Annotated in this window: 451 protein-coding genes, 9 tRNA genes and 3 pseudogenes (1 of these 463 only partly in view); 224 read left to right on the top strand and 239 right to left on the bottom strand. The window is 67.3% G+C overall.

The window, feature by feature from the left end:
- Both NO931_RS09930 and NO931_RS09925 read left to right on the top strand, forming a co-directional pair.
- Positions 1-460: the end of a cytochrome P450 gene (locus NO931_RS09930; protein WP_256392180.1), read on the top strand. 857 nt of this gene lie to the left of the window's left edge; the window shows 460 of its 1,317 coding nt (coding positions 858-1,317); its start codon lies off the left edge, out of view; it ends in the stop codon at positions 458-460.
- 312 nt (positions 461-772) lie between these two features.
- Positions 773-2,569 carry an L-aspartate oxidase gene (locus NO931_RS09925; protein ID WP_256392179.1) on the top strand — a complete coding sequence of 599 codons (1,797 nt, stop codon included), beginning with the start codon at positions 773-775 and terminating at the stop codon, positions 2,567-2,569.
- A 105-nt stretch (positions 2,570-2,674) separates the two neighbouring features.
- On the opposite strand, the gene NO931_RS09920 is transcribed toward NO931_RS09925, so the two are convergent.
- Entirely contained in the window at positions 2,675-3,766 is a 1,092-nt protein-coding gene (locus tag NO931_RS09920) for an LEA/WHy family protein (protein WP_256392178.1), read from the bottom strand.
- A gap of 169 nt (positions 3,767-3,935) precedes the next feature.
- On the opposite strand from NO931_RS09920, the gene NO931_RS09915 reads away from it, so the two are divergent.
- The 7 genes from NO931_RS09915 to NO931_RS09885 all read left to right on the top strand — a co-directional run bounded on the left by NO931_RS09915 (position 3,936) and on the right by NO931_RS09885 (position 11,371).
- Positions 3,936-4,427, top strand: coding sequence for a YciE/YciF ferroxidase family protein (locus NO931_RS09915; protein ID WP_256392177.1), 492 nt, complete (start codon positions 3,936-3,938; stop codon positions 4,425-4,427).
- A gap of 115 nt (positions 4,428-4,542) precedes the next feature.
- Positions 4,543-6,222: a pentapeptide repeat-containing protein gene (locus NO931_RS09910; protein ID WP_256392176.1), complete on the top strand. Its 1,680-nt coding sequence runs from the start codon at positions 4,543-4,545 to the stop codon at positions 6,220-6,222.
- Positions 6,223-6,398: 176 nt separating this feature from the next.
- Positions 6,399-7,790 carry an FAD-dependent oxidoreductase gene (locus NO931_RS09905; protein ID WP_256392175.1) on the top strand — a complete coding sequence of 464 codons (1,392 nt, stop codon included), beginning with the start codon at positions 6,399-6,401 and terminating at the stop codon, positions 7,788-7,790.
- Positions 7,791-8,102: 312 nt separating this feature from the next.
- Complete coding sequence (locus NO931_RS09900; RefSeq protein WP_256392174.1) at positions 8,103-8,882, top strand: basic amino acid ABC transporter substrate-binding protein; 780 nt, start codon at positions 8,103-8,105, stop codon at positions 8,880-8,882.
- A 4-nt stretch (positions 8,883-8,886) separates the two neighbouring features.
- The gene (locus tag NO931_RS09895) at positions 8,887-9,603 is read left to right on the top strand and encodes an amino acid ABC transporter permease (RefSeq protein WP_256392173.1); all 717 of its coding nucleotides are present in this window, start codon (positions 8,887-8,889) and stop codon (positions 9,601-9,603) included.
- Positions 9,600-10,331, top strand: a complete 732-nt coding sequence (locus NO931_RS09890) for an amino acid ABC transporter ATP-binding protein (protein ID WP_256392172.1) — start codon at positions 9,600-9,602, stop codon at positions 10,329-10,331. The genes NO931_RS09895 and NO931_RS09890 overlap by 4 nt, the downstream gene beginning before the upstream one ends.
- Positions 10,328-11,371, top strand: a complete 1,044-nt coding sequence (locus tag NO931_RS09885) for an amino acid ABC transporter permease (protein WP_256392171.1) — start codon at positions 10,328-10,330, stop codon at positions 11,369-11,371. The genes NO931_RS09890 and NO931_RS09885 overlap by 4 nt, the downstream gene beginning before the upstream one ends.
- Before the next feature lie 73 nt (positions 11,372-11,444).
- Here NO931_RS09885 and NO931_RS09880 read toward each other — a convergent pair whose 3' ends face one another.
- Positions 11,445-12,056, bottom strand: coding sequence for a class I SAM-dependent methyltransferase (locus tag NO931_RS09880; RefSeq protein ID WP_256392170.1), 612 nt, complete (start codon positions 12,054-12,056; stop codon positions 11,445-11,447).
- Between the two features lie 151 nt (positions 12,057-12,207).
- Between NO931_RS09880 and hpt the strand changes: the two genes are divergently transcribed.
- A complete protein-coding gene (gene hpt / locus NO931_RS09875; protein WP_256392169.1) occupies positions 12,208-12,756 on the top strand; it encodes a hypoxanthine/guanine phosphoribosyltransferase in 549 nt (182 codons plus the stop codon).
- Positions 12,757-12,946: 190 nt separating this feature from the next.
- Positions 12,947-14,329 (top strand): uracil-xanthine permease family protein, encoded by a 1,383-nt coding sequence (locus NO931_RS09870; protein ID WP_256392168.1) that lies wholly within the window; start codon positions 12,947-12,949, stop codon positions 14,327-14,329.
- Between the two features lie 74 nt (positions 14,330-14,403).
- On the opposite strand, the gene NO931_RS09865 is transcribed toward NO931_RS09870, so the two are convergent.
- The 6 genes from NO931_RS09865 to NO931_RS09840 form a co-directional block, all read right to left on the bottom strand.
- Positions 14,404-15,141, bottom strand: a complete 738-nt coding sequence (locus NO931_RS09865) for a profilin-fold protein (RefSeq protein ID WP_256392167.1) — start codon at positions 15,139-15,141, stop codon at positions 14,404-14,406.
- Positions 15,142-15,210: 69 nt separating this feature from the next.
- Positions 15,211-16,170, bottom strand: coding sequence for a type IV pilin domain-containing protein (locus tag NO931_RS09860; protein WP_256392166.1), 960 nt, complete (start codon positions 16,168-16,170; stop codon positions 15,211-15,213).
- Between the two features lie 195 nt (positions 16,171-16,365).
- Positions 16,366-16,650 carry a translation initiation factor eIF-1A gene (locus NO931_RS09855; protein ID WP_097007991.1) on the bottom strand — a complete coding sequence of 95 codons (285 nt, stop codon included), beginning with the start codon at positions 16,648-16,650 and terminating at the stop codon, positions 16,366-16,368.
- A 150-nt stretch (positions 16,651-16,800) separates the two neighbouring features.
- Positions 16,801-17,409 (bottom strand): TMEM175 family protein, encoded by a 609-nt coding sequence (locus NO931_RS09850; protein ID WP_256392165.1) that lies wholly within the window; start codon positions 17,407-17,409, stop codon positions 16,801-16,803.
- A gap of 51 nt (positions 17,410-17,460) precedes the next feature.
- Entirely contained in the window at positions 17,461-18,654 is a 1,194-nt protein-coding gene (locus tag NO931_RS09845; RefSeq protein ID WP_256392164.1) for a redox-regulated ATPase YchF, read from the bottom strand.
- A 106-nt stretch (positions 18,655-18,760) separates the two neighbouring features.
- Positions 18,761-19,825, bottom strand: coding sequence for a pyridoxal-phosphate-dependent aminotransferase family protein (locus NO931_RS09840; RefSeq protein WP_256392163.1), 1,065 nt, complete (start codon positions 19,823-19,825; stop codon positions 18,761-18,763).
- Between the two features lie 181 nt (positions 19,826-20,006).
- Between NO931_RS09840 and NO931_RS09835 the strand changes: the two genes are divergently transcribed.
- Both NO931_RS09835 and NO931_RS09830 read left to right on the top strand, forming a co-directional pair.
- Positions 20,007-22,070, top strand: a complete 2,064-nt coding sequence (locus NO931_RS09835; protein WP_256392162.1) for a COG1361 family protein — start codon at positions 20,007-20,009, stop codon at positions 22,068-22,070.
- A 147-nt stretch (positions 22,071-22,217) separates the two neighbouring features.
- On the top strand, positions 22,218-22,781 hold the full coding sequence (locus NO931_RS09830; RefSeq protein ID WP_256392161.1) for an NUDIX domain-containing protein: 564 nt from the start codon (positions 22,218-22,220) through the stop codon (positions 22,779-22,781).
- A gap of 65 nt (positions 22,782-22,846) precedes the next feature.
- On the opposite strand, the gene NO931_RS09825 is transcribed toward NO931_RS09830, so the two are convergent.
- The gene (locus NO931_RS09825) at positions 22,847-23,671 is read right to left on the bottom strand and encodes a hypothetical protein (protein ID WP_256392160.1); all 825 of its coding nucleotides are present in this window, start codon (positions 23,669-23,671) and stop codon (positions 22,847-22,849) included.
- Between the two features lie 284 nt (positions 23,672-23,955).
- Between NO931_RS09825 and NO931_RS09820 the strand changes: the two genes are divergently transcribed.
- The 3 genes from NO931_RS09820 to NO931_RS09810 all read left to right on the top strand — a co-directional run bounded on the left by NO931_RS09820 (position 23,956) and on the right by NO931_RS09810 (position 25,972).
- A complete protein-coding gene (locus NO931_RS09820) occupies positions 23,956-24,339 on the top strand; it encodes a DUF7522 family protein (protein ID WP_256392159.1) in 384 nt (127 codons plus the stop codon).
- A 126-nt stretch (positions 24,340-24,465) separates the two neighbouring features.
- Positions 24,466-24,771: a DUF7344 domain-containing protein gene (locus NO931_RS09815; RefSeq protein ID WP_256392158.1), complete on the top strand. Its 306-nt coding sequence runs from the start codon at positions 24,466-24,468 to the stop codon at positions 24,769-24,771.
- Between the two features lie 430 nt (positions 24,772-25,201).
- Positions 25,202-25,972, top strand: coding sequence for a TrmB family transcriptional regulator (locus NO931_RS09810; RefSeq protein WP_256392157.1), 771 nt, complete (start codon positions 25,202-25,204; stop codon positions 25,970-25,972).
- Between the two features lie 200 nt (positions 25,973-26,172).
- Here the strand turns inward: NO931_RS09810 and NO931_RS09805 are convergent, their stop codons facing one another.
- On the bottom strand, positions 26,173-26,373 hold the full coding sequence (locus tag NO931_RS09805; RefSeq protein WP_256392156.1) for a hypothetical protein: 201 nt from the start codon (positions 26,371-26,373) through the stop codon (positions 26,173-26,175).
- A 437-nt stretch (positions 26,374-26,810) separates the two neighbouring features.
- On the opposite strand from NO931_RS09805, the gene NO931_RS09800 reads away from it, so the two are divergent.
- The gene (locus NO931_RS09800) at positions 26,811-27,302 is read left to right on the top strand and encodes a type IV pilin domain-containing protein (protein ID WP_256392155.1); all 492 of its coding nucleotides are present in this window, start codon (positions 26,811-26,813) and stop codon (positions 27,300-27,302) included.
- Between the two features lie 316 nt (positions 27,303-27,618).
- Here NO931_RS09800 and NO931_RS09795 read toward each other — a convergent pair whose 3' ends face one another.
- The 6 genes from NO931_RS09795 to NO931_RS20970 all read right to left on the bottom strand — a co-directional run bounded on the left by NO931_RS09795 (position 27,619) and on the right by NO931_RS20970 (position 29,965).
- Positions 27,619-27,777, bottom strand: a complete 159-nt coding sequence (locus NO931_RS09795) for a PD-(D/E)XK family putative nuclease (RefSeq protein ID WP_256392154.1) — start codon at positions 27,775-27,777, stop codon at positions 27,619-27,621.
- Positions 27,778-27,979: 202 nt separating this feature from the next.
- Positions 27,980-28,222, bottom strand: a complete 243-nt coding sequence (locus NO931_RS20920) for a DUF7563 family protein (protein ID WP_445668782.1) — start codon at positions 28,220-28,222, stop codon at positions 27,980-27,982.
- A gap of 68 nt (positions 28,223-28,290) precedes the next feature.
- Positions 28,291-28,463 (bottom strand) — tRNA-Trp (locus tag NO931_RS09790).
- 46 nt (positions 28,464-28,509) lie between these two features.
- Complete coding sequence (locus NO931_RS09785) at positions 28,510-28,737, bottom strand: DUF5795 family protein (RefSeq protein ID WP_256392153.1); 228 nt, start codon at positions 28,735-28,737, stop codon at positions 28,510-28,512.
- 70 nt (positions 28,738-28,807) lie between these two features.
- Complete coding sequence (locus NO931_RS09780; RefSeq protein ID WP_256392152.1) at positions 28,808-29,755, bottom strand: DUF5794 domain-containing protein; 948 nt, start codon at positions 29,753-29,755, stop codon at positions 28,808-28,810.
- A 3-nt stretch (positions 29,756-29,758) separates the two neighbouring features.
- Positions 29,759-29,965 carry a DUF8099 family protein gene (locus NO931_RS20970; RefSeq protein ID WP_510629981.1) on the bottom strand — a complete coding sequence of 69 codons (207 nt, stop codon included), beginning with the start codon at positions 29,963-29,965 and terminating at the stop codon, positions 29,759-29,761.
- A gap of 234 nt (positions 29,966-30,199) precedes the next feature.
- Here NO931_RS20970 and guaB point away from each other — a divergent pair, with 234 nt between their 5' ends.
- Positions 30,200-31,699, top strand: coding sequence for an IMP dehydrogenase (guaB, locus tag NO931_RS09775; protein ID WP_256392151.1), 1,500 nt, complete (start codon positions 30,200-30,202; stop codon positions 31,697-31,699).
- Positions 31,700-31,897: 198 nt separating this feature from the next.
- Here guaB and NO931_RS09770 read toward each other — a convergent pair whose 3' ends face one another.
- From NO931_RS09770 to NO931_RS09755, 4 genes are all read right to left on the bottom strand, one after another.
- On the bottom strand, positions 31,898-32,278 hold the full coding sequence (locus NO931_RS09770) for a DUF7344 domain-containing protein (protein ID WP_256392150.1): 381 nt from the start codon (positions 32,276-32,278) through the stop codon (positions 31,898-31,900).
- Between the two features lie 218 nt (positions 32,279-32,496).
- A tRNA-Lys gene (locus NO931_RS09765) sits at positions 32,497-32,570 on the bottom strand.
- A 100-nt stretch (positions 32,571-32,670) separates the two neighbouring features.
- Entirely contained in the window at positions 32,671-32,880 is a 210-nt protein-coding gene (locus NO931_RS09760) for a hypothetical protein (RefSeq protein WP_256392149.1), read from the bottom strand.
- 242 nt (positions 32,881-33,122) lie between these two features.
- A tRNA-Glu gene (locus NO931_RS09755) sits at positions 33,123-33,197 on the bottom strand.
- Between the two features lie 204 nt (positions 33,198-33,401).
- Between NO931_RS09755 and NO931_RS09750 the strand changes: the two genes are divergently transcribed.
- Positions 33,402-34,133, top strand: a complete 732-nt coding sequence (locus tag NO931_RS09750; RefSeq protein WP_256392148.1) for a fumarylacetoacetate hydrolase family protein — start codon at positions 33,402-33,404, stop codon at positions 34,131-34,133.
- Positions 34,134-34,141: 8 nt separating this feature from the next.
- Here the strand turns inward: NO931_RS09750 and NO931_RS09745 are convergent, their stop codons facing one another.
- Positions 34,142-34,891, bottom strand: coding sequence for a ribonuclease H-like domain-containing protein (locus NO931_RS09745; RefSeq protein ID WP_256392147.1), 750 nt, complete (start codon positions 34,889-34,891; stop codon positions 34,142-34,144).
- 255 nt (positions 34,892-35,146) lie between these two features.
- Here NO931_RS09745 and NO931_RS09740 point away from each other — a divergent pair, with 255 nt between their 5' ends.
- Complete coding sequence (locus NO931_RS09740) at positions 35,147-35,887, top strand: CehA/McbA family metallohydrolase (protein ID WP_256392146.1); 741 nt, start codon at positions 35,147-35,149, stop codon at positions 35,885-35,887.
- A gap of 222 nt (positions 35,888-36,109) precedes the next feature.
- Here NO931_RS09740 and NO931_RS09735 read toward each other — a convergent pair whose 3' ends face one another.
- Positions 36,110-36,841 (bottom strand): hypothetical protein, encoded by a 732-nt coding sequence (locus NO931_RS09735; protein WP_256392145.1) that lies wholly within the window; start codon positions 36,839-36,841, stop codon positions 36,110-36,112.
- Positions 36,842-37,056: 215 nt separating this feature from the next.
- Between NO931_RS09735 and NO931_RS09730 the strand changes: the two genes are divergently transcribed.
- On the top strand, positions 37,057-37,416 hold the full coding sequence (locus tag NO931_RS09730; protein WP_256392144.1) for a hypothetical protein: 360 nt from the start codon (positions 37,057-37,059) through the stop codon (positions 37,414-37,416).
- A gap of 15 nt (positions 37,417-37,431) precedes the next feature.
- Here the strand turns inward: NO931_RS09730 and NO931_RS09725 are convergent, their stop codons facing one another.
- Positions 37,432-37,815, bottom strand: a complete 384-nt coding sequence (locus NO931_RS09725) for a thioredoxin family protein (RefSeq protein ID WP_256392143.1) — start codon at positions 37,813-37,815, stop codon at positions 37,432-37,434.
- A 131-nt stretch (positions 37,816-37,946) separates the two neighbouring features.
- On the opposite strand from NO931_RS09725, the gene NO931_RS09720 reads away from it, so the two are divergent.
- Together NO931_RS09720 and NO931_RS09715 are read left to right on the top strand one after the other, a co-directional pair.
- Positions 37,947-38,978, top strand: a complete 1,032-nt coding sequence (locus NO931_RS09720) for a PLP-dependent cysteine synthase family protein (RefSeq protein WP_256392142.1) — start codon at positions 37,947-37,949, stop codon at positions 38,976-38,978.
- A 131-nt stretch (positions 38,979-39,109) separates the two neighbouring features.
- On the top strand, positions 39,110-41,281 hold the full coding sequence (locus NO931_RS09715) for an alpha-amylase family glycosyl hydrolase (RefSeq protein ID WP_256392141.1): 2,172 nt from the start codon (positions 39,110-39,112) through the stop codon (positions 41,279-41,281).
- 20 nt (positions 41,282-41,301) lie between these two features.
- On the opposite strand, the gene NO931_RS09710 is transcribed toward NO931_RS09715, so the two are convergent.
- From NO931_RS09710 to cyaB, 4 genes are all read right to left on the bottom strand, one after another.
- Positions 41,302-42,240, bottom strand: coding sequence for an alpha/beta fold hydrolase (locus tag NO931_RS09710; RefSeq protein ID WP_256392140.1), 939 nt, complete (start codon positions 42,238-42,240; stop codon positions 41,302-41,304).
- Positions 42,237-42,851: a DUF5804 family protein gene (locus NO931_RS09705; protein ID WP_256392139.1), complete on the bottom strand. Its 615-nt coding sequence runs from the start codon at positions 42,849-42,851 to the stop codon at positions 42,237-42,239. Before NO931_RS09705 ends, NO931_RS09710 begins: the two co-directional genes overlap by 4 nt.
- A 77-nt stretch (positions 42,852-42,928) precedes the next feature.
- The gene (locus NO931_RS09700; RefSeq protein ID WP_256392138.1) at positions 42,929-44,134 is read right to left on the bottom strand and encodes a methionine adenosyltransferase; all 1,206 of its coding nucleotides are present in this window, start codon (positions 44,132-44,134) and stop codon (positions 42,929-42,931) included.
- Positions 44,135-44,230: 96 nt separating this feature from the next.
- On the bottom strand, positions 44,231-44,788 hold the full coding sequence (cyaB, locus tag NO931_RS09695; RefSeq protein ID WP_256392137.1) for a class IV adenylate cyclase: 558 nt from the start codon (positions 44,786-44,788) through the stop codon (positions 44,231-44,233).
- A gap of 136 nt (positions 44,789-44,924) precedes the next feature.
- Between cyaB and NO931_RS09690 the strand changes: the two genes are divergently transcribed.
- From NO931_RS09690 to NO931_RS09680, 3 genes are all read left to right on the top strand, one after another.
- The gene (locus tag NO931_RS09690) at positions 44,925-45,872 is read left to right on the top strand and encodes an FKBP-type peptidyl-prolyl cis-trans isomerase (RefSeq protein WP_256392136.1); all 948 of its coding nucleotides are present in this window, start codon (positions 44,925-44,927) and stop codon (positions 45,870-45,872) included.
- Between the two features lie 127 nt (positions 45,873-45,999).
- A complete protein-coding gene (locus NO931_RS09685; protein ID WP_256392135.1) occupies positions 46,000-46,383 on the top strand; it encodes a hypothetical protein in 384 nt (127 codons plus the stop codon).
- Between the two features lie 90 nt (positions 46,384-46,473).
- Complete coding sequence (locus NO931_RS09680) at positions 46,474-46,962, top strand: hypothetical protein (protein WP_256392134.1); 489 nt, start codon at positions 46,474-46,476, stop codon at positions 46,960-46,962.
- A gap of 109 nt (positions 46,963-47,071) precedes the next feature.
- Here the strand turns inward: NO931_RS09680 and NO931_RS09675 are convergent, their stop codons facing one another.
- The 4 genes from NO931_RS09675 to NO931_RS09660 all read right to left on the bottom strand — a co-directional run bounded on the left by NO931_RS09675 (position 47,072) and on the right by NO931_RS09660 (position 51,988).
- Positions 47,072-47,698: an RAD55 family ATPase gene (locus tag NO931_RS09675; protein ID WP_256392133.1), complete on the bottom strand. Its 627-nt coding sequence runs from the start codon at positions 47,696-47,698 to the stop codon at positions 47,072-47,074.
- A gap of 216 nt (positions 47,699-47,914) precedes the next feature.
- On the bottom strand, positions 47,915-48,568 hold the full coding sequence (locus tag NO931_RS09670; RefSeq protein WP_256392132.1) for a MinD/ParA family ATP-binding protein: 654 nt from the start codon (positions 48,566-48,568) through the stop codon (positions 47,915-47,917).
- 82 nt (positions 48,569-48,650) lie between these two features.
- Positions 48,651-51,533 carry an ATP-dependent helicase gene (locus NO931_RS09665; RefSeq protein ID WP_256392131.1) on the bottom strand — a complete coding sequence of 961 codons (2,883 nt, stop codon included), beginning with the start codon at positions 51,531-51,533 and terminating at the stop codon, positions 48,651-48,653.
- 86 nt (positions 51,534-51,619) lie between these two features.
- Positions 51,620-51,988: a winged helix-turn-helix transcriptional regulator gene (locus tag NO931_RS09660; protein WP_256392130.1), complete on the bottom strand. Its 369-nt coding sequence runs from the start codon at positions 51,986-51,988 to the stop codon at positions 51,620-51,622.
- 266 nt (positions 51,989-52,254) lie between these two features.
- Between NO931_RS09660 and NO931_RS09655 the strand changes: the two genes are divergently transcribed.
- Both NO931_RS09655 and NO931_RS09650 read left to right on the top strand, forming a co-directional pair.
- Complete coding sequence (locus NO931_RS09655) at positions 52,255-53,691, top strand: ATP-binding protein (protein WP_256392129.1); 1,437 nt, start codon at positions 52,255-52,257, stop codon at positions 53,689-53,691.
- 156 nt (positions 53,692-53,847) lie between these two features.
- The gene (locus NO931_RS09650; protein WP_256392128.1) at positions 53,848-55,914 is read left to right on the top strand and encodes a hypothetical protein; all 2,067 of its coding nucleotides are present in this window, start codon (positions 53,848-53,850) and stop codon (positions 55,912-55,914) included.
- Here NO931_RS09650 and NO931_RS09645 read toward each other — a convergent pair.
- The gene (locus NO931_RS09645; protein ID WP_256392127.1) at positions 55,911-56,048 is read right to left on the bottom strand and encodes a DUF7503 family protein; all 138 of its coding nucleotides are present in this window, start codon (positions 56,046-56,048) and stop codon (positions 55,911-55,913) included. The two genes, NO931_RS09650 and NO931_RS09645, sit on opposite strands and share 4 nt — an antisense overlap.
- A gap of 203 nt (positions 56,049-56,251) precedes the next feature.
- Complete coding sequence (locus NO931_RS09640) at positions 56,252-56,857, bottom strand: DUF7504 family protein (RefSeq protein WP_256392126.1); 606 nt, start codon at positions 56,855-56,857, stop codon at positions 56,252-56,254.
- Between the two features lie 93 nt (positions 56,858-56,950).
- Here NO931_RS09640 and NO931_RS09635 point away from each other — a divergent pair, with 93 nt between their 5' ends.
- Positions 56,951-57,970, top strand: a complete 1,020-nt coding sequence (locus NO931_RS09635) for a succinylglutamate desuccinylase/aspartoacylase family protein (protein WP_256392125.1) — start codon at positions 56,951-56,953, stop codon at positions 57,968-57,970.
- A 28-nt stretch (positions 57,971-57,998) separates the two neighbouring features.
- Here the strand turns inward: NO931_RS09635 and NO931_RS09630 are convergent, their stop codons facing one another.
- A complete protein-coding gene (locus NO931_RS09630) occupies positions 57,999-59,189 on the bottom strand; it encodes a KaiC domain-containing protein (protein ID WP_445668784.1) in 1,191 nt (396 codons plus the stop codon).
- Between the two features lie 507 nt (positions 59,190-59,696).
- Between NO931_RS09630 and NO931_RS09625 the strand changes: the two genes are divergently transcribed.
- From NO931_RS09625 to NO931_RS09615, 3 genes are all read left to right on the top strand, one after another.
- Entirely contained in the window at positions 59,697-60,521 is an 825-nt protein-coding gene (locus NO931_RS09625; RefSeq protein ID WP_256392123.1) for an NAD(+)/NADH kinase, read from the top strand.
- Between the two features lie 102 nt (positions 60,522-60,623).
- Entirely contained in the window at positions 60,624-61,550 is a 927-nt protein-coding gene (gene mptA / locus NO931_RS09620) for a GTP cyclohydrolase MptA (RefSeq protein WP_256392122.1), read from the top strand.
- Positions 61,551-61,890: 340 nt separating this feature from the next.
- Positions 61,891-62,076 (top strand): hypothetical protein, encoded by a 186-nt coding sequence (locus NO931_RS09615; protein WP_256392121.1) that lies wholly within the window; start codon positions 61,891-61,893, stop codon positions 62,074-62,076.
- Positions 62,077-62,095: 19 nt separating this feature from the next.
- Here NO931_RS09615 and NO931_RS09610 read toward each other — a convergent pair whose 3' ends face one another.
- On the bottom strand, positions 62,096-62,899 hold the full coding sequence (locus tag NO931_RS09610; RefSeq protein ID WP_256392120.1) for a TrmB family transcriptional regulator: 804 nt from the start codon (positions 62,897-62,899) through the stop codon (positions 62,096-62,098).
- 106 nt (positions 62,900-63,005) lie between these two features.
- Positions 63,006-64,745, bottom strand: coding sequence for a DUF255 domain-containing protein (locus NO931_RS09605; RefSeq protein WP_256392119.1), 1,740 nt, complete (start codon positions 64,743-64,745; stop codon positions 63,006-63,008).
- Positions 64,746-65,609: 864 nt separating this feature from the next.
- Between NO931_RS09605 and NO931_RS09600 the strand changes: the two genes are divergently transcribed.
- The 14 genes from NO931_RS09600 to NO931_RS09535 all read left to right on the top strand — a co-directional run bounded on the left by NO931_RS09600 (position 65,610) and on the right by NO931_RS09535 (position 72,346).
- Positions 65,610-65,692: transfer RNA gene (locus tag NO931_RS09600), tRNA-Ser, on the top strand.
- Between the two features lie 95 nt (positions 65,693-65,787).
- Positions 65,788-66,324 (top strand): 30S ribosomal protein S13, encoded by a 537-nt coding sequence (locus tag NO931_RS09595; protein WP_256392118.1) that lies wholly within the window; start codon positions 65,788-65,790, stop codon positions 66,322-66,324.
- Positions 66,324-66,848: a 30S ribosomal protein S4 gene (locus NO931_RS09590; RefSeq protein WP_256392117.1), complete on the top strand. Its 525-nt coding sequence runs from the start codon at positions 66,324-66,326 to the stop codon at positions 66,846-66,848. Before NO931_RS09595 ends, NO931_RS09590 begins: the two co-directional genes overlap by 1 nt.
- A 1-nt stretch (position 66,849) precedes the next feature.
- On the top strand, positions 66,850-67,242 hold the full coding sequence (locus NO931_RS09585; RefSeq protein WP_256392116.1) for a 30S ribosomal protein S11: 393 nt from the start codon (positions 66,850-66,852) through the stop codon (positions 67,240-67,242).
- A 2-nt stretch (positions 67,243-67,244) separates the two neighbouring features.
- Positions 67,245-67,997, top strand: coding sequence for a DNA-directed RNA polymerase subunit D (locus tag NO931_RS09580; RefSeq protein WP_256392115.1), 753 nt, complete (start codon positions 67,245-67,247; stop codon positions 67,995-67,997).
- 185 nt (positions 67,998-68,182) lie between these two features.
- Positions 68,183-68,267: transfer RNA gene (locus tag NO931_RS09575), tRNA-Leu, on the top strand.
- A gap of 36 nt (positions 68,268-68,303) precedes the next feature.
- Positions 68,304-68,654, top strand: coding sequence for a 50S ribosomal protein L18e (locus tag NO931_RS09570; protein ID WP_256392114.1), 351 nt, complete (start codon positions 68,304-68,306; stop codon positions 68,652-68,654).
- A complete protein-coding gene (locus NO931_RS09565) occupies positions 68,651-69,088 on the top strand; it encodes a 50S ribosomal protein L13 (RefSeq protein ID WP_256392113.1) in 438 nt (145 codons plus the stop codon). Before NO931_RS09570 ends, NO931_RS09565 begins: the two co-directional genes overlap by 4 nt.
- The gene (locus tag NO931_RS09560; RefSeq protein ID WP_097007833.1) at positions 69,082-69,477 is read left to right on the top strand and encodes a 30S ribosomal protein S9; all 396 of its coding nucleotides are present in this window, start codon (positions 69,082-69,084) and stop codon (positions 69,475-69,477) included. Before NO931_RS09565 ends, NO931_RS09560 begins: the two co-directional genes overlap by 7 nt.
- 12 nt (positions 69,478-69,489) lie before the next feature.
- The gene (locus NO931_RS09555; RefSeq protein ID WP_256392112.1) at positions 69,490-69,684 is read left to right on the top strand and encodes a DNA-directed RNA polymerase subunit N; all 195 of its coding nucleotides are present in this window, start codon (positions 69,490-69,492) and stop codon (positions 69,682-69,684) included.
- 2 nt (positions 69,685-69,686) lie between these two features.
- Positions 69,687-69,863 carry a DNA-directed RNA polymerase subunit K gene (locus tag NO931_RS09550; RefSeq protein ID WP_256392111.1) on the top strand — a complete coding sequence of 59 codons (177 nt, stop codon included), beginning with the start codon at positions 69,687-69,689 and terminating at the stop codon, positions 69,861-69,863.
- Entirely contained in the window at positions 69,860-71,065 is a 1,206-nt protein-coding gene (gene eno, locus NO931_RS09545) for a phosphopyruvate hydratase (RefSeq protein WP_256392110.1), read from the top strand. Before NO931_RS09550 ends, eno begins: the two co-directional genes overlap by 4 nt.
- Positions 71,062-71,838, top strand: coding sequence for a 30S ribosomal protein S2 (gene rpsB / locus NO931_RS09540; RefSeq protein WP_256392109.1), 777 nt, complete (start codon positions 71,062-71,064; stop codon positions 71,836-71,838). The genes eno and rpsB overlap by 4 nt, the downstream gene beginning before the upstream one ends.
- Positions 71,839-71,977: 139 nt before the next feature.
- Positions 71,978-72,346 (top strand): DUF7344 domain-containing protein, encoded by a 369-nt coding sequence (locus NO931_RS09535; protein ID WP_256392108.1) that lies wholly within the window; start codon positions 71,978-71,980, stop codon positions 72,344-72,346.
- Here the strand turns inward: NO931_RS09535 and NO931_RS09530 are convergent.
- The 5 genes from NO931_RS09530 to NO931_RS09510 form a co-directional block, all read right to left on the bottom strand.
- The gene (locus tag NO931_RS09530) at positions 72,343-73,086 is read right to left on the bottom strand and encodes a beta-ketoacyl-ACP reductase (protein WP_256392313.1); all 744 of its coding nucleotides are present in this window, start codon (positions 73,084-73,086) and stop codon (positions 72,343-72,345) included. The two genes, NO931_RS09535 and NO931_RS09530, sit on opposite strands and share 4 nt — an antisense overlap.
- 141 nt (positions 73,087-73,227) lie before the next feature.
- Entirely contained in the window at positions 73,228-74,793 is a 1,566-nt protein-coding gene (phaC, locus tag NO931_RS09525; RefSeq protein ID WP_256392107.1) for a class III poly(R)-hydroxyalkanoic acid synthase subunit PhaC, read from the bottom strand.
- A gap of 22 nt (positions 74,794-74,815) precedes the next feature.
- Positions 74,816-75,367, bottom strand: coding sequence for a poly(R)-hydroxyalkanoic acid synthase subunit PhaE (locus NO931_RS09520; RefSeq protein ID WP_256392106.1), 552 nt, complete (start codon positions 75,365-75,367; stop codon positions 74,816-74,818).
- Positions 75,368-75,410: 43 nt separating this feature from the next.
- Positions 75,411-75,884, bottom strand: coding sequence for a hypothetical protein (locus tag NO931_RS09515; protein ID WP_256392105.1), 474 nt, complete (start codon positions 75,882-75,884; stop codon positions 75,411-75,413).
- A complete protein-coding gene (locus NO931_RS09510; RefSeq protein WP_256392104.1) occupies positions 75,877-76,182 on the bottom strand; it encodes an AbrB/MazE/SpoVT family DNA-binding domain-containing protein in 306 nt (101 codons plus the stop codon). Before NO931_RS09510 ends, NO931_RS09515 begins: the two co-directional genes overlap by 8 nt.
- 230 nt (positions 76,183-76,412) lie before the next feature.
- Between NO931_RS09510 and NO931_RS09505 the strand changes: the two genes are divergently transcribed.
- The 5 genes from NO931_RS09505 to NO931_RS09485 all read left to right on the top strand — a co-directional run bounded on the left by NO931_RS09505 (position 76,413) and on the right by NO931_RS09485 (position 82,603).
- Positions 76,413-77,081, top strand: a complete 669-nt coding sequence (locus tag NO931_RS09505; protein WP_256392103.1) for a MaoC family dehydratase — start codon at positions 76,413-76,415, stop codon at positions 77,079-77,081.
- Between the two features lie 182 nt (positions 77,082-77,263).
- Positions 77,264-78,415, top strand: coding sequence for an ABC transporter ATP-binding protein (locus tag NO931_RS09500; protein ID WP_256392102.1), 1,152 nt, complete (start codon positions 77,264-77,266; stop codon positions 78,413-78,415).
- A 70-nt stretch (positions 78,416-78,485) separates the two neighbouring features.
- On the top strand, positions 78,486-79,142 hold the full coding sequence (locus NO931_RS09495; RefSeq protein ID WP_256392101.1) for a DUF998 domain-containing protein: 657 nt from the start codon (positions 78,486-78,488) through the stop codon (positions 79,140-79,142).
- 150 nt (positions 79,143-79,292) lie between these two features.
- Entirely contained in the window at positions 79,293-79,571 is a 279-nt protein-coding gene (locus NO931_RS09490) for a UPF0058 family protein (RefSeq protein ID WP_256392100.1), read from the top strand.
- A gap of 113 nt (positions 79,572-79,684) precedes the next feature.
- Complete coding sequence (locus NO931_RS09485) at positions 79,685-82,603, top strand: DUF7527 domain-containing protein (RefSeq protein ID WP_256392099.1); 2,919 nt, start codon at positions 79,685-79,687, stop codon at positions 82,601-82,603.
- Positions 82,604-82,627: 24 nt separating this feature from the next.
- Here NO931_RS09485 and NO931_RS09480 read toward each other — a convergent pair whose 3' ends face one another.
- Positions 82,628-82,933, bottom strand: a complete 306-nt coding sequence (locus NO931_RS09480; protein ID WP_097007820.1) for a hypothetical protein — start codon at positions 82,931-82,933, stop codon at positions 82,628-82,630.
- 231 nt (positions 82,934-83,164) lie between these two features.
- Between NO931_RS09480 and NO931_RS09475 the strand changes: the two genes are divergently transcribed.
- The 3 genes from NO931_RS09475 (at position 83,165) to NO931_RS09465 (ending at position 85,481) form a co-directional block, all read left to right on the top strand.
- Positions 83,165-84,556 (top strand): adenylosuccinate synthase, encoded by a 1,392-nt coding sequence (locus NO931_RS09475; protein ID WP_256392098.1) that lies wholly within the window; start codon positions 83,165-83,167, stop codon positions 84,554-84,556.
- A gap of 96 nt (positions 84,557-84,652) precedes the next feature.
- Positions 84,653-84,847 carry a methytransferase partner Trm112 gene (locus NO931_RS09470; RefSeq protein ID WP_256392097.1) on the top strand — a complete coding sequence of 65 codons (195 nt, stop codon included), beginning with the start codon at positions 84,653-84,655 and terminating at the stop codon, positions 84,845-84,847.
- 46 nt (positions 84,848-84,893) lie between these two features.
- Positions 84,894-85,481: a DUF7524 family protein gene (locus NO931_RS09465; RefSeq protein ID WP_256392096.1), complete on the top strand. Its 588-nt coding sequence runs from the start codon at positions 84,894-84,896 to the stop codon at positions 85,479-85,481.
- Positions 85,482-85,490: 9 nt separating this feature from the next.
- On the opposite strand, the gene NO931_RS09460 is transcribed toward NO931_RS09465, so the two are convergent.
- Both NO931_RS09460 and NO931_RS09455 read right to left on the bottom strand, forming a co-directional pair.
- Positions 85,491-86,597 (bottom strand): DR2241 family protein, encoded by a 1,107-nt coding sequence (locus NO931_RS09460; RefSeq protein WP_375142046.1) that lies wholly within the window; start codon positions 86,595-86,597, stop codon positions 85,491-85,493.
- Complete coding sequence (locus tag NO931_RS09455) at positions 86,594-87,490, bottom strand: CbiX/SirB N-terminal domain-containing protein (RefSeq protein WP_256392094.1); 897 nt, start codon at positions 87,488-87,490, stop codon at positions 86,594-86,596. Before NO931_RS09455 ends, NO931_RS09460 begins: the two co-directional genes overlap by 4 nt.
- 195 nt (positions 87,491-87,685) lie before the next feature.
- Between NO931_RS09455 and NO931_RS09450 the strand changes: the two genes are divergently transcribed.
- The 3 genes from NO931_RS09450 (at position 87,686) to NO931_RS09440 (ending at position 89,792) form a co-directional block, all read left to right on the top strand.
- Entirely contained in the window at positions 87,686-88,186 is a 501-nt protein-coding gene (locus tag NO931_RS09450) for a DUF7523 family protein (protein WP_256392093.1), read from the top strand.
- A 192-nt stretch (positions 88,187-88,378) separates the two neighbouring features.
- Positions 88,379-89,176 carry an enoyl-CoA hydratase-related protein gene (locus tag NO931_RS09445; protein WP_256392092.1) on the top strand — a complete coding sequence of 266 codons (798 nt, stop codon included), beginning with the start codon at positions 88,379-88,381 and terminating at the stop codon, positions 89,174-89,176.
- A 178-nt stretch (positions 89,177-89,354) separates the two neighbouring features.
- Entirely contained in the window at positions 89,355-89,792 is a 438-nt protein-coding gene (locus NO931_RS09440; protein ID WP_256392090.1) for a DUF555 domain-containing protein, read from the top strand.
- 198 nt (positions 89,793-89,990) lie between these two features.
- Here NO931_RS09440 and NO931_RS09435 read toward each other — a convergent pair whose 3' ends face one another.
- Positions 89,991-90,227, bottom strand: a complete 237-nt coding sequence (locus NO931_RS09435) for a UPF0058 family protein (protein ID WP_256392089.1) — start codon at positions 90,225-90,227, stop codon at positions 89,991-89,993.
- A gap of 248 nt (positions 90,228-90,475) precedes the next feature.
- On the opposite strand from NO931_RS09435, the gene NO931_RS09430 reads away from it, so the two are divergent.
- Positions 90,476-90,880, top strand: coding sequence for a translation initiation factor IF-2 subunit beta (locus NO931_RS09430; protein WP_256392088.1), 405 nt, complete (start codon positions 90,476-90,478; stop codon positions 90,878-90,880).
- A 22-nt stretch (positions 90,881-90,902) separates the two neighbouring features.
- On the opposite strand, the gene NO931_RS09425 is transcribed toward NO931_RS09430, so the two are convergent.
- The 5 genes from NO931_RS09425 to NO931_RS09405 form a co-directional block, all read right to left on the bottom strand.
- On the bottom strand, positions 90,903-91,082 hold the full coding sequence (locus NO931_RS09425) for a DUF7836 family putative zinc-binding protein (protein WP_256392087.1): 180 nt from the start codon (positions 91,080-91,082) through the stop codon (positions 90,903-90,905).
- Positions 91,083-91,128: 46 nt separating this feature from the next.
- On the bottom strand, positions 91,129-92,079 hold the full coding sequence (locus NO931_RS09420) for a transcription initiation factor IIB (protein WP_256392086.1): 951 nt from the start codon (positions 92,077-92,079) through the stop codon (positions 91,129-91,131).
- 248 nt (positions 92,080-92,327) lie between these two features.
- A complete protein-coding gene (locus NO931_RS09415) occupies positions 92,328-92,594 on the bottom strand; it encodes an elongation factor 1-beta (RefSeq protein ID WP_256392085.1) in 267 nt (88 codons plus the stop codon).
- 2 nt (positions 92,595-92,596) lie between these two features.
- On the bottom strand, positions 92,597-92,776 hold the full coding sequence (locus NO931_RS09410) for an HVO_2753 family zinc finger protein (protein ID WP_256392084.1): 180 nt from the start codon (positions 92,774-92,776) through the stop codon (positions 92,597-92,599).
- A gap of 108 nt (positions 92,777-92,884) precedes the next feature.
- Positions 92,885-94,129, bottom strand: a complete 1,245-nt coding sequence (locus tag NO931_RS09405) for a tripartite tricarboxylate transporter permease (RefSeq protein ID WP_256392083.1) — start codon at positions 94,127-94,129, stop codon at positions 92,885-92,887.
- Between the two features lie 168 nt (positions 94,130-94,297).
- Between NO931_RS09405 and NO931_RS09400 the strand changes: the two genes are divergently transcribed.
- The 5 genes from NO931_RS09400 (at position 94,298) to NO931_RS09380 (ending at position 98,086) form a co-directional block, all read left to right on the top strand.
- On the top strand, positions 94,298-95,344 hold the full coding sequence (locus NO931_RS09400; RefSeq protein ID WP_256392082.1) for a hypothetical protein: 1,047 nt from the start codon (positions 94,298-94,300) through the stop codon (positions 95,342-95,344).
- Between the two features lie 52 nt (positions 95,345-95,396).
- A complete protein-coding gene (locus tag NO931_RS09395) occupies positions 95,397-95,816 on the top strand; it encodes a CBS domain-containing protein (RefSeq protein WP_256392081.1) in 420 nt (139 codons plus the stop codon).
- A gap of 52 nt (positions 95,817-95,868) precedes the next feature.
- Positions 95,869-96,051 (top strand): YHS domain-containing protein, encoded by a 183-nt coding sequence (locus NO931_RS09390; protein ID WP_256392080.1) that lies wholly within the window; start codon positions 95,869-95,871, stop codon positions 96,049-96,051.
- A gap of 72 nt (positions 96,052-96,123) precedes the next feature.
- Positions 96,124-96,648 (top strand): redoxin domain-containing protein, encoded by a 525-nt coding sequence (locus NO931_RS09385; protein ID WP_256392079.1) that lies wholly within the window; start codon positions 96,124-96,126, stop codon positions 96,646-96,648.
- 127 nt (positions 96,649-96,775) lie between these two features.
- Positions 96,776-98,086 (top strand): MFS transporter, encoded by a 1,311-nt coding sequence (locus NO931_RS09380; RefSeq protein ID WP_256392078.1) that lies wholly within the window; start codon positions 96,776-96,778, stop codon positions 98,084-98,086.
- A gap of 5 nt (positions 98,087-98,091) precedes the next feature.
- On the opposite strand, the gene NO931_RS09375 is transcribed toward NO931_RS09380, so the two are convergent.
- From NO931_RS09375 to NO931_RS09360, 4 genes are all read right to left on the bottom strand, one after another.
- Positions 98,092-98,541 carry a MaoC family dehydratase gene (locus NO931_RS09375; RefSeq protein WP_256392077.1) on the bottom strand — a complete coding sequence of 150 codons (450 nt, stop codon included), beginning with the start codon at positions 98,539-98,541 and terminating at the stop codon, positions 98,092-98,094.
- Positions 98,542-98,613: 72 nt separating this feature from the next.
- A complete protein-coding gene (locus NO931_RS09370) occupies positions 98,614-98,784 on the bottom strand; it encodes a hypothetical protein (protein ID WP_256392076.1) in 171 nt (56 codons plus the stop codon).
- Positions 98,785-98,824: 40 nt separating this feature from the next.
- The gene (locus tag NO931_RS09365; protein WP_256392075.1) at positions 98,825-99,016 is read right to left on the bottom strand and encodes a hypothetical protein; all 192 of its coding nucleotides are present in this window, start codon (positions 99,014-99,016) and stop codon (positions 98,825-98,827) included.
- Positions 99,017-99,077: 61 nt separating this feature from the next.
- Entirely contained in the window at positions 99,078-99,806 is a 729-nt protein-coding gene (locus NO931_RS09360; protein ID WP_256392074.1) for a class I SAM-dependent methyltransferase, read from the bottom strand.
- A 201-nt stretch (positions 99,807-100,007) separates the two neighbouring features.
- On the opposite strand from NO931_RS09360, the gene NO931_RS09355 reads away from it, so the two are divergent.
- Positions 100,008-102,752 (top strand): DNA-directed DNA polymerase, encoded by a 2,745-nt coding sequence (locus NO931_RS09355; protein ID WP_256392073.1) that lies wholly within the window; start codon positions 100,008-100,010, stop codon positions 102,750-102,752.
- A gap of 22 nt (positions 102,753-102,774) precedes the next feature.
- Here NO931_RS09355 and NO931_RS09350 read toward each other — a convergent pair whose 3' ends face one another.
- On the bottom strand, positions 102,775-103,782 hold the full coding sequence (locus tag NO931_RS09350) for an AIR synthase family protein (RefSeq protein WP_256392072.1): 1,008 nt from the start codon (positions 103,780-103,782) through the stop codon (positions 102,775-102,777).
- A 212-nt stretch (positions 103,783-103,994) separates the two neighbouring features.
- Here NO931_RS09350 and NO931_RS09345 point away from each other — a divergent pair, with 212 nt between their 5' ends.
- The 3 genes from NO931_RS09345 to sufD are packed head-to-tail and all read left to right on the top strand — an operon-like array spanning position 103,995 to position 107,590.
- Positions 103,995-104,909 carry an ABC transporter ATP-binding protein gene (locus NO931_RS09345; protein ID WP_256392071.1) on the top strand — a complete coding sequence of 305 codons (915 nt, stop codon included), beginning with the start codon at positions 103,995-103,997 and terminating at the stop codon, positions 104,907-104,909.
- A 34-nt stretch (positions 104,910-104,943) separates the two neighbouring features.
- Positions 104,944-106,374: a Fe-S cluster assembly protein SufB gene (gene sufB / locus NO931_RS09340; RefSeq protein WP_256392070.1), complete on the top strand. Its 1,431-nt coding sequence runs from the start codon at positions 104,944-104,946 to the stop codon at positions 106,372-106,374.
- Position 106,375: 1 nt separating this feature from the next.
- A complete protein-coding gene (gene sufD, locus NO931_RS09335; protein ID WP_256392069.1) occupies positions 106,376-107,590 on the top strand; it encodes a Fe-S cluster assembly protein SufD in 1,215 nt (404 codons plus the stop codon).
- A gap of 64 nt (positions 107,591-107,654) precedes the next feature.
- On the opposite strand, the gene NO931_RS09330 is transcribed toward sufD, so the two are convergent.
- Complete coding sequence (locus NO931_RS09330) at positions 107,655-109,019, bottom strand: TIGR00341 family protein (RefSeq protein WP_256392068.1); 1,365 nt, start codon at positions 109,017-109,019, stop codon at positions 107,655-107,657.
- 158 nt (positions 109,020-109,177) lie between these two features.
- On the opposite strand from NO931_RS09330, the gene NO931_RS09325 reads away from it, so the two are divergent.
- Both NO931_RS09325 and NO931_RS09320 read left to right on the top strand, forming a co-directional pair.
- Positions 109,178-109,678 carry a ferritin-like domain-containing protein gene (locus NO931_RS09325; RefSeq protein ID WP_256392067.1) on the top strand — a complete coding sequence of 167 codons (501 nt, stop codon included), beginning with the start codon at positions 109,178-109,180 and terminating at the stop codon, positions 109,676-109,678.
- A gap of 55 nt (positions 109,679-109,733) precedes the next feature.
- Complete coding sequence (locus NO931_RS09320; protein ID WP_256392066.1) at positions 109,734-110,162, top strand: metal-dependent transcriptional regulator; 429 nt, start codon at positions 109,734-109,736, stop codon at positions 110,160-110,162.
- A gap of 15 nt (positions 110,163-110,177) precedes the next feature.
- Here NO931_RS09320 and NO931_RS09315 read toward each other — a convergent pair whose 3' ends face one another.
- From NO931_RS09315 to NO931_RS09305, 3 genes are all read right to left on the bottom strand, one after another.
- The gene (locus NO931_RS09315) at positions 110,178-110,408 is read right to left on the bottom strand and encodes an H/ACA ribonucleoprotein complex subunit GAR1 (RefSeq protein ID WP_256392065.1); all 231 of its coding nucleotides are present in this window, start codon (positions 110,406-110,408) and stop codon (positions 110,178-110,180) included.
- On the bottom strand, positions 110,408-110,686 hold the full coding sequence (srp19, locus tag NO931_RS09310) for a signal recognition particle subunit SRP19 (RefSeq protein ID WP_256392064.1): 279 nt from the start codon (positions 110,684-110,686) through the stop codon (positions 110,408-110,410). Before srp19 ends, NO931_RS09315 begins: the two co-directional genes overlap by 1 nt.
- Positions 110,687-110,759: 73 nt before the next feature.
- Positions 110,760-111,890 carry a PGF-CTERM-anchored ABC transporter substrate-binding protein gene (locus tag NO931_RS09305; RefSeq protein WP_256392063.1) on the bottom strand — a complete coding sequence of 377 codons (1,131 nt, stop codon included), beginning with the start codon at positions 111,888-111,890 and terminating at the stop codon, positions 110,760-110,762.
- Positions 111,891-111,987: 97 nt separating this feature from the next.
- On the opposite strand from NO931_RS09305, the gene btuC reads away from it, so the two are divergent.
- The 4 genes from btuC (at position 111,988) to NO931_RS09285 (ending at position 116,301) form a co-directional block, all read left to right on the top strand.
- Entirely contained in the window at positions 111,988-113,127 is a 1,140-nt protein-coding gene (btuC, locus tag NO931_RS09300; protein WP_445668783.1) for a vitamin B12 ABC transporter permease BtuC, read from the top strand.
- Positions 113,124-114,440, top strand: coding sequence for an ATP-binding cassette domain-containing protein (locus NO931_RS09295; protein ID WP_256392062.1), 1,317 nt, complete (start codon positions 113,124-113,126; stop codon positions 114,438-114,440). The genes btuC and NO931_RS09295 overlap by 4 nt, the downstream gene beginning before the upstream one ends.
- 72 nt (positions 114,441-114,512) lie before the next feature.
- Positions 114,513-115,136, top strand: a complete 624-nt coding sequence (locus NO931_RS09290) for a phosphoribosyltransferase (protein WP_256392061.1) — start codon at positions 114,513-114,515, stop codon at positions 115,134-115,136.
- A gap of 184 nt (positions 115,137-115,320) precedes the next feature.
- A complete protein-coding gene (locus tag NO931_RS09285) occupies positions 115,321-116,301 on the top strand; it encodes a transcription initiation factor IIB (RefSeq protein ID WP_256392060.1) in 981 nt (326 codons plus the stop codon).
- Positions 116,302-116,435: 134 nt separating this feature from the next.
- On the opposite strand, the gene NO931_RS09280 is transcribed toward NO931_RS09285, so the two are convergent.
- The gene (locus NO931_RS09280; RefSeq protein WP_256392059.1) at positions 116,436-116,933 is read right to left on the bottom strand and encodes a TIGR04206 family protein; all 498 of its coding nucleotides are present in this window, start codon (positions 116,931-116,933) and stop codon (positions 116,436-116,438) included.
- Positions 116,934-116,943: 10 nt separating this feature from the next.
- The gene (locus NO931_RS09275) at positions 116,944-118,056 is read right to left on the bottom strand and encodes an OBG GTPase family GTP-binding protein (RefSeq protein ID WP_256392058.1); all 1,113 of its coding nucleotides are present in this window, start codon (positions 118,054-118,056) and stop codon (positions 116,944-116,946) included.
- 178 nt (positions 118,057-118,234) lie between these two features.
- Here NO931_RS09275 and NO931_RS09270 point away from each other — a divergent pair, with 178 nt between their 5' ends.
- The gene (locus NO931_RS09270) at positions 118,235-118,435 is read left to right on the top strand and encodes a VNG_1110C family protein (RefSeq protein WP_256392057.1); all 201 of its coding nucleotides are present in this window, start codon (positions 118,235-118,237) and stop codon (positions 118,433-118,435) included.
- Between the two features lie 105 nt (positions 118,436-118,540).
- A complete protein-coding gene (locus tag NO931_RS09265; protein WP_256392056.1) occupies positions 118,541-119,140 on the top strand; it encodes a metal-dependent hydrolase in 600 nt (199 codons plus the stop codon).
- A 162-nt stretch (positions 119,141-119,302) separates the two neighbouring features.
- On the opposite strand, the gene NO931_RS09260 is transcribed toward NO931_RS09265, so the two are convergent.
- Positions 119,303-119,974 carry a phosphoglycolate phosphatase gene (locus NO931_RS09260; protein ID WP_256391373.1) on the bottom strand — a complete coding sequence of 224 codons (672 nt, stop codon included), beginning with the start codon at positions 119,972-119,974 and terminating at the stop codon, positions 119,303-119,305.
- A 142-nt stretch (positions 119,975-120,116) separates the two neighbouring features.
- Here NO931_RS09260 and NO931_RS09255 point away from each other — a divergent pair, with 142 nt between their 5' ends.
- Positions 120,117-120,623, top strand: coding sequence for an SHOCT domain-containing protein (locus NO931_RS09255; RefSeq protein ID WP_256391372.1), 507 nt, complete (start codon positions 120,117-120,119; stop codon positions 120,621-120,623).
- A gap of 82 nt (positions 120,624-120,705) precedes the next feature.
- On the opposite strand, the gene NO931_RS09250 is transcribed toward NO931_RS09255, so the two are convergent.
- The 6 genes from NO931_RS09250 to NO931_RS09225 form a co-directional block, all read right to left on the bottom strand.
- Positions 120,706-120,978 carry a hypothetical protein gene (locus NO931_RS09250; protein WP_256391371.1) on the bottom strand — a complete coding sequence of 91 codons (273 nt, stop codon included), beginning with the start codon at positions 120,976-120,978 and terminating at the stop codon, positions 120,706-120,708.
- A gap of 185 nt (positions 120,979-121,163) precedes the next feature.
- Positions 121,164-121,367, bottom strand: a complete 204-nt coding sequence (locus NO931_RS09245; RefSeq protein WP_256391370.1) for a DUF8005 family protein — start codon at positions 121,365-121,367, stop codon at positions 121,164-121,166.
- The gene (locus NO931_RS09240) at positions 121,367-122,569 is read right to left on the bottom strand and encodes an ABC transporter ATP-binding protein (RefSeq protein ID WP_256391369.1); all 1,203 of its coding nucleotides are present in this window, start codon (positions 122,567-122,569) and stop codon (positions 121,367-121,369) included. The genes NO931_RS09245 and NO931_RS09240 overlap by 1 nt, the downstream gene beginning before the upstream one ends.
- Positions 122,570-122,573: 4 nt before the next feature.
- Positions 122,574-123,527 carry a carbohydrate ABC transporter permease gene (locus tag NO931_RS09235; protein ID WP_256391368.1) on the bottom strand — a complete coding sequence of 318 codons (954 nt, stop codon included), beginning with the start codon at positions 123,525-123,527 and terminating at the stop codon, positions 122,574-122,576.
- A gap of 1 nt (position 123,528) precedes the next feature.
- The gene (locus tag NO931_RS09230; protein ID WP_256391367.1) at positions 123,529-124,482 is read right to left on the bottom strand and encodes a carbohydrate ABC transporter permease; all 954 of its coding nucleotides are present in this window, start codon (positions 124,480-124,482) and stop codon (positions 123,529-123,531) included.
- A 208-nt stretch (positions 124,483-124,690) separates the two neighbouring features.
- A complete protein-coding gene (locus NO931_RS09225) occupies positions 124,691-126,145 on the bottom strand; it encodes a twin-arginine translocation signal domain-containing protein (RefSeq protein WP_256391366.1) in 1,455 nt (484 codons plus the stop codon).
- A 574-nt stretch (positions 126,146-126,719) separates the two neighbouring features.
- Here NO931_RS09225 and NO931_RS09220 point away from each other — a divergent pair.
- Entirely contained in the window at positions 126,720-127,490 is a 771-nt protein-coding gene (locus NO931_RS09220) for a creatininase family protein (protein ID WP_256391365.1), read from the top strand.
- A 21-nt stretch (positions 127,491-127,511) separates the two neighbouring features.
- Here NO931_RS09220 and NO931_RS09215 read toward each other — a convergent pair whose 3' ends face one another.
- The 6 genes from NO931_RS09215 to NO931_RS09190 form a co-directional block, all read right to left on the bottom strand.
- Entirely contained in the window at positions 127,512-128,180 is a 669-nt protein-coding gene (locus NO931_RS09215) for an RAD55 family ATPase (protein WP_256391364.1), read from the bottom strand.
- A 164-nt stretch (positions 128,181-128,344) separates the two neighbouring features.
- Positions 128,345-129,136, bottom strand: a complete 792-nt coding sequence (locus tag NO931_RS09210) for an ABC transporter permease (protein WP_256391363.1) — start codon at positions 129,134-129,136, stop codon at positions 128,345-128,347.
- The gene (locus NO931_RS09205; RefSeq protein WP_256391362.1) at positions 129,136-130,158 is read right to left on the bottom strand and encodes an ABC transporter ATP-binding protein; all 1,023 of its coding nucleotides are present in this window, start codon (positions 130,156-130,158) and stop codon (positions 129,136-129,138) included. Before NO931_RS09205 ends, NO931_RS09210 begins: the two co-directional genes overlap by 1 nt.
- Before the next feature lie 151 nt (positions 130,159-130,309).
- On the bottom strand, positions 130,310-130,981 hold the full coding sequence (locus NO931_RS09200; protein ID WP_256391361.1) for an O-methyltransferase: 672 nt from the start codon (positions 130,979-130,981) through the stop codon (positions 130,310-130,312).
- Between the two features lie 71 nt (positions 130,982-131,052).
- The gene (locus NO931_RS09195; RefSeq protein ID WP_256391360.1) at positions 131,053-131,457 is read right to left on the bottom strand and encodes a carboxymuconolactone decarboxylase family protein; all 405 of its coding nucleotides are present in this window, start codon (positions 131,455-131,457) and stop codon (positions 131,053-131,055) included.
- A gap of 257 nt (positions 131,458-131,714) precedes the next feature.
- Positions 131,715-132,752, bottom strand: coding sequence for an NAD(P)-dependent alcohol dehydrogenase (locus NO931_RS09190; protein WP_256391359.1), 1,038 nt, complete (start codon positions 132,750-132,752; stop codon positions 131,715-131,717).
- 216 nt (positions 132,753-132,968) lie between these two features.
- On the opposite strand from NO931_RS09190, the gene NO931_RS09185 reads away from it, so the two are divergent.
- A complete protein-coding gene (locus NO931_RS09185) occupies positions 132,969-134,477 on the top strand; it encodes a uracil-xanthine permease family protein (protein ID WP_256391394.1) in 1,509 nt (502 codons plus the stop codon).
- Positions 134,478-134,498: 21 nt separating this feature from the next.
- On the opposite strand, the gene NO931_RS09180 is transcribed toward NO931_RS09185, so the two are convergent.
- Positions 134,499-134,726, bottom strand: a complete 228-nt coding sequence (locus NO931_RS09180; RefSeq protein ID WP_097007777.1) for a DUF7385 family protein — start codon at positions 134,724-134,726, stop codon at positions 134,499-134,501.
- Between the two features lie 260 nt (positions 134,727-134,986).
- On the opposite strand from NO931_RS09180, the gene NO931_RS09175 reads away from it, so the two are divergent.
- From NO931_RS09175 to NO931_RS09155, 5 genes are all read left to right on the top strand, one after another.
- Positions 134,987-136,090, top strand: a complete 1,104-nt coding sequence (locus NO931_RS09175) for a Gfo/Idh/MocA family protein (protein WP_256391358.1) — start codon at positions 134,987-134,989, stop codon at positions 136,088-136,090.
- Positions 136,091-136,154: 64 nt separating this feature from the next.
- Positions 136,155-137,123, top strand: coding sequence for a sugar phosphate isomerase/epimerase family protein (locus NO931_RS09170; RefSeq protein ID WP_256391357.1), 969 nt, complete (start codon positions 136,155-136,157; stop codon positions 137,121-137,123).
- Positions 137,124-137,169: 46 nt separating this feature from the next.
- Positions 137,170-137,880 carry a TIGR00266 family protein gene (locus NO931_RS09165; protein WP_256391356.1) on the top strand — a complete coding sequence of 237 codons (711 nt, stop codon included), beginning with the start codon at positions 137,170-137,172 and terminating at the stop codon, positions 137,878-137,880.
- A 62-nt stretch (positions 137,881-137,942) separates the two neighbouring features.
- The gene (locus tag NO931_RS09160) at positions 137,943-139,055 is read left to right on the top strand and encodes a Gfo/Idh/MocA family protein (protein ID WP_256391355.1); all 1,113 of its coding nucleotides are present in this window, start codon (positions 137,943-137,945) and stop codon (positions 139,053-139,055) included.
- A gap of 232 nt (positions 139,056-139,287) precedes the next feature.
- Positions 139,288-139,605, top strand: a complete 318-nt coding sequence (locus NO931_RS09155; RefSeq protein ID WP_256391354.1) for an RPA12/RPB9/RPC11 RNA polymerase family protein — start codon at positions 139,288-139,290, stop codon at positions 139,603-139,605.
- Between the two features lie 53 nt (positions 139,606-139,658).
- Here the strand turns inward: NO931_RS09155 and NO931_RS09150 are convergent, their stop codons facing one another.
- Positions 139,659-140,510: an eIF2B alpha/beta/delta subunit family protein gene (locus NO931_RS09150; protein WP_256391353.1), complete on the bottom strand. Its 852-nt coding sequence runs from the start codon at positions 140,508-140,510 to the stop codon at positions 139,659-139,661.
- A gap of 149 nt (positions 140,511-140,659) precedes the next feature.
- Between NO931_RS09150 and NO931_RS09145 the strand changes: the two genes are divergently transcribed.
- Positions 140,660-140,962: a DUF7969 family protein gene (locus NO931_RS09145; protein WP_256391352.1), complete on the top strand. Its 303-nt coding sequence runs from the start codon at positions 140,660-140,662 to the stop codon at positions 140,960-140,962.
- Between the two features lie 33 nt (positions 140,963-140,995).
- Here NO931_RS09145 and NO931_RS09140 read toward each other — a convergent pair whose 3' ends face one another.
- Together NO931_RS09140 and glyA are read right to left on the bottom strand one after the other, a co-directional pair.
- Positions 140,996-141,235, bottom strand: a complete 240-nt coding sequence (locus tag NO931_RS09140; RefSeq protein WP_256391351.1) for a hypothetical protein — start codon at positions 141,233-141,235, stop codon at positions 140,996-140,998.
- 81 nt (positions 141,236-141,316) lie between these two features.
- Positions 141,317-142,573, bottom strand: a complete 1,257-nt coding sequence (gene glyA / locus NO931_RS09135) for a serine hydroxymethyltransferase (RefSeq protein WP_256391350.1) — start codon at positions 142,571-142,573, stop codon at positions 141,317-141,319.
- 266 nt (positions 142,574-142,839) lie between these two features.
- Here glyA and NO931_RS09130 point away from each other — a divergent pair, with 266 nt between their 5' ends.
- The 5 genes from NO931_RS09130 to NO931_RS09110 all read left to right on the top strand — a co-directional run bounded on the left by NO931_RS09130 (position 142,840) and on the right by NO931_RS09110 (position 149,560).
- Positions 142,840-144,909: a hypothetical protein gene (locus tag NO931_RS09130; protein ID WP_256391349.1), complete on the top strand. Its 2,070-nt coding sequence runs from the start codon at positions 142,840-142,842 to the stop codon at positions 144,907-144,909.
- A gap of 156 nt (positions 144,910-145,065) precedes the next feature.
- A complete protein-coding gene (locus tag NO931_RS09125) occupies positions 145,066-145,458 on the top strand; it encodes a YlbF/YmcA family competence regulator (RefSeq protein WP_256391348.1) in 393 nt (130 codons plus the stop codon).
- 79 nt (positions 145,459-145,537) lie between these two features.
- The gene (locus NO931_RS09120) at positions 145,538-146,374 is read left to right on the top strand and encodes an MBL fold metallo-hydrolase (RefSeq protein WP_256391347.1); all 837 of its coding nucleotides are present in this window, start codon (positions 145,538-145,540) and stop codon (positions 146,372-146,374) included.
- 159 nt (positions 146,375-146,533) lie between these two features.
- A complete protein-coding gene (locus NO931_RS09115; RefSeq protein WP_256391346.1) occupies positions 146,534-148,546 on the top strand; it encodes a midas domain-containing protein in 2,013 nt (670 codons plus the stop codon).
- A gap of 39 nt (positions 148,547-148,585) precedes the next feature.
- Positions 148,586-149,560, top strand: a complete 975-nt coding sequence (locus tag NO931_RS09110; protein WP_256391345.1) for a phosphoribosyltransferase HisG-related protein — start codon at positions 148,586-148,588, stop codon at positions 149,558-149,560.
- A gap of 50 nt (positions 149,561-149,610) precedes the next feature.
- Here NO931_RS09110 and NO931_RS09105 read toward each other — a convergent pair whose 3' ends face one another.
- The 3 genes from NO931_RS09105 to NO931_RS09095 all read right to left on the bottom strand — a co-directional run bounded on the left by NO931_RS09105 (position 149,611) and on the right by NO931_RS09095 (position 150,693).
- Positions 149,611-149,934 carry a PadR family transcriptional regulator gene (locus tag NO931_RS09105; protein ID WP_256391344.1) on the bottom strand — a complete coding sequence of 108 codons (324 nt, stop codon included), beginning with the start codon at positions 149,932-149,934 and terminating at the stop codon, positions 149,611-149,613.
- Positions 149,935-150,044: 110 nt separating this feature from the next.
- Positions 150,045-150,299 carry a glutaredoxin family protein gene (locus NO931_RS09100; RefSeq protein WP_256391343.1) on the bottom strand — a complete coding sequence of 85 codons (255 nt, stop codon included), beginning with the start codon at positions 150,297-150,299 and terminating at the stop codon, positions 150,045-150,047.
- 247 nt (positions 150,300-150,546) lie between these two features.
- Positions 150,547-150,693 carry a DUF8555 family protein gene (locus tag NO931_RS09095; RefSeq protein WP_256391342.1) on the bottom strand — a complete coding sequence of 49 codons (147 nt, stop codon included), beginning with the start codon at positions 150,691-150,693 and terminating at the stop codon, positions 150,547-150,549.
- Positions 150,694-150,836: 143 nt separating this feature from the next.
- Here NO931_RS09095 and NO931_RS09090 point away from each other — a divergent pair, with 143 nt between their 5' ends.
- Together NO931_RS09090 and NO931_RS09085 are read left to right on the top strand one after the other, a co-directional pair.
- Positions 150,837-153,068, top strand: a complete 2,232-nt coding sequence (locus NO931_RS09090) for an N-6 DNA methylase (protein WP_256391341.1) — start codon at positions 150,837-150,839, stop codon at positions 153,066-153,068.
- Between the two features lie 64 nt (positions 153,069-153,132).
- Positions 153,133-153,855: a DUF7117 family protein gene (locus NO931_RS09085; protein WP_256391340.1), complete on the top strand. Its 723-nt coding sequence runs from the start codon at positions 153,133-153,135 to the stop codon at positions 153,853-153,855.
- A gap of 66 nt (positions 153,856-153,921) precedes the next feature.
- Here NO931_RS09085 and NO931_RS09080 read toward each other — a convergent pair whose 3' ends face one another.
- Complete coding sequence (locus NO931_RS09080) at positions 153,922-154,815, bottom strand: bifunctional methylenetetrahydrofolate dehydrogenase/methenyltetrahydrofolate cyclohydrolase (RefSeq protein ID WP_256391339.1); 894 nt, start codon at positions 154,813-154,815, stop codon at positions 153,922-153,924.
- 200 nt (positions 154,816-155,015) lie between these two features.
- Here NO931_RS09080 and NO931_RS09075 point away from each other — a divergent pair, with 200 nt between their 5' ends.
- Both NO931_RS09075 and NO931_RS09070 read left to right on the top strand, forming a co-directional pair.
- A complete protein-coding gene (locus NO931_RS09075; protein ID WP_256391338.1) occupies positions 155,016-156,581 on the top strand; it encodes a Na+/H+ antiporter NhaC family protein in 1,566 nt (521 codons plus the stop codon).
- Positions 156,578-156,856 carry a DUF7513 family protein gene (locus NO931_RS09070; protein ID WP_256391337.1) on the top strand — a complete coding sequence of 93 codons (279 nt, stop codon included), beginning with the start codon at positions 156,578-156,580 and terminating at the stop codon, positions 156,854-156,856. The genes NO931_RS09075 and NO931_RS09070 overlap by 4 nt, the downstream gene beginning before the upstream one ends.
- Before the next feature lie 105 nt (positions 156,857-156,961).
- Here the strand turns inward: NO931_RS09070 and rpl12p are convergent, their stop codons facing one another.
- From rpl12p to NO931_RS09055, 3 genes are read right to left on the bottom strand one after another with little or no spacing between them, the layout of a single operon-like run.
- Positions 156,962-157,318 carry a 50S ribosomal protein P1 gene (gene rpl12p, locus NO931_RS09065; RefSeq protein WP_256391336.1) on the bottom strand — a complete coding sequence of 119 codons (357 nt, stop codon included), beginning with the start codon at positions 157,316-157,318 and terminating at the stop codon, positions 156,962-156,964.
- A gap of 7 nt (positions 157,319-157,325) precedes the next feature.
- Positions 157,326-158,384, bottom strand: a complete 1,059-nt coding sequence (locus tag NO931_RS09060) for a 50S ribosomal protein L10 (protein ID WP_256391335.1) — start codon at positions 158,382-158,384, stop codon at positions 157,326-157,328.
- A 1-nt stretch (position 158,385) separates the two neighbouring features.
- Positions 158,386-159,024 (bottom strand): 50S ribosomal protein L1, encoded by a 639-nt coding sequence (locus NO931_RS09055; protein ID WP_256391334.1) that lies wholly within the window; start codon positions 159,022-159,024, stop codon positions 158,386-158,388.
- Between the two features lie 204 nt (positions 159,025-159,228).
- On the opposite strand from NO931_RS09055, the gene NO931_RS09050 reads away from it, so the two are divergent.
- Positions 159,229-159,966, top strand: coding sequence for a hypothetical protein (locus NO931_RS09050; RefSeq protein WP_256391333.1), 738 nt, complete (start codon positions 159,229-159,231; stop codon positions 159,964-159,966).
- A gap of 55 nt (positions 159,967-160,021) precedes the next feature.
- Here NO931_RS09050 and NO931_RS09045 read toward each other — a convergent pair whose 3' ends face one another.
- Complete coding sequence (locus NO931_RS09045; RefSeq protein WP_256391332.1) at positions 160,022-160,501, bottom strand: 50S ribosomal protein L11; 480 nt, start codon at positions 160,499-160,501, stop codon at positions 160,022-160,024.
- A 177-nt stretch (positions 160,502-160,678) separates the two neighbouring features.
- Entirely contained in the window at positions 160,679-160,870 is a 192-nt protein-coding gene (locus NO931_RS09040; RefSeq protein WP_256391331.1) for an HEWD family protein, read from the bottom strand.
- A 263-nt stretch (positions 160,871-161,133) separates the two neighbouring features.
- Between NO931_RS09040 and NO931_RS09035 the strand changes: the two genes are divergently transcribed.
- The gene (locus NO931_RS09035) at positions 161,134-164,259 is read left to right on the top strand and encodes an FAD-binding and (Fe-S)-binding domain-containing protein (protein WP_256391330.1); all 3,126 of its coding nucleotides are present in this window, start codon (positions 161,134-161,136) and stop codon (positions 164,257-164,259) included.
- 27 nt (positions 164,260-164,286) lie between these two features.
- On the opposite strand, the gene NO931_RS09030 is transcribed toward NO931_RS09035, so the two are convergent.
- From NO931_RS09030 to NO931_RS08990, 9 genes are all read right to left on the bottom strand, one after another.
- A complete protein-coding gene (locus NO931_RS09030; RefSeq protein ID WP_256391329.1) occupies positions 164,287-164,826 on the bottom strand; it encodes a DUF7974 family protein in 540 nt (179 codons plus the stop codon).
- A gap of 49 nt (positions 164,827-164,875) precedes the next feature.
- Positions 164,876-166,222 (bottom strand): ABC transporter ATP-binding protein, encoded by a 1,347-nt coding sequence (locus tag NO931_RS09025; protein WP_259371395.1) that lies wholly within the window; start codon positions 166,220-166,222, stop codon positions 164,876-164,878.
- Positions 166,215-167,663 carry an ABC transporter ATP-binding protein gene (locus tag NO931_RS09020; RefSeq protein WP_256391328.1) on the bottom strand — a complete coding sequence of 483 codons (1,449 nt, stop codon included), beginning with the start codon at positions 167,661-167,663 and terminating at the stop codon, positions 166,215-166,217. Before NO931_RS09020 ends, NO931_RS09025 begins: the two co-directional genes overlap by 8 nt.
- Positions 167,664-168,674: an ABC transporter permease gene (locus tag NO931_RS09015; RefSeq protein WP_256391327.1), complete on the bottom strand. Its 1,011-nt coding sequence runs from the start codon at positions 168,672-168,674 to the stop codon at positions 167,664-167,666.
- 2 nt (positions 168,675-168,676) lie between these two features.
- Positions 168,677-169,627 (bottom strand): ABC transporter permease, encoded by a 951-nt coding sequence (locus NO931_RS09010; protein ID WP_256391326.1) that lies wholly within the window; start codon positions 169,625-169,627, stop codon positions 168,677-168,679.
- A gap of 15 nt (positions 169,628-169,642) precedes the next feature.
- Complete coding sequence (locus NO931_RS09005) at positions 169,643-171,301, bottom strand: ABC transporter substrate-binding protein (protein WP_256391325.1); 1,659 nt, start codon at positions 171,299-171,301, stop codon at positions 169,643-169,645.
- 392 nt (positions 171,302-171,693) lie between these two features.
- A complete protein-coding gene (locus tag NO931_RS09000; RefSeq protein WP_256391392.1) occupies positions 171,694-173,520 on the bottom strand; it encodes an acetyl-CoA carboxylase biotin carboxylase subunit in 1,827 nt (608 codons plus the stop codon).
- 132 nt (positions 173,521-173,652) lie between these two features.
- Positions 173,653-173,979 carry a DUF8022 family protein gene (locus NO931_RS08995; RefSeq protein ID WP_310737311.1) on the bottom strand — a complete coding sequence of 109 codons (327 nt, stop codon included), beginning with the start codon at positions 173,977-173,979 and terminating at the stop codon, positions 173,653-173,655.
- Positions 173,979-175,523 (bottom strand): acyl-CoA carboxylase subunit beta, encoded by a 1,545-nt coding sequence (locus NO931_RS08990; RefSeq protein ID WP_375142031.1) that lies wholly within the window; start codon positions 175,521-175,523, stop codon positions 173,979-173,981. Before NO931_RS08990 ends, NO931_RS08995 begins: the two co-directional genes overlap by 1 nt.
- A 268-nt stretch (positions 175,524-175,791) precedes the next feature.
- Between NO931_RS08990 and NO931_RS08985 the strand changes: the two genes are divergently transcribed.
- Entirely contained in the window at positions 175,792-177,150 is a 1,359-nt protein-coding gene (locus tag NO931_RS08985; RefSeq protein ID WP_256391323.1) for a sodium-dependent transporter, read from the top strand.
- Between the two features lie 21 nt (positions 177,151-177,171).
- Here the strand turns inward: NO931_RS08985 and NO931_RS08980 are convergent, their stop codons facing one another.
- The 3 genes from NO931_RS08980 to NO931_RS08970 are packed head-to-tail and all read right to left on the bottom strand — an operon-like array spanning position 177,172 to position 178,917.
- Positions 177,172-177,882, bottom strand: coding sequence for an SDR family oxidoreductase (locus NO931_RS08980; protein ID WP_256391322.1), 711 nt, complete (start codon positions 177,880-177,882; stop codon positions 177,172-177,174).
- A 40-nt stretch (positions 177,883-177,922) separates the two neighbouring features.
- Positions 177,923-178,411, bottom strand: a complete 489-nt coding sequence (locus tag NO931_RS08975) for a hypothetical protein (protein ID WP_256391321.1) — start codon at positions 178,409-178,411, stop codon at positions 177,923-177,925.
- Entirely contained in the window at positions 178,408-178,917 is a 510-nt protein-coding gene (locus NO931_RS08970; RefSeq protein ID WP_375142030.1) for a DUF7344 domain-containing protein, read from the bottom strand. The genes NO931_RS08975 and NO931_RS08970 overlap by 4 nt, the downstream gene beginning before the upstream one ends.
- Positions 178,918-179,358: 441 nt before the next feature.
- Here NO931_RS08970 and NO931_RS08965 point away from each other — a divergent pair, with 441 nt between their 5' ends.
- From NO931_RS08965 to NO931_RS08940, 6 genes are all read left to right on the top strand, one after another.
- Entirely contained in the window at positions 179,359-179,913 is a 555-nt protein-coding gene (locus NO931_RS08965) for a hypothetical protein (protein WP_256391319.1), read from the top strand.
- 42 nt (positions 179,914-179,955) lie between these two features.
- Positions 179,956-180,519, top strand: a complete 564-nt coding sequence (locus NO931_RS08960) for a hypothetical protein (RefSeq protein WP_256391318.1) — start codon at positions 179,956-179,958, stop codon at positions 180,517-180,519.
- A 148-nt stretch (positions 180,520-180,667) separates the two neighbouring features.
- On the top strand, positions 180,668-181,804 hold the full coding sequence (locus NO931_RS08955; RefSeq protein WP_256391317.1) for a S24/S26 family peptidase: 1,137 nt from the start codon (positions 180,668-180,670) through the stop codon (positions 181,802-181,804).
- Entirely contained in the window at positions 181,801-183,063 is a 1,263-nt protein-coding gene (locus NO931_RS08950; RefSeq protein WP_256391316.1) for a DUF5305 domain-containing protein, read from the top strand. The genes NO931_RS08955 and NO931_RS08950 overlap by 4 nt, the downstream gene beginning before the upstream one ends.
- 47 nt (positions 183,064-183,110) lie before the next feature.
- Positions 183,111-183,833: a glycerophosphodiester phosphodiesterase gene (locus tag NO931_RS08945; RefSeq protein ID WP_256391315.1), complete on the top strand. Its 723-nt coding sequence runs from the start codon at positions 183,111-183,113 to the stop codon at positions 183,831-183,833.
- A 277-nt stretch (positions 183,834-184,110) separates the two neighbouring features.
- On the top strand, positions 184,111-184,485 hold the full coding sequence (locus tag NO931_RS08940; RefSeq protein ID WP_256391314.1) for a DUF5658 family protein: 375 nt from the start codon (positions 184,111-184,113) through the stop codon (positions 184,483-184,485).
- 279 nt (positions 184,486-184,764) lie between these two features.
- On the opposite strand, the gene NO931_RS08935 is transcribed toward NO931_RS08940, so the two are convergent.
- From NO931_RS08935 to NO931_RS08895, 9 genes are all read right to left on the bottom strand, one after another.
- Positions 184,765-185,166 carry a secondary thiamine-phosphate synthase enzyme YjbQ gene (locus tag NO931_RS08935; protein WP_256391313.1) on the bottom strand — a complete coding sequence of 134 codons (402 nt, stop codon included), beginning with the start codon at positions 185,164-185,166 and terminating at the stop codon, positions 184,765-184,767.
- 71 nt (positions 185,167-185,237) lie between these two features.
- Positions 185,238-187,256, bottom strand: coding sequence for a SpoVR family protein (locus tag NO931_RS08930; RefSeq protein WP_256391312.1), 2,019 nt, complete (start codon positions 187,254-187,256; stop codon positions 185,238-185,240).
- A gap of 16 nt (positions 187,257-187,272) precedes the next feature.
- The gene (locus NO931_RS08925; protein ID WP_256391311.1) at positions 187,273-188,586 is read right to left on the bottom strand and encodes a YeaH/YhbH family protein; all 1,314 of its coding nucleotides are present in this window, start codon (positions 188,584-188,586) and stop codon (positions 187,273-187,275) included.
- A gap of 1 nt (position 188,587) precedes the next feature.
- The gene (locus NO931_RS08920) at positions 188,588-190,867 is read right to left on the bottom strand and encodes a PrkA family serine protein kinase (protein ID WP_256391310.1); all 2,280 of its coding nucleotides are present in this window, start codon (positions 190,865-190,867) and stop codon (positions 188,588-188,590) included.
- The gene (locus tag NO931_RS08915) at positions 190,867-192,939 is read right to left on the bottom strand and encodes a PrkA family serine protein kinase (RefSeq protein ID WP_256391309.1); all 2,073 of its coding nucleotides are present in this window, start codon (positions 192,937-192,939) and stop codon (positions 190,867-190,869) included. Before NO931_RS08915 ends, NO931_RS08920 begins: the two co-directional genes overlap by 1 nt.
- 593 nt (positions 192,940-193,532) lie before the next feature.
- Entirely contained in the window at positions 193,533-194,054 is a 522-nt protein-coding gene (locus NO931_RS08910) for a DUF7519 family protein (protein ID WP_256391308.1), read from the bottom strand.
- A complete protein-coding gene (locus NO931_RS08905; RefSeq protein WP_256391307.1) occupies positions 194,051-195,574 on the bottom strand; it encodes a DUF58 domain-containing protein in 1,524 nt (507 codons plus the stop codon). The genes NO931_RS08910 and NO931_RS08905 overlap by 4 nt, the downstream gene beginning before the upstream one ends.
- Entirely contained in the window at positions 195,571-196,134 is a 564-nt protein-coding gene (locus NO931_RS08900; RefSeq protein WP_256391306.1) for a DUF7269 family protein, read from the bottom strand. The genes NO931_RS08905 and NO931_RS08900 overlap by 4 nt, the downstream gene beginning before the upstream one ends.
- The gene (locus NO931_RS08895; RefSeq protein WP_256391305.1) at positions 196,131-197,021 is read right to left on the bottom strand and encodes a DUF4129 domain-containing protein; all 891 of its coding nucleotides are present in this window, start codon (positions 197,019-197,021) and stop codon (positions 196,131-196,133) included. Before NO931_RS08895 ends, NO931_RS08900 begins: the two co-directional genes overlap by 4 nt.
- Before the next feature lie 270 nt (positions 197,022-197,291).
- Here NO931_RS08895 and NO931_RS08890 point away from each other — a divergent pair, with 270 nt between their 5' ends.
- Together NO931_RS08890 and menD are read left to right on the top strand one after the other, a co-directional pair.
- Complete coding sequence (locus NO931_RS08890; protein WP_256391304.1) at positions 197,292-198,632, top strand: isochorismate synthase; 1,341 nt, start codon at positions 197,292-197,294, stop codon at positions 198,630-198,632.
- Complete coding sequence (gene menD, locus NO931_RS08885; protein WP_256391303.1) at positions 198,629-200,494, top strand: 2-succinyl-5-enolpyruvyl-6-hydroxy-3-cyclohexene-1-carboxylic-acid synthase; 1,866 nt, start codon at positions 198,629-198,631, stop codon at positions 200,492-200,494. The genes NO931_RS08890 and menD overlap by 4 nt, the downstream gene beginning before the upstream one ends.
- 39 nt (positions 200,495-200,533) lie before the next feature.
- Here the strand turns inward: menD and NO931_RS08880 are convergent, their stop codons facing one another.
- Complete coding sequence (locus NO931_RS08880) at positions 200,534-201,451, bottom strand: DnaJ domain-containing protein (RefSeq protein WP_256391302.1); 918 nt, start codon at positions 201,449-201,451, stop codon at positions 200,534-200,536.
- A gap of 100 nt (positions 201,452-201,551) precedes the next feature.
- Positions 201,552-202,508: a dihydrodipicolinate synthase family protein gene (locus NO931_RS08875; protein ID WP_256391301.1), complete on the bottom strand. Its 957-nt coding sequence runs from the start codon at positions 202,506-202,508 to the stop codon at positions 201,552-201,554.
- Between the two features lie 171 nt (positions 202,509-202,679).
- Here NO931_RS08875 and NO931_RS08870 point away from each other — a divergent pair, with 171 nt between their 5' ends.
- From NO931_RS08870 to NO931_RS08835, 8 genes are all read left to right on the top strand, one after another.
- Positions 202,680-203,567: a 1,4-dihydroxy-2-naphthoyl-CoA synthase gene (locus NO931_RS08870; protein ID WP_256391300.1), complete on the top strand. Its 888-nt coding sequence runs from the start codon at positions 202,680-202,682 to the stop codon at positions 203,565-203,567.
- A 333-nt stretch (positions 203,568-203,900) separates the two neighbouring features.
- A complete protein-coding gene (locus tag NO931_RS08865; RefSeq protein WP_256391299.1) occupies positions 203,901-204,704 on the top strand; it encodes an ABC transporter ATP-binding protein in 804 nt (267 codons plus the stop codon).
- Complete coding sequence (locus tag NO931_RS08860) at positions 204,697-206,442, top strand: hypothetical protein (protein WP_256391298.1); 1,746 nt, start codon at positions 204,697-204,699, stop codon at positions 206,440-206,442. Before NO931_RS08865 ends, NO931_RS08860 begins: the two co-directional genes overlap by 8 nt.
- 118 nt (positions 206,443-206,560) lie before the next feature.
- The gene (locus NO931_RS08855) at positions 206,561-206,971 is read left to right on the top strand and encodes a DUF2178 domain-containing protein (protein WP_256391297.1); all 411 of its coding nucleotides are present in this window, start codon (positions 206,561-206,563) and stop codon (positions 206,969-206,971) included.
- 9 nt (positions 206,972-206,980) lie between these two features.
- Positions 206,981-207,184: a helix-turn-helix transcriptional regulator gene (locus NO931_RS08850; RefSeq protein ID WP_256391296.1), complete on the top strand. Its 204-nt coding sequence runs from the start codon at positions 206,981-206,983 to the stop codon at positions 207,182-207,184.
- A 153-nt stretch (positions 207,185-207,337) separates the two neighbouring features.
- A complete protein-coding gene (locus NO931_RS08845) occupies positions 207,338-208,273 on the top strand; it encodes a 1,4-dihydroxy-2-naphthoate polyprenyltransferase (protein WP_256391295.1) in 936 nt (311 codons plus the stop codon).
- Positions 208,273-209,328, top strand: coding sequence for an o-succinylbenzoate synthase (menC, locus tag NO931_RS08840; RefSeq protein ID WP_256391294.1), 1,056 nt, complete (start codon positions 208,273-208,275; stop codon positions 209,326-209,328). Before NO931_RS08845 ends, menC begins: the two co-directional genes overlap by 1 nt.
- Positions 209,325-210,950, top strand: coding sequence for a class I adenylate-forming enzyme family protein (locus NO931_RS08835; RefSeq protein ID WP_256391293.1), 1,626 nt, complete (start codon positions 209,325-209,327; stop codon positions 210,948-210,950). The genes menC and NO931_RS08835 overlap by 4 nt, the downstream gene beginning before the upstream one ends.
- A 2-nt stretch (positions 210,951-210,952) precedes the next feature.
- Here NO931_RS08835 and NO931_RS08830 read toward each other — a convergent pair whose 3' ends face one another.
- Together NO931_RS08830 and NO931_RS08825 are read right to left on the bottom strand one after the other, a co-directional pair.
- Positions 210,953-211,225, bottom strand: a complete 273-nt coding sequence (locus tag NO931_RS08830; RefSeq protein ID WP_256391292.1) for a HalOD1 output domain-containing protein — start codon at positions 211,223-211,225, stop codon at positions 210,953-210,955.
- Positions 211,218-211,694, bottom strand: a complete 477-nt coding sequence (locus NO931_RS08825) for an Lrp/AsnC family transcriptional regulator (protein ID WP_256391291.1) — start codon at positions 211,692-211,694, stop codon at positions 211,218-211,220. The genes NO931_RS08830 and NO931_RS08825 overlap by 8 nt, the downstream gene beginning before the upstream one ends.
- Positions 211,695-211,956: 262 nt before the next feature.
- Between NO931_RS08825 and NO931_RS08820 the strand changes: the two genes are divergently transcribed.
- The 4 genes from NO931_RS08820 to NO931_RS08805 all read left to right on the top strand — a co-directional run bounded on the left by NO931_RS08820 (position 211,957) and on the right by NO931_RS08805 (position 215,640).
- Complete coding sequence (locus tag NO931_RS08820) at positions 211,957-212,703, top strand: NRDE family protein (protein ID WP_256391290.1); 747 nt, start codon at positions 211,957-211,959, stop codon at positions 212,701-212,703.
- Between the two features lie 240 nt (positions 212,704-212,943).
- The gene (gene dnaJ / locus NO931_RS08815) at positions 212,944-214,152 is read left to right on the top strand and encodes a molecular chaperone DnaJ (protein WP_256391289.1); all 1,209 of its coding nucleotides are present in this window, start codon (positions 212,944-212,946) and stop codon (positions 214,150-214,152) included.
- A 166-nt stretch (positions 214,153-214,318) separates the two neighbouring features.
- Complete coding sequence (locus NO931_RS08810) at positions 214,319-214,816, top strand: DUF7504 family protein (protein ID WP_256391288.1); 498 nt, start codon at positions 214,319-214,321, stop codon at positions 214,814-214,816.
- 98 nt (positions 214,817-214,914) lie between these two features.
- Positions 214,915-215,640, top strand: a complete 726-nt coding sequence (locus NO931_RS08805; protein ID WP_256391287.1) for a hypothetical protein — start codon at positions 214,915-214,917, stop codon at positions 215,638-215,640.
- Between the two features lie 38 nt (positions 215,641-215,678).
- Here NO931_RS08805 and NO931_RS08800 read toward each other — a convergent pair whose 3' ends face one another.
- The gene (locus NO931_RS08800; protein WP_256391286.1) at positions 215,679-217,685 is read right to left on the bottom strand and encodes an AMP-binding protein; all 2,007 of its coding nucleotides are present in this window, start codon (positions 217,683-217,685) and stop codon (positions 215,679-215,681) included.
- A gap of 137 nt (positions 217,686-217,822) precedes the next feature.
- Here NO931_RS08800 and NO931_RS08795 point away from each other — a divergent pair, with 137 nt between their 5' ends.
- The gene (locus tag NO931_RS08795; RefSeq protein WP_256391285.1) at positions 217,823-218,404 is read left to right on the top strand and encodes a GNAT family N-acetyltransferase; all 582 of its coding nucleotides are present in this window, start codon (positions 217,823-217,825) and stop codon (positions 218,402-218,404) included.
- 438 nt (positions 218,405-218,842) lie between these two features.
- On the opposite strand, the gene NO931_RS08790 is transcribed toward NO931_RS08795, so the two are convergent.
- A complete protein-coding gene (locus NO931_RS08790) occupies positions 218,843-219,082 on the bottom strand; it encodes a DUF8142 family protein (RefSeq protein WP_256391284.1) in 240 nt (79 codons plus the stop codon).
- A gap of 138 nt (positions 219,083-219,220) precedes the next feature.
- Between NO931_RS08790 and NO931_RS08785 the strand changes: the two genes are divergently transcribed.
- Complete coding sequence (locus tag NO931_RS08785) at positions 219,221-220,906, top strand: acyl-CoA mutase large subunit family protein (RefSeq protein ID WP_256391283.1); 1,686 nt, start codon at positions 219,221-219,223, stop codon at positions 220,904-220,906.
- A 33-nt stretch (positions 220,907-220,939) separates the two neighbouring features.
- Here NO931_RS08785 and NO931_RS08780 read toward each other — a convergent pair whose 3' ends face one another.
- Both NO931_RS08780 and NO931_RS08775 read right to left on the bottom strand, forming a co-directional pair.
- Positions 220,940-222,166: a CPBP family intramembrane glutamic endopeptidase gene (locus tag NO931_RS08780; protein WP_256391282.1), complete on the bottom strand. Its 1,227-nt coding sequence runs from the start codon at positions 222,164-222,166 to the stop codon at positions 220,940-220,942.
- 6 nt (positions 222,167-222,172) lie between these two features.
- Positions 222,173-222,487, bottom strand: a complete 315-nt coding sequence (locus NO931_RS08775; RefSeq protein ID WP_256391281.1) for a YbjQ family protein — start codon at positions 222,485-222,487, stop codon at positions 222,173-222,175.
- Between the two features lie 114 nt (positions 222,488-222,601).
- Between NO931_RS08775 and mce the strand changes: the two genes are divergently transcribed.
- Positions 222,602-222,985, top strand: a complete 384-nt coding sequence (gene mce, locus NO931_RS08770) for a methylmalonyl-CoA epimerase (RefSeq protein WP_256391280.1) — start codon at positions 222,602-222,604, stop codon at positions 222,983-222,985.
- Between the two features lie 77 nt (positions 222,986-223,062).
- Here mce and NO931_RS08765 read toward each other — a convergent pair whose 3' ends face one another.
- From NO931_RS08765 to NO931_RS08750, 4 genes are all read right to left on the bottom strand, one after another.
- Positions 223,063-223,389, bottom strand: coding sequence for a hypothetical protein (locus NO931_RS08765; protein WP_256391279.1), 327 nt, complete (start codon positions 223,387-223,389; stop codon positions 223,063-223,065).
- 401 nt (positions 223,390-223,790) lie between these two features.
- Positions 223,791-225,251 carry an RtcB family protein gene (locus tag NO931_RS08760; protein WP_256391278.1) on the bottom strand — a complete coding sequence of 487 codons (1,461 nt, stop codon included), beginning with the start codon at positions 225,249-225,251 and terminating at the stop codon, positions 223,791-223,793.
- Positions 225,252-225,340: 89 nt separating this feature from the next.
- A complete protein-coding gene (locus tag NO931_RS08755; protein WP_256391277.1) occupies positions 225,341-226,426 on the bottom strand; it encodes a DoxX family protein in 1,086 nt (361 codons plus the stop codon).
- Between the two features lie 73 nt (positions 226,427-226,499).
- Positions 226,500-226,910 (bottom strand): archease, encoded by a 411-nt coding sequence (locus NO931_RS08750; protein ID WP_256391276.1) that lies wholly within the window; start codon positions 226,908-226,910, stop codon positions 226,500-226,502.
- A 184-nt stretch (positions 226,911-227,094) separates the two neighbouring features.
- On the opposite strand from NO931_RS08750, the gene NO931_RS08745 reads away from it, so the two are divergent.
- Positions 227,095-227,574, top strand: a complete 480-nt coding sequence (locus tag NO931_RS08745) for a GNAT family N-acetyltransferase (protein WP_256391275.1) — start codon at positions 227,095-227,097, stop codon at positions 227,572-227,574.
- A 9-nt stretch (positions 227,575-227,583) separates the two neighbouring features.
- Here the strand turns inward: NO931_RS08745 and NO931_RS08740 are convergent, their stop codons facing one another.
- On the bottom strand, positions 227,584-228,027 hold the full coding sequence (locus tag NO931_RS08740; protein ID WP_256391274.1) for a PH domain-containing protein: 444 nt from the start codon (positions 228,025-228,027) through the stop codon (positions 227,584-227,586).
- Between the two features lie 126 nt (positions 228,028-228,153).
- Here NO931_RS08740 and NO931_RS08735 point away from each other — a divergent pair, with 126 nt between their 5' ends.
- Both NO931_RS08735 and NO931_RS08730 read left to right on the top strand, forming a co-directional pair.
- Positions 228,154-230,538, top strand: a complete 2,385-nt coding sequence (locus NO931_RS08735) for a DEAD/DEAH box helicase (protein WP_256391273.1) — start codon at positions 228,154-228,156, stop codon at positions 230,536-230,538.
- Positions 230,539-230,839: 301 nt separating this feature from the next.
- On the top strand, positions 230,840-232,690 hold the full coding sequence (locus NO931_RS08730; protein WP_256391272.1) for a rhomboid family intramembrane serine protease: 1,851 nt from the start codon (positions 230,840-230,842) through the stop codon (positions 232,688-232,690).
- Here NO931_RS08730 and NO931_RS08725 read toward each other — a convergent pair whose 3' ends face one another.
- Both NO931_RS08725 and NO931_RS08720 read right to left on the bottom strand, forming a co-directional pair.
- Positions 232,691-233,311 carry an METTL5 family protein gene (locus NO931_RS08725; RefSeq protein WP_256391271.1) on the bottom strand — a complete coding sequence of 207 codons (621 nt, stop codon included), beginning with the start codon at positions 233,309-233,311 and terminating at the stop codon, positions 232,691-232,693.
- On the bottom strand, positions 233,308-233,448 hold the full coding sequence (locus NO931_RS08720) for a hypothetical protein (RefSeq protein WP_256391270.1): 141 nt from the start codon (positions 233,446-233,448) through the stop codon (positions 233,308-233,310). The genes NO931_RS08725 and NO931_RS08720 overlap by 4 nt, the downstream gene beginning before the upstream one ends.
- Positions 233,449-233,625: 177 nt before the next feature.
- Between NO931_RS08720 and NO931_RS08715 the strand changes: the two genes are divergently transcribed.
- A complete protein-coding gene (locus NO931_RS08715; RefSeq protein WP_256391269.1) occupies positions 233,626-233,796 on the top strand; it encodes a zf-TFIIB domain-containing protein in 171 nt (56 codons plus the stop codon).
- 23 nt (positions 233,797-233,819) lie between these two features.
- Here the strand turns inward: NO931_RS08715 and NO931_RS08710 are convergent, their stop codons facing one another.
- The 3 genes from NO931_RS08710 to dph2 all read right to left on the bottom strand — a co-directional run bounded on the left by NO931_RS08710 (position 233,820) and on the right by dph2 (position 237,087).
- The gene (locus NO931_RS08710; RefSeq protein WP_256391268.1) at positions 233,820-234,848 is read right to left on the bottom strand and encodes a disk-shape morphogenesis protein volactin; all 1,029 of its coding nucleotides are present in this window, start codon (positions 234,846-234,848) and stop codon (positions 233,820-233,822) included.
- Positions 234,849-234,970: 122 nt separating this feature from the next.
- Positions 234,971-235,897 (bottom strand): cell division protein CdpA domain-containing protein, encoded by a 927-nt coding sequence (locus NO931_RS08705; protein WP_256391267.1) that lies wholly within the window; start codon positions 235,895-235,897, stop codon positions 234,971-234,973.
- A 143-nt stretch (positions 235,898-236,040) separates the two neighbouring features.
- On the bottom strand, positions 236,041-237,087 hold the full coding sequence (gene dph2, locus NO931_RS08700) for a diphthamide biosynthesis enzyme Dph2 (protein ID WP_256391266.1): 1,047 nt from the start codon (positions 237,085-237,087) through the stop codon (positions 236,041-236,043).
- A gap of 147 nt (positions 237,088-237,234) precedes the next feature.
- On the opposite strand from dph2, the gene NO931_RS08695 reads away from it, so the two are divergent.
- Positions 237,235-237,897 (top strand): alpha/beta hydrolase, encoded by a 663-nt coding sequence (locus NO931_RS08695; protein ID WP_256391265.1) that lies wholly within the window; start codon positions 237,235-237,237, stop codon positions 237,895-237,897.
- Between the two features lie 27 nt (positions 237,898-237,924).
- Here NO931_RS08695 and NO931_RS08690 read toward each other — a convergent pair whose 3' ends face one another.
- The 10 genes from NO931_RS08690 to NO931_RS08645 all read right to left on the bottom strand — a co-directional run bounded on the left by NO931_RS08690 (position 237,925) and on the right by NO931_RS08645 (position 249,154).
- The gene (locus NO931_RS08690; protein ID WP_256391264.1) at positions 237,925-238,914 is read right to left on the bottom strand and encodes a diacylglycerol/lipid kinase family protein; all 990 of its coding nucleotides are present in this window, start codon (positions 238,912-238,914) and stop codon (positions 237,925-237,927) included.
- 85 nt (positions 238,915-238,999) lie between these two features.
- Complete coding sequence (locus NO931_RS08685; RefSeq protein ID WP_256391263.1) at positions 239,000-241,612, bottom strand: heavy metal translocating P-type ATPase; 2,613 nt, start codon at positions 241,610-241,612, stop codon at positions 239,000-239,002.
- Between the two features lie 188 nt (positions 241,613-241,800).
- Positions 241,801-242,394: an AsnC family transcriptional regulator gene (locus NO931_RS08680; protein WP_256391262.1), complete on the bottom strand. Its 594-nt coding sequence runs from the start codon at positions 242,392-242,394 to the stop codon at positions 241,801-241,803.
- A gap of 76 nt (positions 242,395-242,470) precedes the next feature.
- Complete coding sequence (locus tag NO931_RS08675; RefSeq protein ID WP_256391261.1) at positions 242,471-243,697, bottom strand: ABC transporter permease; 1,227 nt, start codon at positions 243,695-243,697, stop codon at positions 242,471-242,473.
- Positions 243,694-244,998 (bottom strand): ABC transporter permease, encoded by a 1,305-nt coding sequence (locus NO931_RS08670; RefSeq protein WP_256391260.1) that lies wholly within the window; start codon positions 244,996-244,998, stop codon positions 243,694-243,696. Before NO931_RS08670 ends, NO931_RS08675 begins: the two co-directional genes overlap by 4 nt.
- Complete coding sequence (locus NO931_RS08665; protein ID WP_256391259.1) at positions 244,988-245,758, bottom strand: ABC transporter ATP-binding protein; 771 nt, start codon at positions 245,756-245,758, stop codon at positions 244,988-244,990. Before NO931_RS08665 ends, NO931_RS08670 begins: the two co-directional genes overlap by 11 nt.
- Positions 245,759-246,078: 320 nt before the next feature.
- On the bottom strand, positions 246,079-246,324 hold the full coding sequence (locus tag NO931_RS08660) for a hypothetical protein (protein WP_256391258.1): 246 nt from the start codon (positions 246,322-246,324) through the stop codon (positions 246,079-246,081).
- Positions 246,325-246,441: 117 nt separating this feature from the next.
- Positions 246,442-246,876: an ester cyclase gene (locus NO931_RS08655; RefSeq protein WP_256391257.1), complete on the bottom strand. Its 435-nt coding sequence runs from the start codon at positions 246,874-246,876 to the stop codon at positions 246,442-246,444.
- A gap of 152 nt (positions 246,877-247,028) precedes the next feature.
- Entirely contained in the window at positions 247,029-248,177 is a 1,149-nt protein-coding gene (locus NO931_RS08650; protein ID WP_256391256.1) for an acyl-CoA dehydrogenase family protein, read from the bottom strand.
- 266 nt (positions 248,178-248,443) lie between these two features.
- The gene (locus NO931_RS08645; RefSeq protein ID WP_256391255.1) at positions 248,444-249,154 is read right to left on the bottom strand and encodes a halocyanin domain-containing protein; all 711 of its coding nucleotides are present in this window, start codon (positions 249,152-249,154) and stop codon (positions 248,444-248,446) included.
- 118 nt (positions 249,155-249,272) lie between these two features.
- On the opposite strand from NO931_RS08645, the gene NO931_RS08640 reads away from it, so the two are divergent.
- From NO931_RS08640 to NO931_RS08615, 6 genes are all read left to right on the top strand, one after another.
- Positions 249,273-249,833, top strand: a complete 561-nt coding sequence (locus NO931_RS08640) for a thioredoxin family protein (RefSeq protein ID WP_256391254.1) — start codon at positions 249,273-249,275, stop codon at positions 249,831-249,833.
- A 144-nt stretch (positions 249,834-249,977) separates the two neighbouring features.
- The gene (locus NO931_RS08635) at positions 249,978-251,252 is read left to right on the top strand and encodes a Single-stranded DNA binding protein (protein WP_256391253.1); all 1,275 of its coding nucleotides are present in this window, start codon (positions 249,978-249,980) and stop codon (positions 251,250-251,252) included.
- Positions 251,249-253,114 carry a hypothetical protein gene (locus NO931_RS08630; protein WP_256391252.1) on the top strand — a complete coding sequence of 622 codons (1,866 nt, stop codon included), beginning with the start codon at positions 251,249-251,251 and terminating at the stop codon, positions 253,112-253,114. The genes NO931_RS08635 and NO931_RS08630 overlap by 4 nt, the downstream gene beginning before the upstream one ends.
- Complete coding sequence (locus NO931_RS08625; protein ID WP_256391251.1) at positions 253,114-253,863, top strand: metallophosphoesterase; 750 nt, start codon at positions 253,114-253,116, stop codon at positions 253,861-253,863. Before NO931_RS08630 ends, NO931_RS08625 begins: the two co-directional genes overlap by 1 nt.
- Positions 253,864-253,966: 103 nt before the next feature.
- The gene (locus NO931_RS08620; RefSeq protein WP_256391250.1) at positions 253,967-254,107 is read left to right on the top strand and encodes a rubrerythrin-like domain-containing protein; all 141 of its coding nucleotides are present in this window, start codon (positions 253,967-253,969) and stop codon (positions 254,105-254,107) included.
- A gap of 161 nt (positions 254,108-254,268) precedes the next feature.
- Complete coding sequence (locus NO931_RS08615; protein WP_256391249.1) at positions 254,269-254,406, top strand: rubrerythrin-like domain-containing protein; 138 nt, start codon at positions 254,269-254,271, stop codon at positions 254,404-254,406.
- Positions 254,407-254,433: 27 nt separating this feature from the next.
- Here NO931_RS08615 and NO931_RS08610 read toward each other — a convergent pair whose 3' ends face one another.
- Positions 254,434-255,162 carry a CAP domain-containing protein gene (locus tag NO931_RS08610; RefSeq protein WP_256391248.1) on the bottom strand — a complete coding sequence of 243 codons (729 nt, stop codon included), beginning with the start codon at positions 255,160-255,162 and terminating at the stop codon, positions 254,434-254,436.
- Positions 255,163-255,443: 281 nt separating this feature from the next.
- Here NO931_RS08610 and NO931_RS08605 point away from each other — a divergent pair, with 281 nt between their 5' ends.
- Positions 255,444-258,371: a DEAD/DEAH box helicase gene (locus tag NO931_RS08605; protein WP_256391247.1), complete on the top strand. Its 2,928-nt coding sequence runs from the start codon at positions 255,444-255,446 to the stop codon at positions 258,369-258,371.
- Between the two features lie 166 nt (positions 258,372-258,537).
- Positions 258,538-258,762, top strand: a complete 225-nt coding sequence (locus tag NO931_RS08600) for a hypothetical protein (protein ID WP_256391246.1) — start codon at positions 258,538-258,540, stop codon at positions 258,760-258,762.
- Between the two features lie 85 nt (positions 258,763-258,847).
- On the opposite strand, the gene NO931_RS08595 is transcribed toward NO931_RS08600, so the two are convergent.
- The 3 genes from NO931_RS08595 to NO931_RS08585 form a co-directional block, all read right to left on the bottom strand.
- Positions 258,848-260,305, bottom strand: a complete 1,458-nt coding sequence (locus tag NO931_RS08595) for a sulfatase family protein (RefSeq protein ID WP_256391245.1) — start codon at positions 260,303-260,305, stop codon at positions 258,848-258,850.
- Positions 260,306-260,467: 162 nt separating this feature from the next.
- Positions 260,468-262,036, bottom strand: a complete 1,569-nt coding sequence (locus NO931_RS08590) for a sulfatase family protein (RefSeq protein WP_256391244.1) — start codon at positions 262,034-262,036, stop codon at positions 260,468-260,470.
- The gene (locus NO931_RS08585; protein ID WP_256391243.1) at positions 262,033-262,275 is read right to left on the bottom strand and encodes a YuzB family protein; all 243 of its coding nucleotides are present in this window, start codon (positions 262,273-262,275) and stop codon (positions 262,033-262,035) included. The genes NO931_RS08590 and NO931_RS08585 overlap by 4 nt, the downstream gene beginning before the upstream one ends.
- 138 nt (positions 262,276-262,413) lie before the next feature.
- On the opposite strand from NO931_RS08585, the gene NO931_RS08580 reads away from it, so the two are divergent.
- Positions 262,414-263,109, top strand: coding sequence for a DUF8593 domain-containing protein (locus NO931_RS08580; RefSeq protein ID WP_256391242.1), 696 nt, complete (start codon positions 262,414-262,416; stop codon positions 263,107-263,109).
- Positions 263,110-263,178: 69 nt separating this feature from the next.
- Positions 263,179-263,775 (top strand): annotated as a pseudogene (locus NO931_RS08575) (protein sorting system archaetidylserine decarboxylase); the annotation flags it as partial.
- 288 nt (positions 263,776-264,063) lie between these two features.
- Here NO931_RS08575 and NO931_RS08570 read toward each other — a convergent pair.
- The 3 genes from NO931_RS08570 to NO931_RS08560 form a co-directional block, all read right to left on the bottom strand.
- Complete coding sequence (locus tag NO931_RS08570; RefSeq protein ID WP_256391241.1) at positions 264,064-266,310, bottom strand: AAA family ATPase; 2,247 nt, start codon at positions 266,308-266,310, stop codon at positions 264,064-264,066.
- 105 nt (positions 266,311-266,415) lie between these two features.
- The gene (locus tag NO931_RS08565) at positions 266,416-266,898 is read right to left on the bottom strand and encodes a cupin domain-containing protein (protein WP_256391240.1); all 483 of its coding nucleotides are present in this window, start codon (positions 266,896-266,898) and stop codon (positions 266,416-266,418) included.
- Between the two features lie 90 nt (positions 266,899-266,988).
- Positions 266,989-268,668, bottom strand: a complete 1,680-nt coding sequence (locus NO931_RS08560; RefSeq protein WP_256391239.1) for an NADH-quinone oxidoreductase subunit D — start codon at positions 268,666-268,668, stop codon at positions 266,989-266,991.
- 104 nt (positions 268,669-268,772) lie between these two features.
- Between NO931_RS08560 and NO931_RS08555 the strand changes: the two genes are divergently transcribed.
- Positions 268,773-269,447 (top strand): helix-turn-helix domain-containing protein, encoded by a 675-nt coding sequence (locus NO931_RS08555; RefSeq protein WP_256391238.1) that lies wholly within the window; start codon positions 268,773-268,775, stop codon positions 269,445-269,447.
- A gap of 90 nt (positions 269,448-269,537) precedes the next feature.
- Positions 269,538-269,672, top strand: coding sequence for a DUF7128 family protein (locus NO931_RS08550; RefSeq protein WP_256391237.1), 135 nt, complete (start codon positions 269,538-269,540; stop codon positions 269,670-269,672).
- 27 nt (positions 269,673-269,699) lie between these two features.
- Here NO931_RS08550 and NO931_RS08545 read toward each other — a convergent pair whose 3' ends face one another.
- Both NO931_RS08545 and NO931_RS08540 read right to left on the bottom strand, forming a co-directional pair.
- On the bottom strand, positions 269,700-269,948 hold the full coding sequence (locus tag NO931_RS08545; protein WP_256391236.1) for a DUF7508 domain-containing protein: 249 nt from the start codon (positions 269,946-269,948) through the stop codon (positions 269,700-269,702).
- Positions 269,949-270,160: 212 nt separating this feature from the next.
- A pseudogene (locus NO931_RS08540) lies at positions 270,161-270,583 on the bottom strand (DUF5796 family protein); the annotation flags it as partial.
- 123 nt (positions 270,584-270,706) lie between these two features.
- On the opposite strand from NO931_RS08540, the gene NO931_RS08535 reads away from it, so the two are divergent.
- The 3 genes from NO931_RS08535 (at position 270,707) to NO931_RS08525 (ending at position 272,396) form a co-directional block, all read left to right on the top strand.
- A complete protein-coding gene (locus NO931_RS08535; protein ID WP_256391235.1) occupies positions 270,707-271,558 on the top strand; it encodes a shikimate kinase in 852 nt (283 codons plus the stop codon).
- Positions 271,516-271,821, top strand: a complete 306-nt coding sequence (locus NO931_RS08530) for a chorismate mutase (RefSeq protein ID WP_256391234.1) — start codon at positions 271,516-271,518, stop codon at positions 271,819-271,821. The genes NO931_RS08535 and NO931_RS08530 overlap by 43 nt, the downstream gene beginning before the upstream one ends.
- A 110-nt stretch (positions 271,822-271,931) precedes the next feature.
- Positions 271,932-272,396 (top strand): nucleoside deaminase, encoded by a 465-nt coding sequence (locus NO931_RS08525; RefSeq protein ID WP_256391233.1) that lies wholly within the window; start codon positions 271,932-271,934, stop codon positions 272,394-272,396.
- 22 nt (positions 272,397-272,418) lie between these two features.
- Here NO931_RS08525 and NO931_RS08520 read toward each other — a convergent pair whose 3' ends face one another.
- Complete coding sequence (locus NO931_RS08520; RefSeq protein WP_256391232.1) at positions 272,419-272,934, bottom strand: DUF6789 family protein; 516 nt, start codon at positions 272,932-272,934, stop codon at positions 272,419-272,421.
- Between the two features lie 108 nt (positions 272,935-273,042).
- A complete protein-coding gene (locus tag NO931_RS08515; protein ID WP_256391231.1) occupies positions 273,043-273,417 on the bottom strand; it encodes a hypothetical protein in 375 nt (124 codons plus the stop codon).
- 148 nt (positions 273,418-273,565) lie between these two features.
- Here NO931_RS08515 and NO931_RS08510 point away from each other — a divergent pair, with 148 nt between their 5' ends.
- Positions 273,566-273,727: a hypothetical protein gene (locus NO931_RS08510; protein WP_256391230.1), complete on the top strand. Its 162-nt coding sequence runs from the start codon at positions 273,566-273,568 to the stop codon at positions 273,725-273,727.
- Between the two features lie 25 nt (positions 273,728-273,752).
- Here the strand turns inward: NO931_RS08510 and NO931_RS08505 are convergent, their stop codons facing one another.
- Complete coding sequence (locus NO931_RS08505; protein ID WP_256391229.1) at positions 273,753-275,306, bottom strand: PH domain-containing protein; 1,554 nt, start codon at positions 275,304-275,306, stop codon at positions 273,753-273,755.
- A complete protein-coding gene (locus NO931_RS20830) occupies positions 275,303-275,689 on the bottom strand; it encodes a PH domain-containing protein (protein WP_375142029.1) in 387 nt (128 codons plus the stop codon). The genes NO931_RS08505 and NO931_RS20830 overlap by 4 nt, the downstream gene beginning before the upstream one ends.
- Before the next feature lie 449 nt (positions 275,690-276,138).
- On the opposite strand from NO931_RS20830, the gene NO931_RS08495 reads away from it, so the two are divergent.
- The gene (locus NO931_RS08495; RefSeq protein WP_256391389.1) at positions 276,139-276,750 is read left to right on the top strand and encodes a GNAT family N-acetyltransferase; all 612 of its coding nucleotides are present in this window, start codon (positions 276,139-276,141) and stop codon (positions 276,748-276,750) included.
- A 29-nt stretch (positions 276,751-276,779) separates the two neighbouring features.
- Here NO931_RS08495 and NO931_RS08490 read toward each other — a convergent pair whose 3' ends face one another.
- From NO931_RS08490 to NO931_RS08475, 4 genes are all read right to left on the bottom strand, one after another.
- The gene (locus tag NO931_RS08490) at positions 276,780-277,541 is read right to left on the bottom strand and encodes an SDR family NAD(P)-dependent oxidoreductase (protein WP_256391228.1); all 762 of its coding nucleotides are present in this window, start codon (positions 277,539-277,541) and stop codon (positions 276,780-276,782) included.
- A gap of 421 nt (positions 277,542-277,962) precedes the next feature.
- Positions 277,963-278,937, bottom strand: coding sequence for a hypothetical protein (locus tag NO931_RS08485; protein WP_256391227.1), 975 nt, complete (start codon positions 278,935-278,937; stop codon positions 277,963-277,965).
- 127 nt (positions 278,938-279,064) lie between these two features.
- Positions 279,065-280,843, bottom strand: a complete 1,779-nt coding sequence (locus NO931_RS08480) for an acyl-CoA carboxylase subunit beta (protein ID WP_256391226.1) — start codon at positions 280,841-280,843, stop codon at positions 279,065-279,067.
- A 46-nt stretch (positions 280,844-280,889) separates the two neighbouring features.
- Entirely contained in the window at positions 280,890-281,150 is a 261-nt protein-coding gene (locus tag NO931_RS08475; RefSeq protein WP_256391225.1) for an amphi-Trp domain-containing protein, read from the bottom strand.
- A 396-nt stretch (positions 281,151-281,546) separates the two neighbouring features.
- Between NO931_RS08475 and NO931_RS08470 the strand changes: the two genes are divergently transcribed.
- Positions 281,547-282,497 carry an ABC transporter ATP-binding protein gene (locus tag NO931_RS08470; protein ID WP_256391224.1) on the top strand — a complete coding sequence of 317 codons (951 nt, stop codon included), beginning with the start codon at positions 281,547-281,549 and terminating at the stop codon, positions 282,495-282,497.
- The gene (locus NO931_RS08465; protein ID WP_256391223.1) at positions 282,494-283,339 is read left to right on the top strand and encodes an ABC transporter permease subunit; all 846 of its coding nucleotides are present in this window, start codon (positions 282,494-282,496) and stop codon (positions 283,337-283,339) included. The genes NO931_RS08470 and NO931_RS08465 overlap by 4 nt, the downstream gene beginning before the upstream one ends.
- Here NO931_RS08465 and NO931_RS08460 read toward each other — a convergent pair.
- The 3 genes from NO931_RS08460 to NO931_RS08450 all read right to left on the bottom strand — a co-directional run bounded on the left by NO931_RS08460 (position 283,332) and on the right by NO931_RS08450 (position 285,968).
- A complete protein-coding gene (locus NO931_RS08460) occupies positions 283,332-284,210 on the bottom strand; it encodes a class 1 fructose-bisphosphatase (RefSeq protein ID WP_256391222.1) in 879 nt (292 codons plus the stop codon). The two genes, NO931_RS08465 and NO931_RS08460, sit on opposite strands and share 8 nt — an antisense overlap.
- A complete protein-coding gene (locus NO931_RS08455; RefSeq protein WP_256391221.1) occupies positions 284,207-285,004 on the bottom strand; it encodes a class I fructose-bisphosphate aldolase in 798 nt (265 codons plus the stop codon). The genes NO931_RS08460 and NO931_RS08455 overlap by 4 nt, the downstream gene beginning before the upstream one ends.
- 157 nt (positions 285,005-285,161) lie before the next feature.
- On the bottom strand, positions 285,162-285,968 hold the full coding sequence (locus NO931_RS08450; protein ID WP_256391220.1) for a DUF7409 domain-containing protein: 807 nt from the start codon (positions 285,966-285,968) through the stop codon (positions 285,162-285,164).
- A 149-nt stretch (positions 285,969-286,117) separates the two neighbouring features.
- Between NO931_RS08450 and NO931_RS08445 the strand changes: the two genes are divergently transcribed.
- The 5 genes from NO931_RS08445 to NO931_RS08425 all read left to right on the top strand — a co-directional run bounded on the left by NO931_RS08445 (position 286,118) and on the right by NO931_RS08425 (position 291,286).
- Positions 286,118-286,984 (top strand): 3-hydroxyacyl-CoA dehydrogenase family protein, encoded by an 867-nt coding sequence (locus tag NO931_RS08445; protein ID WP_256391219.1) that lies wholly within the window; start codon positions 286,118-286,120, stop codon positions 286,982-286,984.
- A gap of 126 nt (positions 286,985-287,110) precedes the next feature.
- Positions 287,111-288,568, top strand: a complete 1,458-nt coding sequence (locus NO931_RS08440; protein WP_256391218.1) for a cytochrome ubiquinol oxidase subunit I — start codon at positions 287,111-287,113, stop codon at positions 288,566-288,568.
- Positions 288,561-289,568 (top strand): cytochrome d ubiquinol oxidase subunit II, encoded by a 1,008-nt coding sequence (locus NO931_RS08435; RefSeq protein WP_256391217.1) that lies wholly within the window; start codon positions 288,561-288,563, stop codon positions 289,566-289,568. Before NO931_RS08440 ends, NO931_RS08435 begins: the two co-directional genes overlap by 8 nt.
- A 145-nt stretch (positions 289,569-289,713) precedes the next feature.
- A complete protein-coding gene (locus NO931_RS08430) occupies positions 289,714-290,970 on the top strand; it encodes a WD40/YVTN/BNR-like repeat-containing protein (protein WP_256391216.1) in 1,257 nt (418 codons plus the stop codon).
- Positions 290,971-291,031: 61 nt separating this feature from the next.
- On the top strand, positions 291,032-291,286 hold the full coding sequence (locus NO931_RS08425) for a hypothetical protein (RefSeq protein ID WP_256391215.1): 255 nt from the start codon (positions 291,032-291,034) through the stop codon (positions 291,284-291,286).
- A 24-nt stretch (positions 291,287-291,310) separates the two neighbouring features.
- Here NO931_RS08425 and NO931_RS08420 read toward each other — a convergent pair whose 3' ends face one another.
- A complete protein-coding gene (locus NO931_RS08420) occupies positions 291,311-291,760 on the bottom strand; it encodes an acyl-CoA thioesterase (protein ID WP_256391214.1) in 450 nt (149 codons plus the stop codon).
- 189 nt (positions 291,761-291,949) lie between these two features.
- Here NO931_RS08420 and NO931_RS08415 point away from each other — a divergent pair, with 189 nt between their 5' ends.
- Both NO931_RS08415 and NO931_RS08410 read left to right on the top strand, forming a co-directional pair.
- On the top strand, positions 291,950-293,722 hold the full coding sequence (locus NO931_RS08415; protein WP_256391213.1) for a TraB/GumN family protein: 1,773 nt from the start codon (positions 291,950-291,952) through the stop codon (positions 293,720-293,722).
- 1 nt (position 293,723) lies between these two features.
- On the top strand, positions 293,724-294,365 hold the full coding sequence (locus NO931_RS08410) for a zinc metalloprotease (protein WP_256391212.1): 642 nt from the start codon (positions 293,724-293,726) through the stop codon (positions 294,363-294,365).
- 41 nt (positions 294,366-294,406) lie between these two features.
- On the opposite strand, the gene NO931_RS08405 is transcribed toward NO931_RS08410, so the two are convergent.
- Together NO931_RS08405 and NO931_RS08400 are read right to left on the bottom strand one after the other, a co-directional pair.
- Entirely contained in the window at positions 294,407-295,054 is a 648-nt protein-coding gene (locus NO931_RS08405) for a hypothetical protein (RefSeq protein WP_256391211.1), read from the bottom strand.
- 97 nt (positions 295,055-295,151) lie between these two features.
- Complete coding sequence (locus tag NO931_RS08400; RefSeq protein ID WP_256391210.1) at positions 295,152-295,403, bottom strand: MTH865 family protein; 252 nt, start codon at positions 295,401-295,403, stop codon at positions 295,152-295,154.
- A 111-nt stretch (positions 295,404-295,514) separates the two neighbouring features.
- On the opposite strand from NO931_RS08400, the gene NO931_RS08395 reads away from it, so the two are divergent.
- Positions 295,515-296,648, top strand: coding sequence for an AI-2E family transporter (locus NO931_RS08395; protein ID WP_256391209.1), 1,134 nt, complete (start codon positions 295,515-295,517; stop codon positions 296,646-296,648).
- 32 nt (positions 296,649-296,680) lie between these two features.
- Here the strand turns inward: NO931_RS08395 and NO931_RS08390 are convergent, their stop codons facing one another.
- From NO931_RS08390 to thyA, 3 genes are all read right to left on the bottom strand, one after another.
- Positions 296,681-298,816 carry a thioredoxin domain-containing protein gene (locus NO931_RS08390; RefSeq protein ID WP_256391208.1) on the bottom strand — a complete coding sequence of 712 codons (2,136 nt, stop codon included), beginning with the start codon at positions 298,814-298,816 and terminating at the stop codon, positions 296,681-296,683.
- A gap of 147 nt (positions 298,817-298,963) precedes the next feature.
- Positions 298,964-299,518 carry a dihydrofolate reductase gene (locus NO931_RS08385; RefSeq protein ID WP_256391207.1) on the bottom strand — a complete coding sequence of 185 codons (555 nt, stop codon included), beginning with the start codon at positions 299,516-299,518 and terminating at the stop codon, positions 298,964-298,966.
- Positions 299,519-300,508 carry a thymidylate synthase gene (gene thyA, locus NO931_RS08380; protein ID WP_256391206.1) on the bottom strand — a complete coding sequence of 330 codons (990 nt, stop codon included), beginning with the start codon at positions 300,506-300,508 and terminating at the stop codon, positions 299,519-299,521. It abuts the gene before it with no gap.
- A 157-nt stretch (positions 300,509-300,665) separates the two neighbouring features.
- Between thyA and NO931_RS08375 the strand changes: the two genes are divergently transcribed.
- Positions 300,666-301,085 (top strand): DUF7522 family protein, encoded by a 420-nt coding sequence (locus NO931_RS08375; protein WP_256391205.1) that lies wholly within the window; start codon positions 300,666-300,668, stop codon positions 301,083-301,085.
- Between the two features lie 29 nt (positions 301,086-301,114).
- Here the strand turns inward: NO931_RS08375 and treF are convergent, their stop codons facing one another.
- Positions 301,115-302,629: an alpha,alpha-trehalase TreF gene (treF, locus tag NO931_RS08370; RefSeq protein ID WP_256391204.1), complete on the bottom strand. Its 1,515-nt coding sequence runs from the start codon at positions 302,627-302,629 to the stop codon at positions 301,115-301,117.
- A gap of 174 nt (positions 302,630-302,803) precedes the next feature.
- On the opposite strand from treF, the gene purD reads away from it, so the two are divergent.
- The 4 genes from purD to NO931_RS08350 all read left to right on the top strand — a co-directional run bounded on the left by purD (position 302,804) and on the right by NO931_RS08350 (position 307,710).
- A complete protein-coding gene (gene purD, locus NO931_RS08365; protein ID WP_256391203.1) occupies positions 302,804-304,093 on the top strand; it encodes a phosphoribosylamine--glycine ligase in 1,290 nt (429 codons plus the stop codon).
- A gap of 96 nt (positions 304,094-304,189) precedes the next feature.
- The gene (locus NO931_RS08360; protein ID WP_256391202.1) at positions 304,190-305,440 is read left to right on the top strand and encodes a GNAT family N-acetyltransferase; all 1,251 of its coding nucleotides are present in this window, start codon (positions 304,190-304,192) and stop codon (positions 305,438-305,440) included.
- A gap of 70 nt (positions 305,441-305,510) precedes the next feature.
- Positions 305,511-306,059 carry an acyltransferase gene (locus tag NO931_RS08355; protein WP_375142021.1) on the top strand — a complete coding sequence of 183 codons (549 nt, stop codon included), beginning with the start codon at positions 305,511-305,513 and terminating at the stop codon, positions 306,057-306,059.
- Positions 306,060-306,480: 421 nt separating this feature from the next.
- Complete coding sequence (locus NO931_RS08350; protein ID WP_256391200.1) at positions 306,481-307,710, top strand: orc1/cdc6 family replication initiation protein; 1,230 nt, start codon at positions 306,481-306,483, stop codon at positions 307,708-307,710.
- 111 nt (positions 307,711-307,821) lie between these two features.
- Here the strand turns inward: NO931_RS08350 and sucD are convergent, their stop codons facing one another.
- Positions 307,822-308,691, bottom strand: coding sequence for a succinate--CoA ligase subunit alpha (gene sucD / locus NO931_RS08345; protein ID WP_256391199.1), 870 nt, complete (start codon positions 308,689-308,691; stop codon positions 307,822-307,824).
- A complete protein-coding gene (gene sucC / locus NO931_RS08340; RefSeq protein WP_256391198.1) occupies positions 308,688-309,836 on the bottom strand; it encodes an ADP-forming succinate--CoA ligase subunit beta in 1,149 nt (382 codons plus the stop codon). The genes sucD and sucC overlap by 4 nt, the downstream gene beginning before the upstream one ends.
- A 198-nt stretch (positions 309,837-310,034) precedes the next feature.
- Here sucC and NO931_RS08335 point away from each other — a divergent pair, with 198 nt between their 5' ends.
- Positions 310,035-310,268, top strand: coding sequence for a DUF8119 family protein (locus tag NO931_RS08335; RefSeq protein ID WP_256391197.1), 234 nt, complete (start codon positions 310,035-310,037; stop codon positions 310,266-310,268).
- A gap of 31 nt (positions 310,269-310,299) precedes the next feature.
- Here NO931_RS08335 and NO931_RS08330 read toward each other — a convergent pair whose 3' ends face one another.
- Complete coding sequence (locus NO931_RS08330) at positions 310,300-310,677, bottom strand: DUF7522 family protein (protein WP_256391196.1); 378 nt, start codon at positions 310,675-310,677, stop codon at positions 310,300-310,302.
- A 218-nt stretch (positions 310,678-310,895) separates the two neighbouring features.
- Between NO931_RS08330 and NO931_RS08325 the strand changes: the two genes are divergently transcribed.
- Positions 310,896-310,980: transfer RNA gene (locus tag NO931_RS08325), tRNA-Leu, on the top strand.
- 124 nt (positions 310,981-311,104) lie between these two features.
- On the opposite strand, the gene NO931_RS08320 is transcribed toward NO931_RS08325, so the two are convergent.
- Positions 311,105-311,347: a hypothetical protein gene (locus NO931_RS08320; protein WP_256391195.1), complete on the bottom strand. Its 243-nt coding sequence runs from the start codon at positions 311,345-311,347 to the stop codon at positions 311,105-311,107.
- Between the two features lie 94 nt (positions 311,348-311,441).
- On the opposite strand from NO931_RS08320, the gene NO931_RS08315 reads away from it, so the two are divergent.
- Entirely contained in the window at positions 311,442-311,993 is a 552-nt protein-coding gene (locus NO931_RS08315) for a metal-dependent hydrolase (protein WP_256391194.1), read from the top strand.
- Positions 311,994-312,023: 30 nt separating this feature from the next.
- Here the strand turns inward: NO931_RS08315 and NO931_RS08310 are convergent, their stop codons facing one another.
- On the bottom strand, positions 312,024-312,716 hold the full coding sequence (locus NO931_RS08310; RefSeq protein WP_256391193.1) for a hypothetical protein: 693 nt from the start codon (positions 312,714-312,716) through the stop codon (positions 312,024-312,026).
- A 124-nt stretch (positions 312,717-312,840) separates the two neighbouring features.
- On the opposite strand from NO931_RS08310, the gene NO931_RS08305 reads away from it, so the two are divergent.
- The gene (locus tag NO931_RS08305; protein ID WP_375142020.1) at positions 312,841-314,781 is read left to right on the top strand and encodes a DEAD/DEAH box helicase; all 1,941 of its coding nucleotides are present in this window, start codon (positions 312,841-312,843) and stop codon (positions 314,779-314,781) included.
- A gap of 53 nt (positions 314,782-314,834) precedes the next feature.
- Here NO931_RS08305 and NO931_RS08300 read toward each other — a convergent pair whose 3' ends face one another.
- From NO931_RS08300 to NO931_RS08280, 5 genes are all read right to left on the bottom strand, one after another.
- Entirely contained in the window at positions 314,835-315,227 is a 393-nt protein-coding gene (locus NO931_RS08300; RefSeq protein ID WP_256391192.1) for a DUF7344 domain-containing protein, read from the bottom strand.
- A 111-nt stretch (positions 315,228-315,338) separates the two neighbouring features.
- Positions 315,339-315,899 carry a DUF420 domain-containing protein gene (locus tag NO931_RS08295; RefSeq protein WP_256391191.1) on the bottom strand — a complete coding sequence of 187 codons (561 nt, stop codon included), beginning with the start codon at positions 315,897-315,899 and terminating at the stop codon, positions 315,339-315,341.
- 120 nt (positions 315,900-316,019) lie between these two features.
- Positions 316,020-316,814, bottom strand: a complete 795-nt coding sequence (locus NO931_RS08290) for a GNAT family N-acetyltransferase (RefSeq protein ID WP_256391190.1) — start codon at positions 316,812-316,814, stop codon at positions 316,020-316,022.
- Between the two features lie 136 nt (positions 316,815-316,950).
- On the bottom strand, positions 316,951-318,384 hold the full coding sequence (locus NO931_RS08285) for a hypothetical protein (RefSeq protein ID WP_256391189.1): 1,434 nt from the start codon (positions 318,382-318,384) through the stop codon (positions 316,951-316,953).
- Complete coding sequence (locus NO931_RS08280; RefSeq protein ID WP_256391188.1) at positions 318,381-319,160, bottom strand: ABC transporter ATP-binding protein; 780 nt, start codon at positions 319,158-319,160, stop codon at positions 318,381-318,383. Before NO931_RS08280 ends, NO931_RS08285 begins: the two co-directional genes overlap by 4 nt.
- Before the next feature lie 171 nt (positions 319,161-319,331).
- Here NO931_RS08280 and dinB point away from each other — a divergent pair, with 171 nt between their 5' ends.
- On the top strand, positions 319,332-320,711 hold the full coding sequence (dinB, locus tag NO931_RS08275) for a DNA polymerase IV (protein WP_256391187.1): 1,380 nt from the start codon (positions 319,332-319,334) through the stop codon (positions 320,709-320,711).
- Positions 320,602-320,901: pseudogene (locus NO931_RS20825) on the top strand (J domain-containing protein); the annotation flags it as partial. The gene dinB and the pseudogene NO931_RS20825, both read left to right, overlap by 110 nt.
- A 53-nt stretch (positions 320,902-320,954) precedes the next feature.
- Here the strand turns inward: NO931_RS20825 and NO931_RS08270 are convergent.
- Positions 320,955-321,701, bottom strand: a complete 747-nt coding sequence (locus tag NO931_RS08270; RefSeq protein WP_256391186.1) for a hypothetical protein — start codon at positions 321,699-321,701, stop codon at positions 320,955-320,957.
- Here NO931_RS08270 and NO931_RS08265 point away from each other — a divergent pair.
- The gene (locus tag NO931_RS08265) at positions 321,685-322,230 is read left to right on the top strand and encodes a hypothetical protein (RefSeq protein ID WP_256391185.1); all 546 of its coding nucleotides are present in this window, start codon (positions 321,685-321,687) and stop codon (positions 322,228-322,230) included. The two genes, NO931_RS08270 and NO931_RS08265, sit on opposite strands and share 17 nt — an antisense overlap.
- A gap of 36 nt (positions 322,231-322,266) precedes the next feature.
- Here NO931_RS08265 and NO931_RS08260 read toward each other — a convergent pair whose 3' ends face one another.
- Positions 322,267-322,731 (bottom strand): Lrp/AsnC family transcriptional regulator, encoded by a 465-nt coding sequence (locus NO931_RS08260; RefSeq protein ID WP_256391184.1) that lies wholly within the window; start codon positions 322,729-322,731, stop codon positions 322,267-322,269.
- A 146-nt stretch (positions 322,732-322,877) separates the two neighbouring features.
- On the opposite strand from NO931_RS08260, the gene NO931_RS08255 reads away from it, so the two are divergent.
- The 4 genes from NO931_RS08255 (at position 322,878) to NO931_RS08240 (ending at position 325,259) form a co-directional block, all read left to right on the top strand.
- Positions 322,878-323,453 carry an NADPH-dependent FMN reductase gene (locus tag NO931_RS08255; RefSeq protein ID WP_256391183.1) on the top strand — a complete coding sequence of 192 codons (576 nt, stop codon included), beginning with the start codon at positions 322,878-322,880 and terminating at the stop codon, positions 323,451-323,453.
- A 74-nt stretch (positions 323,454-323,527) separates the two neighbouring features.
- A complete protein-coding gene (locus tag NO931_RS08250; protein ID WP_256391182.1) occupies positions 323,528-324,220 on the top strand; it encodes a YIP1 family protein in 693 nt (230 codons plus the stop codon).
- Positions 324,221-324,388: 168 nt separating this feature from the next.
- Positions 324,389-324,667 (top strand): DdfA family disk-determining factor, encoded by a 279-nt coding sequence (gene ddfA, locus NO931_RS08245; RefSeq protein WP_256391181.1) that lies wholly within the window; start codon positions 324,389-324,391, stop codon positions 324,665-324,667.
- Between the two features lie 58 nt (positions 324,668-324,725).
- Positions 324,726-325,259: an HAD family hydrolase gene (locus NO931_RS08240; RefSeq protein WP_256391180.1), complete on the top strand. Its 534-nt coding sequence runs from the start codon at positions 324,726-324,728 to the stop codon at positions 325,257-325,259.
- A gap of 15 nt (positions 325,260-325,274) precedes the next feature.
- On the opposite strand, the gene NO931_RS08235 is transcribed toward NO931_RS08240, so the two are convergent.
- The 6 genes from NO931_RS08235 to NO931_RS08210 all read right to left on the bottom strand — a co-directional run bounded on the left by NO931_RS08235 (position 325,275) and on the right by NO931_RS08210 (position 328,690).
- On the bottom strand, positions 325,275-325,934 hold the full coding sequence (locus tag NO931_RS08235; RefSeq protein WP_256391179.1) for a uracil-DNA glycosylase family protein: 660 nt from the start codon (positions 325,932-325,934) through the stop codon (positions 325,275-325,277).
- A gap of 224 nt (positions 325,935-326,158) precedes the next feature.
- Positions 326,159-326,232, bottom strand: a tRNA-Thr gene (locus NO931_RS08230).
- Positions 326,233-326,243: 11 nt separating this feature from the next.
- The gene (locus NO931_RS08225) at positions 326,244-326,726 is read right to left on the bottom strand and encodes a GNAT family N-acetyltransferase (protein ID WP_256391178.1); all 483 of its coding nucleotides are present in this window, start codon (positions 326,724-326,726) and stop codon (positions 326,244-326,246) included.
- 67 nt (positions 326,727-326,793) lie between these two features.
- Positions 326,794-327,390 carry a CBS domain-containing protein gene (locus tag NO931_RS08220; protein WP_256391177.1) on the bottom strand — a complete coding sequence of 199 codons (597 nt, stop codon included), beginning with the start codon at positions 327,388-327,390 and terminating at the stop codon, positions 326,794-326,796.
- A gap of 139 nt (positions 327,391-327,529) precedes the next feature.
- Positions 327,530-328,291, bottom strand: a complete 762-nt coding sequence (locus NO931_RS08215) for a GTP cyclohydrolase III (RefSeq protein WP_256391176.1) — start codon at positions 328,289-328,291, stop codon at positions 327,530-327,532.
- Between the two features lie 78 nt (positions 328,292-328,369).
- Positions 328,370-328,690, bottom strand: a complete 321-nt coding sequence (locus tag NO931_RS08210; protein ID WP_256391175.1) for a DUF5785 family protein — start codon at positions 328,688-328,690, stop codon at positions 328,370-328,372.
- Positions 328,691-329,103: 413 nt separating this feature from the next.
- Here NO931_RS08210 and tbsP point away from each other — a divergent pair, with 413 nt between their 5' ends.
- Positions 329,104-329,919 carry a transcriptional regulator TbsP gene (gene tbsP / locus NO931_RS08205; RefSeq protein WP_256391174.1) on the top strand — a complete coding sequence of 272 codons (816 nt, stop codon included), beginning with the start codon at positions 329,104-329,106 and terminating at the stop codon, positions 329,917-329,919.
- Here tbsP and NO931_RS08200 read toward each other — a convergent pair.
- Together NO931_RS08200 and mct are read right to left on the bottom strand one after the other, a co-directional pair.
- A complete protein-coding gene (locus NO931_RS08200) occupies positions 329,916-331,763 on the bottom strand; it encodes a helicase HerA domain-containing protein (protein WP_256391173.1) in 1,848 nt (615 codons plus the stop codon). The genes tbsP and NO931_RS08200 overlap by 4 nt on opposite strands.
- Positions 331,764-331,891: 128 nt before the next feature.
- On the bottom strand, positions 331,892-333,061 hold the full coding sequence (gene mct, locus NO931_RS08195; RefSeq protein WP_256391172.1) for a succinyl-CoA:mesaconate CoA-transferase: 1,170 nt from the start codon (positions 333,059-333,061) through the stop codon (positions 331,892-331,894).
- Between the two features lie 174 nt (positions 333,062-333,235).
- Here mct and glmS point away from each other — a divergent pair, with 174 nt between their 5' ends.
- From glmS to citE, 5 genes are read left to right on the top strand one after another with little or no spacing between them, the layout of a single operon-like run.
- The gene (gene glmS, locus NO931_RS08190; RefSeq protein ID WP_256391171.1) at positions 333,236-333,676 is read left to right on the top strand and encodes a methylaspartate mutase subunit S; all 441 of its coding nucleotides are present in this window, start codon (positions 333,236-333,238) and stop codon (positions 333,674-333,676) included.
- Positions 333,677-333,680: 4 nt separating this feature from the next.
- A complete protein-coding gene (locus NO931_RS08185) occupies positions 333,681-335,114 on the top strand; it encodes a methylaspartate mutase subunit E (RefSeq protein WP_256391170.1) in 1,434 nt (477 codons plus the stop codon).
- A gap of 1 nt (position 335,115) precedes the next feature.
- Positions 335,116-336,423 (top strand): methylaspartate ammonia-lyase, encoded by a 1,308-nt coding sequence (locus NO931_RS08180; protein ID WP_256391169.1) that lies wholly within the window; start codon positions 335,116-335,118, stop codon positions 336,421-336,423.
- Between the two features lie 17 nt (positions 336,424-336,440).
- A complete protein-coding gene (gene mch / locus NO931_RS08175; RefSeq protein ID WP_256391168.1) occupies positions 336,441-337,574 on the top strand; it encodes a 2-methylfumaryl-CoA hydratase in 1,134 nt (377 codons plus the stop codon).
- A 40-nt stretch (positions 337,575-337,614) separates the two neighbouring features.
- A complete protein-coding gene (citE, locus tag NO931_RS08170; protein WP_256391167.1) occupies positions 337,615-338,652 on the top strand; it encodes an L-malyl-CoA/beta-methylmalyl-CoA lyase in 1,038 nt (345 codons plus the stop codon).
- 31 nt (positions 338,653-338,683) lie between these two features.
- On the opposite strand, the gene NO931_RS08165 is transcribed toward citE, so the two are convergent.
- Both NO931_RS08165 and NO931_RS08160 read right to left on the bottom strand, forming a co-directional pair.
- A complete protein-coding gene (locus tag NO931_RS08165) occupies positions 338,684-339,256 on the bottom strand; it encodes a response regulator (protein WP_256391166.1) in 573 nt (190 codons plus the stop codon).
- Positions 339,257-339,370: 114 nt separating this feature from the next.
- Positions 339,371-341,341, bottom strand: coding sequence for a PAS domain-containing protein (locus NO931_RS08160; protein ID WP_256391165.1), 1,971 nt, complete (start codon positions 341,339-341,341; stop codon positions 339,371-339,373).
- A gap of 173 nt (positions 341,342-341,514) precedes the next feature.
- Here NO931_RS08160 and NO931_RS08155 point away from each other — a divergent pair, with 173 nt between their 5' ends.
- The 3 genes from NO931_RS08155 (at position 341,515) to NO931_RS08145 (ending at position 342,740) form a co-directional block, all read left to right on the top strand.
- Positions 341,515-341,904, top strand: a complete 390-nt coding sequence (locus NO931_RS08155) for a hypothetical protein (RefSeq protein WP_256391164.1) — start codon at positions 341,515-341,517, stop codon at positions 341,902-341,904.
- 123 nt (positions 341,905-342,027) lie between these two features.
- Complete coding sequence (locus tag NO931_RS08150) at positions 342,028-342,375, top strand: winged helix-turn-helix domain-containing protein (RefSeq protein WP_256391163.1); 348 nt, start codon at positions 342,028-342,030, stop codon at positions 342,373-342,375.
- 8 nt (positions 342,376-342,383) lie between these two features.
- The gene (locus tag NO931_RS08145; protein WP_256391162.1) at positions 342,384-342,740 is read left to right on the top strand and encodes a hypothetical protein; all 357 of its coding nucleotides are present in this window, start codon (positions 342,384-342,386) and stop codon (positions 342,738-342,740) included.
- A gap of 394 nt (positions 342,741-343,134) precedes the next feature.
- Here the strand turns inward: NO931_RS08145 and NO931_RS08140 are convergent.
- Positions 343,135-343,216: transfer RNA gene (locus tag NO931_RS08140), tRNA-Ser, on the bottom strand.
- Between the two features lie 55 nt (positions 343,217-343,271).
- The gene (locus tag NO931_RS08135; RefSeq protein WP_256391161.1) at positions 343,272-344,027 is read right to left on the bottom strand and encodes a hypothetical protein; all 756 of its coding nucleotides are present in this window, start codon (positions 344,025-344,027) and stop codon (positions 343,272-343,274) included.
- A gap of 69 nt (positions 344,028-344,096) precedes the next feature.
- On the opposite strand from NO931_RS08135, the gene NO931_RS08130 reads away from it, so the two are divergent.
- Positions 344,097-344,291, top strand: a complete 195-nt coding sequence (locus tag NO931_RS08130) for a hypothetical protein (protein ID WP_256391160.1) — start codon at positions 344,097-344,099, stop codon at positions 344,289-344,291.
- Positions 344,292-344,312: 21 nt separating this feature from the next.
- Here the strand turns inward: NO931_RS08130 and NO931_RS08125 are convergent, their stop codons facing one another.
- Entirely contained in the window at positions 344,313-344,945 is a 633-nt protein-coding gene (locus NO931_RS08125; protein ID WP_256391159.1) for a uracil-DNA glycosylase, read from the bottom strand.
- 259 nt (positions 344,946-345,204) lie between these two features.
- Between NO931_RS08125 and NO931_RS08120 the strand changes: the two genes are divergently transcribed.
- Positions 345,205-346,167 carry a DUF7344 domain-containing protein gene (locus tag NO931_RS08120; protein ID WP_256391158.1) on the top strand — a complete coding sequence of 321 codons (963 nt, stop codon included), beginning with the start codon at positions 345,205-345,207 and terminating at the stop codon, positions 346,165-346,167.
- Between the two features lie 2 nt (positions 346,168-346,169).
- Here NO931_RS08120 and NO931_RS08115 read toward each other — a convergent pair whose 3' ends face one another.
- Positions 346,170-347,201 (bottom strand): Mrp/NBP35 family ATP-binding protein, encoded by a 1,032-nt coding sequence (locus NO931_RS08115; RefSeq protein WP_256391157.1) that lies wholly within the window; start codon positions 347,199-347,201, stop codon positions 346,170-346,172.
- Between the two features lie 109 nt (positions 347,202-347,310).
- Here NO931_RS08115 and NO931_RS08110 point away from each other — a divergent pair, with 109 nt between their 5' ends.
- The 7 genes from NO931_RS08110 to NO931_RS08080 all read left to right on the top strand — a co-directional run bounded on the left by NO931_RS08110 (position 347,311) and on the right by NO931_RS08080 (position 352,207).
- A complete protein-coding gene (locus NO931_RS08110) occupies positions 347,311-348,072 on the top strand; it encodes a hypothetical protein (protein ID WP_256391156.1) in 762 nt (253 codons plus the stop codon).
- Positions 348,073-348,134: 62 nt separating this feature from the next.
- Complete coding sequence (locus NO931_RS08105) at positions 348,135-348,425, top strand: 50S ribosomal protein L21e (RefSeq protein WP_256391155.1); 291 nt, start codon at positions 348,135-348,137, stop codon at positions 348,423-348,425.
- Position 348,426: 1 nt separating this feature from the next.
- The gene (locus tag NO931_RS08100) at positions 348,427-348,783 is read left to right on the top strand and encodes an RNA polymerase Rpb4 family protein (protein WP_256391154.1); all 357 of its coding nucleotides are present in this window, start codon (positions 348,427-348,429) and stop codon (positions 348,781-348,783) included.
- A gap of 128 nt (positions 348,784-348,911) precedes the next feature.
- Positions 348,912-349,493 (top strand): DUF655 domain-containing protein, encoded by a 582-nt coding sequence (locus tag NO931_RS08095; protein WP_256391153.1) that lies wholly within the window; start codon positions 348,912-348,914, stop codon positions 349,491-349,493.
- Between the two features lie 153 nt (positions 349,494-349,646).
- Entirely contained in the window at positions 349,647-350,486 is an 840-nt protein-coding gene (locus NO931_RS08090; protein WP_256391152.1) for a 16S ribosomal RNA methyltransferase A, read from the top strand.
- Positions 350,486-351,634, top strand: coding sequence for a mechanosensitive ion channel family protein (locus NO931_RS08085; RefSeq protein ID WP_256391151.1), 1,149 nt, complete (start codon positions 350,486-350,488; stop codon positions 351,632-351,634). The genes NO931_RS08090 and NO931_RS08085 overlap by 1 nt, the downstream gene beginning before the upstream one ends.
- Positions 351,635-352,207, top strand: a complete 573-nt coding sequence (locus tag NO931_RS08080) for a HemK2/MTQ2 family protein methyltransferase (protein ID WP_256391150.1) — start codon at positions 351,635-351,637, stop codon at positions 352,205-352,207.
- A 90-nt stretch (positions 352,208-352,297) separates the two neighbouring features.
- Here the strand turns inward: NO931_RS08080 and NO931_RS08075 are convergent, their stop codons facing one another.
- On the bottom strand, positions 352,298-352,519 hold the full coding sequence (locus tag NO931_RS08075) for a DUF8144 family membrane protein (protein WP_256391149.1): 222 nt from the start codon (positions 352,517-352,519) through the stop codon (positions 352,298-352,300).
- Between the two features lie 155 nt (positions 352,520-352,674).
- Here NO931_RS08075 and NO931_RS08070 point away from each other — a divergent pair, with 155 nt between their 5' ends.
- Together NO931_RS08070 and NO931_RS08065 are read left to right on the top strand one after the other, a co-directional pair.
- The gene (locus NO931_RS08070) at positions 352,675-353,673 is read left to right on the top strand and encodes a 5-methyltetrahydropteroyltriglutamate--homocysteine methyltransferase (RefSeq protein ID WP_256391148.1); all 999 of its coding nucleotides are present in this window, start codon (positions 352,675-352,677) and stop codon (positions 353,671-353,673) included.
- Positions 353,670-354,740 carry a methionine synthase gene (locus tag NO931_RS08065; RefSeq protein WP_256391147.1) on the top strand — a complete coding sequence of 357 codons (1,071 nt, stop codon included), beginning with the start codon at positions 353,670-353,672 and terminating at the stop codon, positions 354,738-354,740. The genes NO931_RS08070 and NO931_RS08065 overlap by 4 nt, the downstream gene beginning before the upstream one ends.
- Positions 354,741-354,915: 175 nt before the next feature.
- Here NO931_RS08065 and NO931_RS08060 read toward each other — a convergent pair whose 3' ends face one another.
- The 5 genes from NO931_RS08060 to NO931_RS08040 form a co-directional block, all read right to left on the bottom strand.
- Positions 354,916-355,431: a hypothetical protein gene (locus NO931_RS08060; protein ID WP_256391146.1), complete on the bottom strand. Its 516-nt coding sequence runs from the start codon at positions 355,429-355,431 to the stop codon at positions 354,916-354,918.
- A gap of 66 nt (positions 355,432-355,497) precedes the next feature.
- A complete protein-coding gene (locus NO931_RS08055) occupies positions 355,498-355,746 on the bottom strand; it encodes a hypothetical protein (RefSeq protein WP_256391145.1) in 249 nt (82 codons plus the stop codon).
- 66 nt (positions 355,747-355,812) lie between these two features.
- A complete protein-coding gene (locus tag NO931_RS08050) occupies positions 355,813-357,618 on the bottom strand; it encodes a sensor histidine kinase (protein ID WP_256391144.1) in 1,806 nt (601 codons plus the stop codon).
- A 179-nt stretch (positions 357,619-357,797) separates the two neighbouring features.
- Positions 357,798-359,252: a DHH family phosphoesterase gene (locus NO931_RS08045; protein ID WP_256391143.1), complete on the bottom strand. Its 1,455-nt coding sequence runs from the start codon at positions 359,250-359,252 to the stop codon at positions 357,798-357,800.
- A gap of 68 nt (positions 359,253-359,320) precedes the next feature.
- Positions 359,321-359,605 carry a DUF357 domain-containing protein gene (locus tag NO931_RS08040; protein WP_256391142.1) on the bottom strand — a complete coding sequence of 95 codons (285 nt, stop codon included), beginning with the start codon at positions 359,603-359,605 and terminating at the stop codon, positions 359,321-359,323.
- 213 nt (positions 359,606-359,818) lie between these two features.
- On the opposite strand from NO931_RS08040, the gene NO931_RS08035 reads away from it, so the two are divergent.
- Entirely contained in the window at positions 359,819-361,165 is a 1,347-nt protein-coding gene (locus tag NO931_RS08035; RefSeq protein WP_256391141.1) for an FAD-dependent oxidoreductase, read from the top strand.
- A gap of 62 nt (positions 361,166-361,227) precedes the next feature.
- Positions 361,228-361,518, top strand: a complete 291-nt coding sequence (locus NO931_RS08030; protein WP_256391140.1) for a DUF7545 family protein — start codon at positions 361,228-361,230, stop codon at positions 361,516-361,518.
- A gap of 36 nt (positions 361,519-361,554) precedes the next feature.
- Here NO931_RS08030 and NO931_RS08025 read toward each other — a convergent pair whose 3' ends face one another.
- The 5 genes from NO931_RS08025 to NO931_RS08005 all read right to left on the bottom strand — a co-directional run bounded on the left by NO931_RS08025 (position 361,555) and on the right by NO931_RS08005 (position 364,202).
- Positions 361,555-362,214, bottom strand: coding sequence for a 2,5-diamino-6-(ribosylamino)-4(3H)-pyrimidinone 5'-phosphate reductase (locus tag NO931_RS08025; protein ID WP_256391139.1), 660 nt, complete (start codon positions 362,212-362,214; stop codon positions 361,555-361,557).
- A 76-nt stretch (positions 362,215-362,290) separates the two neighbouring features.
- Positions 362,291-362,797: a YciE/YciF ferroxidase family protein gene (locus NO931_RS08020; protein WP_256391138.1), complete on the bottom strand. Its 507-nt coding sequence runs from the start codon at positions 362,795-362,797 to the stop codon at positions 362,291-362,293.
- Positions 362,798-362,869: 72 nt separating this feature from the next.
- Positions 362,870-363,340 (bottom strand): plastocyanin/azurin family copper-binding protein, encoded by a 471-nt coding sequence (locus NO931_RS08015; protein WP_256391137.1) that lies wholly within the window; start codon positions 363,338-363,340, stop codon positions 362,870-362,872.
- A 194-nt stretch (positions 363,341-363,534) separates the two neighbouring features.
- A complete protein-coding gene (locus NO931_RS08010; protein WP_256391136.1) occupies positions 363,535-363,828 on the bottom strand; it encodes a DUF7521 family protein in 294 nt (97 codons plus the stop codon).
- On the bottom strand, positions 363,825-364,202 hold the full coding sequence (locus NO931_RS08005; protein ID WP_256391135.1) for an ArsR/SmtB family transcription factor: 378 nt from the start codon (positions 364,200-364,202) through the stop codon (positions 363,825-363,827). The genes NO931_RS08010 and NO931_RS08005 overlap by 4 nt, the downstream gene beginning before the upstream one ends.
- Before the next feature lie 250 nt (positions 364,203-364,452).
- Between NO931_RS08005 and NO931_RS08000 the strand changes: the two genes are divergently transcribed.
- Entirely contained in the window at positions 364,453-365,103 is a 651-nt protein-coding gene (locus NO931_RS08000) for a helix-turn-helix domain-containing protein (protein WP_256391134.1), read from the top strand.
- A gap of 497 nt (positions 365,104-365,600) precedes the next feature.
- Here NO931_RS08000 and NO931_RS07995 read toward each other — a convergent pair whose 3' ends face one another.
- Positions 365,601-366,113, bottom strand: a complete 513-nt coding sequence (locus NO931_RS07995) for a DUF309 domain-containing protein (RefSeq protein ID WP_256391133.1) — start codon at positions 366,111-366,113, stop codon at positions 365,601-365,603.
- A gap of 122 nt (positions 366,114-366,235) precedes the next feature.
- On the opposite strand from NO931_RS07995, the gene NO931_RS07990 reads away from it, so the two are divergent.
- Positions 366,236-367,429: a mechanosensitive ion channel domain-containing protein gene (locus tag NO931_RS07990; RefSeq protein ID WP_310737317.1), complete on the top strand. Its 1,194-nt coding sequence runs from the start codon at positions 366,236-366,238 to the stop codon at positions 367,427-367,429.
- A 40-nt stretch (positions 367,430-367,469) separates the two neighbouring features.
- Here NO931_RS07990 and NO931_RS07985 read toward each other — a convergent pair whose 3' ends face one another.
- Positions 367,470-367,874, bottom strand: a complete 405-nt coding sequence (locus tag NO931_RS07985) for a universal stress protein (RefSeq protein ID WP_256391131.1) — start codon at positions 367,872-367,874, stop codon at positions 367,470-367,472.
- A gap of 46 nt (positions 367,875-367,920) precedes the next feature.
- On the bottom strand, positions 367,921-369,390 hold the full coding sequence (locus tag NO931_RS07980) for a bifunctional metallophosphatase/5'-nucleotidase (RefSeq protein ID WP_256391130.1): 1,470 nt from the start codon (positions 369,388-369,390) through the stop codon (positions 367,921-367,923).
- A 151-nt stretch (positions 369,391-369,541) separates the two neighbouring features.
- Between NO931_RS07980 and NO931_RS07975 the strand changes: the two genes are divergently transcribed.
- From NO931_RS07975 to NO931_RS07960, 4 genes are all read left to right on the top strand, one after another.
- Positions 369,542-369,781 (top strand): DUF5816 domain-containing protein, encoded by a 240-nt coding sequence (locus NO931_RS07975; protein ID WP_256391129.1) that lies wholly within the window; start codon positions 369,542-369,544, stop codon positions 369,779-369,781.
- Between the two features lie 72 nt (positions 369,782-369,853).
- Positions 369,854-370,171 (top strand): DUF7116 family protein, encoded by a 318-nt coding sequence (locus tag NO931_RS07970; RefSeq protein ID WP_256391128.1) that lies wholly within the window; start codon positions 369,854-369,856, stop codon positions 370,169-370,171.
- Positions 370,172-370,272: 101 nt separating this feature from the next.
- On the top strand, positions 370,273-372,030 hold the full coding sequence (locus tag NO931_RS07965) for an ABC transporter substrate-binding protein (protein WP_256391127.1): 1,758 nt from the start codon (positions 370,273-370,275) through the stop codon (positions 372,028-372,030).
- A 112-nt stretch (positions 372,031-372,142) separates the two neighbouring features.
- Entirely contained in the window at positions 372,143-372,343 is a 201-nt protein-coding gene (locus NO931_RS07960; protein WP_256391126.1) for a dodecin, read from the top strand.
- On the opposite strand, the gene NO931_RS07955 is transcribed toward NO931_RS07960, so the two are convergent.
- Complete coding sequence (locus NO931_RS07955) at positions 372,344-372,712, bottom strand: HesB/IscA family protein (RefSeq protein WP_256391125.1); 369 nt, start codon at positions 372,710-372,712, stop codon at positions 372,344-372,346.
- A 93-nt stretch (positions 372,713-372,805) separates the two neighbouring features.
- Between NO931_RS07955 and NO931_RS07950 the strand changes: the two genes are divergently transcribed.
- Positions 372,806-372,937: a hypothetical protein gene (locus NO931_RS07950; RefSeq protein WP_256391124.1), complete on the top strand. Its 132-nt coding sequence runs from the start codon at positions 372,806-372,808 to the stop codon at positions 372,935-372,937.
- A gap of 15 nt (positions 372,938-372,952) precedes the next feature.
- On the opposite strand, the gene hisD is transcribed toward NO931_RS07950, so the two are convergent.
- Complete coding sequence (gene hisD, locus NO931_RS07945; RefSeq protein WP_256391123.1) at positions 372,953-374,227, bottom strand: histidinol dehydrogenase; 1,275 nt, start codon at positions 374,225-374,227, stop codon at positions 372,953-372,955.
- 179 nt (positions 374,228-374,406) lie between these two features.
- Between hisD and katG the strand changes: the two genes are divergently transcribed.
- Positions 374,407-376,533 (top strand): catalase/peroxidase HPI, encoded by a 2,127-nt coding sequence (gene katG, locus NO931_RS07940; protein ID WP_256391122.1) that lies wholly within the window; start codon positions 374,407-374,409, stop codon positions 376,531-376,533.
- Positions 376,534-376,950: 417 nt separating this feature from the next.
- Here katG and NO931_RS07935 read toward each other — a convergent pair whose 3' ends face one another.
- The 3 genes from NO931_RS07935 to NO931_RS07925 all read right to left on the bottom strand — a co-directional run bounded on the left by NO931_RS07935 (position 376,951) and on the right by NO931_RS07925 (position 379,474).
- A complete protein-coding gene (locus NO931_RS07935; protein WP_256391121.1) occupies positions 376,951-377,790 on the bottom strand; it encodes a DUF726 domain-containing protein in 840 nt (279 codons plus the stop codon).
- Between the two features lie 88 nt (positions 377,791-377,878).
- The gene (locus tag NO931_RS07930) at positions 377,879-378,091 is read right to left on the bottom strand and encodes a hypothetical protein (RefSeq protein ID WP_256391120.1); all 213 of its coding nucleotides are present in this window, start codon (positions 378,089-378,091) and stop codon (positions 377,879-377,881) included.
- A 12-nt stretch (positions 378,092-378,103) separates the two neighbouring features.
- Complete coding sequence (locus NO931_RS07925; protein ID WP_256391119.1) at positions 378,104-379,474, bottom strand: NAD(P)/FAD-dependent oxidoreductase; 1,371 nt, start codon at positions 379,472-379,474, stop codon at positions 378,104-378,106.
- Between the two features lie 145 nt (positions 379,475-379,619).
- Between NO931_RS07925 and NO931_RS07920 the strand changes: the two genes are divergently transcribed.
- A complete protein-coding gene (locus NO931_RS07920) occupies positions 379,620-380,429 on the top strand; it encodes an enoyl-CoA hydratase/isomerase family protein (RefSeq protein WP_256391118.1) in 810 nt (269 codons plus the stop codon).
- Position 380,430: 1 nt separating this feature from the next.
- Here the strand turns inward: NO931_RS07920 and NO931_RS07915 are convergent, their stop codons facing one another.
- Positions 380,431-382,320, bottom strand: coding sequence for a cbb3-type cytochrome c oxidase subunit I (locus NO931_RS07915; RefSeq protein WP_375142028.1), 1,890 nt, complete (start codon positions 382,318-382,320; stop codon positions 380,431-380,433).
- A 206-nt stretch (positions 382,321-382,526) separates the two neighbouring features.
- On the opposite strand from NO931_RS07915, the gene NO931_RS07910 reads away from it, so the two are divergent.
- Complete coding sequence (locus NO931_RS07910) at positions 382,527-383,492, top strand: D-2-hydroxyacid dehydrogenase (RefSeq protein ID WP_256391116.1); 966 nt, start codon at positions 382,527-382,529, stop codon at positions 383,490-383,492.
- Positions 383,493-383,519: 27 nt separating this feature from the next.
- Here NO931_RS07910 and NO931_RS07905 read toward each other — a convergent pair whose 3' ends face one another.
- The 9 genes from NO931_RS07905 to NO931_RS07865 all read right to left on the bottom strand — a co-directional run bounded on the left by NO931_RS07905 (position 383,520) and on the right by NO931_RS07865 (position 391,554).
- Positions 383,520-384,356, bottom strand: coding sequence for a hypothetical protein (locus NO931_RS07905; protein ID WP_256391115.1), 837 nt, complete (start codon positions 384,354-384,356; stop codon positions 383,520-383,522).
- A 65-nt stretch (positions 384,357-384,421) separates the two neighbouring features.
- Positions 384,422-384,889, bottom strand: coding sequence for a histidine kinase (locus tag NO931_RS07900; protein WP_256391114.1), 468 nt, complete (start codon positions 384,887-384,889; stop codon positions 384,422-384,424).
- A 137-nt stretch (positions 384,890-385,026) separates the two neighbouring features.
- Entirely contained in the window at positions 385,027-386,061 is a 1,035-nt protein-coding gene (asd, locus tag NO931_RS07895; protein WP_256391113.1) for an aspartate-semialdehyde dehydrogenase, read from the bottom strand.
- A 147-nt stretch (positions 386,062-386,208) separates the two neighbouring features.
- Positions 386,209-386,403 carry a 30S ribosomal protein S17e gene (locus tag NO931_RS07890; protein ID WP_256391112.1) on the bottom strand — a complete coding sequence of 65 codons (195 nt, stop codon included), beginning with the start codon at positions 386,401-386,403 and terminating at the stop codon, positions 386,209-386,211.
- Positions 386,404-386,486: 83 nt separating this feature from the next.
- Entirely contained in the window at positions 386,487-387,125 is a 639-nt protein-coding gene (locus NO931_RS07885) for a DUF447 domain-containing protein (RefSeq protein ID WP_375142019.1), read from the bottom strand.
- Between the two features lie 2 nt (positions 387,126-387,127).
- Complete coding sequence (locus tag NO931_RS07880) at positions 387,128-387,976, bottom strand: triphosphoribosyl-dephospho-CoA synthase (RefSeq protein ID WP_256391111.1); 849 nt, start codon at positions 387,974-387,976, stop codon at positions 387,128-387,130.
- A 30-nt stretch (positions 387,977-388,006) separates the two neighbouring features.
- Entirely contained in the window at positions 388,007-388,807 is an 801-nt protein-coding gene (locus NO931_RS07875) for a tRNA-dihydrouridine synthase (RefSeq protein ID WP_256391110.1), read from the bottom strand.
- 3 nt (positions 388,808-388,810) lie between these two features.
- Positions 388,811-389,803, bottom strand: coding sequence for a 2-phospho-L-lactate transferase (gene cofD / locus NO931_RS07870; RefSeq protein ID WP_256391386.1), 993 nt, complete (start codon positions 389,801-389,803; stop codon positions 388,811-388,813).
- A gap of 176 nt (positions 389,804-389,979) precedes the next feature.
- The gene (locus NO931_RS07865; protein WP_256391109.1) at positions 389,980-391,554 is read right to left on the bottom strand and encodes a glutamate-cysteine ligase family protein; all 1,575 of its coding nucleotides are present in this window, start codon (positions 391,552-391,554) and stop codon (positions 389,980-389,982) included.
- A gap of 135 nt (positions 391,555-391,689) precedes the next feature.
- On the opposite strand from NO931_RS07865, the gene ligA reads away from it, so the two are divergent.
- Together ligA and NO931_RS07855 are read left to right on the top strand one after the other, a co-directional pair.
- Entirely contained in the window at positions 391,690-393,444 is a 1,755-nt protein-coding gene (ligA, locus tag NO931_RS07860; protein WP_256391108.1) for an ATP-dependent DNA ligase LigA, read from the top strand.
- A 65-nt stretch (positions 393,445-393,509) separates the two neighbouring features.
- On the top strand, positions 393,510-394,256 hold the full coding sequence (locus tag NO931_RS07855; protein WP_256391107.1) for an MBL fold metallo-hydrolase: 747 nt from the start codon (positions 393,510-393,512) through the stop codon (positions 394,254-394,256).
- A gap of 52 nt (positions 394,257-394,308) precedes the next feature.
- Here the strand turns inward: NO931_RS07855 and NO931_RS07850 are convergent, their stop codons facing one another.
- A complete protein-coding gene (locus tag NO931_RS07850) occupies positions 394,309-395,169 on the bottom strand; it encodes an ion transporter (protein ID WP_256391106.1) in 861 nt (286 codons plus the stop codon).
- Positions 395,151-395,870 (bottom strand): DUF2270 domain-containing protein, encoded by a 720-nt coding sequence (locus tag NO931_RS07845; RefSeq protein WP_256391105.1) that lies wholly within the window; start codon positions 395,868-395,870, stop codon positions 395,151-395,153. Before NO931_RS07845 ends, NO931_RS07850 begins: the two co-directional genes overlap by 19 nt.
- A gap of 192 nt (positions 395,871-396,062) precedes the next feature.
- Between NO931_RS07845 and NO931_RS20710 the strand changes: the two genes are divergently transcribed.
- Positions 396,063-397,409 (top strand): bifunctional metallophosphatase/5'-nucleotidase, encoded by a 1,347-nt coding sequence (locus tag NO931_RS20710; protein ID WP_256391104.1) that lies wholly within the window; start codon positions 396,063-396,065, stop codon positions 397,407-397,409.
- Between the two features lie 30 nt (positions 397,410-397,439).
- On the opposite strand, the gene NO931_RS07835 is transcribed toward NO931_RS20710, so the two are convergent.
- Positions 397,440-398,531: a DNA topoisomerase IV subunit A gene (locus tag NO931_RS07835; RefSeq protein ID WP_256391103.1), complete on the bottom strand. Its 1,092-nt coding sequence runs from the start codon at positions 398,529-398,531 to the stop codon at positions 397,440-397,442.
- Positions 398,528-401,017 carry a DNA topoisomerase VI subunit B gene (locus tag NO931_RS07830; RefSeq protein ID WP_256391102.1) on the bottom strand — a complete coding sequence of 830 codons (2,490 nt, stop codon included), beginning with the start codon at positions 401,015-401,017 and terminating at the stop codon, positions 398,528-398,530. Before NO931_RS07830 ends, NO931_RS07835 begins: the two co-directional genes overlap by 4 nt.
- Before the next feature lie 329 nt (positions 401,018-401,346).
- Between NO931_RS07830 and gyrB the strand changes: the two genes are divergently transcribed.
- Both gyrB and gyrA read left to right on the top strand, forming a co-directional pair.
- Positions 401,347-403,260 (top strand): DNA topoisomerase (ATP-hydrolyzing) subunit B, encoded by a 1,914-nt coding sequence (gyrB, locus tag NO931_RS07825; protein WP_256391101.1) that lies wholly within the window; start codon positions 401,347-401,349, stop codon positions 403,258-403,260.
- Between the two features lie 13 nt (positions 403,261-403,273).
- Complete coding sequence (gyrA, locus tag NO931_RS07820) at positions 403,274-405,778, top strand: DNA gyrase subunit A (protein ID WP_256391100.1); 2,505 nt, start codon at positions 403,274-403,276, stop codon at positions 405,776-405,778.
- Between the two features lie 12 nt (positions 405,779-405,790).
- Here gyrA and NO931_RS07815 read toward each other — a convergent pair whose 3' ends face one another.
- Positions 405,791-406,267, bottom strand: coding sequence for a hypothetical protein (locus NO931_RS07815; protein ID WP_256391099.1), 477 nt, complete (start codon positions 406,265-406,267; stop codon positions 405,791-405,793).
- A 235-nt stretch (positions 406,268-406,502) separates the two neighbouring features.
- Here NO931_RS07815 and NO931_RS07810 point away from each other — a divergent pair, with 235 nt between their 5' ends.
- Complete coding sequence (locus NO931_RS07810; protein ID WP_256391098.1) at positions 406,503-406,832, top strand: HalOD1 output domain-containing protein; 330 nt, start codon at positions 406,503-406,505, stop codon at positions 406,830-406,832.
- A gap of 7 nt (positions 406,833-406,839) precedes the next feature.
- Here the strand turns inward: NO931_RS07810 and rocF are convergent, their stop codons facing one another.
- A complete protein-coding gene (rocF, locus tag NO931_RS07805) occupies positions 406,840-407,763 on the bottom strand; it encodes an arginase (RefSeq protein WP_256391097.1) in 924 nt (307 codons plus the stop codon).
- A gap of 211 nt (positions 407,764-407,974) precedes the next feature.
- Here rocF and NO931_RS07800 point away from each other — a divergent pair, with 211 nt between their 5' ends.
- The 3 genes from NO931_RS07800 (at position 407,975) to NO931_RS07790 (ending at position 410,669) form a co-directional block, all read left to right on the top strand.
- Positions 407,975-408,643, top strand: a complete 669-nt coding sequence (locus tag NO931_RS07800) for a metal-dependent transcriptional regulator (protein ID WP_375142018.1) — start codon at positions 407,975-407,977, stop codon at positions 408,641-408,643.
- A gap of 111 nt (positions 408,644-408,754) precedes the next feature.
- Entirely contained in the window at positions 408,755-409,288 is a 534-nt protein-coding gene (locus NO931_RS07795; protein ID WP_256391096.1) for an Rrf2 family transcriptional regulator, read from the top strand.
- A gap of 202 nt (positions 409,289-409,490) precedes the next feature.
- On the top strand, positions 409,491-410,669 hold the full coding sequence (locus NO931_RS07790) for an NAD(P)/FAD-dependent oxidoreductase (protein ID WP_256391095.1): 1,179 nt from the start codon (positions 409,491-409,493) through the stop codon (positions 410,667-410,669).
- Positions 410,670-410,687: 18 nt separating this feature from the next.
- On the opposite strand, the gene NO931_RS07785 is transcribed toward NO931_RS07790, so the two are convergent.
- Complete coding sequence (locus NO931_RS07785) at positions 410,688-412,061, bottom strand: cytochrome P450 (RefSeq protein ID WP_256391094.1); 1,374 nt, start codon at positions 412,059-412,061, stop codon at positions 410,688-410,690.
- An 83-nt stretch (positions 412,062-412,144) separates the two neighbouring features.
- Here NO931_RS07785 and NO931_RS20705 point away from each other — a divergent pair, with 83 nt between their 5' ends.
- Positions 412,145-412,795, top strand: coding sequence for a helix-turn-helix domain-containing protein (locus tag NO931_RS20705; RefSeq protein ID WP_256391093.1), 651 nt, complete (start codon positions 412,145-412,147; stop codon positions 412,793-412,795).
- A 31-nt stretch (positions 412,796-412,826) separates the two neighbouring features.
- Here the strand turns inward: NO931_RS20705 and NO931_RS07775 are convergent, their stop codons facing one another.
- Positions 412,827-413,657, bottom strand: coding sequence for a succinate dehydrogenase/fumarate reductase iron-sulfur subunit (locus NO931_RS07775; RefSeq protein WP_259371424.1), 831 nt, complete (start codon positions 413,655-413,657; stop codon positions 412,827-412,829).
- A 232-nt stretch (positions 413,658-413,889) separates the two neighbouring features.
- On the opposite strand from NO931_RS07775, the gene NO931_RS07770 reads away from it, so the two are divergent.
- Positions 413,890-414,321: a DUF5518 domain-containing protein gene (locus NO931_RS07770; RefSeq protein WP_256391091.1), complete on the top strand. Its 432-nt coding sequence runs from the start codon at positions 413,890-413,892 to the stop codon at positions 414,319-414,321.
- Positions 414,322-414,417: 96 nt separating this feature from the next.
- Here NO931_RS07770 and NO931_RS07765 read toward each other — a convergent pair whose 3' ends face one another.
- Entirely contained in the window at positions 414,418-415,239 is an 822-nt protein-coding gene (locus NO931_RS07765) for a nucleoside phosphorylase (protein ID WP_256391384.1), read from the bottom strand.
- A 132-nt stretch (positions 415,240-415,371) separates the two neighbouring features.
- Positions 415,372-416,688: a PQQ-dependent sugar dehydrogenase gene (locus NO931_RS07760; RefSeq protein WP_256391090.1), complete on the bottom strand. Its 1,317-nt coding sequence runs from the start codon at positions 416,686-416,688 to the stop codon at positions 415,372-415,374.
- A 90-nt stretch (positions 416,689-416,778) separates the two neighbouring features.
- Between NO931_RS07760 and NO931_RS07755 the strand changes: the two genes are divergently transcribed.
- Positions 416,779-417,003: a PLDc N-terminal domain-containing protein gene (locus tag NO931_RS07755; protein WP_256391089.1), complete on the top strand. Its 225-nt coding sequence runs from the start codon at positions 416,779-416,781 to the stop codon at positions 417,001-417,003.
- A gap of 15 nt (positions 417,004-417,018) precedes the next feature.
- Here the strand turns inward: NO931_RS07755 and cdd are convergent, their stop codons facing one another.
- Entirely contained in the window at positions 417,019-417,405 is a 387-nt protein-coding gene (gene cdd, locus NO931_RS07750) for a cytidine deaminase (RefSeq protein WP_256391088.1), read from the bottom strand.
- 94 nt (positions 417,406-417,499) lie between these two features.
- Between cdd and NO931_RS07745 the strand changes: the two genes are divergently transcribed.
- A complete protein-coding gene (locus tag NO931_RS07745; RefSeq protein WP_256391087.1) occupies positions 417,500-418,504 on the top strand; it encodes a sodium:calcium antiporter in 1,005 nt (334 codons plus the stop codon).
- Positions 418,505-418,529: 25 nt separating this feature from the next.
- Here the strand turns inward: NO931_RS07745 and NO931_RS07740 are convergent, their stop codons facing one another.
- The 3 genes from NO931_RS07740 to NO931_RS07730 form a co-directional block, all read right to left on the bottom strand.
- Positions 418,530-419,957 (bottom strand): phosphohexomutase domain-containing protein, encoded by a 1,428-nt coding sequence (locus NO931_RS07740; protein WP_256391086.1) that lies wholly within the window; start codon positions 419,955-419,957, stop codon positions 418,530-418,532.
- Between the two features lie 85 nt (positions 419,958-420,042).
- The gene (locus NO931_RS07735) at positions 420,043-420,291 is read right to left on the bottom strand and encodes a hypothetical protein (protein ID WP_256391085.1); all 249 of its coding nucleotides are present in this window, start codon (positions 420,289-420,291) and stop codon (positions 420,043-420,045) included.
- A 60-nt stretch (positions 420,292-420,351) separates the two neighbouring features.
- Positions 420,352-420,822, bottom strand: a complete 471-nt coding sequence (locus NO931_RS07730; RefSeq protein WP_256391084.1) for a DUF5793 family protein — start codon at positions 420,820-420,822, stop codon at positions 420,352-420,354.
- 131 nt (positions 420,823-420,953) lie between these two features.
- Here NO931_RS07730 and NO931_RS07725 point away from each other — a divergent pair, with 131 nt between their 5' ends.
- From NO931_RS07725 to NO931_RS07700, 6 genes are all read left to right on the top strand, one after another.
- Positions 420,954-421,466 carry a DUF7549 family protein gene (locus tag NO931_RS07725; protein ID WP_256391083.1) on the top strand — a complete coding sequence of 171 codons (513 nt, stop codon included), beginning with the start codon at positions 420,954-420,956 and terminating at the stop codon, positions 421,464-421,466.
- Positions 421,467-421,567: 101 nt separating this feature from the next.
- The gene (locus NO931_RS07720) at positions 421,568-423,250 is read left to right on the top strand and encodes a type II/IV secretion system ATPase subunit (RefSeq protein WP_256391082.1); all 1,683 of its coding nucleotides are present in this window, start codon (positions 421,568-421,570) and stop codon (positions 423,248-423,250) included.
- Entirely contained in the window at positions 423,251-425,404 is a 2,154-nt protein-coding gene (locus tag NO931_RS07715) for a type II secretion system F family protein (RefSeq protein WP_256391081.1), read from the top strand.
- Positions 425,405-425,532: 128 nt separating this feature from the next.
- Positions 425,533-426,177 carry a class I SAM-dependent methyltransferase gene (locus NO931_RS07710; RefSeq protein WP_256391080.1) on the top strand — a complete coding sequence of 215 codons (645 nt, stop codon included), beginning with the start codon at positions 425,533-425,535 and terminating at the stop codon, positions 426,175-426,177.
- A 239-nt stretch (positions 426,178-426,416) separates the two neighbouring features.
- Positions 426,417-426,487 (top strand) — tRNA-Gly (locus NO931_RS07705).
- Positions 426,488-426,658: 171 nt separating this feature from the next.
- Positions 426,659-428,359, top strand: coding sequence for a DUF262 domain-containing protein (locus tag NO931_RS07700; RefSeq protein ID WP_256391079.1), 1,701 nt, complete (start codon positions 426,659-426,661; stop codon positions 428,357-428,359).
- Between the two features lie 6 nt (positions 428,360-428,365).
- Here NO931_RS07700 and NO931_RS07695 read toward each other — a convergent pair whose 3' ends face one another.
- The gene (locus NO931_RS07695) at positions 428,366-429,862 is read right to left on the bottom strand and encodes a TrkH family potassium uptake protein (protein ID WP_256391078.1); all 1,497 of its coding nucleotides are present in this window, start codon (positions 429,860-429,862) and stop codon (positions 428,366-428,368) included.
- A 226-nt stretch (positions 429,863-430,088) separates the two neighbouring features.
- Between NO931_RS07695 and NO931_RS07690 the strand changes: the two genes are divergently transcribed.
- Positions 430,089-431,624 carry a TrkH family potassium uptake protein gene (locus NO931_RS07690; protein WP_256391077.1) on the top strand — a complete coding sequence of 512 codons (1,536 nt, stop codon included), beginning with the start codon at positions 430,089-430,091 and terminating at the stop codon, positions 431,622-431,624.
- An 86-nt stretch (positions 431,625-431,710) separates the two neighbouring features.
- Here the strand turns inward: NO931_RS07690 and NO931_RS07685 are convergent, their stop codons facing one another.
- Positions 431,711-432,898 (bottom strand): hypothetical protein, encoded by a 1,188-nt coding sequence (locus NO931_RS07685; RefSeq protein WP_256391076.1) that lies wholly within the window; start codon positions 432,896-432,898, stop codon positions 431,711-431,713.
- A 231-nt stretch (positions 432,899-433,129) separates the two neighbouring features.
- Between NO931_RS07685 and NO931_RS07680 the strand changes: the two genes are divergently transcribed.
- The gene (locus NO931_RS07680; RefSeq protein ID WP_256391075.1) at positions 433,130-433,267 is read left to right on the top strand and encodes a DUF7563 family protein; all 138 of its coding nucleotides are present in this window, start codon (positions 433,130-433,132) and stop codon (positions 433,265-433,267) included.
- Between the two features lie 14 nt (positions 433,268-433,281).
- Here NO931_RS07680 and NO931_RS07675 read toward each other — a convergent pair whose 3' ends face one another.
- The 3 genes from NO931_RS07675 to NO931_RS07665 form a co-directional block, all read right to left on the bottom strand.
- Complete coding sequence (locus NO931_RS07675) at positions 433,282-433,581, bottom strand: PadR family transcriptional regulator (RefSeq protein ID WP_256391074.1); 300 nt, start codon at positions 433,579-433,581, stop codon at positions 433,282-433,284.
- Between the two features lie 233 nt (positions 433,582-433,814).
- Positions 433,815-435,308 (bottom strand): 4-alpha-glucanotransferase, encoded by a 1,494-nt coding sequence (gene malQ, locus NO931_RS07670; RefSeq protein WP_256391073.1) that lies wholly within the window; start codon positions 435,306-435,308, stop codon positions 433,815-433,817.
- Between the two features lie 130 nt (positions 435,309-435,438).
- Positions 435,439-439,998, bottom strand: coding sequence for a DUF7997 domain-containing protein (locus NO931_RS07665; RefSeq protein WP_256391072.1), 4,560 nt, complete (start codon positions 439,996-439,998; stop codon positions 435,439-435,441).
- Between the two features lie 325 nt (positions 439,999-440,323).
- Here NO931_RS07665 and malA point away from each other — a divergent pair, with 325 nt between their 5' ends.
- Positions 440,324-442,261: an alpha-amylase MalA gene (gene malA / locus NO931_RS07660; RefSeq protein ID WP_256391071.1), complete on the top strand. Its 1,938-nt coding sequence runs from the start codon at positions 440,324-440,326 to the stop codon at positions 442,259-442,261.
- A gap of 78 nt (positions 442,262-442,339) precedes the next feature.
- On the opposite strand, the gene NO931_RS07655 is transcribed toward malA, so the two are convergent.
- Together NO931_RS07655 and NO931_RS07650 are read right to left on the bottom strand one after the other, a co-directional pair.
- Positions 442,340-442,573, bottom strand: coding sequence for a DUF5822 domain-containing protein (locus tag NO931_RS07655; protein WP_256391070.1), 234 nt, complete (start codon positions 442,571-442,573; stop codon positions 442,340-442,342).
- 62 nt (positions 442,574-442,635) lie between these two features.
- On the bottom strand, positions 442,636-442,875 hold the full coding sequence (locus NO931_RS07650; protein ID WP_256391069.1) for a DUF6199 family natural product biosynthesis protein: 240 nt from the start codon (positions 442,873-442,875) through the stop codon (positions 442,636-442,638).
- 77 nt (positions 442,876-442,952) lie between these two features.
- On the opposite strand from NO931_RS07650, the gene panB reads away from it, so the two are divergent.
- The 3 genes from panB to NO931_RS07635 all read left to right on the top strand — a co-directional run.
- A complete protein-coding gene (panB, locus tag NO931_RS07645) occupies positions 442,953-443,768 on the top strand; it encodes a 3-methyl-2-oxobutanoate hydroxymethyltransferase (protein ID WP_256391068.1) in 816 nt (271 codons plus the stop codon).
- A gap of 571 nt (positions 443,769-444,339) precedes the next feature.
- A complete protein-coding gene (gghA, locus tag NO931_RS07640) occupies positions 444,340-446,751 on the top strand; it encodes a glucosylglycerol hydrolase (RefSeq protein ID WP_256391067.1) in 2,412 nt (803 codons plus the stop codon).
- The coding region (locus NO931_RS07635) for an alpha-glucosidase (RefSeq protein ID WP_256392055.1) at positions 446,748-447,885 on the top strand (1,138 nt) is incomplete at its 3' end. The genes gghA and NO931_RS07635, both read left to right, overlap by 4 nt.

The raw sequence follows: 447,885 nt of genomic DNA, 5'->3' as shown, positions 1-447,885 counted from the left end.
CGGCCGGATTCCGACGATGGCCGACCTCGACGACCTGCCCTACACCGAACAGGTCATTCAGGAAGGCATGCGTCTCTATCCGCCCGTCTGGGAACTGGTCCGAGAAGCCGCCGAACCCGACGAGCTCGGTGGCTACGAGATCCCGAGCGGAACGACCGTCTCGATGCACCCGTGGGTGGTCCACCACGACGACCGCATCTACGACGACCCCATGACATTCCGCCCCGAACGCTGGACCGACGAGTTCGAGAGTTCGCTCCCGAAATTCGGCTACTTCCCCTTCGGCGGCGGTCCACGTCGCTGTATCGGCGACCGCTTCGCCATGCTCGAAGCTCGCCTCGTCCTGGCGACCATCGCGCAGGAGTGGACCGTCGATCCCCACGACGACCTCTCCTTTGCCCCCTCGATCACCCTCCGCCCCGACGGCCCCGTCGAGATGACCGTCAGCCGTCGTGACTGATTCACTGGCTCTCTCCAGCAGCGTGGGCGCGAACTCACAATCCCCCGATACGGGAAAGCCGGGTCCGAGTCATCGCACTCGGCCGCAACCAGTTCGGGAGTCTCGAGTCGGCTCTGGCGAGAACCGTTCATTCAGATGATCGATATCCGCGAACGCAGTAATGTCCTGTGTCGCGGTCAGCAATCGGGTATCGGGAGAGTCGTGCGTTCCGTGGCAAATTCCGACCCCCGATTCTGGAGAATTCGAGCAGTACGATGCCCTAATTCCCCGTATCGCCGACGAGCTTAATCGTTCCCGGTCCCTACGTCTAGCGTGAACCCGACAACCAACCGAGACGGCAGTCTGTCCGCCGCAACGCCGGAACACGAGACCGTAGAGCGGCGCGTACTCGTCGTCGGCGCCGGCGCGGCGGGAGCCCGAACCGCGATCGAACTCGTCGAGCGAGGCGTCGACCCCGAGGACGTCCTGGTCGTCGGGAAGCGAGCGCACGGCGACGCGCACACGACGTGGGCCCGCGGCGGCATCAACGGCGCGCTCGGGACCCACGACCCCGAGGACGATCCGACGATCCACGCGGCGGACACGCTCGACGAGGGCCACCACGTCAACGACCCGGCGAAGGTCGAGACGGTCACGGAGCGGATGCCGGCGCTCCTGCGCGAACTCGACGAGTGGGGGATGGAGTTCAGCCGGACAGAGGACGGCCGGATCGACCAGCGATACTTCGGCGCCCAGTCGTTCCGACGGACGGCGTTCGCCGGCGACTACACGGGCGAGGCGATGCTGGACACGCTCGTCGATCGCGCGCGGGCCCTGGATATCCCCTACCGCGAGAACGTGTTCGTCTCCTCGCTGCTCGTCGAGGACGGCCGGGCGCGCGGCGCCGTCGGGACCGACCTCGACACTGGGGAGTTCGTCGTATTCGACGCCGACGTGGTCGTCCTCGCGGCCGGGGGCTACACGGCCCTCTACCGACGCCACTCCTCCCGCGACGACGAGAACACCGGCGACGGGCCGGCGCTGGCGTACCTCGCCGGCGTCCCCCTGATGGACGTCGAGTTCGTCCAATTCCACCCGACCGGCATGGTCGGGCGCCGATACGGCGAGTCCTGGGACGGCCGCCTCGTCACGGAGGCCGTCCGCGGCGAGGGCGGGCGGTTGTACAACGCCGACGGCGAGCGGTTCATGGAGCGGTACTCGCCGGACCAGATGGAACTGGACGCCCGCGACGTCGTCGCGCGGGCGATCGCCAACGAGATCGCGGCGGGCCGCGGGACCGACCACGGCGGCGTCTACCTCGATATCTCCCATCGGGACCGGTCGTTCATCGAGGAGCGCCTGCCGCGGATGTACGAGCGCTTCGCGGATCTCGGCGTCGACCTGGCCGAAGAGCCCGTCGAAGTGGCGCCGACGGCCCACTACGGGATGGGCGGCGTCAGGGTCGACGACGACGGCGAGACGGACGTCGACGGGCTGTACGCCATCGGCGAGACGATGGCCGGCGTCCACGGTGCGAACCGCCTCGGCGGCAACTCCCTGGCCGAGACGGTCGCCTACGGCGCCGTCACGGGCGAAGCCGTCGCCGAGCGTCTCGACGACCCGTCGGCGCCGGAGGGGGACGACGCCGCGGCACTCGCGGCGGGGCACCTCCGCGACCTCGGGGCAATCGCGGACCGCGACGGCACCCACGACCCGGAGGCGCTCCTGGAGGACCTCCGAGAACTCCTCTGGGACCGCGCCGGAATCCTGCGGGACGGCGACGACGTCGCCGCGGGGCTTTCGGCCCTCGAAACGCTCCGCGAGAAGGCGGACGACCTCGCGGTCGGAGCGGCCACGAGTCGCTCGTTCGAGTTCGCGTTGAACCTCGGATTCGGACTGGTGGTCGCCGATGCGATTCTCCGCGCAGCGGAGCGACGCACGGAGTCCCGGGGAGCGCACGTCCGGACTGACTATCCCGAGACCGACCCGGACCTGCGGCGGAACATCGTCGTCGAGCAGGACGGCGTCGGCGGAATGCGCCTGTCGACCGACTCCATCGGGACGCCCAGCGACGCGGTGCAGGACGCCCTCGACGCGGGGTACGAACTCGACTACCACCAACTGGAGTGACTGGTCGTTCGCGTCGCACCTCGGGACGCCATCCGTTCGAGTCGCGAGCCCGGCGATCGTTCGATTGCGAACGAGCAGAGTACGGCGACGTCGTATCGTTCGCCGTCACCCGTGGCCATTGCGACGCCACTGCGTTCCCCACCTACTCGTAGCCTCTTTCGCGGGGGACCGCGTCGACGCTGCCGGATCGGCGTTCGATTCGGGTGCCGGGGGCGAATCGTGTGGTGCCGGAGAAGCATCGACTGCTGTGGCTCGCGCGCTGGCGTCGGTGCCCGACGCTCCGAACACGTCCGTCTCGAAGGTCCGGTTGTAGGAGACGAAATCGAGCGGCAGTTCGCGCTCGACGCCAGCGTACTCGATCGTGGCTTCGAAGTCGACCGAGAGCTCCGTCGTCTCGTCGTTTCGCAGGTGCGTGACCCACCACTCGTCCAGTCGGGTGTTGTTGATCGAGGCGTTCGCTCGGAGCGTCCGGGTGCTCTCGGCGGGGATCAGCGTCTGTTGACCGGCCTCGCCCTGACCGACGACGATCCCGTTCATCCGGACGGTGTAACTGACGTTCGTGATCGGGATCGGGACGGAAAGCGGGTTCGTGACCGTCGCGGAGGCGTTGATCGGGGTCCGCTCGACCGTCGCGTGGCCCCACTGCGCGTCCGTCTCCTCGACGGCGAGTACGGTCCGGTTGAACGCCGTGAACTCGCGCTCCTGGTCGGTCTGTAGCGGTGCGAGCAGATCGGTGCGGAACGTCCGCTCGCGCGTCCACCGGTCCGCCGGGACGTCGACGCCGCCGTACTCCAGAGCGACCGAGGGATCGACTCTCACGGTCGTCGTCTCGTTCCGATTGACGTGTGTCGCCCACCAGTCGGGCACCTCGTCGTTGTCGACCCACGTTCGGACCGTGACGACGTCGTCCCGGCCCTGTAACCGGACGCGTTCTTTCCGCTCGTCGGCGATCCTGACGTCGTTCATCGAGATCGTGTACCCGACGTTCGCAGCGCCGTCGGCGACACGGAGCAACAACGGGTTGTCGACGGCGATCTCGGTTTCGACTTCGGTCCGGTTTTCCTCGACTGTTCCCCAGCTGTTGTCGACCGACTCGACGCTCGGCCTGTCGACCACGAGCAGTCCGTAGGCCGCGATTCCGACCAGCGACACGAGCACGACGAGAACTGCGACGCCCGCTTTCCACCTGAGGGCCATCAGTAGTTGGCCACTCGACAGGTGTTTCCTTTGACGCCCACGTGGCACGTGCAAGCCCCTTAGGTCGGGGGACGTTTCGGCGATATCGCGGACTGTCGCCCGCACTTAGTTCGCCTGCACACCCAACGGCCGCGCTCATTGAGCGGCCCGTGGCAGCAGCTAGTGGATCATGACCACTGAATCAACAGAGGACCTCCTGATCGAAGGACTCGAAGAACTGTACTACACCGAACAGAAGCTGCTCGACGCGCTGGACACTCTATCAGAACAGACCGACGACGAGGACGTGAGTCAGGGGTTCGCCGAGCACCGCGAGGAGACCGAGCAGCACGTCGAGCGCCTCGAAAACGTGTTCGACGAGATCGGCGCCGAACCCCAGCGGCGCGAGGAGCGGGTCGTCGACGCGATGATCGAGGAACACGAGCAGTTCGCCGCGGAGAACGACGGCGAGGTGCTCGACCGGTACAACATCTCGGCGGGCCAGAAGACCGAACACTACGAGATCGCCGCGTACGGCAACGTCACGTCGCTGGCCGGTAAGCTCGGTCACGACGAGGCCGCGGACATGCTAGAGGAGACGCTGCGAGAGGAAGAGGAGGCGCTCGACGAGCTCTCGCAGGCGGGCGAGCAGTTCGACCAGCGTCAGATCGCCGGGGACTGATCTGGCGGATCGGGTCGGTCCAGCGATCGGTCGTTCCGAGATCGCCGTTCTTCTCGCGGATCAGCGCGCGAACGTCTCGGATAGCTTAAAGTAGTGTGGGGGTGACCCCCCGCCAATGACAGACGGCGGCGGGACCTGCGGACACTCGATACGGGTAGTCGACGACGACGCGTACCGCGAGCGCGACGTGCCGGAAGGGAGTCTCACCGACGACGGCGTCTGGAACTGCCCGCACGACGCCGTTCCCGACGGCGACCGCTGTATCTTTCACGTACCGATCGACGAGCAGGACGCCGCAGCCGTCCGCGACGCGTTCGCGAGCGCGATCGGCGGCGACGCCGAGACGGTTTTCGACGCCGCTTCCGACACCGATCCTGACGATCGCCTCGCACGCCGCCGTCGAACCGAGTTCGTCGACGCCGAGTTCGGGAGCCTACAGTTCCCCGAGGGGTCGGTCGTCGGCGACACCGACGTCGAGACGCCGATCTATCTCTCGCACGCAACCTTCGCCGGCGACGTCCGGTTCGAGGACGCAACGTTCGCCCGCGGCGCCTTCTTTACGGGTGCGACGTTCGAGGGCGGCGCGAACTTCTCGGAAACGACGTTCACGGGCGACACCCGATTCAACGGCGTCACGTTCCGCGAGGACGCCGCGTTCGACCGCACCGTCTTCGAGAAGGAGGTCCGGTCGGGCGGGGTCACGTTCGAGGGCGAGGCCGACTTCTATCGCGCCGCGTTCGCGGAGGATCTGAACCTCAAGTACGCGACGTTCGCGGGCAAAGCGACCTTCTGGAAGGCGACGATCTCGGCGACGGTCAGATTCAACGGCGCCGCCTTCCGCCCGCTCGACGACGAGTTCCACGAGCTGCAGGAGCTCGATCTCACCAACGCCAACTTCACCGACGCCACGCTTCGGGACGTCAATCTGGAGGCGAGCGAGCTGATCCAGGCCAAGCTGTTCGGGGCCGACCTCCGCGGTGTTCGCCTCTACGGCGCCGTCCTGACCGACTCGCGCGTCGACGACCGGACGCGGTTTCTCGGCCCGCCGGGCGCGCCCCCGTTCTCGCTTGGCGGGCTGGTGCGGTTCTGGCACAAGCCGCGGTGCGTCTACGATCCCCGCTACGACGGCGACCCGGTCGGCGACGGGACGCGCGCCCAGCGCAATCGGGCCAAGAGCACCTACCGCTCGATCGCGGAGGTCGCGAGTTCGGCGTCGCGCCCGGCGCTACAGTCGCTGTGCTTCGTCAACCGGCAGGACATCCACCGGCGGACGCACCGGGACGAGCTGGTGCGGGGCCTCCCGAGAGACCAACTGGAGGCCGACGGCGGGGCGCCGGCGTCGACGGCGGACCGCGCTGCGACGCCGATGCCGGGCCGGTCGTCGGCGTCGATCCGCCGCGGCGTCCGCACGACTGCGCGAAACGCCCTGTACCGCGGCGTGAAACTGTTCCAGTGGCTTCGGGCCGAGCTCTCCCGGTGGACGCTACTGTACGGCGAGAGCCCGTGGCGCATCATCGCGACGGGGCTGGCGATCGTCGCGACGTTCGCGCTGCTGTACCCGCTGGGCGGGCTCGTCCCGACGACGGGGCCGGACGTGACCTACACGAACATCGCGGAGAACCCGCGCCTGTTCTTCGACAGCGCGTACTTCAGCACGCTCACGTTCACGACGCTCGGGATGGGCGACTACCAGCCGATCGGGATCGCGCGCGTCCTGATGTCGATCCAGACGTCGCTGGGCGCGATCGTCGTCGCGATGCTGGTGTTCGTGTTCGGCCGGCGAGCGGCGCGGTGAGGCCGACCGTGTCGTGACGCCGACAGGAACTCGGATTCAGCCGGCGTTCTCGGCGCAAATCGACGATAATCACCAGCGGGCGACGAGATCGAACGCCGAACGAACATCGGGATACAGAAGTAGCTCAAATCCTTTCGTCCAGTCAGAGCCGGTTTCAGCGACACAGGTGTACGTTAATGACAGAGAAATACGACCTCATCATCGTCGGCGGCGGCATCAGCGGGGCGGCGCTGCTCTACTCCGTGGCGAAGTTCACGGACATCGAGCGCGTGGCGCTCCTCGAAAAGGAAGACGAGATCGCGGCGATCAACTCCCACCACACCAACAACTCCCAGACGCTTCACTTCGGGGACATCGAGACGAACTACACCCTCGAGAAGGCCGAGGAGGTAAAGGAGGGCGCGGAGATGCTGGCGGGGTACCTCGAAAACGTCGACCCCGACCGCGAGATGCACAGCAAGCGCAGCAAGATGGTGCTCGCGGTCGGCGACGAGGAAGTCGAGAGCCTCGAAGAGCGCTACTACGAGGAGGGCTTCGGCGACCTGTACCCCAAGCTTCGCGACATCGATCGCGACGAGATCGCCGAGCTCGAACCGAAAGTCGTCGAGGGCCGCGACCCCGGCACCGAAATGAAGGCTCTGCAGACGCCCGACGGCTACGTCGTCGACTACGGCCAGACTGCCAAGTCGTTCGTCGAGGACGCCCGCGAGGAGGAGGGCGTCGACGTGTTCGTCGGCACCGAAGTGACCGACATCGAGGAGACCGACGACGGTTACGTCGTCGACACCGGCGGCGCCAAGTTCGAGTCCGACGTCGCGGTCGTCGCGGCGGGCTCCCACAGCCTCCAGATCGCCAAGGAGATGGGCTACGGCGAGAACAAGTCGCTGCTGCCGGTCGCGGGGAGCTTCTTCCTGGGCGGCGACATGCTCAACGGGAAGGTGTACACCCTCCAGATGAAGAAGCTGCCGTTCGCGGCGGTCCACGGCGACGCCGACGTCCACGACGACGGCACCACCCGTTTCGGGCCGACCGCGAAGCTCGTCCCGGCGCTCGAACGGGGCCGCATCCGAACCGTGAGCGACTTCGCCGACGTGTTCGGGATGAACCTCGACTCGTTCCTGAGCTACGCCAACATCCTCGCCGACCGCATCCTGTTCCCCTACGTCGTCCGGAACCTCGTGTACGACCTCCCCGTGGTCGGGAAGCGGGCGTTCCTCCCGAACGTCCAGAAGGTCGTCCCGACGGCCGACGTCGACGATATCGACCGCGCCAAGGGGTACGGCGGCGTGCGCCCCCAGATCGTCGACACCGAGGCCAAGTCTCTGGACATGGGCGAGGCCAAGATCACCGGCGACGGGATCATCTTCAACATCACGCCCTCGCCGGGCGCGTCGACCTGCGTCAAGAACGCCATGCGCGACACCGACCAGCTGCTGGACTTTTTCGACGAGGACTACGAGTTCGACGAGACAGCCTTCCGCGCCGAGACGATCGGCAACTTCCCGCGCGCGGACGCAGACGACGCCGACGAGACGGACCAGCCCGACCCCGTCCCCGCCGAGGACTGATCGGCGCGGCGTCCGGTCGCTCCCGGCGACGCGACGGCGAGTGTTCGTTCTCGACCGTTCGATGATCGTTTTTTCGAATCTTACGACAAGAGCCTCCGACGAGGGGCGCAAAGCCATTTGTTCGTTCTCGGCTTCGTCTCCGCTTCGGCCTCCTTCTGAGGAAACTATATCCGAGAACAACACAATAATATTTGCACACTCTGAATCTATTACTGATTAGAATTTTGAGAAATTAGATATATTGTCAATTATATTCACTAACCTCAATCTCACGTCGAAACGTTGAAACCCGGATCACCCAACGTCTCTGGTATGGCCAGAGAGTTCAGCATGGATCGACGCGCGTACCTGAAGACGGTCGGCGTCGGTGGAGCGTCCGCCGCTATCGCGGGCTGTCTCGGCGGTAACGGCGGCAGCGACGACGTGATCGTTCCGGGGACGAACGCCGGGTTCGCACCGTTCGAGTTCACCCAGGATGGCGAACTCGTCGGGTTCGACATCGACCTCGCCGAAGAGGCGATCAGCCGCGCCGGCTACGAGGTCGGCGACTGGACCGACATCGGCTTCAATTCGCTGATCCCCTCGCTCACCGACGGCGACATCGATCTCATCGCGGCCGGCATGACGATCAACGAGAAGCGCCAGCAGCAGATCGCCTTTAGCGACCCCTACTACGAGTCGAACCAGTCGGTACTGGTCAGTTCCGATCGCGATTTCAGCCCCGAGTCTGAGTCCGATCTTTCGGGCGCGGTCGTCGGCGCCCAGGGCTCGACGACCGGCCAAGACGAGGTTGATCGCCTCGTCGAGGAGGGCGTTCTCGAGGCCGGAAACGTCCGGCAGTACGACAACTACACGCTGGCGGCGCAGGACCTCGAAAACGGTAACGTCGACGCCATCGTCGTCGACGTGCCCGTGGCGCGGAACTTCGCCGACAGCCGGGCCGTCGAGGTCGCGTTCATCATCGAGACGGGCGAGGCCTTCGGCCTGGGCATGCGTCAGGACGACGATCGTCTCCAGGATATCAACGACGCGCTCGCGGAGATCGAGGAGGACGGCACGTACGAGGACCTCGTCGCGGAGTGGTTCGAATAGAGCGATGGACCCCCTCGCGTTGCAGGCCGGGGACTGGCAGTTCGTCCTCGCGAACTGGCAGTACCTGGTGCTGGGTACCGCCGTCACGATCCTCCTGACCGCGTCCAGCCTCGCGCTCGGGTTTCTGGCCGGGTTCCCGGCCGGCGCGATCGAGGTGTACGGAAGCGGCAGACTCCGGTCGGCCGTCAGCACCGCGGGCGTCGTGTTGCGCGGGACGCCGATCGTCGTGCTGATGGTGCTCGTCCACTTCGGACTGCCGATTCCACGGCTCGGAACGCTACCGGCGCTCGACGTCCAGTTGGAGGTGTTTCTCGCGGCGACGCTCGCACTCGGATTGCGCAGCGCCGCCTATCAGGCGCAGGTGTTCCGCGGGGCGATCCAGTCGCTCAGTGAGGGCCAGATGGAGGCCGCCCGATCGGTCGGCCTGACGCGACGGCAGGCGATTCGCCACGTCGTGTTCCCGCAGGCGGTCCGGCGCTCGATCCCCGGCTTCCAGAACGAGTTCACGATCGTACTCAAAGACACCAGCGTCGCGTTCGCAATCGGTCTGGCCGAGCTGTTGACCCGCGCCGAGAACCTGTATCTCCAGCCCGGGCAGGGCACCGCCGTGATGGAGGTCATCATCGCGATCAGCGCGATCTACTTCGTGCTCACGTTCGCGACGAATCGCACGCTCGACTACTTAGAGGAACTGTACGCGATCCCCGGAGGAACGGAATGAGTCTACTACGCGTCGACCACGTCGACAAGTCCTACGGCGACGAGCGAGTACTACGCGACGTCAGCTTCGAGATGGAGCGACAGGACGTCGAAGTGATCGTCGGCCCCAGCGGCTCGGGCAAGTCGACGATGCTACGCTGCGTGAACCGACTAACCGAGATCGACGACGGGGAGATCCACCTCGACGGCGAGGAGATCCACGACATCGACCAGAACGAGCTTCGGCGTCGCGTCGGCATGGTGTTCCAGGACTTCAACCTGTTCGCCCACCGCACCGCCCGCGGCAACATCACGCTCGGGCTCGAAGAGGTGCTGGGCAAGCCACACGAGGAGGCCGCCGGGATCGCCGAGGACTACCTCGATCGGGTCGGATTGGCCGATCAGGCCGAGTCGTACCCGGCCGAGCTCTCGGGCGGCCAGCAACAGCGCGTCGGCATCGCACGGGCGCTCGCGATGCAACCGGAGCTGCTCCTGTTCGACGAACCGACCAGCGCGCTCGACCCCGAGCTGATCGGCGAGGTGCTGGAAGTAATGCGCGATCTCGCCGACGAGGGGATGACGATGCTGTGTGTCACCCACGAGATGGACTTCGCCCGGTCGGTCGCCTCGACGCTGACCGTTCTCGACGACGGCCGGATCGTCGAACGCGGACCGCCCGAACAGCTGTTCGAGAACCCCGACCACGAACGCACGCGGGCGTTCCTCGGCGACCTCACCGACGTACGATGACGGCCACAGAGGAGTCGTCCACGGCGCCGGAGGAAGCCCGCGGATCGACGATCGGAGAGCTTCCGGGCCGGCGCCGACTGATCGTCGGCGGCGTCGGCGCCGCCTTCTGGGCGTGGCTGTTGGCTCGCTGGGCGTACCACAACGCGTGGCTGGACCGGCTGTTTACCGCCGTCGGACTCCCGGACGTGATTCGCTCGGAGGTCCCCGTTCGCCTGCGCCAGCCGTGGCTGCCCGCCGAGCCGTTCGAGGCGGCCGGAACGGCCGTCGGCGAGGTCGCGGCGTCGCTCGGCCCCGCGAGCTTCCTGATCGAGTGGCTCGCGTGGCTGTGCAATCTCACCGGCTTCGCAACGACGATGGCGCCGAAACTGGCCGCCGGTGCGTTCGTCACGGCGTACCTGACGGTCCTGTCGATGCTGCTGGGGCTGGTGATCGCCGTCCCGCTGTCGGTCGCTCGGACCTACGGCGGCCCGGTACTGAGCCGCATCTCGCTGGCGTACACGGAGCTGATTCGCGGGACGCCGCTGCTCGCCCAGCTGTTTTTCCTCTACTTCGGCCTGCCGCTGGCGAACACGATCGGCGAGATCGGATTCGTCGGTAACGGCGCCATCCCCCGATCCGCGATCTTCGTCGCCGTGATCGGGTTCACGATCAACTCCTCGGCCTACCAGTCCGAATACATCCGGTCTGCGCTGCAGTCGGTCGACGAGGGCCAGATGACCGCGGCCCGGTCGGTCGGGCTCTCGAAGGTCCAGAGCATCCGCCACGTCATCCTCCCCCAGGGGCTTCGCTTTGCGATCCCCGGCTGGACCAACGAGTTCGTCTACCTGATCAAGTACTCCTCGCTGGCCGCGTTCATCACGGTGCCAGAACTGTTCCGGCGCGCGCAGGACATCGGGTCCGATACGTTCCGGTTCACCGACGCCTACGTGGTCGTCGGGGTGTTCTACCTCGCGCTCGTGCTGACGACCGCGATGGCCATGGGGAAGCTGGAATCGGTCGTCGCGATCCCGGGCGTCGGGAAGGCGCCGGACCGCGACTGAGCGGCCGACGGCGCGCCGCGACGAATCGCGTTTCTGCGGCTGGACGCTGAACGCCGGCAGTCGCGGGCGGCGATCAGTTTTCGCTGGCTCGGAACGCCCGCAGCGTGTCGCGCTTGGTCGGGTGGGCGTCGACCTGCTCGAAGCCGACGGCCTCGAAGATCTCGCGCCAGTCGCGGTAGTACAGCGGCAGGTCCTCGCGGACGTAGTTCACGTCCGGATCGCCGTCCCCGTGGCTCCCTTCGTTCTCGACGGTGACGACCCGGTCGCCGGCGATCCGCGCGATCTCGTCGAACGCTTCCGTCGCCTCGGGGTGGACGTGCTGGAGCGTCTCCACGGAGTAGACGGCGGCGAAGTGATCGTCGTCGAACCGCTCGACGAGGTCCTCGATCGCCTCGACGTAGAAGGTTCCCTCGGCGGCGAGGTCGGGGTAGGACTCCTCCATCACGTCGAACGCGTCGGCGTTGATGTCGACGCCGTGGAGGTTCTCGAACCCGCTTTCGCGCAGGTGCGCGAGGTGACGGCCGGAGCTACAGCCCAGTTCGAGCACGGGCGCGTTCGGGGCCAGCCCGTCGAGCGCCTCGCGGATCGCTTCGCTCGTCTCGTCGGACCCGCGGTGGGCGTAGTAGTCCGGCGAGTACTCGCCGCTCCGCTCCGCCCACTGGTCTCGAACGTCGGGAGAATCCATTACTCGGTGGACGGCGCCGACGCGTAAAGCACTCCCGGAGTGGGACGTGGAAACGCCTTCTCGCGGAAGACGCCGAGACGGACTCGAGCCGGTCCGGCGTCGATCATCGCAAGAACGAATCGCTTTTCCGGGATTCGAAGAAACGAGCGGTATGGAACGGTTGCAGGCGTCGCTTCACGAAGCCCCGATCGTCGACAAGGACGGCTACGAGTACCTGGTACACCCGATCAGCAACGGCGTCCCGATGCTCGATCCCGAACTGCTCCGCGAGGTCGTCGTCGGCGTCATGCAGGCCGCCGATCTCGACGGCGTCGACAAGATCGTCGCGCCCGAGGCGATGGGGATCCACATCGGAACCGCGCTGTCGCTCCAGACCGATATCCCGCTGGTCGTCATCCGCAAGCGCCAGTACGGCCTCGACGGCGAGGTCGCGCTCCACCAGACGACCGGTTACTCCGAGTCGGAGATGTACATCAACGACGTCGCGGAGGGCGATCGCGTGTTGCTTCTCGACGACCTGCTCTCGACGGGCGGGACGCTGGCGGCCGTCACCGGCGCGCTCGACGAGATCGGCGCCGAGATCGCCGATATCGTCGTGGTGATCCGCAAGGTCGGCGGCTCGGCGCTCGACGACACCGAGTACGAGGCGACCAGCCTCGTCGACATCACCGTCGAGGACGGCGAAGTGCAGATCCACTGACCGACTCGTTCACGGACGACTGGCTCGGCTGGATGCCGACGCGAACTCGTTGGCCACGACGTGAGTTCGCGGTACGGCAGCACGACGCACGGAGCTATACACGTTTGTGTACATTCTCTCGGAAGGCGGCGCCGAGATACGCTCGAACACGAAACTATTATTGAACCCGGGTAGCTGGTTGGGTGCATAGATGGCGACAGACACAGACGGGGAGATCGATCTCGAGTACGAACTCGACGAACGGCCGCCACTACCGAAGTCGATCCTGCTGGGACTGCAACACGTCGCAGTGATGATCGTCCCGGCTACTTTGGTGGCGTACATTGTCGGGGGACACGTCGGACTGGGCGGTGTCGACATGGCGTATCTCGTCCAGATGGTGTTGCTGTTCTCCGGGCTGGCGACGGTCGTTCAAGCGTACACCGTCGGTCCGGTCGGCGCCCGGCTCCCGATCGTGATGGGAACCAGCTTCACGTTTGTCAGCGCGGCGCAGGACATCGGCGCCAGCTACGGGCTGGCGGCCGTCTTCGGCGCGATCCTAGTTTCCGGCTTCGTCGTCGAGGGACTGATCGGCTGGCAGTTCGAGCGCATCGAGCCGTTCTTCCCGCCGCTCGTGACGGGGCTGGTCGTCGTGATCATCGGCCTGTACCTGATTCCGGTCGCGATGGATTATGCCGCGGGCGGCGTCAACGCTTCCGATTACGGTGCGATGCACAATCTCGGGCTCGCGACGCTCGTCCTCGCGATCGCGCTCGGGCTCAACCTGTTCGCAGACGGCGTTGCGAGAGTGCTGAGCATCTTGGCCGGCATTGCCGTCGGCTACGTGGTGGCCATCGCCGCGGGCATAGTCAACTTTCAGACGGTGTCCGAGGCCGCCTGGATCGCGCTCCCGCGTCCGGGCGAGTTCGGCGTCGCGTTCGAGCCGGTACCGATCGTCACGTTCGCGTTCCTATTTTTGGTGTCGGCGATGGAGACCGTCGGCGACATGTCCAGTATCACGGCCGCCGAGGGCCGGAACCCCACCGACAAGGAGTTCCGCGGGGGACTGTTCACCGACGGCCTGTTGAGCTCGATCGGATCGGCGTTCGGCGCTTTTCCCGTGACGTCGTTCTCCCAGAACGCCGGCATGGTCAACTTCACCGGCGTGATGAGTCGCCACGTCGTCGGCATCGCTGGCGGCTTCCTAATCCTGCTCGGGTTCGTCCCCAAGGTCGGCGCCGCGATCACGACGATCCCCGAAGCAGTCTTCGGCGGAGCGGTGCTGCTGATGGCCGGGATGGTCGCCGCCAGCGGCCTCCGACTGATCGTGCTCCACACTGACCTCAACCGCCGTAACATGGTCATCGTCGCCACGTCACTGGGGCTGGGATTGGGTGTCACGACAACTCCCGGCGCCCTCGCAGGGCTCCCGTCGGCCGCCGAGATGTTCTTCCGCCAGCCGGTGATCGTCACGGGCCTGATGGCACTGATCCTCAACACGTTCGTTCCCGGTGATCAGAGCCCACTGTTCGATGCCCCTGCCGCGGCCCAGTCCGCCGAGACACCGACGGTCGAGACGCCGACCGACGACTGACGCCGCGTCTCGGGATCGGAACCCCAGACGACGACCGCTTTTCTCTCCGTCACCCGACCGCGAGAACCGTCTGCTCAGTCCGCGGCGCCGTCGACCGACACTTTCCGGAGATCGGACTCTAGCTCCTCGACGTGCTCGTTGTACGCGTCGACGAACGCCGAGAACGCCGGGGCGTACTCCCGGATATCCGCCGCCGACGGCGGCTCGTACTGCGAGAGCACGTAGACGCCGCCCGAACCGCCCGCTCGGAGGTAGGAAGTGCCGTCCTGATCCCACTTCAGCTCCCAGCGCGTGCCGTCGACGCGGGTCGCGAAGGTTCCGTAGTCGCCGCCCTCGTAGCGCTGGAGTTCGCCGGCGATCACGTCGCACAGCTCCCGGATGCGCCCGAGCACGCGGTCGCGCTGGGCGACGACGGCGTCGGTCGTCTCGACGCTCGGGAACTCGGTCGACACGTCGTCGAGGACGCCGTCGAGCGAGTCGACGTGGTCGTTGAAGGCCGCGACGAACGCGTCGTAATCCGCCAGCGCAGTCGCGAGCGGTTCGGGCTCGGCGGGCTGTTTCGTCGAGACGACGTACGTCTCCGAGCCCGATTTGGGGTCGAACCGCAGGTACTCCAGGTCGCCGGCCTCGTACTTCACCGTCCACTCGCCGCGCCCGGTCGCGAACGTCTCCTGCCCGTAGTCCCCGCCCTGGAGGCGCGCGAGTTGGTAGGCGACCCGGCCGGCGTGGTCTCGCACCGCGGCGACGACCTCGTCCCGGCGCTCGGCGACGGCCTCGGCGTCAGCGACATCTACGTCTGGCCAGTCTGTCACGCCAGAACGAACGCGTTCGGGGGGTTTAAACGCCGCGCCGCCGGCCGAGGGGTGCGGATCCGTCGTCGCTCAGTAATCGTCGTGGTCCCGCGGTGAGTAGGCCGCGCAGTCGTCGCCGTCGACGGTCGATCCGCTGCAGTCGAAGTTGCCGCCGGCGTACGCGTGGCCGCGTACGGTACTCCCGTCGAGGTCGACGTCGCCGGCTCCGACCAGGCCCCCACCGACGGTCGCTTTCGAGGCGGTGACGCCGCCGTCGGCGTCGATCGTTCCTTCCACGGTGGCCTTCGAGATATCGACGTTCGTTCCCGTGGCGTCACCGCCGACCATCGACCCCGCGTCGATATCCACGTCGCCGTCGGCGTCGATCGACGCGGTGACGTTCGTGTTCGAGACGTCGACACCCTTGCTGGCGTTGACCGTCCCGTAGATGTTGCTGCCGCTGTCGAAGTCGACGTCGCCGCCGTCGACATCTCCGATCACCGTCCCGCCCCCTTTGACCGTGATACTACCGCTGGTCTCCACGTCGCACGCGACAGTGATCCCGTCGATGGTGAGGTCGTCCGATCCGCCGTTCGTCTCGGATTCGACCCACTCGCAGTTCTCGTCGGGAGTTGTCGGAACGGGGTCGGCCTCGAACGTATCGAGGACGTGGCTCTCGTCGGACGCCTCGGCGTACCAGACGAGATCGATCTCTTCCTCGACGGGATACACCGTCACGGAGCTGTCCGCACTGAGATTCGTGTCATCGAGTACGTCGGGGTCGGCGACGCCCTGGACGACGATACGGCCCTCCTGTCCACCGAGGTTGTCCCCGCCCTGATGGACGAGCTCGTGGCTCGGGCCGTCGTCGCCCGTCTGCAGGTCGATCGCGGTCTGGGGCGCAGGGTCGGTCTGTTCGGTGAGTCCACCGACCATGAACAGCGTGACCGCCGCCAGCGTGACCACGATCGCTACGAGCAGGCCGACGCCGATCACCGGTGCCACCGCTCGATCGGCGTCGGCCGCCGCGGCACGGGTGGTGCACCGCATGGCCGGCGCGTATGTACTCGAACGTGTTGTAACTTTCCCGAGCAGTAGCGGCGCGCTCGTCGCGTTCGACTCCGGTACCCGTCGATCTCGCCCATCCGCGTCCTGCGGCGCCACCGCTTAGTGGCGGGCGGTACGGACGTCACGGCGTCGTCACTGTGCAGTCAGCGTTCGCAAAGACGTCTCGTAGAAGTCGAGTTAGTCGATGTGGCCTTCGCGGCGGAGCTGGTCGGCGTCCTGGCTGGTGTAGCGCCATTCGATGTTGGCCTTCTCGTCCTGCCAGTCCCAGGGCTCGACGACGACGATGTCGTCTTGCTCGATCCAGGTGCGGTACTTCATGCGGCCGGGGATCCGGCCCATGCGCTCTTTGCCGTCCTCACAGCGGACTCGGACGTGGTTGCCGCCGTTGTGTTCTGTTACCACCGCGAACAGCTCGTCATCGTTGGGCATTCGGAGATTCCGACGCCCGCTTTCTTCACTCACAGCCGTAATAGGATCTGCGGACGTTTAAGTGGTTGGTAAGACGTGGTATCACGAGGCACGGGTGATGCGGTGGGCGGGCTATTTGCTCCTGTCTCCGAACCGCGACGTCCGGATCCCGCTCGGACGTGACGCGAGGTGCCGGACGACTCGTCAGTCATCGACACCTGCCAGCCGGGAGTGAAGTACCCCATTGAGGGGTAGCAGGGCGAACCAGCACGCGATCGCTACCCGATAATCGAACAGTGCGACGGGGATCGAGAGCGCAAAGACGAGCGGAGAGACGGCGAACCGGGCGATTCGAACTCGGACGGCACGCGATGAGATTCCCTCTGCCAGCAGCTCACCACGGGACGCGTACACCCAGACCGCAACGAGCGTCGCACCGACGACCGTCTGGGACGCCGCGTAGAAGACGACGCCGAACTCGTTCGGAAAGGCGGTCAGCACCGAGGTAGGATAGGGTAGAAACGAAATCGCGAGCAAAAACAGTAAGTTGAGCCACAGCAGCCGCGTATCGTGGCGTCGGATGTGGACGAACGTGTGCCGGTGTAACACCCAGTAGAGGCCGATGACCAGAAAGCTCAGCACGTACGCGAACACCTCGAGCCCTTGCTCGCGGACGAACGAGCCGAGAAACTCCGCCGATGCCCCGCCGCCGGTTTCGGGAAGCGGGATGTCGAGCACCAGGAGCGTGATCGCAATGGCGAAGACGCCGTCGCTCAGTGCCACGAGTCGATCGGTTTCCGCGATGGCGGCCATCAGTTGACCGTCCACGCCGAGACAAAAATAGGGCCGACCCGTGCTCCTTGCTCAGTTCGTCGTGACGACTTCGAGCACGTCCCGGTCGTCGAGTTCGTAGTCGGCGCCGCGCTGGCGGTTCGACCGGCAGTCGATCGCGTGGAGGAACCCTTCGCCGATGTCGGAGTGGAGGCTGTACGCGAAGTCCTCCGCGGTGGAATCGGGCGGCAGCAGGTAGCAGTCCGGCAGCACCTCGCCGCGCTCGTTGCCCAGCCCGTTGGCGCCGCCGGGGAACACCGGCGTCACGCCGAGCACGTCGAACAGCGCGGCCTCCAGGGCGTCCTGAACGCCCGTCGAGCCGAAGTCGTCGAGGAACTCGCGGATCTGTTCGAGGCCCGCTTCCTGCTCGTCGGAGACGTCGGCGACGATCTCGAACTCGCCGTCGCCGGGGCGGTAGTCGACGGCGCCGCCTTCGTCCGCGGACTTGAGGGCTTTTTCGGCGTGCGCGCTCGCGGGGACGAACGTGAGATGGTCGTACTCGGGATCCTCGGTGATCTCGTCCCAGTTGGCCTGGGCTTCGGGCATGTCCATCTTGTTGGCGGCGATCACCAGCGGCTTGGTCTCCTTGCGGATTTCGCGGGCGAGTTCGAGTTTGTCGTCGTCGTCCCACTCATCTGGGTCGAAGCCGACGCCGACGCGGCGGATCAGCAGCTTGATCTCGTCCTCGTTGGTTCGGAACGCGCTCATCTGCTCGGCGAGTTCCTCCTCGACGTCGTCGTCCTCGGTGACGTGGCCGCTCCGGTAGCGCTCGATGCCCTTCTCTAACACGTCGAGATACCACTGGTCGAGTTCGGTTTCGAGGAAGTCGATGTCCTCGCGCGGGTCGTGGTCCTCGGTGGGCTCGCCCTCGATGTCGGTCTTGCCCGAGAAGTCGACGACGTGGACCAGCACGTCGGTCTCGTTGAGGTCGGTCAGAAACTGGTTGCCCAGCCCGTTGCCCTCGTGGGCGCCGGGGATCAGCCCGGCGACGTCGACGATCTTCGTCGGGACGAACCGGACGCCGTCGTCGCAGTAGCCGGTGTTCGGCGTGCAGGTCTCGTCGAACTCGGGGGCCGCACACTGGACGCGCACGTACGCTTCGCCGACGCTCGGGTCGATCGTCGTGAAGGGGTAGGCGCCTTCCGGCACGTCGTTCATCGTCGCCGCGTTGAAAAACGTCGACTTGCCCACGGAGGGCTTGCCGACGAGTCCGATCCGGTAACTCATTGCCCACAATCGTAGAGCGGGGCCTATACGGATTTCTCTCCGTCGTCGCTTCGGTATGCGTTGACGGGGCAGAGACGGGCGAACGGGCACCCGCCGCGTGTTCGGACTACAGAACCCGATCGATGGCGTCCATCGTGCGCTCGACGCGATCCTCGCGAGCGTTGTGGCCCATGTGCCCCACGCGTAGCACATCGTCCTCCAGGTCACCGAGCCCGGTCGCGAGCACGACGCCCTCTTCCTCCCGAAGCCGCTGCTGGAGTTCCTGCGCGCGCCCTTCGACGTGGAACGCGGTCACCGTCGGCGATGCCACGTCGGCGTCCGGATACAGCTCCAGTCCGAGCTCTCGGCCCCGACCGCGGCACAGATCGGCGGCGGCGTCGTGGCGCTCGAAGACGGCGTCGAGCCCCTCCTCGATCAGCAGGTCGACGGCGGCGTCGAGCGCCTGCAGGTTGTTGACCGGCATCGTGTAGGGGAACCACTCCTCGTCGGCGGCGGTCTTCCAGGGCGTCAGGTCGGCGTAGTACGAGCGGATCTCGGTCGCCTCGATCGTCTCCCAGGCGGCATCGGAGATCGACAGCACGGCGAGCCCCGGCGGCGCGCTGAAGCACTTCTGACTGGCGCCGATGCAGACGTCGATCTCGTCCGTGGGAACGGGCGTCCCGCCGAGCGAGGAGACGGCGTCGACGACGCTGAGCACGTCGTGGTCGTCGAGCAGGTCGAGCACCGGGTCGAGGTCGTTCAGCGTCCCGGTCGGCGTCTCGCAGTGGACCATCGTTGCGACGTCGAACTCGCCCTCGTCGAGGCGCTCGGCGACGGCGTCGACGTCGATCCCGCCCGTCGAGGGCGCGCGGCAGGTCACCGCCTCGCCGCCCGCGTCCTCGACGAAGTCGGCGAACCCGTCGCCGTACAGTCCGTTCGAGATACAGAGCGCGCGGTCGCCGTCCCCCACGAGCGAGGCGACCGCGGCCTCCAGTCCGAGAATGCCCTCGCCGCCCAGGATCGCGAGGTCGTCGTCGCCGTAGACGGCGCCCAGCTTGTCGGTCAGGTCGCGGTAGAACGCCACGAACTCCGGTTCGACGTCCGGGTTCGGCGCGGGCTCGGCCATCCGATCGCGCACCGCCGCGGGGACGGCCGTCGGCCCGGGCGTCATCAGCAGTCGGTCCTCGTCCATACCGGGAGGGCGGGCCGCCGCGTGCATAAATGCAGCCGAACTCGTCCGCGACGGCGGGTCGTCGCGACGTGCCCGCCCCTTTCGGTCGCGGGACGATGCCGCCCCTGATATCGGTGAAACAATCCGAACGCAACCGTAACTATCGGGAACGCTCAAGGCAACCGAGGCCAAGTGCCGGAGTGTGCTACGCAGACGGGTCGTCCTCGCAACGCTTCTCCTCGTCGCGCTGGTCAGCGGCGTCGCGGCGCCGGTGGCGTCGGCGAGCGCGGACATCGCGACGGCGTCGGCGTCGACGAGCGCAGACCGTGTGACGACCGGGGGGAACGCCACGACGACCGCCGCGAGCGACGCCGACACGCTCGGCGCCGACGTCCGGTTGCACCGGCTTCCCGAGCGCCCCGGGACGATACGGGTCGAACTCCGGTACACGACCCCGGAGCGCCTCGAAACCCTGGAGGTGCAGCTGCTCGACGATCCGTCGGTCGAGTCCACCGAAGGGTTCTCGACCGGTTCCGACGGGACGCTGACGTGGGACGAGCGCACGGACGATCCGACGGCGACGTACACGCTCGCGGTGAATCGGACGCTCGACGAGAGCGGGCCGATCGCCGGATCGGGCTCGTACACGTTCGTCGACATCGGCGAGTGGGCGCTCGTCCGGCAGCCCCGGCTCTCCCACAGCTGGAGCTGGTCGGGCGGCGGACAGGTGGCGCTCGCCCGCGAGACGACGGTCGACGGGCCGGGCGCCGTCGGCGGCCGGATCGCGTTTCTGGGCGCACACGAGACGATCACTCGCGAGGCAAGCGGGCAGCGCTTCGAGCTGGTCGTCCCCGACGCCGCCACGATGGCCGAGGAGCCGGAGAACGTGTTCGACTCGCTGAGCAGCGCGTCCGACGCGCTCCGGGTCGGCGATCGCGACGAAGAAGTGTTCCTGATCGCGGCGCCGACCGGCGACGTCGGCTGGGGCGTTAGAGGGCTGCAGACCGGGGACGCCGACGGCTGGGTCCGTGCCTCCGAGCGCCTCGACGAGGCCGGCAACGTCTGGCTCCACGAGTACGTCCACACGCGCCAGGACTTCGAGACCACCGAGGCGACGAAGTGGGTCACGGAGGCCTCCGCGACGTACTACGCCGCGTCGCTGACGCTCCAGCAGGACCGGATCGAGTTCGAGCAGTTCCGGAATCGGTTGTCGGCGGGTCGCAACAGCCGCTACGCCGAGGCCGTGCTGTCGGAGCCGTCGACGTGGGCGACCGGGACCAACTACGACAAGGGCGCGCTCGCGGCCGGCGAGATCGACCGCCGGCTTCGGCTGGCGACCGATAGCGGCGCGACGCTGCAGGCTCCCTTCCGGCGGATGAACGAACGCGGCGAGCCGATCAGTCAGGCGGCGTTCCTCTCGATGGTCGGCGACGCCGGCGGTGAGGACCCCAGATCTGCCGCACGGCGGTACACCGAGACGAGCGACGCGCCCTCGCTCTGGTCGGTCGAGGAGCACGAGAACGCGTTCGGGCAGCTGCCGGCGCGGATCGGCTACGAACTGCCCGGCGTCGACAGCCCGAACGCGATCCGCGTCGACGGCGAGTACCGCCAGCGGGCGATCGGCGGCGAGCGGCCGGTCACGCTCGTGACGGGCGAGCGACTCTCGGTCGACGCGATTGTCCGGAACGACGGCGGCACCGAGGGGAGCTACGACGCCACGTTCCGCGTCGACGGCGCGGTCGTCGAGCGCCGAACCGGGCAGTTGGCGGCCGACGCCGAGCGGACGCTGACGTTCGAGCACGGATTCGACGAGCCGGGGCAGTACGAACTCGCGATCGGCGGTGCCGAGCTTTCCGTAACGGTGCGAGAGCCGGCCGCCGCGCGCGTGACCGAAGTCGTGCTCGACCGCGATCGGATTCGTTCCGGCGAGAACGTCACAGTGACCGCGACGGTGACGAACGACGCCGACTACCCCGGCCGCGCGACCGTGACGGTCAGCGCCGACGGCGAGCAGCGAGCGGTGCGCGATATCGTCCTTACGGGAGGCGACCAGCGAACGGTCGAGATCACGCTCGCGTTCGAGAGCGCGGGTACCTACCGACTCTCGGTCGCCGACGGGCGGGCCAGCCGCGAGTCGACCGTGCGCGTCGTCGCCGCGGAATCGACCGAGGGATGGGCGAGCGGCGGCGCGCTCGCGAACGCGCTCGCCGTGGTCGTCGCGATCGTGCTGCTGGGCGGCGCCACGTACGCGTTTCGCCGTCCCTGATCCCCGTTCGCGGCGCCCCTCGCCGCAGTCTGACGGTTTCGAAGGGTATTCCTGCCGGCCGGCTGTACTCTCGGGCATGGTCAGCCGCTCGCTCTCCCTCCGTCCCGTCACGCCGCCCGATCGAGGCACCCGCCGTCCGCGACGCCGATGACGTCGTTCGACGAACTGTGGTACCTCGCTGACGAGGCCCAGCAGTCCGCCGAGCAGGCGCGCCATCGCCTCGACCGGCGATACGACGACTACATGCAGGTCGAGCGTACCCGCCGGGTGAGCCGGCGGCGCTTCCGGACGCTCGCCGAGCGCATCCGGGACAACGGGACGCCCTACGGCGCCCATACGATCGTCTATCGGTCCTCTGGCGAACTGCTGCTGGTGCGCCACGAGGACGTCGACATGTGGGTGCCGCCGGGCGGTGGCGTCTGCGAGGAGGAGACGTTCCGCGAGGCCGCCGAGCGCGAGGTCGCCGAGGAGGCCGGCGTCGAGGTCGACTACGACGGGCTGGCGATCCTCACTGAGGTGCGGGTCGTCGCCGACGACAACGTGACGTGGGGTGTGCTGCCGGTGTTCGCCGGCGAGGCCGAGACCACCGAGCCGTCCGTGTCGGACCCCGACGGCGAGATCTCGGCGGCGCGGTGGTTCGCCGACCCGCCCGAGGACACCCGCGACCGCCGGGACATTCTCTCCTGGCGGGAGCAGGCGCTGTCGGTCTGATTCTCCGGACTTCGTCGCTCGATGCCGCTACGGCGTCACCAGTCGGTCGGCTCCGGAGCGGCGTCTCACTCGCCGTGGCTGACGCCGTCGTTGGACTCGGCGGTGAGCCTGCGCAGCGCCGCCCGCGCGTTGCTGGCGTCGTAGCCGAACAGCACCGACTCGCCGTACGCGTCGGCGACCTCGGCGGCCCGCAGCAGGTCGTCGATGTCGACGTCGACGGCGTACAGCTCGACGCTAAAGGGCGTGTCGAGCAGCGACTCGAACCCCTTGGCGATCGTCTCGATCCAGTAGGTCGTCCCGTAGGCCGTGTCGTACAGCGGAACGACGAACTCGTCGACGTGGGACTCGATCGCCGCGAGGTCGATCCCGGAGCGCTCGTAGAGGTGACCGGGGTAGGGATCGGGGTGCAGCGTCAGGTAGGTGTCGCCCGGAACTCGATCGGCCGCTTCGGCGACGAACTCGGTGATCACGCTCGCCCGCCACGTCGTCCGGTCGTCGTACTCGCTCGCGGCGAACCGCTCCTCGCAGATTTCGCAGTGACAGTACTCTCCCCGCGGGAAGCCGACATCGTCCAGCCGAACGTCGCCGCTCGCGGCGGCGGCGTCCTCGACCATCTCCAGGATTCCTGCCCGGTACTCGTCGCGATTGGGACAGATGTAGGTCCAGTCGAAGTAGGGCTGCTCGCGGGTCGCGCGCTCGCCGTCCGCGCTCACCGGCACGAGTTCGGGACGCGCATCGGCGGCCGCTGTGTCGCCGAAACACGAGATCATGTTGACCGCGCCGGCGACGGGCTCGCTCGCCCGGCCGGTGACGTCTTTGACCTCGTAGAACGACCGGTCGAACTCGCCCCACGACAGCTCCTCCTCGTTGCGCGTCACCACGCCGTACATACCCGAGGCTGGGCGGGGCAGAGGGGTAAGTGATTCGCTCCGAAAAGCGGCGTCGCTACGCGTCGTCGTACTCGACGTCGACTTCGGCGTCGGTCGAGACGACCTTGTAGAGGGCGGCGATCACGAACAGTACGAGCAGGACCTTGACCAGTCGCTTCATGTTTCTACTTAGTTCCTGATACAGTATAACGTTTTCCGATTGTTTTCGTGACACTTGTCGCGAGATCGGTATCGACGGCCAACGTGGCCTGACGTTGAAGGTGGAGTCCGTCGCTACTACACGTATGTCGGGAGAATCCAGCGGCGACGGTCTGGCCGACGAACTCGTCAGCGCCTGTCGGACGTCGATCGGCGACACGCTGCGGAGCATCACGCTGTTCACCGTCGAGGACTACGACCAGCTCTACATTCGTGAGGACCTGGAGCAGGACGCCGAGCTCGATCGGTTTGTCGCCAACGAGCGCCTCGGGTTCACGTCCCAGCAGACCTACGGCGACTCCGAGCTCGGCGAGTACGAATTCACGATCCGAGCGTTCGAGTACGGGTACGTGACGCGCGTGATCGTCGGCGATAGAGGCGTGTACGTGACGACCGACGAGATCCATATGGACGAGTTCGAGGAGCTCGCGACGGCGGCGCGGGGTGTGCTCCGCGAGGAACGAACCTGAGCGTAGCGACTGGCTCCCGCGTTACGGAGGTGTACGCGCTGTCACTCACTTCGTCAAACAACGCGATTCTGTGAAATTAGCGGGTGTATTTACTCAATGAGAGTCAAGGTGTAGCACGGTGAGTAGATGATCGATGATCACTTCGAAGCACTGGCCGACGAGCAGCGTCGTGAGGTGTTGCTGACGATTCTGGAGCGGAACCCGCAGGACGACAGGACGGTCACGGCGGCCGTTCGAGCGGAAGGGGAGCGAACAGCTACGACCGAGCTCCACCACGCACACCTGCCGAAACTGGAGGATTACGGGCTGATCGAATGGGATCGGGGGCGCAACGAGATTACGAAAGGTCCGCTGTTCCACCAGATCCGGCCGCTGCTGGTCCTGCTCGAGGAGAATCGTGACAAACTTGTCGAACCGCCGCCGGCCGAGTGACGAGTCGTCGTCCGGTAGCCGGTCGTCCGTACCAGCTTCTATCGCGGCAGTGCTTCCGCGAGTAGCGTCGAGTCGTCAGAACGTGTGATTCTCGGAGTGACGGATCTGATCAGCCAGCGGCGTCGTCACTGAACCGGGCGTTCTATCGGCGACGCTGATCCGAAGACTTCGTCTTATACCAGCGAGAAAACTGCCGAAAATCGGCAGTTCGGCACAGGGATAGGTGGTTGGGACCAGTCCCGTCCCTGCACCGAGTTTAACTCCTCTCTCCACACGTATAACGCTACTGTGATTAATCGGGTGACAGCAGTTTCGTCCCGACAAATCTCACGTCGCGGTCCACAGCTGTCGCCCGCTCAGGGAGAACTGACTTCCGAGTGGGACCACTAGTCCCGAATAGCACCGGTTCGCCGGTCGTGTGGTTGGGACCATGAAGGATATTTCGAGTCACGAGCAGTCTGTGGAGTTGCTCCAGCAGTTGGGACTGAAAGAGTACGAGGCAAAGAGCTTCGTCGCGCTATCTCGGTTGCCGAAAGCCACCGCGAAAGACATCAGTGACGTCTCCGACGTCCCGCGAACGCGCGTCTACGACGCGATCCGGGTGCTGGAGGCCAAAGGGCTGGTCGAAATCCAGCACTCGAACCCCCAGCAGTACCGGGCCGTCAAGATCGACGAGGCGGCCGCGACGTTACGAGAGGAGTTCGAGTCCCGCACGGAGAAACTCGCCGACTCGCTGTCGGCGATCGACGCCGTGTCGCTGGAGGACGAGGACGAAGAGGTGTCTCACGAAGTCTGGTCGCTCTCCGGATCGGCGGCGATCCGGAACCGCACCAAGTCGCTGTTCGAGGACGCCGACGAGGAGATCGTACTGGTCCTCGGCGACGAGCGAAAGCTCACCGACGACCTCTTCGATCAACTTCGCGCGGCGCGCGATCGCGGAACGACCGTTCTCGTCGGCACGGTGTCGGAGACGTTGCGCGACAGGGTCAACGAAGCGATGCCGGAGGTCGAAGTGTTCGTCTCGGAGCTCGAGTGGCTCTCCGAACTCGAAGAGGACCCGACCGACACGGTCTCGATCAGCCAGCTCCTGCTCGTCGACCGCAGCGCGATCCTGGTCAGCACGACCCAGCAGGCCAACGTCCGCGGCGAACAAAGGAGAAAGCCGTGTTCGGCAAGGGCTTCGAGAACGGCATCGTCGTGATCGCCCGCCGACTGATGGCGACTGGTCTGGGACGCACCGACGATCCCGAGCGGAACTGATTCAGGATGTGACATCCCGCTACGCTCGACTTGCGCGGTGGAACTATGCGCGGGGTGTTCGCCGTGGTGTTCGCGAAAACGTCAGCGGGAGCGGAGGGATTTGAACCTGGTGCAAGACTCGTTTCGCTCGTCTCGCGTGGTTCAAATGTTCAAATCCTCCTCGTCGACGTACCTGCCGCTCGCGAACTTGTTCGCGGCAGAAAGGTAGATGTTCGTCGCCGAGACGGACACGGGCTCGCCTGCCACGTCCTCGAACAGCGCAGCCAGCTCGTCCAGGTACTCCGGCGAGCGCTGTTCGGCAACCTGCAGCATCCGCTTATCCTCGATCTCGACGCCGCGCATCGGGTCGGGTTTCGCGTCGCCGTCGACCCACGGCCGAATCCGGCCGCGCGGCAGCTCCAGCGCGGTGGCGATCGCCTGCGAACCGCGGTTGGATGCTCGGCGTAGTCGATCACCCGGCGATAGTCCTCGATTCGGTCGTACGGATCTTCGTACGCCCGCTGTCGTACGTTCTGGAAAGATCGGCGTCCGTAACAAAAGGAATTTTGTCCATGATTTGTTAGCGGTTTAATCTCTGATTAATTTGTTCTCTTGCCAGACAGTCAAAGTTAGGGATGGATTTATTACGCATAGATGGTATTGGACTGGTAACGCCGGGGCCACGACACGAGGACGCCGAGGCGGGGAGATGGCAACACCATTTCCATCGTCTCACCACAGGCAATGGATGCTCGTGGGAAGTCCTTAGCTGTCGCCTGCCGGCGGGACAAACGAAAACAATGAAACTCAAACAGCTATTCACGGACGATGACGCCGTGTCGCCGGTTATCGGCGTTATTCTCATGGTGGCAATTACCGTGATTCTCGCCGCCGTGATTGGGGCGTTTGTCCTTGACATCGGTGGCAGTCAGGAATCAGCACCGCAAGTGCAGTGGGAATGGGATAACACTCTAGAGACCCACAGTGGTACCGATGTTGCTGTCGTTGGTCTCTCCCATGGTGGTGGCGACACCGTTGAAAGCCCCAGTCAAATTTCCGTTACACAGTCTGGGACTTCTTGGACCCTTGGAGGTAGTTCGTATACCTCCGGAGATGTTGTCCTTGCACTGAATAATGATTCGAGTACCTGGACTGCGTCTAGCAGCGACTACACGTCCGGACAGATGAAAACGAGTAATGATATCTCGAGCAGTGGCACCCTAGAACTCATCTGGGAATCTTCTGACGGAAGTTCGTCGAACGTGATTAGCGATCACGACTACGAGATCTAACCGTCATTTCTTTCTTTTATATAGTGCAGTCTAAACTAGACTAATTAAGTAATCTGTTAGCAGCGAACTTTCTCCTCCTGCTTGGAATCGGCATCAAGTACGCTACTGAGGCCTCTGTGGGTGTGCTCGCGTTGGAACTATTGATTGGATACGGGTACTTCAGGACCGACCGCACATCTGAGAGTGAATAACTCTTTGTCCCCTCAGACATGCAGATCACCGTCAGGACCGGTGCCGATCTCGCCGCGATCGAAGATCCGGCCCCAGCGCAGCTGAGTGTACTCGGGGCGATCGGGACCGGCGCGACGCCAGGAACTCACGATCTCGCCGCGACGATCTTCAGCGCGAGGATCGCCCGGTCGGGCGTCGGCTCGCAGACGGCAAACAGGTACACGCCAGCGTCGGCGCGGACCTGTTCGTGTTGCTCGCGTCGGAGGTAGAACCACCCCGTCCCACCGCTGTCGAGGCGAACCATCGCGCTCTTGATCTCGACGAGCGTTCCCTGTTCGACGACTGGCAGCGCGACGGTCGGGGCGATATCGTCGTCTCGACTTCGGCATCGGCGTGTTCGACCTCGGTGTCCGGAAGGTAGGGCAGCTCGGGCACCGCGTCGATCACGTTGCCCTCGGCGCGCTCGCCTGCGCGCTTCGAGCTGACCGGGCGACTCGTCGGAGTACTCACGCCGACCACCCCTCGGCAGCATCGCTTCCGTGACGCCCGGGCGACGTTTCCGGGTCCGGCGTCCGCACGTCGAGTCCGGCGGCGCTCCCCTCGAAGATCCGCACCCACGTATCGCAGCGTGGGCAGCGGTGGGCCTGATCGTCTTCGTCGCCGTAGACACGCCGGAAATCGCCCGAGACGTGGCCTTCGCAGTGAAGACAGTCGGTACTGGAGGGTGACGACCAGGGGGCGATCGTCACGCAGACCACCCTCTATGGAAGTAGTGTCGAGAACGTGGTAAAACCGTCCACGCCCTTTTTATTTCAAGTGGGGTCGGAGGGATTTGAACCCCCGATCGACTGATATCTCCGAATCGCCTCGGTACTCCAGAGCGTCGTCGTCGCGAGCGATGATCAGTCGCCCGCTCGGCATATCAGTGGAGTTCGTCACCGGGCGGATATCTCTGGAGTCAGTCGCCATCCCGGACTTGGCCACGACCCCTCGGAATTTCGTTGGCCCGACCGCCCTAAAGTGGTTTCGATTCGGATTACTCCCGATCGGTCTCTGACCAGTCGCAGTCCTGGCACTTCCGGCCCGTGACGAGTTCGGTGACGCCGGGCATGTAGACGACTTCGAGCACGTCGCCGTCGCAGTCGGGACACTGGCGGTCGGCTTCCTCGATCGCTTCGGCGTCCATGACGTCGCCGTCCTCGATCAGTTCGGCGAGGCTCCGTGGCGTGACCATCCGGCCCTGAACGACGCGGTTCTCGCTCATGGCTCCACGAAAGGGGAGCGCGCGTGTAAAGTCTTGGAACCGCGTCGCGGCGCCGCGACGCCGCGCGGCGTCAGAGCCAGGGCTCGCGGCTCTCGCCCGGCCCGTCTTCGGCGTCGTCGGCGCCGACGGTGTCCCAGACGCGGTCGCGCTCGCCGCCGTCGGGGACCTGCGGGCTCGCGGAGGCGAGCGGGTGGTCGTCGGTTCCGCCGACCTCGTCGGGCGTCCGTCGCGGTCGTTCCGTCCCGTCCTCGCTCGGCGACGACGACTCGACCGCCGCGTCGCTCGGGGGCTCGGCGTTCGGGTCGAGCGCGAACAGCGTCGTCAGTCCGAGCACCGCCAGCGGCGCGTAGTCGCCGAACGGGTAGCCCAGCAGCGACAGCGGGAGCAGACCCAGCGCGACGGCGCTGCCGAAGCGGAACCGATCGAGGTGGACCAGTTCGCGCAGCGTCGGCGCCAGCAGCGCGACCAGCAGCGCGAAGCCGACGCCGACGCCGGCTGCGGCGACGCCGCGGGCGACCAGTTCGGGGTCGGTCACCAGCGCGACCTCCAGGCCGCCGACGTCGAGGCTGGCGAACAGGCCGAGGCCGACGATGACCGCCGGTCGCGGCAGGACCTCGCCGATGCGGGCGCTGGCCGTCTGGGCCGCGACGGCGAGGATCACCAGCGCGGCGAAGCGCTCGAAGATCACCATTTCGAGAACGCTCTCGATCGTCGGCGCCATCGCGGCCTCGACGGCCGCGAGCACGAGCAGCGGGATCCCGACCAGCAGCACGTTCGTCGCCTGCTCGCGGGGGCCGCCGTCCATCTCCGCGAGGATGACCGCCACGGTTGCGCTGCCGCCGAACACCAGCAGGCCGACCTGCAGGATGCCGGCCGTCGAGTCCAGCGCGCCCGCGAGCACGAGCGCGGGGAAGATGCCGTCCAGCAGCGGCAGGAACATGACAGTCGCGAGGAGCCTGGTCGAGCCGCCGACTAATCGCTCGATCTCCAGGGCGACCGGGTGTTGAGAGCTACTCATCGCTCACGACGGATGGCCGTGCCCTCCGGCCCGTGGATGGTCTGCGCCGCGGTGCGGTCCCGCCCGGACGCTCGCTGCGTCGGCGACCCCGTTCGCGCCGTTCCACCAGTTTGTCGCCAGTTTATTCTCCATCGCACCTGTAAAACAGCGGCCTGCGTCCGCGCGCGGCTGACCAGCGGTGCTGGCTGCGATGGAACTGGCGACGTCCATACTACATAATCTATCAGGTGGAGCAATAAACGTTCCGTGAGACGCGGCCACACGCCCCGAAACGCCCGCTGCGGCCGGATACTCTCGTCGATGTTCAACTTCGTACACCGATGCGTGGACGTTCGTCTATCGGGGCGGTGAGCGACCGCCTGCCAGTGCAGCCTCGGGATGGCAGCAATCCCCAGCGGAACGCCGTCTCGCAACGTTTTTGAATCGCCGCGGCGGACCACTGACATGGCGAACGACGTTCCAGACGACGGTCCATTCTCGGAGAAACTCCGCGTACCGGAAGCACTGACGTTCGACGACGTGCTGCTCCGCCCCAAGGAGAGCACCGTCGAACCCGACGAAGCCGATCTCGGCACGCGAGTCTCGCGTAACGTCGAGTTGAACGTCCCCGTGCTCTCGGCGGCGATGGACACCGTCACCGAGAGCGACATGGCGATCGCGATGGCCCGCCAGGGCGGGCTGGGCGTCGTCCACCGTAACCTCGATCTCGACCGGATGGTCGAGGAGATCGAGCAGGTCAAGCGCGCCGACGAGCTGATCATCCGCGACGTCGTCACGGCCGAGCCCGGCCAGACCGTCCGCGAGGTCGACGCGATGATGGAAGGAGAGGGCGTCAGCGGCGCCCCCGTCGTCGACGACGACGGCGAGGTGCTCGGGATCATCTCGGGAACGGACATCCGCCCGTACCTCGAAGTCGGCGAGCACGACGAGGTCCGCGAGGCGATGACCGACGAGGTCATCACGGCGCCCCAGGACGTCACCGCGCGCGAGGCGCTCGAACTGATGTACGAGCACAAGATCGAGCGCGTCCCCGTCGTCGACGACGAGAACCGCCTGTCGGGCCTCGTCACGATGCAGGGGATCCTCCAGCGCCGCGAGTACGGCGACGCGGCCCGCGACGAGAACGGCCGCCTGCGCTGCGGCGTCGCGGTCGGCCCGTTCAACCTCGAGCGCGCCGTCGCCGCCGACGAGGCCGGCGCCGACGTGCTCTTCATCGACACCGCCCACGCCCACAATCGGAACGTCGTCGAGGGGTCCCGCGAGATCAAAGAGCAGGTCGACGCCGACGTCGTCGTCGGCAACATCGGCACGCGCGAGGCCGCGGCCGAACTCGTCGACTTCGCGGACGGGCTGAAGGTCGGCATCGGGCCGGGCTCGATCTGTACCACCCGCGTCGTCAGCGGCGCCGGGATGCCCCAGATCACCGCGGTCACGCAGGTCGCCGACGTCGCCGCACAGCACGACGTGCCCGTCATCGCGGACGGCGGCATCCGCTACTCCGGCGACGCGATCAAGGCAATCGCGGCCGGCGCCGACGCCGTGATGCTGGGCTCGTACTTCGCGGGCACCGACGAGGCGCCGGGCCGCGTCGTCACGATGAACGGCAAGAAGTACAAGCAGTACCGCGGGATGGGGTCGGTCGGCGCGATGTCCGCCGGCGACGACGACGACAACCGCTACCTGAAAGAGGAACCCGACGAGGAAGACGAGTACGTCCCCGAAGGTGTCGAGGCGGCGACGCCGTACAAGGGCAGCCTCGCCAGCGAGCTCCACCAGCTCACCGGCGGGATGCAGAGCGGAATGGGCTACGTCGGCGCGGAGACGATCCCCGAGTTCAAGCAGCGCGCCGAGTTCGTCCGCGTCTCGGGCGCCGGCCAGCGCGAGAGCCACGCCCACGACGTCGTCATCACGGACGAGGCGCCGAACTACAGCCCCGACGAGTAACTACTCGCAGGTCGGGTAGCAGTCCTCCTTTTGCGCGGCGTTGGCGTCCTGCTGCGTTTTGAGCTCGCTACCACAGCACCCGTCCGTCTCGAAGTCGGACACGCCGGTCAGGACTACTGTTCGTCGATCTACAATGTACGACGGCGTCGAGACGCGATCGAGTTCGATGTCGAGCGTCGCTGAACCACGGCGGCAGCGTTACTTCACCGCGGCCAGAACCTGCCGCTCGAACTTCTGTGACGGCGCGTACGTAGCCAGCCCGGTGTCCGGATCGTAGTCCACGACGCCGTACTCGTCGAGCATCGGGAGGTGCTTGTGGTGGAGCGCGAGTTCGATGCGACGAACGAGCCTCTCGTCCGGTGCGGCGGCGTCCGTTTCGGCCGCCGCGATCCGGCGAGCGAGTTCGCGCCGGGCGAGGCTGCTCGCTTCGTCGCCTTCCAGTATCCGGATCGCCTGCCGCCTGCGCTCGTGACCCAGCAGTTCGAGTTCCCACCGCAGTTCCCCCACGTTCGGCGAGCGGCTCTCGGTCTCGTCTGAGCGCTCGTCGGCCCCGAGGACCGGATTATGGTCGTTAGCCATTGTTGTTAGAAGCCTACTCCGAGCACACACATAAGGTTTGGTCACCGGGCTCGAAACCGCGGCCCTATTTTATTACAAAAGGATCGGAATAATAAATTTGCGGCGCGTCACGTCTTCTGTACGCCTTGATCCGCCGCACCGTCACCGCGAGCGACTACCGACTCGGTCAGTGATGAAACTACCAGCTCGGCAATTGGTTAGTAGTGATCGTCAGAAAGCGGGCCGGACGCGATTTGAACGCGCGACCGTCTGATTAAGAGTCAGACGCTCTGCCGGACTGAGCTACCGGCCCTCCTGCACTTTCGGGTAACCGGGGTACAGTGAAATACGTTGTGTTTCAAACTCGTGATTGAGGGACGGTGACGTGCGGCTAAACCGGACGCCGCCGGCGATCAGGCGCCGATGGCGAACAGCGCGACGCCGACGGCCAGCACGGCGATGCCGAGTTGCAGTCGGCCGTTGGCCGCGAGCGCCAATCCGCCGATACAGAGGACCGTGCCGACGAACAGCAGCGCCCAGCCGAGCCGCGATCGATCGTCGTCCCTGTCGAGCACCGCATCGAACAGCAGTTCGGCCGCGAACTCTAGGGCGTCACCGAGCATACGTCGGTGGTCACCGGGTACCGGGATAGTAATTGTCAATTTGACTGACGATATCCTCTCGAAAACGTCGCTCTCGACACAGCGGTCGCTCGCAGGCTTGCGTCGAGAGAAGTGTTCCGTCTGGGAGTGAGCGAACGCAATCGCGTTCGCGAACGCCGATCGACGAAGTCGATCGGAATTTGAACCCGATGCAAATCCCAGAACGTCCGTTCCATTCTTCGTTACTTCGTTCCGCAGAAGGATGCTCCGTCTGGGATTTGAACCCAGGTCATCGGCTCGAAAGGCCGAAATGATTGGCCGGACTACACCAACGGAGCGCTCTCGCCCGCTTCGCGACCGGCGAAGCGTACCCTTCAGTTCCCGGCTAATTCGCATAAAGGTGTCGTTCCGAAGGCGCCGTGGGAAGGCGTTTCGGGGTCGAGGGCGTCGGGCCGCAGCTCGGGAGAATCACTGGACTGTGAGCATCCGACGGCTTCGCCGCATGTCGAACGTTTAACGCGCTTGCGGATCGACGACGGGATATGAAGTACGTACGGTTTCGGGACCCGGCGGGGTCCGTGCGACGCGGCGAGTACCGTGACGGGACGATCCACTTCGGCGGCAGCGAGTACGATCCGGCCGACGTGGACGTGCTTCCGCCGACCAGTCCTTCGAAGATCGTCTGCATCGGACGGAACTACGCCGAGCACGCCGACGAGCGCGGTGAGGACGTGCCCGATCGGCCGCTGCTCTTTCTGAAGCCGCCGAACGCGCTGGCCGGCCACGGCGACGAGATCGAACTCCCCGCGGGGAAAGAGCAGGTCGAGCACGAGGCCGAACTCGGCGTCGTGATCGGCGAGCAGTGCCGAAACGTCGACGCCGACGACGCGGCCGCGGTCATCGAGGGGTACACCTGCGTGAACGATATCTCGAACCGCGACGACCAGCGCGTCGAACAGAACTGGGTGCGGGGGAAGGCGTTCGACGGCGCGGCGCCGATGGGGCCGGTGGTGGCGACGCCCGACGAAGTGCCCGACGACGCCCGCGTCGAGTTGCGGGTGAACGGCGAGCCGCGCCAGGACTCCTCGACGGAACTGCTGATCTTCTCGATCCCGGAACTGATCGCGGAGATCACGGAGTACATGACGCTCGAAGCGGGCGACGTGATCGCGACCGGGACGCCCGCCGGCGTCGGCCCGCTGGCGGACGGCGACACCGTCGAGGTCGAGATCGAGGGCGTCGGGACGCTCGAACACGACGTCCGCGCGCCCTGAGACGGCCGCTACTTCTCGCGGGCGGCCTCGAACACGTCGCGGTGGAGCTCGTCGGTGACGGTCTCCATCAGCTGCTTGAGGTTGACGGCGTCGTCGCGGTTGTAGGAGACGAGCGTGTCCAGCGCGTCGTCGTCGCCGTTCTCGTACTCGTGCCAGAGGCGGACGGCGTCGCGGCCCGAGAGGTCGGGCCGGTCGCGCTCGATGCCGACGTCCTTCTCGACGGTCTTGAGCCCGCCCGAGTAGTCCAGTTGCTTGCAGGTGTACATCAGGTCGACGTGGGGCAGATCGAGGTCGAGGTCGAACGACGTCTCCAGGAACGGGACGTCGAAGCGCTTGCCGTTGAACGTCACCAGCAGGTCGGCGCCCTCGAACTGGCGGGCGAGCGCGTCGGCCGTGAGGGTATCTCCCTTCACGAGCGTCGTCGTGTCGCCGTCGCGGTGGAAACTCACGGTGGTGACCGAATCGCGGTGGTGGTCCAGCCCGGTCGTCTCGATGTCGAAGAAGCAGGCGTCCGATCGGAAGTTCTCGTAGAGCCGCCAGCGCTCGCCGGAGGGCAGCGCCCGGTCGAAGTAGTGGGCGTCGCCGCGGTCGAGGCGCTCGTAGGCCTCGGCGATGAACGACTCGATGTTCTCGGCCGTGGTCGGGCCCACGACGGAGCCGTCGAAGTCGTCCCAGTGGGTCACCCCGGCGCGCCAGAGCTTGCGCTCGGTCGCCTCGCCGACGCCGCTGACGGGGATGAAGCTGTTCTCGATTCGCACGTGTCGTCTGGGGCACCGCTCGCTCGTAAACGTTCGCTTTCCGCGGGCGGGCGAGGTGCTGGATGCCGCTATCAGGCTGGATGCCTCGCACCGGTCAGCTTCGAAGTCGTGTGACTGAGAATCACACGCGAACAGGTCGCGAAAGCCGGCCTTACCGCGGCAAGCGGCACGGGTCGCCGATCGCGACGCAACGGAGCGATCTCGGCACCTCGACGACCGAGCAGTTAATGAGGCCCGAGGTCGTTCAAATGGTCGATGGAACAGGGGGTATCGATCGCGATCGATCCGCACGTCCACTCCGAACAGTCCTACGACGGCCGGGAACCGGTGGAGATGATCCTCGCGCACGCTCGAGCGATCGGACTCGACGGCGTGGTGATCACCGACCACGACGAGATCGAGGCCTCGCGCCGGGCCGTCGAACTGGCCGACGAGTTCGGCCTCGTCGGCATCCCCGGCGTCGAGGTCTCGACCGCCCACGGCCACCTGCTGGCGATCGGCGTCGACAGCCGTCCGGCGAAGGGGATGGCTCTCGACAAGACTATCGAGGATGTTCGCGACGACGGCGGCGTCGCGATCGTCCCCCACCCGTTCCAGCGCTCGCGCCACGGCGTCCGCAAGCGCAACCTCGAAGACTGCGACGCGATCGAGGTGTTCAACTCGATGGTGTTCACGGGCTATCGCAACCGCCGCGCGCGCACCTACGCCCGCCGCAACGACTACCCGCCGATCGGCGCCAGCGACGCCCACTACCTCCCGTTCGTCGGGCGCGCGTACACGGAGATCACGCTCGCCGACACCGAGCTCGCCCGCCCCGACGTCGACGGCGAGGTCGTCGTCGACGCGATCCGCTCGGGCGCGACGAGTATCAGTGGCAAGCGCACGCCGATCTCCCGTAGCGTCCGCCAGTACGCCAACGGCGCGCTCAAGAAGACGGTCTACGGCGTCGCCGCCCGCATGCCGGGCCTCTCGGTGTCGCCCTACAGCAGCGGGTAGCTCACCGCTCTGTCTCGACCCCTGGCTCTTCGACGGGACTGAGCCGCCGGTCCGCGTTCTGATTCTGCCGGACTTCGCCCGCCGGACTTCACCTGCCGAACTGCGCTGGGACGCCGCCGTCGGCTGCTGTGAGCACTGTTCGTCCCCTGCGAGCACCGCGCATTTGAACCGACGGTGGGCGGTGACGCGCTGTCGGGCGCTGAGAGTGCTGGAAAGCTCGGGTTACTCGTCGGCCAGTCGCTCGACGACCGGATCGAGGTGGTCGCGGCCGACGACGGCGACGACGCTGTCCTCGTCGCTCCGATCGGCGATCGCCTCGGCCATCGCGGCCTCCCGGGCGCGGTCGCGCAGCGCCGCCGCGCCGCCGCCGTCGAGCGCGCCCAGCAGCGCGACGCTGCGCCGGATCTGTCGGCGCTCGTCGGCCGCCTGCGCGTCGGGCGCGTCGGCGTCCGTACAGCCGTGGTCGGTCGGCGCGTCGAGCTCGAACTCGACGTCGGTTCGGCGGGCGATCGGCGCGGCGAGTCGGGACGCGAGCGCCCGCCGGGTGACCGTCGCGAGGCCGCGGGCGACGCGTTCGAGTTCCTCTCGACCGATATCCGCGGCTCGGCTCTCGCGGACGAGCGCGCGCAGGAATCGCCCGCTGGGGGCGTCGATTCCGACCACCTCGCTCCCGTCGGCGGCGTCGATCGCGGCGCTCATCTCGCCGCCGCGAGCCGTCGATTGGTCGGGGTTCTCGACGTACGCGCTGTACAGCGGGACGGCGAGTTTCGGTAGTTCGAGCGCGACGACGTCGGGCGCGACGGCGTCGACGAGTGAGCGCACGCGGTGGACGCTGGCGGGGTGGTCGTGGACGACGCCGACGACGAGCACGTCCCGCGCGCCGGGAACGCTGCGGACGTGGTCGGCGTCGAGGCGGGGATCGTCGTCGGGGAGGCGATCGATCGGCGAGGGCATCCTGTCGTGACGGACGGGGGGCTCGCCGATCATAAATCTGGCGCTAACCGTTCGTAGAGGGGTTGTACTGTCGGATCTGCTTACTTGTTCGTCGGCGATAAGGTCCGTGACTCGGTCGGGAAGTCAGCCGCTGAACCTCGGCGTCGAGCCGCGGTGCGGCACGCTTACCCGGCCCGGGTCCCTCGCTTCGCACGAGTGATACAGGTGAGGACGACGTGACGGACGAGGTCAACGGCGGTCGGCCGGCAGACGCCTCGGTCGAGAACGACGCCGGATGGTGGTCGATCGAGGGTGAGACGACCGGCGAGCGGGTTCGCGACGGGCTGCCCCAGCTCGTGATCATTCTCGTCGGGGTCTGGCTGGGAACCACGGTCGCGTACAACGTGCTCTCGGCGGCGTTCGATCCGATCTCGGCGACGGCGTCGATCGCGATCGGGTCGCTGTACGTCGGGCTGCGCCTGCGTCGGTGGCTCACCGTCGACGACGAGGCTGACGACCGCGGGGACGAGCAAGACAGCGACGCCGCTGACGAACGAGCAAACGAGCGGGACGCCGACGCCGAATCGACGCAGTAGAGCAAGCGCGCGCGGTCAGGCCGAGAGCTCGGACTCGCGAAGCTCGTCGGCGAGATACACTGCGGCGGGGACGGGCTCTTCTTCCTCGAAACGTACGATCTCCTCGCCGTCGCGCTCGACGACGATCGTGGCGATCAGCTCCACGTCGTACTCGTCGGTCAGCGGGCCGTCCTTGTCCTCGTCGACGGGGATCTCCTCGACGCGGTCCTCGGGGAACTCGGCGGCGTCGAGCGCGGCGCCGAAGTCGGGGAGCTCGGCGCGACAGTCCTTGCACCAGTCGCCGCCCCACACTTTGATCGTGATCGAGTCGTCCTCGGCGAGTTCCGCGAACACGTCGACCGTTTCCTCGTGGGCGTCGGCGTCCCACGTCGGCGTCGGCTCCATCGTTTCGAGACTCATACACCGGCGTTGGGTTCGAGGGTGCTTAACCGCCTCGCTCCCGACAGCTCTCGCGGGCGGGAGCGGCGTGAGTGAGCGACGCGCGCACGGATCCATCAGTCGTTTACGTATCTGGGGCGTACCACGCGCCAATGAAGCGAAGCATCCTGGATACCATCGGGTCGCCGCTGGTACAGGTCGATTCGCCGGAGGGCGCCACCGTCGCCGCGAAGGTGGAGTCGTTCAACCCCGGCGGTTCGGCCAAGGACCGGCCGGCCCGCCAGATGGTGTTGGCCGCCGAGCGCGAGGGCGTCATCGAACCGGGCGACGAGCTCGTCGAGCCGACCAGCGGGAACACCGGCATCGGCCTCGCGCTGGTCGCCGCCGCGCGGGACTACGACCTGACGATCGTGATGCCGGCGGGCAAATCCGAGGAGCGACAGCAGATCATGCGGGCTTACGGCGCCGACCTCGAACTGATCGAGGGCGACATGACCGACGCCCGCGACCGGGCCGACGAGATCGCCGCCGAGGGCGCCGTCCAGCTCGGCCAGTTCACGAACGCCGCGAACCCCGAAGCCCACTACCGAACGACCGGCGAGGAAATCGTCGAGCAGGTTGGCGACCGCGAGGTCGACGCGTTCGTCGCGGGCGTGGGAACGGGCGGGACGATCAGCGGCACCGGCCGCCGCCTGAAGGAGGCGTTCCCCGAGATGGACGTGATCGCGGTCGAGCCCGAGAGCAACGCCGTGCTCTCGACCGGCGAGTCCGGCGACGACGACTTCCAGGGGATGGGGCCGGGCTTCGTCTCCGAGAACCTCGACGTCGACCTGATCGACGAGATCGAGACCGTCCGGCTGGAGGACGCCGAAGACGAATGTCGGCGTCTCGCCCGCGAGGAGGGGGTTCTCGTGGGGCAGTCCTCCGGCGCGACCAGCATCGTCGCCCGGCGCGTCGCCGAGCGGATCGCCGAGCCGGAAGCCGACTGCCCGCCGTCGCCCTCCGAGCTGACGCCGACGCCGGGCTCCGGCGACGACGAGCGTGCTGACGCCGACGACCAGCGCGCCGACGGCGGCGATCTCGATCCGACCGACGGCGCGTACGACGACTGCCCGCTGGTCGTCACCGTGTTCTGGGACAGCGGCGAGCGCTACATGTCGACCGGTATGTTCGACGCCGAGTGACGGTTCGCGACGCTGTCGACTCGCTCCGGACCGGCTCTTTTGGGACCCTACGCACGCTCGCAACCGGACGCAGAGAATGACGTAATCGTTCATCAAAATTTTTAACTACCGTGGTGGTAGTTGACAGCATCGTGCAACGACGTACGTTTCTGGCGAGTCTGTCAGCCGTCGCCGGCGCCGCGAGCGTCGGCGTCCCGGCGAGCGCGGAGCACGACGCCAACAAGTCCGAGCTGGATCTCGTGAGCGGCGACGGCAGCCACCACCCCGGGCCGCCGCGGTTCACCCGCGTCGGCGAGGGCTTCGTCAACCCCAACGGGAACGAGGGCGAGACGCGCAACGATCTCGCCCCGTGGAACCCCGACGGCGACGCCGAGTACTCGTGGTCGGTCGTCGACGCGCCCGCCGACGCCACGACGGAGCCGACCGACGCGCCGGTCGCGGAGTTCGAGCCCGACGCGCCCGGCGAGTACACGCTCGCGCTCGACGCCCCGGACGGCACCCACGAGCTGACCGTCCGCGTGTTCGACCGCGAGAACGCGAACGACGCCCGACCCCGGATCGATCTCGACGCCGACGTGGAGGGCGACCGGGTGATGCTGTCGGCGACGACCGAGATCGTCGAGGACGCGGACACGAGCCCCGACGATCTCGACGTGGAGTTCTACGTCGACGACCGGGACTCGCTCTCGCTCGATGAGGGGCCCGCGGTGCCCGCCGACCTGGACGAGCCGGTGCGGGTCCACGCCGTCGCGGTCGGCGAGCGCCACTCCGTCGCGGACGCGATCGACATCGTGCCCGGCGACGACGGGGTTTCGATCGAGTATCCCTACGAACCGCCCGAGTACGCCAAGAACGGCGTCATCTACGAGATTTTCACCCGGCGGTTCCCCGACGAGGACGATCGCTCGTTCGACAACATCGCCTCCCACCTCGACCACGTCGAGGAGTTGGGCGCCGACGTGCTCTGGATGACGCCGTTCGTCTCGACCGATCGGGGGTACGGCACCCCCGAGAGCCAGGGCGGCCCGCACGGCTACCATACGACCGACTACTTCGAGGTCGACCCCGATCTGGGGACCATGGAGGATCTGGAGGCGCTGGTCGACGCCGCCCACGAGCGCGACATCCGGGTCGTGTTCGACCTGGTGATCAACCACACCGCCGACACCCACCCGTTCTTCCAAACGGCGAACCGCACCGGCCGCGAGGGCCACGAGAAGTACAAGGACTGGTACCGTTGGGACGACTTCGAGACTCGGGACGCCGACACCTACTTCGGCTGGAGCGCCATTCCGAACCTGAACCACGAGAACCCCGAAGTCCGGCAGTTCCTGCTCGACGTCGTCGACTTCTGGGTCGAGAAGGTCGACGGGTTCCGCTGCGACGTCGCCTGGGGCGTCCCGATGAGCTTCTGGAAGGAAATCTACGACCGGATCAAGTCCCACGACTCCGAGTTCTACCTGCTCGACGAGAGCTGGCCGTACGACGTCGATCAGGGCGAGGGCCAGTTCGACGTCCACTACGACGACGCGCTGATGGAAGCGCTCGAAGCGGCGCCGAACGACGCCGAGGGGATCCTCGACGCCGTCGAGGAGCGCCGGTATCGCGGCGCTCACCCCGATTCGGTGTTCATGCAGTGGGCCGAGAACCACGACACCGACCGGTACAAGGCGCGAACCAGCAGGTCGGCGTCGATGGCGGCCGGCGCGGCGACCTGCACGCTCCCGGGCGTGCCGACGATCTACGCCGGCCAGGAGACCGGCCTCGACGGCTACCGCGACTGGATGAACTGGGGCGACTTCGACGAGGAACTGTTCGCTCACTACAAGAACCTCGTCGAGCTTCGCCAGAACCACGCCGCCCTGCAGACCGATGCCGAACTGGAACGCATCGAATACGGCGCCAACGCCGACGACATCGTGGCGTACGCCCGCCACGATCCGGAGTCGGGCGAGCGCGTCGTCGTCGCGCTGAACTTCGGGACGAGCGCGCGGAACGTCCGACTCGGCGACTACGTCGAGACCACCGACCTGATCACCGGCGAAGACGCCGATGTCGAGTCGGGCGACGGCCACACCGACGTGACGGTCGACCACGCGGTCGTGCTCTCGGCCGCGGAATCCGCGGACGAGTCGGCTGACCAGTCCCTCGCCGCGCCGCCCGAACCGTCCGGAGGCGACTCGATCCCCGGCTTCGGCGTCGCGGCCGGGGCGGCGGGCGCGGCCGGCGCTGGGGGTGCGGCGGCGCGGCTCGCCGATCGCGGATCGGAAAGCGGCGACGATAGCGACGACGACGCGGCCTGACCGCCAGCCGACGCCGTTTTTTACTCCTCCAGAAACTCGCCGAGGATCTCGTTGAACCGATCGGGACGCTCCCGCGGAACCCAGTGGCCACAGTCGTCGATCAGTTCGAGGTGAGCGCCCGGAATCGCGTCCGCCGCGACCGCGGACCACTCGGGAGGAACGAGCGAGTCCTGCGCGCCGTGGATCAGCAGCGTCGGCATCGACAGCTCACCCAACCTGTCGGAGTAGTCGGTTCGGACGCCGTTCGGCCGGAACTCGTCGCGCATGAACGAGAAGAACGCGTCGCCGGCGCCCGGCTCGCGGAGCCGTTCGTTGACCTCGGCGACGAACTCGTCGGACAGTCCACCGGGATCGTGGACGAACTCGCCGACGGCCAGCCGGGTCGCGTCGGTCGACGCCGCGGCGAACTGTCGGCCGAACGCGTTGGCGAACGGCGTGTTCGCCAGCAGGTACGAGCCGACGCCGCCGGGCACCGCGTCGCGCAGTCCGTAGCTGTCGACGAGGACGAGCCGTTCGACCAGTTCGGGCCGGCCGAGCGCGACGCCCAGCGCCGCGGCGCCGCCCATCGACACGCCGACCAGCGCGGCGCGGTCGATCCCGAGTGCGTCGAGAAACGCCGAGAGGACGCCGACGTAGTACTCGGTGGTCATCTCCCCGTCGGGGGCGTCGCTCTCGCCGTACCCCGGCCAGTCGAGCGCGTAGACCCGCCGACCCAGTTCCTCGGCGAGATGTTCGATGGCGTGCTTCCAGGAGAGCGCGGCGTCGTCGATGCCGCTGCCGTGCAGCAGGACGATCGGCGGCCGATCGTCAATTTCTGCCCGCCGGTCGGCGGCGTCGCGCTCGACGTCGTCCCCGCCGCTGCGGAGCATATCGACGCCGGCCTCCAGATAGCGTACTCGTAGCCCGTCGATTTCGACGTACCGCGAGTTCGCGGTCGGGACGCGCTCGCTGCGGATCACGTCTCGAACTCCGACTCGGTCACCCTGACGACGACCGTCTCCTCGACGTCGCGCAGGTCGTACTCGGGGACCGAGCCGTCGGTTCGGCGGACGTACAGCGGCTCGACGAGCTTGCCGGGGCCCGTCTGGACGGCGCCGGCGCTCGGCTCGGTCGCGGCGCCCGCGTCGGCGGCCCCCGCGTCGGCGGCGTCCGCGCTCGACGCCCCCTCCGCCGCTGCGGCCCCGGATCGGTCGCCGGACGCGCCGGGACCGGCCGGTTCGGGGGCACCGTCGTCCTCGCTGACGACGCCGTAGATCTTGAGATACGTGCCCGTTTCGGCGGGATCGACGCGGTCGTTCCGGACCGCCTCGGCGAGCTCCCGCGAGAGCCACTCGTCGGCGTCGATCGACGGCTCGCGGACGAAGGCGGTATCGACGAATCGGGTGAGGTACCAGTTGAGGTCGTTCAGAAGCGAGACGGCGGCGCCGACGCTGACCGTCTCGAGCGAGATCGCGTTCTCGAAGGGCTCCGAGAGGTCGTACGTGGAAAGCGCCTCCCGGGCGGTCTCGCGGGAGAGCAGCTCGTATCGCAGCACGACGTCGGGCGAGCCGACGAGACAGACGCGTGTCACGGTACCGATTGCGGTCCCCGTGGTATTGGGGATTTCGGCTCGGCGGAAACCAGCGGCGCCGCGCGATCGGCGACCGCTCAGAACGTCGTCAGCTCGCCCTCGATCACGCGCTGGGTGATGCCCGTGACGTCGGCGAGTTCGCGGTCGACGATCTCGGTGATCTCCGATTCGACGTCGCCCAGCTCGACGCCGTCGTCGGTGACGACGTGGACGTCGGCGACGTGGGGCTCGTCGATCGGGCGGCCGATCTGGCTGAGCAGGCGAATGCGAAGGTCGCGGATGCCGTCGACGTCGGCGACGACCTCCTCGGCGATCTGGGTCGAGAGCAGATTGTAGATCTTCCCGATGTGGTTGACGGGGTTCTTGCCGCTGGTGGCCTCCATCGACATCGAGCGGTTGGGCGTGATCAGCCCGTTGGCGCGGTTGCCGCGGCCGACCGAGCCGTCGTCGCCCTGCTCGGCGCTCGTGCCCGTCGTCGTCAGGTAGATCGAACCTTCCTCGTAGTCGTCGGCCGTGTTGACGTGGACCGACACCTCGCGGTCGGTGCGCTCGCTGGCCAGCGCCTCGACGTGGTCGTGGACCGCCGTGACGGCCTCGTCGTACTCGTCGAGATCCTCGACGTACTGGTCGACGATGGCGGCCGCGACGGTGATGTCGATCCGGTCGCCCTCGCGCTTGCCCATGATCTTCACGTCCGGACCGAGCTCGGGATTCTCCTCGGCGTAGGGGCCGTTGAGGCTGCGTTCGGCTTCGAGGACGATCTGCTCGGTTTCGGTGAGCGGGGCGTGACCGACGCCGAAGCTCGTGTCGTTGGCCATCGGCACAGTGGTACCCTCCTCGCCGAACACTTCCTGCAGGTCGCCGCTGCCCTCGCCGAGCTTGACGTCGATGACGACGTCCGTGCCGACGTCGAGCTGGGGGATGTTCTCCTGAAGGTACTCACGGGCGGCCTCCAGCGCGATCGTCTCGGCGGGGATCCGAGTGCCGTCGTAGCGCTTGGTCGCGCGGCCGACGATCAGCAGGTAGATCGGCTCCTGGACCTCGCCGCCGCCGAACGCGGGTGCGGCGTTGCCCGCGACCAGCTGGGTCTCGTCGGTGTTGAAGTGCAGCACCTTGCCGACGCGGTCGATGTACTCCCGGGCCAGCGCGCCACAGACCGCCTCGGCGATGCCGTCGCAGATGGAGTCGGGGTGGCCGATCCCCTTTCGCTCGACGATCTCGACTTCCTGGTCCTCGACTGCCCGCCGGTCGATCGGCTCGACCCTGATGTTCCGCTCTGTCATTACGTCCGAATTATCTTCGCCCCGTTCTATAACTTGCGGAAACCAGTACGGGAGAAGTAATGCCTGGGAGTTATCGGCACGGCGGCGCGACGCCGATCACGTCGCGTCGTCGGCCAGCAACAGCCCCAGGTACGACGTCCGGATCTGCTCGTCGGCGTCCAGTCCGAGATCGCCGAGCAGGTCGCGAACTCCGTCGCGCGCCGCGGCGATGTCGTCGGTCTCGCGCTCGGTCTCGACCTCGACGAACTCGCCCAGCCCGTCGACGGCGTCGAGCGTGACGTCGTACCCCGCCAGTTCGTAGCGCTCGCGGTCCTTCTCGACCGTGGCGGCGGCCTCGAACCCCAGCCGCTCGAAGATCTCGGTCGCCGTCGCGCCTCCGTCGACGCCGGTCTCGAACTCCTCGCGTGATTTCGATTCGGCGTCGAGCAGCGGTCCCTTGTAGGTGATTCGCGCGTCCTCCTCGCCCGCCTCGTCCTCCGGCGCGCGGACCCGTCGAACCCGGAGCGCTTCGTCGGTTTCGGCGAACTCCCGGTGGGGCGCATCGAAGTAGGTGTCGACCTGTCGAACGCGCTCCTGCCGGTCGGCGTCCAGCTCGACCAGTCGCTCGCGGACCGTCTCGTGGTCGGCCCGAACCTTGATCTCGACCTCGTACATGCGAGAGACGTCGGCGCGGGGGCTGAAAAGTGGCGCCGTCTCGGGCCGGTCTTCGACGCAGCGTCCGAACCGCCGGAAGGAGACAGTCCGGGTCCAAAACGTGATTGTTTTAAGCCGAACGGGCGACGTTCGAGGTATGAGCGACAATCAGGAGACAGAAGCGGCCGACGACGAGCAGGAAGCCGAGACAGAAGAACAGCAGGAGGGGCTGCAGGACGGGGACTTCGTCCGACTGGCCTACACCGCTCGCACCGTCGAGGACGACCAGCTCGTCGACACGACCGATCCCGAGGTCGCCGAGGAGGAGGGCGTCGACGACCAGCAACAGACGTTCGAGCCGCGCGTGATCGTCATCGGCGAGGGTCACATCTTCGGCGCCGTCGAGGACGACCTCACCGGCAAGGAAGCCGGCGACTCCGGCTCCGTCACCGTCCCCGGCGAGGAGGCCTTCGGCGAGCGCGACCCCGACGAGGTCCGCACGCTCAGCGCCGACAAGATCCCCGAGGACGACCGCTACCCCGGCGCGCACGTCGACGTCGACGGCGAGCACGGCCACGTCGAGGCGATCATCGGCGGCCGCGCGCGAGTCGACTTCAACCACCCGCTGGCCGGCCAGGACATCGACTACGACTACGAGATTCTCGACGAGGTCGACGACCGCGTCGAGAAGGCCGAGGGCCTGATCGGCATGTACGTCGACACGGATCTCGAGATGTGGATCGAGACCGACGAGGAAGAGGAGGAGGTCGCCGTCGAGTCCGACGAGGACGACGAGGACGCCGAACCCGAGACGGAAACCGAGACCGTCGAGAAGGAGACGCTGTACATCGAGGCGACGCCGCAGCTCTCGATGAACCAGCAGTGGATGTTCTCCAAGCAGCAGATCGCGCAGGACGTCACCGAGAAGCTCGGTCTCGACCGCATCATCGTCCAGGAGACGCTGGGCGAGGGCGCGGGCATGATGGGCGGCATGGGCGGTATGATGGGCGGCGGCATGGGCGGCGGCGACATCGAGGACGCCCTCGAGGACGCTGACGTCGACGCCGACGAGATCGTCGACGAGCTCGAAGACGCCGAAGAGTAGAGCGACACGGATGTCCGGGTGGTGGACGCGCCGAGCGTTTGCACTCTCTGCGACCGCTGCCCTCAGCGCCACCGCGGGCTGCAGTACGTCTTCTTCCGAGCCCGACGACCGTGACCGTCCCGGAGCGGTGTACCTCACCGCGATCGGCGTTTCGAACTCCGACTCCGTCGAACGAACGCTCGAGGTGCTCGTCGAGCGAGACGGCGAGCAAGTGTACCGGCAGACGCACCGTCTGGGTCCACACGGTGAGGACGCCGATTCGAGCGATACCGTCGAACTTGATCCGACCTGGGACCCATCGGTCGGAGGATCGTTCGTCGTCCGTTCCCGCCTTGATGACGCCGAGGACTGGCAGACGTTCGATCTCACCGAACAACTGCCCGCCGAGGAGGGCGATTCGCCTTTCTGCACGATGTTGCTCCTCGACGTGAATGGCGATGTCACGACCTGGTTCAACCCCGACGGTTCCTCGGAGTGTCCCGACGGCGTCGGACCGGGTACCGCGGACTGAGTCGTCCGTCAGGCCTCGTTCGTTGATCCCGGCGACGCCGTGCACCGCTAACCCCCGACGTACACGGAGCGGGAACCCCTAGCGACCTCCATGGGGGATTCGATTTCTCGACGCGCGATCCTCGCGGCGAGCGCCGCGGGCGCGAGTGCACTCGCGGGCTGTGGGGGACAGGGTGGTAACGGCGGCGACGGTGACGGCGGCGACGACGCGCCACTGCTGTCGACGCTCCGGTTGTCGAACTCGGCGGATCAGGCCGTGACGATCCACCTCGTCGTCGAGCGCGACGGCGAGTTCGTCCACTGGTCGACCCAACGTCTGGGGCCGCAGAACGGCGGCGCCGACGCGGCGCCGGCCGAAACGACGGTCGAACGCACCTGGTCCGACGAGACGGGCGCATTCACGATCAACGCCCGACTCGACCAGCGCTCGGAAGGACTGACGGTCAATCTCTCGGAGCTGTCGGGGAATCCGAGCTGCTGGGGGATCGAACTGGAGGTGACTCAGAACGGCGATTTCAACGTCTGGACGACGGAGGATCCCGAAGGCTGTCCGGTCGGTGGGGGTGGCAACGAGAGCTAGTCGGGGACGGCGTCTTATCACCGAGCAGCAGCGTCGAGCTGATCGGAAAGCGGCGTCCAGCTACCGAGCAGCGGCGTCGAACTGGCCGAGAAGCGGCGTCCGGCGACGGTCAGGCGATGTCACGGCTGGTGTCGATGTCGACCTGATCCTGCATCTCCAGCTTGATCGTCTCGGTGAGCGCCTGCCCGCCGCGGAACTTCGGCACCGAAAGCCGGTTCTCCACGTCGGTGCCGCGAACCGTCGTCGTCAGGTCGAAGACGATGTCGGCCATGTGCTGGGTGGTGTCCCTGTTGTCGGGCACCGAGTGGCCGTCCAGACAGTGCAGGATGGCGAGCGAGCCGGTGTTGACCATGTGGTTCTGCAGGTCGTTGAGGAAGTTGCGGTAGCGGCTCTGCTCGCGCTGTTCGAGCACGTCGACCGGATCGATGATCAGGTTCGCCCCCTCCGGGAGCGCGCGGATGAGCCGATTGGCCTGATCGAGCGGCTCGCTGCCGCTGATATCTCTGACTGTGGGGCTGCCCGTCGGCGCCGAGGTCGAGTCGATGGCGTCTCGTACCGCCTGATCGGAGCGCTGCGTGGTCAGGTACAGCGATCCGCGGGCCGCGGTCAACTGGTACAGCAGGAGCTCGGACTGGCTCGCGGGCGAGGCAGTGAATGCGATGATGCTTCCCGCGGGTATCCCCCCGTCCAGCTTCCGGTCGAGGACGTCGATCCCGGTGTCCAGTCGACCTTCCATGCGTTCGAGCCATCTATGTCGGATCGCTACATAATTGTTTGCCTCGATTGCGGCTTCGTATCAAAAATAGTGATTTTACTCACCCGCCGGAGCCCGGACCAGTTCTTGCTCGCGTCCGTACTCGGCGATGACGCGACGAAATCGGGGCGTGTCGTGGTCTGGGAAAGTACGCGGCGATCGCCGTTCGATGCCGTGAGACGGTCGCTAGTTCGCGGTTCAGCGACTGCGGGCCGACCTGGCGGGCGACGCCACCAGAGCAGCCAGTTCCCCGATCGCTCGCCGTACGGCCCCGTCTTCGAGCGGCGCGTCGGCGTCCGGAACGGGCACGAGGCGGTCGGTCCCGAGCAGCCGATGCGCGCCCGCCGGAACCGACGCGGTGCGGGTGACGGCTCCAGCGAGCACGGGCGTTCCCAGCGCCTCGGCCATCGCGGCGGTCTTGGCAGCGTTGCGCAGGCTGGCGGGCGCGGCCGTCGAGACCAGCACGACGCCGTCGGCGACCCGAAGCGGCCGAGCGGCGTCGCGTCCGGCGCCGGCCGGACAGTCGACCAGCACCGGCGCTCTCCCGTTCCCGTCGCGTACGATTTCGAGCGCTCGATCCTGTCGGGCCTCGGATTCGCCGGTCGGCGCCGGGAGGACGCCGATCCGCGGGTCGCCGACGAACTGTGCGAGCGCGCGCGGCGACGGGGCGTCCTGCAGCGCCGCGAGCGACGGCGTCGACGCCGCGCCGGCCAGCGCGTGGAGGTTCGGCATGTCCCAATCGGCGTCGGCCACGAGCGGCGTCGCGTCGCCTCGCTCGGCGAGCGCGCGAGCCAGCGCTACCGTCGTCGTGGTCTTGCCACAGCCGCCCTTGCCGCCGGCGATCGCGATCACGCCGGGTCTGGCGCGGTATCGTACAAAAACGTCCGGCCGAGATCGCTCGGCGGCGGCCTCGGTCACGGGTCGACGCGCACCGTCACTCGTCGGTGCCCGTCGGTTCGAGACTCCGATCGTCCGCGGCGTCGCGGTCGGTCGACGCCGATCCGTCCGCGGCGTCGCTGTCGGTCGACGCCGTGGCATCCGACTCGCGGTGGCCGTCGCCGATCTCGTCGACGACGCGCTCGTGGAAGTTCCGGAGGACGGCGCTCTCGTCTTCCGCGAGCACGACGTCGCTGGCCATCAGCGTCGCGAGGCCGAACGCGCGCGGCGACGGCGAGTCGACCGACCGGCGGACGACCTCGATCTCGCCCGAGCGGATCCCGCCGAGCACGGTCTCGATCCCCGCGAGGTTCAGCTTGTCCTCGAGGATCTCGCGGTAGGTCTCCTCGATGACCGCGAACTCCTCGAGATCTTGGGCGAACCCCAGCAGCATCTCGCTGGAGACTTGCTGCTGGCTGGCGGACTTCTCTGTTCCCTTGTAGCGCTTGAGGATCATCAGCGAGCGGGTGGCGTTGATGCGGAAGTACCGCTGGAGCAGGTCCGTCTCGTCGAGGCTCGCACGCAACAGCTCGCGGGCGTCGTCGGGATCGAGGTCCTCGATGATCCCAACGATGTCGATCTTCCTGTTCAGCGGCATCGAGAGCGTGAAGCCGTTGTCCGCGACCGCGACCGAGACGTTGGCGTTGGCCGCCTGCGCGCACCGATAGGCCAGCAGGCGCGAGAGCCCCTCGTTGAACCGGCGGCCGTAGTTCGAGTGGACGTAGTAGTTGCGCTCGTACTCGTCGTGATCCCGTTCGACCTCGATCGCCAGCCGGTCGGCCGTGCTGACGCTCTCGACGCCCGCGTACCTGATCTGCTGGTCGAACATCCGCGCGAGCGCGCGGACGCTGTCGTCGTCCAGCGGAAAGTCGCGAAGCCAGTGTCGGACCGACGCCGCGCCGCCCGCGTCGTAGCGATCGAGTAACTCGCCCTGGAACTCCAGTATCTCTCGACCGAGATCGTACGCCAGCGGGAGTCGCTCGGAGTACCACGAGGGCACCGTCGGCGCCGCGCTCGTCCGGTCGACGTACACCTTCGACCCCCGACGGTAGCGGTACTCGAAGTTGCTGCCCCCGAGGACGAACACGTCGCCGGCTTCGAGCGTGTCGAGGTACTCCTCGTCCAACTGGCCGACCCACTCGTCGCTCGCGCGGGTGAACACGTCGCAGCTGAACGAATCGGGAATCGTCCCGATGTTGGTCATGTAGATGACGCGCGCGAGCCGCCCGCGCTTGCCGATCAGCGGCTCGCCGACGGGAAACTCCTCGTAGTGGTGCTCGCCGTCGGGCGGATCGTTCGCGTCTCGCCAGATCTTCGCGTACACGTTCCGGTCTTCCATCCCTTCGTAGTCGGCGGTGAGATACCGGGCGAGCTGTTCCCAGTCGGCGTCGTCGTAGTTCCGGTAGGGGTACGCTCGCCGGAGGATGCCGACTACCTCGCTCTCCGGGCGGATCTCGGCGATCGCCATGCCGTACACCTGCTGGGCGGCCACGTCCTGGGCGTTCTCGGGGATCGAGACGCCGTCGACGAACCCCTCGTCGGCCTTCTTGAGCATCACCGCGCACTCGACCAGCTCGTCGCGGTCGAGCGCGATCACCCGCCCGGTCACCGTCTCGCCGACGCGGTGGCCCGCTCGCCCGACCCGCTGGAGCAGGGCGGCGACCGATTTTGGGCTGCCGACCTGCACGACCAGATCGACGTGGGGCATGTCGATGCCGAGCTCCAGGCTCGTCGAGGACGTCACCACGTCGAGCGAGCCGTCCTTGAGCCGCTCCTCGACGTCCTCGCGGACCTCCTTCGAGAGGCTGCCGTGGTGGCACGCGGAGTTGTCCTCGTCGTAGTCGTCGAAGCGCTCGCGCAGGTTGTGGAGCATTCGCTCGGCGCCCGAGCGGGTGTTGGCGAACACGAGCGTGTTCGTGTGCTCGCGGATCTGGTCGTGGAGTCGCTCGTAGAACCGCTCCTGGATCACGTCGCGAGGCGTGTGGATCAGATCGTCGGTCGGACACTGGAGTTCGACGTCGAACTCGCGGGCGAACCGCGCGTCGACGATCTCGTAGTCGCGGGACGGGCCGCTCGGCGTCTCGCGGCCGACCAGAAACTCGGCGACGTCGTCGAGGGGTTCGATCGTCGCCGAGCAGCCGATCCGGGTCGGCGAGCTCTCCGCGAGCGCTTCGAGGCGTTCGAGGCTGACCGAGAGGTGCGTCCCGCGCTTGCCCGCGGCCAGCGAGTGGATTTCGTCGACGACGACGTACTCCACGGTTCGGAGCTTCTCGCGGAACTTCGGCGAGTTCAGCAGGATCGCGAGCGTCTCCGGCGTCGTGTTGAGGATGTGCGGCGTCTCCTCCAACATCTTCCGGCGCTCGCTGTCGGACGTGTCGCCGTGTCGGATCGCGTGGCGGATGCGAGAGACGGCAGCCGCGTCGTCGACGACGCCGTCGCCGGCGTCGCTGTCGTCGCCAGCCCCGCCGTGGCGCCGCTGTGCTACCTCGCGGATCCCCTCCAGGGGCTCGGTCAAGTTCCGGTGAATGTCGTTGGCCAGCGACTTTAGCGGCGAGACGTACAGGCAGTAGACCGAGTTATCGAGCCCTTCCTCGCGCTCGCGGCGGAACAGCTCGTCGATGATCGAAGTGAAACTGGCCAGCGTCTTCCCGCTCCCCGTCGGTGCGCAGATCAGCGCGTTCTCGCCCTCGTGGATCAGCGGGACGGCGCGTTCCTGGGGCGGCGTGAAGAAGCCCCCGTTCTCCTCGACGTAGGCGCCGAACTGATCGATCCACCACTCCTGGACCGACGGTTCGAGCAGGTCGAGAACGTCCCCGTCTGCGACCGTCGCCGGATCGGCATCGATGCCGTCCGCCGATTCCAGCCGCTCTCTCCATCCCATCAGGGATCACTCGGGACCAGCCACCTAAGTGCGTTTGGTCCCCGATCCTCGGGGTGCGGCGTGCTACGACCCCGTCTTCGAGGGGTTCACTCGGAGTTCTCGTCTGCTGCGTCGGCGTCGTCGACATCGTCGCCGCCGCGGACCAGCGCCTCGCCCGCCTGGGCTCCGCTCTGGGTTTCGAGGCGTCGTTCGATCAACGCCTCGAAGTCCGGCGTCGTGTCGTACTCGTCCCGACAGCGGAGCGCGACCCGCCCGCTATCGGTCACCTCGTACAGTCCCGACCGCTCGGCCGGCCCGATCTTCCGGACCAGTCCGTAGTCGTCGAGTACCGGTAGCCGGTTGTTGACGTTCTTCCGACTCTTTCCGGTGATCTGGGCGAGGTTCGGCGCGACGTTACGCCCGTACGCGTGCAGCGCTTCGAGAATCAGGAAATCTGTTGGTTGACGGAGTTTCACGGTGTCGCTCCCTGCAACACTGTACGTTCCGCTTCTGATAAGTAAGCTCCCCTTTTCTCCCGCCAGAAATGCGCAAAGATAAAACCGATCACAATTGCCATCGGTAATTATAAGTGGAAATCACCACATGACATCTTCATGGCCGGCGACGCCGCAGTTCGCCGCGATCGAGGAACCCGTTCGGCAGCGGCCACGGTTCTACCCGGCCACGGAACGGTCGTGTCAGAGCACCGCACGTGCGGTTCGCGACGCGGGAGGAATCTACTGTGACTGAACAGGTTTCGGCAGAGCCACTATCGGCAGTGCGTGACGGCGGGACTCGGAGCGAGCCGGGGCGTATCGCTGTCGCCGCCGACATCGACGACGCCGACCGGATCGCCGCGATGGCTCCCGAGGAGTGTTCAGTTTTGCTGGGCTCGCCCGGCTGCGTCGACGGCGTCGACCTCTGGATCGTCGACGAATCCGCGCTCGACCGGCTCGACGGGTCGTTTTCGGACGTCGACGGCACCGATCCGTCGGTCCTGTTGGTCGTCGACGACGACCGGCTGTCGGACGAGCGCTGGTCGACGATCGACGACGTCGTCCGACGGCCGCTTCGGCCGCCTGTCGTTCGCCGACGGATCGAGAACGTACTCGGCAGTCCCCGGTCGGACGCCGCTACGACCGCGACGTCTGCGACCGAGCGCGTGGGGATCGACTGCGTCGCTCATCCGGTCGTCACGGCGACTATCGAGGACGGCGAGCGTATCGTGCGCGGCGTCAACCCGGCCTTCGAGGAGGTGTTCGGCTACGACGCCGACGCCGTCCTCGGAGAGCAACTCTCGGAGTGGGTCGTCTCGCCTGACGAACGGGCGGAGGCCGCCGATCTGGTCCAGCAGGTCGAAAACGGCACCGCGGTCGAGCAGATCGTCACGCGCCGGACGGCGACCGGCCGCCGCGACGTGGCGCTCAAGATGCTCCCGGTGGCCGGCGACGACGCCGACGCGTTCGTCTGTTACGACGACGTCACCGACGAGCAGTGCCGAAAACAGCAGGTGACGGTTCTCAATCGCGTTCTGCGACACAACATCCGGAACGGAATGAACGTGATCCTCGGCAACGCCGAGATGCTGGCCGAGCGGGTCGACGATTCGACGGCGGTCGCGGCGGCCCGCGCGATCGAAGACGCGGCCGACGATCTCGTCGAACTCGGCGAGACCGCCGGCTCCCTCCAGACGACGTGGGACGGAACGGATCGGAACGCTCTCGACGCGGTACGGCTGGTCGATCGCGTCCGAACCGATCTGCGCTACGACTCGTCGACGCCCGAGATCCGGATCGAGGCGCCCGAGAGCTGCCCGGTCCTCGCCGACGCGCATCTGGAGACGGCGGTCCGGGAGCTCTGCGAGAACGCGATCCGGTACGCCCGGGAAGGCGCCCCGGTCGTCGTGCGCGTCGCGCAGGACGGCGATCGGACCGAGATCACCGTCTGCGACCGCGGCCCGGGACTGCCGGAAGCCGAACGATCGGTGCTCCGGGGCGACGACGAGACGCCGCTGGAACACGGTAGCGGACTGGGGCTTTGGATCGTCAACTGGATCGTCACCAGTCTGGGCGGCGAGATTTCCGTCGCCGATCGCGAGCCGACCGGGACGGCCGTAACCCTGTCGCTGCCGGCCGGTCAGCGTCCGGCCGACCGTCCGCCCGTCGAGGCCACCCGCTGACGCCGCTCCGGCTGACGACCGAAATTCCCGTCGACGGCATCGGGGGGTTCCGGTGCAGTTGCGGCGCAACTGGTCGGTACCTTTATTCTCACGCTGCCCGTTAGCTACACCTCGAATGGACGGTATCGCCGTTTCTCGGAGTGGGGTGTCCGGGACGTGAACGTTGCTTTCGAGCCGTTATCCGAGCCCGGTCTGGAGCTGATCGATCCGATCGAGCGGGTCCGCTACTCGCTGTTGACGGACGCGCCCGTCGTGCCGTCGACGGCCGATCCCGACGCGTTCCGGTTCCCGGTCGACGACGCCGTCGCGATCGAGTGCTCGTCGATCACGCTCCCGACGGTGGCGCCCGTCATCGTCAGGGACGAGGCGGGCGACGTCGTCGCGAGCGCCGAGCACTTCTCCCACGAGGAGCTCCCGGAGGGAACCTACAGCATGGAGGTGTCCGTCCAGCTTCGGATCTACCTCCGGGTCGAGAGCGACGTGACGATCTCCTCGGAGACCGAGCGGACTTCGATCGAGTTCGGCGAGCCCACCCGGGTCGTCGTCGGTGGCCGGTCGAAGCACGAACAGCCCGCGGCGACGCTGACGACGACCGACGCTCCGGAAGACATCATGCGCACCGTGACGGCGCTGAGTTCGTCGCTCAAGACGACGACCCCCGAGCGCTCGCTGCCGACGCTGCGCGGGCATCCGCCCGCGATCGAACTCGGCGACGAACTCTCGATTCCCGAGACAATCGAGCCCGCCGACACCGGCGTCGCGATCGAACTGCCGCCGACGTACCGCTACATCTACCCCGCGGCGACGCTGGCGTACTACCTCGGCGCCGAGATGGTGCCGGGCGACGCGCCCCGCATCGTCACCGACGACGGGTTCGAGTACGATCTCGACGGGCCGGGCGGCTTCGAGTCCGAAGTCGTTCGCGTGCTCAAGCAGGTGTTCTTCCTCGACTGTGTCACCCGCACCGAGGGGCTGTACCCGATCGATCTCCACGAGCGCCAGCGCCTGGAACGCGAGGTCGACCTCTCGTTTGCCGAACTGTACGAGGCGCCGCTGCGCGAGCAACTCGAAGCCTATCTCGACGTCCCCTACGACGCCGTCGAGGAGCTGTTACCCCAGTGGAAGCTGACGACGCACGTCTCGCCCACGCCCGAGAGCATCGAGACGCTGCCGTATCTGGTCAACGACCTCGCGGTCATCCGGACCGCCGAGCCACAGCAGGTGTCGGCGTCGTCGGTCGAAGAGACGGGGATGGGAGCGTACACTCGCGGCGCGGCCGAGTCGTCCGGCGGCGCCAGCGGCGGCGAGAACACCTACGTGCAAGTGGAGTCCGACGACGCCATCGAGCAGGCGTGGGTCGGCGACGAGACGCCGATCGGCGTCAGCAAGGCGACGCCGGAAGCCTATCGCAACCGCTTCGATCGCGACCCTTCGACCGGCGACATCGCGATCACGGTCGTCTGCAACGACGACCGCATGGACAAGGAGCGCGACATCGTCGACGAGGTGTACGGCTCCCGCGCGGACCTCCCGTTCGAGGTGTCCGTCGAGCGCGACCTGCGGACCGACGAACTCGCCGACGTGCTCGCCGAACCGGCGGAGTTTCTCCACTACGTCGGTCACATCGACGACGCCGGATTCCGCTGCGCGGATGGCACGCTCGACGCCGACACGCTCGACGACGTCGGCGTCGACGCGTTTCTGCTCAACGCCTGCCAGTCGTACGACCAGGGCGCGAAGCTGATCGAGGCCGGCGCGATCGGCGGCATCGCGACGCTCAGCGACGTGATCAACAGCGGCGCCGTCCGCATCGGCTCGACGGTCGCACGCCTGCTGAACTGCGGGTTCCCGCTCCGGGCGGCCCTCGAAGTCGCGAAGGGCGAGAGCATCGTCGGCAGCCAGTACCTGGTGATCGGCGACGGCGGGCTCACGATCGCGCAGGCCGAGAGCGGGACGCCGATCTTGACACACGTCGAATCAAGCGGCGGTGAATATGAAATCACGTTTGAGGCGTTTGCTACCACGTCTGGTGGTATGGGCGGTATGTTTATGCCGATTATCGAGTCTAACAAGACGTTCTACCTGAACTCCGGGGCCATCGGAACCATGACTGTCTCGGAAGAAGAACTCTTTCAGACGCTACAGTTAGAGAACGTCCCTGTTAGGATTTCCGAAGAATTACACTGGAGCAGCGAACTTTCTGCTGAAACTCTGGACTTTTAATCGATCGTCATTCCGATCGCCGCCGCTGCACTTCCAACTTGCGTCAGCGCCACCAGCGCAGCGAACAGCACGCCGGCCAGCCGCGGGTGATTTTTGAGGAACGACGCCATCTGGGTGCTATTGCCATCGGACATGGTACATGGCTACAAAAATGGGGAGAGAATATAAAAATATTTAAAATATAGATACACTAAACAAAGTGGATTTTGTATTGTGCTCTAGAAAACATATTCTTGGCAGCGCTAGCGGTCGTATAACCGCCGGAGAACGCGTAGTTCCGAGTTAGCTACAGAAAGTTGCGACTACCGAAGACGGTGCTATCTGCAATGGCGGCTCGTCACTGACTCGATCGGACGACCCACTTGCCGTCGAATCGCTCGACGACGCCGTCGAACAGCGCCGCGAGCGTGTTGAGGTCTCGCGGTTCGTGGGCGGTGGGATCGACGTGGAAGTGCGCGACGGCGTCGGCCGCGCTGACACGACCCGCGAGCACGTGGAGAAAGCGGAACGCGCGTTCGAGATCCGTGTGGTTCAGGAGTTCGGTCAGCGAGTGAAAGCAGACGATCGTCTCGCCGCCCTCGGACGGTGCGTCGGACAGAAAGCCGCTGATCTCGATCCCGATCTCGGACAGGTCCGCGGGATCGGTGACCGAGGCGACGTCGACATCGCTCCGCGCCGAGCGTAGCTCGCCGTGATCGCCGACCGCGAGCAGGCGCTTTCGCCCCGTCGCGGGGTGGTTCGAGAGTCGGTCCAGACAGTCCGCGGGATCGGAAGCAAATTCCGCGACGAGTACGTCGCCGGTCGGATCCGCAGTCGTGGCGAGATCCGTACAGAGCCGCGGCGGCGAGTCCTCGCCCGCGGCGTAGACGAGGACGCTCGATCCGGGGTCGAGCGTACCCGGAACGACGTCCTTACGGGGCGTCTTCGGTTCACGTCCGGCCATAGCGGAGGCACGTGATCGACACTCATATAACTATCCGTACGGCGAAACAATTCGTGACGAAGGACTATTATCGTGCCTTCCAAGGACACACACATGGAGGAGACGACCGGGCACGACACCGATGAGCGAGGCTCATCGAGCCCTCGTTCGCGGGCTCGTCACGACGCCGAGCGCGTCACGCTCGCGCGCCTGCCTTCCGGGGTCGAGATCGCGACGACCGTCCACCGCTACGACGGCGCCGAGGACGGGCCGACGGTGTACGTGCAGGCGGCCCAGCACGGCCGGGAGATCAACGGCTCGGAGGTCCTCCGGCGAGTCCACGATCGACTCGACCGCGGTTCGCTCGCCGGGACGGTGATCGCGGTGCCCGTGGCGAATCCGCTGACGTTCGACCGCGTCTCCTACACCGCGCCGGCGGCGCTCGACAGCGTCAACCCGAACATGAACCGCGTCTGGCCGGGCAATGCGGAGGGGTCGCTTCACCAGCGAATGGCCGCCCGGCTCTGGGAGTACGCCGGCGAGGCCGACGTCATCGTCGACCTGCACACCGGCAGCCCGAACATGCTGCCCCACGTCGTCTACGCTCAGGGGGACGCCGACGCGCGCTCGCTCGCCGCCGCGTTCGGGACCGACCTGCTGCTCGCGGAACCGGCCGGTGACGACGCGCCCGACGAGTGGCGCGATCGCGGCTTCGACGGAAAGCTCCGCGTCGCGGCAGCTCGCGAGGAGATCACCGCGATCACGCCGGAGCTCGCCCACAACAAGCAGCTGGTCGAATCCGCCATCGAGACGGGCGTCACCGGTCTGTTGAACGTGCTTCGGCAGCTGGACGTGCTCCCGGGCGAGATCGTCGACAACGGAACGCCGCGGCGGGCACGGAACCACCTCGGGAGCGTCGACGCCGAGGCGTCGGGGCTGTTCCGGATCACCGGCGAGTTCGCGGTCGGCGACAGGATCGCCCAGGGAACGACGATCGGAACGGTGTACGACCCGGCGACCTACGAGTCGCTCCAGACGGTCCAGTCGGGGCAGGACGGCGTTCTCTACGCGCTCCGGCGCGAAGCGACCGTGACGGCGGGCGATCGGCTCGCGGGCGTGGCGGTAGTGGAATGACGGCGCGGCGACCTCGCCGTCAGTGCGCTCAGAAGATGTTGGCCTGCCGGTAGACGTTGATTCCGTCGTTGGTGATCTCGTAAGGCTTGGTCTCGCGGGAGTGGTTGGCGTCGCGGATCTTCTGGATCTCGATCGCCAGCCGCGTCTCCCGGAAATCGGAGGGGCGGACGTACTGGAGGACGAACACGGCGTCGGTCAGGTACTCGACGATGCCGTGTCGGGACGCGAACGCCGAGTCCTCGCTGGCCTCGCTGGTCAGCAGCGTCGTGACGCCGGCGTCCTTGAGGCTCCGCGTGAAGTCGTAGATCTCGTTGCGCCGCACCGCCCGATCGTCGTACATCATCTCCAGCAGCGACACCGAGTCCAGCACCAGCCGCGAGGCGCCGAAGTCGCTGATCAGCCGCGGCAGCTCGCTGCGAATGCTCTGGAGGCTGTTGGCCATCTCGACGGGGTCGATGTCGACGACCGCGAGCTGGCCCTCCTCGGCGTACTCGTCGAACGCGAACCCCTTCTCGGTCGCGCTGCGGATCACCCGACTCCGGGATTCCTCTAACGTGATGTACACCGCGCGCTCGCCCTGCTGGAGCCCTCGGTCGAGAAACTGGAGCCCGAGCGTCGTCTTCCCCGTACCGGCGCTACCGATCGCTACCATCAGCGAGCGCGCCGGGACGCCGCCCTGAATCATCGCGTCCAGCCCCTCGACGCCGAGTTCGATCCGAGGAATATCGGACTCGTAGCCCTCGTCCTGCTGCTCGAAATCCGCGCCGCTCCCGGGCGCCCCGACGTCGCCGAGGTCTCCCAGCGCGCCGAAGTCGTCGGTCGCCATGTCGAACTCGCCGCCGCCCTCGCCGAACTCGCCAGGGGCGGGCGAGCCGTCCCCGAATCCACCGCTCCCCGTACTGCCTCCCGGCGTGCTGCCGCCGGGCGAGCTGCTAGCGGGCTGGCTGTCGCCCGGAATGTCCGGTGCGTCGCCGAGCGCCGAGGCGAAGTCGGTGTCGAATAGCTCGCCGTCGTTGTCCTGTTCATCGGACGATTCGTCGTCGTCCTGTTCGTCGGACGATTCGTCGTCGCTCGTGGGGTCGCCCGTCTTCGGTACGTCGTCGAATCCGGCGTCGGGATCGTCTCCAACCTCGTCGGTCATGTCGGCGAACGCCGACGCCAGATCGTCGGCGCCCCGCTCGGCAGTCTCCGTTCGCTCCGTCGCGTCCGGATCGACCACCGCCTCGTCGTGGCCGTCCGGAGCCCACTCGCCCGAGAAGAGATCCTCGCCGGCGTCCTCGGCGTCGCGAAGCGCCCGTTCGAACCAGTCGTCGGCTGGCGCGTCGTCGCCGCTTGCCTCCGACTCGCCGTCCTTCGGCTCGCTTTGGGTCGGATCGTCCGCCCGGTCGTCACTCACCGCGGCCACCTCTCAGGCAACTATAACACGTGCCCGTCTGAGGAGTTCCCCACACCCTCGACTCCGGGCGGCAGCTACGGAGGATGCCGAGCGTCGAGCGATGGGAAAGGCTGGTCATGATCTAGTAGATGTGGGACCCGTCCGGCGTACTACTCCGTTCGGGCCGTGTGCTACTCCGAAACCATTCGCCCCAGCCAAATTAAGGTTGCTGCCGGGGCCGTACGAGCGGTCGTCGACTTCCCCGGACCCTTCGCGGCCCGCGCGGGCGCCGATCGACGCCGTCGCGACGCCAACGGGGAGTTTTTCAGCCCCCGGCGCAACGTCGAAGACATGAACGTCGGGATCGTCGGCCAGAAGGGCAACGAGCAAGCCGCCTCGCTCGCCCGAAAGATCGCCGTCACGCTTCGAGACGACGGCGTCGCGGTGCGGCTCGACGAGGCCACCGCCGCCGCGCTCGACCGCCCCGGAACGGACGTCTCGGCGATGGCCGACTGCGATCTCGTGGTGTCGATCGGCGGCGACGGGACGTTTCTATACGCCGCACGCGGCGCCGGAACGACGCCGATCATGGGCGTCAATCTCGGGGAGGTCGGCTTCCTCAACGCGGTCGCACCGGTCGACGCCGTCGACGCCGTCACCGCCGAGGTGGCGCACGTCCGCGAGACCGGCGACGTGCGGGCGCGGGAACTCCCCCGACTTCGCGCGAGTAACGGCGACTGGACGCTGGAGCCGGCGATCAACGAGGTCGTCGTTCAGGGACCCCAGCGCGGCCACGGCAACGGCGCCGAACTCACGGTGCGCGTCGACGGCGCGACGTACTCGACCGGCCACGCCGACGGCGTACTCGTCGCGACGCCGACGGGCTCGACCGCCTACAATCTCAGCGAGGGCGGACCGCTGGTCCATCCGGAGGTGCCGGCGATCGCCGTCACCGAGATGTGCGGCGCCGAGTCGATGCCGTCGCTCGCGGTCGACGTCGACGTGGACGTCGCCATCGAACTGACCGACGCACCGAGCGGATACGTCATCAGCGACGGTCGGACGCGGCGCGAGATCGACGCCGGCACCACGGTCACCGTCACGGCTGCCGAGGAACCGATACGGATCGCCGGGCCGCGAGCGGACTTCTTCGAGGCGCTCGGAAAGCTGCAGTGAGCCGGCAGCCGCAGGTTCGCGTTGCCGCCGCTGGTCGGGTCGTGAGCGACGATATTCGCGCTATCGAAAGGCCTAATCGCGTACCGTAGTAACGTCGACTCAATGAGTGAGCAACTGCCGGACGTACAGGCGACAAGCCCCGACGTGGCGGTGGGGCTGAACCGCGTGGGCGTCACGGGCGTCGAGAAGCTGGTGAAGATCGCGCGACCCGAGCAGCGTCCGATCGTGTTGATGGCCGAGTTCGAGGTGTTCGTCGACCTGCCCTCCTGGCGCAAGGGCGCCGACATGAGCCGCAACATGGAAGTCATCGACGAGACGCTCGAAGCCGCCACCCGCGAGGAGGTCCACCGCGTCGAGGACGTCTGTGGCGACGCCGCCGAACGGCTGCTCGACAAGCACGATTACACCAGCGAGGCGATCGTCTCGATGGAGGCCGAACTCGTCCAGCGCGAACAGACCCCCGCCTCCGACCGGGAGACCCAGAGCACCGTCGACATCCAGGCCAAAGCCACCGCCACAGAGGAGGGCACCCGCGAGGAGATCGGTGCCACCGTGACCGGCATGACCGTCTGTCCCTGTTCGCAGGGCATGTCCGAGGCCCGGGCACGCCAGAAGCTCGAACAGCTCGGTATCGAGGACGACACCATCGAGGAGTTCCTCGACGAAGTGCCCCAGCCCGGCCACTCCCAGCGGGGCCACGCCACGCTGGCCGTCGAGAGCGACGGCGCCCCCAACGTCGACCTGACGACCCTCATCGACGTCGCCCGGGACTCGATGAGCGCGCGCATCTACAACCTCGCCAAGCGCCCCGACGAGGATCACATGACCTACCAGTCCCACGCCGACGCCAAGTTCGTCGAGGACTGCGTCCGCGCGATGGCCGACGGCGTCGTCGACCAGTTCGATCAGCTACCGGACGATGCCGTCGTCACGATGAAACAGTCCAACGACGAGTCCATCCACCAGCACAACGCACACGCCGAGCGACGCGTCGAGATGGAACAGCTTCGAGACGAAGTACAGAACTGAACGCCGGCGTTCGTCCACCAGCCGATTTCGACGGAGAGCTTCCCGCCCCCGATCTCGACGGTTGTAATTTTCATATCGGTGCCAGGAATAACCGAAACAGGATTTGACAGTTCGGGAGACCGTCGTACGAGTATGCTCTCCGTCGACGACATCGAAGATCAGATCCGATAGCCCGTCGGATCCGACCTCCGCGCGATCATCGCGTACGACGGCCGCGAGTACGACTGTTCGCTCCGCGACGATCTGGCGGAGCGGTATTCCGAGTCGGAGATCAGGCGGGTCGTCAACCGATCGATCGGTCCTTCAGTTGGGCGTCAGGGATCGCCCTTCGAGCCTGAAGATGGGCGCCCTCGACGCCCTCGTCAGGACGTACGAAGACGCCTGGCTGGTCGGCTGTCCGGCCCCGAACCGGCGAAAGGCGGGCGTGCTGGTTTCCGTCGAGCGGGACGGCGGGGACGCCACGCTCGCGGCTGTCGACGAGTGCATTCGGGCGCTTGAAGACCCTGTTCGCAAAGAGGCCGTGTAGTTCCAGCAACCGCGGCGTCCTAAAACGACAGCGTCTCGGCTGCCTGCCACCGCGGGACGAACTCGTCGTGGACGTCCGCCGCGAACTCGGGGTCTTTCAGGTCGATCATCGCGAACGCCTCGTCGACCGCGAGCGGGTGGGGTACCTGGACGCAGACCTCGACGCCGTCGAGGACGTTGAACGTCCCCGTCACGTCCGGGCTGACGCGCACCTCGTAGTTCTCCGACGGCGAGAGCGTCTGGCGGTGGCGCCGGCCGACGCTTTCGGGGAGCGAGTCCACGAGGCTGGGCGTCATCAGGACCTTGACGTCGACGCCGCGGTCGATCGCCTGCTCGAACTGCTCGGCGACGAGGTCGCCGATTTCGTCGAGTTCGAACAGCGAGGTCTGGTCCGACGCGACGAACACGATCCGCTCGTCGGCCGCCGAGAGCCGCTCGACGAGCAGGTCCGCGGTCTCGACCGCGCCGACCGCCGCGGTCCAGAACTGCTCCTCGACGGGATCGGCGGCGTCGAGTTCGTCCGAGAGGTCGTCGACGATCTCCTCGTACTGGTCGGCTTTCTCCTCGAGCTCGCGCTTCTTGTCGTCCAGCAGGCGGTCGAGGGCGGTGGCGGGTTCGACCGCGACGTACTTTTTGGGTCGGCTCGCGGTCTGGCTGCGAACGAGGTTGTACTGCTCGATACTGTTGAGAACGTCGTAGATGCGTCCCATGGGCACGTCGCTGGCCCGGGACAACTCTTTGGCGGTTGTGGGACCGGTGTTCAGTAGCGCGCGGTAGGCGCGCGCTTCGTACTCGGACAGCCCGAGGTCCCGCAGACTTGCCATACCGTGCTGTCACTCTCGAAGGGTTATAAACGCACCGGAGGTTTCCAGGGTGCGTCCCCCAGTTCGAGGGCCTGTCGCCGGCGTCACACCGCGTTGGTGGGGCCGCTCAGTCCTGTCCGGACCGTTCGTCGATCAGGGCGCTAACGCGCGCTTCCAGTTGGTCGGGCGTCTCGGCGGGGTCGGACGACACTGCGGCGTTCTCGGGAGCCTGCGAGCGAGGGCTCGACGAACTCGGTTCGTCGGCGTCGGTCACGATCGACGCCGCGGCGGTTCCGGCGTCGATCCCCTCGGCGTCGGGGACGACGACTTTCTCGTGGTCACCCATCCGAAGCGCCGCGCGGTGGAGGTCGGTCCCGGCGTCGTCGGCGATCCGGATCACGAGCGTTCCGTTGAGCAGGCGCGAGGCGGCCGAGCCGTAGCCGGCGACCTGCGGCCCGAAGCGATCCCACGCGCCAGCGAACGCTTCGACCGTCTCGCGGGCGACGTCGCGGTAGCGGTCCTCGTCCGTGAGGACTGCGAGGTCCAGCAGCGCGTCGGCCATCTCGACGTTGCCGTCGAGCGGCCGGAGCGGCCGGTCGAGCAGTCCTTCGCCGCTCGCGGGGCCGTCGCGGAACGAGCCCTCGTCGTGGAGTTCGTCGATCGCGGCGTCCGCGACGCTCCGGGCGAGGTCGATCGGGCGCTCGTCCAGCGCGTCGGGACCCAGCACCTCGCGGGCGGTCGTCAGCGCGGCGACCGTCCGGGCGTGATCGGCCAGCAGGAGCGACTCGCCGACCTCGTCGGCGTTCTCGGGGTCGCGGAAGTGGACGACCTCGCCGTCCTCGATCAGAGTCTCCGCGAGGTAGTCGAGCGCGCGCTCGGCGTACCGGCGTGCGGTATCGTCGTCGGTGTAGGCGTGGTAGGTCAGGAGGGCGTCGGCCGCCAGCGCGTTCCGGTCGGCGAAGTGTGTCGGATCGACCGGCGGCTCGTCGGCGGCCTCGCGGTCGGTCGGCTCGCGGGCGTAGAACTCCGCACCGGGGCCGGCGGACTGACTCCCGGCGAACGCGTCGCCGGTCCACAGCGTCGTGGTGAGGTAGTCGATCGTGTCCGCGGCGGGTTGGCGGTACTCCTCGCGTCCGGTGTAGAGGTAGGCGTTGGCGAACGCGCGCACGATCGCGGCGTTCGTATCGAGCATCTTCTCGTAGTGGGGCTCGCTCCAGTCACCGCCGGCAGCGTACCTGTAAAAGCCGCCCGCGTAGTCGTCGAGCAGGTTCGCGCCCACGGCGTCGAGCGTCCGGACGGCCTGCTCGCGCTCGCGCTTGAGCGCGAACTCGATCGTCCGTGGCATCGGGAACTTGGCGTCGGTCCCCCAGCCGCCGGCCTGCTCGTCGTAGGTCTCGTGGAGCGCGCCCAGAAGCTGCTCCTCGATCCGCGGCGTCAACTCGCCTGCCGGCGTGGCCTCGCCCTGCAGGCTTCGCGGGATTCGGCCGGCCTCGGCGCCCTTGCCGTCCCACATCTTCCGGACGCTGGTGATCACCTGGCGCATCCCGTCGGGAGCGAGATAGCCCGCGCCCGTGAGCTGCTCGCCGCTCGGCGTCAGGAAGACGGTCGAGGGAAAACCGCCCATGTTGTACCGCTCGCGGACGCGCGGGTGCCGGTCGACGTCGACGCGTACGGGGACGAACCCGTCGTTGACGTTGGCGGCGATCCGGGGCTCGCTGTAGGTCTCCTCGTCCATCTCGTGACACCACGAGCACCACGTCGCCGACAGCGACAGCAACACTGGCTTTCCGGCTCGGTCTGCGATCTCGAACGGCTCCGGACCCCACTCGTGCCACTCGACGCGGGTCCGCTCGGCGCTCTCGTCCATGTCTCGGGGTACGCTCGCGCGCTGGTAAGCGCTTCGGGATCTAGCAACAGTCATCACGGTTGGAGGATGTGGTGGACGAGTAGTTGCGGGGAACGCGACTGCGAACGTTCTCTGTGTGCTTTCTCGAACCGTATCGGACGACGACTCTCTGAAAGCCCCCGCCGCGTTCGACCGGTTGCGACTCGCTGCGGTCCTCGCTCCGCTGTGGTCCTTACTTCGTCTCACCGGGTCGAGCGCGGCGGCCCCTTTCATTCCCGAAAGACGCCGAGAGGCGTCTTTCGACCCTCGCGAACCCTTCGGGTTCGCTCAGTCCCCCCGACCGCAACCTCGTCCTCCCCAGCCGATTCGCTCGCTTCGCTCGCTCATCCCTCGCGCGCTGCTGTCTCGCCATGGAGGCTCGACAGCACGCGCCACCGCAACCGCGCGGCCCGGCGCGCCTTGATGGCGCGCCGACGGGGGAGGGCCGGGCCGCGCGTGGTCGCCCCCGGGCGACCCGCGCAATGCGGTCCTGGCGGAATGAAAGGGCGAGGCTCGGTCGCGCCGTCGGGGAGTCGTTCCGGCGGCCCTACCCGAGCGTAGCGAGGGTATCCGCCGGAACGGCCGCGACCGAGCCGAGGGCTTTCGTAGTGTTTTCGTCAGTAGCTGTTGCGGTCACGGTCCCAGAGAGCGGGCCGAAGACGTTCGCGCAGTTCACATCTGTAGACCAATCCAAGCCAACCAATCCCAAACATGCTAGCGCCGGAAATCACGCGAAAGAGGGCGGTGCGATTCGTTGCGTTTAAGTAGGCCACCGGGGAAGGTACGGCTGCAATCAGATGTAGGGGCGTTCGGGTCCCGAGTCCGGAAGGGCGACAGTACAAGCGAGTCGTGGTAGCCAAGCGGCCCAAGGCGCATGGTTGCTAACCATGTGGCGTAAAGCCTCCGGGGTTCGAATCCCCGCCACGACGTGAAGACCGTCGGCCGAAACGTGTACGAGCACGAATCGTCACCGGCGGACCCCAACGCACGTGCCGCAAGGCGCGAGTGCAGATCCAACCCACACATGAGTGCAGAACAACCAGACGAACCCGAAGACGACGAGGACCTTCGGTACTTCGTCCGCATCGGGCAGACCGACCTCGATGGGACGAAATCCGTCGAGCGGTCGCTCATCGAGATGAACGGCATCGGCCGGCGAACGGCCAGAATTATCGCTGAGAAGGCGGGCATCGACCGAACCGCGACGTTCGGCCGACTCGACGACGACGAGATCGATGCGGTCGTCGAGAAAGTCGAGGAGTACGCGGACGAGGTTCCCGAATGGCTCACCAACCGCCAGAACGACTTCTTCTCCGGCGAGACGACGCACAAGGTCGGCAACGACCTGCAGATGAAGCGTCGTCACGACATCAACCGGATGAAGATGATCGACTCCTACAAGGGCACGCGCCACAAGCGCGGCCAGAAGGTGCGCGGTCAGCGGACCAAGTCCACCGGTCGTACGGAGGGCACCATCGGCGTCAACGTCGAGGAGATCCGCGAAGAGCAGGCCGAAGAGGCCGCCGCGGGCGGCGACGACGACGAGGGAGGTGAAGAATAATGCCGCTCGGTAGCAAGACGAAGGCCTACGAGACGCCGAACCATCCGTTCCAGGGCGAGCGCATTTCGTCCGAACACGACCTGGTCGGCCGCTACGGCCTCCGAAACAAGGAAGAGCTCTGGCGCGCCCAGTCCGAGCTTCGCAGCTTCCGTCGGGAGGCCCGCGAACTGCTCGGCCGCACCCAGGGCGACGCCGACGCCGCCGGTCGCGAGGGCGAGGAGTTCCTCGCGCGGCTCAAGCGCTACGGCATCCTGGACGACACTGACGGGCTCGACGATATCCTGTCGCTGGAGATCAACGACGTGCTCGAGCGTCGCCTCCAGACGATCGCCTACCGACGCGGACTGGCGAACACGCCACAGCAGGCGCGCCAGTTCATCGTCCACGGGCACGTCGTCGTCGGCGACCGACGCGTGTCGGTCCCCTCCTACAAGGTCGAGGTCGACGAGGAGGAGACCGTCGAGTTCGACGAGACCAGTCCGCTGGCGGACGAACTCCACCCCGAACGAGCGGAGGAGCAATAACATGGCAGAAAACGAGGGAGACAAGTGGGGCGTAGCCCACGTGCACGCATCGTTCAACAACACGCTCATCACGGTCACCGACCAGACCGGCGCCGAGACGATCGCCAAGTCGTCCGGCGGCGCAGTGGTCAAGCAGAACCGTGACGAGGCATCGCCGTACGCGGCGATGCAGATGGCCGAGACCGTCGCCGAGGAAGTGCTGGCGGCCGGCATCGAGGGCGTCCACGTCCGCGTTCGCGGACCGGGCGGGAACCTCCAGAAGAGCCCCGGCCCCGGCGCGCAGGCGACGATTCGCGCGCTGGCTCGCGCCGGCCTCGAGATCGGTCGCATCGAGGACGTGACGCCGATCCCCCACGACGGCTCTCGCGCGCCCAAAGGCAAGAGCGGATACTAACGATGGCAGTGGACTACGACGTCGAGTTCGTCGAACGCGAGGACCGAAACGCACGGTTCCTCGTCCGCGGGGTCACCCCCGCGTTCGCGAACGGCGTCCGCCGGGCGATGATCGCCGACGTGCCGACGCTGGCGATCGAGAACGTCCGCGTCGTCGAGAACTCGTCGGTGATGTTCGACGAGCAGCTCGGCCTTCGGATGGGGCTGGTCCCGCTGACCACCCCGCCCGGCGAGTTCGAGGTCGGCGACACCGTCACCCTCTCGATCGACGTCGAGGGGCCCGCGACGGCGTACTCGGGCGATCTGGTCAGCAGCGACGACCTGGTCCAGCCCGCCGACGAGAACGTCCCGATCATCGACCTGAAGGACGATCAGAGACTGGAGGCCGAAGCCGATGCCGTCGCCAAGTCCGGCAAGGACCACGCCAAACACCAGGGCGGGGTCGCGGTCGGCTACCGCAACCTCCAGCGCGTCGAGGTCGTCGGCGACCGCGGCGAGTTCGAGGACCCCGAGCCCCACATCGTCCGTGGCGTGATCGAGCACGAGGGAGAGCTGCTCCCCGCCGAGGACTTCGGCAACGATCTCACTAACCTCGACCAGTTCGAGGGCAAGGAGATCGAGGTCACCGACGTCGAGAACGCGTTCGTGTTCCACGTCGAGACCGACGGCTCGTTCACGGTCGACGAACTCGTCACACAGGCGGCCGACACCATCGAAGAGCGAGCGAGCGAACTCGAAACGGCAGTACAGCTTTGATATGATCGCCCCTACGAACCACACCCTGACGTCAGCCCGGTCCGGCAGCGAGAGCGCCGACCGGACGACGACGCCCGTGTCGGCAACTGCCGGCGCCGGCAGCCGATTCGACGCCGTTCGATGCGAGGTCGAACCGGTCCAGATCGAAAGTGGTTTTACGGGGCATCGAGTAACCGGAAGTGCGAGCAGGGATAGCCAAGTTTGGCCAACGGCGCAGCGTTCAGGGCGCTGTCTCGTAGGAGTCCGCAGGTTCAAATCCTGCTCCCTGCATCACACTTCTCACGCGGCCCTAACAGGAGGAAAGTTATGAGCAAGACGAATCCGAGACTGAACAGTCTCATCGCCGAGCTGAAGTCGGTGTCCCGATCCCGGGAAACCGATGTCTGGAGCGACGTCGCGGACCGGCTCGAGAAACCCCGCCGCACGCACGCGGAAGTAAACCTGGGGCGGATCGAGCGGTACGCGCAGGAAGATGAACTCGTCGTCGTCCCGGGCAAGGTGCTCGGGAGCGGCGCCCTACAGAAGTCGGTCACCGTTGCGGCGGTCGACTTTTCGGGCACCGCCGAGACGAAGATCGAACAGGTCGGCGAGACCAAGGCACTAGAACAGGCGATCGAACAGAACCCCGACGCGTCGAACGTGCGGGTGATCCGATGAGCTACGCAGAGTTCGAGGCCGACGTGGTCGTGGATGCGCGCGACTGCATCCTCGGTCGCGTCGCCAGCGAAGTGGCACAGCGCGCGATCGACGGCGAGCGGATCGCCGTCGTCAACGCCGAGGACGCCGTCATCACGGGCAGTGAGGACGACGTGCTCGACACCTTCGAGACGCGCGCCGAGATGGGCTCCGACCGAGGACCCTACTACCCCAAGCGCCCCGACCGGATCTTCAAGCGCTCGATCCGCGGGATGGTCCCCTACAAGACCACCGCGGGCCGGGAGGCTCTGGAGAACATCCGCGTCTACGTGGGCAACCCCTACGACGAGGACGGCGAAGTGCTCGAAGGCACGTCGCTGGACCGACTGTCGAACATCAAGTTCCTCCACCTCGGGGAGGTCAGCGAGAATCTGGGTGCTAACGTCACATGGTAACCAACACGAGCGGCAAGAAGAAGACCGCCATCGCCCGCGCAACGGTGCGGGACGGTGACGGTCGCGTGCGTATCGACTCCCGACCGGTCGAACTGGTCGAGCCCGAGCTCGCCCGACTGAAGATGCTCGAGCCGTTCCGCATCGCGGACGACGTACGCGACGGCGTCGACATCGAGGTCAGCGTGCAGGGCGGCGGCATCTCCGGGCAGGCCGACGCGGTCCGCACCGCGATCGCTCGCGGCCTCGTCCAGCACACGGGCGACGCCGAGCTTCGGGACGCCTACATGGAGTTCGATCGGTCGCTGCTGGTCAACGACGTCCGGCAGTCCGAACCCAAGAAGTGGGGCGGTCCCGGCGCTCGGGCTCGCTACCAGAAGTCCTACCGCTAAGGTGATCCAAGTATGATGGTACCAGTCCGGTGTTTCACGTGCGGCAACGTCGTAGGTGAACACTGGGAAGAGTTCAAGGCGCGAGCCCGCGAGGGCGACGAGGATCCCGAGGCGGTCCTGGACGAGCTCGGCGTCGATCGACACTGCTGTCGCCGCATGCTCGTCTCGCACAAGGACCTCGTCGACATCGTGGCCCCCTACCAGTAACCATGTCCCAGCCACAACAGTTCACGCGGTACGAGAAAGCGCGGATCCTGGGCGCTCGCGCGCTCCAGGTCTCCTACGGGGCACCGGTGCTGATCGACACGGACCAGACCGAGCCGATTCTGGTCGCCGCCGAGGAGTACGACGCGGGGGCGCTCCCATTCACGGTCAACAGACAATGACACTGATCACCGACATCCGACTCCGGCGCGTTCTCGACTCGCGGGGCAACCCCACGGTCGAGGCTGACGTACTGACCGAGAGCGGCGGCTTCGGCCGCGGTGCCGCGCCGAGCGGCGCCAGCACCGGCGAGTTCGAGGCGATCGAACTGCCGGCCAACGAGGCCATCGCCGCCGCCCGCGAGCACGCCGTTCCGCGCCTCGTCGACGAGGTGTACGCCGGCGACCAGCGCTCGGTCGACGGCGCGCTGCGGGCCGCCGACGGCACCGAGGACTTCTCGGAGATCGGCGCCAACAGCGCCGTCGCCATCAGCATGGCTGCCGCGAAGGCCGGCGCCGACGTGCTGGGCGCGCCGCTGTTCCAGCATCTGGGCGGCGCGTTCCGCGGCGACAACTTCCCGATCCCGCTGGGCAACGTGATCGGCGGCGGCGAGCACGCCGCCGACGCCACGGACATCCAGGAGTTCCTCTCGGCGCCGGTCGGCGCACCGAGCGTCGCCGACGCCGTGTTCGCGAACGCACAGGTCCACCAGGAGATCCACGACATCCTGCTTGACCGGGACCAGCCCTCGGGCAAGGGCGACGAGGGCGCCTGGGCGCCGTCGATCGACGACGCCGAGGCGTTCGAGATCGTCGAGGAGGCCACCGACGCCGTCGCCGACGAACTCGGCTTCGAGATCACGTTCGGCCTCGACGTCGCCGCTGCGGAGATGTACGACGAAGAGGAAGGCGGCTACGTCTACGGCGATCAGGTCCGCGACACCGACGAACAGATCGACTACATCGCCGAGCTCGTCGAGGAGTACAACCTCGCGTACGTCGAGGATCCCCTCGACGAGAACGACTTCGACGCCTTTACCGAGCTCACCGACCGGGTCGGCGACCAGACGCTGATCTGCGGCGACGACCTGTTCGTCACCAACGTCGAGCGCCTGGAACGGGGCATCGAGCAGGACGCCGCCAACAGCATCCTGATCAAGCCCAACCAGATCGGCACGCTCAGCGACGCGTTCGACGCGATCGAGCTCGCCGCCCGGAACGAGTACGGGACGATCGTCTCCCACCGCTCGGGCGAGACCGAGGACACGACCATCGCACACCTTGCCGTCGCGACCGACGCCGAGTTCATCAAGACCGGCGCCGTCGGCGGCGAGCGCACCGCAAAACTCAACGAACTCATCCGCATCGCGGACGACGCAGCATGACAGACAACGACGCAGAACAGGAGGGCCTCGACGCGGCGCAAGAGGAGGTCGACCAGGAGCCGGAACCCGGCGCCGGTCCGGCCGCCGAGCCCGACGAGGCCGAGCCCGTAGAGGGCGACGAGGAACCGACCGCCGACGCCGAGGAGGCCGAGGCCGAACCGCAGCTCGACGAGGACGTCATGTCCGACGAGGAGGCCGACCTCCTCATTCCCGTCGAGGACTATCTGGGCGCCGGTGTCCACATCGGTACCCAGCAGAAGACCGACGACATGGAGCGGTTCATCCACCGCGTCCGCACCGACGGTCTCTACGTCCTGGACGTCGGGACGACCGACCAGCGAATCCGCACGGCCGCGGACTTCCTGGCGAACTACGAGCCCGAGCAGATCCTCGTCACGTCCTCGCGCCAGTACGGCCGCTTCCCCGCCGAGAAGTTCGCGGAAGCTGTCGGCGCGCGAGCCCGGACCGGCCGGTTCATCCCGGGCACCCTGACGAACCCGAAGTACGACGGCTACATCGAGCCGGACGTGCTCGTCGTCACCGACCCGATCGGCGACTCCCAGGCCGTCAAGGAGGCGATCACGGTCGGCATCCCCGTGATCGCGATGTGCGACTCGAACAACTCGACCAGCAACGTCGACCTCGTGGTCCCCACGAACAACAAGGGCCGCAAGGCGCTGTCGGTCGTCTACTGGCTGCTGGCCAACGAGACGCTCGACCGCCGCGGCGCCGAACCCGCCTACGCTCTCGACGACTTCGAGAGCGGCATCTGACGGGCCGGCATCGCTTTCGATCGGCGCGGTAACTATTCTGCGATTACGTCGCAAACAGCGTTTTACGGCTCGCTCACTTGCGTAGCAACATGTTCTCTAGAGAGCGGCTCGCCGACGGAGAGCGCCGCGGAGGGGACCTATGAATCCGGTGACGGAGGATCATCCCGATCTCTCGCCGGACCGGATCTACGAGATCCTCGGGCACGCCTACCGGCGACAGACGCTGTGCGTCCTCCACTCCCGGCCCGGCGCCGTCGACCTCGAGGAGTTGGCGACGCTCGTCGCGGCGCGATGTCGGGACGAGCCGGTCGCCGAGATCGAAGACGGCGAACGGGACGCCGTACTGGTCGAGCTCCACCACAATCACGTCCCGCGGCTCCGCAGCGCCGGCCTCGTCGCCTACGATCCGGGGGCGAGCGGCGCGGTGGAACTGGTCGGCGACGTCGAGCCGTTGCTGCCGACGCTGCGATCGGGCGGCGAGGAACTACGGGAGTACCGCGTAGACTAGAGGTCCATCCCGCCGTTGACGTCGATAACCTCGCCGGTGATGTACGACGACTCCTCGCTCGCCAGAAAGCGCACGGCGGCGGCGATGTCGTCGATCTGCGCGAACCGTCCGAGCGGGATCTCCGAGCGGATCGTCTCCTGAATTTCGTCGTCGACCTCGTCGAGCATGTCGGTCTGGGTGAACCCGGGCGCGAGGCAGTTGGCCGTCGACCCCGAGCGCGCGAGTTCGAGCGAGATCGTCCGGGTGAATCCGAACAGCCCGCTCTTTGCGGTCGCGTAGTTGGCCTGCCCGAAGTTGCCCTGCTTGCCGACGATGCTGGAGATGTTGATCAGCCGCCCCTCGTCGGCCGATTTGATGTCCTCGAAGAACGTCTGGGTGACGTTGAACACCCCGCCGAGGTTGACGTCCATCACCTGGTCCCACTCCTCGCGTGTCATCTCCTCGAAGCGGGTGTCCTGCGTGATCCCGGCGTTGTTGACGAGCACGTCGATCTCGCCGAACTCGTCGTGGATCAGATCCCGCATCGCCTCGACCTCGCGGCGGCCGGTCACGTCGGCCTGCGCGGCGATCGCCGAGCCGCCGTTCGAGCGAATCTCCTCGACGGCGTCGGCCGCCTCCTGTTCGGAGGCCCGGAAGTTCACGACCACGTTCGCCCCCTCCGAGGCGAGGTGCTCGGCGATGCCGCGTCCGATCCCGCGCGATGCGCCAGTCACGAGACAGGTTCGCTGGTCCATGGGAATCACCTGAGATGGCCGGGGTCACGCCCCGCCCGTATTATCTAGCGCTTCGCTAGTCGTTGTGATAAAGGTGGGCGCCTCGCAGGATCGATGCCACGGATCGGGCGGCGAAAAACCGACGGGTCGGAATCGGGGCCGCGAAGATCAGTTCTCGTCGCGGTACGCCTGCGCCTGATCGATCCAGTCCTCCAGGCGACCGACGGGGACGTCCGTTTCCTCGGCCACTGCGACGACATCTGCGTCGGCCAGCTGCTCGACGGTGTCGATGCCGGCCTCGCTGATCTCGTCAGCGTAGGTCGGGCCGACGCCGTCGAGCTCCTGGAGGTCCGTACCGGCGAGTTCGCCGCCGTTGCTGCTGGGCTCGTCGTCCGTGCCGGTCTCGTCACCGGCGACGTCCTCAGCGAGCGCGGCGTCGGCGTCGTCCTCGTCGGCCGCAGCTTCGCCCTCGGTGACGTCCTCGCGAGCTTGCGAGCGAGGGCTCGAAGAGCTCTGCTCTTTGGCGTCCTCGACGATCTCCTCGTCGACGTTCATCTCGCCGGGCTCGGCGGGCTCGTCCCCGACCTCGGCCTCGCCGCGCTCCTCGATCTCCTCGTCGGAGCGATCCTCGCCGGGGAGATCATCCTCGACCTGCGAGCGCTCCTCGAACCACTCGCAGACGTCGGGCCACAGCTCGGCGTGCGAGCGCGAGGAGACGCTCATCCCGATGTGGCCGGTGCGGAACTCCTTGATCTCGGTGTCGTCGCTCGGGACGACCTCGTTGAACGGCTTGGAGGCCTCCGGCGGGATCAGGTGGTCGTACTCGGCGACGATGTTGAGAACCGGCATGTCGATCTCCTCGAGGTCGACGTGCTTGCCGTCGAGGTGGAGCTCGTTGTTGTACAGCTTGTTCTCCTGGTAGATGTCCTCGATGAACTCCTCGAACGTCTCGCCGGCGACGTCGATGCCGTCGCCGAGCCACTCCTCCATCCGGGCGAAGTTCTCGACGAAGTCCTCGTCCTCTACGTTGTCGTAGAACCGGACGTACTTAGTGAGGTAGTTCTCGACGGGGTCCATCAGCGCGAAGCCGACGTCGAGGAAGTCCGCGGGCACGTTGCCGAACGTGTCGGTGACGGCCTCGGGGTCGAAGTACTCTTCGTCGCCCCACATCTCCAGTAGCCCGCCGCTGCCGGCGAAACAGAGCCCGGCGGCCATCAGCCCGAGATTGCGGACCTTCTCGGGATGGAGCGCGGTGTACATTACGCTCATCGTCCCGCCCATGCAGTAGCCAAGCAGGTTGATGCTGTCCTGACCGGAGCGATCGCGGACGACGTCGACGCAGTTGTCGACGTAGCGGTCGACGTAGTCGTGGAGCTGGAGCGACCGGTCGAGCTGGGAGGGCTCGTCCCAGTCGATCAGGTAGACGTCGAAGCCGTTCTCCAGGAGCGTGCGCACGACCGAGCGGTCGGGCTGCAGGTCGAGGATGTACGGCCGATTGATCAGCGCGTAGACGATCAGGATCGGAACGTCGTGTTGCTCCTCGGTCTGGGACTCGTAGTGGTACAGCTGGAGCTTGTTCTCCTCGTAGACGACCTCGTGAGGCGTCTCGCCGACGTCGACCTCCGAGATGGTCTCGTTGGCGTCGGGCGCGGCGCCGGACTTCTTGACGACCTCCGCGGCCGACTCCCAGGTTTGACGCTGGAGGTCGAGCGTCGCGGTGAATGGGTTCATCATGTGTGGGTGTCTCCGTGGGATCTCACTCTTCGAGGTGCTCTAACACGCGGTCGAGCTTCCGTTCGACCTCGTGCTGGCGGCGTTCGAGCTCGACCAGTCGGTCGCCGATCTCCTCGACGTCGCTCTGGGTCGGGATCCGGAGCTGGCGGAGCGTCGCCTCGGCGCTGTCGTCGGCCATCTGCCGGACCTCCATGGCGTCCTGGACGGTCTCGCCCGTCGCGGCCGCGAACGCGCTCGTGGACATGACCTCCTTGAACGCCTGGTTGGCGCTGTTGAGCCAGACGTCGCGGAACTCCTCGACGTCGACCTGCTCGCCCTCGGCGGCGTCGGCGGTGCGCTCGACCATCTCCTGGGCGGCGTCCATCCAGACCTGATAGGCCTTGGCGTACCCCTGGACGCCCTCGCCGAGGCGCTCGTCGTCGGCCGACGATTCGAGGGTGTCCGACCAGGATTCGACGAACTCGGCCTGGGCCTCGACGTTCTGTTCGAGGGCGTCGACGAACTGCTCGTTCATCTCCTCCATGAAGGAAGTCCAATCGTGCTGTACGGCGTCTGTGGTGGATGAGTCGTTCATTGTCCAAAAATTGCGGCTGCTGTCGGAAAAGTGATTCGCCGATTCAGGCCGCGGAGACGTCGATCTCCTCGGCGGCGTCGACTGCGCTTTCCTCGACCTCTTCGTGGGCGTCGAGGAAGGTGTCGAAGGACTCGTCGACGGCGTCGACGTACTCGTCGGCAAACTGCTCGAAGCCGTCGGCGCTCTCGGCGAGCGCCTCGTGGACGGCCGACCAGGACTCGGCCTGGGCCTCGTCGTAGGCGTCGAACTGCTCGTCGACGAGTTCGCGGGCCTGATCGAAGTCCATCTCGGCGTCCTCGGGGGTCATCTGCTCGACGGCGTCGAAGTAGGCGTGGAGGGCCTCCTTGGTCAGCCGGGCGTTCTGCTCGCTCATCGACTCGGCGGTCTCGACGCCGTCGACCATCGCGTTCATCGCGGTCTTCTGGGCCTCGACGGCCTCGTGGGTCGCGGTGCGGGTCTGTTCGAGGGCGGTGCGCTGGAAGTCGAATGCGGTCTGGATGGGGTTTGCGTTACTCATTGGTATCACCTAGGGGGATGACGATGGTCTGGACGATGTCGCCCTCGTCGATGTCGAGGGCCTCGCGTTCCGCGTCGGGGATGCTGATCCGCCCGCCGCTCTGCACGCGGGTCTTGAACGTCGCGGTCCCCATCGTCATCGCGGGGAACTGCGAGAGGTTCCCTCCCGCGCCGGCGTTGGCGGAGAGGAACTGCTTCATCAGCTCCTGCTGACTCTCGACGGCCTGCTCGCCAGCCTCCTGCATCTGCTCTGCGAACAGCGCCGGCGGCCACTGCATCCCGCTGGAATCGTCCGTCATCACTACTCTCTACTCGGGCGGCGACAATAAGGCTTGCCCTCAAATGGTTCTCAATGGTGTCAGATGGTATCGGCTGGTTCAGGGCTCGTGGGTGCCGGTCTTCGGCCGTTCGGCGCGACGAGGATCTCGTCGCCGATGCCACGTCGGCGTCAGATCCAGCTCGGGACCACCGGCGGCCGCTCGCTGCCGCGGCCAGAGGACTGATAACCCCGTAGTTGCTTCGGGCGTCTATGTCCGACAACACGACGCCAGCCAATCCGCTGTCGGCGATGACCGACGCGTGGATGCAGATGACCCAGACGGCGATCGAGAGCGCGACGGCCGTGAACCGCGCCGCCCTCGGCGCCTACGAGAACGGCGCCGAAGCGAACGGAGCCGCGTCGAACGGCGCCGTACGCGATGCCGACGAGCCGGACGCCGACGTCGAGCCGAGCGAACTCCCCTCGCTCGCGTTCGAGGACGCCGAGTGGACGTTCGAGCGCTCCGTCGAGGACGCCGCGGAGATCGCGGTCGGCGACAGCGTCACCTTCACCAAGTCGATCACCGCCGAGGACGTCGAGCGCTTCGCGGTGGTCAGCGGCGACACCAACCGCCTGCATCTCGACGACGAGTTCGCCGACGACTCGCGCTTCGGCGGCCGCATCGCCCACGGGACGCTCGTCTCCGGGCTGATCAGCGCCGCGCTCGCGCGCCTGCCCGGTCTCACGATCTACCTCTCGCAAGACCTGGAGTTCCGCGGCCCCGTCGAGATCGGCGACCGAGTCAGTGCGATCGTCGAGGTCGTCGAGGATCTGGGCGACGGCCAGTTCCGACTCGCGACGACGATCGAGAACGTCGAGTCCGAAACCGCCGTGATCGACGGCGAGGCCGTCGTGCTGATCGACGACCTGCCCGAGTAAGCCGGCGATCCGTCTGTACTGGAAGACGCTGCGCACGATCCGGCTCGGCGGTCGACCGAAATGTTTTAGGAAAACCTAAACCCATACTTACGGGAGCAACGCCTCTGTGGCCGACCGATCGGCGCCGTTCGGGCGTCGACGGTGCGACAGAGAGGCTGGGGGCTCGTTCGTCGGAGGTAACGATGGCAACTCAGGGCACACACAGGTCGCGGACGACCGCGGAGAAACGGGACGCGGACGAACGAGAACGGAAGGCGCAAGGCGACATCGCTCTTTCGATCGAGAGCGTCTCGAAGTCGTTCGGCACGGAGCTGGCCGTCGACGAGCTGTCGCTGTCGGTCCGACAGGGCGAGTTGCTGACGCTGCTCGGTCCTTCGGGCTGCGGGAAGACGACGACGCTGCGGCTCGTCGCCGGACTGGAGCGACCCGACGCCGGCCGGATCGCGCTGGGCGGCCGCGAAGTCTCGGGCGAGGAGGCGTTCGTCGCGCCCGAGGACCGCGACGTCGGCGTCGTGTTCCAGGGGTTCGCGCTGTTCCCGCATCTCACCGCCGCGGAGAACGTCGAGTTCGGGCTGGACGACTACGACGCCGAGGCGAAGGACGCCCGCGTCGAGGAACTGCTCGAACTGGTGGGACTCGCCGATCAGGGCGACGCCTACCCGAACGAGCTCTCGGGCGGCCAGCAACAGCGCATCGCGCTGGCGCGCTCGCTGGCCCCGGAGCCGGAGATCCTGCTGCTCGACGAGCCGTTCTCGAACCTCGACGTCGACTTGCGCGTCGAGATGCGCGAGGAAGTTCGCCGAATTCTCAAGGAGACGGGCGTCACCGCCGTCTCCGTCACCCACGACCAGGAGGAGGCGCTGTCGATCAGCGACCGCGTCGCCGTGATGCACGACGGCCGGATCGAGCAGGTCGGCCGTCCGGAAGCGGTGTTCCAGCGCCCGACCTCGCGGTTCGTCGCCGGCTTTCTGGGTCACGCCAGCTTCCTCTCGGGATCGGTCGACGGCGACGACGTCGAGACGCCGATCGCGACGATCGACCGCGACCGGATCTACGGATTCGCGCCCGAGTACGACGACGCCGAGATCGACGTTCTCGTGCGCCCCGACGACCTGCTCGCGGTGTCCGCCGACGAGGACGACGCCGACGGCCGGATCACGTATCGCCGCTACCTCGGCCCCAGCGTCCTCTACCGCGTCGAACTCGATACCGGCGACACGATCGAGTGCATGCACAACCACAGCGAGACGCTCGATCTCGACGCCCGCGTGTCGGTTACGCTCACCGCCGACCACGAACTCGCGTGGTTCCCCGCCGACGCCGCGAGCCGGTGAGCGAGCCCGCCGAGCCCCCATTCTGCAGCGCGTCCGAACTTATTTGAACGGTCAACCGGTTCTACGTTGTATGAACCTGCGCGACGCGACGGCAGCGGCCGGATTGATCGCGCCGCTCGTCGCAGCCCTCGGCATTCTCGGCGCGACGCTCCTCGACCCGTCGTTCGCCTGGACGACGAGCGCGCTCTCCGACACTGGCGCGCTTCCCGACGGCCGGTCGGTGACGTGGTCGTTCGTCGGATCGAATCCGCAGTTCTTGGTGTTCAACGGCGGCCTGATACTCACCGGGCTCCTCGGGGTTCCGTTCACCGCGAGGCTGTGGTCGCGCGCGGAGAATTTGCCTCATCAGGTCGGCGTCGTCGCCTTCGTCGTGGCGATCGTCGCGCTCGGACTCGTCGGCGTGTTTCACCTCCCGCGACCGCCCCACGGCGTCGTGGCGATCACCCACTACCTCGCGGCGACCGTCGCGCTCTGGACCTACGGCACCGGATCGGTGCTGGCGGGCGCGGTGCGGCGCGGGCTCGCGACGATCTGGCTCGGAATCGGCCATCTGCTGTTCTGGCTCGTCTGGGCGGCGGCCCTCAGCTCGGGACCGATCCCCGGGCTGGCGATCCCCGAGACGGTCGGCGCGGCGATCTTCGGCGGCTGGGTCGTCGCGACCGCGCTCGAAGAACTCGGCTGGTGGCGGCCGACCCGTTCGGTCGGCGGGACCGCCGATCGACTGTGACGCCTCGGCGCGTTCGTCGCTCGTCCGGCTATCGTGGAGCTAAACGTCGATATCGATGCCGCTCCGTGCCGGTGCCGACGGCAACGAAACTGGGACGATGTTACCGCAAACGTAGTAATTCTTAACTCGGGGACGCCCTTACGTTCGCTCATGCACAAGGACGAGCTTCTGGAACTCCACGAGCAAATGGTCATCATCATGGAGAACTTCGCGGAGCGCGACCACGTCGACCCCGAGCTGTTCGAACCCTACTACAACCTCGACGTCGACCCCTCGCACGTTCACAAATCCAAGAGCGAGCACAAGCACGCCGTGTTCGTGCTCGGCAACGCGCTCGCGAACGCGATGAGCGACGACGAGTTCTCCAGCGCCGGCCGGATCGGCAAGCGGATGCAGGAGCTCGCCGACGACGCCGAGTCGAAGATATAAGCGCCCCGTTCGCTCGCTTTTCTCTCTCGACTCCGTTCGCGCCCCTCGCCGTCCCCGCCGAGTCGACGCCCACGCCGGAAAGTATTTGGTGCGCTTGTGGCTTGTAGCCGTATATGAATACGCGCACGCAGGAGCGCGTCGAGCGGTGGGAGTCCCGGTCCTTTTCGGGCGGTTACGGGGGCCTTCGGGACCTCGCGGACTCCGACTTCACCGGCGCGGTCGAGGCCGCGGGCGCGTGGCTGTTCATGCTGAACGGCCGCGTCGTCGGCGTCCACGAGGGTAGCATCGAGGACTTCGAGAGCGCCTCGGGAACGACGCACGTCGCCCCGGACCCGGCGCTGCCGCTGCTGTTCTCGATGTGGGAGACCGGCGGCGAGACCCAGGGCAAGTACTACACCGAGGACACCTCGGTCTCGGAGGTCGACGACACGCTGACCTCCGGCTCCTTTACCGGCTATCTCGAACTGAGCGAGAACGTGCTTTCCGGGGACTACTACGTCGTCTACTACGGGGGACGATCGATGAGCGCCGCCTTCGTCGGCAACAAGGAAGAACTGCTCGGCGGCGACGAGGCGTTCGAGCGCGCCGACGACGAGGTCGGCATCTACGAGGTGATCGACGTCGACGTCGACGTGATCGAGATTCCCGAACCGGACGACGGCGGCGCGGCGGACGAATCGGCGTCCGGCGGAGTCGGGGCGGGCGGATCGAGTGCTGTCGGCGGCGGCCAGGACGAGGTCCCGACCGAGGACGACACCGCCCTCTCGGCTGGCGGATCGACGGCGTCGACCCCGGAAGACGGCGTTGATGCGGACCCGACCGTCGGCTCCGACCCGGCCGATTGGGACGCTGAGACGGAGCCAACCGATGCGGACGCTGGGCCGGCCGACGCCGACACGCCCGCGGCTGACGCCGACGAGCGGATCGCTGGCTACGAGGACGTCGAGTTCGACGACGAGCGCGGCGTTCCGTCCGCCGATGTCGACGACGCCGCACCCGGGAGCGATCCCGACGACGGGCTACCGGACGAACTTGTCGACGACGTCGAACCGGCGCGGTCGGCCGACACCGTCGAGACGGAGCCGTCGAGCGGGGGCCGGCCCTCGGTCGACGAGGAGACGCAGAGCGACGAGCGACCGCCGGTCGACGAACGAACCGCGGCCGAACGATCCACCGTCGACGATCCACGCGCCGACGAGCGTGCAGCGTCTCCGACCGATCGCGACGCCGAACCGCGTCCGGACCCCGCCGATGCGGACGGGCGGGCAGATGCCGTAGAGACCGATGCGAGCGCCGGGTCCCCGTCCCGGCGGCGCGACGCTTCGGACGCTGCCGAGGACGCCGAACGGGACCGATCACGGTCGACGGGCAGTTCGTCCGACCGGTCGACTGGCGCGTCGTCCGACCGGTCGACTGGCGCGTCGTCCGACCGTGAGACTGGCGCGTCGTCCGACCGTGAGACTGGAACGTCGACTGACCGTGCCACGGGAGCGTCGGCCGACCGATCGTCGGCGCCGGCGACACGCGAGGACGCCGCGTCCGGTGCGGTCGATACGTCGGCTGCCCCCGGAGACGCGCAGCCCGGCTCCGACCGGAGGACACCGCGGTCCGCGGACGAGCCGACGGACCGCGGAAGCTCGGCGTCGGATCGCGGCGCCACTCGGTCGGACGAGACGCCGGACGACGCCGGCGCGGCCGCGGCGGAGATCGACTGGGAGAACGTCAAGACCATCCCCTCACTGGACCCCGACCACAGTTCGTCCCCGGAACCGGACGACGCCGGCGGCACCGCGGCGTCCGCAGCGTCGGGAACGGTGTCGCCGAACGCCGCGGCGTCCGGATCGGCGGCGTCGCGGTCCGACGATCGCAGCGGCCGTAGCGGTCAGAGGGATGCCGCGAGCGGCTCCGGTCGACAGTCCCCCGGCAGTTCGTCCGGGCGGGACGGCGCCCGGCGATCGCGGCAGGATGCCAAACAACCGTCCTCGCAGACATCGGACCGACAGACCGCCGGAACGGACCGTCAGCAGGCCGCTCCCACGCGGTCCGCCGACCCGAACGCCGGTCCGTCCCAGGCCGACCTGAAGGAGCGCGAGGAGCGGATCGAGGAACTCGAAGCCGTCGTCGAGCGCGTTCGCGAAGAGCGCGACGAGGTCGCGAGCGAGCGCGACCAACTCGACGAGGAGAACGACTCGCTGCGCGAGGAAATCGCACAGCTGGAGGGCGAGATCGAGCGCCTCGAATCGGAGGTGAAGCGTCTGGAGAGCGCGTTAGAGGACGCGGGCGTGACCGCCCACGACGCCGCGACGCAGCTTCACCCCTCCGAGGCGATCGCGGGCACCAACCTGTTCGTCCGGTACCGATCGAAGGGCGAAGCCACGCTGGAGTCGGCCCACGCGGGCGACGCGGACGCCGACGCGGTCAACGGCAACGTCCGGCTGGAGCGTCACACGCAGTTCGACGCCGACGACGCCGCGGTGAACGGCCAGCCCTACGGCGAATTCCTCGAATCGACGCTGGAGTACCAGTTCGTCCGCTGGTCCGTCGAGCGGCTGCTGTACGAGATCCGCGACACCGGGCACGCCGGCGGGCTCAAGGATCTCTACGACGCACTGCCCGACGTCGACCGCGCGGAGTTGGGCGGCGAGGTCGACATCGTCTACGAGGAGAACGGCGAGCAGGTCACCGAACAGGCCGCCTTCGACGTCGTGCTGCGCGACCGGATGGGGAACCCGCTGGTCGTCGCGGACCTGAACGACTCGCGGGACCCCGCCACCGAGTCGATGCTGGTCGAACTGGAGTCGGCGGCGAGCCGGATCAAGCAGGCCAACGAGGAGCTGTCCGCGGCGTTCCTCGTCACCTCGTCGTTCTTCGAGCCGGGGGCGCTGGAGGCCGTCGCCGAGGCCACCAGCGGCAGCCTGCTGAGCCGCGACTCCAGAGAGAGCTTCGTGAAGCTATCGCGAAAACAGGGATATCATCTCTGCCTCGTCGAGGCCCGCGCCGACGAATTCCACATCAACGTGCCCGAACTCTAAGTTGGCGTGCGGGGGATCCGAACGTTAGTTCTCGACTTCGACCGCGTCGTCGATCTTCATCTCGTCGAGCTTGCCGACGATGTCGTCGAGCTTCTCGTCGAGTTCGTCGACGAACTCTGCGGTGCGCTCGGTCGTGATGGCGCCCTGGCTCGACGGCTCGATGAGGTTCTCCTCCTCGAGCACGCGCAGGGAGTAGCGAACCTTGTGGTGGGGGTAGCCCGTCTCGTTGGACATCTTGACGATCCCGATCGGCTCGTTCTCGATGACCATCTTGAGAACCTGCAGATGGCGCTCCAGCATGTCCACTTCCTTCTCAAGTCTGTCTATCATGGCATTTGTTAACTTGTCTTTGCGGGGTTTAAATGTTACCCTCTCCCCGCTCGCGTCGAGTTGGACGTTTGACGTGGTGGAAGTTAACACGTTCGGTTTTCGAGGTCGGCGCGACGCGGCGACTGACGGATCCAGCGCGCGCCCTACACCGTCGCCCGCGTCATCGATCGCTGGACCCTCACCGGGCAAATCGTAATCGGTTTATCCGGGCGCTCGGAATCGGTCCCTGTTATGACCGTTACCATCGTCGGGTCGCAACTCGGCGACGAGGGGAAGGGCGGCGTCGTCGATCTTTTCGGCGAAGCCGCCGACGTGATCGCCCGGTACCAGGGCGGCGACAACGCGGGTCACACCGTGGTCGAGGGCGGCACCGAGTACAAGCTCTCGCTCGTGCCGAGCGGCGCCGTGCGCGGGAAGGTCGGCGTGCTCGGCAACGGCTGCGTCGTCAATCCGAAGACGCTGTTCGCCGAAATCGACGACCTGCGCGAGCAGGGGCTCGACCCTGACGTTCGGGTCGCGCGCCGCGCCCACGCGATCCTCCCGTTCCACCGCGTGCTCGACAACATCGAGGAGGACGTCAAGAGCGACACCGATCTGAAAGTCGGCACGACCGGCCGCGGGATCGGCCCCACCTACGAGGACAAGATGGGCCGCCGCGGCGTCCGGATCGGCGACCTGCTCGACCCCGAGGTCCTGCGCGACCGCCTGGAGTACGTGATCCCCCAGAAGCGGGCGCTCGTCGAGGACGTCTATCAGATCGATCTCGAAGAGGTCGACGACGTGATCGAGGGCGTGGACGTCGAGGACGCGTTCGACGTCGACGCCGTCTACGAGCAGTACAAGAACTTCGGCGAGCGGCTCACCGAAGAAGGAATGACCGTCAACGCCGGCGAGTTCCTCGCCGACACGATCGACGACGGCGGCGAGGTCATGTTCGAGGGCGCCCAGGGGACGCTCATCGACATCGACCACGGCAACTACCCCTACGTCACGTCCTCGAACCCGACCGCCGGCGGCGCTGCGGTCGGCACGGGCCTCGGCCCGACGACCGTCGGGCGGGGCGAGGTCGTCGGCGTCGTCAAGGCCTACCTCTCGCGGGTCGGCTCGGGACCGCTCCCGACCGAACTCGGTGACATCGACGAGCAGGAGGAGGGTGCCGGCGACACCGAGGCCGACGAGATCGCGACGTACATCCGCGACGAGGGCGGCGAGTACGGCACCGTCACCGGCCGTCCCCGTCGTGTCGGCTGGCTCGACCTGCCGATGCTGCGCCACTCGACGCGCGCCAGCGGCTTCACCGGTCTCGCAGTCAACCACGTCGACACGCTCGGCGGGCTCGACGAGCTGAAGGTCGCCACGTCCTACGATCTCGACGGCGAGGAGATCGACACCGTGCCGGCGACGACCGAGCGCTGGGAGCGCTGCGAGCCGAACTACCGCACGTTCGAGGGCTGGGCGGACGTCGACTGGTCGGCCGTCGCCGACGACGGCTACGAGGCGCTGCCCGCCGAGGCTCGCGAGTACCTGGAATTCCTCGAAGACGAACTCGACACGCCGGTGTACGCCATCGGCGTCGGGCCCGACCGCGAGGACACCGTCGTCCGCGAGAACCCCTTCGAGTAACCCGCGACCCCGTTCTGACTTCCGCTGACCGGGCGAAACCCCTACGCTTTTCTCGCTCGCCCGCCACCTACCGAGCATGAACGCGGGTGAATCCCAGTGAAGGAGTCGCTGCTCGACATCGTCTGCTGTCCGCTCGACAAGGAGGAACTGGACCTCGAGGTCGACGAGACTGAGGACGGCGAAGTGCTCGCCGGGACGCTGACCTGCACCGAGTGCGGCCAGAACTACCCGATCGAGGACGGCATCCCCAACCTCCTGCCGCCGGACATGCGCGAAGAGTCGCCCGCCTGATCGGCCGGTATCAAAGTTTTTGTCGCCTCGGCGCGACCGCACTGTCGTGCCAGAGGAGTTAACGGTTCACGTCAACCGGACGCGTCGGCACGCCATCGCGGTCGCCGACGACCCCTTCGAGACGTCCGGCTCGTTCGACGTCGTCCTCGTGAACCACGGCGACGGCGCCCACGTTCACCTCGGGCTCGACGGCGACCTGGCCGCCGCGGGCGAGGTCGAGACGCCCGCGCCGTTTCTCGACGCCGAGGCGACGCAGCGAGTGGCTGTCAGAGTACGAGCTCAGGGTCCCTTCGGCGGCGCGCTGACGATCTCGACGGGCTACGGCAAGTCGTCGATCGAGGTGCCCGTTCGGATCGACCCCGACGCCGGTCCCGACGTCGACGCGCGGCCCGATCCCCCGGCGTCGACGGCGTCGCTGCCGACGTTCGTTCGACCGGTAGCCGAGCGGCTGCGATCGGTCGACGGCGTCGACGCCGCCGATCCCGGGACGCTGGCCCTGGTCGCGCTGGCCGGGGGCGCGCTGCTGGTGGCCGTGCTCGTCGCGTCGATCGTCGACAGCGGCGTTGTCCTCGCGGGCGTGCTCGTGGTCGTCGCGGCGGTCGCCGGAGCGCTCGGATTGCTGCTCAAACCGTGATGCCGCCCGCTACTCGCCCTCGTCGCCGATCTCCGTAACGTCGAACTGTCCTTCTTCGTCGAACCGCTTCGCGCGCAGGTATCGCGCCCGGTAGCGGTTCGCGCCGTCGTACACGTCCGCCTCGCGGATCTCGTCGGTCCGGCCGTCGGCGACGGCGTCGACGATCTCCTCGATCTGACGGAGTTCGCTCAGCGTCAAGTCGAGCTGGTAGGTCCGTTCTGTCTCGTCTTCGAGCGTGGTCCACTTGCGGGCGGCCGCGACGACCAGCGAGCAGGGCTCGCGGCAGGGGAACGTTCCAGCCCCGCCGTCGGCGGCCAGCTCGTGGTCCTCGTCGAACTCCCACTCGCGCCGGCGGAGGCACTGGGAGTCGTCGCAGCAGGCCTCGGCGATCCAGTCGACGGCGTCGGCGTCGAGCTCGTCGAGCACGTCGTAGATTCCGGTCTGGCGCTCGGCGGTTTCGCGCCAGTCGGTCACGTCGAGCGCGCCCTCGCGCTCGCGATGCCAGTTCTGGACGGTCGCGGGATAGGTGAAGTCCACAGTCCTGACGAGGTCGTGACCATCGAGATCGGGGAACGCCCAACCGGTCGGCAGCGTCGGCGCCGTCCGGAGCGGGCGGTACCGGCCGTCGTCGTCGGTCTTGAACAGCTCGCGGGCGTCGAGCGGGTCGTGGTAGACCTCCAGCGTCGACGGATCCGCGTGAGCGTCGTCGACGTGCGTGACCGTGTAGCTCCGCAGGCCGTCCTCGTCGACGGTCGTGCGGATCGAGAGCTCGCCCCAGGTGCGCGCGACGCCGTCGGCGAGGGCGTCGTAGCGCTCCGCGACGGGGTGCTCGTCGGCGCGCTCGATCCAGTGGAGAAACGCCTCGCGGGCCTCGTCGCCGGCGTCGATCACGCGCTCCCAGTAGTACCAGTTGGTGACGTGGTCGCTTGCGGACGCCGCGGCGTCGTGAAACTCGCTCTCGGCGAGTCCTTCGCGATGCTCGTCGGGCGTTTCGATGTAGTAGCCGCCCTCCTCGGCGCCGTCGGCGATTCCCGCGCGGAAGCCGTCGTAGGTGACCTCGCCGTCACTCTCGATCGCCGACAGCAGGGCGTCGAACTGCGTCGCGTTCACGATCAGTCACCCGCCGCGCTGGTGTCGGCGCGGTCCGCGCGGGTTTGCTCGCGCACCCGTTCGACTGCGTCGCCAACGTCGGCGTCGGCATCGGCCGCCCGCTCCAGAACGACGTCGGCCATCAGCGCCTCGGTGCCGACGGCGCCCGAGTACCAGATGCGGTGGCCGTCGACCTCGGCGGGGATGTCGTAGCCCGTCCGGTAGTCGTCGGTCAGCCCCATGTCCTCGGGGATGTCCTCCTGGGTGTGGAACCCGTCCGCGATGAAGAGGGGGACGACGACGATGTCCTCGGTCTCGAAGAAGTCGGTGACGTCGTCGACCTCGGGATCCTCGTCCATGAACACGGCCTCGACCTCGTCGAACCGGCCGCGCTCGCGGATCCGGTCGGCGTGGTAGTAGATCGCCTTCGCGGAGTTCTCGTTGCGCTCGGTGCCGTGGCCGACGACCGCGAGGCCGAAGTCCTCCGAGAGATCGACGTCGCGCCCGGCGGTGACCGACTCGGCGCGCTCGGCGATCACGTCCGACATCGCGTCGTGGGTGCCGACCGGCCCGCAGTAGTGGATCGTCTTCTCGACGTCGCCCGCTTCGAGGCTGGCCTGGGTCGCGCTGACGCCGTCCTCGGAGTCCCACTCGGAGACGTCCCAGCCGTCCAGGCGCAGCTCGCGGGGGATCACCTGCTCGGTGAAGTAGCCCTCGCTGATAAACAGGGGGACGACGTACACTTCGTCGCTCTCCACGGTTCGAAGGACCTCCCGAAAGTGGGGCTCCTCCTTCCAGAACGCCTCTCGGACCTCGTCGAACGCGCCCGTCTCGCGGATCGTGTCCGCGTGGTCGAAGGTGGGCGTACTGGAGTCGGGGTTCAGGTGGGAGCCGTGGGCCACGATGACCAGCGCTTGCATACTCGTCGCTGAGGACTCAACTCCCATAGGGGCTTCGTCTGGGGCAGCATCTCCTGCGGCGGTCGGGACGCCGATTTCGACGTCGGCGTCCGGCCGAACACTCGCGTCGACGCCGCCGTGCGTCGCGGCGAGTCGACCGCACTCCGTCCCGCGATACCCGAGCCGTTTTTGCCATCACTGCCGTAGCACGCATCCATGTCACTTGCCGAACGGACGCGAGAGGCGACGCGGGAGCATCCGTTCCTCGTGGACGCGCTCCGCGCGGGCGTCGTGAACTACTCCGCGGCGGCGCGCTTCCTCAGCGTCGAGGGCGAGCAGGAGGCCGTCGCGACGGCGCTCCGCCGGTTCGCCGACGACCTGCCGGACTTCGAGGAGACCGAGCGGGACGCCCGCGTGACCATGGAGCGCCGCGTCGGCATCGTGGACGCGCCCGACCCGGACGCCATGCTGCGACTGGGCGACGTCGGCGTCGCACCGGACGGTCGGCTCACCGCGATCGCGGCCAACGGTGACGTCGGCGCCGACGATCTCGGCCCGGTCAGCCGACGGCTCGCAGCGGCGGGAATCGGCGTCGAGGCCGCCGCGGCGGTCGACGGCCGACTCACCGTGGTGGTCGGGGGAAGCGACGCCGCCGACGCGCTTCGGCTCGTCGAGTCGGCGGTCGCCGCCGTCCCGACGCCGCCGGTCGACGGCTGATTTTGGGGTCGGGCTCTCGGCCCGGGTCCGTGTCGTTCGCTACCACACACTTTTGCCGCGGGACGCCGACGTGGGGCACGTACGCATGACAACTCGAAACGCGTGTACCGTGGAAACGTCTGGCTGCGGCGGCTCCGTCTCGGCATCCCGTCCCGTCCCAGTCCCGTGGGAGAGCAATCGAAGGGTCCAACGATGAGCGACGAGGATGCCGTTCTGCTCGATGTCGACAAGGGGGTCGCGACGATCACGCTCAACCGACCCGACGAGCGAAACGCCCTGTCCCATCCAGTGGCCGACGGTCTCCGCGACGCGCTCGACGAGGTCGACGACTCGGACGCTCGCTGCGTCGTCCTCGAAGGGGCGGGCGGCGCGTTCTCCGCGGGCGGGGACATCGAGGCGATGGTCGAGGGAATCAAGGGCGACCTGTCGGTCGAGGAGCGCGTCCGCGTCGTCGAGCGGGCGTACAACCGAACGATCCAGCGCCTCGCGGAATTTCCGCTGCCCACCGTCGCGCTGATCGACGGCCCGGCGGTCGGCGCCGGGGCCTCGCTCGCGATCGCCTGTGACCTCCAACTCGCCAGCGAACGGGCGTCGATCGGCTTTTCGTTCCGGGCGGTCGGATTATCGGTCGACTCGGGGACCTCCTACCTGCTGCCTCGCCTCGTCGGCGAGAACGTCGCCAAGGAACTGGTGTTCACCGGCGAGATCCTCGACGCCGAGCGCGCGGCCGAACTCGGGCTGGTCAACCACGTCTATCCGGACGACGAGTTCGAGGAGCGCGCCGCCGAGCTCGTCGCCGAGGTCGCGTCCGGTCCGACCGTTGGGCTCCGACACGCCAAGCGGCTGCTCGGTCGGGGGCTCGAACAGTCGCTCTCGGCCGCGCTCGCCGACGAAGCCGCCGCGCAGGCCGCCGCGTTCGACACCGACGATCACGTCGAGGGCGTCGAAGCGTTCTTCGAGGGGCGCGACCCCGAGTTCGAGGGGCGATAGCGCGGCCCGGGGCGACGCCGAAGCGATATCGGAGGGGCGGCGACGGTCCTCCGCGATCGGTCCGACGCCGTTCCGGAAGTAGACGCCCGAGCGACGGTGCTGAGTGGGAATGCTTGGAACCGGCTCGTTTGATCGGGGCTAACCTTCATACTGTCGGGCTCCGAAAAACAAGATGACCATGAACTGCAGAGTTGTCGTCGAGGCCGCGGTGCCGGTGTACGACGTCGAGTCACCGGACGAGGCGGTCCGGATCGCCATCTCGAAGACCGGCGAGATGCTCAATCCCGACCTCAACTACGTCGAGATCAACATGGGCGAGCGGTCCTGTCCCCACTGCGGGGAGAGCATGGAGCCAGCGTTCATCGCAGCCGACGAGAGCCTCGTCGCGCTCGAACTGGAGATGACCGTGTTCAACGTCGAGCGCGAGGAACACGCTTCTCGGATCGCCCGGAAAGAGATCGGTCAGCGCCTCGAGAACATCCCGCTGGAGGTGCTCGACGTCGAGGTCATCGAAGACGAGGACGACGAGTCGACGAACGACGAGTCGAACGACTCGGAGGAATCGGCGTCCGACGACGATGAGGTCCTCCCCGAGTTCGAGGATCTGATCGAGTAATCGCCCCGCTGCGCCGAGCGACGCCGCGCCGGCGTATCGACGACAGTTCTCGGTTCACCGCTCGCCAGCGGCGCGCGGAGACGCCGCTGGCGGATCGCATCACACGGCGAACGCTGATGAGTCGTTTGGAGAGAGAAGACAGCAGCGGCCCCGTCGGGCCAGGAGCGTCAGAGAGGCGTCTGCGCGTAAGGTCGGAACTCAGTCGGCGGTCGCGGCGACGGTTTCGGTCTCCTCGTGGTCGACGTCGCTCGTGATACATTTCGCGAGCGCGAAAACGGCCGCCTTGTGGTCGGTCTTGGACTTGTGAATCGATGTCGGTCGTACGCCGAGATCGTCGTAGGACTCGAAGTCGAGCGCCGTGTCGTTGTACTCCTCGTAATTGTTCGATACCTCTGCGAGCAGACCGTGAAGGTGGATGAGCTCCTGCTTCTTCATAGGCAAGAGCATCTAACGACTGCAGGGTTATATTATTATCTTGAGTCCCGTTACCACACGGCTGTGTTAACCACTTTCGTGGAGTTCGTTACGGGCAATTTACCGGCCCGTACCGTCTCGTTACCAACTGTATCGACGCTGATAAGACAGTCGATTACGGCACGGCAGCGGTCTGATCCATCGGCGTTTGAACCTGTTCGTCGTCGGATAGCTGAAGATTTTTACGACCGTATCGGCTTCTGTCCCACATGGACTACGAGGACCAACTCGACCGCGCGCTCTCGGAGACGCCGGACATCGAGGGGAGCAGCGAGCGCTTCTCGGTCCCGGATCCCGACGTTCGCCAGGAGGGCAACGCCACGGTGTACGAGAACTTCCAGACGACGGTCGACCGGCTCGGCCGCGACGAGGATCGGGTCGTCAAGTTCCTCCAGAACGAGCTCGGCACGAGCGGTCAGATCGACGAGAGCGGGCGAGCCCGTCTGACGGGCGAGTTCCGCGAGTCCCGCATCGACGATGCGATCGACGCCTACGTCGAGGAGTACGTCCTCTGCCCGGAGTGCGGACTGCCGGACACGCAGTTGGAGCGAGAACAGGGTGCGTTGCTGCTTCGCTGCGAGGCCTGCGGTGCGCGCTCGCCCGCCGGCGAGTGAGTTCCGGCGCTACGTGCAGTGACTACTCGAACTGCTGGAGCGTCTCGAGGTCGCGGTCGGTCTGCATGAACTCCGCGAGCTGTCGAGTCGCGTGACAGTTCGGGCAGTGGAAGTTTTTCTGGGAGGCGGGGAGATCGTTGACCGTCGTCTGCCAGTTTTTGTCGCACTCGGGACACAACAGTTTCACAGTCGCCTCGTCCATGCGAGTGTGGTACGCAACGACACGGCAAAAAAGTTGCCGGCGATCCTCAGTCTTCGACGACGTCGAGCAACTCGGTGTATCGGTTCCGGATCGTCACTTCGCTCACCGACGCCGCCTCGCCGACCGCCTCCTGGGTCACCTTGTGATTAGTTAGCAGCGACGACGCGTACACCGCTGCGGCGGCCAGTCCGACGGGGCTTCGCCCGCTGTGAAGACCTTCTCGCCTGGCGGTCGACAGCAGCGAGCGCGCGCGGCGCTCGACGTCTTCGTCGAGTTCGAGCGCGGACGTGAGCCGCGGGAGGTACTGCTCGGGTTTCGTCGGTTCGACCTCCAGCCCGAGTTCGCGACAGACGTACCGGTACGTTCGGGTTAACTCGCGGCGCCCGACGCGACTCACCCGTTCGAGTTCGTCGAGGCTGCGAGGCGTTCCCGCCTGCCGGGCGGCGCCGTACAGCGCCGCCGTCGCGACGCCCTCGATCGAGCGCCCCGGCAGCAGGTTCTCGTCGAGCGCACGGCGATAAATCACGCTGGCGGTCTCGCGGATGTCTTTCGGCAGGCCGAGCGCGCTCGCCATCCGGTCGATCTCGCCGAGCGCCTGCCGGAGGTTGCGATCCTTCGAATCCTGCGTCCGATAGCGCTCGTTCCACTTCCGCAACCGCTGGGCGCGTCGGCGCTGATCCGCCGAGAGCGTCCGCCCGTAGCCATCGCGATCCTGCCAGCCGACGTTCGTCGAGAGACCTTCGTCGTGGATCAGTTTCGTCGCGGGCGCCCCGACGCGGGACTTCTCGGCGCGGTCTCGGGCGTCGTAGGCGCGCCACTCCGGCCCGAGATCGATCTCGTCTTCGTCGACGATCAGCCCGCAGTTCTCGCAGGCCGTTTCCCCATGTTCCTCGTCGTGGACGACGCTGCCGTCGCACTCGGGGCACTCGCCGGTCGATTCGGTCGTCGTCTCGCTTTCCGACTCTCGGACGCTCGTTCGCGTTTCTGTGTCGCTCATGGCTGGAGGGGGCCGATGATGTAATCTCGGTTACATCGGGTAAGATAGCGTTACCTATATAGTTATCGCCGTTTTTATATGTGCTGCGAGAGTAGCAACTTAGTTATTGGTGTACACTCGCATATTGACGCCACCGATAATCCAGATATAGATCGACGGGCAGAACTCTCCTCCGGCGTCGTGCCGTCTCGCGGCTCGTCCGGCGGCGCCGCTACGGAATCGTGATGAACGGGGAAAACGAGGACGCCTTAGATGCGGCCGACGTTCTCGACTTCGACGCTCTCGACGCCGTCGACGTTCGCGAACGCCTCCTCGACGGCCTCGGTACCGCCCGCGTCGTCGGGGACGATCACGGTCGGGAGCAGCGCGACCAGTCCGAAGGCGACGTCGTCACGCTCGACGCCGTTGATCTTCGCCCCCTCGGGGAGGGACTGCTCGAGACGGTCCTGGAGGTCGTCCAGGTCGACGTCCGGGCTCTGCGGCATGACCTTGACGGACGCGGCTACCTTCCCCATTGTTAGGGACCCATGAACCCGCAGTCGGGGCACTTGTAGAGGTTACTCTGCTTGCGACACTTCGCACACCGGACGATCTGCGTGCCACAGTCGGGACACTTGAACGAGGCGGCGCTCGTGCCGGCGATGTTGATCCCGCACGAGACGCACTTTTGCGCTCGCTTCTGCTGGGACTGACTCATACGACTCACTTCCGCCCGCCCGCTTTTAACGGTTGTCTTTCGACACACGGGACGTGACACCCGTTCACTCCTGACGTGCAGCGATCCGATATCCGCAGCCGCTCGCTCTCACGCCGACGAGACGAGCAGTGGCACCAGCAACACGCCCATCAGGTGGACGCGCCGGGCGCCCGCCCGCGCCGGCACCAGCCCGATCGCCGCGGCGACGACGAACGCGACGACGCCGATCCAGCCGGCGAACAGCCCCGAGAGGACGCCGAGCAACAGCAAAACGCCGGTCGAGAGGCGTCGCTGATTCAGTCGCCCGACCAGCTGCAAGTAGCGGTCGCCGACCCAGAGGGTGACGAGGAAGCCGACGACGCCGGCCAGCAGGACGCAGGGGACGAGCACGGCCAGCGTCAGCGGCGCCTCGGTCCGCTCGAAGGCGACGATCACGCCCGATCTGGGCCGGCCGAGCGCGACCAGCGCCACCAGCGCGAAGATCGCGTTGGCCGTGTCGACGCCGCTGGTCGCGACGACGTACGCGCGGTCGTCGTCGCCGCCCGGGACGCAAGCCAGCACCGCGACCGCGGCGATCGCCGCCGAAATTCCCGGGAGATAGCCGACGACCGCGCCCGCGATCGCTCCCGCCAACGCGGTCAGCGCGACGCGCAGGCGCGAGGATCGGACGGCGGTGCCCGTCTGTCGCGGGACGCCGCCGCCCTCCATCGCCTCCAGCAGGACCGGCGCGCCGAACAGTCCGGCGAACAGCGGTGCGAGCATGCCGCCGGCTTCCAGCGGCGCGGCGGGGTCGGCGTCGAGCGCGACGACGCCGAGCGCCCCGCTGGCCGCCTGGGCGAGCGCACCGCCGGCCCGCGCCCGAAATCCGGACTCGGCGGCGACCAGCCCGGCGAGCACGGCCCCCAGTACGATCGCGACGTTGGCCGACAGCGTCGGGTAGACGGCCGTCACCCCGCGGGTCAGCGGCATCGCCAGCGGCACCGCCGCCACCACCGCGAGGCCGCTGCCGAGCGCGGAGAGCCGGATCGCCTCCCCGCCTCGACCCGCGAGCACCATCCGGTGGCCCGGCAGCGTCGTCGCGGCGGTTTCGGCGTCCGGCACGCCCAGCGCCAGCGCGGGCACGACGTTGACGAAGGTGTGGACGACGCCGGCCGACAGGATGCCGACGCCGACGCCCAGCGGCAGTCCGGGCAGCGTCGGCGCGATCGACGCCAGCACCAGCGCGACGTTGTTGGCGTGGATGCCCGGGATTAATCCTGTGAGAGTGCCCAGCGCGGCGCCGCCGGCGACCCACGCCAGCACCAGCGCTGTCAGCTGCGGGTCGACGACTGCCTTGACGCCGAGTGCCTCCATCGGCCCGTGCTCGCCCCGGCTTCCGAGGTAAACCTGTGGTCGATGTCGGCGGACGCCTGCGACCGGTGCCGCCCGTGGGACCGTCCGGTAGCGGTCGGCAACCAACTTCAGTCATCCCGACGCCGGGTGGTACGTTCGCCTTTATTCCATCACGAGCCAGAACACTGTATGGCAGCGAACGGAGTTCGACGAGGAGTGATCGTACTGGTACTGCTACTCGCCGTCGTCGGGGCGAGCGTCGTGCTCGCCGGCGGCGCGCTGTTGCAGGACGAGGGAGACGCCGGCGGAACGCCGGACGACGCGACGGCGGCGCAGGAGAACCGGACGGTCGACACGGACCGCGTGAACGTATCAGTCCGGCTCGAACCGGGCGACGAGATCGAGGGCGAACTCCGGTACGAACTCGTCGTCGTCGGCGAGATAGCGGCTGCGAACGACGCAGCCAACGGCACCGTCGACTGCCGGGGCGAACTCTGCGTCGTGACCGGCAACGTCAGCGCCGACGCGAGCGGCGAGGACCTGCCCCGGTACGACCTCAGCGGCGTCGTGACGAGCGCGAGCCCCGAAGACGGCTACACCGCCAACGTCACCGGGACGCTGGAGGGCGACGCGATCGAGGGACTCGGACTCGGCGCGTACAACGTGACCGCCCCGAACGTTACGGATCCGACCAACGACTCCGTGCTGGCGGGTGCTGGAGCAGAGGACGCCGGAACGACCGCGAGCGGCGTCGAGGCGCTACAGACCGACGGCGGCGCGACCGACACCGACGAATCCGAAAGCGAGTCGACTGACACTGACGCCGACGAGGCCGAGGTCCAGTCGGCCGACACTGACGACGCGACCGGGACCGAGGACGACGCCGACGGCGAGAGCCCCTCGGTGACGTTCGACGGCTGCTCGTCGGCGACCGTCGAGGGCGACGCCTACGCCTATGAGGCTGGTCTGCGCTACTACGTCCAGAGCGGACTCGACACCAGCACGATCGACGAGAGCGAGATCTCGACGCCGACGACGATCGACGGGAACGAACTGATCGGCGACGCGCGGGCGACCGACGTGGTCGTCGAGACGGTGCTCGTGCTCGACGAGGACTTCGGCGTCGTCACGCAGGCGTCGAACCCCAACTACGAGGAGTGCGTCGACGAGATCGAACAGCAGTACGCCGACGCGGAGGACGAGCAAAGCGACGAGGACGCGAACGCGACCGCCTGACGGCTACCCGCCATTTACGGACGGCGGCGTGGTAGCCCCGTCCGGGGATGGGATGACTGTCGACCAGATCGCTCGCGAGGAGGTAGTAACGGCGACGCGCGAGGACGGCGCCGCGGCGATCGCCGAGCGGATGGCCGAGGCCGACGTGGGCGCCGTCGTGATCACCGAGGGCGACGAGCCGGCCGGGATCGTCACCGACCGGCAGATCGCGACGACCGTCGGAGCCGACGGGACGGTCGCGGATCTCGACGCCACCGACCTGATGACCGCCGACCCGGTCACGGTCGGCACCGACGCTGCCCCGTTCGAGCTCGTCCAGACGTTCAGCGACGCCGGCGTTCGGCGGCTGCCGGTCGTCGACGGCGACGGCGCGCTTGCGGGGATCGTCTCGCTCGACGACCTGCTGGTCCTGCTTGCCAACGAGTTCGCCGACGTGGGCGACGTGCTCGAAGCTCAGTCGCCGCGATTCTGACCATGAGACGCGACATCACCGATAGCCCGCCCGTCGAGGAGACGCGGTACTCGTGAGCACGACGACGCGCTGTCCGGTCTGTGGCACCGAGATCCGGACGGGCGATCCGGCCGAGTCCGACTATCGCGACGAGGAGTGGCGCACGCTCACCGTCGAGTACGAGGGCGAGATCTACCGCGTGTGCTCCGATGACTGCAAGGCGGCGTTCGAGGACTCGCCCGACGAGTACGTCTGAGCGGGTCCGGTCCGTGTCGGCAACTCGCGACGCTCCGGCAGCTTCTTTCGGCCTCGCGACCGAACGACACCCATGCTCTCAGTCGGACAGAAGGCGCCCGATTTCTCGCTACCCGGCGTCGTGGGGCGCGATACGGCGATGTACGATCTCCACCGGTTCGTCGACGGCGTCGAGGCCACGGTGCTCGCGTTCGTCCCGTCGGCCCACGCGCCGGTCTGCGAGGACGACCTGCGGGCGCTCGGCGCCGCCGGCTGGGCCGACCGCGATGACCTACTGGTCTGGGCGATCACCGGGGACAGCATCTTCGCGAACGCCGACGCCGCGGAGGATCTCGACCTCGACTTTCCGGTCGTCAGCGACTTCCACGCCGGCGTCGCCGACGCCTACGACGTTCGCCTGGATGACTGGCACGGCCACCGCGACATCCCGGGTCGCGGGTTCGTCGTCGTCGACGCCGACTGGACGGTGCGCCACGCGTGGCAGGCCGACCCGTTCGCGACGCCGAGCCCGCCGCCGCTCGATGCCGTCGCGGCCGCGCTGACCGACCTCGGCGTCGACGTCGACGCGCCGACCGTCGAGTACCGCGTCGACGACTGACCGAGTGCGCGGCGACCGATCGGCTGTCGGCGTCGCTCGCGGTGGCGTCGCCACGGCGTCGTGACGCCGCGGCGCAGCCTTGCCGGTTGCCCAAACCGTTACCCGATCGCTCGGCCAACCCTGACGAGTGGTCGACGACGCCGAAAACGGGGCCGACGAGCACGCGGGCGAGCCCGACGCCGGAGAATCCGAGGCCAACGACGAGGGCGGATCCGGCGCGCGCGACGAGGAGTCCGTCGCCCGCGTCGTCGCGAAGTACTACCTGTACGTCGCCTCGCGATCGGAGGGGTTCATCTACCCGATCGTCACGCTGTTCTTGCTCCACCGCGGGCTGAGCTACGGCGAGGTCGGGCTGGTCAACGGGCTCTTTTTCGCGGGCACGGTCGCCGGCGAGATCCCGACCGGCTACGTCGCCGATCGGCTGGGACGCCGGAACAGCCTGATCGTCTCCAGCGCCGCGGTCACGGGGGTGATGCTCTGGTTTACGATCGCCGATTCGGTCGCGGAGTTCAGCCTGCTGTACGTCGTCTGGGGCGTCGGCGTCACGTTCCGCTCGGGCGCGGGCGACGCCTGGCTCTACGATACGCTCGACCAGCGACACACCACCGAGGCGTACGCCCGGATCAAGGGTCGGGCGAGCGCCGGGTTCTTGCTCACCTCGGCGGTCACGTCGCTGGCGGGCGGCTACATCTACACGATCGACCGCGTCGTGCCGTTCTACGGCGCCGCAGCGATCACCGCCAGCGGCGTCCTGATCCTGCTGACCTTTCCGACGACGAGCGGCGGCGCCGCCGACGAGCGGTTCACCGCGAGTGACGCTATTTCCGTCGTCCGAAACCAGTTCCTCCGGCCGCCGCTTCGTTCATTTATCGTCGTGACGGCCGTGCTGCTGGCGGTTCCCGAGACGGTCGATCTGTTCGTCCAGCCGATCAGCGTCGACCTGGGCGTCCCCGAGGCGCGGCTCGGCTGGCTGTACGCCGGCTTCATGCTCGTCTCGGCCGCGGCGACGTACTACACCGGCGCGCTGCGCGAGCAGATCGGGATCGGCGGCTGGTTCACGATTGCGCCGGTCCTCGTCGCCGTCCCGCTGCTCGCGATGGTCGTCGCGCCCGCTGCCGCGATCCCGGCCTTTTTCGTCGCCCGCGCGGGCAAGAGCATCTCCTACGCCCTGCGCGGGCAGTATCTCAACGACCGGCTGCCCTCGCTCGGCCGGGCGACGGTACTGAGCACGGCGTCGCTCGTCTACGGCGTCTTCATCGTGATCGGCCGGTTCGTCGGCGGCGGCCTCGCCGACGCGATGTCGCCGAGCGGCGGCCTCGCGGTCATGGCGGCCGCGATGCTGGCGATCGTCGCGGCGACCTACGCCGTCGAAAATCCGTTTTCGGCGTCCGACGCCGGCTCGACCGATCCACCCGCCGCCGGGACGGCCGACGAGTGAGCGAGCTACTCGGGGCGCTTTTTGGCGAGCACGGTTCGCTCGAACTCGCAGACCAGTTCGTCGTCCTGGTTGAACGCCTCTACTTGCATCGTGACGACGCCGCGCTCGCCGTCGCTGGTCTCGCGCTTGTCGAGCACCGTCGTCGCCGCGCGGATCGTGTCGCCGTGGAACACCGGCGCCGGATGTTCGACCTCGTCGTAGGAGAGGTTCGCGACGATCGTCCCGTCGGTCGTCTCGGGGATCGTCAGCCCGACCGCGAGGCTCATCGTGAGTAGCCCGTTGACCACGCGCTCGCCGAACTGCGTCTCCGCGGCGAACTCGGCGTCGAGATGCAGCGGCTGCTGGTTCATCGTCTTGTCGCAGAAGCGCTGGTTGTCGCTCTCGGAGATCGTGCGGCGCTTCTCGTGGGCGATCCGCTCGCCGATCTCGAACTCCTCGTAGTAGCGCCCCGTCATGAGTTCGAGGTCACGCGCGGGCGTGAAAAGCGCTTGGTGGAGCGCTCGGTTTCGGTGGTCTCCCGATCGTCCTCAGGCTTTGGCGCCGGCGACGCCGCCGCCGATCGCGGCGCCGCAGTGGCCGCAGGCGGTCAGGTAAAACCGCTTCGAGGCGGCGAAGAAGCCGGTGGTGGCGTCCATTTCGACGAACTCGACGTCGGAGGGCTCTTCGAGGGTCGCGTCGCACTCGGGACAGTGGACCATGACCGCCGATTGTGATGGACGGATTATAATTCTTGTTCCCTCACACGGCGCCGCCACCGCCGCCCGCCTTCGCGCCGGCGACGCCGCTTCCCAGCGTCGTCCCGCACTCGACGCATTCGACGGCGTAGAACCGCTTCGACGCGGCGATGATTCCCGTCTCCGCGTCCGTTTCGACGAACTCCACGTCCGACGCCTCGGCGAGAGTCGCCTCGCACTCGGGGCAGTGGACCATGTCGGGTCCTTGTTCACACTGCGTGATAATTTCTGGGGCTCGCGATCGTGCGGTGGCGCCGTCAGCGCTTCCGGAGCGCAGCGCGGTAGTGTGGGTCGGCGCCGCCCCCGCTGTGGACAATCTCTGCGACCGTCCAGCCCGTCCCGACCGCGGCTTCCCGCAGCCGATCGGGACTGAACAGGCGGAACTGCAGCGTCGGCCCCACGTCGCCCTCGTACTCGCAGTGGTACGTCCGGTGCGCGAGGCCGGGCGTCGGGTCCGGTCGGTAGCCGAGCAAGTCCGACGCGTTCTCTCGCGTCGGGTCGTAGGCGTCGACGACCGCGGTCGCGTCCGGCGTCGTCACGTGCGCCAGATCGCCGAGGAACTCGCTCACTCCCCGCATCGACCCGGCGAGTCCGAGCTGGGTACCGTGCGCGAGCGCCGACCGGAACCGGTCGCGCTCGAACGTCTCGCGCAGCGAGAACATGTCGCCGCGGCGCGCGTCCGCGACACCGCGGTCGCGCATCGTCTCGACGAGGTGATCGCTCACTTCCAGCGCGACCGTCTCGACGCGCCGCTGAAAGTACAGGGCGTGCTGGCCCGCACCGGCGCCGAGGTCGACCAGCGGGCCGTCGAGCCGCTCGACCAGCCACTCGCCGTCGGGGGTGGTCTCAGGGTCGAACTCACCGAAGTAAAACCGCTCGATGGGGTGTTCGCGCACCTCGGCGCCGTCGACATCGCGGAGCGGCGCCTCGCGCTCGCCCTCGTGGTGGTCCCGGATCGCTCGGCCGTACGGATCGTGGTCCGTCATACTCTGTGCCACACTCTCAAATGTAATAAATCCGTAACGAGATGCGGTAGCGAGTCCCGAATTGGGCGACGGTGCCGAGTACCGAACAGCGGCGTCGTCCGCTCTTTTCTCACCTACTCAGCCGTCCACTCACGCGCCTGCTCACCCACTCGGGCCCAGCATCACGACAGTTTTTACCCGGTGGCGGCAAATCCGAACGACATGACCGATTCGGGGACCCCGGAGCAGATGACGTTCGGCGACATCGGTTCGGGGGCCGACGACGCCGAGGACGGCCGGGAGGCCCACGCCGCAGCGGAGGCACGCGCCGTCGCGGGCGATGGTACCGGCGACGGCATCGAGACGATCGACCCGACGCGTGAGGGCGTCGACGCGCAGTACGGCGAGCCGGCCGAGACCAAGACGCTCGCCGTGATGCAGGTCGACTACACGATCGAGGGCAACGGGCCGAGCGAGCGCCCGATCATGCACGTGTTCGGCCGCGACGCCGACGACGAGCCCGAGCACGTCAAGGTGATCGGCTTCCGGCCGTACTTCTACGCGCCGACCGACTCGCTGGAGCGCCCGCCCGAGGACGAGTACGACGTCCTGACGGGCTCGGCGGAAACTGACGAGAACGGCGAGTACTTCGAGAGCATCCGGGGCGAGAAGCTGACCAAGATCTTCGGCCGAACCCCGCGGGACGTCGGGAACGTCCGCGACGAGTTCGATCACTTCGAGGCCGACATCCTGTTCCCCAACCGTTTCCTGATCGACAAGGACGTCGAGAGCGGGATCGAAGTACCCCTGCGCCGCGACGAGGAGGGCGCGCTCGTCGTCGTCCACGACGAGGTCGAGGCCGTCGAGTCGACCGCTCGGCCCCGCGTGAACACGTTCGACATCGAGGTCGACGACCGCCACGGGTTCCCCGAGCCCGAGGACGCAGAGCAGCCGATCGTCTGCCTGACGAGCCACGACTCCTACGACGACGAGTACGTCGTCTGGCTCTACGACGCGCCGGTCGGCGGCGTCGACGCGCCCGAAGCCCTGGGTGAGTACGACCCCATGGCGGAAGACGCCGACTACGAGGTCCGGACGTTCGACTCCGAAGAGGCGATGCTCCGGGCGTTCTTGGAGTACGTCGAGGATACTGATCCGGACGTGCTGACGGGCTGGAACTTCGAGGACTTCGACGCGCCGTATCTGGTGAACCGGCTGGAGAATCTCGGACTGTCCTACGACCGGCTCTCGCGAGTGAACGAGGTCTGGGCCGGCGGCTGGGGCGGTCCGGACATCAAGGGCCGAGTCGTGTTCGACCTGCTCTATGCCTACAAGCGCACGCAGTTCACCGAACTCGAATCCTACCGGCTCGACGCCGTCGGCGAGCAGGAGCTCGGCGTCGGCAAGGAACGCTACACCGGCGACATCGGCGACCTCTGGGAGCAGGATCCCGAGCGCCTGCTGGAGTACAACCTCCGGGACGTCGAGCTCTGCGTCGAACTCGACCGCAAGCAGGACATCGTCGCGTTCTGGGACGAGGTGCGATCGTTCGTCGGCTGCAAGCTCGAAGACGCGCCGACGCCGGGCGACGCGGTCGACATGTACGTGCTCCACAAGGTCCACGGCGACTTCGCGCTCCCCTCGAAGGGCCGCCACGAGGGCGAGGACTACGAGGGCGGCGCCGTGTTCGACCCGATCACGGGCGTCCGCGAGAACGTCACCGTGCTGGACCTCAAGTCGCTGTACCCGATGTGCATGGTGACGACCAACGCCTCACCAGAGACCAAGGTCGACCCCGAGGCGTACGACGGCGAGACCTACCGCGCGCCCAATGGGACCCACTTCCGGAAGGAGCCGGACGGCATCATCCGGGAGATGGTCGACGAACTCCTCAGCGAGCGCGAGGAGAAGAAGTCCCTCCGGAACGAGAACGACCCCGACAGCCAGGACTACGAGCGGTTCGACCGGCAGCAAGCAGCTGTCAAGGTTATTATGAATTCTCTCTACGGGGTCCTGGGATGGGATCGGTTCCGCCTCTACGATAAGGAGATGGGGGCCGCCGTAACCGCAACAGGGCGAGACGTTATCGAGTTCACCGAAACAGCGGCGAACGACCTCGGATATCAGGTTATTTATGGTGACACTGATTCTGTCATGTTGGAGCTCGGCGACGACGTCCCGAAGGACGACGCCATCGAGCAGTCCTTCGAAATCGAGGAGCACATCAACGACGCCTACGACGAGTTCGCGCGCGAGGAACTGAACGCCGAGGAGCACCGCTTCCAGATCGAGTTCGAGAAGCTCTATCGACGATTCTTCCAGGCGGGCACGAAGAAGCGCTACGCCGGTCACATCGTCTGGAAGGAGGGCAAGGACGTCGACGACATCGACATCACCGGGTTCGAGTACCAGCGCTCGGACATCGCGCCGATCACCAAGGAGGTCCAGCTGGAGGTCATCACCCGGATCGTCCGCGGTGAGGACATCGAGGAGGTCAAAGACTACGTCCACGAGGTGATCCAGCGCGTCCAGAGCGGCGACGTCTCGCTCGACGAGATCGGCATCCCCGGCGGCATCGGGAAGAAACTCGACAACTACGACACTGACACCGCGCAGGTCCGGGGCGCCAAGTACGCCAATATGCTGCTCGGGACGAACTTCACCAGCGGATCGAAGCCGAAGCGACTCTACCTGAAGAAGGTCCATCCCGAGTTCTTCCGGCGCATGGAAAACGAGAACGGGTTCGATCCGCAGACCGACCCGCTGTACGGCGAGTTCAAGCGCGATCCGGACGTGATCTGCTTCGAGTACGAGGACCAGATCCCCGACGCGTTCGAGGTCGACTACGAGAAGATGCTCGACAAGACGCTGCAGGGCCCGATCGAGCGCGTCCTCGAAGCGCTCGACATCTCCTGGGAGGAGGTCAAGAGCGGCCAGGAGCAGACCGGGCTCGGCAGCTTCATGTAGTCCCGATCCGCGGTCCGCCAACTCACTCCGAGAGCAGTCGCTCGTAGACCGGCCAGGCGGCGTCGCCGCTCGGCGCCGCGACCCGCTCCCCGTCCACGACGACGCCCGATCCGTCCGTTACCTTGCCGGCGACGCCGACCGGCGTCCCGCGGGCTTCGAGCGCCGCGACGACGGCGTCGGTGTCGTCGGGGTGGACCGCGATCAGGAGCGTTCCCGCCGTGCTCGCGCGCCAGTGATCCATCGACAGCGCCTCGCTCACGGCTTCGACGCCGGACATCGTCGGCACGGCATCGGCGTCGACGTCGATGCGGACGCCGGCGCTGCCGGCCACCTCGTGCAGGGCGCCGATCAGCCCGCCCTCGGTCGCGTCGTGCATCGCCGTGACGCGACCCGCGTCGACCGCCGCCGCGCAGTCCCGCACCGTCTCGACGTCGTCGAGCCGTTCCTGAGCGACCGCCAGCGTCTCGGCGGGCAGGTCGATCTGCTCGGGGAACAGCGAGGATAATAGACCGACGGTCTCGACGCCGGGGCCCTTGGTCACCAGCAGGTCGTCGCCCGGACGCGCGCCGTCGGGCCGGACAACGTCCTCGGCGTCGCCGACCGCGAACGCCGTTCCGCTGCCGACCCACGGGTACCGGCTCTCGTCGTAGCGCGCCGTGTGGCCGGTGACGATACTGACGCCGAGATCGCGACACTCCTCGTCGACGGCGCCCCAGAACCGCGCGAACTCCTCGTCGGTCGTCTCGGGCGGCAGGGCGAAGGAGACGGCGACGTGTGACGGCGCCAGTCCGGAGACGGCGACGTCCGAGAGCACGATCCGGATGCCGAAGCGACCCGCCCGCTCGAAGCCCAGTTCCGGCAGGATCGAGATCGGGTCGGTCGCGACCGCGAGGACGCTGTCGTCGATCTCGACGAGGCCGAAGTCGACGCCGTAGGTCGGTCCGATCGCCACGTCGTCCCGCGCGGCGCCCAACCGCGGCGCGATCTCTCCCTCGAAGAACTCACGGTCGATCTTTCCCGCGTCGTCCATACCCATCGGTCCGACGCGATCGGTTTCCGTGTTCCTACTCGTCCGTCGAGACGATTCTGATCGGTCCGCGCGCCGTTCCGTCCCCGGCATCTGCAACGCCACGTGTTCCGGAACGGGAAAAGTATTTTCGCAGAACGCCAACTGATTGCGAGAAATGCGAAACCATTATGAGCGGGCGACCCCACCGTTCGAGTGACAGAGGACTTTCAGCAATGGCTACGCTACAACTCAACAATCTCCACGCGAAGGTCGCAGAGGACGGTGGCGAACAGATCCTCAACGGGGTCGATCTCGAGGTCGAGCCCGGCGAGATCCACGCCCTGATGGGACCGAACGGCAGCGGGAAGTCGACGACGGCGAAGATCATCGCCGGCCACCCCGCCTACGAAGTAACAGAGGGCGAGGTGCTGCTCCAGTTCGAGGGCGACGAGTTCGAGGGCATCGAGTTCGACGAGGACCAGAAGACCTGGAACCTGCTCGACCTCGAGCCCAACGAGCGCGCCGCGCTCGGCGTGTTCCTCGGCTTCCAGTATCCTGCCGAGATCGAGGGCGTCACGATGTCGAACTTCCTTCGCACGGCGCTCAACGCCAAGATCGAGGAGCGCGAGGAGCTCTTCGAGGACGAAGAGGACGCCGACGAGGACGAGGAAGAGGAGGAAGCGGGCTACGAGAACTCCCCGATGGAGGGCCCCGCCGACGAGGGCGAGGTCGACGTCGCGGAGTTCCAGCAGATCCTCTCCGAGAAGATGGAGCAGCTCGACATGGACGAGAAGTTCGCCCGTCGCTACCTCAACGCCGGCTTCTCCGGCGGCGAGAAGAAACAGAACGAGGTGCTCCAGGCCGCGATCCTCGAACCCGAGATCGCCGTGCTCGACGAGATCGACTCCGGGCTCGACATCGACCGCCTGCAGGACGTCTCCGACGGCATCAACGCGCTGCGCGACGAGCAGGGCACCGGCATTCTCCAGATCACTCACTACCAGCGGATCCTCGACTACGTCGAACCCGACCACGTCCACGTGATGCTCGACGGCGAGATCGCCAAGAGCGGCGGCGCGGAGCTTGCCGAGAAGCTCGAGGACGAGGGCTACGACTGGGTCCGCGAGCAGGTCTACGAGACAGCCTGATACGGCTCCAGCGATTACCATACAACACTAAACCATGAGTTCAGATCAAGACCACCTACAAGAGACCGACACCGAGGAACGGTTCGAGTTCAAGAAAGAGGAGAACTCGGCCGTCCGCTCCGACAAGGGCCTGACCGAGGAAGTCGTCCGGCTCATCAGCGACGACAAGGACGAGCCCGACTGGATGCTCGAACGGCGCCTCCGCGCGCTGCGGCAGTACCAGGAGATGCCGATGCCGCAGGGCTGGCCCGGCATGCCCGATCTCTCCGGGCTGGACGTCGAGCAGATCGTCCCCTACATCCGCCCCGACGTCGACAAGCGCGAGGGCGCGGACAACTGGGAGGACCTTCCGGACGAGATCCAGGACACCTTCGAGAAGCTGGGCATCCCCGAAGCCGAGCGCAAGGCGCTCTCGGGCGTCGGCGCCCAGTACGAGTCCGAGGTCGTCTACCAGAACATGCAGGAGCAGTGGGAAGAGAAGGGCGTCATCTTCTGCAACATGGACGAGGCCGTCCGCGAGCACCCCGAGCTCGTCAAGGAGCACTTCATGACGAACTGCGTCCCCCCGAGCGACAACAAGTTCGCGGCGCTCCACGGCGCGGTCTGGTCCGGCGGCTCGTTCGTGTACGTCCCCGAGGGCGTCACCGTCGAGATGCCCGTCCAGGCGTACTTCCGGATGAACTCCGAGGGGATGGGCCAGTTCGAGCACACGCTCATCATCGCCGAGGAAGGGTCGGAAGTCCACTACATCGAGGGCTGTTCGGCGCCGAAGTACGGCACCCACAACCTCCACGCCGGCGGCGTCGAAGTGTTCGTCGGCGAGGACGCCCACGTCCAGTACTCGACCGTGCAGAACTGGTCGAAGAACACGTACAACCTCAACACCAAGCGCGCCATCGCCGAGAAGGGCGGCACGATGGAGTGGGTTTCGGGCTCGATGGGCTCGAAGGCCACGATGCTGTACCCCTCGACGATCCTCAAGGGTCGCGGCGCGACGGACAACCACATCACCATCGCCTTCGCGGGCGAGGGCCAGGACATCGACACCGGCGCGAAGGTGTACCACAACGCGCCCGACACGAAGTCCACCGTCGAGTCCAAGTCGATCGCCAAGGACGGCGGCCGCACCAACTACCGCGGACTCGTCCAGATCGCCGACGGCGCCGAGAACTCCTCGACCGCCGTCGAGTGCGACGCGCTGATGTTCGACAACGAGTCGACCAGCGACACGATGCCGTACATGGAGATCGAGGAGTCGAAGGTCAACGTCGCCCACGAGGCCACCGTCGGCAAGATCGGCGACGAGGACATCTTCTACCTCCAGTCGCGCGGTCTCGACGACGACGACGCCAAGCAGATGATCGTCTCGGGCTTCATCGAGCCGATCACGGAGGAACTGCCGATCGAGTACGCGGTCGAGCTCAATCGCCTCATCGAGCTCGAGATGGAGGGGAGCCTCGGATAATATGAGTACGCAGGTACACGCCACGATCGACGAGAGCACCGTTCGCCAGATCTCCGAGGAGCTCGGGGAGCCCGAGTGGCTCCTGGAGACGCGTCTCGACGCGCTCGACGCGCTGGACGACCTCGACATGCCGTCGGTCATCCAGACGCCGGGCCGCAAGTGGACGAACCTCGAGGATCTGGACTACGAGTCTCTGGTCGATCCGCTCGATGCCGCCGAAGAGAAGGAGCTCGTCGACGCCGAGGGCGTCGAGGTGCTTCCCTGGAGCGAGGCCGTCGACGAGCTCGACGACCTCCTCGAAGAGCGCTTCGGCAGCGTCGTCGACCCGCAGTCGAACTACCTCACCGCGCTGTCGACGGCGCTGTTCTCGACCGGCACGGTCGTCCACGTCCCCGAGGGCGTCGAGGCCGAGGACGTGAAGGTCCGGACCGAGATGAACAGCCAGTCGCTGTTCAACTACACGCTCGTCGTCACCGAGAAGTCTTCCTCGGTCACGCTGCTGGAGCGCCAGAGCACGGGCGACGCCGACGTCGAGGGCGATCGCTACTACAGCGGCGTCGTCGAGATCGCCGCCGGCGAGAACTCGAACGTCCAGTACGGCTCGCTCCAGAACGTCGACGAGGAGACGTACAACTTCACCCACAAGCGCGGCGACGCCGACACGTACGCCACGGTCGACTGGATCGAGGGCAACGTCGGCTCGCGGCTCACGAAGTCCAGCGTCGAGACCGAGCTCAACGGCGACGGCTCGGAGACCCAGATCGTCGGCGCGTTCTTCGGCCACGAGGACCAGCACTTCGATCTCGACGCCCGCGTCTGGCACCGCGCCGAGCACACCACGGCCGATCTGGTGACCCGCGGCGTCATCGACGACGTGGCACGCTCGGTGTACGAGGGCGTTCAGGACGTCGGCTCGGGCGCGTGGGACACCAACTCCTACCAGCGCGAGAACACCCTGATGCTCTCAGACGAGAGCGAGGCCGACGCCTCCCCGAAGCTGATCATCAACAACCACGACACCGAGGCCAGCCACTCCGCGACCGTCGGTCAGGTCGACCAGGAGGAGCTGTTCTACATGACCAGCCGCGGCGTCGACGAGGAGGACGCGACGAACATGCTCGTCGAGGGCTTCTTCGTCCCCGTCCTCGACGAGGTCGCGGTCGACGAACTCCGCGAGGATCTCGAAGACCTCGTGGCCCAGCGTCTGCGGGAATAGCGCCGCTTTCGGTTCGTTTTTTCTTCGGCTACTGCTCCCGAGTAGCGGCGGCTCAGCCGCGTCACTATCCGGAAGATCGACGGTCGAGCTGCCCTCCAGCGTCCCCGCGAGGCGACGCCGAAGCAGCATTCGACGAACGTTGTTCGTCGGCGACGATGAACTGTACCTCGACGACCAGCGGCTCTTCAGTGTCCTCGCTGAGTTCGCTGTACAGACGATCGGTCAACTCCGGTCTGACGCCCGGATTGCGGCTGGAGACCGTGACGACGACGCGCTCGATCGACTGAACGGGGTAGCCCTCGTCGAGCACCACCTCGACGGTTTCGAGTTCGTACTCATCGTATTCGGACTCGTTGAGCACGGCGGCCACGTCCTCCTCGGCGGCCGACTGGACCTGCGTGGTGTGGATGTCGAGCATCGTGACCCCGGCCAGCGGCGCCGCCAGCACCAGCAACGCGGCGGTGAATACAGCCGCGTACGCGTACGTCACCGTACGCGTCGGGGCGACTTCGAACAGCCCCTGCGGGCGATAGCCGGCGACCCACAGCGTCGAGAGGGCCGCGAGGTTGATCGACAGCACGTTCACGGCAACGAGTCCGGCGGCGCCCAGCGCCGCACCGTACATCCCCCACGCGACGGTGATCCCGACGGCAGCGGCGGGCGGGATGAGCGCGGCGGCGATCATGACGCCGACGATCGCTTCCGAAAAGCCCCGCGTCAGACTCAGGATGCCGGCGACGCCGGCGCCCAGGGCGACCGCCAGCGAGAGCAGATTCGGCGAGACGCGCTCTTCCAGTTCGGTCGCGACGACGATGTCGACGCCCGCCGGTTCCAGTCCGGCGAAGCGGGCGAGGACGGCGAGGCCGATCGACGCCAGGACGACCACGGCGAGGCCGACGAACTGGTAGGCAAACCCGGTCGACCTGAGATCGGCGTCGCCGGTGACGATCCCGATGTTGGCCGCCAGCGCGGGGCCGATCAGCGGCGCGATCACCATCGACCCCACCACGACCGCGGGCGAGTCAGCCAGCAGCCCGGCCGTAGCGACGACGGCGCTGATCAGCAGCATCGTGACGTAAATGGGAAACACCGGCATCAGTTCCTCGGCCTTCGTGCGGAGGACCTGCCGCGACGTGCGGATACCCCGCTTGCCGCCGCGGCCGTACTGATCCCGGAGTCGGGAAAACTGTTCCGAGAGCACCGTCTCGGCGTCGATCACGACGACGCTGGCGTCGTCGTCGATACCAGCCTCGTGCAACCGGTCGAGCACCGGCTCGACGGCCCGGGTGGGTAGCGGAAAGCGGATCACAGCGGCGTAGCCTCGGCCGCTGGTCTCGTCGCTGACGACGTAATCGACGCCCTCCTCGTCGAGGATGTCGAGGATGGCACCGCGTTTGCCGCCCGGCACCCTGACTTCGAGGTAGCGCATGGGTGACGTGACCACAGATCGGCGGATAGCTCTGGGGGCGCTGTAGCCGTCGGCCTGTGTTGCCGCTCGTCGTCCCGCCGGACCCGGGCCGGGGCCGGAGACGCCGCAGGACGCAGAAAGTAGGGAGCGTTAAGTGACCGGCTCTCCGAGTGGTGGGTATGAGCCTGGGTCAACGCGTCTCGACTGACCGCCAGCTCGCCCGGCTCCTCCAGATCGGAGTCGTGCTGGAGGAGGTCGTCGAGGCGCGTGCCTATTCGCACTTGGAGTCGCTCTCGCCCGACGAGCGGGCCGAACTCGACGAGGATATCGCCGAGTTGCTCGACCACGCGGCCGAGGAGTCCGCCGAGCACCGCGCCCGCCTCGAATCGTTGGTCGACGAAATGGACGCCGAGACGGTCGGCTACGACGAGATCGAGCTGCTGGTCCGCGAGCACTACGCGAGCAACCAGCCCGAGGACTTCGACGGGCTGCTGTACGACCAGCTCTGCAACGAGGAGACCGCCTACAAGTTCTACGACGACCTCATCGAGGCGATCGAGGCCAGCGACGCCGACTACACCGTCGACGAGGCGCTGGTGCTCGACACCCTGCGGACGATCCGCGAGGAGGAAAAGGAGGGCGTCGAGGAAGTGACCGCGATCATGGAGGACCGGGAATGAACACCGATAGAGCGAGCTCTATCGAGCTCATTCTCGATCTCCGAGGTGATCTCGAATGAATACAGCAGACCAGTACCTCAAGGCGATCTACCTGGCGCAGATGATGGAGGACGGGCCGGCGTCGACCGGACGGCTCGCGGACATGCTCGACGTCAGCCCCGCCAGCGTCAACGAGATGATCGGGAAGCTGGAGGATCGGGGCCTCGCCGACCACGAGAAGTACAAGGGCGTCGAACTCACCGACGAGGGAATCGGCCGCGCGCGGGACGCGCTGCAGACGTACTGCATCATCGAACGGTTCCTCGCGAACGTGCTGGAGGTCGAGAGCTACCGCGAGGAGGCCCGCGCCTTAGAGAGCGTCATCGACGACACGGTCGCCGAGCGACTCGACACGATCATCGACCGCCGGTCGGAGTGTCCGGACTGCTTCGATCCCGAAGCCGATCGCTGTGAGTGTCTCACGGTCGAAGGCAAGGCGGACTGACCGCGGTTCGCGCTCTTACTGCACGTACAGCTTCTCGTCCAGCAGCGTCGCGATCCGCCGGTCGTTCGCCGGCGTGATCGCGACGTAGGGGCCCTCGACCGGCCCGAACACGTCGACGATCCGGCCCGCCGTCGAGAGCGACTCGTCGACGACCTCGCGGCCGATCGGCGGCGGGTCGTCGGCGTCGTCCAGCCGCACGATCGCCAGCCCCTGGGCCGTTCGGTCGACCTTGCCGAGTCGCTGCATCACTCGCGCATCGTCGAGACGTAGGCGGCCACGGCCTGAACGACGTCGTTCTTGGCGTCGTCGGCGTCTTTGACGAGCACGCGACCGCGCTGCTGGTAGTGCTCGCGGGGGTACGCCACGTCGCGCTCGACGACGGCGTCGTAGCCGACCTGCTGGACGGCCTGTGCGATCTCCTCCACTTCGGGGCTCGGCACCGCGAGCTCCTCCGGGACGCGGCGTCCCTTCGACCGCGTGAGGTCCGCGTCGAAGTACGCGGGCCAGATGACGTTTTCGACCATACTGGTCGGTCGGCGTCGACGACGTAAAAAGGTCGGTTTCCGCGACGAGTCGGCACCCGTCGGTAGCGGGCGATCAGTTCCGTCTGCGCGCCAGGACGCCGACGCTCAGCAGCGCGGCGACCGCGGGGACGACGCCGAATCCGGGGACGCTGTCGCCGCTGCCACTGTCGTTGCCGTCGCTCTCACCGTCAGCGGTCGAGTCGCCGCTGTCGCTCTCGTACTGCTGGAGTTGTTCGCTGATCTCCTGAATCGCGTAGACGACTCGCGGCGCGGGCTGTTGCATGTAGTTGTTGTTCGCCTCGATGATCCGGTCGTTCTGCACCGCGCTGGTGGATTGGACGGCCTCTCGATCCGGAACCTCCGATCCCTCCAGCACCAGCAGGAACTCGGGATCCTGCGCGATCAGCTGTTCGTCGTTGATCTGTTTCCAGCCGTCGAGGCCGGCCTGCGCAGCGGTGTTCTGCCCGCCGGCGGTCGTGATCACGTCGTGCTGGAACGTCCCGGCGCCGGGCGTCGTGCCGAAGAACTCGAAGTAGACGCTCGGGCGGTCGCTCTCGCTGACGTTCTCCCGGACGGCGTCGATCTCGGTCTGCATCCACTCGACGGTCTCGGTGGCGCCCTCGCAGGCGCCGGCGAGCTCGCCGATTCGCTCGGTCTTGTCGTACACGTCGTCGATCGAGGACGCCGACGCGAACTGGTAGACGGTCAGACCGTTGTTCCGGAGCTGGTCGACGGTCTCGTTGGCGACCGTGTTCGGCGCGAGCACGAGGTCAGGGTCGAGGTTGACGACCTTCTCGGCGGACGTGGTGCCGTCCTCGTTGCTGACGATCGTCCGGTTGTCCGTTCCGTCGAGATAGGTCGCGTACTGCGAGACGCCGACGACCTTGTCCCTGGCGCCGATCTCCCAGAGCGTCTGGGCGGCCGAGGGGTTCAGCGTCACGATCGTCTCGGGCTCCTGCTCGATCGTCATCTCCTCGCCACCGGCGTCGGTGACGGTTCGCGGGAACGAGCAGTTCAGCTGGTCGTCCTGTGCCGCGTCGGCGATCGACGGCGTCGCGGTCGTCGCGTCGACGACTTCGGCGTTCTGTCCGAAGTCGTCCGCCGGCGCCCCGCCGGCGGCAGCCGCGGCGGGCGCGGCGGCGCCCGCGATCAGGGCGGCGCACGCGACGAGCGCGACGAGGACCGCTGTCCGTGTTCGTGTCATCGTCGTGTCCTCGTCCCGTGTCCAATAAATATTTGTCTACTGCAACCGGGGTTGTAGACACGTCGTGACCACCGCACCGGAATCCGCGGAGAACCGGCTGTCTCGTCTGGGGAGCCTCGCGACCGCAGCCCGGACCCGACCGGCGGTGCGCGCGGTCGTCTGGTCGGTTCCGCTGGCGGCGCTGCTCGTCGCCGTGATCCTCGTGAGTGCCACGATCGGCCCGGTCGACATCACCCCGCTGGCGGCCGCGAAAGCCGCCTACGACGCGTTCGTCGTCCCCGCCGGCGTCAGTCTCGATTCCGGCGTCTGGCGACTCGCGCCCGGCGTGGGAATCCCCTACGTCTGGCCCGACCTGCAGTGGATCGCGCCGCTCTCGGCGTCGGTCCCGGCGACGACGCGGACGATCGTCGTCAACATCCGGCTGCCCCGCATCGTGCTCGCGGCGACCGTCGGCGTCGGACTGGCCGCCGCGGGCACCGTGATGCAGGGCTTCTTCCGGAATCCGCTGGCCGATCCCTCCATCGTCGGCGTCTCCTCGGGCGCGGCGGTCGGCGCCGTCGCCGCCATCGCGGTGCCCTCGCTCGTGCCGGTCGACCTGCGACTGGCGGCGTTCGTCGGCGCCATCGTCACCGCCTTCGCGGTCTACGCCATCGCGACCGAGGGCGGCCGGACGCCCGTCGCGACGCTGCTGCTCGCCGGCGTCGCCGTCCAGACGTTTCTGGGCGCAGTGATCTCGTACCTGCTGCTCCAGAGCGGTGAAAGCCTGGAACAGGCCGTCTACTGGCTGATGGGCCACCTCCAGCACAGCACCTGGGGGGAAGTGGCGTTCGTGCTCCCGGTGACGCTGCTCGGGCTGGCCGTCCTGGGCGCCTACACCGGGGAGTTGAACGTTCTGTTACTCGGCGAGGAGGAGGCTCACCACCTCGGCGTCGAGGTCGAGCGCGCGAAGCTGCTGTTGCTTGCGGTCGCCAGCGTCGTCACCGCCGCTGGCGTCGCTGTCACGGGCGTCATCGGCTTCGTCGGGCTGATCGTCCCCCACGCGATGCGGCTCGTCGTCGGGCCGGACCACCGCGTGCTGCTCCCGACGAGCGCGCTCGCGGGCGGCTCCTTTCTCGTCGTCGCCGACACGATCGCCCGCTCGGGGGCCGCCGAGATGCCGGTCGGCATCGTCACCGCGGCCGTCGGGGCGCCGTTCTTCCTGTTCCTGCTCAAATCGAGGGAGGTGCACGGGCTGTGACCGAGAACGCCGGGTCGGCGTCCCGCGATGGCGACCCGACGATCAGCGTCGCGGACGTCGAGATTTCGCTGGGCGACGTTCAGGTCCTCTCGGGCGTGTCGCTCGACGTCGCGCCCGGCGAACTCGTCGGCGTCGTCGGGCCGAACGGCGCCGGCAAGACGACGCTACTACGAGCGATCAGCGGCGTCCTCGCGCCGGACGCGGGCGAGGTCTTCGTGGACGGCGACGAGGTCCACGAACTCTCCTCGGGCGCCGCGAGCCGGCGGGTCGCCGTCGTCCCGCAGGACACCGCCGTCTCGTTTTCCTTCGACGTGCGCGAGATCGTCGCGATGGCGCGCCACCCCCACCGGTCGCGGTTCACCCCCGCCTCGGCCGAGGACCGGCGGGTGATCGAGTCGGCGCTGGAGCGCACCGGCGTCGACGCCCTCGCGGACCGGTCGATCGACGAGGTCAGCGGCGGCGAGCGCCAGCGCGCGCTGCTCGCTCGCGCGGTCGCTCAGGAGACGCCCGCGCTGTTGCTCGACGAACCCACCGCGAGCCTCGACGTGAACCACCAGGTCGAGACCCTGGAGATGGTGCGCTCGCTCGTCGACGACGGCACGGCCGCCGTCGCTGCGATCCACGACCTCGATCTCGCGGCGCGATACTGCGACCGGCTGGCGATCCTGACCGGCGGCGAGTTTCTCGCGGTCGGCCCGCCCGAGGACGTGCTCACCGAGTCGGCGGTCGCGGCGGCGTTCGACGTCCGGTCGGTCGTCGGACGCGATCCGGCGACCGGATCGGTCTCCGTCACGGCGCTGGCGGACCGGGCCCCGTCCAGAGGAGCCCGGGTCCACGTCGCCGGCGCGGGCGAGACGGCCGCCGAGACGCTCGTCGCCCTCGACGACGCTGGCTTCGACCTCTCGGTCGGTCCGCTGCCCGAGGGCGACGTCGCCGCGGCGACCGCCCGGAGCCTCGGCGCCGATCTCGTCTCGACGACGCCGCTGTCGCCGCCCGACGACGCCGAACTCGACGCGGCGCGCGAGCGGGCCCGTACCGCCGACGCCGCCGCGCTCGTGCGGAGCGGCGCCGACGCTGCGGTCGACGCGCTGGTTGCGACAGCCGCCGCTGCGCCCGCGCAGATCGCGGTCGCGCCGATGGACGCCGATGCCTCTCCGGCGGACGCCGATGCGGCCGACGCGTCGGCAGTTGCGCCGGAGCGGGCACCCGAAGCCGTCGCGGACGCGGTCGATGCCGTCGAGGGAGACCACTCTGTCGGTGACGGCAGCGCCGCCGTCGACCGCGACGGTGCGGCGCCGGCGCCGGACGACTGATGCCGACGTCTCACCCCGCCGACCGATGCAAAGCGTTAGTACGCGCCCGTCGTAGGACGACCGGGAGTCGGCATGTTCGAGAATAGGGGGGAAGCGGGGGAACGGCTGGCCGACCTGCTCGTCGAGCGCAGCGTTCGAGCTGACCTCGTACTCGGGATTCCGCGCGGGGCGCTCCCGGTAGCCCGCCCCGTCGCAGATCGACTCGACGCTGAACTGGACGTGGTCGTCGCCAAGAAGATGGGCGCGCCCCACAACGAGGAGCTCGCGATCGGCGCCGTGGCGAGTGACGGGAGCGTCTGGCGCAACGAGGAGCTGATCGACCGCGTCGGCGTCGACGACGCCTACGTCGAGAGCGAACGAGAGCGGACGGCCGCGAGCGCCCGCGAGAAACTGCGGACGTACCGCGGGGTTGCGAAGACGCCGGACGTCCGGGACCGGGCCGTCGTCGTGGTCGACGATGGCGTCGCGACGGGCGCGACCGCCCGGGCGTGTCTCCGGCAGGTGCGCGATCGGGGCGCGGAGCGAGTCGTCTTGGCGGTGCCGGTCGGCTCGCCGAACTCGCTGGCCGCCCTCCGGTCGTTTGCAGACGAAGTGCATGCCATCGAAGCGCCGGCGGGATTTCGGGCAGTTGGCCAGTACTATCGAGATTTCGGACAGGTTTCCGACGCCGAAGCGAGGGATTACCTCGATCGGTAGCGCCCGCCGGCCGGCCGCCCGGATCGTGATGCCATCCGACAAGTATTTATATATCACTAACCTTCACTACGAAACACTTATAAGGCTTTCCCTCTTATGGAGTAGTAGGAGCGCGGTACCCGGCCGTATTTTGGGATTTTCCCGACCGGTCAGCCCTTGCCCTCCCACCCACGGTGAGTTACCAATGACAGAAACGAGCATCCGAACGAACGACGACGTATCGACGCGGGAACGAACGACGGAGCGGACCGAGGAGAGCGAAGACCAGCAGCTGTGCCCCGAGTGCGGCGGCCGGCTCGAGTCGGACACCGAACACGGTGAGACGATTTGTACCGAGTGCGGACTGGTCGTCGAGGAAGACGAGATCGACCGCGGGCCCGAGTGGCGCGCGTTCGACGCCGCCGAGAAGGACTCGAAGAGCCGCGTCGGCGCCCCGACGACGAAGATGATGCACGACGACGGGCTCTCGACCAACATCGGCTGGCAGGACAAAGACGCCTACGGCAACACCCTCAGCTCCAGCCAGCGCGAGAAGATGCAGCGCCTGCGCACCTGGAACGAGCGCTTCCGCACGCGCGACTCCAAGGAACGCAACCTCAAGCAGGCCCTCGGCGAAATCGACCGCATGGCCTCCGCGCTCGGCCTCCCCGAGGACGTTCGCGAGACCGCCAGCGTGATCTATCGCCGCGCGCTCAACGAGGACCTCCTCCCCGGGCGCTCCATCGAGGGCGTCGCCAGCGCCGCGCTGTACGCCGCGGCGCGCCAGACTGGAACGCCCCGATCGATCGACGAGGTCGCGCAGGTCTCCCGCATCGACGAGATGGAGTTCAAGCGCACCTACCGCTACATCGTCCGCGAGCTGAACCTCGAAATCCAGCCGGCGAACCCCGAGCAGTACGTCGGGCGCTTCGCCTCGGAACTCGACCTCTCCGACGAGTCCGAACAGCGCGCCCGCGAACTGCTCCGCACGGCGACCGACAAGGGGATCCACAGCGGCAAGAGCCCCGTCGGGCTGGCGGCGGCGGCCGTCTACGCCGCCCCGCTGCTGTGCAACGAGGAGATCACCCAGTCCCAGGTCTCTGAGGTCACCGACATCTCCGAGGTCACCATCCGCAACCGCTACAAGGAACTGCTCGAGGCCGACGGCCAGGCGCAGTTCGCCTGAGACCGCAGCCGGGAGCCGCGGTTCGGCGTCCCGGCGGCGGTCCGAACGGTAACCACCGTCGGTCCGGGTCGGTTTTTGAACTTTGTTTTCACGTACTTCGAGCGGCCGCGCCGGATTTTCCCGACCGACTCGGCCTACAGTCCGAGTAGATCGCCGTCAAACCACCACAGCACGACCAGCACGGCGACGACGCCGACCGGCAGCGGCGTGACGCTCGGGCGCGCGAAGCCGGCGGCGAACTGGATCAGCGAGAGCATCGCGAAGACGGCCAGCCCCGCGGTGACGCGCCGGTCCTCGCGTCCGAACAGGACGCCCGCGAGCGCGCTGGCGAGCGCGCCGGCGTACAGGAGCGTCGCGATCGGCCACGCCTGGATCCGTCGGGGCAGCGCGCGCGGTCCGCGCGTGAACTCGAACAGGTACTCGTAGAGCGTGACGACGCGCAGCCCTTCGAGGTTGATCCACCCCCACGCGAAGAACACGTCCGTCTGTCCGGGAAACGCGAGCACGACCCACGGCGACAGCCCTGCCAGAAACAAGGCCAGAAATCTGCCGGCACGGCGTGCTTCGGCATCGCCGTCCCCGGTAGCGTCGCGCGTTTCGCCAGCGGCGTCGGGCGCTTCGGCGTCAGTCACGGCCTCGCGCTCACTTCCGGGTGATCATCCGCAGGACGTCCTCGTCGGCGAGCTCGTGGTCGAGGCCGACCTGCTGTTCGTCGTGCTTGACGCTGTCGCCCGACACCCGTGCGAACCGGAATCGCTCCTCGAACTCGCCGCCGAGCTTGTGCGCGGCGTCCTCGACGGTGCTGCCCTTCTCGATCATCAGGGGCTCCTCGTAGTCGATGCCGCGGCCGGGCTTGTCCATGTAGATGCGGATGAGATCCAGTTCCTCCCAGATGCGCTCTTTCAGCGCGTCGAGGCCCTTCTCCTTCTCGGCGCTGATGAACGTCACCTCCTCGGGATCGAGATCGTGCTCGCGGAGGTTCTCCTTGACCGTGTCGACGTAGCTCGGATCGATCAGGTCGGTCTTGTTGACCGCCGTGATCGACGGGATGTACACCCGGTTGTCCATGATGCCGTCGATCAGCCGGTCGATGTCGACGTGCTCGTTGATCGTCACGTCGGCGTTGACGTAGCCGTGCTCGCGGAGGATCTCGCCGATCGTGTGATCGTCCAGATCGAGGTCGACGCTGGAGGTCACACGGATGCCGTCTTTCCCCTTGCGTCGGATCGAAACCCGCGGTGGGTCCTGATCGACGCGGATCTTGTTCTCGTACAGCTCCTCGTTGAGTCGCTCGTACTGGTCGATCTCGAACGCCGAGAGCATGAAGATCACGAGGTCGGCCGCGCGGACGACCGACAGCACCTCCTGCCCGCCGCCGCGACCGCTGGCGGCGCCTTCGATCAGTCCGGGGACGTCGAGCATCTGGATGTGCGCGCCGTTGAGATCCAGCATCCCCGGGTTGACGTCGAGCGTCGTGAACTCGTAGGAGCCGACCTCGCTGTCGGCGTTGGTCAGCGCGTTGAGCAGCGTCGACTTGCCGACGCTGGGGAACCCGACGAGAGCGACCGTGGCGTCGCCGTGCTTCTCGACGTGGTAGCCACCGCCGCCGCCGGAGGACTGCTGGCGCTTGGCCAGTTCCTCCTTTTTCTCCGCGAGCTTGGACTTGAGACGTCCGATGTGCCCCTCGGTCGACTTGTTGTAGGGCGTGCTGGCAATCTCTTCGCGGAGTTCTTCTATTTCCTCTTCGAGCCCCATCACGCGGCGATAGGAGAACGACGCCCGAAAACCCTTCCTTTCGCACCCGTCGCCGACCGGCGGATCCCCGGGATCGATCGGCGGGTCGTCTCGCCGCCGACTCCGGCGTTCCCGTTTCAGGGGCCCGTTCGCGACGTTTCGACATTTTCTTGCCGAACCCCCCGTATCGCAAACGTGTATGCCGGACCCGTCCCGACTCCGCGACAGCACGCAGATCGTGCTGCCGACGGAGGATCTGGACGGATTGCGCGAGGAGATCGAGTCGCGGTTCGTCGTGACGATCGTTCCCGAGGGCGAGCGGCTCCGGATCATCGGCAGTCCCGTCGAGATCAAGGAGGCCGGCGAATTTCTCGCGAAGCACGGCGTCAGACTACCGTGAGTCGGCGGCGGTAGACGGCCCGAAAGCGACGGTAAGCACCGCGTACCGTTCGTCGTCAGTCACAGCGACCGCATAACTAATCCCGCGAGGGCTCTCCGATCGCCCATGCTGCCCTGGGAACACGCGGCGGTCGGGTATCTCGCGTACTCGCTGCTGAGCCATCTCCTCGCCCGGCGATCGCCGGGCGCGCTCGAAGCCGTCGCCGCGGTCGTCGGCTCGCAGGGGCCGGACCTGATCGACAAGCCGCTGTCGTGGCAGTACGGCGTGTTCGAGTCGGGCTACGCGCTGGGTCACTCGATCTTCCTCGCGGTGCCGCTGGCCGTCGCCGCCGGCCTGCTCGCCCGCTCCTACGGCCGCGCTCGGGTCGGCGCGGCGCTCGCGGTCGGCTACCTGCTGCACTTGCCGGGCGACATCGTCGAGGACGTCCTGCGGGGCGGCGACGTCCTGCTGTCGCCTGTCCTCTGGCCGGTCGAAAAAGCGCCGCCGAGCCCGGAGCAGCCGGTCGTCGGCGTGACGATCGATCTGTTCTTCGAGTACGTCGACGCGCTGACCGCTCCGGATCCGCCGACGCTCGTACTCGTGCAGACCGGCGTGATCGGCCTGACGGCGCTGCTGTGGCTCTACGACGGCGCGCCGGTGCTTCGCGAACTCCTCGTCGGCATCCGCCGGCGTCTGTCCGGCGGCGTCGGCAAGGCGACGAACTGAACTACTGTGGCCGGGCGACGGGGACTATCGCGGCCGGGCGACGGAGACTATCGCGGCCGGGCGACGGGGACTATCGCGGCCGGGCGACGGAGACTATCGCGGCCGGGCGACGGGGACTATCGCGGCCGGGCGACGGAGACTATCGCGGCCGGGCGACGGAGACTATCGCAGTCGGTCGAGCACTTCGAGCGTTCCCGCGGCGTGGACGCCGTCGGTGACGTGGTCGGCGGCCCCCAGCGCGGCGTCGTCGGCGTTCGCGACCGCGTAGCTCTCGCCGGCGACGCCGAACGTCGAGACGTCGTTCTCCGAGTCGCCGATCGCGACGAACTCCGTGGGATCGCGACCGAGTAGTTCCGCGACGGCTTCGAGCCCGTCTCCCTTGCCGATCTCGGGATCCTTGATGTGGTAGGCGTAGCCGGTGTCGACGACCTCCAGCCCGTGCTCGGCGGCGACCTCGCGCAGCGGCGCTTCGGGCACGTCGAGGTTGGCGGCGAGCTCGGTCTCGCGCCAGCGGTTGACGAGATCCGGCTCGCCCCAGCCCAGATCGTACCCCCGTTCGCGGAGCGACGCCACGGCGGCCTCGGCGGCGTCCCGGGCGCCGACGACGCTGACCTCTCCCTCGGCGTAGACGATGCCGCCGTTCTCGGCGATCACGCGCTCGGGCAGCCCGACGAACTGGCTCAGCGCGACCGGGAACGGGAACGCCTTCCCCGTCGCGATCACGACGGGAGCGGGCCACTCGCGGAGCGGCTCGAATACGCGCGGGTCGATCCCCGGCTCCCCGTCGGCTCTCGTCAGCGTCCCGTCGATGTCGAGTACGAGCGGCGCCGTCATTGTCGGTGGGTCGGCGCTCGCGCCCTAAGCTGTTGCGAACGGCCAGCGGCGTCGGGGCCCCGACGTCGTCGTCGCGATCCGGACAGGCGACGTAATCGCACGGTCCGCACGTTTAACGATGCTCCGGCCCGGAGGTTGGGACATGGTCTCGCGTCGCTGGCTGTACTTCGGCGGCTTCGTCGTCAGCACCGTCCTGCTGGTCGGCGTCGGTCTCCTGGGCTTGCTCGACGCGCTGTCGGCGTTGAGCGGCGGCGTCTACGCGAGCGAGGAGTTCGTCGTGCTGGCGATGCTCGGAGCAGCCGCCGAGTGGGTCGTTGCGGGGCTGGCTCTCGGCGCGATCGCGGCGCTGTTTCTCCTCGCGACCGTCGTCTCCGTCCTCCGGAGCGCGTCGCTGCCCCGGGACGACCGGCTGGCGTCGTTCGTTGAGCGCCTCGAACGGGAGTTCCCGGCCCTGCGCGAGTTCGACGTCTCCGGAAAGGTCGAGCCGACGACCGAGGATCGGAAGGAACAGCTCAGAGAGCGATACGTTGCCGGCGAGATCGGTGAGTCGGAGTTCGAGCGGGAGATGGAGCGACTGCTCGACGACGACGGGGACGGCAGCTCCCAGTCAGTGGCCCGGAGCGAGGTCGAGACCGAGGATCGACGCTGATCGACTGGCCGGCTTTGTCGAAACTCTCAGCGGATGATGTATCCTGACTCGGCGCGGTCGATACGGATCGTACGGCAGACGATCAGAAGGAAAACACGATATCGAGAACAGTAATGACGAGACTCAGGCAAGCGCCGCCGCTGATAATAAAGAGTGAACCAGTAGAGATCGTAAACTCGGCAGGGTCAGTTCGGAGCGACTCGTAACCCGCTCCGAGAAGCAGACCGGCCCCACTTACTGCAAAAAGGAGTGGAACGAGACTCCAGTCTCCGGCAGCGAATGAGCTACCCGCGTTGAGCAGAAACGACAGCCCCAGCACGGCAAGCGCTCCTTGGTACAAATACAGACGTTCCATAGTCTAAAAGTCATATCTAGTTACTAAAATCTGGTGACGTGTAGATCGAACCGCCGTTCGATACGCAGTTCTCACCGACCTGCTGTTTCATGCTATTTTGTGTATGAACGATATTCTTCCGACGGAGACAACTGCCCACTCAGCCCGACGTCGACGGCGCCCGGGGAGGACGCGAGCCTCCGGCGTCAGTACAACTGTTGCTCTCGCTCCTCCCGTTCCTCTTCGGCCCGCGCCGCTTCGGCGTCGCTCTCGCGTTGCTCCAGGTACGCCCGCAGCGCCGGCAGGTACCGCCGCCGCACGTCCCGTCCGAACGCGTAGATGCCGTAGACCCAGAAGAAAAACAGGACGGTGACGCCGACGACGTACACGACGCCGACGGTCGAAACCATCAGTCGTCGCCCTCCGACTCGGCGCCCCGTGCTCGCTGGTCGACGCCGCTGGCGGGCTGGACGAGGCCGTGGGTGATCGCGTCGCCCGATCGGGTGTCGAACAGGTGCAGGCGGCTCCTGTCGAACACGATCTGGACGCGCGCGTCCATCTCGACGTCGGCGTCCGGATCGACGCTCATCAGCACCTGCTCGTCGGGGTCGCGCTCGGTGACGGCGCCCTCCTGCCCGCCGCCCTCGAGGTCGTGGACGATCAGGTAGACGAAGATCTCGTCGCCCATCGGCTCGATGACGTCGTTCTGGGCGGGGAACGGGGTGGTCGGATGGGCGAGTTCGTCGGCGTTCTCTTCGAGGTGTACGTCCTCCGGGCGGACGCCCAGCGTGACGTCGTCGCCGGGGCCGTAGCCGTCGAGGGCGGCGACGTCGAACTCGACCGCGAAGTCGTCGGTCGTGATGCCGTCGGCCGTCAGCTCACCTTCGAGGAAGTTCATGCTGGGCGAGCCGATGAAGCCCGCGACGAACCGGTTGGCCGGCTCGTTGTAGCAGGTCAGCGGCGCCGCGATCTGCTGGAGTTGCCCCTCGTTGAGCACGGCGATGCGGTCGGACATCGTCATCGCCTCGGCCTGGTCGTGGGTGACGTAGATGATCGTCGTGTCCAGCTCCTTGTGGAGGCGCTGGAGCTCCGTGCGCATGTGGACCCGGAGCTTGGCGTCCAGATTGGCCAGCGGCTCGTCCATCAGGAACACTTCGGGCTCCCGGACGATCGCGCGCCCGATCGCGACGCGCTGGCGCTGGCCGCCGGACATCTCTTCGGGCATCCGGTCGAGCATCCCCTGAATCTGGAGGATCTCGGTCGCGCGCTCGACGCGCCGCTCGATCTCCTCTTTGTCGAAATCTCGCAGCCGCAGTCCGAACGAGATGTTGTCGTAGACGTCCATGTGGGGAAACAGCGCGATGTTCTGGAACACCATCGCGATCCCCCGGTCCTTGGGCGGCAAGTTCGTCACCTCGCGATCGGCGATCGTGATCGTCCCCTCGGTGGGGATCGTCAGGCCGGCGATCGTCTCCAGCGTGGTGGACTTGCCACACCCCGACGGGCCGACGAGCGTGACGAACTCGCCGTCGCTGATGTCTAAGTTCATGTCGTCGACTGCCGTTACGTCCGCGTACCGTTTCGTTACGTGTTCTAGTTTGACGTCTCCCATTGTTTTACTCCTTGAGTGCGCCCGCGGTCAGTCCGCTCACGATTCGTTCCTGTGCGATGACGACCAGGATCACCACCGGCAGCACGCCGACGATGCTCGCGGCCGCCATCAGGTTGTAGAACTGCGTGTACTGGCCCTGGTAGCCCAGGATCCCCCAGACGATCGGCGCCCAGTTCTGGGCCTGCCCGTCGTTCATCAGGAACGAGAAGAAGAACTCGTTGTAGACGGCGATGAACGTGAGGATGCCGGCCGTCGCGACGCCGGGCGCCGACAGGGGCATGATCACCCTGAACAGGGCGCCGATCCGCGTCGTCCCTTCGACCCTGGCGGCGTCTTCGAGCCCGTCGGGGATCTGGGCGTAGAACGTCGTCAGTATGAAGATCGACAGCGGCATGAACAGCGAACTGAACGGCAGGATCATCGCCCCCGGCGTGTTGAACAGCACCGGACTCTGAATCGCGACCGGGCCCAGCGGAATCACGACGTTGCCGGTGAACAGATCGAACAACGGCAGCAGGAACGCCGCCGGCGGGAAGTACGAGATCGCCAGAATCAACAGCATCAGCGGCTGTCGGCCCGGGAACTCCAGGCGCCCGAACACGTATCCCGCGAGGCTCGCCAGCAGCAGGACGATCGCCGTCGTCAGCAGCGCGAGGAAGATGCTGTTGAACACGAACCTGCCGAACGGCAGCAGCTCGAAGATCCGTACGAAGGCCTCGACGTTGAATCCTCGCGGCAGTAGCCCCATGTTGGCGATCTGCTCGTTGGGCGTGAGCGCCAGCACCAGCAACCAGTAGAACGGGAACATCATCGTCACGAGGAAAAACAGCGTGACGACGTAGAACAGCCCGTTGTACACCCGCTCGGGGTTCTGCATCGACTCCTGAACCCAGCGCTCGTAGAGACCGGCATCCTCCTCCTCCTGAGACTGACGTGAGGTCTCGGCTTCGCCGGCCATCTCAGATCACCTCCGCTTGACCGCGCGCGAACTGGACGATGTAGATCATCACCGCGCCGCCGATGATCGCGGCGGTGAGGAACGCGATCGCCGCGGACGTGCCGTAGCGCCCGGAACTGAACGTCTGGACGACCATGCACGACAGCGACGGCACGGTGCCACAGTCCGACACCGTTTCGATCAACCCGAACACGCGCATCGCGTTGATCGACCGGAACAGCATCGCGACCAGCACCGCCGGCAGCACCAGCGGGAGCGTGATCATCTTGAACTGCTGCCACTTCGACGCGCCCGAAACCCGGCCGACCTCGTAGAGGCTTCGGTCGATGCTCTGGAGCCCCGCGAGGATCAGCAGCGTCATGAACGCGGTGGTCTTCCAGACGTCGGCGATGACGATGATCACCAGCGAGTCGAAGCTGTTGGTCAGCGGCGTCGCCCCGAAGATGCCGAGGTTGTTGAGCGGATCGGTCGCGAAGCCGATCCCCGGTGCGAACATCAGGTAGAAGATCATCCCCTGGATGACGATCGGCACCGCCCAGGGCAGGATCAGCGCGACGCGGAACCAGCGCCGGCCGCGGAACTCCTGGTCTAACACCAGCGCCGCGGCGAACCCGAGGAGCGTCTCCAAGAGGACGCTGACGACCGCGAAGATCAGCGTCACGAGCAGTGCGCTCCGGAACGGCTGGCTGATGTCGAAAAACGGCCGGGGCAACACCGGCTCGCGCTGTCCCGAGAGCAACTCGACGTAGTTTTGGAGGCCGACGAACTCGCCGACCGTGGCAGCGCTCGTCAAGTTATCTGCGAACAGCGACATCCGGAACGTGCTCAACAGCGGCCAGATCGCGATGACGCCCAGCAACAGGAACACCGGCACCAGCATCAGGTACGCGAACTGCGTCTCGTTGAGCCGTTCGGTCCAGTTGGCCGGCTGGGAGACGACGCTCGCCAGGCTCATGGCGTGGTCCACCCCCTCAGTGAGAGCGGTCTCCTCCCCGGTGCAGGCGGTGTCGTCGCGACGGTTATTCCTGTCTCGTCGCCCCGATGAGACGCGGGCCTATCGAGTCGAGTCACCGTGACGCTTCGGCGACAGCGACTTCCGGAGCGTACGCGCCGGGGCGGGTCGGTTGTCGTGCAGTGAGTTGTCATGTGCATGATCTGTGGTATCACGTGCTCTCCTCGATCTCCTCGAACGTCCTCTCGAGGTCGGCCATCGCCTGCTGGGGCGCCACGTCACCCGCGTACGCGGAGTTGACCGCCTGTGCAGCCTGTCTGGACTGGTCCGGCCAGACGACCGTCACCGGGCGGGCGATGGCGTTCTGGCTGGCGACTTGCAGCGCGTCCATGTATCGGCCCATGACCGGGACGTCTCTCGCTCTCTGGGTGTCGAGCAGGTCGGGTTTGGGCGGGATCTGCCCGAGAATCTCGAACAGATCGAAGTTGAACGAGTCCTTGGTCGCCGCCTCGACCGCGGCGACGGCGGCGGCCATGTTCTGCGTGTTCGGGTTGATCGCGACGTGCCACCCGCCCAGCGCGGCGACGGGGCCGCCGGTACCGGCGTACTCGGCTTCGTCGGACCGCACAGCCCACGGAATCGGCATCACACCGAGATCCTCCCCGAAGGCTTCCGGGGCCCCGTTGACGCTGATCGCGTAGGGCCAGTTTCGGTGCATCACCGTCTCGCCGTTCGAGAACGGCCGCATCGAGGACTGTTCGGTCCAGTTCAGTACCGACACCGGGGCGATGTTACCCGCGTACTCGTTCATCGTGTTCGGCGCGCCGCTGCCGTGGATGAACGTTCGAACCATCCGGATCGAATCGACAACCTGCGGTTCGTTGATCGTGACCGGCCGGTCGTTGATCGGTCCGAACAGGTTTTCGACGCCGCCGAAGTACGCGCCGCCCCAGGAGCTCATGAACTCGTTGAAATCACAGCACGACAGCCCCGCGTAGACGTCAGCCTGGAACGTGTAGCCGTAATCCATTCCCTGCTGTTGCATCACGTCGGCCGTGATCTCCGAGAATCGCTTCCAGGACATCGACTCCGTCGCCCAGTTCTGGCCGTCGGGATCGTAGCCGGCCTCCTCGACGAGGTCCTTGCGGTACTGCATCGTCGGCAGCCCCATCCAGAGCGGGATGGCGTACAGGTCCTCGCTCTCGGGGTCCATCGCCGTCCGGACGCTCATCTCGTTGTAGTCGCTCTTCACTCGATTTGTCGTCTCCTCGGGAAGCACGCGCTCCAGGTTGAGGATCCGTTCGCGCACGATGAACGGTATCGTCCACCCGTTGTCCATTCGCAGGAGGTCCGGCTTCTCGCGATCTGCGGCAAGCCACTGCTCGTACTGGTTTTGCCGGTCCGAGGTCACGTTGCCGCCGGACAGGAAGTTGATGTCGATGTTTTCGGGCATCCCGGCGTCGTGGAGCGCGGAGACGATCTCCTCGGACGCGCCCGCCTCCTGCTCGCTGGCCGCCCACTGGAGCGTGATCGGTTCGTCGGGCACCTCCCCCACGTCGATCTCGCCCTCCTGGGACTCGCTGCCGTAGTCCTGGACGATACACCCGCCAAGCCCCGCCACGACTCCAGCCGCGCCCGCAGCCTCGACGAACCGTCGCCGAGACACGGAGGACGGACCGTCGTCTGTGCCGATCGTTCGAGTGTACTTTCGGCGCCGTCTGTCGCCGTCCCGTCGGCCTCCGTCGTTCCCCCTTTGAGGCATGGCGATTTAGAATTACGTCACTATCGTCCATATACTATTGTGTTTTTTGGGAAAATAATATAAGAACTTAAAATATTCAGTATAGTGCGGGAGTCACTATCGCTATTGCATGGAGTAACCTGCACTTTCGACGAACGGCCGGACACGAGGGCTATCGAGAAGAGAGTCTATCGCAGTTCCGCGTAGACGCCGCCGCGTCACGGGCTCGCTTCCGCGAATTTAGCCCCGCGACCGTTTCACCGACGCGACGCCGAATCGGCTCCGACGTTCGAAACCTCACACCGATAGCTACGTTTCCCGGGACGTAACGAGGGCTTTCGTCTAGCTCGAATAACACGATACCGTTCGTCACTGCAGAATGGCAGGTAGCGGCGTCCCCGTCGGACGAGGAAACTGCAGCCCGTGACCGCGATGACGCTCGGGGACGATCGGTGACGGCAACAATGCTTAACCCGCGACGAGACCGTGTTGGTACCAGATGCAACTCGCCGACCGAACGTGGCCGGAACTGGGGTCGTACTTCGAGTCGGAGTCGCTGGCGATCGTGCCACTCGGGTCGACCGAACAGCATGGGCCCCACCTCCCGGAGGGCACCGACCACATCATCGCGGAAGGGTTCGCCCGCGAGGCGGCCGAGCGCACGGGCTATCTCTGTACCCCGCCGGTGCGGATCGGCGTCTCCGAGCACCACCGGCAGTTCCACGGGACGATGTGGGTCGACCCGGAGACGTTCCGGAACTACGTCGAAAGCTTCTCGCGAAATCTGGCGTACCACGGGATCGACCGCATCGTCTACGTCAACGCCCACGGCGGCAACGTCCAGCACCTCCGCGAGGTCGGACGCCGGCTTCGCCGCGACGGCATTGCCTACGCCATCGAGTGGATGTGGAACGAGAGCATCCCCGACCTCGTCGACGACCTGTTCGAGCACAACGGGCCCCACGGCGGCCCCAAGGAGACGGCGATGATCCAGCATCTCGCGCCCGAACTGGTCCGCGAGGAGAAACTGGAAGCGGCCGCGGAGGGCGGGCTCCGGACGCTCTCGGACGACGATCTGCGGCGCCACGGCGCTCGAACCTTCTACGACGCGATCGACAACACCGACAACGGCGTGCTGGGCGATCAGCGCGACGCCACCGCCGAGAAGGGCGAACAGCTGTTCGAGGCGGCGACCGAGCAACTCGTCGCGCTACTGGAGTGGCTCGACGACCAGCGCTTCGAGGATCTGACCGCGAAGCCCCACGTCTGAGCGACGCTGATTCTGACCGATTCAGGCGATCTCGCGGCTGTGGTCGACCGCAACTTCGTCGGTCAGCTGGAGCCGGATCACGTCGGTCGGCGCGGCGCCGTTGCGGAACTTCGGGACGCGCAGCCGCGTCCGTACCGTCTCCTGTTGTACTTCCGTCGAGAGCTCGAACACCACGTCGGCCATGTACTCGGTGACGTCGCGCAGCGGCGGCGACTCGCGGCCGTCGAGGCAGTGGAGCACGGCGACGCCACCGGTCGACGCCATCTCCTCGCGCAGTTCGGCGAGAAAGCGGCGATAACGGCGTCGATCCGACCGCTCCAGCGCGTCGACCGGGTCGACGATCACGAGCGCGCCGTCCGCGATCGACCGGAGGAGTCGCGTCGCCCGATCGATCTGGTCGTCGCCGCGGGTCTCTCGGACGTGCCACTCGGCGGCGGCGCCGGCAGATCCGGCAGTGTCGCCGGCCCGTCCGTCGGCGTCGCTCACCTGTTCGTCGAGCACGGATCGAACGTCGTCAGCCGTCCGCTCGGCGGACAGGTACAGCGTCCGGCGCCGGCCGACCAACTCGTACAGCAGGAGCTCCGACTGGCTCGACGGCGGCGCCGTCAGCGCCACGACGCTGCCGGCGGGGATGCCCCCGCCGAGCTGGCGGTCCAGCAGGTCGATCCCGGTCCGGAACTGGCGGCTCATCGGCGTCCGCGCGGCGTCCGGTCGGTTCGGTCGTGCGTGCGATGCTGATCGGTATCGATCACGGTACGCCGAGCGTTCGCGTACCTCCCAGTTAGTTACGAGTTCGTTTACGGATCGTAGCCGGTTACTACGGCGCGATTCCCGGGACAGTCGGGCGTCACGAGTCAGTCGGTCAGCCCGTAGCCGCGCTTGAACAGCTGCACGTCGACGAACAGCACGGCGATCGTCAGCGCCGACAGCACGACCAGCGAGACGCACGGGTCGACGTCGGAGTAGCCCAGGAAGCCGTAGCGCACGCCGTCGACCATGTACACCATCGGGTTGAGCAGCGAGAGGTCGCGCCAGACGCCGGGCAGCGTCTCCAGCGAGTAGAACACCGCGCCGAAAAAGACCAGCGGGCGCAGGATGAACTGGTTCATCACCGTCAGGTGATCGAAGTCCTCCGCTAGCAAGCCGCCGATCACGCCGAAGCCGGAGAACAGCGTCGGGACGATCAGCCCGAACGCCGCGAGGTACAGCGGTTGGGCGATCGTGACGGTCGCTATCTGCCCGTTGACCAGCGTGAACGCGACGCCGATCGCGGCGATCAGCACGCCGACGAGGACGCCCCGCAGCGCGCTGGCGACGACGTACGCCGCGACCATCTGGCTGTAGGATAACGGGGATGTCAGCGTCTCGTGGATGTACTCGTTCCACCTGCCGTGGAAGATCGAGAACGAGGCGTTCTCGAAGGCGTTCGAGATCATCCCCAGCACGACCAGCCCCGGCAGGAGGAAGACGATGTAGTCGAAGCCCTGGATCTGGTCGATCCGCCCGCCGAGAATCACGCCGAACACCGAGAAGTACAGCACGTTCGTGATCAGCGGCGGCGCGAACGTGTTGGTGTACCGACGCAGGTACCGCTGGATCTCCCGCTTCAGTAACGCTCGCGCGCCAACTGGCAGTCCAAAGCTCATCAGCGATCACTCCGTTCTCTGTTGGTCATCTCCACGAAAATCTCCTCAAGGCTCGTGCGCGAAATCTCCAGGTCGGCGATCTCGTAGCCCTCGGCTTCGAGCGCGTTGAGCACCTCGGGCGCGGTGCTCCCGCCGTTCCTCGCTCGGACGGCGAGCCGCCCGTCTTCGACGGTCGCCGACTTGACGCCGTCGATCGCCGTCAGCCGGTCGCCGGCCGGTACGGACGCCGACGCGTCGTCGGCGACTGACTCGCTTCCGGCACCTGTCGCCGCGGCGGCGACACGCTCCGGCTCGGCCGTTTGCGCCTGCTCGTCCTCGCGCACGCGGACGTAGATCGTGTCGGTTCCCCGTCCCATCAGCTCCTCGGGCGTCGAGACGTCCAGTTTCGTTCCCTCGTTGAGGATCGCGACGCGGTCGCAGAGGCGCTCGGCCTCCTCGATGTAGTGGGTCGTGAGCAGGATCGTCGTCCCCTCCTGATTCAAAGTTTGGATCACGTCCCAAATGTCGTGGCGAAGCTGCACGTCGACGCCGGCGGTCGGTTCGTCGAGGATCAGCAGGTCGGGGTCGGTCACCAGCGCGCGGGCCAGCAGGAACCGTCGTTTCATCCCGCCGGAAAGCCAGTCGAACCGCTCGTCGCGTTTGTGATGAATTCCGACCCGCTTCAGCGACTCCTCGGCGCGTCTGGTGGCTTCTTCGGGCGGAATTCCGTGGTAGCCAGCCTTGTGCTCGAGAACCTCGATAATCGGGAAGAACCGGTCGACGTTAAATTCCTGGGGCGCCAGTCCGATGGCGTCCCGCGCTTCCTGGTAGTCGTCGACGACGTCGTGACCGAACACGCGGGCCTCGCCGCCGGACTTGCGCGCCAGGCCGACGAGGATGTTGATGAACGTCGTCTTGCCCGCGCCGTTCGGGCCGAGCAGGCCGAAGAACTCGCCCTCCTCGACGCGGAGCGACAGCTCGTCTAGCGCCCTGAGCTCGCCGTACTCCTTGACGAGCCCGTCCGTCTCGATAGCTGGCGGCATCTACCGGAAACTGGGTTCGCACTCGGTTAAGCCGCACGCAATCGGTCGGTTGCACGCGCGGAACTGCCGAATTTACCGCCGTTCGGCGCCGAACGTACTGGGGCTCGACGCCGAGATCACCACCGCATGGCGCCGCGGCGACCGCGGCGTCTCACCGCCGCTCCTTGTGGCTCACCGCGATGCCCTCGCCGATCGGCATCACGGCGGTCTCGAACTCCGGCGCGGCGCGCACGGCGTCGAGGTACGTCGCGATGCCGCGTGTGTGCTCGTTGACGTCGTCGGGGTCGCCGCCCTCCTGGAACTCCAGGAGCTTCTCGAACTGGATCGGTCCGGCCGTCATCGCGTTGTCGGCGACGATCACGCCGCCGGGCGCGACCTTCTCGCGGACGGCGTCGAACGCGTCGGGATACTGGTCCTTCCGGAGGTCGACGAGCACGACGTCGAACGGGCCCTCGTGGCGCTCGATCGCCGCCAGCGCGTCGCCTTCCTCGTAGGTCGCGAGGTCCGAGACCCCGCCGCGGTCCATGTACTCGCGGGCCATCTCGAGTTCGTCCGGGTCGTGCTCGGTCAGCACGACCTCGCCGTCGGCCGGGAGTTCGCGCGCGAACCAGTACGCCGAGTAGCCGTAGCCCGAGCCGAACTCGAACACGCGCCGGGCGTCGACCGTCCGGGCCAGCAGCGCGAGCCAGCCCCCGACCTCCGGACCGACGTGCGGGAAGCCGTTTTCCTCGGCGTACTCGTCCATCTCTTCGAGAATCTCGTCGGGCTGCGGTCCCACTGCGCGCACGAACCGGGCGCTCTCGTCGGGCAGGACGTCCGTCATAGGCGTATCGAGTTCGCGCCGGGTGAAATACTCTGGGCAACGAGTTCAAAAAGTGCGGACGGGCCGCCCGGTCAGTCGTCGCCCGCCGCCGCGGTTTGTTGCTCCTCGATGTGCTCCATGATGTCGTCCGTCTCCTCGACGAACCGCTCCTCGTCGAACCGTGCCCCGTGCAGCATCGTCGAGAAGTACTTCGTGGTGCCCGCGACGTTGACCGCCTCCGTCAGCTCGGAGTCGGTGACGTCCGCGAGCTTCGCCTCCTCCCGGTGGAAGTAGACGCAGTACGGGCACTCGATCGCCGCGGCCGCTCCGAGGCCGACGAGCGCTTTCTCCCGGTCGGACAGTTCGGTCTCCCCGAGCAGAAGATCCCGCATGATCCCCCAGCTGTGGTCGGCCGCTGGATCCGAGATCACTCCCATCCAACTCGGTACCTGGCCGAAATGCTCCTCGATCTCCGCGTGCGTGTCTGCTGATGCCATTGTCGTTCTCCCCGGGTTCCTCATCTGCTCACGGCGTCCCCCGGCGCCGAGAGCAGGCCCGAAACCCGGTTATGATTTCGGTTCGCACCAGTATGAATCTAATTTATTGACATCCGATACCGCTTGACAATCGGTTACGGCGTCGTGCCTGAATCGATGGTTCTCCGGACGCGAGTGACGTCGTTCGTCCCGGGAGTCGAACGCACAGCGGTCAACCCCCGATCACGCGGTCGTCTCCGACTGCTCACCCCGATCGGTCAGGGCTTGATAACGGCCCGCCCCTCGATCTCCCGGTGCTCCAGCCTCTCGGCGACTTCGTTGATCTCGCCGAGGTCGTACTCGGTCGTGTGCAGGTCCATGATCCCCTGCTCGACGAGCGCGACGAGCTCCTCCAGCTCGGAGTACTTGCCCACGAGCGTCCCGCGGTAGGACATCTCGGCGTCGACCAGATCCTGCGCGGGTTGGTGGACGTCCCCGCCGTAGCCGACGATGTGGTGGTCGCCCCCCGGCGCGACGATCTCGGGCCCCAGCGCGGTCGTGCTGTCGGCGCCCACGAAGTCGAGTATCTGCGTCGCCCCGTCGCCCTCGGTGATCGATTCGACGGCTTCGGCGACGTCCTCGTCGCCCGAATTGATCGTGTAGTCCGCGCCGCAGTCCTCGGCGAGATCGAGCGCCTCGTCCTTCAGGTCGACCGCGACGATTTCGGCGGCGCTCATCGCGTCGAGCGCCTGGACGCCGATGTGTCCCAGCCCGCCGATCCCGATGGCGACGGCGTAGCTGCCCGGATAGAGTTCGTCGACGGCCTTCTTGGCGGCGTGGTACGCCGTGATGCCGGCGTCGGCGTGTGGCGCGATCTCGACGGGGTCCACGGTGTCGAGGGGAATCACCGAGCGCTCGGAGGTCAACAGGTACTCGGCGAACCCGCCGTCGGTGTCCAGCCCCGGAAACGACAGGTTCTCGCAGTACATGTCCTCGCCGACCCGACAGGCGCGACACTTCCCGCAGGTCATCACCGGGTGACAGATCACCTGATCGCCCTCCGCGACGGTGGTGACCTCCTCGCCCGTCTCGACGACCGTCCCGGCGTTCTCGTGGCCCAGCGTCATCGGCAGCTCCTGATCGACGTACGGCGTCCACATCCCCTCGATGATGTGGTTGTCAGTCTGGCACCAGCCCGCGCCCTCGACCTCGACGACGACGTGGTCCGACCGCGTCGGCTCCGGCCGGTCGACCTCGTCGATCGCCAGCGCGCTCCCCATCTCCTCGGTGTACTCGTGAAGTCTCGCGGCTTCCATAGTCCGTGTTAGACTTTGTCAGCCGCGGGCAAAAATCTAGTAGCTGTGAACGGTTCGCCGATTATTTCGAATCCCAGTTGGCGAATCTCCGGATCGGATCAACAGCACTATCTTCTCCCCGGGGCCTTGGTCCGACGATACGAACATATGACGGGTACCGAGGAGGCGCCGTCCGCGGGCGCGACGCCCGACGGCGGCATCGAACGGGAGCAACCGATGTCCGACGGATCGGCATCCGACGATCTCGAGTACGGCATCGACGACAAACCCCCAGTGGGCGAATCGGCCGTGCTGGGCGTCCAGCACTACCTGACGATGGTCGGCGCGAACATCGCCGTCCCGCTGATCCTCGCGGACGCGATGGGGATGCCCCCCGGCGTGACCGCACGGTTCATCGGCACGTTCTTCGTCGTCTCGGGGATCGCCACGCTCGCCCAGACCACGTTCGGGAACCGGTACCCGATCGTACAGGGCGCGCCGTTCTCGATGCTGACGCCCGCGCTGGCGGTCGTGACGGTCGTCACGACGACCGGCGTCGGCGCCGGCGACTGGGAGGCGGCGCTGTTGCAGTTGCAGGGTGCGATCATCGTCGCCTCGCTCGTCGAGGTGGCGATCGGGTACTTCGGGTTGATCGGCAAACTGCGACGGTACCTTTCGCCGGTCGTGATCGCGCCGACGATCGCGCTGATCGGGCTGTCGCTGTTCGGGGCGCCCCAGATCACGGCGGCCCAGCAGAACTGGTGGCTGCTCGGGTTGACGCTCGGGTTGATCGTGCTGTTCTCGCAGTATCTCGACGTTCGTCACCGGGCGTTCCGTCTCTATCCCGTCGTCCTCGGTCTCGCGATCGCCTGGCTTCTCGCCGCCGGACTGTCGGTCGGGGGCATCATCGAGAGCGGACAGCCCGGCTACATCGCGTTGAGCGACATCACCGACACATCGCTCGTCCTGCCGATCTACCCGTTCCAGTGGGGAACGCCGCAGTTCACCGGCGCCTTTATCGCCGGGATGATCGCCGGCGTGCTGGCGTCGGTCGTCGAGAGCATCGGCGACTACTACGCCGTCGCGAACATCACCGGCTCGGGCGCGCCCAGCGAGAAGCGGATCAACCAGGGCATCGGCATGGAGGGGCTGATGAACCTATTCTCGGGCATCATGGGTACCGGCGGCTCGACGTCGTACTCCGAGAACATCGGCGCCATCGGGCTGACCGGCGTCGCTTCCCGCTACGTCGTCCAGATCGGCGCCGCGGTGATGATCGTCGTCGGCTTCGTGGGCTACTTCGGGCAGGCCATCGCGACGATCCCGGACCCGATCGTCGGCGGCCTGTTCGTCGCGATGTTCGCACAGATCGTCGCGGTCGGGGTCTCGAATCTCAAGCACGTCGATCTCGACTCCTCGCGCAACACGTTCATCGTCGGCTTCGCGCTGTTCGTCGGACTGGCGATTCCGGCGTACATGGGGAACTTCCAAAGTATCGCCGGGTTCCGGGCGGGCCTCTCTGGCGTCGCCGTCGTCGGCCCGCTGCTCGGCGAGCGGCTGATCGCAGACACGATCTACGTGATCGGCTCGACCGGGATGGCCGTCGGCGGCCTGTCGGCGCTCGTGCTGGACAACACGATCCCCGGCAGTCGCGAAGAGCGCGGCCTCGCGGCGTGGGAGCGACTCACCGAGGACGACGACGAGTTCGAGTCGTTCTGGGATCGCTGGGCCGGCGCGGACGACTGAGCGACTCCGCGAAAACGGATCTCAGGGTTTGTGCGTGAACAGAACCGGCGTCCCGTCGTGGACCGTCGTACAGAGGTCCAGCGGCATCGTCTGGTTCAGACTCGTGTACTCGTTCTTGCAGACGACCATGTCGTCGAACGGCTCCTCGCAGGCGGGGCAGGCGAGCGAGACGGTGTTTTGATACAGCTTGATCGAGTCGTTCTCCTCGCGCAGCGTCGTCGAGGAGACGAACTTGTCGAACTGTTCCATACCCGCCTATTCGTGCCGCGAATGTTAAAACTATATCCCGGTCAGGCGAGGGGACCGGTGTACTCACCACCCGACCGTCTCGGCGCGTCGAGTACGCCGAGCTTACTCGCCGCGTCGCCGCGCGCGACTGAGATTCGTTCAAAGGTTGTCGATGCTCAGTTCCACGAATCGTTCCTCTCAGAGCGAAAATGGTAGCAAGAAGCGAGTGTCCGTGTGACGGATCTGAAAGAGTTAAACCGCCCAATACCCAGAGTACGGGTATGACTAGAAACGACGTGCAACTGGGGGTCGTCGGACTCGGTAACATCGGGCACTACCACGCGGACCGGCTGACCGAGCTCGGCGCCAATCTCGTCGGGGGGATGGACATCGACTCCGACGCTCGGGCGGACTTCTCGGAGAAGTTCGACGTACCGACGTTCGAGGATCACGCGGAGCTGTTCGAGCAGGTCGACGCCGTCGTCGTCACGACGCCGAACAAGTTCCACGAGCAGTACGCCGTCGACGCGCTCGAAGCCGACATCGACGTGCTCCTCGAGAAGCCGCTGGCCGACACCGTCGAGAGCGCCGAGCGGATCGTCGCGGCGGCCCGCGAGGCCGACAGCTTCTGCATGGTCGGGTTCCACAGCCGCTATCACCACCAGGCCGAGATCATCAAGGACCAGCAGACGACCGGCCAGTTCGGCGACGTCACCCACGTCGAGGCGAACTACGTTCGGCGCCGCGGCATCCCCGGGCGGGGCTCGTGGTTCACCGCCGAGAACGTCGCTGGCGGCGGCTCGCTGATCGACATCGGCGTCCACGCGATCGACCTCGCGCTGCACTTCCTCGATTATCCCGAGGTCGTCGAGGTTTCGGGCACCGCACGCTCGGAGTTCGGCACGAACGAGGACTACGCCTACGTCGACATGTGGGGCGACGACCAGGGCGCCGACCACTTCGACGTCGACGACTCCGCGACGGCGCTGATCCGCTGTGCCGGCGGCCAGACGATCTCGCTGGAGGTCGCGTGGGCGACTAACCGCCCGCCGACTCAGGAGTTCTTCGTCCGGGGCACCGAGGCCGGCGCGCGCTTCGACAAGTCCAGCGGCGACCTCGAACTCTACGAGGCGGGTCAGGGCGGCGCACACCACCTCTCGACGACCGAGGTCGAGACGCGCTCGCACGATCCCCACCGACAGGAGCAGGTCGCATTCCTCGAGGCCGTGGCGTCGGGCCAGCCCCCCGAACGCAACACGGTCGACGAGGCGCTCACCGTCCAGCGCGTCATCGAGGCCATCTACCGGTCCGGCGAGACCGGCCGCGCCGTCAGACTCGACGAGGAGGTCGAGTCCGACGCCGACGCGCCCGTCGCGAACGACTAACTCCGAGTTCCTCTCTGTCGTTTCTCTCCGAAGTTTTATTCTCCAGTCGGTCGTTGCGAGCAGTATGGACATCGGCGTACACACACCGCCGCTTTACGATCGTTCGTTCGAGGACGCGCTCTCCGTGCTCTCGGAGATGGGCGTCGACGCCGTCGAGCCCGGCGTCGGCGGCTACCCCGGCGACGACCACCTCCCGCGGTCGGAGTATCTCGACGACGCGGACGCTCAGGCCGAACTGCAGGACGCCCTCGACGAGCACGACATGCGCATCTCGGCGCTGGCGACCCACAACAACCCGCTCCACCCCGACGACGAGCAGGCCGAGGCGGCCGACACCGAACTCCGCGAGGCGATCGAACTCGCCGGCCAGCTGGACGTGAACACGGTCACCTGCTTTTCTGGGCTGCCGGCGGGCGGGCCCGACGACGACGTGCCGAACTGGATCACGGCGCCGTGGCCCAGCGAGCACGCCGACGCTCACGAGTACCAGTGGGAAGAGGTCGCGATCCCCTACTGGAGCGAAATCGCCGAGTTCGCCGACGAGCACGGCGTCGACGTCGCCATCGAGATGCATCCCAACATGCTCGTTTACGAGCCACACGGCATGCTCGAACTCCGCGAGGCGACGGGCCAGCGCATCGGCGCGAACTTCGATCCCTCGCATCTGTACTGGCAGGGAATCGAGATTACCGACGCGATCCGCCTGCTCGGTGAGCACGACGCCATCCACCACTTCCACGCCAAGGACACCAAGGTCTACGAGGAACAGGCCCGCGAGAAGGGCGTCCTCGATACGACCGCCTACACCGAGGAGGCCGACCGCTCGTGGCTGTTCCGCTCGATCGGCTACGGCCACGGCGAGTCCCACTGGAAGGACATCGTCTCGACGCTCCGGATGGTCGGCTACGAGGGCGCGCTCTCGATCGAACACGAGGACTCGCTGACCTCCTCGCTCGAAGGGCTGGAGAAGGCCGTCGACATGCTCGATCGCGCCGTCTTCGACACCCAGCCCGGCGACGCCTACTGGGCGTAGCGCGCACGTACATTTTTAAGCCATCGGCGGACAACGTACCGCCACGATGGAGATCGAGATCACTCACCGTCCCGCGTACGCCCACCTGAACGTCGAGCTCGAACAGGGCGAGTCGATCCTCGCCGAGCCCGGCGCGATGGTCAGCCACTCGTCGACGATCGGGATCGAGACGACGTCGAGTCGCGACGGGCTGCTCAGCTCGGCGAAATCGATGCTCGGCGGCGAGTCGCTGGTCGCAAACGAATTCACCGCCGAGGGCGGGCGCGGCACGGTGACGCTCGCGCCGCCCAAGCCCGGCGACGTCCACCACCACGAACTGAACGGCGAAACGCTGTACGCCGTCGACGGCGCCTTTCTCGCTTCCGGCCCGGAAATCGACATCGACTCCGAGTTCGGCGGGCTGCAGTCGATGCTGGCCGGCGCGAGCATCACGCCCCTGGCACTCAAGGGGACCGGCAGCGTCTTCATCGAGGCGTTCGGCGGACTGGAGACCGTCGAACTGGGAAGCGGCGAGACGTACACCGTCGACAACGAGCACGTCGTCGCGTGGGAGGAGTCGGTCGACTTCGACGCCCGGCGCGTCGGCGGCCTCAAGTCGACGCTGCTCAGCGGCGAGGGGCTCGTGATGGACTTTTCGGGCCCCGGAACGGTGTGGTACCAGACGCGCGGGCTCGACGCCTTTACCTCGGCCATCGCCGGCTCGCTGCAGGGCGGCAACGGCGACGACGACGGCGGGGTCAACGTCGACGTGTTCTGAGCCGGACCCGGGGATGATCGCAGACGGGAACAACTAACTTGAGTTCCCACGAATCACCCTCCATGACCCTACAGGTCGGCGTACTCGGCTATCGGTTCATGGGACAGGCCCACGCGAACGCGCTGGCTCGGCTGCCGATGTTCTTTCCCGACGCGCCCGACGTCGAGCGGGACGTTCTGATCGGTCGCGACGAGGACGCGCTGGCGGACGCCGCCGACCAGCTCGGCTTCTCGCGGACGGCGACCGACTGGCGCGACGTGATCGACGAGGTCGACGTCTTCTACAACCTCGGCCCGAACCACGTCCACGCCGAGCCGTCGATCGCGGCGCTCGAAGCGGGGACGCCAGTCTTCTGCGAGAAGCCGCTGGCGCCGCGGCTCGACGAGGCCGAGGAGATGGCCGCCGCGGCGCGGGACGCCGACGTGCCGGCCGGCGCGGCGTTCAACTACCGCTTCGTCCCGGCGATCCGGTACGCGAAGAACCTGATCGACGACGGCGAACTCGGCGAGATCCACCACGTCCGCGGCCGGTACCTCCAGGACTGGCTGGTCGACCCGGAGGCGCCGTGGTCGTGGCGCAACGACGAGGAGATGGCCGGTTCCGGCGCGCTGGGCGACCTCGGCTCTCACACCGTGGACCTCGCGCGCTTCCTCGTCGGCGACCGACAGGGCGAGATCGATCGCCTCTCGGGGCATCTCAAGACGTTCGTCGACGAGCGCCCCGTCGAGGGCGACGACGAGACCCGTCCGGTGACGGTCGACGACGCCTACTCCGCGCAGGCGGAGTTCGAGGGCGGCGCGATGGCAACGTTCGAGGCCTCGCGGTTCGCCAACGGTCACAAGAACGACCACACGATCGATATCCAGGGCTCGAAGGGCAGCCTCAAGTTCTCGCTCGAACGCCTGAACGAGTTGAAGGTGCTCCGCGAGCACAACCGCGGCTACGAGACCGTGCTCGTCACCGACGAGTCGGACCCCTACGTCGAACACTGGTGGCCGCCGGGCCACGTCATCGGCTGGGAGCACACGTTCGTCCACGAGAACTACGAGTTCCTCACCGCGGTCGCCGAGGGCGGCGCGGCGTCGCCGAACTTCGAGGACGGACTGGCCGCACAGCGGGTGCTCGACGCCGTCGAGCGGAGCGACGACCGCGGCGAGTGGGTCGACGTCGAGTAGGGCGTCTCGGCGGCGGCGGATCGAGGTTGGATGCCGGATGGTGGTTCGAGACGGCCCGTAGGGGGACTTTCTACTGGATGAGATAGAGACAGCGCGCGAGTCTTGCACGACGAGCCGCTCGAATAGCGAGCAACGAGAAACGGTCGATACCGTCAGCACGAGCAGTTGCCTGAAATCCACGACGGATCGGAAGTTAACACATATATTCGATAACCGGGTGTTTCTACGTAATATGCGATTCTGTGACGAGTGTGGTTCGATGATGCACACGGAGGGCGACACGTGGCTGTGTCGCTCCTGTGAGAACGAGGAGTCGCGAGACTCGCAAGCGGAAGCCGCGATGGCGATCCAGGATGGACAGCGGGACGACGGGGCACCCGACGTGGCCGACGCAACCCAGGGCTCCACCGAGACGATGCAAGAGCCCTGTCCGGCGGACGACTGCGACAGCGACCGGGCCTACTACGAGATGCTGCCGAAGCCGGGCGGCTCCTACGAGGTGCGGCTGTTCACCTGCGTCGAGTGCGGCCACAAGTGGCGCGAGTCCTGACTCCTCGGTACCAAACCACTCAATTCGTAGATGTCCGTATCGACGCGCCGCCCTCAGAGTTCCCGATTCTTCTCGTCGGTGACGACCGAGTCGATCAGTTCGAGCGGCGTCGCGTCGTAGGCCGGGTTGCCGACCTCGAACCCCTCGGCCGGTTCGAGCATCACCTCGCTGGCGGGGCGATAGTCGTTCTCGAAGACGAACCCTTCCTCGACGATCTTGGTGCCCGATCCGACGACGGTCATCGGCGTCCCGACGGTGTCGGCGGTCGCGGCGATCGGGAACGTCCCGACCCGGTTGTACAGTACGTCGTCGACGATGCAGGTGATGCCGGTCATCGCGAGGTCGCACTTCTCGAGGTAGTGTCCGCAGGCGCCTTCGGTGATCAGCGTCACGTCGATCGGGTCGTAGCCCGCGAGCGTCCGCGCGGTTCGCCGGCCCAGGTAGCGCGGCCGGCCCTCGGTGACGTACACGTCGAGGTACATGCCCTCCGCGATCGCCAGCTCGATCGCTTCGAGCACCGTCGTCGAGTAGTCGTGGGTCATGATCGCCATCCCGTCCTCGAACAGGTCGACGGCGTTCGCAGCGGCCCTTCGCTTGCCTTTCTCGATCCCCTCGACGACGCCGTCGATCACCTCCTGAGCGTCCCGCTTGGCTTCCTCGATGTCGTCGTAGTCTCGGGTCGTTACCGCGTCTTTCACCTCCAGCATCGCGTTCTGCAGCGACGCGTGAGAGGGGTTCGCCCGGCGCAGCGCGCTGACGTTGCGATCGATGTCGCGCTCGAACTCCTCGACCGTCGCAAAGTCCCTGTCGAGCAGCGATTCCAGCGCCCGGGTCGCCTTGATCGCCACCGTCGAGGAGCTCGACGTCTGCATCTCCTCGATTTCCGCGACAGTCTCGTTGATCATGTCATCACACTCGCGGCAGGCGGGCAAAGTCCTTGCGGGGAGGGCAACGCTCCGTCCCGACGCAGAGGATCGACCGACGAGCGTCGGCATCGATCGGTCGGAGACCGGCGTCGGAACCGTGATGCGGTCGCGGGCCGTACGTTCCGGCGATGGTTTCGGTGAGCTACACCTGTCCCTACTGCGACGCCGTCGTCGAGATCGAGCGGGACGCCTACCTCGCGGACAAGTCCGTGACGCGCGAACCGCTGGCGGGGTACGACTACGCGTCGACGACCGACGACGATCGCGAGGCGGCCGACGGCATCCAGTTCGTCTGTATCGGCGATCCCGAGGACGAAGGCAGCGGTTGCGGCCGGACGTTCTACCTCAACTTCATCAAGTACGAGGGCGGGTTCGAGCGCGACGACGGCCCGTCGCTGGAGGACGCCCCGCGGTTCGATTTCCGGCCCTGACCGACAGCGACTCCCTACCGTTCCGGACGTGCGTTACCGCCCCTCGTCGTTGACGGCAGCGTCGCCTTCGCGGTCGGCTTCGAGCGTTTCCACGCGCTGCTCCAACTGCTGGATCCGACGCTCGGCGTTCTGCACGGAGTTCCAGAACGCCCCGAGTACGATGAGTAACACGCCACCGAGCAACAGTCCGGCGGGGCCGGACAGGAGAAACAGCAGGATGCCGATCGGGAGCACGAGAAGCGAGGCGAGAACGTAGATTCCGTCGACGCTCATCGGCCGATATTGTAGATTGGCCGACACTAAAAGTTGCGATCCGGGTTCCGCGTTCGGATCGCTACGCCGCGAGCGGCGTCGTTACTCGTACAGCGGGTGCTCGGCGGCGAGCCGGTCGATCTCGGCTTCGACGTCGTCCCGGACTTCCTCGAAGTTGTCCTCGGCGACGGCGTCGACGACCTGCGCGATGAGGTCGCCGACGGTGCGGGTCGCCTCCTCGTCGAAGCCGCGCGTCGTCAGCGGCGGCGTGCCGGCGCGGATGCCGCTCGGGTTGAACGAGCTGCGGGTCTCGCCGGGCACGGTGTTGGCGTTCAGGACGATGCCGACCTCTTCGAGCGCCTCCTCGGCGTCGTTACCGGTGACGTCCGGGTGGGACTCGCGGAGGTCGACGAGCACGAGGTGGTTGTCCGTGCCCTCCGAAACGAGGCTGAAGCCGTGGTCGGCGAGCGTCTCGCCGAGCGCTTTGGCGTTGTCGATCGTCTGCTGGGCGTACTCCTCGAACGAGGGATCGAGCGCCTCCTCGAAGCCGACCGCCTTGCCGGCGATGTTGTGCATGAGAGGGCCGCCCTGCGCGCCGGGGAACACGGCCGAGTCGACGTCGTCGGCGTACTCCTCGTCGCAGATGATGATGCCGCCGCGGCCCGCGCGGATCGTCTTGTGGGTCGAGCCGGTGACGAAGTCGGCGACGCCGACCGGCGAGGGGTGGACGCCCGCCGCGACCAGGCCCGTGATGTGGGCCATGTCTGCGAGGTGGTACGCGTCGGCGGCGTCGGCGGCCTCCTGGATCTTCTCCCACTCGACCGTGCGGGGGTACGCCGAGTAGCCCGAGACGACGATGTCGGGATCGAACTCTTCGGCCTGCGCTTTGACCTCCTCGTAGTCGATGTAGCCCGTCTCGGGGTCGACCTCGTACTGCTCGACCTCGAACAGCTGGCCCGTGAAGTTCGCCGGGTGGCCGTGTGAGAGGTGGCCGCCGTGAGTCAGGTCCAGCGAGAGAATCTTGTCGCCGGGGTCGAGTACCGCCAGGTAGACGCCCATGTTCGCCTGCGTGCCCGAGTGGGGCTGGACGTTGACGTGGTCGCCGCCCCAGAGTTCCTTCGCGCGCTCGATGGCCAGGTTCTCGACCTCGTCGGCGTACTCGCAGCCCGCGTAGTAGCGGGCGCCGGGGTAGCCCTCGGCGTACACGTTCGTCAGTGCCGAGCTCTGGGCTTCCAGGACCGCCTCGCTCGCGTGGTTCTCGCTGGCGATCATCTGGAGGGTGCTTCGCTGGCGCTCTACCTCGCCGCTCAGGGCGTCTGCGATCTCGGGATCGACCTCCCTGACGGTGTCGTACTTCATGTTCGTACGTCGGGGGGCGCCCGCGTATAATTGTACCCTTTCGCCGATTTTTCGGGTGTGATCCTGTAGCAGTATCGCGCCGCCGAGCGGTCACTCGCCGCGTGCTGATCTCTCCCGCCGCCCATCGTTCGACCCCGTTCGTGCAGAAACGTGCACGCCGGATCGCCGGCGTCGAACGCTCTGACGACCGGAATCCGTCCGGAACGACGCGCTAGATCCCCTCAGTCGATACAAATAACTGCCACTAGCGTTTTCGTTCGACTCGAATGATCGAGTGGGAGGTGACGGAGTCCGGGCTCCGGGTCCTCGACGCCGGCGGCGCCGAGATGGCCGTTCGGAGCCCGGGCCTCGACCTCGCGCGCAGCGAGGCCGATCTCCCGCGACCGGTCGATTCGACGCTCGTCTGTTCGGTCTCGGAACTGACCTTCCCCTCGGCGGTCGTGTACGCGACGCCGCTCTCGGGCGGGCGGACCCGGGAACTCGGTCCCGAGACCGACCCGGTCGCGCTCCCCGACGACGAGTACGTGATCGACGTCGACGCCGAGATCAAGACCTACCTCGGGGTCGACGGCGAGTGCTCGATCCGCCGGTCTGAGAGCTTCGACCGGACCGTCGTCTCCTTTCCCGAGCGCACCGACGTCGCCGTCGGATTCCGGAGTCGGAGCGAGGTCCCGACGCATTCGATGACCGTCCCGCCGACGCCGGAGGGCGTCGCGACGGCGCTCTCGCACCTCCACGCGTCGCACCGCACGACCGGCGTCGACCGCTCGTACCCGTCGCTCCGGGGGCACCCGCCGCGTCTCGACGCCGGCGAGGAGATCGACGTGCCCGACGCCGTCGTCGCCGCGACGCCGTCGACGGGGATCGAGATCGTCGCGCCCGACGACCTGGCCTCGCTGTACGTGCTCGCGCCGCTCGCGTACTATCTGCAGGCGTCGGTCGACGTCGCGGATCGTCCTCGCCCCGTCCTCCGACTGCCCTCGCTCGACGCCGAGTGGGAGCTGTCGGGGCTCCCCGACCTCGAACGCGAAGTGACCCGGCTCCTGCGGCAAGTGTTTTTCCTCGACTGTCTGGTGCGAAACGTCGGCCCCTACGGGACGGAGCTCGCGGAGGCGAGCTTGCTCGACACGCTCGGATTAGACGCGGGCGCGCTGTACGACGCCGCGCCGGACGAACGGCTCGGGACGTACATGACGGTCGCCCACGAGGCGATCCAGCACCGGCTCCCCGACTGGCACCTCTCGACGTACGTCGAGCCGACGCCCGAGCACCTCTCGACGCTCCCGCACCTGCTCGACCGGCTGAGCCTGATCTGTGCGCCTCGAACCTCCGAACTGGAGGGCTGCGAGCTCGTCGCCCGCTCGCTCGACGACTTCTACCGCGGCTCGACCGGCGGCCGCGGCGTCGGGCAGGTGGCGTCGGTCGACATCGTCAAGCCGGAACTCCGCGAGGGGCGCATCCACGGCTGGCTCGCCGAAGGGACGCCGATAGACGTGTTCAAATCGACGCCCGCGGCCTACGAGCACCGGATCGACTATCTCGAACGGGGTAGCGACGGCATCGACATCGCCGTCGTACTCAACGACGAGGAGATGTCCGACGAGGTCGACGTCGCCGAGATCTACCGGCGGCGCGGCGAGGACCTCTCGATCGACGTCAGCGTCGAGGAGCAGCTGTCGACGGCGGGGCTGGCCCGGCTGTTCGAGTCGCCACACGACTTCGTCCACTACATCGGCCACTGTGAGCAGTCGGGACTGCGCTGTCCGGACGGCTACCTGTCGGCGTCCAGCCTCGACGACTGCCGCGCCCAGACGTTCTTCCTGAACGCCTGCGGATCGTACTACGAGGGGCTGGAGCTGGTCGAGCGGGGCAGCGTCGCGGGCGCGATCACGTTCTCGCAGGTGCTCAACGAGCACGCCGTCAAGGTGGGCTCAACGTTCGCCCGCCTGCTGGTCCACGGGTTCGGCATCGAGCGGGCGCTTCAGCTCGCTCGCCGGCGCATCATGATGGGCAAGGACTACGCGGTCGTCGGCGACGGCACCCACTCGCTCGCCCAGAGCGAGAACCGCCTCCCCGCGACCGCGACGCTCGAACGCGTCGAGGGCGACCGATTCCTGCTGTCGTACGACCAGTTCTCCTCGCGCCACGTCGGCGGGTTCTACCAGCCGTTTCTGGCGGACAACGAGTATTCGTACCTCTGTGGCACCGAGTCCGAGCACGCGCTCTCCCGCGAGCGACTGCTCGCGTATCTCGACCGAGCCGAGATGCCAGTCATTTTCGACGGCGACGTGTACTGGTCGGACGACCTTCGGGCCGTCATCGAAGACGCGTCTTGAGCTCGCACCGCAGCGGCGACGACGGCGTCGATCAGCGATCGGGGCGGACGCCATCGCCGCCGATCAGCGGACGAGGCGGGCGCAGACGACGGCTCCGTATCCGATCCTCCGGCCGCTTCCGGCAGCTTCAAACGCCTCGGGCGGCAACGTCGGGGCATGAGCATCGAGACCGACGCCGGCACGATCGAGCAGGACGTCGAGGCGCTCGGCCGCCAACTCGGCGAGGCGATCGAGCAGCTCCCCGAGTACCGCGAGCTGCAGGAGGCCCAGGCCGCCGTCGAGGTGTCGGAGGACGCCCAGGAACGCATCGAGGAGTTCGAGCAGCTCCGCCAGGAGTTCATGCTCGCCCGGCAGACCGGCGACGCTTCCCAGGAGGACCTTCAGGAACTCCAGCAGGCACAGAGCGAACTTCACGAGATCCCCGTGATGGCCGAGTATCTGGAAGCCCAGAACCGGCTCGACGCCAAGCTCGAAGCGATCAACGACGCGATTTCCGAGCCGCTCGACATCGACTTCGGCGAGGAAGCAGGCGGCTGCTGCGAAGACTAGACGCTCTTTTCGCGTTCCGACCGACGTGCCCCGTCCGAGAGCACAACACTTAGGCTCCGACTGGTCCCAGGTTTCGGGTATGGAGATCGAAAGCGACTGGGGCGACTGGCTGCCCCGCGAGATCGAGGCGGCAGAACCCGACGGCATCGCCGTCTGGTATCTCGGCTGCAACGGCTTCGCAGTGAAGGCCGGCGACGGCACGACGCTGTTTATCGACCCCTACGTCGGACTGGGCGACCCGCCGCGGACGCTGCGGATGATCCCCGTCCCGTTCGACCCCGAGGACGTCGCCGACGCCGACGCCGTGCTGGCGACCCACGAGCACACCGACCACGTCCACGGCCCGAGCCAGGCGCCGATCCTCGAAGCGACTGGCGCCCCGCTGTACGCGCCTGACGACAGCCTCGACGTCGCGCTCGACGACGAGGACTGGCAGGCCGACTACGACATCGCCGACGACCAGTTCGTCGAGGTCGCCGAGGGCGACGAGTTCGAGGTCGGCGAGGTCTCGATCACCGTCGAGGTCGCGCAGGACGCCGACGCAACCCACCCCGTTTCCTACGTGATCGAGTACGAGGGCGCGACGTTCTTCCACGGCGGCGACACCAAACCCAGCGACGAGTTCGAGCGCGTCGGCGACGAATACGACATCGATCTGGGCGTACTCGCGTTCGGTACGGTCGGCAACGTTCCCGACAAGGAGACCGGCGAGCCGATCCGCACGAAGTGGTACAACGACGAGAATCAGGCGATCAAAGCCGCCAGCGACCTGCAGTTCGATCGGTTCCTGCCGAGCCACTGGGACATGTGGAAGGGGCTGACCGCCGACCCGAAGGTGCTCCACCACCACGCCAAGAGCTTCGAGTCTCCCGGCTCGCTGGAGATCGTGGAGATCGGCGACCGAGTGGAACTGTAGGGCTCGCCGCTGCGCGCGGTCTCTCCCACCCCGCGATTACGACGACTTTCTTATATTTCTCGGCGAGATAGTATAGTACGATGTCTGCGTGCTGCGAATAGAACTGTTGCGGGATACGTGCCCGATCCTTTTATGTTGGTAGTCCAGAAAGGCCCCCGTATGACTGAAGAGGCCGCCAGGGAAGCAGTCGAGGTGTCTTCCGACGGGATCACCGTCCGGAAGGCGTTCGAGACCGAGGACTTCGCGGTGCCGACGATCGAGTTCAGGATCGAGTCGACGCGCGACGACGAGGCGACGCTCCGGCTCTCGGAGCCGATTCCCGAGGAGTTCCCGATGGACGGCGTCGGGTTCCATCCCGAGTACGAGAGCGAGCACTGGACCGCCTACGAGGACCACACGGTCGAGTTCGAACACTCTGTCGAGCCCGGCGAGGAGCTCGTGACCGTCTACGGCATCCGGATCGACGACCCCGAGGACGCCGACGCGTTCCTCACCCCGCCCGAGATCGCCGAGGTGCGCCCGGCCAACGTGGACGCCGACGGCGCCGATCGGTCGGACGCCGAGGCGGTCGCGGACTCGACGATCGACGACATCGCGTCGAAGGAGAGCAGCCAGGCCGTCAAGGACATGATCTCCGGCGAATCCGACTCGATGCCCGGACTCGACCAGGAGGCCGACGAGACGGACGACGCGGAAGCCGACGACGACGGCCTCGATCTCAACCTCGGCGACGTCGACCTCGATGGCGAGTCAGACGATGCCGAGGCGGAAGACGACGAAGACGAGGGGGCCGACGAGGACTTCGACCTCGGTCTGGAAGAACAGATTCCCGACCCCGAGACCGACGATGCGGAGACGGACGACGACGAACCGGAGATCGAGATCGACGTCCCCGCCGGCGACGACGAGGCCGATGCCGGCGAGCCGGACGACGCGGACGTCGACGACACGGACGCCGACGACGCGGACGCCGCGGAAGCTGACGACATCGACGCCGTCGACGAGATGATCGAGGACGACGAGGCGGACCTCATCGACGCCGAGGAAACAGACGCCGAGGTCGAGGACGCGGACTCCGCCGGTGCTGAAGCCGACGACGCGGACGACGAGACGGAAATCGACGCAGACGTCGACGAGGCAGCGCTCGGGGCTGAGGAAGTCGGCGCCGAGGCTGAGGAAGTGGACGCGGAGGCTAACGAAATGGATGCCGAGACCGAGCTTGACGATGTGGATACCGAGGCCGAGGAGCCGGAAGCCGACATCGTCGAGGACGACGAAGCGTCGGTCGCCGATGCCGACGCCGAAGCGGCTGTTGCCGAGCCCGACGACGAAGCGGCTGCCGACGACGGCACGGCCTCCGACACCGAACCGACGGCCGATGCGACGATCGCCGAGGAAGGTGGCGTCGCGAGCGCGCTCGCCGAGGAACTCCGCGCCGGGCGCGTCGACGAGGAAGACAAGGCGGTGCTCCGCGAGGAACTCGATCTCGGCGTCGACGCCGAGGACGCGGACGCCGGCGGCGTCGATTCGAGCGTCGTCGCGCGGATCGACCACCTCCAGTCTCGCGTCGAGGAGGTCAGCGCCTACGCCGGCGCGATGGAGGAGTTCCTCGCCGAGAACGGGCAGGGCGACGAACTGATCGAGGATCTCCAGTCGACCGTCGAGGCTCTGGAGGCAGACGTCGCGGCGGTCGAGTCGTCGGTCGACGAGAACGACGAAGCGATCGATAGCCTTCAGGGACGCGTCGCCGACGTGGACCAGCACGCGACGGCGGTCGACGAGCGGGTCGACGACGTGGACGATCGTGTCGACTCGGTCGCCGAGGACGTGTCGTCGGTCGACGAGCGGGTCGACGCCGCGGACGAGCGGCTCGCAGACGTCGACGAAGCCGTCGAGTCCGTCTCCGACTCGGTCGATCGGGTCGACTCGGAGATCGGCGAGGTCGGCGAGAACGTCGACGCCGTTCGCGCGGAGCTCGACGACCTGAGCGAGCAGCTCGCAGACGTCGAGGGCGTCGCCGAAGACGCCGCTGCGGACGTCTCGGAGCTGTCGGAATCCCTCGACGAACTCGACGAGCAGCTGGATTCGGTCGCCGAGGACGTCGACTCGGTCGAGTCCGAAGTCCGAGAGATCCAGGACTGGCGCGACCAGCTCGGCGAGATGTTTAACTGAATCGCAACCTGTTTGACCGGCGGGACCGTCGTCCCGCTAATGACTGAGACGATTCCCGTGGCCGTCCCTCGCAAGGGGCGCCCGCTCGAGGCCGTGCTCGACCGCCTTGCGACGCGCGTCGAGGACAGCCATCTCTCCTCCGAGCGCCACGGCAGCGAACGATCCTCGACGGCTGATCTCTCCGCCGGCGTCGACGTCGCCTCGCTGGCCGATTCGATCAGCTCCATCCTGCGCTACGAGAAGGCGATCGCCAAGGGCGAGCAGACCGCCGCGGACGACGTCTACGAGCGCCTCGCGGAGTACAGTGATCTCTCGGCGCCGGGGCGCCCCGAGTACACGCTGCTGCGGGACGACCGAAAGGGACGCCCGCGCCGGATCGTGTTCGACAGCGTCACGATCCCGCTGGGCGACGTCGAGCTGCAGCTGATCGGCCGCGAGGAGCCGTTTCGAGCGCTGCGCACCCACGAGTTCGCGCTGGGGTTCGACAGCGCCGACCTCGTGCTAGAGGAGGTCGTCGGCCTGCGGGCCGAACCGCTGGAGTCGATCGCGGACCTCAACGCTCGCATCGATCCCCGCGACACCGACGTCCGGGTCGTCGCCGGACTCGGCGATACGGTCTATCACACGCTGATGGGCCAACCCGATCTTCGACGCGAAGGGACGGACGACGCGTTCGATCGCGAGTTCGTTCGCGAGTACGAGGGGCCGCTGTGTATCTCGCCGCGCTACGAACGGCTCGTCGAGGCGGTGCTCGGAACCGACGCCGTCGAGGGCGTCGACTTCTGTTATCCCCAGAACGGCCGCGAGGAAGAAGCCGCCATCGCAGACGCCGGGCTCGGCGTCTACCTGACGGTCACTGGGTCGACGGCGCGCGAGCACGGCCTCGAGCTGGGCGAGCGGCTCTTCCCCAGCGAGACGGTGCTGATGGAGAACCTCGCGGAGACGAACGACGGCGCCGGTCTGGTGGCCGACCTGTTCGCTAACGCGTCGTCGGACTCGGAACTGACGGTCTGATTCGCCCTGCGTCCCGCCGAAAGACGCTATCGTGGGGAGCTACCGTCCGTTCAGTTGCCCGCGTGAGCGGGAACGCTCGTGGCATCTTCTGTCGGCGTCTGGTCGCCGTAGTACTTCCTCTCCCAGTCGCGACGCTGCGAGAGCGTCTCGTACCCTTTCTCGGAGAGTTCGTAGGCGTTCGTCCGGCGATCGTGTGATCCTTTCTCGACCAGTCCTTCTTCGACGAGGTCGTCGAGATTCGGATAGAGCCGCCCGGGATGGACTTCGGACTCGTAATAGTCCTCGAGTTCGGACTTGATCGCCAGCCCGTGGGGCTCTTCCAGTCCCGCGATTACGTACAACAGGTCGCGCTTGAAGCCGGTGAGATCGTACATCGTGTTTGCCTCTGTAATCGAATACGACCAGCTACCACACAAAACGAACACCTAACAGTTTTGGAGAAACCGACCGGGATCGCGACCGGCGTCGCTCGCAGATTGCGCCGTTACTGCCGTGAAAGCACGCTACGGGCCTTTGCGGCGTCGACTCTGTACTTGAACTTCGGCGTCCCGTCGACCAGCACGTAGGGAACCCGGTCGCCGTACTCCTCGGCGAGCTCGGGATCCTCGTCGACGTCGACCTCGTCGATGTCGATCGCGACACCTTCCGAGTCGGCGATCCGGGTCAGCGTCTCGACGGCCTCGTCGCAGAGGTGACAGTTCTCTCTCGTGTACACGGTGATCGGAACCGGCTCAGCCATGCCTCCGCGTTGGCACTGCGGAAGAAGAACGGTTGCGATTCGGCACGGCGCCGCCGCTCGTCGATTCGTCGAAACAGGAAAGCGAATCGCGCGCGAAAAACGCGCGATCGCTTGCCGCCCTGAATTGGTCCCCGCTGACGCTTCGGCCCTCCAAGCGAAGCGTCACCTGAGCAAATTCACTCGTTGATCTTAAATGTTTCGACACCAGCCTACCGTTCGCTTCCCTGATCAAAAAATTAAGCTGCGTTTACATGTGTTCCTCCTCGAGAACCCACCCGAGCGCCCGCTTGTAGTGACTGAACAGTTTTCGGACGCCTTCGTGACGCATCTCCTCGTCGTCGAGCTGGTCCTGCAGGTACTCGTACTGCTCGCGGACTTCCTCTTCGGAGCGCATGCGGCCAGCTACCGGCGCGAGTGACATGAAAGTCGCGGGCGGCCGGCGACCGCGTCGAACCGCGAGACTCGAACACTTTTAATGCCGCCCCGGCAACGTCAGGGCCGACACCGCACCCGAACGGCGGGCCTGAACACGGAACGATGACTGACGCGGCTCTCGCCCCCGACGCGGGCGCACGACTGGCGGACCGACTCGGACGCGAGAGCGACGCCCACGCGCGGTACGCGGCGGCCGCCCGCGACCGCGCGGACGACGGCGTCGTCGCTGACGCCGTCGCGGACTGGCTCCAGTTCGTCCGCCGGAGCCACGGCGACGCCGTCGACTCGTTGCCGGGCGAGCGCTCGCGCGAAGCGCTCGTCCGCGATTGGCTGTACTACGATTTTCTGCTCGAACGACTGTTCGCCGCGGTCGAGCGGGCGCTCGACGTTCGCGTGCGCGATCGCGCACCCGGCGCGAACACCGGCGCGCTCGGCGTCGACCTCCGGGCGGTCCACGACGCGGTCGCGGACGACGAACTCCGATCGCTCGTTGACGCCGAGCTCGCCGCGGCGTCCGGATCGGCGGCCGCGCCGAACGCCGTCGATCCCGACGCGCTCCGGCAACTCTACGAGTCGGTGGTGACCCGCCCCGTTCGCCTCGCGCTCGGCGAGTACTACACGCCCCGCGGCGTCGCCGCGCTGGCCGTCGACGCGCTCGAAGACGACGTCGGCGCCGACACCTACCTCGATCCGGGCTGTGGCTCGGGCGCGTTCCTCTCGGTCCTGATCGATCGCAAGCTCGCGGCGACCGCGGACGCCGGGCTGGACGCGCGAGAGCGACTCGACCGGATCACCGACGGCGTGTTCGGGATCGACCTGAATCCCGTGGCGGTTCGGAGCGCGACGCTGTCGTACGTGCTTTCGCTGGCGCCTCTCCTCGGCTCGCCGGAGGTCGAGTCGGTCGCCGTTCCGGTGTTTCTCACGGACGCGCTCGGCGTCACGCGCGACGACGACCTCCGCTACCGGGGCGAGCCGTTCGATCCGAGGGTCGACCACCTCGTCGGCAACCCGCCGTGGATCACCTGGAGCGACCTGCCCGACGCCGTCCGGACGGCCTGGAGAGATGGCCCCGCCGAGCGACTCGATCTGGCGCCCGGCGACGGAAAGACCGCGCTGCTGGGCCACGCGAACGACGACGTCTCGGTGCCGTTCGTGCTGACCTGCGCGGACCGCTACCTCGCGGCCGACGGCGACGCCGCGTTCGTGCTCAAGCGCACCATCGCGAAGGGGCCCGCGGGGCGACGGCTGCGCGCCCAGCGCCTCGACGGCGACCCGCTTCGCGTTCGCCGGGTCCACGACTTCGCCGACCTCCGGCCGTTCGGTGACGGCGTCCGTGCTGGGGCGGCGATCTTCGCGCTCTCGGCCGGCGAGTCCGCGTCGACGCCGATCCCCGTCACCGCGTGGTCGAGGGGTGACGCCGCACCGGACTTCTCGACGCGCGCGGCGGTCGACGCCACACTCCGCCGCGAGGAGACCGAGTTCGTCCCCGTCGACGCCGAGGACCCCGCGTCGTCGTGGCTCCGCGCGGACGCCGACCGCCGGGCGCTCGGCGACTGCGACCACGAGATCCGCCACGGCGTCAAGGACGACGCGCGCGAGGTGTTCGAGATCGACCGCGACCAGCTCGCGGACATCGAGCCCGATCACGTCTTTCCGTACCTCAAGTCCCGCCACGTCGTCAAGTACGGCCTGTTCGGCCACGACCTCCGGCTCGTCCCCCAGCGCCAGGCCGGCGAGGACAACGAGGACCGACTCGAACGCGAGTGCCCGCGTACGTACGACTACCTCGACGCGCGACGCGAGCGCCTCGCCGAGCGCTCCTCGTCGTGGCTCGATCGCGGCCCCTTCTACAGCGTGTTCGGCCTCGGCGAGTACACCTGGGCCGACTACAAGATCGTCTGGTGCCGGCTGGGCTACAAGCCCCACTTCGCCGTCGTCTCGTCCGTCGAGGACGAAGACCTCGGGGAGAAACCGGTCGTGCCGGGCGATCACTGCATGTTCGTCGCGACCGACGACGAGCGCGAGGCCCACTTCCTCTGTGCGCTGCTGAACTCCTCGCTCTACCAGCGCTCGCTCGACGATATCGTCTCGGAGGGCAAGTCCAGCCTCTCGAAGGCCGTCGTCTCGCGGCTGTACCTTCCGACCGCGGCGGACGTGTCGGACGACCTCGTCGACCGACTGGCCGAGGGGTCGCGCCGCGCCCACGAGATCGTCCCCGAGCACACCGACGTGAGCAAGCGCGAGTACAACCGGACGACGATCGACGATCTGGAGCCGATCCGCGCCGACGTCGACGCCGCCGTCGAGGAGTTGCTCGCGCGCCGGGACGGCTGACTGCGCCGCCGCGGCACCGGTCCGGAGTGGAGGATATTTCACGCCGCGAGCGTTACGGCCACGCATGGAGATCCGCGGCGAGCGCGAGTGCAAGGACTGTGGCACGCGGTGGTCGTACTACGAGACCGGCAGCGTCGCCTGCCCCAACTGCGAGAGCGTCCGCAGCGTCGGCGTCGACGAGGAGCGCAAGCGCCACACCGCCGGCCAGGCGACGCTTGATCTCACCGAGGTCCGCAACATGATCGACGCCGAACCCGAGGACGAGCTCGCGAACGCCGCAATCGAGGAGTGCCGGGAGTTCGTCCGCCGGACGGGCTTCATCGACGCGGGCGAGCTTCGGCCGCTCGACGACGTGTATCTCGCGGCCCGCGAACTCCGACAGGTCGCCGACGTCGTGGGGCGGTCCTACGACCCGACCAACGACGAGGAGCTGTACTATCTCTCCTTGCTCCGGGGTGCAGACCGGGGCGAGCGACCCGCGCCCGACGAGGTGCCCCTCGGACTCCGCGAGGCTCGCGGGCTGGCCTACGCCGAGGCGGCGCAAGCCTACCGAAGCGAGATCAGCACCTGGATCGACGATCAGGACGACGAGTATCCGGCGGCCATGGGCGCGCTGGCGACGCTGGGCGATCACGTCAAGCGGATCAAGGCGTTGCAGGGCGACGTCGACCCCGAGACCGCCGAGACGCTCGTCAGAGCCGCGCGCAACCTGGCCGAGGCGGTCAGGTGGGACGACGAGGACGCGCTGGCGCGGTGCCGCGAGCGGCTCGAGCGGCTGTCAGAATAAGTTCCGCCGACTCAGGGAAGCTCGACGTCTTCGACGCCGTCCTGCGGCCCGGCGACGCAGCGCCGGTCAGGGAAGGACGACGTCGACGTCTTTCTGCAGGCCGGCCGCTTTCACCGTGTTGTACAGCAACATCGCCCGCGTCATCGGGCCGACGCCGCCGGGCACCGGCGTGATCGCGCCGGCTTTTTCCTTCGCGCTCTCGAAGTCGACGTCGCCGACCAGTTCGTAGCCCTTCTCCGTATCGGCGTCGACGCGGTTGACGCCGACGTCGATCACCGTGGTGCCCTCGGTGAGCATCTCGCCGTCGACGAGCTGGGGGACGCCGCAGGCCGCGACGACGACGTCGGCGTTCCGCGTCTTGGCGCCGAGATCGTTCGTCCGGGAGTGACAGACCGTCACAGTCGCGTTGCCCAGATCGGTTTTCTGGATCAGCAGGTTCGCCAGCGGCTTCCCCACGATGTTCGAGCGGCCCACGATCACGACGTCCTTGCCTTCGGGGTCGACGTCGGCGGCTTCGAGCAGCTTCTGGACGCCGTGGGGCGTGCACGGCTTGTACCGTGCGTGGCCGGCGACGAGCTTGCCGACGTTCTCGGGGTGGAACCCGTCGACGTCCTTCACCGGATCGATCCGGTTGAGCACCTCGCGCTCGTCGACGTGGTCGGGCACCGGCATCTGGACGAGGATGCCGTGGACCTCGGGATCCTCGTTGAGTTCGTCGATCGTGTCGTACAGCTCCTCGGCGGGCGCCTCGGGGTCGATCTCGACGTGGACGCTGTCGATTCCGACCTCCTCGCAATCGCGCTGTTTCATCGACACGTACGTCTCGCTCGCGGGGTCGTCGCTCATCAGCACCGTCGCGAGGCCCGGCGTGACGCCGGCGTCGCCCAGCGCGTCGATGCTCTCTGTCAGGTCCGAGCGGATCTCGTCGGCCACCGCGTTGCCGTCGATGACGTGCGTCATTACGTAAACCGCCGACCGCGACGCTCTTGAAACCTCGGGTTCGTGCCCAGATCCGCGTCGAAATAGCCAATCATATGCACGAGCGTGGATAGGAGCCGCGGTAGCTGGACCGTCATCACGACCACAGGGGAGAACGTGTCGGATAGTGTGGTATTACCACTCATTCTTATGTAGCAGTGCGCTGACGGTCGGAACGAACTATGGGGACGGACGAATCACCGGACAGAGACGTATCGAGCGAGTTCGTCACCGCGAGCGAGGACGAGGGGCCCCGGATCGAGTTCTACGGGGGCCGGGGAATGAGCGCGCTTCCCATCCTGTTTTTCATCGTCTGGGCGGTCGCCCAGACGGCGCTGTGGCGAATCTCAGACACCAGCGGCCTGGTCGCGGGGATGCTGATCGGACTGATCGTCGGGATGTTCTTCGTGAAGGGCTCCTGGACCGGGTACGCTAACACCCTGTTCGAGGGGATGACCCAGCCCGTGGCGGTGACCGCGATCGTGGCGTGGCTCTGGGCCGGCATGTTCGCCGACACGCTGCAGGCCGGCGGGTTCGTCGGCGGCCTCGTCTGGCTGGCCGACGCGTTCGGGATCGGCGCCACGCTGTTCCCCGCGCTCACGTTCCTCCTCGCGGCGGTACTGGCGACCGGCATCGGCACCGGCTACGGGACGACCGTCGCGTTCGTCGCCCTCTTTTTCCCGGCGGGCGTGCTGCTGGGCGCCAACCCCGTGTTGCTGTTCGGCGCGATACTTTCGGGGGCGGTGTTCGGCGATAACCTCGCGCCCGTCAGCGACACGACGATCGTCAGCGCGGTCACCCAAGACTCGGACATCGGCGGGGTCGTCGCCTCGCGATTCAAGTACGTGATCGTCGCGGCGGCGATCGCGTTCCCCGCGTACATCGTCGCCAGCGGCGCCATGTCGGGGCTGGACATCGCCGGCGGCGCTCAGGACCTCCTCGTCGCGGAGAGCGAACCGGCCGGGCTGGTTCACCTGCTCTCGATGGGCATGGTGATCGGGACGGCCGTCAGCGGGCGTCACATCGTCGAGGCGATCTCCTGGGGGCTCGTCACCGCGGTCGTTCTCAACATCCTGCTCGGGCTGGCGCCGGTCAGCGACATGCTGCTGTTCACCGCGCCGGCGAGCGCTCCCGCGTCCGAGCAACTGTCCTTCCTCCCGTTCCTGGAAGTGACGACGGACGCCAGCGCCGTCGGCGTCGGCGGCAGCATCTACTCCGGCGCGGCGGGCTTCTTCGCGCTGTCGATCCTCGTCCTGCTGATCATCGCGGCCGCCCAGATCATGATCCGCGGCGGGGCGTTCCAGGCGATCCTCGACTGGTCGCTGACGAATCTCGCGACGAACGTCCGCAACGCGGAACTGACGATGGTCGGCTCTGCGGCGATGATCAACGCCATCATCACGATCAATACGGCCGCCGAGATCGCGATCGGGCCGTTCATCTCGAAGGTCGGCGAGCGGTTCAATCTGAATGGCTACCGCCGCGCGAACATCCTCGACGCCCAGACCGCGGCGCTGGGCTACATCTTCCCGTGGTCCGGCGGCGTGCTCGTCGGCTTCACCGAGATGCAGACCCTGCCCGAGCAGTACGACTGGTTCGAGACGAGCATGGTCGTCAATCCCGTCGAAGTCGTACCCTTCGTGTTCCAGGGCTGGCTGCTGGTCGCCGTGTTCGTCGTCGCCGCGCTGACCGGCTTCGGGCGGGAGTACACCATCGACCGGCAGTCCGAGGAGGTGGCCCGCGTATGAGCTTCCTCAAGAAGTACACGAAGGGCTGGTCGTTCCGCACCACGAGCCCCTCGCTGGAGCCCGGCAGCACGGTCGACGTGTTCCTCGCCGAGTACGACGCCGCCGAGGACGCCGGCCTCGCGTTCGTCGGCGACACGAAGCTGTACGTCGAGGGCGCGACGCCCGAGCACGTCGAACAGCAGGTCCGCGTCGAGGTGGCGGAGTACGATTCGAACGGCGGCGTCGGCCGCGGCGAGTTCGTCGAGGTCGTCGGCGACAGCTCGTACGCCGGCTGAGCAGCCGCCGATCGACGCATCGCGTTTTCGAATATCGACAGCACGACACAGCCGCCGCTGTCGAACGCGGCGTCGAAAGAAAGTGTGGGATCTGGGGCGTCGAGTTTAACCGAAGAGTTCGCCGAGGCCCTCGCCGCTGGCCTCCTCGTCCTCGTCGTCGTCGCCGTCGTCCTCGTCGGTCGTGTCGGGGAGGTCTTCCTCGGCCTCCTCGGCTTCCTCGTCGTCGCCGTCGTCGGCTGCAGCGCCGCCGGCTGCGCCGCCCGCTGCGGCGCCGCCCGCGGGGACCGCTGCGGCCTCGTCGACGGCCTCGTCGATGTCGACGTCCTCCAGTGCGGCGACCAGCGCCTTGACGCGGGACTCCTCCACGTCGACGCCGGCTGCCTCGAGCACGCCGGTCAGGTTGTCTTCGTTGATCTCTTCGCCAGTCTCGTTGAGGATGAGTGCTGCGTAAACGTATTCCATGGATGAATCACCCGAACATGTTGCCGAGACCCTCTGCAGCGCCGTCGTCGCCGTCGTCGTCGTCTTCGTCGTCTTCCTCGGCGGCGTCGTCGGCGTCGGTCTCGTCCGCTTCGTCGTCTTGGTCGTCAGTCGATTCTTCGTCGGCAGTCTCCGCGGCGGCCGCAGGCGCTTCCACGTCCTGCAGTTCCTCGGGGAGCGCCTCCTCGTCGTCGATCTGTGCGGCCAGCGCGCGCACCTGCGCGTCGGCCTTGGTCACGAGATCGTCGGCGAGGTCGGGGCTCTCGATCGAGGCCTGGATGCCGAGGCTCTTGGCCTCGCCGGTCGCCTTCGCGATGAGCGTCGGCGCCGTGGCGGGCGTGGCGTACTCGGCGTTGATCGAGAGGTTCCGCGCGCGAGCGGCGGCGGTCTGGACGTCCGACCGGTAGGCCTCGACGTCGATGTCGAGATCCTCGGGGTCGAACAGCACGCCCTCGGAGACGACGGCGCGCAGGTCCAGCCCGACTTCCTTGGGCTCGATGCCCAACTCGCTGAGGACGTTCGAGAGGTCCTGAGAGACCTCTTCGCCGGCCGAAAGGACCGTGCTGTCCTCGGTTACCTGAATCGAACCGTCCTGGATGCGGGCCGATGCGCCGACGCTCTGCAGTTCGCCGACGAACGGGCCCGGGTCGACGCCCGTGTCGCCCTCGGGGACGACGATATCGTTGGGCGCGACCTCACCGGCGCCGATGGGCGCGGGCGTCTTGGACGCTTCGAGCTCCTGGTAGAGCGTGAAGGGGTTGTCGTTCGTACCGATCAGACCGACCTGCCCCTCGACGTGCTCGACCAGATCGCCGAGGCCGTCACCGACCTCGTCGAGCGCGCGCTCCAGCAGCGTGTTGCGGCTGACGCGCAGCTCGGCGGTGCCGTGCAGGTCGCGACGCATGTCCTGAAGCTGTCGCGACGGGATGCCGGCGATGTTGACGACGCCGACGCTCTCGTAGCCCTCGAGGATGCCGACGATCTCGTCGACCTCCTCGCGCTTCCACTCGGGAAGGTTCTGGGTCTTGCGCTCGGCTTCCGCGCTCATGTCAGGCCACCTCCACTGCCGGGCCCATGGTGGTCTTGACGTAGACCGAATCCAGGTTCAGCGGGCCCTTCTCCAGATCCGCGTGGAGACGGCGGAGGATCACGTCGATGTTGTCGGCGATCTCCTCTGCGCCCATGTCCTCGGCGCCGACGCGCGTGTGGAACGTGCGTCGGTCGCCGCTGCGGAGCTGGACGGTGTTTTTCATTCGGTTGACGACCTCGACGACGTCGTCGTCCGGCGAGAGCGGCTCGGGCATCTTGCCCCGCGGGCCGAGGATCGTACCGAGGTAGCGACCGACGTCCTGCATCATCGCCTCTTCGGCGATGAAGAAGTCGGTCGCCTCGGCGAGGTCCTTCGCCTCGTTGTCGTCGTCACCGAGATCTGCCAGGTCGTCGCCGCCGATAACCTCGTAAGCGACGTCCTCTGCGCGGATGGCGGTTTCGCCCTCCGCTATCACGACGATCCGCGTCTCCTGTCCTGTACCGGACGGGAGCACGACGGACTCGTCGACGCGATTCGACGGTTCGTTGAGATCCAGATCGCGCAGGTTAACCGCGAGGTCGACCGTCTCGCTGAAATTGCGATCGGGTGCGTCCTCGAGTGCGCGAGAGACTGCTTGCTCTATGTCCTGATCTGCCATCGTTCACCTCCGTAGTACGCAGGAACTGCTCCTACGGGTCAGTGAAACAGGCGGTGCCTGTCTCATCGGAGACGAGGTCCATGTAGAACTTAAAGCCGTCGTTACGGAGCGTGGAGGCGTCTCTCTGAGGCTGAACTACGACCGGGGATCCACCGAGTCGCCGGACGAGTGTTTTCCCGATGGCCGTCGAACTACCGAACGATCGTGCTCCGGACTGTCGCACCGGTCGGGGTGCTGACTGCGCTCGCAGCGCTCGCGCTGGCCGCGATCCATATCGCCGCCCGACGGCTCCGCGTCTCGACGAACTTCCCGCGCAGTGCGTGGCTGTCGACGGCCGGCGGCGCCGCAGTCGCGTACGTGTTCGTCCACGTCTTGCCCGAACTGAACGCCGGGCAAGCGACGCTCGAGGGCACCGTCGGCTTCCTCGAACATCACGCCTACCTCGTCGCTCTCGGCGGATTCGGAACGTTCTACGGCGTCGAACGGCTGGCCCTGATCGGCCGAGACCGAGCGGCTTCGGACGATCCGGACGACCTCGACGAATCGATTTTCTGGGTACACGTCGGCGCCTTCGCGGGCTACAACGGTCTGATCGGCTACCTCCTCGTCCACCGGGAGACGCCGGGCACCCTCTCGCTGGTCCTGTTCGCCGTGGCGATGGGGCTTCATTTCCTCGTCAACGACTACGGATTGCGCCGCCACCACGAGAGGACCTACGACCGGTACGGTCGGTGGATCCTGGCGCTGGCGGTGCTGTGTGGCTGGGCGATCGGACTCGCCGTCGACGTAACCGAGGCTGCAGTGGCGATGCTGTTCGCGTTTCTGGCCGGCGGCGTCATCCTCAACGTCGTCAAAGAGGAACTACCGGCCGAGCGAGATGGCCGGTTCTGGGCCTTCGCTCTCGGGGCGACAGCGTACTCGGCGGTGTTGCTGTTGGTCTGATCGACGCCGCAGCTATACCGATTCGAAGACTACGAGAAAGAAATCGAGCGCCGGATCAGGCGTCCGCGAACTGGTCGTCGTACTCGCCGGCGTCGATCTTCTCTTTGAAGTCGCGCGGGTTCTCGCCCTCGATGGTGACGCCCAGCGAGGTGCAGGTTCCCACGACTTCCTTCGCGGCGTTCTTCTGGTCGTAGGCGAGCAGGTCGGTGAGCTTCTGGTCGGCGATCTGCTTGACCTGATCGACCGAGAGATCGGCGACGAAGTCCTCCTGGGGCTCGCCGCTACCGGTCTCGAAGCCGGCCTCGTCCTTGATGAGTTCGGCCGTCGGCGGGACGCCGACCTCGATATCGAACGAGCCGTCGTCGTCGTACTCGATGGTGACGGGCACTTCGGTGCCGTCGAAGGCCTCGGTCTGGTCGTTGATCTCCTGGACGACTGCCTGCACGTCGACGGGCGTCGGGCCCAGCTCGGGGCCGAGCGGCGGGCCAGGGTTGGCCTGGCCGCCCGGGACGAGCACTTCGATAGTTCCAGCCATACTGAGTACAACCTCCGCGCGATTTTTAAGGATTATCTTTCTGTCCCGTGCGAGTGAGGGCGTGCCACGGTGGGCTCTGGACCGTCGGCGTCCGGCGGCGCGGTGACGGAGGCTGTCGGCATAGCGGGCGCTACGGGTCGGGAGGACAAAAGGAATCGCGGTCGTCCGGCCGCGCTCTCAGGCGTCAGTTCGCTCGATCGGCGTGAACGAGCCCGTGATGTCCCACTCGTGGATGCAGTGTGGGTTCCCCACTGCGCGCTCGCCGTCTTCCGCGACGATCTGCCAGGATCCCTGCTCGTCGTTCCAGGCCTCCTGACGCCCACACAGCTCGCACGTCCGCGAGCGCGGTTTCCGGATCGTTGTCGCCATACTAGGTCTTTCGTCGCCCTCCGTAATAATTGGTTTGCAGGCGTGCTCTCGCTCACCACGTGAGAAACACTCATGATCGTTCCCAACACAGAGCCAATCGTTGTCATACCGCACGATGAACTGGACGAACGCCGCCGCTGTGGGCGGGACAGTCGACCGGTTCGCTGTCGAACGATTGATTACTGTGAGGGCGTGACACTCGTACACCAACCGATCGCGGCGTCTCGGACCGCTCGCCGCCGTGACGCCGCGTTTCCCTTCCAATGAGCGACACCCATCACTCCCCGGAGACCGACCCGAGAGCAGCGTACGACTACCAGAGCGAGACGGTGCGCCGGGCCGGCCTGGTCGACGATCTCGAGGACCGGGTCGACGGCGACGTTCGCTTCGACGAGTACTCCCGCCAGCTGTACGCCACCGACGCCTCGGCCTACGAGGTGACGCCGATCGGCGTCGTCTTCCCGGCGTCGACCGAGGACGTCGCCGCCGTGATGGAGTACTGCTCACGGCGAGAGATCCCGGTGCTCCCTCGGGGCGGCGGGACGAGCCTCGCCGGACAGGCCGTCAACGAGGCCGTCGTGCTGGATTTCACCCGGCACATGGACGGACTGCTCGGCGTCGATCCCGACGACGCGACGGCGCGAGTCCAGGCGGGCGCGATCGTCGACGAGCTCAACGCCGCCCTCGATCCCCACGACCTGAAGTTCGCGCCGGACCCGGCCGCCGGGAATCGAAGCGCGGTCGGCGGCGCCATCGGCAACAACTCCACGGGCGCCCACTCGCTGAAGTACGGCAAGACCGACGCGTACGTCCGGGAAGTCGAGGTCGTGCTCGCAGACGGCACGGTGACGGCGCTCGGCGAGGTGTCGCTCGACGAACTCCGGAGGACGGCCGATCCCGACGGCGACCTCGAAGCCCGGATCTACGCCGCCGTCGCCGATGTCGTCGACGAGCGCAGCGACGCCGTCCGCGAGGTGTTCCCCCAGCTCAAGCGCAACGTCTCGGGGTATAATCTGGACAGGCTCCTCGACGAGGCCGAAGACGGCTCGGTCAACCTCGCCCGGCTGCTCGCGGGCAGCGAGGGGACGATCGCGGTGATCACGGAGGCGACGCTCGACCTCGAACCGATCCCCGAGACGAAGTCGATGGCGCTGCTGACCTACGAGGACCTGCTCGACGCGATGGAGGACGTGGCGCCGATCCTCGATCACGACCCTGCCGCGGTCGAAGTGCTCGACGGCGTGCTGCTCGATCTCGCCCGCGAGACGGAGGAGTTCGGCGACCTCGTCGAGATGCTCCCCGAGGGTACCCGCGCCGTCCTGCTCGTCGAGTTCTACGCCGACGACGACGCCGAGGGGATGGACGCCGTCGCCGATCTGCTCGCCGACCGGGTGCCCGATGCCACGAGCGAGGTGGCGCCGGCCGACGGCGCAGCGTCGATCACGGCGGCCCCGCAGCAGGCGTTCGCCGCGCGCGAGGCGCACGAACCGGCCGAGCGCGCGCAGTTCTGGAAGCTCCGAAAGTCCGGCCTGCCGATCCTGCTCTCCCGGACGAGCGACGCCAAGCACATTTCCTTCATCGAGGACACCGCGGTGCCGCCCGAGAACCTGCCCGAGTACGTCGCGGATGTCCAGCAGGTGCTCGAGGATCACGACACGTTCGCTTCCTTCTACGCCCACGCCGGGCCCGGCTGTCTGCACATCCGCCCGCTGATCGACACCAAATCGCCCGCCGGCGTCGACCGCATGGAATCGCTGGCCGACGCCATCACCGATCTCGTCGTCGAGTACGGCGGCAGCGTCTCCGGCGAGCACGGCGACGGCCGCGCGCGCACCCAGTGGAACCACAAGCTGTACGGCGAGGACGTCTGGCAGGTGTTTCGCGACCTCAAATCGGCGTTCGACCCAGACTGGTTGCTGAATCCGGGACAGGTCTGCGGCCTGTCTCCCGACCGCGTCGCGGCGGCCACCGGTGCCGGGTCGGCGTCCGGCGGTGCGGAAGCGGCGTCCAGCGACTCGGGCGCGGCGTCAAGCGGCGCGAGCGACGCCGACGCCACCCTGCCGGACATGACCGAGAACCTCCGGTTCGATCCCGACTACGAGTTCGACGCCGGCTTCGAGCCGACCATGGAGTGGTCGAACGACAACGGGTTCCAGGGGATGGCCGAGCTCTGTCACGGCTGTGGCGGTTGTCGCGGCGGGCAGGACACCACCGGCGGCGTGATGTGTCCGACCTACCGGGCGGCCGACGAGGAGATCACCAGCACGCGCGGGCGTGCGAACGCGCTTCGGCAGGCGATGAGCGGCGACCTGCCCGACGACGAGGTGTTTTCCGACGAGTTCGTCACCGAGGTGCTCGACCTGTGTATCGGCTGCAAGGGCTGCGCCCGTGACTGCCCCAGCGAGGTCGACATGGCGAAGATGAAAGCCGAGCTGACCCACGAGTACCACCAGCACGAGGGCGCGAGCCTGCGCGATCGCCTGTTCGCGAACGTCGAACTGGCCGCCAAGCTCGGCTCGGCGACGGCGCCGCTCTCGAACTGGCTGACCAAACTGCCGGGCGCCGGCGTCCTCGCCGAGAAGGCGCTGGGGATCGCCCGCGAGCGGGACCTCCCGACGTTCGAGCGCCGGTCGTTCGTCGGCCGGATGGCCGATCGCGATCCCGCGGTCGGCGTCGAGGACGCCGAGCGCAAGGCGCTGGTGTTCCCGGACACGTACACGAACTACAGCGACCCCGAGATCGGGATGGCCGCCGTGCGCGCGCTCGAAGCCGCGGGCGTCCACGTCGCCGTGCCCACCGAAGTCACCGGCAGCGGTCGCCCGGCGTTCTCGAAGGGCTTTCTCGATCTCGCTCGCGAGCGCGCCCGTCACAACGTCGAGGAACTCGCGCCGCTCGTCGACGACGGCTGGGACGTCGTCGTCGTCGAGCCGTCCGACGCCGTCATGCTCCAGTCGGACTACCGCGATCTACTGACCGGCGACGCGGTCGACCGCGTCGCGGGCAACACGTTCGGCGTGCTGGAGTACCTCGACCTGTTCGAGTTCGATCTGCCGGCCGACGCCGACGGCGAATCGGTCACCTACCACGGCCACTGTCACCAGACCGCGACCAAGCGCGAACTCCACGCCCCCGCGGTGCTCGAACGCGCCGGCTACGACATCGACGTGCTCGACAGCGGCTGCTGTGGCATGGCCGGAAGCTTCGGCTACGAGGAAGAACACTACTCGATGAGTCAGGCGATCGGCTCGATCCTGTTCGATCAGGTCGAAGCGAGCGGCGACGAGACGGTGACGGCGCCGGGTACCTCCTGTCGCAGCCAGCTCGCCGAACGCGACGCGGGTGCGGAGAAACCGGCCCATCCCGTCGAACTGCTCGACCGGGCGCTGTGAGCCTGCGTCGAAAGCCCAGACACGAGCTCAGGAGCGGATCTCGATCTCGGTGCTGGCGTACAGCCCTCGCTCGGCGGGATCGTCGACGTCGACGAACGCGGCGATCTCGTACCGTCCCTCGTCGGCGTCGGTCCACTCGCTGGCGCCCGTTTTGAACGTCTGGCGCCAGGTGCGCGAGAACGCCTTGGTCTCGCTGCGGGCGAACGTCAGGTACTCGCGGCGGTCCGGCGGGTCGACGTCGTCGGCGCGGGCGTCCTGCCGGACGCCGTCGATCGACCAGTCCCAGCGCACCGGCGTCGGCGTCCGGATCGCGATCGGGACCGGCGCACGATTTCGCATCACGATTCGGATCCCGACCGGGTCGCCCGGCGCGTACGTCTCGCGGTCCGTCTCGACGTCGACGGCGATCGATCGGTCCCGGAGCGGCGTCGGCACGACGAGCTTGCTGACGCCGCCCCAGTCGAGCATCGACGGGAGGCGATTGCCCGCGGCGTCGTCGTCACCGTCGCTCGGCCCGTGTGGCTCCTCTCCGCGTCGCAGTGCCTCCGATTCGTAGATCCGCCGCATTGGTCTCCGGTACTCGCCGCGTCGGCAAAAGAGTGTGGTCGCCGAACGATCAGTCGTCGGCGGTCGTCTCGGTACCGAGATCCGCGCCGTCGGCGTCGACCCATCCCGCCTCGTACTGCGGGTCGAACAGGTGACACGCGGCCTCGCCGGACTCGGTGTCGCGAAGTTCGGGATCGTCGGCGACACACGGCGTCGCGAACTCGGTCCGGAGCCGGTCGGCCGCCGCCTCGAACTCGTCCCGTGCGACTTCGGCCAGCGCCTCGGACAGCACGGCGTCGGCCGACGAATCGGCGAGTTCGGGCGGGATGTCGTGTCGCTCGCGAATCTCGCGGGCGATCGCTTCGGGCGCGAGGTCGTCCTCGCCGCCGGCGCCGCTCGCCTCGGCGGCGTCGGAGCGGGCCGCTTCGAGATCGACGGCGCCGTCCTCGATTTTCGTCCGCAGCGTCAGCACCGAGCGCCAGGTGGACTGCTCGAACTCGTAGTCCGCCGGCTGGATCACGCGCGGACAGCGCGTGTGGAACTTGCAGCCTTCCGGCGGATCGATCGGCGAGGGCACCGTCCCTTCGAGCACGATGCGGTCCTCGGCCCAGAGCGGGTCGGGCTCGGGGATCGCGGACAGCAGCGCCTCGGTGTAGGGATGGTGTGGCGGCTCGAAGATTTCCTCGGGCGTCCCGATCTCGACGATCTCACCCAGGTACATCACCGCGATCCGGTCGGCGATGTGCTCGACGACCGAGAGGTCGTGGGCGATGAAGAGATAGGACAGCCCGAACTCCTCCTGAAGATCCTCCAGCAGATTCAGGATCTGGGCCTGCACCGAGACGTCCAGCGCCGAGACGGGCTCGTCGCAGACGACGAACTCGGGGTCGACCGCGAGCGCCCGCGCGATGCCGATGCGCTGGCGCTGCCCGCCGGAGAACTCGTGGGGGTAGCGGTTGGCGTGGCTCGCGCTCAGGCCGACCGTCTCCAGCAACTCCTTGACGCGCTCGTCGCGGGTCTGCCCCTCGGCGAGCCCGTGGATGTCGAGCGCCTCGCCGACGATGTCGCTGATCGTCAGGCGCGGATTGAGGCTGGAAAAGGGGTTCTGGAAGATGAACTGCAGGTCCTTCCGTCGCTCCCGCAGTTCGCCGTCCGACAGTTCGGTCAGGTCCTCGCCGCGGTAGTAGATCTCGCCCTCGGTCGGGTCCTCTAGCTGTAGCAGCGTCCGCCCGAGAGTGCTTTTCCCGCAGCCGCTCTCGCCGACGAGGCCGAGCGTCTCGCCCTCTCGAATTTCGAGGTCGACGCCGTCGACGGCCTTGACCCACTCGCGACCGCCGAGCAGTCGATCGACGAAACCGGAGTCGTTGGAGTAGTACTTCGTGAGTCCGTCCGCGGTGATCAGCGGTTCGTTACTCATCGAGTTCACCTCCGTTTCGGTCGCGAGCGCCACGCTCCGACCGATCGCCGCCGTCCGTATCGATGCCGGCGGGGTCCGCTTCCTCGGGCCCGGTGCCGCGATCCGGGCGCTCGCGCGGGTCGGCGCCGCTGATTTCGACCTCGAAGTCCAGATCGCCCGTGAGGTCGCCGGTGTACTCGAGGCAGGCGGCCACGTGCTGGTCGTGCGCCGCCGGATCGGGCGACTCGCCCGTCTCGGCGTCGACCAGCGGCGGTTCGTTGTGGACGCACGCGTCCTCGGCGTACGGACAGCGCGGGTGGAAGTCACAGCCCGGCGGCAGCTCGATCAGGTCCGGCATCGTGCCGGGGATCGTCTGGAGCCGCTCGCGTTCGTCGCCGATCCGCGGGATCGATCCCATCAGCCCGGCGGTGTAGGGGTGTTTGGGATCGTAGTACAGATCCTCGACGGGCGCCGTCTCGACGGCGCTGCCGGCGTACATCACCATCACGCGGTCGCAGATGTCCGCGATCACGCCGAGGTCGTGGGTGATCATCTGGATCGCGGTGTCGAACTCGTCGGCCAGATCCTTGAGCAGTTCGAGGATCTGGGCCTCGATCGTCACGTCGAGCGCGGTCGTCGGCTCGTCGCAGATCAGCAGGTCCGGATCACACGACAGGGCGATGGCGATCACCGCGCGCTGTTGCATCCCGCCGCTGAACTGGTGTGGGTAGTCCGAGTAGCGCTCCTCGGCGTCGGGAATGCCGACGGTTTCGAGCATCTCGATCGCCCGCTCGCGGGCCGCCTCTTCGTCGTAGTCGAGATGGTGACGGATCGCCTCGGCGACCTGCTCGCCGACGCTGTAGACGGGGTTGAGCGCCGTCTCGGCGTCCTGAAACACCATCGCGATCCGGTTGCCTCGCAGCTTGCGCATCGCGTCGTCCGGCGCGCGCAGCAGTTCGAGATAGCGTCGGTCGCCGTCGTGGACGACGAAGTCGTCTTCGGCGACCAGCCCGGCGTCGGCGCCGAACCCGCCGTCGAGGATGTCGTCGAGGTCGATCACGCCCTCGGCCGCCAGTTCCGACGGCGGGACGTCCTCGTACCGATCGTCGCCGGTGAGCTGGACGCCGCTGACGTCCCGGTCGTCCAGCCGCGCGGCGGCAGTCTCGACGTCGTGATTCGCCCGGACAGCGTCGAGGTCGACGACGTTGTCGGGGTACTCGGACTCGAACCGGTCGAGCGCGTCGTCGTCGCGGAAGCGGATGCTGCCGCTCTCGATCCGGCCGGGATACTCCAGCAGCCGCATCAGCGAGAGGCTGGTGACGCTCTTGCCGGCGCCGCTCTCGCCGACGACGCCGAACGTTTCGCCGGCCTCGATCTGGTAGGAGAGGTCGTTAACAGCCTTGACGACGCCGTCTTCCGTGTAGAACCGTACGTTCAGGTCCTCCACTTCGATCAGCGCCATCTACCGGAACCCTCCTTCGGTGCCGCCGCTTTCGCTTTGCGGATCGAACGCCTCGCGGACGCCGTCGCCGACGAGGTTGATCGCCATCACGAACGCGAAGATGGCCAGCCCGGGGAACAGGGTGATCCACCACTGGCCCCGGTGGAGCGTCTGCTGACTGTTCGAGAGCATGCTCCCCCACTCGGCGCTCGACGGGGGAAGCCCCAGGCCGAGGAAGCCCAGCGAGGCCGCCGCCAGCACGACGCTGCCGATCGAGAGGGTCGCCTGAACGATCACGGGCGCCATCGCGTTCGGAACGATGTGCCGGAAGATCACCGCCCGGTCTCTGGCCCCCAGCGCCTTCGCCGCGGTGACGTACTCGTTTTCTTTGACGCTGAGGATCTCGCCGCGGATAATGCGGGCGTAGGGGAGCCAGCCCACCACGACCAGCGCCGCGATCATGTTCCAGTACCCCTTGCCGACGATCGCGACGATGGCGATCGCCAGCACGAGGAACGGGAAGGCGTACAGCGCGTCGACCAGGCGCATGATCGCCTCGTCGATCCAGCCGCCGTAGTAGCCCGCGACCGCACCGAGCGGGACGCCGACGAACACCGCGAGTCCGACGGCGATGAAGCCGATCGACAGACTCCAGCGGCCGCCGAACAGCACGCGCGAGAAGATGTCGCGACCGGCCCAGTCGGTACCGAAGAGGTACTTGGCCGAGGGAGCCTGCGTCGCGACGTCGTACCGGTGCGTGCTCGGCGAGTACGGCGCGATCGAGAACGGCTGGACGGTCGTCCCAGCGATCTCGATCGGCCTGGCGAAGATCGCCAGCAGCGTCATCAGGAGGATGACCGTGAGCCCGAACACCGCCGCACGGTTACCCTTGAACCGCTGCCAGGCGTAGTACATCCGCCCTTTGGCTTCTTCGGATTGCAGTTCGGGTTCCCAGTCGGAGAGATCTTCCCGCTCGTCGACCGTCTGGGTGTCGTAACCCGTGATTCGAATACGTCCTCGTTCCTGTGACATAGTCAGTATCTGATGCGCGGATCGAGCCACGCGTACGCGATGTCCGCGACCAGGTTCGCGAACACGATCGTTACGCCGATCATCAGCACCGTCGCCTGGATGATCGGGAAGTCACGCTGTGAGACGGCGTTCAGCAGCAATCGGCCGATGCCCGGATAGGAGAACACCTGTTCGATGACGACCGCACCGTTGACGATGAAGGCGATCTGGAGCGCCGCCACGGTCACGACCGCGATCATCGAGTTGCGGACGACGTGCTTGATCACAACGGTCCGCTCGGGGAGTCCCTTGGCGCGGGCCATCGTGACGTAGTCCTTGTTGAGTTCCTCGACCATCGAGGACCGCATCAACCGCATGAGCAGAGCTGAGGAGGCGGTGCCGATCGTGACCGCCGGCAGCAGCGTGAACATGATCATGTTGTAGCTCAACAGCGGATAGGACGTGGGCGGTAACACCGGGAACAGGCCGAGCCGGACGCTGAAGATCAGGATCAGGATCAGCCCGAGCCAGAAGTTGGGCAACGAGACGCCCAGCAGTGCGAACACTCGGCTAACTTCGTCGGCCAACTCGCCCTTCTTGTAGGCGGCGATGATCCCCGTCGGGATCGAGATTATCAGCGCGACCCCCAGCGACATGACACCGAGCAGGACGGTGTAGGGGAGCCGCGACAGGATCTCTTCGGTGACGTTCCGCTCGGAGATGATCGACTGGCCGAACTCGAGCTGGATCGCGTCACCGAGCCACAGCACGTATTGCTTCCAGATCGGTTCGTTGAGGTTGTACTGGGCTCGCAACTGCTGGACGGTCTCGTCGTCGATCTCGGAGAACTGCGTCATGTACGCCACGGGGTCGCCGGGCAGCAGGTGCGACATCATGAACGTGACGAGCGTCACTATCAGTAGAACCGGAATCGTCACGAGCAATCGCTTTGCGACGTATCGTCGAAGAGACATTATTTGGGAGGGTGGTTAGCCGTCGTACTCGATCTCCTGACCGAGTGCGGGGCTGTAGATGCCCGAGTAGTCGGCGCTGGCGCTCGGGTGGACCTGGAAGTCGCTGATCACATCGCGCGTCGCCATGAGCCGCTTGCCGTGCCAGAGGAACGTGACGGGCACGTCCTGGGCGAGGATCTCGGCGATGTCCTTGTAGATCGGCCCTCGCTGGTCGGCCCCGAACGTCGTCTGGCCCTCCTGCATCAGGGAGTCCAGTTCCTCGTTCGAGTAGTGATTGATGTTGTACCCGTTCGGCGTGAACTGGTCGGTTGCGAACAACTGGTAGACGAAGGAGTCGGGATCCGCGCTGGCGGTCCAGCCGAGTGCGACCATGTCGCTCGTTTCGGCAGCCGGCCCCGTGATGAACTCGACGTAGGAACTCCACTCCATCACGTTGACGCTGACCTCGAAGTACTCCGTCTCGGAGAGCGTGTTCGCGATGACTTCACACCAGCGCTGGCGCACGGGGTTCTCGTTCGTGCGGATCTCGGTCTGGTACGGCGCTTCGATTCCCTCCTCGCTGAACGCCTCGTCGAGCAGGGTCGTCGCGGCGTCGACGTCCTCGCCGACGTACTCGTCGAGGAGGCGCTGTTCGAAGTCCTCGTCCCAGTAGGGATCTCCGAGGATCGGCGGGTACGGACTCGAACCCTTGACGGCGGTGCCATTGAACACCGCGTCTCCGACGATGTCGTCCCGCGGGATCATTCGGGTGATGCCCCGTCGCATCTTCTCGTTCTGGAACGGGCCGCTGTTGACCGGGTAGATCAGGAAGTCGAAGGTGATCCCGTCGTTCCGGTTCAGCGTGAGATTACCGTCGTCCTCGACCGTCGGGACGTCCATCGGCGGGACCTGATTGATCGCGTTGACGTCGCCCCCCTGAATCGCGTTGAACTGGGCGGAGGGATCGACGACCACTCGCAGGTTGACCTCGTCGAGTGGCGCCTCGCCGGAGAAGTCGCCGGCATCGTTGACGTCGCCCCACCAGTAGTTATCGAACTTGGTCGCGACGAAGCGGTCGTCCTGAGACCAGGACTCGAACTGGAACGGGCCGGTCCCTTGCGACTCGTCGTCCAGCGGCGTTTCGCCGTCAGCAGGGCTCGTCGTTCCGGCGGGGACGATCAAGACGCCCGAGAGATCCGCCAGGAACGGCGCGTACGGCCGGGAGAGGTTGAGTTGGATCTCGTAGTCGCCGAGAATCTCGCTGGAGTCGTACCAGCTCGCCACCACGGCCGTGTTGACGGTTCCCTGATACCGTTCGATCGAGTGCTGGACGTCCTCGGCGGTCATCTCGTCGCCGTTGTGGAACTGGACGCCTTCCCGGAGCATGAACCGGAACGTCGTGTCGTCGACCCGCTCCCAGTCTCGGGCCAGCACCGGCTGGGGATTCAGATCGAAGTCGAACCCGACGAGCGGTTCGTACATCAGATCGATGCAACTGGACGACGAGGCGTCGGCCGACGCCGCGGGGTCGAACGTCGATGCGTTTGCCCCGAGGGTCCCGAAGTCGGCGGAACCGCCGCCACCGCCGCCGCCGCCGTCGACGCAGCCCGCGAGCCCAAACGCGCCGGCTGCGGCGCTAGTTTTGAGTACGTTACGTCGACTGATTCCTTTCGTAAGTCGACCCTGATTTGTCATGATTCATCACCGCACTAGGGCGATATTCAAGAGTCCACATCCATCCATTAAAAACCTGACGGAGCGGCTCATTTCACCGCTAAGACGATGTGGTCGTCGGGATAACTGCTTTGAACTGTTTGAAACTTAAGTCAGGTTCCGCCTATTACTGCCACAGATGGTCACTAGCGTGTAGTTGACAACTAGGCTAAACGAACGCACACAACAATTATCATATCTGTTCGTTAGCTTCCGATACTGACCGCAATCGGACGTACTCGTCTATAACCGTTGTCATCAACGTTCGCTCACGATGGTGTCGCTGACACCCTGACTCCCGCCGGTGCAGCGGCGCTATCGGCGACACGACGGCAGGAGAATCGGTTGATCGTCGGGGCGGACTTCGGCGGCGATCAGTCCAGCACGACCAGCACGTCACCCATGTCGACGCTCTCACCCTCCGAGACGGCGACTTGCGTGACGGTGCCGCCGGACTCGGCGACGACGTCGTTCTCCATCTTCATCGCCTCGAGCACGCAGATCACGTCGCCGGCGGCGACTTCGTCGCCCTCGTCGACGTTGACTTCGAGAATCGTCCCCTGCATCTCGGCGGTGACGGTCTCGCCCTCGCCGGTGATCTCCGTCCCACCGCTGCCCTCGTCCGGGCCGGCGCTGGCCGGGCGTGACGCCGATGCGCCGCCGGCTTCTGCGGTGATCGGGGCCGCACCGCGCTCTTCGAGGTCGACCTCGAAGCGCTTGCCGTTGACCTCGACGGTGAACTCTCGCTCGACGACGTCTTCGTCCTCGCCGTCGGCCTCGGTCTCGGTGCCCCACTGCTGTTGGGCCTCGGCGATCCGGCTCCGGTCGATCTCCTCGTCGAGGTACTTCGTGGTGTGTTTGCCCTGGACGAACGTCTCGTCGGAGAGCATCAGCCGGTGGAACGGGACGATCGTCACGACGCCGTCGATCTCGTACTCGCGGAGCGCCCGCAGGCTGCGCGCGATGCACTCGTCCCGGTCGCTCCCGTAGACGACGAGCTTCGCGATCATCGAGTCGTAGTCGGTGACGATCTCGTCGCCCTGGCGTAAGGCGTCGTCGAGGCGGACGCCGATCCCGCCCGGCGGGTCGTACGTGTTGAGCTTCCCGCCCGTCGCGGGGGCGAACTCGTCGGCGGCGTTCTCGGCGTTGATCCGGAACTCCATCGCGTGGCCGTCGATCTCGACGTCGTCCTGCTCGAAGCCGAGTTCCTGCCCGGCCGCGATCCGGATCTGCCACTTGACGATGTCGATCCCCGTGATCTCCTCGGTGACGGTGTGTTCGACCTGGATCCGGGTGTTCACCTCGAGGAAGTAGAAGTTCGTATCCGGGCCGAGCAGCTCGCCGTCGGCCCGATTCTCGTCTTCCTCGACGAGGAACTCGACAGTGCCGGCGTTCGTGTACTCGGCCTCTTTGACTCCTCTGCGTGCCGATTCGCCGATCTGCTCGCGTAGTTCGTCGGACAGCGCCGGACTCGGCCCCTCCTCGATAACCTTCTGGTGGCGCCGCTGGAGCGAGCAGTCGCGCTCGCCGAGGTGCCGGACGTTGCCCTCCTGATCGGCGACGATCTGCACCTCGATGTGACGCGGGTTCTCCAGGAATCGCTCCAGATACACGGAATCGTTGTCGAAGTACGCCTCGCCCTCGCGCTTGGCGCTCTGAAGCTGGTCTTCGGCTTCCTCGGGCGACTCGACGATCTTCATCCCGCGGCCGCCGCCCCCGCCTTCGGCCTTGATCGCGACGGGGTAGCCGTGCTCGTCGCCGAACTCTCGGACCTGCTCGGGGTCGGTGACGGGATCGGTCGTCCCCGGAACGATCGGAACGTCGGCCGACTGCATGATCTTCCGGGCCTTCGTCTTCTCGCCGAGCGACTCCATCGCGTCGCTGGCGGGGCCGATCCAGGTGATCTCGGTGTCCTCGACCTTGCTCGCGAACTCGGCGTTCTCCGCGAGGAAGCCGTAGCCGGGGTGGATCGCGTCCGCGTTGGCCTTGCGCGCGGCCTCGATGACCGCCTCGTGGTCCAGGTACGACTCGCTGGCCTTCGCGGGGCCGACGTTGTACGCCTCGTCGGCGTACCGAACGTGCCCGGAGTCCTTGTCGGCGTCGCTGTAGATGGCGACCGTCCCGACGTTGAGCTCCTCACACGCTCGCATCACGCGCACCGCGATCTCGCCGCGGTTCGCGACCAGAACCTTCCGGAACATTCTTGACTGAAGCATCAGCGACCACGTACGTTACTTTACCGGTTCAGGCACCCTCGCCCTGTGAGCGCGCCGCCGATTGCGACAGATCGCTAGACGGCGACAGGATCGAGTCTGGTAGCGGCCGGGACGGCGTCAGAACCGGTCCGTCCGGCCGGCGGCCGTCCACGCGTCGGTCGGCGCGTCCAGCGGCACCCGGTCGCTCCGGTCCTGCGTGGCTTCGGTCCGGCCGGCAAAGGACCAGCGCTTCCCGTCCCAGGTCTCCTCGCCCGCCGCCGCGCGCGCCGCGGCGAGTTCCCGATCCCGGAGGTGCGCGCCGATGGCCGCCGCGATGGCCGCCGCTTCGGCGTCCGTGGCGTCGTCCGGCAGGTCGATCGCGGCGTCGGCGGGCAGAATCTCGCCGACCGGCGCCGCGACGTCCTCGGGATCGGTCGCGGTCGGTGTGTCTGAGCTCCCTGCCATCACAGGGGGATGTTACCGTGTTTCTTGTCGGGCTGGTCCTCTCGCTTCGAGCGGAGCATCTCGAGGTCGTCGATGAGCCGCGGGCGCGTCTCGGTTGGCTCGATCACGTCGTCGAGGTAGCCACGGTCGGCCGCCGTGTATGGGTTGGCGAACTCGTCGCGGTACTCGTCGATCAGTTCCTGACGAAGCGCCTCGGTATCGTCGGCGGCCTCCAGTTCGTCGTCGTACAGCAGGTTGACCGCGCCCTGCGGTCCCATCACTGCGATCTCGGCGGTCGGCCAGGCGTAGTTGACGTCGGCGCCGAGGTGTTTCGAGGCCATCACGCAGTACGCCCCGCCGTAGGCCTTGCGCGTGATCACCGTCATCAGGGGCACCGTCGCCTCCGAGTAGGCGTACAGCAGCTTGGCGCCGTGGCGGATGATCCCGCGGTGCTCCTGATCGGTGCCGGGCATGTAGCCGGGCACGTCGACGAACGTGACGATCGGGATATTGAACGAATCGCAAAAGCGCACGAACCGCGAGGCCTTCATCGAGGAGTCGACGGTGAGCGTCCCGGCGTTCACGCGGGGCTGGTTGGCGACGATCCCGACGGCGTGACCGTCGAGCCGGGAGAAGCCGACGACGATGTTCTTGGCGAAGTTCTCGTTGACCTCGAAGAAGGAGCCCTCGTCCATCACCGAGTCGATCACGTCGACCATGTCGTAGGGCTTCTGCGGGCTCGGCGGGACGATCTCCTCCAGCCGCTCGTCCTTGCGGTCGGGATCGTCCCACGGTTCGACGCGGGGCGGGTCCTCGACGTTGTTCTGCGGGAGATACGACAGCAGCTGTCGGATCTGGTCGAGCGCGGTCTCGTCGTCGGGCACCGCGAACTGCGCGACGCCGGTCGTCGAACTGTGGGTCGACGCCCCGCCCAGCTCTTCGTGGGTCACCGACTCGCCGGTGACCGTCTCGGTGACGCCGGGGCCGGTGATGTACATGTGGCTGGTGTCCTCGACCATGAACACGAAGTCGGTGATCGACGGCGAGTACACCGCGCCGCCGGCACAGGGCCCCATGATCCCGGAGATCTGGGGCACGACGCCGCTGGCCTTCTGGTTGCGGTGGAAGATGTCGGCGAACCCGGCGAGGCTGTTGACCCCCTCCTGAATGCGCGCGCCCGCCGAGTCGTTGAGGCCGATGATCGGGCAGCCGACCTCGATCGCGGTGTCCATCACCTTGCAGATCTTCTCGGCGAACACCTCCCCCAGCGAGCCCCCGAACACGGTGAAGTCGTGGGCGAACACGAACACCTTGCGCCCGTCGACCTCGCCGTAGCCCGTCACGACGCCGTCGGTGAGGATCTGCTTTTCCTCCATCCCGAAGTTGTGGTTGCCGTGGGTCCGGAGCTGGTCGAACTCGTTGAACGTGCCGTCGTCGAGGAAGTACTCGATGCGCTCGCGGGCGGTCATCTTGCCCTTCTCGTGTTGACGCTCGATTCGGGCCTCCCCGCCGCCCGCCTCGGCGTCTTCTCGGAGGTCGCGCAACTCCTCGATACGGTCTTCCATCGTCATGCTGGTGACCTCCCGTTTGTCTCCATACCGCGATTGTCAACCAGCACAGGCAAAAAATTTCTGTCGTGTAGCTGCCTCGAACGATGGCCGGTCCGCAGATCGTGTTGTTGTCTCTGTCATTCATACTGAGAAACTGACAGAATTTCCAACACATCTGATTATCGGGTAGCGGCCCCTTAACACCATTCGTGCCGTTTTCTTGTCAGATATGTCCATTTTCATACACCATTTTTATAAACGTCGCCTGTGGAGTCTGGATTGTATGTCCGAACGAGAAACATGGGCGACGAGAGCGGGGTTCATCCTCGCCGCGGTTGGGAGTGCAGTGGGACTAGGTAACATCTGGCGATTTCCGTTCCAGGTGGGCGAGAACGGCGGTGCGGCGTTCGTCCTCGTCTATCTGCTGTTCGTGATCGCCATCGGTTTCCCGGCGATGCTCGCTGAATTCGTCGTCGGTCGGCGCACGAAGCTCAACCCTGCGGGGGCGTTACGTGATCTGGGCGGGCGGACGTGGGAGTACGTCGGCTACATGTTCCTGTTCACCGCGTTCGTCATTCTGTCGTACTACAGCGTCGTCGCCGGGTGGACGCTCCGGTACACCTACGAAGGGCTCGCCGGCGGCTATGCGGCCGATCTCGCAACGGCCGAGGCTCAGTTCGGGTCGATGGCCAGTGGCCTCGACGCTCTCGCACTGCACGCGGTGTTCATGCTATCGGTGCTGGCCATCGTCGGGCTCGGTATCCGGCAGGGGATCGAACTCGCTGTCAAGGTGATGGTCCCGGCGATCATCGTTCTGGTGATCGGTCTCGCCGCCTACGCGTTCACTCTCGATGGCGCGTCGGCGGCGTACTCGTACTACCTCTCGCCGGATCTGTCGGTGATCGCAAACAATTGGCAGTCGATCCTTCCCGCCGCGGCCGGGCAGGCGTTCTTTACCCTCTCGATCGGGATGGGCGTCATGATCACGTACGCGTCCTACCTCGGTGAGGATCGGAACCTCGTCGAGGACGGAATCATGATCATCAGCCTCGACACGTTGGTTGCGTTCGTGACGGGACTGATCGTGTTCCCGATCATCTTTTCTGCCCCTGGAGTCGCTCCCGGCGACCCGGGCGCTGGCGCGATCTTCGTCGTGCTCGCCGCGGCGTTCGCCGAGATTCCGCTCGGCGGCATCCTCGGTGCGGTCTTCTTCGCGACGGTCGCCATCGCGGCCCTGTCGAGTTCGATCAGCATCTTGGAGGTCGTCGTCTCCTATCTGGTCGACGACCACGGCTACGATCGGTTCCGCGCGACGGCGCTGCTGACCGGCGCGATCTTCCTGCTCGGCATCCCGAGCGCGCTCGACATCATCTTCGTCGACGTATTCGACAAGTTCGTCAACGGCATCCTGCTGGTGCTGGGTGCGCTGATCCTCTCGGCGTTCGTCGGCTGGGTGATTCCTGACGTCGGTGCCGACGAACTGAAAAACGGAATCGGTAACCCGCGAAGTCTGGATACAACCTGGCTCTGGCTGCTTCGGATCCCGGTGCTGGTCGTGCTGGCGGTGGTCGTCGTTCTCGGCGTCCTCGAGTACTACACCTTCCTGACCGAAGACTTCGCCAGTTGGCTGTCCGAACTGTAGCCCGCCGGGACTTACTCGCTTTTAAGCTTCTCCGTACACCGGCACGGCGGCGCCGCTGGTCGGACTGGCGCCGTCGCTACAGAGGAAGACAACGACGCCCGCGATGTCGATCGGATCGACCCACGCATCGTGATCGGCGTCTGGCATCATCTCGCGGTTCGCCGGCGTGTCGATCACGCTCGGCATGACGGCGTTGGCTCGAACGTCGCCCTTGTTCTCCTCGGCCAGCGTCTCGGTCAGCAGCCGCACGCCCGCCTTCGAGGCGCGGTAGGGACCGTCGCCCTCGCCGCCCGACAGCGACGAGCGGGAACTGATGCTGACGATGGCGCCCTCGGCGTCGCGCAGTTCGGAGAGCACGTGCTTGCTCGCCAGAAAGGCGCTCTTGAGGTTGACGTCGAACAGCATGTCGAACTCATCGACCGGCGTCTCCTCGATCGGCTGGCCGCCGCGCCAGGTGCCCGCGACGTTCGCGAGGTAGTCGATCCGGCCGTGGTCGTCGGCGATCTCGGCGATGCCATCCTCGACCGATGCCTCGTCGGTCAGGTCGATCCGGTAGAACTCGGTCCCGTCGTCGGGGTCGAGCAGCGCGTCCTCGTTATCGGGCTCGATCACGTCGACCGCGGCGACGGTCGCACCCGCGTCGCGGAACCGTTCGACGACTGCGCTACCCAGCGCCCCGCAGGCGCCGGTGACGACCGCAACTCTGTCCCCGAAGTCGAAACTGACGGACATACTGGTACTCGCGTCGGCCCGGAAGTTGAATCTGTGGCTCCTACGCGCCGTGACCGGGGCCTCGATTTCGTTTCCCTCCTTTCCCGGGTTTCTCGCACGGGGATGCCCCGGACGCGTCGACGTCCCGAACGAGTTCGACCGAGACGTCTTCGCCGTCGGCGTCGATCGTCACTTCCGCGGCCCCGGCGAACTTGTCGAGAGAGATGGTGACGGTTTCGGCTTCGCCCGGAGCGAGCCCGTCGATGGTGGCGCTCTCGTGGGGAAATCCATCATTCAGTCTGTGATGGCTTCCCTCGACGGTCACCGACTCGATCGTCGCGGGAAATCTATTCGTCACCGTCACGGCGGCGCCGCAACCGTACTTCGATGTCGCGCGCACGTCGACGCCAAGATCGGCGCTGTCGCCGTCGGCGACGTCGACGATCAACTCTCGATCCGCGCTGGCGGCGCCGAACCCGCCCGTTGCGCCGACGAGCGTCGCCGCAGCCAGAAGCGTGCAGATCGCGCCGATCCAGGTGAGCCGGGTCATCTGTCCGAAAGCGCGAACTCGTCGCTACCGAGTCGGTTGCGCGAGGACTGAAGCGCGTGGGCCGCCGACGTCACCCCGAACGTCGCGACGATCAGCACGCAGAGCGCGATCCAGGGCAAGCCACCGAACGGCCCGACATCCAATCCGACCAGCCCGACGAGCGCGCTGCAGACGCCCGTAACCCCGAGGTAACAGTGGCTCCACGGGATGTCCTCGCTGGGGACGTACTCCAGGTACAACTGCGCTTCGCGGGCGCGATCAGTCAGCAGGACTTCGCCGCGCATGTTGTCGTACTCGATCACGCCCGCCTCGTCCATCTTGGGTAGATGCGACTGCCTGAGTGCTGTGTAGACTCGCTTGCGTTCGTCCGCGTCGACCTCGTCGACCGAGACGTCGTTCTCCCACGCTGCGACGTGGTCGACGAGTTCTCGGAGTTCGATTCGCTGCCTGTCCTCCTGTCGCTTCAGGTAGTGCAACACCTGTCGTCGTCGCCCGTTGCTCAACACTTCGAATATCTCCCCTCGCGGAAGCGCCGGCTCCGGCGAGGACCACAGGCCCACTGCCGCCGGTACGTCAGGTCCTTTCATGCGTTGTGTCTCGTGCGTATTTTCCGCCCCTCCAGCGCGACGCGACTCAGCCTCGCACAAGACTATCGCTCGACTGCATATAAATTTACGCTATGTTTTACGGTTGTACTATATACCATCTCTGTATGAATAGAACGCAGGGTGGCTTTGTATACGTTCAACTCATTCCTGAACACAATACAGTGGTCGCCTGGAACCGTTCAGACCTTCCCACGTGAGTTCCCAGGCCCTATTTTCCCACAGCCTGGGAGTGTATACAAAAGAGGGTATGATCCGTTGGAGTGGATAGAGCGCACCGGCGAACCCGGTCGACGGACGATTCGCGGTTCGGACGGTCACGCGCTCGGAGGACTACCAACAATGGAACGACGCAAATTCCTGTTCGGAATCGGAACGGTCGCCGCTGGCGGGGCGGCTGCAATGGGCACCGGCGCGTTCACCAGCGTCGAGGCTGATCGCGGTGTGTCGGTCACGGTTGCCGATGACAGCGGGGCTTTCCTGGCCCTGTCGGAGAGCGACGGACCGAACGCGGCGTACGCCGAAGTCAACGGCGGCGAACTGTCGGTCAGTCTCGACGCCGTCAACGACAACGCGGAGACGATCGTGCGCGACGTGTTCGACATCACGAACAACGGCACCCAGGACGTCTACGTCTGGGCGGAGGAACCGTCCTCCGGCGAGCTCACTGAGGGGAGCCTCAGCATCTTTGCTGACGCGACCCCGAACGGCGATCAGGACGACTGGAGTCTCAACGCACCTGCGGGCAACGTGGACACGTCCGATCCCTCGGACAACCTCAAGCTCGGCCCCGGCGACACGATGGCAGAGGTCGGGTTCATCGTCCGCGACGACTTCGATCCGTCCAACTACGACGGGACGATCACGCTCGTGGCGAAGACCGAGGACGAACTGTAACCTCGCTCGTTCACCGATGACTGTACGGACGAGGGGCGGCCTATGAGGCGACGATCGTTCGTCGTCGGTCTCGGCGGCGTCGCGACTAGCCTCGGGCTCGCGGCGGGCAGCGGGGCGTTCACGAGCGTCGAGGCGGATCGGACGGTCAACGTCGACGTCGAAGAGGATTACGACGCCGTCTTGAAACTCGAGGAAGTCGGCGCCGGCGAGCGCTCCGAGATCGACGGTGGGACCGTCGAGTTCGAGCTTCCGGGCGACGACGACGGCGATTACGCGGGAACAACCCCGACGGGACTCGGCACAGACTCGACCTACCGGTTCGCCGGCGACGCAGCAGACTCCGAGGGCGGTGGACTGTTCACCGTCACGAACCACGGCACACAGCCGGTCGCAGTGTACGGCGCCCAGACGGTCCAGAACGACGTTCCGTCGGTCTCGGTGTTCGACGTCGAAAGCGGAGCGGTGCTGACGGAATCAGCTCCATCGGAGTCGATCGGCGTCGGGGAGTCACTCGCGTGCGGGCTCGAAGTCGACACGCACGGCGTGGATGTTCGGAACGACGAGTACCAGGTCGCGCTCACGATCGGCGCCGCGGCCACGGTGTGACGCGGGGTCGGTCGGTACGAGGCGCGATTTTTTAAGTACACTAATCCAAGAATTTTAAATAGATATAGTAATTAACAATACTATAGATGAGAAAATATCGGGCTGGGCCGTGGTCTCCTCAAATAGATGACTGCCACGGTCCGCACGTATGATCGGTAGCTCGCGCGTCAAAACGGTCGTCGGTGGGGCGGTGCTGATGCTGTCGGCGACGCTCGTCGTTGGCAGTCTGCTCGGCCAGCCCGTTCTGCTGTCCTACGTCGAGACCGACAGCATGGAGCCGACGTTAGCGCCCGGTGACGGGTACGTTTCGATTCCCGCCGAAGTCGCCGGTCCCGTCGAGGAGGGAGATATTATCGTTTTTCGGGCCCAGAAGCTCCACGGCGGCGGTCTCACAACCCATCGCGTCGTCGAGGTCACGGACCAAGGATACGTCACGAAGGGCGACGGGAACCCGTTCACTGATCAGGACGGGACCGAACCGTACGTCACAGACGGACAGGTCGTCGCAACGGCATGGCAGGTTGACGGCAATCCCGTCGTCATCCCGAATCTTGGAACGGGGGTCGAAGCGTTGAACGACGGCGTTGGCGCGGTACAGACGCGAGTGACCGGACTGACCGGGATACGCGCAGTACAGCACACTCACTGGTTAACGTTGCTGCTGTTCGGCGTCGGCGTCCTATCGCTCGTCGCCGGGTCGCTGAAGGATGAGGAACCCGGGCGCAGCCGCGATCGGGACCGTTCGCGTACCGGCGTTTACGACGGGCGTACCGTCGTGGTCGCCGTAGCGGCGGTCGTGTTCCTCGCCGCTGCCGGCAGCATGCTGGTCGCCGGCGGGACGCAGGAGTACGGCATCGTGAGCGCCGAGACGAACTCCGAGGCCGCGAACGTCATTCCGACCGGCGAAACTCGCGATCGATCAGTCACAGTCCGGAACAGAGGCGTCCTCCCCGTGTACGCCGTCACTGAACCCACAAGCCCAGGCGTGGATATCGCTCCGCGGCACCAGCGGGTCGGGTCTCGGGACGCTGCCGCAGCGACGCTGAGCATCACCGCACCGTCCGAGACCGGGTACTACGTCAGGTCGCTTTCCAGATACCAGTACGTCGCCGTCCTTCCGCGGTCCGTCGTGTTGGCGGCCCACTCGGTGCATCCGTGGCTAGCTGTCCTGACAGTTGCGTCCGCACTCGCGGGAGGGACGGCCGGCGCGCTACGAATAGCACTAGGGACTGGATCGATCCGAACACGGACTTCGAACGCTAGCCGAACGATCTCTCGACGATGACAGGCACGACTGACACGCCGGAGCAGCCGTCGAAAACGGTCGACGACACGCCGGGTGGGATCACACACAGAGCACGGGAGTTCGCTGCGACCCAGCTTCCACTCGTCGTTGCCGGGTTGCTGCTGCTTGCGGCGCTGGGGGCCGGCGTCACGTATGCGCCCCACGTCTCTCCCGGCGAACAGACCGAGAGCGAGGTCGTCGGAACGTGGTCCGACGCCGGTCGGTTCGACCACGCCGCGACGGTCCAGCGCGACACCGAGGTGTTCGCGAACGGAACCGAACTGGACGATCGGTCGACGTACTTCACGCGCGCCAGTCCGGAGCTGAACGTCGAGTACGCGTACCGTCATCGGGCGACGAAACCGGCTGCGGTGCGGACGAACCTGTCGCTCGTCGTCCGATCGACCGACGGAGACGACGTGCTCTGGGAGACGACCGAGCGTCTCGATCGAACGTCGTCCGGCGCGCTGGCGCCGGGCGAACGCCAAAACGTGACTGCGACCGTCAACGTCTCGCGAGTCCGCGACCGCATCCGACGGATCGAGACCGACCTCGGCGCTGCGGCAGGAGAACCATCGATCCGGGTCGTCGCGGTGACTGACGCGACCGTGACCGTCGCCGACGAGACCGTCGATCGCAACCGCGAAGACGTGCTGACGATCACGACGGACGGCGGTACCTACGACGTCACGTCCGAGGGCGGGAGTTGGTCGGACGACGTGACTCATCAGCGGACAGTTCCGGCCGAGTACGGCCCGCTCCGGTCGCTGGGCGGGCCCGCACTGGCTCTCGGTGCGATCGCGGGGCTGGTTGGTCTGGGGTGGGCGCACCACACCGGTCGTCTCGGCATCGACCCGCAGCGACGCCGTCGCCGCGCTGTCCGTCGGGAGCGCGAAGAGTTCGACGACTGGATCACCGTCGGGCGGTTGCCCGACGATCTGGGCGGGCGAACGACAGTCGAGACCGAATCGCTCGAAGGGCTGGTCGACGTCGCCATCGACAGCGACCGGCGCGTGGTCGAGGACCCATCGACTGGACTGTTCGCCGTCCTCGACGGCGACGTCGCGTACACGTTCGATCCGCCCGGTACCGACCTCGTTCCAGTCGAGGATTCTGAGCACGTCTCGGAGTCCGACGCCTTCGATGAGACCGAGCCTGCAGATGACGGCGCTGAACCCTCCGATCCGGAGGTTACGGACATCAACGACCTGCTGGGCGACGATTTCGACGTCGAACCACCGCCGTCGGCCGACGAATAGATCGCGACTCTCGGGAGACGACAGTCGTCCTCCCGGGAGACATTTAGGTGAGTGCCAGCCGAAGGGGTCGCCGGATGGAGATCGCCCACCGCGGCTACGCCGCCGAGGCGCCCGAGAACACGATCGCCGCGCTCCGGCGGGCCGGCCGGCGCGCCGACGCCGTCGAGATCGACATCCGACGGTGCGGGTCGGGAGAGCTCGTCGTGCTCCACGACGCCGAGGTGGATCGGCTCACCGACGGGACGGGCCAAGTCTCGGAGCTGTCGCTGTCTGAACTGCGCGCGCTCGACGTGCTCGGGTCGGGCGAGTCGATCCCGACGCTCGACGACGCGCTCGCGGCTGTTCCACAGGGTGTCGCGGTCAACGCCGAACTCAAGGCGTCGGGGATCGCGGCCGACGCGGTCGCCGCCCTCGACGCGGTCGCGAACCGGGCGATCGTCTCGTCGTTCTCCGAGCAGGCGCTGCGGGAGACTCGGGCCTACTCGGCGTCGATCCCGACGGCGTATCTCGCCGACCGGCTCCGCGATCGTCCGGTGACGACCGCCGTGGAACTCGACTGCCAGTTCGTCCATCCGCGATTCACGCTGTGTTTCTACTCGCCGCTGGTCGCCCGCGCTCGCGAGCTCGGCCTCGGCGTCAACGTCTGGACGGTCGACGACCCGCTGGTCGTCCGAGCGCTGTGTCGCCTCGGCGTCGACGGCGTCGTCACCGACCGGAGCGGCGTCGTGCCGGACCGTTACCGCACCGTCGCCGGCGTTCGCGAAGCGTAGGCGGGTCCTACCGGCCGAGACGGCGCTTGTCGGCCGCAAACGACGCTGATCGAGGGAGATCTCGTTTCCCTGATCCTCGAACGCGTCCTGATACCGTCCCGGTAACCGCTCGCTTCGCAACGGTATGGTAAATATATCAATCAGGCCATCTCCCGTCAGCCGAGCGTACCGGCCGCCGCTCTCGCGGAGGCCGTCGCTCAACAATGATCTGGGGGGATCGTCGACGGCGTCGAGCGTATCACGAGGTTCGAATACCGCGTTCGGAGGTGCGAGAGCCGTGACGCCGGGCAGCGACGTGTTGCTCGGCGGCGTCGACGCCTCGCCGTCGCGCTGGCTCGCCAGCGTCGGCTCGCTGTGGGGGCTGGCGATCGCCGTCTACGGCGTCGGCGATCTCGCCTCGACGCTGGTTGGACTGCAGCTCGGCGCCAGCGAGAGCAACCCCATCCCCGCGGCGCTGATCGAACTTGCACCCGGATTTCTCGGCGTTGCTCTCCTGCTGACGCTCTGGAAGGCGGTGACGATGGCGGCGTTCGCGCTCGTCGCCTGGCGCCTGCCCGCGCCGTACGCCGCCGCCATCCCCGCCGGCCTGTGTCTGATCGGCCTGACCGTCGTCAGCTGGAACGCGTCGGTCATCCTCACCGTGTCGACGTGACGCCGCACCGCGATCGCACCCGGCCCACCACGTTGCTGCGCGACGATCGTCTCATTCTCGTCGCGGGCCTTCTGGGGCTGACCGCGTGGCTCCGATTCGATGCCGGAGCCGCGCCGGTCTTGCTCACGACAGCCGGCAGCGACACCCTCCAGCGCCTCATCGCGCCGGGCTCGCTGGCGGCGTCGCGCGAGGACGCGTCGGCGTCACACGGAGGCGTGTTGGCGTCGAGTCGGGGTCACGAAGCGTCCCGTCGGCAGCGTCGGCGCCGGACGCCGATGCTCACTCGCCGACGACGGTCACCGTCACCTCCCGCGATCGCGGACCGTCGAACTCCAGCAGGAGTATCGACTGCCAGCGCCCGAGCGCTAGGTCGCCGTCCTCGACCGGGATCGACTCGCTCGCGCCGACCAGCGTCGCGCGCAGGTGCGAGTCGGCGTTCCCGTCGAGCTGGTCGTGGCGGTGGCCCTCGTCAGGGACGAGCTCCTCGAAGAAACCCTCCGTGTCGTCGCGAAGCCGCGACTCGTTCTCGTTGACGCTGATCCCCGCGGTGGTGTGCTGGACGAACACGGTGCAGATCCCGGTTTCGACGTCGTCGGGGATCGACGCCGCGACGTGATCGGTCACGTCGACGGTGTCGGTGCGCTCGTCGGTCGAGACATCGAATGAACTCGTCGTAGCCATGCGTGAATGGTCGAACCGCGATCAAAAAGACGCGTCGGGGCGATTCCGCCGGAGCGCCGGAAGGTGCCGGGTCAGGCCAGCCAGTCGTCGGGCTTGGTGTCGTAGTCGACGTCGCTGGCGGCGATATCCTCGACCTCTTCCCAGGGGAGTTCGCGCTCCTCGAAGGTCGACCCGTCGTAGCGGATCAGCAGGCCTTGCTCCTCGGGCTCTGGCTCGCGGTTCCGGCGCTTGGCGACCTCGATGTCGTGCTCGTCGACGGTCTTGACGATCGTCATCAGGTTCACCGGGCGCCCCCAGAGGTCGAAGACGCGTTCGAGCGTGCGCTGGGCCTGCTCGATGTCGAGCATGACGCCGTTGTACCGGTGCGCCAGCAGCAACTCGTTGCGGTTGTTGTAGTTGCCGTCCTGCACGACGATCGTCGGCTTCCCGAAGTTAGTGAACTGCAGCAGGAGCTTCTTCTTGACGTCCTCGTAGTCGGTGCTGGCGACGCGGTTCTGCCCGGCGGCCTGAGAGTACTCGTAGGTGAAGTACTCATTCTCGTCGACGAACTCCTGGGTGAGGAACTCGTCGAGGAAAGTCACGTCGTTGTGGCTCTCGCGGATCTCGCGCATCCGGTCCCAGCCCCGCGCGTGGTCGATGTCGTCGAGCGCCTCGTCGACGCTCTCGTACACCGCGTCGTCGAACAGGTACCGCCCGATCCGTTCGAGTTCCGACTGACCGACGCGCTTGAGGAAGCCGCGGTTCTGGCGCTTGGTCAGCGAGTAGTGCCGGTGTGCGAGCCCCTCGTAGGTCAGCACCTTCCAGGGGTACTTGTCCACGTCGATCTCGCCGTCGCGCGCTCGCTGGAGCGCCTCGCGGTCGACGTACTCGTCCGGCAACTCGGCGACGGCGTCCAGCGTGTCGCTCGTGATCGAATCGAGCGCGTCCGGGGGCTCCAGTTGCTCCAAGATGTCGTCGAAGTCGACCGTGTCGGCGACGTTGCGCCACGAGATTCCCTCGACGCGCAGTAGCTTGTCGAGCACCTCGCGGCGGTTCGTCGTGTTCTCGACGTACTCCCAGAGCTCCTTGCCGAGCTTGTAGGGGTTCAGCCCGGGCGAGCCGAGCACGCGCGCCTGGTGGTCGGCGTAGCTGAGGAACTCGTCGGCGCCCGCAAAGGCCTCCTCGCCCATCATCATCGACTCCCAGTAGGCGGCCCACCCCTCGTTCATCACCTTCGTCATCTTCTGGGCGGCGAAGTAGTACGACTCCGCGCGCAGCATCTCCATGATGTCGCGCTGCCAGGGCTCGAACTCGACGGCCTTGCCGGCCTCCTCGTCGTACCGCTTGCCGTGTTCCCGGAGGAACGCGATGACGTCCTTTTCGGGCGTCTCGGGGAAGGATGCGGCCGCGCCGTCGCCCTCCTGGTCCTCGACCCACTCCTCGTCGAACACTTCTTCGAGCACCTCGTCGCTCAGATCCAGTTCGGAGAGCTTCTCGGCGAGGTCGTCGTCGAGCTCCTCGTCGTCGGCGTCGGGCCCGCCCAGCAGGTGCGACGCCGAGAACGTCTGGTGCTGGTCGATCGTGTCCTCCAGTGTGAGCACGTTGTCGATCCAGCGCTCGACTTCGGCCTGCTCGACGTCCGGGTCGGCCATGTACTCGCGGATCGACCGGCCGTGGCGCTCTAACATCGCGGCGGCGTCTACCTCGTCGTCGCCCCGCGCGTCGGTGAACATGCCGAACCACTCGTTGTTCGCGAAGAAGTCGGCGTGGGCCTCGACGTGCGTGATGACGGCTTTCTGGTCGGCGAGCTCGTTGGACTCCTGCAGGAAGGCGTGCGAGGGGTTGTCGTTGTTGACGATCTCGAACGCTTTCCCGCCGCCGTACTGGCCTTGCTTCTGTTGTTTGTCGTACTGCATCCCCCAGCGCCAGTGGGGGTAGCGGTGCTGGAACCCGCCGTAGGCGATCAGCTCGTTCATCTCGTCGTAGTCGACGATCCAGTAGTTGACCGGGTACGGCGCCAGCCCGAGCTTCTCGGCGAGCAGCCGCGCCTCGTCGACGGGTTCCTGCAATTTCGATGCCTCGCGCTTGGCCTCGTAGCGGTCGAAACTCATGGGTTCACCTGGGTGCTCACTGTTCTGCCTCCTCCTCGGTCGAGAGGATCTCGTAGATGGCGTCGGTCACGTCGTCCTCGCTGGAGACGTACGCCACCGCAACGTCGTCGCCGTCGCCGAAGTGGCTCTCGACCTCCTCGGCGTGGGTCGCGTTGATCGCGTTGCCGCTGGGCTGGGTCTCCACGTACGCGTGGAGGTTCGCGGGGATCTGCTCCATCAGCGGAACGACGCGCTGCTCGGTGTCGTTCGAGGAGTTCTCGCTGTCGCCCGCCGCGAACACGTAGCGGTTCCACTCGTTCCAGGGGTACTCCTCCAGCAGTTCGGCGGCCAGCTCGTACGCCGAGGAGATTTTCGTCCCGCCGCCCGAGCGGATGCCGAAGAACTCGTCGCGTTCTACCTCCCAGGCCTCGGCGTCGTGGGCGATGTAGACGAACTCGGCGTTGTCGTACTTGCCCTGCAGGTACCAATCCAGCGGCGTGAACACGCGCTCGACGAGTTCGCGCTTGTTCTGGCGCATCGACCCCGAGACGTCGCGGATGTTGAACACGACGACGTTCTTCTCGCGCTCCTCGATGATCTCCGGATGCCGATACCGCTCGTCTTCGCGGCGGAACGGGACCTGCTTGATCCCCTCCCAGCGGATCTTCTGCTGGACGGGCTCGCGGTCGACGTTGTCCTCTAACTCGTCGATGCTCGACCACGTCGTCCGCTCGTCCCGGGGGACGTCGTCGTACGCGTCGTCGATCCACGCCTTCGAGACGGGGACGTTCTCGCCGCGCGCCCACTCGAAGGCCCGATCGGGGCCCCACCCGTCGATCTTGAGCACCTCGCGGAGGAACTCCTCGTCGAAGTCCATCGCGAGCTTGCGCTTGAGCCCTTCCTTGAACATGCGCTCGAAGTCGAGCGTCGAGTCGGGGCCGGTCCGCGTCAGATCGGTGAAGGGGCCTTCCTTCTCCTCGATCACCTTCTTGCCCTTCGGATCGAGTTCGAGCCCGAGTTCCTCGTCCAGCTCCTGGGCGAACTCCTCGGGGTCCATCTCGTAGTACTCGTGCTCGGCGCCCTCCTCGCCGGGATCGCCCTCCTCGTCGCCGTCGCCCGGCTGGGGCTGTGGCTGGCCGACCGGGTCGCCGACGTCGGCGTCGCCCTGTCCGACGCCGCCCTGGTCGCGCTGGTCGTACTCGAACTCGGGGAGGTCGACGATCTTGATCGGGATCCGAACGTCGTCCTTCCCGCTCGATCCGAGATCGCCGTACTGGATAAAGTCGGCCAGATCCTCGCGGCGCTTTTCCCCGACTTCCCTGAATCGTTCGAGGTCGTCTTGCAGTCCCATGCTAATCCCACTTGTAGGCGATCTGTCCGACCACGTGGCGACTCGTCAGTTCAGCCGACGCCTCGCTGTAGTCGAACAGATCCGTCATGTTCTCGATCGTCCGTTCCTTCACGGTCGCGGTCTCGGTGTCGGCCGGCGGGTCGTCCCACTGGCGCGGGTCGAAGTCCTCGTGGATGCGCGCGACGTCGTCCCAGTCGTAGCTCTCCAGCAGCGAGCGGATGATCGGAATCTCGGTCAGGTCGACGTCGCTCACCGAGAAGTCCTCGTCACGGCGCTCCCACGCGTGTCGGTTCAGCGCCGTGATGATCTTCTCGGTGCGGAACTCCCGGACCGCGGGACCGGGCTCGTCGCCCGCGTAGTTGTCCTCGGAGAACCGGCCCATGTGCTCGATCTCGAACACCTTCATCTTCAGCGGGTCCGGCTCGACGCGCTCGCCCCGATCGTTGGTGATGCGCTCGTCGGTCGCCCAGGCGTACACGTGCTGGATGTACTCCTCGACGGTCGAGGTCTCGACGCGCTTGTCCCGCATCATCGCCTCCAGAACGTCGTCTTCCTGCTGCTGGAACACGTAGTTCTTCACCGGCACGACGCGGTTCTCGAACTCGGTGCGCTCGCCCGCCGAGAACACCGGCGCGTCGTCGAGATCTTCGGCCATCGCGTTGAGCACGTCGCGGGGCATCACGACGTCCTGAACCGGCAGCTCTGTGTGGTGGCGATCCCGCTCGGTCTGGAGCAGGCTCGCCAGCTCGTCCCGCGTGTAGGTCACCGGGATGCCGTGCTCGCCGCTCGTTTCGTCCTCGAACTCGAACTCGTCTTTCTCGATGCGCTCGTCGCCGTCCTGCAGGTATCCCCGATCGAACAGGATCGCCTTGTCGACCAGGTCGACGCCCGCTGGCAGGTCACCGTCGTCGAGTCGCGTGACGACGGCGTACATCGCGGCGGCCTCGACGGCGTGTGGCGCCAGCTCGCGGTCGGTGATCTCGCCGTCGGCGTCGCGCACCCGCAGCGAGATCGACTCGCGGATCTTCTCCGCGAGCTCCTCGTACTCGCGGGCCTCCCAGACCTCGTTCTCGCCGGTCAGCTCGCGCCGGATCAGCTCGGCCTCCAGCGAGTGGTTGGTGAGGTAGGTGAACTCGTGCTTGTCGAGCCGCCGCTTCAGGGCCTTCAGCGGGTCCGTCCCGTTGCGGTCGGCGTGCTGGTTGAGCTGGGCGTCGAGATCGGGGTTCGAGATGATCAGCATCTGCGTGTCGATGTCCATCCCGATCCCCTTGTCGAGCTTCACGGTGCCCTCGTCGGGCACGTTCAGCAGTTTCTGGAGCAGATCGGCGTGCTGGGCGGCATCCTCGACGATGGTAAGCAATCCGTTGCCCTGCGAGAGCACGCCGTCGTAGCTGAACGCCTGCGGGTTCTTCCGCCCGCGCGAGTCCAGTTCTTGGAGCATTCCCTGCATCCACGAGCCGACGAGCCGCTGCTTGGGATGCCCCTCGTCCTCGGAGTGGAGCACGCCGATTCCCTGTCCGACGCCGACGACGTAGTTCTTCACCCGCAGGTGCTGGGGATCGGTGATCGTCGCGAACAGCTCCTCGGCGCCGTTGCGGCGGTACTGCTCTTCGAGGTACTCGTAGGCCTCCCGCGAGAACGGATCGAGACGCTGGTCGACGTGGAGGTCGATGTGGTCCTCGGTCGACTCGTTGAGCTCGGCGAGTAGTTCCTCGCGGACGTCGTCGGGGAACACCGACAGCGGGTGGACCTGCACCGGGCTCTCGTACCAGTCGTCCTCGTCCTCGACGGCCTGGTCGCCGTAGCTGAGCCCGCGGCTCTCGACGGCGCCCTCGACGTTCCACTCGACCGTGTAGCGGCGTCCTTCCGGCGTTTTCGAGTACTCCCGGAGGCCGTTGATCAGGCAGCGCTTGAGCTCGGATTTGCCGGTCGCGGTCGGGCCGTCGAACCAGATGATCTTCTCGTTTTTCCCGCGCTCGGCCGCGATCGTCCGGAGGTCGTCGACGAACGCGTTGAGCACCTCGGTGTTGCCGAGGATGGCATGCTCGCCGTCGTTGTGCGGATCGTCGAAAAAGCGGTAGCGCTCCGCCTCCTCGCCCTCCTCGACGACCGTCCGGGTGCCGGCGGCCTCGATCGCCTCCAGCAGGTACTTGCTGGCGTGGGAGGCGATCTTCGGGTTCTCGAACACCTGGTCGACGTACTCCCCGAGGCTCATCGGCTCCTCGTAGGCGCCCTCCAGCGCGCGGTCGGCCGCGGTGACGTACTCGTCGCCTCGACTCATTATTCCTCCAGCTCCGATTTGGCGACCTCAGCGCCGGCGAACTCTAGCACCTCCCGCGCGCCGTCCTCGCTGTACCCCTGCTCGATCAGCGCGTCGATCCACTGGTTGCGCTCGTCGTCGTCGAACTCGTTTGCGCTCACCAGGGCGCTGAAGTTGATGTTGTGCTTCTTGTCCTCCCAGAGCTTCCGCTCGAGGGCGCGACGCAGGCGCTCGTTGTCCTGCGGGTTGAACGCTTCGCCCTCTCGCGCTCTGCGCGACACCCAGTTCGAGACTTCCTGGCGGAAGTCGTCCTTGCGGTCCTCGGGGATCTCCAACTTCTCCTCGACCGAGCGCAGGAACGTCTCGTCTGGCTCCTGCTCGCGGCCGGTGAGCTCGTCCTCGACGGTGTCGTCGTCGATGTAGGCCATCACGTGGTCCATGTACTTCTCGCCCTGGCGCTGGATCTCGTCGACGTCGTAGGCCAGCGCGTGACGGACATCCTCGATGGCGCGCTCGCGGTACTCCTCGCGGACGGTTTCCAGGTAGCGGTAGTACCGATCGAAGTTCTCCTCGGGGATCGAGCCGTGGTGTTCGAGGTTCTCCTCGAAGAAGTTGAACACCGTCAGCGGCGAGAGGAACCCGCGCGAGCGGTGCTTCGAATCCATGATCGCCTCGGCGATCTCGTCGCCGATGAACCGGGGCGAGATGCCGTCCATCCCCTCGCCGATCTCGGCCTTGGATTCGGCCTCGTCGCGGAGCTTCTTGATGTCGATGTCGTCGGCCTCGTCGACCTCGCCGTTGTACGCCTTGGCTTTCTGGAGGAGATCCACGAGCTCGGTGTCGGGCTCCTCGATCCGCGTCAGGACGCCGAACAGTCCCGCCATCTCCAGGGTGTGGGGTTCGACGTGGATGTCGGGCACGTCGGCGTTGCCCAGCATCTTGTCGTAGATGTCGGCCTCGTTCTCGTAGCTGAGGACGTACGGGAAGTCGATCCGCTTGGTGCGGTCGTTGAACGCTTCCATCTTCTCGTCGCCCTTCTTGTCCTTGTACTCGGGCATGTTCGTCCGCCCGACGATCACCTGGTCGATGTCGATCCGCGGGTTGGACTTGGGCTTGATCGTCTGCTCCTGGGTGGCGTGCAGGAAGTCGTAGAGGAACTCCCGCTGGAGCTTCAGCAGCTCCTCGCCGGAGAACACGCCGCGATTGGCGTTACAGAACGCGCCCGAGTAGTCGAACGCGCGCGGGTCGGACTCGCCGTAGACGGCGATCTTGCTGTAGTTGACGTCGCCGGTCAGTTCGGTCTCGTCCTGGTTCTTCTTGTCCTTGGGCTCGAACGTCTCCAGGGCCTGGCGCTTGTTCTCGTCGGCGGTCAGGCGGACGATTTCGACGTGGTTCGCCAGCACCTCCTTGAGGTCGTCCTCGTAGTGCGCGAGCAGCCGGTCCATGTAGAACTCGCTTTCCGGATCGAGCGACTGCTCGTTACGGATCGTGTACGGCGCGTCGAGGCGCTCGTTGATCCCTTCGATCACCGACTCCCGTTGCTCCTGTGGGAGCAAGACGAGCGGATCCTGGTTCATCGGCGACCGGACCGTGTCGTCGGCGGGGTCCTGATCGTCGATCACGCTACAGAGGTTCGTCCACCGGAACGTGTACATCCGGCCCTCGTCCCGCAGCGTGTAGTCCTCGAAGTACTTGCGGACCTGCTTGTCGAAGTGGGACTTGCCCGACCCGACCGGTCCGAGCAGGAGCTTGATGCGGCGCTCGGGGCCGAGCCGCCTGGCGCCGCTTTTGACCTTGTTGACGAACTCGTGGATCGACTCGTGGACGACGCGACCGAAGAATCGGTTCTCGCCGTCGTGGAGCGGATCCTCCGAGGCCAGGCGGTACTCGACGACGCCGGTCTCCTCGTCGTACTCGGTACCGTAGTGGTCGAACATATCCGCCACCCGCTGGTGGGCGTTCCGGGCAATCTTCGGGTCCGCGTAGACCTCGTCTAAGTACCACTCGAAGGACTTGGTCTCCCGGAGGTCTTCGGGCATCGACTGCCTGTACTCCTGGCTCAGTTCGTCGAGGGTCTCTGTATCTCCTGACATTGTATCACTGGCGGCCGAGTTCCACCGTAGGGCCCCGCAGGGGCGGTCGTCCGCGAGAGATCGTCTCGCAGGGCGGCGTTCGAAGCGTGCCGACGCCACGCCGCGACGTGGCCGACGCTCGACGGACGCAACCGTCCGGCGCGACGAAGACGCGGTGCGCCGGCGGGACGAAGGCGCCGCTGGCGGAAGGCATCGTCCGCGCGGCGCCGCGAGGGCGAGGGTCGCGTTGGTCTGTCATGTGGTGTCGTTCCCCAAACCTCTCCGCGAGACGACGGCTTCGGCGGCGAACGACGACACGATACGACGCGAACGGGCTCGGGTGCGGGGTCCGGCGGGCGGCCACCGGGGCGTGTACTATGTACGGGAGTCACGACGTATAAGTGTGTCCCCAAACCCTATTTACCAGCATACTTTCTCTTATAAAGCTTGTCGATATCGTGTCGGTCGAGCCGGCGACGGTGGTACCTCGTCGGTTGGTACGTGACCGCAGTTTATAACCAGCGGGGGCGGCGCCGCTGCCGAGCGGCTCGGTATCCGGTCGATGGCGACCGCTCAACGGCGTCAGAAAGCGTTCGCAGCCGCCGGACGACGGCTCAACTGTCGGCGTCCGAGACCGGCATCAGGTGGAGCCCCGAAGCCAGCGCCACGGCGCCGAACGTCAGCAGGATGAGCGCGGTCATCGGGCGCCCGCCAGCGGTCGCCGCGTACGTTCCGTAGGCCAGCCCGCCGGCGACCGCGGCGACCGTGACGGTCCCCGAGAGATGTGCGAACTCGGCGTCCCGCGTCGCGGCGTTTCGCCCCACCTGTTCGCCGAGTTCGATCGCCCCGGTGCCGGCGTCCCACGCGAGCACCGCCAGCGCGGCGCCGACGAGCGTCGTCGGGACCGGCGCTCCGGCGACGCCCGCCAGCAGCGCCGCCAGGAACAGGCCGAAACCCCCGACCGAGACGACGGAACGATCGCCCCGCCGGACGCCGACCGCGAGGACGGCGACGCCCGGTGCGCCGAGCGCGAGCGCGGGGAGCGAGCCGGTCGCCAGCGCGACGGTCGCTGCGACGCCCGCGAGGACGGCGACTCGCCCGCTCGTTCGGGTGGGCGACCGATCGACGCCCGTCACGCCGACCACCTCTCGCCGGCCCGCGAAATCGCCGCAGCGAGCGACTCGTCCCACTGCCAGTCGGCGACGCGGGGGCCGGCCCGGCGCAGCTCCGAGAGCCGGAGCGCGCGCTCGACGTGGGCGACCGTCTGCCCGGAGGTCGCCGTCGCGGTGGGGTCGGGACTGATCGCGGTGACGAGGTGGCCGCCGGCGTCCAGCAGCTTCGCCTGCTCGATGACGTCGTCGTCACAGAGCGGCGAGAACAGGATCACCTGCGAGTGGCTGGGCAGCTGTCGGCGCAGCGCCGTCACGCTGATCGGCCGCTGGACGAGATCGTCGGCAGAGTCGGCGGTCAACAGGGGATGCTCGACGAACAGGTTGCGCGCCCTCGCGCGGTGGTCCTCGCCGCTGCCCGGCGGAAGCCACGGGTCGGTCGCGCCGACGACCGCGACGCCGACCCGATCGCCGCCGTCGATCAGCGAGGAAAACACCTGCATCGCACCCTCGACGGAGCGCTCGACGGCGCTGGACGAGGCGTCGTCGGGCCGCAGCCACGCCTCGGCGCGCACGTCGATCAGCAGGACGACCGACGCCGCCCGCTCCTCGCGGAACTCGACGGTCGAGAGCTCGCCGGTTCGGGCCTTCCGGTTCCAGTCCACTCTGGAGAGCGGGTCGCCCCGCTGGTACTCTCGGGTCGCGTAGAACTCGGCGCCGTCGCCGCCGATGTCTGTCTCGACGCGCCCGGCGTACGGCGTCGTCAGCGACTGCAGCGAGAGATCGGTCGACGGCGGCAGCCCGCCGGGCGTGCAGTACACCTCGTCGTCGGTCGTCGACCGGACGCGCGCGTCGCGCTCGACGGCGCCGCTGTATCCGCGTGCGATCGCTCGCACCAGCTCGAAGCCGTGGCGTCCGCGCTCGGCGCTGATGGAGTAGTTTAGCTCGACGGTTTCGCCGGCCCCCAGCTCCGTCGCGAGCCGCGGCGCCCCCTCGACGACGTGGAGTTGCGGCGGGACGCCGTCGACGATCCGCAGGTCCGGGATCGCCGCGCCCTCGTTCGTGATGCGGACGGTCACGTCGACCGCTTCGCCCGGATCGGGTCGGTCGTCGCCGAACGCGCGTTCGATCCGCAGCTCGACCTCCGGTGGCCTGGCCATGTGGGCGTACGCCGCGTAGGCGACGCCGACCGCGCCGACGAGGAACGCCGCGGGCGACTGGGCGAGCGCGCCGACGCCGATCGCCAGCAGCGCCGCGGCGTCGATGCCGTTCCATCGGCCGGTGAACCGATCCTCGATCGACGCGATCCGTCGGTCCGCCCCGGCGTCGTCATCGGCTTCTCCGCCGGCATCGACTCGTTCCACGTCGGCGTCGTCGACGCTCGTCCCGGCATCGGCGTCGTCCGTCGTCGTCGACGCCGCTGTCGGGTCGTCCGCTTCTTCGACGATCGCCGCGCCGCCGTCCGTGCGGTGGGAGTCGCCGTCCGTGCGGTGGGAGTCGCCGTCCGTACGTTCGGCGCCGGCGTCCGATCCGGGGTCGTCGGTCACGATTCGGCCCTCCAGATCCGTTCGAGTTCGGCCGCCGCCCGCTCCGCGCGGACGCCGTAGGACGACTTCCCGCCCCAGCGGATCCGCAGTCGCGTCAGGAACGGGATCCGGTCGCCGGCGGCGTCGCTGAAGAAGGCGGCGGCGACCGGGTCGTCCGTCCAGTCGCCGGCGTCGAGCCGGCGCTCGGCCTCGGCCGCCGACAGGTCGCGGCGCCGTTCCAGGACGGCTCGCGCGACCGGATCGAGGCGAGCTTCGACCTCCTTGCGGCCCTCCAGCGAGTGGACCTCGAACGTCGCCGCCAGCGCCTCGTCGAAGTCGTCGCCCGGCGTCGGGACGCCCGAGACGAGTTCCGGATCGCCGGTGTCGGCGCCGACGAGCGGCGACCGCCAGGCGTCGCGGGCGTACCGGCCGCCCTGGAGCACCGCGAGCGCGCCGACGGCGCCGACGTAGAACCGGCCGGCGGCGGCCGCCCCGCCGAGCGACGGGACGAGGAAGACGGTCAGCCCGGCGACCGCGAGGAGGACGCCGACGCCGGTGAGCACGCGGCTCGTCGCGGTCACTGCTCGTCACCCCCGTGGGCGCGCTCGATCCCGCGAAGCGCTTCGACCGCCCGCCGCTCGCGCTCGTCGGTGACCGGCCGGTCGCCGTAGCGCACCGCCTCGAACAGTTCGGTGAGTTCCTCGACCCGATCGCGATCGAGTCCGGCGTCGACGGCAGCGGCGGCGAACTCCGCGGGCGTGCTCGTCCGGGGATCGGCGACGTCGACGCTCTCGGCCATCTCGCGCCAGGCGCGGTACACCTCGTTCTCGGCGCCGTCCTCGGCTCCTTCGATCCGGTCGGCGGCGCGTCCCGCCGCGGCGCCGATCGACTCGTCGTCGCGCACCTCCGCCGCGACTTCGGCGCGCGTCGTGTCGTCGTCGTCATCTCGACCGGGGATGTACTCCGCGCCGAAGATGGCGATCGCTCCGACCAGCAGCGCGCCGAGCAGCGCGATGGTGACGAACATGTTTCCGCGTCCCACCGGCTCGCCGAGGCCGCCACCGCCGCCACCGACGCCACCGCCGGACGAACCGCCGCCACCGCCGGACTCGTTGCCGGTCGGCATCGGGAACCCGTCGGGCGGCTGGAGCGCGGTGAGCCACAGGTGATTCACGACGATGATCAGCAGCAGGATGCCCAGCAGCACCGGAATCCCCTTGAGCGCCCACCGCTGATCGCCGATCCCGCCGCCGTTGATCGCGTACACCGCACCCACGAGCAGCGCGAACAGGAGCGCGACGGCGACGGTCGCCGCGGTCGTCGACCACGGGACGTCGATCCCCCCGCCCGGCGTCGCCATCGGGTTCGATTCGACGACGACGGCGTTCGGCAGCGTCGCCGCTCCGAGCCCGAGGGCGCCGATACAGAGGCCGGCCGCGACCGCTGGTCCGAGGGTGTCAGATCGCATTGATAGCGTGACCGAGCGTCGGCGCCGACCGATCGACGGCGCCGCGTCGGCGGATTGCCGAACCCTTCGGAGGACCCGGAAAAAAGCGTACCGGTAGCGGTTCCCACGGAACGCCGTGCCGTGACCACCGGCGGTCGGTACCGACGCTCGCGTCGAACGGATGCGAGACTGGGGTCGACAACCGCACCGGACCGGGCGATGAGATCGGTTCCGACGGCCTCCCGAACCAGAGGGACAGGCTAAATAGTCCGGCCTCCCGAGTGACGTGCGATGGAATCGCTGCGCAGCGGTGACGACCGCCGAGATCCGGCGGACGGACCGCTCGTGACCCGGCGCCGCGAACTCGCGGACGTGTCGCGCCGCGCCGTGCTCGACGCCTTCGAACCGCCGAGAGGCCTCTGGACGCCGCCGGACGGCCCGACGATCGCGGGCTGGGGCGCGGCGTCGACGATCGCCGCCGACGGCCCCGACCGCTTCGACGCGGTGCGGGACGCCGCGGAACGCCTGTTCTCGGGCCTCGACGCCGACGGCGAGGCGGCCGTCGCCCGCCCGCGGCTGTTCGGCGGGTTCGCGTTTCACGACGATCACGAGCCTGCTGGACTCTGGGAGGGGTTCCCCGGCGCCCGCTTCGTCCTCCCGCAAGTGCAACTCGCCTGGAGCGACGACGGCGTCTGGCTGACGGTCGCGGCGGTCGATCCGCCCGATCCAGACGCCGTCGATCGGCGTCTCGACGCCGTCGCCGAGGAGATCGAGGCCGCCGACGCGACAGGCGACCCCTGCGATCCTCCCGGCGTCGTCGAGCGCGAGCGGACGACCTCTCGCCGAGAGTGGCGACAACAGGTCCGGGCCGCAGTCGAGCGGATCGAGGGCGGCGACCTCCGGAAGGTCGTGCTCGCGCAGGCGCTGTCGACCGAGCTCGCCGCGCCGCTATCGCTCCCCGACGCGATGGCCCGGCTCGATCGCTCCTACCCGGACTGTCACCGGTTTCTCGTCCAGCCCGAGGCGGGCGCGAGCTTCTTCGGCGCGACGCCCGAGCGGCTCGTCTCGCTGTCGGGGCGCACAGTCAGGACCGAGGCGCTGGCCGGCTCGACGGGCCGGGGCGACACGCCCGAGGAGGACGAGTGGCTCGCCAACGAGCTGCTGGGCAGCGAGAAGGACATCCACGAGCACGAGCTGGTCGCCGAGGCTGTCCGCGACCAGCTCGCTCCCTTCGCCGGGTCGGTCCGGACGGGCCAGCGGACGGTCCGAAAGCTCCCGACCGTCCAGCACCTCCAGACGCCGATCACCGCCGAGCTAGACGACGTCGAACACGTGCTCTCGCTGGTCGAGGCGCTGCACCCGACGCCCGCGGTCGGCGGGCTGCCGCCCGAGACCGCCTGGGAGACGATCAAGGAGACCGAGACGTTCGATCGGGGCTGGTACGCCGCGCCGGTCGGCTGGTTCGACGCCGCCGGCGACGGCGCCTTCGCGGTCGGCATCCGCTCGGCGCTGGCCCGCGGCGACCGGGCGACCCTGTTCGCCGGCGCCGGCATCGTCGCCGACAGCGACCCCGACCGCGAGTGGGACGAGGTACAGCTGAAGTACGGGCCGATGCTCGACGCGCTAGAATGAGCCACCCCAATCGAAACACGCTGTGGGCCGAGACGCTGATCGCGGAGTTGGTCGCCGGCGGAGTATCGGCGGTCTGCGTCGCGCCGGGCAGCCGCTCGACGCCGCTGACCGTCGCCGCCGCCGATCATCCCGATCTGACCGTCTTCTCGCACTTCGACGAGCGCTCGGCGGCGTACTTCGCGCTCGGCCGCGCCCGGCGGACCGGCGAGCCGACGCCGCTGATCTGCACCTCGGGCACCGCGGCGGCGAACTTCCACCCCGCCGTGATCGAGGCTAGTCAGGCAAGAGTCCCGATGGTCCTCCTGACGGCCGATCGTCCGCCGGAACTCAGAGACAGCGGCGCCAACCAGACGATCGATCAGGAGAAGCTCTACGGCGACGCCGTGCGCTGGTTCCGGGATCTTCCGGAGCCCGAACCGACGGGGCGGAAGCTCCGGCGCCTGCGGACCGATGCTGCCCGCGCCATCGCCGAGTCGACCGGCGTCCCCGCCGGGCCGGTGCATCTCAACGTCCCGTTCCGGAAGCCGCTGGAGCCGATCGAGGTGTCCGACGACGTGCCCGACGACCTCGCCGAGCGCGAGCCGCTCGGTGCGGCGGGGAGAGGTGGCCCCTTCGTCCGGTCGACCGGCGGGCGGCCGACGCTCGACGACGCCGCGCTGGACCGGCTCGCAGACGATCTCGCGGGCGCCGACCGCGGGCTGATCGTCGCCGGGCCGGCGGATCCGATGACTGCGGCCGCGGACTCCGACACTGCGGCCGCCGACGCCGGCACTTCCGCCGCGGACGCCGCGGCGTCGCCCGGCGTCGATCCCGACGCCGTCGCCCGGCTCGCCGACCTGACGGGGTTCCCGATTCTCGCGGACCCGCTCTCGGGGCTCCGCTTCGGCTCGCACGCCGACGCGGCGCCGGTGCTCGGCGGCTACGACGGCTATCTCGACGACCGGGTCGTCGGCGACTGGCCCGATCCCGAGGTCGTCGTGCGCTTCGGCGCCTCGCCGACCTCGAAGCCGCTGCGGAACTACCTCCGAGACGCTGACGCCCGCCAGTACCTGCTCGATCCCGCCGGCGAGTGGCGCGACGCGACGTTCACGACGACCGACCTTCTGAGTGCCGACCCCGAGCGAACGATCCGGACGCTCGCCGAACGGCTGTCGGCAGACGCCACAGCGGCGTCGGCCGACGCCGCAAACTGGCGCGACCGCTGGCTCGCCGCCGAGCGCGACTACTGGGCGGCGATCGACAAGTTCGACGACGATCTCGATGAGGGCGAACCGTACGAGGGGGCGGTCGTCGCGGCCGCGATCGAGCGCGCCCCCGACCCGGCGACCGTGTTCGTGTCCAACAGCATGCCGGTCCGCGACCTCGACCGCTTCGGTCGACCGCGGGGCGCCGATCTCACCGCGCTGGGGAACCGCGGCGCCAGCGGCATCGACGGCATCGCGAGCACGGCGCTGGGCGCGGGCAGCGCGACCGACGACCCGCTCGTGCTCGTGACGGGCGATCTGGCGTACTACCACGACATGAACGGGCTGCTGGCGGTCGCGCGCTGCGGCGTCGACGCCACGATCGTCCTCGTCAACAACGACGGCGGCGGCATCTTCCACCTGCTGCCGATCGAGGCGTTCGATCCGCCCTTCACCGACCAGTTCAAGACGCCCCACGGACTCGACTTCGCGCCGACCGGCGAACTCTACGGACTCGACTTCTCTCGCGTCGAGACGCTGTCGGCGTTCCGCGACGCCTACGACGCGTCGCTGGCCGCCGAGGGTACGCAAGTGATCGAGTTCCGGATCGACGGCGAGGAGAGCCACCGCACGCGCGAGGCGATCCACGACGCCGTCTGCGAGCGACTCGGACGGTGAGTTCCCCAGCGCCGGCTGCGACGCCGCGGCGCCCCGTCGTTACCACCGGAGGACGAACGCGACGGTGACGGAGTACCCGAGCGGGATCCAGCAGCCGAGCACCACGGTCAGCGCCATCACCGAGAGCATCTCGACGCCGAGCGACAGCAACGCCGCGGGCGCGAGCACGCTCCAGGCGCCGAAGACCATGCCGGCGATCAGCGGGCGCGTGATGAGATACCCGATCAGAAGCAGTACCAGCGCCGCGACGACGCCGTTGATCAGCAGCGGAAACGCGGGCGTCACCGCGCTGTAGAGCAACGCCGGATACAGCAACCCCAGAATCGCGATCTGGACGAACTCGTTGCGCGTCAGCGACGGTCGCTCGCCGATGAACGACCTGTCGGCCGGCTCCCAGTCGTGGACGGTGTACCCGCCGTCGCCCGCCGCGCTCGACGCCTCGGCGGACTCGCGCCGGGCGTCGGCGTCGTCGGGCGTCCACGACGGGTCCGACCGTCGCTCGGCGGTGCGGCGTCGGCGCCGCTGTTTGCGGTGCTGGCTCGTTCCGCCCCCGCTTTCTTCGGCGCCCGCCGCCGCTCGGGCGCGCTCACGCGTCGAGGACGACCCGCTAGCGGTCGATCCCGACCCGCTGGCGGTCGATCCGCTCTCCTCGTCCATCGATTCGTCGCCCCCGCTTCCGCCCGCGTTCGTCCACGGCGAGCGCTCGTTCCCGGCGGCGTTGGCGCCGTCGAGGTGGCGCACGTACGCGTCGTGGCCCAGCCGGTCGTACCGGGCCCGCTCGGCCTCGTCGCCGAGCACCTCCTCGGCCCGAGTAACCGCCTTGAAGCGCTCGGCGGCGTCGTCGCGGTCGCTGACGTCCGGGTGGTACTCCTTGACCTTCTCCCGGTAGGCCGACTGGATGTCGTCCTGGTCGGCGGTCTCGGGCACGCCGAGCACGTCGTAGAACGTTTCCGTCATCTGTGCGCGTAGCTATTGGCTTCCCGATATGTCTCGTCGCGTCAAAAACGGTTCGGTGCGCCGGCCCCGCTGCACGGCGTCGTCCGGGCGCGGGCCGAATTTACTCGACGAGCAGCTTGTCGTCGTCGTGCAGGTCGACCAGCGCGTCCTGCAGCGCGTCTTTCTGTTCGGTCGAGAACGACCGCAGCGGGCTCCGCATCGGGCCGACGTCGAACCCGCGCAGGTCGAGGGCAGCCTTGACGCCCGCGAGGAACGGTCCCCGCTCCATCGCGTCCAGCAGGTCCGAAAGGTCGCCCTGCAACTCGCGAGCGCGCTCGTCGTCGCCCGCTTGGACGGCCTCGTAGAGGTCGACGGCGAGCTCCGGGAAGGCGTTGGCGACCGAAAGCACCGCGCCGTCACAGCCCATCGAGAGACCGACGTGAGCCAGTCGGTTCGCTCCGATCAGGTAGGTAAAATCGGGATGTTCGCGGAGGCTCCGCTGCATCTGGACGACGTCCTCGCTGGTGTCTTTGAGCCCTTCGACACCGTCGATCGCGGCGATGCCGTCGAGCGCCGCGGGCGAGAGCTCGTTGCCCGTCATGTCGGGGAACGTGTACGCGTAGACGGGAGTGTCGACGGCGTCGGCGACGCGGCGGTAGTGCTCGACGAGGCCGTCGTCGTCGACCGGGAAGTAGTACGGCACCACGACGACCAGCCCGTCCGCGCCGGCCGCCTCGGCGGCGTTGGCGCGCTCGATCGTCTCGCGGGTGCTTTCGGCGCCGACGCCCGCCAGCACGGGTACCTCGCCGCCGACCTCGTCGACGACGGTCTCGACCACTCGGTCACGCTCCTCGGCGGTCAGTAGCGGAAACTCGCCGTTCGTCCCGAGCGCGAAGACGCCGTGGACGCCGCGATCGACGAGGAACCGCGCGTGGGTGGCGGTGGCGGCCTCGTCGACCGATTCGTCCTCGGCGAAGGCGGTGATCATCGGCGGCACGATGCCGTGGAGTCCCAGCGGATCGTCTGCGCCGGGATCGGTTCCAGCCGCAGCGTCGGCGTCAGGATCGCCCGCGTTCACGGTCGCTCACCCGTTTTCGGCGTCGAACTGCGGTCGCGGCGTCGCTGGTTCTCGGTCATCTGTCTCGCTCGGAGCTACGTCGGCATCACGTCTAATGGTTGGGCTGACGGCAGGGCCGTCCGACGCCCGGACGGCAACCTATTTGCCCGTACCGCCCCGAGTCACGCGAAAATGGTCTCGGAGATATTCGACCCCGAGCGCTGGGAGCCGATCGAGGCGTTCGACTTCGACGACGTCACCTACCACCGCTCCGCGTCGGGCCACACCGTCCGGATCGCGTTCGACCGGCCCGAAAAGCGGAACGCCTTCCGTCCCAAAACGGTCGACGAACTGTACGACGCGCTCGACCACGCCAAGCGCCAGACAGATGTCGGCTGCGTGCTGCTGACGGGCAACGGCCCCTCGCCCGACGACGGCGGCTGGGCCTTTTCGTCGGGCGGCGACCAGGGAATCCGCGGCGCGGACGGCTACGAGTACGAGGGCGACGAGGAGCGCGCCAGCGAGCACGGGCGCCTGCACATCCTCGAAGTCCAGCGCCTGATCCGGCACATCCCGAAAGTCGTCGTCGCCGTGGTGCCGGGCTGGGCGGTCGGCGGCGGCCACAGCCTGCACGTGGTCTGTGACCTGACGATCGCCAGCGAGGAGCACGCCAAGTTCCTCCAGACCGACCCCGACGTGGGCAGTTTCGACGCTGGGTTCGGGTCGGCCTACCTCGCGCGCCAGATCGGCCAGAAGAAGGCTCGCGAAGTGTTTTTCCTCGGAAAGACCTACAGCGCCGAGGAGGCCGCCGACATGGGGATGGTCAACGAGGCGGTTCCCCACGAGGAACTCGAAGAGCGAGCGCTGGAGTGGGGCGAGCGGATCAACTCGAAGAGTCCGAACGCGATGCGGATGCTCAAGTACGCGTTCAATCTGGATTCCGACGGACTGGTCGGTCAGCAGGTGTTCGCCGGCGAGGCGACGCGGCTCGGCTACATGACCGACGAGGCCCAGGAGGGCCGGGACGCGTTCAACGAGGGCCGAGAGCCCGACTTCGACGAGTTCCCCTGGAAGTACTGATTCGGCGTCGAGCGACGCCACGCGAGCACACTTTTCGACCGGTACGGACGCCGCCTCCCGGACTACCGACGTTCTCTGCAGCGTCGTCGCTGCGTTTCGTGCGAGTCTCCGATGAGCAGACGGCGCCGTCGTCGCCGCCGCGGCGACCGATTATCGGTGAGGGTGTGGTCCCACCGACAGCTTTAATGCCAGGGGTGTAAAGAACGTTTTACTGTAAAGGAGTGTTTACACCCCCATGCCCCTCGAGCACCCCGCCGCACCACCGGCGTCCACGACCGCCCGAGCTAGTGTCGCGAGTCGCAGAGTCGCTGCCCTCCCGGCGGTGACCCGCCCATGACCGAGGACGCGATCGTCGCCGACGGGCTGACGAAGCGCTTCGGCGAGAAGACGGCGGTGAACGACGTCTCGCTGTCGATCCCGAGAGGAACGGTCTACGGATTCCTCGGCCCGAACGGCGCCGGCAAGACGACCACGATGCGGATGCTGACCGCGCTCACCGAGCCCACGGCCGGGTCGGCGACGGTCGCCGGCGTCCCGGTGTCGAACCGCCGCGAGCTCACCCAACACATCGGCTACCTGCCCGCCGATCCGCCGGTCTTCGACGAGCTCACCGCGTGGGAGCAGCTCCGTCACGTCGCTCGACTTCACGGCATGTCCGACGGCGACGCCGACGAGCGCATCGAGACGCTGCTCGACCGCTTCGGCCTCCTCGCCGACGCCGACGAACGGATCGCGTCGTACTCGACCGGCATGGCCAAGAAGGTCGGGATCATCGCGGCGCTGTTTCACGAGCCAGACGTCGTCTTTCTCGACGAGCCCACCAGCGGCCTCGATCCGCGCGCGGCTCGCACCGTTCGGGACACGATCGCCGATCTCGTGACCCGTGAGATGACCGTCTTCCTCTCGACGCACATCCTCCCGATCGTCGACGAACTCGCCGACACGATCGGCGTCATCAACGAGGGCGCGCTCGTCGCGGAGGCGCCGCCCGCGGAACTCAAGGCTCTCGCCGACGAGTCGCCGGATCTCGAAACCGCCTTCCTGGAGATCACCGCCGAACGGGAGCCCGACGCCACGGACACTCGATCGGCGGAAGCCGGAGCCCCGGCCTCCGACGGGGGCCGAACCGATGTCTGAGAAGTCGCCCGATCTTTCGGACGCGGCCTCGTCCGCGACGACGCCGGCTCGGCGTCACGACGCGGCGTCGCGACGGCGGCTTCGGACTGTGGTGCCGTCGCCCCGACCGAGCCTGGAGGTCGCGAGAGTCGAGCTCCTCCGCGGCTACCGGTGGGTGAGACATCAGGACCTCTGGCTCGCCTTCACCGTCCTGATGGGATTCGTCGGCGCGTTCTTGCTCCTCGAAACGTTCGAGGCGGCCAGATCCGTCGGCTCGACCGTCTCCGCTGGCGCACCCCTCCCCTCGTGGCCGGTGATCGCCACGAGCGTTCTCTGGCTCTTCCTGACGATCCTCCTCGTGGCCGACAGTCTCGGCGGGAACGGCGACCTCGACAACGACAATCAGTACCTCACGATTCGACCGGCCGCCGACATCGTCGGCGGGTTGCTGCTCGCCGCGGCGGCCAAGTTCTCCGTCTACACGATCGGGCTGGGAGCGGCCGTCGGTGCCGGGCTGGTCGCGGGAACCGGCTCGTTGCGTCCCTTGCTCGGAATCACCGCCGTGGCGGTCGTCATCCCGGTCACGGCGGCCGCGGTCGGCTATCCGATCGGCTTCGCGCTCAAGGGGATCGCTCGCCGATCGCGGAACCTCCAGCGGCTCACGACCGTTCTCGGCGTCGGCGTCGGGACCGCGTACGTCGTCCTCTCGGTGACCGGCGAACTGTTGACCATCGTCCAGCGGCTGGAGCCGGTGCTGCAGTCCCCGCCGCTGGCGTGGTTCGGACAGCTCGCGTTCGCCACGACGCCGAACGCCGGCGTCGACGTCGCCGGCGCGATCGCCCTGCTCGTACTCGCGCCGGTCGTCACCGTCGGCGGGACGGCGCTCGCGGTGCCCGCCGCCCGGTACGCGTGGCTGGCAGACGGCCCCGCTCCGGACGCCGACGACGAGGAGTCGGAGCTGCCGACGGCACCGAGCTCCCACCTCGACGCCGTGCTCGCGGCCGTCTGCCGAACGCCCGCGACGCGCGGCATCGCGAGCACGACGCTCCACCGAGCGGTGCGCTCGCCGTTCCAGTTCGTGTTCGTCGCCCCGCCGCTCCTCGCTGCGATCGTCTTCGTCGAGACGGCGGTGACGACCGGGGCGGTCCCGTGGTACGTGCCGTGGTTCGTCGTCTGGTACGGCGCGTGGGCGTCCGGCGCCGTGGTGCCGTTGAACCCGCTCGGGAACCAGGGCGCGGTACTGCCGACGCTGCTGACGGCGCCGGCGCGCGGCCGACACGTCGTCCGCGGCAACGTCGTCGCGGCGTCGCTCGTCGGCGCCCCGCTGACCGCGGGCATCGCCGTCGTCGCGGGTCAGATGGCCGGCGCGCCTCTCCGGGAGCTGATCGGCCTCGGCGTCGCCGGAGGCGCTGCGGTCGTCGGGAGCGCGGTCGTCGCGACCGGTATCGGATCGGCGTTCCCGCGGTTCGATGCGGTCAGTCTGGACGCCGCCAGACGGGCGGTACCGCCGAGCAAGCGCGCGTACAGCATCTTCTCGACGTACCTGAGCGTTACCGTGTTCGCGGTGGCTGTCGTCGCCAACGAGACTGCACGCACTGTCGCCGCCCTCGTGCTCTCGGAGCGGCTGCCCTTCGGCCTCGACGTCGGCGTCGACGCGCTGCGAGCGCTCGGCTGGGTCGTGATCGTCGGGAGCGCTCTCGCGATTCCGGGCGCCTACCGGCTCGCCGTTCGCCGTATCGAAACGTATCGGGTCGCCTGAGACCGGGCGAGAGCCGGAGCCGAACGCGATTCTCGGAACGGCCGCCCTCCGACCGTCGATCGAACGCCAATTTTAATACCGGGTGTAAAAGACTCTTTACTAGCCAGGGCCGTTCGCCATGACAACCATCACAGTGATGTCGCGACTCGGACGCCGGACGTACAGACGGCTCGTGTACGGCATCGTCGCCGTCGCCGTTCTCGGACTGTTCGTCGGGATCGCACTCGGGCAGCACCTCGCCGGCGCGGTCGTCTACTTGCTCGGCACGTGGATCGGCGGCACGATCACCGTCGCCGCGCCGCGACTGAGCGATCGGACGCTCCAGGACGAGCGGGACTACGAGTTACACAACCACGCCAGCGGGCTGGCGCTCCGGGTCACGATGGTTCTAGGCCTGAGCGTGCTTCCGGTGCTGTACGTCCTCGACGCCGGCGGCCAGTTCGAGATCTCGGGGGCGGTTTCCGGGATGGTTCTCACCCTCTCGGCGCTGTTCCTGTTGTACGGCATCTGTTACGGAATCGTCAAATAGCGCACTTTCATGCAGAACAATCTCTCCGAGCGACGCGAAGCCGAGGGCATCAGTCAGGGCGATCTCGCCGAGGCCGTCGACGTCACCCGACAGACGATCAACGCGATCGAACGCAACCGATACGATCCGTCGCTGGAACTCGCGTTCGATCTCGCAACTCACTTCGACTGTGCGATCGAGGATATTTTCGACCCCGACGACGGCGAGGACTGAAACGAGTCCCGAACCGCCGTCCGGTGCGACGATCGAATGAGTGCTTCCGGGCGGTCGAGCGCGTTCGAGACGGTACGTCGACGCCCTACAGTCCCTCTCGCCGCTCGCGCTAGATGCCAAGCTTAACACGCGACCGGTCCCGATTTCGAGCCAATGAGTACCGACGTGAGCCGGGGCCGAGCGTGGCTGATGGCCACCCGTCCCCAGACGCTGCCCGCGGGCGCCGCGCCGGTCGTCGTCGGCGCCGCGATCGCGGTCCACGAGGGCGTGTTCGCGCCGTGGCCGGCGCTGGCGGCGCTGGTCGGCGCCCTGCTGATCCAGATCGGGACGAACTTCGCGAACGACTACTACGACGCCGTCAAGGGCGTCGACGACGAGAGCCGCGAGGGCTTCACCCGCGTCACCCAGTCGGGGCTGATCCCGGCCGAGCAGGTCAAATTCGCGATGGCCGCCACGTTCGGGCTGGCGATCCTCCTGGGAACGTACCTCGTCTACGTCGGCGGGCTCCCCATACTGGTGATCGGTCTCCTGAGCGTCGCGAGCGGCTACGCCTACGCGGGCGGGCCCTATCCGCTGGGATCCCACGGGCTGGGCGATCTGTTCGTGTTCGTCTTTTTCGGCGTCGTCGCCGTCGTCGGGACGGTGTACGTGCAGGCCGCGGCCGTCCTCGCGGAGCCGCTGGCGACGACGATTCCCGCGGGGACGATCCCCGCCGTCGCGATCCTCGCCAGTCTGCCGGTCGCCGCGATCTCGACGAACATCATCGTCGTGAACAACGTCCGCGACATGGAGACCGACCGCGAGGCCGGCAAGTACACCCTCGCCGTGCTGATCGGCTACCGCTGGAGCCGCGTCGAGTACGTCGGCCTGCTGGCGCTGGCCTACGCCGTCCCCCTCCTGCTGTGGGCGACTCGCGACGCGTTCGGCCCCGGCGTCCTGCTGCCGCTGCTCACGATTCCGCTGGCCGCGAGCGTCGCCCGAACCGTCTGTACGCGCACCGACGGCGAGGCGCTCAACCCCGCACTGGAACGCACCGGGAAGCTGCTCGCGGCGTTCTCGGCGCTGTTCGCGCTCGGAGTGGTGATCTGATGGACGCCGAACTCCGGGAGTTCGCGATCGATCTCGACGCCCCGCTCGAAACGGCCGCGGGAACGATGGAGCGCCGCGAGGGAGTTCTGCTTCGCGTATCGGAAGTGGCCGCCGCGGGCGTCGGCGAGGCGACGCCGCTGCCCGGCTGGACCGAATCCCTCGAAACCTGCCGCGACCGCCTCGACGCGGCTGCAGACCGGCTGAACGACGACGACCCCGCAGCCGCGCTCGAAGCCGTCGACGGGTCGCCCGCCGCCCGCCACGCCGTCCACCTCGCGCTCGCGGACCTCCGGGCGCGACAGGACGCCGTCCCGCTGTACCGCTATCTCGGCTCCGTCGGCCGCGTCGAGCGCGTGCCGGTCAACGCGACCATCGGCGTCGGCTCGCCCGACGAAGTCGCTGCGGCCGCCGAGGGTGCCGTCGAGCAGGGGTTCCGATGTCTCAAACTCAAGGTCGGGTCGGACACCGTCGCGGAGGATGCCGAGCGCGTCGCGGCCGTCCGCGATGCGCTCCCGCGCGGGGTGGCGCTCCGGGCCGACGCCAACGGCGCCTGGGATCGCGAACGAGCGAGCGAGGCGTTCCGAGCGTTCGCCGACAGCGGCGTCGAGTACGTCGAGCAACCCCTCGCGCCGGACGATCTCGACGGACACGCCGCGCTCCGGCGTGACGCCGTTGGCGTCGGCGTCGCGCTCGACGAGTCGCTGCGGACGGCGTCGGTCGACGAGATCGTCGAAACTGGCGCGGCCGACGTGATCGTGCTCAAGCCGATGGTGCTGGGCGGGCTCGACCGCGCTCGCCGAGCAGCGCTGCGCGCGCGCCGCGTCGGCGTCACGCCGATCGTGACGACCACCGTCGACGCCGTCGTCGCCCGCACGGCCGCGGTCCACCTCGCGGCGTCGATTCCCGGGATCGATCCCTGCGGGCTGGCGACGGCCGACCGGCTCGCGACGGATCTCACGCCCGATCCCGCGCCGGTCGAGAGCGGCGATATCGCGATTCCGCAGGACGACGGACTCGGCACCGCCGGGCCGTGGGACGGAGGTGCCGACGCGTGACGGACTGGCCCCAGTCCGACTGGCTCGCGGCCCGCGCCGCGGCGTCGCCCGACGCCGAAGCGGTGATCGACACCGGGGCGAGCGCCGATGGTGACGCCGACGCGGGCTCTGAGGCCGACACCGGGGCGAGCGCCGGACGCGCCGCCCGCTGGTCCTACGCCGATCTCGATGCCGCGACCGACGCCGTCGCCCGATCGCTCGCGGCCCGCGGCGTCGCCCCCGGCGACCACGTCGGGACGCTGCTCGACACCGGCCTCCCGTTCGTGCTGGTCGTCCACGCCCTCGACCGGCTCGGCGCCGTGCTCGTCCCGCTGAACGTCCGGCACACCCCGGGAGAGCTCTCGCGAGCCTGCGAGAACGCCGACGTGACGACGCTGCTGTGCGACGCCGACACCGAGGCGAGCGCCCGCGAGGCCGCCGAGCGGTGCGCGGAGCCGCCCGCCGTGGTGTCGGTCGACGCGATCGACCCGAGCGCGACCGATCCGAGCGCTTCCGACCGGGATATCGACGACAGCGTGTTTCCCCGCGTCGAGCGGACCCCCGTCGACGTGCGCGTGATCCTGTTCACTTCGGGGACCACCGGCGAGCCGAAAGCCGTCCCGCTGACCGCGGGCAACCTGCTCGCCAGCGCCGTCGGGTCGGCGTTCCGGCTCGGCGTCGTACCCGACGACCGGTGGCTCTGCTGTCTCCCGATGTACCACATGGGCGGGCTGGCGCCCGTGCTCCGGTCGACGCTGTACGGCACCACCGTCGTCCTCCAGTCGACGTTCGACGCCGAGCGGACGCCAGCGGTCGCCCGCGAGTACGGCGTCACGGGCGTCTCGCTGGTGCCGACGATGCTTCGGCGGATCATCGATGGGGGCGCGGAGCTGCCCGACTCGCTGCGGTTCGTCCTGCTCGGCGGCGCGCCGGCCGGCACCGACCTGATCGACGCCTGCGAGCGCCGCGACGTGCCCGTCAACCCCACGTTCGGGATGACCGAGACGGCCTCGCAGGTCGCCACGGCGACCCCCCGCGAGGCGTTCGCACACGAAGGAACGGTCGGGCGACCGCTGCTCGGAACCACGGTGACGATCGTCGACGAGGACGGCGATCCGCTGCCGGCCGGCGAGACGGGCGAACTCGTCGTCGACGGGCCGACCGTGACGCCGGGCTACTACGGCGACGCCGCGGCGACCGAGGCGTCGTTCGGCGAGCACGGGCTGCACACCGGTGACGTGGGCTACCGCGATCGGGGCGGGCGCCTGTGGGTGCTCAACCGTCGCGACGACCGGATCGTCACCGGCGGCGAGAACGTCGACCCCGGGGAGGTGGTGGAGGCGCTCCGCGACCATCCGAAAATCCGCGACGCGGCGGTGCTCGGGATCGACGACGCCGAATGGGGCGAGCGCGTCGCCGCGCTCGTCGCGCCCGAGGACGCTGCGAACGAGCGGGACGCGGTCGAGACGCTCGACGCCGACGCGGTGCGCGAACACTGTCGCGAGCGCCTCGCGGGGTACAAGCTCCCGCGGACGGTGGCGTTCGCGGACGCGCTCCCCCGAACGGCGTCGGGCACCGTCGACAGGGAGCGCGTGCGCGAGACGCTACGCGACGCGGACCGGGAGATGGCGGGCGAGAAGTAGCTTCAGTCGCCGTCGGTGGCTTCGGAGACGGTGATCGCGCCGTGGCTGGTGACTGTGATCTCGCAGTTGGCGTAGGTGAACTGGACGCGGACCGGCTCGCCCGCCGGGAGCGGATCGTCCGACTGGACTACGTCGTCCAGGCGATCCCCGTCGATGGTGCTGTACAGCGACGGAAGCTCGTCCTGCTCGCGGTTACGGACTTCGGCGACGGCCGCGATTACGGCCGCGCTCGGTTGTTGGCCCGGGTCGAACGTGAACCGGTGCTCGTCACTCATCGTCATCCTCGACGACGCTCCGGCCGAAGTGATCGAACGGCTGGACGCGGGTGCTCTTGAGGATCTTCGAGTTCACGACGTCGAGTCCGAGGTCGTGGAGCGCGTCGCTGATCCGAGCGATGTCGTCGGTGTCGGTGCCCACGGCCTCGACCTGCAGGTTGTCGCTACCGTTGAGCACCTCTTGTGTCTGCACGACGCCGTTGACCGAACAGGCTTCCGTGGCGAGGCGGTCGCGATCGGCGCTCTCGGCGCTACAGATGAACAGCACGTGCAACTGGAGTCCCGCCTTGTCGTAGTCGATGTCGGGATGATACCCCCGGATGATCCCCTCGTCTTCGAGTCGCTCGATGCGGTTTCGTACGGTGCTCGCCGACACGCCGACGCGCTCGCCCATCTCCTTTGTCGTCAGGTGTCGCGCGTCCTGTTGGAGGAGAAAGAGGATCCCCTTATCGACGTCGTCGAGTTCCATCTCATGGTCACTCTGTTGCACCCCTAAATCACGTTTTCGTATTTTATGCCCCAAGACATTCATATTTTATAAAATTAAGATTATACGTTGCGGATTCCGTATATGTCTGCTACTTCTCTCGTTGTTGCAGGTACAAACACTACGAAATCAACACTGCGGAGTGCGGTCACAGAACGGTGCCCTCCATCGATTTCGGCCGACAGTGATCGGCGTGCGCATCGTCGACAGTGGGTTTATCGGCGCCGTCCGCGTACGTGTTCGCGTGTGCACGCTGACCCTCGCCTGGCAGGTGTTTCCCGACACGCCCGTCGCGGTCGCGGCGAACCGCGACGAGGCCGACGGTCGGCCGTCCGAACCGCCGGCGGTGCTCGAACGCGATCCCCGCGTCGTCGCGCCGCGGGACGCCGAGGCCGGGGGGACCTGGATCGGGTACAACGAACGGGGCCTCCTCGTCGCGATCACCAACCGGTGGAACGACGCCGACCTCGCCGGCGAGCGCTCGCGGGGCCTGCTCGTCCGCGACGCGCTCCGCCGGCCGAGCGCCGAGGCTGCGGGTCGATTCGTCGAACGAGCGGTCCGCGACCGCGAGTACGAGGGGTTCAACCTGGTGATCGCCGACGCCGGAGCGGCGCTGTACTACGAGTGGGACGGGAGCCTCGACTTCCTGCAGTTCGATCCCGGCGTCCACGTCGTCGTCAACGTCGGCGCCGACGGCCGGTTTTCGATCCCGAAGCGACGCCCTGACGCGGGCGAACGACAGGCGGAGAACGCGACCCGACTCCGCGAGGCGCTCGCGGTCGAACCCGGCGAGACGGCGACCGGCTGGATCGATCGGGCCGGCGAGGCGCTGGGCGACCACGAGTTCGGCGTCTGCATCCACGGCGACGGCTACGGAACGCAGTCCTCCTCGCTTATCGCGATCGGCCGGTCGGGCGCGACCTACCGGTTCGCCGACGGGCCGCCCTGCGAGACCGACTACGAGGACGTGACGCTGGCGCTCGACGAGTGATCGGCGAGCGCGATTGACGCCCGGTGGGCCGGTCGGGACGCCGCTGACGCCGCGGCGTCCTACCGATGCGGCTACTCGGCGACCTCCTGCCGGCGCGGCTACTCCGCGGCGGTATCCAACTCGCCCGTAGCCATTTTCTGGGTGACCACACTCGCCCGCGGCTATTTCGCGGCGGCGTCGCGCCCGTCCCGGCCAAGCCGTTCTTTTCAAGTGTCCCAACCGTCTACGGGGCTACAACGAATGAGCGAGGACTTCTACGATATTCTCGGCGTGAGTCAGGACGCGTCCGAGGACGAGATTCAGCAGGCCTACCGGAAGAAAGCCAGCGAGCTCCATCCCGACGTCAGCGACGACCCGAACGCCGAGGAGAAGTTCAAGAAAGCCCAGAAAGCCAAGGAGGTACTGACCGACGAGGAGAAGCGCAACGCCTACGACCGCCTCGGCCACGAGCGCTTCCAGGAAGCCGAGAAGCACGGCGGCTTCGACGGCGGTCGCGGCGGCGGTGGCGCGGGCGGCCCGTTCGGCGGCGGTGCGGGGGGACCGTTCGGCGGCGGCGGTGGCGGTGCCGGCGGTCCCTTCGGCGGCGCGGGCGGCGGAGGCGGCGGCATGGGCGACATCTTCGACCAGATTTTCGGCGGCGGTGGCGGCGGTCGCGGCCGCGGCGACTCCGGCCGGGGCGCCGACCTCCGGACGACACTGGAACTCGACCTCGAGGAAGCCTACGAGGGCGTCCAGAAGGAAGTGACCGTGCGCCGCCCCGAGAACTGCGACACCTGCGACGGCGCCGGCCACCCGCCGGACGCCGACGCACGAACCTGCCCGGAGTGTGAGGGCCGCGGGCAGGTCACGCAGGTCCAGCAGACGCCGCTCGGGCGCGTCCAGCAGACCCAGACCTGTCGGCGCTGCTCGGGACAGGGCGAACTGTACGAGGAAACCTGCAGCGACTGCGGCGGCGACGGACAGGTGACCAAGACGTCGACGCTGACCGTCGACATCCCCGCCGGCATCCAGGACGGTCAGACGCTCCGGATGGAGAACGAGGGCGAACCCGGCGACACCCGCCGACAGAACGGCGACCTGCTGATCGAGGTGTCGGTCGCGGACCACCCCGACTTCGAGCGCGACGGCGACGACCTCCAGCACCGCGAGCCGATCTCGTTCCCGCAGGCGACCTTCGGCGACACGATCGAGGTGCCGACGCTCGACGGCCCCGTCGAGATGGACGTTCCCGAGGGCACCCAGAGCGGGGAGACGTTCCGCCTGGAGAACAAGGGGATGCCGCGGCTCCGCGGTCGAGGCCAGGGCGATCTCTACGTGCAGGTCCAGATCGTCACGCCCGACTCGCTCAACGAGGACCAGCGCGAGGCGCTGGAGCAGTTCGCCGAAGCCGGCGGCGAGGAGATCGAGGTCGAGACCGGGTTCTTCGAGAAGATCAAGAACTCCTTCTGAGCGGGTTTCGGCCGTCGCAGTTCCCGTTTTTCGGTCTCCGACGTTTGCGGTAGCGACGGGTCCGCGACCGCCGGGTCGAGCGCCCGTAAACGGTAATTAACCGGCAAGTAGCCGGCGAGTAACTATGGGGAAACCGGGTGTTCCGACGGACGAGGGAACACGCGACATGACCGATACCGACCCCGATGCCGCAGGCGCCCCGACCGGCAGCGTTCTCGTGACCGGCCCGGCGCCGGAGCGATTCGAGCGCGCGACCGAACTCGTGACCGACGAGGTCGTCGTCGTCCCGGGGGTCGACGACCGCCTCGACGAGTCGCTCGCGACGGCGGACGCCGACGTCGCTGTCGTGCCCGAGAGCGGCGGCGCAGAGCCGCTCTCCGAGCTCGGTATTTCGGTCTCGGACCGGGTCGCTCGTCGGAGCGAGCCGGACGTCCTGGTGAGCGGCGACGCGCTCGCCGACGCGGGATCGGTCTGCCCGTTCACGCTGTTCCGCTTCCTCCACTTGCTACGGTGGCGCGTGGCGGGCACCGGCGGTCGGCTCGTGTGTACCCTCGGGGATGCGGTCGATCCGATCACGATCGAGACGATCGACGAGGTGTTCGACGAGCGCGTCCGGCTGGAGTCGATCCGGGACCGCCGACGCGTCGGCGGACTCCTGCCGTGACGCCCGCTCGTCGCTGACCGGTGCGTGCCGCCGGGGACACGGGGGTGGCCCCGGCGGGAATCTGCGCTCTTTTGACGGCGGCGTCCGAACGACCGCGCATGGAGAGTCTCGACGACGTCGTCGCGCGGGAGCGGCACTCGCAGGACCTCGCCGTCCGGGCCGCGGGTGAACCGGAGCGAACGTACACGTACCACCGATTCTGTACGACCGCCTGGAAGACGGGCAACTTCCTGCGACACCTCGGCGTCGGCGACGGCGTCGCCGTCGGCGTCGCGGCCGATCCGGTCCCCCAGTCGCTGCTGGCGTTCTTCGGCACGGCGCTGCTGGGCGGACGGACGCGATTCGATCCGCCGACCGAGTTCGACGGTCGCGCCGTGGTCGCCCGGAGTGAGGCCGTCGAGGCGTACGAACTGCCGGCAGGCGGTCAGCGCGTCGGCTACGGCGACGATCCGGCGGATCCCGCGACGCGGTACTTCGAGGAGGAGGTGTGGAGCGAGAATCCCTCTTTTCCGCCGGTCGATCGCGACCCGTCGACGCCGGCACTCGAAGACGCCGACCGCCGGTATTCCCACGCCGAACTCGTCGACGCCGCGGTCGAGGTGGCGTCGGAGTTCGGGCTCGACGCCGACGACGCAGTGGCGGTCCGCGCCTCGCTCGCCGATCCCCGGACGGTCGTCGCGGGCGCGCTGGCGCCGCTGATCGCCGGCGGTTCCGTGCTGTTCCCCGACGAGGACGCGCAGGGCGACGTCGCCGTCGCGCCGGTGGGCGACGCGGCGGACGCCCCCGAGTCGCGGTCGATCTCGCTCGACGACGTTTCGCTCTGAGCGGCGGCGTCCGGACGCCGCGGTGACGCCGAAACCGCTCAGCGCTTCGACCGGATCGCTTCCAGCGCCTCCGGATTCTCGATGCTGGAGAGGTCGCCCGGATCCTCGCCGGCGTAGGCCGCCGCCATCGCCCGGCGGATGATTTTCCCGCTCTGGGTTTTGGGGAACTCGTCGACGAACAGCACGTCGCGCGGGCGGAACGGTTTGCCCAGCTCGGTACCGACGTGCTCGCGGAGTTCGAGCCGGAGATCCTCGGTTCCTTGCCTATCGGATTCGAGTACCACGTAGGACACGACCGCTTGCCCGGTCGTCTCGTCGGGGACGCCGACGGCGGCGGCCTGGTTGACGGCGCCGTGGTCGATCAGCGCGCCCTCCACCTCGGCGGGGCCGACCTTGCGCCCGGCGACGTTGATCGCGTCGTCGGCCCGTCCGTGGAGGAACCAGAACCCGTCGTCGTCGACCTGCGCCCAGTCGCCGTGATCCCAGAGGCCATCCCAACTCGACCAGTACTCCTCGAGATAGCGCTCGTCGCCGCTCCACAGCGACTTCGTCATGGAGGGACAGGAGTCCCGGGCGACCAGAAAGCCCTGCTCGCCGTCGGCGGCGACCGATTCGCCCGACGAGTCGACCACGTCGACGGCCATCCCGAGCCCCGGCCCGCCGAGGGTGCAGGGCTTGAGCGACTGGGTCGGCATCGGCATCAGGAAACAGCCCATGATCTCGGTGCCGCCGGAGATGTTGATGATCGGGCACTCTCCGTTCCCCACGTGCTCGTAGAACCAGCGCCAGGACTCGGGATCCCAGGGTTCGCCGGTCGAGCCGAGCAGGCGCAGGCTGGAGAGGTCGTGGTCGTCCACCCAGTCCTCGCCGTGCTTGCGCAGCGCCCGGATCGCCGTCGGCGAGACGCCGAACGCCGTCACGTCGTGGTGATCGATCATCTCCCAGAAGCGGTCGGGATCGGGGTAGTCCGGCGCGCCCTCGTAGAGCACGACGGTGCCGCCGAAGGCGTGGTTGCCCAGCAGCGTCCAGGGGCCCATCATCCAGCCGATGTCAGACACCCAGAAAAAGCGGTCGTCGGGCTCGTGATCGAAGCCGAAGTAGATCTCCTTGGCGGCCTGCAGCAGCGCCCCGGCGTGCGTGTGGACGATCCCCTTCGGCTCGCCGGTCGTCCCCGACGAGTACAGCAGCATCGATTCCTGATCGCTCGGGAGCGACTTGGTTTCGTACTCGTCGTCCTGCGGGTCGACGGCGTGTTTCCACCACTGGTCGCGCTCGTCGCGCCACGGGATGTCGGCGGCGACGTCCGGGTCGCCCGATCCCAGCCGGTCGTAGACGATCGTGTCCTCGACGTGGCCCGCCTGTCCGATCGCCTCGTCGGCGGTGTCCTTGAGGAAGACGGGGTCGCCCCGGCGGTAGAACCCGTCCGCAGTAAATAGCACCGAGCACTCGGCGTCGTCGATCCGGGTCGCGACGGCGTCGACGCCGAAGCCCGAGAAGATCGGGACGGCGACCGCGCCGACTTTCAGGCAGCCGTAGAGAATCGGGACGACCGCGGGCACCATCGGCATGTAGATGCCAACGGTGTCGCCGGTGTCGATCCCGCGAGCCTCCAGCGCGTTGGCGACCCGGTTCGTCTCGGCGGCGAGGTCGGCGAAGGTGATCTCTCGAACCTCGCCGCCCTCGCCCTCCCAGAGCACGGCGACGTCGTCGCGCGCCTCGGCGTCGGCGGCGTGGCGGTCGACGACGTTGTGGGCCGCGTTGATCCGGCCGCCGGGGTACCAGTCGGTGAACTGCGGCCCCTCGGCGTCGTCGCGTACTTGATCGTACTCTTCGTAGAACTCGACGCCGAGGTAGTCGACGATCTCGTCCCAGAACCAGTCGATCCCCGACGCTTCCTCGCCCGCCACGTCGCCGGTCGTGCGGGCGATCAACTCGTCGTAGTCGTCGATGCCGTACTCCTGCATGAACTCGGAGACGTTCGTCGACTCGACGAACGCCTCGGTGGGCTCGTGGACGACCTCGTCGACGTCGCTGAGAGATGGCATGGCGTACGCGCAAATTTTGCACGAACGATTAAGAAGTTTCGCGCCGCCGATCGGTCCGCGGCCGCGCGGAGCGGATCGCCCCACGAACGGCCACCGCCGTCGGTAACGTCTTTGTCGCGGAGCGAGTAGTACCGGACATGTACGTCCGGGACGCGAAGAACCGCGAGGAGGTGTGGCTCTTGGATCACATCGAGGAGATGGGCCTCGACGCGACCGCGTTTCGCTCGCGCGACTACGTGATCGCGATCGACGAGCGGTCCGGGACGAAAGCCGGCTTCGGACGGATCCGCATCCACAAGCCCGACGACGGCGAACGCTGCGAGCTCACGAGCATCGGCGTCCTGACGGGCTGGCGCGAGCAGGGCGTCGGCGCGCACGTGCTCGAACGGCTGATCGAGCAGGCCCGCGATCAGGGGTTCGAGCGCGTCTACAGCCTCACCGACGAGCCGGGGTATCTCGCGCAGTTCGGGTTCCAGAGCGTCGCCGCCGAGGAACTGCCCGAGAAGCTACGAGAGCGTCTCGACGCCAAGCGCGAGGCGAGCGCGCCGGACGCGACGCCGGTCGTCGTCGACGTCGACGAGTTCGAGATGCCCGACCGGCTGCGCGAGCGGTTCAAGCACGCCGACGAGGAGGAGACCGAGTCCGACCCCGACGAGAACGCCGAGGACTTCGGCATCGATCCCGAATCGGCGACCTACAAGTACGACACCGGTCGCTGAGCGGGGAGGAGAGCGCAAAATCGCACGTCGGAGGGCCGCAGATCAGCGGTTGCGGAACGGCGTTTTCGACCCGGGTACGTCTTCGGTCCGGGGCGCGGCGTCGTGACGCCGCCGTTCAGGTCGAGAGAACGGCCGCGAGAACGGACGTGTCGTCGACGCCCGCGGTCGCTTCTTCTTTCTTCTCTTCTGCTCTGGTTCGGTTGCGGCGGTAGTTCCACGTCATACCAGAACCGAGGGGACGGGGAGTTAAGAATCAATTGTCGGGGTGACAAATTGGAGGATAGTTCACGACAGACGAGAGCGGGGCGCTGTAGTGGGTTGAGGGAAGATTTGGGATTACGAAAGCCGTCGGATCGGCGGATGTGGAAGATTCTAGTTGATAGTTTTTCCGGGAACCTGTCGGAATGCGAGTCGGTATCGACGGTCTGGATCGATCGCTCACCCTGCCTCGGGCTCCTCGCCGATGCCGTACTTGAACGCGATCCAGCCGATCACGCTGATAAAGAGGATCGGCGGCAGCATCACGAACACCCACAGCGGCTTGAGCCCCCATTGCAGGACGAGCGCGACGCTGGTCAGTCCGAGCACGAGGAACGGGAGGATCGCCAGCGTGGCGCGCAGGCGACTCGTTCCCGGCCCGTCCTCGGCGTCGTCGACGTCGGGAATGGGAGCGTCCATCAGTCGACCTTCGGTCGTCCGGCGGCAAAAACGAACCGGTCGGCGGCGTCCGGACGCCGCCGTCGGGTCGCGCGTCGCGACGAGTTCGGCGTCGACGGTCGCCAATCCTTAAGCCGGCACCATCCATCGTGATAAACAATGTTCGATTCCGACGACTTGGAGGAGATCCGTTCCAAGAAGGAGGAGTGGGAGGCCGAGCAGGTCGACCCCACCGTGGAACGGTTCGGCGAGCGCCAGGAGCAGTTCAGGACCGATACCGGGGGCCAGCCCGTCGACCGGCTGTACACGCCCGCCGACGTCGCCGAGCAGGACTACGACGAGGAGATTGGCTTCCCCGGCGAGGAGCCCTACACCCGCGGCGTCTACCCGACGGGCTATCGCGGGCGGCTCTGGACGATGCGCCAGTACGCGGGGATGGGCACCGCCGAGGAGACCAACGAGCGCTTCCGCTACCTGCTCGATCAGGGTCAGACCGGACTCTCGATGGCGTTCGATCTGCCGACCCAGATGGGGTACGACTCGGACGACCCGATGGCCAGCGGCGAGGTCGGCAAGTCCGGCGTCGCCATCGACTCGCTCCGGGACTTCGAGACCGTCTTCGAGGGCATCGACCTCTCGGAGGTTTCGACGAGCATGACGATCAACGCGCCCGCGTCGGTGCTGCTGGCGATGTACATCGCGCTCGGGGACCAGCAGGGCGTCGATCGCGAGGAACTGCGAGGGACCATCCAGAACGACGTGCTCAAGGAGTACGTCGCACGGAACACCTACATCTACCCGCCCGAGCAGTCGATGCGGATCATCACCGACGTGTTCGACTTCTGCGCCGCCGAGACGCCGAAGTTCAACACCATCTCGATCTCGGGGTACCACATCCGCGAAGCCGGCGCCACGGCCGCCCAGGAGATCGCGTTCACGCTCGCCAACGGCATCGAGTACGTCGAAGCGGCGCTGGAGGCCGGACTCGACGTCGACGAGTTCGCCCCGCAGCTCTCGTTCTTTTTCGCCTCGTACAACAACATCCTCGAGGAGGTCGCGAAGTTCCGCGCCGCCCGGCGGATGTGGGCGAAAATCATGGACGAACGGTTCGACGCCGAAGATCCCAAATCGAAGCAGCTGAAGTTCCACACCCAGACCGCCGGCTCGACGCTGACCGCCCAGCAGATCGAGAACAACGTCGTTCGCGTGGCGTATCAGGCGTTGGCGGCGGTGCTGGGGGGCACCCAGAGCCTCCACACCAACGGGAAAGACGAGGCGCTCGCGCTTCCCACGGAGGAATCGGTGCGGACCGCCCTCCGTACCCAGCAGATCCTCGCCCACGAGTCCGGTGCCGCCGACACGATCGACCCGCTGGGCGGGAGCTACTACGTCGAGTCGCTCACCGACGATCTGGAGGACGAAGCCTTCGAGCTCATCGACGAGGTCGACGAGCGCGGCGGGATGCTCCGGGCGATCGATCAGCAGTGGGTCCAGCGCGAGATCCAGGACGTCGCCTACGACCGCCAGCAGAACGTCGAGTCGGGCGACCGGATCATCGTCGGCGTCAACGAGTTCCAGATCGAAGAAGAAGAACAGGCGATGGACCTGGAAGAGGTCACCGAGGAGGACGAGCGCCGGCAAGTCGAACGGCTGGAGTCGGTGCGCGAAGAGCGCGACGACGAGGTCGTCGAGGACCGGCTGGCGGCCGTCCGCGACGCCGCTCAGAGCGAGCAGAACCTGATGCCGCCGCTGATCGACGCGGTGAAAGCCTACGCGACGGTCGGCGAGATCTGTAACGTGTTGCGCGACGAGTTCGGCGAGTATCAGGGCGGCGGGGCCGTTTGAGCGTCCCGCTTGTCTCCGGTCGGCGGCGTTCGGTCACCCACCCAGGGCCAGTGGCGCCACGACGTTGAGCACGAGATCGGTCGCGAGGTGGGCGGCGATCGCTCCGACGAGTCCTCGGCGCCAGTAGAGCCATCCGAAGACGACGCCTGCGAGCCCGTTCAGCGTCAACGTCCGGACGACGACGGCGGCGGTCATCTCGAAGGTCAGGGCGGCGGCCGAGAGGTGAAGCGCACCGAACCCAACCGCGCTCGCGACGATCGCACCCCAGACGATCGACTGCGATGCGTCGGTCCCGTCCGGCCGATTCCCCCGAAATATAGTCGTCGCGACCCACACCAGCCCGGTGAGCAGGCCGAACCGCAACAACAGCTCCTCCGTGATGCCGCCGTACAGCACGAGCAGCCAACTCCGCCACTGAGCGGGCGCTTCAACGTTCCCAGCCGTCGACACACGCGGTGCGAACACCCACGCGTCCAGCGCGATCAGCGCAACTCCCACGAGTGCGCCCGCTGTCGCCGGTACGAGCAACGGCTGCGAGCGCAGGCTGGGCTTCCACCTGTCGAACGTCGGCGCGTCGAATCCGATCGCCGGACCGGCGCGGAGCCCCACGATCACGGCGCCCGTGACCAGCAACCCGTTCGTGAACACGAACCCCGCGGCGACCGCGATCGGTTCGCCACCCGACTGAAGGGCCAGCACGTACGGAGCCCCGGCGAGCACGCCGAGGACGCCGACAGCTGTCAGGAGCGCGAACGGGCGTCGATCGACGGGAAAGGAACCGCCTGCGGACCGCGTCGCGACATCGCTTCTCCCTGCCGCTGCCGTCGCCGTCCTCGAGTCGTTTCTGCCGTGGATGTACAGAAACAGCGGGACGTAGATGATCCAGCTTCCGAGGACGACGGCGACCGTGGCCGACTGACTCGCCGGGACGTTCGTCGTCACGGTGTCGAGAGCGCCGACGATCGCCACGATCCCGAACAGGACGAGCGCCCCCGGACTGTCCAGCCAGTCGTAGACGACACCGACGAGCGATCCGACGATCGTTCCGATCGCCAGCCGGAACGCCGGTCCGACGATCGCCGTGATCCAGAACACGATCTCCGGGGAGAGATCTGTGCGACCGGCTGGCATCGCAGTCCGGAAATCCGCGATCACCTCGGCGCGGCCGAGCACGAGCGTCACCAGGACGAACGCCCCGGTCGCGACACCGACGGCGCTGCCAGCGACGACGCCCGCGCCAGCGGGATCGTTGTCGCTCATCGCCACTCAGTCCAGGCTGACGGCGGTCCCGTAGGCGATGATCTCGGCGCCCTTGCTGACGACCTCGGCGGAGTCGAACCGGACGTTGACCACCGCGTCCGCGCCGAGCTCTTCGGCGTCCTGTCGCATTCGGTCGAGAGCTTCCTCGCGCGCCTCCGACATCAGCGACGAGTAGGACTTGAGCTCCCCGCCAGTCACGTTCCGCAGCGACTGGGTGATGTCTCGACCGACGTTCCGGGCCTTGACAGTGTTGCCCCGCGCGACGCCGAGTACTTCCTCGATATCGCTGCCGGGGACCGTTTCGGTCGTGGTGATCTCCATACTATTATATGTATTTTGAAACTATATAACTTTTAATTGTCATTTCGGGGCAAAACGCCCGATCGCCGGATTGGGACCCGAACTGTGAACTTCCCTCGGGATGTCGGTTCTCGTATGCACTTCGACCACGCCGGGATCGCGACGAACGATCTCGACGCCGCGGCGGAGCTGTACGGCGAGCTACTGGGCGCCCCGGTCGCCCACGAGGAAGAACTCGACGGGCTTCGGATCGCGTTTCTCGATCTGGGCGACGGCTTCTTCGAGTTGCTCGAACCGATCAAACACGCCACCGTCGCGCGCTTTCTCGACAAGCACGGCCCCGGCGTTCACCATCTGGCGGTGGCGACCGACGACATCGAAGCGGCGCTGGAGACCGCACGAGAGATGGGCATCGACCTGATCGACGAGGAGCCGCGAGAAGGTGCTTGGGGGCACGACGTGGCGTTTCTGCATCCCGACGACACGGGCGGCGTGCTGATCGAGTTCGTCGAGCACTAGCAGCAGTTGGTACTACGATTTCCGTATTCAGAGGGCGGCGTGAAACTCGCGTTCAGTACAGGATGCAAACCGTTCGCTTACTCCGAGATCCTACTGTACAAAGCGCCAACGACGACGACACCAATCAGAACCGCACCAATCCATCGGACGAGGCTGCCATAGGCGAACAGTGGCAGCGCAACGAGTGAAATGAACGCCAGTGATAGTCGGATTAGTTCGGGACCTTCGACAGCGAGATAGACCACTCCAGCGACGACAAGGCCAATCCCTAGCGCAGCGAGAAGTGACATGAATCCGAACGAGTCTCGAAATGTGAGGCCGACAATAGCAAACACGAGACCAATAAGGACAATACTCGACTCGGAGAGCGTGGGGGAACTCCTGTGCTTTTGGAGGGCGTCCATAGAGTTCATGTCAACCATTATTGCTTAAATATCTGCCGTTCAGTAGGCACACGGGGCTCCCGAACCACGCGATCCATTTTCAACCGCATTTCCGAATACGGAACCGCGCTAGCCACTACTGCTGGGAGTACGCGATCACGTCTGAACGCCTCGAAAGCTCTTACTGCGCTTCTGGCGACTGCTGGTCCGGACGACTACTCCTCGAAAGCCCTCGGCACGCTCCGGTCGCGCGGCTCGCTTCGCTCCGCTTCGGTGCTACTTCGCCGATTTTCCCGGAGCGCGGCTCGCCCTTTTAGTCCGCCAGAAACCGACCGCAACCTCCACCTCCCCAACCTGTTCCGCGCCCACGGAGGGGCGCGAGAGCCCTCGCGCGCGTTGCTCACGCGCGCCGGGTGATCTGATCAGCCCTTGATGTTACACACCGGGAACGTCCGGGCGACCTTGTCGCCGATCCCCAGCGCGTCGGAGACGCGCACCACCTCGTCGACGTCTTTGTAGACGCCAGGCGCTTCCTCAGCCACCGTGGCGCCGCTCTGGGCCTTGACGTAGATCTGTTGCTGTTCTTCGAGATCGTCCTGCACGTCGCCGCCCCAGAACTCGTTTTTCGCCTGCGTCCGGGACATCAGTCGGCCGGCGCCGTGAGCCGTCGAGCCGAACGTCTCGGCCATCGACTGGTCGCCGCCCCGGAGGACGTAGCTGCCCGCGCCCATGCTGCCGGGGATGATGATCGGCTGGCCGACATCGCGGTACGCCGCGGGCACCTCGGGGTGGCCGGCGGGGAACGCCCGCGTCGCGCCCTTTCGGTGGACGTACAGGCTCTTCTCCTCGCCGTCGACCTCGTGGGTCTCCTTCTTGGCGATGTTGTGGGCGACGTCGTACAGCAGCTGCATCTCCATCTGCTCCCACGTCCGGTCGAACACCTTCTCGAACACCCGGCGCGTGCGGTGCATGATGAGCTGCCGGTTCACCCACGCGAAGTTGATCGCCGCGCACATCGCGCCGTAGTACTCCTCGGCGAGCTGCGAGCCGGCGGGCGCCGACGCGAGTTCCTTGTCGGGCAGCTGGTCCAGCAGTCCCGAGTGGGTCTTCTCGATCTCTCGGAGGTAGTCGTTGCAGGTCTGGTGCCCGAGACCTCGGCTCCCGCAGTGGATCAGCACGACGATCTGGTCCTCTTCGAGGTCGAACTCGTCGGCGACGTCCTGGCGGAACACGTCGGTGACGCGCTGGACTTCGAGGAAGTGGTTCCCGCTGCCGAGGCTTCCGAGCTGGTTTTTCCCGCGGTCCTTGGCCTTCTGGGAGATCGCGCTCGGATCGGCGTCGGGACGCCGCCCTTCGTCTTCGCAGGCCCGGAGGTCGTCCTCGACGCCGTACCCCTCCTCGACGGCCCACTCGACGCCGCGCTCCAGCACCGCTTCGACCGTGTCGATTCCGCTCTCGACGATGCCGCCGCCGCCGAGTCCCGACGGAACGTTCGCAAAGAGCGCGTCGACGAGCTCCTCTTCCTTGCCCTGCACGTCGTCGTACGTGAGGTTCGTCGTCATCATCCGGACGCCGCAGTTGATGTCGTAGCCGACCGCGCCCGGCGAGATGCAGCCGTCTTCGGCGTCGAGCGCGCCGACGCCGCCGACCGGGAAGCCGTACCCCTGGTGGCCGTCCGGCATGCAGATGGCGTACTTCGAGATCCCGGGCAGGTGGGTCGCGTTCTTGAGTTGCTGGAGCGTCTTGTCCTCAGAAATCTCGTCGAGCAACTGCTCGCTGGCGAGCACGCGCGCCGGCGCGCGCATCTCTCCCTCCTGTGGAATCTCCCAGACGTAGTCCCGCAGTTTGTGCAGGGTGATACCGTCGGCGTCGTAGGTGGTCATACCCGTATATCGCCTCGCAGCACCGGAATAGGTTTCGAGTCGTCGCCGCACCGACGTGTCGTCGGTCGGTGACGGACGGACAGACGCCGTCAGTCGTCTCCGGGCACGCCAGCGCGCCCGGACGCCTCGGCGTCCTCCGTGGGTTCGCGCAGCCAGTTGTCGACCGCCAGCGGGCCGCTCCCCGTGATAAGGAGCATCGACACCATGCCGTACAGGGTGACGTGGGCAAGCACCGGATCGTCCGGCAGTCCGAACAGCGTCAGCGTGAACATCAGAAATGCGACGGCGGCGCCGCCGCGCGTGAACACGCCGAGGAACAGCGCGACGCCGAGCGCGAGCTCGGTCAGACCCGCGCCGAGCACCCAGAGTCCGGCGTCGACGGGCACGACCGCCGTGAGGTCGTACTTCGCGACGACCGCCAGTCCCGTGCCGGGCGCGAGCAGCTTCTCGACGATCCCGAGGTACGCGAACGCGATCCCGAGACCGGCCCGGACCACCGTCGGCGCGTAGCGCTCGTAGGGCTCGATCACTCCGTCGAACCAGTCCGCAAGTCCGTAGACGGGGTCGAAGCGCCCGTAGATCGTCCCCGGCGTCCCGGCGACCTGCTTGAGCATGTGATCCGCGCTGGGCCGGCCGCTGCCGACCAGCACGATCGCGATGAACCCCGGAATGTACTCGAACGCGAGCAGCAGGTCGGGGGCGAACGGCAGCGCGACGAGGTAGGCGAGTAACCCGATCGCCGCCACGGCCCGCGTTGCGAGGCCGAAGAGGAGCAGGAAGCCGACCGCGACCTGGAACACGCGCACCGACCACATCACTTCGGGGCTGAAGAAGTAGCCCGCGAAGCCCGCGCCCACGAGGGGAAGCCCCAGCGAGAGCCGGAGCATCCACGGGACCAGATCGCGATACCCCGACAGCGTCTCGCGGAGCACGGCCAGATCAGTCCGGGCCGGGCGGAATCGCAGGTACGCGACCGCGCCGGCCAGCGTCGCGACGGCGCCGCCGCCGACCAGCGCCAGATTGAGCGGCTCGGAGAGCACGTCGACGGCGAACGCCAGCCCGGCCTGTCCCTCTTGCTCGTCGGAGACGTACCTGACGTGGGCCGCCGCGGGCTGAACGAGCAGCCACAGCGCCGCAACGATCGCTCCCGCGTACCCCGCCATATGACGGTTCATGGCCGGTACTTGGGGAGCCAGAGTAAAACGTGATCCGCTTCGGGACGCCCGAACGCGGACCCCGCGCCGAAACTCAGACGTCGAAGACGACGTACGCGCGCCAGCCGTCCGCCGTTTCCGCGATCTCCATCTCGGAGTAGGTGACGGCCTTGATCTCGCGGGCCGACACCACAGACAGCGGGACGCCGCGGGCCGATCCGTGCAGTTCGAACTCGCCGCTTCGCTCGGCGATCTCGACCTCGTTGTCGACCGGCAGCACGCCGCGCACGTCGCGCTGGTAGATCAGTTCGTCGAGATAGTCAAAGAGCAACGCCTCCCGGCTTTCGGCGTCGACGCGCACGTCGAAGCGCTCGCCCTCTCCGGGGACGTCGTCGCACATCGCCGCGGCCAGCCCGTCCGCGACGGCCCCGGCGACGGCGTCGAACGTCGGTCCCTCGGCCTCGACGGCCACGTCGGCCGTGTGATCGCGCAACTCGTAGCTCACTGCGCTAACGGACGGGAGTGGCGACCGTCAATCGGTCGGTTCGGCGGCGGCGCACCGGATCGTCAGTCAGCGGATCGCAGCGAGTCTGCCGGTGTGTTGCCGAGCGAAGCGAGGCAACGCCCGGCAATCGACCGGAGGGAGATTGCCGGTGGAATTATATTCGCGTCCCGAATACGTACCGGTAGTGAGCGTCAACGTCGACACGAGCGTCGTCGCCCCCGGCAGCGACGACCGCCTGGAGGACGCCTGGGACCTCAAGGAGACCATTCGCCAGTCCGACGGGGTGCTCAAGCAGCGCCGCAGCTTCTTCGCCGACGCCTACCGACGATCCACGGTCCACCTGCTGGTCGACGGCGACGACCTCGTGGGTTTCGCGGCGGTACGCCGGGACGGCTACATCCTGTTTCTCGCGGTCGCGCCCGGCTATCGCGGCGAGGGGTTCGGCAAGCGACTCGTCGCCACCGTGGCGGAGGAACACGACTCGGTGACCTGCCACGCCCGCGCGACGAACGACAGCGCCCTGCAGTTCTACGAGTCGCTGGGCTTCGAGATCAAGCGCCGCATCGACGCCTACTACGAGGACGGCGGCGACGCCTACTACCTCAAACTCGGCGACGACGCGGGCCTCGCGAGCAAGCTCAGCGATCTCGTCCGGCGCCGATAGTCTCGCGGCTCAGCGACTCGCTGTGCGCTGCCGTCGGGCGTCCTCGATCACGTCGATCGCAGTCTCGATGTCGTCGACGAAGAACAGTTCCGCGTCTCCGTCGTCGGTTTCGATGCGGAGTCGCGCCCGCAGGCCGCCGCCGAACAGCGCTTCGAGCGGACTGCGGAGGATGGCCCCGAGCGACCGGCGGGCTGGTTCGGTCGTAACGGTCTCGATCGCCTCCAGCGGCGCGTCGACGTGCTTGCCACCGAGCGTGTCGTCGAACGAGTGCGGGCGAAACCCCACGCGCCGGTCGGTTACGAACAGCTTCCCGCCGACCGCCCGGCGCCGGTTCTGGGTGTGGTTCGCGCGCGCCTCGAATCGCACCGCCTCGTCGTCGTCGAGATCGAACTCGTCCCGAGACGGCTCGCCCAGTAGCCGCATGAACACGTCGAGCGCCGACATGATCGCCACACCGGGCGCTTACAAGTTGAATTTATCGACGTTCCTCGGCAGGAATCCCCGTCGGAGCGCGCCGGTCATGGGCTTCACGCCTCCTGCGGTCGACATCGTTACTACTACCGAGTCGAAAGAGCGCCCGTGGACGAGACGATCGAGTGGCTGCGCGGGCGTCCGTACTACGAGGGCCAGATCGCGGACCGGCGCGTCGTCCCCGGAAGTGACGCCGACCTCGCAGCTCTCGACGTCGAGGATCGGCTGGCGGACGCGCTGGCCGACCGGGGTATCGAGTCGGCGTACGCGCATCAGGCCGATGCGATCGAGAAGATCCGCGACGGGCGCAACGCCGTGCTGGCGACGCCGACCGCGAGCGGCAAGAGCCTCGCGTACACCGTCCCGGCGTTCGAGCGGGCGCTGGACCGCCGGGCGACGACGCTGTATATCGCCCCGCAGGTCGCGCTGATCAACGATCAGGCCGAGACGCTGTCGGATCTGGCTCACGACCTGGGCTTCGCCAGCGGCGTCACCGTCGACCGGTACACCGGTCGGCTCTCGAAATCCGAGAAGGAAAGCGTCCGCGACCGGCAGCCCACCGTACTGCTGACGACGCCCGACATGCTCCACTACGGCATCCTGCCCCACGGCCACCGGCTGTGGGACTGGTTCTTCCAGCGCCTCGAAACCGTGGTGATCGACGAAGTTCACGAGTACCGCGGCGTGTTCGGCAGTCAGGTCGCGCTCGTGATGCGCCGACTCCAGCGCCTGTGCGAGCGGTTCGATTCGGATCCGCAGTTCGTCTGTTGCTCGGCGACGATCGCCAACCCCGCCGAGCACGCCGGGAACGTGACCGGCCAGCCCGCCGACTCGTTTTCGGTCGTCGACGAGGACGCTTCGGCGTCCGGCCCGACCCACTGGCTGCTGTGGAACCCGCCGGAGTACGAACGCGAGAATCAGGGTTCCGGTCATCGGCGCTCGAACCACGTCGAGGCCAAACGCCTGTTCGTCGACCTCGTCGGCAAGGGCTACCAGACGGTCGTATTCACGCGGGCGCGCCAGACCGCCGAGCGCTACGCGAGCGACAGCGCCGAGGAACTGCGAGACCGCGGCTTTTCGGACGAGGCCGCAGGCGTCACCGCGTATCAGGCAGCGCTCAGACGCGAGCGTCGCGACGAGATCGAGGCCGGGCTCCACGACGGCGACATTCGGGGCGCCTGGAGCACGAACGCGCTCGAACTCGGCGTCGACATCGGCGGGCTCGACGCCGTGATTCTGGACGGCTACCCCGGGACGAAGATGGCGACGTGGCAGCAGGCCGGGCGCGCGGGACGGGGAACAGATCCCTCGCTCGTCGCGCTGGTCGCCGGCGAGGACCAGCTCGACCAGTACGTGATGCGCACGCCCGAGGAGCTGTTTTCCGGCGATCCCGAGCACGCCGTCGCCAACCCCGAGAACGACCAGCTCGTCCCGCCGCACGTCCTCGCAGCGGCGCGCGAGAACTGGCTCTCGGCCGGCGACGAGCGCCACTTCGGCGCCCAGTTTCCGGACGTCGTCGCGGAGCTGGAGTCCGTCGGCGACCTCGAGCGCCGGACGACCAACGAGGGCGTCCGCTGGACGGCCGACGTCGACGGCAGCCCGCACCACGAGATGAGCCTGCGCTCGATCGACGATCGCGAGATCCAGCTCCTCGACGCGCGCTCGGGCGACGCCATCGCCAGTCTGCCGTTCGGCGACGCGCTCCGGGACGCCCATCCCGGCGCGATCTACCACCACCAGGGCCAGCGCTACGAGGTGACCGAACTCGATCTGGAGCGGGATCTCGCGGAGCTCTCGCCGACGTGGACGGACTACCATACGCGCGTCCTGCACGACAAGGAGATCACCGTTGAGCGCGACATCGACGAGCGACGGCTTTCCGACCGCGACACCGTTGAGCAAAGCTCAACGAGCCCTGACTCGGCTTCGCCTCGTCAGGATGACGTGACGGTTCGCTTCGCGGAGGTGACGATGCGCAAGCAGATCACCGGCTTCGAGCGCCGCGACGCCAAGCGCGGCGAGCCGATCGCCCGCGAGACGCTGAACCTACCGGAGACGACGCTCCGGACGCGCGCGCTGTACTTCACCCAGCCCGATTCGATGCAGGCCGATCTCCGGGCGACTGCGACGGATTTGGAGGACACGTTCGAGGGCGCGATCCACGCCGCCGAGCACGCGCTCATCTCGCTGTTCCCGCTGCAGGTGCTGTGTGACCGGCGCGACATCGGGGGCCTGTCGACGCCCCGGCATCCCCACACCGGCGAGAGCACGATCTTCGTCTACGACGGCTACCCCGGCGGGGTCGGGCTGACGCGCGAGGGGTACCAGCGCCTGCCGGAGATGCTCGGCCGCACGCGAGAGCTGCTCGCGGAGTGTCCCTGCGACGACGGCTGTCCGAGCTGCGTGCAGTCGCCCCACTGCGGGAACGCCAACGACCCGCTCTCGAAGGGGCTGGCGCTGGATCTGGTCGATCGGCTGCTCGATCCTCAGTAAGTTACGGCTTGCTCGAATACCTCGGGACCGGAACAGCGGCGACCAACACCGCGAAAGTCCCACCCGCGATGCCTGACTGATCAGCCGACACGGGCGGGACTGAAAGGGGCTGCCGGCTCCGGGAAGACGGGCGACCGTAGCACGCGAGCGAAGCGAGCACGCGCACGGAGCCCCTCGACCGAAGCCGGCGGGGGCTTTCGTGGTGGTCGTGACACTACCGGAAGGCGCATCTCACGATCAAACGCTTCGTACTGCTCCGGTCCTCGCAACTTCTTTCAACACCACGCTCCCTTTGACTGGTATGAATCCGCTGTGGGCCGCGCTGGTCGGCGGCGTCGTCGCGCTGCTCGCGGTGTCGGCGATCGCGATCGTTCGCGTCGACCGGCCCGGCGGGGCGTGGGGGCGCCGCCTCCGCTCTCGCCTCCTGCTCGGCGTCCCCTGGGGGACGCTCGTCTCCGTGGCGTTCGTCCTCGCGGTGTACCTGTTCCTCCAGCGAGGGTACTGGTACTGGTTCGACCCCGTGACGATCCCGTTCCGGTCGTGGTCGTATCTCTACCCGACGGGATGGCTCGCATCGGGCTTTTCCCACGCCGGCCCCGGCCATCTGCGGGGTAACCTCCGGGCGACGCTCGTGCTCGCGCCGATCGCCGAGTACGCGTGGGGGCACTTGCCCCAGGAGCGAGGCAGCAACTCGTTCGACTCGTGGCGCACGAACCCCTGGATCAGGGCGTTCGTGATCTTCCCGGCCGCGGTGCTCGGTCTCGGACTGCTGACCAGTCTGTTCGCGCTCGGCCCCGTCATCGGCTTTTCGGGCGTCGTGTTCGCGTTCGCCGGGTTCGCCCTGGTCCACTACCCCGTCGCGACGGTGGTCGCACTGCTGGTCTCCAGCGTCGTCTCGACGGTCGTCCCGGCGCTGCTCGACCCGGTCGTGTCGGTGACGGTCTCGGCGAGCCCGCCCTCGCCGCCGTCGTGGGCCGGGATCGCGATCCAGGGCCACGCGCTCGGGCTCTTTCTCGGGCTGGTGCTCGGGCTGGCGGTGCTGTACCGCCGCGAGGGGCGGCCGAGCGCCGCGCGCGTCTGGCTCGCCGCGCTCGTGTTCGCCGTCGTACAGGGGCTCTGGGCCGTCTACTGGTTCCGCGGCGGCGGGACGTACGTCCTGTACCGCGGCGTCGGCGTCGCGCTCGTGCTGTTGCTCGCGCTGCTGGTCACCGTCGCCGCCGTGGCGTCCGATCGGCCGCTGGTTTCCCGAAAGCGAACGCTGATCGATCCATTTTCGCCCTTGCAGACGGCGCTATCGATCGCGTTGATCACCGGACTGTCGCTCGTCGTGTACCTGGGCGTCGGTCCGGCGTTCGTCGGCAGCGTCAGCGTGGCTGTCGCGATAACAGTCGGGATACAGATACTATACACGATGGTCGTGTGGGTAGCTGGCTCCGACCGGTCGCCGTTCGGAGGGATCACCCGCCGCCACGTCGCCATCACTGCCGTCCTGATCGGTCTGGCGGTGCTGGCCGGGCCGGGGATCGTCCCAAACCTCGTCACCGTCGGCGACGACGCCGTCCCCGAGGGCGAAGCCGTCGACGTCGAGGACTACACCGTCACGTACGCCGAGAACGTCACCAATCAGATGGTGTCCGTGATCGAGATCGAGGCGGCCGGCGAGACGACCGCGGTCAAGACCAGCGGGGTGATCGTCACCAGCGAGCAGCGGCACCTCTGGTTGCGTCAGGCATCGAGCCAACGACTCGCCTACACCGGGGAGGTACGCTTCCGACTCGGCGGCGTCGGCTGGAGCGAGCGGGTCGTCGCCACCCGCCAGGGCTGGACCGCGGCGGGCAACGACACGGCCTATCAGGTGTGGCTCGATTCCGCCAGCGGTCCGAAGCGCCACGCGTTCGCGTCAGAAAGCTACACGGCCGAACCGCGGATCGACAACCGCTCGGTGTCGGTCGTCCCGGAGGAAGGGGAGTTCTACCTCCGGGTCGAGCGCGACAACGGGTCACTCGGTCGCGTCGCGATTCCGGACGCCGGCGCCGTTGCGGACGCGGGCGGGGTGACGTTCTCGACCGAGCGTCGCGACGGCCGACTCGTCGTCACGGCCGAGCGAGGCGGCACCAGCGTCGCCGTAGCCCGCGAGGAAGTGTACCGGTAGTCAGGACCACTCGATCCGGAAGACCTCGGCGTCGAGCGCCTCGCTGTCGGCGTCGTGGAACTCGAACTGGCGCTCGATGTCCAGCTCCGCGCGGAACGCGTGCGTGACCTCGCCCCCGTTGTCGTCGGCGAACGCCTCGACGAACTCGGCGCTGTCCTCGTTGTGGATCGAATACGACACCGCCGCAATCTCGCTGGCGGTCTCCAGAAACGCCCGGTCGGCGTGTTCGTTACCATCCTGAGCGCCGAAGGGCGGGTTCATCACGACGGTTGCGTCCTCGACCGCCAGCGGCGCTCGGGTGGCGTCGGCTTGCACCCACCCGATCTCGGCGGCCGTACCGACCCGCCGCTCGTTCTCCCTGGCGGTTCCCAGCGCGGCGCGGTCGACGTCGACGCCGACGACCCTGTGCGGGCCCCGGAGCGCGGCGCCGAGCGCGAGCATCCCCGTTCCCGTCCCGAGGTCGACGACCGTCCGATCCTCGACGTCGCCCTGCAGGTCCGCGACGTGGATCAGGTGGGCCGCCAGCTCCGGCGGCGTGGGGTACTGTTCGAGTTCGGCGCTCGGGCTCTCGAAGCCCGCCACGACCGCCAGCTGCTGGGCGAGCTGCCGCTTCGTACTCATGTCCGACGCTCGCACGCGGCCGTCGGTCCGTCGTCCTGTGCCTGCCCCGCGGCGGCGTCGGTTCGCACCGGCGCGACGCCGTCGCCGCGGCGTCGTACGATCGGTCGGTCGACGAGGGGCGTCCGCGTGATGGTCATACTGGACGACCATACACGGTGTGAATTCAAAAACGTTGGTACATGCTCAGGAGTCATTTTATTTCCGCTCCTCTGATCACAGAAGGCTGGTTGGAGACGGTCCCTGTGGCGCGTCTCCGGGGCGAGCGCGATCACGATGAACCAATTATTAAGAGGGTGCCACTCGATCGCACGTCCATGGACTGTCCGCGCTGTTCGGGTACGCTCGAGACGTACGCGCTGTTCGGTCGCGAGGCCGAAGGCTGCGAGAAGTGCGGCTACGTGGGGGTCGCCGTGAGCCACGAGAGCAAGCCTGATGAACTGGAATCCTGGCAGGAGGCGCTCGATCGCTTCAAAAAAAGTAACTGAGTGTCGTTCGTCGCGCCGACTGCTTACTCGTCTGCCGCCGCTTCGGCTTCCGCGCCGCCGCTCGTCGCCTGCTCTTCTTCGTCGGAGCGTGCGGCCACGAGGCCACCGCGCGCGACGCTGTAGAGGGGCTCGTCGGCGTGGCTGACGCCGCTGATCGAGAACGGAATGTTGGCGTCCTGCAGGTGGTCGCGGAACAGCGCCTCGAACCCGTCGGGGCTGGAGGTGCCGCCCGTGACGACGACCGGCACGTCGAGGCCCTCCTCGACGTCCTCGTCGTCGACTTCCTCGACGATCTTCTCGATGACGTAGTCGAGCAGGTTCTCGTAGTAGATCGACAGCGCGCCTTCGACGCCGCCGACGTCCGTCTCGAAGTCGAGTTCGAAGTCCTCCTCCTTGATGGAGGTGACCTTGTCGACCGGCGTGCCGGTCGCCTGCGCGGCCTGCTCGTCGACCCAGTCGCCGCCGCGGGCGACCGAGAACTTCATGACCGGCACCGCGTAGTACGCCAGACAGACGTTCGTCATCCCGGCGCCGAAGCTGATGCCCAGCCCGGTGAAGTCGTTGTCGGCGAGTTCGCTGTAGATGACGGACATCCCCTCGTTGATCGGCTCGGCGTCGTACCCCATGTCGTCGATGAACGACTCCAGAGTCTTCTGGTGATACAGGGTCGAGATGTCCGAGTCCATCGGGTCCGCGGGCGAGGAGAAGTACAGCTTCTCGTTGGGATGGTTCGGTTCGCCGACGACCTGCTCGATGATCAGTTTCATCATCGGGATCGCGGACTTCTCGTCGGACGACAGGATGCCGTGCTGCATCGGGCGGCGCGTCTCCCGATTGAAGATGTTCGCGAAGTTCAGGGCGTCGTCACCGACGACGTACACCTTGTCGTCCTTCCGGATGTGGAGGACTTCGCTCCGCGAAAGCATCTGTTCCGCCATGTCGGAGTAGTCAATCTCCACGAAGGAGTTACGCTGCTGGACGAATACTGTGTCGTTCCCATCCTGCTGTGCCGACAGGATGTTCATCGTGCCGACGTCTAGGCCTTTCGCCATATCCGGAACAACCTGTCCCACGTACAATAAAACTATGTGAAATAATTGCGTAACTTTCTGGTAAGAAAACATGTCCGAACGAAGGGAGCCGGCGTCGGGATGCCGGCGAGACCGCGGTCCAGTCAGCGACGGAGCGCGCTCCGGACCCGATCGAGCAGGCCCGAGCCGCCGATACCGGCGACGATCCCTTCGTCGTCGTCGGCCGCTTCCTCCTTGCGGCGCTTCTCGCGCAGTTCTTTGAGCTTGTTCGTCTGGTCGTCGACCGTCGACTCCGAGGTGGCGGTCTTCTTATCGCCGCCCTTGAGCTGGCGGAGTCCGCTGACCTGATCGTCGACGCTGCCTTCCTGTCGGGTGGTGGTCGCCTCGACGTCGACGCCGGAGGCGTCGAACTCCGGGCCGGTGGAGAACTCCAGGCGCTTGGACTCGTGTTTCTCGACGCCGCCCCACGAGAGGTCGACGCCCTCCATCGCGTCCTCGATGTCATCCTCGATCTGTTCGGTCGTGTAGGTGGTCTCCTCGTCCTCGTCGTCCTCGACGGGGTCGATGTCGGCCGGGCCGGGGCGGGCGCGCGCCAGTTGGTGAGCGATCAGCGCCGCGCCGGTCGAAGCCGTGATGACGGTCATCCCCAGCGCGTACACCGCAGTCACCTGGATGCTGTAGTCGGCCGCCTCGGCGACGTTCCAGTTGCTCGGGTACACCTGCCAGAACGCGACGACCGAAAGCAGCGTGATCGCCCAGCCGCCCGACGCGCTCAATGTCGCGCGCCGTTCGACCGGCAGCAGCACGACGAGGCTCAACATCAGCGTCGGCACCGACAGCATCCCGAGCGCGAACGACAGCGCTCGGCGGGACCAGAACGCGCCGGTCCCGTACTCGAACGCGCCCGACCACGCGAACAGGCCGAGCCCGGTCACCGCGAAGGCGATGCCGACGAAGAACAACCCGAACCCGAGATAGACGTCCGTCTCCGCGTCCGGTTCGCCGAGGTACTGTTCGTAGAGCTCGAACAGTTTGTTGTCGGGGAGCTCCCCCGTCGCGTCCTCTGTCATTGACGCCGATTACTTACCCCATGGTCATGACTGTTCTGCTAATTATTTCCTGTTTGGTAGGATGGACGAACGGCGTCGGGCGCGGCGGCTGGTGAAGAGCGGCGATCGGAGAAAAACGACGATGGAGAACGAACGGCGTCTGACTACCAGGTGCCGTGGAACGTGTCGAAGCTGAGTTCGTCCAGCGGCTTGTTGCCGACGGCGATCTCGTACTCGCCGGGTGTCAAGAGCGGCTTGTGGAACTGCGGGCCGTCGTCGGTCGTGATCCGCGGGCAGCCGGTGTTGACGAAGGCGTCGAAGCCGAAGTTGCGCAGCCGATCCGGCGTCACCTCGTCCATCGTGATGAGGTAGGCGTTCTCGTTCTCGTCGAGAATCTTCTCGGCTTGGTCCATGCGGCCCTGGCCGATCTTCGTGCAGAAGATGACGCCCCACGTCTCGGCGTCCATCGCCTTGTGGACGGTGGCGTAGCGCTGCTTGAGGAACTTCTCGGTGTCGGCGATCGTCACGACGTTGTTGACGGGGTCGCCGATGACGACTTTCTTGTCGGGGTGTTCCATCGCCAGCCCGAGCGGGTGGAACTTCCCGCCGCCGACGTACAGCACCTGGTCCGCGGGGACGTCCGCGGAGGCGTAGTTACAGCCCAGCACCTGCCCCTCGTGGGTGAGCCGCTCGTCGCCGCGGCGGGTCTGGACCTCGTAGCCACGGTCTTCGAGCCAGTCGGCCATGTCGTCGAACCGGTTCATGTGCTGGGCCGTGGTGACGAGGCCGACCTCGGGATCGTCTTCGGGGTCGGCGAGTTTCTCCTCGGCCTCCTCCATGATCGGCAGCACGTCGACGTTCGAGAACAGCGGCACGTAGATGATCTTCTCCGATTCCTTCATCGGGCTGTGCCCGAAGTGGACGAACACGTCGGTCCGCCGCATCAGGAACGTGTCGAGGTCGCAGGCGCCGTAACACGGCTGGCCCGACAGCATGATCGTCACGTCGTCGTCGACGAGCTCGCGCAGATCGTCGGCCACTCGCGGCCCGCGGCGCTTGAGCCCCTCGGGGAACTGCAAGCCGACCTTCTCGGCGTCGCGCTCCTCGACCGCCGTTACGATGCGGTCGAGTTCGTAGTCCCACTCCCGGTCGTGCTTGAGCGACATCCCCGTGTTCCGGAGGTCGCCCTCGCTGTACGTCTGCTCGCTCATTGCACCTTCGTAGCGACTCACGACGTATAACACGTACGTTACTGAAGCGAGGGTGACGACGCCTGGCGGACTCCCGCCTCGGCGAGCATGCGGCCAGCCCGGCCGCGGACGCCGGGATTCAAGCGCTTGGGACGCTTGCGTCCGTCCATGACGAAGTCCGACGTTCCGCTCGAACACAAGACGATCAGCCCGCCCGACGACGCCGACGGCCCGCATCCGGCCGTCTTCGTGTTTCACGGCCGCGGCGCCGACGAGACCGACTTGCTGCCGGTCGCCCAGCGGTTCCCCGACGAGCTGTTCGTCGTCAGCTTCCGCGCTCCCGACCGCCTTCAGGGCGGATACACCTGGTACGACCTCGACCTCTCCGCCGGGGGGCTCCACCAGAGCCAGCCCGACGCCGAGGAGTTCCGCCGGAGCCTCGATCTGATCGACGAGTCGATCGACGCCGCCGTCGAGGCGTACGACCTCGATCCCGATCGGCTGGGCCTGCTCGGCTTCAGCCAGGGGGCGATATCGACGTTCGCGCTGCTGCTCGAACATCCCGGCCGGTTCGCGTGGGCCGCCGGACTTCACGGCTACCTGCCCGAGTCTCACGCCGACCTGACGCCCGAGGGTATCGAGGGGACGCCGGTGTTCGTCGGCGCCGGGCAGCAGGATCAGATCATCCCGCCCGCCCGCGCCGAGAACGCCGCCATCCGGCTGAGCGAAGTGGGCTACGCCGTCGACTCGAACACCTACGACGTCGGCCACGGGATCGGGCCGGACGAACTCCAAGACCTGCTGGCGTGGCTCGACGACAGGCTGGCGTGATTTTCTCCGGCAGTCCACGCGTCGGCGTCACCCGGTCTGACCGTACTCCTCCCCCACGCGGACCCGCAACGCGCCCGGGACCACCGAGAACGCCACCGTATCGAACCGTCGGATCTCGCCGTCGAGGCTGAACGTCACCGGATCCCCGCCGAGGTGTTCGAACTCGATCGCGCTCGCTTTGAGCGTCGTGACGTGCTCGGTGTCCTGCCCGAGCAGTCGCTGGGCGACGGTCTCGGCGACGGCGTCGCTCGGCGGCATCCGCTCGCCGATCGTCACGTCGAGCAGCCCGTCTTCGGCGTCCGCCGGCGCGCCCTCGCTGCCGAACTCCCGGAGGTTGCCCACCAGCACGGTCAACGCTTCGCCGCGCCAGGTGATGCCGTCGTCGCCGGTCGCGTCCTCGACGGTCGACTCCTCGAGGGCCGCGTCGTCGGCGTCCGCCTCGACCGCGACGCGCAGCCCGTCGAACGCCAGCGTCTCCTGGACGCCGCCGATGACGAACGCGAGCGACCCGAACCGCCGCTTGAGATCGTGGGTGGCGGCCGCGCTGGCCTCCGCCGGCAGCCCGGCGATCGCCGACATCACGAACGGCTCGTCGCCCGCGACGCCGAGGTCGATGCGCCGCGTCTCGCCGGTCTCGGCGAGGTCGAACCCGTCGACGAGCGACTGGACGCCGAGGTGCTCGGCGACGATGTTCTCGGTCCCGGACGGGACCACGGACAGCGTCACGTCGTCGAGCGAGTCGGCGTCGTACAGCCCCTCCACGACCTCGTGGAGCGTCCCGTCGCCGCCACAGACCGCGAGCAGGTCGACGCCGTCGGCGGCCGCGCGCTCGGCGAGTTCGATCGCGTGGCCCGCCCGTTCGGTCTCGACGACGTCGAACCCGCGCTCGGCGGCGAGGTCGCGCACCCGCTCGACGTGGTCGGCGCGGCCGCTCGTCGGGTTCAGGATCGCGCGCCGATTCTCGGCGGAGCGGTCGCCATCCTCGTCCGGCGAGTCCTCACTCGACGTTGGGACCATCACGCGTACGCACGACGCCGCCGGACAAAAACGGCGGGCGGCGTCGCACCCCGGAACGGCGACTGCACCGTCGCGACCGCCCCGATCAGTCGCCGCGAAGCCGCCGCAGCGGCTTCAGCACGACCGGGACGTAGTCCTCGTGGGGGTCGTACTTCCGGAACAGCAGGCTGTTTGTCATCACCGAGACGCTGGAGCCGGTCATCGCCAGCCCCGCGAGCGCGGGATTGAGCAGGCCCAGCGAGGCGATCGGCAGCAGCGACGCGTTGTAGGCAAAGGCCCAGAACAGGTTCTGGCGCACCTTCTGCAGCGTCGCCTCGGAGATCCGGATCGCCTTCAGCACGTCGGCGGGATCGTCGCGCATCAGCGTCACGTCGGCGCTCTCGATGGCCACGTCGGTGCCGCTGCCGACCGCGATGCCGACGTGGGCCGCGGTGAGCGCGGGCGCGTCGTTGACGCCGTCGCCGACCATGATCGCTCGCGTGCCGTCCGCCTGGATCTCGTCGACGGCGTCGGCCTTGTCCTCGGGCAGCACCTCGGCGTACACGTTCTCGGGATCGATTCCGAGTTCCTCGGCGACCGCGTGGGCCGTCCGCTCGTTGTCGCCGGTGAGCATCACCGTCTCCAGCCCGCGCTCGTGCAGCTCGGCGACCGTCTCCTTCGCGCTGTCCCGAACCGTGTCGGCGGTCGCGATCACGCCGATGAGTTCTCCATCGAGCGCGACCAGCATCGCAGTCTTGCCCTCGCGCTCCAGGCGCTCCATCGTCTCCTCGGCGGGCTCGGGGTTGACGCCGTTGTCCCGCATGAGCTTGCGGTTGCCCACCAGCGCCTCGCCGCGGGGCGTCTCTGCGCGGACGCCGTGGCCCGGCACGTTCTCGAAGTTCTCGGGGTCGTCGACGTCGACGCCGCGGTCCTCGGCGCCCGCGACGATGGCTTCGGCGAGCGGGTGCTCGGAGCCGGACTCGACCGTCGCAGCGACCGAGAGCACGAGCGACTCGTCGGCTTCCTGCTCGACGAGCCCGCCATCTGCCGCCCGATCACCATCTCCCCCGTCCGCCGCAATGCCACCCCGAACCGACTCCACGTCCGTCAGGCGCATGTCGCCGTGGGTGAGCGTCCCGGTCTTGTCGAACACGACGACGTCGACGCCGCGCACGCGTTCGAGCACGTCCGCGCCTTTGAACAGGACGCCGTTGGTCGCGCTGATCGTCGAACCGACCATCGTCGCGGCGGGCGTCGCCAGCCCCAGCGCGCAGGGGCAGGCGATCAGGATCGCGCTCGCGAGCACGACCATCGAGAACTCCAGCGTCGAGATGCCGCCCGCGACGGGGCCGCCGCCGACGGGCTCCCAGAGGGGCAGCCAGTCGACGAAGCCGGTCAGCGCCTCGGGGAACGCGAACCAGACGAGCGCCCAGAAGATCGCGTTGGCGATCACCGCCGGGACGAAGTACGCCGAGACGGTGTCGACCAGCCGCTGGACGTCGGGCTGGCGCGCCTGGGCCTCCTTGACGCGCTGGACGATCTGCTGGATCGCGGTGTCCTCGCCGACCTGCGTGGCCTCGACGAGCAGGACGCCGTTCTCGTTGATCGTCGAGCCGACGACCTCGTCGCCCTCCTCCTTCTCGACGGGGACGGACTCGCCGGTGACCATCGACTCGTCGACCGCGCTCTGACCGTCGACGACGACGCCGTCCGTGGGAATCTTCTCGCCCGGTCGGACCTTCATCACGTCGCCGACCTCGATATCCTCGACGGGGACGGACTTCTCCTCGCCGTCCTCGACGAGCGTCGCCTCGTCGGCTTCGAGTTCGAGCAGCTTGCGCAGCGCGTCGCTAGCCTGGGCCTTCGAGCGCGCTTCGAGCCAGTTGCCCAGCGTGATGAACCAGAGGATCACCGCGACGGCCTCGAAGTACAGGCCGGCGTCGGCGATCAGGTCGAGCAGGACGGCCGTGCTGAACAGGTACGCCGTCGAGGAGCCGACCGCGACCAGCGTATCCATGTTCGCCCGACCGCTGTTCTTGGCGGCCTTGTACGCGCCGACGATGAACTCCCGACCGAGCGTCGCCATCAGGACGGTCGCGAGCGCGAACTCGATCCAGCCGACGCCGACGCCGGCGATCGTCTCGGGCACGACGTTGACGCCGAACATCTCGACCATCACCAGCAGGAACGGCGCCGCGAGCACGCCGCCGCCGATCACGAGGCGTCGCTGGCGGGCGAGTTCGCGCTGGGCGGCCGACTCGCGCTGTTCGCTGTCGGTGTCGCCCTCCGCGCCGGTCTGGGGGCGATCGGGCTCGTAGCCCGCCGCCTCGATCGCGTCGTACACCGCTTCGAGGTCGGCGTCGACGGGGTTGTACCGGACCTGCGCCTCGTCGGTCGCGAAGTTGACGCTGGCGTCGATCACGCCCGGCACGCCCTCGATGGCCTCCTCGTTGCTCTCCGCGCAGGAGGCACAGGACATGCCGGCGATTCCGACCGTCTCCGTCGCGCTGTCGGCCGAGTATCCCGCGTCGTCGATGGCGTCGTAGATCTCGGCCAGCGATACTGCCTCGGGATCGTACTCGACGGTGCCCTCGTCGGTCGCGAAGTTGGCGTTGACCGACTCGACGCCGTCGAGTCCGCCGACGGACTCCTCGATCGACGAGGAGCACGTCGCACACGACATCCCGGTTATCTCGAGGTGTGCTGTTTCCGTACTCATCACTTGTCTCTAGATACGGGCTATAGTTTGAAGCGGGTTTCCCCTAACGAACTTCGGTTCTCGTGGCGAACGAAGCTAACGAATTGGTCTTTCTCGCCGATCTGAACCCGCGGTGTCGCGGGAGGAACTGGGAATTTCGATATACTCGTCGGCGAGCGCCATCCCGAACGCCGGCTAGTCGGGCGTGTTCAGCTCTCGGCCCCGTCTTGCAGTTCGGCGTACCGTTCCCGAAACAGCGACTCGCAGGACTCGCAGCAGACGAAGTACTGCCGGTCGTCGAGTTCGAGCGAGAGCCCGTCGTCGTCGACCTCCTTCCCGCACTCCACGCAGGAGATGGCGAACTCGCCCCTGCGGAGATCCGGGTTCCACGACGACTCGACGACGCCGCCGACGTCGTAGGACAGCACGTCCTGGCCCTCCAGCAGGTCAGAGAACAGGCGCCGGACCTCGGGCTCGCCGGCGTGGACGTGGGTCAGCACTCGCCCGCTCTCCGTCCGGATGACGTGCTCGACGACGTCGATATCCCGGAGCTCGTCGGCCAGCGCTTCGGCGTCGCCGGGCGCGAGCTGGACCTCGACGAGCCGGGCGTCCTGGGTCGCCAGCATCGACTGGTCGACGGCGACGGTGAACCGTTCGAGGATGCCGAGTTCGCGCATGCGCTCGACGCGCTCGGAGACGGTCGGCGCCGTCAGCCCGACGCGGTCGGCGATCTCGCGGTACGATCGGCTGGCGTCTTCGATCAGCAGTTCCAGTATCTCGGCGTCGGTCTCGTCGAGCGCCACGGTTGCTTCGAGGTTGCGGATCGAGCGCGAAACGTGTTTGGGTCCGTGCGGAGCCGTCCCGCGGCCATCGTAGCGGTCACGCCAGCAGGTGCTCGACGTTCGCGTACCGCCCGGCCTGCCAGCCGGTGACGAGCGCGACGACGCCCCCGAGCACGATCGCGAGCGCGAGCCCGGCGGCGTAGATCAGCGGCGACGGCTGGAGGAGCGCCTCGAATCCGACGACCCGCTCGGCGAGGCGATTCAGTCCGACGGCGAGCGGGCGCGTCGCGGCGGCGCCGACGAGCCCGCCGAGGACGCCGATGACCAGTCCCTGAGCGCCGATCGTCCCCGCGAGCACGCCGCGCGAGAGCCCGATCGCGCGGAGCGCGGCGAGTTCGTCGCGCTGCTGGTAGGCCACGAGCGCGAACAGGTTGATCGTCAGGACGGCGCCGCCGAGGATGGCGAAGCCGACCAGCGTGACGCCGCTGGCGAGCACGAGCGTGCGCTCCTGAAGTAGTTTCTCGACCTGCTCGTCGCCCGTCCGGACGTCGTAGGCGGGGTACTCGGCCGCGAGCTCGTCCCGAACCGCGGCGGGGTCGGCGCCCTCCACCGTATCGGCCATGACGAACGTCGCCCGATCCGTCCCGGCGGTCCCGGTCATCGCCTGGAGGTCGGTGATCGGGACGGTGGCGGCGGGCGAGCCCAGGAACTGCGAGTAATGCGAGGAGAGTCCGACGACGGTGACCTCGTGGAGGCTCGCCCTGGTGGAGCCGACGTAGACGGCGTCGCCGACGCCGACGCCCAGCGTCTCGGCGGTCCGCGGGTCGAGAACGATCTCCTCTCGCGTCGGCTCGTAGGGGCTCGCCGCGGCGTAGTCCTCGTCGTCGAGCACGAACCCGCTGCCGCGCTCGAAGGCGAAGCCCTCGTGCGTTCGCCGCGTGCCGACGGCCGGAACGCGCCGGAGGTCCGACCGCTCGGCCCCGACGTACAGCCCGTGCAACGCAACCGGTTCGGCGACGCGGACGTCCTCGCGCGCCTGCACGTTCGACGCCACTTCGTGGGCGTCGACGATCGGGTTCTCGGTGCCGCTCGCGGCCGGATCGATCGGGTCGTTCGACACCCAGAGATCGCGGTCGGCCTGCTCTAACCCCTCCTCGCCCTTGTCGACGACGCCGGCGCCGAGGCTGGCCAGCAGCGTCACCGAGAGCACCGCGAGCGCGACGGCCAGCACGGTGAGCGCGGTGCGTCCCGGCGCCCGGCGGAGCTGCGCGAACGCCAGTCCGAGGACCGCGCGCATTCGGACGAGAGCGCCGCGGACGCTCACCGTCCCACCTCGTCGAGCACGCTCGTTCGCGCGGCCACCACGAGCGGGTACGGGACGGCGACCAGTCCCGAGACGAGGGCGACGGCGAAGGCGTAGGGAACGAACAGCGGGTGGATCACGGCGACGGTTCTGGTGGCGACGGTCGCCCCGGCGACGGCGTCGACGGCGAGGACGCCCAGCACGCCGCCGACGATCCCCAGAACGGCGCCCAGCAGCGTCGTCACCAGCGTCGAGACGCCGACGACGGCGAGTCGGCTGTGGGTCGGGAAGCCGACTGCCTCCAGCACGGCGAGCATTCGGCGATCCTCGTTGACCGTGATCCCCATCGTCGTCGCGACGAACGCCGCGCAGATCGCGACGCCGACGACCAGCGCGATCAGGCTGGTGGCGAAGGCCAGCCCGTCGTCGAACAGCTGCGAGGGGTCGGTGCCGTCGGCGGTCTCGACGGTGGCGTTCGGATAGGCGTCTCCGGCGGCCGCTTCGGTCGCCTCGGCGTCGCCCCACACCAGCACTCTGTCGGCGAGCTCGCCCGCGCTCGCGCCGGAGATCGACTGAAGCTCGCTCAAGTGGACCAGCGCCACGGGCACGTCGGCGTCGCGCTCGTTGCCCGTCGCGGCGTCGACGCCGGCGACCGTAAACGTCGTCCGATCGGTCGCGGTCCTGTTCCCGACGACGCGAAACGCCTCGCCTTCGGCGGCGTCGAGCCGATCCGCCGCAGCCCGCGAGAGTACAATCTCGCCCGTCCGCTGGCCGTCGTAGGTCCCGTTCGCGTACTGTGGATCGCCGGGTTCGAGTCCGGCCGTCGACAGCCCCGCGACGGTGCGCTCCTCGTCGTCGGGGACGACGCCCACGAGGGCGACGAGTCCCGATGATCGACTCTCGGCGGCGGACTCCCCGCTCTCGGCGTCGGACACCTCGCTATCGGCGCCCTCCAGTCGCACCGTCTCGACGAGCACGGGCGACGCGTGGTCGACGCCCCCACGGTTGCGGATCGCGGCGGCGCGCTCGTTGGCGGCGCCGAGCTGCACCGGCTCGACGCCGCCGACGTCCGAGAGCGTCTCGCCCTGCTGGGGGACCACGGTGGCGTCGGCGTCGGTCTCGGTTACGACGCCGGCGGTCGCCAGCGCCAGCGCGATTCCGGTCACGACCAGCAGGATCGAGATCGTCAGCGCGACCGCGCCGGTCGACGCCGCCATCCGGCCGGTCCTGGTCGTCGTCGCCTGCTTCCAGAGCCGCGTCGCCGAGAGCCCGACGAGCCCCCGCCAGCGCGAGCGCCGCCTGTCGCCGGCGTCATCCCGCATCGTCGATCACCATGCCGTCGCGGAGCCGGACGACGTCGTCGGCGATCGCCAGCGTCGCGCTGTCGTGAGAGGCGACCAGCACGGCCCGGTCGTCGCCCAGCGAGGTCAGCAGTTCGAGCACTTCGGCGCCCGTCGCGGTGTCGAGTTCGCCGGTCGGCTCGTCGGCGACGATCACGTCGGGATCGGTCGACAGCGACCGCGCGATCGCGACGCGCTGGCGCTCCCCGCCGCTCAGTTCGCCGGGGAGGTGCGTCGTCCGGTCGCCGAGACCGACCTGCTCCAGCAGCCGCTCGGCCCGCTCGCGGCGCTTCGACCGCGGGACGCCGGCCTGCACGAGCGGGAGCGCGACGTTCGCCCGCGCCGTCAGCGACGGGAGCAGGTGGAACCGCTGGAACACGATCCCGACGTGATCACGCCGGATCTGGACGCGCTCGCGGGCCGAGAGAGCGGTGAGGTCGGTCCCCAGCAGCTCGACGGTCCCTGAGGTCGGGACCAGCAGCCCCGACACGGCGTGCAGGATCGTGGACTTGCCGCTGCCGCTCGGGCCCTTCAGCCCGACGATCGTCCCGGGCTGGACGTCCAGCGAGACGTCTCGGAGCGCCGTCAGTGTCCGCTCGTTGCCGGAGCCGAACCGGCTGCTGTCGGTCCCGTACTCGTGGGTGACGTCGTCGAGCCGGACGGCGGCAGTCGATTCGCCCTCGTCCGGCGACGCGGACTGGCCGCGCCCCGAGCGATCGAGTATTCTCACGGAGTCACTCACTGCAGCGGAGAGCGACGCCGTACATTGTATCTCTGCGCTTATCCGGACGGCGGCGGGGTTAACCTCTCTCTCCTCGGCGCTCGGGACGTCGGTTCGAGGTTGTTCACTCCGCTAGAGCGTGCTTACCCCGATCAAACGGTTGGAAACGAAACAGGTCGAACGGGCACTCGTACCGTTCCAACTGGTCACAAACGCGTACCCATCCGTGGACCACGTCCGATCGGGACGCAACCGAACGTCGGGGTCGCGGTACTATCTGCAGCAGAGTTCGGCGTCGAGGCCGCGACTCGGTGGTCGCACGACTTCTCCTCCTTGCGCGCTCAGACGTGCCGATCGAGCGCCCGCACGGCGGCCGAAAGCAGCTTCTCGACGGTCAGGTCCTCGTCGGTGATCGTCGTCCGGAGCGGCTCCCTGTCGGGGTACTCGATCACGGCGCTGCAGACGATGTCCTCGGAGAGATCGCAGTCGCAGTCGCGGCCCAGCAGCGGAACGGCGTCGCCGCCGCAGGTCGGGCAGTAGGTGTCTACGGTGACGGTTCCGTCGTCGGATTCGATGGAGGTCGGCATCGGTGTGCTGGTGCCGACCGGGTAGGCAACTGGTACATACCTTGTGGCCAGTGAGCGATCGCGGACATCGTGCTCGCCGTCCCAACCGCTAGTAAAAGAGGTGTCTACTGCCGTCCCTCACACCGAGGGCCGCTCGACGGCATCGAGTTGCTCCATCAGGCCGAGCGTGTCGAGCTGGAGCCAGCGCTCCGCGATTTTCCCGTCCTCGACGCGCGTGAACACCATGTTCTGCACCTCGATAGAGTTCCCCGTCGGCTCGATCCCCTGGAACGGCCCCTCGTGAGTTCCGCGGAGCGTCACGCGCATCGCGACCGTGTCTCCCTCGGTGACGGTATCCTCGACCGTCGCCTCGAAGTTCTCGAAGGCGTTCAGGAACTCCCGCATCTTCTCGACGTCGGCGTCTCGGCCCCGAACATCCTCGCCGAACGGGCCGTGCTCGACGTAGTCGTCCGCTAGCAGGTCTTCCAGGTGGTCGAGATTCCCCTTCGTCGCCACCTCCTCGGGGTACTGTCGCGCGATCTGTTCGATATCGTCTGTAGTTCTTTGAGACATGATTCTCTCCCGCGCCCGTTCGGATCCCCTCAGCACCGGCGGGCGTCGTGTAACGATAGGTCGTGTGGGGCGTTAACAGTTATCGAGGATCCCGGACAGGACATCACCGTCGATTCCGCTGTTCGATCGCTCGAAGCGGGCGTCGGTCCCGTTCAGGACTGCCGGTAGATCAGGTTGCGCTGGATCTCGTTGGCGCCCTCGTAGATCACCGGGATGCGAACGTCGCGGTACACCCGCGCGATCCGGCGGTCGGTCAGCACCGAGCGACCGCCGTGGAACTGCATCCCCTGCTCGGCGCAGTCGGTCGCCACTTCGGTCGTTTTCGTCTTGGCCATCGCGGCCCAGAGGCCGGGGTCCTCACCCTGCTCGACCTTCTCGGCGGCGCGCCACGCGAGCGCGCGGGCGCTCTCGAACTCCAGTCGCATGTCCGCGAGGCCGTGCTGGACGGCCTGGAAGTCGCTGATCGATCGGCCGAACTGCTCGCGGCCCTCCGCGAACTCCCAGGCCTCCTCGATCGCTGCGGCGGCCAGCCCGAGGCCGTGGCCCGACACGACGACGCGGCCGTGGTTGAAGAACTCCGCGAGCATCCAGAAGCCGGCGCCCTCGGCGCCGACGAGGTTCTCCTCGGGGATGCGGCAGTCGTCGAAGACGATGTGGGCCTGCTTGCTCGCTCGGAAGCCCATCTTCTCGGGGATGTGCTCGGCCTCGTACCCCTCGGCGTCGGTCGGGACGATGAACATCGAGTGGTTGCCGTAGCGGTTCTCTTCGTCGTCGCCGGTCCGGGCGTAGACGGTGAGCCAGTCGCCCTCGACGCCGTTGCCGATCCAGTACTTCTCGCCGTTGAGCACGTACTCGTCGCCGTCTTTCTCGGCGCGGGTCTGCATCCCCGCGAGGTCGCTGCCGGTTTCGGGCTCCGACACGGCGAGGCCGGTGATCTGGTCGCCCTCGGCGACCGGGCGGAGATACTCCTCGTGCTGTTCCTCGTTGCCGTACTCCTCGACGATCTCGGCGCCGAAGCTCGCGAGCTGGAGCGTCAGCGCGATGCCGGCGTCCGCCCGATAAAACTCCTCGGCGATCGCGAGCACTTCGGTCAGCGAGAGGCCCCGCCCGCCCAGGTCTTCGCTGATGTCCTGGGCCACCAGCCCGGCCTCCTGCCCGGCTTCGAGGATGTCGTGAGGGTACTCACCCTTGCGGAAGTACTCCTCGGCGTTGGGGGCGATGTGTTCCTCGGCGAACTCGCGGGCTTCCTGTTTGACGTCGTGCGCGTGTTCCGGCACGATGGTCTCGTCCAGCAGTTCCATGTCTCCGACGAAGGGAGCGACCCCGATATATCTCAGGGAACGCATAGCACGGTGCGAACGATTTGTTTTCCGGTCCGGCGGTCGGTTTCGAGTGCCCCCGCAGTCGCCAGCTCTCGAATCCAGCCTACGGAGCGGCGTCTTGACGCCGCGTCACTCCCGCAGCAACGACTCTTCGTCGCGGCGTCCGGACGCCGCAGTGAAGGTTCGATGCGACGGCGTCGGGACGCCGCGGCAGCCGCGGCGTCGACGCCACGTCCTGACGGTGTTCAGGGACTGTACTCGCGCTGGCCGCCGGCGTCGCCGCCAGAGTTGCCGCGGCTGAACAGGAACAGCGCGAACAGTAGCGGCGAGAGGAACGCCACGATGAACGCCGCGCCGATCATCTGGAGCATCGGCGGGATGCCGCCCGAGCCGCCGGACTCCTCGCCGCCGTCGCCACCGCCGCCGCCGCCAGCCTGCTCGGAGACATCGCCGACCGCGACGCCGCCTTTCATTCCGGCACCGACGTGGGGTTCACAGATGTACCGGTACTGTCCGTCCTCCTCGAACGTGTGCTCGAACGTCGCCCCCTCCTCGCTCAGCAGGTCGCTGCCGAACGCGTCGCCGCCTTCGTGGACGACGTTGTGGGGGACGCCCTCGCCGGTCCACTCCCAGGTGACGGTTGTACCGGGATCGACCCAGATCGCCGGCGGATCGAACAGGAACCCGTTGCCGGCGCCGACCGCGACGGTGACCGAGTCCTGCCCGCGCAGGTCCTGCGTGCTCTGGTAGTTGCTGACGTCCGAGAACCAGTCGCCCCAGTCGGGACCCTCCCCGGCGTCGCCGCCGGACTCGTTGCCGGACTCGTTTTGCTGTGCGAGCGCCGAGCCGCTGCCGGCGACGCTCGCAGCGCCGAGTGCGGTGCCGGCACCGAGCGTCCGCCGGAGTGCGCTGCGACGAGTAAACCGAGGACCGCCGTCCCTATCGCTGTCGTCCATAGCTGAGGTTTGTCGGCCCACGGCTAATACATTTTTAAATTCTCCCGCGCCGTTCGCCTCCCGTTCCCCCGCTTCCGGAGTCACAACGACCAACTACGTTCCCACGTTACCGACCGATATGGTTCTGAAAGAATCCGATCCGGCGCTGGAGGCCGGCGACGCGGCGCCCGAGTTCGAGTTGCCCGGCGTCGACGGCGGCACGTACTCTCCCTCGTCGTTCGACGACTCCGAGGCGCTGCTGGTAGTGTTCACCTGCAACCACTGCCCGTACGCGCAGGCGAAGTTCGAGCACCTCAACGAACTGGCGGCGTCGTACGACGACCTCGCCGTGGTCGGAATCAACTCCAACGACGCCGAGGAGTATCCCGACGACTCCTTCGACGCGATGCAGGAGTACGTCGAGGAGGGCCGGGTCGCCTACGACGCCTATCTCCGGGACGAGAGTCAGGAGGTCGCCCGCGCGTACGGCGCCGTCTGTACGCCCGATCCGTTCCTGTTCCGCAAGGACGAGGGAGAGTTCCGACTCGTCTACCAGGGCCGACTCGACGACGCGATGAATCCCGACGAGGAGGCGACCGAGTTCTACGTCCGCGACGCGGTCGAGTCGATCCTCGCCGGCGAGCCCGTCGAGCAGGAGTGGCTCCGGTCCCAGGGCTGCTCGATCAAGTGGCGAGACTGAGCGCGGGTGAGTTGTCGCGCCGTCTCAAACCCCAGCTAGGACGCCGATCCGGCGGTTCGACCGGCAAACCGAGCGTGACGTTGGCGTCGGTCGGAAGTTCCCACCCGCGAATCCTTTTTAGTGGGGCCGCTCCAACTACGGACGATGACGGTAGACGAACGTGCCGAGGAGCTCGCCTCCGACCTCGGTGTCGACAAAGAGGAGGTCAAAGAGGACCTGGAGAATCTGGTCGAGTACAGCGTGCCGATCGACGAGGCCGTTCAGAGCCTCCGTCGAAAGTACGGCGACGGAGGCGACGGCTCCGGCGGCACGCGCTCCAAGGACAGCATCGACGAGATCACAACCGCCGACGGCAACGTCACGGTCACCGCGCGCGTGCTCAACGTCGGCAAGCGGTCGATCCGCTATCAGGGATCGGATCAGGTGATCTTCGAGGGCGTCCTCGCCGACGCGTCGGGGACGATCGACTACACGGCCTGGCAGGACTTCGGCCTCTCGCCGGGCGACACGATCACCGCCGGGAACGCCGGCGTCCGCGAGTGGGACGGTAGCCCCGAGCTCAACCTCGGCGAGTCGACCAGCGTCGCCTTCGAGGAGGAAACTCTCGAAGTGCCCTACGAGATCGGCGGCGACGCCGAACTGGTCGATATCGAGACGGGCGACCGCGGCGTCGACGTGGAGGTGCGCGTCTCGGAGGTCGAGCGCCGGACGATCGACGGCCGCGACGGCGAGACGGAGATCCTCAGCGGCGTGCTCGCCGACGAGACCGCCAAGCTGCCGTTCACCGACTGGGATCCCCATCCCGAGATCGAGGAGGGCGCCTCGGTCCGGATCGAGAACACGTACGTCCGCGAGTACCGCGGCGTCCCCTCGATCAACGTCTCGGAGTTCTCGACGGTCGAGGCGCTCGCCGACGACGTGCCGGTCAGCGAGAGCGGCACCCGACTGCCGATTCGCGAGGCCGTCGAGGCCGGCGGCGTCTACGACGTCGAGGCGGTGGGGCACATCATCTCGATCCGCGACGGGTCGGGGCTGATCCAGCGCTGTCCCGAGTGCGGCCGGGTCATCCAGAAGGGTCAGTGCCGAACCCACGGCGACGTGGACGGCGAGGACGACCTGCGCGTCAAGGCGATCCTCGACGACGGCACCGGCACCGTCACCGCCGTGCTCGACGACGAGATCACCGAGCAGGTCTACGGCGGCGACCTGGAGGACGCCCGCGAGCAGGCCCGAGAGGCGATGGACCAGACCGTGGTCGCGGACACGATCCGCGAGCGCGTCGTCGGCCGGGAGTACCGCGTCCGCGGCCACCTCTCGGTCGACGAGTACGGCGCGAACTTGGACGCCAGCAGCTTCGCCGAGGTCGAGGACGACCCCGCGGATCGCGCTGCCGACCTGCTCAGCGAGGTGGACGCATGAGCGCGAACGGCGAGGACGGCGACGACCAGAGCGGCGCGGGCCGCCGCGAGGTCGCTTACCGGCTGTTCGCCGCGGAGTACGACGACGCGACGCTCGACCACTCCGAGAGCGACGAGGAGCGCGCCCCCAACTACGTCGTGACGCCGACGGGCGCTCGCGTGAACCGGCTGTTCGCCGTCGGCGTCCTCACCGAGATCGAGGAAGTCAACGAGGAGGTGCTGCGCGCCCGGATCGTCGACCCGACGGGCGCCTTCGTCGTCTACGCCGGGCAGTACCAGCCCGACGAGATGGCCTTTCTCGAACGGACCGACCCGCCGGCGTTCCTCGCCGTGACGGGGAAAGCCCGAACCTTCCAGCCCGACGACTCCGATCGCGTGTACACGTCGGTCCGCCCGGAAAGCATCAACGAGGTCGACGCCGAGACGCGCGACCGCTGGGCGGTTCAGGCCGCCGAGCAGACTCTCGAACGCGTCGCCACGATGGCGACCGCGCTGGAGCAGCCCGAGCGCGGCGACGAGCTGGCCGAGCACCTGCGCGACCGCGGCGTCGACGCCGGCCTCGCCAGCGGCGTCGCACTCGCGATCGATCACTACGGGACGACGCCGGAGTACCTCGCGGCCGTCCGCGATCTCGCGATCGAGGCCGCCGAGGTCGTCGCCGGCGACCGCGACGAGGCCGGCCAGCTCGGCGTGCGGCCGGGCGACGGCGACGGTAGCGTCGATCCCGGCGATCTGATCGACCTCGTCGACGCCGTTCCCGAGGTGGGGACGACCGGTTCGGCAGCCGCGAGCGGCGAGGCTGCGGCGACTGACGCCGAAGCGGAGTCGGCATCGACCGACGTGGGAACGGAATCCGTGTCGACCGACACGGAAGCCGAACCGGCATCGACCGACGCGGAAGCGGACTCCGCGCCGACGGATGCGCAAACGGAATCGACCGCGACCGACGCCGACGCGGCGACGGCGTCCACCGGATCCGACTCCGGGGCGTCGGCGTCGGCCGACTCGACTGCCGAGGAGTCCACCGCCGCCGACCCCGCGGCTGCGACCGCCCCGACTTCCGAGGCCGAAACGACCGGCGACGCCGAAACCAGCGCCGAGGACGAGCCGGACGACGAGGACGCGGACCGCCTCGACGACTTCGAGCCCGGCGGCATCGGTGAGGCAGACGACGAGTCGGATGCGGGCGCCGACGTCGAAGCTGACGACGCATCTCTCGAGACGGGCGATGCGTCCGTCGAGACGAACGGCACAACTGCGGACGCCGATCAGGCGGCCGAAACGCCGGTCGGCGGCGACGAGATGTACGAGTTCTCCGAGGAGGAACGTGCGGAGATCGAGGAGGAGTACGGCACCGAGTTCTCGACCGGCACGGAGGTCGCCGAACCCGGCGAAGCAGACATCGAGACGCCCGATCCTGACGAGGCGGCCGAAAGCGAGGTCGACGTCTCGGAAACCGACGAAACCGTCGCCGAGGGCGAAGCGGTCGCCGAGGAGGCGGCCGAACCGGTGTCGGAAGCCGAAACCGCCCAGAAGTCTGAGGACGCCGGCGCGGCGTCCGGCGAGGTCGAACCGGACGAGGAACCGGCCGACGACGCCGAACCGACGGACGACGCCGAACCGACGGACGAATCGGCGGACCCCGCCGAGCCGTCGATTCCGGACGATGTCTCGCTGACCGACGTGGTCGTCGAGACGATGCGGGAGATGGACGACGGCGACGGCGTCGAGCGCGGCGACCTGATCGACGAAGTGATCGGCGACACCGGCATGACCGAGCCCGACGTCGAGGACGCCATCGAGGAGGCCCTGATGGGCGGGCGCTGCTACGAGCCGACCGACGACACGCTCAAGCCCATCTGATGGCGCTCGTCGAGCCGATTCCCGGGGCACCGGCCGCGACCGCCGACCTCGGCGAGGAGCGCGGGCTCGTGATCGCGGACGTTCACGCCGGCGTCGAGGCCGCCTTTCGATCGGAGCGGGGCATCAACCTGGAGAGCCGCGCCGAGGAGCGCCGCGAGCGCGTGCTCGACCTCGTCGAACGGACCGACGCCGATCGGCTCGTGGTGCTGGGCGACTTTATGCACTCGATCGGCGGCCCCGGCGGCGCCGAGCGCGGCGAAATCGAGGTGCTCGTCGAGTCGCTGCCCGACGGCGTCGCCGTCACCCTGGTAAAGGGGAACCACGACGGCGACATCGAGTCGTGGATCGAGGGCGTCGACGTCACCGACGGCGCCGGGGTGCGCATCGGCGCCGTCGGCTTCGTCCACGGCCACACCTGGCCGGCCCCGGAGGTGCTCTCGGCCGACGTAGTCTGTATCGGCCACGAGCACCCCTGCGTCCGCCTCGAAGACGAGGTCGGCGGCAGTCGCGTCGAGCGCGTCTGGCTGCGCGGCCCGCTCGACCGCACCGCCGTCGCGGACCGACTCGACGGCGTCGAGTGGACCGATCCGGAGCTGATCGCGTTCCCGGCGTACAACGACCTCGTGGGCGGGACGTGGGTCAACGTCGCCGGGGACGACTTTCTGGCGCCGTTCTTGCCGCAGGGGTTGGCTGACGGGCAGGCGTACCTGCTCGACGGGACGCGGCTCGGGGCGTACGGCGATATCTGACGGCCCGCGAGAACCGTACGTCCGGGCAAAATATGAGGGACTATTAGTTCGATTGTTCTGATTATGGGCAATCCTTAACCGTTGTTGTTCGTCAACTTCCCACATGGTGTTCACAGATCCGCACACGCCGTCGGAGAAACGCTACGAGTGTACCGAGTGTCTCAACAGGACGACCGGCGAAGCGGTCGGCGAGTGTCCCGAGTGCGGCGGCACGGTCCGAAACGTGGCCGTCGGGCGGTGGTGAGCGCCAGCGGCGCTTCACGACGCCGCTGATCTGTTCTCTCCATCTAACCGTTTTCTCGGAATCATGTGTACGAATGCCCTGTATTTTCGAAAGTAGTTGCATAATCGACGAACTGCTAGGAACAGATATAGCCGCTCGTCGCGAACTGGTATTCGAGTACCATGCGCGGAGATCCGTACACCCCCGTCCGACCGACCTACGAGTGCACCCGCTGCGAAATGCGGACGACGACGGACACCAGCGGCGTCTGTCCTCGCTGTGGCGCCCAGACGATCAATATCGCGGTCGCTCGCGAGTGATCGGACTGTCGATCCCCTCGAACGTTCTTACAGCGTCCATCCGCGACAGAAGTTGTGGGTGGCAAGCACCTTCCCGTCGTCGGTGATGTAGACGCCGACGCCGCCGCTCTCCCAGCGCTCCCGGAGCATGTTCTCGCGGTGGCCCGTGGAGTTCATCCACTGGCCGACCAGCGCCGTCGCCAGTTCCTCGTCGCTCTCGTAGGTCTCGACGGCGCCGCTGTCGGTCTCGACCGGTCGCCCCGCCCACGAGAGCGCGATGTTCTCGCCGTAGGCGCGACAGCCCGACGCGACCTCCCGGTACCGATCGAACGGCCCCTGCCCGTCGGGATTAGTGTGCGAGAAGTAGTCCCGGTCGGCCATGTCCTCGCTGTGGGCGCGCGAGACCGACGCCGCCGTCGGATTCCACTCCAGCGGGTCGAGCCCCCGCTCGGTTCGGCGCTCGTTGACCTTCTCGTGGACCAGTCGCTCGACGGTTCCGCTGTCGATCTCGACGCTCCCGTCGGTGTAGCCGGATTCGTTCGGATCGCCCGGTGCCATCTCGGCGCCGTCGTCGAGCGGGTCGGGAAGGCCGACGGCGCCGGGATCGACTCCGACGCCGACGGCCTGGAGCACGAACGCGGACGCGACGACGAACAGCGCCGCCACGACGACGAGTTTCACCAGTCCGAGAGCGACCGCCACCAGCGAGGTCACCAGTCGGTACGCGATCCGGAGCGGCGCGGCGAGCAGTCGGACGAACGTCGAGTCGGAGGTCATAGGGCGGGTAGCGGACGGCGGGGCGCTGATGTCGATCGGCGGCGCTGGCGGTCGTCGCGGCCGGTAGCGGTCCGTCGCCGCCGCCGATACCGGGCCGGCGTTGCGCCCCGGAATCCCGAATCGCTCTACGAGAAAACCGGCCTTGAGTATGTGGTCGTTACTCGCCCGCTGACCGAGATTCGCCTCGAACGACGAGCGCGAGAAGACGCCGCTCGACGGGGTAACGCGCCGCCGAGCGCCGAACAAATGGCTTAACCGCGTCCCGACCCTACTCGCCCGCGATGACGGAGGGGGAGATCGCACCCGATCCGGCGGCGTTCGCGCGCCTCGGACCGGACGTTCGCGCGGCGCTGTCCGAGCGGGGATTCGAGACGCCGACCGAGCCCCAGCGTCGGGCGATCCCGCCGCTTGCGGCCGGCGAGAACGCGCTGGTGATCGCGCCCACGGGGACCGGCAAGACCGAGACCGCGATGTTGCCGGTGTTCGACGCCATCGCGGAGCGGCGGAGGGCGGCCGCTGCCGAGACCGAAGCTGAAGCCGATCCCTACGAGGGGTTCGCCGCGCTGTATATCACGCCGCTGCGCGCGCTGAACCGTGATATGCGCGAGCGACTGGAGTGGTGGGGCAAGCAGTTGGACGTCGAGGTCGACGTGCGTCACGGCGACACGACCGACTACCAGCGCCAGAAGCAGGCGTCGGACCCGCCGGACGTGCTCGTCACGACGCCGGAGACGCTGCAGGCGATGTTTACCGGGTCGAAACTCCGCAAAGCGCTGTCGACGATCGACCACGTCGTGATCGACGAGGTCCACGAACTGGCGGCGTCGAAGCGCGGCGCCCAGCTCTCGATCGCGCTGGAGCGCCTGCGCGAGGTGGCGGGACCGTTCCAGCGGATCGGCCTCTCGGCGACGGTGGGTGATCCTCAGGAGGTCGCCGACTTCCTCACGGGCGGCCGGCCCTGCGCGATTCGGGAGGTCGACGTCGGGAGCCGGATCGACCTCGCGGTCAGAGAGCCCGAGATCACCGACGCCGACGAGACGCTTTCGGGGCAGCTGATGACCTCGGCCGAGATCGCCAGCCACGTCCGGGCGATCGCCGAGATCGTCGACGAGAACGAGTCGACCCTGATCTTCGTCAACACCCGACAAACTGCAGAGGCGCTGGGATCGCGGTTCAAAGCGATCGGACCGGACGGCTCGGCAGACGCTCCCGGCGCCGAGGTCTCGGTCGGCGTTCACCACGGCTCGCTCTCGAAGGAGGCCCGGATCGACGTCGAGGACCGGTTCAAGGCCGGCGAGATCGACGCCTTGCTGTGTACCTCCTCGATGGAGTTGGGGATCGACGTGGGCCACGTCGACCACGTCGTCCAGTACTCCAGCCCCCGGCAGGTCACCCGAATCCTCCAGCGCGTCGGGCGCGCGGGCCACCGCAGCGACCAGATCTCGCGCGGGACGATCCTCACGACCCGACCGGACGACACGTTCGAGGCGCTGGCGATCGCCCGCCGCGCGAAGGCCGGCGAGGTCGAGCGCCTGCCGATCCACGAGGGCAGTCTCGACGCCGTCGCGAACCAGATCGTCGCGCTGGCGATGGGCCACGAGGAGATCGGCGCCCGCGAAGCCTACGATATCGTCACCGCGGCGTACCCGTTCCGGAACCTTCCGGAGGAGACGTTCCGCGAAGTCGTCCGCGAACTGGCGGACAACCGGGTGATCTGGCTCGAAGAGGAGTACGACCGGATCGAGAAGACCGGCGGCACCTGGCAGTACGTGTACGCCAACCTCTCGATGATCCCCGACGAGGAGACCTACGAGGTCCACGACGTCGCCAGCGGCCGCCAGATCGGCACGTTAGACGAGCGGTTCGTCGTCAACTTCGCCCAGCCCGGCGAGGTGTTCATCCAGCGCGGCGAGATGTGGCGGATCACGACGATCGACGACGAGGAAAGCGAGGTGAAGGTCTCGCCGATCGAGGATCCCGCCGGCGAGGTGCCGTCCTGGATCGGCCAGGAGATCCCGGTCCCCGAGGCAGTTGCCGGCGAGGTGGGCGAGATGCGCCGCGTCGCAGGACCGCAGTTTTCCCGGGGTCCGTCTGAGAGCGGAATTGTGGACGCCGCCGCGGTCGCGGGTGAGTTCACCGGGCGCTATCCGACCGACCAGTTCACCGCGAGCGAAGCCTTAGAGCAGGTTCGGCGTCACGTCGAGGCGGGGTCGCCGTTGCCGACCGACGACCGAATTCTGATCGAGCGTCAGGGCCGGACCGTCGTGGTGAACGCCTGTCTGGGCCACACTGTCAACGAGACGCTGGGCCGGCTGCTGTCGTCGATGCTGGGCCAGCGTAGCGGGTCGTCGGTCGGGCTGGAGGTCGACCCGTACCGGATCGAACTCGAAGTGCCGACCAGCATCTCGACGCCGGAGATCGTCGAGGTATTGGAGGAGACCGACCCCGACCACGTCAGGGCGATCATCGAGCTGAGCCTCAAGAACTCCGACGCGCTGAAGTTCCGGCTCGCGCAGGTCGCCGAGCAGTTCGGCCGAATCAAGCGCTGGCAGGGCGACGCGAGCGTCTCCCAGAACCGCCTGCTGGCGGCGCTCGAAGATACCCCCGTCTACGAGGAGGCCGTCCGCGAGGTGTTCCACGAGGACTTGGCGGTCGACGCCGCCGGCGAGGTGCTGGACGCGATCCAGTCGAGCGAACTCGTCGTCGAGACCGTCGGCGGCCACACGCCGATCGGTGCCGGCGGGCGCTCGTCGGGCCAAGAGTTGCTCTCCCCGGAGAACGCCGACGCGAGCGTCATCGAGACGGTCCGCGAGCGCATCCAGAACGATCGGGTGATCCTGCTGTGTCTCCACTGCACCGACTGGAAGACCTCGAAGCCGGTGCGCAGGGTGCGCGACCGGCCGACGTGTCCCGAGTGCGGCTCGACCCGGATCGCCGCGCTGAATCCGTGGGCCGACGAGGTGGTACAGGCGGTCCGCTCGCAGGATAAAAACGAGGAGCAAGAGGAGATGACCGAGCGGGCGTTTCGGTCCGGGAGTCTCGTTCAGAGCCACGGCAAGCAAGCCGTCATCGCGCTGGCGGCCCGCGGCGTCGGGCCGCACAACGCCGCCCGGATCATCAACAAGCTCCGGGAGGACGAGGACGCGTTCTACCGGGACATTCTGGAGCAGGAACGGCAGTACGCGCGGACGCAGTCGTTCTGGGACTGACCGACCGCGAGCGGTTCGCCCGATTGGAAATTCGTCGTCGGTGTTCGTGCTCGCGCGCGGATCGATCAGTCAACTATGATCCGTCCGCGAGAACGACCAGCTACGTGTCGTGTGGCGATCCGAGTCCGAGAGCGTTTATCTACCCGTGCTAACGAATCTCGAGACAATGGACCTCCTCTTCATCGACGAGAACGGCGATCGGGGAGTCGTGCGGCGAGATCGGTCGGTAGAGTACGACGGCGATATCGCGGGTGAGGTGCAGACAGTGGTCTCGAACGTCGAAACGGCGATCGATAGTCCCGATCCCTCACCGGAGAAGGTCTACGAGGAGTTGGTTATCGAGCTTCCTCGAAGATGCCACGTCGTCGAAACGCGGATTCGAGAGCATTGATCGGTGCTCGTGGCGATCAGCTGTTCCGCCGCTGAACGCAGGTCTCGCGACGGTCCCGGAGAAGAATCCGCGTTACTACCGCCCGTTACTGCAGATAGCCCAGTTCCTCCAGTTGCTGCTTCCGCGCGCCGCTGATGTCGACCTCTTCGCTCGTCTCGGCGCGCTCGAACGAGTCGAGCCACTCGTCGAGTTGCTCTTCCATCTCCGTCACCATCTCGGGGCGCTCGTTCTCCAGACTCGACCGCTCGGCCGAGTCCTCGGCGACGTGATACAGCTCTCTGGTGCCGTCAGAGCCGCGGATGAACTTGTACTCCTCCGTGCGCACAGCTCGGAGCGACCGGTCGAAGCGGTAGACGTACTCGGGCAGCTCGCCCACCTGACGCTCCAGCGCGGCCATCGTCGGCTGAGGGTTCATGTACTCGGCGTAAAGTTCCTCGCGCGGTTCGGCGTCGGCGTCCGGATGGACCGACCGGCCCTGGAACCGCTCGCGGGCGTCGGGTGCGTCGACGCCGGCGGCGTCAAGCAGCGTCGGCACGAGATCGACGAGGCTCGTCAGGTCGTCGACCTCGTCGCCGTCCTCGAAGCCGGGGCCGCAGATCACGAGCGGGACGTGCAACAGTGTGTCGTACAGGCAGTACTGGTGGTCCATCATCCCGTGGTCGCCGACGTTCTCGCCGTGGTCGCCGACGACGACGAGGATCGTGTCTTCCCACTCGCCCGCGGCGACGAGCGCGTCGCGAAGCGCGGCGATCTGATCGTCGAGCGATGCGATCTCGGCGCGGTACAGCGCCCGGAGCACGTCGAACTCCTCGCTGGAGTGGTTGACGTTGCCGACGAGGTACTCCCAGGGATCCTGTTCGAGCGCCGTCGCGTCGGCGTAGTCGACGTCGTCGGGCAGGAACGTCTCGGCGTACTCGCGGGCCGGTTCGTACTCCAGGTGCGGTTCGATGCAGTTCGCGAACAGGAAGAACGGGCGGTCGTCGTTTCGGCCGCCGAGCCAGTCGTCGATCAGGTCGACCGTTCGCCCGGCACCGCTGTCGCGCCGAGCGTACGCCAGGCGAGCGTACGCCGCGTTGACGGCGTTACGTATCGGATTGCCGGACATCGCGCGTTCGAGAAGCCCTTGCGAGCGCTCCTCGTCTTGCACCTGGACCATCTCCCAGAGCATGTTGCCGTCGCCGGGGAGCAGCTGCCAGGCCTTCCGCAACCGGTCGAAGCCGCGTCCGAACCCGAACTCGTCGGTGATCCAGGTGTTGTTGGTGACGCCGAACGTCTCGTAGCCGGCGTCTCCGAGCAGTTCGGGGAGCGTCGGCAGCGCGCCGTCGAGGTGTTCGTGGCCCGAGTACGCCCCGTGCTTGGAGGGGTAACAGCCCGTGAACATCGATCCGTGCGAGGGTAGCGTCCACGGCGCCGCCGAAAACGCCCGAGTGTAGCGGGTGCCGGCCTCCCCGAGTTCCGCGACCGTCGGGGCGGTAGAAGATGTCACGTCGCTGTCCCGTGCAGTATCCATCACGACGACCGCGATATTCGGTGAGTCTCGCATAGGTTACAGGTGCGCTACGACGGATGCCCTGTAAGCCGTTATTGGGCTAAAAGTAGGTTCGCACCCCGTTCTATAATATATACTGACGCTTGTAGCCGATTGGTTTCGGTGCCGTCCGGCGTGGCGAGGATTGGTTCCCGTGGTGTGGTGCCGTGGAGCACGTCACGCGGGCGGGTCCAAGTTCAGCCGGTCGAGCTGATGCTCGGGCGCGTCGAGGGCCTCGAGGCCCGCGACCAGTTCCGCCCGTAGTCGCTCGCGCTCCTCGGTGCGCTCGTCGGCGAGGTTCGTCTCCTGGGTCGGATCGTCGCGAACGTCGAACAGCAACGGCTCGTCGAGCTGAGCGTAGCTGTCGGCCGCGAACCGCCAGACTGGACCGTCGGCGTGGGCGACGAACCCGCCGGCCTCGGCGTCGGTCTTCGGCGTCGTCGGCAGCGGGAACCCCCGGGCGTTCATCATCGTCGTCGAGTGGCAGTAGCTCTCGACCGACGGGTCACAGGGGTGGAGGTACGTGTACTCGCCGTCGGTGACGTTGACCGCCGATCCCCAGTAGCCGTACAGCGCCCGATCGCGGTGGGCGTGGAGATCATCGGCGTCGGCATCACCCGCGAGCAAGGGCAGGAGACTCCGGCTGTGGACGCGATCGGCGGCCTCGGCGTCGATACCGAGCAGATCCAGCACGGTCGCGTACAGGTCGACCGCCGAGGTGAGCGACGCGATCCGCTCGCCGTTGTGCGCGCCCTCGGGATGCCAGACGAACAGCGGCGTCCGCGCGAGCACGTCGTACACCGGCGGCTCGTTCTTCCCGACCCAGCCGTGCTCGCCGAGCAGGAAGCCGTGATCGCTCGTGACGATAACCGCGGTGTCGTCCCACAGCTCCTCGTCGTCTAACGCGTCGAGCACGCGCCCGAACCACTCGTCGGCCATGGTGACCTTGCCGGCGAACTGGGAGCGGACGAATTCGAGCTGGCGGTCGGAGAGTTGGCTTTGCCCTTCGTCGACCGGGCCGTAGTACGGCCAGACGTCGAGGTCGGGGTCGCGCGGGTCCTCGTCGGTGTACATGGAGGCGTACGGCTCCGGACAGTGGAACGGCTCGTGGACGTCGAAGCTGTCGACGTAGCAGAGCCACCGGTCCCACTCCCGGTTTGCGCGAAGCCACTCCGCGGCCCGCGAGAACAGCCGCGGTGCGAACGCGTTGCGCTCGTCGTCCTCGACGCCGCGCCGGGCGGCGTTCCGGGCGTACACCGACCGGTTGACGTAGCCGACGCCGCCGGGCGGGTCGGTCTCGCGATCGAGGGTCTGGTCGAGCAGGCGATCGTCGGGCTGTCTGGGGGCGGTCTGCCAGGCGTCGTACTCGTGGCCCCGCACGAACTCGAAGCCCGTGTAGTCCTCGTAGTAGCCGTGGGCGCCGTGCTGGAAGTAGTGGAAGTGATCGGTGATCAACTGGGTCAGGACGCCGTCGTCGCGCGCGACCCGTGCGAGGTGGTCGTCGGAGGGCTCGATCGGCCCCCAGGAGCGCCAGAGGAACTCCTGGACGCCGGCGTGCCACTCGCGCCGGGCGGGCATGCACGGCAGGCTCCCGGCGTAGTGAGTGTCGAACGTCGCGGCGCGCTCGGCGAACCGGTCGAGGTTCGGCGTCTCGACGCCGTAGTCGACGCAGTGGGGCTCGTCGGCGTACGCGCCGAGGAAGTCCCGGCGTAAGCTGTCGATCGAGAGCAGGAGGACGTTCGTCACGGTTCGTCCTCCGGAGGGATCTCGGTGTCGTCGCTCGACGCCGTTTCGACGCCGTCGAGCACCGTCGCGAACTCCGCGCCGGTCCGCAGGTCGCCGTCGACGAGCACGAACGGCCCGGCCCGGCAGGCGTCGCAGCGCTCCCGACAGGGTGCGATCGAGAGCTCGATCCCTCGCCGGCGCGCGGCGGTTCGACACTCCGCGGTGACGTTTCGCAGGCAGCACTCGACCGTCGGTACCATGGTCGACAGTTCGACGCCGCGGCTGTTAAACGGCCGCCGCGGAATCGCCGATTTCACCGCGTTGACCTGTCGGTAAGCTCTATACGTGGCGGTTGGCTTTTTGCCCGCTCGCGTCGGGGCCTCCCACGGGGGAGACCAATGGACGACGATACACGCACGCGACCGACCGGCGACGACGAAGGAAAGGACGTGATCGACGCCAGCGGCGAGCTCATCGGCGAGGTGTCCGAGCACCGCGGCGACACGCTCGTCGTCGACGCCGATCCGTCGATCACCGACCAGATCAAGTCGGTGCTGGGCTGGGGCGAGACGGACGACGTCTACCGCATCGACGAGACGGAGATCGACCGGATCTCGGACAACGCGGTCCACGTCCGGACGACCGAGCACGAGGATCCCGGCGGACGCGCGGGCGCCTCGGACGCCGGCGCCACCGAGACCAGCCCCGGCGGCGCGGCGACCGAGGCAGGCAGAACCACGACCGACGACGATCGGTCGCCGACGGGCAGGCAGACGGTCGACGATCGCTCGGACGACGAGCCGATGCCCGGCGAGACGACGGAGGGCGACGACGTGACCGGGACGGGAGACAGGACGATGGACGAAGGGTCCCACGGCGACGCCGGACACGACGACAGGGAGGGGCTCACAGACGACGAACTCCGGGAGGCCGGCGAGAGCGACACCGCCGAGGGTGTGCCCGACGACGAGCGCCGCCTGACGGACGACGACGCCGACGATTCGGATGACGGGCATCTGAGCGGCGACGATGACGACGACTCCGACGATGGCGTCCTGAGCGACGACGATGACGACGACTCTAGCAGGCACTGACCCCCTCGGCGCGCGCTCGCCGCTGGTCGATCCGCAACCTCCTTACTTCGGGTCGCCGTACGGTGGCACATGAACTTCGCGCCCGGGGCCTGGAAGTACGCCCTGTTCCCGCTGCTCGGTGCGTTTCCCGCGCTGTTTATCACTCCGGGCGCGACCGTCGGACTGCTCGCGATCGGCGGCGCCGTGCTGTTTTTCTACCGCGATCCCGAGCGGACGGCGCCACTCTCCGGCGTCGCAGCGCCGGCCGACGGCAAGGTATCGGTGCTCCGCGAAGAAGGCGACCGTGTTCGCGTCGGCGTGTTCATGAACGTCTGGGACGTCCACGTCAATCGCGCACCCATCGGCGGGACGGTCGAGACCGTCGAGCACGTTCCCGGCGCACACAGGCCGGCGTTCGCCAAGGAATCCGACCGCAACGAGCGCGTCCGGATCGAGTTCGAGGAGCACGAGGTTACGCTGGTCGCGGGGGCGTTCGCCCGCCGCATTCACCCCTATCTGGAGGCGGGCGAGACGGTCGAGCGCGGCGACCGGATCGGCCACATCTCCTTCGGCAGTCGCGCGGACATCCTACTGCCGCCGGCGTTCGATCGCGACGACCTGGCCGTCGAGCGCGGCGAGAAAGTGACCGCGGGCGAGACGGTGCTCGCGCGCCGCGGCGGCTTCGAGCTGGCTGAGGGCGCCGAACAGGCTGACGCCGACGCGGCGGCTGCCGACACGCCGGCTGCCGACGCCGACGGTGAGACCGACGCCGACGACGGGGCCGACGACCAGTCGGGCGAGCAACACGGCCTCGTCGACGACCGGTCGGCGACGGCCGACGCAGACGACGAGGGCGGAGACGACGACAGCCGGATCGAGGCGTCGGAACGGACCGGGATCGGGATGGTCGACGAACGGGAGTAAGGAGAGCAAAGGCGGTCGAAAAACGGCGTCAGCACTCGGCCTGCGATGTCGCTAGTAGCTCGCGAGCGTCGGCTCGACGCTCTCGATGGCGCGTTCGAAGTGGTCGGCGCCGATCACGATCTCGTCTGCGCGCTCGTCGGCTTCCTCCGGCCCCAGCTCCTCGGCCATCTCGCGGATCGCCAGCATCGACGCCTCGCGAACGACCGCTTCGAGGTCGGCGCCGGTGTACCCCTCCAGATCGTCGGCGAGGGCGTCCAGATCCACGTCGTCGGCGAACGGCTTCCCGCGGCCGTGGACCTCGACGATCGCGCGGCGGCCATCCTCGTCGGGTTCGGGCACCTCGACGTGCGTGTCGAGGCGACCGGGGCGGAGCAGCGCGGGGTCGATGGCGTCTTTGCGGTTCGTCGCCGCGAGCACGACGAGGTTCGGGTTCTCGACGAGCCCGTCGAGCTCCGTCAGCAGCTGCGAGACGACGCGCTCGGTCACCTCGTGGCTGTCCTCGCGCTGGGCCGCGATGGCGTCGATCTCGTCGAAGAAGACGATCGAGGGCGCCGACGTGCGAGCGCGCTCGAACACCTCGCGGACGGCCTTCTCGGACTCGCCGACGTAGCGATCGAGTAGTTCGGGGCCGTTGACGTGGACGAAGTTCACCTCGCTCTCGCCGGCGAGCGCGCGGGCCAGCAGCGTCTTGCCGGTGCCCGGCGGGCCGTACAGCAGGACGCCGCTGGGCGGTTCGGTGTTGGTCTCGGCAAAGAGGCGTTCGTACGCCAGCGGCCACTCGACGGCCTCGCGCAGGGTCTGCTTGGCGTCGTCGAGCCCGCCCACGTCGTCGTAGCCGACGTCCGGCGTCTCGGCGACGAACTCGCGCATCGCGGAGGGGTCGATCGCGGCCATCGCGGCGTCGAAGTCGGCTTTCGTCACTTCGAGGTCGGCCTCCGCGAGATCGTCGGCCTCGCCGCGGATCCGCCGGAGCGCGAGCATCGCCGCCTCCGAAACGAGCGCGTCGACGTCGGCGCCGACGAAGCCGTGGGTGCGCTCGGCCAGCGTGTCGACCGAGACGTCTTCCGCCAGCGGCATCCCACGAGTGTGAACCTGGAAGATCTCGCGGCGCCCCTCGACGCCGGGGACGCCGATCTCGATCTCGCGGTCGAAGCGGCCGCCGCGGCGCAGCGCCGGGTCGATAGCGTCGACGCGGTTCGTCGCGCCGATGACGATCACGTCGCCACGCGAGTCGAGCCCGTCCATCAGCGAGAGCAGTTGGGCGACGACGCGGTTCTCGACGTCGCCGGCGTCGTCGCGCTCGCCGGCGATCGAGTCGATCTCGTCGAAGAAGATGATCGTCGGCGCGTTCTCCGCGGCGGTCTCGAAGATCTCGCGGATGCGCTCCTCGCTCTCACCCTTGTACTTCGACATGATCTCCGGGCCGGAGACGTTGATGAACTGCGCGTTCACCTCGTTGGCGACGGCCTTGGCGATCAGCGTCTTGCCGGTGCCTGGCGGCCCGTACAGCAGGACGCCCTTGGGCGGGTCGACGCCGAGCCGGCGGAACAGATCCGGCTGGTCCAGCGGTAGCTCGATCATCTCGCGGACCTGCTCTAGCTCGTCGTCGAGCCCGCCGATGTCCTCGTAGCTGACCGCGGTGGGCGCCGTCGCCGCCGGCTCGTCGGCGTCGCCGGACGCCCCGTCCGGTTTGCCACCGCTCGCCGAACTGTCGGCCGACTGGCCGTCGGACGACCCGTCGTTCGACCGCGTGCCGTCGCTCGACGCCGACACGCCGCCGCTGTCGCTCGTCGCGTCGTTGTCCACCGATACGACCGTGTGGTCGGTCACGCGAACCGGCTCGTGGGGCGTGGTCGACTCGACGGTGAAGGGTTGGTCGGCGATCCGCTCCAGTCGAACCTGCTCGCCCTCGCTCACCGGCCGGTCGTGGAGCGTCTTCGTCGCGACGCGCTGGATCACTTGCTCGTCGACGTCGGACAGCGACGCCGGCGGCGACAGCGTCACCGACACCGCCTCCTCCAGCGAACCGTGCCGGACCGAGACGGTGTCGCCGATGCTGACGCCCGCATTGGCCCGCGTGTCGGCGTCGATCAGTACGGCGTCGACCGGAACGTCGTCGCCGGCGGGCCACACCTTCGTCGCGGTGACGCGGTCGCCCTCGATCACGACGGTGTCGCCGCTGAGCACGCTCAACTCGTTCCGCGCGGCGTCCGAGAGCCGCGCGACCCCGCGCCCGGCGTCGCGCTTCTGGGCGCCTTTCACCGTCAGCGAGATCCCGCCGCCGTCCTGCTCGCTCATGGCCCAGTTTTGCCGCCGGGCGGCCTTGAAGGATTCCCCTCGCCGTCCGGGCGTCGCGGTCGGGATCGTGCGCCGGTTGCGCGCCGCGGCGACGCCGACGCTCGGCTACTCCTCGCCGTCCCAGTAGTCGACGGCGTCCTCCTGCCGGTAGTAGCCTTCGAGCGTCCGCTCGTCGGTGCCGCCGGGCGCGGCGCCGTCGAGCACGCCGACTTTCTCGGAGTCCGGATAGACGAGCACCTCGGGCGTCGCCATCGTCGAGATCATCAGGTACCGGAGCGGCTCCTCGGAGTCGTTGATGATCCTGTGGGCGCCGTCCTCGCCGGCCGGCAGCGCGACGTAGTCGCCCGCGTCCAGCGACAGCTCCTTGTCGTCCCCGCGAAGCCGGCCCGTCCCGTCGAGCACGTAGAGCGCCTCTTCGTTGGCCGTGTGGTAGTGGTAGGGCCAGGATTTCTTTCCCGGCGGGAGCTCGTAGAGGCTACAGCCCAGTTCGTCACCGCCCGCCGCGTCGGCGAGGCGTTTGCGCCTGTACTCGGCGTCGCCGCGGTCGACCGAGGCCCAGTCGAGCTCCGACTCGTTTACCTTTCCCATGATGGTTGCTGGTACCGAGTTGTAAAATCTCTGTCCGAATCGGCAGTCGTGAGCGTACCGATCGAGTTCGCCGCCGGGGCAGTCGTGAGCTTACCGATCGACCCCGCCCATGATCGTATCGAGACTTCCCAGCGACGCGATCAGGTCGGCGACGTAGCCGCCGGTGCCGAACTCCGGCAGGGATTGCAGGTTCGAGAAGGAGGGGCCGCGGATCTTGAACCGAGCAGGCTTGTCGGTGCCGTCGGCGCGGATGTAGATGCCGAGTTCGCCCTTCGCGGCCTCCACGGCGCGGTAGATTTCGGTGTCGGGGTCGGGCTTGATCGTCCGCGGGACGTTGCTCTGGATGTTGCGCTCGTCCTCGGGCCAGTCCTCAAGCAGATCGACGCACTGTTCGATGATCTTGGCCGATTCTGCGACCTCGTCCAGTCGGACCAGCAGTCGGGAGTAGTTATCACAGCCCTCGCGGACGACGACGTCCCAGTCGAGTTCGTCGTAGTAGCCGTAGGGGTCGTCGCGCCGAAGATCGTAGTCGATTCCCGAGCCGCGGGCGACCGGTCCGGTGACGCCGTAGTTCTTCGCGGTCTCGGGGTCGAAGATTCCGGTATCGACGGCCCGCGCCTGGAGGATCTCGTTGTTCGACAACAGGTTGTGGTACTCCTCCATCCGTCGGGGCAGCTCGTCGAGGAACTCGCGGACCTTCTCGAAGAACTCCTCGCGGGGCTCGGGCAGGTCCCAGGCGACCCCGCCGAGTCGGAAGTAGTTGAACATCAGGCGCTGGCCGGTCAGATCTTCGAGAATGTTCTGGACGACCTCCCGATCGTTGATTGCGTACATGAACGTCGCGGTGAAGTCGCCGACGATGTCGAGCGCGTACGCGGCGGTCGCCAACAGGTGGCTGAGCGTCCGGCTCAACTCGGCGCTCATCGTCCGGATCACCTGCGCGTACTCGGGGACCTCGAGGTCGGCGAGATCCTCGGCGACGCGGGCGTAGGCCCACTCGTTGCAGAGCCCGGCGCCGCCCCAGTCCCAGCGGTCGGGGTAGGGCATGATCTGGTGGCGGTAGGTACCCTGCTGGCACATCTGCTCCTCGCAGCGGTGGATGTAGCCGATGTCGGGTTCGACGTCGACCACCTGCTCGCCGTCGAGCACCGTTTCGAGGTGCATCACGCCGTGCGTCGCGGGGTGGTGGGGACCGATGTTGAGCAGCATCGTCTCGGTCCCCTCGTCCCCGCCCTCGACGCGGCGATCTTCCTCCAGCGGGTTGGCGTTCTCGCTGTACGCGACCAGCTGCGGGCGATCCTGCGCGTAGTCCTCGCGCAGCGGGTGGCCCTGCCAGGTTTCGGGCAGGAGGATCCGCCGGAGGTCGGGGTGGTCGTCGTACTCGATGCCCAGAAGATCGTACGCCTCGCGCTCGTGCCAGTCGGCGGTTCGGAAGACGGGTTCGGCGCTCTCGCTGACGGGGGCGTCCGTCGGCGTCGGGACGACCACGCTGACCTCTCTGGTGGGATCGTCGTAGCTCCGGAGGTGATAGATCGTCTCGAACCGGTCCCCGTACTGCTGGGCCGTCGCACAGGCGAGGTGGTCGAAACCGGCCTCCTCTTTGAGCGTCGAAAGCACCGCCTGCACTTCGTCGGGGCGGATCACGAACCCCTCGGCGTTGACGTGGGTCTCGCGGTCGAGGACGTGCTCGTCCAGCAGGCTCTCCAGATCGTCGTAGTCGACGCCCCGTCGGTCCGCCGCGGCCGCGCTGGCGTCGTGTTCGAGACTCATGTTCGGATCACGCTCGGTCGATACGCTGACCTACGCGACGATACGGGTTCGTCTTGCTGCCTCAAAGGCGAGGTTATTTTAAAAGAGACGACCATGAGACGGCCGTGAGATACGTCAGGCTGGCGCTGGCGCTGCCGCCGGAGCGGCGTCACCCGATGCACCAGTTCGTCGTCGAGAGCGACGAGCACGGCGCCTCCCGGCAGCTCTCTTGGAGCGTCTCGGTCGACGGAACGATCTCGACGGTGTTCCGCGTCGAGGGGAGTCCCGACCGCTACGTCGACGCGCTGGAGACGGTCGATTCGATCCGCACCTACCACGTCGCGGCGTCCACGAGCGGCTTTTATCTCTACGTTCGCGAGGATCTTCCCGAGAGCGAGTTCGAACTCGCGACCGCGCTGGACCGCGACGGCCTGCTGATCGTCCCGCCGATCACGTACCGCGAGGACGGCTGCGCGGAGTTCTCGCTGGCAGGGGGTTCGGCCGCGGTGCAGGAGGCCGTCGACGCCGTGCCGGAGTCGATCGACGTCGACGTGCTCGAAATCGGCCAGTACAGGGGGCAGCCGTTCGACCGCGGCGGCGGCCTGACCGACCGGCAGCGCGAGGCCGTCCGCGCCGCCGTCGACTCCGGCTACTACGAGTCGCCACGCGAGGGAACCGTCGAGGACGTCGCCGCGGCGCTGTCGTGTTCGCCCGGTACCGCCGCAGAACACCTCCGGAAGGCCGAGGCGGCCGTGATGAGCGCAGTCGCCGGCGATCGCCCGGACCTGCCGGGACTGTGATACCTCGTCGTCGAACGAGCGACGAGACGTCGCCGATCGGACGACGACGCCGGAGAAACGACTTTACGGACTGCGATTCGAACGTGTGACATGGTGGTTCAGACCGAGCGCGACGAGATTACCTGGTACGAGTGCGAGGAGTGTGGCCTGCTGTTCGACGACGAGGGCGACGCGGGCAAACACGAGGAACACTGCAACGCAGAGGAGCCCTCGTACCTGCAGTAGCGGCGCGACGCCTCCGGCAGCGAGCAGTTACTCCGCCAGCCGCTCGCGGTGCTCGTCGGCCAGGTCCGCGGCCTGCGCTTTGGTCTGGGTCGTCTCCCAGCGTACGTTCGGGTCGGATCGGTACGACAGCGCGCTCTTGACGACGTCCCTGAGCATCCCCGTCTCGACGGCGACGGCCTCCCCGTCGGCGTCGCCGAACTCCGCGACGCCGTAGCGGTTCGGCGCGTCGCGGACCGCCGACCGATCGAGGTCGCGCCACTGTTTTCGGAGCGGCATCACTCGTCCTCGACGTATTCGGAGTCGATCCAGCCGTCGGACGCACCGCCGTCGTCATCATCGTCGGAGTCCTCGACAGACGCCGCTTCAGCATCGCCGGACGCCGCTGCGGCATCGCTGTCGTCCGGCGCCGCGTCGGCGTCGCGCTCGTGGGATGCGGCGCCGTCACCGTCCTCTGTCTCTGCAGCGGCGTCGTCGCCGTCGACGGCGTCCTCGCCGACGATCTCGTAGGACTGCTCGGAGAGTTCGTCCTCGGCGAACACGAACACCCGGCCGCGCGCGACCTCGGGATCGGCGTCGACGATGACCGAGTGACCGTCGGCGCGGGTGGTGACGCCGGGAAACAGCTCTTCTTCCTCGCCGGGGTCGACGAACACGCGGCCGACGCCGGTCGTCTCCAGGATGTCGTCGTGGGTGTTCCGGTCGTTGACGTAGGTCAGCACGCCCTCGGTGCCATCGGGATCGGTGACGAGGATCTGGACCAGCTTTCCGGGAGCCGTCTTGACCGTCCCCGCGGCTTTCTTCGGCGGGCCGTGGTAGAACACCTCCCGTCCGTCGAGGTACTCGACGGCGATGCCGTCCTCCGAAAGCTCCACCCCGATCGTCGACGGGGCGACCGTGTTGCGCGCGCTCATGTCGTCGCATTCGGCCGGGGCCGGGAAAAGCGCCGCGTTCGGCGGCGGCATCGCCGCGGACGCCACGGCGTCGTGATGCGCGCCGACCGCCAGCGGTAAATATTCGCTTCGGCGAGTAGAGGTATGAACGGACGAGCGGAGGCCCCGGCGGCGGGGACGGTGCTGAACGCCCTGGCCTGCGGGAAGGGCTCGGCGTTCGCGATCGACGCGTACACGACGGCCGAGGTGACGCTCGCCGACGAGTCGGGCGTCGAGGGCGAGATCGACGGCGCGCCCGACGCCGACACCCGGCTGATCGAGCGTTGCGTCGAACTCGCGACCGAGCGCTACGGCGACGGGCAGGGCGGGACCGTGCGCACCGAGAGCGAGGTGCCGATGGCGTCGGGACTCAAGAGTTCGAGCGCGGCCGCGAACGCGACCGTGCTCGCGACGCTCGACGCGCTCGGCGTCGCCGACGAGATCGAACGCGAGGAGGCCTGTCTGCTCGGCGTCGAGGCGGCCCGCGACGTCGGCGTCACCGTCACGGGAGCGTTCGACGACGCCTCGGCGTCGATGCTCGGCGGCGTCACCGTCACCGACAACGGGAGCGACGAACTGCTCGCCCGCGAGACCGTCGACTGGGACGTGCTGGTGTACACGCCGCCCGAGCAGGCGTTCAGCGCCGACGCCGACGTCGAGCGCTGCAAGCGGATCGCCCCGATCGCCGAGTTGGTCGCCGACCTCGCGCTCGACGGCCGGTACGGCCTCGCGATGACGGTCAACGGGTTCGCGTTCAGCGCTGCACTGGAGTTTCCCACCGCGCCGGCAGTCGAGGCGCTGCCCGACGCCGACGGCGTCTCGCTGTCCGGCACCGGCCCCAGCGTCGTCGCGGTGGGCGACCGAAAGGCACTCCAAGGAGTACGGGAGAGATGGGACAACAGGCGTGGGACAACATGGCTAACGACGACACAATCCACGGGCGCGCGGACGAGATGAGCTTAGAGGAGCTCCGCGAGGAGATCAGAGACATCGACCAAGGGATCGTCGAGTTGATCGCGCGACGCACCTACGTCGCCGACACGATCGCGCAGGTCAAAGAGGATCAGGGCCTCCCGACGACCGACGAGTCCCAGGAGGCCGCGGTGATGGAGCGGGCCGGCGAGAACGCCGACCAGTTCGACGTCGATCGCAACCTCGTCAAGGCGATCTTCCGGCTGTTGATCGAGTTGAACAAGGCCGAGCAGCGCGAATCCCGCTGAGGAACCGCCCCGGACGGTGGTGTTCTCGATGGTCGTCCGACGAACCTCGTCGGCGCGCTACCCGAACTGCACAACACTTCTGTGGCTCGGTGTCGACGGTATCGACGACAATGACCGACCCGGAACTCGACGCGTTCGATCACGAACGACACATGCGACGAGCCTTCGACCTCGCGCGCGAAGCCGCGGACCGCGGCGACGAGCCGTTCGGTTCCGTACTGGTGCGCGACGACGAGGTCGTCGCGACGGCGTCGAACCGCATCGTGACCGAATCGGACCTGCGGCGCCACCCGGAACTCGATCTCGCGAAGACGGCCCACCGCGATTTCTCGCCCGACGAGCGCGCTCGCACGGTGATGTACACGAGCACCGAACCGTGTCCGATGTGCGCGGGCGGGCTTCGGACGGCCGGCCTGGCTCGCGTCGTCTACGGCGTCGGCGCCGACGAGATCGTCGAGTTTGCGGGCGGCGAACCGTCAGTCCGCACAGCGACGATCCTCGACGGCGAGACAGACGTGACCGGGCCGCTGCTCAACGAGGAAGCGCGCGCGATCCACGAGGAGTTCGACTGGTAGGCCGTTCAGAGCACCTGTCGACTCAGACGGCGTGCTGGGGGATCTCGCCCCACTCGTCGAGCAGGTAGCCCAGCGCGAGCCCGTAGAACACGTGGTACAGCATCGAGACGACGAGGAACACTCCGATGCCGAGCGGCCCGGTGCTCGGCAGGAACACCATCACGAACGCGATCCAGTAGATCAGCGCGTACGTCACGCCGCGGGCGTACCGCGGCTCTTCTGGCGGGAGGTAGGCGCCGACGACGAGGAACTGGATCGGCAGGAACAGCGTGCCGCCCATGACGAACAGCGCGATGCCCAGCGCCAGGCTCGGTCCCAGCCCGAGGAACGAGCCGAACGTCGAAAACCGGACGATCGGGGCGGTGCTAAACAGATCCAGCAGCGCGGGGAGTCCCACGAGCACCGGGAGCATCGCCACCATCCCAACGAAGCCGCTGAGCATTGCGATCCCGATCAGGCGGAGCGTGATGGGGACCTCCGCCGCCCTCGCGGCCTCTCCGGCCGATACCGACCCGACGTTGGACTGTTCCGAACTCATGCGTGTAACAGATTTGCACTCCATAACGATAAATCAGGATGGTCGTGCGAGCGGCCGACGAACGCCCGGCGGTCCGCCGGCGCGCTTTCACCCGATCGGCGGCGTCGACTACCGGACATCCGAAACGTCGCCCTCGTCACCGCCGCCGGCGTCGTCGCCGGTCATCTCGTCGGTTTCCTCGCCGGCCGCGGACGCCACCTCGTCGGCGTCGATGACCGAGCTGAGCTGACTCTCGTCGACGGCGTCGTTCAGCGTTCCCGGATCGGTCACGGCGCTCAGGCCCCGCTCGTCGACCGCCGATTTGACCGCCCCGGCGTCGATCGCCGACTCGACGTTCTCCTCGTTCGCGGACGATTTTAGCGCTCGCCGGACCGCGACGTAGCCGACCAGCGCGGCGCCGCCGGTCGCCACCGCGCCGGGGACGCCGTAGCGCTTGTACCCGAACTTGACCGCCTTCTTTCCGATCGTGTAGGCGCCGATCATACTCACACGTCGGGTCCATGCGGGCAAGAGTTCGGGGCCACAGTGTGTAGGTCTGGTGCGGGCCCCCGATCGCTCGTCGCGGCGTGACGCCGCGTCGTCGGCCGATCGCGCACCTAGCCATATTGCAGAGCGCCTCGATAGCTTCCGTATGGACCTGTCATCACCGGGCAACCTCGACCAGATCGAGCCGGGCGTGTTGATCCTCGTGGGATTCGTGCTGTTCATCATCCCGGAGCCCGCGACGTCGGCGCTCGGCGCGGGACTGCTGTTGCTGGGCGCCAGCTGGTGGGTCTACGAGTGGGGCCGCTAGTAGAAGCGCTCGACCGACCGCCCGGTCACTCGCCCGGCGACGGCGTCCCGTCGAACGTCGTGTCGGGCGCGGCGTCGACGTCGAACAACCGATCCTCGGCGGGCGTCCGCTCGGCCAGCGAGTCCTGGAGACGCGAAGCGACCTCCTCGCGTAGCTCGGCCGCCAGTCCGACGTCGATGTCGACCGCCTGGGCGTCCTGTCCGGTGAGGCTGCGCGAGCCGGCGGTGTCGATCGTCAGCGTCGCGAGGTCGCGCCGGCGCTGGAAGATCGTCTGGCTGTCCAGCACCGTCTGCACACGGTAGTACGGCACGACGGTCGTCGTCCGGTTCCAGAAGCCCGCTCGGGTCACGACGTGATCGTCGCCGAGCGCGTAGCCGAGGTTGCGCCACTTGAGGTGGGCGGCGACGGGGATCAGCGGAACGGCGGCGAACAGCGCGTACCAGTACAGCTGGGTCGTCGTCGCGCGATCGGCGAGGAACGCCGCGCCGATCAGCACCGCGAGAACGATGCTGTACCGGGCGACGTACCGCATCCGGGCGCGCTTGGGCGGGCGCTCGAACGACGGGTCGCCGAAGCGCTCGACCGACTGGGCCAGGTCGATCACCCGCTCGCGCCTGGCCAGCGGGACCGCCGACTGCGAGCCGCCGGCCTGACCGGGCGAGGAACCCGCCGTCTCGATCGAGAGCGACGCGTAGCCGACGAGCCGCTGGAGGACGTTCTCGGCCATCGACACCGTCTGGACCTTACCGAGCGGGATCGTCCCGCTGTAGCGCTCGATCAGTCCCCGGTCGTACCTGAGTTCGTCGCCCCGCCGGACGAGCGTGAACCCGTAGTAGTTCAGCACCGCGACGACGCCGCTGGCCAGCGCCGTCACGGCGTAGAGCGCGATCGCGGCCAGCGGCGCGACGACGAACGCGGGCCCGGCTACCAACATCTGCTCGGCGACTGCCGGCCCGAACAGCGGCGCCAGCACCGTCACGAGCGGCAGGAATCGCAGGTCGATCGACACCAGCCCCAGCATCGTCAGCTCGCGGTCCGAGATCGCGAACAGCTGTTCGACATCCGCTTTCTCGTCCGCGCGCTCGTCGTCGGACGCCGCGTCGCGGTCGGCTTTGCCCGTCTCGTCCCGAGCGACGAGGCGCTTTCGGCGGCCGATCTCGTTCTGTAGGCGATCGGCCTCGTCGACGTCGACGTACCGGAGCTGGGCCTCCGCCGAGCTCCCGCCGGCGGTCTCGACTGTCACTTCGGCGAGCCCCAGCACGCGCTGGATCACGTTCCGGCTGATCGAGACGTTCTGAACGCGGCGGTAGGGAATCTCCCGGTCGCGCGTCGAGAGCACGCCCGACCGGAGGTCGAACGTCGTCTCGGTCAGGTCGTACTCGAAGCGCTGGTAGTACAGCACCTCCCAGACGACGACGGCGACGAGGAGCGTTCCGACGATCCCCAGCAGCCCCGCGGCCTGCAGCCCGTCGCCCGAGAGGAGCGTCCCCGAGAACGCGAAGATGACGAGAAAGCCCACGAACTGCCAGACGCGCTGGGCCGCCCGATAGGGGATCGACAGCGGGTGCAGCGTCGTCATACGGCGTCGTCACCGTCCGCGAGGATCGCCAACTGCTTGAGCCGCTCCTGCATGTCGTCGGCCCGCTCGGACGTCAACCCGGGGATCGTCACGTCGGCGCCGCGCGTCCCCGCGGTGTAGACGACCGACGACGCGAGTCCCACCGACCGCTCGACGGGGCCGCGGCTGGCGTCGACGTGCTGGATCCGGACGTAGGGGACGACCGTTCGCACGCGCGTCAGGACGCCGCGTTCCAGGTACAGCGCGTCCTCGCGGACCTCGTAGGTCCAGATCCGGTAGCGAAGGATCGAGTGGATCATCACGAGCGTTCCGACGATCGCGAACGTCGCCGCCCCGATCCAGCCGGCGCCCGCGACGAAGAACGACGCGACCGCGCCGACGATGACCGAGAGGATCGCCGCCGACAGCAGTCCCTGGAGCACCCAGACGATCCGGACGCGGGAGTCCAGCCCCCGCGGCTCGATCGTCAGATCCGACGCCGTCACGTCGTTCGCGACCCGCTCGTCCGGGACGATCGAGTCCCTCGGTTCGGCGTCGTCGTGCACGTCGCCGGAGGCGTCGAAATCGGATGCTTCGGCTCCGCTCGTCGACGGTTCGTCGACTACCTCGTCGTCGGCCGGCGCCGCTTCCTCGGACGTCTGGGACGATCCGTCCGCCGAATCGTCGTCGGTCGGCGTTTCGTCGTCCCGGCCGCTCGACGCCGTCTCCGACGGTTCGTTGCCGCTCATGTCGGATTCTGGGGGTGCCTGCCGTAAATATCCCCGCCGTCGGGCACCGGTTGACCCGTGGCTTTTTGTTCGCCTCGCGAGACCGCGAAGCCATGCCGGGCGAGTTGTTCCCCGACAGGATCGAGACCGAGCGCCTCGTACTCGAACCGCTGACGACCGAGCACGTCGACACCGTCGAGTTCTACGAGCTCTGCTCGTCCGATCCGGGGATCGAGGACGTGACCGAGTATCTCACCTGGGACCCCCACGAGACGGTCCGTGAGACGCTCGGATTCCTCGAATCGGTCGAGGAGCGGATCGCCGAAGCCGGGGGGATCGACTACGTGATTCGACCGGCTGCAGGCGAGGACGGTGCGGGCGAGATCGCGGGCGCTGCAGCGATCCTGATCGACTGGGACCGACGAACGGCGACCCTCGGAACCTGGCTCCGAAAGCGGTTCTGGGGCAGGGGCTACTCGGGCGAGCGTGCCGCCGCGATGATGGAACTGGCCTTCGACCGGCTGGATCTCGACGTCGTCGAGGTCACACACTGGGCTGACAACGACAAGTCACGCCGTGCCATCGAGAAATACGTCGAGCGCCACGGCGGCCGTCACGAAGGCAAACTTCGGAACCACGACGCGTTTAACGGCGAGCCGATCACCCAGCACCGGTACACCGTCACGCAGGCCGAGTACGAGGCCTCCGGCGGCGGCCCAGGCGTGCTCGACGCATAGCGCCGCCGATCACACCGCCGCGTCGCCGGTCACGTGCTCGAATAGCCGCCGTCGGCCGTGAGTGCGTGGCCCGTGACGAACGACGCCGCGTCGCTGGCGAGGAAGGCGACGCAGTCCGCGATCTCCTCGGGCTCGCCGAGCCGCCGGAGCGGGTAGTCCTCGATCATCTCCTCGCGTGCGGCCTCGGGATCCTCGCGCCCCGCGAAGAACGCCTCCGTGAGCTGCGTGTCGACGAACCCGGGACAGACCGCGTTGGCGCGCACGCCCGCCGGACCAGCCTCCGCGGCGACGGCCCGGGTGAAGTTGATCACGGCCGCCTTCGTCAGCGCGTACACCGACTGGTAGGGGAAGCCGAGCATCCCGCCGACCGACGCCATGTTGATGATCGAGCCCGATCCCTGTTCTTTCATCACCGGCAGCGCGGCGTGACAGCCGTTCCACGTCCCGTTGATGTTCACGTCGACGACGTAGTCCCGAACCGAAGCGTCGGTGTCCTCGACCGACGACGGCGGGTGGCCGATACCGGCGTTGTTGACCAGCACGTCGAGTCCGCGCTCCGCGGCGACCTCGTCGACGACCTCGTGGAACCGGTCGCCGTCGGTCACGTCGAGCTCGAAGCTCGTCGCCTCACCGTCGTCGTCGCGGATCGACACCGCCGTCGCCTCGGCCGCGTCGGCGTCGACGTCCGTCGAGACGACCGTCGCTCCCGCCTCGGCGCAGCGCAGCGCGGTCGACTCGCCGATTCCCGTCCCCGATCCCGTGATCAGCACCGTCTTGTCATCGAGTCGCATACGTCGGCGTCACGCCGAAGCACAATAAACTTTGAACCGGTGGCAAAGAGAAAGGCAACGGGGTTCTTCGAGGGTGGTTAAACATATTACACCTATGGTTTCTACGCGTGAAGAAGTCCTTATCGCAACATCAATCTTAACGTACCAAGAAAGGACATTATTGAAATAGACGTTATGATTTGGAGTGATAATGGATCATATGGATTGGCTAATACTTGCGCACCAACAAATGCGGCAGAGAGAATAGAACATATTTGGACTATGTTAAGTGAGGAATTTGTATTAGCCGTGTCCGGTGAGGTTGTAGACTTTACCAGTAGAGGATTTTCTATCTCCTTTTTATCACTCACTTTGACAATCATGACTGATCCCTCATGGCTTTCTGGATTTCTTTCCTCTTGAGAATTGTCTGTCATCTTGCTCATTCTCCTGCCATGGAGTGGAATTGATTAATTGAGTGAACTATAAACAGATTGATGCTACACTGACCAATACCATCACATTCTGTTGATAGCCTCACTACACTGTCCTCACTAACAAAACTAGGCCACAAACACGCTTCTATATTCATTTTGCCATTTCTATGATATTTAATAGAGATACTACATGAATGCTTCTCATAGTAGTTCTTATCATCGGGGAAGACTGCATATGCCTCAGTACAATCCCAGTCATTAGTAAGGGAGATTGCATCATCCTCTTTTGAATTCCTATTGAGGTCTTTCTCGATTATACTAAGTATTTTCTTCCAAGTTCTGCCAAATTCTATGTCATAACCCGTGATATCTTTAGGCTTGATGGACACACGATTATGAAACTGGCAGTATTCATCAAGCGATTTAAGCGATTTCAATACCTCAGGGGATTGAACAAGGTGGAGATCATTAGCTTTAGACAAGTCTTCATAGGTAATCTCGTCTAAGGAGATATCCGAGGCTTCTATATCTAAGAAACTCTCCAAGGTATTCTTAATCTTCTGACAGCAGTTCCTGATTGCCCTCTGGTCCTTTGAGAAGGACTGTAGTCGAGCTTCCCAAACCCTCTCTAGATCGTCCTCGAAAGCGCTAAGCGGTTCATTCTGATCATAAAGATCATATATGTGTGCCTGGATACTTTGCCAAGTTACCTCAAAGTCACGAGCAGTTTGCTTTTCAGCACGTATCCTACTCGGAGACGGATCAAAGAGGTACTTTCTGTAAGTCAAATACTTATCTACAACCTCTTTTATGGTTTTTCGCCTTTTTATAGCATGGAGATTATTAATAGCATCTGGAAAGTACTTTAGGCGATACTGATCAAATTCTATTGGAACTATCTCATCACTCACATCAGAAGTGTCTGGGTCTGCCCAGCTTCCACAAGGAGAGGATATGTACGTTTGAGCTGTTGGTGGCATACGTCATCGTTAGCACTGGTATAATAAAATCCCTAAGCCAGAATTTTAATTGGGTTCTATCACTTCCTCCTGCTGTGTTCCTGATTAAAGTTGATCGGGACTTTTAAATAGTAGATGTCCCCCTCAGCTACAGTACAGTACCGTGCTTCTTGTCGGGCAGATCCTTCTCGACGTCCTCGTAGAACGCGAAACGGGCGGCCAGCTCTGCCCGCAGCTCGCTCGGCGGGACGATCTCGTCGATCACCACCTCGCTGGCCATGCGGTGGACGTCGATGTCCTCGCGATACTCCTCCCGGAGTTCGGCTTCCCGCTCCGCGCGCTCGTCCTCGTCGTCGATCTCGGCGAGTTTGTTGGCGTAGACGGCGTTGATCGCCGCCTCGGGACCCATAATCCCGATCTCCCCCGACGGGAGCGCGATCACGCTCTCGGGATCGTACGCCGGGCCGCCCATCGCGTAGATGCCGGCGCCGTAGGCCTTGCGCGTGACGACCGTCTGCTGGGGCACCGTCGCAGACGACGTGGCGTAGATGAACCGTTTGCCCTGTTCGAGGATACCCTCCTTCTCGACCTGCGAGCCGGCCATAAAGCCCGGCGTGTCACAGAGGTAGAGCAGCGGAACGTTGTACGCGTCGGCGGTCCAGATGAACTGTGCAGCCTTCTCGGCGGCGTCGGGGAAGATCGCGCCGGCGCGCTCGGCGGGCTGGTTGGCGACGATCCCGATCGGTCGGCCGTCGATCCGGGCGAACCCGGTGACGATCTCGGCGCCGTAGCCCGATCGCAACTCGAAGAAGGAGTCGCCGTCGACGAGGCGCTCGATCACCCGGTTCACGTCGTACCCCTCGTTGGGTCGGTCGGGGACGACGGCGTCGATCCCGTCCGGCGACTTTACGGGCGCGACCGTCTCGGACTTCGGCGGTCGCTCGTCGGCGTTGTCCGGGAGATACGTGAGCAGTTGCGCGACCAGTTCGCGGGCGTGCTCCTCGTCTTCCGCGATCAGGTCGGCGCTGCCCGACTCCTCCATGTGGACGCGCGGTCCCCCGAGCTCGTTTAGATCGATCTGCTCGCCGGTGACCATCTCGACCATCCGCGGGCTGGCGATCGCCATCGCGCTCATTCCCTCGACCATCACGGTGAAGTCGGCGAACACCGGCGTGTACGCCGCCCCGGCGATGCAGGGACCGTACAGCACGCAGATCTGTGGGACTCGACCGGAGAGCATCGAGTGGTTGTAGTAGTACTTCCCGATCCCCTCGCGGTTGGCGAAGAAGCCGGTCTGCTGGTCGATCCGGCCGCCCGAGGAGTCCATCAGGTAGAGGACCGGGCGGCCGCTTTTGAGCGCGCGCTGTTGCATCCGCAGGAACTTCTCGACGCCGCGCTCGGCCATCGAGCCGGCCTTCACGGTGAAGTCGTTGGCCATGAAGTGGAGCGACCGGCCCTCGAACTCGGCGGCGCCGGTCAACAGCCCGTCGGCGGGCAGTCGATCGTTCGGATCGTACTCCTCGACGTCCGGGCTGTCGGGATGCCAGGCATCGAAGTTAGCGAACTGTCCGTCCTCGAACCCGACGCCCTCCTCGCCGAACCAGAGATCGAGCCGATCCCGAACGAACAGCTTCCCCTGTTCGTCGAGGCGCTCGCGGTACTTCTCCGGCCCGCCGGCTTCGATCTCTTCGATCTCTTCGAGGAGCTGTCGCTCGCGCTCCGTCGGGCCGAGTTCCTCGCCGCCGTCGCTCCCCGTCGCCGTCGCCGAGCCCGGCGAATCCGATGGCTCGTCCGGCGAGCGCGTCGCTGACGGCGACGCCGCGTCGTCGACGTACACCTCCACCGATTCCTCGACGTGGCTCGACAGCGCCGCGGCGATGGCCGCGGCCTCGTCGTCGGTCGCGTCCGCCCCGATGCGAACTTTCACGTCACCGTGTGCGCGGAGAGCCGGTAAAACAGTTTTCCCGGTCGCGTTACTCCGGCGGCTCCTGATCTTGCTGCTCGGGTTTCCAGCCCAGTTCGATCTCGACCGACTCGTGGTCGCCGCGCAGTAGCGACGAGCGCTCGACGATGTCGATCTGGTAGTTGATCGAGTCCGGCGGGGACAGATGCACCGACTTGTTGCCGGCATGAACGGTCGTGTCGCTGGATTCGAACGCGTCCGCGAGCTCCCGGAGCCGGTCGGCGATATCGTCCCGAGTCTTGGTGTCCGTGTAGGAAGTCCGATCCGCCATAGTGGGAACGGGGGACGTGGGCCAGATTGTAATACGCGGGCTAGGGCTCCGAAAGCAACGCCGATATCGCTCGGACGGATGGCACCGAGAACGGTAGCATATCAAAGACGGAACGAAAATTCCGGGCCGGTCCCGGCGTCCTGTTCCGCCCCACATCAGCGGGTCGCGCGGACGTCCTCTCTCCGAACAGTGCGGCTCCCGAATCCCCCGATTCGGGCGGACGCACCCGGCGTCCGGCTTCGAGATAGCGCCTGATTCGACATTGTAATAGAGCGTCTACGCTCCGGTAGGGACTGATTTCCCAGTCGACGAGCGGGGTCGGTTTCGTGACAGTTCATTCCGCCTATTCAATGTAGGTTGTTTTATAAGTCTGGACGAAGATGCTCCGACCGACGAATGAGTCCTCCAGCAATCGAAACCCAAAACCTGACGCGGCAGTTCGGCGACGTGCTCGCGGTGGACAGCCTCGATCTCACCGTCCGATCGGGTGAGATCTACGGCTTCCTCGGGCCCAACGGGGCCGGAAAGTCGACGACGATCAACATGCTGCTCGATTACATTCGCCCGACGGATGGGACGGCGACGGTGCTCGGCCTGGACGCCCAGTCCGACATCAAGGAGATCCACCAGCGCGTCGGCGTCCTGCCGGACGACGTCGGGCTGTACGACCGGCTCACTGCGCGCAAGCACGTCGAGTTCGCGATCGACGTGAAAGAGACCGACGACGATCCCCAGGCCCTCCTCGAACGCGTCGGGCTCGCCGACGCCGCCGACCGGAAGGCCGGCGGGTTCTCGAAAGGGATGGGCCAGCGCCTTCGTCTCGCGATGGCGCTGGTCGGCGATCCTGAACTGTTGATCCTCGACGAGCCGACCTCCGGGCTCGACCCGAACGGCGCGCGCGAGCTCCGCGAGATCGTTCGCGAGGAGAACGAGCGCGGCACCACCGTGTTCTTCTCCAGTCACATCCTCGGGCAGGTCGAGGCGGTCTGTGACCGCGTCGGTATCATGAACGAGGGACAGATGGTCGTCGAGGACTCGATCGAAGGCCTCCGTGACGAAGTCGGGTCGGACACCCAGCTCACGGTTCAGGTCGGCGGCCAGCCCGACGGCGTCGCCGGCTCGCTGCGCGACCTCGACGCCGTCACCAGCGTCTCGATCGAGGGCTCGACGATCCGGGTCGGCCTCTCGGAGCGCGGGAGCAAGACGGCGGTGCTCTCGGCGATCGAGGACGCCGGTCTCACGGTCGACGACTTCTCGACCGAACAGGCCAGTCTCGACGACCTGTTCGCGAGCTACACGTCCAAGGGCGTAGACACCAGCGCGGAGCCCGCGGAGGTGGACGCATGAGCGGAGCTAACGCCTGGATCGACGTCGCGAAGAAGGACTTCGCCGACGCCGCGCGCTCGAAGATGCTGTGGGTGCTGTCGGCGCTGATGATCGTGTTCGTCGGAATCGCTTCGTACGCGCCGAAGGCGCTCGGCGGCGATCCGGACATCGCGGCGGCGCTGAACTTCATGAGTACGCCGATGCTGCTGTTGATCCCGATTCTCGCCATGATCGTCGGCTACATGTCGATCGTCGGCGAACGTGATACGGGTAGCATTCGGATGTTGCTCTCGCTTCCCATCGTCAGAGGCGAAGTCGTTCTCGGGAAGGTTCTGGGCCGGCTCGGCGTCCTCGCGGTGCCGACGCTGCTCGGCTTCGGCGTCGGCGCCGTCGTGATGTTCGCCGTGTACGGCGAACTCCCCGCAGGATCGTTCTTCGAGTTCCTCGTGTTCACGCTACTGGTCGCCATGCTGTACACCGTCTTCGCGGTCAGCATTTCGGCCAGTGTCAACTCCCGTGGCAAGGCGATGGGGCTGGCCGCGGGCACCATCATCCTCTTCCAGTATCTCTGGTCTGCCATCCCGATCGGCATTTATTATCTCCTGAACGGGACAGTCAGAATCACCGGCGGTGTGCCCGATTGGTTCCAGTTCCTTTCGACGGCGACGCCCTCGGCGTCGCTCCAGAAGTTCCTGCTCATGTTCTTCGACTTCGGCTTCGGGGGCTCGCTGGGGTCCCTGCAGGCTGGTAGCGAGGCACCGATCTACCTGCAAAACTGGTTCAGCGGCATCATCGCCCTGCTGTGGATCGTCGTCCCGCTGGCGATCGGCTACGTGCGGTTCCAGCGCACGACGATCAGTTAAGCTCCTCCGGAAGCTCCCGGATCAATTTCTCGTTACCGACGTACAGCGGCGTCCGCTGGTGAAGCCGTGCAGCGGTCACGTCGAGAATCGACCGCTCGCCGTCGGACGCCGCACCGCCCGCGGCGCGCGCGACGTACGCGATCGGGTTCGCCTCGAACTGCAGGCGGAGCTTTCCTTCCTCGCGCGACTCCAGGGTTGGGTAGGCGAACACGCCGCCGTAGCGCAGCACCTGGTTGACGTCGCCGACGAGCGCGCCGCCGTAGCGCAGTTTCAGCTCCTCGCGGGCGTCGTCGGCGTACCGCTGGAACGCCGGGGGCCACTCGTCGTCGCCGCCGCCGAACCCGAACACGGTCGGATCGTCGGGCAGCTCGAAGCCCTCGCGGAGCGGTTCACGCTCGCCGTCGACGATCTCGTACTCCGCGACCGTCTCACCGCGAGCCTGGATCATCGTGATCGTCGGTCCGTAGACGACGAAGCCGGCGCCGATCATGTCTCGTCCCGCCGCGGGGAGCTCGTCGTCGTAGACGCCGACGATCGTCCCCACGAGGTTGTTCGAGACGAGGTTCGAAGAGCCATCCAGCGGGTCGACCGTGAGGCTCACGCCCGAGCCGCAGTCGATCGGCTCGGCGCGCTCCTCGCTGGCGTAGGCGCCGACGCCGTCGATAGCGCCGAGACGGTCGGCCAGAAGGCGGTCGAACCACCGGTCGGCTTCGAGTTGCTGGTCGCCGCTCGGGTTCTCGGCATCTGTTTCGCCGCGGCGTCCGCGGATCGCGTCGCGGAGTTCCGGCGTGGCGTCGGCGACCGTCGCGAACACCTCGTCGACGATCCGGTCGTAGCGGTCGGCGTCGGTCGGCGCGAGCTGCTCGCTCACGATTCCACCTCCGAGAGCGCCGCTTCTGCGGTCTGTTCCTCGAAGATCACCTTTTCGAGCGCGTCGAGGATGCGCTCGGGATTCTCGCGCTGCCAGACGTTGCGGCCGACCGCGAGCCCGGCGCCGCCGGCGTCGATCACCGACTCGACGCTCTCCAGGAACTGGTAGTCGTCGACCTTCGAGCCGCCGCTCATCACGACTTTGGTGTCGCCCGCGGCGTCGACAGCCCACTCCATGCCCGTCTTGCTACCCGGGTACTTCACCTTCGCCACGTCGGCGCCGAGTTCGAGACCGATCCGCGAGGCGTAGGCGATCACCTCGTCTTTGGTGTCGTTCTTGAGGCCCTGACCGCGGGCGTACGACCACATCACGACCGGGAGGTCGTGGTCGCGCGCGGACTCCTGGGCGTCGCGGAACTCCTCGAACATTTCCGGCTCGCGGTTCGACCCCGGATAGACTGTGTAGCCGACCGCGTCGGCCCCGAGCTCGGCGGCGTACTCGACCGACCAGTTCTTCGGAGAGTAGGGCTCGCCCATCCAGAGGTTACTCGTCCCGTTGAGCTTCGCGAGGAGAGCCACGTCGTCTTCGTAGGAGGGGTAGTACGTCTCCGCGACGCCCTTCTGGACCGCCATCGCCGTCACCGCGTCGTGGGTCGCAGCCTCGAACACCGTCTCGGGGTCGAGCGTCTCGGGAACGGCCTCGAAGTCGGTCGGCCCGTGCTCTAACCCGTGGTCCATCGCGAGGATCAGTACCTTCCCGTCGCGCGCGATCGCCTCGTCGGTCAGCGGGAACATCTATTTCGAAATCCAATCATGCAGTATATATAGATGCCGGTCGAACCGCAAAACCATAATACGGTGTAGGAGGCGGTTAGAATCTTTATAGAGGATTCTAATTGCGCAATATCGCCTAAACTCGCATTACTACGAACGTAGTTAATAACCGGTCTGACTACCCGTCGACGTAGTTCGACGCGGCGTCGACCCACTCACGAACCGTCTCGGTCGGCAGGTCGAGTACTTTGCCGACGTGCTCCGGATCGGCGGTCGCCAGCCGCCGCGCGCTCGTCACGCTGGCGTCGACCAGCGTCGCGGCGACGTCCTCGTCGAGTCCGGGAATCGCGGTGACGGGATCGGCTCGCGCTTCGCGGCGCCACGCGGACTCCCGGGCCCGTGCGGAGCCGCTCCCGTCGGTCTCCGCGGCGTCGCCGACGTCGTCGGGCGTCCAGTCCCCGTCGGTGAGGGGGTCGTCAGACGCCGCGTCTGCCGATGCGTTCGCGTCGTCGCGTGTGTCGTCACCCGCGGGTTGCCAGTCACCCGCGGTTAGGACGGGGCGATCGTCGTCCCGAGACGCGTTCTCGTCCCGCGCCGCAGCGTCGTCGCGCTCCCAGTCGTCGTCCGTGAGCGCCGTCTCGTCGCCATCGTCGCTCTCGGTGCCGCTCGACGCCGCGTCGTCCTCGCGCCAGTCGCTGCTGGCGGCGACCCACTCGCGCTCGTCGTCCTGAAGGTGCCGAACGTTCTGCGAGCGCCGGTCGAGGTGGTGCTCCTCGCCGTCGAACGTCCACGGCAGCGAGTGCCACCGCCGGATCTTCGTCGCCACGCCAGCGTTGATGCCGGCGTCGACGAGTAGCTGATAGGACACCCGCTTCTCGCGGACGTCGGCGACCGTCACCGACTCCGCTGCGAGCGTGGACGCCGTCGCCGGGCCGACGTACCGGAGTTCGAGCAACTCCTCGTCGGCGTCTTCCGTTCGTGTCACGGCCCTCACCGGGTTGTGGAACGATGTTTCCCCGGGTTCTTGAAACTTTCTCCAGCCGTTCCGGGGACGGGACGGCGTCTGACACCGATTCGTTGCGTTACCGGTCAGCGGGAACAAACGTTTATCGCACTCGCGTCACACGTTCACGCATGGTCCGGACACTCGATTCGGTCTCGCGCGTCGGCGTCGTCGGCGCGGGCACGATGGGCAGTGGCATCGCACAGGTCGCGGCGACCGCCGGTTACGACGTGGTGATGCGCGACGTCGAGCGAGCGTACGTCGACGGCGGATTCGACTCGATCGACGACAGCCTCGGCCGTCTGGTCGACAGGGGCGCGCTCGGCGAAAGCGACGCCGAGGCGGCGCGCGAGCGCATCGAGGGGACGACGGAGCTCGCCGATCTCGCGGACTGCGATCTCGTCGTCGAGGCCGTCGTCGAGGACATGGACGTCAAGCAGGACGTGTTCGACGACCTCGAAGAACACGTCGACGAGGACGTGCTGCTCGGGACGAACACCAGCACGCTCTCGATCACTCGGATCGCGAGCGCGACCCACAGCCCCGAGCGGGTCGTCGGCCTGCACTTCATGAACCCCGTTCCGGTGATGGACGGCGTCGAGGTCGTGGTCGGCGAGAAGACGAGCGACGGCGCGGTCGACCTGGCGCACGCGTTCTCCGAGGATCTGGACAAGGAGACGTGGGAAGCCGACGACAAGCCCGGGTTCGTCACCAACCGCATCCTGATGCCGTGGCTCAACGAGGGCATCCGCGCGTTCGACGAAGGCGTCGCGACCAAGGACGACATCGACCGCGGGATGAAACTCGGAACCAACGTCCCGATGGGTCCCTTGGAGCTGGCCGACCACATCGGGCTGGACGTCGTGCTCCACGCCTCCGAGACGCTGCAGGAGGAACTGGGCGATCGATACCGCCCGGCGTATCTCCTCCGGCGCAAGGTCGACGCCGGCGACCTCGGCAAAAAGACCGGTGAGGGGTTTTACGTCTACGACGGCTGACGGCGCGGTCACTGCAGGCGGCGCCGCCGCAAGTATATAAAAAGACCCGCCATTCTCAGGGTCGTAGAATCGCGTCCAGGTTTATCGCCGTACTGGTCCCTCCTGGTAACTAGGAGACGTGTCCACATGGTACCAGTATCTGCAATACTGCTTTCGACAGTACTCGAGGCGATACCGGCCGCCCCGCTCCTGTCGGCGGAGGTCGCGAGCCGAGTCCAGTTCGGCTGGACGATCAGCGTCCACATACTGTTCGCCTCGCTGTCGATCGGACTGGCACCGTTCATCGTATACTTCACCTGGAAAGACGTCAGGACTGGCGACCCGCGGTACGCCCGCCTTCGGGAGTTCTGGGTGAAGCTGTTCGGCATCGGGTTCGTCATGGGGACGGTCACCGGGATCCCGATGAGTTTCCAGTTCGGCACGAACTTCCCCGTGTTCGCCGAGGCAGCGGGCGAGATGATCGGCGGGCCGCTCGCGTTCGAGGCCAAGATGGCCTTCTTCCTCGAAGCCGTCTTCCTCGGCGTCCTGCTGTTCGGCCGCGAGCGCGTTTCCGATCGGACCTTCGTGCTGTCGTCGGTGCTGACCGGCGTCGGCGCGTGGCTCTCGGGCTTCTGGATCCTCGTCGTCAACGCCTGGATGCAGACGCCGCAGGGCTTCGAACTCGTCGAGCGCAACGGGATGGAGGTCGCTCAGCTGACCGATCCGGTCGCCGCCTTCCTGACGCCGCGGCTCCCGTGGATGTACGTCCACATGATCAACGCCTCGGTGATCTCCGTCACGCTGCTGGTCGCCGGCGTCTCGGCGTACTTCGTCTGGCGGAAGCGAAACTCCGAGGCGTGGAACACGGCGCTGCGCGCCGCCGTCGTCCTCCTGTTGCTCACCGCGCCGCTACAGGCGGTCCACGGCGACGCCTACGGCCGGCACGTCGCCGACACTCAAGAACAGAAGTTCGCCGCGATGGAGGCTCACTACGATACGGGACAGGCGGACCTCCACCTCATCGCCATCCCGAAGAGCGTCGACTCGCTGACTGACCCGCGGACCGACAACCTCTGGACGATCAGCCTCCCGGCGATGGGATCGTTCCTCGCGAGCGGCGGCGACTTCTCCGAGGAGGTGGTCGGATTACACGAGTACGACGACAACCCGCCCGTCGCCCTGGTGTTCTGGTCGTTCCGCTTCATGGTCGGGCTCGGGTTCCTCTTTATCGGGCTCGCCCTCTGGGGCGGCAATCTCCTGCGCAAGGGGCGGTTGTCCGAGAGCGACCGCTACTTGCGAGCGATGACGTTGGCGACGCCGCTGGGGTTCGCAGCACTCCTGACCGGGTGGTACGTCACGGAGATCGGGAGACAACCGTGGGTGATACAGGGCGTCCTCAAGACGCAAGACGCCGCCTCGACGACGCTCACCGGGGCCGAGGCGACCACGACACTCGTGGCGTTCGTGGCGCTCTACATCGTCTTGCTCGCCGCGTTCGGCTTCGCATTCAAGTGGCTGATTGAGGGCGAACTCGTTCGGCTGGGCGTGCGCGAGGAGTCGGACACCGACCGGCCGCGGCTTCCCCTGGTGAGTTCCGATGATTAGCCCGCTGATGCTCTCGACCGAGCAGTACCTGGTCCCGTCGCTCCCGACGATCTGGTTCGGCGTCGTCATGTTCACGCTCGCGATGTACGTCGCCCTCGACGGGTTCGACTTCGGGATCGGGATGCTCTACGCGACACGCGACGAGCACGACCGCGAGACCCTGCTCGCGGCGTTCGGGCCTGTCTGGGACGCCAACGAGGTGTGGCTGGTCGCTTTCGGGACGACCCTGCTCGCGGCGTTTCCGCCGATCTACTCGCGACTGCTCAGCGAGCACTACCTGCTCGCCATCGCCGTCGTGATGGGGCTGGTGTTCCGCGGCGTCTCGCCCGAACTCCGGGAACAGCGCGAGGACGAGCTCTGGCAGCAAACGTGCGATCGACTGTTCGTCTTCGGGAGCACGATCACGCCGCTCCTGCTCGGGACGCTCGTCGGGAGCTGGATCTTCGGGACGCCCGCCCTCAGCGCACCGAGTCTCCTGACGGGGATCGGCCTGGTCGCGCTCTCGCTGGCGAGCGGCGCGGCCTTCGTCGCCGCGAAGACGCGAGGCTCGCTCGCCGCCGAGATGGCACGGTACGGGACGGTGTCGACGCTCGCGTATCTCGGCGGCGTCGTCGTCCTCCTCGCGGTCGTTCTCTGGACGGACCCCGTCGGCGTACGGGGCCTACTACTGACGCCGTCGGCAGTTGCCGTGGTGATCGGGAGCGTCGCACTGGGTCTCGGCGGTATCGTCCTCGCCCGACTGGGCCGTCATCGGCTCTGGTTCGCCAGCACGTTGGGGCTCTCTGCCTTGCTGGTCGCTCTCGTCGCCCGGTTGCTGTATCCGACGATCTACCCGGCCAGCGGGCTCACGGTAGAGGCCGCCGTGGTGTCGCCGCTCGCACTCAACCTCGTCACCGTGCTCGGCCTGCCGGTGCTGTTGCTCGTGCTGTGGTACTTCAAGTTCCTCTACGGCGTCTTCGCTGGGCCGATCGACGAACAGGGGGCCGAGGGCGGCTACTAGCTGAAGCCTACCGAAGTCGTTCTCCGGGGAATCTCGGCAGAAACACCGGCGAGGTGTTTTGCGAGCACGAGTAACGATCCGGCGCGCCAACGGTCAGCATCCCCTGTGGACAGTGATTATCACCGTCCCGCCACGATACGGTAGTATGGATGCCGAGCGGTCGTCCGACGATGGCTTCGTCGCGTTCTTCAGAAGCTACACGCAGACGTGGGTCCACGCGGTCGCGACCGCGGGGTTGACCGCGTTCGGACTGTTGACGTTCGTCAACCGATGGTTCGTCGCGCTCGCGCTGGCGTCCTATCTCCTCCCGCCCGCGGCGCTGTACCTCGCCCACGGGGCTGCGGCGGCAGACGTGGTCGAAGGCCGTCGCGACGCCGGCTCGACCGCCGACGAGAGCGATCCCGCGAACCGGGTCGATCGGCACCGGGCGGAATCAGGGCCGGCCGAACCGGGCGGAGGTGACGCCGAGCCGGCGGACGAAGATGCCAGGGAAACGAGTGAGGACGCCGATCCGACGACCGACGATGCCGAACCGCAGCGCCAGTGGACGCGGACGAACGGCCCCACCGACGCCGACCTCGAGGCTGTCGCGATCACCGACGGCGGCGCCTGTGCCGTCGGCGACGGCGGCGTCGTCCTCGCCGAGCGGGAGGATGAGTGGACCGTCGTGCTGGCGGACGGCCCCGCGGCGCAGGGCGAGGACCTCGTCGGCGCCGCCGCTACCGACGACGGCGCCGCGGTCTGGATCGCGGGGGACAGCGGCGCGCTCGGGCGGATCGTCGCCGACGGCTGGCAACACGTCGACTACACGGCCCCCGCAGGCATCACGGACAACTGGTCGGGCGTCGCCGTCGGTGGGTCCGCGGGCGAGGAGACGATCCTACTGATCAACGGCTCCGGAGAAGTGCTCCGCGGCGAGTTCGGTGACGACGGCCCGTCGTGGGCGTCGCCGGTGACGCCGGGGAGCGGGTCGAGCCTGAGCGGCGTCGAACTGGTCGACGCCGCGCTGGCCTACTGCTGTGACACGAACGACGGCGTCTTCGAGACGACCGACGCCGGCAGGTCGTTCGAGCGCGTCGGCGTGGACGGCGCGGGCGGGACGCTGACGGATCTGGCGGCGAGCGAGCGAGACGACTGCTTGGTCGCGGCCGACGACGGCGTCGTCCACCGCTACGACGGCCGCACGTGGACGCCGGATCGGCTCTTCGACGACGAGTTGACCGGGATCGCCCGGGACGGGGAGTACGCCGTGACCTGCGGCGAGGACGCCGTCTTCGAGCGATCGGTACCGGACGCCGATTGGGAGCGCCGCACGTTCGAGAACGACGCGTTCGAGGGCGTCGACAGCCGTGGCGGCCGCGCTGTCGCGGTCGGCGAGGACGGCGTCGTCGTCAGCAGGTGAGGAGCGATCGGCGGCGCCGATTTGGCCCGACGCTTTTCACTCGGCGCGTGGGAGTTCCGGTATGGTCCTCAAACGACTCTTCGGATCGAAGACGAGCCGCTCGGTCACCGTCATCTCGGCGCTCGCACAGGCCGCGCGGGAGTTCAGGCGGGGCGACAGCAAGGCCGGCGCGCTGCTGGTCGCGCTCGGAGCGCTCGCGTACCGATCGACCGTGGCCAGCATCCTCGCGCAGGGCTTTCTCTGGTGGTACCGACGCCGCGGCAGCGCCGCCGAGAGCGCGGGCGCGTCGGAGGAGATAGAGTCCGTGATGCCCTGACGCCGGCGCCGGCCGCAACGCCGCTCAGTCGCCGCCGTTCTCGCCCGCGAGCGCCTCTTCGCGGAGCCGCTCTGCGCGGTCGGTTTCGACGCGCAGGTCCGGAACCTCGACGGTGTTCCGGTCCTCGTCGACCGCGACGTAGACGATGTACGAATCCGCGGTCGGCTCCGTCTCGCCGGTCGTCGGGTTCTCGCGGTACGTCTTGACTCGCACCCGGACGCTCGACGTCCCGGCGGCGTAGACGTACGCCTCGATCAGTGCGGTGTCGCCGACCTGGATCGGGCGCTCGAAGTCGACCTGACTCATCCGCGCGGTGACGCAGGTCTCGCCCGCGAAGCGCATCGCCGACATCGCGCCGACCTCGTCCATCCACTTCATCACGTTCCCGCCGTGGGCCGTATCGAGCATGTTGGCGTGGTTGGGCTGGACCATCGACCGGTTCTCGATGTACGTCTCCGTCAGCCTCGTCGTCATGTACGCTCGTTCCCTGCGGGCACGAAAGACTGCACCGGATCGGGGCGACGACGCGCCGGATTAGGGACGGCGACGGTGCCGAAACACTGCAGCGGCGTCGGGGTCGAGGCTCGTCACACGACGCCGCAGGCGAGTTGGCGTTTCGGCGTTCGACAAGCGTAAAACCCCGCCGAGTGTACGACGCAGTAGATGACAGAGCCTGCGGAGTCGGATCCCGCGTCGCCGGACGCCGACGCGCCCGGCAGCGTGAGCGTGGTCGGCACCGCCCACGTGTCGGCCGAGAGCGCCGAGCGGGTCGAATCGGAGATCCGCGAGCGCCGGCCCGACGTCGTCGCCGTGGAACTCGACGAGGGGCGCTACCGCCAGATGAAAGGCGAGGCGCCCGAGGACATCGAGGCCAAGGACCTGCTGGGCGGCAACACCGTGTTCCAGTTTCTCGCCTACTGGATGCTCTCCTACGTCCAGACGCAGATGGGCGATCGCTTCGATATCGAACCCGGCGCCGACATGAAGGCCGCCATCGAGACGGCCGAGGAGTTCGGACTCGGCGTCGCGCTGGTCGACCGGGACATTCAGGTGACGATGCAGCGGTTCTGGACCAGACTCTCGCTCGGCGAGAAGTTCAAGCTCGTCGGCGGGCTCGCTGTCGGCATCACCGACCCGCTGACGCTCGGGATCGTCGGCGGTGCCGGCATCGGGATGATACTGGGCGCCGTGTTCGGTCAGTTCCTCGCGCCGGCGCTGGGGCTGGGCGGCCTGTTCGCGCTCGGCGTGACGAGCGCCGCGGCCCTCCAGATCCTCGGTGGCCTCGTCGGCGGCGCGGCGGTCGGCCTCGGCGTCGGCCTGTTCGCGTTGCCCTCGATCCGCCCGCCGGGGTCGCTCGCGGACACGTTCGACGCGTTCACCTTTCGCCTGCTCGTCGGCGCCGTCGGCGGCGCCGTCGCGGGGCTCGCACTCGCGGTTGCGGACCCGCTTCCCGCGGGCATCCTCGGGTCGGGAACGTTCCTGACCGTCGGCGAGACGGTGATTCGGCTGCTTTCGGGCGCAGCGCTGGGCGGCCTCGTCGGGCTCGCGGTCGGCGCCGTCGCCGGCTTCGTACTTTCGACCGGCGTCGAGGACGCCGACGATATGGATCTCGACGACGACTTCGACATCGAGGATCTGACCGACGGCGACGTCGTCACCGCGATGATGGAGGAGTTCCGTCGCTTCAGCCCGCGGGGCGCCGAGGCGCTGATCGACGAGCGCGACGCATTCATCGCCCACAAGCTCCACGCGCTACGGGAGCAGGGTCACACCGTCGTCGCGGTCGTCGGCGCCGGCCACCGCGCCGGCATCGAGCGCTACCTCGACCATCCCGAGGAGCTGCCCGAAATCGAGTCGATATCGGAAACGGCGTCCGGACGCCGCTTCTCGATCGGCAAGATCGTCGGCTACCTGTTCACGCTGGGCTTCGCGGCCTTTTTCGTCCTCCTGTTGATGGCCGGCGTTCAGGACACGTTCCTGCTGAAGCTGTTCGGCGCGTGGTTCCTGATCAACGGCGTCTTCGCGTTCGGGATGGCCCGGCTCGCCGGCGCGCGCTGGTCGAGCGCGGGCGTCGGCGGCGCGGTCGCCTGGCTCACCAGCATCAACCCGCTGCTCGCGCCGGGCTGGTTCGCGGGCTACGTCGAACTGCGACATCGCCCCGTGAACGTCGGCGACATCCAGCAGCTCAATCAGATCCTCGACGACACCGAGAGTCCGATCCCCGACCTGATCGGGCGAATGTTCGACGTGCCGCTGTTCCGGCTGATCATGATCGTCGCGATGACGAACATCGGCAGCATCGTCGCCAGCTTCCTGTTCCTGACCGTCGTCATCCCGGCGATGGCGCCGGAGATCGGCGGCGTCAGCGGCGTCATGTCCGAACTGGTCGCAGGCGCGCGCAACAGCGCCGAACTGATCGCGGAGCTGGTGACCTGAGATGGCGGGCGCACGCAGATCCGGACGACGCGGCGGCCAGTCGCTGTCCTTTAGCAACCGCGAACTGCGGGATCTCGCAGTCGCGTGGACCGTGCTCTCGGCCGCGTTCGCCGTCTTCCTGACCGGGCCGTCGGCGATCGGCGCCGCCGGGTTCGTCGACGTTGTCGTCCTCTGTATCGTGACGGTCGGCGTCGGCTTCATGCTCCACGAGCTCGCCCACAAGGTCGTCGCGGTCCGGTTCGGCCAGCTCGCCGAGTTCCGGGCCGACTACAGCATGCTATTCCTGGCGCTGATGGGCGCGTTCATCGGGTTCATCTTCGCCGCGCCGGGCGCCGTCTACCACCGCGGCCGGATCACGCCCCGCGAGAACGGGCTGATCGCCGTCGCCGGGCCGGTGACGAACCTGCTACTGGCGGCGATCTTCCTTCCTCTCGCGTTCGCGCCGATCGAGTTCCTCGCGAGCGTCGGCGCGTTCGGCGTGTTCATCAACGTCTTTCTCGCCGCGTTCAACATGATCCCGTTCGGCCCGCTCGACGGGAAAACGGTGATCGCGTGGAGCAAGCTGGTCTTTGTTGCGGTGTTCGGCGTGTCCGCCGTCGCGGCGTACTTAGCGTTCACGCGACTCGGCTGGCTGCCGGTGTAAAAGAGACGCGGCGGCGTCCTGCCGTTTTTTCGACTGACGGCTCAGTAGTTCTTGAACAGCAGCGCGCGCACGTCGTCTTTCGTGTTGGCCGTCTCGGTCGAGCCGTCCGGGAGATCGACCTCGTAGCGCGCGTCGCCCGACCCCTCGCGCCACTTCTCCTCGTGGGTGTCGAGCAGTTGCATCATCGTGTTCAGGCGATCGCCGCCGCCGCCCGGCGTCGGCGCCGCGGCCGGTTCGGCGTCTTCGTCTTCGGTATCGTCGGCGTCCGCATCCTCGTCTTCGGCATCCTCGGCGTCTTCGGCGTCCTCGTCGGTGTCTTCGGCGTCGGATTCTGCATCGGACTCCTCGTCGACTGGCGCGCCGGCTTCGTCACCGGTTTCGGGGTCGGCGTCCTCCGCGTTCTCTTCGTCCGATTCGTCGGCGGTGTCGGTGCCCTCGGTTGCGTCCCCGGGATCGTCCGCAGATCCGTCGTCGGCCGAGCCCTCGTCGACGCTGTCACCGATTTCTTGGGTAGCCGGTGCGCCCGAATCGGCGGCGTCGAGATCGGCCGCCGCTCCCTCTCTGCTGTCGATCAGGAACTGGAGCGCGTCTGTTAGGCGCACGTGTCCGTAGACGACGTCTTCCTCTAGCTCCCCGCGCAGATCCTCGAGATACTCGCGTTGGTCGTCCGTGATTTCTATCTCCGGCATGCACGTCTCTCCGGATCGGACCTATAAATAATCTAGCGGGAGTTCGACGGTTCTGCGACCGCGGCGCGTTACTCGTGGGACGAACGGCCCGTTCGGATCAGATGTGACCGTTCTCCTCGAGTTCTTCGAGGACGTCGTCGACGAACCCGTCGGCCGAGTCGTAGGGGAAGTCCCCGCCGGAGAGCTTGGTGTTCAGCTCCATGGCGGTCATCGAGAAGTCGCCCGACTCGAACTTGGTGCCCGGACCGTTCGGCAGCGCGGGGACCAGGTCCATCGGACTGGAGATCGGGTAGTCAGCGCCCTCGAAGGCGTCGATCATCTGCTCTCGGAGTTCGGCTTTGTCTGCCATGTGAAAACAGTCGTACCGCGATAAATATTAAACTTTGGTGTAGTTGGGCGGTCGGCGGGTCGCGCCCGCGCGAGGCGGGCCTTTATGCTACCGCCGGGACAAGCGGGCGCCATGAAACGTCAGCAGGCGTTCCTGCTCGGCTGTATCGCGGTGGCGGCGGTCGTCTCGCTGGCGGTCGTCCTCCCCTTTATCGAGTACGTGCTCGGTGCGGTCGTGCTCGCGTATCTGTTGATGCCGCTGCACGGGCGGCTGTCGGACCGCGTCGGCGGCCGGCTCTCAGCGGTGCTGTTGATCCTGTCGTCGGTCGTCGCCGTGGTCGTCCCGCTGCTGTTCGTCGCGCTGCGGCTGTACCGCGACATGCGGGCGCTGGCGAGGGGCAACATCGATCTCCAGATCGCCGCCGTCGAGGCCACGCTCGCGGAGGAGTTCGGCATCGAGGTGAAGGTCGAACCGCTGCTCCAGACGGCGGGGCAGGATGCGCTTGACCTGCTGAGCGGAAGCGTGGGAGACGTGTTCGCCACCGCGATGCACACCGGGATGGGCTTCGGACTGCTCTTTTTCCTCGTCTACTACACGCTCCGCGACGGTCCCGCGCTCGTCGAGTGGACCAAGGAACACTCGCCGCTCTCGCGGGAAATCTCCGACGAGCTGTACGGGCAGATCGAGCAGACGACCTGGGGCGTCGTGATCGGGCACCTCGTCGTCGCGGTGATTCAGGGGCTCATCGGCGGTCTCGGGCTGTGGCTGGCGGGCATCCCGAAAGTGGTCTTCTGGACGTTCGTGATGATCATCCTCGGCCTCCTGCCGCTGATCGGCGCCTTCGCCGTCTGGGGCGCGGCGTCCGCCTATCTCGTCGCGATCGGCGACACCGCGAACGGCCTGCTGCTGGCGGCCTACGGCCTGCTGGTGGTCAGCTCGGTCGACAACTTCGTCCGGCCGATCGTGATCGATCGCCGCGCGAATCTCAATCCCGGGCTGATCCTGCTGGGCGTGTTCGGCGGCGTCTACGTGCTCGGGTTCGTCGGGCTGTTCGTCGGCCCGGTCGTACTGGGCGTCCTCACCGCCACCGTCAAGACGTACGTCGAAGGGTACGAGAAAGTGATCGAGCCAGTTCCGGACGACGACGCCGCGGACGACGAGTCGGTGTCGCCGGACGCCGCCCCCCGGTCGAGCGAGAGCACGGACGGAACCGGCGGGATGCCGGAGACGGACGGACTAACCGACGGCGTCGACTCCGTCGAGTGATGGGCCGTCGCCGCTGACCGGACTCCCGGCGCTCAGGCGTCCGGTGCGAGATCCTCGGCCCACTCCAGCGCGTCCGCGATGTCGTGGACCGGCGGCGAGCAGGTAAAGGAGCGACAGGCGTACAGCGTCGGCCGGTCGTCGACGTGCTCGCGCTCGGCCCAGATCGGCGGCGCTTCGTCGAGATCGAGCCGTTCGAGCCACTCCTCCAGTTCGTCGTCTGTCGCGGGCCGGGGCGCAATCAGTCGATCGGGGAGGTACGTCTCGGCGAGTCGCTCGCGCCACTCTTCGGGGAATCGTTCGCCGGCGGCGGTCAGTTCGAGCGAACCAGTGTCGAGCCGGTCGGCACAGAGCAGGAGCGACGTGTACTCCATCGGACTGGAGGTCGCGCGCTGGCCGTGGGTTTCGACGACCGTCTCGGCGATCTCGCCGAACCGGTCGTGGCCGACGAACTGATCGAGCGAGAGCAACACGTCGACGGCGACGCCGAGACTCGACGGCGTCGACTGGTCGCGCAGCTCCTGCGGGCGGGTCACGAGCGACTCGCCGCTCGCGGGCGTGTAGTAGATCGTCCCCTCGTCGGCGTCCCAGAACTCCCGCTCGATCGCGCGCGCAAGCTTCAGGGCGAACGCGAGGTGATCGACGTCGCCGGAGGTCTGGAACAGGTCGAACGCGCCCCGTGCGAGGAAGGCGTAGTCCTCCAGGTAGCCGTCGATCTTGACGTCGCCGTCCTTGAACCGGCGCGATAGCCGCTGGGATTCGGCGTCCCACAGTTTTCCGCGGACGAACGCCAGCGCGTCGTCGGCCAGCGACGACCAGCGATCGTCGAGCACGAACCCGCCCTCCGCGAGCGCCGAAATGAGAAGACCGTTCCAGCCGGCGAGCACCTTCTCGTCGCGGCGCGGCCGGACGCGCTCTTCCCGGGCGTCGTAGAGCTGTTCGCGGGCGCGTTCCAGCCGGTCGCGGACCTCGCCCTCGTCGAGGTCGTGCTCGTCGGCCAGCGTCTCGACGCTCTCCGAGAGAGTCAGCACCGTCCGGCCGCCCTCGAAGTTGCCCGAGTCGGTGACGCCGAAGCGATCGATCGCGAGGTCGGCGAGTTCGTCGTCGACGGCGTCGCGCACCTCTGCGGGCGTCCAGACGTAGAACTTCCCTTCCTCGCCCTCGCTCTGGGCGTCGAGCGTGCTGTAGAACCCGCCCCGATCACGCCCGCCGACGCCGTCGGGGTGGGTCAGTTCGCGCTCGACGAACTCGAACGTGTCCTCGGCGACGCGGGCGTAGCGCTCCTCGCCCGTGGCCTGATACCCCGCGAGGTACGCTCGCGGGAGTTCGGCGTTGTCGTACAGCATCTTCTCGAAGTGCGGCACGATCCACTCGCGGTCGGTCGCGTACCGGTGGAAGCCGCCGCCGACGTGGTCGTACATCCCCCGATCGGCCATCGCGTCGAGCGTCTCGCGGGCGACCTCGCGGTACGCGTCCTCGCCGGTCCGGTCGTACGCTCGCAGGAGAAGGTGGATTCGCGAGGGATGGGGGAACTTCGGGCCGTCCGAGCCGAACCCGCCGTGGTCGCGGTCGGCCGCCCTGACCGCGGTGCTGGCCGCGTCGGTCAGGGCGCTCTCGTCGGGGCGTTCGCCGGGCTGGTCTGGCGTCTCCTCGAGTTGGCCCTTCGCGGCCTGGGTCCACTGCTCGGCGCGGTTCTCCATCTCCTCGCGGTCCTCGCCCCAGGAGTTCGCGATGTTGTCGAGCAGGTTGGTGAAGCCGGGCGCGCCGCGCTTGGGCTCCTTGGGGAAGTAGGTCCCGACGTAGAACGGCTTCCCCTCGGGCGTCAGCCACGCCGAGAGCGGCCAGCCGCCGCGGCCGCTGACCAGCTGGCAAACCGTCTGGTACACCGAGTCCAGATCGGGGCGCTCCTCGCGGTCGACCTTGATCGGGACGAAGTTCTCGTTGAGCTGCTCGGCGACGGCTTCGTCCTCGAAGCTCTCCTCCTCCATGACGTGACACCAGTGACACGCCGAGTAGCCGACCGACAGGAAGATCGGGACGTCGCGCTCGCGGGCGGCTTCGAGCGCCTGCTCGTCCCAGGGCTGCCAGTTGACCGGGTTGTCGGCGTGCTGCCGGAGGTACGGGCTCTCCTCCTCGTCGAGCCGATTGCGATCGGTGGGGGCGTCGCTCATGGCTCCACGTACGGCGTTTGACGGTAAAAGGCCGTCCTCATCGGACGCGACGGCGTCAGCGAGACGCCGCTTTCGCCGCGGCGCCGGGTCCCGCACAGCGGCGCCTCCGCCGCGGCGTCACGACGCCGATGCGAAGCGACCCACCGCTCAGTCGACGAACGCCGACTCGGCGTCGGCGTCGCGCGCGTACTCGACGAACGCGAACCCGTCGCGCTCGTCGCGTTCGAGTTCGACCCACAGCCCGCGGTCCCAGTCCGGGAAGTACGTGTCACCGTCGTACCGTTCGTGGACCTCGGTCAGCATCAGTCGGTCGGCGTCGGGCAGGAACTGCTCGTACACCGTCGCGCCGCCGATCACGAAGGCGCGCTCGTCGGGACTCTCATCGGCATCCTCGTCGGCGGCGTCGTTCCGCCGGTCGAGCGCGTTCTCCGCCGCGGCGAGCGCGGCATCGGTGTCGTCGACGACGATCACGTCCTCGGGCGCGTCGACGCCGCTCCGACTGAGCACGACGTTCGTCCGGTCGGGCAGCGGCCCGCCGAGATCCTCGGCGATGCTCTCGTAGGTCACGCGGCCCATGATCACCGGGTGGCCCGTCGTCGCGCGCTTGAAGTGCGCCAGATCCTCGGGGATGTGCCAGGCCATCTCCCCCTCGACGCCGATGACGCCGTTCTCCGCGACCGCCGCGATGACGACCAGCTCCATCTACTCGGCCACCTTGAACGAGATGCCGGGGTGTGAGTCGTAGTCCCGCAGTTCGACGTCCTCGTACGCCAACTCGTCCAGCGGCTTGTCGGCGACGTGGATCTCGGGGCGATCGAGCGGCTCGCGGGCGAGCTGTTCGAGCAGGCCCGGAACGTGGTCGTACCCCTCGCCCTCGGGCGCCGTCGCTTCGAGCCATGACTTCACGTCGCGGTACTCCTCGTCGGACTCGACGGCGGCGAGGCGCTCCTTGAGCGCCGAGAGGTTCTCCTCGTACCACGCGCCCCGGTCGCCCTTCCCGCAGTAGATGTGGGAGTCGACGACGGTGTGGGCGAACTTGCCGACCTCGAAGCCGGTGCGCTGGGCGATCGCGGTCGCCAGCAGCGAGTACGCCGCGATGTTGAACGGAACCCCGAGCGCGACGTCGCCCGAGCGCTGCGTGAGGTGGACGTTCAGGCGGTCTCCCTGCACGTTGAACACGAACGAGTAGTGACACGGCGGCAGCGTCGAGACGGCCGCGTTCGCAGGGTGCCACGCGTTGACGACGATCCGGCGCGAGCGGGGGTTCTCCCGCAACTGGTCGAGCGCGTACTGGATCTGGTCGAACGTCCGCTCGTCCTCGTTGACCCAGCGGTGGTCCTCGTCGGGCCACGTCTCGCCGTCCAGACCCTCCTCGGGGTAGGGGAAGCGGCGCCAGAATCGTCCGTAGGCGGTGTCGAGGCGCCCCTCGTCGTCGGCCCACGCGTCCCAGATGCCGGTCTCCTCGCGGAGCGATCGGATGTGTTCCTCGCCGGAGAGATACCAGAGGAACTCGTGAATCAGCGAGTTCCACCGGTAGCCGTCCATCTGCTTGGTCGTCAGGAGGGGAAAGCCCTCCCGAAGGTCGACCTCGTAGTGACGGCTGAACGCCGAGACGGTGTCGACCCCCGTCCGGTTGGGCTTGTACGCGCCCTCCGTGAGGACGGAGTCGACGAGATCCAGGTACTCCTGCATTAGCGACTAGGTGCCGGTCGGGCCTCAAAGTAGGTGTCGGTCGGCGCGCGCGAAACGAGTTCCGCGATCGCGCCGCGCGGCTCGATCGCTTCGGACCTGTCACGGATCGAGCGGCTCGCAGGCAACAGTTGATGCCCTCTGCGAGCGTATACTCACCATGGTATCGACCACAACGACCACCGAATTCGACGAGACCATCGCAAGTGCCTGCCGGACCGCAGTCGGCGACTCCCTGCGGACGGTGATCTACTTCACGCCTGACAGCTTCGACGTGCTGTACGTTCGGGACGACCTCTACGACGGGGAAGAGGAGGCCGTCCGGCGCGTCAAGGAGTTGTTCGTCGAGAACGAGCGGATCGGGTTCGGCGACGCCGAGACCTACCGGAAGCTGACCCCCGAACCGAACGTCGAACCCGACGTCGGCGAGTACCAGTTCACGATGCGCATCTTCGAGTACGGTTTCCTCAGCCGCGTGATCGAGGGTGACCGGGGAGTGCTCACTACCACGGACGGCCTCCAGATCGACGCGTTCAAAGAACTCGCCGTCACGCTCCGGAAACTCCTCGCGGAGGCGTGATCCGCCCCGCGGCATCGGCCTTTGCCCGCTCAGGCTGTCGGCGGATGTTCGAGGTCGAACCGCTCTTTCAGCGCCACGGTGACGCCGTTGGTCCAGCCGAACCCGTCCTGCAGGGGGTACTCCCCGCCGCCGGCGCGAAGCGTCGTGTCGCAGACGTTGTACTTCTCGACTAACTTTCCGGTCCGATCGAACACGTCCTCGACCAGCCGAACCCAGCGCGTCGCGATCTCTCGTGCGAGGTCGTCGTGCCCGTACCGCTCCAGTCCGATCACGGCGAGCCAGTGGAGGGGCGCCCAACCGTTCGGCGCGTCCCACTGTTGGCCAGTCTCGGAGAGCGTCGTGACCAACCCGCCCTCGCGGAGGAACTTCGACTCGAGCGCGTCCGCGACCGCGTCGGCCTGCTCGTCGTCTGCGAGGCCGAAGAAAAGTGGCGAGATGGCCGCGAGCGTCCACGTTTCGGATCGCCGGTCCGCGGACACGTCGTAGTCGAAGTAGAAACCCGCGTCCGCGTCCCAGCAGTGCTCGTTGACGGCGTCGGCCCTGGAAGTGGCCGCCGCCGCGTAGCGGCCGGCCCTGTCGTCGTCGCCCGCGGCGTCGAACCACCGCGCGAGCGACGACTCGACGCCGTACAACGTCGCGTTGAGATCGACGGGGACCAGATCCGTAGTGCGAATCGTCGTCAAGTCGTCGCCGCGACACCACCGCCCGCTGAAGTCCCAGCCAGATTCGCAGGCGGCTCGTACGTCTCTAAAGAGGTCCGCGTCGTCGCGGTCGGTCGCCCGCTCGGCGAGCGCCACGTCTTCCCGGTAGGACTCGGGGCGCGGCGTCGCGGCGTCGTCCCAGTAGCGGTTGAGCGTCCCGTCGGCCAGGGTAACGACTCGCCGAGTCGACGACGAGGGAGCGCTCAGAGATTCCCGGCCGTCCATCCAGAACTCGTACTCGCGTTCGAGCACCCGGAGGTGCGGTTCGACGGCGTCGAACCCGCACTCGCGTTCGAGCACCCCCAGTAGCGAGGCGAACATCGGCGGCTGGGAGCGCGTTCGGTAGTACTCGCGGTTCGCGTTGGGGACGTGCCCGTACTCCTCGATCAGCCACGCGAAGTTCTCGACGAGGTCTTCGACTCTTTCGAGGTTCCCGCAGGCCGCGAGCCCCTCCGCGGTGAAATAGCTGTCCCAGTAGTACAGTTCGCGAAATCGCCCGCCGGGCGTGACGTACGGTTCCGGGACCCGGATCAGAGATCCGCGCTTGGCGGCGATCGAGGCCGGCTCTACGACGAGCAGCGGCCAGAGTCGACGGACGTGTTCCTCGACGGTGTCGGCATCCGTCGGAACCCCCGACGCTGCGGTCTGGGGCTGCCTGAAGTGGTCCTCGACGAAGGACTCTAGATCGAACCCGGAGTCGTCGCGTCGCACCTCGAACCGACGGCGGATCTCCTCCGGGTCCGTCAGAGGAACGCTGTCGACGAAGGTCTTCGAGTCATCGAACGTGCCGCCGCGCTGCACCGCCTCGAAGAGGGCGCCGTCGAGGTGAGCGGGTACATCCATCGTTCGGTATAGTTGCGGGGTGGTAGTTCATACTTTCGGCTAGTTACTAACACCTGTTGTAAACTAATCTGCCTCGGAAGTCGGATCCGGGTCGTCCGATCACCAGCACGATCTTGTACACTCCGAACCGGTGAAACAGCAACCTTTACACTACCGTGCGTACCCGTTCCGGGTATGACAGAGACCGTACTGCTGGTCGGCGGCGGCGGCCGGGAGCACGCGATCGCGCGCGCACTGTCCGAGTCCGACGCAGCCCTGTACGCTTGCGCCGGCAACCGGAACCCCGGCATCGCCGAGATCGCCGCGGGCGTCGAGACGCTCGACACGACCGATCCCGAAGCGGTCGTCGAGTACGCCGAATCGGTCGACGCGACGCTCGCCGTGGTCGGTCCCGAGGCGCCGCTGGCCGCGGGCGTGGCCGACGCGCTCGACGACGCCGGCGTCTACGCCTTCGGCCCGCAGGAAGCCGAAGCCCGGATCGAGACGGACAAGTCGTTCCAGCGCGAATTCATGGCCGAGAACGACGTCTCGGGCTGTCCGGACTTCGAGGTCTTCGAGGACGGCGAGGCCGCCTGCGAGTATATCGACGAGTACGACGGCGACCTCGTGATCAAACCCGCCGGCCTCACCGGCGGGAAGGGCGTGAAAGTCATCGGCGATCAGGTCACCGCCGAGGAAGGGAAAGAGTACATCCGCGAGTCCGAGTACGATCGGATCGTCCTCGAGGAGCGGCTAGTCGGCGAGGAGTTCACGGTTCAGGGCTTCGTCGCCAACGGTTCCCTGCGGATCACGCCGGCCGTGCAGGACCACAAGCGCGCCTACGAGGGTGACGAAGGGCCCAACACCGGCGGGATGGGCAGTTACAGCGACGCCTCGTTCCAGTTGCCGTTCATGCACGAGGGCGACTCCGCCGAGGCGCTGGCGATCATGCGCGAGGTCGTCGACGCGCTCGATGGCTACAAGGGCGTCCTCTACGGCCAGTTCATGCTCACCGCGGACGGCATCAAGGTCGTCGAGTTCAACGCGCGCTTCGGCGACCCCGAGGCGATGAACACGCTGCCGGTGCTGGAGACGGACTTCCTCGACGTGCTGGTCGCGGCCCGCGAGGGCGAGGCGCTGCCCGAACTCGACTTCGCCGAGCACGCGACCGTCTGCAAGTACGCCGTCCCCGACGGCTATCCAACCGATCCCGACGCCGGAGCGAAGGTCACGATCAGCGACGAGAACGCCGGCGACGCGATCCTCTACTACGCCAGCGTGGACGCCCGCGAGGACGGTATCTACACCACGACCTCCCGATCCTACGCCGTCGTGGGCGTCGCCGATTCGATCACCGAAGCCGAGGAGATCGCCGAGGACGCGCTCGAACGCGCCGGCACCGACGGGCTACGCGTCCGCCACGACATCGGCAAACCCGATCTGGTTCAACAGCGGATCGACCACATCGAGCAACTCCGCGAGTAGGTGCCGTATACTCGCCATTTAGTTGCGTTAATTTAGTTTTACTTTCTAGTTACTTGTAGCATAACTAAACATCATCTCCGCGGAATGATGGTGTAGATGAGCAAACCGACAACGTCGGACAGCGGGTCGAAGCCGACCGCCTCGTCCGAGCAGGCGATGCAGGGGCGCGCCGGGCGCACGGAACCGGGGTCGGTCCAGGGCGACGCGACGACGAGCGACGGGTACGTGGTTCGCCCGTATCGGCCGGGCGACCGGGCACAGTTCCTCGAACTGTACGACGACGTGTTCGACGCCTCCCGAAGCGAGGAGTGGTTCTCGTGGCGGTACGGCGGCCCGTACGCCGACCGACCGCGGATGTTCGTCGCCGAGCGAAACGGCGAACTCGTGGGCGCCGAGCCGTTCATTTCGTTTTCGATGCGAGCCGGTGACGGGGCTGAGCTGGCGATCCAGCCGGCCGACGCGATGGTCCACCCGGACCACCGTCGGAACGGGCTCCTCACCCGGATGACCGAGCAGGCGCTCGACTACTTCGAGGATCGAGAGCCGTCGTTCGTGTTCAACTTCCCCAACGAGGAAGCGAAGAGCGCCTACCTCAAGCTCGGCTGGGTCGAGGTCGGAACCGTCGCCACGGCGTACCGCATCCACAACCCCTCGGCGTTCTTCGAGGCGTTCGGCGACCGCGTCGACGGCGTCGCGGGGCCCGCCGCCGATTCCGTCGTGGGCTCGGCCGCCGACGCCGGCGCGAGCGCGTTCAACCGCCTCCGGGAGGTCGTCGCGGCGACCGGCGACGGCGACGCCGCGTCGGCAATCGACGTTCGGCGTCGCGACGGCGTCCCGGCGGATCGGTTGGCGTCGCTGTACGAATCGGCGGTCCCGGGTCGCATCCACACGCCTCGTACCGAGGCGTTTCTCGACTGGCGCTACGCGAACCCGAACTGGTCGGTTCGCACGTACACCGCCGGGCGCGACGGCGACCTCGACGCGGCGATCGTCACGGCCGTAGAGCGGAGCGGAGATATGACGTGTCTCAAACTGCTCGACGCGTTCCCGCTGGTCGGGCAGAACGAACGGTCGGACGCGTTCGACGCGCTCGTCGCAGCTGCGGTGAGCGATCACGCCGACGCCGACGTCGTGGCCACCGCCGAGGATACGCTTCCGTCGCCGGTGCTCGACGCCCACGGGTTCTTCCGGGACGACCACCCACCGCTGTCGCTGTTCGGCTCGCTGACCGCGGTCGTCGCGCGGCCGCTGTCGCTCCGCGAGCCGGCGTCGTGGACCGTCGGCGACCGCACCCTCCCGGAGCGGCGAGACTGGCGGCTGCCGTTCGCCGAACAGGACTGCTCGTAGCGCCCCGGGAACGCCGAATTCACCTCGCCGCCGGACGCCGACCAGTTTAAATATCGAGTGCCCGAACTGATTGATAGTGAGCGACGACCCGCGCCACGAACGGCTCGCCCGCCACGGGACGGCCGGCCCGCTGAACTCGCTGCGCCACTGGCCCGAGGCTCGCCACCCGCTGCGGGTGATGCTCAACTACGTAGTGATCGTGATCTGCCGGATCTCCCCGAGCCTGCGGCTCAAGAGCTGGTTGCTGCGTCGCATCGGCGTCACGGTCGGCGAGGGCGTCTCGTGGGGGCTCGAATCGACGCCGGACGTGTTCTGGCCCGATCGGATCACCGTCGAGGATCACGCGATCATCGGCTACGACGCCACGCTCCTGTGCCACGAGTTCCTGCAGGACGAGTACCGGCTGGGCGACGTCGTCGTCGGCGAGCGCGCGATGATCGGCGCCGGCGCGATCGTGCTTCCCGGCGTCGAGATCGGCGCCGGAGCGCAGGTCGCGGCCAACTCGCTGGTCGTCGAGGACGTCCCGCCCGGCGAGACGGTTGCGGGCGTACCGGCTCGGCCGCTCTCGGAATCTCGCGATTCGACGTCCGACGACGGCAACGCGCCGCCGGAGGACTAGATTCGAGGCGCGCTGCAACGCTTTTCGAGGCGCGCTGCAACGCCCGTGAGTCCGGGACGCCCACCCGTCGTTTCCGCTGTTCTGCAGCGGCCGAAGGGCCCGAGTGCTGGGAGACGCACCCGTCGTTTCCGCTGTTCTACAGCAGTTGAGAGATCGCCGAGAGTGCGGAGCGTTCGGCTGTCGCCGAGGTCACGGAGCGTTTTGGTTCGGCTGTCGCCGAGAGTACAGAGCGTTTTGGTTCGGCTGTCACCGAGGGCACGGAGCATTCTGGATTCGGATGTCGCCGAGAGGTCCCCGCGGAACCCGCTCGTCGCGGCCCGGGGAACAGCGGAAACGACGGGTAGCCAACAATATATACTTGACGGAACATCGGAAACAGCGGAACGGAGGTTTTATAATAGATTCGCCCTTCCGATCGCACGTGTCGCGGAAGTCGCCTTTCAACACGACTCAGAACATATTCACTGACCGCGACGTCTTCGACGTCGAAGGGTTCCAGCCCGAGGAACTCATCGAACGGGACGAGCAGATCAACGAGTACGCCTCGGCGCTCGAACCCGTCCTCAACGGCTGGCGGCCCAACAACATCTTCATTTACGGCAAGACGGGGACAGGAAAGACCGCCACCACGAGGTACATGCTCGACTGGCTTCGACGGGACGTCCGGAGCCACAACGAGGATCGCGACGGCGACGAGATCGACCTCTCGATCGTCTATCTCAACTGCGAGGCGCTGACGTCGTCGTATCAAGTCGCCGTCGAACTCCTGAACGAGCTGCGCGACGATCACAATCAGGTTGCCACGCGCGGACACGCCCCCAGCGACATCTACAACTGGCTGTTCGAGGAACTGGACGAGATCGGCGGCGTCGTCCTGACGGTGCTCGACGAGGTCGACAACGTCGGCGACGACGACACGATCCTCTACAAGCTCTCCCGTCCCGAGATCGAGAACGCGACTCTCGGCGTCGTCGGGATCAGCAACGACTTCTCGTTTCGGGACGACCTCTCCGCGAAGGTCAAAGATTCGCTGTGCGAGAAGGAGATCCTCTTTCCCGCTTACGAGTCCGAGGAACTGCGGGAGATCCTGTTCCAGCGCGCCGAAAAGGGCCTCCACGCCGACGCGTACGACACGGCGCCGGTGGCGCTGTCGGCCGCGTACGCCGCACAGGACAAGGGAAGCGCCCGACAGGCTATCGACATCCTGCGCGAGGCCGGCGACATCGCCCGCCGCGAGGACGCCGACGAGATCACCGAAGAGCACGTCGAGGAGGCGAAAGGCGTCGTCGAGCGCGGGCGCGTCTCGGAGATGATCCAGGGGCTGTCGCCACACGGCCAGTACGCCCTCCACGCGCTGGCGATCGCCGAGCGCCGGGACGAGACCCCGATCCGTACGAAGGATCTCTACGAGTTCTACGGCTCGATCTGCAACCAGCACGCGACCGATCCGCTCTCTGCCCGCGCGCTGCGGGACCACATGTCCGAGATCGACCTGATCGGGCTGGCGACGGTCGACAAGAAAAACGCCGGACGCGCCGGCGGGAAGTACAAGCAGTACGAACTCGACGTCAAAGTCGACCGCGTCGTCGAGGCATTCGCGGAAACCGACGCCGTCGAGGTCGACGAGAACTCCTACCAGTCGACGCTGTGAGAATCGCCCGGATCGTTGACGGAGACCAACGGAACGTTGACCGAGAACAGCGGAAATGACGGGTGGGTGTCCCCCCGCTGTCCGAGGGGCGAAAACTGCGCGGTCGTCGCCTTACAGCAGGTCCTCGACGGCTTCCGCGACTTCCTCGGGCGTGTCGCCGACCTCAACGCCGGCGTCGTTGAGCGCGCTGATCTTCGATTCGGCGGTGCCGGTCCCGCTGCCGGAGACGATGGCGCCCGCGTGGCCCATGCGCTTGCCCGGCGGCGCCGTGCGGCCGGCGATGAAGCCGACGACCGGCGTGTCCATGTTCTCGGCGATGTAGCGGGCGGCCTTCTCCTCGTCCTCGCCGCCGATCTCGCCGCACATCGCGATCGCGTGGGTGTCCGGATCGTTCTCGAACTCCTCTAAGGCGTCGACGAACGTCGTCCCGATGATCGGGTCGCCGCCGATGCCGATCGCGGTCGACTGGCCCAGCCCGCGGTCGGTGAGGTTGTCGACGACCTGGTAGGTCAGCGTGCCCGATCGCGAGACCAGACCGACGTTACCCGACGAGAAGATGTTGCCGGGCAGGATGCCGAGTTTGGCCTCGCCGGGTGTGATGATCCCGGGGCAGTTCGGACCGATGAGCTTGGTGTCGACCTCCGAGAGGCGCTTGTTGACCCGGGCCATGTCCTGGGTCGGGACGCCCTCGGTGATCGCGACCGCGAGATCGAGCGGCGAGTCCAGCGACTCCATGATGGCGTCGCCCGCGAACGCCGGCGGGACGAAGATCACGGAGGCGTCGGCGTCGGTCTGACGCGCGGCCTCGTCGACGGTGTCGAACACCGGGACGCCGGCGACTTCCTGGCCGCCGCGGCCGGGCACCGCGCCGCCGACGACGTTGGTGCCGTACTCGATCATCTGTTCGGCGTGGAACTTGCCTTCCCCGCCGGTGATACCCTGCACGATGACTCTGGTGTCGTCGTCTACGAGAACACTCATGCTTCCACCTCGTCAGCGTACTCGACGGCACGCTGTACCGCGTCTTCCAGCGTCTGTTCGACCGTCACGAGGTCCTCGTTGAGGATCTCCATGCCCTCCTCCCAGTTGGTGCCCGCGAGGCGCACCGTCACGGGCTTGGGGATCTCGTCGAACTGCTCTAAGGCCTCGTTGATCCCCTTGGCGACCTCGTCGCCGCGGGTGATCCCGCCGAAGATGTTGAACACGACCGAGTCGACGTTGTCGTCGGAGAACACCATATCGAGCGCGTTGGCGATCCGTTCTGCCTTCGCGCCGCCCCCGACGTCGAGGAAGTTGGCGGGCTCGCCGCCGTAGTGGTCCACGAGGTCCAGCGTCGTCATCACGAGGCCGGCGCCGTTGCCGATGATGCCGACGTTGCCCGAGAGGCGGACGTAGTCGAAGCCGTACTCATCGGCCTTCTGTTCGAGCTCGTCGCCGCCCGCGGAGTCCTCTTCCATCTCGGCGAGTTCGGGCTGGCGGAACAGCGCGTCCTCGTCGATGTTCATCACGGCGTCGGCCGCGACGACCTCACCGTCGCTGGTGACCATCAGCGGGTTGATCTCGGCCTCGCTGGCGTCGCGGTCGTCCCAGAGCTGATAGAGCGTCTGCAGGATCGAGGCGGCGTCGATGGCGACCTCGCGGTCGACGCCGGCCTCGAAGACGGCGCGTCGAGCCTCGTAGGGCTGCATGCCGAACGCGGGGTCGACGTGCTCGCGGACGATCGCGTCGGGATCCTCCTCGGCGACCTCCTCGATGTCGACGCCGCCCTTCGTCGAGACCATCGCGACGGGCTCGCCCTCGCCGCGGTCCATCGTTACGCCGACGTACAGCTCGTTGACGAAGTCGACCGCTTCCTCGACGAGCACGCGGTCGACGTGGATCCCCTTGAGGTCCATCCCGAGGATCGACTCGGCGGCGTCGCGGGCCTCGCCCTCGCTCTCGACGAGCTCGATTCCGCCGGCCTTGCCGCGTCCCCCGACCTGCACCTGCGCCTTGATGGCGACAGGGTAGCCGATCTCCTCGGCGGCAGCAACGACTTCGTCGACGCTCTCGGCCAACTGGGACGCTGGCGTCGGAATTCCGGCGTCGGCGAAGACCTGCTTCGCCTGGTATTCGTGGAGTTTCATGCAGTTATACGAGCCGTTCCGCCACGCTTAAAGCCCAGCGATTTCGGCTCTTGCTACCGGCTGCCGTGGGTCGCCGACTCTCGGTCCCGATTTCCGCTCGCCTGTCGCTCGCTACCCGCCTTTCGCGCGCCGTCCATCCGCGACTTTCCGCCTACCCGTCGCCTCCTGTTTTTACACCGCGGCGTCGTAGATGCCCCCATGGTCGGCCTCCCGGACGCCGTCGACGCCGCCGTCCGACGCCGACGGGCAATCGCGGTGGACCTGCTCGTGGTGCTGGGGCTCGTCGGGGGACTGTGGTGGCTGTTCGACGCGCGGAACTTCGACAACTGGCTCTACTACGTCGTGCTGTTCGGCGCCGTCGTGGTGTACGCGACGCTCGTCCCGTTCGGCGCGCTCGGCGCAGACGACGCGACGGGGTCGGACGACGAGTGAGCGGCCGGGATGCCCAATGGGGACGGCGGCGTCACTCGGCGTCGACGAGCAGATCTCGGATGCTCTCTGCGGCGTCGGTAAAGGAGTCGACGGTCAGCGCGTCGGCGGCGACGTAGACGCCCTGGTCCCCTGCGATCACCCGGCCGATGTAGCCGTCCTCGAACGCGCGGATCGTGAACACGTACTCGCCCATGTCCGACCAGCCGTACGTGCGCTGGGAGGCGAAGCCCCGCTGTTCGGCCTCGATGAACCCCGTCGACTCGGTGTCGGCGTCGACGTCGTCGCGGACGTAGTGGACGTCGTAGTCGTCTTCGGTGATGAACGTCACGTTGCGCACCTCGTCGCCGATCGCCGCGCGACAGGTTCTGACGATCTCCTCGGCAGTCTCGTCCGATAGGGTCTCAACCATACGCGTGATTCGGGCGACGCGCCAATCAAGCGACTGCCGATGTGTTTGGGCGATTCCCTGCAGCGGACGTTCGCACCGCTCGCTCGGACCTAAACCCGGCGCTCGCGTCTCCTCCGGACCCCGTCGCCCTTGCGTGGTAATGCGTCCCGTTCGAACGGATAAACGAAAGCCCTTTTATCCACCCGTTGATTAGGAGTGAGTGCAGCAAGACACCGCGAGCGTGGGTAGCCAAGCTAGGCCAACGGCGCAGCGTTGAGGGCGCTGTCCCGTAGGGGTCCGCCGGTTCAAATCCGGTCCCACGCATCGCAAGGGCGGCTCAGCCGCCGACGATGCATACGGTGCACTCCCTTGGGACTGCACCCACGCACCATCCTACTGAAGCTAACTCGAAAAGAGGTTTCTGTGGCTCGACAGCAGCATCCATCGTCTAGTCGGAATCCCTGGTGAGTCCCCAGACGGCGAGCGACGCTCCGAGGACGAAAACGACGGCGCCAACCACCCGCGAGAACGCGACGCCCGGGATCGGGCCGATCACCGGGCTGAGCGCGATCCCGAGGGCTCCGTAGACGGCGATCGTCGTCCCGAGAATCGTCAGTGCGTGGGCGGCGGCGTAGGAAACGCTTGCCGATCCGACGGTCATCGCGTACCGAACTTCGGCCGCGCGTGCCATAGTCGTTCGTCCCCGCCGTGACGTAGCCGCCTCCTGCCAACCTTCTTCGGAACAGCGGTTTTTACCGTGGGTGTCGTTGACTCACACGGATCGAATGTATCCGATCGGGCACCTCGGCGTCGCGCTGGTACTGTCCGCGCCGTTCGTCGCCGTCTTACGCCCGCGCATCGCGACGCGGTTCACCGTCCTCGCACTACTGGCTTCGACGATTCCCGACCTCGACCTGTTCGTCCCCGGCGTCGCCCACCACGGCGTCACGCACACGCTCGGGTTCGCCGTCGCCGTCGGTCTCGTCGGCCTCACGTCGCTCGCCTGCGCGTCGACACTGACTTCGACGAACAACTCCGTCTCGAACTTATCGGTGCCGCCGACGGCCGTGTACTACGCGTTCGCACTCTCCCTGGGCGTCTTCGGCCACGTGGTGGGAGACGTGCTGATGCTGTTGCCCGCGACTCAGCCCGTGAGTCCGCTGTGGCCGATCAGTCACGCGCCGCTCAGAGTCGAGACGCTCCACTACGGAAACACGGTCAGGAACCTCGGGACGTTCTGCGCGGGCCTCGGGGCGCACGTCGTCGCCGTAGGCTGGTCCGGAAGAGGCGTCCGCGTCCGATCGGTGGGATCCCGCGGCGTCGACGAGGAGGACTGACGCCACGGCGTCACGATCTGGCAATTGACGTCACGGCGTGACGACGAGCATCTCGGAGACGCCGTCCTGAAACTCGTAGGGAACGTTCCGAATCTCGACGCGACGTCCCTCGCTCCGGAGCGCGTCGAGCGCGTCGTCCAGTCGGTCGTACGGTTCGGTGTCGAGCCCCGCGAGCGGAAAGATGCGGATCTCCTCGCTCGTCACCCGGCACAGTTCGCGCAGGGCGTCGAGGTGAAACTCGTAGTCGAGGCGGTCGCCGTAGAGAAACAGGAAGTTTGCCGAGAGCGTCAGCGAGAACGCGTCGTCCGCGAAGGGCAGCTCCGGGAGCGTCGCGGGAACGTACCTATCGCCGTTCGTGGAGAAATCGCGGAGAAACCGCTCGTGCGCCACCTTCAGGTACCCGATCCGATTCTCGATGGTGCCGTAGTACTCCCAGTCGAACAGCGCCGGTTTCTCACGGATCTGGTCGGCGGTCGCGCGGAAATCGGACCGACATTCGCGAGCCAGGGCGTCCGGAGCGCGCTCGTACGCCGGATCGACGCCGACCGCCGACGCGCCGCGGTTCCGCGCCTCCGCGACGAACGAGGCCACGCCGGCCGGGCAGTCGAGGATCGCCCGACCCTCGAAATCGGCCGGATCGAGGTCGAACATGTCGCGATACTCCTCGAACGTCCGGCCGATCACGGCGAACTCCTCGACCTGGAACGTGTCCGCGTTCGTCATAGCCAACATATTGGAACAATATTGTATAAATTTGTTTATTATTGTGCCTCTAAACACGTCGTAGTGGCGATCGAACCATCGGCTCGCGAAAGTCGTTTGACTCCCCGCCACCCTAGAACCGGCAGTGACAGACGACGAGGTTCGCGCTTCAGGCGACGAGAGCAGTCCCGAAACGGGCGAAGGCGACGCTGCTGGGGACGACGCAACGGCGGAGGACGACGTTGCCGCCGCGGCGTCGTCAGAGAACGACGCCGAGGAGTCGACCGTCGCGCTCGACGAGTTCCACGACGCGCTGGAGGACGCCGGACGGCCGGTCGTCACCGCCAGCGAGGTCGGCCGGACGCTCGACCGCGACCAGTCCGACGCCGTCGACGCGCTTGAGGGGTTGGTCGAGCGGGGCGACGTCCGGCGCGTCGACGTCGAAACCGATCCGGTGGTCTGGTACCCGACCGAGTGGGGCGAGATTGCCGACCGCGAGCGGGTCGTCCCGTTCCCGAAGCGCCGCGAGATCGTCGTCGACCAGCCCACGCAGTTCACCCGGGCCCAGCTCTCGCAGTTCGCCCACCTCGCGGACGTCTCCGGATCGGAGGCGTACCGCTACGATATCCGGAAGGAGGACGTCTGGCAGGCGCCGTACGACTCGTTCGAGCGACTTCTCAAGACCGTTCGGCAGGTGCTCCCAGAGCGTCTGGGCGGACTGGAAGAGTGGATCGAAGACCAGTGGGACCGGGCGCGCCAGTTCCGCCTGTTCACCCACGAGGACGGCTACACCGTGCTCGAAGCCCGGAACGCCGAGCTGATGGGCAACGTCGCGCGCCAGAAGCTAGACGAGGCCCAGCTTCGCGCTCCCATCTCGGACACCGAGAGCTGGGTCGCCGAAGGATCCGAGGCGTCGATCAAGCGGACGCTGTACGAGGCGGGTTACCCGGTGCAGGACCAGCGCGACCTCGATGAGGGCGACCCGATCGACATCTCGCTCGATCTCGATCTGCGCGGCTACCAGTCCGACTGGGTGACTCGCTTCGTCGACTCGGGATCGGGCGTGCTGGTCGGCCCGCCGGGCAGCGGGAAGACCGTCGCCGCGATGGGGATCATGGCGGCGATCGGCGGCGAGACGCTGATCCTCGTCCCGACCCGGGAACTCGCGAGCCAGTGGCGCGACACGCTGCTGGCCCACACCGATCTCGCCCCCGACCAGATCGGCGAGTACCACGGCGGGACGAAGAACGTCCGCCCCGTCACGATCGCGACCTACCAGACCGCCGGGATGGATCGCCACCGCCAACTGTTCGACGAGCGCCGCTGGGGACTGATCGTCTACGACGAGGTTCACCACGTCCCCGCGGACGTCCACCGGCGCAGTGCCGACCTCCAGACGAGCGCCCGGCTCGGGCTCTCGGCGACGCCGATCCGCGAGGACGACCGCGAGAAGGAGATCTACACGCTGATCGGCCCGCCGATCGGCACCGACTGGGACGCGCTGTTCGACGCCGGCTACGTGCAAGAGCCCGAAGTAGAGATCCGGTACGTCCCGTGGGATCAGGACACCTACCAGGACGAGTACGCTACGGCCGAGCGCCACGAGAAGCGCCAGCTCGCGGCGTCGAATCCCACGAAGATCGAGGAGGTCCGCGAGATCCTCGCCGACCATCCGGGATCGAAAGCGCTGATCTTCGCCGATTACATCGATCAGGGCGACGAGCTCGCCGAAGCCCTCAATATTCCGTTCGTGAGCGGCGAGATGCCTCACGCCCGCCGGGAACGACTCTTCAGTCAGTTCCGGCGGAACGAGCGCGACGTGCTGATCGTCTCCCGGGTCGGCGACGAGGGGATCGACCTGCCCGACGCCGACCTCGCGATCATGGCGTCGGGGCTGGGCGGATCGCGCCGGCAGGGCTCCCAACGCGCCGGCCGGACCATGCGACCCTCGGGCAAAGCGCGAGTGTTCGTGCTCGCGACGCGCGGGACGACCGAGGAGGAGTTCGCGCGTCGCCAGCTCCAGCACCTCCAGTCGAAGGGCGTGCGCGTCAGCGAGGTCGACAGCGAACTCGACGACGGCGTCTGATCGCGGTTGCGACGCACGTGGCGACGCCGCTGTTCGTCGCCCGGTGAGAACAGTTAGTTGGTGTAGTACTCCCGCCGTTGGTCGGTCTGCTGGACATCCAGGCCCGGTTCGAGCGGGCCGATGTCGCCGGTCAGTTCGACGGTGCGCTCGTCTCCCTGCGAGCACTCTATCAGCCCGGCGCTCTCTAACTTCGGCAGGTGGACGTGGTGGAGCGAGAGCTGGATCTGACGGAGTCGGTCCTCGTCGACGTCCGCGGGATCGACGTCGTTCTCGCGCGCCGCGACGGCCGCCGCAAGTTCGTCGGCGTGTACTTCCCGATCACGGCGACGCAGATAGGAAAGTACGTGCCGACGCCGCTGACTCTCCAGAATCTCGAACACGCGATTCGGCGTCAACTCCGGACTTCTGGACTGTTCGCCCCGTATTCGCTGATTCCCCCCACTCATGGGTAGATACACGCCGTAGCCGGGGTTACCTCCAGAGCTTCCATGTGAAAGCAGTTCATAACGGGTCGCGGATAGCCCCGATGCAGTACGACAGTTCCTCGTAGCCAACCCCTAAAACAGCACGTGCAACAGCAGGTAGACGACGACGCCGAGCGCGAAGGAGACGAGCCACAGCGACGCCGCCACTCGGCCGACCCGCGCGTGGTTCGTCGACGGCAGCTCGGCGGCCGGCCGCGTTAGCGCGAGCAACAGCGCGTAGTACACCGGCGGCAGCGACGCGATCGCGAGCAGAATGTGGATCGCGAGCACCGGGTAGTAGACGAACCGCTCGACGACCGCCGGGCCAGCGAACGACGACGGCCCGAGCAGGGAGACGCGGTAGAGGTACATCGCGAGAAACGCGACGAACAGGCCGAACGAAGTCATCATGAGCTTCCGGTGGCGGTCCACGTCGCCGCGTCGGATCGCTCTGACGCCGGCGGTGATGGTGCCGATCGCGGCCAGGCTGACGACGGCGTTGAGCGTCGGGATGGCGTCCAGCACGGCGTCGGGCGCCGTCGGCAGCGCGTCCGTCGGCACGGCCTGCAGCGCCGCCGCGAACACGATCGCCAGCGAGACGATCGACAGCACGCCCGTCAGCAGCGGTACGTGGTCCTCGACTCGTGTTTGCATCGCCCGTCAGTTGGGACTGGTCCCTCTTACCGGTTAGCATAGACGTCGCGGCCGCCGCGGCGCGGTCGACGCCGCGTCGCCGTACCCCAATGCGGAGAAAACAGCGAGGATCGACTCCGATCAGAGATACGACGCGTCCCAGCGCGACGGCTTTCGCGCGTTGCCGCAGTCGCCGCACTCGATCCGCCCCATCGAGTCCATCGCGGTCGCCAGCGACTCGCAGTTATCGCAGTAGTAGCCGTACTTGCGCTCGGCGTCGCGGTCGGCGTAGGTGACGAAGAAGGGTGCCATCGATCCCTTGTCCGGGTCCGACCGGTCGGCGTACACCGTCCGACCGTCGTCGGTCGTCGCCTCGATCAGCCGGTCCCCCGACTCCTCGGCCGTGGCGTCCTCCGCCTCGCCGGCCGGGACGGCCGCGGCCAGCCCCGACGCGCGCTGCTCGACGTAGACGTTCTCGACGTGCCGTCGCCCGTCGATCTCGATCTCGCGCTCGTCTACCGTCTCGAAGCCGTGGTGACGGTAGAAAGAGTTGCCCTCGCTGTTGTCCGACAGCACCATCCCCCGGAGCACGTCGACGCTGCGCTCGGCGAGCGCGTCGCGGGTCTCGTCGAGCAGCGTCTTCGCGACGCCCTCGCCCCGGTAGTCCGGGTGAACGTGCAGCCAGTGGAGGTCTCCCGTCTCGTCGTCGCCCACTACGACGGCGTCGGCGAACGCCACGATCTCCTCGTCGCGCTCGCCGACGAGGAACTGCCGATCGTCGTCCTCGGTCGCGTCCTCGATCGCGGCGTCGTCGTACCACTCCTCGACTGCGGCGTCGATCGTGTCCGGACTCATCGAGTACGACGCGTACATCGACTGGCGGGCGACGGTTCTGATCGCCGCGCCGTCGTCCGGGCGTGCCTGACGTACGTCCATGCCATCAGATAGCACACAACTGGAGTTAAAACTTCGTGCGCAAAAGACGGGCATTTGTATTCCGTCACCCGAGAACCACCGCCATCACGAGCAGGCGTCGAGACGAGACCGCGTCATTCGGTCGCGCCTCCGTCGATCAAGCGCCCAGTCGGTCGGTCCAGCGATCGACCGCCCGGCGGTACGCCAGTTCGCCGACCGCCAGCATCAGGACGCCCGCACCAGCAAGCGCCGCCAGCGCCGTCCCCGACAGCGGCGCCAGCACCAGCCCGACGATCAGCAGCGGGACCAGCGTCGCCGCGACGGCGACGGTAAACACCGCGAACAGCACGGTGTCGAACAGGAATTCTCCGGGATCGAAGCCGGCCAGATACGTCGTCACACCCAGCAGGTACTGGTGGAAGCCGACGAGCAAGACGAGTCCCGCGACGGCGTCGACCGGGCGGGCGTCGAACGCGACCGCGGCGATCGCGAAGTACGCGACTGCGGTCGGCAGCCCGACGAACGCGGCGACGCGACGCTTGGCTTCAAATAGCGCGTCGAGCGAGAGCGGGTACTGCAGGTACGATTCGGCGTCGTCGTACTGGGTGACCCAGTTGTACGTCGTGAACGCCGACAGCCCCAGTAAGGCGCCGAACGTCGCGCCGGTCGAGGCCTCGACGCCGGTGATCCGGCCGGCGAGTTCGACCAGCCCGACGCAGACGCCGAAGATCACGCCGCCGGAAAACGGTACCTTCCAGAGGCCGCCCTCCGAGCGCGCGACGTCCAAGAACGTCTTGGTCGTCAGCCCCGTCTCGTCGCCGAACCGGGCGCGCCAGCGCTCGAACGCCGGGTCGACCGAGCGCGTCGGCGTCGACGTCGAGGGGTCGAACGCGACGAGGCCGATCGCCGCGGCGACGCCGACGGAACCGATCGTGCCGGCGACCGCCAGCGGCGAGGGCGACGCGAACAGCGCGTACGGCGTCGCGCTCACCCAGTCGACGCCGGCGACGTGCGCGCCGCCGACGGCCGCCGCCAGCGCGCCGGCCGCCAGCCAGCCCGCGACGCCGCGCGACGACAGCCCCAGTAACGCGAGCGTAACGACGAGTCCGAGCACGAACGTCGCCGTCAGCGAGAGGTACAGGAGTGGGAGCTGCGCGATGCCGAACTCGCCGCCGCTACCGCCGACGGCGGGCAGGAACGCCAGGGCGACGGGCAGGATGAACAGCGCCGAGTAGTACAGCGCGTCCTTCGCGAGGAAGTGCACGAGAAGACGCCGGCGCGAGATGGGCAGCGTCCGCGCCGAGAACACGAGCAGGTTCACCTCGCCGAGCAGGTTGTCCATGGCGTCGCGGCCGACCAGCCCGATCGAGCCGGTGTGGAGGCCGAACGCGAACACCAGCGCGTGGAGGCCGGCGACGACCGCCGCCACCGAGGTCCCGGTTTCGGTCAGCGCGACGACGGCCGCGCCGGCGACCAGCGCGACGAACAGGGGAAAGGCGGCGAAGCGCCGCCCGCCGAACAGTTCGGCGTGGAGCCGCCACTCCTCGCGGACCATCCCGGCGAACAGCGTCCGGTCGAGCTTACGGCTCATGATCGTGCGGTCGGTTTCGACGAGCGCTCGTCGGCGTCCCGCCCGTCGCGTCGGTCGTCGTCGTTCCGGTCGACCTCGTCGACGAACACGTCGAGCAGCGACTCCTCAGTCCCCATCTCGGCGGGCTTGCGCTCGGAGACGAGCCGGCCGTCCGCGACGACGCCGACGCGCGTGCAGATCTCCTCGGCGACCTCGATGTGATGCGTCGAGAGGAACAGGGCGTTGCCGGCCGATCGGTACTCCTCGAAGAACTCCTTGACGCGGGCCTGAACGATCGGGTCCAGGTTGGCCAGCGGCTCGTCGATGAACACCAGGTCGGGGTCGTGGAGGAACGCCTGCGAGAGCATCACCTTCTGTTGTTGCCCGCGCGAGAGGTCCGTCGACATGGCGTCGAGTTTGTCCGCAAAAGAGAGGCGCTCGGCCCACTCGTCGACGCGCTCGGCCAGCACGTCGGAGTCGATGCCGCGCACGCGACCGACGAACTGGAAGTACTCGCGCGGGCTCTGGAAGCTCGGCGGCGACTCCTTCTCGGGAACGATGCCGACCTTTCGTCGGGTTTCGATCGGCTCGGTCGCCGGATCGGTGCCCAGCACCGACAGCGTCCCGCTGTCGGGCCGCACCTGACCGGTCAGTAACTGGATCGTCGTCGTCTTGCCCGCGCCGTTCGGTCCGAGTAGGCCGAACGTTTCGCCGCGCTCGACTGCCAGCGAGAGGCCGTCGAGGGCGCGAAAATTGCCGTACGTCTTGGTTACGTCGGCGACGTCTACGACGCTCATGTCCCACGTATCTCAGTCCACCGATAAGAAACTCTCGGCGGAACGATCTTATCGCCCCGTAACATTCCCGGTACAACCGTCGCCGCCCGTCGTCGCCCGTCGCCGCCCGCTCCCGAGCGATCAGCGGCCGGGAGCAAGAGCTTTAACGATACGGCGGGCAAAGAGGGCGATATGACGGGAGCGGGGGACGGAACGCTGCCGGGCGTCGACGCCGGCGCGCCCGACCAGATCGTCCTCCACGTCGACATGGACTGTTTCTACGCGGCCTGCGAGCGGCTGCGCGAGCCGGAACTGGAGGGCGAGCCGCTCGTCGTCGGGATGGGGTACGAACCGGACGACGACATCGGCGCCGTCGCGACCGCCAGCTACGAGGCCCGCGAGTACGGCGTCGAGAGCGCACAGGCGATATCGACGGCGCTGGAGCGGCTGCCCCGGCAGGTCGACGCCGAGGACGACGAGGATGCCGCCGACGAACCGGCCGGCTACTATCGCCCGGTCGATCTGGACTATTACTCGGAGATCGCCGGCGAGGTCAAGGAGATCCTCCACGACTGCGCGGACGTGGTCCGCGAAGTCAGCATCGACGAGGCCTACCTCGACGTCACCGACCGCACGGCGTGGACCGTCGTCGACGGGTTCGCCCGCCACGTCAAGAACCGCATCGAGCGGGAGGTCGGCGTCGTCGCGAGCGTCGGCGTCGCGCCGACCCTGAGCGCCGCGAAGGTCGCCAGCGACCGCGACAAGCCCGACGGGCTCGTCGTGGTCGAGCCCGGCGAGGTCGCGGACTTCTTCGCGCCGCTCGACGTCGAGGAGGTCCACGGCGTGGGGCCGGTGACCGCCCGGACGCTCCGCGAACTCGGCATCGAGACGGCCGGCGATCTGGCCGACGCCGACCCCCACGAGCTGGAGTCCCGGTTCGGCGAGCGCGGCCGCGAACTGTACGATCGCGCTCGCGGCGCCGACGACCGCGAGGTGACGCCGACGGGCGATCCCAAGAGCCTCTCGCGGGAGTCGGCGTTCGCCGAGGCCGTCGAGGCGGCCGACCGCAAGCGCGACCAGCTCCGGGCGCTCGCCGAGGCGGTGGCGGACCGCGCCGAGCGCGAGGGCGCCCAGTACCGTACGATCGGCGTCAAGGCCGTGACGCCGCCGTACGACATCAACACGCGCGAACGGTCGCTTCCGGGACCCGTCGAGGACGCCGACCTCGTCGAGGAGATCGCGCTGGACCTGTTCGCGGAGTTCGCCGAGGAGCCGGTGCGGAAAGTCGGCGTCAGGGTCTCGAACCTCTCGTTCGCCGGCGGGGAGCAGTCCCGGCTGACGGGCTGGGACGGGCCCGATTCCGGCGACGACGATGCCGCGACGCCGGAGAGCAACGCCGGCGGAGCGCCTGACAGTTCTCAGGACGACGCCGATGACGCGGCTGCCAACACCGACCCTGAGAATGCCGACGCCGATCCCGGGGAGACCGACGCCGATCCCGGGGAGACCGACGCCGATCCCGAGGACGCCGAGATCGACGGGGCGGGGCAGGCGTCGCTCGCGGACTTTTAGCTTCTTCCTTGCAATTATATACTTGCGTTTCCTTTGCGTCGACAAACGGGTCTCTATGACGAACGATTTCTACGATCTGCTCGGCGTCGACGAGGATGCCTCGAAAGAGGAAATCCGCGACGCGTTCCGGGAGATGGTCCAGGAGTACCATCCCGACCGGAACGACGACCCCCGTGCGACCGCCCAGTTCACCGCGATCAAGAAGGCCTACGACACCCTCAAAAGCTCCTCCGAGCGACAGTCCTACGACCGCCTCGGCCACTCGACGTACGTCGCGAAGCGGATGGACGGCATGCCCGACCCCGATAGCTGGCCGTCCGAGGACGAGGACGAAGACGACGCCGACGCCGACGCGTCGTCGTCGAGTGCCACGAGTAGCACCGCCAGCTCCGGAACGACGGGGAGTAGCTCGAAAACGACGAGCAACAGCACTACGAGTCGCAGCTCGCGGACCACGAGCACCAGTTCCGGGACGACAGGGAGCGACGCCGGAACGAGTCGCTCGGGATCGTCCAGTAGCGGCCCCGGTTCCAGCGGCTCCGGTCGCGCCAGTACGCGGAGCTCCGCCGGATCGACGTCCCGGTCGTCGTCGAGTTCGTCGTCCGGGTCGACCCCGAACTCCTCGACCAGTTCGCGGACGAGTTCCGCCTCGCGTTCGGGAAGCGGCTCCGCGGGCGGATCGAGTTCCTCCTCGCGCTCGTCGAGGTCCGGATCATCCCGATCGACGACGTCGGGGTCGTCGGGAGCCTCGACCGCATCGACCTCGAACGCGGGTTCGACCGACGCGTCCGCCGCCGGATCGACGGTCGGCGACGGCGGCACGGCACAGGCCGGCGCCGCCGACGCGGCCGCGAACGCCGCAGCGGGCGGCACGGCATCGGGCGGCACGGCATCGGGCGGCACGACCTCCGGCGGGAGTTCGGCGTCGAGCGACGCCGCCGGCGGCGTCACGGGGCTGCTGTTCGACAACGCCGTGGCGAACTGGTTCAAGACGGCGTCGCTCGGCTGGCCGCTGATCTTCCTCTCGATCGCGCTGTACGTCGCGGGCGTCGGCTACTACGGCTACGCCAACCGCAACGGGCTGACGACGCTCGGCGGCGAACTCGGGGCGGCCGGCGCGGACGCCGCGGCGCTGCGTGGCGCGCTCGTCGGCGACCGCTACGGCGTCACGACCGGCTGGGAGTACGCCAGCGGCGTCGTCGCGGGCGACGCGGTCGGCGCGGCGGCCGGGCTGTTCGTCGCGGGAGCGGTGCTGATGCCCGTCGTCTTCCTCGTGGTCATCCGGAAGACGCGACAGTACTACGGGTGGGACCCCTCCTACCTCTACGTTCTCGGCGTCGCGACGCCGGCGGTCGGCCTGCTCGCGAACGTCGCGATCGCGACTGGCGCCGCCGGGTCGGTCGCGACGATGCCGCTGGCGGCCGAGCTCGTCTGTTACGGCGTCCTGCCGGGACTGGCGATCGCCACGCTGCTCGGGCGCGGGTTCGTGTGGCCGCGGGTCAAGGCGATCGGCAGCTGACGGCGATCGGTAGCCCCTGCGGCTCGCGCGTCGCTCTTACTCCGACGAGAAGTCGTCGAACGGCGTCGTCTCGTGGCTGCGGACGAGCACTTCGTCGGCGACGGTCAAGTCCATGTCGAGCAGCTCCTGAGCGACCGGCGTGATGTCGTCGTCGGTCTCTCCCACGGCGGTCACCAGCAGGTTCTGCTCGCCCGTCACGAGCTCCTGAACCGAGACGACGCCCGGGATGTCCAGCACGTCCTCGATGAGATCGCCGCGCTCGGTGATCGACGCCGTGCAAAAGAGGAGCATCCGGAGCGGGTAGCCCGACGCCTGGTAGTCGATGTCGGCGCTGTACCCCTTGAGGACGCCCTCGGACTCCAGGCGCTGGATCCGCTTGCGCACCGTGCTGGAGGACGCCTCGGTCCGCTCGGCGATCTCGCCGGACGACAGCCCGCGGGCGTCCTCCTGGAGCGCGTGGAGGATCTCCCGGTCGACGTCGTCGAGTTCCGTGTCGGACATACGTCACGATTTACCGCGCAGGGTCTAAGGTACTTCGCTGCCCGCGCGTCGCCGCTCGACGACGCCCAGTCGTGACGGCTCCGGGAGTTTCGGCCGCATCGAATCGCTCCACAATCTATTGGGTCCCGGCCCGCGTGTGCCCGACCATGGCCGAGAATACGCACGTCGTCGCGATCTGCGGGAGCCTCAGAGACGAGAGTCACACGCGAACCGCCCTCGCCGTCGCGCTCGACGCCGCGGAGCGGGTTGGTGCGTCGACGGAGCTGATCGACCTCCGGGAGCTGGAGCTACCGGTGTTCGACGCCGATGCCCCGGACGCCGGCGACGCGCCGGAGCTGGCCCGCAGGGTTCGCGAAGCCGACGCCGTCCTGCTCGGGACGCCGATGTACCACGGCTCGTACTCGTCGGTTCTCAAGACCGCGCTGGACTACTGCGGGTTCGACGAGTTCGAGAACGAGACGGTGGGGCTGCTGGCCGTCGCCGGCGGACGATTTCCCGTCACGGCGCTCGATCACCTCCGATCGGTCTGTCGCGCGCTCGACGCCTGGGTGCTGCCGTACCAGGCGGTGGTCCCCCGGGCGTACCAGGCGATCGAGGACGACGAGTTCGTAGACGACGAACTCGAAGAACGCGTCGCGACGCTCGGGCGCCGCGTCGTCCAGTACGCCGGAATCGAGCCGGACCCGGAAACCTTCGAGAGCGAGGAGAACATCGGCGCCTGACCGCCCGCAGCGTCCGCCGGATGGATGGCCACTGCGGCGTCGCGCCGAGTTGACGACCGCCGTCGTGCCCGCGGATGGCAACGCTTTATCGGCAGGGCGCCCACGGTAGAGGCGATGAGCGAGCGAACGCCGACGAGCCGAACGGGTCGCCCCACTGCAGCGCGGAGGCGGTCGCCGTGACCGGCGTCGCCGACCGCGTCGGCGCCGAGGACCACCTCACGACCGAGCTGGTACGGTCGTGGCTCCGCGTGCTCGTCTCGCCCCGGCGGTTCTTTCGGGAGCGCGTCGTCCCCCGCGACCAGGCGCCCGGCCTGCTGTTCGCGATGGGCGTCGTGCTCGTCGCCGAAACCACTCGCGTCGCGTTCGTCCCCGGCGCGTCGAACGCTGGCTCGCCGCTGTTCGATGTCGTGCGGATCCTCGCGGCGGTGCTGTTCGTGACGCCCGCGGCGTTGCACGTTCTCGCCGCGCTCCAGACCGTGCTGTTGATTCCGCTGGCACCGGACCGCGCCGGCATCAGCGAGACGGTACAGGTGCTCGCGTACGCCGCCGCCCCGTGCGCGCTGACGGGCGTCCCGATCGTGGAGGTGCGCGCGCTGGCGGGGCTGTACGCCGCCGCGCTGCTGACGATCGGGCTCTCCGAGGTCCACCGGATCTCTCTCGGCAGGAGCGTACTCGTCGGCGCCGTTCCGGCGTTCCTCGGCTACGGACTGGGGTTCAGGGCCTTCGATGCGATCACGGCGCTGCTTGCGCGCTGGTACATCATCTGAGTCCGATCCCGGATGTCGGCGTCGGACTGCTCGTGATCGGGCCCGGATTTTGTCAAATTAGAGTTCCCTCCCGATTACATTGGTTCCTTAGAAATATCCGAAATCATCAATAAAGGCTGGTGAAATCTCTCGTCAATCTTTTATCGTTGCGCACCGAGAGGGTGAACAATGACTCCCACTCCCCAACGAGACGACTCGGCCGCACAGTCGCCGAGCGAGGCCGTCGTCGAGGCGCTGGCGGACGCGAAGGGCGTCGATCCGCTCGAACTCGAGCCCCTCTATCAGGTCATCGACCCGGACGCGCTCGACGCGCTGTTCGACGGGACGGCCGGCGGGGATCGTCGACAGGGCCGCGTCGAATTTCGGACATCGGGCTACCGCGTCGAAGTGACCGCCAGCGGGCGGGTTCATCTCACCAGTCTCGAAGCGCTCGAAGCCAGCAATTGAGCGGCATCGTCGTCGGACTCACCGAAGTACTCTTCGTCCGGTCGCCACAACGGCCGGTATGATCGACTCCTACGACGGCGTCGTCTTCGACCTCGACGGGACGATCGTCGACCTCGACGTCGACTGGGCGGCCGTCGCGAGCGACGTTGCTGCGGTGTACGACGACGCGGGCGTCGGCGCCGACGGGCGCGGCCTGTGGGCGATGCTGGAAGACGCCGAAGAACACGGCATCCGCGATCGGGTCGAGGCGACCATCGCGGACCACGAGCGGGACGGCGCCCGAACGTCGACGCGCCTCCCGTCGGGCGACGATCTCGCGACGGTCGAACCGGTCGCCGTCTGCTCGCTCAACTGCGAGACGGCCTGCCGGATCGCCCTGAAGACTCACGATCTCGACGACCACGTCGCCGCGGTGGTCGGGCGGGACACCGTCGCGACGCACAAACCCGATCCGGAGCCGCTGCTGGCGGCGATCGATCGCATCGGCGTCGCCCCGGACGGCGCGCTGTTCGTCGGTGATTCGGAGCGCGACGCCGTAACTGCCCGGCGCGCCGGCGTCGACTACGCCGACGTGTCGGAGCTGCGTCGGTAACGGGGCCGCGGTCGGCTATCGGACCATGTACCGCTCGTCGTCGACGAGGAACCGGCTGAGGTCAGAGGTCTGGCGGTAGTCGCCAGCCAGCATCGCGCGGAGCCGCGCGTCGATGCGCTCGGCGTCCGTGTCGGTCCACTCCGTCGGCTCCCGGATCGGAACGACGAGGAAGCCGCTGCCCTTGATTTCGGCGGCGTGTAGCTCGCGCATGTCCAGTTCGAGGCGCCTCGCCTGGGCGGTGTAGTTCTCCAGAACGTGTGCGGTCGCGCGCTCGCCGACGGGCAGCAACACGTGCGCCGCGATGGCCCGAAGTTCGGCGTCGAAGAACGGTTCCAGTTCGGCGTATTCGCGCTCGTCGGGGGATTCTCCCTCCGGCAGACAGCACATGTAGAGGTAGCTCAGGAAGACGTTCGACGGGTCGGGGTCGCCGTCGGATTCGGCCAGCAGCCCTACGTTCCGTAACACGTCCTGCAACCGATCGCCGGCGCCCGAGTCCGTGAACGGGATCCCAGTCTCGCGGCCGCCGTGGACGTCCGGGCGGTCGCCGATCACGTGGAAGTCGGCGTTGGCGTCGCCGTAGCCGAACGCGGCCTCGGGGCCGTCGGCCGCGCAGACGTCCTCACAGGGCGGTCGCATGCCGAACGGGTTGCTCGTCCGGTCTGTTACGTTCTCCACGCCGGCCACGTTGGGCTACGGTCGATAAAACGAACTCGGTTCGGCGTCGGCGAGGACCGGGCCGGCGTCGAGTTGTAGACGGTCCGCCCTCGGAGCGGCGTTCGGGTTGGGAGGGGATCTGAACCACGGTCGTTCCCGTTCGCTCGCTGCCGCTTGCTCACTTCCCGCTCCCCGATTCACATCTTTCCGGTCGCTCTTCGTCCTCACGTTCGTTCGGACAGAAGAGCCAGGGAGGGGATTTGAACCCCTGGATTCTCGATTACAAGTCGAGTGCTTGAACCGCCCAAGCTCCCCTGGCGCGAATAGTCGTTAGCCCCCATCCTTTGAGTGGTTTTCGTCTCGCAGTCGCTTCTCCAGCGCGACCCGGTGGCGACCGTATCCGTTCGACCGATAAAATCTGCGGGCGGCTTCGTTGTCGGCCATCGCCTCGACGGTGATCGCGTCGGCGCCGTTCGCGGCGAGGTCGGCTTCGGCCCGAGCGAGCAGCGACGCCCCGACGCCAGCGTCGCGGAACGCCGGCCTGACGTACAGGTTCTGGACGACGCCGCGGTCGACGTCCGTCTCGAAGCCCTCGCCGGCGCGCTCGTAGGTCACGAACCCGACGATCTCACCGTTCGCCCGCGCGACGAACGCCTCCTCGGCGATGGCGTGGCGGTTCATCGTCTCCGCGATCCGCGAGCGGTTGGCTTCGGGGCGGATGTGCGTGCCGTGAGCGCGCTGCTCGCGGGCCAGCGCGACCCAGAGATCGGAAAGTTCGTCGACATCCTCGATCGCGGGCCGTTCGATGTCCATGGCTAGCGGTTCGTCAGTATCGTGAGCGACCGAGACGGTAACCCCCGGCGAGGAGCTCCCGTTCGACTCACACGTCTCGACAGTCGGCGCAGATGAGCTGCCCGTTGAAGTTCTGGAGGTCGCGGGTCAGCGAGCCGCAGCTCTCGCAAACGCTCTGAGAGGAGTAGTTCGTGTTCGCGCTCGCACGGGCGCGATCGTCCGAGACGCTCCCGGCGGCAGCGGCCTCGGTACCGACGTCCGCGCCGATCGGCTGTCGATCCGACTCCACGCCGGCGCCGCCGTTCTGTAGCAGCGAGGTCGCTGCAGTCACCGCGTCGTCGGCGGTCAGCACGCCGACCAGTTCGTCGTCGTCGGTCACGAGCAGTCGCCGGGTGCCCTGCGTCGACATCAGGTCCAGCGCGTCGAGGAACGATCGGTCGGGCGCGGTCGTCGGCTCGGGCTCCCGCATCACGTCGCCGACCGTCATCGACGCCGCGTCGTCCGAGACGTGCGACAGCAGGTCGTGAGCCGTCACGACGCCGACCGGCCGGCTGCCCCGGACGACGGCGGCGAGCGTCGCCTCGTCCTCGCAGAGCACGTCCGCGACGTCCGCGACCGCGTCGGACTCGCTGACGCCGACGTACTCCCGGGACATCATGTCGCGCACTGTCACGTCGTCGTCCATGTGACAAAGTAGCAAGCGAGCGGTCTAAAAGCTACCTACACCACACTTATCACCGTTCCCGCGGTAGATTAGTTCTTGTAGACGTTTTCGGCGCTCGGTGTGGCTGCTCTCGAACCAGGATGGTCGTCCGAAAGCGGTGTCACTCGGCGAACCAGACCGCGTCACCGCTCGCCCGGGCGTTCTCCAGCGCGTGTTTGGCGTCCATCCCGGCCTCGTGGGCCGTCTTCCCGGCGCCGACGCCGACGCGGAGGTCAACGCCGGCGATCTCGGAGACGTGGTCGATCGCGTCGATGTAGTCCTCTTCGCCGAGCGTCGGACATGTCGCGATGACGTTGTCGCCGCCGACGAAAAAGGAGAGCGCGTCGTTTTCGCCGTGCATCTGTTTCATCAGCGTCGCGTACCCCTGCTCGATCTCGATGAACGTCTCGAACGCGCTGAGCCGGTCGGTGTACTCGCCGGTCGCGTCGATCACGTCGAAGTGGGCGATCCGGACGTCCTCGTCGGTACGGTGCTCGTCTCCGATCGTGCGCCCGCACAGAATTTCGCGGCGGTTCTTGTCCTGCGCGCTGCCACGGTCCTGCAGCCGATCGGTGGCGTCCGCGAGCGCGTGGGCGGGCGTCGTGCCCGTGGCCACCGAGAGGCTGACGGTCACCGGGTAGCGGTTCCCGATCGACTCCTGGATCATCGCGTGGTCGGACTCGTCGAGCCCGTTGGTCACGGCGATCATGTTGTCGAACCGGGTAAAGAAGACGTAGCCGCCCCGGTTGCCGACGAGCTGCGAGAGGTCAGCGTACAGGCGGGACTGTAGCGTCTGGAGGTCGACTTCCCGGCGCGGTTCCGGCGTCACCGTCCACGGGCCGTAGTTGTCGATCTGAACGAGCGTAACCTGCGTGTTCGTCACGGTATCACCTTCTTGTGAAGCATCTCGTATAAGTGACGCGAAGCGGCGCGGCAGTCAACTGCGGTCCGGCGTCCCGACTCAGGCGCGCTTGGTCTCGGGATTCGAGCCGACGGGGTGGTAGTCCCAGTAGCCGCCCTCGCGGATCGCTTTCCCGACTTCCTTGTGCATGTCGACGATCGTCTCGAACTCCTCGGCGTCGACGTGCTCGAAAATCTCTCGGAGGCTGACGACGCGCTGGTAGTTGATGCGGATCGGCTCGTCGCCGTGCTCGGCGACGAACTCCTCGGCCGACAGCGGGAAGTCCTCGTCCTCGTCGACCTTCTTGGCGATGATCGCCATCCCGTACTTACGCATCCCTTCGCTGCCCTCCTCGTCGTCGGGATCGTGCGGCCAGTCCATACACCGATCTGTGGACGGATTCGGGAAAAACGTTCCTATGCCGGCGACAGCGATCCGTCGAGCGCGAACAGTACGAGGGTGTCGGCCCGGCGTCGTACTATCTGCACCTGCTCCGAAGGACGATTCCCCGTTCAGGATTGCCACCGTCGTCGACACCGGTTTCGATATCAGCGCTGTCCGTGGCGCGACGAACGCGCGCGAGGGGGGAGTCGTGTCGTTAGTTCTAACGAGACGCCCGAGAGATTTGCGGCGACGGAGCAAAATTGAACAAGGACGGATATATCCTTATGCGGACGATAGCACGATCCGAGGGCCGTGCCGTCGACGGTTGTTTCCGCGGTGATTGGCGTAATTTGCGATCACCACCCGCAGGCCGATAAAATTAAATGTGTGAAGAGTTAACAGAGTAGCGTATGAGCGAGAATATACTCGATCGAACGCGAGCGGACCTCGTGCGCGACGCCGTCGACGCGGCCGACGACGAACTGACGGCGGTGAACCCGTCCGGCGAGACAGTTCGGGAACTCGTGTCGACGCTGGCGGACGCCGACGCGCCGCCGACGGTGCGCCTGCTGGGCCACCCCGACACGGTCAAGGACGTGATGAGCGACTTCATCGTCGCCAGCAACGCCGCCGACCTGATCGAGGCCGATGCGCTCGAACTCCGCGTGAACGAGGACGCCGAGGGGAACCCGCTGTTGCTCCACGACGACGCCGTCGTCGCCGTCGTCGACGCCGGAGCGTCGGTCGCCGGGCTCGTCTCCGACGACGACGCGTTCGTCGCCGACGCGATCGAGACCTACGGTCGACAGTGGGACGAGGCGGAGACGTACCCCCTGCGGACGCCGCCGCTGTCGAAGGTTCGCGAGGGCCTCTCGACGGAGATGGGCGAGCACGCCGAGCGGGACTTCGAGGCGATGCTGGGGTCGCTCGAAACCGCGCGCGGCGACGGCGACGGCCTCGACGAGGTGACGATCAGCCTGCTGGTCGCCGCCAAGAACGAGGAACTGCTGTACGACGTGAGCAAGTGGGGCGAGGACACCGGCGTCGCCAGCAAGGCGACGTTCTCCCGCACCAAGACCGAGCTCGAGGAGATGGGCCTGATCGAGACGGAGAAGGTTCCGATCGACGTCGGCCGTCCGCGCCTGCGCCTGACGCTCGGTGACGACCGACTCGAAGCCGCGGGCAACGATCAGCTCGCGACGGTCGCCCAGTCGATGCTCAACTAGGCGTCGAACCGTTCGAGCAGCGCGTCGAGCCCGTCTACGTCTTCTTCGACCCGTTGTCCGCAAGCGATCAGCGCATCGAGATCGAACGCGTATTCGCCTTGCGGGTTGCGAACGAGGTACGGTCGATCGCGGAGCTCCGAGAGGAACGTCCAGACGTACTGGACCTGCACGTCGGTCCGCTCGGCGATCGACGCCGCGGCGATCGGGCCGTCCGCCGCGACTTCTTCGACGACGGCGCGCCGCGCGGCCTCGTCGACGTGGGCTCGCTCCGCGGCGTCGGCGACCTCCGGCGCGATCGGATCGCTGCGGACGTACGCCAGCACGCTTTCGGCGTCGAGGTCTTCTGCTGTAGTCTCTGCTGACGAGTCGGGGCGCTCCGTGTCCGCAGCGTCGTCGCTCGTCGTCGACTCGCTCTCCGCTGGCTGTGTATCCGCGTCGACCGCGACCGCGGCGTCGCCGTTCGAGTGTTGTCTGCCGGCATCGCCATCGTCCGGTCGCTCGGGGGCGACGCCATCAGCGCCCGGTCGTTCCGGAGCAACGCCGTCAGCGTCAGTCGCCGCGGCATCCGCGGCGTCGGCCCCGCCGGCGGGGAACGACGCCTGCACCGTGGCCCGCTCGTCGTCGAAGTCGATCGGCGCGGTCGCCTCCTGCAGGCGCTGGTTCTCCGCTTCGAGCTGGTCGATGTACTCGTGGGCGTCGTCGAGTTCGGCTTCCAGATCTTCGACGCGGTCTTCGAGTTCCCCGATGCGGTCGTCCTTGGCGGCGAGTCGCGACTCGACCTCCTCCGGCGTCGACGCCACGTCGCCCCGCGAGAACGCGTTGGCGAGCTGGCGGGCGGCGTTCGAGACGTCCCGTGCGTTCTCGAGGTCCTGCTCTAACTGGTTGATCTTCGCGACCTTCTTGTCGAGTTCCTGCTGGAGGTCGGCGAGTTCGCTCTCGCGTTGCTCCTCTTCCTCGGAGATCGTTTCGAGGTCGTCCATCAGCGAGTCGCTGACGGACTTGAGTTCGGGCCGCTCGAAGTCGTCGAGGCCGGGCGTGGCGCCGGCGTCGAACGTGCGCTTGCGACGGAACTGGATCTGGCGCACGTCGACCTCGGTCCAGTCGGTCTGGAGGAACGCCTCGCCGTCGGCCAGTTCGGAGACGGCTTCCTGGTACTCGGTGTCGACGACGCGCCCGACGACTTTGGTGTCGTTGTCCCAGGTGAGCCGGTGCCAGACGAGCCAGTTCGCCTGCGTGATGAAGTCCTTCTTGACGTCGGCGGGCCGCTGGCTGATCCCCATGATACCGAGCCCGTGCTTGCGCCCGCGCTTGCCGATCTTGATCAGCATCTTGCCCGTCTCGCCGCCGCCGCCCTTCTGGGGGAGGTACTCGTGGACCTCCTCGACCACCAGCAGGAACGGTTTCTTCAGCTTCTTTTCCTTGGTGAACAGGTGCCGGGCGGTCTCCCGGAGCAGTTCGTCAGCGACGTCCTCGTCCAGATAGCCCGAGACGTCGAGAATGATCGGGACGTTCTCCTCTAAGGCGAGATTCGCGATCTTCTCGGCGTGGTCGGGGCCGATCTGGATGTCGCACTCCTCGTCGGCGCCGGCGTGGAGCAGTTCGTACTCCTCCTTGAGCCCGTAGTACTCGCCGTCGGTGTCGACGATCAGGACGGGGTAGCCCGCGTCGAGCAACTCCTCGATCACGACGCTGGCTGTGTTTGACTTCCCGGATCCGCTCTTGCCCGTCACGAAGCCGCGGCCCGTCAGCACGTCGACGACGGGGAGTTCGACGGGCGCGCCCGAGTTTTCCTCGCCCGCCGCGGCGGTCAGCTCGCCGATCCGGATGCGCTCTTGCTCGCTCACTCGCGGTCCCCTCCCCTGTGTGTCGCTCGCTGACTCGTCATTACCAGTACCGTTTCCCGACGCATACTTGAAACCTCGCCCGGCGAGGAAAAATGGGCCCCAGTCAGTCGTCCGCTATGGCTCCCCGATCAGTCGTCCGCCTCGGCCTGTGCGGCGTCGTCCAGTAGCTCCGACCGGTGTTCGTCGAGCAGCGGCGCGCGCTCGCCCGGCCGGGTCGGCGTCCGAGTCATCTTGATGGGATTCCCCGCGATCGCGACTTCGGCGTCGGCGCCCGGCTGGTCGACGCCGACGCGCATCTCGCGCGCCTCGACGTGAGGATCGGCCGCGATGTCGGCAGCGTCCTGCACGGGAGCGGTCGGCAGCCCGTCGAGCGCGTCGAGCACGGCGTCGGTCGGCTTGCTCCGCGTCCACTCGACGATGGCCTCACGCAGCGACTCGCGGTTGGCGAGCCGGCTTTCGCGGTCGGGATACTCCGCTGCGAGATCCGGTCGATCCATCGCCTCGCAGAGTTCGCGCCAGTGGTTGCTCCCGAACGCGGCGATCACGACGTAGCCGTCCGCGGTCTCGAACGCGTCGTAGGGGAACAGCGTCGGGTGTGAGTTGCCCTGTCGGGTCGGCGCCGCGCCGTCGTAAGAGTGCTGGTAGACCGTCCGCTCGCAGAGGCTGATCATGGCGTCGTACATCGCGGTGTCGACGTACTGGCCCTCGCCCGTGCGGTCGCGGTGGTGGACCGCGGCGAGAATCCCCACCGCGTTGAGCGCCGCGGTGAAGAGGTCGCCGACACCGGGGCCGACCTTCGTCGGCGGGCCGTCCTCCTGGCCCGTGATCTCCATGACGCCGCCGAGCGCCTGGGCGACCAGATCGAACGACGGTTGCCCTTGTCGATGGGTCTCGCCGGTACGCGGGTCGCCGAAGCCCCGGATCGAGCTGTAGATTAACTCGGGGTTGCGCTCCCGCAGCGTCTCGTAGCCGAGATCGAACTGCTCCATCGTCCCCGCGCGGTAGTTCTCGACGACGACGTCTGCGCGCTCGACGAGCGAGAGGAAGTCCTCGCGGTCGGCGTCGTCGCCGAGGTTCAGCTCGACGCTGCGCTTGCCGCGGTTCACGGACTGAAAGTAGCCGCCGTACGCTTCGGCGTCGGCGTCCTCGTAGAACGGCGGGTTCGACCGGATGAGGTCCCCGCCCGGGCGCTCGATCTTTACCACGTCCGCGCCCATGTCCGCGAGCAACATCGTGCAGTACGGGCCGGCGAGCACCTGCGTCAGATCGAGCACGCGCAAGTCGTCGAGCGCTCCCATGGAGTGGGCGTCGGGGAGGGGAGGGAAAAACATTCCCTATAAATCATGAAGAATGTGGTTGTCTCTCAACCGTTGTGATTGTCTACCATCCGACTATATCTAATCCCTTAAGGAATATTATCATGAAAAACCATTAACTATAAGGGTTCTTCATTCGACCGTCGAGACACCGACATGGCGAAGACAGTCATCCTCGGCGTCATCGGATCCGACGCGCACGTCGTCGGCATCACGATTCTAGAACAGGCCCTGCGCGCAGCGGGGTTCGACGTCGTCAACCTGGGCGTCCAGACCTCTCAAGAGGACTTCATCACCGCAGCGGACGACGCCGACGCCGAGGCTGTACTGATCTCGTCGCTGTACGGCCACGCGGAACAGGACTGCCAGGGGTTCCGCGAGCGCCTCGACGAGGCCGGCCTCGACGTCCTGACCTACATCGGCGGCAACCTCGCCGTCGGACAGGACGACTTCGAGGAGACCCGCCGGAAGTTCCGCGAGCTCGGCTTCGACCGGGTCTTCGACTCGGAGACCGACCCGGAGGACGCCATCGCGGCGCTCCGGCAGGACCTCCAGCTCGCCGCGACCGAGGCCGAGCGCCACCGGGTCGAGGGATAGCTCGATGCTGCGAGACGAGCCCATCCCCGACGAGCAGTTGCGACGCATCGACGAGAACGTCCGCGGGAACTGGCCGACCGGCGAGGCCGTCGACTTCGAGGAAGCGATCGCGTTCCACGAGTCGCTCCCGGCCTCGAAGCGCTTCGCGGACGTGCTCGAATCGGCCGACAAGCCGCTGTTGCAGCCCCGGGCCGGCGTCCCGCGGCTCGACGAGCAGATCGAGTTGCTCGAACACCTCCAGAACGCGGGGCAGGCCGACCTGCTGCCCACGACGATCGATTCCTACACCCGGGACAACGAGTACGAGAAGGCCCAGCAAGGGCTGAACGACGCCCGCGAGAACGGCGGGGACACGCTCAACGGCTTCCCCGCGGTCAACCACGGCGTCGAGGGCTGTCGCGAGCTGATCGAGGCGCTCGACGCGCCGATCGAGGTCCGCCACGGGACCCCCGACGCCCGGCTGCTCGCGGCGATCACGTTCGCCGGCGGGTTCCAGAGCTTCGAGGGCGGGCCGATCTCCTACAACATCCCCTACACCAAGGAGCACGACCTCGAAGCGACGATCCGCCACTGGCAGTACGTCGACCGCCTCGCGGGCGCCTACACCGAGCGCGGCGTCCGGATCAATCGCGAGCCGTTCGGCCCGCTGACCGGGACGCTGGTGCCGCCCTGCATCGCCATCGCGGTGATGGTGATCGAGGGGATGCTCGCGGCCACGCAGGGCGTCCGCTCGATCACGCTGGGCTACGGGCAGGTCGGCAACCTCGTTCAGGACGTCGCGGCGCTGCACGCGCTGCGCTCGCTCGGCGAGGAGTATCTGGGCGACGACGTCGCGGTCACCACCGTCTTCCACGAGTGGATGGGCGGGTTCCCCCCGGACGAGGCCCGCGCGAACGGCGTCATCGGGCTCGGCGGAATGACCGCCGCCGTCGCCCAGCCGGACAAGGTCATCACCAAGTCGCCCCAGGAGTTCCAGGGCGTCCCGACCAAGGAGGCGAACGCGGCCGGGCTGCGGACGACCCGCCAGCTCGTCGACATGGTGATCGAGCAGAACGTCCAACTCGTCGGCGTCGACCGCGAGCTGAACCTGATCCAGAAGGCCAGCCGCGAACTGATCGAAGAAGTGCTCGCGCAGGGAGACGGCGACGTCGCGCAGGGCACCCTCGCGGCGTTCGACTCGGGCGCACTGGACGTTCCGTTCGCGCCGAGCGACAGCGCGAAGGGCGACGTGCTGCCGGCCCGCGACGACGACGGCCGCATCAGGATCTTCGAGTTCGCCGACCTCGCGCTGTCCGACGACGTCAAGGAGATCCACGGGAACCGGCTGGACTCCCGGGCGAGCACGGAGGGGCGCGACCAGACATTTAGAATGGTCGCCGACGACGTCGACGCGATCAGCGACGGCAAACTGATCGGCCGACCGCAGGGGGACGACTGAGATGGCGGAGATCCGCGCCGTCCGGGCGATTCCGACCGTCTCGGGCTTTTTCTTCGACGACCAGCGCGCGATCAAAGCCGGCGCCGAGCGCGACGGCTTCGACTACCGCGGCGACCCCGTCACGCCCGGCTTCGACGCCGTCCGCGAGGCCGGCGAGGCGCTGACGGTCGAACTCGAACTCGCGGACGGCACCGTCGCGACCGGCGACTGCGCCGCGGTCCAGTATTCGGGCGCGGGCGGCCGCGATCCGCTGTTTCGCGCCGCCGAATACCGGCCGGTCGTCGAGGACGTCGTCGGTCCCGAACTGGTCGGGCGCGACGCCGACGCGTTCGCCGACAACGCCGCCACGATCGAGTCGCTATCGCCCGCCTCGGGTCGCTCCGGGAGCAGCGGCGACCCCGGCGCCGACAGTGGAAAACTCCACACCGCGGTGCGTTACGGCGTCTCGCAGGCGCTGTGCGACGCCGCGGCGTCGGCGCGCGGAACGACCCGAACCGACGTGCTGGCCGACGCGCTCGGGACCGATCCAGCGACCGAACCGGTCCCCGTGTTCGGCCAGTCCGGTGACGACCGCCGGACGAACGCCGAGAAGATGCTCGTCAAGGGCGTCCCGGTGCTCCCCCACGGCCTGTTCAATAGCGTCGAGAAGGTCGGCGCGGACGGTGAGGGCCTGCGCGAGTACCTCGCGTGGCTCGCCGACCGGACGGCCGAACTCGGATCTGGCTCGTACGCGCCCCGGTTCCACGTCGACGTGTACGGCGTGCTCGGCGACGTGTTCGGCCCGCCGTACGACCGCGACGAGGTCGCCGACTACTTCGACTCCCTGCGGGCGGCCGCCGCTCCCTACCCCCTCCAGATCGAGGGGCCGATGGACGAGGGCCACAGGGGAGAACAGATCCGCGCGATGGCCGAACTGCGCGACGGCCTCGCGGACGCCGGCGTCGGCGTCGACATCGTCGCTGACGAGTGGTGCAACACCTTCGACGATGTCCGGGCGTTCGTCGACGCCGGCGCGGCCGACCTCGTCCAGGTCAAGACGCCGGATCTGGGCGGGATCCAGCGCAGCGCCGAGGCGGTTCGGTACTGCGAGGGCACCGACACCCGAGCCTATCTCGGGGGCACCTGCAACGAGACGGACGTCTCCGCGCGGGCTTGCGCCCACGTCGCGCTGGCGACCGACGCCGCGCAGGTGCTCGCCAAGCCCGGAATGGGGTTCGACGAGGGGTACATGATCGTCGAAAACGAGATGCGCCGGACGCTGGCCCGGCGCGACGCCGACGGCGCGCGAACCGCCGCGGCCGACGACTGACCGAGAGTTCGACACCGATGACAGACGACACTGATCCGACAGACTGGACCGATCCCGAGACGTTCCGCGCGGCCCTCGACCGGGCCGAGACGCGCGAGAAGGGCACCTACTTCGAGGCGTTCGCCGAAGGCGACCGCATCGAGCACGACCCCGGCATCCGGCTCTCGCGGGCCGGCAACGAGCGCTGGATGAGCCAGACGCTCAACCACGATCCGGCGTTCTGGCGGACCGACGCCGCCGCCGAGTGGGGGTACGACGAGCCGCCGATCCACCCCGACTACCTGCTGGCGGCCACGATGGGCCCGAGCGTCGAGGACCTCAGCGAGAAGGGCGGCTACTTCCTCGGGCGCACCGACGTGCGCTACCGAGCCGACGCAGTCTATCCGGGGACCGAACTCCGGGTCGACTCGACGGTGATCGAGACGCGCGCGTCGGGCTCCCGGCCCGAGTACGGCATCGTCACCTGGGAGACGACCGGCCGGGACGCCGAGACGGGCGACGCGCTCGTCTCCTACCGCCGGACGAACATGATCCCGCGTCGCGAACCACTCGAAACCGACGGCGGGCAGACGGCCGGAACCGACGGCGGGCAAACGACCGGAGAGCGGACTGATGCCGACCCCGAACTGGGGCTCCCCGACACACTTCTGACGCCCGACGGCCAGCATTTCGAGGATTTCCGCGCCGCGCTCGACGACGCCGACGGACGGGACGCCGCGGTGGCGTACCGCCACGAGCGCGGGCGGACGATCGACGACGCGCTGCTCGCCGGCCTCCCGCTGTCGACGCTCAACACCGCCAAGCAACACCACGACGCCGCGACGATGGCCGACTCGCCGTCGGGCGAGCCGGTCGTCTACGGCGACGTGACCCGGTCGATCGCGTTGGGTCACGCTCGCTCGGACGAACGCACGTACCGAGAGGTGGGGTACGACGACGAGCGCTTCCACGACTTCGTGATCGCCGGCGACACGATCTACGGGTTCACGCGCGTGCTGGGCGCCAGCGAGACGCCGACGGTCGAGCTGCCGTCCGGCGTCGATGCGACTGGCGCCGCCGGTGAAGTTCGCTTCCAGCACGTCGCGTTCAACCAGGACGAGGAGCCCGTTTACTCGGGCACGAGAACCGCGCTGATCGAGACGCGAGACTGACCGAGCTACGACGACCACAACCGACACCACGACATCCACCATGCCACGACTCTGCCGCACGTTCCAGACCGCACCGGCCGCCGTCCCCCGCGAGGACTCGGCGAAGTATCTCCGCTCGGGCCTGACTGCCGAAGGGTTCGCACTGCCCGACTGGCTCGTGCCCGACCTCGAAGACGGCACGGCCCCGGAGATGAAAGACGCCGCGCTGGAGAACACGGTCGACCTCCTTCCGGAGTACGCCGACGACTTCGCCGGCGAGCTCTGGCCGCGCGTCCAGTGGGGGTACGACAGCGAGCGCGCTCGGGACCGCGGGCGCGAGGAGATCGAGACGCTCGTCCGCGAGGTCGGCGCCGAGATCGACGGCGTCGTCGTCCCGAAGGTCGGCCGCGTCGAAGACGTGCGACGTGCGCTCGACGCCGTCGACGAGTTCGAGCGAACCTACGGCGTCGACGAGGGATCGATCGGGCTCTCGGTCATCGTCGAGTCGGCGCGCGCCGTCTCCGATCTCCCCGAGATCGCCCGCCTCGGCGAGGACGACCGCCTCTCCGGGCTCGTGTTCGGGCCGGTCGACTACACCGCGGAATTGGGTGGGCGGGAGTTCGACGGCTCGCGCCCGACCTGGCCCGCGCTGCTCGAACGACTCTCGAACGAGGCCAGCGCGGCCGATCTCGTCGCGGTCGGCGGTCCCTTCGACCAGCTGTTCGAGGAGCGCGCCGGCGTGACATTTTACAATGGCGACGCCTACGCCGATCAGGTCGAGCGCGAAGCCGCGGTCGGGCTCGACGGAAGTTGGTCGCTTCACCCCAACCAGACCGAGCAAGCCAACCGCATCCACATGCCCCGCCCCGAGGAACTGCGCCGCGACGTCGAGCGAATCGAGGCGTTTCAGGACGCCAAGTCCGAGGGCACCGGCGCGGTCTCGGTCGACGGGCAGATGATCGACGAGGCGACGTTCAAGAACTTCGCCAACACCGTCGAGACCGTCCGGCGGATCCACGAAACGCGTCCGCGCCAGACCGACGAACGCTTCGACGACGCGCTGCTGGAGCGGGCGCTCGCACTCGACACCGAGTGGTGACGGCGTCGCGACGCCGCCGGCCGGCAACCGGTCAGGCGTCCTCGAACTCGCTCGCCGAAAAGTCGAGTTCGTCGTACTCGCGCAACATCCGTTCGAGATCCTCGCGGAGCGACTCGGCCAGCACCGTCAGCTCCTCGTACCGGTCGTCGGCTTCCAGTTCGTGGTAGGGCTTCTGGTCTTCGAGCGTCGAGAGCTTCGCCTTGAGCCGGAAGTACTCGTCGAGGCGCGTGTCGTAGGAGTCGAGCAACAGCTGCGTCTCCACGGCGTCCTTCACGTCTTCTTCGGTGGCGGGCTTGACGAGGTACTCGTCGAACTGCATGTCGACGATGTCGAAGTCGGGCTCGATCGCGGTCACCATCACGACCCGGCAGTCGTACCCCTCCTCGCGGAGCCGCTTGAGCACCTCGTCGCCCGCCAGCGCGGGCATCCGGCGGTCGAGCAACACGACGTCGACATCGTCGTCCAGTGTCTCCAGCGCTTCCTCCCCTCCGTAGGCGCGTTGGACCGAATAGAGGTCTTCGAGATAGGTCGCGTACAGGTCCGTCACTCGCTCCTCGTCGTCGACGACGAGGATCGTGGCCTCGGGACCTACGTGATCGTCCATCACACGGGGGTTTCGTGACATCCGTAAAATAGTTTCGCACCGCGTCAGTCGCGTCATTGCCGGCGACACTGTGGCTCTGGCCGCTGCGCCGAGCGCCGCCAGAGGAGTGGACAGTTACTGAAACAGCACCGTCGGCCGACGCGACGCTTCCGCGACCGGCGTCTCGTCGTCGATCGTCGGCAAGCGGAGCGTCGCGACCGTTCCGCCGTCGGCCGCCTCGCGCGGGCGGATCTGGAACGAGCCGCCGTACCGCGTCACGATCCAGTTGACGAACCAGAGCCCGAGGCCGTCCCCGTGTTCGACCGATGTCTCTCGGCCCGCTTCGACGACTGACGCTTCGACGCCCGGGATCCCCGGGCCGTCGTCGACGACCGTGAGTTCGATCTCGTCGCTCCGGTCCGAGGCGGCGACCGTCACCCGCGTCCCGGTCGACGGGTCGTGTGCGATCGCGTTCGCGATCAGTTCCGTCACCGCGGCCTCGATCTCGACGCCGGTGCAGATCGATCGGTCGGTCGCCACCCGCACGTCGATGTCGGCGTCCGGATGCTCGTCGCGCAGCTCGCCGGCGATTCTGGCGAGCAACTGCGTCGGATCGATTCGTTCGGGCTCCCTGGGCTGTCGGGCGTACTGCTCCAGGGTTCGCACTCGTTCGCTCAACTCGACGAGCGACGACGAGGCGGCGCGGATCTGATCGACGACGTCATGATCCACCTCCGCCGCCGTATCCAGCATCTCGACGCGCCCCTGCAGCACGTTCATCTCGTTGCGCAGGTTGTGTCGCAGGACGCGGTTTAGCAGTTCGAACAGCTGGTCGGTCCGCTTGCGCTGGGTGACGTCCTCCTGGAATCCGACGAAGTGAGTGACGCGCCCGCCGTCCTCTTCGACGGGACTGACGGTCACTCGGTTCCAGAACGGGACGTCGTCGGCCCGGTAGTTGAGAATCTCTACCGAAACCGGCTCCCGTGCTTCTATCGCTTCCCGAAGCCGATCGACGGCGTCGGAATCCGTGGCCGGACCCTGCAGCTTGCGACAGTTCTCGCCGAGGAACTCTTCTTCCGAGTAGCCCGTCAGTTCCTCGAACGCTGCGTTCACGTAGACTACCGGGTTGTCCGGCGCCGTGGCGTCCGCCAACGTGATCCCCACGTCCGTGTTTGCGATCGCCCGATCCTTGACCCGAAGCTCGGCCTCCTGTCGCTTGCGCGTGGAGATGTCCCGCGCGACGCCCTGGATCCGTCTGGTTCCGTCGTGGGTCTCGACGATCGTCGCGTTGACTTCCAGCGTCACGGTCGCCCCGTCGGCGTCCAGAAAGTCGAGTTCGAGATTCTCGACCGGGTCACCGTCCAGCAATCCCTCGAAGGCGTCCGACGCGTCCTCACCGGACGAATCGTCGATGTACGTCGTGAACGACGTTCCGAGGATCTCGTCCGGAGCGATCCCCAGCACGCGCTCGACCGAGGGCGAGATGTAGGTGAACCGCATGTCGGGCGAGATCCGATAGAGCACGTCGAAGCTGTTCTCGGCGATCCCCTCGAAGCGACGTTTCTCCGCTCGCAGGCGTTCGGTGCGACGCTGTAGCTGCCGCTCGTAGGACTGGCGTTCGAGCGCCTGGCCGGCCAGGCGCGCCACCAGCTCGACGAACAGCAGCTCCGCCTCCGAGAACGGCGATTGGCGGGTCGCTTCGTCGGCGAAACAAACCGTTCCGAACACCTCGCCGTCGACCATCAGCGGGCAGCCGACGTAGGACCCCAGCCGAAACGTGTCGTAGGCCGCCGCCGATATCTGCTCGGAGTTCTCGGCGTTCTGCACGCTCATCGGCGAGTCGAGTTCGACCGTCCGGCGACAGTACGCCTGATCGAGCGGGCACGTCTCTCCGCGACGGATCGTCTCGTGATCGCCGACGACGTGTTCGATGAGCTGCGCTCCGTTCTCGATCCTCGTCACGAATCCGAGCCCGACGCCGAGATATTCCCGGCCGGCAACGAGCATCGACTCGAGTTTCTGATCGACTTCCAGCTCCGGATCGGCGAACGTCGCGTACACTCGCTCTCGATACGTGCTGCGATTGCCTACGTCGTCCTGTCGCATGGTTTCTATCGCAGCCGGATCTGATCGCGATCGGCTGTCGTGATAGGGACAGGTTAGGATCGGAGACACATAAATAAGAGCGCTTGCTCGCACTGTCCGCAGTGTACCCCCGGGATTTGCTGGACCAGCAAATCCGAGTAATCACCTTATCAATAGCGCCAGTACGTGTTCGTATGTCCGACAACCCACCACTGAGGGATCGGCTCCAGCGAGACCTGACGGATAATTTCTCGGTCAGCGCGAGCGCCACGCTCGCCGCGCTGATCGCACTGTTCGCGTTCGCCCGGATCGGTGATTCGGCGACGGGAGGACTGTTGCTCGCGCTCGCTATCGCAGTGTTCGTTCCGTATGCGTACGAACAGTTCTGGCCCGAGGAGTACGCCGGCGCCGCAGCAGCCGTCTGGACGATCTCGGCTGCACTCGTCACGACGGGGCTTTTCGTCGGGATCTATCAGCTCTCGCTCGATGCGGGCGCGTACGCGCCGGGAATCGCGTTCGTCGTGACTGTGACGATCCAGTACGTCGTCGCCGCACTGTTTATGCGTGCTCGACAGAATGCCTGAGAGCAAACGGGCAGTGATGGATGATCAGTTTCCGGAATGAAACAGACACGCCACCACACCACGACACAGCGGCTGTTCCGCCCCGAGAGACTGTCGTCGACTTCTCGGCGGAGGTGGTTCGACGTGACTGACGATCCGGACCCGGACGAAGTACTCGCCTTGCTCGACGACGAGTACGCCGAAGCGATCCTTCGACAGACGCGCGACGCTGCACTGTCTGCAAAGGAGATCAGCAACGCGTGCGACATCTCCATCGCCACGGTGTACCGGCGGACGGAGCGGCTGGTCGACTGCGGGCTGCTCGCTGAACGCCGCGTGGCACAGCCCGACGGGAACCACCACAGCACGTACGAGGCGCGGCTGGACGAGCTCACGGTTCGTCTCACTGACGAGGGATTCGAGGTGACGATCGACGAGCGACCGACCGGCGATCTCGCCGACCGCTTTACCGACATGTGGGAGGGACTATGATGGCCGTAATGCAGGCGGTTAGCCCGCAGACCCAGTCCGACTATCTGCTCTTGCTGTCCGTCTCGCTGATCGCCGTCGGACTGGCGCTGTTCATCGTGTTTCACGCGTTCCGGGGGTATCGGCGCAACGACAGCGTTCGGATGCTGTTTCTCGCCTGCGGCCTCTGTCTGCTCACCGTCGTCCCGATGACCCTCTCGATCGGGGTCAACACACTGGGCCAGACTGTCGAGGTTCCCACTCGCGTCTACACGTTCTTCCTGCCGGTCCTGATCCGCGTGAGCGAGATCGCCGGGCTGTGCACCTTGCTGTACTCGCTCCTCGTCTCTCCTAGTCGATCGGAGCAGTCGGAGGGCCGCACTTCGTAGTTTCCGACGAATGCATCGCTGTCGGAGTTCGATCTCCGCGCCTTCGACTCGCTGTTCAGGAGATGCTCGCCGTGAGTTCGCGGTAGAACACGGTGGGGATGGGATTTGAACTACGCGAAGACGGTCCTGCTCGCCTCGCTCCGCTCGGCTGTGCGGGCTGCGACTTCTCTCGTTCAAATCCCGCGTTTACGCCTTGCTCGTCACGACGTCTCGCTCACTCCGTTCGCAAGCCCCTCGCAAAAGCCAGTGGGGATGGGATTTGAACCACGGTCGTTCCCGTTCGCTCGCTTGCGCTCGCTCACCTCCCACTCCCTGCTTCAAATCCCAACGTCTACGTTTCGCCGCTCACAGTGGCGAGCACACGAGGTGCTCGCCGTTCGTTCGCGGTAGAATACGGTGGGGATGGGATTTGAACCCATGAGGCTGACGCCACCGGTTTTCAAGACCGGCGCAATAGGCCGCTCTGCCACCCCACCTCGGGTACGACTACGCGCGTCCGTCCTTAAGAACTAACGGAAATCGCCCGCCCGGTCAGTCCCGGACGAGCGTCGGCTCGCCGCCCTCGTGCTCGACGCGCAGTCCGAGGTCGTCGATCAGCTTCGTCGTGAACTCGGGGACGATCCGGCCGGCCGTGACGCGGGAGCGCAGCATCGTGACCAGCGTCGTCAGCCCGTCGGCCGTGTCGACCGTCGGCAGCAGTTCGGTGTACTCGACGTCGTGACCGGCGTCGGTCGCGCGGGTCGCGAGCGTCTCCACGGCGGGCGGTTCGTAGGCGCCCTGAAAGTCGATCGTGTCAGTGAAGCCCGCGTAGTACACCTCGCCGCCGAGCGAGGGGCCGAGAACGACCGGGTTGTTCCGGAGCTTCATCGCCGCGCCGTCGATGTGCGTCCGGGCCATCAGCGGTACCGTCGGCAAGACGGCGGCCGCGGACTTGACCTCCTCGCTCTCCAGCAGGTGCGTGATCGTGTTGCCGACGCGGGCCGACCGCGAGGTGCCGACCTGCACCTCGAAGCGGACGTCGTCGATATCGTCGACGGCTTCGCGAGCGAGCGCGCGCAGTTCGTCCTCGGCGCTCTGCTCGCCTTTGTGCTCGTCGGGCAGATCGACGTCCGAGCGGTAGTTCACCAGTAGGTCGCCGCCGCTGGCGTCGACGGCGCGAAGCACGTCCTTGTACGCGGCGGCGTACAGGTCGGCGGCCTCGGCGGCCGACAGCGGCGTCGTCTCGGCGATTTCCGGCAGTACGAGCCCCTCGCGCGGCGGCTCCGCGACGACTGCGACGACTGTCATGCCGTAAACTCCCGGACGCGGACCCTTCAACCCGCCGTTTTATTGCCCGTCACGGGAAACCATCCCGGCGTGACACGACAACGACCGATCGCCGGCCTCGCGGTGCTGACGGTGGGAGCGCTCGCGGTCGGCGGCGTCTGGTCGCTGGCGTCGACGTTCGGACCGCCGGAAGCCGCTACCGCGGCGTTCGTCGCGGCGGCGCTGCTGATCGTCGGCGTCGTCGGCGTCCGCTCCGGGCGCTCGATCGAGAATCCCTACTGGTGACCGCGCGTCGGCGTCCGGCGTCTACCGGCCGCGCCGGCCCTTCGTCTGGCGGTAGTCCGTCGCCATCAGCTCGGCGAACGCCTCGACGAACGCCTGAGTTTCCTCGTCGGTCTGCTCGTCGGGCGCGATCATCGGCACCAGTTCGAAGCCGCGCCCGCGGATCCGCTCGCCGTGATTCTCGACGACGTCGAGGTCCTCGACCGGCGTCGTCGTGTACTCCGTGCCGATCTCCTCGAGCGCGCGCTCGCCGACCGGCACGATGATCTCGGGGTTGATCATCCGAATCTCGGCGTTGAGGTACGGCTCGCAGCTGACGACCTCCTCGTCGGTCGGCGCGCGATCGGGCTCCCGACAGCGAGTCAGGTAGGTGAGAAACGAGTTCGAGAGCTCCGGCTCCTCGCTGTCGGGCTGGGAGGCCGAGAGGCCGAGTCTCCGGAGGATCGAGAGCAGCTGTCGCCCCGCCTCGTCGCCAGTAAAGGGGACGCCCGTCCGGTCGGCGCCGGTGCCGGGCATCTCGCCGACGAACAGGAAGTCCGCGCCCACGTCGCCGTAGCCGTGGGCGATCGTCGAGCGCGTCTCGCAGAGCTCGGGGCAGTTCCGGCACTCCTCGTCCATCCCGAACGGGTTCGACAGCTCCTCCTGGTTCGCGTCCACACGCGACGTTGGCGCCGTCGGCACAAAAGGTCCTCGCTGCGCGCCGGCGAACGGTAGTGAACTGCCTGCAGATGCCGACCCGCTTGCTCGTGAGTTATTACCTGTTGTCCTCCTATACCTACGTCATAGTCGAAATTAAATTTCTATCTTGTTCACGTTGTCCCACAGTAGATACCCTTGTCTTCGTTTCAATACAGTTGGTGGCGCGGCGCGCGGAAGAGTCATAACGTCCACGAGCCGTCCCTCGAACAGATCCAAAATGGAACCGGGAGTGGCAGACGGCGGATGGGACGTCACCGAGAAGTCCGGCGCGATCGCGATCGGCGGACTGGGGCTGGTGCTCGGCGCCGTCGGCATCGAGTTCGTGCTGTCAGACCCCGAGCCGCTGGCGTGGTGGTCCTTCGAGTTCAGCGTCGCGGCGGCGCTTCCGGCCGTGCTGATGTACGCCGGCTACTGGCTCGCCCGGACCGACTTCGACGCCGACGAGCTCTGGAGCGTCACCGCGTGGTCGTTCGCCGGCGTCGTCGCGCTCACGACGGTCGGCGGCTGGCTGTTCGCCCACCAGACGGCCGAGGGCACGCACGTCACCGACCCCGGCTACCTGCTGGTCACGCTGGCGACCGTCGGCGCGCTCGGCGGGCTGACCGCCGGCGTCGCGAGAGCGGGGAGCATCGGCGGGAGCGCGACCGGGACTTCCGCCGATAGCGTCCGAACCCCGTCCGCCGACGAGGAGGACTCGGCAGCCTCGCTGGCGGAGGACGGCGACGCGTCGCGAGACGCCGCCGCGTCTGACACCGATGCGGATTGTGACGCCGACGCGGCGTCGGACGCGTGGGTCGGCCTCCCATCGATGCCCGTCAACGAGCGAGCGGCCGAGGACGTCGATCTGGAGGACGTCGTCGCGGGCGAGCAACGGCGGATCGCCGTCGAGTACCTCACGTCGACGCCCGGACGGGCGCTGACGGTCCACCAGCTGGTGGACCTGATCGTCGAGCGGCGTGAGGCGAAGACCGGTGACCGTCCGGACAGGGAGCCGATCGTGCGCAGACTGCACTGCATCGACCTGCCGAAGCTGGCCGCCGCCGGGCTGATCGAGCGCGACGAGCACGGCCGGATCCGCTACGTCGGCGGTCAGGAGGAGACGGCGCGGCTCTCGTCGCTCGTCGAGGCGATCGACGCGGTCGACGGCGGGGGCGACGACGATACTCCAGTCGACTTCTAGAACTACCTGCGACGCCGGACGATCCCGGCGTTGTTCGCGACGTTCGCGGCCATCTCGCGGAACGCTTCGCCCGTCTCGCTGTCGTCGTCGAGCACGATCGGCTCGCCCTCGTCGCCGCCCGTCCGGACGTCGGGGTCGAGCGGGATCGAGCCCACCAGCGGCATGTCGTGTTCCTCGGCGAAGCGCTGGCCGCCGCCGCTGCCGAAGATGTCGTGCTGGCCGCCACAATCCGGACAGCGGAACGACGCCATGTTCTCGGCGATGCCGAGTACCGGCGTGTCGTGCTTGCCGAACATCTCCAGGCCCTTGCGCGCGTCGTCGAGCGCGACGTCCTGGGGCGTCGTCACGATGACGGCGCCGGTGACCGGAACAGTTTGAAGCAGGGTGAGCTGCGTGTCGCCGGTGCCGGGCGGCAGGTCGATCACCATGTAATCGAGGTCGCCCCACTCGACGTCCTCCCAGAGCTGGGTGAGCACCTTGTGGACCATCGGGCCGCGCCAGATCACGGGGTCGTCCTCGCCGACGAGGAACGCCATGCTCATCAGCTTCATCCCGTACTGCTCGGGCGGGACGAGCGTCTCGTCTTTGGTGGCTTGCGGGGGCTCGTCGGCGTCGACCATCCGCGGGACGTTCGGCCCGTAGATGTCGGCGTCGAACAGCCCGACTCGCGCGCCAAGCTCCGAGAGCCCCGCCGCGAGGTTGACGGCGACCGTGCTCTTGCCGACGCCGCCCTTGCCCGACGCGACGGCGATCACGTTCTCGACGTTCGGGAACACCTGCTCGTCGGCCGGGATGTCGTCGTCCACGCGGGCCGACAGCGAGACCTCCAGCCCCTCGTCGCCGAGCACCGCGCGCACCTCGTTTGCGATCGCGGTCTCGTTCGGCGAGTACGGCGCGCCCAGCGCGAGCGAGATGTGCACCGACTCGTCGCCATCGAACTCGACGTCGTTGACGAGCCCGAGCGAGACGATGTCGTCGCCGAGATCCGGGTCCTCGACCTCCCGAAGGAGATCGAGCACGTCGTCTTCGTCCATGCCCTACGATAGGCGGTGACCCGGCGAAAAGAGTTGTGAAGGGGCGACGCCGCGGTTCGGCGTCGCGACGAGCGACCGATTTTTGGAGGACGCCGCGGAACCGTCGCGCATGAACGACGAGCGCGTTCCGGACTCCTTCGCCTCCCACGCGCTGGTGGTCGCCCGGTCTGTGGACACCGACGCCGGGGTCGACGTCCACAACGCCGCGCTGGCCGCGATTCTCGATCGCGCCGACGCCGTCGATCTGTGGGCTGACACCGAACTCGTCGCCGACGAGTATCCGGGCGTCGCGGCGTCGCTCCGGGAGGCGTTCGACCGAGTCGACGAGGACCGGTACCGCGCCACGCTCTCCGACTGTCGATCGGCGCTGGACGCGCTGCTGGCCACCGAGGGCGTCTACCGCTTTGTCGGCCTCGAACGGCTGGACGCCCGGGTCGACGATCGGCTGATCGCCCGGTACGTGCCCGACCACTCGAAGTTTCGCGTCGACTGCGCGGCCGTCGAAGGGCTGGACGCGGAGCTTCGGCGGACGCTCGCGGACGCCGAAGCCGCGATACTGCCGGCGCGAACGCTCGCGGAGTGGTCGTGTGACGGCACGCGGTACGAACTCCATCCACCGTCGCTCTGCACCGATCGCAGTTGCAGGGGTCTCTCCGGCATCACGTCCGTGCGGCTGGACGACGCCGAGCGCCGGATCGAACTGGAGTGGGTGGGGCCGAACGGCGTCCTGCAGCGCGCCGTCGATCTGCTGTTCCCCGACTCTCCGCGGGCGTTCGCGTTCGACGACGAAGGGGCGTACTGCGACGCCGCTGACGCCTTCGAGATGATCGCGAAGCGCCTCGACATCCCGATCGAGCGCGCGTCGGCGTGAGCGGCGCGCGCGGACGGAACGCACCATTTATTACGCCGAACGGTCAAACCCGGGGTACGACTATGCCAAACTCTAATGGACCCCGCCAAGGCACTCGTAACAAACTCGCCAACCACCCGCGAGACAGCGGCGCGTCCCCGCCCCAGCGCTCGATCCAGGAGTTCGAGGAGGACTCGAAGGTCCACCTCAAGATCGACCCCAGCGTCCCCGACGGGCAGTTCCACCCGCGCTTCAACGGCCACACCGGCACCGTGGTCGGCAAGCAGGGCCGGGCGTTCCAGGTCGAGATCAGCGACAAGGGCAAGACCAAGAAGCTGATCGTCAACCCGGCGCACCTGAAGGCCCAAGAGTAGCATGACGATCTTCAAAGAGAAGATCGACGAGGAGTACCTGACCCTCGCGGAGACCAAGGAGTTGCTCGCTGACGTCGAGGCCGACCGGGCCGCCGACGAGGACCGAGAGATGCGCTACGAGCTCGCGCGGGCGATCGAGCACGTCAACCGCTTTGCCGTGCTCGAACCCGAGGAGGCCGACGAGCTCGTCGACCAGCTGCTCGAACTCGAGAAGGTCGACGAGGCGACGGCCTACAAGATCGCGAACCTCCTCCCTCAGGACCGGGACGAGTTGCGCGCCGTGTACGCCCAGGAGCGGTACTCGCTGTCGGGCGACGAACTCGACGAGATTCTCAACGTCGTCGCGCAGTACGCCTGATAGGGATTGCTCTCACTGGTTCCCGGTGATTGCTGGCCCCCTACTCGCGATCGCCGGTACTTGACGAGAGCAATCCCTATGAAGCGGGCGACCGTTTAAGTGTTCGCTCGCCGTAACGTAGAGGTACGATGAGCCACGCCACCGGCGACGAGTCGACGCCCCGTCGAGCGGTCGTACTCGACACGCTCCCCCACGGCCGTTCGGACGACGACAGGCCCCAGTACCAGAAGCCCCCGCTCGCGTACGCCGTCGCCGAGGACGATTTCCGGCTGTACGAACTCGTCTTCGAGGAAGACTCCGAGGTGAACATCGGTGATCGGGTCACCGTCGCCCCGGCCGACGAACGCGTGGCGATCGACGAACTCAAGCGAGTCCAGTACGGCGACCTCTCCAGCGGCGCCCAGACCGAACTGGAGTACGTCGTCGAGGACGTCGTCGACGAGAACCCCCAGCGGTTCGTCGACTTCTACAACGAGGCCCAGCCGATCACGCTCCGGCTCCACCAACTCAACCTCCTGCCGGGGATCGGCAAGAAGCTGCGCAACTCGATCCTCGACGAGCGAAAGCGCAAGCCCTTCGAGAGCTTCGAGGAACTCGAGGAGCGCGTCGCCGGACTTCACGATCCGGAGGAGGTGCTGGTCGAGCGCATCATCGAGGAGATCCGCGAGGACGACCTGAAGTACCGGACGTTCGTCGACGCCGACCAGTGACGCGCCCGCCGTCGGGTCGCGCGCCGCCGCCGAGCCGACTGATCTCCCGGTCGGTGATGTACGGCCGGACGCCGACGCCGCCGCGCCGTCCCGCTTCTGCCGCGATTCGAGAGTCGGAGCGTTTACCCCGGTCCGTTGCATAGCCGGCAGGAAATGAGAGATCCCGACGGGCTGTTGCGCCGGGCCGGCGTGCGGGGGAACCCGGACCGCGACCAGCACTTTCTGGTCGACGACCGGGTGCTGGACCGACTCCCCGACTACCTCGACGACGCGGATCGCAGTCACCTGCTGGAGATCGGCGCCGGGACGGGCGCGCTGACCGACCGGCTGCTCGCGATCGCCGAGCGCGTGACCGTCGTCGAGCGCGACCCCGAACTCGCCGCCTTTCTTCGCGAGGAGTTCGACGAGGAAATCGCGGCCGGCGACCTGACGGTGATCGAGGGCGACGCGCTGGACGTCGATCTCCCCGACTTCTCGGCCTCGGTTTCGAACCTGCCCTACGGCGTCTCCAGCGAGATCGCCTTCCGCCTGCTCCCCGAGGGGAAGCCGCTCGTCCTGATGTTCCAGAAGGAGTTCGCCGAGCGCATGGCCGCCGACGCCGGCACCGACGACTACGGCCGGCTGTCGGTGACCGCCCAGCACTACGCCGACGTTGAGGTCGTCGAACCCGTCCCGAAGGAGGCGTTCTCGCCGCCGCCGGAGGTCCAAAGCGCCGTCGTCCGGACGACGCCGCGGACGCCCGACTACGAGGTCGACGACGAAGCGTTCTTTTTCGACTTCGTGAAGGCGATCTTCACGCAGCGGCGCAAGACGCTGCGCAACGCGATTCGGAACACGGCCCACATCTCGGGGCTGGACGACGCCGACGCGGTCGTCGACGCCGTCGACGAGGACCTGCTCCGGCGGCGTCCCGGAACGCTTGCGCCCGCAGAGTTCGCCGAACTGGCGGTGATCGCCAGAGATAACGGCTTCGAGCAGGGTGAGAGCGGCTGATGTTCGGTGGGGGGGTCGTGCCCGCGCTCGACGCGGGCTTGCTCGGCGTCGGCGAGACGGTCACGACCGATCGCGGACGAGCGATCGTCTCGGTCGCCGCTCTGGCGGTCGCGGTCCTCACCGCGTTCCTCGCACGCCGCGGACGGGATCTCCTCGCCGAGCGGCTTCGTCCGGCCGTCGCCGACGTCGCCATCCCGTTCGGAGTCATCACGGTGTTCGCCACCGCCGTCACCGTGATCCTCGACGCGTGGGGGCTAAGTAACGACGTCCTCGACGCCATCGGCGAGCCGAGCGGAGCGCAACTCGGTCAGTTGATGGTGACGGGCATCGTCGTCGTCGGCGGCTACGTCGTCACCAGCGCGATCCGACGACTGCTCGACGATCTGATCGGTCGGAGCGACGCCGTCACCGACCATCAGCGCGAGGTCACCTATCGGCTCTCGCAGCTGGTGGTCTGGATCCTCGCGGGGATCTCCGTGCTCGGCGTCTGGCAGGTCAACCTCGAAGGGCTGCTGATCGGTGCGGGGTTCCTCGGGATCGTCGTCGGTATGGCCGCCCGCCAGACGCTCGGTGCCCTGCTCGCCGGCTTCGTCCTGATGCTCTCGCGGCCGTTCGAGATCGGCGACTGGATCGAGATCGGGCCCGACGGTCAGGAGGGGATCGTCAAGGACATCACGATGATGAACACCCGGATCCAGACGTTCGACGGCGAGTACGTGATGGTTCCCAACGACGTGATCGGCAGCCAGTCGCTCACCAACCGATCCCGCAAGGGCCGGCTGCGCCTGGAAGTCGAGGTGGGCGTCGACTACGACGCCGACGTGGATCGGGCGGTCGAGTTGGCGGACGACGCGGTCGGGGACATCGAGGAGTCGCTCGACGTGCCGAGCCCGGAGACGGTGGTCAAACGCTTCGCCGACTCCTCGGTCGTCCTCGGCGTCCGCTTCTGGATCGACAACCCGAGCGCGCGGCGCCGCTGGCGCGCCCGCACCGCGGCCATCAGCGAGGTCAAGGACGCCTTCGACGAGGCGGGCATCACGATCCCGTTCCCGCAGCGCACCGTCGGCGGCCGCGTCGACGGCGGCCGAGACTCGCAGGTCGGCGGCGAGACGCCGGTCGCCGAGTCGCCGCCCGGGGGTGACGAGTAAGTGGACCTCGCCGAGCGCCGCGGCGTCGAGACCGAGGTGTACCAGCCCGCCGAGGATTCGGGCCTGCTCGCCGCCGAAGCCGAATCGCGCGTCGACGCCGACGATCGCGTGCTGGAAGTCGGCACCGGATCGGGCTACGTCGCCGAGCGCGTCGCCGAGGAGACGGGCGCGACCGTCCTCGCGTCGGACCTCAACCCTCACGCCTGCCGGCAGGCCCGCGAGCGCGGCCTCGACGCCGTGCGCGCCGATCTGACGACGCCGTTCCGCGAGTCGGCGTTCGACGCCGTCCTGTTCAATCCGCCCTACCTGCCGGTCGACGAGCTGGCCGAGCGCGACGACTGGATGGAGATCGCGCTGTCGGGCGGCGAGACGGGGCGCGAGGTGATCGAGGCGTTTCTCGACGACGTCGGGCGCGTCCTCGCGCCGGAGGGCCGGATTTTCCTGCTGGTCAGCAGTTTAACGGGCGTCGACGAAGTCGTCGACCGCGCCGCCACTGCGGGTTTCAGCGCCGCGGCGCTCCGCGACGAGTCGTACCCCTTCGAGACGCTGACGGTGCTGAAGCTGGTGCGGTGAGGAGCGTTCGTCGCAGCGTACGACCGTCATCGCGCCTCACGGGGGCGCCGCGGCGCCGTCGCGTCCCGCGGGAACCGCACGGTGCGACTCTCAGGCCGCCGAGAACGAGGCGTCGTAGCGGCCGTACCAGACCGCGAACGCGATGAAGACGGCGAGGGCGCCGACCGCCGTTCCGATCCAGACTCCGAAGGGAAGGCCCGCCGTCGAGAGAGACCAGCCGACCGCGCCGCCTCCCAGCACCATCCCGAAGACGACGGCCAGACCGAGCAAGAATCGGGTGACGAAGTTGTTCTCCACCGGATTTCGTTCCATACGCCGGGTTCTCGCCAGCGCAAGATAAAACGGGTCCATGATATCCGAGCCACGGCGTGCCGGGCCGATTCGGGGACGGTCGATGCCGCGAGATTACTACAGAGCATTAATCCGAATAGGAAATATTAAAGCCCGTCATTTCGTAGCCAGTGGTGATGACAGAACTCGTAGCGACGTCCCCCGGCCTCTATCCGTTGCCGGACTGGGCGAAGGAGGAACTCGCCGACCTCAAGGGTCGGCAGAAGCACGACCTGATCAGCGGCGACGAGGGCGAGGAGATCGTCGACGCGTACGAGCGCGCCCGAGAGGAGGTCGTCGGCGTCCAGGAGTCGGCCGGCCTCGACCGGATCGTCGAGGGGCAGCTGCGCTGGGACGACATGCTGGCTCACCCGCTTGCGGTCCACGACAGCGTCGAGACGCGCGGGATCGTCCGCTACTACGACAACAACAACTTCTACCGCGACCCCGCGGTGCAAGGCGAGCTCGACTTCGACGGCGACGTCGCCGCCGAACTTGAGGCGACCGCCGAGCTGACCGACGAGTCGCTCCAGGCCGTCCTGCCCGGCCCGTACTCGCTGGCCGACCTCGCGACCGACGAGCACTACGGCGACGACGCCGAGTTCCTCGCGGCGATCGGCGACTTTCTGGCGGGCGAGGTCGACGCCTTCCCTGACGTCGAGACGCTCACGCTGCTCGAACCCTCGCTCGTCGAGAACGCGCCGGAGGACGGCGAGGACGAGCGAGCGTCGGAAGCCATCGACGCCGTGGCGTCCGCGATCGACGCCGACGTCGTCGTCCAGCCGTACTGGGGCGCCCTGGAGGAGAAGGTGTACGCCCACCTGCTCGACGCCGACATCGACGCCGTCGGTTTCGACTTCGTCGCCAACAAGGAGCAGAACATCTACAACATCAACGAGTACGGCGCGACCGACGACGTCGCGCTCGGGCTGGTCGACGGGCAGAACACGCTCGTCGAGACGCCCGAGACGATCCGCGAACGCGTGGAGTGGATCGACGACCAGACGCCCGGCGCCGACTTCGAGCGCGCCTACCTGACCTCGAACACCGAGCTGTTCTACCTGCCGGTCAACAAGTCCGAGGCCAAGCTCGAGGCGCTCGGCGAAGCGGCCGACATCGCGGAGGTGAAAGCATGACTAACGAGAACAAGGACCAGTTCAAGCCCGCCGATCACCCGAACGACCACTTCATCATGACGACCGTCGTCGGCTCCTACCCGAAGCCGAAGTGGCTCAACCGGATGCAGGACCTGTACGAACAGGACGACGGTCCCGTCGACGAAGACGACTGGCAGGAGGCGCAGGACGACGCCGCCCGCCTGATCACCGAGGAGCACGAGCGCTCCGGACTGGACGTGATCGTCGACGGCGAGATGCGCCGCAACGAGATGGTCGAGTTCTTCGCCGACCGGATCGAGGGCTACGAGTTCAACGGCCCCGTCAAGGTCTGGGGTCACAACACGTTCGACAAGCCCAGCGTCGTCACCGACGTCGAGTACGACGAGTCCTGGCTGGTCGACGAGTACGAGTTCACCGCCGACGTGGCCGACAAGCCCGTGAAGGTGCCGATCACCGGCCCCTACACGCTCGCGTCGTGGTGTTTCAACGAGGCCTACGAGGACGACGCCCCGCTCGCGAACGATCTGGCCGACCTCGTCAACGAGGAGATCGAGAAGCTCGTCGACGCCGGCTGTCGCTACATCCAGATCGACGAGCCCGCGCTCGCGACGACGCCCGACGACCACCAGATCGTCGGCGACGCCCTCGAACGCATCGTCGACGACATCCCTGAGGAGGTCCGGATCGGCCTGCACGTTTGCTACGGCGACTACTTCCGGATCTACCCCGAGATTCTGGAGTTCCCCGTCGACGAGTTCGACCTCGAACTCGCCAACGGCGACTACGAGCAGCTCGACGTGTTCAAGGACCCCGAGTTCACGGCCGACCTCGCGCTGGGCGTCACCGACGTCCACGTCGCCGAGGCCGAGTCCGTCGAGCAGATCAAGGAGAACATCAAGAAGGGTCTGGAAGTCGTGCCGCCGGAGCAACTCGTCGTCTCGCCCGACTGCGGCGTCAAGCTGCTGCCCCGCGACGTCGCCTACGGCAAGATGGAGAACATGGTCAAGGCCGCACGCGAGGTCGAGGCCGAACTCGACGCCGGCGAGATCGACGTCGAGGCGGCGCCGGCCAGCGCGGACGACTGACGCGCGGTTCGGAGCGAGTGCAAACGAGCGAGAACCGCGAAAACGCGAGCGGGGAGGAACGACCCGCGAGCGAACCGGCTGAGCGTCTCATCGCGAAGCCGCGATCTCGGCGCTGATTAGCGCCGACGACTGACGCGCGGTCCCACAGCCCGCGAAACGTAGGTCGAGGCCCAACTCAAGATTCCTCGACGGTCAGTTCGAGTTCCCAGTCGTAGGGGCCGAACCACTCGCCGTCTTCTCTCCAGCGAACGCGCGATTCGAACCCGTAAGTTCCCGCTGGGAAGCACCGTTGCTCGCGCGGTTGCATCAGCGGGACGTACTCGGTGCAAAACGCTTCGCCGGGGTCGATCGTCACGCCGCGCGTCGTGTCGTAGCCGACAAATCGCGTGTGGGCCCGCCAGCACCCGTCCGCTTCGGGCGAGTCGGGGATCAGCAAGTGCTCTTTCGGCGCGTGGTTTTCCTCGTACTCGGGCGGGATAATGAACAGCTCTGCCGGTCCGGATTCGTTTTTCATGCCGTGGAACGGCGGCGGCGTGCCGAATGTAAACCGTCGCGACGAGGACGCCTCGTTTCGGACGCACAGTTCGACCACCGCGGGAGACTCGGGCGACATCTGCGACGCGACGGACGCGGACGTGCTAACGTCGCAGTCGGGGAACGCGTCGTCGGCTTCGATAGTCGGGAACGACATAGCGGACGCTCTGTGTTGCGATTGTGGTTTGTGGGCCGAAATAAATTCGTGTCGGCTGCCCTCGGTCTATTCGCCCAGCGCGGCGTTCGCGAGTCGCGCGCGATAGCGCGGCCCGGCGTCGCGACCGGGCGGCGCGCGCCACAGGCGGTCGACGGTGAAGATCGAGACCTCGACGGCGTACGAATCGAGTCGACTGGCGATCGGTGCGGAGGAGTTGCTAGTCGCCGGAGCGGCGTCGAGTGCGCGGCCGAGTACGGAGCCACCAGCGAGCACGCCGCCGAGGGCAGTTAACGTGTGTCTGCGTGAGCGGGGCACTGTGCGGTCGCTGCCAAACGACTTCCGGAGTACTACAAGTGCTTTCTGTGTCGCCGTGCGCCGGCGCTAGCTCGGACTCGATCCGTCGGCGAACGGATCGTCCACGTCGCCGATCACGTCGGCGTCCGGCTCGGGATTCTCTATCGGCTCCGCGTCGTCGATTCCGTCGGACGCCGCGTCGTCCGCGTCGATCGCCCGCGGGAGCCGGATCGTGATCGTCGTCCCGTCGTCGACGCCGATGTCGAGCGAGCCCCGCGAGGCCCGAACGGTCCAGCTGACCAGCCAGAGGCCGAGCCCGCTGCCGTGTTCCAGCGCCGTCTCGCGGCCGCGTTCGAGGACGACTCGCTCGGGGTCCGGGAGTCCGGGGCCGTTGTCGACGACCGCCAGCTCGATCCACTCGCCGTCGCGTTCGAGGGTGATCTCGACGCGCGGCGTCGCCGCGTCGTTGTGTTCCAGCGCGTTCTCGACGACCTCGAACAGCGCTTCCTCCAGCGAGACGTGGGCGCTGACCACCGCGCGCTCGGGCAGGTCGGCGTCGATCTCGGCCTCGGGGTAGGTGTCGCGCAGGTCGTCGAGCACCGCGTCGAGCGCCCGGACGACGTCGACGGGCGCGTCGCTGCTGTCGGCCGGCGCCAGCGTCCGCTCGATCGATCGAGCCTGGTTGCTCCAGTCGACCAGATCGCGGGCGGCCGACTCGATAGCGTCGGCGTGATCGAGCGAGTCGTCGTCCTCGACGGTATCTTCGAGGAAGTCGGCGTGGCCGAGGATTTTGTTGGTCTCCTGGCGGACGTTGTGGCGCAGCACGCGGTGGAGCACGTCGAGGCGCTGCTCCCGGAGCAGCCGGTCGGTGACGTCGTGGAACGTGATCAGCCGGCCCAGCTGGTGGCGACGGCCGCGCTCGATCGGCCGGGACGTGATCTCGAAGTATCGCTCGTGACCGCCGACCCGAAACACGACTTCGTCGATGGTCTCGGGCGGGCCGTCGAGCGGTTCGAGATCGCCCGCCAGCGCGGGAAACAACTGGGCGAACGGGTCGCCCCGTGGGTCGACGCCGTCGTCCAGCAGCGATCCGGCGGCCTCGTTGTAGTCGACGACGCGACCGCCGGCGTCGATGATCACCACGCCGTCTGAGACCTGCTCGAACGCGACGCCGTGGGCGACCGTCGGCGCGACCGGGGGCACCTCGAACAGGTCCTTCTCGAAGAGCGCCCACACGCCGACCGCGCCCGAAAAGGCGTAGGCGTACGGCGTCGGATCGACGGGGATCGGGAGCGACCCGCCGAGAAACGCGAGATTCACGACGACCGGCGCTGCGATAGAGGCCAACACGGCGACGGTCCGCGGGCGGTAGCGCTCGGGCACCGTCAGCATCAGGTGGACCAGTATCGCCGTTCCGAGGACCACCAGCGCGTAGGAGTACGCGACGTGGAGCCAGAAGCCGACCCCCGGCGTCAGAAACACCGTCGTGACCTCGCCGACCGTGACCAGCTCGTGGTCCGCGTAGAACAGTCCGTTGCGGTGGGTCGTCCAGACGAGCGCCAGCGCCGCGAGCGGTTCGATCGACAGCGCCGCGACCGACCGCCGGGTGAGCCACCGGTCCCGCCCCGTGTAGTCGAGCGCGAACGCGAACCACCCGGTCGGCACGAGGACGATGCCGAAGTACTGGGCGTACACCCAGGCGTACGACCACGTCGCGCTCTCGCTCGCGGCGGCGAACGCCGTGGCCAGCGCCCACACCGCGGCACCGAGGTTGAAGACGCCGAACGGGATCGCTCCGGGGTTCGGACGGCTCCGCCAGGCGTAGCCCGCGACGAGCAGACAGACCCCGGCGACGGGGAGCAGCGTCAGCGTGTAGATGTTCGTGAGTGTCATGGGGCGCTCTCCGGCGGCGATCGATCGACCGTTCGTAGCTTTCTATCGATGAGTCATATAACGTTTCTGGGGAAATCGCCGGATCGATGCCGCTACGGAGCGTCGCGATCCCCTGCGAGGGCGAGCAGTCGGACGGCCCCGGTCCGATCGACGGCCGGGCCGATGTCCAGAAAAGAGCGTTATCCGCCGTTCGAGCCGTCGCCGCTCTCGACACCCATCGCGTCGAACAGTTTGCTCTTGACAGCTTCCTCGGTCAGCGCAAGGAGAGTGTCGCGGTTCTCCTCGTTGGTCTCGATGCCGGTGAAGATGCCCAGCGGAATCTCCGCGCTGGCCTGCGTCGAGTGGCCCGCGGCTTCGCCGATCTCGCCGTAGGCGTCCTGTAGCACCTTGCCGATGTTCATCCGGATGTCCTTCGAGCGCGCTGCGAGGTAGATCGTGTCGTCGGCGATGCCGAACACGCCCGTCGTGGTGATCCCCACCAGGTTCAGGAGGTGCTGTGCGGCCTGGGTCAGCGCATCCCGGTCGCGGATGAACCCGGCGTTCGAGACGAGGTGGCTTCCCTGAACTTCGCGGCTCGTGATCGCCTCGGCGAGCACGTCCAGCGTCTCGGGCGACATCGACGGCGACTCGACCTGTTCGAGGGTGTCGTGGTTTGCGAACGGGTAGAGGTACGCCGCGGCGGTCAGATCCGCCGGATTGGTGTCGCGCTTGAAATCGAGCGTCTCGGCCCGGATCCCGTACAGGAGGGCGGTGGCGACCTCCTCGCCGACGTTCATGTCGAACTCCTGAATGTACTTCGTCATGATCGTCGACGTCGAGGACATGTTCGGGCGCACGTCGACGAACGCGGCGTCGTAGTCGACGTCGGGCTCGTAGTGGTCGATCAGCACGTCGATGTCCAGATCGACCTGGAACTCCGCGGACTTGGCGTGGTCGACCAGCGCGATCGTGTCGTACTGGTCGACCTCTTCGACCTCGTCCCAGTCGTTGAGTTCGATCCCCAGCAGGTTCGCGAACGCGCGGTTCTCCTGGTGGCCGATGTCGCCCATGTAGAAGATGTCGGCCTCGATATCGAGGTGGGCGGCGACAGCTTGCAGGGCGGTCGCGCTCGCGATCGAGTCGGGGTCGGGGTTGTCGTGGGTGAGGATCGCCATCCGGTCGCGCGTCTCCTCGATCACGTCGGAGAGCTGGCGGGCCTTGTGTTCGAGTTCGCCCGACTCCAGCGATCGCAGCGCGAAGTCGGCGATCACCGACGAGGGGTTGATCACGACGTCGGCGCCGAGTTCGCTGAGTTCGTCGCCCGAGACGGGGTCGCTCGCGCGGACGACGATGAACTGATCGTCGCCGTCCTCGCGGATCTGCTCGACCGCCGCCTTGTTCGCCTCGACGTCCGAGGACATGATCAACACGACCTCCCGGTCGGCGATCTCGTCGACGATCGACTCGTCGCGGATGTCGGCGGTCCGGGCGTTCAGGTCCTGGTCGCGCAGCGCCTCGACGCGCCCCTCGTCGCGGTCGATGATGAGCACGTCCTTACCCTGCTCGACCAACTCCTCGGCGACGACGTGGCCGACGCTGCCGCAACCCAAGATGGCGTAGTCCGACGTCGAGGAGATCGTGACCCCTGCACTCATGTGACCGACACCTTGCGGGGGCCACTACTTAACAATCCCGAAGAAGTGAGCGCCCGCCGACAGCAGTTTCAAACGGTGAACAGGTGACCCTCGGTCGGCACGTCGAACAGACCGATCCGGGCGCCGGCGTCGAGCCACGCGTGGCCGTAGGAAAACGACGCCAGCGCGTTCACGAGATCGTCGTTCTCGCGGAAATGTCGGCCGTCTTCGAGGTACGACGCCGCCATCTCGCGACACTCCAAAGCGGCGTCGTGCAGCGGCGTCCCCTCGGCCGGTGCGATCTCGGCGGCGTCGAGCGCCTCGGCGAGCAGGCCCTCGTAGCGGTCGGTCTTCTCGTCGATGTCGGCTGCCATGCGAGTGTGGTGGGCGGTCGCCGGGGAAAGCGCTTCGGCTGTCGGGTCGCCGGGCGCCAGAGCGCCGCCGCTGTTTGCGCTGTTTCGTCGAGCACTGTTTCGTCCCCTGGGCACCGTTACCGTAGGTTCTGGCACGTACGAGTCAGTACCCAAAATGCGGTCCGATCGCACAACAACGCAAGCTAAATACCCCCAGCGTAGCAACGTCCTGGCATGAGCGACGAGCCACGGGTGGAGATCTATACGAAGGAAAACTGCTCGTACTGCGAGAAGGCCAAGGACCTGTTCGACGCCAAGGGCGTCGACTACGAGGAGTACAACGTGACGGGCGACGACGAGCTGTTCGAGGAGATGGTCGAGCGAGCCGACGGCCGCAAGACCGCACCCGAGGTGTTCGTCGACGACGAGCTGATCGGCGGCTGGGACGACACGAGCGCGCTCGACGAGACCGGCGAGCTCGACGAGAAACTCGGACTTACCGAGGATGATAACGACGAAATCGTCGAGCACCGCACGCTCGTCGTCGCCGGAACCGGGATCTCCGGGCTCACTGCCGCGATCTACGCCGGCCGGTCGAACAACGACCCGCTGGTCATCGAGGGCGACGAGCCCGGCGGCCAGCTCACCCTGACGACCGACGTGGCGAACTACCCCGGCTTCCCCGAGGGGATCAGCGGCCCCGAGCTGGTCAACAACATGAAAGAGCAGGCTCGGAAGTTCGGCGCCGACCTGAAAAACGGCGTCATCGAGTCGGTCGACGACTCCTCGCGGCCGTTCCGCGTCGAGCTGAAAAACGGTGACGTGTACACGGCCGACGCCGTGATCGCCGCCAGCGGCGCGAGCGCCCGGACGCTCGGCGTCCCCGGCGAGGACGAGCTGATGGGCTACGGCCTCTCGACGTGTGCGACCTGCGACGGCGCCTTCTTCCGCGACGAGGACATGATCGTCGTCGGTGGCGGCGACGCCGCGATGGAGGAAGCGAGCTTCCTGACGAAGTTCGCCGACACGGTCTATCTGGTCCACCGCCGCGAGGAGTTCCGCGCCGAGGACTACTGGGTCGACCGCGTGCAAGAGCAGGTCGAAGACGACGACATCGAGATCCTGCGCAACACCGAGGTCACCGAGCTCCACGGCAGCGAGGAAGCCGGCGTCGAGGAGGTATCGCTGGTCGAACACCCCGAGGGCCACCCGACCGACAAGCTCGACGATCCCGAGTACGCCGAGGAGGTCGACGAGTTCGAGATGGACGTCGGCGCCGTGTTCTACGCCATCGGCCACACGCCCAACACCGGCTACCTCGAAGGGACCGGCGTGGAGATGGACGAGGACGGCTACCTGAAGACCAAGGGCGGCTTCGGCGGCGGCCAGACCGCCACCGACGTGCCCGGCATCTTCGGCGCGGGCGACGTCGTCGACTACCACTACCAGCAGGCGGTCACCGCGGCTGGCATGGGTTGCAAGGCCGCGATCGACGCCGACGAGTACCTCGAAGAGCGAACCGAAGCCGGCGACGCCGAGGCGTCGACCGAGGACGCCGCGCTGGCCGAGTCCGACGACTGATCGGCGAGGACGCCGCGGCAGAAGAACACCCCTCTTTTACGCCGCGACGCCGAAGCGTCGGTATGGCATCCGACGAAACGACGTTCACGATCGAGGCCGACGACGGATCGAGCGACGAGCTGTCCATCCCGACCGACATGCTGGAGCTGCTGGCCGAGGAGGACGGCGAGTCGCCAGCTCAGATCGTCGGCGACCTCGCGCTGATCAGCTGCGCTCAGCGCATCCACGGCGCCGTCCACCACGGGCAGGGCGAGGCCGGTCCCGAGATCAAGGAGATCGAGGAGGAGACGCTGGACCGCTTCGAGGAGCGGTTCGGCCAGACGTTCGGCGAGATGACCGGCCACGACCACTGATCGCCGCCGATCCGAAGCCGATTCTTCCGACGACGGTCACGCGCTCCAGGTGAGCACGACGCCGTCGTCGAGCCGTTCGACGCCCTCCAGCGTCAGCTCCGGAAACTCGTCGACGAACCCCTCACCGTCGGCCAGCGTCGGCGCGTCGCGACCGCCGATGAGCGTCGGACCGACGAACGCCGACAGCTCGTCGACGAGCCCGGCATCGAACAGCGAGAAGATGAGTTCGCCGCCGCCCTCGACCATCAGCCGCTCGACTCCGGCGGATTCCAGTTTCTCGAACGCCGCCGGGAGCGCGACGCGGTCCGCGCCGGCGCGAACGATCTCGGCGCCGCTCGCGCGAAGCGCGTCGACGCGCTCGTCGGGCGCGGCGTCGGCCACGAGGACGTACGTCGTCGCCGCGTCGTCGAGGATCCGGGCGTCGGTCGGCGTCCGCGCGCGGGAGTCGGCGACGACGCGGGCCGGGTTCGCCGGTTCCCCCTGATCGACCCGGCGCTCGCGTCGCTCCGACTCGTCGAGCGTCAGGCTCGGATCGTCGGCCAGCACCGTCCCGACGCCGACCATCACCGCGTCGCTGTCGGCCCGCAGCCGGTCGACTCGGTCGAAGTCCTCGGGCCCGCTGATCGCGATCTGCTTGCGGCGTCGCGACGAGAGCTTTCCGTCGACGCTGGTCGCTGCGTTGACGACGACGTGCACGTCCGGACGCTCTCGCTCGGCGACGAAAACAGCTTCGGGACGCGCGACCCTGCGCGAGGTCGGTCGGGTCGACGACTCAGCGAAGCTTCGCCAGCAGCTTGCCGAATCGCGATTCCTCGCCGATCGCGCTCAGTTTTTGTTTGGCGTCCTCCTCCTCGTCCAGCGTCTCTTCGAGCGGTTCGGTGACGTCCTCGTCGTAGTCGAGTTCGTCGGCCATCCGGAGCAGCGACTCGTACTGTTCGATCTCGACGGCCTCTATCCGGCGGCCGATCGCGACCGAGTGGGAGTCGACCAGGTCGGGGTCGTCGGTCGCCTCGACGACCCGCTGGCGGTCCGCGGCGAGGCCGTCCAGCGTCGCGCTGCGCTCGCTGTGGCTGGACGCGCCGATCGCGCGGAACGCGTCTTCGAGCCGGGTGGCGTGCTCGCGGGTCTCCTCGCGGTGGTCGGCGAACGCCTCCTTGATCTCATCGTTCCGCGACTCCAGGGCCAGTTCGTCGAGCACGTCGATCAGCTCGGTCTCGACGTAGTACAGCGCGGCGAGTTCGTGCTCGAAGAGGTCTTCGAGCGTATCGATGTCGGTCATGGCATAGGCTACGCCGCCCGCAAAGTAATAGTTCGGAGAAAGAACCGCACGAAAGTCCGGCGGCGTCGGATCCTATTCGACGATGATCGTGCCGGTCATCCCCGAGCCCTCGTGGGGCTCGCAGACGTACTCGTAGGTGCCCGCGACCTCGAAGGTGTACTCGTAGGTGTGGCCCGAATCGAAGGTATCGGTCTCGCCGGACCAGTCCGCGTCGCTCGGCTGGGACGTCGGGACGACGTTGTGGAAGTTCGAGTCCCACTCGAACGTGACGGTGGTTCCCGTCGAAACCGTCAGCTCCTCGGGATCGAACGTGAAGTCGCCGCCCGGGCCGACGATGACGGTGGAGCCACCGCCTCCGCCGTCACCGCTACCGTCGCTGCTGTCGCTGCTACCGTTGTTGTTCCCGCCGTCGTCGTTATTTCCATCGGCGGGCTCGGCATCGTCGCCGCTGCTCGTACAGCCTGCCAGCGCGGGCACCGCGGCCGACGCCGCTGCGATACTGACGAACCGCCGTCGGGAAACCCCGTCCGTTCGATCTGTCATTGTCTCCATCTGAGCGTAGCCGCCGGACACTGTTAACGGGGAAAGCCAATTCTCACGTCGTAGGAATCGGCTCGCAGTTCGCACTTAAACGACTGCAATGTGAAGGGTAACGGCTACACGGACGGACGAACCGGCCGATACGGCTGGCCCGCTTAAGTAGAATCGCCGGGGTCGGACGCGATGCGCGCCGGCGTTTACCGCGTGTACAGCGAGTACGCGATCACGAGAAAGCCGGCCAGTACGAGCACGCTCTCGGTGAGGACGCCCACAGCGAGCGACATCCCGATCACGTCGGCGACCACGCCGGCGAGGAACGTTCCCATGGTTATCAGGCCGAAGCCAAGCGCCAGCGCTCCGAGCGATCTGCTGTCGGTGCGACGGTACGCCCTGAACGCGAAGTACGTAATGACCCCGCCAGTGATCAGTATCAGTGTCTTGACGACCGCCATCGCCGTCGTTACCGCCGGTCCCGCAGTGCCGTGTGTCATAGTTCTTTGCTCACCTCCGACCACATGTCCGCGAGCCGCTCGTCGGCCGTGCGCGCCGGGCGGCTGACGTCGACTTCGAGGCTGCGATCGTCTTCGAGGACGAGTCGCACCTCGTCGAACGCGATCTCGTAGCGCGTCGTGTGGTGCCCGTCGCCGCGCACCTCCGTCAGCTCGTCGAGCAGCGTCGCGTCCGACATGGTGTCGAGCTTCCGGTAGATGGTCGACAGCGGAATCTCACATTCGTCGGACAGTTCGCTCGCGGTCATGGGTTCCTCAAGTTGCCGGATGATCGTCCGGCAGTCGGGATCTTCCAGCGCCCCGAGGAGCTCGTCTGCATCGGGGACGTCCTCGTCGGAAAACGGATCCCGTACCATCCTATCGTCCATGGTCGGTTGGGCCATATAAATGGTCTGTTGTTGCGACGCGGCGGCGACGGCGTCGGTCGCCGCGGACGGCCCGGCGAGAGTCCGACGCGACGACTGGTTCGAAGACCATGTCGCCGGCTACGGGCCTGCCGTCGGTAGGACGCCCGCCGAACATGTTCGCTACCGCGAGGGGCCGACGATTCCCGTCGCGTGAAAATTCGCTGTCCGGTTTTTACGCCCCCAGAACGCAGGGTAGAGCATGAACGGCGGTGTGCGCGCACGGATCGAGATCGAATCGCCCGGCGACTGCCCGGTCGCCACCGCATCGGTCGACGCCGACGCTCGGATCGACCGCATCGACCGCGCGACCGGAGGCCGCGACGGCGTCGTCGCCGAGGAGTTCGCCGTCGACGGCGACGCCGAACTGTCGGTCGACGCGACGCCGGTCGCGAGCGAGGGCGACCGGACGGTGTACCGCTTCGAGCGCGAGCGCGACGAGCTCTGTGCCTGCGATCTCGTCGAGCATACCGGGCCGCCGCTGGCCGACATCAGCGCCGCGGACGGCGGGCTGAAAATCTCATTCCGCGCCGCGGACGTCGCGGAGGTCCGGGCCGTCGTCGCCGCACTCGACGACGCGTTCGACGGCGTCCACCTCCGGACGCTGTCGCGCGGCGACGACGGCGGAGACGAGACCGACGCGGTCGTCGTGGACCGCTCTGCGCTGACCGACCGACAGCGGCGAGTGCTCAAACGCGCTCACGAACTCGGGTACTTCGAGTACCCCAAAGGAGCCAACGCCAGCGAGGTCGCCGAGGACCTGGGTATCGCGCGCTCAACGTTCACGGAACACCTCGCGGCCGCTCAGTCGAAGCTCTACGACGCGATGCTGGAAGGCGGCGTCGAACCCTGACAGGTAGCCGGTTGTACGCTTCTTTATCCGGGTGGCTCCCCGAACCCGCATCGAACGCTTTGATACTCACCGATGCGTATCATTCGCCTCGTTCGGCAGAGCGTCTGTACAGCCACCATGGAATATCAAGGACCATCGCCAGTACGACCGCGACCGCGACCCCCATCCCAAAACCATCGGTGAGACGAAGTGCCAGAAAAACGGCGACGGCGCTACCACCGATTCTCGTTAGTCGCTCGAGGTTCCAGTTGAAGAGGGCGGACTGCATCGTCGAACCTGTTCGTCATCGTGAATGATAGTCCCTTCGAGTCAAACGCTCGATGACCAGAGAGCGACGGATAGTCTCTGCCCCAAGTTGCTCGGGGGTTGCTCGCCCCTCGAAACGACGACCCCGTCGTGCCAACGATGCGGTCGGCGTCGGGGGAACGTCTCGGCGTCGGGGGAACGTCTCGGCGTCGGGCGGGACGACGCGGCACGTGCGTCTCTGCCCGGACGTTTCAAAGCCGTTCCGCGTACTCGAAATCGGTGCGGTCGGCCGTCGGCGTCGCGCCGTCCATCCGAATCTTCCAGCCGTCCAGCACTGTGGGATCGTTCAGCGCGTTCGTCAGCGTCGTCCGGACGTCCAACAGATCGACGCCGTAGTAGTCGTTCGGGACGCCCTGCAGGTACTGGAGCGCGGTCCGAAACAGCGAGCGCATCCCGTCGTCGTTCTCGAAGTCGAAGTGCTTGTACGCGCCCGCGGCGACCTGAACCATCCCGTGGGCGAACGCGCTTTCCGTGGTGCCGCTCCCGTAGTTGTACCACTCGTCCTCGAAGCAGTCGTGGGATTCGTGGAACTCGCCGGCGTTGTAGAGGCGGACGCCGTGGACCACGGCGCGCCGCAGCGTGGCGTGCTCCCACGCGCCCGATCCCCCGATCGCGTCGACGCCGTCGCCCGCGCCCTCGGGTCGCCACCCGGTCGGGTTTCCCGCCGGCGGTTCGACGGTCGGGTCGCGGGTGTGCTCGTCCATACGGTCGTACAGGGCGGCGAGCCGTGTAACTCCACCGACGCGAGGGCACGTCGCGGTCGGCCGCGTCCGACGCCGTCGTCCGGTCACAACCCTTATTCGGAACCGGGCGAGATGAACGTGGTATGACTATTGGCCCCGGGACGATCGGTCCAGTGCAACTGCCCCCGCGGGTCGCGCCTGTGGTCGACGCCGTCGCTCGGCCGGTCCCGAGCGTCGTCTGGCAGTACGTCGAGGCGATCCTGGTGTTGATCGTCGGCTGGTACGTCTCGAAGCTGGTCGTCCGGTCGGCCGGGCGGATGATCGCCCGACAGTTCGCGCGCCCCAGCATCACCCAGACGGTGCTGCGGGGGATCCGCGCGAGCGTCCTGCTGCTGTCGCTCGCGATCGCCGTCCAGATAATGGGCTTCCAGCCGGGCAACATCCTGCTGTCGGTGACGGTGTTCTCGGCGGTCGTGGCCGTCATCCTCGCGCCGATCGTGGCGTCGGTGATCAGCGGTCTGTTCGTGCTCGCCGACCAGCCGTTCGAGATCGGCGACATGATCGAACTCACCGACAACAACGGTGGCCAGAAAGGGTTCGTCGAGGACATCACGCTGCGGTACACCAAGATGTTCACGCTGGACAACACGTTCATCGTCGTCCCGAACTCGACGATCCGCGAGCGCGACGTGGTGAACTACTCCGCCGAGGACGAGCGAACCCGCCAGTCGCTGTCGATCCTCGTGACCTACGAGAGCGACCTCGCGGAAGCCCGGAAGCTCATCGAACGGTCGGCGCGACAGGTCGACAACGTCATTACTGGGGGACCGGGAATCCGGGTCGGCAGCGCGCGCTACGACGCCGCGCCGACCTGCTACATCGACGAGTACGCCGACCACGGCGTGTTGCTGACGTTACGCTACTGGCTGCAGGAACCGTACAAGCTGCTGGTCGCGCGTTCGCGCATCCAGGAGCACCTCTGGGGGCAACTGGAGGACGCCGACGTCGAGATCGCTTACCCCCACACTCACCTGATGTTCGACGACACGAGCGGGCAGGCTGACGTGGCGGTAACGCACAGGCGTTCGGCACAGCCGGAAGCGCCGCCGGAACAGCACCGGGCGGCCGATCGCGGTGGGCACGCGGCCGCGCACGGTGATGCCGAAGACGCCGCCGCGCAGGTCGACGCCGACCCCGAACCCCGCCCCGACGACGCCGACACCGAACCCCAACCCGACGACGCCGACACCGAACCCCAACCCGACGACGCCGACACCGAACCCCAACCCGACGACGCCGACACCGAACCCCAACCCGACGACGCCGACACCGAGTAACCACAGACGATTTTCGGGAAACTCGCCCGCACGGTCGCGCTCAGTTCGCGCTGACCGTGACTAGTTCGCAGTCGACACGCTCGCGTAGATAGCTCTCCACGTCCGGATCGTCGACGAGCTTGCGGATCATCCGGCGCCAGCGACCGGCCTGCTTGTGGCCGATGACGACGACGTCGGCGTCCTCGGAGGCGACCTCCTCCAGGATCGTCTCCTCGACGAGAAACGCCTTTCTGACCGCGTAGCGCGTCTTCCGTGGCACGTCGAACGCCGATTCGACCGATCGCTTGAGCTCCGAGCGCGTGACGTGGTTGCTGTCGTGGTACAGGTCGACGTGGAGGACGGTGAGCTGGGCGTCCCGCTCGCGGGCGATCTCGATCGCCTTCGCTAGCGTGTTCTTCGAGTGGGTCGTCAGCGGATACCGAACCGGGACGACGACGTGACTCATTGTTGGGATCGAGCGGCGGGCCGGGCGTAAGTGTTCGCTCTCGCGGTCACTCGTCGTCGGCCAGGCTGGGCGTTCCCGACCCCGGCGTCTCCGCCGCACCGCCGTCCGAAGCCGGTGCAGCGTCGGCGTCGATCGACGCCTCCCGCGGACCCGAATCGAGGCCGAGCCGGCGGATTCGTCCCTCGATCTCCGGGTCGACGCCGCGCTCGCGGGCGTACTCGACGAGCACGTCGTACTGGATGTCCAGCGTGTCGACGCGGTGGTGCGGTTCCAGCGCGGGGAACTCGTGGTCGGTCCCGAGCAGGTACTCGGAGGTCGCGACCGTGTAGGTCGCGTCGGGATCGACGGACTCGCCGTCCACGCGAACCCCCTCCAGCGCGGCGTCGGCGCCGTCCCAGACGATCTCGGCGCCGCTGACGTGGGCGTGCCACCACTCGGGCTCGCCCAGTTCGACCGTCGACCCGCTGGCCTGCCGGCAGATCGACCGCAGCTCCGCGCCCGTCACCTCCGCGACGACGATCGGCTCCTCGAAGGGCACGACGCTGATCAGGTCCGCCACGGTCACGTCACCTTCGAGGGGCTCGCCCGCTCGGATGCCGCCGCTGTTCTGGAGCCCGACGTCGGCGGCGCTGGCCCATCGGTAGGCGTCGGCGACGAAGTTGCCGATCCGGCTCTCCCCGCGGAACGCCGTCTCGTGGGTGCGCTCGACCGGCCGCTCGACCGCGTCGACGGTGGTCTCTAAGTCCGCGGCGACCTTTCGCTCGCGCAGCGCCGCGGCGACCTCGTCGTCGATCGGCGCCTCGGCGACGGCGTGGCGGGTTACCGTCGGCTCGCCGCCGCCGAACTCGATCTCGTAGAGCGACTCGCCGTTCGCGGCCGGGCGCGTCAGGACGGCGCCGCCCACTCTGGCGGTGCGCTCGGTGTGAGTGTGCCCGCCCAGCACAGCGTCGACATCGCACTCGGCGGCGATCCGCTCGTCGTCGGCCATGTGCGCGAGTGCGACGACGTAGTCGACGGCCCGGTCGCGCAGGGCGGCGGCGGCGTCCGCGACGGCGGGGACCGGATCCGTCACGGTGAGGTCCGACGCCGTCGGCGTGATCGAGGGTGTGGTCGGCGTCGTGACGCCGACGACGCCGATATCGTGGGAGCCGCGCTCGACGATCGTCCACGGCTCGGCGCCCGCGTCGGCGGCGAATCGCCGCCCGTCGAGTTCGACGTTCGCCGCGACCCACGTCTGGGGCGAGTCGTCGACGACCGATCGCAGCGCGTCGTAGCCGTGGTCGAAGTCGTGGTTCCCGAACGTGTCGACGTCGGGATCGACCGCGTCGAAGAAGTCCAGCGCCTGACGACCGTCGCTCACGAGCGACAGCACGCCCGGGGCGGTGTTGTCGCCGGCGCCGGCCAGCAGCGTCTCCGCGTCGCGGCGCTCGTCGATCACGCCCGCGAGGCGCCCGATCCGCTCGGGCGCGTCGTAGGCGTTCTCGACGTCGGAGTAGTGGAGGATCCGGAGGGCCATACACCGCTAGTGAGAACAGCGGGGGTAATATATCCTAGACCTAACCGGCTTCGACCGGGACCGCGTCCACGAACGCCTCGACGGCATCGCACGGCCGCGGCGTCGGGCCGCTGTCGAATCACCTATCCTCCCGGGGTCGTTACGGCTCCGCATGGAGACGCACACGACGCCCGACGGAGAGACCGTCTACGTGGCGACCGACGAGGGCGACCGCGGCTCGAAGGCGCCATTCTACGTCGCCTACGTGACGCCCGACCGCGAGCGCCGCTACGGCTGGTTCTGCGGCGAGTGCGAGACGGTCGACAACGCGATGGACGCGATGGGTCGGATCCAGTGCAATCGCTGTGACAACCTGCGGAAGCCGACCGAGTGGGACGCCGCCCACGAGTGAGGGTGGCGCCCGCTAGCAGTTTTTTCCGCCGGTGCGTAGCTTTATTAGGGCGGCTGGCATAGGGAGAATCGAATGGGTACTGTTAACACCCAACTGGACGACGAAGCCCGATCGATTTTCACCCGTCTGGGGTACACCGTCTCGGGAGACGGCGCCGAGTTCACCGCCGAACGCGGCTGGAAGGCGGTGCGGGTGACGACGATGGCCGAACCCGACGACCCGCCCGAGTCGGGCTGTCTTCGATGCTTCGTGACTCGCCGATCCGAAGCCCGCGAGATCAGGCGTCGGCTGGTGCGCACGGATCCGGACTACGACTGGGCGATCATCTCCGTCGCGAACGACGACTACGAGGTGGTTCGCGCACCCCCGGGCCCGGAAGCCAGCGCGTAACTGTCCCGAACGACGCCGGATCGACGCCGACTGATACGTGCTACTTTGTCACACAACCTATTCGGTAACTTGTAAGGCGACGCGAAAACAAGAGGGGGTACATGCGCTCTCCCAGCTCCGGACCCCGTCGACGGGAGCTGCTCGCCGCGCTCGGAGCGACTGCACTCGGTTCGACTGCAGGCTGTACCGACGCTCTCTCCCGTTTCGCCTGGTCCAGCCCCGACGACGTCTCCCTCACTATCGCGACGGTTCCCGCCAACGTCGACACCGCGGCCACACAGATGGCCCGCCAACTCGAGACGAATCTCGAAGCGGCCGGGATCAACGCCAGCTACGAACCCCAGAGCGAGGGGTCGGTTCTGCGCGGCGCGCTGATGGAACAGGAGTTCGACCTGTTTATCGCCCGCCACCCGGGCGTCAGCGATCCCGACGAGCTTCGGGGACTGCTCCACACCAGCTTTAGCGAGGAGGCCGGTTGGCAGAACCCCTTCGGATTCAACGAACCCGGCGTGGACGAACTGCTCACGGCCCAGAACACCCAGACCGGCACCGATCGGATGGGGACCGTGACCGAGCTGCAGGAACAGCTCTTCGAGCGCCAGCCCTTTGCGGTCCTGGCGTACCCCGACCATATCTCGGTCGGCAGCGCCGCGTTGAATCTCGAACGGACCCAAAGCGGCCTACTTGGCCCCCTCGACTATCTCCGACTGGGCGCGACGAACCCCGACATCGACCGACTCCGTGTCGGCCATCTCGGGTCGGCGATCACGCGCAACCGCAATCCGCTGTCGGTCGCTCACCACAGCCGAACGGAAATGCTCGGCCTCCTGTACGAACCCCTGGTCAGGCTGGTCGACGGCGAGTACCTGCCGTGGCTCGCCGAGACCGTCGACTGGGTCGACGACGCCCCGGAAACGACGGTCCGCGTGACGCTACGGGACGACCTCGAGTGGCACGACGGCGAGCGGCTCGACGCCACCGACGCGGCGTTCACCTACCAGTTCCTGCAGGACACCGCGATGGGCAACGAGTCGACGCCCGTTCCGGCGCCGCGGTTCCGCAGCGAGTCGAGCATCGTCACCTCGACGTCGACGCCGTCGAACTACACCCTCGAACTGACGTTCGGTGACGCCACCCGGGACGTCGCGCTCCGGTCGCTGACGGTGCCGCTGTTGCCGAGACACGTCTGGATCGAACGAACGAGCCTGGTCAGACAGTACATGACCAGAGCGCTCGTCTGGAACAACAGGCAGGCGATCGGGTCCGGCCCCTATCGGTTCGAAAACGCGAACGTCGGGAACCGGCTGTTGCTCTCGAAGAACGAGGACCACTTCCTGTTCGACGGGCGCGAACTCGACGAGCGCTACGATCAGTTCGCGGACGGCGGCGCGTTCGACGAGCTCCTGTTCGACATCGTCGAACACTCCCGCCTGCTCGTCATCGAAGTCGCGGACGACAGCATCGACATCAGTTCGTCACCGATCCTGCCCAAGCACGCCTCTGCAGCCGAAAGCGCGGACAGCGTCGAACTGCTGTCCGGCGACAGGGGCGAGTTCTACATGCTCGGATTCAACACCCGCCGGCATCCGATGACCAACTACCAGTTCCGTGCCGCCGTCGCTCGACTGATCGACCGGCAGTACTCCGTCGACGAGATCATGTACGGCCACGCCACGCCGTCGGACTCGCCGCTCTTGCGAACGGAGTACCTCGCCGACGAGTTCGCGTGGGACGAACAGAGCAACCTCGGACCGTTCCCCGGCGAGGCGGGCGAGGCCGACCAGAAACGAGCGAGAGACGTGTTCCGCGAGGCCGGATTCCGCTACAGCAACGACGGGCATCTCGTTACCCGAGACTGACCGGGCACGGCGCCGACGAATCGGTGTCGTGGATGCATCGACGCGCTCGCCAACCGAATCGGTCGTGTGTCGGCGTACCATTAAGTTCGTCCGCGAAGTAGCGGTAACTGTCATGGTTTTCAAAAAGATCACGCTGATCGGGACGAGTACCGAGAGCTTCGAGGACGCTGCCGACAACGCGCTCGATCGGGCCGAGTCGACGCTCGACAACATCCACTGGGCAGAAGTAGAGGAACTCGGCGTCGAGATCGCGTCGGCCGAAAACCGAGAGTACCAGGCCGAAGTCGTGGTCGCGTTCCAGTTAGAGGAGTAGCTACGTCCGGAACGACTCGCCGCAGCCGCACTCGCTGACGACGTTGGGGTTCTCGACGTGGAACCCCTCGGCCTGCAGGCCGCTCTCGAAGTCGACGACGCTGCCCTCGACGTAGTTCATGCTGGCGGGATCGACGAACACGCGCAGGTCGTGGTGTTCGTAGATCGTGTCGTCTTCGTCGGGCGCGTCGTCGAAGCGCATGCCGTAAGACAGCCCGGCGCAGCCGCCTTGCTGGACGAACAGCCGGAGGCCGGCCTCGTCGGTGTCCATCTCCTCCTGTTCGAGCAGCCCCAGCGCGCGCTCGGCGGCCGCCTCGGTGACCTCGATCGACGGCTGGGTCTCCCCGCCGGACGCGGCGTCAGTACTCATGGGTACGTGTAGTGCGGTCACGTAGATAACAGTGACGCCGCCGGGAGCGCCGGCCGGTGAAATCAAGCGGGTCGACGCCGTACCGGACCACGTATGAGCGTGCTGATCGACATCGCCTGCCCGGAGTGCGGTCGGACGCGGTCGGTGCGAAAAGTCGCGCTGGACCGGTACCGCTGCGAGGAGTGCTGCGTCGAGTTCTCGCAGGAAGACGTGCTTCCCGAGTAAGCGTATTCTCGTCGCTTACTCGTCGCCGAGACGCCGTCGGACGCTCTCGGCGTGGGCTTCCAGCCCTTCGGCGTCGGCCAGCGTCGTGACCGTGTCGCCGAGACTCTCCAGAGCGTCCCGGTCGAGGCGCTGGACGGTCGTCGACCGGACGAACGTGTCGACCGAGAGCCCGCCGGTGAGCTTCGCGCCGCCGCCGGTCGGCAGGACGTGGTTGGTGCCGCTGGCGTAGTCGCCCGCGGCGACCGGGGTGTAGGTGCCGAGGAACGCGCTGCCCGCGCTCTCGATCCGGTCGAGGATCGATTCGTCGTCCTCGGCGACGATCGAGAGGTGTTCGGGCGCGTACGCCTCCGCGAACGAGATCGCCTCGCTCATCGAGCGGGCGTGGAAGACGCCGCTGGCGTCGGAGTCGAGCGCGGCGCGGATCACGTCCTCGCGCTCGCGACCGTCGGCCTGCCGGTCGACGGCGTCGGCGATCTCGTCGGCCAGCGCCTCGTCGTCGGTGACGGCGACGACCGAGGCGTTCTCGTCGTGCTCGGCCTGCGCGACCAGGTCGGCGGCGACGTACTCGGGATCGGCGGTGTCGTCGGCGACGACGAGGATCTCGCTCGGCCCGGCGAGAAAGTCGATCTCGACGTCGCCGCGCACCTCGGCCTTGGCGGCGGTCACCCAGCGGTTGCCCGGCCCGACGATCTTCTGGACGCGGTTGACCGACTCGGTGCCGTAGGCCAGCGCGCCGACGGCCTGGGCGCCGCCGACGCTGTAGACGGTGTCGGCGCCGGCCGCGTGGATGGCCGCCAGCGTCGCAGGATTGATCGTCTCGGCCGGCGGCGTCGCGACGGCGACCTGCTCGACGCCGGCGACCTTCGCCGGGACGACGCCCATGATCGCGCTGGAGGGGTAGGCGGCGGTGCCGCCGGGCGCGTAGACGCCGACGCGCTCGATCGGCCGGAACCGACGGCCGAGTTCGCGACCGTCGAACGACTCGCGCCAGTCCTCGGGCACCTGCGCCTCGTGGAACTCGCGGACGTTCTCGACTGCCGCGTCGACGGCGTCGCGGAGGTCGGCGTCGATCTCGTCGTAGGCCCGCTCGGCCTCGTCGGTGATCTCCAAACTCCCGACGGTGACGTCGTCGAACTCCTCGCAGAACTCCCTGACGGCGACGTCGCCCTCCTCGCGGACCCGATCGACGATCTCGCGAACGTCCTCGCGCACCGCGGCGACGCCGGCGTCGCGATCGAACAGCGCGGACCGGTCGTCCGGACCGAGGTCGGCGACTGCACTCTCGTTCATACCCGTAGGTGAGAACGGCGCGAACAAACCGTTTCTGGATCACCGAGACGAGCCCCGAACGATCGGGAACGTTGTCCGCGGTCAGCGCACAATAATCTACCGTTACCGGGAACCGTCATTCGCGATTCCACAGCTTTTTTTGGTAGTAGCGGAAAGTCGTGTCCGAGCCAATACTAACGATGTCACGAAGCAACCGAGACTGGTGGCCGAACCAGTTGAACCTGGAGGTACTCGACCAGAACGCCGCCAACGTGGGGCCGTACGAGGACGACTTCGATTATGCCGAGGAGTTCCAGAAGCTCGATCTCGAGGAGGTGAAAGCCGATCTCAAGGACCTGATGACGTCGTCCCAGGACTGGTGGCCGGCCGACTACGGCCACTACGGTCCGCTGTTCATCCGGATGGCGTGGCACAGCGCCGGCACCTACCGCACCGTCGACGGCCGCGGCGGGGCGTCCGGCGGGACGCAGCGTCTCGCGCCGCTCAACAGCTGGCCCGACAACGGGAATCTCGACAAGGCACGCCGGCTACTGGAGCCGATCAAGCAGAAGTACGGCCGCAAGCTCTCGTGGGCCGACCTGATCGTCCTGGCAGGGAACACCGCCCTGGAATCGATGGGCATGCAGACGCTCGGCTGGGCCGGCGGACGCGAGGACGAGTACGAGCCCGACGAGGCCGTCTACTGGGGGCCCGAAAGCGAGTGGGAAGCGCCCCAGGACGAGCGCTTCGACGAGGACGACGAGCTCGACGAGCCGCTCGGCGCCACCGTGATGGGGCTCATCTACGTCGACCCCGAGGGGCCGGACGGCGATCCCGACCCGCTCAAGTCGGCAAAGCGCATCCGCCAGGCGTTCGGGCGCATGGCGATGAACGACGAGGAAACGGCCGCCCTCATCGCCGGCGGACACACGTTCGGCAAGTCCCACGGCGCCGAGAGCGACGGCATGGGGCCCGAGCCCGAAGCCGCGCCCATCGAGGAGCAGGGTCTCGGGTGGCCCGACTCCGGCAAGGGCTCGGAAACGACGACCAGCGGCATCGAGGGGGCCTGGAACCAGTGGCCGACCATGTGGGACACCTCCTACCTCGACAACCTGCTCGACTACGAGTGGGAGCTGACGGAGAGTCCCGTCGGTGCGAACCAGTGGGAGCCGGTCGACGAGGAAGCGAAAGACACCGTGCCGGACGCCCACGACCCCTCGGAGAAGCACGCTCCGATGATGATGACGACGGACCTCGCCCTCAAGCGGGATCCGGAGTTCCGGGAGACCATCGAGAACTTCCGCCAGAATCCGCCCGAGTTCCTCCAGGCCTTCGCGAGCGCGTGGTTCAAGCTCATCCACCGTGACATGGGCCCCGAGGAGCGGTTCCTCGGGTCGGACGCCCCCGACGAGACGTTCATCTGGCAGGACCCGCTCCCCGACGCCGACTACGACCTGATCGGCGAGGAGGAGGTCGACGAGCTCGAGGAGGAAATCCTCGACTCGGAGCTGACGGTCTCCCAGCTGGTCAAGACCGCCTGGGCGTCGGCGTCGACGTACCGCGACAGCGACAAGCGCGGCGGCGCCAACGGCGCCCGCATCCGACTCGAGCCCCAGCGGAGCTGGGAGGTCAACGAGCCGGCGCAGCTGGAGACGGTGCTGTCGACTTACGAGGAGATTCAGGCCGAGTTCAACGACTCGCGATCCGACGACGTTCGCGTCTCGCTCGCCGATCTCATCGTGCTGGGCGGCAACGCTGCCGTCGAATCGGCGGCGGCCGACGCCGGCCACGACGTCGAGGTCCCCTTCGATCCGGGCCGGACGGACGCCACGCAGGACCAGACCGACGTCGAGTCCTTCGAGGCGCTCAAACCGGAGGTCGACGCGTTCCGTAACTACTTCGGCGGCGAGTACGACGGCCCCGTCGAGGAGCTACTGGTCGACCACGCCGACCTGCTCGACCTGACGCCGTCCGAGATGACGGTGCTGGTCGGCGGGCTCCGCGCGCTGGACGCGAACTACCAGGACTCCGACCTTGGCGTCTTCACGGACGAGCCGGGGACGCTGACGAACGACTTCTTCGCGAACCTGCTCTCGATGGACTACGAGTGGGAGCAGGCCGACGGCTCGGAGGAGCGCTACGAGCTCCGCGACCGCGAGACGGGCGACGTCGAGTGGGAAGCGAGCCGTGCTGACCTCATCTTCGGCTCGAACTCCCGCCTTCGAACGCTGGCCGACGTCTACGCGAGCGAGGAGGAGAAGTTCGTCGAAGACTTCGTGGACGCCTGGCACAAGGTCATGAGTCACGACCGCTTCGATCTCGAATAACGGCGCCGCGACTCTCTGCGTCATCTTTCGTTGCAGTTTGAGGGGTCGTACAGCTACAGTTGCTGCGAACAGCGTTGCCACGAGGTACAGCCGTCGCTCTCGAAGGATGAGTGTCGCCCGGAACACTAACGACCGGTATCATCCGTGGGCGGCAGGCCCTGTCAACCGGGAAACCCTCGTGCCGGGCGGGTTGAGCGTCGCTCAACCGGACGACCCGGCGGTTCACACCGTCGGGCGGGTCGAACAATCTCGACCGGTTCAGCAACTGCGTGTCGCGCACCCGGGTTCTCCGCGCTGTCATCGCGTCCTGGCGGACGTGCTCGGGCGGGGACTAAAGGTACGCAGTCGGACGTAGGTCCGCCCCTGCAAAAAGGATGTCGTGCCGATGTCGCTCCCCGAGCCGCCGATCGACACCGTTCACCAGTTCGCGACGACTTCGTCGATGCAACCCTCCGCGGCGTCGTAGTACGAGAAGTGATCGGGGACATAGCTCACGTCGTGGTCCCGGTAGTTCGCCGGCGGCGTCCCCTCGACGCCGTTGGATCCGAGCGCGCCGTCCCACTCGGCGCTTCCATAGGCCCAGTTGAGGACGCCGTCGTCCTCGTTCCAGTAGTTGTCCACCCGTCCGACGACCTCCCCCAGCGCCGGGCCGTACCGGCCGGACGTGCTGGCCGACTGGTCGTCAGCTGCGGCGCCCAGCAGCGTCAGGGCGTCGACAGTTCGTCCCGCACCCCACGCCGAGAGCGACCGGGCTGCCGAGAGAACGACCTGTGCACCGAGGGAGTAACCGACGTAACGGACGGTGGCGTCCGGACAGGCATCCAGATAGTCCACGGTGAACTGCGCCAGTTTGGCCCCGTTCTTGCGCGCTATCTCGGTCGTCTCCCACCAGTCCCACAGCGGGTTATCGGCGTCCCAGGTGTAGCCGATCGTCGTGCCGCCGTAGCCGCTGGTCGCGAGCGATCCGGCGGCGTCGCTCGTCGTCTCGGGCGCCTCGCCGTTCTTGGTCTTGTAGCCGTGGACGAACACGGTCAGGTCCCCCGCGCAATTCCCGGTGTCGATCCCCGGAACCGCACCGTTCGTTCCGTACTCGCGCGGACCGTACCGGTCGTCCCGTACGACCGATCCCCACTCGATGTCGAAGTGGCCTCGCGTCGTGACCAGCGGAACGGTCTCCGCAGCCTGTACGCTTGCCGGACTGATCGCTGCCCCGATAACACCTGCTCCCGCCAGTTTACAGAACGTTCTCCGTTGCATAGCTCCCGCCGAGAAATAATACATGAATCATGATTATAAAAATCGCAGAACTTGCGGCGAGACGATCCGTGTTGAACGCGTTGAAAGTTCAGTCCTCGATCGCGACGACGCCGAGCTTCCAGAGGACGCCGAACGCGAACAGCCCGACCGCGATCGCAAAGCCCGAGAGGAACAGCGGCGCCGCGACGGTGCGCGCGAGATCGTAACCGATCGCAAGCCGCGAAAACCCCATCGTGACGAACCCGCTGATGACGAGGAGAGCAGACAGGCCGACCAGTTTCGTCAGCGTGGTGGCCCGCATCTCGATCTGGGCTTACAGCTGGTACTCGGCTTCGCGCAGCTGGACGTACTTGCCGTCGCGGTAGCCGAACTTGCGCCACTTGTACTCGCCGACGACTTTGAGGCCGGCCAGTCCCGAACGAAGCTGCCAGCGTAGCAGTTTGTCGTCCTCGGGCGCCAGCAGGTCGTTGGCGACGCCGAAGGTTCGGTCCCAGTCTGCGGGCCCGTAGTCGGCGACGATGTCGGCGAACGTGACGTTCCGCAGTAGCTCGTCGCCGATGGCCTCTTTCCAGGCGTCGTTGTAGCGACGGAGTTCGTCGTCCGCGGCGAGTTCGCCAGCGATCCGCCCCGAGCGCACGGCGACGTGATAGCCACCCTCGTGGAACGCCGAGGTCGTGCCCATCGCGCCGCCGGCGACGGCGATGCCGGCGCGGGTCGGCGAGTCGATCGGCCGGGTCGAGGAGATGGCGTACGTCTCGGTGCCGCCGCGCTTGCCGCGGTCTTCGACGAGCGGGAAGTCCTCCTCGACGTCGTACTCGTCGCCGTACTCGCGTTCGAGCAGGCGCTGGATGTACTCCCCTCCCGAGGGGATGCCGTCGTCGTCGGGCCGCAGGAGGGCGTAGTCCTCGCGGTTCTCGATCTCGTCGATGTCCAGTCCGATCGGCATCGTCAACCCGATGCGGGCGACGTTGCCGTCGTTGGGGAACACCCACGGGTAGGCCGTCTCGCCGGGCATGTACCCCCACCAGAACTTGAGTCGGTCGTCCTCGAAGACCTCCTCGGGCACCTCGCGGTGCTCCTGGTAGGCGATGTGGTTCGCGTGGGTCGTCCCGACGTAGTCGGTGATGTCGACGTCCGCCGGCAGGTATCGGTCGAGTACGCGACTCGTGACCTGACGCTGCGGGCCGTCCGCCAGTACGAGGTACTTCGCGCCGATGTCCTCGCCGTCGCGCAGGCTGAGGACGTGGCGCGGGTCGCCCGACAGGTCGGTCTCCACGTCGGTGACGCTGACGCCGACGCGGTAGTCGGCGCCCTCGCTCTCGGCCTCCTCGCGGAGCCAGTCGTCCATCCGAGCGCGCTGGAAGGTGAACCCGAACCCGTCGTAGCCGGCGTCCATTCCAGTGGTGTCGAGCGAGACCGACTCGTTCGGGCCGACGAAGTCCGTCCCCGAGAGCTCCCGGAGGATCGCCTCCTCGGGGATGCGCTCGTAGTCGATGTCCATGATGTCGACCCAGTAGTCGAGCATCCCCGCTGCGTCCGTCGAGTCCGGACCGAGTCCGTCGCGATCCTCGCGGGGGACGCCCTTCTCCAGTACCACCGCCCGGGAGCCGCCCTTGGCGGCCTCCCAGCCGGCACACGTCCCCGCGGGACCGCCACCGACGACGGCCACGTCGTACCGCTCCATACACCGAAGGGTCCGTGCCAGCGATATTAATGTCCCGATAGCACGCGGTGGCTTGGCGACGCGGCGTCTCCGGGAGCCTACGACGTGGCAGAGCCGTGGAACTTTCGCGCTAGATTATTTCAGGGTGGCCCGCGCAGTTACCCGCATGGAATCCGACAGCTTCGAGGCCGGCGGCGAGCACGTCGACGTCGAGCGCGACGGCGCGGTGGGGACGATCACGATGGCTCGGCCCGACGCGTACAATGCGCTGAGCGAGGCGATGGCCGGCGACCTGCGCGACGCCGTCATCGAACTGGCTGACTCGGACGACGACGTGCGCTGCGTCGTGCTGACCGGCGTCGACGACTGGTTCAACACCGGCGCCGACCTCGCGGCTCTGGAGGGCGACGAGTCAGACGGCCGGCGGCTGCGTGCCTTGGCCTCCCGGCTCCACGCGGCGATCCGGCACATGGCCACCGCGCCAAAGCCCGTGATCGCGGGCGTCAACGGCACCGCGGCGGGCGCCGGCTTCGGCCTCGCGATGGCCGCAGACCTCGTGGTCGTCTCGGAGGACGCCCGCTTCGAGTACGCCTACCCGCGGCTCGGGCTGTCGGGCGACGGCGGCATCACCTACCTCCTGCCGGAGCTCGTCGGCCACCGACGGGCTCGCGAGATCGCGCTCATGGACGCGCCGATAGACGCCGAGCGCGCGGTCGACTTCGGTCTGGCGACCGAGGTCGTCCCGGCGAGCTCGTTCGAGGATCGCGTCGAGGAACTCGCCGACGAGATGGCATCGGGGCCGACGCGGGCCTTCGGCGCGACCAAGCGTCTCATGGCCAACAGCCACGGCCGGACGTTCGATGAACATCTGGAGGCCGAGACCGACACGATCGCGCGCCTCGCAGGCACCGACGACTACGCCCGAGGTCACGAGGCCTTCTTCGGCGACGAGGACCCCGAGTTCCGGGGCGAGTGAGCTAGTCTTCGTTGGGATCGGGATCGACTGAAGGGCCCTCGGCGTCCGACGGCGCCTTAGCGTCGGCGTCCTGTGCGTCGGCGTCCTGCGCGTCGGCGTCCTGCGCGTCGGCGTCCTGCGCAGCCTGTGCATCGGCTTCTTGCTTGGTTCCACCGTCGTACGCGATCGCGTGTCCGCCGCCGCCGGACATCGGCATCCGGTGCTCGCGGAACCAGTCCCACTCGCGGGTCTTCATGTTGTGCTCGTCGAGGTTCCAGGGATCGTCGTCGTCGATCACCGGCCCTTCGAGCGCCGAGGACAGGAAGTTGTACGCCCAGACGAGCTGGCCGACCAGCAACAGCAGGGCGCCCAGCGTCGCGATCTGGTTGAGGTTGATAAACATCTCCTGCGGGCCGACCGTCACGTCGTAGTTGGCGTACTTGCGGGGCATCCCGGCGTAGCCCAGCAGGATCAGCGCGAAGAACACGATGTTCGTCCCGACCATCGAGAGCCAGAAGTGCCACTTCGCGAGCTGGCGCTGGTACATCCGGCCGGTCACGAGCGGGAACCAGTAGTAAAAGCCCGCAAAGAAGGCAAAGCCGATGGCGCCCATCACGATGTAGTGGAAGTGCCCGACCACGTAGTGGGTCTCGTGGAGGATCAGGTTCACGGGCACCGCGGCGAGGAACACGCCGGTGACGCCGCCGATGATGAAGTTCGAGACGAAGCCGAGACAGAACAGCATCGGCGCCGCCAGCCGGATCGACCCCTGCCACAGCGTCGTGATCCAGTTGAACACCTTCACCGCACTCGGCACCGCGATCGCCAGCGAGACGGCCATAAAGGCGCCCTCCATGCGCGGATCCATCCCGGAGGCGAACATGTGGTGCGCCCAGACGCCGAAGGAGAGGACGCCGATCGCCAGCGTCGAGTAGACGACGAACTTGAACCCGAACAGCTTACGCCCCGCGAATCTGGGCAGGACGTAGCTGATGATCCCCATCGGGGGCAACACCAGGATGTACACTTCGGGGTGACCGAAGAACCAGAACAGGTGCTGCCAGAGGATCGGGTTACCGCCCTCGGGGGCAAAAAACACCGTCCCGAAGTTCCGGTCCGCGAGCAACATCAGCAGCGCGCTGCCCAGCAGCGGGAACGCAAAGAGGATGATCGCTGACTGGGTGAGGATCGTCCACGAGAAGATATCGAGGTTGTGCCAGCCGACGTCGTCGGCTCGTTCGGTGAAGATGGTGACGATGAAGTTGATCGCGCCCATCGTCGCGGAAATACCCGAGAGGTGCAGCCCCAGCATCATCATGTCGGCCCCGGGGTTGATCGCCCCCATGCTCGCGGCGGGCGTCCCCTGTGCGGTGCTCGACGTCGACAGCGGCGCGTACATCGTCCACGACGTCTGGGCCGGAGCGACGCCCTCGAGGACGGGCCAGAGGAAGAACCCGCCCCAGATCAACATGGCACTCACCGGGAGGAGCCAGAACGCGATGGCGTTGATCCGCGGGAACGCCATGTCGTCCGCGCCGATGAACAGCGGGATAAAGTAGTTCGCGAATGCGGCGATAAAGGGCGTCCCGAACAGGAACAGCATCGTGATGCCGTGGTTCGTCAGCAACGCGTTGTACGTCGACGCGCCGATGATCGTCTCGCCGGGCTGGAGCAGTTCTAGGCGCATCACTACGACCATCAGGCCGCCGACGACGAACGCCGTCACCGAGAACAGACCGTACATGACGCCGATGTCCTTGTGGTCGACCGTCGTCAACCACCGTATGAGGCCACCGGGTTTCTCGGCAGTCTCGCGGCGATCCTCCTCGACGGTGCCGCCGCCGACGGTCGTCGGTCGCCAGTCGCTGAGTCGTCCGAGCCACGCGGCGACGCCCACGAGAAATAGTCCCATGAGGACTGTCAGGACTACCTGGCCAGCTACCATACGTACCTATGCTCGTCGCGATTTATCAACGGCTGGGGTGCCTCTCGGACGCGCTGACCTGTCTCGCGGGCGATCAGGTGATACCGACGCTCGGATATCGGCGGAGTTCGACGAAACCAGCAGTGTTCGCCACCTGTCCGGGACTTATGGCCGCGTCGGTCGATCACGACTACATGAGCGACCACGACGTACTCGTGCTCCGGAAGGGAACTCACGGCATCCCCGTCGAGGAGTACGCCGACGCGCTTCGGTCCAGACTGCCAGACAGCGACGTCACGCTCGCGCGGACGCCGGCAGCGGAGCGCGAGGAGATCCCGGATGCGGAGATCGTGACGGGCATGGTGTTAGACGAGGAGCTGCTCGACCGGGCCGAGGCGATGCAGCTGTTCGCCTGCGCGTACGCCGGCGTCGGCCACCTGCCCCTCGACGGCCTGCGCGAGCGCGGCGTCACCGTGACCAACGCCTCGGGCGTCCACGGCCCGAACATGGGCGAGCACGTTCTGGGGAACATCCTGACGTTCACTCGCCGGTTCCACGAGGGGTTCCGCCGCCAGCGAAACAACGAATGGCGCCACTACAAAGCCCACGAACTGCAGGACAGTACGGTGACGGTCGTCGGCCTCGGCGCGATCGGGCAGGCCGTCGTCGACCGACTGGAGGGGTTCGGCGTCGAGACGGTCAGCGTCCGGTACACGCCCGAGAAGGGCGGTCCGACCGACGAGGTGATCGGCTTCGACGAGGACGGCCTCCACGACGCTCTCGCGCGCACCGACTATCTGGTGCTCGCCTGCCCGCTGACCGACGAAACTGATGGGTTGATCGGCAGCGAGGAGTTCGTCACGCTCCCGCCCGAGGCCGTGCTCGTCAACGTCGCCCGCGGCCCCGTGGTCGACACCGACGACCTCCTGACGGCGCTGCGCTCCGGCTGGATCCGCGGCGCTGCGCTGGACGTGACCGATCCCGAACCGTTGCCTCGGGACCACCCGCTGTGGGATCTCGGCAACGTCCAGATCACGCCCCACCACGCCGGCCACACGCCCGACTACTACGAGCGCCTCGCCGACATCGTCGCCGGAAACGTCCGGCGGGTCGACGAGACGGGCGAGTACGACGGGCTGGAAAACGAGGTCTCGCTGTAGCCGGGCGAGCACCGAGTGACGCCGGCGTCACGCGGCGAGGTACAGCAACAGCCCGCCGACAGACCCCGGCATCGCGGCGAACGCGTAGAGCGCGGCCGCGTTCTCGGTCCCGCGTCCGATGGCGACGAGCACCGCGGCCAGCCCCAGGAAGACGGCCGCTGTCCCCACGAGCGCGGCACGCTCCGCAGGCGGGTGCGACGCCTCGCTCTCGTCGGGGTCCTCGGGCACCGCGGCGACCGCGGCGTCGGCGACCGACCCTGGAACGACGACCAGCCTCGGTCTGCCGAGATCGTTTGGACCGGCGTACGACAGCCAGAGAACGGCGTAGTCGCCAACGTCGATCCGCCGGTGGTCCGCAACTGCATCGAGGTCGACCGCCCGACCCTGAACGACGAGTTCCCCCGCAGCGGCGTCGAGCGCGCCGTCGACGTCGAGCGACCCTGCCACGCCGAACGATACCGTCGGAATGAGCAGTAACGCCCCCAGTAGCACCCACGACCCGCTGTAGACCGCCGCGAGGATCCCTCCGGCGCCGATGACGGCGGCGAGGGCGATCCTCCACCGGACGAGCCGGCGGTACCGCGGGAGATCCTTCGAGAGCGAGCGCCGCGCGTCGGCGTCGGTGACGACGGGGAGGAGGTACAGCATCGAGAACGGCCCGCCGACGAGCGCCAGCAGCGCGACGAGCGCGAGGACGCCGTACTCGCCGGTACGAACCGACCGGAGAGCGACGAGCGCGATCAGCGCAGCGAGCAGTAGCGCGAGTCCGCCGAAAAATCCGACCTGCAAGTACAGACAGAGCCGACCGACAGTCGACGTCGACGCGTCGCCGGACCAGGTCATCTCGGCGGACTCGCTCGCCATGTCGGCACATAGGTGTCAGATCGTAATCAAAATATCGGTCGGACGAGATCCGCTCAACGAGGACGCTAGTACTTCTGGAGCGCGGCGGCGACGCCGCCGAGCACCGCACCGTAGAGGACGTGGCCGAGTCCGCTGACGGGATTCAGCGAGGGTAGCGCGGGCGGCGCCGTTGCAGAGACGGCCTCCAGCCACAGCGGCATGATCACGCCGGCCGCGAGGAACCAGAGCACGACGCCCCAGGTGATACCGATCGTGACGCTCGCGAGGACTCGGTCTCGAAACGGCTTGAGCGGCGCCCACATGTAGAACCCGCCGAAGATCAGCGCGAACACGACCGCGTGAAACAGGTGTGCGATCCAGCCCGGTCCCGTCGCCGCGAAGCCATACAAGCTTCCGACCGCTTGCATGATCCCCATCACCCGGAACATCACGATGCCCATCGCCAGACCGGCGACGAGGCCGGCGATCGTGACCTTCGTCCAGTACGTCGCGGTCAGCTCGGGGTACTCCGTCTCGTGGGCTTGCGCCGTCATCGATGCGACCTTCAGCGACACGAATGATAGTTCCGGCCCGGCAGTGTGCGACGCTCACACGGGTGCCGCAGCTTTATATGTCGGTTGGCAAAGAACGGCCGTCGGGCGACTGCGAGAGAGCGGATCGCGGACGGCGTCTACAGGTAGCCTTCCTCGACCAGCAGCTCGCCGTTCAGCACGCTGGCGCCGGCGGCGCCGCGGATCGTGTTGTGTGCGAGACAGTCGAACTGGACGCCGTCGCTGGTCTCCTGGACCGGGCCGGTCGCGATGCCCTGGCCGTCGTTGAGGTTGCGATCCAGGCGGGGCTGGGGCCGGTTGGGATCCTCGAACACCTTGATGAGCTCGTCGGGCGCGCTCTGGAGGTCGATCGTCGGCGCCTCGCGGAACGCGGCCTCGACGTCGGACGCCGAGGCGTCCTCGGCGAGTTCGGCGAACACGTTCTCGAGGTGGCCGTCCAGCGTCGCGACACGATTACACGACGCGGTCACGTCGACGTCGTGCCAGCTGAGCTCGGCGCCGTCGAACTCGCCGAGCAGCTTCCGGGACTCGCTCTCCATCTTTTCTTCCTCGCCGCCGATGTGGGGCAGGACGTTGTCGATGATCTCCATCGACGTGACGCCGTCGTAGCCCGCGCCGGAGACGGCCTGCAGCGTCGAGACGAACACTTTTTCGAGGCCGAACTGGTCGAGCTGGGCCAGCGTCGGCACCATCGTGATCGTCGAGCAGTTGGGGTTCTTGATCAGCGCGCCGTCCCAGCCCCGCTCGTCGCGCTGGACCTCGATCAGGTCGAGGTGGTCGTGGTTGACCTCGGGGATCACGAGGGGCACGTCCTCGGCGAGGCGCGAATTCGAGGAGTTCGAGGAGACGACGTAGCCGTCCTCGACGAAGTCGGGCTCGACCTGTTCGCCGACGCTGGAGGGCAGCGAGGAGAAGATCAGGTCGACGTCGTTCGGAACCTCGTCGGGGTCGGTCGCGGAGACCGTGAGGTCCGCGACGTCGTCGGGGATCGGCGTGTTGACGCGCCACTTCGCGGCGTCGCTGTAGGATCGGCCCGCGCTCGATTCGCTGGCGGTCAGGGCCGCGATCTCGAACTGCGGGTGGGGTTCGAGGAGCTGGATCAGGCGCTGTCCGACCGCGCCGGTCGCTCCGAGAATACCGACTCGTACTGACATTGTGGTGGGAGTGGTATCGGGGAGCAAAAACGGTTTGGATAGCGCGGCGTCGCGGCGCTCCGGCCGATCTTCGGCGCTACACGACGCCCTGACCGCCGGCGCAGCCGCTGTCGGAGACCCGACTGCGCAGAATCGGCGAGAACGAGCTTACGCTTCGGCGGCGTTGCCGCTCTTCTTTCGCGAGATGAAGCCGGCGACGCGGTTGCGGACGTCCTTGGACTCGATGTTGGTCAGCGTGTCGACGCCGTCCTTGTTGTGCTCGAAGTCGTCCGAGAACGCGTCGGGATACCGCTCGAGCAGGATGTTACCGGTCTTCTTGACGTACCCAGGTTTGATTGGCATGTTCGAATCGTTGTCCGACCGGCGCCTAAAAGGGTTCGATGTTCGACGGAGTGATCGGCGTCTGATGGCCCGCCGTTCCGTCGTCAGAGCCGATCGCGCCAGCCGGTCAGTTCTGTGAGCCGGTCGAACGCCGCGCGCTCGCGGTCGCCGCCGCAGGTGTCGACGACCTCCGCAAAGTACGCGAGCCGATCGAGCAACGTCGCCGTGTCGTAGGCGTCGACGTCGAGCCGCGAGGCCGCGACGGTCGCCTCGATCACCGCGTAGTACCCGCGGTTCGTCGTCGCGGGGTCGTGCTCTCGACGGACGGACTCGACCGGCCGGAGCGTCCACTCCTCCCAACGCGTCGATCCGTCCTCCCCGGCGTCAACTTGCTCGACCTCGACGCGAGCCCAGGCGTCGGCGGCGTCCGTGATCGGCTCGTCGCGCTCGCGGATCGAGAGGGCCGCCTCGACGAACGCGAGCGGGTCGCGGACGAACTGGACGTACCCCTCGCCCTGCCGGCGGAAGTTCCGCCGCGTGCGGGTGTTCCCGTACGTCCGGGCGGTGACCGGGTCGCCGGCGTGCAGCCCCAGCGCGGCGTCGTTCCACAGATCGTTCGGTCCCAGCGTTGCGACGACCGATTCCGTGACGCCGCGCAGTTCGACCGGCCACTCGACGGGTCGGGCCGCCGTTTCGGCGTCGCTCGCGTCCGCGTCCTCGCCGGAAGCGCGGTCCTCGCGCACGCTCACACCTCCAGCCCGTCGCGTTCGAGCGCGACGAACAGCGCCGCGGCCACGATGTCCGCGGTCGTCCCGGGGTTGATCCCAGACTCGACGAGCGACTCCGAGAACGCGGCCACAAGATCGGGGCCGCCCTCGCGGGCCTCCTGTGCTCGGACCATCACGCTCCGGGCGGTCGACGCGCCGTGTTTCTTGGCGACGTGCGTGTCGGGCCGGCGAGCGAGCAACCAGAGGAACGCGTCGGCCGCTCGTGCGGGCAACGGGCCCGACCGGTCGACGATCCGGTCGGCGACCGCGAAAGTCTGCTCGAACTCGTCGGTCCACTCCCGCGCGACGCCATCACGTTCCGCGCTCTCGGCCATCAGTTCTTCCAGCGTCAGTCCGCGCTCCCGCACCGCGTCCGCGGCGTCGCTCCCGCGGCGGACATCCAGCGGTTCCATTTCCTCGGGCGGATCGCCCGCGCGCACGTCGACGTGGTCGAACGCCCGGTAGAAGTCCACCGCGTCTTCGACGGTCGTCGCCGCGACCGTCGACGCGACGGCGTCCGGCGTCAACTCCCCGGCCTCGGCGTCGCCGGCCGTTCGAACGAGCGGCGTCAGCAGGAGCAGGGCGCCGAACTGCGTGTTCCCGCCGCGCTGCTCGGACATCCCCTCGACCGACCGCTCGAACGCGGCGCCGACGCGCTCCCCGCGTTCGGCCGCCCGGAGGCCGTCCTGCGCGCCGACGGCTCCGGCCAGGAAGTGCTCGAAGCGGAGATCCTGCAAGTCGCGGGCTCGGTCGACGTTGCCGGGCTTGGGCGTCCCGGCCACCTCCAGCAACAGGGCGAGTTCGGCGTTCTGGGCGGGCGTTCGCATCGTCTGTACGAAAGTCGACGCCGCGGGCACTTAGGAGTGCGGCTCCGGCGTCGACGCCGGCTCGGCCGTGGTAGTCCCGGACCCGTGATCCTGCTCTCCGCCCTCGAACCACTCGTCGACGGCCCGACGGACGCGTCGGAGCACAGCGGGCTCGTCGCTCGGCCGGCCGACGCTGACGGCGTCGGCGCCGTAGCTCAGGTACTCGCGGACCGACGCCCGATCCCGCACCTCGTTGTTCGCGATCACGAACAGGTCGGCGGCATCAGCGACGTCCGCGATCGCAGATTCGGTGTCCATCGCGTCGACGTGGATCGCGTCGGCACCCGCGGCGTCGATCCGGCGCGCGGTCGCGGGCAGGTCGACGCCGTCGACTTCGGCGCGGGCCTTCACGCTCACGGTCGCGCCCGCCGCCGATGCCGCGGCGACGTACTCACAGAGCCGGTCGGCGTCCGCGAGGAGGGCCTCGCCGCAGCCGGCGTCGCACAGCTCGTCCTGTCGGCAGTGGGCGTTGATCTCGATGACGGCATCTCGATCGGCGCAGATTTCGGCCGCCGCTTCGATCGGCTCGACGGTCGCGCTGCGAACGTTGAACGCCGGCTGGATCGGGACGTCGTCGATCGCTTCGAGCTCGGCGTCGACGAACGCCAGCGGATCCTCGGGCAGAAACTCCTCGCGGTCGCGCGCGACCAGTTCGCGGGCCGCCTCTCGCGATCGCTCGTCGAGCGCGATCCCGCCGAGAAACGCGGCGCCGGCGTGTTCGGCGCCGCCGGCGGCCCACGCAGCGTCGGATCGGCCGCTCAGGCTCGCAAGCGCGACTCTCGGGCCGAACACGGCCTACCGGACCTCCTCCAGAGCCGTCTCGACGGCCTTCGTGACGCGGGCGGCGTCCTCGCTGCCGTCGATCGAGATATCGGTCCTGACGACCGGCACGTCGAACTCGGTGTCGTCGTCCTCGTCGACGACCAGCGCGTCGGCGAACGGATAGGCGGTCTCCAGCCCCGCGGAGTTCGGCTCGGCGCCGACCGCTTCCATCAGCTGGGCGACCGGGCCGGAGAACGCCTCGCCCTCGACGAACGGCGAGACGGCGACGACGGTCGTGTTCCACAGCGCGTCCGCGATGCCGGGCACCGCGAGCATCGGGCCGATGCTCGTCACCGGGTTCGACGGGCCGATCACCACGTCGTCGTCCAGCGCGTCGAGCACGCCGGGCGCCGGTTCGGCGTTCGACGACCCGCGGAACTCGACGCTCTCGACCTCTGGCTCGCCGCCGCGGGCGACCCAGAACTCCTGAAAGTGCATCAGCCCCTCGTCGGTGTGGATGAGGCTCGAAACGGGGTCGTCGCTCATCGGCAGCAGGTCGATGGTGAGGCCGAAACCTTTCGCGATCTTGTCGGTGGCTTCCGAGAGCGTGTGGCCCTGATCGAGCAGGCTCGTCCGCGTGATGTGGACCGCCCGGTCGCGGTCGCCGATCTCCATGAACTCGACGGCGCCCGAGAAGCGGCGCCATGCGGCGATGTCGCGGCCCTCGGTCTGCTTCTCGTCGGGAAGAAAGTTCGGTCCTTCGTCGAGTCCCATCGCGTCGCCGATGTCCTTGAGGGCGCTGTGGGTTCGCGTCGTGTCGCCCTTGATTCCCCACCAGTCATCGCGGTCGAGCACGCCGCCGCCCTGAAAGATCAGCGTGTCCACGTCGGGCGAGATCAACAGCCCGCCGAGTTCGACGTCGTCGCCGGTGTTCGCGATCACCGTCGTCTCGTCTGGCGAGAAAGAGATCGCGGCACCGTCCAGGAGCTTCGGCGTCCCGGTGCCGCCTGAGAGGAACGTGACCATACCACCCATACTGGACGGGGGGACTATAGTACTGACGAGGATTCTCGAAGGGGAGAACGTGCCGAAGCGCCCGAACTAATCGAGTTGCGTGACGCAGAACGACGGGCGGTGTCGATCACGTCGTGACTCCGGTGAGTCGGACGGCCGCCGTGCCTCCTCGATCCAGTCGGTCCGCGCTACCACTCCCGGTCGTCGACCCACTCAGTGAAGCTGCCGCCGATCAGCGAGTCGTGCTGGCGTTCGAGGTAGCGCCGTTGCATCCCGGTCACCGCATCCGCGAAGCTCTCGCCGTCGTCGAGGCGCTGTTTGACCTCCCGGCGCTTCCAGCGCGCCGGCGTCAGTTCGTGGCGCGCGCGCTGGCGGAGCGGCCAGAGGTACTCCTCGATCTCGGTGTCCGAGAGGCCGCGTCGTTCGAGGCCGTCGGCGGCGTGATCGAGCAGGTCGGCGTACAGCGTCTCCCGATCGGTCGTCTCCTCGCCGGAGTTCGTGATCCACTGCAGGTCGGCGTCGAGCCCCTCGCGCATCGCCGCGTAGAAGTTCTCGCGGGCGTCCTCCCAGGGCAGGTCGGCGACGGGGTGTTCGACGCGCGGGAGGCTCTCTAAGAGGCCGGCCAGCGCGGCCTGAAATGCGACGGAGTCGCTGACGGTCGGCTGTGCGGGCAGCGGCCTGAACTCGATGCGAGCGTTGGCCTCAGATCGCGTTCCGCCGCCGAAGACGGGGCGGACCCAGCGCCAGTAGGTGCCGTGTTTGAGCCGGAAGTGGGCGAACTCGTCGTCGAAGCCGTTGCCCGGATCGACCGGCATCGGCACCAGCGTGTCGTCGCGAGCGATCCGATCGACCGCCTGCTCGACGTGCTCCAGATCGCGGGGGAACCGGACCTTCCCCTCCCCGCGGTCGGCGCCCGGCGGGTTCAACGAGGTCTCGAACACGCTGATCCGGTGTTCCATCCAGCCGTCTTCGAGAACGTCCTCGGCCGTCGCGTCGGCGTCGTACAGGTCCGGCGGGAAGAATGGCGAGTTGACGCCGAGCGCGAGCAGCGGGCCGGCGATCCGCAGCGCGTACCGGAAGTAGGTGGGCAGGTCGATCGCCTGCGGCACCTGATAGTGGGGCTGGATCGACGTGATCAGGCTCTCGGGCATCACCGTGTCGCTCTCCAGCGAGACGTGTGGTGCGTCGATCCGCAGCCCGACGTCGGCGTCGGCGGCGCTGTTGGCCATCGCGTGATAGCGCACCGAGTCGCTCATGTTCGAGGCGATCCTGACGCCGCGGTCCTCGACGCTGTCGGTGAGATATCCCCGCGCGGTCTCGCCCTCCGGCGGGATCGTCCAGAGGCCGTCGCTCACGAGTTGCATCCCCTCGGCGCGGGTGCGCTCCTGGGCGGCCGAGAGCCGGGCGTTGACCTCCGACTCCTGTGCCGCGAGCCCGTAGGAGTTGAGCGGCTGGGGGCTGAGCGTCATCTCGGCGTTGTGCAGCCCCAGTTCCTTCTCGAACCCGATGAGTTCGAGCAATCGGCGGGGGACGCGCTGGAGCGTCCCGCCGGCTTCGGTCCCCGGCGTCCAGGGATCGTCGGCCGGGTTCGCGACCGCGTAGAACTCGTACTCCAGCCCGACGATCGCCTGAGAGTTGTCGAAGGTGCCGTCGCGTAGTTCGGACTTGATGACCTCCGCGTCGGCGTCGACGGCCGCCTGAAACTCCTCGGGGTCGATCGACAGTACGTCGTCTACCGCCGCCGCCAGATCGGCCTCCGACATGTGTGTGGGCCACTGCGCGGCCGAGTTCCTTGAAACCGACGACTGCGACGGGAACGTGTCGTTGAAACCACCCCGCGGCGGGACGCCGAGGACGGTCCGGACGGTTTATTGACCCCACCGACCTACCGGCGTGCGATGGAGTTCCGGGAGTTCGCCGAGCGCGCCGCCCGCATCGAGGCCGAGCCGGCCGACCTCGAAGCCGTCGCACTGGTCACCGAACTACTCGACGCCGCTGCGGGGGATCTGCCCGTCGTCGCGCGATTCGTCCAGGGCCGGGTGTTCCCCGACCACGACTCGACGACGCTGGACGTCGGGCCGAGCTACCTCTACGAGGCGATCGCCCGCGCGGCCGGCCAGAACGTGGACGCAGCCGACGTGGAGGACGACCTGGCCGAACTAGGCGAGATCGGCGAGGTCGCGGCGAGCTACGACCTGGGCGGCCAGACCGGGCTGAGCGCGTTCGGCGCCGGAGCGGGCGGCGGTAGCGACGACCTCACAGTGAGGGAAGTCGCGGACGAACTCGAAACGCTCGCGGAAACCGAAGGCGAGGGCAGCCAGGACGCCAAGATCGACCTGCTGTTCGGCCTGCTCAATCGGTGTTCACCCGAGGAAGCGAAGTACCTCGTCCGGATCGTCCTCTCGGAGATGCGCATCGGCGTCGGCGAGGGCGCCGTGCGGGACGCCGTCGCCGAGGCGTTCGACGTCCCCGTCGAGGACGTCGAGCGGGCGCTGCAGGTGTCGAACGACTACGGCCTCGTCGCCGAGGTGGCCCGCGACGACGGCGTGGACGGGCTCGCCGAGCTCACCCTGGAGATCGGCCGGCCGGTCCAGGCGATGCTCGCGCAGGCGGGTAGCGTCACCGACGCCATGGAGGAGTGGGAGGAGGCCGCAGTCGAGTGGAAGTACGACGGCGCGCGCGTCCAGCTACACCACGAGCCCGGGGGGATCACCCGCGTCTACTCCAGGAACATGGAGGACGTCACCGACGCTCTCCCCGAGGTCGTCGAGTTCGCGGAGGAGCGCATCGACGTCCCGGCGATCCTCGACGGCGAGGTCGTGGCCGTCGACGACGACGGCGAGCCGCTCGCCTTCCAGAACGTCCTGCGCCGGTTCCGGCGCAAGCACGACGTCGCGGCCGCGCGGGAGGAAGTCGCGGTCCGCCCCGCCTTTTTCGACTGCCTCCACGCGGGCGTCTCCGAGTCCACGGACTCGGAGGCTCGTGAGACGGAGTCTCACGGCGGCGAGGATATGCTCGACGCGCCGCTCGTCGAGCGCCACGAGCGCCTGTCCGAGGTACTCGACGACGGCGACGAGGCGCCGGACGACACCGCGGCCGACGTGGAGGGGCTCTCGAAGCTCTGGCGCTCCGACGACGCCGACGAGATCGAAGCCATCGACGCCGAGGCGCTCGACGCCGGTCACGAGGGGATCATGCTCAAGAATCCCGAATCGACGTACTCGCCGGGACGCCGCGGGAAGAACTGGCTCAAGCGCAAGCCCGACGTCGAGACGCTCGATCTCGTCGTGACCGGCGCCGAGTGGGGCGAGGGCCGGCGCGCGACGTTCCTCGGGACCTTCCTGCTGTCGGCCCGCGTCGACGACCGCGACGAGTACGAGACGATCGGCAAGGTCGCGACGGGGATCACCGACGAGGAACTGGCCGAGCTGACCGAACTGCTCGACCCCCACGTCCGAGCGGAGGACGGTCAGGATGTCGACCTCGACCCCGCCGTCGTGTTCGAGGTGGGCTACGAGGAGATCCAGGCCTCGCCGACCTACTCGTCGGGCTACGCGCTCCGGTTCCCGCGGTTCGTCGGCGTGCGCGAGGATCTCGATCCCGACGACGCCGACACGTTAGAGCGCGTCGAGCGACTTGCGGAGAAGCAGTGAACCGGTTGGCATCGCGCCGCGTCCGGAACCGAACGCTTGAATCCGCAGGGGGCGAACCACTCTCCATGACGATCAGCCACGGCGACCTGACGATCGACTGGCTCGGCTACGCGACCGTCCGCATCGAGGGCGACGACGGGACCGTCGTCTACCTCGACCCCGGCCGGTACGGCACGCTCACCGGTGAGTGGGCGCCCGACACCGAGGGCGTCGGCCACCCGCCGGCCCGGGACTACGACGCCCGAGACGGCGACCTCGTGCTGGTGACCCACGACCATCACTACGATTCGGACGGGATCCGTCGCGTCGCGCGCGAGGACGCCACGGTCGTCGTCTACGACGCCGTCTACCCGCCGGGGATCGACCGGGACGTCGAACCGCTCGGCGACCTGCCCCAGGACGTCGTCCGCGTCGACGAGCACACCGATCGGCTGTTCGAGGACGTCATCGTTCGGACGATCGCGGCGTACAACGAGCCCGACGGCCCGCACGTCGACGATCAGGGCGAGCCGTACCACCCCGAGGGGATCGGAGTCGGCTACCACCTCACGATCGGCGATACCACGGTGTTCTGGCCGGGCGACTCGGACGCGCTCCCCGGCCACGAGGAACTGGACGTCGACGTTTTCCTGCCGTCGATCAGCGGGAACTTCACGATGGACCGCCGCGAGGCCGCCGACCTCGCCGAAGCGCTGGATCCCGCCCTCGTCGCACCGATCCACTACAACACGTTCGGCGCGCTGGAAGCCGACGCCGAGGCATTCGAGAACGATCTCGAACGCCGCGGCGTCCCCGTCGCGCTCGACGAGTAGTCCGGCTGCTCGCGGACCGGAATACCCGAGTCAACCGATCGAGAACCGGCGCTCACGTCCGGTCCCCGTCCCCGTTTTCCACACCGTCAGCTGTCGCACCGTCGATCTCGCGCCCGCAGTGGGAACACTCTACGACGTCCCCGCGTCGACCGAGCACCTCGCGGAACCCCTCGACCAGAATCGCCGTCGGCAGCGCGAACACCGCGACCCCCAGCACGGAGATGAACCCGCCGAGTACCCTGCCGAGCGGCGTCACCGGGTAGACGTCGCCGTAGCCGACGGTCGTGAGCGTGATCACGCCCCACCACATCGCCGCCGGGATGCTGCTGAACGCCTCGGGCTGGGCGCCCCGCTCGGCGAAGTACATCGCACTGGAGGCGGCAACCAGCAGGGCGGCCATCCCGGCGCCGACGACGACGAACACGTCACGCTCGCGGCGAACGACCGTCCCGAGCAGTCGCAACGACCGGGAGTACCGTACCAGCTTGAGCATCCGAAACAGCCGCGCGACCCGCAGGAGCCGCGGCGCGCCCTGAACGCCGACCGTTACCGGCAGGAAAAAGGGAAGAATCGCGACGAGATCGATCAGCGCGTACGGCGTGAGGGCGAACCTGAGCCGCCCCCGGACCGGCGACGAGAACCGGTCGTCGGCCGTACACGACCAGACGCGCAGCAGGTACTCGACGGAGAACACGGCGACGAAGAACGCGTCGGCGGCGCGAAAGTAGGCGCCGTACCGAGCAGCGAGATCGTCGACGGTGAACAGCACGACGCCGACGACGTTCAGCAGAATCAGCCCGGCGATCAGCCCGTTGACGGCGATCGACAGTCGGTCGTGTGCGTGACGCGCGTCGAGCACGTCGTAGACGCGGCGCCGAACGGCGTCGTGCCGGGTCATTTCTCGCGCTTCCACTCGCCGACCTCCTCGCCGTGGAACTCGCCTTTCGCCTCGCGTTCGGCCGGCCAGTAGGCGATCGCGAGCACCGCTGCGTAGAACAGGCCGACAGCCCCGATGACGTAGATGCCGTCCAGCGCCGGAAGCTCGGCGGCTTCGATGGCGGATCGATCCGGCGCGAACAGCGTGATCTTGACGATCCACGCGGCGCCGAGAACGAGGAGTAGCGGCCCGTACACGCGATGCATCCGCCGCGACAGCGCCTCTCGGAACGTGATCTTCAGCGTCGGCCGTCGGAGGTCGCTGCCGAGTTCTCTACGCCAGTCTTCGTGCTCGACGCCCGAGGGGTCGAACGCGTTCGCGAACACGTTCTCCTGTAGCAGCCGGACGCGCGAGCGCCACGCGTCGTAGGTCCGGTAGCGCCGCGATTCGAACACCAGAAAGACGCACATCGCGGCCATCCCCACGAACAGCAGGTACGAGGGAATGTTCCGCCCGGAGAACGTGAGAGTGATGATCCCCGCCATCACCGCGACCGCCCAGTCGCTCGTCTGGTCGATCCGGCGCAGTTCCGTGGTCAGGTGCGACACCTCGCCCCGGTAGTAGTGGGGAAGCAGATCGAGGAAGCGCTGGTCGTCGGTCGCCGCTTGCTGTGCCACCTCGCGCTCGGGTTCTCCCTCCGGATCGAATCGGTCGCTGCGGTCGTCGTCGCCTCCCATACCGTGGGTTCCACGGGAACTCAGAAAAACGCGGGACGTGTTCGTCCGGCGCCGAAATCCGACCGCCGAACTCCCAAGACCCTCGCGCGTCGCGGAAATGGCGGGCCTTTTACTCGGACGAACCGACTGGCGACGTATGGATCGGCTACCCCCGGTGTGGATGCGAGACTGCCCCGTTGGGGATGGTGTCGCGTGACCCGCATCCTCCAGTACAGCGACCTCGAAGGCGTCTACGACGACGCCCGGGCGTTCGGGCGGCTGGTCGGCTGTCTCGACGAACGCCGCGACGACGACGCGCTCGTGCTGGGCGCCGGGGACGACATGGCGCCCAGCGTCACGACGACGGTGCTCGGGGTCGACGGTCCGCTGACGGCGCTCGATCTCCTGAATCCCGACGTCGAGACGTTCGGCAACCACGACTTCGATCACGGGGCCGAGTTCGCGCGGACGGTCGCCCGGAGGTCGCCGGCGACGTACGTCAGCGCCAACCTCCGCGCCGACGGCCGACGGTTCGGAGCGGACGACGGCGTCCGCCGGCGGGTCGTCCGCGAGGTGGACGGCACGAGCGTCGGCGTCTTCGGCGTCACGACGCCGGAACTCGACGCGGTGACGAGCGGGCGTGCGGCGGTCTCGACGACCGATCCCGTCACGGCCGCCCGGGAGGCCGAGACGGAACTGCGGACGGCGGGCGCTGATGCCGTCGTCTGTCTCGCCCACATGGGGGGCGACGCGGCGATCGCGCGGGCGACCGACGTCGACCTGATCTGTGGCGGGCACACGGTGCCGGCGGGATCGACGGAGATCGACGGCACGACGCTCGTTCGACCGAAGCGGGACGGCGGGACGATCTTCGAGGTCGATCTGGCGAGCGGCGAGACGACCCACCACGACGTCGACGCGTTTCCCGTCGCCCAGCGCGGCGTCGACGCGCTGCGCGAGGCTCGGCGGGACGCCGGACTGGCCGAGACCGTCGGCCGACTCGACGACCCGATCGACGTTCCCGACCGGAACGGGGCCGGAGAGACGCGGATCGGGAACTTCGTCGCCGACGCCGTACGGTGGGGCGGCGACGCGGACGTCGGAATCTACCACGACGGGGGGCTCCGCGGCGACCGGATCGCCGCCGGAGAGGTCACCGCGTTCGACCTCGCGAGCGCGGTGCCGTTCACCGATCGCGTCCGCGTTCTCGACGTCTCGGGCGAGCGGCTTCGGGCCGCGCTCTCCGAGATGGACGGTCGATGTCTCGGTTTAGCCGACGAGCGCTCGTGGTTCGGCAACGTCTCGGGCGCCCGCGTCGTCCGCGACGCCGCCGCCGGCGAACTCGTCGACGCGACCGTCGGCGGGGACCCGATCGACGACGGGGAACGATACTCGCTGGCGGTTCCCGGCTACCTCTCGGCGTCGGACCACGTGATCGCCGCCGTCGGCGACGACGACGCCGTCCGCCGGACCGACGCCACGGTCTACGAGCGAGTGATCGAGTACGCACGCGAGTTCGGGATCGACCCCGAGGTGGAGGATCGGATGCTAGAACGGTAGAAGAGATCGGCGAGCGCGCCCGGCGCCGATCTACAGAACGCCCATCTCGTCGAGCCGTTCGGGCAGGTAGGTCTCGGTCACGAAGTCCAGCCCGTGGGACGCCAGGGCCTGCTGTTCGGATTTCTTGTTGATATCGAGCTGGAGCTCGATCTGTTCTTCCCAGTAGTCGGTCTGGAAGCGCGGGTCCTCCAGTTCGCTCTCCAGAGCGTTGATGTCGGAGTCGCTGAGCGGGTCGGTCGGCAGGTCGTACTCGACGATGTCCTCGGGCTGGACGCCGATGAACTTCGCCTCCGGCGTCGCGAGATACTCCGAGAGGTGTGCGGACTTGATCGACCCGTACGCGACGGAGCCGTAGATCCGGTAGGACCAGGGGTCACCGTCAGTGAACACCGTGACCGGCAGGCCGAGTTCGTCGTGGAGGCGTTTGGTCAGCCGACGGGTCGCCCGCGCGGGCTGGCCGCCGAGGTGGACGACGATCGCGTCGTACTCGTCGTCGAACCCGTTCTCGACGAGCCGGTCGCGCATGCCGCCGGTCTCCACCGCGAGGACGAAGTCGGCGTCGTTCTCCAGGAACTCGATCGTGTCGGGGTTGTTCGGGATCTGATAACCGCCCTGCCCGACGTCCTTCTGGCAGTGGATCTCGCGGTCGCCGCGGCGGGTCTGCTCGCGGAGGAGCAGCGGGCCCATCACCTTGGCGCCCGACTCCTCGGGGCGCATGTGGAAGTCCTCGCGGCGGACCTCCGAGACGATCTCTAAGTCCTCGATGAGCTGGTTCGACTCGTCTTGATTCGAGAACTGCGCCTCGTTGGAATCCCACGACTCAGAGAGGTAGTACAGCTCACGCAGGGTCGACGAGCGGTCCTCCTCTAGCTGGTTGTCGAGGAACTCGATGGTGTAGATCGCCTTCAGCAGCTTGCGGGCGCCGCGGATGCTGTTGGCCGAGCGCGTGCTCTCGCGCTCGCCGTACACCCAGACGTCCTCGTCCTCGTCGAAGACGATGTTGCTCTTGGTGCGGGTCGGGATGGACATCTCGGGGATCTCCCCGCGGTCCATCTGGTCGTAGAACTCCGCCGCAAGGTCGATCAGCTTCTGTTGGGCCTCGGAACTGGTGTCGCTGCTCATTGTTTGATGGTGAGTTTCGCGTCTTCGACGCCCTCGACGCTCAGGTCGAACTCGGCGTCGTCAGCCGTCACGTACGACAGCGTCGCTTCGTCGTCGCTCGATACGTCCGCGGACCACTTGACGAACCACTCGCCGTCCATCTCGACGACGGTCGCGTCGTCGGGGAGGTCGGTCGGCTCGGCCGTGACGATGTCGGTCACTTCGAGCGACTCGTTGGTGCTGGAGTTGTTCTCGACGGTGACGGTTACCTCGCTGCCGGCGCCGTTGGCCTTGATCTCGCGCTCGACGAGCACGTTGTTCATGATGCGCGCGAGCGCGTCGTCGAAGTTCGGCTCGTCGTTGTCCGTGACCTCCGCGACCTTCTCGGCCATCTCGGGGAGGATGTCGGCGAGCACGTCCTGCTTGCGCTTGCGCTTCTCCAGGGACTTGCGCTTCTTGAGGTAGCTCTTGAGTTCGCGGGCCGCCTCGCGAATCGCCAGCTCGATTTCGTCTTCGATCGCGGGGACGTTCGCGACGGCGTCTTTCGACTCGCTGGTGAAGGGGACGTTCGTCGAGGCGACGTGGACCATGATCACCGCGGGCCCGTTCGGGACGCCGCTCCCGCCCGGCTGGTCGAGGTTGTAGTTGCGCCAGCCGATCTGTTTGATCACGTCCGTCGTCGCGCAGGCGCCGCGCTGGTACACCAGCGGAACGCGGTTGGCGAAGCGGAGCACGTCGGCCGTGCCGCCCTCCTCCAGTTCGCCGCCGTAGGCGATGCCGGCCTCGACGATGAAGGGGTCGCCGCCGTGGACTTCGGCGTCCCGCGTCGCCGCCGCGTAGAAGTCGGCGTCGTACTCCTTCCGGAGTCCGGCCTCGACGAGGTCGTCCTCGATCGGCGCGAGGCAGTTCGTCGGCGGCGCCATGATGTCGGTCGTCCGCATCGCCTCCAGCAGGTCGCTGGCGGCGTCCCGATCGTCGGCGAGTTCGCGAACGAGCGGCGGGTCGTCGGGGACCGTCCGGGCGCGGGTCCACAGCGCCTCGACGACGTTCTCGCGGGCGGTATCGCCGAACGTCACCTCGTCGTCGGTCTTCTGGAACATCTCGACAGAGCGATCGAGATACTCGCGCAGCTCGGCGCGCGTGACCCGATCGCGATGATCCTCAGCGGACTCGAACTTCTCGGCCAGACGCTCGGCGACGCCGCGCACCGTCGCGTCGTCCTTGCGCGTGCTCGTCGCCTCGTCGACGATCCCGTGGAGGCTGTCGGCGCGGCGGCCGCCAACGGTCGTCGCTTCGGCGTCGGCGTCCACCGCGTCGTCAGCGGCGTCCGCATCGGCGTCCTCGCCGGTCGCGCCCTCCGTGATCGCTATCCAGGCGGCCTCGATCGCGTTCTCTCGGACGGTCTCGCCGAGCGTGACGCCGAACTCGTCGGCGACTTCGTCGGCCGCCGCGTCGACGGCGTCGGCGACGTGGTAGTGGGCGACCCGGTCGTGGGCGTCGAGATTGTCGACGACGGCCTCCCCGAACGCCGCGGTGGCCTCGGGTCCCTTGCCGTTCGTCGCCTCGGCGACGGCGTCCGCGACGTCGGCGTCTTCGTGGGGCCGCGGGAGCGTCCAGGTCATCTCCCGGCCGTAGTACTTGTCGCGGAAGTTGTCGACGACGCTGTCGGCCGTCTTCTTCCCGACGCGGGTGAACTCCTCCTGGAGATAGCCCGACATCGAGTGGGAGTCCGTCGCGGCCAGCATCTTCAGCACGGTGCCGAGTTCGACGCCGTGGGGGTGCGGGCGGATCTCCTCGGTCTCGGCGGGGAGTTCGGCTTCCTCGGCGCGCTCGCCCTTGAAGTGGTTCTTCGGCTCTTTCAGTTCGATGCGCGCGTGGGGGTTGACGACCGCGGTGTGCTTGATGTAGTCGTGGAGCTGGCTCCGGGCGCGCATGTTGGCCTCCATCTCCATCTCGATCCGCGTGCCGTGCGTGCGGTCCCAGGAGGTCGTCTCCTCGGTCCGGATCTCGGGCTCGTTGGTATCGGTGTCGATGATCAGCTCGAAGTACTGGGCCTCGTCCGATCCCTGCGTCCGGCTGGTGATCTTCGCCGGCTTCCCGCTGGTGAGCTGGGAGTAGAGCACGGCCGCCGAAATCCCGATCCCCTGCTGGCCCCGGGACTGCTCGCGGGCGTGGAACCGCGATCCGTACAGCAGCTTCCCGAACACTTTGGGGAGCTGCTCCTTGGTGATGCCGGGCCCGTTGTCCTCGACGATCAGCGTGTAGTAGTCGCCGGACTCGCGGATCTCGACGTAGATATCGGGCAGGATCCCCGCCTCCTCGGCGGCGTCCAGCGAGTTGTCGACGGCCTCCTTGACGGCCGTGACCAGCCCTCGGGCCCCGCTGTCGAACCCGAGCATGTGCTTGTTCTTCTCGAAGAACTCGGCGATGGAGATCGCCTGCTGGCTCTCGGCCAGCTCCTCTGCGATCCCCGCCTCGTCGCCGAGCGTCGACTGAAACGAGGTCATTACCCGACTCGTAGCGCCGGGGGACGTAAAACCCATTCGCTACCGGAGTGAAAGTGAAACTCGCGCCGTCGTCCGGCGCTTCCGACCTCTCACCGACGGGCGGATCGTATCACCAGCCAGTAGTATTCGGACATCGCAGCGCGGAGTAAGCGGTGCCAAACGCCCGATACCGTGCGCACGGGCGCGGACCGCGCCGGCGGCGTTTTTCCCGGGCGGCGCTCGTCGGAGTAATCGCCGCCTCGTAGCAGTACGGTTCGCTTACCTGTTCACGCGCGAGCGCGCGTACGTGACCTTTATCAACCCGGGCGGCATACGTCGAGACAGATTTTATGTCCGAGGAAACGGAGTACGGTGCCGGACAGATCCAGGTACTCGAAGGGCTGCAGGCGGTCCGGAAACGTCCGGCGATGTACATCGGTTCTACCGACTCTCGGGGATTGCATCATCTCGTCTACGAGGTGGTCGACAACTCCATCGACGAAGCGCTGGCCGGCCACTGCGACTCGATCGGCGTGACCATCCACGAGGACGACTCGGTGAGCGTCTCCGACGACGGCCGGGGGATCCCCGTGGACACCCACGAAGAGTACGACAAGCCCGCCCTAGAGGTGATCATGACGGTGCTTCACGCCGGCGGGAAGTTCGACAACAAGTCCTACCAGGTCTCGGGAGGGCTTCACGGCGTCGGCGTCAGCGTCGTCAACGCGCTCTCCGGGGAACTGGAGGTCACGGTCCGTCGCGACGGCGCAGTCTGGACACAGCGGTTCGACGCCGGCGAGCCAGCGACCGATCTCGAACGAGTCCGCGACATGGAGCCCGACGAGTCGACCGGGACGCAGATCCGCTTCTGGCCCGACGACGACATCTTCGAGACGACGACGTTCGAGTTCTCCACACTGGAGAGTCGTCTCCGGGAACTGGCGTTCCTCAACTCCGGCGTCGAGATCGCGCTCGCCGACGAGCGCGACGACACCGCGAAGTCGTTCCGCTACGAGGGCGGCATCCGCGAGTTCGTCGAGTATCTCAACGAGACCAAGACCGAACTCCACGAGGACGTCATCTACTTCGAGGACGCCGAGGAGGGGATTCAGGTAGAGGTGGCGATGCAGGCCACCGACGAACTCCAGGGCTCGATCCACGCCTTCGCCAACAACATCAACACGCGCGAGGGCGGGACCCACCTCACCGGGTTCAAGACCGCGCTGACGCGCACGGTCAACGACTACGCGACCGACAACGGGCTGCTGGGCGACCTCGACGAGAACCTCACGGGCGAGGACATCCGCGAGGGGCTCACCGCGGTCATCTCGATCAAGCACCCCGATCCGCAGTTTGAGGGCCAGACCAAGACGAAACTCGGCAACTCCGAGGTCCGGGGCATCGTCGAGGGCACCATGCACGAGGGGCTTGGCACCTTCTTCGAGGAGAACCCCGATACCGCCGAGGCGATCGTCTCCAAAGCGGTCGAGGCCGCGAAGGCCCGCAAGGCCGCCAAGAAGGCCGAGGAGCTGACCCGCCGGAAGAGCGCCCTCGAATCGACGGCGCTGCCCGGAAAGCTGGCAGACTGCCAGACGAAAGAGCCGAGCGACTCCGAGCTGTTCATCGTCGAGGGTGACTCCGCGGGCGGGTCGGCAAAGCAGGGGCGCAACCCCGAGATCCAGGCGATCCTCCCGCTGGGCGGGAAGATCCTCAACGTCGAGAAACACCGGCTCGACCGGATCTTGGAGAACGACGAGATCCGGAACATGATCACCGCCATCGGGACGGGGATCGGCGACGAGTTCGACATCGAGGAGGCCCGCTACGAGAAGATCGTGATGATGACCGACGCCGACGTCGACGGCGCGCACATCCGGACGCTGCTGCTGACGCTGTTCTACCGGCACATGCGCCCGCTGCTCGAGGCGGGCTACGTGTACGCCGCCCAGCCCCCGCTGTACCGGATCCGGTACCGCGGCGAGACGTACGACGCGATGACAGAACAGGAGCGCGAGGAGATCATCGCCGAGAAGTGCGACGGCAATCCCACGCAGGTCCAGCGGTTCAAGGGCCTGGGCGAAATGAACCCCGAGCAGCTCTGGGAGACGACGATGAACCCCGACAACCGCGTGCTCAAGCAGATCGGCATCGAGGACGCCGCCGCCGCCGACAAGATGTTCTCGGTGCTGATGGGCGACGCCGTCGAGCCGCGGAAACAGTTCATCAAAGAGCACGCCCCCGAAGCAGAGTGGGTCGACATCTAATGGAGGCATCTACATGAGTTCAGACGTACCCGATCCGACAGACGTCGACGCTGCCCGCGTAGAGCGCGTGCGCGTCGAAGACGAGATGGAGCAGAGCTACATCGACTACGCGATGAGCGTCATCGCGGGCCGCGCGCTGCCCGACGTCCGTGACGGGCTCAAGCCCGTCCACCGGCGCATCCTCTACGCGATGCACGAGATGGGCGTCACCAGCAACACGAGCCACCGGAAGTCCTCCTCGGTGATCGGGGAGACGATGGGTGACTACCACCCGCACGGTGACAGCGCTATCTACGACACGCTCGTTCGCATGGCCCAGCCGTTCTCGATGCGGCATCCGCTTGTCGACGGCCAGGGCAACTTCGGCTCGATGGACGGCGACCCGGCCGCGGCGATGCGCTACACCGAGGCCCGGATGAGCCCCATCGCCGAAGAGATGCTCACCGACATCGAGAAAGACACCGTCGACTTCTCGCCGAACTACGACGACCGCCTGCAGGAGCCCGACGTGCTGCCGTCGGCGTTCCCGAACCTGCTGGTCAACGGTTCCTCGGGCATCGCGGTGGGGATGTCGACGAACATCCCGCCGCACAATCTCGGCGAGGTCGTCGACGCCACGATCGAGCTGATCGACGACCCCGAGGCGACCGTCGAGGACCTGATGGAGCACGTCAAGGGGCCCGACTTCCCGACCGGCGCGAACATCGTCGGCCGGGACGCCATCTACTCGGCGTACTCGACCGGCCGCGGTCGCGTCCGCGTCCGCGCCGAGTACGAGACCGACGACGATCAGATCGTCATCACCGAGGTCCCCTTCCAGCAGAACAAAGCGCGTCTCGTCGAGCGCATCGCCGACGACGTCAACGAGGGCAAGATCGAGGGCGTTCGCGACCTGCGCGACGAGTCCGACCGGAACGGCGTCCGGATCGTCGTCGAACTCAAGCGCGGCGCCAACGCCGACGTCGTCGAGAACCAGCTTCTGGAGCACCACCTCGAGAACACATTCGGCGTCATCAACCTCGCGCTCGTCGACGGCCAGCCCCGGGTGCTGACGCTCAAGGAAACCCTCGAACACTACGTCGAACACCGCAAGGAAGTCGTGCGCCGCCGCAGCGAGTACGACCTCGCTGAAGCCGAGGATCGAGCGCACATCCTCGAAGGCCGCCTCACCGCGCTGGAGAACGTCGACGACGTGGTCGAGCTGATCCAGGACTCCGAGGATCGCGACGCGGCGAAGGAGGCGCTGATCGAGGCCTACGACTTCTCGACCGACCAGGCGGACCACATCGTTCGGATGCAGCTTGGCAGCCTCACGTCGATGGAGGCCGCCGAGATCGAATCCGAGTACGAGGACGTGCAGGCCAACATCGAGCGCCTGGAGACGATCCTCGAAAACGAGTCGGAGCTGCTCTCGGTCATCAAAGAGGAGCTCCGCGAGATCAAAGCGGAGTACGCCGACGACCGCCGGACGAGCATCATCGAGGACCAGGGGACGGTTACCCACGAGGACCTCATCGCCGAGGAGGAGGTCGTCGTCGTCGTCACCGAGGACGACTACGTCAAGCGGATGCCCGCCGAACGGTTCGACCCCCAGGGTCGGGGCGGCAAAGGCATCATCGGCGCCGACGTGAAGGAGGGCGATCGGGTCTCGAAGGTGTTCCGGGCGAACACCCACGACTACCTCCTTTGCTTCACGAACCACGGGCAGGTCTACCGCCTGAAGACCTACGAGATCCCCGAGATGAGCCGTACGGCGCGGGGTAAGTCGGCGATCAACCTGATCGACTTCGACGACGGCGAGGAGATCACCGCCGTCGTCGCCACCGACGAGTTCGAGGACGGCGAGCGCGTGACGATGGTCACCCGCGACGGCTACGTCAAACGCACCGCCGGCGAGGAGTTCGAGAACATCCTCTCGACGGGGATCATCGCGGCCGATCTCGAAGACGGCGACGAGCTCGTCGACGTCGAAGTTACGGACGGCACCAAGGATCTCGTGATCGCCACCGAGGGCGGCATGACGATCCGGTTCGACGAGTCCGAGGTCCGCTGCATGGGCCGGAACGCCCGGGGCGTCGGCGGCATCAAGCTGCAGGACGACGACAAGGTCGCCGGGCTCGTCGCGACCGACGAGGACGACGATAACGCCCTGCTGACGGTTACCCGCAACGGGTTCGGCAAGCGGACGAAGCTCGCGGAGTACAGCACGCAGTCGCGGTACGGCATGGGCCTCATCGACATCAAGACCGGCGAGCGCAACGGGCCGGTCGCGACAGTGAAGTCGGTCGCCGAAGACGATCGGCTGGTGCTGATGAGCGAGAACGGCCAGATCATGGTCACCCGCGCCGCCGACGTTTCGACCGTCGGCCGCAACACGATGGGCGTGACCGTGATGGACGTCGAGGCGGGCGACGCCGTCGCCAGCGTCGACGTGCTGCCCGCTGCGACGCCTGACGCCGAAGACGCGCAGGGCGACGACGTTGTTGAGGCACAGAGCGTGCCGACCGACGACGAGTAACTCGACGCCGTTTTATTTCCGCGCTCGTTCGATCGCCGCTTCCAGTTCGTCCGCGCGCTGCGATCCGATCAGCAACTGCTTGGCGTCTCGGCGATCGACGCGGACACCCTCGCTGCCGCTGACGTTGTACGCTTTCCCACCGCCCGTCCAGCGGATCCCCCAGCCGCCGTAGTCCCGGATCGGACTGTACTCGACGGCCTCCGAGCGCTCGATAGCTTCCAGCGGGATCCGCCGGGGCGAGAGATGAAAGGGGAAGAACTGAATCCGGACGCCGTCCCCGCGGACCTCGACCGTCAACTTGGCGACGGCGAACAGGGCCAGCAGGGCGACCACGACGGCCAGGCCGATCGCCGTACCGGGGCCCGAAGCGCCCTCCGCGTACAGGCTGCCGCCGACCAGCACCGCAACCCCGATCAGGAGCCCCCACAGCCAGGGCTGCCGGAAGCGTTGCGTCTCGCGGAAGTGAACGTCGGCAGGTCCCCTCGTCACGAGATATAGTAGGCATTCTTACACTATTTGCGTTTCGTTTCGCCGAGGCGGACAACGGCCCCGGTGCTCGGACGCCGGACGCCGCTCGGCGACACCCGTGGAGACGGACCGAGGAGACCAGCAACTCTCGGCGCCGCTGCCGGGGTTTGATGGAGCCTCGAACGTCTCCAAAAACCGGCAAAGCCTACATGATTGGGTGCAGGACTGAAAGCTCTACGCAACTACACGTAAAAAAATGGGACGAAACGACTGCGGCGATCGACCGGCGACCGACGGCGGCGCGACGGTCGTCGTGGAACCGGGCCCCGAGGAATCCCTGACGCGCGCGATACTCCGGGGCGTCGCCGCGCTGAAAGGGGTCGCGGAACGCGACCTCGATACGCTGTACGAGAGCGTCGACGTGGAGGCCCTGAAGTCAGTGATACGCCACGCGAACGCCCGCGACAGCCGCGTGAGCGTCGAGTTCATCTTCCAGGGATGTACCGTCCTCGTCGAGAGCGACGAAACGGTGCGGATCGCCGAAAACCGACCGCCACGAAGCGAGATGTATCCGGAACAGTCGTAGCTCCGAGCTACAGGATCCGCTTGCCGAGCGCGCTCGCGGCGAGTTCGGTCGCCAGTTCGGCCGTCTCGTTGTGCTCGTCGAGGATCGGGTTGACCTCGACGAGTTCGAGCGATCGAAGGTCGGCAGCGCCGTCCGCGCCGTCGCGGGTTGCGACCCGTTCCATGGCGGCGTGGGCCTCGCGGTAGCTGACGCCGCCCCGAACCGGCGTCCCGACGCCGGGCGCCTCGCCGGGATCGAGCCAGTCGAGATCGAGGCTGACGTGGAACCCCTCGACCCCGTCGGTCGCGACGTCCAGCGCGTCCTCGACGACCGGCGTCAGGCCACGAGCGTCGATATCCGACATCGTGTAGACGGTAACGTCGCTCTCGCGGAGCGCCTCGCGCTCGGCGTCGTCGATGCTCCGCAGGCCGACGATCGCGACGTTCTCCTCGCGGAGTCCGGCCGAGCGCGCCCAGGGACGATCGGCGAACGACCCCTTCCCGAGCGCGGCGGCCAGCGGCATTCCGTGGACGTTGCCGCTGGGCGACGTTTCGGGCGTGTTGAAGTCACCGTGGGCGTCGAACCAGACGGCGCCGAGCTCGGCGTCGCGGCCCGCGCCGGCGAGCGTCCCGATGGCGATCGAGTGGTCGCCGCCGAGCGCGAGGGGCAGCTCCCCGTCGGCGACGGCGTCGGCGACTTCGTCGGCGAGACTCTCCGAGACATCCTCGACCTCGCGCAGGAACTTCGCGTCGCCCGCCGGCGCCCCGGCATCCGGGTCGCGCTCCTCGGCGCGCGCGACGAACAGGTCGCCGACGTCGACCGTCGTCGCGCCCGTCGCCTCGACGGCGTCGGCCAGCCCGGCGTACCTGATCGCCGAGGGGCCCATGTCGACGCCGCGCCTGTTCGCGCCGTAGTCGGTCGGTGCGCCGATGATCCGGACGGTTCGCGTCATGGAGCGTCGTACGAGCAGGCCCCGCTTATTATCTGTGGCATCTCCCGGCGCCGTTCCACGGCGTCTCGCCGCCGCTCTATGGCCTCGCTCCGGCGCCGATCCGCGGCCGCTGCGCGTCCCGCTCCGCGGCGTCGCCGCGCCGCCTCGCCGCGGTCGGCGTCCGATCGACCGCGGTAGATATACAAGTCCGCCCTCCCTACTCGCTGGCGAGATGATGCTCAGCGACGTGATGGAGGACTACCTGAAGGTGATCTACCACCTGCAGGGCGAGCGCGACGGGCGGATCCGCACCTCCGAGATCGCGGAGTACCTCGACGTCACGTCGCCGACGGTCACCAGCATGATCGACAAGCTAGAGGAGCGCGGGCTGGTCGACCGCGAGAAGTACAAGGGTGTCGAGCTGACGCCCGAGGGCGAGACCGTCGCGCTGGAAGTCGTCCGTCACCACCGCCTGCTCGAATCCTACCTCACCGAGCAGCTCGACTACGACTGGAGCGAGGTCCACGAGGAGGCCGACAGGCTGGAACACCACATCAGCGAGAAGTTCGAGCGCCGACTCGTCGAGGCGCTGGGCGACCCCGAGGTCGATCCCCACGGCGATCCGATCCCCAACGAACAGCTCGAACCCCCGGAGGCGAGCCAGAGCAGACAGCTGACCGAGTTCAGCGAGGGAGACACCGTCGTCGTCGAGCGGATCAGCGATCGGGATTCGGAGGTGCTGCGCTACCTCTCCGAGCGCGGGATCGACCCCGGCGTCACGCTGCGGATCGACGAGGTTGCCCCCTTCGGGATGATTACGGCCCGCCCGAAAGATCGAGACGCCGAGGTGTCGCTCCCCGAAAACGTCGCGGCGGACGTTCACGTCCACGACGCCGTCTGATAGTTTTCGTCGGGAACGCCGCTTCGTGCCGTGCGTGGAAATCAGTATCACGCGGGCGAAAAGTGGTCCTATTCGCCGGATTTAAGACGATCACTACCGAACGTTACAGTAATGTCATCCATCGAACTCACGCCCAGCCAGAAGACCATTCTCACCGCGCTGATCAATCTCCACCGGGAGTCCGAGGACGCGGTGAAAGGCGAGGACATCGCCGAAGAGGTCGACCGAAATCCGGGTACGATTCGCAACCAGATGCAGAGCCTCAAAGCGCTCCAGCTCGTCGAAGGCGTCCCCGGCCCGAAGGGCGGCTACAAGCCGACCGCAACCGCCTACGAGGCGCTCGACATCCAGCAGATGGACGAGCCCGCCGCCGTGCCCATGACCCACGAGGGCGAGGAAGTCACGGAGGGTAACGTCGAGGGGATCGACCTCAGCAGCGTTCACCACCCCGAGCTGTGCCGCGCCGAGATCCACATCCAGGGATCGGTCCGCGACATCCACGAGGGCGACACGGTCGTCGTCGGCCCGACGCCGCTCTCGAAGCTCAAGGTCGAGGGGACCGTCGACGGGAAGGACGACACCGCGAACATCCTGATCTTGAAGATCGACGATATGGTCGCGCCGGCCGAAGAGCCCCAGCACTGATCGGCGGCTGACGTCGTCCGATCTATCGGCGTCCGATCGCGGACGCGACCGCTCTTGATCTTCTCGCTCCGTTCTCGAACCGTCGCTGCGAGCGAGCGATCGCTCTGCTACTGCCCTCTCGCCGGGAACCGTGAGAGAGAACCGTTATCACACACACTGCGGTTTCAAAGCCTTTGTATCACAGGGTTGCTGAGTACCAGTCATGACAGCCACGGTCGTCGTTCTCGGCGCAGGCTACGCTGGCGCCGGCGCGGTCAAGCAACTCGAGGAGGAACTGAACGGCAGCACGGAGATCGTCTGGGTCTCCGACACCGACTATCACCTGGTGCTCCACGAGTCCCACCGCGTGATCCGCGATCCGTCGGTCCAGCACAAGATCACCATCCCGGTCGAGGAGATCAAATCGCCCGCGACGACGTTCGTCGAGGGCGAGGTCACGGGCCTCGACGTCGACGACCGTGAGGTCGAACTGGACGACGGCGAGACGATCGACTACGACTACGCGCTCGTCGCGCTGGGTAGCCAGACCGCCTACTACGGCATCCCCGGCCTCGAAGAGCACTCGATGACGCTCAAGAGTCTCGACGACGCCCTCGACATCCACGAACGCGTCAAGGAAGCCGCCGAGGACGCGACGCGCAGCGATCCCGCCGAGGTCGTCATCGGCGGCGCCGGTCTCTCGGGCATCCAGAGCGCGGGCGAGGTCGCCGAGTTCCGCGACCGGAACAACGCGCCGATCGAGATCACGCTCGTCGAGGCGCTCGAAGAGATCTTCCCGCCGGGCTCCGACGAGATCCAGCAGGCGCTCCGCGAGAAGCTTGAGGACGCCGGCGTGAACATCCTTACCGACGACCCGATCACCGAGGCGACCGCCGAGGCCATCGAGTTCGACGAGCGCGACGCGATCGACTACGACGTGTTCGTCTGGACCGGGGGTATCACCGGCCGCGACGCCATGGACGGCGTCGACCTCGACAACGAGCACAACCGCGTCACCGCCTCCTCGACGTTCGAGACCAGCGACGAGCGCGTGTTCGCCATCGGCGACTCCGCCGTGATCGACCAGGGCGACAACCCCGCGCCGCCGACCGCGCAGGCCGCCTGGCAGGCCGCCGAGGTCGCCGGCGAGAACCTCGCCCGCGCGATCGACGACCGGCCCATGAAGACTTGGCGGCACAAGGACAAGGGGACGGTCATCTCGATCGGCGACGAGGCCGTCGCGACGGAGGTCGACCCCGGCTTCGGCGCCGGCGCGCTGTTCGACGTGGTCGGCACGTTCGGCGGCATGCCCGCCGAGACGCTCAAGAAAGCCATCGCCGCCCGCTGGATCGCCGACATTACCTCCTGGAACCGCGCCCGGAAGGCCTGGGACGCGCTGTAGTCCGGATCGCCCGTTCTCTCACCGCTTTTTCACTCTCACCTCGACGGCACCGGGATCGAGCGTCACGCCCATCGTCGGGTCCAGTGACTCCGTGACGCGCTCGAACTCGACGCGCCGCGCCAGCGTCGCCAGGGCGATCTGTAGCTCGGTCATCGCGAAGCGCATCCCCAGACAGTGGCGCGGCCCGCCGCCGAAGGGGAAGTACGCGTACTCCGGCCGCTCGCGATCGTCGAGCCAGCGCTCCGGTCGGAACGACGCCGGCTCCGACCACCAGCGCTCGTCGCGGTGGATGCCGTAGGCCGACAGCTGGAGCGTCGCGTCCGCCGGGAGCCGATAGCCGCCGAGCACGGTCTCCTCGCGGGGCTCGCGGTAGAGGATCGGCGCGGGCGGGTAGAGCCGCATCGCCTCCCGTGCGATCGCTTCCGTCTCGTCGAGCGCCGGGATGTCCCCGAACGCCGGATCACGACCGCCCAATTCGGCGTCGAGCTCGGCGTCGAGACGCCGGCGCGCGTCGGGGTGGCCGGCCAGCAGCCAGCAGGCGTAGGTCAGGGCCGTCGCGGTCGTCTCGTGGCCGGCAAACAGGAACGTGACGAGCTGGTCGCGAACTTCCTCGGGCGTCATCCGCTCGCCGTTCGGGTACTCGGCGGCCGCCAGCATCGAGAGGAGATCGTCCCGTTCGGCGTCGTCGCCGCCGGCGTCGCTCCGGCGCTCCTCGACGAGCCGCTCGACCAGCGCCGAGAGGTCGTCCATCGCCCGCTCGTAGCGCCGCTCGTCGCCGACCGGGAGCCACGACGGAACGACCGAGCGCACCGCGTACGCGCTCGGGTCGGCGACGTCGGCGAGCGCGCGGGTCGCCTCGCGGACGACCGCCGCCCGTTCGTCGTCGAACTCCAGATCGAACAGCGCCCGCGTCAGCACGCCGAGCGCGAACGTCGACAGCGCTTCCCGAAGTTCGACGACCTCGCCGTCGTTCCAGCCGTCCGCCAGCGCCGCCGCTTCGTCGGCCATCGCGTCGACGTACGTCTGGACTTCTGCGGGCGTGAACGCGGACTGGAGGAGCTGGCGCTGCCGTCGCCAGCGCTCGCCTTCGGTGAACACGACGCCCTCGGGAGCGACGAGTTCGCCGAACGCGGTCTCGAACTCACCCTTGGGAAACTCGTCGTTCCGGGAAACGAGAACGGTCTCCACGAGGTCGGGGTCGAAGACGGCGACGAACTCTTGACCGAGCGCTCGGTAGGCGACGACGTCGCCGTGCGGACGGAGCTCGTCGGTGAAGTCGATCCCCTGCCGGGCGAACGGAATCGTGCTTCCGAGCACCGGCAGCCCGGTGCGTCGGGGCGGCGCTTCGGCGTCGGTGCGCGATCGACCGGCGTCGACGGAACGGTTTGCCATCGGGTGAACGTTGGCGCCGCGCGACCGTCGGCGTTCGCGCGAAGCAGTGAACGTTTTTATATCCGGGTACGCAACCCGATCGCGTGCAGTCCGTCGACCTGACGATCTCGCTTCCGGAATCGATGCAGTTGCCCACCCCGGACTACGAGGGGTACGTCGTCCGCGAAGAGGTGCTCTCGTGGCGGGTACGGCCCGGCGAGGGCGTCGTCTGCTTTCTCTCCCTCGTCGTCGGCGACCGTCGACGGTGCAGAGAGGTCGTCGAGGGGATCGACGCCGTCCGACGGTTCGACGTCGCGCCGATCGACCACGACCGGTTCTACGGTTACGCCGAGATGGATCTGCGCGACGCCGACGCGTCGCTGCTGGAACCGTTCGACGACCGCGGGCTCGTGATCGTCCCGCCGATCGTGTACGAGGACTCGTCGCGGGTGCGCATGACGGCGCTCGGAACGGAGGATTCGCTCACCGGGCTGCTCGATGGCTTCCCCGACGGCGTCGAGATCGATGTCGAGCGCGTCGGCGACCACGATCGGCTCTCGGGGTCGCTGGCCGGTCGGCTCACTCGGCGACAGTTCGAGGCGCTGTCGGTCGCCCGCGAGTTGGGGTACTTCGAGGTCCCGCGAACCGCCTCGCTGTCGGCCGTCGCGTCGGAACTCGGCTGCTCGGAGAGCGCGGCGTCGACGCTCCTGCGGAACGCGGAGGCGCGACTGGTCGACGCGGCGATCGCGGAGTGAGGAAGTGGAGGGTGACGCGGACGACTGATCGCTACCAGAACTTCAGGTTTCGCTTCACGGCTTCCCGCTTGAGTTCCTGGATGTGTTCAGTCAGCGGGATGTCTTTCGGACACACCTCGGTACAGGAGAACTGCGTCTGGCAGCGCCAGACGCCGCGCTCGGACTCCATGATCTCCATGCGGTGCTGGGTGATCTCGGGGTCGGCCTCGCGCTCGTCCATGATGAACTTGTAGGCCTTGTTCACGGAGGCTGGCCCCAGATACTCGCTGTCGGCGGCGATGTTACAGGAGGACGTGCAGGCGCCACACCAGATGCAGCGGGTCGACATCTTGACGTACTCGTGGTTTTCGGGGCTCTGGCGCTGCTCCTCTAACTCCTTGATCAGCGGCGCGTCCTCGCCCTGAAAGTACGGCTCGACGGCCTTCATCTGATCGTAGAAGTCCTCCATCTCCACTACCAGGTCCTTGATCACGTCCATGTGGGGTAGCGGCTCGACCCGCACGGGCTCTTCGAGGGCCTGGATCTGGGTCTTGCAGCCCAGGCGCTGGCGACCGTTGATGAAGAAGGCGTCCGACCCGCAGATCGCCTGCCGGCAGGAGTGACGAAAGGTCAGCGACGAGTCGAAGTGGTCCCGGGCGTAGATCAGCGCGTCGAGTACGGTCATCCCCTTCTCGAAGGGGACGTGAAAGGCGTCGAAGCGCGGTTCCTGTTTCCCCTCGACCTCCGGATCGTACCGGAACACTTTGAGGCGCGCCGTCTCGACGCCTTCCTCGGCCTCGCGCTCCCGGCGCTCGGCCGCCTCGCTCGCTCGGCGCGTCTTCTCGGCCATGCGCTCCTGCTGGGGCGATCGCTGGCCGTACATCTCGCGGTCCGGCACCCCCTCTTCCCTGTCAGCCTCCCCCGGCTCCTCTTGCTGTTGCTGGCTCACGTGGTTCTCCCCCGTCGTACAAGAGGGTCGCCGAGTCAATAAGCGGCGGTGGGTACCACCGAGTCCAGTGCTTGATTACGCATCGAACTCCTCCCAGTTCGATCGTACGGCCCACGTGGCCCGATCCCACGAACATTTATCCTGTCGGCAATTCTGAAAATCGAATATGCAGTCATCTTCCCGGGGACACGTCCTCCCTGATTCGTGGCGATTCGCGCTCGTCGGTGCGCTGGCCTCGCTACCGATCACCGCCGTTCTGAATCGGCTGCCGAACTCGGAGGCGACCGTCGGCGGCGGCATCATGATCTTCGGGGCGTTCATCGCGGGAGTCGTCGCCGCAATCCGTTCGTCGGATCCGAGTGCTGCCGGACTCCGCGCTGGATTCACCGGCGCCGTCCTCGGAGTGCTCATCTTCCTTCTGACAGCGGGTACGACGGTCGCGTGGCCGCTACCCAGAGTCGTTTTTTGGATCTTCGCCGGCGGACTGGTGGTGTGCGTCGCTTCCCTCTTCGGTATCGGATTCGGTCGTGCCGGTGGTTGGATGGCGAACACCGTCGCCTCTCGATGGTCGGCCGACGCGGACGCGCCACACCGATAGCCCGTCGGGCGAAACTTCTGTGCCGTCCTCGAATCACGCCCCCATTCCGAAGACCAGAAACTGCGCTACTATCTTTCGTGCAGGACTAATTCGGACTCACTCCAGCGACAGTCCCGCGTGCCACCGATCGACGCCGCGCTCGCGCTTGATCTCGTCCATCTTCGCGAGCAGCGCAACCGCTAGCGACGCCGTCTCGGCGGCCCGCTGCTCGCCCTCGGTCCGGAACTCGCCGGTCTCCCTGTTCGCGTACACCGTACACACCGCCCCGGCGCGCAGCCCGTAGAGGTTCGCCAGCGTCAGGATCGCGCTGGCTTCCATCTCGATGTTCGCGACGTTGGCCTCCCGGAGATCGTCGACGAGTCGCTCGCTCCTGGCGGCCTCGAACCCCTCGAAGCCGGGGCGTCCCTGACCGGCGTAGAAGCTGTCGGCGCTCATCGTGATCCCGGTGTGGTACTCGTAGCCCAGCCGCTCGGCGGCCGCGATCAGCGCCGAGACGACTTCGTGGTCGGCGCTGGCGGGGTAGTCCTCGCGGACGTACTCGGCGCTGGTTCCCTCCTGGCGGACCGCGCCGGTCGTGATCACCAGGTCGCCCACCGACATCTCGGGCTGGATGGTGCCGCAGGAGCCGACTCGGACCAGCGTGTCGGCGCCGACGCGGGCCAGCTCCTCGACCGCGATCGCCGCGGAGGGCGAGCCGATGCCGGTCGACGTGACGCTGATCGGCGCCCCGTCGTAGGTGCCGGTCACCGTTCGGTACTCGCGGTGGCGTCCGACTTCCTCGCCGTCGTCCCAGAACTCGGTGATCTTCGGGACGCGCTCGGGGTTGCCCGGCAGGAGTACGGCGTCGGCCACGTCGCCGGGACCGACTTCGAGGTGGTACTGCTCGCCCTCGTTCGGATCCTCGCTGTCGCCCGGCACCTCGGTGTCGGCCCCGGCTTCGGCGTCCGCCGGTCTCTCGGCGTCGTCTCGCTCGGTCATGTCCGGTCGTTTGTCAGCGGACGGTAAATAGGTCGTCGCCGGGCGGCCGGTTGAGGCCGTGCGGTGTCTCGGTCACCCGGCAGGAACGACTCGGTAGACCCTCCCGTCGCCCCCCTCGATGCCGAGAACGAACAGCACCCCGTCCCGACCGCGCCCGAGCGAGTAGATCTGATCCGGCGCCCCGCCGTCGGCGTCCATCTCGATCGTTCCCATCGGCCAGCGCTCCTCGGTCCCCGACGGTTCGGCGACGAACAGCCGACCGTCGGGTCGCAGGTCGGCGAAGACGTACCGTCCCTCCAGATCCGGGAGCGCCGAGCCGCGGTAGACGTACCCGCCGACGACGGCGACACCGTTGACCGGGTTGCCGCCGTGGGCGTACTCTACGACCGGATCGACGAGCGGCTCGCCGCCGCGGACGCTCTCGGGCGTCGCGGTCGGGCAGTCCTCGGCGCGGAAGCACTGCGAGCCCTCGCGGACGTTCCAGCCGTAGTTGCCGCCGCGCTCGACGAGATTGACTTCCTCGAACTCGGACTGCCCGACGTCCGCGACGAGCAGCGAGTCGCCGTCGAACGAGAAGCGCCACGGGTTCCGGAACCCCCAGGCGTACTGCTCGGCCAGCCCGTCGCCGTCGGTCAGAGGGTTATCCTCGGGAATCGCGTACGTCCCGCGCTCGTCGTCGCCGTCGACATCGATGCGCAGCAGGCTCCCCAGCAGGTTCTCGGTGACGTCCTGTCCGTTGCCCCCTTCGACCGCGTCGTACCAGTCGTCGACGTGCCCGGTTCCGGCGTCCGCACCTGCACCGCCGTCGCCGACCGCGACGTAGAGGTAGCCGTCGGGGCCGAACGCGAGCGCGCCGGCGTTGTGGTTCGACTGGGGTTCGGGGATTTCGAGGAGCGTCCGCTCGGTGTCGGCGGACGCCCGGAACCCGTCCTCACCGACCAGAAACTCCGCGAGGACGAACGTGTGGCTGTAGCGTTCCGGCGTCCCGTCGCGCGACGGCGCGCTGTAGCGGACGAACAGTCGCCGGTTCTGCTCGAAGTTCGGGTGGAGCGCGACGCCGAGCAGCCCCTTCTCGCCGCCGAATTCCACGGCGTCGCCCAGATCCAGCAGTGGGTCGTCGCGGACGCCATCCGCGTCGAGCACCGAGATGCTACCCGACTGGTCGGCGAGATACTGGCGGTCAGTCCCCGGCACAGGTGCGAGCGCCACCGGCGCGTCGAAGCCGCCGGCGACGCGTCGAAGCCGTACCGAGTCCGGTAGCTGGTCGTCGATCAGCGGCTGGTCGGCGGCGTCCGACGAACCGCGCAACTGTCCGCAGCCGGCGAGCCCGGTCGCCGCTCCCGCGAGTCCGGCGGCGAGGAATCGGCGTCGACCGAAACGGCCGTTCATACCGGTGGTTACGGTGCGAAGCGGAAATACGTAGCTCTGTGTCAGCTAGAAACGACAAAATATTTACTGCTTCCACTCCGGCCACCGACTATGGCAGGTCTCGGTTTCGCGTTCGTGATCGTCGCGCTTCTGATGCTGGTCCTCTCCATTGTCATACCGCTGTGGGTGTACAGCGACGCCCAACGAAACAGTTCCGACAGTGCGCTCCTCTGGGCGCTCGTCGTGTTCTTCGGGAACCTCCTCGGGCTTCTCCTGTACCTGCTCATCGGTCGCGACGGAGCGGGCGGACAAGGTGGAACCCGAAGCCAGTTCTGAGAGCCCGAACGCCGGTTACTCCAGATCGTCCCGAGAAATCGTGTTCGGCAGCAGTTCCCCGAGCGTGTACTCGCTGCGTTCCTCGCCCTCGTCGCAGAGGACTCGGAGGTCGTCGTCGCAAAACTCGGTGAGCGACTGGCGACACATCCCGCAGGGCGTCTGGCCGTCCAGTTCGCTGGTGCTGACCGCGACCGCGTCGAACGAGCGGTGGCCCTCGCGGACGGCTTCCGCCAGCGCGACCTCCTCGGCGTGCAGGCTGTTGGAGTAGTTCGCGTTCTCGATGTTACAGCCGGTGAAGACGGTCCCGTCGGCAGTCCGTAGCGCGGCGCCGACCTCGTACTCGGAGTAGGGAGCGTACGACGCCTCTCGCGCTTCCCGGGCGGCTTCGATCAGATCGTCCATGCCGGCGTGTTCGAGCAGGGGCCACAAGTAGCCGGCGCTCAGCGTCGTCTCGAATGACCTACACCTTTCAGCCCCTGCCGAGTAGGTTGGTTCGATGACCGGTCTCCTCGTTGCTCTCGGACTGGCGATCGTCTCGACGGGCGTCATCTGGAAGGGCAGCGAGTACCTCGAACGGTCGGCCGAGCGCCTCAGCCAGTACTACGGGCTGCCGGTTGCGGTCCACGGCGCCGTCGTCGTCGCGATCGGGTCGAGCTTCCCCGAACTCAGCTCCGTCGTCATCAGCACGCTCGTCCACGACGAGTTCTCGCTGGGCGTCGGCACGATCGTCGGCAGCGCGATCTTTAATCTGCTCGTGATCCCGGCCGTCTCGGCGCTCGCGACCGACCAGCTGGAGGCCACCCGCGACATCGTCCACAAGGACGCGCAGTTCTACATCATCAGCGTTCTCGTGCTCTTCATCGTGTTCGCGCTCGGCGCCACGTACGTCCCCGGCGGGACCAACAGCGAGGCAATCCTGACGCGCCCGCTAGCCATCCTCCCCATCGCGACCTACGGCATCTACGTCTTCCTCCACCAGCAGGACGCCAGCGAGTACGCCGCGCCGACCGTCAACGTCGATCACCGCCGGGAGTGGGCCGTGCTCACGGTCGCGCTCGCGCTGATCGCGGTCGGCGTCGAGGGGATCGTCCGCGCGGCGCTCACTTTCGGCGACGCGTTCGGAACGCCGAGCTTCCTCTGGGGGCTGACCGTGATCGCCGCCGCGACGAGCCTACCCGACGCCTTCGTGAGCGTCAACGCCGCCAGGAACGGCGAGAGCGTCACCAGCATCACGAACGTCCTCGGGAGCAACACGTTCAACCTGCTGGTCGCGATTCCGGTCGGCGTTCTGCTGGCCGGGGAGGCGACGATTAACTTCCTCGCGGCGATCCCGACGATGGGATTTCTGGCGTTTGCGACGCTGGTGTTCGTCGTGTTCGCCCGCACGGATCTCGAACTCACCGACCTCGAAGCCTACGGCTTCCTCGGGCTGTACGGGCTGTTTCTGCTCTGGATGACGCTGGAGTCCGTCGGCGTGATCGACACGGTGCGGGGAATTTGAGAGCACGTAACTGCTTCGACGCTCCTTACCGACTGTCCGCGACGGCCTCATCCACGGCGTCGACGGTCTCCTCGACCAGCGCGTCGACGTCCTCGCTCTCGGCGTAGGCGCGGACGTAGGGCTCGGTGCCGCTGGGGCGGACGAGCACCCACGCCGCGTCCGGCAGTTCGATCCGGACGCCGTACTCCGTCGAGACGTCGCCTTCGGGGAACAGCTCGGGCAGCGTCGTCTTCAGGCGCTGCATCGCGGCGTCCTTGGCGTCGTCGGGACATTCGACGTTGACCTGTCGGTACGGCCGCTCGGTGACCGGCGCCCGCACGGCCTCGATGTCGCCGGCTTCGGCGACCAACCCGGAGAACATCGCCGCGCTGACGATGCCGTCGATCCACCCGCCGAAAGCCGGGTGGACGTGCTTCCAGGGCTCGGCGGCGAAGGCGACCTCGGTACTCTCGTCGCCGACCGCGCGCTCTCGGGCCATCCCCTCGTGGAGCGCGCCGAGCCGAACGCGCTCGGTTCGGCCGCCGGCCTCCCGGACCAGCTCGTCGATCCGCGCGGAGGTGTCCGGCGTCGTCACGACGACCGGATCGTCGGCGCGCGACTCCCGGACGTATCGCGCCGCGAGCACCGCCAGCACGGTGTTCTCGTCGACGATCTCGCCGTCGCCGTCGGCGACCACGATCCTGTCGGCGTCGCCGTCGTGGGCGACGCCGAAGTCGAACTCGCCGTCCGCCAGAAACGCCAGCAAGTCACCGAGCGACTCCCGCGTCGGCTTGCTCTCGCGACCGGAGAAGTGGCCGTCGACGTTGGCGTTCAGCGTGACGACGTGCGCGCCCAGCGCCCGGAGCACCTGGGGCGTCCCGAGACTCGCCATTCCGTTGCCGCAGTCGACGACGATCGAGAGGCCGGACAGCGGCGTCGCTGCGCCGAAGAACTCGCGGGCGTACTCGACGACGTCGTCGCGGTAGACGCCGATCACGTCGACCGAACCGGTCGATCCCCACTCGTCCCACGGCGCCGAGTGCTGGTGGTCGGCGACCAGCGACTCGATCCGTTGCTCGGCGGCACGGTCGTACTCGACGCCGTTCGCGAACAGTTTGATGCCGTTGTCGGTCGGCGGGTTGTGGCTCGCCGTGATCATCACACCCCGACGGCCTCGCGAGGCGTACGCCAGCGCCGGCGTCGGCACGACGCCGACGCGGCGGCAGTCGGCACCGGCGCTTTCGAGGCCCGCTTCGACGGCGGCCGCGAGCGCGTCGCTGGTCTCGCGACCGTCGCGACCGAGGACGACCGCCGGTCGTGACGCCGCGGCGGCGTCGGCGTCGCTCCCGGTCCCGGCGTCCGTATCTGCCTCCCTCGCGTGGGTGGCGACCGCACGTCCCACCGACAGCGCCAGCTCCGGCGTCACTCGCTCGCTGACCGGCCCCCGGATCCCGGCCGTTCCGAACAGGTTCATACTGAAATGACCGGGCCGGACGACCGTAAATGCACCCGAACGGACACGAGGCGGTCCGGAAAACTAGGCGGCGCTGGGTGGGCAATTACTGGCCGTCGGTAAAATCGACGACGGGGAAGTACGTCCGAAGGCCCACGAGCAAATACGTCGCGGACGAAATGAGTGCCAGCCAGCCGATAACGGCCGCAATCTCGTAGAGGATCCCGGGATCGACGTCGGACAGGAGGCTCAGTCGGTACAGAATCTCGTTCGCGAGCAACACCAGCGTCGACAGCAGTACCGAAACGAGAGCGGTTCCAGCGGCCTCCCTTTCACTCGATCCGAGAAGACTCATGAGATTATGCGAACGCTCCGCGATCAAAGACGAATCGAAGAGCGAAGAAATCGAGCGACGCTACAGTTCGACGCCGCTCGGGATGAGGCTGTGGTTCCGCAGCAGGTTGCCCTCCTCGTTGTAGACGAGGAACGTCCGCTTGTCGTAGGTGACGAGTTCGTCGCCCTCGATGTGGATCCGGACGTCGTAGCGGCCGTCGGAGTCGGGGTCCTCCTCGCCGTAGCGGCGGGCCGCCCGGATGAACTTGAGCACGTCGTCGGCGTCCTCGTTGAGTTCGAGCACGAAGTCCCCGGTGATCCGGTTGGTCACGCTGACGACGCCGGTCGCGTCGTCGTCGAGCGACGTCTGGAGCCGGTAGGCGACGTCGGTCTGGTCGGCGTCGAGCAGTTCGTCGTCCGTTCCTGTGAGGCGCTCGCGGAGCGTCGAGGCGGGGCCCTCGAAGTCGATCCGTACCGTCGGCTTCGCGGGTTCGCCGTCGTCTTCGACCCAGTCGACGTTGCTGACCTCCAGTGTGAAGTAATCGCGCCTCATTCCCTGTGTGAATCGGATACGGACTCACGGGCAATGAACGTAACGCCTGAAAGCGTAGCGTTCGCGGCCTGCGATCGCGCGACGCCGAGCCGGAATCTTTTAGCCGCCGGGGTCCGCGCTCGTCAGGTACAATGGCCTGGGTTCGCTCCGAGTACGCCGGCGAGCTGGCGGTCGTGTCGGCCTGGCTGGCTGCCGTGTTGCCCTGGAACGTCACCTACGCGTCGATTCCGGGGACCGAGCTGTCGGCGCTGTTTCTGCGCTTCCCGTTCCTGCAGGTGCGGTATATCTTCGGGCTCCCCCGCGATCAGCAGCGGCTGTTCCACCACCCGATCGCCGCGCTCGATCTGGTGTCGGGCGTCTCGGAGACGCTGTACTACGTCTGGATTGCCGGCGCCGCGATCGTCGGGCTGGCCGTCCTGCTCTCCGTCGCGATGTACGCCGCCGAAGACGCCGTCGAGGATCGGTCGCCGGTCCATCCGGTACGCGTGATGGGCGGGCTGCTCGCAGTGGCGACAGCGCTGCTTTCGGCCGCGACGGTCGCGATCGCGACGAACGGCGACTTCGGCGGCGGCATCCCGATCCCGATCGGGCTCGCGGTGCTTGGCCTGCTGGCAGGCGTGTTGCTCCGCGCGGATCTCGTCTGACGCGATCGACCCGGCCGCCCATTTTAAGGTTCCCGACCACCTTGGCACGGTTAGATCAGCGTACCGACGGTAAGCCGTCCCTACGCCGGTGCGCGACCACCATGACAGACACGGACGAGCCGCGGGGGATCCAGCTGGGCGCCGACGGACCGACCAGCGACGACGCCGCGTCGGAGACGCGGATCGACCGTCTCAAGCGACGCCTCCGCCGCGCGGTCGAGCTGCTCCGGGGATCGACCGTTCCCGGGGAGCCGTACGCTCCCGGTCGTCACGGCGAGATCGTCTCGTTCGACGGGTTAGATGGGTACGAGGAGATCGACCGATACTGGGTGAACGCGCCGTTCGCGTTCGTCTCGATCAACTACGATCCCGAGGAGAGCGAACACCTCTACTACGTCGTCGAACCCGAGCTCGCGGCCGACGAGTACGAGCTGCTGGAGTTGCTGTTCGAGGACATCCGCGATCCGCTCGTCTACCGGCCGGACATCGCCGACGAGGACGTCGAAAGCGTGCTGCGCGAGGAACTCCGCGAACACCTAGAGCGCTACGGCGCCGAGGTCGACGGCGCGACGGTCCACCGGCTGTTTTACTATCTCTTCCGGGCATTTCGCGGCTACGGGAAGATCGATCCGATCATCAACGATCCCCACGTCGAGGACATCTCGTGTGACGGCTACGAACTGCCGATCTTCGTCTACCACGACGAGTACACCGACGTGAAGACGAACGTCTCCTTCGAGCAGGAGGCGCTGGACAACTTCGTCGTCCGGCTGGCCCAGCAGTCGGGTCGGCACATCAGCGTCGGGGAGCCGATGGTCGAGAGCACGCTCCCCGACGGCAGCCGTGCCGAACTCGCGCTGGGCGAGGAGGTCACGCCGCGCGGGTCGGCCTTTACGATCCGAAAGTACTCCGACGAGCCCTTTACCCCGATCGACCTGATCGAGTACGGCACCTTCAGCGTCGACCAGATGGCGTACCTCTGGCTGGCGATCGAGCACAACAAGTCGCTGATCTTTGCCGGCGGAACGGCCTCGGGGAAGACGACCTCGATGAACGCCATCTCGATGTTCATCCCGCCCCGCTCGAAGGTGCTCTCGATCGAGGACACCAGGGAGCTGACGCTGTACCACGGCAACTGGCTCTCCTCGGTGACCCGGGAACGGCTCCACGAGGGCAACGACATCACGATGTACGATCTGCTGCGATCGGCGCTGCGGCATCGCCCCGAGTACATCGTCGTCGGCGAGGTCCGGGGCGAGGAGGCGATCACGCTGTTCCAGGCGATGAACACCGGACACACGACGTACTCGACGATGCACGCCGACTCGGTCCAGACGGTGATCAACCGGCTGGAGAACGAGCCGATCAACGTGCCCCGCGCGATGGTCCAGTCGCTGGACGTGCTCTGCGTCCAGACGCTGACCCGCTTCGACGACGAGCGCGTCCGCCGGAACAAGACTGTCGCCGAGATCGAGGGGATCGACCAGCGCACCGGCGAACTCGACTACTCGACGACGTACGCCTGGGACGGCGACGACGACACGTTCCGCGACAACGGCAGCAGCGTCGTCCTCGACGAGATCCGAGAGGATCGCGCCTGGACGCAGGCCGAACTGCTCTCGGAGCTTCGCGATCGACGACGCTTCCTGCAGTACCTCCGGGACAACGACGTGACGGACTACCGGCGCTTTACCGCGCTGGTCAACGAGTACTACGCCGACTCCGAGTCAGTGATGGACCGGATCGACGAGGCAGCGGCGGCGCCCGCGCCGACGGTCGATTAGATGGCGCCGTACGACTTCGTCCCGCTGGCGATCGCCGTCGCGGTGCTCGTTCCGGTCGCGCTCGCGCCGCTGAGCACGCGCGTCGAGCGGATCGTCTCCCGGGTATCGTTGCTCGCGTTCGGCGACTTCGTCCATCGAGTCGGCCGCAATCGCCAGCTTCGCAAGCGACGGCTTCGAACTGCGCACGTCCCGACGACGTACCGCATCTACGCCGCCCGGACCCTGCTGTACGCCGTCTTCGGCGCCGTCGTCGGCGCCGCCGCCGGGCTGTACCTGCAGTGGGGCGCCGTTCGACTGCTCCAAACGCCCCAGAAGACCGTCAGGGCGAGTCTTCCCGGCACCGTCGAGTTCGTCGCCGGCGCCTTCGGGCAGCCACAGCCGACCGGGACGACGCTGCTGGCAATTCAGGTCGGCTCGGCGATCGCGGTCGCCGTCGTCCTCGCGGTCGCCACGTACTACCTCCGGTGGTGGTACCCCTCCTACCTCGCCGGGCAGCGTCGACGAAACATCGACGCGAACCTCCCCGAGACGGTCTCGTTCATGTACGCCCTCTCCCGGAGCGGGATGGAGTTCCCGACCGTGCTCCGGATTCTGGCCGACCACGAGCACGTCTACGGGGAACCGGCCGCGGAGGTCGGCGTCGCCGTCCGGAACATGGACATGTTCGGCAAGGATATGGTCACCGCGATCCGGACGATGGCCCGCCGGACGCCGAGTCCGAAGTTCAAGGAGTTCGCCGAGAACCTCTCGAGCGTCCTCCAGAGCGGGCAGAGCCTCGCTGACTTCCTCGAACAGCGACACGCCGAGTTCCAGCAGGACGCCGAAGACCAGCAGGACCGCCTACTCAACGAGCTCGCGACGCTCGCGGAGGTGTACGTGACGCTACTGGTGGTGTTACCGCTGTTCCTGATCACGATCCTCGTCGTGCTCGGCATCTCGCTAACCGACACGCTGGCGCTGCTCCGGGTGGTCGTGTACGTCTTGCTGCCGGTCGCGAACATCGCGTTCATACTCTATCTCGGCTCGGCGATGGGCGAGTCGAGCGGCGGCGAGCAGTTCGCCCCCTCGTTCGATCCCTCGATCCGGCTCTCGGACGTGCGCCGGGCGGAGAACACGACCGATCGGTCGGCGGGGACGAAGGCGCGGTCCGGCGGAGCGACGACCCGCTCCGACGGCGGGACGCCGACGGCGCCCGAGTCCGACCGACGCGCCGGGAACCTCGAACGCCTCCGGCTCTACCGCCAGTTCCAGTGGCTCCGCGATAACTTCGGGAATCCGGTCCAGACGATCATCGAGCGCCCGAAAACGCTACTGTGGGCGACGATCCCGATCGTCGGTCTCCTGACAGCGTTGCGGTTCGCGGTGGCCGTCCACCTGGGCGTCCCGCTCCGATTGATCGTCGACGACTTCCTGCTCCAGGCGACGCTGTTCGTCGTCGGGACGTTCGCGATCGCCTACGAGATCCACCGGCGCCGGATCGACACGATCGAGGCGTCGGTGCCCGACTTCCTCGATCGGCTCGCGAGCGTCAACGAGGCGGGGATGACCGTCGTCGAGAGCATCGACCGCGTGCGAAAGAGCGACCTCGGCGCGCTCAACCCCGAACTCGACCGCGTCTGGGCGGACATCCGGTGGGGCGCCGACGTGGAGATGGCGCTGCGGCGGTTCGAGCACCGCGTCCGGACGCGGACGATTTCGCGAGTCGTCACCCTGACCACGAACGCGATCAACGCCAGCGGCGATCTCGCCCGCGTGCTTCGGATCGCCGCGGCGCAAGCCAAGTCCGACCGACGGCTCAAGCGCGCCCGCAAGGACGAGATGCTCACCTACGTCGTGGTCGTCTACGTCGCCTTCGGGGTGTTCCTGTTGATCGTCGGCGCGCTCGACACCGTGTTGATCCCGAACCTCCCCGACGAGAGCGTGCTGCCGGAAGCCAGCGGCGCGGCCGGCCAGTTCGCGATCACGCAGGTGCTCGAAGAGCTCGGGTCGATCAACCAGTCGGCCTACACCGTGATCTTCTTCCACACGACCTCGCTGCAGGCGCTGTTCTCGGGCCTGATCGCGGGCCAGATGAGCGGCGGCCGGCTGGCCGACGGCGCGAAACACGCCGCCGTGTTGCTCTCGGTCGCGTATCTGACCTTCCTGTTCATCTGAGCGGCGGCGCGCTCGGCGTCGCGACGCGATGGCGTCCCACGGCGCCGCCACGCGACCCGTCTCGACGGCGTCCTCCACCGGATCGACGGATCGCCGCGACTTTGGTCGCCGACCCACTCCGGTCGGGCATGGACCGGGCGCCCGACCACGTGCGCGACACGTACGACGACATCGCCGAGCACTTCGCGTCGACCCGGGAGTACCCCTGGCCGGAGGTAGAGACGTTCCTCGACGGCGTCGAGGGCGCCGTCGGCCTCGATCTCGGCTGCGGCAACGCCCGCCACGCCGAGCCGATGGCCGAGCGCGTCGACCGGGTGATCGGCGTCGACGTGAGCCGCGGGCTGCTCGACACCGCCCGGAAGCGCCGCGGCGAGCGCGGCTTCGACGTCGATCTCGTGCAGGGCGACGCCGGGCGGCTCCCGATCGCAGCGGGCGTCGTCGACGTCGCGGTGTACGTCGCCACGCTCCACCACCTTCCGGACCGTGCTGCGCGACGCCGAAGCCTGGACGAGCTCGCCCGCGCTCTCGCACCGGAGGGCCGCGCGCTCGTCTCGGCGTGGAGCACCACGCACGACCGCTTCGACCGCTCGGAGGGGTTCGACACGACGGTCGACTGGACGCTGCCGGGCGGCGAAACGGTGCCGCGGTTCTACCACGTCTACGATCCCGACGAGTTCCGAGCCGATATCGCGGCGAGCGATCTGATCGCCGAGGACGTGTTCCTCTCCAGCGGGAACTGCTATGCCGTCGTCGGAAAAGGGAAACACCCTTAACCGCCGCCCGAAAAGGGAAGGACGCACGCTGGTGTGGGCTCAATGGCCCACCGGCGGATCGCGGTCGCGCGATCCCCCGGGCGATCGTTCGATTGCCCGGTTTCAGTACACGCCACAGCACGCGCCAAAGCGCGTCGTGGGGTGTGACGCGCCGATATGCGGCGCGAAAAACGAGCGCCGGTGGTGAGCGATTCCGAAGGAATCGCGATCTACGGCGCATGAGGAACAGCGTGACGAAAGCGCCGGTGGTCTAGTGGTAGGACCTGAGCCTTCCAAGCTCATGGCCCGGGTTCAAATCCCGGCCGGCGCACTTCTGAATTCTAATCCATTATTCACATTTTTACTCAGCGATTAGCGTAGCAATATCCGTTGGTTTGCGAAGACTCCACTTTCAGTCTAAGTAGGATATTACCGTTCTCTACCAATTTCACGGTGTTTTTATAATGCTTTAGACATACCAGGATCCATGGTAAGCTCTAATATGGATCTTGAGGCCGAAGAACTACGGCTTGTTGATCTCCTCGGTGAAAAAACTCGAATATTCAAAGTCCCAATATTCCAAAGAGAATATAAATGGAATGAGGAACAGAGAATAGCACTGTGGAATGATATTAGCAGTATCGGTACCGATTACAAGAGTTCTCATTTCGTTGGTCAGGTCATCCTTGTAGAAGATCATGATGAGGGAGATGACGATGTTCAGGTCTACAAGATCGTTGACGGTCAGCAGCGATTGACTACGTTTTCTATCTTAGTCTGTGCTATCCGCGACGTAGCAGGACTCCCCGATGATCACAAAAACGTTGAAAGTATACTCACTACGCATGATCAAACTGGGAAATCCGTTCGTACTTTACAACTTCTCGATAACGATGATAAAGCCTACCAACACATTTACGATGGAGATGTAGAACAGGTAGGTTCGGACCATCCTATCCGAGAATGTTATGACTTTTTCGCGGACAAAGTGTCCGATCTGACTGCAGACGAGCGCGAGGAGATGCTTCAAAATACTGTTCACCACGTGAACCTTGTTCGAACGTCCTGTGGGAGCATGACCGCTGCGTATCAAGTGTTTCAGACACAGAACGAGCGCGGACTCGAACTATCACCAATCAACCTTGCTAAAACTAAACTTTTAGAGGAAGCTACGAAATCAGGATTGGACGAAAGAGACGTTCGGCGGCGATGGGAGGACATTAGTACGCGACTTGAAGAGAATGACAAAGTCAGCAGTGCAGCTCCAAGACGGGCAATAACTCACTATCTCATCGTAGATGACCAGTATCAAGCACATGGACGCATTACGAGCAAGGATTTCTATCGTGTTTTCACTGAGGCACTCGATACCCATAGTGGACCTACAGAAATTCGACGGTTTGTCGGGAAGTTAGAAGACTATACAGACACATATATTGATATTCATGAGGGGACGGTTCGGAAGTATCGGCGGAATAAGCGTAATCAGATCAACAAGCAGATGAGGTTTTTCCAATGCAAAAATGCGCACGCACCAATTGTCCTGCTTTATCTTGTAGAGAACGTTAGCGACGCGGATGAAATGGAGAAGCTTCTACGCCTCGCAAATAAGCTCAACGTACGGCTGAATCTTGAGGATGCAAATCCTGCCCACCATCGGGATAGTATGTATCAGTTCGTGAGCCAACTGAAAGAAGCCGAGCAGAGTAACTGGGAGCCCTCGATTGAGGAACTGATCAACGAACGCACGGTTGAAGACGAACAGTTGTTCGAGATCCTGAAAGGACGCGAGCTTCCAAACAGCGCATTCACCCGAAATATGCTTCGCACACTTGAGGAAGATTACTACCAGGCAGGAACTCCTGAAACACAGCTCGATTCCGATCGGGTTGAGCTAGAGCATATCGCTCCACAGAGAGCTATGTCGTCAAACAAATACAGTTCCTGGGAAGCAGTATTCAATAACAACGAGGAACGCTTTGATCTCTATAAGTCTCGATTGGGGAATCTCACACTGCTTGCAGATAGTCAGAACGTTCGAGCAAGCAATAATCCGTTCGCTGAGAAATGTGCAGAGTATCGTAACTCGAAAATTCAGATGACGAAGAAAATCCCTGAAGAGCACGATAACTGGGGGTTTGAAGCTATCGATGACCGGACAGAGAAACTTGCAGAAGACATTATCAACTTCTGGGGGACATAATCCCCGCTACGACCGCCAGTACGACGGCGTCAACAGCACCAGCACAGGGATGATCTCGATCCGACCGATCCACATCAGGAGAATCATCGCGACCTTCGTGCTCTCGGGAAACACCTCGTAGGTCTCGTAGGGGCCGGCGACGCCGAAGCCGGGGCCGATGTTGAAAAAGGTCGCCGCAGCGGCGCCCATGGCCTCGAACTCGGTGATCTGGAAGCCGACGCGGGAGCTGTCGACCACCAGGAAGACGGTGGTGCCGATGAAGAACACGAGGCTGACCAGCGTGTAGGCGTAGACGTCGCGAATCGTCTGCTCGTCGATCACGTCGCCGCTCAGGCGGACCGGCTTGACGACCGCGGGGTGGCTCGCGACGAACAGGTCCCGGCGGAACCCCTTCAGCACGATGAGCCAGCGCAGCGCCTTGATCGAGCAGGTCGTGCTGCCCGCCATCCCGCCGATGAACATGCAGATAAAGAGGAGGTGTTTCGCCGAGGCCGACCACGTGTTGAAGTCGACGGTCGCGTAGCCAGTCGTCGTCGTGATCGAGACGACCTGGAAGACGCCGTGGCGGATCGTCCGTTCGACGTCCCCGGCGTAGGTCGCGTCCGAGAACAGGATGGCGACGACGACGAGGCTAAAGAGTCCGAGAATGGCGACGTAGAAGCGGAACTCGTCGCTCTCGTAGAGGCGCTCGACGTTGCCCTGCAGGACCAGATAGATCAGGACGAAGCTCGTCGCGCCCAGCGCCATGAACAGGGTCGTGACCCACTGGACGATCGGCGCGAACGCGCCGAGACTCTCGGGCCGGGGCGAGAACCCGCTGGTCGAGACTGTCGTGAAGGCGTGGGCGACGGCGTCGAACAGCGTCATGTTCGGCGCCGCGCCGACCAGTCCCAGCCCGGCGAGGATCGCGATCAGAAGCAGCGTCAGGCCGACGTAGAGCCCCCAGAGCAGCCGAGCGGTGTGGGAAATCTTCGGCGTGAGTCGGTTGACGTTCCGCGTCTGGGTCTCGGTCTCCATGAGCTGGGCGCCGGCGACGCCGAGCTGCGAGAGGATCGCCGTCGCGAGGATGAGGATGCCGAGTCCGCCGAGCCACTGGATGAGTTGTCGCCACAGCAACACCGCCCGCGAGTGGACGGAGAAATCGACCGCCGCGGTGGCGCCGGTGGTCGTGATGCCGCTCATGCTCTCGAACAGCGCGTTCACGGGATGGGCGAGCGCCCCGTCGCCCGCAGCCACGAAGGGAATCGCGCCGACGAGCGCGACCGAGAGCCACGTGAGCGCGACCATGAGGAACGCCTCCCTGGTTCCCAGATCGCGCTCGTCGGCGAGTCGTTCGAGGAGCGCGCCGACCGCGACTGTGACGCCGATCGTCAGCAGGAACGGGACGACATCCGCGCGGTCGTACAGCGCGAGCGCCAGCGGAATCAGTAACGGCACCGAGAGCCACTTGAGGATCGTCCCGACGAGGCTGCAGCTGACTCGCCAGTCGACGCGGACCGTCATCGTGGTCGCTCCAATCGGATGGCACAGAACTTGCGGTGGTCGCGGCTCGGCGGCTCGTACATCACTCGCCTACTGGTAGTAACTGTGTGCGTTCGCCGACATGGATGTACCGATTGTCCACCTCGCATCGACGCCGACGTGCGGCCCCTCGCTGGATCGTCGAACGGTACGACGGTACGGTCGCAAGTGAGAGGCTTTTTTGTCGCCCTGTGGGTACGTCGATCCGATGCCGAGCCACGTCGACTACAGGGCGGCGTTCAGCCTGGTCGGGACCGTCCTGAAGTACATCACCGTCCCGTTCGCGTTCCCGCTACTGGTCTCGCTGTGGTACGGCGAGAGTCCGCTACCGTTCGTCGTGACGATCCTGGTCGCCCTCGCGGTCGGCGAGGGGCTCCGGCGCCTTCGACCGGAGCCGGATCTCGGCCACCGGGAGGGGTTCTTGCTCGTCGGGGCGACGTGGCTCGCGGTTCCGCTGATCGGGACGCTTCCCTACCTCGTCGCCGGACAGGGGTCGGTCGCAAACCCCGTCTACGCCCTGTTCGAGAGCATGAGCGGGTTCACGACGACCGGTGCGACGGTGCTCAGCGACATCTCGGTCGAGCGCCACGGTCACGGGATGATGATGTACCGACAGCTCACCCAGTGGCTCGGCGGGATGGGGATCGTCGTTCTGATGGTCGCGATCCTGCCCGAACTGTCGGTCGGCGGGGCCCAGTTGATCAAGGAGGAGGCGCCCGGGTTCGAACTGGAGAAGCTCACGCCCCGGATCACCTCGACCGCCCGCGCGCTCTGGAAGATCTACGCCGGCCTGACGCTGCTCGCGGCGGCGGTGTACTACGCGCTGAACCTCTTCGGACCCGCCGACGGGATGACCGTCTACAACGCCGTCGCCCACGCGCTGACGACGATGCCGACCGGCGGGTTCTCGCCGGAGGCCCGCAGCGCCGAGGCGTTCGCGCCGATCGTCCAGTGGGCAATGATCCCCTTCATGATCGTCGCCGGGACGAACTTCGCCCTGCTGTGGCACGCGCTCGACGGCAATCCCTCGCGACTCGTCGATGATTCGGAGTTCCGGGCCTATCTCGCGGCGCTGGCGAGCGTCGGCGGTCTCATCGCCGCCCTGCTGTACGCCGGTCCCGGCCTCGACTCGACGCCGAGTCAGGTCGCGCCGATCGTCGGCGCGATCGAGCCCGCGCTTCGGCAGGCGCTGTTCCAGGTCGTCGCCATCGTCACGACGACGGGGTACGCGAGCATGGACTTCAACGTGTGGAGCGCGCCGGCCCAGACGATCCTCCTGTTCGCGATGTTTCTGGGCGGCTCGGTCGGTTCGGCGGCCGGCGGGATCAAGATCGTCCGCTGGTACGCGATCTCCCGACTGATCGACCGCGAGCTGTACACGACCGTCCACCCCGAGGCGGTGCGGCCGATCCGCGTCTCCGGGTCGGTCGTCGACGAGGACACGCTCATGGGGCTCGTCGGCTTCACGCTCACGTTTCTCCTGTTGTTCGCACTCTCGACCGTGCTGCTCTACCTCGACACGCTGCGGACGCCGGGGCTGTCGCTGAACGGGCTGGAAGCGATGAGCGTCACGATGGCGACGCTGGGCAACATCGGACCGGGCTTCGGGGAGGTCGGCCCGATGAACAGCTACGGCGAGTTCTCGGCCGCAGCGAAGCTGTACATGACGTTCCTGATGTGGATCGGCCGCCTGGAGATCATCTCGGTGCTGGTGTTGCTGTCGCCGACGTTCTGGCGGCGCTGATCCGGCGACGTCGTTCTGACTGTAGTGCACCGTGGCGTCTGTTCGGGAGGGGTGACCCCGCCATCCGCTCTGGCAGCGGACGCCGCTCACCGGTTCGCGCTCGCCCGGAACGCCGCCGCGACGACGTACGCCACGAGCAGGCTCCCCACCAGCGCGAGGATTCTCCCGAGGACGACCGCGACATCGACCGAGAGAATCACACCGCCGACTTCCAGCGCCAGCCCCCCGGCGAGCGCCGCGATCGACGCCGCGGCGAGCCGGTCGCCGGCGCCGGGGAGGTCCCCCACGGCCGGCGGGTAGAAGTGATACGAGACGCCGACGATCGTCAGCCCCAGAAAGCCGAGCACGTTCAGCCGCGCGTGGACCGCCGCGAGCGCCGCGGTGGGCCCGGCGGTCGCGAAGTGGATCCCCAGCGAGACGCCGACGACTCCGGCGAGCGCACCCAGCAGGACGCCGTACCGGCCGACGCGCTCGCGGTCGGAGCGCCGGAGCACGGCGAGGACGGCCAGCGCAAAGCCGCCGACTGCAATCGCCTCGACGGCGGCGCCGACCGATAGCCACGGCGTTCCGAGGCCCGCCGCCAGCAGTGCGGGCCCGACCGCGCCGGTCGGCAGGACGAGCCACGCGAGCGGCCGCGGCGGCGTCGCGACGAGCAACCGCGGGAGCAGGCGGAAGCCGACGGCGAACACGAGCAACCCGCCGGTGCCCGCGGCGAGCAAGTGGGTTGCCCGGGCCGGGTAGCCGTCGAGCAGCGGCACCAGCGGCGTCGCGCCGGCGGCCGTCGCGTAGGAGCCGATCAGCAGGTACGCGAGCGCGATCGGGACGAACGCGTTCGCCAGCCGATCGAGATCGCGGCGGTGAGCGTTGTGATCGCCCGTCCCCGTCCGGCGGCCCGAGAGATTGCTTCGGAGCGTCCACAGCAGCGTCGCGACGAAGACGGCGACGCCGACCAGCCAGAGGACGCTTCCGACCGCGGCGAGTCCGGACGCGGGACGCGCAGCGCCCGCGGCCAGCAACAGGGCGCCGAGAGCCGTCGCCGGGAACTGCACCGCGAGCGGCCCAGCGCTCTCCAGTTCGGACTCGAAGTACGCGGGCACGAGCGAGTAAGCTTGTCCGAACACCGCGTGGAGGACGAAGCCGTACACGCCGAGGCGGACGCCGACGGGCCGAGGGACGCCGGCGACGGCGGCGACCTGCCACGCGACCAAAAAGCACGCGCTCGCCGCGACGAACCAGCGGACGCGCCGCGAGACGGCGCCGACCGATCCGGCCATCGAGTCAACAGTTGGACCGCGCGGCCTTTGCAGTTCGGCCCGAACGTGTTCGTGGCGCGTCGGGACGCAACCGGTGGAGAAGGGAACCACTGAACGACGAATGTAAGCCGGCGTTACCCGTGGAAAGGTGGAGATAGCGGCGAGCAACCCGGACTGTACCCTGATCGTTCAGCATCGTTTGTTCGTACCCGGTCAGTAACTAAGCGGGTCGCACTCCCTCTGTAGACCCGTATGCCAACCTGCAATAACTGCGGTTCGTTCGTGACCCGGGACTTCGCGCGCGTGTTCGGCGACAATCAGGAGAACGTCAGCGCCTGCGTCGAGTGCACAACTGGACGAGACCTCAAGTCGGGCGCAGCAATCCAGTAACTCGGCGCGTCCGTTCAGTTGGCTTCCGCGGCTTCCAGCGCCTCGTCGACGTACTGCGCTTCCCAGTCGCGCCGGGCCTCGATCTCCCGGCGACCGCGAGCCGTCAGCGAGTAGTAGTTGGTACGCCGGTCGAGTTGGCCCTTCTCCGCGAGCCCTTTTTCGACGAGCGTGTCGAGGTTCGGGTACAGCCGCCCGTGATGGATCTCTTTCTCGTAGTACTCCTCGAGTTCGTCCTTGATCGCGAGGCCGTGTGGGTCGTCGAGGCCCGCGATGACGTACAGGAGGTCGCGCTGGAATCCGGTCAGATCGTACATCGTTCTACACGTGTTATACTATCCAATTTGTGTTAAGTCTATCGCTACGACGTTCCATCGCCGGCACACGTGGACGAAGGTTTCGGTCCCACCGAGGGTTCAAAATGGGTCGGTTGACGCTGGAAAGCGGTTCGACACCAACCAGCCGTTGCCGGTCTATCTCCCGTCAAACGCCGGTTTTCTCGTGACAACCCCTCGTTACGTCACCCTCAGATCGTCTGTCAGCCGAGTCGCTATTCGATCCGTCCGGCGTCGTCGGTCAGTTCGCGCAGCCGGTCGACCGGGAACGCTTCGAGCTGGTCGGCCGTGCAGCGCCACTCCCAGTTGTCCTCCGCCGTCCCCGGCGCGTTGAACCGCGCCCACTCGCCGAGGTCGAACAGGTCCTGGACCGGGACGACCGAAAGCACCGAGTCCGAGTGCCAGGCCGCCGCGATCAGCTCCCAGTTGATCTCCTCGCCGTCGGCGCCGAGATAGTAGTGCAGACAGTCCCGGTGTTCCTCGGAGAGGCTCTCGTACCAACCGCGGACGGTGTTCGTGTCGTGGGTGCCGGGATACGCGACCGTGTCCTCGTCGTACGTGTGGGGCAGGTAGATGTGGTCCTCGGAACACCAGTCGGCGTACTGGAGCACCTTCATGCCGGGCGCGTCGACGTCCCGTCGAAGCTGTTCGACCGACTCGTTAATGAAGCCGATGTCCTCGGCGATCACGGGGAGCTCGCCGAGCTCGGATTCGAGGCGCTCGAAAAACTCCAACCCCGGTCCCTCGTGCCACCGCCCGCCGGACGGGTCGGCGTCGGCGGGGATCGCGTAGTACTCGTCGAACCCGCGGAAGTGGTCGATCCGGATCAGGTCCGACAGCTCCAGTTGCCACTCGACGCGATCGAGCCACCACTCGTACTCCTCGTCGACGACGGCGTCCCAGTCGTACACCGGCATCCCCCACTCCTGTGCGGGGTTGTTCGCGTCGGCGGGGACGCCCGAGATCAGCGCCGGCTCGCCGGACTCGTCGAGCTCGAACAGCTCGGGGTTCGCCCAGACGTCGGCGCTGTCCTGGGCGACGTAGATCGGCAGGTCGCCGACGATGTCGATTCCGCGCTCCGCGGCGTACTCGTGGAGCTCGTCCCACTGGTCGATCGCGAGGAACTGGCAGAACTTCCTGAAGCGAATCTCGTCGGCCAGCTCCTCGCGGTACTCGGCCATCGCCCCGGGCTCGCGCGAGCGGATCGGATCGGGCCAGTCGGTCCAGGCGACGTCCCCGAAGTGGTCCTTGAGCGCCCGGAACAGCGCGTAGTTGTCGAGCCAGTCGACACGCTCGCGGAACGCGGCGAACGCCGACGCCACGTCCTCGGGCTCCTCGGCCTCGAATCGGTCGTACGCCTCGCGGAGCAGCGGGTTCTTGAACTCGCGGACGGCCTCGTAGTCGACTCGCTCGTCGGGGAACGACCGGTCCGCGGCGACGTCGGACTCGTTGAGCAGACCGCGATCGACGAGGTCGTCGAGGTCGATCAGGAGCGGTTCGAGCGCGAACGCGGAGTAGGCCTGATATGGTGAGAACCCGTGAACCTCGGCGACCGGACTCAGCGGACACAGCTGCCACAGCGACTGACCGGCGTCCGCCGCGGCGTCGACGAACTGCTTCGCCGGCTCGCCGATCGACCCGATGCCGTGCCGCCCGGGCAACGCCGTCGGATGCAGGTACACTCCACTCTGTCGCGAAAAACGGCTCATACAGGACGTACGGCGGCCTCGGTTGTAAGGATGCTGCAATTGCTCGGCAGGTAAAATATACCGACAGGTCACGCGTGAGTAACTAACTCGATGCGACGCCGATCGAAAACGAAGGGTCGGTCGCGGCGCCTCAGTCGAACCGGACGCTCGTGAGCGTGGTGCCCACGCCAGCGAGCTCGTCCGCATCGGAGGCCGCGATCACGGACACCGACTCGGTGCCCGGCTGAACCTCGACGGTCGCCTCGAACCGGTCGTCCTTGACGGTCGCGATCGCGGTGTCGTCGGCCGTCCAGAGCACGACCTCGTCGGCGCGAGTGGTGCCGGCGACCGTCGCCTCGCCGCCGGACAGTTCGACGTCGTCGACCGACAGCGGCGGTCCGTCGGGATCGATGTCGCGGTAGCGACGTTCGAGGAACGTCGGCGTCTCGACGGGGCTGCCGGCGTCGAGGGCGTCGGCCAGGCGCACGAACTGGGCCATGCTCCAGGCCAGCGGCGTCGCCGCGCCGGTGCCCTCACCGATCTCCCAGCCGAAGTCGGTCGGGTACTCGCGATCCCACACCTGTTCGGGGATCATCCGCCCGCTGTTGGCGAACCGCTGCATCGTCTTGAGCAGCTCCGCGGGGTCGTAGTCGCCGATCTCCTCGCGGCCGCCGAGGTCGGCGTCGGCCGCCGCGGCGAGTTCGTACTCGCCGCGCTCGCCGGTGAAGATCGGCCACAGCCGCCCCGATCCGTTGCGGTCGATCGACCAGGGCCCACCCTCGTCGGGCTCGATCTCGCCCATCTCGCCGTAGCCGTCGCCGTTGTAGCGGTACCAACCCGGCCCGTTCGGCGTGTCGACGTGGATCGTGTCGTCGGCGACCGCCAGCGAGTTGCGGATCAGGTCGTAGTCGGGATCGCGGATCCCCAGCCGGACGAGTTCGAGGAACCCGCCGTCGATGATGTCGCGCTCGTCGAGCGTCGGGCCGTTGTTCGCGAGCTCGCGCTTGACGCCGCTGTCGGGGTCGCCGTTACGCGACACGCGGATGTAGTACGGCGTCTGTTCGTGGCGCTCGGTCCCTTCGTCGGTCGCACACCAGCGGTCGACGCCGGTGCGCCAGTAGTCCGCGAACCCGAGGTACGCCAGCGCGTCGGCGTGCTCGCCTTCGGCGGCCGCCAGCGGCGCCGCGCAGGCCGCGCCGGCGATCTCGGCGGCGATCGTCGACGGCGAGTAGCCGGCCTCCTCCTCCCAGCGCTCCTGACCGCTCCGGGGCCCCGAGCGCAGGACGTACTCGACCGATCGGCGGACGTGCTCGTAGTCGTAGCCGACGTCCTCGAACTCCACGCCGTGGCGGGTCCAGAGCTGGTAGGCCATCACCGAGGGGAACGCGACGTTGTCGAGCTGTTCGCCGCCCCAGCGGATCCGGCCGTCGAGGAACGTGTTCTGCGAGATGAAGCCGTTGGGCCGCTGCTGGTGCTCGTAGATGTACTCCGTGGCTTCGGTGGCGCTGCGGACGTCGCCGATCGTCTCCAGCGCCGTGAACACCTGGTAGAGGTCCCGCGCCCAGGTGAAGTTGTAGCCGAAGTCCCGCGGCTCGGTCGCGTCGACGTTCTCGCCCCACGGCACCGACGGGCTGGCGATGCCGGCGCCGAGGAACGTCTTGTCCTCGACGGCTTTCAGCACCATCACCGCCGCGCGGTACTGGTTCGCCAGATCGGGATCGTCGCGCACCGAGTCCGGAAGCTCGACCGCATCGAGGTACTCGCGCCAGCCGTCGACGTACGCGTCGCGAACGCTGACGTACCCCCGCGAGAGTGCTCGCTGGGCCTCGGTCAACGCCATCTCGGTGTCGGCGTCCTCCGCGAATCCGAGCGCGATCGTGTCGGCGATCGAGGTCGCGCGCTCGCCGACGCGGCCGACGAGCACGCTGTGGCCCGGTCCGGCTTTCGGCTCGCCGTCTTCGGCCTCGCCCTCACTAAATAGCGCCGCGAGGTGTTCGTCGGTGGCCTCGCCGACCGTCGCCCAGTCGAACGACCGCTGGGAAGCGATCGCCGCGGCGACCTGATAGGGCTCGCCGTTCGGGTCGACGAACGCGGGATCGTGAGTCGCGCCCGTGTCCCAGGCCGCGAGCGCGTAGCCGTCGCCCTCGTCGACCAGTTCGGCGCTCTTGTCCTCGATGTACCCCGAGAGCGCGGCGTCGCCGACGACGTACACGTCGTACTGGTTGTTGTCGTCGGCCGCGAAGTCGACGTCCATCACGATCGACTCGCTGTCGGGGTCGGTGACGTACTCGACGACGAGCTCCCACTCGTGGCCGTCGGCGCCGGTCTCGGTGATCGTCTGGCGGTACACCGGCGACTCGGAGCCGACCATCGTCGTCGAGCGCTCGATCGTCTCGATGGCGTCGTCGGTGCGCTCCTCGTTGTGGGTGCGAGCGGTGTAGCTCGACTCGTCGTCGGCGTCGACGACGAGGAAGTCCACAGTCCTAAAGTTCATCAGATCGACCCGCGGGAACCGCGGCTCGGTCATCGCGCCTTCGGTCAGCGTGAACCAGACCCGGGAGGAGTTCGACTCCCAGTGGTCGGCCGCGGTGCCGACGCCGTAGGTTTCGCCGGTCGTCCACGTCGAGTGGGCGGCGGGCCCGCTGGGCTGGGTGAGTTCGGCCGAGGATGCCAGCGCGCCGTTCTCGTGGAGTCTGGCAACGACCGCCGACCGTAGGCCGTGGGCCCACGCGAACGGCGTCGCGCTGTCCTTGCGGCCGTCGTCGAACACCTGCTCGGAGAGGTAGCCGCCCGGCCCGGAGAGCCGACCGTCGGGCTGGATCAGGTCCAAGAGCATGCGGGCGCGCTCGAACGCCGCCTCGACCGGCGACGCTTCGGCGTCGGCGTCCGCCGCGTCGCCGAGCGCGTCGACGCCGTACTCGTCGATCATTCCGGCGAGGTCGGCGTTGGCCGACGCCGCCCAGCCGACCGCGAGCGGCCAGATTTTCGATTCCTCCTGGCCGCGGCGCCGCCACTCGTCGCCCTCGTAGCGGACGAGTCCGAGCAGCTCGCCGTCGGCGTCGTGCCGCGAGAGCCCCTCGACGGTCGTCGCGACGTGCTCGCGGAGCCGATCGGTGCGGTCGGCGTCGAGCGAGCCGGTCAGCGCCGCGTACGCGCGGTGGGCACAGACGAGCACGAGCGTCCCGACGTCGAGCCGGTCGTCGCCGGGCGCGCGCTCGAAGACGCCGCGGTCGCTCCAGCGCTCGCCGATAGCCTCGTACACCTCGGTCGCCAGGGCTTTCGCTCGTTTCTGCACCGATTCGTCCACCGGCGCCCGCCCGATCGCCGACAGCGCAAGTAGCGCCGACGCCGCGGTGTGGGTGAACCGCCCGGTGTCGGACTCCCAGACGTCCTGACAGGGCCGCGGGAGGCCGTCGTCGGCGATCATCCCGTCGAGCGCGTCGAGGCCGTCCTCGATGGTGCCCGTGATCCGGGCGACGAGATCGGTGTCGGGCGATCCCAGCCGGAGATACCGCGCGAGATACGCGAGCACGCTCGCGGTGCCGTCGGCGGGGTACTGCACGCTGTCGGCGCCGGCGACGCGGCCGTTCCCCCAGCCCGGCGCGAGCCGGCCGTTGTGCGCCCAGACGCGCTGGGGCCAGGTGCCGTCGGGCAGCTGTGCGTCGGCGTAAAAACGGGCGCTCGCGGCGTGTTGGTCCTCCAGATCGATGCCGAAGTTCGCGTCGACGGTCAGCAGGTGGCGGGCGACTTCGGCGTCGTCGCGGAACCAGCTGTAACCGTACCCGCCGGAGTAGACGTGGTGGGGGTCGAACTCGGGGCCCTTGATCCGGGCGCCTGTCGGCGCCGTCAGCAGCGAGAGGGTCCGGAGGTCAGACACGACGGTTTTGCGGTGGGGCACGTCCGGCACGTCGAACCGATTGCGCGACATCGCGCGGTTCCGGATCGCCCGATCGGTCTGGTAGTGATCGGCGAACGCGTGGACGTGCGCGAGCGCGTCGGAACGCGAGGTCTCCTCGTGGTCGGCGACCAGCGAGACGAGCGTCGTCTGGGCGAGGCTCCCCTCGTCGTCGAGGGGGACCTCGGCGACGATCGTGTCCGAGAGGTCGTCGCCCGCGCCTTCCCCGGTCGGCAGCGCGCCGGGATCGTCGGCGAGCAGCTCGTCGAACCCTTCGCGGCGCTGGCTGACCGCGTGGTCGATGCCGGTCGACGCCGTGAGGTAGTCGTGCTCGGCGTCGTGGAACACCTCGACGACGTCGTCGTGGAGCAGGTGGCCGACGCTGCTGGTCTGGCCGTCCGGCGCGAACGCCACCGCGGCGATCAGGCTCGGACGGTCGGGCACGTCACCCCGCAGTTCCAGGTGGGTGAGGTGCGCCTTCTCCAGCGTGTAGTCGTACTGGTGGATCGAGTAGCCGTCGGCCTGATGGCGGGTGACCACCATCGTCGTCTCGCCCTCGTAGGTCTGGCGCGTCGTCTCCAGATCGTCGAACCAGGTCACGTGATCGTCCGCGCGGATGCCGTACCGCGAGCTGTCGATCCCGTGCATATCCAGCGTCGAGCCGGAGTAATCCCGAACCGATCCGGACCGATCGACGTAGACCAGCCGCCCCTCGTCGCCGGAGAATAGCCCGTCGGTCGAGGGGCGCTCTCCCGGATGTGTGTCGTCGTCGCTTCGGTCCCCCTTGTACTCGTTGATCGCGATGCGCATCGTCATAAAGACCAGTTCCTCCGCCTGAAAGTAGGCGGAAATTGTTCGTCACGACTCTAGCCGGGTGGTGCATATAAACCTGCCTATGGCATCATGGAACTTGGTGGCTATGCGCACGCGTTCGTACCAACGTCTTCGAGCTAATAACTACGTGACAGAGGCGTCGCACCGCGGTTGACTCCTCCCGCCCCACACCTGTTGCTATGGCGACAGTACAATGTGTACAATCATCGACAGTATGGAGTGAATCGGTATGACAGAGCCTGACGATAACGTACCGTGTCGAAAATCGGGAAATAAAAGACCCCTCCCACTGGACATCTAGGTGATAATGCACCATCCAGGCCCCCCTCGGTTCGAGGCAGTCGGATCGGCCGTCGATCTGGCACCGCGCGACCCCGACCCCGCCGGCAGTTACCAGTGGCGTATCGCCGACGCTCCGGAACGGAGCGCCGCCACGCTCGGCGACGGGCCGGTCGAACAGTTCACCCCCGACGAGCCCGGCACGTACACCATCACGCTGGACGCGCCCGACGGAACGCACACGCTGACCGTCCGCGCGTTCCCGGCGTCGTACGCGCCGCCCGAACCCGACCCGGCGGCGTCCGGCTCGGGCTTCCAGTCCGGTTCGGGACTCCGATCGGGGTCGGGCTTCCAGTCGGGATCCGGCCTCCGATCGGGCTACGCTAGCGGCTCCGCCACGACCGCGACCGGCTACGACGCAGGCGGCCGCCCCCGTATCCAGCTGTTCGCGCGCGTCGAGGGCGACGAGGTCGTGTTCGAAGCCGAACCCGCATCGTCGCCCAGCAGCGACGTGCCGAGTGAGGACCTCGACGTCGAGTTCCACGCCGACGACCGCGACCCTCTCGACACCGACGACCTCGACGTCGACGACCACGAGGCCCGCGTCTCGCTCGACGCGCTCGGCGAGTACAGCCGCGTCCACGCCGTCGCGCTCGGCGAGACGTTCAGCGTCGCCGACACCGTCGGCGTCGCCGTCGATGGGGGCGTCGAGATCGAGCGACTCAACGAGCCGCCCGAATGGGGGAAAGAGGTCACGCTCTACGAGGTGTACGTCCGCACGTTCACCGGTGGCGAGGCCGCGACGTTCGACGCCATCGCCGACCGACTGGAGTACCTCGCGGAGATGGGCGTCGACTGCATCTGGCTCTCCCCGGTGCTGCAGAACGACGACTTCGATCACGGCTACAACATCACCGATTTCTTCTCGATCGCCGACGATCTGGGCACGCGCGAGGAGTTCGAGGCGTTCGTCGACGACGCCCACGACCACGGCATCAACGTGCTCTTTGACCTCGTGCTCAACCACTCCGCCCGCGAGCACGAGTACTTCAAGCGCGCCGAGGACGGCGATCCCAAGTACCGCGACTGGTACGAGTGGACCGACGAGGAAAACGACGTGCCGGGCACGTACTTCGACTGGCCGTACATCGCGAACTTCAACTTCGACACCCTGGAGGTGCGCCGGCACCTGCTCGACGCCGTCGACGAGTGGGCGCCGATCGTCGACGGGTTCCGCTGCGACATGGCCTGGGCGGTCCCGACGAGCTTCTGGAAGGAGGTCCGCGACCGCGTGAAGTCCCACGACTCGGAGTTCCTGCTGCTCGACGAGACGATCCCCTACATCGCGGACTTCCACGAGCTCTGCTTCGACGTCCACTTCGACACGACGCTGTACCACAACCTGCGCCAGATCGGCAACGGGGCCGCCGACGCGGCGTCGATCCACGACGCGATCGACAACCGCGCCGAGACCGGGTTCCCTGACCACGCCGGCTTCCTGCTGTACATCGAGAACCACGACGAGACGCGCTACGCGGAGGATTGTGGCCGCAAGCAAGCCTTTACCGCCGCGGGCGCGCTCTTCACGCTCCCCGGCATCCCGCTGCTGTACGCCGGCCAGGAGATCGGCGAGGAGACCCGCCGCGAGAAAGTCGAGTGGGCGGCCGCCGACGAGGAACTGCGCGATCACTACCGCAGCCTGATCGAGACGCGCGACGCCCACCCCGCGCTCGGCTACGAGGGCGACTACGAGCCCGTCGAGGTCGAGGCGAGCCACGACGGCGTCGTCGCGTACGCCCGCGAAGCCGAGGGCGAGCGGCTGGTCGTCGTGCTGAACTTCGGGCCGGTCGCCGAGTCGGTCGCGGTCGACGCCGACGTCGAGACGACCGACCTCGTCTCCGGCGACGACGTGAACGCGCCCGCCGCCGACGTCGAGGTCGACGACGTCGTGGTCCTGCAGGCCTGAGAGCGGCGTCGAACGGCGATCGTCGTCCCGTATCGTACTCGTTTGCTCCGCGCGAATTTCTGATCGCGGTTGTGACTGTTAGTCCGCGCTCCGCTTCGCGTACGCGAACACGGACAGCGCGACGACGATCCAGACCAGCGCGCCGACCCGGACCGCAAAGGAGAGTCTGGACCCCCAGGTGGGCAGAGAAACCGGAATCGACAGTGCGGCCACGATCGGCGCGCCGACGAGGATCGTACAGACGAACGTCGTCTGCATGACCCAGCCGAAGTCGACGCCGTCGGGATCGCTCCGCTCGACTGGTTCGCGCACGATCGGTGGTTTCCCCCGCGATACCTTGAACCTTTACAGGATCGACCGGCGCCGCCGGCCTCTCAGAGGAACGGCTGTGCGGCGAGGTAGACGCCGACGCCCAGCACGGCGACGCCGACGGCGCGGACGAGCCAACGAAGCCTGTCGTCGATCTCGCGCTCGCCGCCGTACTCGCCGTGTCGCCCGGTCGTCGGGCCGTACGCGGCGAACTGCAGGCGGACCACCGCTCCCGGCGCCGCGACCGCGACGAGTCCGATGCCGATCGCCAGCGTAGCGGCCAGCGCGCTGCGAACGTCGACCATGCGCGCCGGTTGTGTCGGGGGCGAAATAAAGCCCGCCGATCCGTGGTACTATGTCGCCGTGCGCTCAACGTCCGGCCATGCCTACGACGGTCCGGGACGTCCGCGCGAAGGCGGGCGAGGAACCGATAACGATGCTGACCGCCTACGACGCGCCGACCGCCGGCGTGATCGACGACGCGGGGATCGACGCGATTCTGGTCGGCGATAGCATGGGCAACGCGGTGCTGGGCCACGACTCGACGCTGCCGGTCACCGTCGACGAGATGGCCAGTCGCACCGCCGCCGTGGCCCGCGGGACCGAGGACGCGCTGGTCGTCGCCGACATGCCCTTTTTGAGCATCGGCACGAGCCGGGAAGCCAGCGTCGAGAACGCCGGCCGGATGCTCAAGGAGGCCGACGCCGACGCGGTAAAAATCGAGAGCGGCCCTCACACCGTCGATCTGACCGAACGGCTGGTCCGGTTGGGGATTCCGGTGATGGCCCACCTCGGGTTGACGCCCCAGCGCGTGAACGAACTCGGCGGGTACACGCGGCAGGGGACCGACGAGGAATCGGCCGAGGAAATCCTCGAACTCGCGCGCGCCCACGAGGACGCCGGCGCGTTCTCGCTGGTGCTGGAACACGTCCCCTCGAATCTGGCGGCCCTGATCACCGACGAACTCGAAATCCCGACGATCGGCATCGGCGCCGGTCCCGAGGTCGACGGGCAGGTGCTCGTGTACAACGACGTCGTCGGACTGAGCGAGCGCTCGCCGCCGTTCGCCGAGCAGTTCGGCGACGTCCGCGCCGAGATCGAGCGCGCGGTCGATGGGTATCGAGACGCCGTCGAGAGCGGCGAGTACCCCGCCGAGGAACACAGCCACTACGCGGAGGAACTGGAAGACCTGTATTGAGCCGACACGGCTCGCGACGCGCGTGATCGTACGGGACGTTTGCAGCGCTCTCCGGAGTTGTTTTCGCGACCCGTTGCCAGAAGATTTTTATTACGGGATGGAGAATCCGAAACTCGCCGGGAAACTGGCGACGGAGCACGACAGGCTCAGTTTCGGGGCGGTCTCGCCCCGAGAGTCGCCCGACGCACGAGCCAGGGACTCGAACGCGTCGGTTTTCGAACGAGAGATAGCTTTCGGAGTTGCGGGTTCGAAGCGAGCGCAACGTGCGGAACTGTTCCTCTGTCGTCCAGCGACAGTGACTGTCCTCGATTCCGTCACAGGCACTGTCGCTTCGAGCAACGGAGTGTCGGAACAGCGCGACCAGCTGTCGGACCGAAGTCCGGCGGAGCGCGGAACTCTACTCGCGTCGCTGTTCCCGGAAGCAAGTATACGTAGCGGTCTACCAAAGATTATTAACAACACCTGTACATACTCGGTCTATGAGATGCCGACGGGCCGACTCCTCGCGAACGCTCGGTGAGAACACCCAGAAACTCTCACCCGAGCCGGGACGTTCGAGGGTGAGCGCCGAATGAGCGACACACTCGCAACCGATGTCTCACTGTGCGAGCGGGCGACGGAACGCCTCTGTGAGCGGACGTCGGAACGGCTCGCGTCCGCAGACGACGCGTTCGAAGCTGCCCGCGACGTCGTGGAGAAGTTAGGCGCTCACTGGCAGGGTGAGCACGCGGAGTTCGGATTCTGGACTCCGGAGTTGGTAGATCGGTCGGTTCCCGAGGAGGACGTCTTCGTCGAACTGATCACGCCGACCGAGCCTGTCGACTTGACGGCCGACGAGACGACCGTCCCGGTGCGTCGAGAGCGCGTGCCGACCAGACGCGCGGGCGAATACACGTGGGCCGCGATCGACGGCGTCAGACCCGGCACGCGGGACCGACTCGGGACGCTGTACCGGCTCACCTACCGGACCGACGACGGGTGGGAGACGATCCACGATCCGCTGGCGTACTCGCTGCCGTTCGGTGCGTACGCCCCCGCCGAACTGTACGACGTCGACCGACTCGACGCCGAGCGCCCGGACCGCGAGTACTACGAGGCGCTCGGTACCGAGGACGAACCAGTCGCGACCGAGGAGGACGGCGGACTGCCGCGAATCGAGCCCGCGACGAACTTGCTCGAACTCCACCCCGGGACCGCGAGCGAGGCGGGGTCGCTCGCCGGGGTCGCCCGGCGCTACGAGGAGATCGCGCGCAAGCGTCGCGAGGGGGAGGAGCTGACGCCGATGGAGCGCAACTTCGCCGGCTACGACGGCGTGCAGGTGATGCCGATCGCCCCCATCACGGAGGGCGAGTACCACTCGGACCACTTCGCGATCGACGACCCCGCGCCGAACCAGCGATCGGTCGACGCCGAAGCGACGCTCCGCCGCCCCCGGATGGTAAACTGGGGGTACGACATCGTCGTCTCGGGCTTCTCGGCGGTGAACCCGGCGGTCCTCGAAACGGGTCGGCCGGACGAACTGGTCGACTTCATCGCGACGCTGCACGACCAGCCCGAGCCGATGCGGGTCGTCTTCGACATCGCGCTGGGCCACGCCGACGACGGCGCGCTGGGGCTGCTCAACGACGAGTTCTTCGAGGGCCCGGGGATGTACGGACGGGAACTCGACTACACGCAGCCGACGGTCAGGGCGATCCTGCTCGAACTCCAGCGACGGAAGATGGATTGGGGCGCGGACGGCATCCGCGTCGACGGTGCCCAGGACTTCACAAACTGGGACCCCGAGACGGAGGAGGAGTACCACGACGACGAGTTCCTCGCCGAGATGGACGCCGTGACCCAGACGGTCGCCGGCCGGGAGTACCGACCGTGGATGATCTTCGAGGACGGCCGGCCCTGGCCGGACGAAGACTGGGAACTGGCTTCGTCGTACCGCGAACTGATCGAGCAACACCCCCACTCCTTCCAGTGGGGGCCGGTCACGTTCGCGCACAATACGCCCGCGATTCTGACGTTCTGGGCGACCAAGTGGTGGCGCGTCCGCGAGGTCGCCGAGATGGGCAGCCAGTGGATCTCCGGCGTCGCCAACCACGACACGATGCGGCGCGGCGCGCAAGTCGAAGTGGGCGAGAGCTGGGACGCGACTCAAGAGAACCCCTATCTGGCGGACTCGCTCCCCGGGACGATCGAGCGGGCGTACGACAACCCGGCCTCCAACGCGCTGTTCTACTGTTTCCTGCCGGGCGTACCGATGGATTTCACTCACGCGAACGCCCGCGCGCCGTGGTACTTCGTTCGGGACACGGATCCCGACTGGAACGTGAAAGTCGTCGGCGAGTCGGCCTACTTCGTCGACTGGCGGGTATCCGCGGAGCGCTACGACGATCTCGACCAGTTCACCCGGCTGAAGGAACTCGGGTTCGACGACCGCGAGCAGCTCCGCGAGTTCGGCCACGCGCTCGCGTCGGTCGGTGAGGCGACCGACTACGACCGGGACCTGATGGCGACGATGCTCGGCGCCATGGACTGGCCGCTGGGCGACGACGTCGACGCCGCGGCCCTCGAAACGTTCGCGCTGGCGTGGATGCGCGACGTCGCGGACTTCTGCAATCTCGCACACTACGAGGACGAGCAGGATCCGGACCGAACGGCCTTCGACCTCGACGTCCGCGAGTTCCGCCACGACCGCCCCTGGCTCCGTCGGGATCTGCGAGCCGACGACGAGTTTTCCTACGCTCACCCCACCGATCAGACGGTCCTCTACTACGGACAGCGAAGCGATCCCGGCGGCGCCGAACAGTTGCTGTTCGTCGCTAACATGGAGGGCCGACCCGCGACGGTCGTTCCCGCGGACCTCGCTGACGTCGCTCGGGGCGGGTGGGAACTCGTGGTCGCGACGCCCGGTTGCGAGGACGCCGTCGCGGCGGAACCGGTCACGCTGACCGACAGCGACGTGGTCGTGTTCTCGCGAGGTGGGCGATGAGCGACGGCGCCGACGTCGACCGCGAGTGGTGGAAGGAAGCCGTCGTCTACCAGGTGTACCCGCGCAGCTTCAACGACTCGGACGGCGACGGAAACGGCGACATTCCGGGCATCGTCGAGAAGGTCGACTACCTCGACGAACTGGGCGTCGACGTCGTCTGGCTCAACCCCGTCTACGAGTCTCCCCTCGCGGACAACGGCTACGACATCGCGGACTACCAGTCGATCCATCCCGAGTTCGGCACGATGGACGACTGGGAGCGCCTGCTGGAGGAACTCCACGATCGGGACATGCGCCTGATCATGGATCTCGTGGTCAACCACACCTCCGACGAACACGAGTGGTTCGAACGCTCTCGAACAGGCAACGAGCGGTACGCCGACTACTATCACTGGAAAGAGGGAGAACCCGACGACGACGTACAGCCGAACAACTGGAACTCGTTCTTCGGCGGCTCGGCGTGGTCCTACGACGACGAGCGCGGCGAGTACTACCTCCACCTGTTCGACGAGAAACAGCCCGACCTCAACTGGCGCAACGCAGCGGTCAGGGAAGACGTCTACGAGATGATGAACTGGTGGCTCGACAGGGGGATCGACGGGTTCCGAATGGACGTGATCAACTTGATCTCCAAAACCGAGGGGCTCCCCGACGGCGATCCGGGCGACGAAGTGACCGGCGCCGGTCACTTCGTCGACGGCCCGCGTCTCGACGAGTACGTCACCGAACTGTACGAGCGCACGCTGGAGGGCCGCGACGTGATGACCGTCGGCGAGATGATCGGCGGCATCAGTGCGGACGAAGCCGCCGAGTACGTCGGCGAGGACGGCCTGTCGATGATCATCCACTTCGAGCACGTTCACGTAGACGTCGGACCGGGGGGCAAGTGGGACGTCGTCGACCTCGATCTCGCGGAGCTCAAGACTGTCGTCACCGACTGGCAAGAGACGCTGGCCGAGGAGGGCTGGAACTGCCTGTACCTCTCGAATCACGACCAGCCCCGCGCAGTCTCGCGGTTCGGCGACGACGGCGAGTACCGCCGCGAGTCCGCGAAGATGCTCGCGACGTTCCTCTTTACCCTCCAGGGGACGCCCTTCGTCTTCCAGGGCCAGGAGATCGGCATGACCAACGCCG

Source organism: Natronoarchaeum rubrum (genome assembly GCF_024494695.1).
The sequence above is the reverse complement of the archived record's forward strand: the minus strand, read 5'-3'. Positions and strand labels throughout refer to the sequence as shown.

Coding starts and splice junctions, on each gene's coding strand:
- NO931_RS08110 (WP_256391156.1), top strand. CDS start 347,311: ATGAACGACGAGCGCGTTCCGGACTCCTTCGCCTCCCACGCGCTGGTG.
- NO931_RS08030 (WP_256391140.1), top strand. CDS start 361,228: ATGGCATCCGACGAAACGACGTTCACGATCGAGGCCGACGACGGATCG.
- sufB (WP_256392070.1), top strand. CDS start 104,944: ATGAGTTCAGATCAAGACCACCTACAAGAGACCGACACCGAGGAACGG.
- NO931_RS09240 (WP_256391369.1), bottom strand. CDS start 122,569: ATGGGAGACGTCAAACTAGAACACGTAACGAAACGGTACGCGGACGTA.
- NO931_RS07675 (WP_256391074.1), bottom strand. CDS start 433,581: ATGTACGATCTGACCGGATTCCAGCGCGACCTCCTGTACGTCATCGCG.
- NO931_RS09840 (WP_256392163.1), bottom strand. CDS start 19,825: ATGGACGAGGACCGACTGCTGATGACGCCCGGGCCGACGGCCGTCCCC.
- NO931_RS08515 (WP_256391231.1), bottom strand. CDS start 273,417: ATGATCGGCGCCTACACGATCGGAAAGAAGGCGGTCAAGTTCGGGTAC.
- NO931_RS08650 (WP_256391256.1), bottom strand. CDS start 248,177: ATGGAACTGCTGGACGAGACCATCGTGCCGGAACACGCGCACGACGTC.
- NO931_RS09570 (WP_256392114.1), top strand. CDS start 68,304: ATGAGCAAGACGAATCCGAGACTGAACAGTCTCATCGCCGAGCTGAAG.
- NO931_RS09420 (WP_256392086.1), bottom strand. CDS start 92,079: ATGAGCGACACAGAAACGCGAACGAGCGTCCGAGAGTCGGAAAGCGAG.
- NO931_RS08400 (WP_256391210.1), bottom strand. CDS start 295,403: ATGGCAGACAAAGCCGAACTCCGAGAGCAGATGATCGACGCCTTCGAG.
- NO931_RS09555 (WP_256392112.1), top strand. CDS start 69,490: ATGATGGTACCAGTCCGGTGTTTCACGTGCGGCAACGTCGTAGGTGAA.
- NO931_RS09760 (WP_256392149.1), bottom strand. CDS start 32,880: ATGCTCGGTGACGCCCTAGAGTTCGCGGCCGAACTGCTGTTCGATGCG.
- ddfA (WP_256391181.1), top strand. CDS start 324,389: ATGACTCCCACTCCCCAACGAGACGACTCGGCCGCACAGTCGCCGAGC.
- NO931_RS08390 (WP_256391208.1), bottom strand. CDS start 298,816: ATGAGCGACGCCCCCACCGATCGCAATCGGCTCGACGAGGAGGAGAGC.
- NO931_RS08435 (WP_256391217.1), top strand. CDS start 288,561: ATGATTAGCCCGCTGATGCTCTCGACCGAGCAGTACCTGGTCCCGTCG.
- NO931_RS07710 (WP_256391080.1), top strand. CDS start 425,533: ATGGACCGGGCGCCCGACCACGTGCGCGACACGTACGACGACATCGCC.
- NO931_RS09735 (WP_256392145.1), bottom strand. CDS start 36,841: ATGCCCTCGCCGATCGATCGCCTCCCCGACGACGATCCCCGCCTCGAC.
- NO931_RS08760 (WP_256391278.1), bottom strand. CDS start 225,251: ATGACCACCTACGACGCCGACGGTATCACCCTGCACAAACTGCGGGAC.
- NO931_RS20970 (WP_510629981.1), bottom strand. CDS start 29,965: ATGGACGTCGCCAGTTCCATCGCAGCCAGCACCGCTGGTCAGCCGCGC.
- NO931_RS09130 (WP_256391349.1), top strand. CDS start 142,840: ATGATCGAGTGGGAGGTGACGGAGTCCGGGCTCCGGGTCCTCGACGCC.
- NO931_RS08615 (WP_256391249.1), top strand. CDS start 254,269: ATGCGCGGAGATCCGTACACCCCCGTCCGACCGACCTACGAGTGCACC.
- NO931_RS07960 (WP_256391126.1), top strand. CDS start 372,143: ATGGTTTTCAAAAAGATCACGCTGATCGGGACGAGTACCGAGAGCTTC.
- NO931_RS08915 (WP_256391309.1), bottom strand. CDS start 192,939: ATGTCAGGAGATACAGAGACCCTCGACGAACTGAGCCAGGAGTACAGG.
- NO931_RS09140 (WP_256391351.1), bottom strand. CDS start 141,235: ATGAGCGTCGACGGAATCTACGTTCTCGCCTCGCTTCTCGTGCTCCCG.
- dinB (WP_256391187.1), top strand. CDS start 319,332: ATGACGGGAGCGGGGGACGGAACGCTGCCGGGCGTCGACGCCGGCGCG.
- NO931_RS08210 (WP_256391175.1), bottom strand. CDS start 328,690: ATGGACTGGCCGCACGATCCCGACGACGAGGAGGGCAGCGAAGGGATG.
- NO931_RS07810 (WP_256391098.1), top strand. CDS start 406,503: ATGGGACGAAACGACTGCGGCGATCGACCGGCGACCGACGGCGGCGCG.
- NO931_RS08375 (WP_256391205.1), top strand. CDS start 300,666: ATGGTATCGACCACAACGACCACCGAATTCGACGAGACCATCGCAAGT.
- guaB (WP_256392151.1), top strand. CDS start 30,200: ATGGCGAACGACGTTCCAGACGACGGTCCATTCTCGGAGAAACTCCGC.
- NO931_RS09355 (WP_256392073.1), top strand. CDS start 100,008: ATGACCGATTCGGGGACCCCGGAGCAGATGACGTTCGGCGACATCGGT.
- NO931_RS07690 (WP_256391077.1), top strand. CDS start 430,089: ATGCCGAGCCACGTCGACTACAGGGCGGCGTTCAGCCTGGTCGGGACC.
- treF (WP_256391204.1), bottom strand. CDS start 302,629: ATGGATGTACCCGCTCACCTCGACGGCGCCCTCTTCGAGGCGGTGCAG.
- NO931_RS07685 (WP_256391076.1), bottom strand. CDS start 432,898: ATGGCCGGATCGGTCGGCGCCGTCTCGCGGCGCGTCCGCTGGTTCGTC.
- NO931_RS09560 (WP_097007833.1), top strand. CDS start 69,082: ATGGTAACCAACACGAGCGGCAAGAAGAAGACCGCCATCGCCCGCGCA.
- rpl12p (WP_256391336.1), bottom strand. CDS start 157,318: ATGGAATACGTTTACGCAGCACTCATCCTCAACGAGACTGGCGAAGAG.
- NO931_RS08800 (WP_256391286.1), bottom strand. CDS start 217,685: ATGCCATCTCTCAGCGACGTCGACGAGGTCGTCCACGAGCCCACCGAG.
- NO931_RS09205 (WP_256391362.1), bottom strand. CDS start 130,158: ATGCCGCCAGCTATCGAGACGGACGGGCTCGTCAAGGAGTACGGCGAG.
- NO931_RS09820 (WP_256392159.1), top strand. CDS start 23,956: ATGTCGGGAGAATCCAGCGGCGACGGTCTGGCCGACGAACTCGTCAGC.
- NO931_RS09105 (WP_256391344.1), bottom strand. CDS start 149,934: ATGTACGATCTCACCGGCTTCAAGCGCGACCTGTTGTACGTAATCGCG.
- NO931_RS09900 (WP_256392174.1), top strand. CDS start 8,103: ATGGCCAGAGAGTTCAGCATGGATCGACGCGCGTACCTGAAGACGGTC.
- NO931_RS08015 (WP_256391137.1), bottom strand. CDS start 363,340: ATGACAGATCGAACGGACGGGGTTTCCCGACGGCGGTTCGTCAGTATC.
- tbsP (WP_256391174.1), top strand. CDS start 329,104: ATGAGCGAGAATATACTCGATCGAACGCGAGCGGACCTCGTGCGCGAC.
- NO931_RS09100 (WP_256391343.1), bottom strand. CDS start 150,299: ATGGCTGAGCCGGTTCCGATCACCGTGTACACGAGAGAGAACTGTCAC.
- NO931_RS08895 (WP_256391305.1), bottom strand. CDS start 197,021: ATGCGATCTGACACCCTCGGACCAGCGGTCGCGGCCGGCCTCTGTATC.
- NO931_RS09395 (WP_256392081.1), top strand. CDS start 95,397: ATGACTGTCGACCAGATCGCTCGCGAGGAGGTAGTAACGGCGACGCGC.
- NO931_RS08505 (WP_256391229.1), bottom strand. CDS start 275,306: ATGACGACGCTGCACCCGCTGTCGATCCCCTATCGGGCGGCCCAGCGC.
- NO931_RS07720 (WP_256391082.1), top strand. CDS start 421,568: ATGACAGACACGGACGAGCCGCGGGGGATCCAGCTGGGCGCCGACGGA.
- NO931_RS08525 (WP_256391233.1), top strand. CDS start 271,932: ATGACCGACCCGGAACTCGACGCGTTCGATCACGAACGACACATGCGA.
- NO931_RS08225 (WP_256391178.1), bottom strand. CDS start 326,726: ATGGACATCGAACGGCCCGCGATCGAGGATGTCGACGAACTTTCCGAT.
- mptA (WP_256392122.1), top strand. CDS start 60,624: ATGAGTGAGCAACTGCCGGACGTACAGGCGACAAGCCCCGACGTGGCG.
- NO931_RS07905 (WP_256391115.1), bottom strand. CDS start 384,356: ATGGCGAGCGAGTCCGCCGAGATGACCTGGTCCGGCGACGCGTCGACG.
- NO931_RS08005 (WP_256391135.1), bottom strand. CDS start 364,202: ATGGTACGGGATCCGTTTTCCGACGAGGACGTCCCCGATGCAGACGAG.
- NO931_RS09515 (WP_256392105.1), bottom strand. CDS start 75,884: ATGAGTAACGCAAACCCCATCCAGACCGCATTCGACTTCCAGCGCACC.
- NO931_RS08255 (WP_256391183.1), top strand. CDS start 322,878: ATGGCCGAGAATACGCACGTCGTCGCGATCTGCGGGAGCCTCAGAGAC.
- NO931_RS08335 (WP_256391197.1), top strand. CDS start 310,035: ATGGTCGGCCTCCCGGACGCCGTCGACGCCGCCGTCCGACGCCGACGG.
- NO931_RS08060 (WP_256391146.1), bottom strand. CDS start 355,431: ATGTCGTTCCCGACTATCGAAGCCGACGACGCGTTCCCCGACTGCGAC.
- NO931_RS09330 (WP_256392068.1), bottom strand. CDS start 109,019: ATGCGCTACCTCGAAGTCAGGGTGCCGGGCGGCAAACGCGGTGCCATC.
- NO931_RS09860 (WP_256392166.1), bottom strand. CDS start 16,170: ATGCGGTGCACCACCCGTGCCGCGGCGGCCGACGCCGATCGAGCGGTG.
- NO931_RS09070 (WP_256391337.1), top strand. CDS start 156,578: ATGAGCTTCCTCAAGAAGTACACGAAGGGCTGGTCGTTCCGCACCACG.
- NO931_RS08980 (WP_256391322.1), bottom strand. CDS start 177,882: ATGTCCGTCAGTTTCGACTTCGGGGACAGAGTTGCGGTCGTCACCGGC.
- NO931_RS09175 (WP_256391358.1), top strand. CDS start 134,987: ATGACTAGAAACGACGTGCAACTGGGGGTCGTCGGACTCGGTAACATC.
- NO931_RS09615 (WP_256392121.1), top strand. CDS start 61,891: ATGGGCGCCCTCGACGCCCTCGTCAGGACGTACGAAGACGCCTGGCTG.
- NO931_RS09155 (WP_256391354.1), top strand. CDS start 139,288: ATGCGATTCTGTGACGAGTGTGGTTCGATGATGCACACGGAGGGCGAC.
- NO931_RS09870 (WP_256392168.1), top strand. CDS start 12,947: ATGGCGACAGACACAGACGGGGAGATCGATCTCGAGTACGAACTCGAC.
- NO931_RS08280 (WP_256391188.1), bottom strand. CDS start 319,160: ATGAGCGTCGTAGACGTCGCCGACGTAACCAAGACGTACGGCAATTTT.
- NO931_RS09410 (WP_256392084.1), bottom strand. CDS start 92,776: ATGAGTCAGTCCCAGCAGAAGCGAGCGCAAAAGTGCGTCTCGTGCGGG.
- phaC (WP_256392107.1), bottom strand. CDS start 74,793: ATGATGAACCCATTCACCGCGACGCTCGACCTCCAGCGTCAAACCTGG.
- ligA (WP_256391108.1), top strand. CDS start 391,690: ATGGAGTTCCGGGAGTTCGCCGAGCGCGCCGCCCGCATCGAGGCCGAG.
- NO931_RS08630 (WP_256391252.1), top strand. CDS start 251,249: ATGAGCGCGAACGGCGAGGACGGCGACGACCAGAGCGGCGCGGGCCGC.
- NO931_RS09320 (WP_256392066.1), top strand. CDS start 109,734: ATGAATACAGCAGACCAGTACCTCAAGGCGATCTACCTGGCGCAGATG.
- NO931_RS09815 (WP_256392158.1), top strand. CDS start 24,466: ATGATCGATGATCACTTCGAAGCACTGGCCGACGAGCAGCGTCGTGAG.
- NO931_RS08115 (WP_256391157.1), bottom strand. CDS start 347,201: ATGGACGAAGACGACGTGCTCGATCTCCTTCGGGAGGTCGAGGACCCG.
- NO931_RS08560 (WP_256391239.1), bottom strand. CDS start 268,668: ATGAGTCTCGAACACGACGCCAGCGCGGCCGCGGCGGACCGACGGGGC.
- NO931_RS08645 (WP_256391255.1), bottom strand. CDS start 249,154: ATGGACGACAGCGATAGGGACGGCGGTCCTCGGTTTACTCGTCGCAGC.
- NO931_RS08705 (WP_256391267.1), bottom strand. CDS start 235,897: ATGACAGAGGACGCGACGGGGGAGCTCCCCGACAACAAACTGTTCGAG.
- NO931_RS08870 (WP_256391300.1), top strand. CDS start 202,680: ATGGTCTCGGAGATATTCGACCCCGAGCGCTGGGAGCCGATCGAGGCG.
- NO931_RS08715 (WP_256391269.1), top strand. CDS start 233,626: ATGGACTGTCCGCGCTGTTCGGGTACGCTCGAGACGTACGCGCTGTTC.
- NO931_RS09850 (WP_256392165.1), bottom strand. CDS start 17,409: ATGGCCGCCATCGCGGAAACCGATCGACTCGTGGCACTGAGCGACGGC.
- NO931_RS07785 (WP_256391094.1), bottom strand. CDS start 412,061: ATGGCAAACCGTTCCGTCGACGCCGGTCGATCGCGCACCGACGCCGAA.
- NO931_RS09055 (WP_256391334.1), bottom strand. CDS start 159,024: ATGGCAGATCAGGACATAGAGCAAGCAGTCTCTCGCGCACTCGAGGAC.
- NO931_RS09275 (WP_256392058.1), bottom strand. CDS start 118,056: ATGGGGCTCGAAGAGGAAATAGAAGAACTCCGCGAAGAGATTGCCAGC.
- NO931_RS07865 (WP_256391109.1), bottom strand. CDS start 391,554: ATGTCGGAGGCCGATCTGGCGGCGGCGGTAGACGACGTACTGTCGATC.
- NO931_RS07890 (WP_256391112.1), bottom strand. CDS start 386,403: ATGCCAATCAAACCTGGGTACGTCAAGAAGACCGGTAACATCCTGCTC.
- NO931_RS07745 (WP_256391087.1), top strand. CDS start 417,500: ATGACCGGTCTCCTCGTTGCTCTCGGACTGGCGATCGTCTCGACGGGC.
- NO931_RS09260 (WP_256391373.1), bottom strand. CDS start 119,974: ATGACGGCGCCGCTCGTACTCGACATCGACGGGACGCTGACGAGAGCC.
- NO931_RS09885 (WP_256392171.1), top strand. CDS start 10,328: ATGACGGCCACAGAGGAGTCGTCCACGGCGCCGGAGGAAGCCCGCGGA.
- NO931_RS08865 (WP_256391299.1), top strand. CDS start 203,901: ATGACCGAGGACGCGATCGTCGCCGACGGGCTGACGAAGCGCTTCGGC.
- NO931_RS09915 (WP_256392177.1), top strand. CDS start 3,936: ATGACCACTGAATCAACAGAGGACCTCCTGATCGAAGGACTCGAAGAA.
- NO931_RS08855 (WP_256391297.1), top strand. CDS start 206,561: ATGACAACCATCACAGTGATGTCGCGACTCGGACGCCGGACGTACAGA.
- NO931_RS08050 (WP_256391144.1), bottom strand. CDS start 357,618: ATGACACTCACGAACATCTACACGCTGACGCTGCTCCCCGTCGCCGGG.
- NO931_RS07920 (WP_256391118.1), top strand. CDS start 379,620: ATGGAATCCGACAGCTTCGAGGCCGGCGGCGAGCACGTCGACGTCGAG.
- NO931_RS09010 (WP_256391326.1), bottom strand. CDS start 169,627: ATGTCTCTTCGACGATACGTCGCAAAGCGATTGCTCGTGACGATTCCG.
- NO931_RS09075 (WP_256391338.1), top strand. CDS start 155,016: ATGGGGACGGACGAATCACCGGACAGAGACGTATCGAGCGAGTTCGTC.
- NO931_RS07915 (WP_375142028.1), bottom strand. CDS start 382,320: ATGGGACTATTTCTCGTGGGCGTCGCCGCGTGGCTCGGACGACTCAGC.
- NO931_RS09580 (WP_256392115.1), top strand. CDS start 67,245: ATGGCAGTGGACTACGACGTCGAGTTCGTCGAACGCGAGGACCGAAAC.
- NO931_RS08470 (WP_256391224.1), top strand. CDS start 281,547: ATGAGTCCTCCAGCAATCGAAACCCAAAACCTGACGCGGCAGTTCGGC.
- NO931_RS09425 (WP_256392087.1), bottom strand. CDS start 91,082: ATGGACGAGGCGACTGTGAAACTGTTGTGTCCCGAGTGCGACAAAAAC.
- NO931_RS07910 (WP_256391116.1), top strand. CDS start 382,527: ATGAGCGACCACGACGTACTCGTGCTCCGGAAGGGAACTCACGGCATC.
- NO931_RS07900 (WP_256391114.1), bottom strand. CDS start 384,889: ATGACGGCGCAAGCCCACGAGACGGAGTACCCCGAGCTGACCGCGACG.
- NO931_RS08550 (WP_256391237.1), top strand. CDS start 269,538: ATGGTGGTTCAGACCGAGCGCGACGAGATTACCTGGTACGAGTGCGAG.
- NO931_RS09035 (WP_256391330.1), top strand. CDS start 161,134: ATGAGCGACACCCATCACTCCCCGGAGACCGACCCGAGAGCAGCGTAC.
- NO931_RS07680 (WP_256391075.1), top strand. CDS start 433,130: ATGCCAACCTGCAATAACTGCGGTTCGTTCGTGACCCGGGACTTCGCG.
- NO931_RS09445 (WP_256392092.1), top strand. CDS start 88,379: ATGAGCGACGAGGATGCCGTTCTGCTCGATGTCGACAAGGGGGTCGCG.
- NO931_RS09590 (WP_256392117.1), top strand. CDS start 66,324: ATGCCGCTCGGTAGCAAGACGAAGGCCTACGAGACGCCGAACCATCCG.
- NO931_RS08310 (WP_256391193.1), bottom strand. CDS start 312,716: ATGACGAACGCGGACACGTTCCAGGTCGAGGAGTTCGCCGTGATCGGC.
- NO931_RS09360 (WP_256392074.1), bottom strand. CDS start 99,806: ATGACGGACCACGATCCGTACGGCCGAGCGATCCGGGACCACCACGAG.
- NO931_RS08730 (WP_256391272.1), top strand. CDS start 230,840: ATGAATCCGCTGTGGGCCGCGCTGGTCGGCGGCGTCGTCGCGCTGCTC.
- NO931_RS08930 (WP_256391312.1), bottom strand. CDS start 187,256: ATGAGTTTCGACCGCTACGAGGCCAAGCGCGAGGCATCGAAATTGCAG.
- NO931_RS08605 (WP_256391247.1), top strand. CDS start 255,444: ATGACGGAGGGGGAGATCGCACCCGATCCGGCGGCGTTCGCGCGCCTC.
- NO931_RS08775 (WP_256391281.1), bottom strand. CDS start 222,487: ATGGAGATCACCACGACCGAAACGGTCCCCGGCAGCGATATCGAGGAA.
- NO931_RS08625 (WP_256391251.1), top strand. CDS start 253,114: ATGGCGCTCGTCGAGCCGATTCCCGGGGCACCGGCCGCGACCGCCGAC.
- NO931_RS08395 (WP_256391209.1), top strand. CDS start 295,515: ATGAAACGTCAGCAGGCGTTCCTGCTCGGCTGTATCGCGGTGGCGGCG.
- NO931_RS09220 (WP_256391365.1), top strand. CDS start 126,720: ATGCAACTCGCCGACCGAACGTGGCCGGAACTGGGGTCGTACTTCGAG.
- NO931_RS09030 (WP_256391329.1), bottom strand. CDS start 164,826: ATGCGGCGGATCTACGAATCGGAGGCACTGCGACGCGGAGAGGAGCCA.
- NO931_RS09845 (WP_256392164.1), bottom strand. CDS start 18,654: ATGAGTTACCGGATCGGACTCGTCGGCAAGCCCTCCGTGGGCAAGTCG.
- NO931_RS08020 (WP_256391138.1), bottom strand. CDS start 362,797: ATGACCGACATCGATACGCTCGAAGACCTCTTCGAGCACGAACTCGCC.
- NO931_RS09180 (WP_097007777.1), bottom strand. CDS start 134,726: ATGGAACAGTTCGACAAGTTCGTCTCCTCGACGACGCTGCGCGAGGAG.
- NO931_RS09910 (WP_256392176.1), top strand. CDS start 4,543: ATGACAGACGGCGGCGGGACCTGCGGACACTCGATACGGGTAGTCGAC.
- NO931_RS08300 (WP_256391192.1), bottom strand. CDS start 315,227: ATGAGTGGGGGGAATCAGCGAATACGGGGCGAACAGTCCAGAAGTCCG.
- NO931_RS08580 (WP_256391242.1), top strand. CDS start 262,414: ATGGACGACGATACACGCACGCGACCGACCGGCGACGACGAAGGAAAG.
- NO931_RS08360 (WP_256391202.1), top strand. CDS start 304,190: ATGAGCAAACCGACAACGTCGGACAGCGGGTCGAAGCCGACCGCCTCG.
- NO931_RS08415 (WP_256391213.1), top strand. CDS start 291,950: ATGACAGAGCCTGCGGAGTCGGATCCCGCGTCGCCGGACGCCGACGCG.
- NO931_RS08995 (WP_310737311.1), bottom strand. CDS start 173,979: ATGGCAGGGAGCTCAGACACACCGACCGCGACCGATCCCGAGGACGTC.
- NO931_RS09400 (WP_256392082.1), top strand. CDS start 94,298: ATGGCAGCGAACGGAGTTCGACGAGGAGTGATCGTACTGGTACTGCTA.
- NO931_RS09120 (WP_256391347.1), top strand. CDS start 145,538: ATGGAGATCGAAAGCGACTGGGGCGACTGGCTGCCCCGCGAGATCGAG.
- NO931_RS08070 (WP_256391148.1), top strand. CDS start 352,675: ATGACAGAACTCGTAGCGACGTCCCCCGGCCTCTATCCGTTGCCGGAC.
- NO931_RS08950 (WP_256391316.1), top strand. CDS start 181,801: ATGACAGGCACGACTGACACGCCGGAGCAGCCGTCGAAAACGGTCGAC.
- NO931_RS08095 (WP_256391153.1), top strand. CDS start 348,912: ATGAGCCACGCCACCGGCGACGAGTCGACGCCCCGTCGAGCGGTCGTA.
- NO931_RS08000 (WP_256391134.1), top strand. CDS start 364,453: ATGAACGGCGGTGTGCGCGCACGGATCGAGATCGAATCGCCCGGCGAC.
- rpsB (WP_256392109.1), top strand. CDS start 71,062: ATGACAGACAACGACGCAGAACAGGAGGGCCTCGACGCGGCGCAAGAG.
- NO931_RS09690 (WP_256392136.1), top strand. CDS start 44,925: ATGAGCGACAATCAGGAGACAGAAGCGGCCGACGACGAGCAGGAAGCC.
- NO931_RS09235 (WP_256391368.1), bottom strand. CDS start 123,527: ATGGCCGGCGAAGCCGAGACCTCACGTCAGTCTCAGGAGGAGGAGGAT.
- NO931_RS07760 (WP_256391090.1), bottom strand. CDS start 416,688: ATGAACGGCCGTTTCGGTCGACGCCGATTCCTCGCCGCCGGACTCGCG.
- NO931_RS08105 (WP_256391155.1), top strand. CDS start 348,135: ATGCCAAACTCTAATGGACCCCGCCAAGGCACTCGTAACAAACTCGCC.
- NO931_RS09505 (WP_256392103.1), top strand. CDS start 76,413: ATGTCCGACAACACGACGCCAGCCAATCCGCTGTCGGCGATGACCGAC.
- NO931_RS09830 (WP_256392161.1), top strand. CDS start 22,218: ATGACGTCGTTCGACGAACTGTGGTACCTCGCTGACGAGGCCCAGCAG.
- NO931_RS08755 (WP_256391277.1), bottom strand. CDS start 226,426: ATGAACCGTCATATGGCGGGGTACGCGGGAGCGATCGTTGCGGCGCTG.
- NO931_RS09200 (WP_256391361.1), bottom strand. CDS start 130,981: ATGACGGACGTCCTGCCCGACGAGAGCGCCCGGTTCGTGCGCGCAGTG.
- NO931_RS09230 (WP_256391367.1), bottom strand. CDS start 124,482: ATGAGCCTGGCGAGCGTCGTCTCCCAGCCGGCCAACTGGACCGAACGG.
- NO931_RS08670 (WP_256391260.1), bottom strand. CDS start 244,998: ATGCGGGATGACGCCGGCGACAGGCGGCGCTCGCGCTGGCGGGGGCTC.
- katG (WP_256391122.1), top strand. CDS start 374,407: ATGTCACGAAGCAACCGAGACTGGTGGCCGAACCAGTTGAACCTGGAG.
- NO931_RS09455 (WP_256392094.1), bottom strand. CDS start 87,490: ATGCAAGCGCTGGTCATCGTGGCCCACGGCTCCCACCTGAACCCCGAC.
- panB (WP_256391068.1), top strand. CDS start 442,953: ATGCCTACGACGGTCCGGGACGTCCGCGCGAAGGCGGGCGAGGAACCG.
- NO931_RS09025 (WP_259371395.1), bottom strand. CDS start 166,222: ATGAGTAACGAACCGCTGATCACCGCGGACGGACTCACGAAGTACTAC.
- NO931_RS08145 (WP_256391162.1), top strand. CDS start 342,384: ATGCAGGCGGTTAGCCCGCAGACCCAGTCCGACTATCTGCTCTTGCTG.
- NO931_RS09565 (WP_256392113.1), top strand. CDS start 68,651: ATGAGCTACGCAGAGTTCGAGGCCGACGTGGTCGTGGATGCGCGCGAC.
- NO931_RS08890 (WP_256391304.1), top strand. CDS start 197,292: ATGGAATCGCTGCGCAGCGGTGACGACCGCCGAGATCCGGCGGACGGA.
- NO931_RS08260 (WP_256391184.1), bottom strand. CDS start 322,731: ATGTCCGACACGGAACTCGACGACGTCGACCGGGAGATCCTCCACGCG.
- NO931_RS07695 (WP_256391078.1), bottom strand. CDS start 429,862: ATGACGGTCCGCGTCGACTGGCGAGTCAGCTGCAGCCTCGTCGGGACG.
- NO931_RS09480 (WP_097007820.1), bottom strand. CDS start 82,933: ATGATAGACAGACTTGAGAAGGAAGTGGACATGCTGGAGCGCCATCTG.
- NO931_RS09520 (WP_256392106.1), bottom strand. CDS start 75,367: ATGAACGACTCATCCACCACAGACGCCGTACAGCACGATTGGACTTCC.
- NO931_RS08805 (WP_256391287.1), top strand. CDS start 214,915: ATGGAGAGTCTCGACGACGTCGTCGCGCGGGAGCGGCACTCGCAGGAC.
- NO931_RS09170 (WP_256391357.1), top strand. CDS start 136,155: ATGGACATCGGCGTACACACACCGCCGCTTTACGATCGTTCGTTCGAG.
- NO931_RS09325 (WP_256392067.1), top strand. CDS start 109,178: ATGAGCCTGGGTCAACGCGTCTCGACTGACCGCCAGCTCGCCCGGCTC.
- hpt (WP_256392169.1), top strand. CDS start 12,208: ATGGAACGGTTGCAGGCGTCGCTTCACGAAGCCCCGATCGTCGACAAG.
- NO931_RS08785 (WP_256391283.1), top strand. CDS start 219,221: ATGTTCGATTCCGACGACTTGGAGGAGATCCGTTCCAAGAAGGAGGAG.
- NO931_RS08620 (WP_256391250.1), top strand. CDS start 253,967: ATGGTGTTCACAGATCCGCACACGCCGTCGGAGAAACGCTACGAGTGT.
- NO931_RS09800 (WP_256392155.1), top strand. CDS start 26,811: ATGAAACTCAAACAGCTATTCACGGACGATGACGCCGTGTCGCCGGTT.
- NO931_RS08765 (WP_256391279.1), bottom strand. CDS start 223,389: ATGGACGCCCTCCAAAAGCACAGGAGTTCCCCCACGCTCTCCGAGTCG.
- dnaJ (WP_256391289.1), top strand. CDS start 212,944: ATGAGCGAGGACTTCTACGATATTCTCGGCGTGAGTCAGGACGCGTCC.
- NO931_RS09605 (WP_256392119.1), bottom strand. CDS start 64,745: ATGGACGAGAGCGCCGAGCGGACCCGCGTCGAGTGGCACGAGTGGGGT.
- NO931_RS09585 (WP_256392116.1), top strand. CDS start 66,850: ATGGCAGAAAACGAGGGAGACAAGTGGGGCGTAGCCCACGTGCACGCA.
- NO931_RS07990 (WP_310737317.1), top strand. CDS start 366,236: ATGACTATTGGCCCCGGGACGATCGGTCCAGTGCAACTGCCCCCGCGG.
- NO931_RS07775 (WP_259371424.1), bottom strand. CDS start 413,657: ATGTACGGCCAGCGATCGCCCCAGCAGGAGCGCATGGCCGAGAAGACG.
- NO931_RS09665 (WP_256392131.1), bottom strand. CDS start 51,533: ATGGGATGGAGAGAGCGGCTGGAATCGGCGGACGGCATCGATGCCGAT.
- NO931_RS09250 (WP_256391371.1), bottom strand. CDS start 120,978: ATGGAACGTCTGTATTTGTACCAAGGAGCGCTTGCCGTGCTGGGGCTG.
- NO931_RS09780 (WP_256392152.1), bottom strand. CDS start 29,755: ATGAGTAGCTCTCAACACCCGGTCGCCCTGGAGATCGAGCGATTAGTC.
- glyA (WP_256391350.1), bottom strand. CDS start 142,573: ATGAAGTACGACACCGTCAGGGAGGTCGATCCCGAGATCGCAGACGCC.
- NO931_RS07835 (WP_256391103.1), bottom strand. CDS start 398,531: ATGAGCAGCGACACCAGTTCCGAGGCCCAACAGAAGCTGATCGACCTT.
- NO931_RS09680 (WP_256392134.1), top strand. CDS start 46,474: ATGGGGGATTCGATTTCTCGACGCGCGATCCTCGCGGCGAGCGCCGCG.
- cyaB (WP_256392137.1), bottom strand. CDS start 44,788: ATGTACGAGGTCGAGATCAAGGTTCGGGCCGACCACGAGACGGTCCGC.
- NO931_RS09115 (WP_256391346.1), top strand. CDS start 146,534: ATGACTGAAGAGGCCGCCAGGGAAGCAGTCGAGGTGTCTTCCGACGGG.
- sucC (WP_256391198.1), bottom strand. CDS start 309,836: ATGAAACTCCACGAATACCAGGCGAAGCAGGTCTTCGCCGACGCCGGA.
- mct (WP_256391172.1), bottom strand. CDS start 333,061: ATGGGAGCGCTCGACGACTTGCGCGTGCTCGATCTGACGCAGGTGCTC.
- NO931_RS08925 (WP_256391311.1), bottom strand. CDS start 188,586: ATGGGACTGCAAGACGACCTCGAACGATTCAGGGAAGTCGGGGAAAAG.
- NO931_RS09750 (WP_256392148.1), top strand. CDS start 33,402: ATGAAGTACGTACGGTTTCGGGACCCGGCGGGGTCCGTGCGACGCGGC.
- NO931_RS09700 (WP_256392138.1), bottom strand. CDS start 44,134: ATGACAGAGCGGAACATCAGGGTCGAGCCGATCGACCGGCGGGCAGTC.
- NO931_RS07975 (WP_256391129.1), top strand. CDS start 369,542: ATGGAGACGCACACGACGCCCGACGGAGAGACCGTCTACGTGGCGACC.
- NO931_RS08790 (WP_256391284.1), bottom strand. CDS start 219,082: ATGGACGCTCCCATTCCCGACGTCGACGACGCCGAGGACGGGCCGGGA.
- NO931_RS09255 (WP_256391372.1), top strand. CDS start 120,117: ATGGTCTCGCGTCGCTGGCTGTACTTCGGCGGCTTCGTCGTCAGCACC.
- NO931_RS08710 (WP_256391268.1), bottom strand. CDS start 234,848: ATGGCGAAAGGCCTAGACGTCGGCACGATGAACATCCTGTCGGCACAG.
- NO931_RS09165 (WP_256391356.1), top strand. CDS start 137,170: ATGGAGATCGAGATCACTCACCGTCCCGCGTACGCCCACCTGAACGTC.
- NO931_RS08690 (WP_256391264.1), bottom strand. CDS start 238,914: ATGGTCCCAACGTCGAGTGAGGACTCGCCGGACGAGGATGGCGACCGC.
- NO931_RS08315 (WP_256391194.1), top strand. CDS start 311,442: ATGTATCCGATCGGGCACCTCGGCGTCGCGCTGGTACTGTCCGCGCCG.
- NO931_RS07925 (WP_256391119.1), bottom strand. CDS start 379,474: ATGGAGCGGTACGACGTGGCCGTCGTCGGTGGCGGTCCCGCGGGGACG.
- NO931_RS08330 (WP_256391196.1), bottom strand. CDS start 310,677: ATGGTTGAGACCCTATCGGACGAGACTGCCGAGGAGATCGTCAGAACC.
- NO931_RS08975 (WP_256391321.1), bottom strand. CDS start 178,411: ATGACCCGGCTCACCTGGATCGGCGCGATCTGCACGCTTCTGGCTGCG.
- NO931_RS09270 (WP_256392057.1), top strand. CDS start 118,235: ATGCCGGACCCGTCCCGACTCCGCGACAGCACGCAGATCGTGCTGCCG.
- NO931_RS09725 (WP_256392143.1), bottom strand. CDS start 37,815: ATGAGTCTCGAAACGATGGAGCCGACGCCGACGTGGGACGCCGACGCC.
- NO931_RS08535 (WP_256391235.1), top strand. CDS start 270,707: ATGAACGGACGAGCGGAGGCCCCGGCGGCGGGGACGGTGCTGAACGCC.
- NO931_RS09825 (WP_256392160.1), bottom strand. CDS start 23,671: ATGTACGGCGTGGTGACGCGCAACGAGGAGGAGCTGTCGTGGGGCGAG.
- NO931_RS08600 (WP_256391246.1), top strand. CDS start 258,538: ATGGACCTCCTCTTCATCGACGAGAACGGCGATCGGGGAGTCGTGCGG.
- NO931_RS08520 (WP_256391232.1), bottom strand. CDS start 272,934: ATGAGTTCGGAACAGTCCAACGTCGGGTCGGTATCGGCCGGAGAGGCC.
- NO931_RS08455 (WP_256391221.1), bottom strand. CDS start 285,004: ATGTTCCCGCTGACCGACGAGGCGATCGCGCGCGACGGGAAGGTACTG.
- NO931_RS08810 (WP_256391288.1), top strand. CDS start 214,319: ATGACCGATACCGACCCCGATGCCGCAGGCGCCCCGACCGGCAGCGTT.
- NO931_RS09880 (WP_256392170.1), bottom strand. CDS start 12,056: ATGGATTCTCCCGACGTTCGAGACCAGTGGGCGGAGCGGAGCGGCGAG.
- NO931_RS07665 (WP_256391072.1), bottom strand. CDS start 439,998: ATGACGATGCGCATCGCGATCAACGAGTACAAGGGGGACCGAAGCGAC.
- NO931_RS09345 (WP_256392071.1), top strand. CDS start 103,995: ATGGCTACGCTACAACTCAACAATCTCCACGCGAAGGTCGCAGAGGAC.
- NO931_RS08830 (WP_256391292.1), bottom strand. CDS start 211,225: ATGAGTGACGAGCACCGGTTCACGTTCGACCCGGGCCAACAACCGAGC.
- NO931_RS08725 (WP_256391271.1), bottom strand. CDS start 233,311: ATGAGTACGAAGCGGCAGCTCGCCCAGCAGCTGGCGGTCGTGGCGGGC.
- NO931_RS09210 (WP_256391363.1), bottom strand. CDS start 129,136: ATGAGCTTTGGACTGCCAGTTGGCGCGCGAGCGTTACTGAAGCGGGAG.
- NO931_RS07735 (WP_256391085.1), bottom strand. CDS start 420,291: ATGAGTCTTCTCGGATCGAGTGAAAGGGAGGCCGCTGGAACCGCTCTC.
- mce (WP_256391280.1), top strand. CDS start 222,602: ATGCACTTCGACCACGCCGGGATCGCGACGAACGATCTCGACGCCGCG.
- NO931_RS09245 (WP_256391370.1), bottom strand. CDS start 121,367: ATGGTTTCGACCGTCGGCGTCGTGTACGTCGTCGGCGTCACCGTCCTG.
- gyrB (WP_256391101.1), top strand. CDS start 401,347: ATGTCCGAGGAAACGGAGTACGGTGCCGGACAGATCCAGGTACTCGAA.
- NO931_RS08475 (WP_256391225.1), bottom strand. CDS start 281,150: ATGGCGGATCGGACTTCCTACACGGACACCAAGACTCGGGACGATATC.
- NO931_RS07715 (WP_256391081.1), top strand. CDS start 423,251: ATGGCGCCGTACGACTTCGTCCCGCTGGCGATCGCCGTCGCGGTGCTC.
- NO931_RS08295 (WP_256391191.1), bottom strand. CDS start 315,899: ATGCAAACACGAGTCGAGGACCACGTACCGCTGCTGACGGGCGTGCTG.
- NO931_RS09160 (WP_256391355.1), top strand. CDS start 137,943: ATGACCCTACAGGTCGGCGTACTCGGCTATCGGTTCATGGGACAGGCC.
- NO931_RS09315 (WP_256392065.1), bottom strand. CDS start 110,408: ATGCAGCGACTCGGCAAGGTCGACCGAACGGCCCAGGGGCTGGCGATC.
- NO931_RS08425 (WP_256391215.1), top strand. CDS start 291,032: ATGGTCCTCAAACGACTCTTCGGATCGAAGACGAGCCGCTCGGTCACC.
- NO931_RS08290 (WP_256391190.1), bottom strand. CDS start 316,814: ATGGACGTACGTCAGGCACGCCCGGACGACGGCGCGGCGATCAGAACC.
- NO931_RS08860 (WP_256391298.1), top strand. CDS start 204,697: ATGTCTGAGAAGTCGCCCGATCTTTCGGACGCGGCCTCGTCCGCGACG.
- gyrA (WP_256391100.1), top strand. CDS start 403,274: ATGAGTTCAGACGTACCCGATCCGACAGACGTCGACGCTGCCCGCGTA.
- NO931_RS08880 (WP_256391302.1), bottom strand. CDS start 201,451: ATGACGGAAACGTTCTACGACGTGCTCGGCGTGCCCGAGACCGCCGAC.
- NO931_RS09150 (WP_256391353.1), bottom strand. CDS start 140,510: ATGATCAACGAGACTGTCGCGGAAATCGAGGAGATGCAGACGTCGAGC.
- NO931_RS09290 (WP_256392061.1), top strand. CDS start 114,513: ATGTTCGAGAATAGGGGGGAAGCGGGGGAACGGCTGGCCGACCTGCTC.
- NO931_RS07755 (WP_256391089.1), top strand. CDS start 416,779: ATGGCAGGTCTCGGTTTCGCGTTCGTGATCGTCGCGCTTCTGATGCTG.
- NO931_RS09215 (WP_256391364.1), bottom strand. CDS start 128,180: ATGAGCCGCCAGTTCCGGACCGGGATCGACCTGCTGGACCGCCAGCTC.
- NO931_RS09640 (WP_256392126.1), bottom strand. CDS start 56,857: ATGGCCGGACGTGAACCGAAGACGCCCCGTAAGGACGTCGTTCCGGGT.
- dph2 (WP_256391266.1), bottom strand. CDS start 237,087: ATGAGCGAGCAGACGTACAGCGAGGGCGACCTCCGGAACACGGGGATG.
- NO931_RS08920 (WP_256391310.1), bottom strand. CDS start 190,867: ATGAGTCGAGGCGACGAGTACGTCACCGCGGCCGACCGCGCGCTGGAG.
- NO931_RS07700 (WP_256391079.1), top strand. CDS start 426,659: ATGGATCTTGAGGCCGAAGAACTACGGCTTGTTGATCTCCTCGGTGAA.
- NO931_RS08720 (WP_256391270.1), bottom strand. CDS start 233,448: ATGACCATCACGCGGACGCCCCTCGTCGACCGACCGATCGTACGACGC.
- NO931_RS08845 (WP_256391295.1), top strand. CDS start 207,338: ATGAGTACCGACGTGAGCCGGGGCCGAGCGTGGCTGATGGCCACCCGT.
- NO931_RS09085 (WP_256391340.1), top strand. CDS start 153,133: ATGGAGATCCGCGGCGAGCGCGAGTGCAAGGACTGTGGCACGCGGTGG.
- NO931_RS09450 (WP_256392093.1), top strand. CDS start 87,686: ATGTCACTTGCCGAACGGACGCGAGAGGCGACGCGGGAGCATCCGTTC.
- NO931_RS07855 (WP_256391107.1), top strand. CDS start 393,510: ATGACGATCAGCCACGGCGACCTGACGATCGACTGGCTCGGCTACGCG.
- NO931_RS08035 (WP_256391141.1), top strand. CDS start 359,819: ATGAGCGACGAGCCACGGGTGGAGATCTATACGAAGGAAAACTGCTCG.
- NO931_RS08610 (WP_256391248.1), bottom strand. CDS start 255,162: ATGACCTCCGACTCGACGTTCGTCCGACTGCTCGCCGCGCCGCTCCGG.
- NO931_RS09125 (WP_256391348.1), top strand. CDS start 145,066: ATGAGCATCGAGACCGACGCCGGCACGATCGAGCAGGACGTCGAGGCG.
- NO931_RS09905 (WP_256392175.1), top strand. CDS start 6,399: ATGACAGAGAAATACGACCTCATCATCGTCGGCGGCGGCATCAGCGGG.
- NO931_RS09435 (WP_256392089.1), bottom strand. CDS start 90,227: ATGAAGAAGCAGGAGCTCATCCACCTTCACGGTCTGCTCGCAGAGGTA.
- NO931_RS09375 (WP_256392077.1), bottom strand. CDS start 98,541: ATGACGGGGCGCTACTACGAGGAGTTCGAGATCGGCGAGCGGATCGCC.
- menD (WP_256391303.1), top strand. CDS start 198,629: ATGAGCCACCCCAATCGAAACACGCTGTGGGCCGAGACGCTGATCGCG.
- menC (WP_256391294.1), top strand. CDS start 208,273: ATGGACGCCGAACTCCGGGAGTTCGCGATCGATCTCGACGCCCCGCTC.
- NO931_RS08545 (WP_256391236.1), bottom strand. CDS start 269,948: ATGCCGCTCCGAAAACAGTGGCGCGACCTCGATCGGTCGGCGGTCCGC.
- NO931_RS08485 (WP_256391227.1), bottom strand. CDS start 278,937: ATGCCACCAACAGCTCAAACGTACATATCCTCTCCTTGTGGAAGCTGG.
- NO931_RS08685 (WP_256391263.1), bottom strand. CDS start 241,612: ATGAGTACGGAAACAGCACACCTCGAGATAACCGGGATGTCGTGTGCG.
- NO931_RS07880 (WP_256391111.1), bottom strand. CDS start 387,976: ATGCGAACGCCCGCCCAGAACGCCGAACTCGCCCTGTTGCTGGAGGTG.
- NO931_RS08240 (WP_256391180.1), top strand. CDS start 324,726: ATGATCGACTCCTACGACGGCGTCGTCTTCGACCTCGACGGGACGATC.
- NO931_RS09920 (WP_256392178.1), bottom strand. CDS start 3,766: ATGGCCCTCAGGTGGAAAGCGGGCGTCGCAGTTCTCGTCGTGCTCGTG.
- NO931_RS08695 (WP_256391265.1), top strand. CDS start 237,235: ATGACGAAGTCCGACGTTCCGCTCGAACACAAGACGATCAGCCCGCCC.
- NO931_RS08155 (WP_256391164.1), top strand. CDS start 341,515: ATGTCCGACAACCCACCACTGAGGGATCGGCTCCAGCGAGACCTGACG.
- NO931_RS08180 (WP_256391169.1), top strand. CDS start 335,116: ATGGCGGAGATCCGCGCCGTCCGGGCGATTCCGACCGTCTCGGGCTTT.
- NO931_RS08045 (WP_256391143.1), bottom strand. CDS start 359,252: ATGAGTGCAGGGGTCACGATCTCCTCGACGTCGGACTACGCCATCTTG.
- NO931_RS09485 (WP_256392099.1), top strand. CDS start 79,685: ATGAATACGCGCACGCAGGAGCGCGTCGAGCGGTGGGAGTCCCGGTCC.
- NO931_RS07790 (WP_256391095.1), top strand. CDS start 409,491: ATGACAGCCACGGTCGTCGTTCTCGGCGCAGGCTACGCTGGCGCCGGC.
- NO931_RS08075 (WP_256391149.1), bottom strand. CDS start 352,519: ATGGAACGAAATCCGGTGGAGAACAACTTCGTCACCCGATTCTTGCTC.
- NO931_RS09265 (WP_256392056.1), top strand. CDS start 118,541: ATGCTGCCCTGGGAACACGCGGCGGTCGGGTATCTCGCGTACTCGCTG.
- NO931_RS09440 (WP_256392090.1), top strand. CDS start 89,355: ATGAACTGCAGAGTTGTCGTCGAGGCCGCGGTGCCGGTGTACGACGTC.
- NO931_RS07845 (WP_256391105.1), bottom strand. CDS start 395,870: ATGGGAGGCGACGACGACCGCAGCGACCGATTCGATCCGGAGGGAGAA.
- NO931_RS09015 (WP_256391327.1), bottom strand. CDS start 168,674: ATGTCACAGGAACGAGGACGTATTCGAATCACGGGTTACGACACCCAG.
- NO931_RS08640 (WP_256391254.1), top strand. CDS start 249,273: ATGGTTCTGAAAGAATCCGATCCGGCGCTGGAGGCCGGCGACGCGGCG.
- NO931_RS09040 (WP_256391331.1), bottom strand. CDS start 160,870: ATGGCGACAACGATCCGGAAACCGCGCTCGCGGACGTGCGAGCTGTGT.
- NO931_RS08220 (WP_256391177.1), bottom strand. CDS start 327,390: ATGGACGACGACGTGACAGTGCGCGACATGATGTCCCGGGAGTACGTC.
- NO931_RS09385 (WP_256392079.1), top strand. CDS start 96,124: ATGCTCTCAGTCGGACAGAAGGCGCCCGATTTCTCGCTACCCGGCGTC.
- NO931_RS08430 (WP_256391216.1), top strand. CDS start 289,714: ATGGATGCCGAGCGGTCGTCCGACGATGGCTTCGTCGCGTTCTTCAGA.
- NO931_RS08410 (WP_256391212.1), top strand. CDS start 293,724: ATGGCGGGCGCACGCAGATCCGGACGACGCGGCGGCCAGTCGCTGTCC.
- NO931_RS07740 (WP_256391086.1), bottom strand. CDS start 419,957: ATGAACCTGTTCGGAACGGCCGGGATCCGGGGGCCGGTCAGCGAGCGA.
- NO931_RS09190 (WP_256391359.1), bottom strand. CDS start 132,752: ATGGAAGCCGCGAGACTTCACGAGTACACCGAGGAGATGGGGAGCGCG.
- sufD (WP_256392069.1), top strand. CDS start 106,376: ATGAGTACGCAGGTACACGCCACGATCGACGAGAGCACCGTTCGCCAG.
- NO931_RS08010 (WP_256391136.1), bottom strand. CDS start 363,828: ATGACACACGGCACTGCGGGACCGGCGGTAACGACGGCGATGGCGGTC.
- NO931_RS07970 (WP_256391128.1), top strand. CDS start 369,854: ATGGGTACTGTTAACACCCAACTGGACGACGAAGCCCGATCGATTTTC.
- NO931_RS08965 (WP_256391319.1), top strand. CDS start 179,359: ATGGAACGACGCAAATTCCTGTTCGGAATCGGAACGGTCGCCGCTGGC.
- NO931_RS08090 (WP_256391152.1), top strand. CDS start 349,647: ATGAGAGATCCCGACGGGCTGTTGCGCCGGGCCGGCGTGCGGGGGAAC.
- NO931_RS08955 (WP_256391317.1), top strand. CDS start 180,668: ATGATCGGTAGCTCGCGCGTCAAAACGGTCGTCGGTGGGGCGGTGCTG.
- NO931_RS08780 (WP_256391282.1), bottom strand. CDS start 222,166: ATGAGCGACAACGATCCCGCTGGCGCGGGCGTCGTCGCTGGCAGCGCC.
- NO931_RS09350 (WP_256392072.1), bottom strand. CDS start 103,782: ATGGACGACGCGGGAAAGATCGACCGTGAGTTCTTCGAGGGAGAGATC.
- NO931_RS09610 (WP_256392120.1), bottom strand. CDS start 62,899: ATGGCAAGTCTGCGGGACCTCGGGCTGTCCGAGTACGAAGCGCGCGCC.
- NO931_RS09785 (WP_256392153.1), bottom strand. CDS start 28,737: ATGAGCGAGAACCGCGTCGTTCAGGGCCGGATGGTCACGCCACGGAGC.
- NO931_RS07935 (WP_256391121.1), bottom strand. CDS start 377,790: ATGCAACGGAGAACGTTCTGTAAACTGGCGGGAGCAGGTGTTATCGGG.
- NO931_RS09890 (WP_256392172.1), top strand. CDS start 9,600: ATGAGTCTACTACGCGTCGACCACGTCGACAAGTCCTACGGCGACGAG.
- NO931_RS09305 (WP_256392063.1), bottom strand. CDS start 111,890: ATGACACGAACACGGACAGCGGTCCTCGTCGCGCTCGTCGCGTGCGCC.
- NO931_RS08160 (WP_256391165.1), bottom strand. CDS start 341,341: ATGCGACAGGACGACGTAGGCAATCGCAGCACGTATCGAGAGCGAGTG.
- gghA (WP_256391067.1), top strand. CDS start 444,340: ATGAGCGACACACTCGCAACCGATGTCTCACTGTGCGAGCGGGCGACG.
- NO931_RS09490 (WP_256392100.1), top strand. CDS start 79,293: ATGCACAAGGACGAGCTTCTGGAACTCCACGAGCAAATGGTCATCATC.
- NO931_RS09895 (WP_256392173.1), top strand. CDS start 8,887: ATGGACCCCCTCGCGTTGCAGGCCGGGGACTGGCAGTTCGTCCTCGCG.
- NO931_RS09645 (WP_256392127.1), bottom strand. CDS start 56,048: ATGTCCGATGGCAATAGCACCCAGATGGCGTCGTTCCTCAAAAATCAC.
- NO931_RS09405 (WP_256392083.1), bottom strand. CDS start 94,129: ATGGAGGCACTCGGCGTCAAGGCAGTCGTCGACCCGCAGCTGACAGCG.
- NO931_RS09110 (WP_256391345.1), top strand. CDS start 148,586: ATGACTGAGACGATTCCCGTGGCCGTCCCTCGCAAGGGGCGCCCGCTC.
- NO931_RS09185 (WP_256391394.1), top strand. CDS start 132,969: ATGTCCGACGGATCGGCATCCGACGATCTCGAGTACGGCATCGACGAC.
- NO931_RS09635 (WP_256392125.1), top strand. CDS start 56,951: ATGGAGGAGACGACCGGGCACGACACCGATGAGCGAGGCTCATCGAGC.
- NO931_RS08445 (WP_256391219.1), top strand. CDS start 286,118: ATGGTCCGGACACTCGATTCGGTCTCGCGCGTCGGCGTCGTCGGCGCG.
- NO931_RS08985 (WP_256391323.1), top strand. CDS start 175,792: ATGTCCGAACGAGAAACATGGGCGACGAGAGCGGGGTTCATCCTCGCC.
- NO931_RS08065 (WP_256391147.1), top strand. CDS start 353,670: ATGACTAACGAGAACAAGGACCAGTTCAAGCCCGCCGATCACCCGAAC.
- purD (WP_256391203.1), top strand. CDS start 302,804: ATGACAGAGACCGTACTGCTGGTCGGCGGCGGCGGCCGGGAGCACGCG.
- NO931_RS09005 (WP_256391325.1), bottom strand. CDS start 171,301: ATGACAAATCAGGGTCGACTTACGAAAGGAATCAGTCGACGTAACGTA.
- NO931_RS08120 (WP_256391158.1), top strand. CDS start 345,205: ATGGAACCGGGAGTGGCAGACGGCGGATGGGACGTCACCGAGAAGTCC.
- NO931_RS09740 (WP_256392146.1), top strand. CDS start 35,147: ATGGAACAGGGGGTATCGATCGCGATCGATCCGCACGTCCACTCCGAA.
- NO931_RS08100 (WP_256391154.1), top strand. CDS start 348,427: ATGACGATCTTCAAAGAGAAGATCGACGAGGAGTACCTGACCCTCGCG.
- cofD (WP_256391386.1), bottom strand. CDS start 389,803: ATGGTCACGTTCCTCTCAGGCGGCACCGGGACGCCGAAGCTCCTGGAC.
- NO931_RS09195 (WP_256391360.1), bottom strand. CDS start 131,457: ATGGCATCAGCAGACACGCACGCGGAGATCGAGGAGCATTTCGGCCAG.
- NO931_RS08570 (WP_256391241.1), bottom strand. CDS start 266,310: ATGAGCGAGCAGGACGGCGGCGGGATCTCGCTGACGGTGAAAGGCGCC.
- NO931_RS08530 (WP_256391234.1), top strand. CDS start 271,516: ATGGCTAACGACGACACAATCCACGGGCGCGCGGACGAGATGAGCTTA.
- NO931_RS08565 (WP_256391240.1), bottom strand. CDS start 266,898: ATGGGAAAGGTAAACGAGTCGGAGCTCGACTGGGCCTCGGTCGACCGC.
- hisD (WP_256391123.1), bottom strand. CDS start 374,227: ATGAACGAGAGTGCAGTCGCCGACCTCGGTCCGGACGACCGGTCCGCG.
- NO931_RS09370 (WP_256392076.1), bottom strand. CDS start 98,784: ATGGTCCACTGTCCCGAGTGCGACGCGACCCTCGAAGAGCCCTCCGAC.
- NO931_RS08990 (WP_375142031.1), bottom strand. CDS start 175,523: ATGGAAGACCGTATCGAGGAGTTGCGCGACCTCCGAGAAGACGCCGAG.
- NO931_RS08465 (WP_256391223.1), top strand. CDS start 282,494: ATGAGCGGAGCTAACGCCTGGATCGACGTCGCGAAGAAGGACTTCGCC.
- NO931_RS07930 (WP_256391120.1), bottom strand. CDS start 378,091: ATGCGGGCCACCACGCTGACGAAACTGGTCGGCCTGTCTGCTCTCCTC.
- NO931_RS07950 (WP_256391124.1), top strand. CDS start 372,806: ATGAGCGTGCTGATCGACATCGCCTGCCCGGAGTGCGGTCGGACGCGG.
- NO931_RS09285 (WP_256392060.1), top strand. CDS start 115,321: ATGACAGAAACGAGCATCCGAACGAACGACGACGTATCGACGCGGGAA.
- NO931_RS07980 (WP_256391130.1), bottom strand. CDS start 369,390: ATGGCCCTCCGGATCCTCCACTACTCCGACGTCGAGAACGCCTACGAC.
- NO931_RS07965 (WP_256391127.1), top strand. CDS start 370,273: ATGCGCTCTCCCAGCTCCGGACCCCGTCGACGGGAGCTGCTCGCCGCG.
- NO931_RS09495 (WP_256392101.1), top strand. CDS start 78,486: ATGAACCTGCGCGACGCGACGGCAGCGGCCGGATTGATCGCGCCGCTC.
- NO931_RS08595 (WP_256391245.1), bottom strand. CDS start 260,305: ATGCGAGACTCACCGAATATCGCGGTCGTCGTGATGGATACTGCACGG.
- NO931_RS09045 (WP_256391332.1), bottom strand. CDS start 160,501: ATGGCTGGAACTATCGAAGTGCTCGTCCCGGGCGGCCAGGCCAACCCT.
- NO931_RS07730 (WP_256391084.1), bottom strand. CDS start 420,822: ATGAGGCGCGATTACTTCACACTGGAGGTCAGCAACGTCGACTGGGTC.
- NO931_RS08285 (WP_256391189.1), bottom strand. CDS start 318,384: ATGAGCCGTAAGCTCGACCGGACGCTGTTCGCCGGGATGGTCCGCGAG.
- NO931_RS09060 (WP_256391335.1), bottom strand. CDS start 158,384: ATGAGCGCGGAAGCCGAGCGCAAGACCCAGAACCTTCCCGAGTGGAAG.
- NO931_RS08585 (WP_256391243.1), bottom strand. CDS start 262,275: ATGGTACCGACGGTCGAGTGCTGCCTGCGAAACGTCACCGCGGAGTGT.
- NO931_RS08935 (WP_256391313.1), bottom strand. CDS start 185,166: ATGGCTACGACGAGTTCATTCGATGTCTCGACCGACGAGCGCACCGAC.
- NO931_RS09415 (WP_256392085.1), bottom strand. CDS start 92,594: ATGGGGAAGGTAGCCGCGTCCGTCAAGGTCATGCCGCAGAGCCCGGAC.
- NO931_RS08635 (WP_256391253.1), top strand. CDS start 249,978: ATGACGGTAGACGAACGTGCCGAGGAGCTCGCCTCCGACCTCGGTGTC.
- NO931_RS09770 (WP_256392150.1), bottom strand. CDS start 32,278: ATGGCTAACGACCATAATCCGGTCCTCGGGGCCGACGAGCGCTCAGAC.
- NO931_RS07830 (WP_256391102.1), bottom strand. CDS start 401,017: ATGACCTCGTTTCAGTCGACGCTCGGCGACGAGGCGGGGATCGCAGAG.
- NO931_RS07770 (WP_256391091.1), top strand. CDS start 413,890: ATGCAGTCATCTTCCCGGGGACACGTCCTCCCTGATTCGTGGCGATTC.
- NO931_RS08085 (WP_256391151.1), top strand. CDS start 350,486: ATGTTCGGTGGGGGGGTCGTGCCCGCGCTCGACGCGGGCTTGCTCGGC.
- NO931_RS08185 (WP_256391170.1), top strand. CDS start 333,681: ATGCTGCGAGACGAGCCCATCCCCGACGAGCAGTTGCGACGCATCGAC.
- NO931_RS09020 (WP_256391328.1), bottom strand. CDS start 167,663: ATGGCGCTGATCGAAGTGGAGGACCTGAACGTACGGTTCTACACGGAA.
- rocF (WP_256391097.1), bottom strand. CDS start 407,763: ATGACGCGAACCGTCCGGATCATCGGCGCACCGACCGACTACGGCGCG.
- NO931_RS09795 (WP_256392154.1), bottom strand. CDS start 27,777: ATGGTTCGCCTCGACAGCGGTGGGACGGGGTGGTTCTACCTCCGACGC.
- NO931_RS09090 (WP_256391341.1), top strand. CDS start 150,837: ATGACTGACGCGGCTCTCGCCCCCGACGCGGGCGCACGACTGGCGGAC.
- NO931_RS08250 (WP_256391182.1), top strand. CDS start 323,528: ATGGCAACGCTTTATCGGCAGGGCGCCCACGGTAGAGGCGATGAGCGA.
- NO931_RS09675 (WP_256392133.1), bottom strand. CDS start 47,698: ATGGAAGGTCGACTGGACACCGGGATCGACGTCCTCGACCGGAAGCTG.
- NO931_RS09080 (WP_256391339.1), bottom strand. CDS start 154,815: ATGACGCACGTCATCGACGGCAACGCGGTGGCCGACGAGATCCGCTCG.
- mch (WP_256391168.1), top strand. CDS start 336,441: ATGACAGACGACACTGATCCGACAGACTGGACCGATCCCGAGACGTTC.
- NO931_RS08850 (WP_256391296.1), top strand. CDS start 206,981: ATGCAGAACAATCTCTCCGAGCGACGCGAAGCCGAGGGCATCAGTCAG.
- NO931_RS07725 (WP_256391083.1), top strand. CDS start 420,954: ATGGCCTGGGTTCGCTCCGAGTACGCCGGCGAGCTGGCGGTCGTGTCG.
- NO931_RS07795 (WP_256391096.1), top strand. CDS start 408,755: ATGTCATCCATCGAACTCACGCCCAGCCAGAAGACCATTCTCACCGCG.
- NO931_RS09510 (WP_256392104.1), bottom strand. CDS start 76,182: ATGACGGACGATTCCAGCGGGATGCAGTGGCCGCCGGCGCTGTTCGCA.
- NO931_RS09720 (WP_256392142.1), top strand. CDS start 37,947: ATGAAGCGAAGCATCCTGGATACCATCGGGTCGCCGCTGGTACAGGTC.
- NO931_RS08660 (WP_256391258.1), bottom strand. CDS start 246,324: ATGCCGACCTCCATCGAATCCGACGACGGAACCGTCACCGTAGACACC.
- NO931_RS09535 (WP_256392108.1), top strand. CDS start 71,978: ATGAATCCGGTGACGGAGGATCATCCCGATCTCTCGCCGGACCGGATC.
- glmS (WP_256391171.1), top strand. CDS start 333,236: ATGGCGAAGACAGTCATCCTCGGCGTCATCGGATCCGACGCGCACGTC.
- NO931_RS08165 (WP_256391166.1), bottom strand. CDS start 339,256: ATGGACGATCACGTAGGTCCCGAGGCCACGATCCTCGTCGTCGACGAC.
- NO931_RS08405 (WP_256391211.1), bottom strand. CDS start 295,054: ATGCCGGAGATAGAAATCACGGACGACCAACGCGAGTATCTCGAGGAT.
- asd (WP_256391113.1), bottom strand. CDS start 386,061: ATGTCAGTACGAGTCGGTATTCTCGGAGCGACCGGCGCGGTCGGACAG.
- NO931_RS07955 (WP_256391125.1), bottom strand. CDS start 372,712: ATGAGTACTGACGCCGCGTCCGGCGGGGAGACCCAGCCGTCGATCGAG.
- NO931_RS09000 (WP_256391392.1), bottom strand. CDS start 173,520: ATGTTCCGGAAGGTTCTGGTCGCGAACCGCGGCGAGATCGCGGTGCGC.
- NO931_RS07985 (WP_256391131.1), bottom strand. CDS start 367,874: ATGAGTCACGTCGTCGTCCCGGTTCGGTATCCGCTGACGACCCACTCG.
- NO931_RS08960 (WP_256391318.1), top strand. CDS start 179,956: ATGAGGCGACGATCGTTCGTCGTCGGTCTCGGCGGCGTCGCGACTAGC.
- NO931_RS09095 (WP_256391342.1), bottom strand. CDS start 150,693: ATGCGCTCCGAAGAGGAAGTCCGCGAGCAGTACGAGTACCTGCAGGAC.
- NO931_RS09365 (WP_256392075.1), bottom strand. CDS start 99,016: ATGGTCCACTGCCCCGAGTGCGAGGCGACTCTCGCCGAGGCGTCGGAC.
- thyA (WP_256391206.1), bottom strand. CDS start 300,508: ATGCAGGAGTACCTGGATCTCGTCGACTCCGTCCTCACGGAGGGCGCG.
- NO931_RS08655 (WP_256391257.1), bottom strand. CDS start 246,876: ATGTCTCAAAGAACTACAGACGATATCGAACAGATCGCGCGACAGTAC.
- sucD (WP_256391199.1), bottom strand. CDS start 308,691: ATGAGTGTTCTCGTAGACGACGACACCAGAGTCATCGTGCAGGGTATC.
- eno (WP_256392110.1), top strand. CDS start 69,860: ATGACACTGATCACCGACATCCGACTCCGGCGCGTTCTCGACTCGCGG.
- NO931_RS07800 (WP_375142018.1), top strand. CDS start 407,975: ATGATGCTCAGCGACGTGATGGAGGACTACCTGAAGGTGATCTACCAC.
- malQ (WP_256391073.1), bottom strand. CDS start 435,308: ATGAGCCGTTTTTCGCGACAGAGTGGAGTGTACCTGCATCCGACGGCG.
- NO931_RS09810 (WP_256392157.1), top strand. CDS start 25,202: ATGAAGGATATTTCGAGTCACGAGCAGTCTGTGGAGTTGCTCCAGCAG.
- NO931_RS09595 (WP_256392118.1), top strand. CDS start 65,788: ATGAGTGCAGAACAACCAGACGAACCCGAAGACGACGAGGACCTTCGG.
- NO931_RS08320 (WP_256391195.1), bottom strand. CDS start 311,347: ATGGCACGCGCGGCCGAAGTTCGGTACGCGATGACCGTCGGATCGGCA.
- NO931_RS09430 (WP_256392088.1), top strand. CDS start 90,476: ATGGACTACGAGGACCAACTCGACCGCGCGCTCTCGGAGACGCCGGAC.
- NO931_RS09550 (WP_256392111.1), top strand. CDS start 69,687: ATGTCCCAGCCACAACAGTTCACGCGGTACGAGAAAGCGCGGATCCTG.
- srp19 (WP_256392064.1), bottom strand. CDS start 110,686: ATGGTCGAAAACGTCATCTGGCCCGCGTACTTCGACGCGGACCTCACG.
- NO931_RS09500 (WP_256392102.1), top strand. CDS start 77,264: ATGGCAACTCAGGGCACACACAGGTCGCGGACGACCGCGGAGAAACGG.
- NO931_RS08135 (WP_256391161.1), bottom strand. CDS start 344,027: ATGACAGTCGTCGCAGTCGTCGCGGAGCCGCCGCGCGAGGGGCTCGTA.
- NO931_RS08490 (WP_256391228.1), bottom strand. CDS start 277,541: ATGCGACTCGATGACAAGACGGTGCTGATCACGGGATCGGGGACGGGA.
- NO931_RS08825 (WP_256391291.1), bottom strand. CDS start 211,694: ATGGAACTCGACGACGTCGATAAGGGGATCCTCTTTCTCCTCCAACAG.
- NO931_RS09475 (WP_256392098.1), top strand. CDS start 83,165: ATGACCGTTACCATCGTCGGGTCGCAACTCGGCGACGAGGGGAAGGGC.
- NO931_RS08385 (WP_256391207.1), bottom strand. CDS start 299,518: ATGGAGCTGGTCGTCATCGCGGCGGTCGCGGAGAACGGCGTCATCGGC.
- malA (WP_256391071.1), top strand. CDS start 440,324: ATGCACCATCCAGGCCCCCCTCGGTTCGAGGCAGTCGGATCGGCCGTC.
- NO931_RS07650 (WP_256391069.1), bottom strand. CDS start 442,875: ATGGTCGACGTTCGCAGCGCGCTGGCCGCTACGCTGGCGATCGGCATC.
- NO931_RS08420 (WP_256391214.1), bottom strand. CDS start 291,760: ATGACGACGAGGCTGACGGAGACGTACATCGAGAACCGGTCGATGGTC.
- NO931_RS09145 (WP_256391352.1), top strand. CDS start 140,660: ATGGTTTCGGTGAGCTACACCTGTCCCTACTGCGACGCCGTCGTCGAG.
- NO931_RS08795 (WP_256391285.1), top strand. CDS start 217,823: ATGTACGTCCGGGACGCGAAGAACCGCGAGGAGGTGTGGCTCTTGGAT.
- cdd (WP_256391088.1), bottom strand. CDS start 417,405: ATGGACGATCTGATCGAAGCCGCCCGGGAAGCGCGAGAGGCGTCGTAC.
- citE (WP_256391167.1), top strand. CDS start 337,615: ATGCCACGACTCTGCCGCACGTTCCAGACCGCACCGGCCGCCGTCCCC.
- NO931_RS07995 (WP_256391133.1), bottom strand. CDS start 366,113: ATGGACGAGCACACCCGCGACCCGACCGTCGAACCGCCGGCGGGAAAC.
- NO931_RS08040 (WP_256391142.1), bottom strand. CDS start 359,605: ATGGCAGCCGACATCGACGAGAAGACCGACCGCTACGAGGGCCTGCTC.
- NO931_RS09625 (WP_256392123.1), top strand. CDS start 59,697: ATGAACGTCGGGATCGTCGGCCAGAAGGGCAACGAGCAAGCCGCCTCG.
- NO931_RS08510 (WP_256391230.1), top strand. CDS start 273,566: ATGGACCTGTCATCACCGGGCAACCTCGACCAGATCGAGCCGGGCGTG.
- NO931_RS09805 (WP_256392156.1), bottom strand. CDS start 26,373: ATGCGCGGCGTCGAGATCGAGGATAAGCGGATGCTGCAGGTTGCCGAA.
- NO931_RS08440 (WP_256391218.1), top strand. CDS start 287,111: ATGGTACCAGTATCTGCAATACTGCTTTCGACAGTACTCGAGGCGATA.